Source organism: Novosphingobium sp., from assembly GCF_965228995.1.
Lineage (GTDB): Bacteria > Pseudomonadota > Alphaproteobacteria > Sphingomonadales > Sphingomonadaceae > Novosphingobium.
Genome location: NZ_OZ245852.1, coordinates 2,515,184 through 2,972,695, shown reverse-complemented (window position 1 = coordinate 2,972,695; position 457,512 = coordinate 2,515,184). Strand labels below are relative to the sequence as shown.

Below are 457,512 nucleotides of genomic sequence, written 5' to 3'. Positions count from 1 at the left end.
AACCTGGACTTCATGCGGCTGGTAGTACTGCGGATCATAGGCCGCGTTGGCCGGATCGAGGCGGACCATGCCGCGCTCGCGCCGGAGGTACTTGAGCGTCGCTTCCTCGCCGCGCACCAGTGCGACGACGATCTCACCGTCGCGCGCAGTATCGGTGCGGCGCACGAGCGCATAGTCGCCATCGAGAATGCCGGCCTCGACCATCGAATCGCCGGAGACTTCAAGCGCGTAGTGCTCACCCGAGCCAAGCAGGGCGGCCGGGACGGGAAGGGTGGCCGTCCCCTCGAGCGCTTCGATCGGGACGCCCGCGGCGATGCGGCCATGGAGGGGAATTTCGATCACGTCGTTCGCCGGTTCGCGCGCAGGCGCCTGACTGCGGAGCGGTGCAAGCGCACTCGGCGCGCTGGCGGTGGCGCGCTGCGCCGGCTTGGCGCCGCCCGCATCGCTTTCACGGATCACTTCGAGCGCGCGCGCCCGATTGGGCAGGCGGCGGATGAAGCCGCGTTCTTCCAGCGCCGAGATCAACCGGTGCACACCGGACTTGGACTTGAGGTCCAGCGCTTCCTTCATTTCCTCGAACGAGGGGGAGATACCGCTTGCTTCAAGGCGTGTCTGAATGAAGGTCAGCAGTTCATGCTGCTTGCGCGTGAGCATCCTTGCGCACTCCCATCTAGTGAACGAATGCGGAACGAATAAGCAACGAAATAATACCCGTCAAGCAATTCCGTGCATTTACAGCAGGTATACAGGAACAAACTGACCCGCGGGCGTTTCCGGCGCATGGGCCGGGCGCACCACCAGAGCATTGGCGCGGGCGAGCGAGGACAGCGCGCCGGAATCCTGCAGGCCATCGAGCGAGACTTCGCCGGCGTCCCACACCGCGCGCAGGAATTCCATGCGGCTGCCGCCCGCAGGCATGGCTTCCCTGAGCGCGGCGGGAATGGAGCGCGGCATCGCATCGGCCGCACCGAGTGCGGCGCGGATGAGGGGCAGGAGGAAGAGGAACCCGGTGACGAAGGCCGCGGCAGGATTGCCCGGCAGGCCAAGGATGACCTGCGTGCCCCGGCGGGCGACGAGCAATGGTTTCCCCGGCTTGATCGCGACGCGCCAGAACGTGAGTTCGGCGCCCAGTTCGTCAAGGGCGGGGCGGACGAGATCATGATCTCCGACCGAGGCGCCGCCGCTGGTGACGATGACATCTGCACCGCGCGCGGCCTCGAAGGCGGCTTTCAGTGCCTCGAGCCGATCGGGAACCGGGCCGATCCGGGTGATTCGCACGGCAGGCTGCGCGGCGAGTGCGGCGAGCATGGCGCTGTTGCTGGCGGGCAGCTGGTGTACCGCGAGGTCTGCACCGGGGGCGGCAAGCTCGTCACCGCCGTCGATCACCGCGAGTTCAAGTGGTCGCCGCACCGGGAGATGCGCATGGCCTGCGGTGAGCGCGAGCGCGATCTGCGCGGCGCCGATCCGGGCGCCTGGTGTCATCAGCATGTCGCCGCGCCGGAAATCCATGCCGGCTGGGCGGATATGGCGGGTCGGCGGCTCGGGCGGGGTGCCGGTTAGGGTGAGCGTATCGCCCTCACGCGCGGCATCTTCCTGGATCAGGACCATGTCCGCACCGGCTGGGACAAGCGCACCGGTGCTGATCCGGGCCGCCTCGCCCGGCCCCACGGTGCCGCCAAAGGGGCGACCTGCCGCACTCTCGCCGATCACTCGCCACGGGCCCGGCAGATCGGCAGCGCGCAGGGCATAGCCATCCATGGCGGAGACATCGGCGGCGGGCTGGGTGCGCAGCGCGGTGAGCGGCTCGGCAAGATGGAAGCCAAGGCAATCGGCGGCGGCGCGGTGTTCGATCGGCAGCAGGGGCGCAATGGCCATCAGGCGGCGCTGCGCTTCCTCAAGCGGCAAGGGCGGGTTGGGGCGAGGCGGGCTCTGGGGATTCACGGTGCGCGCCAGTCGCCCGATTTGCCGCCGCGCTTTTCGATGAGGCGGATATCGCCAATCTCCATGGCTTTGTCGATCGCCTTGGCCATGTCGTAGACGGTGAGGAGCGCGACCGAAACGGCGGTAAGCGCTTCCATTTCGACCCCGGTGCGCCCGGTGAGCGAGGCAGTCGCGCGCGCTTCGACGCCGTCTTCCACGAAGGCGAATTCGACGCTGACGGCATCCAGGGCGAGGGGGTGGCACAGCGGAATCAGCTCGGCCGTGCGCTTGGCGGCCATGATCCCGGCGATGCGGGCGACGGCGAGGACATCGCCCTTGGGCGTGGTGCCATCGCGCAAGGCGGCGAGCGTGGCAGCGTTCATCCTGATCCGGCCAAGCGCCACGGCGACCCGCTGCGTCTCCGCCTTGCCGCCGACATCGACCATGCGGGCGCGGCCCTGTGCATCGAGGTGGGTGAGTTCGCTCATGCCCTGAAATCCATCAAAGTTGACACAGTTGACACAGTCCTGAGGGAAAGGTCCGGGGCGGGGCCTGCGAGGCTGCCGGAAGCCTCAAGAGCCAAGGAAATGCGCGGTTTCATGCGGTCGTGATGCCACAAGCATGGGCTGTAGGACAGATGGCAATGCTGATAGCGGCAGCGCTCAGCCAAGCGCGAGTGCAACGGCAGCTTCAGCATGGAGACGGGTCGTATCATAGAGCGGTACGGCGCTGTCCTCCGGGCCGATCAGCAGCATGATTTCGGTGCAGCCAAGGATCACCGCAGTGGCCCCGCGCGCGACAAGGCGGGCGATCACGCCGCGATAGGCTTCGCGGGATGCGGGCTCGATGCGGCCGGCAACCAGTTCCTCGTAGATCACGCGGTGGACTTCGGCGCGGTCTTCCGCCTCGGGGATGAGCACTTCAAGGCCGTGCCGCTCTTCAAGGCGAGCGCGGTAGAAGGCCTGCTCCATGGTGAAGGCGGTGCCGAGAAGGGCCACTCTGCTGTGGCCAGCGGTCTTGAGCGCATGGGCCGTGGGATCGGCGATATGGAGGACGGGAAGCGCACTCGCTGCTTCGATTTCGGGCACCGATTTGTGCATGGTGTTGGTGCAGATCACGATGGCTTCCGCACCCGCGGCTTCGAGGCGGCGGGCGGCATCGACCATCAGCGCATCGAGCGCGCGCCACTGGCCAGCAGCCTGCAGGGCCGCAATCTCGGCGAAATCGAACGACCACAGGACAAGCCGCGCGGAAGCCTTGGGGCCGAGCCTTTCGCGCACGCCCTGGTTGATCAGGCGGTAGTATTCGGCAGAACTTTCCCAGCTCATCCCGCCGATCAGGCCCAGTGTCTTCATTTGCGTGTTCATCGGGGCCATGTCCTTGCAAGGGCTATTCCGGCGAGGTTCTGCGCGCGGGGGATGCGGCGGATGCGGACGCGCGCGAACGGGGCGGCGAGCGCGGCGTAGCGGGCGAGATAGGGCGCGAAAGCGGGGCGCGGCTTCAGCCTGCCGCTGGCCTGTGCGACGACGAACGCGGAATCGCCGAGCAGCACGATGTCAGCCGCGCCGAGCTCGCCCGCCACTTCGAGCGCAGCGAGCAGGGCCAGCCATTCCGCCTGATCGTTGGTGCCGTGGCCGATGGCAGGGCGGTGCCAGACTTGCCCCCGCGCCGCGACGGCGGTTTCCATGCATCCGGGATTGGGACGGCAGCCGCCATCGAAAAACAGCTTGAGCGGGCCATCAGGCACCGAGGAGCGCGCGGGTGGCGGCGGTGACGTCAGCGTTGCGCATCAGGCTTTCGCCGACGAGAAAGACCCTGGCGCCCGCCGCAGCTAGGGTGAGCACATCGGCGTGGCCCCCGATGCCGCTTTCGGCGACGAGCAGCGTGCCTTCAGGCGCAAGCGGGGCGAGGCGGGCGGTGGTGCCGAGATCGGTGACGAAGCGCTTGAGATCGCGGTTGTTCACCCCGATCAGGCGGGACTGGAGGCGCGCGGCGCGCTCCATCTCGGCCTCGTTGTGGACTTCGACGAGGACATCCATGCCGTGTTCGCGTGCGGCGGCCTCGATCTCGGCCATTTCGCTGTCTTCAAGCGCGGCGACGATGATGAGGATCGCGTCGGCTCCGATGGCGCGGGCTTCGGCGCACTGCCAGGGATCGACCATGAAGTCCTTGCGCAGAACGGGCAGATTGCAGGCGGCGCGGGCGGCGACGAGGTAGTCCTCGTGGCCTTGAAAATAGGGCGCGTCGGTAAGGACCGAGAGGCAGGTGGCACCGCCCGCCTCATAGGCGCGGGCATGGGCGGGGGGATCGAAATCGGCGCGGATCAGGCCCTTGGAGGGGCTGGCCTTCTTGATTTCGGCGATGAGGGCGAAACCGGTTTCGGCGCGCTGGCGCAAGGCGGCTTCGAAGCCGCGCGGGGCGGTTTGTTCGCTGGCGCGGGCGGCAAGGTCGGCGAGTGTGGCCTTCGCCTTGCGGGCGGCAACTTCCTCGCGCGTGGTGTCGCAGATCCTGGTGAGCGTGTCGGTCATTTGAGCGGGCTTTAGGGGGCGGGGCTGCGCAAGGGAAGATTGTTTCGCGCAGAGGCGCAGAGGCGCGGAGATGTCAGGTTGCGGCGAAGCCGCCGTTTTCATTCGTCATACGTGTGGAGCAATGAATGCCTGCGGCGCACAACCCCTTTGCGATCTCTGCGCGAACAATATTTTCTTCTTCTCTGCGCCTCTGCGCCTCTGCGCGAAACTCACTTATTTCAGCGCAGCAATCCAGCAGTTGAGCAGCGCATTCGCCAGCCCCTTGTCGATGGCTTCGGCGGCTTCCTCGACGCCCTCGTGCCAATCGGTAGCTTCGCCCGCAACGATCAGCGCGGCGGCGGCGCTGAAGAGGACGGCGTCGCGGTAGGGGCCGGGTTCGCCCTGGAGAAGCGCGCGCAAGGCGGCGGCGTTGTAGGCCGGGTCGCCGCCGCGCAGCGCCTCGACCGGAGCGGCGGAGAGGCCCGCATCGGAAGCGCTGACGCGGCGCATCAGGACGTGATCGTCCTTTACTTCGGCCAGTTCGTTGCCGCCCGCGAGGCTCAATTCATCGAGCCCCTCGTCGCCCGAGACGACCATGCTGTGTTCGGTGCCGAGGCGGCGGATCGCTTCGGCATAGATCGGCACGTAGGCGGGGCGCGCGATGCCGACGAGTTGGCGGCGCACCCCGGCGGGATTGGCGAGCGGGCCCATCAGGTTGAAGATCGTGCGGCGGCCGATGGCTTTGCGGATCGGCATGATCCGGCCCATCGACGGGTGATGCCGCGCGGCAAACAGGAAGCAGATGCCAAGATCGCCGAGCGTCATTTCGGCGGTTTCGACCGCGCGGTCGAGATTGAGGCCGAGGGCTTCCAGGGTGTCTGCCGCGCCTGCCTTGCTGCTGGCGGCGCGGTTGCCATGCTTGGCGACGGGGACGCCGCAGGCCGCGACGACGAGGCTGACCGCGGTCGAGACATTGAGCGTGTGGTGGCCATCGCCGCCGGTGCCGCAGACGTCGATGGCATTGGCAGGCGCGCTGACGGGGATCATGCGGGCGCGCATGGCGCGGGCGGCGCCAGCGATTTCGCTGGCAGTCTCGCCGCGTTCGGCAAGCGCGACGAGGAAGGGGGCGATGCTCTCTTCCGGCACGGCGCCATCGAGGATCGCGGCGAAGGCGGCTTCGGCTTCGGCTTCCTCCAGCGGCGCTTCGGTAACGTCGGGGAGCCGGATCATGCCGCGAGGTGGGTGGGCAGCTTCGCGGTAATCCCGCACATCTTCAGGAAATTGGCGAGAAGCGCGTGGCCGTGTTCGGTCGCGATCGATTCGGGGTGGAACTGCACGCCGTGGATCGGCAGCGAGGTGTGGCGGAAGCCCATGGCGTGGCCGTCGTCGGACGTGGCGTTGATTACGAGGCTTTCCGGCACGTTCTCGACCACGAGGCTGTGATAGCGCGTGGCGGTGAAGGGCGAGGGGAGGCCTTCGAAAAGGCCGGTACCATCATGCGTGACGGGGCTGGTCTTGCCATGCATCAGCCCGCCGCGCACGACCTGCCCGCCGAAATACTGGCCGATCGACTGGTGGCCGAGGCAGACGCCGAGCAGCGGCACGCCGGCATCGGCCGCGGCGCCGACGAGATCGAGGCTGATCCCTGCCTCGTTGGGCGTGCAGGGGCCGGGCGAAATGAGGAACCCTTGCGCGCCGCTGGAAATGGCCTGCCCGGCGGACATCGCATCATTGCGCACGACTTCGACCTTTGCACCCATTTCCATGAGGTAGTGGACGAGGTTCCAGGTGAAGCTGTCGTAGTTGTCGATGACTAGGATCATGGGTGAGGCCTAACGGGTTGGCACTTCGGCGGCAACGAGGAGTGCGCGCAATTTTTCGCACACGCCGGGTTCGAGCTCGGACTTGCGGATTATGAAGAAGCTGCCGCGGGTCACCATCAGGATGATCACCCGGCTGTTTTCGAGCCTTCGCTGAAATTGCGGCCAGACGAGCGTGGTCGTGCTCACGGCATTGCTGGTATGCAGGCCAAGGCCGCTCGCCTCGAACTGCGTTTCAGGCGCCAAGCGCGCGGAGTCCTCGACAACCTTGCGTACGCGGCGGGGCGTCAACAGCACGGTCACCAGAATGAGGGCTGCTGCGACAAGCCCGGCCCATCCGGAAGCGGCGATCAGCTTGGCCGCGAGATGATCCGGATGCCAGCCGTAGTCCATGACATCAATGCCAAGGACGAGAGCGAAGTAGAAAAGCCACAGCACGAGAAACGTGATGCAGAGCCGACGCCAGATCCAGCGGTCCCGGATGATCAGGAAATAGGCGGAAGTCCAATCCTTGTTGTCCGGAGAGGACGTGAAACGAATCCGATCAAGGTCGGCCTCGCTCACTGCCCGAACCTCGGTTCACTCGCGACTCTCAGCGCCTCGCGCGCCGCCGCGAAGAGCGCGCCGGACTTGGCTTCGCATTCGCGCTGTTCGTATTCGGGGATGCTGTCAGCCACGATGCCCGCGCCCGCCTGAACATGGAGCACGCCGTCCTTGAGCACGCCGGTTCTGAGGACGATGCAGCTGTCGACCGAGCCGTCGGGCGCGAAATAGCCGACGCCGCCAGCGTAGGCGCCGCGGGTTTCGGGTTCGAGTTCGGCGATCACTTCGCAGGCACGCACCTTGGGGGCGCCGCTGACGGTGCCGGCGGGGAAGCCCGCGAACAGCGCATCGACCGAATCGGCCCGCGCGGTGTCGAGCTTGCCGACCACGTTCGAGACGATGTGCATGACGTGGCTGTAGCGCTCGATCGTGTAGCTCTCTGTGACCTTGACCGTGCCCGCGGCGGCGACGCGGCCGACATCGTTGCGGCCGAGATCGAGCAGCATGAGGTGTTCGGCGCGCTCCTTGGGGTCGGCGAGGAGGCTCTGCGCGTTGTCGCGGTCCTCGGCCTCGGTCTTGCCGCGCGGGCGGGTGCCGGCGATGGGGCGGATGGTCACTTCGCCGTCGCGGATACGCACGAGGATCTCCGGGCTCGAGCCGATGAGGGCGAAGCCGGGGAGATCGAGGAAGTAGAGGAAAGGCGAGGGGTTGATGCGCCTTAGCGAGCGGTAGAGCGCGGCAGGCGGCAGCGGGAAAGGCACGGTGAAGCGCTGGGCGAGCACGACCTGGAAGATATCGCCCGCCTCGATGTACTCCTTGGCGCGCAGGACCATGCGGGCGTAGTCCTCGGGCGACATGATGGCGGTGCGCTCGGCAGGCTCGGCCGCTTCGAGGCGTGGGTCGGCGGGTACGGGATCGGCCAGACGCGCGAGGGCAGCGTCGATCCGGTCGGCCGCGGCGGTGACGAGGCGTTCTGGCGAATCGGCTGACGGCCAGACGGGGGCGACGGCGATGAGTTCGTCCGACAGGCGGTCGAACACCAGGACGACGCTCGGGCGCACGAACAGCATGTCCGGCAGTTCCAGCGGGCTGGCGGGAGCGCGGGGGAGCTTCTCGACGAGGCCAATGGTTTCGTAGCCGAAGTAGCCGACGAGGCAGGCGAGCGACTTGGGCAGGCCCTCCGGCACATCGATGCGGCATTCGCCGACGAGGCTGCGCAGAGCGGGAAGCGCGGGTTCGGCCAGAGGGGCGAATGCCGCGCGGTCGGTCTGCCATTGGCGGTTGATGACGGCCTCGCTGCCCTCGGCGCGGAACACGAGATCGGGATCGAGCCCGAGCAGGCTGTAGCGCCCGCGCACTTCGCCGCCTTCGACGGATTCCAGAAGGAAATCGCCGCGACCGGGGACCATGAGCTTGAGCGCGGCGCCGACCGGGGTCTCGGTATCGGCGATCAGCTTGTGCCAGACGAGCGCGGGACGGCCTGCCGCGAGCGCGGCGCGCGCCTGCACGCCGCCATCGGGAAGCAGGCCAGCGATACCCGGCGCGAGCGTATCTGCCGCCAGTGCGTCCGGCGCCGTCACGGGCTTACTGGCCGCCGCCCAGCTGCGTGCGCAGCGCTGAAATGGCCGCATCGTTGCGCTTCACGCCGACAGCTTCGCGCACCGCAGCGCGCAGCTGATCGACATATTCGCGGCCCGTGAGCTGGCCAAGCTCAACCCGCGCGCGGGCGAGGAACGGATCGTCCGCCTTGACTTCGCCGGGGGTGACTTTGTCGAGCACGACCACGAGGAAGCCGGCCTTGCCTGGCGCTTCGAGCTTCTTGGCAGTGCCCTGCGCCATCTCGAACATCAGCTGGAGCGCGGCGGGGATCTTGGGCTGCATCGCGTTGAGCTGCTCGCGCGGCAGCTTCACCGGCTGCGCGGCAGGCACTGCAACGCCTAGCGACTTGATCGCCTCTGCCAGAGGGACTTTCTTTGCAAGGGCGGCCATGAGCTTGTCGGTGGCGACCTTGGCCGCGCCGTAGCCGCGCGAGGTCTGCAGGTCGGCGACGACCTTGTCCTTCACTTCGGCCAGCGGCGGCGGGGCGGCGGCGGTGATCTGGCCGACATCGAAGATGACGTAGCGTTCGCCTGCCTTGAGTTCGGCGACCTGCGGCTGGCCTTCGCGCTCCATGCCGAACGCGGCTTGCAGCAGCGGCGTGACATCGGCGTTGGGCTTGATGTCAGGACGGCCGGGGACAGCGCCGTTTGCCTCGAGCGGATCGGTGGTGATCACGGTGAGGCCAGCGCTCTTGGCGACGTCGGCGAGGCCGGTCCCGCTGCCGAAGGCTTCATCGAACTTCGCCGACAGATCGGCGAGTGCGGCCTTGCGCTTTTCTGCGGTGATCGCGGTGACGATTTCGCCGCGGGCTTGATCGAGCGACTTGCCCGGGTTCTGGATCACGCTGTCGAGCCGGATCACGTACCAGCCGAGCGCGCCCTTGGCAGGCGCGGCAAGGGCACCCTTGGTGGCCGTGAAAACCGCATCGGCGACTGCAAGCGAGCCTTCACTCTGGAGAGTGGCGCGGGTGGTGGCGGGAATCTTGCGAGCTGAAAGCCCCTTCGCGGCAGCAGCGGCCTCAATCGACTTGCCGCCCGCGATTTCGGCGGCCAGCGCCTTGGCGGCGGGTTCGGTCGGGACGATCACTTGCGTGAACGCGCGGGTTTCGGTGGGTGCGTAAGTGGCGGCATTGAGCTTGTAGCGCGTGGCCACTTCGGCATCGCTCGGCGCGGGGAGGTTCTTGATCGCGCTCTCGTCAAAGATCGCATAGCGGATCGTGCGGCGTTCCGGACGCAAGTAGCGCGCGCCGTTCGCCTTGTAGAAGCCGGCGATATCGGCATCGGACGGCGGTGTCTTGGGCGCAAAGGCGGCGGAAGGGATCAGCTGGACGGCGCCTTCGCGCGTTTCCTTGAGCACGGCGGCATAGCGCATGGCGATGCTTTGCGGCATCGAGGCGCCGACGCCGGCGGGGATCAGCACTTCCCGTGCGATCAGCCCCTTGGCGATATCATCCCGCAGCACGGCATCGGAAATGCCCTTCTGGCCGAGCAGCGCCTTGTAGGCGGCCTGGCTGAACTTGCCGTCCGCGCCCTGGAAGGCGGACATCTTGGCAATCTCGCTGTCAACCAGCCGGTTGCTCACGCCCATGCCGACCGCGCTCTGGCGCGCCCATTCCATCAGTGCGGTGCGATCGATCAGGCTGTCGACCACTTGCTCAAGCGCGCCTTGTGCGACGAAATCCTTCATCGTCACCGTCGGGCTTTCGGCGCGGGCGTTTTCGAGCGCGTTGCTCATCGCCTTCTGCACCTCAACGGTGCCGATATGCGCCGAGCCCACCGTCACGGCGCGATCGGCATTGGCCGCCCCGCCGAACTTGGAGCCGGAGATATCCGCACCCGCAAACGAGAGCGCGATGAGCCCGATGAACACCAGCGCGACGAGGGCGCCGATACGGGACTTGGTCAGGGAGCGGATTAAGCCGAGCATCGGGGCCTGTCGTTAGCAATGAGGTTTAGCAGCATCGGGAATGGATAGTATCCTTGGGGCGCATTAGGGGGCAAAGCGAATTCCCGCAATGGTCTGCGCGGATTGCCGATCGCTTGCCGGTAGGCTGCTCGCGCGGCCCGTCCGGCGGAAAGATACAGTGGCTTAACCACCAATTTTGCATTGTCGGCGCTTTGCAAACCCGCCAGCGGTTTGATAGCGGCCCCGGCATGAGAAGGAATCACCTAGTGGTAGTGTGCAAGGTCCTATGAGCCAGCGTCCTTACATCGTTGGCAACTGGAAGATGAACGGCAGCCGGGTCATGCTGGCCGAGGCGCGAGCGATCGACCGCGCGGCGCAGCGGTATCCCGATGTGGAGATCGCCCTCGCGCCGCCGTTCCCGTTGCTGGGGCCGCTGCGCGAGGCGGTGAGCGCCATCGGCGTGGGCGGGCAGGATTGCCACACCGCTGCCAAGGGCGCGCATACCGGTGACGTTTCGGCTGCCATGCTGGCCGATATCGGTGCCGATTTCGTGATCCTGGGCCACAGCGAACGGCGCCGCGACCACGGCGAGGACGATGCGCTGGTGCGCGCCAAGGCCGAAGCTGCGCTGGCGGCGGGTGTCAGCGTGATCATCTGCGTGGGCGAAACGCTGGAAGACCGCGATGCCGGCAAGGCCGAGGCGGTCGTTTCCCGGCAGGTCACGGGTTCGGTCCCGGCGGGCGAAAGCGGTGCTGCCGCCGCCGGGCGCATCGCGCTGGCCTATGAGCCGGTCTGGGCGATCGGCACTGGCCGCGTGGCCGCGGTGGAAGACGTGATCGCCATGCATGCCGCCGTGCGCACGCAGCTGGCCGCGATCTTCGGCGAGGAAGCAGACAAGGTCCGCATTCTCTATGGCGGTTCGGTCAACGGCGAAAACGCGGCCGGACTGCTGGCGGCGCCGGGAGTGGGCGGCGCACTGGTGGGCGGCGCGAGCCTGACGGCTGACGCGTTCCTGCCGATCGTGGCGGCGGCCTCGCAGCCCGAGGCCTGAGAGGGCCCGCGAACAGCTACGCAGCCGGATGCTGCCCTGCGCCCTTGCGCGCGGGGCCCATGCGCCCTAGATGCGCCTCATTCTTTTCAGGCAGATCGCGATGTCTCTCTTCATCTTCCTTACAGTCGTACAAGCGCTGGTGGCTGCCGCGCTCGTCGGCGTGATCCTTATCCAGAAGTCGGAAGGCGGCGGCCTCGGCGTTGGCGGCAGCCCGGCGGGCTTCATGTCGGCGCGCGGTGCGGCCGATTTCCTGACCCGTGCGACCACCGTGCTGGCCACTGCCTTCGTCGGCCTCAGCATCCTGCTGGCGGCGCTTGCGGTGGGCGCGACCTCGAACCGCGAGATCGATACGTCGCTGCAGCGCAATGCTCCCGCCGTGCCCGATCCGCTGGCGCCAGCGCAGGGTGTTCCTGCAGCCGGTCCGGCGCAGGCCCAGCCTGAACCGGCGGCCCCGGCTCCGTCCGCGCCCGCCAAGAGCGCGCCGGCCAAGGGCGCTGCGGCCGATCCGCTGGCCGGGGGCGCCAAGCAGTAAGCCTGAACGCCGGATTTTTCCGGCACCATATTCTTCCGGTGTTCCTGCCCGCCTCCAGGCGGACGGGAACGCCTGTTCGTTTTTCGCCCGCTCGTTTGCGACTGTGGATTGCCAGCCGGAATCCGGCGGTGAGCGCTTGCGCATGCAGAGCATCTGACGGTAAGGCCCACCTCCCATGGCGCGGTTCATTTTCATCACCGGCGGCGTGGTTTCCTCGCTTGGCAAAGGCCTCATGGCAGCGAGCCTTGCGGCCCTGCTGCAGGCACGTGGCTTCCGCGTGAGGATCCGCAAGTTCGACCCCTATCTCAACGTCGATCCGGGCACGATGAGCCCCTACCAGCACGGCGAGGTCTTCGTGACCGACGACGGCGCGGAGACGGATCTCGACCTCGGGCACTACGAGCGCTTCACCGGGGTTTCGGCGCGGCAATCGGATAACATCACTTCGGGCCGCATCTACCGCGACATCATCGCCAAGGAGCGCCGCGGCGATTACCTCGGCGCGACGGTTCAGGTGATCCCGCACGTGACCGATGCGATCAAGACCTTCGCCCGGGACGAGACCGACGATCTCGACTTCGTGCTCTGCGAGATCGGCGGCACGGTGGGCGATATCGAAAGCTTGCCGTTCATCGAGGCGATCCGCCAGATGCGCAACGAACTGGGGCGCGAGGCGACCTGCTTCGTCCACGTGACGCTGGTGCCCTATATCGCTGCGGCGGGCGAACTGAAGACCAAGCCGACCCAGCATTCGGTGCGCGAACTGACCGGGCTTGGCATCCAGCCTGACATCCTGCTCTGCCGCTGCGAGAAACCGCTGCCGGAGAACGAGCGCGCCAAGATCGCGCTGTTCTGCAACGTGCGCAAGGAGGCGGTGATCCCCGCGCTCGATGCGCAAAGCATCTATTCTGTGCCGCTGCAGTACCACGGCGAGGGGCTCGATTCGGAAGTCCTGCGCCACTTCGGGCTTTCGACCCCGAGCCCCGATCTTTCGCGCTGGACCGATATCGTCGACCGCCATCAGAACCCGGAAGGCGAAGTCACGATCGGTGTCGTGGGCAAATATGTCGGCCTGCAGGATGCCTACAAATCGCTGAACGAGGCGCTGGTCCACGGCGGGATGGCCAACCGCGTGAAAGTCAATATCCGCTGGATCGACGCCGAGATCTTCGAGAAGGGCGATGACGAGATCGCGGCGCATCTCGAGCCGATGCACGGCATTCTGGTGCCCGGCGGGTTCGGTGAGCGCGGTACCGAAGGCAAGATCGCCAGCGTGCGCTTTGCGCGCGAGCGCGGCGTGCCGTTTTTCGGCATCTGCCTCGGCATGCAGATGGCCTGCATCGAGGGCGCGCGCAATCTGGCCGGGATTTCGGGCGCGAGCTCGACCGAGTTCGGTCCGTCCGAAGAGCCGGTGGTGGGCATCATCACCGAGTGGATGACGCCTGAGGGGCTGGAGACGCGCGCGGCGGGCGGCGATCTGGGCGGCACGATGCGGCTCGGCGCCTATGAGGCGCAGCTTTCGGGCAACAGCCATGTCGCGCAGATCTACGACTCCGGCGCGATCAGCGAGCGGCACCGCCACCGCTACGAAGTCAACGTTGCCTACCGCGAGCGGCTGGAGAATGGCGGACTGGTCTTTTCCGGCATGTCGCCCGATGGCCTGCTGCCGGAAATCGTCGAGCGGCCGGACCATCCGTGGTTCATCGGGGTGCAGTTCCACCCCGAGCTCAAGAGCCGGCCGTTCGAGCCGCATCCGCTGTTCAAGAGCTTTATCACCGCCGCGGTGAAACAGGCCAGATTGGTCTAGCTGCCTCGTCTGATCAGCCGGGCAGGGAAGGGGGATTTCGCATGGATGCCGCCACACTTGCCCAGACATTGACGGCGCCCAGCCTCCTCGCCGGGTGTGCGCCCGAGGAGCTTGCGGATATCGCCGCGCGCGGCGCAGTGCGCACATTCAAGCCGGGCAGCGCGATTATCCTCCAGGGCGACCCCGGCGATACGCTGTGGATCATGCTCAAGGGGCTTGCCCGCGTGAGCATGGTGGCGGCAAACGGGCGCGAGATCGTGCTCGATTATGCCGAGCCCGGTTCGGTGCTGGGCGAAATCGCTTTCCTCGATGGCGGGGAGCGGACGGCCAGCGTCGAGGCGATCGAGCCGGTCGAGGCGTTGGGGCTGACGCGGGCGGCGTTCACCGAGATCGTCGGCAAGCATCAGGGCCTTGCGCTTCGGCTGCTGCAGGCGATGGCGCGGCGGCTGCGGCAGAACAACACGGTGATCGAGGCGGACCGCGCCTATACTTCGGGCCCGCGCCTTGCGCGCTTCCTGCTGCGGCTGATGATGGGCGGCGAAGAGGAAACGCGGCTCAAGATCGCGCTCAGTCAGGGCGAACTGGGCAACTTTGCCGGCATGTCGCGCGAGCAGATCAACCGCCAGCTGTCGGCCTGGGCAGAAGGCGGGATTGTTGCGCTCAAGGGCGGGCGGGTGACGGTGCTCGACCGCGAGGCGCTCGTCGATATTGCCGAGGCCTGGTAGCGTATACGAATACCATCTGGCCTCGCGCAGGCGGCGCTGTAACCAAGGCGGCATGATCCGCCATCTCACGCTCGCCGCGCTGCTTGCGCTTCCTACGCTGGCCCATGCAGCGCAGCCCTTGCCGATCACCGAGGGGGTCAGCCAGGTTCGCCATCCTGCCTGGTCGAAGCGCGCGACGATCTACGAGGTCAATATCCGGCAATACACGCCCGAGGGCACATTCCGTGCCTTCGAGAAGCACCTGCCGCGCCTGCGCCGTATGGGGGTCGATGTATTGTGGATCATGCCGGTCAATCCCATCGCCAAGAAGGAACGCAAGGGTTCGCTCGGTAGCTACTATGCGGTGAGCGACTACCTCGCGGTGAACCCCGAGTACGGCGACATGGCCGATTTCAAGCATCTGGTGGCGCAGGCGCACCGGCAGGGCTTCAAGGTGATCCTCGACTGGGTGGCGAACCACACCGGGTGGGACCATGTCTGGACCCGTGAACATCCGGATTGGTACAAGCGTGGTGCCGCGGGCGAGCTTGAGGGCTATCACTACCGCGATCTCAGCGATGGCCATGAGGAAGTCTGGGCCGATGTGATCGGGCTCGACTACAGCAAGCAGGCGGTGCGGGACGGCATGATCGCGGCGATGAAGTTCTGGCTCAAGGAAACCGGGATCGATGGCTTCCGCTGCGATGTCGCATGGACGCTGCCGGTGGAATTCTGGGATCAGGCGCGGGCCGAGCTCGATGCGGTGAAGCCGGTGTTCATGCTGGCCGAGGCCGATACGCCGGAGATGCAGGCCCGCGCTTTCGACATGACGTATGACTGGAAGCTCTATCATCTCCTGATCGACGTGGCGAAAGGCAAGGCGGACGCGCGCGATCTGGCCAAGCTCTACACCGCGCCGCCGCGCCGCTATCCGGCGGGCGCGATGCGGATGACTTTCACCAGCGATCACGACGAGAACTCGTGGAACGGCACCGACAAGGAGCTTTATGGCGACGGCGCCGATGCGATGGCGGTGCTCGCCGCAACGCTGCCGGGGATGCCACTCGTCTACAGCGGGCAGGAAGACGGCCTCAACAAGCGGCTGAAGTTCTTCGACAAGGATACGATCGCGTGGGGCAAGTATCCCCGCGCCGGGCACTACCGCTCGCTGCTGGCGCTGAAACACGCGCATCCGGCGCTGGCGAACACGATGGAGCCGGGCAATCTCGAACTGATCGACACGGGCAATCCCAAGGTCTTCGCGTTCCGCCGGATCAAGGGCCGGGACCGGGTGCGGGTCGAGGTCAATGTCTCTCCCGAGGCGCAGGCTTATGCGCTGGGCGGCAAGCCGCGCACACTGGCACCGTGGCGCTGGGCGATTTCGGCGGCGCCCTGATGCGAAAAGGGATGCGAAAAGGGGCGGCCCTTTGCAGGACCGCCCCTCTCGCTGGAGAACCGGAAGATCAGGCTGCGGCGCTGGTATCGCCCTCGACCACGGTGAGCGGCTTGGCGTTGGTGCCGCCGATCAACACCTTCTTGGGCTTCATCGCCTCGGGCACTTCGCGCACGAGATCGATGGTGAGGAGCCCGTCGGCGAGATCAGCAGTCTCGACACGGACGAAATCGGCGAGCTCGAACCGGCGCTCGAACGCGCGGTTGGCGATGCCGACGTGGAGGAAGTGGCCGTCCTGCGCTTCGGTGCGCTGGCCCTTGATCACCAGCAGGTTCTGCTGCGCAGTGATATCGAGATCCTGCGACTTGAACCCGGCGACGGCGAGCGTGATGCGGTAGTTGTCTTCCCCGCGGCGTTCGATGTTGAACGGGGGGTAGTTGTCGCCGGCGTTGGCGCGGGCCTGGCGTTCGAGCAAGTCGAACAGGCGGTCAAAACCCACGGTCGAGCGGCGATAGGGGGTGAAATCGAAACGTTCCATGTGAGCAATCCTCGTGTTTGAGCAATTTGCACGGTGACAGGGCCCGAAATGGCACCCTGCCGGTTGATCCGGTCACGCCCGACTTGCGGCGCATGACACGAACAACCATGTGTGTTAGCGATTTTGCGTTTTCAAGAGGTACCCATGAGCGATCCTGCCAACCCATCCGCCACGGTCGAAATCTATACCAAGTGGGGCTGCCCCTATTGCAGCCGCGCGCTGGCGCTGCTTGGCCGCAAGGGTGCGAATGTCACCGAATATGACATCACCTTTGGCGGCGAGAAGCGCACCGAAATGCTGGCGCGCGCGCCGGGCGCGATGACGGTGCCGCAGATCTTCATCAACGGCCAGCTTGTCGGCGGTTCGGACGATCTTGCCGCGCTCGAAGCGGCGGGCAAGCTTGATCCCATGCTCGCGGCATGAGCGCTGATCTGCGGCGCATTGCGCTGCTGCAGATGACGACGGGGATCGACCCGGCCGCAAATGCCGCCGCTATGGCCCGCGCCGCGCTGGGTGCCGCGGAGGAAGGCGCAGTCATGCTGTTCACGCCCGAGATGTCGGGCCTGCTTGACCGGGACCGGGCGCGCGGAGGCCGTCATGTCGTGCCCGAAGGGGAAAGCCCGGTGCTTGCCGAGGTCCGCAATGCAGCTGCCAAGGCGGGCATCTGGGTGCATATCGGCAGCCTTGCGGTGAAGGCGGAAGGCACGCGCTGGGCCAACCGGGCCTTCGTGATCACACCGACTGGTGAAATCGCCGCGCGCTACGACAAGATCCACATGTTCGACGTTGATCTTGCGACGGGTGAGACCTGGCGCGAATCCGCTGCCTATCAGCCCGGCGAGGCGGCGGTGACGGTGGAAAATACGCCGCTGGGCCGGCTTGGCCTTGCGATCTGCTACGATATCCGCTTCCCCGCGCTGTTCGAGGAGCTGGGGCGGCGAGGCTGCGACGCCATTGCCATTCCGGCGGCGTTCACGGTGCCGACGGGGCGCGCGCACTGGCACCTGATGCAGCGGGCGCGAGCGGTTGAAGCCAGCGCATTCGTCATTTCCGCCGCCCAGGTCGGCCGGCACGAGGACGGGCGCGAGACGTATGGGCACAGCCTGGTGGTCGACCCCTGGGGCGATGTAGTGCTCGACATGGGCGAGCAGGCCGCGCGCGAGGGCGTGCTGGGCTTTGCCGGGATCGATCTTGCCCGAATTGCCGAGGTGCGCGCGCAGGTGCCCAGTCTTGCCAACCGGCGGCCGATCCCTACATCGGCAAGACCATGATTGTATTCGATCTTGAATGCCGCGCGGGCGGCCACCGGTTTGAAGGGTGGTTCGCCAGTTCGGAAGATTTTGCCGACCAGCAGGCCCGGGGGCTCGTAACGTGCCCGTCCTGCGGCGCGCCCGAAGTGGACAAGGCTCTTTCTGCCCCGCGCCTGACGCGCAAGGGCAATCAGCTTCCGGTCGCCGTGCCGGCGCCGCGCCAGGATGCCCCGCAACCAGTGGCGAACGGGCCGCTGCCGCCCGAAGCGGTCGCCATGCTCAAGGCGGTCGCGGCGGTGCAGAGCGAGATGCTCAAGTCTTCCACCTGGGTCGGCGAAAACTTCGCCGAGGACGCGCGCGCGATGCACTACGGCGAGAAGGATCCCGCGATGATCCACGGCCGCGCGAGCCCCACCGAAGTGCAGAGCCTGATCGAGGAAGGCGTACCCGTCGCGCCGGTGATCGTGCCGGTTGTCCCGCCCGGCGAGGTCAACTGAAGCTCTGCCGCCGGGGGCGATTGCCAGACGCTGAGCCGCCGCTTAAAGGGCAAGGCGAGGCGCCCGTAGCTCAGCAGGATAGAGCACCAGATTCCTAATCTGGGGGCCACAGGTTCGAATCCTGTCGGGCGCACCAGTTCCGCAAATCATGATCTGGCGGTCCGCGCCTACTGCAGCAGCAGGCTGGCGAAGTGCCTCGAGAGGATCCGCGCGCCTGCGGGGCTGAGGTGATCGTCGTCGTGGTAGAGCGGCATCGGCCCGTCCGCCGTCAGGCAGCGTCCGGTGGAGGCGCTGCAGAAGAGCTTGTCGGGATAGATCACCGGCGCGCCGCTTTTTGCGCTCACATCGCCGAGCATTTTCAGCGCGCGGGCCTGCCGTGCGCGGAACCGGGCGTAGCTGGTGGTGGGGGAGGCGGGGTGCCCGAGCAGCTCGGTCTTCCACATATATTCCGGCACGCTCCAGCCCACTTCCGGGACAGGGCCTACGATCACGACCTGTTTGCCCGCCTTTCGGAGGCGTTCGACCATCGCGACAAGGCCCTCGCCGAACTCAGCCGCCTGACGGTCATCAAGCGCGGGCAGACCGTAGTTGAAGGAGGGCTCCACGCCGCCCTCCCCATTATCGAAGGCGTGGAGTTCGAGATGGCGGGCCCAGCGCGCCATGAGGATGACCTTGTGGACCGAGGCGAGCCCCGCAATCCGGCGTGAAGCGACGTCCATGAAGTGCGTGCATTCGGCTTCGCGCTTGCCGAAGGTGCGCCCGAGGATCGGGGGACAACCCGCGCGCCACAAGGTGAGGACGCCGGTGCCGCCCTGGGCAGCCAGCGGCGTCAGCCCTTCGGATAGCGCATAGCCGTGGGAATCGCCGAGGATCACGATCTTTGGCGGCCAATGCGCGGTATCGGTGCAGCGCGGATTGGCCTCCTCGTCGCTCTGGCAGCGTTCCCGCCGCAGCCGGGTTTCGACTGACATCGTCATTAGCGCGCGTGTGCGGGCCGAGAAGCGATCGGGCCAGCCATCGGTGCGCCAGATGATGAGCCCGGCGGCGATGAGCGCGGCGGCGACTATGGCAATTCCGGCGCCGGCCTGCCGGTCGGTCAGCTGGTCGCGCCGCCGTAGCGGTTGCTCGATGAAGCGCCAGCTGGCCCAGGAAACAGCGACGACGGCTGCGGTGATCGCAAGATAGTGCGCCGGGGAAAGCGCATTCACGCTGATCGCTCGGGCGAAGGCGAAGGCGGGCTGGTGCCATAGGTAGAGGCTGTAGGAAATCAGGCCGACGAAGACCATCGGCGGCGACGAGAGCAGGCGGGCCGCCCCATCGGCTGGCCGGAGCAGGGCGATCAGGGCTGCGGCACTGAAGCAGGGCAGCAGGGCTCCGGGCCAGGGAAACCAGTCACTTTCGCCCGGGATCAGGAAGGCCGCCAAGAGCCCGGCCAGGCTGAGCCAGATGGCCGGGCGGGCGAGCGGGCCGGTGGGTACAGGACTGCCGCCGCGCCGTTCGCGCATGGTTACGGCGCCGCCGAGCATGAGTTCCCATGCCCGCGGCGGCAGGTAGTAGAAGGCGACCTCGGGCTTGTAGTGCATCAGCACGGCGGCAAGGGTGAGCGAGAGGACCAGCCCGAGCGCGAAAACGAAGGGAAACGCACGGGGGCGGAACCGGAGGATTGCCAGCAGCGCAGCGGGATAGAGCAAGTAGAACTGCTCCTCCACCGCGAGCGACCACATGTGGATCAAGGGATTTTCCCGCGAATCGAGCGCGAAATAGCCGCCCGGTTGATAGCGCAGGTAGAAATTGGACACCGGCAGCACTGCGGCGATCAGGGCCTTGCCGAATTGCGCAAACTGGTCCGGCGGGAGGACCAGCACGGCGGCGATGCTGCTTGCGGTGAGGACCGCGAGAAGCGCCGGCACGATGCGGCGAAGGCGGCGCAGCCAGAACCGGGCGAACGAGAAGTTGCCCCGGTCCACGTCTGCCATGATCCTGCCGGTGATAAGATATCCGCTGATCACGAAGAATACATCGACCCCCGCGAGGCCGCCCGGAAGCAGCGCGGCATCGATATGATAGAGGATGACCGCGGCGACCGCGAGCGCGCGCAGGCCGTCAATTTCCGGGCGGTAGGAGGTGGCGCTTCGTTCGCCCGCGCCGTCTGCTTTCAGCCGCTGTGCCGCCTGCATGCGCTGGAAAACCGCTAATGCAGGCTGGAGGCGGTGGACAAGCGCATAGCTGCGTTGGTCACCCGTTCCGCCGTTACCGTCAAGTCGGCAACGCGGAATGGCGAGGTTTTGGCGCGCCCTGCAGGATTCGAACCTGCGGCCACCGGCTTAGAAGGCTGGTGCTCTATCCAGCTGAGCTAAGGGCGCGTCGCGGTGCCTCATAAGGCCGCTTTGCGCGCCGTGCAAACCGCGATAGCTAGGGCGACATGAACACGCATCATATCCCCCGCATCGAGGGCAGCGCCGGGGCGCGCCGTCACTTCCGCTATTTCGATTTTCTGATGGCGGCCTTCGTCGCGATCCTGCTGCTGTCGAACCTGATCGGCGCGGCCAAGCTGACCACGGTGTGGGGCTATACCTTCGGCGCGGGCATCCTGTTTTTCCCGGTTTCCTACGTGCTGGGCGACGTGCTGACCGAAGTCTACGGTTATGCCAACGCACGGCGCTGCGTGTGGGTGGGCTTTTTCGCGCTGCTGTTCATGGCCTTCATGAGCTTCGTGGTGGTCGCCATGCCGCCTTCGGCCGGCTGGGGCTGCGCATCGAGCGGGGATCCGCGCTTTGCCGAGATCGTGGCCAAGACTTCTGCCGGGGCGGTGTGCCAGACAACGTACGATTCGGTGTTCGGCAGCACGTGGCGCATCGTGATCGCATCGGTCACTGCGTTCTGGGCGGGCGAGTTCGTCAATTCCTTCGTGCTTGCGCGGATGAAAGTGTGGACTGGGGGCAAGTATCTGTTCACCCGCACCTGGGGTTCGACGATCTTCGGGCAGGCGGTGGACAGCGTGCTGTTCTACCCGATCGCCTTCCTTGGTACCTGGACTACGACGGACGTGATCCACGTGATGTGGACCAACTGGGCGCTCAAGGTGCTGTGGGAAATCGTGCTGACGCCGGTGACTTATGCGGTCGTCGGCTTCCTCAAGCGGCAGGAAGGCGTCGACGTGTTCGATACCGACATCGATTTCTCGCCCTTTGCGAGCGCTGAAGAGGCCTGATGATCTACATCGTCCTCAATGGCGGCGCGATCCTGGCGGCGACGCTGGCCGGGCTGGTGCTGGGGACGCTGTATCAGGCGCTGGCGGACCGCCGGCAGATCGCGAGCCGGGGCTGGGCAGGGAGCCTTGCCTTCGCATTTGTGGCCGAGGCCTGGCTCTGCGCGATTCTGGCGGGCGCCCTGATCCTCGCGCCACCAAAGGGCGGGGTGTGGACGATGACCATCGGCAGCGCGGTGGTTATATGGCTGGGCTTTGTCGTGCCGAGCCTTGCCGCATCCTATCGCATGCGGGCGATTGCGGGGCGGACGGCGCTGATCGATTGCGGGTACTGGCTGGTGGTGATGCTGGCGCAGGCCGTGGTGCTGCGCCTGATCGGGCTGGTGCCGCCGCCGGTCTGACTTTGGTGCTCCCCATCCTGGCGAAGCCCAAATGGGGAGGTGCCGGAGCGAAGTGAAGGCGGAGGGGCTCCTTCGCTTGTACCCCTCCGACCCGCCTTTGGCGGGCCACCTCCCCATTTGTCCTGCGGAAGAATGGGGAGGATCTGGTGGCGCGGCTCAATCGGCGATCAGGCCGATGGCGAGGTAGATCAGGATCAGCGAGCCGAAACCGACCAGCGTGCCGATCACCCAGGCGACGCGCACCAGCGTGACATCGAGGCCGAAGTAGTCGGCGATCCCGGCGCTGACGCCCATGATCTTGCCGCGCTGCTTGTTGAGACGGAAGCCCCGGGCGGGGGCGGGCGAGTGGACCCCGTGGTCCTCGAAGCGCAGGTCGCTCATGCGCTGTACACCGAGCTGACAATGGCGGGAGCGGTGTGGAGCGGGCTCTGCGCAGGGGCGTTCACGGTGCCGCCGACGAGGGCGAGGGTGAGCGCGAAGGCGGCAGCGGCGCTGAAGATCGGGGCGGTGAAAGTGCGGATCGTGGTCATGTCTTGGTCCTTTCGTGGGTTCTAACTTGGCGCCGTCCAGTCCGTCCGGCGTATGCCAAGAGCGTTGCATGGGGCGTGCCAATTTCGCAGAATGGCGCAATTCTGCCGTTTTCTGATTTGAGGCTGACTGACCTCGCTGGCCGAGATACCAAAGTGTGGGAAATTTCACCGATTTTCAGGAGTGCTCTGCCGAGCAATCTTGTGCTTGCCTTTTTAAAGGCGCGCGCCTAGGGGCAAGGCATCCCGACATTGTGAAGGCAAAGTCTGGGCTGGCGCCAAACGGGGCCGGCACCAAACCCGCTGCCTTTGCTGCGTTGGACCCGTTGGAGTACGCATGAACGATATCGCACGGATTACCGAGATTGCCGGAGAAGAGGCTGCCAGCCTCGGCTTCGATCTCGTGCGCGTGCGGTATTTCAAGGGCGGCGAAATCGGGGACGAGGAGCACACGCTCCAGATCATGGCCGAGCGGCCCGAGACCGGCCAGCTGGTGATCGACGATTGTGCCGCGCTGTCGCGCCGCATGTCCGATCGCATCGATGCGCTGGAAGAAGCGGGCGATGTGCTGATCGAGGAGGCCTACCGCCTCGAGGTCAGCTCACCCGGGATCGACCGTCCGCTGACCCGCGCGAAGGATTTTGCGGCGTGGACCGGCCATGAGGCGCGGATCGAACTGGCGGAACTGCTGGACGGCCGCAAGCGCTACCGGGGTGACCTTGTCAGCTTCGATGCCGATGCACAGATGATTTCGATCGAGGACGATGGCGTGGTATACCACGTGCCATTCGGTCTCGTCGCCAATGCCAAGCTTATCCTCACGGATAAGCTGATCGCCGCTTCCCGCCCGCTGGATACCAGCGGCGTGGATGACATCGTTGAGGAACAGGAAGACTAAGCCATGGCCAGTGCGATTTCCGCCAACCGCGCCGAGCTGCTCGCGATCGCGAACTCTGTCGCGACCGAGAAGATGATCGACAAGTCCATCGTCATCGAGGCGATGGAAGAAGCGATCCAGAAGTCCGCGCGCAACCGCTATGGTGCCGAGAACGACATCCGCGCCAAACTCGATCCGCGCACCGGCGATCTGCGCCTGTGGCGCGTGGTCGAGGTGGTCGAGGAAGTGGAGGACTACTTCAAGCAGGTTGATCTCAAGGCGGCTGAAAAGCTCCAGCCGGGCTCGAAGGTCGGCGACTTCCTTGTCGATCCGCTGCCGGCAGTCGAACTGGGCCGTATCGACGCGCAGTCGGCCAAGCAGGTGATCTTCCAGAAGGTCCGCGATGCCGAGCGTGACCGGCAGTACGAAGAATTCAAGGACCGCGCCGGCGAAGTCATCACCGGCGTGATCAAGTCGGTCGAATTCGGCCACGTGATCGTCAATCTCGGCCGCGCCGAGGGTGTGATCCGCCGCGACCAGCAGATCCCGCGCGAAGTGCCGCGCGTGGGCGAGCGCGTGCGCGCCTGGATCATGAAGGTCGAGCGCCAGAACCGCGGGCCGCAGATTTTCCTGAGCCGCGCGCATCCCGAGTTCATGAAGAAGCTCTTCGCGCAGGAAGTGCCCGAGATTTACGACGGCATCATCGAGATCAAGGCCGCCGCCCGCGATCCGGGTTCGCGCGCCAAGATCGGCGTGATCAGCCGCGATTCGAGCATCGACCCGGTCGGCGCCTGCGTCGGCATGAAGGGCAGCCGCGTGCAGGCCGTCGTGCAGGAACTGCAGGGCGAGAAGATCGACATCATCCCCTGGAGCGAGGACACCGCGACGTTCGTGGTCAACGCGCTGCAGCCCGCCACCGTCAGCCGCGTGGTGATCGACGAGGAAGAGAGCCGCATCGAGGTCGTCGTGCCCGATGACCAGCTTTCGCTCGCCATCGGTCGCCGCGGCCAGAACGTGCGGCTGGCCTCCTCGCTGACGGGTTCGGCCATCGACATCATGACCGAGGCGGAAGCTTCGGAGAAGCGCCAGAAGGAATTCGCCGAGCGCTCGAAGATGTTCGAGGAAGAGCTCGACGTCGACGAGACGCTTTCGCAGCTGCTGGTGGCCGAAGGCTTCAGCGAGCTCGAGGAAGTCGCCTATATCGACATCAGCGAACTCGCCGCGATCGAAGGCTTCGACGAGGAACTGGGCCAGGAACTGCAGAGCCGCGCGCTCGAGGCGCTGGAGCGCCGCGAGGAAGCGCAGCGCGAGGAGCGCCGCGGGCTTGGCGTCGAGGACGATCTCGCCGAATTGCCGCACCTGACCGAAGCGATGCTCGTCACGCTCGGCAAGGCGGGCATCAAGACGCTCGACGATCTGGCCGATCTCGCCACCGACGAACTCATTGCCAAGAAGCGCGGGGGCGAACAGCGCCGGCGCGGCAACAACAATGAGACTCGCCGCGAGCGCGATCGCAGCGAACGGACCGAGGACAAGGGCGGCGTCCTGGGCGAATATGGCCTCTCGGAAGAGCAGGGCAACGAGATCATCATGGCCGCGCGTGCACACTGGTTCGAGGACGAGCCAGCAGCTGAGGAGGCCGCCCATGCGGAATCCTCACAATGAGACGCTGAGCTCCGACAGAATCGGCGGCAAGCCGGCCGGGACTTCCGCAAAGGAAGCCCAGCCGGAGCGCAAATGCGTGCTGACCGGGCGCCTCGATGCGCGCGGTGAGCTGGTGCGGCTGGCCCTTTCGCCTGATGGCGACGTTCTGCCCGATGCGCTGGCGCGTGCGCCGGGGCGCGGAGCATGGATCGGCGTCAATGCGGTGGACCTTGCGGCGGCCGTAGCAAACGGCAAGCTGCGCGGTGCGCTGGCGCGGGCGTTCAAGGGCGCATCGCTTTCCATCCCGGCCGACCTTGCCGAGCGGACCCGCGCGGCACTCACCCGCGCGCTGACCGACCGGCTCGGCATCGAACTGCGCGCGGGCAACATGCTGCTCGGGACAGAGAAGATTGCGCAAGGTGCGCGCTCCGGTGCGGTGGTATGGCTCGCCCATGCCAGCGATGCCGGAAGCGACGGTCCGAACAAGCTGGCCCAGGCCTGGCGGGTGGGCGAGGACGCGGAAGGAACCGGCCTCAGAGGCATCATCTTGCCGCTGGACCGGGCGGCGCTGTCTGTGGCATTGGGCCGCGATAACGTGGTTCACCTGGCGCTGACCGATGCCGCCGCGGCCGAACGGGTCGCGGTGCCGCTGCGGCGCCTGCTGCATCTTCTAGGGTCTGAACCAGATACGGCGGACGCTGCCTCGGCAGCGTGCGAAGCTATTGATACGAAGGGTAAGTAAGTTTCATGAGCGATGACAAGAAGCCGACGCTCGGCCGCAGGCCGCTTGGCCTGAAGACTTCGGTCGAGGCGGGCGAGGTCAAGCAGACCTTCAGCCACGGGCGGACCAACAAGGTCGTCGTCGAGGTCAAGCGGCGCAAGCTGATGCCGCGTGGGCCGGGTGAAGCCGCGCCTGCCAGCGCGCCGGCCGAGGCACCGGTTGCCGCGCCTGCGACGCCCGCGCCGCAGCCCGTCCGCGCTCCGGCACCGCCGCCGCCGCCGCCCGCCGCCTCGCGCGAGACGCGTCAGGAAATGCAGACCCGCCTGCTTCGCGAGGCCGAGGAAGCGCGTCAGCAAGCGCTTGAAGCCGCAAACCGCCGCGAGCAGGAAGAGCGCCTGCGCGCTCTCGAAGAAGCGCGCCGCGCCGCCGAAGCGCGCAAGGCCGGTGAGGCCGAAGCGGCTGCTCCCGCCGAAGCGCCCGTTGCGGCACAGGTCGCGGCTCCGGTCGAGGCTCCTGTTGTCGAGGCGCCGGCCCCGGTCGAAGCGCCGGTTGCTGCGCCTGCCGCACCCGCCGAAGCCGAAGCTCCCGCTGCGGCCGAGCCTGCCGCGCAGCCTGCGCCGCGCCGCTTCACGCCTGTCGCTCCGCCCAAGCGGCCCGAGGCTCCGGCGAAGAAGCCCGCGCACGCCCCGCGCGACAAGGGGGCGGGCGACCGCCGCCAGGCCGGCACGCTCACTGTCACGCGCGCGCTCAACGAGGACGAAGGCGCCCGCGCCCGCAGCCTCGCCGCCCTGAAGCGTGCCCGCGAGAAGGAGCGCCGTGCGCACTTCGCCGGGCAGTCTCAGCCGCGTGAAAAGCAGGTCCGCGATGTCGTGGTGCCCGAGGCGATCACGGTGCAGGAGCTTGGCAACCGCATGGCCGAAAAGGCCGCGGATCTGGTGAAGGCGCTGTTCAAGATGGGCATGATGGTCACCATCAACCAGACCATCGACCAGGATACCGCCGAACTGCTCGTCACTGAATTCGGCCACAATATCAAGCGCGTATCGGATTCGGATATCGACATCGATACGGCCGCCGACGTCGATACCGACGAGACGCTGCAGCCGCGTCCGCCGGTGGTCACCATCATGGGCCATGTCGATCACGGCAAGACCAGCCTGCTTGACGCGCTGCGCGGCACCGACGTGGTGCGCGGCGAGGCCGGCGGCATCACGCAGCATATCGGCGCCTACCAGATCAAGACCAAGGGCGGTGACCACATCACCTTCCTTGATACCCCGGGCCACGAAGCCTTCACCGAAATGCGCATGCGCGGTGCCAATGTCACCGACATCGTCATTCTGGTGGTCGCGGCGGATGACGGGCTGATGCCGCAGACGATCGAGGCGATCAACCACACCAAGGCGGCCGGCGTGCCGATGATCGTGGCGATCACCAAGGCCGACAAGCACGAGGCCAACCCGCAGAAGATCCGCGAACGCCTGCTCGAGCACGAGATCGTGGTCGAGGAAATGTCGGGCGATGTGCAGGATGTCGAGGTTTCGGCCAAGACCGGGCAGGGCATGGACGAGCTGATCGAGAAGATCCTGCTCCAGGCCGAACTGCTTGAACTGCGCGCCAATCCGGACCGCGCCGCCGAGGCGACCGTGATCGAGGCCAAGCTCGACAAGGGCAAGGGTCCGCTCGCGACCGTGCTGGTCAATCGCGGCACGCTCAAGGTTGGCGACATTCTGGTTGTCGGTACCCAATCGGGCCGCGTGCGCGCGATGCTCGATGACAAGGGCCGCCAGATCAAGGAAGCGCCGCCGTCGCTGCCGGTCGAAGTGCTCGGCCTTGGCGGCGTGCCGATGGCGGGCGATACGCTGACCGTGGTGGAAAACGAGGCACGTGCCCGCGAGGTTGCCGCCTACCGCCATGAACGCGCAACCGCCAAGCGCACGGCGCAGGCGCCGACGAGCCTTGAGAACATGTTCTCCGCGCTCGCGGCCAAGCAGGCCGTCATCGAGTATCCGGTGGTCATCAAGGCTGACGTGCAGGGCTCGACCGAAGCGATCGTCAATGCGCTCAACCGCATTTCGACCGATGAGATCAAGGTGCGCATCCTCGCCTCGGGCGTGGGCGCGATCACCGAAAGCGACGTCAACCTCGCGCAGGCGAGCGGCGCGCCGATCATCGGCTTCAACGTCCGTCCGAACGCCAAGGCGCGCGAGCTGGTTGAACGCTTCAAGGTGCGGATGAAGTACTTTGACGTGATCTACCAGCTCACCGACGACATCCGCCTCGAAATGGCCGGCCAGCTCGGGCCGGAGCGGATCGAGACCGTGGTTGGCCGCGCCGAGGTCAAGGAAGTGTTCCCCGCGGGCAAGCGCGACAAGGCAGCCGGTCTGCTCGTGGTCGAGGGCTTCATCCGCAAGGGCATCAATGCGCGTCTTACCCGCAACGATGTCATCATTTCGCAGACGCTCATCCACTCGCTGCGCCGTTTCAAGGACGACGTGGCCGAAGTGCGCGCAGGCCTCGAATGCGGTGTGGTGCTGGCCGATACGAATGATGTGAAGGCGGGCGACCAGCTTGAAGTGTTCGAGGTCGAGGAGCGCGTGCGTACGCTGTGAACGAGCGATCGGACCTCAAAGGTATGACCGTGAACGAACGCCTGGTCGTTTGCGGCTTGATCGTTGAGTTCGATCGTGCCCGTTCGCGATGGGATGTCGAAGCCCTGAGGTCGATCTTCGCGGAGATCGACCTTTCGGGATATGACCTAGAACAGCTGCGCTGAAGCCATGCCTCGCTACGTAGCCCTCCTCGGCTCGATCAACGTCGGCGGCAATCGGTTGTCGATGGCGGAGCTGCGCGAGGCGTTCGAGCGCGAGGGTCTGGAGCAGGTCGAGACTGTGATCGCCAGCGGCAATGTGCTGTTCGAGCATGAGGAGCGCCCGACCGAGGGCCTGGTGGACATGCTCGCCTGGATCATGCGCGAGCGGTTCGACATGGACAGCATGGTCGCGGTGCTGGGCGCGGCCGAGCTGCGCAGCGCGATCGAGGACAATCCGTTCACCGGCGACGGCGCGGACGCGAATGTCCACACCATGTTCCTTGATGGCGAGGCCGATCCCGCGCAGTTCCGCGTGCTGGTGGAAGATCAGGCGGCGCGCGGCCCCGAAAGGCTCGCACTCGGCCCGCGCGCGCTCTATATCGATTTTGTCGAAGGCGTTTCGGCCAGCCGGATGACGGGCGCGTTTCTCGAACGGCGGCTCGGCCGGCGCGGCACGGCACGCAATGTACGCTCGCTCGCGCGCATTCTCGCGAAGATGGGCTGAAGGATAGACGTACCATGGCAAAGCAGCCCGCATCCCCGGAAACCCGCTCGGTCCGCCTGCTCAAGGTGGGCGAGCAGGTGCGCCATATCCTATCTGAGCTGCTGATGCGGCAGGAAGTGCACGACGAAGTGCTCACCGCGCATTCCGTCTCGGTGACGGAAGTGCGCATGTCGCCCGATCTTCGGCATGCGACGGCCTATATCAAGCCGCTGCTCGGTGCGAACGAGGAAGCGGTGCTGAAGGCGCTGCGGACCAACACCGCGTTTTTCCAGAAGGAAGTGGCGCAGCGCCTGCGGCTCAAGTACGCGGCCAAAGTCAAGTTTCTGGCTGACGAAAGCTTTGACGCGGCGAGCCATATTGACAAGCTGCTGGCTGATCCCAAGGTTCAGCGCGATCTCGGCGACGTCGTGGACGAGGCTTAACTCGGCACCATCCGTGCGCGGATCGTCACGTTGACCATCGCGCCGATGATCCACGGAAAGGCGGTCATGCCGAACTCGCGGCGATCGATCACGCCGGTGCCAACGATGGAGATCGGCTGGGTGCCGCCGGTCGAGAAGGGCGGGACCGAAAACGTAACGTTGAGCTTGATCGGTCGGGTAACCCCGCGCGCGGTGATGTTGCCCTCGACTTCGGCGGTCTTCTCGCCGGTCATCTTCAGATGCCGCCCGACGAAGCGCACGGTGGGATGGTTGGCGACGTCGAAAAAGCTTTTGCCCCTCAGCGTCTTGGCCTGCGAATCTCCGGTCGTGAGCGTGCGCGCGTCGATATCGACGACCATGTCGAGCGCTTCGAGATCGGCGAACGAGAGGTTGAAGGTGCCCGACATGTCCGGGAAATGCGCGGTCTTGGTGGCGATGCCGAGGAAGGGGACTTTCGCATCCACCCTGCTGGCGCTGCGGTCGATCACATAGCGCAAGTCCCCCGCCATCGCGGCTGCGGGCTGCAGCAGGGTCAACGCGGCGGCGAACCCGATGAGGAGGCGGGAAAACGGAGAGGTCATAAGGATCCTTGTTGTCCGGCAGGGGTTAACCTGCCCTGACGAAAGCCCCGACGGTGTGAAGGGGCGCTGCATACTCGATGATTTCGCGGCCATACCTGCTTGCAGGCGCTTGGCTTTCGCCGCGCAATGCCTATGTGAGCGGGGGTATGGCAATCCTCCCTTTCCGCCACCCGGCATCCGGGACGCGCACGCGATGAGCGCCCCGCAGCTCTATGTCCCGCTGGAGGAAGGCGATCTCCGGATCGAGCCGCTGCGCGAGGATCACCGCGAGGCGCTGCGCGCGGCGTGTGCCGAAGATAGCGAGATCTGGGAAATCTATCCCTTCTGCTATGCGGGCGAGCATTTCGATCCGCAGTTTGACAGCCTGCTGGCGGGCCCGCCGGGGCGCTGCGTCTATGCCGTGCTCAGGGACGGCGTGGTGGTCGGCATGACCGCGTGGATCGCGTTTGGCGATCCGGGCTGGTCGATCGAGATTGGCAACAGCTACATCCTCCCCTCGCTGCGCGGTTCCGGCTTCAACGGGCGGTTGAAGCGGCTCATGATCGATCATGCCTTTGCCTGCGGGCACGAGCGCGTGGTGTTCAAGGTCGACGTTATCAACACCCGCAGCCGCGCAGCGGTGCGCAAGCTTGGCGCGGTGGAGGAAGGCGTGATGCGGCGCGAACGCAAGACCTGGACGGGGCGTGTGCGCGACACTGTGATCTGCGGCTTGCTGCGGGAAGACTGGCTGGCGGCGCGCCCATGAACAATCCGTTCTATGTTGCCGCCACGGTGATCGTGCCGATGGTGTTCGCCATCGTGCTGCACGAGATCGCGCATGGCTGGGCCGCGCGCCTGCTGGGTGATCCGACTGCGTACGAGCGCGGGCGGCTGAGCCTCAATCCGCTGAAGCATGTCGATCCGATGGGGACGCTGATCCTGCCGGGCATGCTCAAGCTGCTGGGCCTGCCGGTGTTCGGCTGGGCCAAGCCGGTCCCCGTGAGCTATGCGCGGCTGCGCCACCCAAAGCGCGACATGGCATTCGTCGCGGCGGCAGGGCCGCTGACGAACTTTGTGCTGGCGGCGCTGGCCGCGGTGGCCTTCGGGCTGCTGCTACGCCGGCTCGATCCGCAGGGAACGCCGGGGCCGACGACGATGTTCTTGGTGGACAATCTCAAGAACTTCATCGCGATCAACGTGTTCCTCGGCACGTTCAACCTGCTGCCGCTACCGCCGTTCGATGGTTCGCGCATCGTGCGCGGGCTTGCCCCGGCGGCGGGGGTGCGCCTGCTCGACCGGATCGAGCCCATCGGCATTCCGCTGTTCATGGCGGTGTTCATCGTGCTGCCGTGGCTGTTTCCGGGCCTCCACATCGTCGACCGGCTGATCGGCCCGCCGATGGAGTGGATGCTGAGCCAGTTCGATCATATCGTGGCGCTGGTGGCCGGGCCCGAGCTCGATTGAGCGCGCAGGGCATGGTCAATGGCTGGATCATTCTCGACAAGCCGCACGGGCTGGGTTCGACGCAGGCCGTGGGGGCGGTCAAGCGCAACTTGCGCGAGGCAGGCTACGGCAAGGTCAAGGTCGGCCACGGCGGCACGCTCGATCCGCTGGCGACAGGTGTGCTGCCGATTGCGCTGGGCGAGGCGACCAAGCTGTGCGGGCGGATGCTCGATGCGAGCAAAGTCTACGCCTTCACCACCTGCTATGGCATCGAGACGGATACTCTCGACCTTGAAGGCAGGATTGTACGCGAGGTTGAAAGCGTCGTCGGCATTGTGGATGATGCCGACATTGAAGACGTGCTGATCCAGTTCACCGGTCCGATCGAGCAGACTCCGCCCGCCTATTCAGCGATCAAGGTGGACGGAAAACGTGCTTATGATCTGGCACGGGCCGGCGAGGAGGTTGCGCTCAAAAGCCGTCATGTGACAATCCACCGTCTCGAATATCGTGGTTCATGGTGGGATGAGGGCAAGCTCTACGCCACGTTGGAAGCCAATGTCTCCAAGGGCACTTATATCCGCAGCCTCGCGCGAGATATTGCTCATGCGCTTGGCACGGTCGGCCATGTCACGATGCTGCGCCGCCTGCGCGCGGGGCCGTTCGGCTTGCCCCAAGCGATTTCGCTGGACAAATTGAACGAGGTGGGTAAGGGCGCACCCCTTGAACACGTACTCTTGCCGCTGGAGGCAGGGCTGGCCGACATCCCGGCTCTTGACCTTTCGCCCGAGCAGGCAAGAGCGGTCCGCCAGGGCCGCGTTCTTGACGGGCTGCCCCATACCGACGGGCTTTACTGGGTGCGCAGCGGCAAAACGCCGGTCGCGCTGGTAGAGCTTTCAGGCTCCGTCCTGACCGTCGCACGGGGGTTCAACCTTCCCGATGTCGCGGAGTGATGAATAATGTCGATTAGCGCAGAAAAGAAGCAGGAAGTCATTGCGGGCAACGCGCGCGGCACCAACGACACGGGTTCGCCCGAAGTCCAGGTCGCGATCCTGACCAGCCGTATCCTGACCCTGACGGAGCACTTCAAGGCTCACCACAAGGACAACCATTCGCGCCGCGGGCTGCTGATGATGGTCAACAAGCGGCGCTCGCTGCTGGACTATCTGAAGAAGAAGGATGTGGCGCGCTACAATGCCCTCATCCAGAAGCTCGGTCTGCGCAAGTAACCAAGCGGAAAGCGGCCCCCACGTGGGCCGCTTTTTGCATCTGGCACCCGCTTTGCAATTCGGCAGGCGGGCAATCCGGGGGCCGCAAACAGGCCCCGCACCGGACCGGGACGGCACACCCGGCAGCAAACCCCGTGCGCAATTTGGTGCGCGGGCTCGAAGGAAAACGCATGTTCGACGTCAAGACAGTATCGCTGGAGTGGGGCGGCAAGACCCTCACTCTGGAAACCGGCCGCATTGCCCGTCAGGCTGACGGCGCGGTCCTCGCCACGTATGGCGAAACGGTTGTGCTCTGCGCGGTGACTGCCGCCAAGAAGGTCAAGGAAGGCCAGGACTTCTTCCCACTGACCGTGCACTACCAGGAAAAGTTCTCGGCCGCCGGGCGCATCCCGGGTGGCTTCTTCAAGCGCGAGCGCGGCGCGACGGAAAAGGAAACGCTGGTTTCCCGCCTGATCGATCGCCCGGTGCGTCCGCTGTTCCCCGAAGGTTTCTACAACGAGATCAACGTCATCGCCCAGGTGCTGAGCTATGATGGCGAGACCGAGCCTGATGTGGTTGCGATGATCGCTGCCTCGGCTGCGCTGACCATCTCGGGCGTGCCGTTCATGGGCCCGATCGCGGCTGCCCGCGTTGGCTTCAAGGACGGCGAATACCAGCTCAACCCGTCGCTTTCGCAGGTTGCCGAAGGCCGCCTCGATCTCGTCGTCGCAGCCACCGATGCGGCCGTGATGATGGTCGAATCCGAAGCCAAGGAACTGACCGAGGACGAAATGCTCGGCGCGGTCATGTTTGCGCATGACGAGATCCGCAAGGTTGTCGGCGCGATCATCTCGCTCGCCGAGAAGGCCGCCAAGGACCCCTGGGAAATCGACCTCACCGACAACACGGCGGACATCAAGGCCAAGCTCAAGACGCTGGTCGGCGCCGATGTGGCTGCGGCCTACAAGCTCACCGACAAGTCGGCGCGTTCGAACGCGCTCAACGAAGCGCGGGCCAAGGCCAAGGAAGCATTTGCCGCGGAAGGTCCGCAGACCCAGATGGTCGCGATGAAGACCATGAAGAAGGTCGAAGCCGATATCGTGCGCGGCGCCATCCTCAAGGACGGCACGCGTATCGACGGGCGCACCACCACGCAGGTCCGCCCGATCGAATCGATCGTCGGCTTCCTGCCGCGCACGCACGGTTCCTCGCTCTTCACGCGCGGTGAAACGCAGGCGATCTGCACCACCACGCTGGGCACCAAGGACGCCGAGCAGATGATCGACGGTCTCGACGGCCTGTCGTATCAGCGCTTCATGCTGCACTACAACTTCCCGCCGTACTCGGTTGGCGAAGTTGGCCGTTTCGGTGCTCCGGGCCGCCGCGAAGTCGGCCACGGCAAGCTGGCGTGGCGCGCGCTGCACCCGGTGCTGCCGAGCAAGGAAGACTTCCCCTACACGATCCGCGTGCTCTCGGACATTACCGAGTCGAACGGTTCGTCCTCGATGGCGACCGTCTGCGGCGGCTGCCTTTCGATGATGGATGCGGGCGTTCCGATCGAACGTCCGGTTTCGGGCATCGCGATGGGCCTGATCCTTGAAGGCGACGAGTTCGCCGTTCTTTCGGACATCCTGGGCGACGAGGATCACCTCGGCGACATGGACTTCAAGGTCGCCGGCACCAGCGCGGGCATCACCACGATGCAGATGGACATCAAGATCGCGGGCATCACGCGCGAGATCATGGCCAAGGCGCTGCATCAGGCGAGCGAAGGCCGTGCGCACATCCTGAACGAGATGACCAAGGCGCTGGGTTCGGCTCGCACCGAGCTTTCGGCCCATGCTCCGCGCATCGAGACGATCCAGATCGACAAGTCGAAGATCCGCGAAGTCATCGGCACCGGCGGCAAGGTGATCCGTGAGATCGTTGCGGAAACCGGCGCGAAGGTCGACATTGACGACGAAGGCCTGATCAAGATCAGCTCTTCCGACATCAACCAGATCGAAGCCGCGAAGAAGTGGATCCTCGGCATCGTGGAAGAGGCCGAAGTCGGCAAGGTCTATGATGGCAAGGTCGTGAACATCGTCGATTTCGGCGCGTTCGTGAACTTCATGGGCGGCAAGGACGGTCTCGTCCACGTGTCGGAAATGCGCAACGAGCGGGTCGAGAAGCCCACCGATGTGGTGAAGGAAGGCCAGGCCGTGAAGGTCAAGGTCCTCGAGATCGATCCGCGCGGGAAGGTTCGCCTTTCGATGCGCGTTGTCGATCAGGAAACCGGCGCCGAGCTCGAAGACACCCGTCCGCCCCGCGAACCGCGCGAGCCGCGTGGTGATCGCCCGGATCGTGGTGATCGCGGCGGCGACCGTCGCGGCCCGGGTGGCCCGCGCGGTGATCGTGGTCCGCGTCGTGACGGTGGTGGCGGTCGTGACCGCGGCCCGCGTGGCGGCGGTGAGGGCGGCGGGGATCATATCCCGGCGTTCCTCAAGTCGGACGACTGATCGCTCCGGCCTGAAGCCAGATGAAATGAGGGCTCGCGGCAACGCGGGCCCTTTTTTCTTGCCTTGGCGCATGCGCCGGGGGAACGATGCCTCCCGCAGCTAAGCGAGAGGGACGACGATGCGGCTGAAGCGCACCAAGGGCGTGGTCATGGCGGGGCTGCTTGCCTCATCGGGTGCAGCGCTGGCCTGCGCGGATGTGGGCTGCGATCCGGCATGGTCGCTGTTTGGCGGGGCGCAGGCCTGCCACAACCGGGTGGTGATCGGGCCGGGGAACGACAGCCGGGTCAACCTGCTTGCCTTGCTGCGCGATTCGGCTGGGCTGGGGCTGACAGGAGCCGTCACGGGCGGCGGGGACTATCCCAAGCCCGAATACGACGAGGAAGGCTTCGGCCACACGTTCCTCGATTGGGGCATGGTGACGCGGCAATGGGTGCCCGCGTTCGATCCGCAGGCCGAGCCGCCTGCCAATGTCATCGATGGACCTTGCGCGGCATTTCGCGCCGCGACCCCGCAATTTACCGATGCACTTGCGGCCAACCGCGCGGTGCCGCAGGCCGAGCGATCCGTGCTTGCAAACGCACGGATGCAGCTGGTTGCGCGCTGTGCCGATCCCAAGCTGCCCGCCGTGTTGCCCGGGGTTGCAGCGAGCAGCGCGCCGGGGAAGGCTTTCCTTGGCTATCTGACTGCGTCCGACGCGTTCTATGCCACGCGCTATAGCGAAGCGGCGAACGGCTATGCCGCGCTCGCCAGCGCGCCCGATCCCTGGGTTGCCGAAACCGCGCGCTACATGGTTGCCCGCGCCTGGCTTGGTGAGGCGCTGCTGCACAGCACGGACGAATACGGCTATTTCGGCGGCCTCAAGGCAGTCGACAAGGCAGCAGCCCTGCGCGGCAAGGCAGCGCTGGCCGACTATATCAAGGCCTATCCCAAGGGACGCTACACCGAGTCCGCGAAGGGCCTGGAGCGGCGTGCGCTTTGGCTTTCCGGCGATTTTGCCGCGCTCGGCCAGCGTTACGAGAGCGTGCTGACCGGGGCGCCCAAGGAGGGCGAAGCGCTGGTCGACCTGCTCAACGAAGCGGACGGCAAGTATCTCTCCAACGCGGACAATCCCAATCCGCGCGGCGGCGGACTGCTGCTGCTCGCGGCGGCGGACCTCATGGCGATGCGCGTTGTCGATCCGGATGAGCGCTATGATCTGGGCGGCGCTGACAAGCAGATCGATGCGGCCACGCTGGCAAGCCAGCAAGCAAGCTTCCTGCGTGCGCCCGAGCTCTTCGCCTTCCTTCAGGCCAACCATGCCTTCTATGTCACGAAGGACTATGCGCGCGTTCTCCAGCTGATCCCGGATGATGCGAAGCGCGCATCCTACACTCCGCTGGCGTTCAGCCGGCAGGTGCTGCGCGGGCAGGCGCTGGCAGCCAAGGGCGATCCGAACGAGGCGGGCTTCTGGCTCGAACTGCTCGGCGGCGCGAAGGCGCTGTGGCAGCGCCCGACAGTCGAGCTGGGCCTGGCGATGAACTGGGAGCGGCACGGCAAGCTGGCGCAGGTCTTCGCGCCCGGATCGCCGATCACCGACCGCATGGTGCGCGAAATCCTGCTGACGCATTCCGCCGGCTCGGCGCTGCTGCACCGCGTGGCGCTTGATGGCCAGGGCCTGCAGTCCGAGCGCGATGCGGCGCTGTTCACGCTGCTCTACAAACAATTGAGCCGGGGCGATTATGCCGGCTTCCGCTCCAATCTGACGCTCGTGCGCGGCGATGCGCCGACCGAGGGGCTGTGGGGCTTTGCGCCCGGCACAGCTGCGCCGCTGGGGCTGTTCGCCAAGGGCCGCACGGCGCAAGCGGGGTTTGCGTGCCCTGTGCTGCAGGGGACCGTCGCCGCGCTGGCCGCCAATCCGCAGGACAGTCACGCGCGGCTGTGCCTTGGCGAGTTCTGGCGCCTCAATGGCTTTGACGGGTTCACCACGCTCGATACCGCGCCGCCCAAAGGGCGGCTGGGCGGCGCGGCCAACGACTTTCCCGGCAAGCCGCTGGCGCGCGGGGCAATCTACGCCGCGGCAATTGTCGATCCGCGCACCGCACCGGACGACCGCGCCTATGCGCTGTACCGCGCGGTCAATTGCTATGGTCCCTCCGGGTACAATGGCTGCGGCGGGGAGGATGTGCCCATCGCCCAGCGCAAAGGCTGGTACGACCGGCTGAAGCGCGAGTTTCCCAAGAGCCTCTGGGCGCAGAAGCAGAAGTACTATTGGTGAGGCGGGCCGCGGCGGCCGTGCTGGCCGCGCTGGCGCTGGCGAGCTGCGGCAAGTCCGAGGCGCCGCGCGTCAATCCCGCCCAGTACGAACGGTTCTTCCTCTGGGCCGGGGTGCCGCCGCCGCCTGCGGTGAAGCACGCGCGCGAGCTCTATATCCTCGGCGGCGAGATCCGGCGCGGCGGTCCGGTGCGGCTGATCAACATGCGCGCGGGCGTGCCGCACCTCAGCGGGCCGGACGTGTGGCTCACCGTGCGCACGGAGCGGCTCGATTGGGATGCCGCGACCTGGGACGCCGTGCGCGCGATGCTCGCGCGTTGGCGCGCGGCCGGAAACCGGCTGGAGGGGCTGCAGATCGATTTCGATGCCGCAACGCCGGGCCTGGCCCATTACCGGGCATTCCTTGAGCAAGTGCGCCGCGAACTGCCGCCGGGCACGCGGCTTTCGATCACCGGCCTGCTCGATTGGAGCGCGAACGGCGATCCGGTGGAGCTTGCCCGGCTTGCGGGGCTGGTCGATGAAGTGGTGATCCAGACCTATCAGGGCCGCCACACGATCCCCGGCTATGCGGCGTGGTTCGGCCACATCGATAGCCTGCCGATACCGCACAAGATCGCACTGGTGGAAGGCGGGGAGTGGACGCCGCCCTCAGCCTTGGCGCGGGACCGACAATTTGGGGGCTATGTCGTGTTTCTGCTCAAGCCGCCTTCGCCTGCGGATCGGGGTTCTCGCCGGCCCTGAGGATGCGGTTGCGGCCCGATTGCTTGGCGGCATAGAGCGCTTCGTCGGCTGCCTTCATGGCTGCGCTCTTGTCTGGAAAGGCAAAGGCGTCCGCGATCCCGCCGGAGAAGGTGATCTTGCCGAATGGCGTGTCATTGGCACGGTTCACGAGCCGGCGTTCGGCGATTTCCTGCCGCGCGGAGTCGAGCTTCTTCCACGCCATATCAACGGTATGATTGCGCCAGATGACGGCGAATTCCTCGCCGCCGTGCCGCGCCACGAAGCAGCGGGCATCGGCGATTCGATTGAGCGTCTCGCCCACGAACTTGAGCACGCGGTCGCCAGCGGGGTGGCCGTGTGCGTCATTTACGCGCTTGAAATGGTCGATGTCGACGAAGGCGATGCAGAGCTCCTCGCCCGCCTTGCTGGCCTCGCGCATCTCGCGCTCCAGCATCTGATCGAAGGCGCGCCGGTTGGGGAGGCCGGTCAGGTGGTCTACTTCGGCGAGACGCCGGGTCTCGTCGAGCGAGGTCTGCAAGCCCTGCGCGCGGCGTTCGCTGCAGGCGAGCTCGCTCTCGATCACGATGCTGCGCTCCATCATCGCGCGGGTCAGCGCCGCCAGTTCGGTGATCACGACGCCAGCGCGGCCGACACCTTCCAGCTCGTCGATATGCTCCTTGAGGGCGCTGTTGTATTCGCTGGTGGCCGTGCGCGCGCCGGTCGTGGTCCTGGTGAACTCGTCCAGACTGTCCTCGAGCCGGCCCATCAGCACCGCAAGCGCATCGCTGCTCTTCTCGTGCGTGCTTTCGCCGCGCTGTTCCTCGATCCACTTCAGCGTGATCGGGAGGCCCTTTTCGGTGCGTTCGAGGATCGACTGGGCAATGCGGGGCGCACCGCCGGTGACGCATTCGTAGGCTACCGTCAGCGTGGTCGGCAGGATTTCGAGATCATGGTCGATCAGGAAATCTGCGATCTTGCTGATCATGCGCCGCTTGGCCGGAAGCCAGACTTCGCGCGCGGTGAGTTCGTTCGTGCCGGCGGACTGCGCGGCAGGCCCAGCCGGCTCCATCGCATCATCGGCGGCACTGATGCTGAACCAATGCCACCAGCGCGGTTTGCGCGCGTTCTCGTCTGACGTCTGTTCGCTCATGCAAACAAGAACGGCGCGGCCGAAGCGGTATTAACCAGAGCGCGGCGCCAAAAGCGCTGCAAATCAGCGGCTTTTGGACCGGATCGGACTTAACGTAGCAAAGCCTTCAGCGCACTCTTGGGCCGCCGAAGGGCATCGGCGGCGGCGGGCGGCGATGGCCACGCGGCAGCTGCGCCTGATAGGCACGCCCGCAATGCTCGACGCAATAGGGGAAGCCGGGGTTCACCTTGTCGCCGCAGAAGTGGAAATCGGGTTCGCCCGGGTGGCCCATCGGCCAGCGGCAAATGCGGTCGTTAAGGTCGAGCAGCCCGGTCTTGTCGGCCACTTCGTGACTCGGCCGTGCGGGCACGAGACGGCGGGGCGGGGCAGGGGGGATCGGCGCCTGCTGGTCGCCGGGACCCTGACGCAGGAAACCGCCGGGGCCAACCGAGACGATGCGCGGCTGCGGTGTGCTGACGGGCGCGTCAGGAATGGTGCTTGCCGACTGGGCAGCCGGCTTCGGCGCAGCGGCAACCGGAGCGGCCGGCGCGCGCGGGGCAGGGGCGGGCTGGGCAGGTGCCGACGGTGCGGGAGCGGGCGCCGGACGCGGCGTTGCAGCGCGCGGTTCGGGTGCGGACGCTTCTGGCGCTGGGCGCGCTGCCTTGGCGGGCGCCGCTTCGCTCTTTTCGTTGGGCTTGACCGGTGAAGGCCGCGCCTTGAGGCCAAGGCGATGCGCCTTGCCGATCACGGCATTGCGGCTGACCCCGCCGAGTTCTTCGGCGATCTGGCTGGCGGTGGCACCACCTTCCCACATCTTGGTCAGCTTCTCGATCCGCTCGTCCGTCCAGCTCATGCCGTCTTAAATCCTTCAGAACTTGCCCTGCGCACACGTTTCGCCGCAGGACTTCAGCTTACCCGGTGGGGTAGGCGGTGCAATGCCTTGCCATGATCCGGCATGCGCGATACCGCACCGGACATGGCCGATCAACCAACTCCAGATCTCTCTGGTCCCAACGCCGGGGCTGCTTCCTATCGTGAACAACCCAGCCGAGCGGGGGATTTTCCACCGCCGGGCGAAGTGCGCTTCCGCAGCATCAATCGCTTGGGGCTGTGGACCCTCTATATGAAGGAGGTGCGCCGTTTCTTCAAGGTGCAGACCCAGACGATCTGGGCTCCGGCGGTGACAACGCTGCTCTATCTGATGATCTTTACGCTGGCGCTGGGCGGCGGCGGGCGCATTGTGCTGGGCGTGCCCTTCGCCACCTTCGTCGCGCCGGGCCTCATCGCGATGGGGATGATCAACAATTCCTTCGCCAATTCGAGCTTCGGGCTGCTTGTCGGCAAGATCCAGGGCACGATCATCGATTACCTGATGCCGCCGATCTCGAATGCCGAACTGATCCTTGCGCTGGTGGCCGCCGCGGTCACGCGCGCGATCCTCGTCGGCCTTGCGGTGGCGGCGGCGATGGCGTTCTGGCCCGGAGTGAACCTGACAGTGCACCATCCCTGGGCGGTGATCTGGTTCGGGCTGATGGGTTCGATCCTGCTCGCGCTGATCGGCGTGCTGACCTCGCTCTGGGCGGAAAAGTTCGATCACAACGCGGCGATCACCAACTTCGTGATCACCCCGATGTCGATGCTTTCGGGCACGTTCTACGTGATCAGCAACCTGTCGCCGACATTCCAGACAATCAGCCGGTTCAACCCGATTTTCTACGTGATCTCTGGCTTCCGCTTCGGCTTCCTCGGCCAGAGCGACATCGGCACGACCAACGAAGCCGTGCTGCACGGCGCGATCGGGCTCGGCGTGCTGAACCTGGTGCTGTGGGTGGCGATCTACTACATCTTCCAGTCGGGCTGGAAGCTGAAGGCCTGAACCCGCGTGTGACGGCGGCAAGCGCCGCCGTCAGCGCGTCACATCAGTGCGAGAGGCCGCGGCGCAGGCGATAACGGCCCTCGCGGAAAGCCTCGAACATCTCGTGCACCGAAGGGTGGTCCACCGGGCCACCCTCGGCATCCGACATCAGGTTCTGCTGGCTGACGTAGGCGACGTAGCTGTTCTCGTCATTCTCGGCGAGGAGGTGATAGAACGGCTGTTCGCGCGGGGGGCGAATTTCGGCCGGGATCGATTCGTACCATTCCTCGCTGTTGGCGAAGACCGGGTCGATATCGAAGATGACGCCGCGAAAATCGAAGAGCTTGTGCCTGACGACATCGCCAATGGCGAAGCGCGCTCGTGAAACGTGGGGAGCCGTGATCTCACGGCCAGCCTGGGGCGAAAAGAAACTCGCTCGGTCCATATGCTCGAATATAGGCGCCTCCCGCCGGGAAACAAGCGAGCCTTGGTGCATTCGCCGTGGATTGTCGGGGAAGTGTCACATGTTTCCCCTTGGCAAGCGCGGGGCCATGCGCTAACGGCGCGCTTCCTCGACCGGGACGGCTTCTCGCCGGCTCAACGACACTTCGCGGAGAGGTGGCAGAGTGGTCGAATGCACCGCACTCGAAATGCGGCATACGGGCAACCGTATCCAGGGTTCGAATCCCTGCCTCTCCGCCAAGTGCCTCTGCCGACTCCCGAAACCTCAAGGCTCCCCGCAGCTTTCGATGTAGCGCCGGATATCGAGGCTCAAGTCTTCGATCGGGGCGTAGTAGCCGTGGGTGTGGACGCGTGCGGCGATGCCGGATTGGACGCGTTCGCACACGGCCCAGTCCTGGCGGTTGACGATATCCCAGAAATCGACGGCGTCGGATGGGTCGAAGTCTGATCTGGCCACTTCATCCGGGTGGAACAGGAAGCGGCATTCGATCAGCGTGCGGTCTGCCGCGAGGGGCCAGAGCACGAAGGCGGCGGCGTGTTCGCAGCTCACGCTGAGCATGAGGTTGGGATAGATCAGCTCGCCCTTGTGGCGCACCTTTTCCTCCTCCGAGAGGCCGGGGAAGGGCGCGCGGGTGGTCGTGCCGTCCATGGTGTAAGTCCAGGCGCCCTCGCGGTGGGGGATGCCGGCTTCCCAATCGAGGTCGATCCCGCCGCGCACCTTGAAGGCAGGCACGATGGCGGTGAGCTCCGGATGGACGCCGGGGCAGTGGTAGCACTCGTTGTAGTTTTCGAGGATCAGCTTCCAGTTGGCCTTGACCTCGTAGCGGATGGTCTCGGCAGTCACGAGATCGGCGAGCGGGTAGTTTGCCAATCGGCGCGCGGGCTCGGCAAGGCCGGCGGCGAAATCGGGCGCGGTTTCGCCCGAGAGGTTGAGGAAGACGAAGCCGCCCCAGGTCTGGACCAAAACCGGATGCAGGCTGAACTGGCTCTTGTCGAAGCCCGGCGCATCCTGCAGCTGGGGCGCGGCGAGCAGGCGGCCATCGAGCCCATAAGACCAGCCGTGATAGGGGCAGCGGATCATCGTTTTGCCGACAACCCCGGCATCGAGGTCGACGCCCCAGCGCGCATCGCTCGCCGCATCGCACATGCGCGCGCCGCGGTGGCGGCAGACGTTGTAGTGCGCATGGAGTGCGCCGTCCTTGCCGCGCACGACGATGACGCTTTCGCCCGCGATATCGAGCACCTTGTGATCGCCGGGGGCGGGGAAGTCCTCCTCACGCCCGGCGCAGAACCACTGGCGGTGGAAGATGGCGGCCTTGTCACGCGTGTAGGCTTCGGCCGTCAGGTAGGCGGTGCTTTCGAGCGAGCGCTCCATTCCGCCATTGGCCGTATCCCCCATCACGCCGCTCCTATCCGCTTATTAGACGCTTGCCTTATAAGCGCCATTGCGGCACTCATCCAGCCTGAAAGCGAGGGGGATGAGCGGCGCGGCCATGAGTGTGACGGACAAGGTCTGGGATGCGATCATCGTCGGCGCAGGCCACAATGGCCTGACCGCGGCGGCCTATCTGGCCAAGGCCGGGCGTTCGGTGCTGGTGCTGGAAGCGCGGCCGATCGTTGGCGGGGCCTGCGTGACCGAGGAGGTGATCCCGGGGCACCGCGTTTCCTTCACCTCCTACATCGCCTCGATGCTGATGCCGACGGTGATCCGCGATCTCGATCTCGGCCGCCACGGCCTGCGCATGCTGGCCTGCGATCCGATCCTCACGGTTCCGCTGGGCGAGGGTGAGATCATCCGCTGGTGGGCCGATACCGAACGCACTGCGCAGGAAATCGCCCGCTTTTCCGCGCGCGATGCCGAGGCCTTTCTCGAAGTCGACCGCAAGCTGAAGGCGCTTGCAGCTTATCTCCAGCCGTTCTTCCTCGAATCCCCGCCCGACCTCGCTGCGCGCGGGCTTGACCGGCTGCGCGAGGGGCTGCGGATGCTCCGCCGCTTCCGCCGCATCAAGGGCACCGAGATCGGCGAGATGGTGCAGTTCCTCACCGGCAGCCTTGGCGAGTTTCTTGACCGGCACTTCGAATCCGATGCGGCCAAGCGCATGATCCTGGCCAACAACGTCTATGGCAAGCATGGCGGGCCCTATGAGCCGGGTTCGGCGGTCGGGCTGTTGTTCCACTTGCTTGCGGGCGGGGACAACGCGGTGCAGGGCTTCAACGGTCATGTGATGGGCGGCATGGGCGCGGTTTCCGGCGCGATTGCTGCTGCCGCGCGCGGCTTTGGCGCGGTGATCGAAACGAGCGCGCCGGTCGCCAGCATCGATGTGTTCGGCGGGCGGGCGACCGGCGTGACCCTGGCCGATGGGCGGCAGGTGCGCGGGAAAGTCGTGCTTTCCAATGCCGATCCCAAGCGCACGTTCCTGTCGCTGCTGGCCAAGGCCGATCTGCCCGAGGATTTTCGCCGCGATATTGCCGCGATCAAGATGGGCGGCCCGGCAGCCAAACTGAACATCGCGCTTTCGGGAGAGCCGATGGTCATCGGCCGCAAGCCCGACGCCACGCCACTGGAGCGCGCGCTGCTGACCATTGCGCCCACGCTCGAAGGCGCGCAGCGCTGCGCCGATATCGCGCGCTTCGGCGATATCCCGGAGGAACTGTGGATCGACTGCGTGATCCCCAGCCTCGTCGACGACAGCCTCTGCCCGCCGGGGCATCACATGCTGACCTGCTTCATCCAGTATGTGCCCTACAAGCTGCGCGAAGGGACCTGGGACGAGAAGCGCGAGGCGCTGGCGGAATCGATCATCGATCAGATCAGCCGCCACATGCCGAACCTGCGCGAGCTGATTCTCGGCCGCGTGATGCTCACCCCGCTTGATCTGGAGCGGATCTACGGCCTCACCGAAGGCAATATCTTCCACGGTGATCTGCACCCCGGCGCGCTGTTCTCGATGCGCCCGGTGCCGCGCTGGTCGCAATATCGGACGCCGGTCGAGGGGCTGTACCTCTGCGGCGCGGGGGCGCATCCCGGCGGCGGGGTCACCGGGGCGCCCGGGCATAACGCGGCGATGCAGGTGCTGCGCGATACGAAGAAGCAGGCAAATCGCTGATGGCCGGCGGGGCGCCCCATCCTCCAAAGGTGATGGGCGTTGCCGATCTTGCGATGTTCTATGTCGTGACCGGGGTCAGCCTGCGCTGGATCGCGACGGCGGCGGCGTTCGGGCCGAGTTCGATCGTGATCTGGGTCGGCGCGCTGCTGTGCTTCTACTTGCCCTTCGTGCTCGCCATCGTCGAACTGTCCTCGCGCTACCCGCAGGAAGGCGGGCTCTATATCTGGACGCGCGAAGCCTTCGGGCCATACGTGGGGTTCATGGCGGGGTGGAGCTACTTTACCTCGAACCTCCCTTATTTCCCCAGCGTGCTTTATTTCGATGCGGGCAACGCGATCTACATCGGCGGGACAAACTGGCTGCATCTGCGCAGCAATCCGGTGTTCTTCATGAGCTTTGCGCTCGGGGCACTAGCGTTCATCACCGCGATCAACATTTTCGGGCTGCGCTTCGGGCGCTGGCTGCACAATCTCGGCGCGGTCGGCATGTGGGGGCCGGCGCTGATCGTGATCGTGCTGGGCGCGATGGCGTGGTGGCAGTTCGGCTCGGCGACCACGTTCACTCCGCATTCCTTCGTGCCGGTCTTCGATATCCAGCACATGATCATGTGGGCCGCGATTGCCTTTGCGCTCTCGGGCGCGGAGACCGCCTCGTTCATGAGCGGCGAGATCAAGGACCCGCGCCGCACGATCCCGCGCGCGCTGCCGATTGCAGGTGTGGTGATCGTCTCGTGCTACATCATCGGCACGTTCGCGGTGCTGCTGGCGATGCCGGCGGGTGAGGTCAACACACTGCAGGGCCTGATCCAGGCAGGCGCGGTGGCGGCGCAGAAGGTGGGAGCGGGCTGGATCATCGTGCCGCTCGCGCTGCTCATCACGCTGGGCAATCTCGGCGCGGCGAGCGGTTTCCTCTCCTGCGCGGCGCGTATCCCCTTCGCGGTGGGGATCGACCGGCTGCTGCCGCCGGTTTTCGCGCGTGTCCATCCCAAGTGGGGCACGCCTTATGTCGCGATCCTCGTGCAGGGCGGGCTCGGCGCGGTGCTGTGCATCCTCGGGCAGGCTGGAACGGGGGTGAAGGGCGCCTATGACGTGCTGGTGAGCATGGGGATCATCGCCGCCTTCCTGCCGTTTGCGCTGGTGTTTCTTGCCGTGATCCGCCTGCAGGGGCGGCCTGCGGAAGAGGGCTTGACCCGGCTGCCCGGCGGGCGCGTGACATCGACAGTCTCCGCCTGCATTGGCCTCGCCACGACGCTTACCGCGCTGGTGCTGGCGGGGTTTCCGGCGACGGATGAGCCGAACAAGCTCCTTGCGGTGATCAAGATCCTGGGCCTCACCTCCGTGCTGCTGGGCAGCGGCAGCCTGGTCTATGTGCTTGGCCAGCGCGCGGCGCGGCGGGCGGCGTGAACATGGCAAGCCCTGCTGCAGACGCACTGGCGCGCCCGCGCCGCCGCCGCGCTTCTCCGCTGGTGAGGCGCGCGGACCTTGTCGCCGCAACGGTGAGCTGCCTTGCCCGGCTTGGCGCCAAAGGCACGACGGGGCGCGAGATCTGCCGGCAGGCCGGGGTCAGCCACGGCCTCTTGCGGCACTACTTCCGCAATCCGGACAACTTGCTCCTCGAAACCTACGAACAGCTCTGCGAGGATATGCTCGCGCAGCTTGAGGCCGCGGCCATGCCGTTTGCAGCTGATCCCTCCGAGGCGCTCCACCGCTACTTTGTCGCGGTCTTCTCCGACGACTGGGCCGGGCCCGATATCATCGGCGCCTGGATGGTGTTCTGGCAACAGGCCCGCAGCCGCGCCGATTTCGCAGGCGTTTCAGGCAGCTTCAACTTGCGCCAGCGCCAGCTGCTCGAGCGCCTTGTGGCGGCGCTTCCGGCGCGGACGGATGCGCTCCCCATGGCCGATGCGATTGCACTGCTTTCGGCCGTGCTCGATGGGCTCTGGATCGAATACTACCTCTCCGACCAGCGCACCCCGCGCGAGCGTTGCATTGCCTTGTGCGATGCGGCCGTACGCCGGCTGTTCGGCGCCTGAGCCGCTTCAGGGCAGCGGCGTGATCGCTCCGCCGCCGGCGCTGTAGTCCTTCTCGGCGACCGGATTTTTGACCGTTCCCGCAGGCAGGTGCACCACCGAGCGCGGCCCGACCACGGTCACCCGCACCCGCGCAGCCGCCAACGGGCCGGGCGTGACGACGCGCCCGATCCCGCTGCCGGAAACCAACGAAACGCCGGTGCCGGGTACTGAGGGATAGACTCGCCCCGTCCCGTCCGGTTCCACAGCAAGCGCCACGCCTTCGTCGATGCCCAGCCCGATCAGGGGCGGCGCATCGGCCGGTCTGCTCGCCTGCGCCTTGGCGAGGAAGGCGAACAGCCGCCCGAGCCTGTCGCGCTGGGTAAAGTGGCTGTCGGTGATCACGCCCTTGAGGAGGCCGAGGTGGAGGAACCCGGTCTCGATCGTGGTGCCTTTGCCATAGGGCTCGGCGAGTGCCTGTGAGGATGTCAGGCTCTGGCTATCCATCGCGCCGTAGAGGTATTCGCCCAGGATCGCGAGCCCGGCGCTGGTGCCTGCCAGCGGCTTGCCCGCGCGGACATGGGCATCGAGCGCGGCGGCAATCGGCGTGCCGCGCCAGCGCCGCACATAGCGCGCCTGATCGCCGCCGGCGATGAACACGCCGTCAGCCTTGCTCAGTGCTTCGAGCAAATGCCCGTCGCGGCTGGCGGAACGGGCATGCGTGACGAAGGTTTCGGCGGAAAGCACGCCGCCGATCTCGCGGACAAACTCGGTGCTGGCCTCGCCGTGCTGCGAGGCCCGGAGGATGACGATATGGCCGTGGCCTGCCTTGGCGATGAACCAGCGCATCGCCTCGATGCTGTGGTCACCGCCGCCGATGAGCAGCAATCCGCCCGAAACCGGCGCTGGGGCAGGGCCGGAAGGGTCGCCTTCAAGATAGACGTCGAGCGCCCTCGCGGCTGCTGGCGATGCGGCGGGCACGGCCTGCAGCGTTGCCAGCACGGCCAGAACTGCTCTCGCGGAAATATGCAAACCCGGCTCCCCTGCTTCGCTGCGGCGGGACAGGTTCTCGCACAAGCTACCGCCGCACGCAAAAGGCCCATGGCATGGGGCTTTTGCTCCACTGTTTTGGGTCTAACGACCGCTTGACCGCAATTGCTGCAGCGATAGAGGAGCGGCATGTTCACCGCTTCCGAAGTCCGTCCTGCCCTGCTCCACGCGTTCCTTGCCGAAGCGGCTGCGCGCTATCCGGATGGCACGGCGATCGAGGTGCCGCCTGCGCGCACCCGGCCCGAGCGGCAGGTGATGACCTATGCCGAGCTTGCCGCGCTGACGGATCGGCTCGCGCAGCATCTTGCACCGCGGCTGGAAGCGGAGCGGATCGTCGCGCTGCTGCTGCCGCGCACGTCGCCGATGCTTTATGTCGCGCAGATCGCAGTGCTCAAGGCAGGCGGCGCATATACCGCCATCGATCCCTCGTTCCCGGACGACCGGATCGCCGAAGTGCTTGAGGATGCCGATGCCGTAGCGGTCCTGACCGATGCTGCGGGCGCCGAGCGACTGGAGCCTTTCGCAGGCGCGGTGCCACTGCTGCTGGCGGCGGAGCTTGCGCGGCAGGAGCCGCCCACCGGCGCCGTGCTGCCGGAAGAGGTGCGGCCCGATCAGCTTGCCTATGTGATCTACACCAGCGGCACGACCGGCAAGCCCAAGGGCGTGATGGTCGAGCACTGCAATGTGGCCAATCTGGTTGCCTCCGATCTTGGCGAATTTGGTCTGACACCGGCGGACCGGGTCATCCAGGGCTCGTCGGCCGCCTATGATTCCTCGATCGAGGAAATCTGGCTGGCACTCGCTTCGGGTGCGACGCTGGTGGTGATGGATGATGAGACCGCTCGGCTTGGTCCCGATATCGTCGAATGGCTGAGGCGTGAGCGCGCGAGCGTGTTCTGTCCGCCGCCAACTTTGCTGCGCAGCAGCGGTTGCCGCGATCCGGAAGCCGCGCTGCCTGATCTGAAGCTGCTCTATGTTGGCGGTGAGGCGCTGCCCCGCGATATCGCCGACCGCTGGGCCAGGGGTCGCCGCATGGTCAACGGCTACGGCCCGACCGAATGCGCCGTCACTTGCCTGCGCGGCGATATCCTGCCCGGCGGTCCGATCACCATCGGCCGCCCTGTGCCGGGCATGCAGGCGTTCGTGCTCGACGATGCGCTGCAGCCGGTCCGCGAGGGCGAGCAGGGCGAACTGTGCATGGGCGGCGCGGGCGTGGCGCGCGGCTATCGCCACCGCGAGGACCTGACCGCCGAGAAATTCGTCGATCACCCCATTTGCGGGCGCATCTACCGCACCGGGGACCTCGTTCACCGCGAGCCGGACGGGAACCTGTTCTACCACGGCCGGATCGATGCGCAGGTCAAGATCCGGGGCTACCGTGTCGAACTGGGCGAGATCGAGGCGCGGCTTGCTGCGCTGCCCGGCGTGCGGGCGGCTGCGGCAAGGTTGCAGGATGCTGGCGGCGTGCCCGAACTCGTCGCCTATGTCGTGCCGGGAGAGGGCGTGGAGGCGCTCGATCTGGAAGACTTGCGCAGCCAGCTTTCCAGCACGGTGCCCGGCTACATGGTGCCGCGCCGGATCGGCATGTTGGCGGAACTGCCAACGACCGTTGGCGGCAAGCTCAACCGCGCGGCGCTGCCGCCGATGACATTCACCGCCGATGCTGCGCCCACGCGCGCGGTGGTGCCGCCTGCCACCCCGCTCGAAACCGCGCTTGCGGCGGCCGTGGCCGATATTCTCAACCAGCCGCACGGCGTTTCGGTCGAGGATGATTTCTTCGAGGACCTTGGCGGCGATTCCCTGAGCGCCGCGCTGCTGGTCACGCTGCTGCGGGAAGAGGGCGCTGCGGACTGGGTCACTGTCAGCGACATCTACGCCGCGCGCTCTGTCCGCGCGCTTGCCGCGCTGGGTGAGGAAGCCAATGCTGCCGCGGCCAATGCTGCGCAGCATCCTGCGCTGGAATTGACACGCAAGGGCAAGGCGCGGCCGGTTCTTGCGGGGATCGTCCAGACCGCTTGGCTGGCGGGCGAGCTGGCGTTCGGCGGCTGGGTCAGCTGGGCAGTGGCCTGGGAGCTTTTCCCGCTGCTGTTCGACAAGCTTGATCTCGTCGCCTTCGTGCTGCTGACGCCGCTGATCACGGTGGCCGGTGTTGCGCTCTATCTGCCGGTTTCGGTGGGTTTCACGCTGCTCGTCAAACGGATCGCGATAGGGCGCTATCGTCCGGTGCGCGCGCCGGTGTGGAGCACGTATTACCTGCGCCATTGGGTGACAGTGCAATCCGCGCGGCTGATCCCCTGGCCGATGCTTTCGGGCACGGTGTTCCAGAACGGGGTCCTGCGCTTGCTGGGCGCGAAGATCGGGCGCGGTGTCCATATCCACCGCGGCGTGCATCTCCATCGCGGCGGCTGGGACCTCCTCGAGATCGGCGATAACGCGACACTCGGGCAGGATGCGCACCTTGGCCTTGTCGAGCTTGACCGGGGCGATATCGTGGTCGGGCCGATCGTGATCGGGGCGGATGCCACGCTGCAGACCCGCGCGTCGGTCGAACACGATTGCCGCGTCGGTGCGAGTAGTGTGATCGCGCCGCTTTCGGTGCTCAATGCCGGGGGTACGATTCCGCCGGGCGAGCTGTGGGACGGCGTGCCCGCCCGCCGCGTCGGCCCCGCGCCTGCTGCACCCGCGCTGACGGAGAGTGGTTTGCGGCTCAGCCCCGTTGTCCACGGTCTGGTGACGCTGGCCGCCGAAGGGACCGCGACAATCGTCGGCGCGCTGCCCACCGGCCTTCTCGCGCTGCTGCTGTGCTACCTCCTGGGTGTCGGCTCGAACGAGATCTGGACGTGGATCTACGATCCGAAGCTCGATCCGCAGGTGCTCGCCGTGGTGTTCGGGGTCACTGTCGTCAGCGTTCCAGTGAGCCTCATCTGGAGCGCGTTGATGGTTCGCGCGATGGGCCGCGTGCAGGCCGGCGTGATCGACCGCTGGAGCCTTGCCTACATCCGCGTCTGGCTGAAATCGGCGGCGACTTTCAACGCCGGGCAGTGGCTTTCGGGCACGTTGTTCTGGAAGGAGTGGCTGCGCCTTGCCGGTGCAAACATCGGCGAAAAGTGCGAGATCAGCACGATCTTCGACGTGACGCCCGAACTGGTCACCATAGGCGCCGAGACTTTCTTTGCTGACGGCATCTACCTCGGCGGGCCGGAGATCACGCGCGGCACGGTGCGGCTGGAACCCATCGTGCTCGGGCGCAATACCTTCCTCGGCAATCACGCGGTGATCCCGGCGGGCGAAGTCCTGCCCGACGATATCCTGATCGGCATCAGCACGGTTGCCAATGCCGCCGAGATTTCCGCGGGCCAGTCACGCTTCGGCCGCCCCAGCTTCGATCTGCCGCGCCGGCAGGTAGTGGAAATGGACCGCAGCCTTACGCACGATCCTTCGCTGATCCGCTACATCAACCGTGTGTTCTGGGAATTGCTGCGCTTCGTGTTGCCGGTCGGCACGCTGCTCGCAACCGTGCTGTGGTACAAGCTGCTGGTCGAAGGCGCGCCGGAATCGACCGACCTCGAATTCGCGCTGATCGTGATCCCGCTGGCGACGCTGATGCCGCTCGTGGCGTTGCTGCTTGCCGTCACCGTGCTGAAGTGGACGCTGATGGGTCGCGTCAAGCCCGGCCAGCATGCGCTGTGGTCCTGCTGGGCGAGCCGCTGGGACTTCGTGTTCGTCGCCTGGGCGCGCTATGCCAATGCGATCCTCCAGCAACTTGAAGGGACGTTCCTGCTCACGGCCTACTTGCGCCTGATGGGGCTCAAGATCGGCAAGGGTGCGGTGCTCGGGCCGCAGTTCTCGCAAGTCGTCGATCCCGACATGATCGAGATCGGCGACGGCGCGACCGTTACCGCGTTCTTCCAGGCGCACACCTTCGAAGACCGCGTGCTCAAGGTCGACAAAGTGCGGATCATGGCGGGCGCGACGGTTTCGGCCGGCACCGTCCCGCTCTACGGCTGCCTGGTGGGTGAGGGCGCGCATGTCGGCCCCGGCAGCGTGATCATGAAGCAGGAAAGCCTGCTGCCGGGCCTTTCGTATCAGGGCGTGCCGCTCAAGGTTGTGCGCAATTAGAGGACGAAATCGAGCGCAGAGAGCGGCGGGGCTTTTTCGATCCGGATCGCGAAGTCTGCGGTGCCGTTGCCGTCGATATCGCCGCTGACGAGGCCGACGCCATTGGTCACCTCGTAGCGCAGCTGTCCGGGGACCTTGGTGAAGGCTGACTTGCCGATCCAGATGAAGGGATCGTTCACCGCGGCGGTCAGCTTGTTGGCATCGATGCCGGACAAGTCGATCCGATCGCCTTGCGCACTGCTGAAATCGAGGATCACGTCGGCGGTCGTCGCGCTGGTCCCGGCAAGATCGGTGATCGCCGCAAAACGGAACACATCGCCGCCGTCGCCGCCTTCCAGCATATCGCGTCCGCCGCCGCCGATGAGGATATCGGCGCCGCCGCCGCCGAGGAGCTGATCCGCCCCGTTGCCGCCATCGAGCACATTGGCGCCGGCATCGCCGACCAGCAGATCCGCGCCGGTGCCGCCGATCAGGTTCTCGATTCCCGTCAGGGTGTCGTTTCCGGCGGCGCCTGTCGCTTGCGGCGCGGTGATGGCGAGGCTCACCCGCACGCCCGCGCTGCTCGAGGCATAGCTGGCGGTATCGTTGCCCGCGCCGCCGTCGAGTTTGTCGTCCCCGGCGCCGCCAATCAGCACATCGTCATTCTCGCCGCCCGAAAGCGTGTCGTTGCCGGCGCCGCCATCGAGCAGATCATTCCCGGCCCCGCCCAGCAGCGTATCGTTGCCGCCATTGCCGCGCAGGGTATCCGCCCCCGGACCGCCGTCCAGCGTATTGGCAAGCTCATTGCCCAGCAGCGTATCCGCGCCCGCGCCGCCCAGCGCGTTTTCGATATTGCAGCCAAACGCGATGCCGATGTTGTTGGTCAGCGCAACGGAGTTGTACGCAAGTGAGGAATAGGCTCCCGGCGTCAGGTCCACCGTGCAACCGCCCGTGAATGCCGCGATGCTGAAGGTGTCCGTTCCGCCTGCGTCCCAGATCGCCTCGAACGAAGGCGCGGCGGGGTCGAAAGCGTAAGTGTCGCTACCCGTATGGTATGTCATGTTTGCGCCGTAGAGCGTCTGGATCGCCTGGATGTCGTAGACCATCGGCGTCTTGACTAGGAACTCGGCGCGTCCCGTGGCCGGGTTCGTCCACCAGACCTTTTCGGGCGAGGTATAGGACATGATCGTGTAGCGCTGGTTGTCGAAGCCTGCCGGGATCTTCGGCGCCTCGAACGAGTGCTTGAGACCGAGACTGTGGCCGATCTCGTGCAGCATCGCCAGGTAGTTGTAGGTGCCCGGCGCGAAGGACTGGCCGATGATCGCATCATCGATCCAGATATCGCCATGCGCGTTGCTGCGGCCGTCCGAAACGCCCAGCGAATAGCCCCAATAGCCAGCCGACACCGCCGAGGAGAACGCGACGCGGATATCGCCAACTGTGCCGTCAGCCGTTTCCGCCACGTTCTTGAAGGCAATCTTGGCAACCGCCGACCACGCGCCGAAGGCCTTTGTGATCATGGCGGCCTGATCGCTGGTCACTGCGCCAGTGACCGCGGCGGTGTTCTCGGCCTTGCCATAGGGCGCGGTGAACTGGCTGGCGACGCCTCCTGCCCAGGGGAAGCTGTAGCTGATCTGCGTGATGCCCCCGGCATCCTTGGTCGACCAGACCAGCCGGAACGCGGCTTGCGAGGGGAGCAGCGCATTGATGAAGGGATTGGTGCTCGCGGCGGTGCGCGCAACGGGTGACAAGTCGGTGAAGCGGGGCATCGTTGGGGCTCGCGCTGTAAGGGCTGACCCTTGCAGCAATGCCAGCATTGGCTGAAGGCAATCTAAATGCCCACACAGACTCTCCCGGAGCACAAAAGCCCGATTTTGCGGGCGTTACAGCCGATCAACCATCGCAAGGTACGCAGCGGCGCGGCTCCTGGTGGTTAAGCTCTTTGCGCGTTCGCTTAGGGTTTCCGGCTAGCCAGATAGGCATCGACCGCTGCCGCCGTTTCCGGCGGCACATGGAGCCCCAGCTTGCTGCGGCGGTAGAGCACATCTTCTGCGCTGCGGGCCCATTCCTGGGCTGCGAGGTAATCGACTTCGGCCTGTGTCAGGCCTCCACCGAAATCGGTGCCGAGCGCATCCATGGTCTGCGCGGTGCCGAGGATGGCAAAAGCGCGCGTGCCATAGGCGCGGGCAAGCCGGGTCAGCAGCGGGCACGGCAGGCCGGGATGCGCCGCTGCAATCTGCGCGACGAAGGCAGCGAAATCATCGCCCGGGATATCGCCGCCTGGCAGGTCCGCGCCTGCGGTCCAATCCCCCTTGGCGCCGGGGTAGAACGGCACGAGCTTCTCGAGCGCGTGTTCGGCGAGCTTGCGGTAGGTCGTGATCTTGCCGCCGAACACGCTGAGCAAGGGCGCGCGGCCGTCGCCGCCATCGAGATCGAGCACATAGTCGCGCGTGACAGCCGAAGCGCTCGCGGCATGGTCGTCATAGAGCGGGCGAATGCCGGCATAGCTCCATACCACGTCTTCGGGATGGATCTGCCTGGCGAAGTAGCTGCGCACCGTTTCGCACAGGTAATCGGTTTCCTCGGGCGAGATATGCGCCTTGCCGGGCTGGCCCTGCCAAGGTTCGTCAGTCGTGCCGATAAGCGTGAAATCGTGCTCGTAGGGGATGGCGAAGACGATGCGGCGATCCGGGTTCTGCAGCATGAAGGCGTGATCGCCCTCGTAGAGCTTGGGCACGACGATGTGGCTGCCCTTGATCAGGCGCACGCCGCGATCCTGGCTGGCGCTGGCCGCGCGCTGGAGCACATCCTCCACCCATGGGCCGGCGGCATTGACCAGACCGCGCGCCATCACGGTGCGGGTGCTGCCTTCGCCTGCGATCTCGGCCTTCCACAGCGCGCCGTCGCGCGTTGCCGAAACCAGCTTTGTCCGCGTCTCGATCGTAGCGCCCCGCTCGGCCGCATCGCGCGCGTTGAGCACCACGAGGCGGCTGTCCTCGACCCAGCAATCCGAATAGACGAACGCCGTTTTCGCGCCCGGTTTCAGGCCATTGCCGAGCGGCGAACGGGAGAGGTTGACCGTCCGCGTTGCCGGGAGCTTCTTGCGGCCGCCGAGGTTGTCATAGAGAAACAGCCCCAGCCGGACGAGCCACGCGGGGCGGGGCGAATTCATCTGCGGCAGCACGAAGGCGAGCGGCCAGATGATGTGCGGCGCCATGCCCAACAGCCGTTCGCGCTCGATCAGCGCTTCGCGGACGAGACGGAACTCGTAGTATTCGAGATAGCGCAGCCCGCCGTGGATCAGCTTGGTGCTGGCCGAAGAGGTGTGGCTGGCAAGGTCTTCCTGCTCGACCAGCAGCACGGAAAGCCCGCGTCCGGCGGCATCGCGGGCAATGCCGGCGCCGTTGATGCCCCCGCCGACGATCAGCAGGTCATAGGTTTCCGGATCCGGCACGTGGTAGCTCCTGCCTGCCATTGGGGCACTGATGTGGTGGCGTCCGCTCCTTAGCCACGATCACGTGGTCGGACAAATGCAGCTAGCGCAACCTTGGATGCGAATACAAGATAGCGTCGCGGCTGGTAAATGCGGTAACAGGGGCCATGCGAGAGGCAAGGCAAAACCCGGCGAATGACCGGGATATCCCATCGAACCCCAAGGAATGCAGGCCATTCCGCATCCGGGCGACCGGTTTCCGGATGATTCGCGCTTGAGGCCGCTTTCGGTTTTCGCGGCGATGCTCTCGGCCTCGTCTGTCGCCGCCGCCGCCCCGGCGCAAGCCGCGCCGCCGCCAAGCGTGCCCGAAGTCGGCGCGCCTTCGCTGGCGGCACTCGGGCCCAACGGCGTGGGTGTGATCGAAAAGACGGTTGTTGATCGCGGCGCGGTCGATCCACTTGGCAGCCTTGCCAAGGGCACGCTGGTCCGCGCCGACCGGACGATGCCGCTGGTGATCTGGTACCCCGCTGAGGTCGGCCCCAAGGACCGCCGCGCGACCTATCGGGCAAGCCTCGTTTCAGAGCCGCCAAAGCCACCTGCCTATTTCACGGTCCCCGCGCTTGCCGTTGCGGATGCGAAGCCGGCGGGCCACGGCTATCCGATCGTCCTCCTCTCGCACGGCTACAACAACGATCCGGTCATGCTTTCGTGGCTGGGCGAAAACCTTGCGACCAAGGGTTATGTCGTCGTGGCGATCCGCCATCATGATCCGGCAATTACCGATACGGCGAAGGCACCAGCCACGTTGATCCGCCGCCCGCTCGATATCACCTTCGTGCTGCGCCGCATTCGCGGTGGCCTGCTGGGGCCGCTGGGCGATACCACGCGCATCGCGCTCGCGGGCTATTCCTTCGGCGGCTACGGCGCGCTGACCGTGGCGGGCGCACAGCTTGATGCGGGAAGCCCGGCCGTCAAGCGCCTGCCGGCCGCGCTTGTCGAACGCTACACCGGCAGCGGCCCCGATGTTGCCGCGCTGCACGATCCGGCGATCAAGGCGGTTGTCGCCATTTCCCCTGCCGGGGGTGCGCCGTGGGCGGCCTGGGGCGCAAGCGGCCTCTCCGGCATCAAGGCGCCGCTGCTTGTCATCGTCGGCACATCGGACCGCACTGTCGGCTATGATCCCGGTCCTGCCGCGATCTTCCGCGATGCCAAGGGTTCGGACCGCTGGCTGCTGGCACTTAAAGGCGCAGGACACGCCATCGGCACCAATCCGGCTCCGGCGGAAATGCGCGGCACCGTCTGGGATTTCGACTGGTTCGAGGACCGCATGTGGCGCAAGCCGCGGGTCAACAGCATTGCGCTCCACTTCATCACCGCGTTCCTCGATCTGCAGCTCAAGGGGGAGGCCGCCAAGGCCGAATATCTCGCCGTGCCATCAGAGGAATCCGATGGCGCTGCGTGGAAGAGCGACGACAAGCGCTACGATGCAGTCAGCCAAGGCGGTGCGAACCCGACCTGGAAGGGCTTCGTCAAGGACCATCAGGACGGGCTGATACTGAAGCACTTGCCGCCGTCGCCATAAGGTCCAATTCGGTCGCGACTGAGATTGGCTTCGCGCCTTCATCTGCGTATCGAGTGATGAGGCGCGCGGGATCAGATGGCTGATCTCCCAAGGTGTGCGCTGCGCAGGATTGCGCGCGGATGGAAGGGTGGGAAACTTGGCTTTGGATGCTGCTGTGGTGAGCCGTCAACAAGGCAGAGCCCCCCGCGGCGCCTTTGCGCTCGCCATGTCGGTCGTGATCACGGCGCTGGTCGGGTTCGGCTTCAGTTTCACTTTCATGGCCGACGTGGTCGGTCGGCTGCGGCCCCTCATCCTCTACATCCATGTCGCCAGTGCGGCGCTCTGGCTGCTGCTGCTCGTGCTGCAGGCTTTCCTCGTGCGGCGCGGCCAGGTGGGGTTGCACCGCCGCCTTGGTGGCTGGGGTATCTGGCTCGGGGCCATCGCGGCAGTCTCGGCTTTCGCAACCACTGTCGTACTCCGTCAGCAGAAAATCGCCCTCCATCCGGGCAACCTGGAAACAATCGCCTTTCTTGCCGTGCCGCTGCCGGGGGCCATTCTCTTCTCGCTGTTCTTCGTGTTGGGGGTTCGGGCGCGCCGCATCCCGGCGCATCACCGCCGTTACATGCTGCTTGCGGCGGCGATCCTGCCGGGTCCGGCTTTGGCAAGGATCCCCGGTGCGGACGAGATCATGCTTTCAGACATCACGACAACTGCGCTGGTCATGATCCTGTGCGCGCATGACGTGATCACGCAGCGGCGGGTCCACCCGATCAATATGGCGGGGCTGGCATTGTTCATCCTGCTGCCCCAGATCGCGCAGCGCTATCTTTTCGAACAGCAGCCGGACTGGTGGATTGCATTCGCCCGGGCTGTTACCGGCGCTTGAAACCCGGCTTCCGTTGCCAGGCGGCGCGTTTCATCCGCGCATTTCCGGCACCATCTCGGTCGGCGCAGGGGCATCGCGGCCCATGCTGTTCGAGAAGTGCCGGATGATCCATTCGCGCAGCAGGAAAATCGCCGGATCGCCGAGGTCCTCGGCATGGGTCTTGAGGTAATAGCCGAAGCCATCCGCCGAGACGCGGTCGTAAGGCATGACCAGCTGCCCGCTGGCGATTTCCTGCGCGAACATATCGATATCCGCCAGCACGACGCCCGAAGCGCCGATGGCATAGCGCACTGCCGAGAACGCGGTATCGAAGGCCAGCCCGTCGCTCGTCTCGATGGCGAGCCGCTGCTGCGCGGCATAGCTTGACCAGAGCAGCCCGCGCGGCTCGCCTTCCAGCTTCACGTGCAGCAGTTCGTTATCGTGCAGGAACTGCTCGAGCGTCTTGCCCTGATGGGTCGCCGCCGTCTCGGGCGAGCAAAGCGGGGCTACGCGCACCATCCACAGAAGGTCTGCCACCGCATCATCGACATTGGGCCGATCAAACACCACCGCCATATCGACGTTATCCCGCGGGGCGCCGGTGACATTGGACGTCACCACGTCGATGCGGATCTCGGGGTGCTCCTTGTGGAACTTGGCGAGCAGCGGCAGCGCATTCTGGTAGAGCAGCGAGGGCGGGATGTGCAGCCGGATTGGCCTGCTTTCCAGATCCTTGTTGCGGATCGTGTTGATCGTCTGCTCCATCCGGTCGAGGCATTTGCTCACGACCGGCAGGAGGATCGAGCCCGCAGGTGTCAGTTTGAGGCCCGTCGACCCCCGCTCGAACAGCGGGCGGCCGATCAGATCCTCAAGGCTGCTGACATGGCGGCTCATCGCGCTTTGCGACACCGTGAGCGCCTGCGCGCCGGCAGTGAAGCTCATGTGCCGTCCCACCGCCTCGAACGCACGCAGCGCGTTTAGCGGCAGCCAGCGGCGGTTGATGAGGCGATCAGGCGCGATCTCGGCTTCTCCGTTGCGTTGCGGCCATTTTGCTCCTCGCATTGATCCCCGTCAATCCGGGTTGCCCCCGTGAAATGACAGCGTGAGAGTTCTTGCCCCACGATAACAGTTTATAATATGAGGGTTCACGCATTTTTATCGTGAGGTCCGATGCTGCTCCCCGCCGAGTTCGATTTCCACGCGTTGGAAGTCTTCGTCCTCACAGTCGAACTGGGCGGGATGACAGCGAGCGCACAACAGCTGCGCATCACCCAGTCCGCCGTCTCGCAGACCATCGCGCGGCTGGAGCAGGGCATCGGCGCGACGCTGTTCGACCGTACGCTGCGCCCGCTCGGGCTGACACCGGCGGGCCGCGCGCTGTATGAACGCGCCACGCACCTCCTCGCCACCGCGCGCACGATGGTCGATGAAGTGCGCGAAGGCGCCAATCAGCCGATCGACAAGGTCACCGTCGCTATGGCGGAATCGCTGGCGATCCTTCTCACCGGGCCGCTGTTGAACCGGCTGGGGCCGCGCGTGGCGCGCTGGCGCGTGCGTTCGGGCATCTCGCTCAACCAGCAGCAGGATTTCCTCGCGCGGCGCGTCGATCTGCTGATCACTGGCAGCAGCGTGCTCGAAAAGCAGGAAGGCGTCGTCCATCATGACGTGCTTGACGATCCTTTCGTGCTGGTGTTCCCGCCCAGCTTTCGCGGCGTGGCCGATCCGATTGCCGCCGCGGAAGGCCTGCCGTTCGTGCGCTATTCGCTCGATACCGGCATGGGCCAGCGCATCGAAAGCCAGCTCACGCGCATGCGGCTGCGTCTGCCCAACGTGATCGAGGTCGATATCGTGCCGCAGCAGTTGAACGCGGTCGCGCTCGGTATCGGCTGGAGCATTACCTCGCTGCTCTGCCTTGCGGCGATGCCCGCGCTGATCCCGGACTTGCGGATCGAGCCTTTGCCCCGCGCGCGGTTTGCCCGCCGCATCCAGGTTGTCAGCCGCGCGGGCGAACTGGGCGATCTAGCCATGGAAACCGCCACGCTGACGGGCGAGACGATCCGCAATGAAAGCCTGCCGCCGATCCTCGCCCAGCTGCCCTGGGCAGAAGACCTCCTCGGCAGCGGCTGATCCATCGATGCGAGTGCATTACGGTCATTGATACGATATATGATTCTTGATGATGCACTGCTGAGCCTGTCCATTCCGGGCTAGAGTCGCGCGGCGAGAGAGCGGCAGTCAGGCCGCCGCCCATCCCAGCGGGGGAAACCATGAACGTCACCACCTCGTCCGCAGCACCGGTCACGCTGACCGAAACCGGGCTCGAAGTCGTGCTCCCCGGCGGCATATCGGCCTATTTCAACAACTACTGGCTGCGCGATAACTGCCCGACTTCGTTTGATAGCCAGACGCGCGAGCGCGTGTTCGATATCTTCCACCTCGATGCTGCGCCGCGCCCGCGCCGCGCCGAAGTGGTGGGTGATGCGCTGGAAGTGGCGTGGGACGGCGAGAACCACACCAGCCACTATCCGCTGAGCTGGCTGGCAAGCTATGCCGCGGGCAAGCGCCGCCACGATCCGTCCGATCTGCCGCGCCGTGCATGGTATGCCGATCATTACCCCAACGTCGCCCGCTTCCCGCAGGCGGAACTGATGGCCGACAAGGCCAAGGTTGCTGAATGGCTCAAGGCGCTGATCGTCGAAGGCGTCGCGCTGGTGACGGACATGCCGGATAGTGACGAGGGTCTGACCGATCTCGTCAAGCTGATGGGCCACGTGCGCCCGACCTTCTTCGGCGAATACTTCGATGTGATGACGCATATCGAGCCGACGAACCTGGCCTACACCGCCAAGGCGCTCGAGCTTCACACCGATACCCCGGCGGAGGACATGGCCCCCGGCGTGCAGTTCCTCCACTGCCGCGCCAACAGCGTGCAGGGCGGGGCCAACCTGTTCCTCGATGGGGTCGCGGTCGCCAACGATTTTCGCGAACTCTACCCCGAGGATTTCAAGCTCCTCGCCGAGACCGAAGTGCCGTTCTACTGCGAGCACGATACTTATGACGTCCGCTCGCGCCAGCGGGTGATCGAGCTTGATGCGCATGGCGAGGTTTCCGGCGTCACCATCAGCCAGCATATGGCCGATGTATTCGATCTGCCGCAGGACGTGCTCGACCGGTATTACCCTGCGTTTTGCCGGTTCGGCCGCATGCTGCAATCGGACAAGTACCTCATGCGCTTCCGCATCAACGCGGGCGAATGCATCGTGTTCGACAACCACCGCATCGTTCACGGGCGCGAGGCCTATTCGGCCACCAGCGGTGCGCGCTATCTGCGCGGCACTTATGCCGATCGCGGCGAGATGCGCAGCACCTTCCGCGCGCTGACGAGCGAAGGCCGCTTCAAGTGACGGAGGCCGAAGTCGCGGCGCTGCGCGAGGACCTTGCCGCCGCATTCCGCATCACCGCGCAGATGGGCTGGTCGGAATCGGTCGGCAACCATTTCAGCGCGGCGGTTTCGGCGGACGGCAAGAAGTTCCTCCTCAACCGCAAGTGGCAACATTTCGCGAGCATCAGGCCCGATGATCTGATGCTGCTCGATGCCGATGACGCAGACGTGATGAACAGCCCCGATGCGCCCGATGCCTCGGCCTGGACGATCCATGGCACCGTGCACCGCCAGTGCCCCGCCGCGCGCGTGATCATCCATTGCCACCCGCCGCACGCGACTGCGCTCGCCACGCTGGCGGACCCGCGCATGCTGCCGCTCGATAACAATACCGCGCGGTTCTTCAATCGGCTCGCGATCGATCAGGGCTTTGGCGGGATTGCCGATGAGGTGGAGGAGGGCCTGCGCCTCGCCGCTGTGCTGGGCAATCACAAGACGCTGCTGATGGGCAACCACGGGATCACTTGCACCGGGCCGACGGTCGCCGAGGCCTTCGAGGACCTCTATTTCTTCGAGAAGGCGGCGCAGACCTTGCTGCTCGCCTATGCCAGTGGCCGGCCGCTCAGTGTCCTGTCGGACGAGGTGGCCGAGAAGACCGCGCGCGGCTGGGATGACTATCGCGGCATGTCCTACGCGCATTTTGATTGGCTGAAATCCCAGCTTCCGGCGCTGGATTGACAGTTATGGATGCCATCCCTGCCACCATGTCCGCCGTTCTGCTCACCGGCAATGGCGGCTTCGAATGCCTGTCCTATCGCACCGATGTGCCGGTGCCGCAGCCCCGCGCGGGTGAAGTGCTGGTCCGGGTCGGCGCCTCGGGGGTCAACAACACCGATATCAACACCCGCATCGCTTGGTATTCCAAAGCCGTCACGGTCGCTACGGAAGAGGGCGGCGGCGACGGGTTCGCCGAGGCGAAGACCGAGGATTCGGGCTGGACCGGCGCGTTGCCGCAGTTTCCGCGCATTCAGGGCGCCGATGCCGCCGGACGCATCGTGGCCGTGGGTGAAGGGGTCGACCCCGCCCGCGTGGGCGAGCGCGTGCTGGTCGAGCCGGTATTCAGGGGTGCCAGCCGGTTCGAGGCCACCTATTTCGGCTCCGAAGTCGATGGGGCCTTTGCGCAATTTGCCCGCGTGCCTTCAGCCCATGCGCACCGCATCGATACCGCGCTGACCGATATCGAACTCGCCTCGTTCCCCTGCGCCTATTCGGCGGCCGAAAACATGCTGACCCGGACTGCGCTCGCGGCCGGTGAGCGGGTGCTGATCACCGGCGCTTCGGGCGGGGTCGGCTCGGCTGCGGTGCAACTGGCGAAACGGCGCGGCGCCGAAGTCACTGCGCTTGCCAGCCCGGAAAAGGCCGCTGGCGTGCGCGCGCTCGGTGCCGGCTGCGTCGAAGCTCGTGACGCGCGTTTCGAGCCGGAAACTTTCGACGTCGTGATCGATGTCGCGGGCGGGGCAGGGTTCCCTGCGCTGCTCGATGCTCTCAAGCGCGGCGGGCGCTACGGCGTTGCGGGCGCGATTTCCGGGCCGATTGCCGAGCTCGACTTGCGCACGCTCTACCTCAAGGACCTGACGCTCTACGGCTGCACGATCCTTGAGCCGGAGGTCTTCCCCAATCTCGTCGGCTATATCGAGCGCTGCGAGATTCGCCCCGTTGTCGCGGCGACCTATCCGCTTTCCGAAATCGTCGCGGCGCAGCGCGCCTTCCTTACCAAGCAGCACGTCGGCAAGATCGTGCTCACTCCTGGAGCATAGATTGCAATGAAGATCGGTTTCATCGGCCTCGGCAACGTTGGCGGCAAGCTTGCGGGCAGCCTGATCCGCAATGGCCATGACGTCACCGTGCGCGATCTCAATCTTGAGCTCGTTGCCGAATATGTCGCGCGCGGCGCGAAGGAAGCCGCCAGCCCGGCGGCGCTCGGTGAAGCGGTCGATGTGATCATCACCTGCTTGCCGTCCCCCGCTGCCAGCGCGGCCGTCGCGGAAGGCGAAGACGGCTTCCTCGCCGTCATGCGCCCCGGGCAGGTGTGGATGGAAATGAGCACGACCGACTATGCCGAAGTTCTGCGCCTCGGCCCACTGGTCGAAGCGCGCGGCGGGCTGTTCATGGAATGCCCCGTTTCCGGCGGCTGCCACCGCGCCGATACCGGCAATATCTCGATCTTCGCCGCCGGTCCACGCGAAGGGTTCGAGCGCGTGCTGCCAGTGCTCACCACGCTCGGCCGCCGCGTGCTCCACACCGGCGATTGGGGTACGGCCTCGCAGCTCAAGGTGATGACCAACTTCCTCTGCACCGCGCACCTCGTCGCACTCGCCGAGGCGCTGACCGTGTGCAAGGCTGTCGGCCTCGACATGAACACGACCTATGAGGCGATCCGCATTTCCTCGGGCAACAGCTTCGTCCACGAGACGGAGAGCCAGGTCATCCTCAACGGCAGCCGCGATATCAACTTCACCATGGACCTCGTCTCCAAGGACGTCGGCCTGTTTGACAAGATCGCGCAGGAAACCGGCGTGCCGGTGGAAATGTCGCCGCTGATCGTCCGCCTGTTCAAGGAAGGCGAGGCTGCTTTCGGCCCGCGCGAGTTTTCGCCCAACATCATCCGCCGCTATGAGGAGCCTGTCGGCATCAAGGTGCTGGGCACTGGCTTCCCGGATCAGATGGTCGATGATGAGCCGGAAGAGCCGGGCTACGAAGTGGTGCCGCGCCGGTAAGCGGTGCGCGCCGCACACCAGATTCCCCCAAAACCGCTCATGCTGAGCTTGTCGAAGCATCATGCCCGGCGGTTGTGCTGGCACCCTTCGACAAGCTCAGGGTGAGCGGGGTTGGGATGGCGGAACTGCAGAGATCCAGGTTCGGTCATCCCGGGCTTGATCCAGGGTCGCGCTATGTTCGGCGCGCAGCCTCAAGGATCATCGCTGCACCCTTTTCCGCTACCATCACTGTCGGCGCATTGGTGTTGCCCGAGGTGATGTTGGGGAAGATCGAAGCGTCGATCACGCGCAGGCCTTCGGTGCCGTGGACGCGCAGCTGCGCATCGACCACCGAGGTCGCGGCATCCGGGCCCATCGCGCAGGTGCCGGTGGGGTGATAGACCGTGTCGGCGCGCGCGCGGAAATCGGCGAGTTGGTCTTCCTCGCTCACTACCGCCGGGCCGGGGATCAGTTCTTCGGTGATCATGTCGGCCAGCGGCCTGCTCGCCGCGATCTTGCGCAGCAGGCGGTTACCCGCGCGCACTTCGGCGATGTCGCTCTCGGTCGAGAGATAGTTTGGCTGGATCACCGGATAGGTCAGCGGATCGGCCGAGCGTAGTTCGAGATGGCCCCGGCTTGTCGGGCGGCACGGATTGAACGAGAGCAGGAAGGCCGAAAACGGATCGGGATTGAGCAGCTTGCGCGCCGCGAGCGGTGTCTTGGTGTAGCTCACCGGGCTGAAATAGAGCTGCAGATCGACGTTCGGCGCGTCCCGGTCGCTGCGCACGAACCCGCCGCTCTGGTTCACGCTCAGCGAGAGCGGCCCGCGCCGGTCGAACGCGAAGCGCAGCGCCGCTTGCGCCTTGCCGAGCAGCGGGTGGAGCTCGTCGTTCAAGGTTGCGGTGCGCACCTTGTAGAAATAGGAAACCGCCAGATGGTCCTGCAAGTTGCGGCCGACAGCGGGCAAGTGGCTCTGCACGGCGATGCCATGCTGCGCGAGGGCCGCGCCATCGCCGATGCCGGAGAGCATCAGCAGCTGCGGCGAATTGATCGCGCCGCCTGACAGGATGACTTCGCGGCGTGCCCGTACCTGCTGCAGCTTGCCGCCGCGTCTGTACTCAATGCCGACTGCCCGCGCGCCATCGAACAGTACGCGCGTCGCGTGGGATTTTGTCCGCAACGTCAAGTTCTTGCGCTTCAACGCCGGGTGCAGAAAGGCATTGGCGGTCGACGCGCGCCAGCCGCCGCGCGTGTTGATCTGGTAGAAGCCGACCCCTTCGGAATTGCTGCCGTTGAAATCGCTCGTCACCGGAAAACCGAGGGTTTCGGCGGTTTCGATGAAGCTGTGGCAGACCGGGTGGACGTGCGGGGTGATCTCCGTCACGTGTTGCAAGCCGCCGCGCCCATGGTGCGCGCTGAAGCGGTCGAAGTCTTCCGACTTGGTGAAATACGGCAGCACGTCGTCCCAGCCCCAGCCGGGGTTACCCGCTGCGCGCCAGTCGTCGAAATCGCGCGGCTGCCCGCGCACATAGACCATTGCGTTGATCGAGCCCGAGCCGCCGATTACCTTGCCGCGCGGCCAGTAGCTGCTGCGCCCGCCAAGCCCTTCGATGGCTTCCGTGTCGTACATCCAGTTGATGCGCTTGTCGAAAAAGGTGCGGCCATAGCCGATCGGCATCTGGATCCAGATCGAGAGATCGCTGCCGCCCGCTTCAAGCAGCAGCACGGTGGACTTCCCGTCCTCGGTCAGCCGATTGGCCAGCACGCAGCCGGCGGTTCCGGCACCGACCACGATATAGTCGAACGTTTCGGTCATTGGACGGGGTGCTGTGTCATTTCCAGATGCAGCATATCCCCGGTGTAGGGATGCGCGCGGGCTATGTCCTCATCAAGCTCGATGCCGAGCCCCGGTTCCGTCGGCGGGATCACATGGCCCTCTTCGAAGCGGATCGGCGTCTTGAGGATATCGGTATGGAAGCCGCCCCATTCTTCGATGCTTTCCAGAATCAGGAAGTTGGGTGTGGCGGTGGCCAACTGGATATTGGCCGCGCCCACCACCGGGCCGCAATAGAGATGCGGCGCGATCTGCACATGGCGCACTTCGGCCATCCCCGCGATCTTCTTGGCTTCCAGCAGCCCGCCAACGCGCCCCAGGTTCATCTGGAGGATGGCCGCGCCGCCGGCATCGAGCAGGCGGGCGAAGTCATACTTGGTCGAAAGCCGCTCGCCGGTCGCGATGGGAATGCTCGTCGCGCGCGCGACTTTGGCCATTTCCTCGGGCGCATCGGGGGGCACCGGTTCCTCGAGCCATAGCGGATCGGCTGCCTCGAGCCGCTTCGCCAGCCGGATCGCGCCCGCCGCCGTCATCTGGCCATGCGTTCCGAACAAGAGGTCGGCCTTGGTGCCGACAGCTTCGCGCAGGGTGTTCGCAAAGCGCTCCGAAAGGTCGAGAGCCTCTAGCGAAAGCTGCCGGCCGTCAAACGCCGAATAAGGCCCGGCTGGATCGAACTTGAGCGCAGTGAAGCCCATGGCGAGGTATTCCGCCGAACGCTCCGCCGCGAGATCGGGATCGTGATAAACGTCGGTCTGATCGCCCGGGCGCGGGTAGATATAGGTGTAGGCGCGGAGCCGCTCATGCACCTGCCCGCCAAGCAGCTTGTAGACCGGCTGCCCCGCCGCTTTGCCGATGATGTCCCAGCACGCCATTTCCAGCGCGCTCAACACGCCCATCAGCGAGAGATCGCTGTGCTGGGTGAACCCGCTCGAATAGACGCGCCGCCAGAGGTTCTCGATATCGTGCGGATCGCGCCCGGCCGCATAGCGCGCGAAGACGTCCTCGATCATCTTTGCCACGAGATGGGGCGAGAAGGGGACGCAATAGGCCTCCCCGATCCCGCTCACCCCGCAGGCCGTCGTCAGCTTCACGAACACGAAGTAGCGCCCGCCGAAATGCGGCGGCGGATTGCCGACGACAAACGTCTCGATATCGGCGAGCTTCATGCCGCCTCGAAGCCGTTGATCACCTTGATTTCGAGGTAATCGTGGAGGCCGAACTCGCCCCACTCACGCCCGTTGCCTGATTGCTTGTAGCCGCCGAAGGGCGAGCAATAGTCCTGCCCGGCGCCGTTCAGATAGACGCTGCCCGCGCGCAGCTGACGCGCCACCCGCCGCGCACGCTCCATGTCACCTGTCTGGACATAGGCGGCGAGGCCGTAGGGGGTATCGTTGGCGATCGCGACGGCATCCGCCTCGTCCGTGAACGGGATCATCGCGAGGACGGGACCGAAGATTTCCTCGCGCGCGATGGTCATCTGGTTGGTCACGTCAGCAAAGATCGTCGGCTTGACATAGTAGCCGCGGTTGAACCCGTCAGCCCGGCCCGGACCACCCGTCACGAGCCGCGCGCCTTCCGCGATTCCCGCTTCGATGAGCTTCTGAATGCGATCGAAGTGGACCTTGCTGACGACGGGTCCGAGATGCGGGCCTTTCTCCATCGGGTCGCCCAGCGTGACGCTCTCGGCCACAGTCTTCGCGATCTCGACCGCCTCGTCATAGACCGAGGCTTCCACCAGCATGCGCGTGGGCGCATTGCACGATTGGCCCGTGTTGTTGAAGCAATGGCGCACCCCGCGTGTGACGGCAGCTTCCAGCCCGGCATCGGCAAAGACCAGATTGGGAGACTTGCCGCCAAGTTCCTGCGAAACACGCTTCACGGTTTCGGCGGCAGACTTCGCCACCTGCACACCTGCGCGGGTGGAGCCTGTGAACGAGACCATGTCCGCTTCCGGGTGGCTCGTCAGCGCGTCGCCAATGCCGGGGCCGGTGCCGTGCACCATGTTGAACACGCCCGCCGGGAAGCCTGCTTCGTGGATGAATTCAGCGAAAAGCTGGGCCGAGAGCGGCGCGATCTCGCTGGGCTTCAAAACCATCGTGCAGCCTGCCACCAGCGCCGGGCCGATCTTGGCGGCGAGTTGGTTGATCGGCCAGTTCCACGGCGTGATCAGCGCGCAGACGCCCACCGCCTCGTGCACCAACCGCCCACGCCCACCGAGCGGCCGCTCCCAGACGAGTTCGCGCGCGGCCTTTACCGTTTCCCTGAGGTGCCCCGGACCGCATTCGGCCTGCGCATTATAGGAAAGGTCGTAGGGCGCGCCCATTTCGGTGCTGATCGCGGTGACCATCTCGTCATAGCGCGCTTCGAATATCGCGATGAGCTTCTCGACGAGGGCGAGGCGTGCCTCGAGGCTCAGCGAAGAATAGCCGTCAAACGCTGCACGCGCGGCTGCCATGGCGCGGTCGACGTCGTCCGGCCCGCACAGCGCCACGCGTGCGCAGACTTCCTCGGTCGCAGGATTGATCGCTTCGAACACCGCAGTCGAGGTGGCGGGCAGCGACCAGGCGCCATTGATGTAGGAGGGGAGGGGGGCCAAAGTGCTTGAATGTTCAGACATATCCGATAGCTCGCTTCTGGTCTTCGACGATCGTTCTCGCCGCCATGAAATAGTGGAACGCCGCCCAGAAGCCGGTGGGGGCCAGGATCAGCAGGGCGGAGCGCAGCGACGCGGCATCGGGGCCGGCGGGGCCCGCAAAGTAATCGCTCAGCAAGCCGACGCCCTGCGGCGCGACGATCAGGTTGAACACGTTGGCAATGAGGAGCGCGATCGCGCTGAACATCGCGCGCATCTTCGGCGGTGCAAGGTTCTGGCCCAGCGCGAAGGCGGGGCCGATGTAGAAATAGATGCCCGGGATGAACAGCCACAGCGAGACCGTCGCAAGGGTCAGGTTGTGGGTATAGATCGCGATGATGCCGGGCACCGTTGCCACAGCGGTCACCGCACCCAGCAGATACACGATCTTGCGCGGATCGGTGTACGAAGGACGCCCGAGAATCCACGCCGTCAGCAGCGAAGCACCGATTCCCATGACGAGGTGGATCGGGCCGACAATCGCGCCGGCCTGGCCCACGTCGATCTGATAGGTGCGCTGGAGGAACGTGGGGATGAACCACATGAGGCCCCAGCCCCAGAGCGCGCCGACGCCGCTTCCCATCATCACGTGCACCGCCGAGCGCTGGCTCAGGCAGAAGCGCATGGTTTCCATCAGCGTTGGATCATCGTCGCTCTTGATCACGTCGAGGCAGCCGCGCTTGGGCTCGCGGATCGTCGCCATGATCAGGAGCGCGAGCAGCACGCCCGGAATGCCGAGCACGAGGAACGCCGCGCGCCAGCCATAGGCATGGGCCACTGCGCCCGCCATGTCCGCGCCGATCCAGGCGCCGATGGGGGCGCCAAGGCAAAAGATCGTCAGCGCCATCGGGCGCCGCGCGGCGGGGAAATAGTCGCAGATGATCGAATTGCACGAAGGCGTGCCGCCTGCTTCGCCGATACCAACACCCATGCGCGCCAGCAAAAGCTGCATGTAGCCCCTGGAAAGACCGCACATCGTCGTCATCACCGACCACAGCGTGATCGAGATCGCGAGCAGGTTGCGCCGGTTGTAGCGATCCGCGATCCACGAGAGCGGAATGCCCATGCTGACATAGAACAGCGCCAGCGAAACACCGGTGAGGAAAGCCACGCCGCTATCGCTGAGGTGAAGATCGAGCCGGATCTGCTCGAGCACGGTCGACATCACGTAGCGGTCCGCGATGTTGATCGTATAGGCCAGCATCATCACGAACAGCACGTACCAGCGCAGTGCTACCGAAGCATTTTCCTCACCTGCGGGTGCTGCTGTCGCGCCTATTGCTGCCATTGACTGATCCTGTCCCGATTAGGCTTGTTGCTTGTTTTCATGTTGCGGCTCTGGGGGCCAGCTCCGGCCCGAGCGCCTCGCGCAGCGGTTCAAGCCAGGGCTCGAACTTCTTCCACTGATCGAGCCCGTCACGGAAGATGGGCTGGCGCACTTGCTCCGAACTCGGCGTGCGCACGGCGCGCTTGGTCTTGTGGAACTCGACGCAGGCGTCCTCGAAGGGGAGGCCGCAGTAATCGAGGATGCGGCGCACGCTGCCTTCGAGGTCTTCGACCACGTCCTCGTGCTGCACCCGCAGCACCCGGCCGGGGAGCACGGCGTCCCAGTGGTCCATCAGCTCGACATAGGTGCGATAGTACCGGGCGATGTCCTCGACGCCGTAGCTGAACTCCTGCCCACGGGTGAACAGCTGCTTGAGGTTGCTGAAGCAGCAGGCCATCGGCTCGCGCCGCGCATCGATGATCTTCGCATTGGGCAAGATCAGATGAATGAGCCCGATGTGCCGGAAATTGTTCGGCATTTTGTCGATGAACATGGGCCTGCCCATAACGCGGTTGGGCATGGTGTCGGCGATGTATCGTTCGCCGAAGCGGCGCACGGTTTCTTCGTCCATCTCACCCAGCACTGCGGGATATCGCGGATTCTCGAAATCGAGCTCGCGCCCTTGCAGCCCGTGCACGATGCGCTGGATATCGGGAAGCTCCTGCGTGCCTTCGACCATCGAGTGGGAGGCGAGGATCTGCTCGATCAGAGTCGAACCGGAGCGCGGCAGGCCCACCACAAAGATAGGGGAGGGATCGTCCAGCCCCCAGCCGACCCGCTTGGCAAAGAAGGCGGGAGTGCACACGCGCTTCTGCTCGCTCGTGTTTTTTTCGAATACCTCGGGCGCATAGCCGCTGCCGGCCCGGTGCAGGGCATTACCGCGTACATAAGCGGCCCACGCGGCTTCGTAGTCGCCTGCGTCTTCGAGTGCCTTGCCCAGGGCAAACGCAAGGTGGATCCGATCAATCTCGGCGGTTGCAGGATCATCGAGCTGCGTCCGCATGATCGCGATGGATTCGGGTGTGAAGCGGTAGGTCTTGAGGTTGGCAAGGCTCCACCAGGCATCACCGAACTCTGGGCGGATTGCCGTGGCCGCCATATAGGCATCGATTGCTTCGCTGGTCTGGCCGATCGTCTTGAGCGAGTGTCCCAGCCATAGGTTGAGATCCGCGCGGCGAAGCGGCGCAGCCGGCGCGTCATCCGTAATCTCGGATAACATTTCGCGATAGGCCGGGATCACACTTTCGGAATCGCCCAACCCGATCTGGATCGTCGCCGCGTGAGTGCGGTATACATGATTGGCAGGAAAGGCTTGCAGCAGGGGTTCCAGAGCGTCGCGTGCTTGCAGAAACTTGTGCAGGCCGATCAGCACCTGCACATATTCTTCCCGCGCCTCGTGATGGTCGGGCACCATGGCGAGAACGCCCGCGTAGAGGGCCTCGGCGTCATCGAGGACAAAGCGCAAGGCACCGATCTGGGCGAGCAAGCGCATACCCTCGGGGTGGTCGCCGCGGTCGAGCAGGAAGCGGCGGATCAACGTTTCTGCCGCGGCAACCTCGCCGTCGTGGAACAGCACTTTGGCCTGCACGATCGGGTCCGGAATGCTGGCAAGATGAGCGAAGTGGCGCGACGCAAAGTCGGCACTCCGCAAGTCGCCCGTCATGCGATAGAGTCCGTCGAGCATGTGCCAGCCCAACGCCAGCGCCGGATTGATGCTCACCGCGGTGCGCAAATCGAAGATCGCGGCGGGGGCGTCGCGCCGCGCGACGTGGCAAAGGCCACGTTCGAGGAACATCTGGCTGAAATTGGGATGGTGCTGCGCGAAACGCCCGAGCGCTTCCAGCGCGTCGTCCGTACGCTTCAACATGCGCAGGGAATGCGCCTCGATCAGCAGCAGATCGCGATTGGCGGGGTATGAAGCAAGTAGCCGCTGCGCGTCCGCTACCGCGCCTGCGTATTCGCCCTTGTCCCGAAGGACGTAAAGAGCCCTGAGTTCTTCCTCCCGCGGCTCGCCCGATTGCGGGGCAGCACGGGCCTTGTCTGATGGAGTGAGATCAACTTGCGTGGCCATCTAGTTTCCTGCCGGCAATGGCCCAGAACGTAGCAACGTGCTTATCAAAGTGCCGAACAAACTCGCTCAACAAATTCGCCCATCAAGATTGCTGGGCCTTGTGGAAGCAAGGGGCGGCGTGCTGGACGCCGCCCCTTCCATTCCGGATGCATCAGATCACAGCTTGGTGGCGATCTTGATGCCGTAGGTCATCGGACGCACGACCGTCGAAGTCTTGATGTACTGCGACGAGTTGGTGAAGGTCGAGGCGTGGCTGTTGAAGATGTTGTCCCCGAACAGCGTCACCGACCAGTTGTCGCGGGTGAAGCCGATCTGGGCATCCGCCAGAGCATAGCCCTTCATCTTGTAGCGCAGCACGGTCGTGCCCGGAATGATCACGCCATTCGCGGAGACACTGTTGCCGTTCGCCACTTCATCGCCCGACGGGTACGTGCCCGGCTGGTTGAAGTAGGAGCTGGTGTAGTTCACACCGGCCGCAACGAACCAGTTGATGTCAGCCTTGCCGGTCCATTCGTAGCGGGCGCGGATATTGCCCTGGAACTTGGGGCTGAACGGCGTGACGCTGCCGGGGGTGCCATAGGGGCTTTGCACCGACAGGGCCGGCTTCACCGAGCCATCGGCATTCAGACCACCAAAGCGCGTCGTCAGGCACTTGCCCACGTCCGTCGCGGTCGGGTTGTTGACGATGAAGCACGGCGAATTGGCCTGCTTGCTGTCATTGTAGGTGCCCGAGCCCTGGATGGTGAGGCCGGTGGCCGGACGAGCAATGATCTGCGCTTCGATACCCTTGATGTGGTAGGTCGGGCCGTTTGCCGCGAACGCGGTGTTGCCGAACCCGGCCGCCGGGTTGAAGAAGCCGATCTGGATGTTGTCCCAGCTCATGTAATAGGCCGACAGGTTGAACGTGACCTTGCGGTCAAACAGGTCAGTCTTCAGGCCCACTTCCCAGTTGGTAAGGTTGTCGGGCGAATAAGCCGCCGGAACCAGCAACTGGAAGTTCTTCGTGTCGGTCTTGGTCTTGGTCGGCTTGCCGGCGGCGTCGATGTACGGGAACGTCCCGTCCTGCACGCGCGCCGAGGGACCGCGGTTGAACGCACCCGGACGGAAACCCTGGCTGAAAGTCGCGTAGAGGAGCGTACCGGGCTGCGGCTTCCAGGAGATCGTCGCCTTGCTCTTGAAGCCGTGGTAGGTGGACTTGAGGCCGAGCGCATCAAGGTTGGAGCCTCTTACGCAGCTGGGCTGCTGGTAGCAGGCGTACATGGAAGTCGAGTAAACCGAACCGACTTCAAACTCCTTGTAGTTGTAGTAGCGCGTGCCGCCCGTGACCGTCAGGTTCGGCAGGATATCAAAATCGACCGAGCCGAAAGCCGCATACTGCTTGAAGCCGCGCTGGGTGTCTTCACCGAAGCCAACCGACGGACCACGCAGGCCCTGCACGTTGAGTGTAGCAGCCGGGTTCGGACCAACCGCGCCTACGCAATCGAACTTGCTATCGACAATCTGCTGATGGGTGAGCGAAGCATCGCAGGACGGAACCGTCTTGTAATCCCAGTCCTGATTGTCCTGGATCTTGAAGTTCTCGTAGTACCCGCCGACGATCGCGCGGATGCGCTTGTCGTCCGGCGTCGTCACACGAATTTCGTGGCTCTCGTGCGTGCTGCGAACCTTGTCGGTCCAGTAAGAGGTCGGTTCATAGCAGGTCGGCGGCGCACCGGCGCCGTAGTTGGCATAGGTTGAAGCACCCGTGCACTGATAATAGATGCCGTACTGTGCGCGGGCATAGTTGGTGTAATCGCCCTGCTGGCTGATGTGGCGGGTCAGGTAGGCACCGGTATAGATGACCTTGAAGTCACCGACCTTGCCGTTGATCGTCCACGAAGTGTTCGAGAAGTCGTCCTTGTTGTACTGCGGCGTGAACAGCGTCGACGACAGGCCCGTCAGCGGGGCATAGTCATAGGTATAGGTCTGGACTGCGAAAGTGCCGCGCGATTCCAGTTTCTGATAGGCATGCGTGACGAGCAGGTCCCAGTCCGGCGCGACCTTCCAGTCAAGCGACACACGACCGCCGGTGTAATCGACCGGGTTGAAATTGTCTTCAACCAGCGAGTTGTTATCGTACTTGCCGCCGTGCGACTGCTGCTGGGGCGTCAGCTTGTTGCCATTGTTGATGCCGGTTGCCGGATCGGTGTAGTTCAAATAGTACGAGCCAATGTCGGACGTTTGGCGCGTGAAGGTCGAGTACTTGTTGTCGATGTAGCCGCCGTGGTGATCGGCATAGACAACCGCGCGGATCGCGAGTTTGTCTTCGATGATCGGCACGTTGACCATCGCGTTGAAGGAGCCGTTGGCAGCGCCGCCAGCGGTACCGCCGAAGCTGCCCTCGATGCGGCCCTCGAACTTGTCGAGCTTGGGCTTGTTGGTGATGTAGCGCAGCACACCAGCCTGCGCGCCGCCGCCGAAGAGGGTGCCCTGCGGACCCTCGAGCACTTCGACGCGCTCGATGTCAGCGACATAGACGTCAACGTTACGGGCCGGGAACTGCATCGACTGGTCGTCGAGGTAGATCGCCACGTTGGGGAAGCCGCCGATGGTCGCTGAGGACTGCTGGCCGGCGAAGCCCGCCGAGAGGCCGCGCAGGAAGATCGCGCCCTGGCCCGGGCCGTTGTTCGAGAAGGTGACGTTCGGGGTGTACTTGAGCAGGCCGTCAATCGAGGTGACGTTGAGCTTGCTCAGCGTATCGGTGCTGAACGCCTGCAGCGTCAGTGGCACGTCCTGGATCGACTGGTCACGGCGCTGTGCCGTAACGATGATCACATCGGAGTTGGTGGAGGCGGCATCGGCCGACTGCGGCGCCGCTTGTGCCAGCGCCATTTCGCCCGAACCCAGCGCAACGGCAGCAGCCGCGCACGACAACATAAACCGTGATTTCATTGTAACCCCCATCCTTCTCATTTTCCACCCGGCACCTGGCCGGGGTTCATCAAAGCGCGGCAATAGCGTGAAAAAACGAGATGCAACCTCAGGGTAAACCCGCAGGAACATGCGCGAAGGGCGCTGCAAAAGCCGCTTCACACCGGATCGGCCACTCCGGCCGGACCATTCCCAAGCTGGCAATTCCCTGATTTTACTCCCTGTTTTCTGCACGCTCATCGTCGTGTTTGGGCAAGCCTAGGTCAAAGCAAGGTCTAAATCCACCCCCAGATTGCGCCGTCCCCATGTCGCGCCGGGCTGTGTCTTTTTGGCCATGCTCATCGCCAGTTCCCAATCTCTGCCCTCTAGCACCCTGATATTACAGAAATTTATCAGTTTCTCGACGAAGCTGAAACGCGCGGCAAGGGCGGTTGCGGACGTCCGGGCAGCCAATCGCCAGCCCTTTTTGTCTATTTTCCATGGCGGCATAAGGAAATCCGATTGGCTGCATTCGCGCGGTTGGTCCACCCGGTGGTGTATCTGTTCCTCGTGAAATCGGGATGACCCCCGAATGGACACGCACGCATGATCGACTTCAACCGGATCGGCTCGCTTCTCGCCCAGCGGCCCGAGGGCCACTGCCTCCCCCAGGCGCTTTACAACGAGCCCGAAGTCTTCGACTTCGACATGGCCGCCATCTATGGCACGAGCTGGCTGATGGCCGGCTTCGAGTGCGAGCTGCCCAAGGCCGGCAGCTACATCTCGCAGATGGTCGGCAAGTGGCCGGTGCTGATCGTGCGCGGCCGCGACGGGGAAATCCGCGCATTTCACAATTCGTGCCGCCATCGCGGCTCGCTGCTGTGCGCGGCGGGCAGCGGCTCGGCGCCCAAGATCGTCTGCCCCTATCACCGCTGGACGTACGAACTCGATGGCTCGCTGCTCTCGGCGATGCGCATGGAGCCGGATTTCGACAAGGCTTCGCACAGCCTCCGCCCGATCCAGCTCGAGCGCGTCGCCGGCTGCCTGTTCATCTGCTTTGATGACAACCCGCCGCCGTTCAACGAATTCGCGATCAAGCTCGAAGAGTACCTCGGACCGCATGACCTCAAGAACGCCAAGCTAGCGTTCGAGAGCACGATCACCGAATACGCCAACTGGAAGCTGGTGATGGAAAACGGGCGCGAGTGCTATCACTGCGCTACCGGCCACCCGGAGCTTGCGCGCACGTTCCCGGTCGGCATGAAGAAGCACTTCGATGTCGATGGCGATCTGCGCATCCAGACCTTCCACGAGCAGATGGCCGCAGTCGGCCTTGCGACCGAAGCGATCGAAGGCGATTGGTGGCAGCTGGCGCGCTTCCTGCTCAATCCCGAGGTTGTCTCGCTCTCGATGGATGGCAAGCACCTCGTCAAGAAGCTGATGTGTGATCGCAACGGCGGCGATATCGGCTCCATGCGTCTGGCAATCGATCCGCACTGCTTCCTGCATGCAACCGCCGATCACACCTTCATGTTCAGCGCGATGCCGGTGGGGCCGTACGAGACCGCAGTCACGGGCAAGTGGCTGGTTCACAAGGATGCGGTCGAAGGCGTCGACTATTCGGTCGACGAACTCGCCGACCTGTGGACCCGCACCAACCTGCAGGACAAGGAACTGGCCGAGAATAACCAGCTTGGCGTGAACAGCCCCGGTTATGTCCCCGGTCCCTATTCGATGGAAGCAGAGATGCTCGCGCTGCGTTTTACCGACTGGTACTGCGACACCGCAGCCAAGTATGTCGAGACGCATGGCCGCTGATTCTCCGAAGGGACTCCGTCCCGAAACGCTCGCTGTCTCCTTCGGCTATGACCCGGCGGACGCGCTTGGCGCAGTCAAGCCGCCGGTCTATCTCACCTCGACCTTCATCTACCCCAGCGCCCAGCATGCGAAGGATGTCCACGAGGCGTTCTTCGATGGCACCGGGCCGCTGGCGGGGAAGAAGGGTGAGGGGCATATCTATTCGCGTCTCGGGCACCCGGGGCTCGATATCCTCGAAGCGCGGCTTGCCGCGATCGACGGGGCCGAGGCCGCTGCCGCTTTCTCCAGCGGCATGGCCGCGCATTCCTCGATCGCGCTGACATTCGTGAAGCCCGGAGACAGCGTGCTCCATGGCCGCCCGATCTATGGCGGGGTGGACATGCTGTATGGCTCGGTGATGCCGGGCTTTGGCACCCATGTCGAAACGTATACCGATGGCTGCGACCCCGCTGCCGTGCGCGCTGCCGCGCGTGCCGCGCTTGCCAAGGGGCCGCTCGCACTGATCGTGGCTGAAACCCCGGCGAACCCTACCGCCGCCATGGTCGATCTCGATCTCATGGTCGCCGTGGCGGACGAAATCGGCCGCGAGACGGGGCGCCGTCCGCTGGTCGTTGTCGACAACACGCTGCTTGGCCCCTTCGCCCAGCGCCCGATCGAGCAGGGCGTTGATCTCAACATGACCTCGCTCACCAAGTACTGCGCCGGGCACAGCGATCTGCTGGCGGGCGGCGTTACCGGCAAGCTCGAGCTGATCCACCAGCTGCGCAGCTTGCGCACGACATGGGGCAACCACCTCGATCCGTTCACCGCATGGCTTGTCGTGCGCAGCCTTGAATCCGCCTCGGTGCGGATCGAGCGCGCGATGTCCAATGCAAGGCTGGTGGCGGAATTCCTGCGCGATCATCCGAAAGTCGCCGGAGTCACCTACCTCGGCTTCCTTGCCGAAGGTACGCCCGCAAAGGCGGTCTATGATCGCCAGTGCAAGGGCGCGGGCTCGACCTTCTCGTTCCATCTCCATGGCGGCGAGGCAGAATCGTTCCGCATGCTCGATGCGCTGAAGCTGCTCAAGCTCGCGGTCAGCCTTGGCGGCTCGGAGACGCTGATCTGCCATTCGGCGACCACCACGCACTACGCCGTACCCCGCGAGGGGCGGCTTGCGGGCGGCATTACCGATGGTACCATGCGCCTTTCCGTCGGGCTCGAACATGCCGACGATATCATCGCGGATCTCTCACAGGCGCTCGAGGCAGTCTGAACCATGCATTCCAATAACGGAACCGATCCCCACGCGATCGGCACCAAGCTTCCTGCCCCCGAGGTGCGCTACGACATGGTCGTGGTCGGCGCCGGTCCTGCTGGCCTTGCCGCCGCGCTTGCCGGGGCAGGGGAGGGCAAGTCGGTCCTGCTGGTGGACGAGAACCCCATTCCCGGCGCTGCCATGGGCAACGATGTGCCGCTGCTGTTCGGCGGCCGCATGACCACCGCCACGCAGAACGCCGAGCGCATGCTCGAGACCGTGTTCATGAGCGAGCCGCTGCTCGAGGCCGCGATGGAAGCGGGCGTCGAGGTTCTGCTCGGGACCAGCGCCTGGGGCGTTTACCGCAATGGTCCGGGGATCACGGGCCTGCCTGAAAATGTTGTCGCGCTGGCGGACAAGGATCGCGGCTGGATTGTCGGCTACGGCGAGCTCGTGCTCGCCACTGGCGCGCGCGATCTTGCCATCGGTTTCCCTGGCTGGAACCAGCCCGGCGTGATGGGCGCTGCCGCGCTTGAACGGCTGCTCACCCGCTACGAAGCCTTTGCGGGCAAGCGCGTCCTCATCGTCGGCAGCCACGATCTTGCCCTTTCGACTGCGCTCCTCGCGCGCGAAAAGGGCGTCGATGTCGCCGGCCTCGTTGAAGTGCGAAGCGCTCCGCAAGGCGATGCCGCGCTGGCAGAAGCCGTCCGCGCCGCGCAGATCCCCTTCTATCTCGACGATGCCCCAGCCGAAGCCATCGGCGGGATCGACGGCGTTGAGCGCGTCCGCCTGCGTTCAGGTGCCGAGATCGCGGTCGATACCGTGGTGCTTGCCATCGGCCTGGTCCCTTCCATCGAACTGGTCGATGCGATGGGCGGCAAGCGTGTGCTCGATGGCGTGCGCGGCGGCTATATCCCGGGCGAGAATGCGGGTGTGCGCTGTGTTGGCGATTGCGCGGGTCTTGCCGATACCGGCTTCGACCATGTTGAATACCGGATGGATTGGGCGCGCGAACTCGGCAAGCTCTCTGCGTCTGACACCATCGTGTGCCAGTGCGAGGAAGTGACTCGCGGCGATCTGCTCGGCGTACAGCCCCCGCGCTACCTTGAGCGCCCCCCGCCCATGGCCGCGCGCTCGCTCGATACGCTGATCAAGGATGGCCCGCCCAACCCGGACCAGATCAAGCGCCTTACCCGCGCCGGCATGGGCGTTTGCCAGGGCCGCCGCTGCAGGGATCAGGTGGCGATGATGCTGGCGATGGCCGCCGGTGGCCCCTACGGCTCGGTCCCGCTTGCCACGCACCGCGCCCCCGTCCGCCCGCTGCCCTTGCGCGTTCTCGCCGATTGGGAAGAGAGCGAGGACATGCGCGCCGGGTGGGACGTCTGGTTCGGCATTCCGACGCAATGGGTGCCCTACCGGGATATCGACACCCCGCGCGAGCGTGAGCATCAAACCGCTATCGCCGAAGGCTGGAGCCTCTGATGACCTACGTTGGTATGCCCACTCCGCGCGAAACGCCGCAGGAAACCATGGCGAAAATCGCCGGCACCGCGGCGAAAATGAAAGTCGTCATCGTCGGCGGCGGCGTTTCCGGCCTCAGCGCGGGCTGGTGGCTGGCACGCTCGGGCGCCGAAGTCACCGTGCTCGACAAGGGCATTGTCGGCTGGGAAGCCTCGGGCCGCAATGGCGGCGGCGCCTCGCACTACCAGAGCCCGCTGTTCGAGGAAGAGCAGCGCATGTGGCCGCAAATGGACGCACTGCTTGGATATCCGACCGAGCACCAGCAGGAACGCCTCGTCATCGCGGTCAGCCCCAAGCAGCTCAACCAGTACCAGTACCTCGCCAAGATGAACAACGACATGGGCTACCGGGTCGATCTGCTCAGCGGCGATCGGGTCCGCGCCATGGTCCCGCTCGCGGGCGACAACTGCCTCGGCGGCATGCACTACCGCTTCGGCGGACATGCCAATCCGCAGCGCTCGGTGCAGGCCTATGCCTGGGCTCTGCAGGACCTGGGCGGGCGGATCTATCAGCACAGCCCGGTCACTGGTTTCGAGACGCAGGGCGGCCAAGTCGTGGCGGTTCACGCTACCAGTGGACGCCATGAATGCGACGCGGTTGTCGTCGCCGCAGGCCCGCAAATTCAGGCCCTGATGGCCAAGCTCGGCGTTGAGGTCCCGCTTGCTGCCGCGCGCGCAGAGATGATCGTCACCGAGCCCGCGCCGATGATGCCCATTGGCGGGGTCGACGGGAACGGGCTCTATGGCCGCCAGACCCTGCGCGGCAACCTTGCCTATGGCGGCGGCCCGCACGAATGGATCGAGACGTTCGAAGCCGGCCCTCCGGCGCGGCCGTCCTCGCCGCTCACGCGCAACCTTGCGCGCCGCGTGGCGGAATTGTTCCCCAAGGCCGCGCACCTCAACGTGATCCGCTCGTGGGCGGGGATCGTCGAGAACACGCCCGATGGTCGCCCGATCATCGACCGCATGAACGCGCCCGAAAACGTCACCGTCGTCACGATGTCCGGCGTCGGCTTCGGCCTTTCGCCCGCCTCGGGCCACGCGGTGCGCGATCTGGTGGTCGACGGGCAGTGCAGCTTCACCGATATCGCCAAGCTCAGCCTCTCGCGCTTTGACGGCATCGGACCCGACTGGCGCGAGCAGCGCGGCTGGCAGCCAGCGAAAGCCGATCTCGCGGCATGAAGGCGCCCTATTCCGCCTTCAGCTTGCTGCGCGGCGCGCTCAACGGGCAAAAGCATTGGGAACCGGCGTGGCGCGATCCGGAGCCGCGCGCGAGCTATGATGTGATCATCATCGGCGGCGGCGGGCATGGGCTCGCCACGGCTTACTACCTCGCCAAAGTCCACGGCATCCGCAATGTCGCGGTGCTGGAGAAGAGCTGGATCGGTGGCGGCAACGTCGGGCGCAACACCACGCTGGTGCGCTCGAACTACCGCCTGCCGCAGCTGCACAACTTCTTCGAGTTCGGCCTCAAGCTCTGGCACAACCTGAGCGACGACCTCAATTACAACGTCATGTTCAGCCCGCGCGGGGCGATGTTCCTCGGCCACAACGATGGCGACATGATCAAGCTGGCGGAACGCGGCGATGCCATGCGCTGCGACGGGATCGACGGGGAGCTGCTCAGCCCCAGGCAGATCGCCAAGATCGAACCGCTGCTCGATCTATCCCGCAGCGCCCGCTTCCCGATTGACGGCGCGCTCATCCAGTGGCGCGCCGGGACTGCGCGGCACGACGCTGTGGCCTGGGGCTATGCCCGCGCCGCCGATGCGCTCGGCGTCGATATCATCCAGAAGTGCGAAGTCACCGGCTTCGTGCGCGATGGCAACAAGATCACCGGCGTAGAGACCACGCGCGGCCGCATCCTCGCCGGCCGCACCGGCATTTGCGTCGCGGGGCACAGCGGGCAAGTTGCGGGCCTTGCTGGTCTGCGTCTGCCAATCGAATCGCAGACGTTGCAGGCGCTCGTTACCGAAGGCGTCAAGCCGATGGTGCAGTCGGTGGTCATGTCGCAGTCGCTGCATTGCTACATCAGCCAGTCCGACAAGGGCGGCATCGTCATGGGCGGCGATCCGGACAACTGGCCCAGCTACGCCCGCCGCGGCCAGCCGACGGTGGTCGAAGGCGCCATCGCGCAGGCCGTCTCGATGATGCCCGCGCTCTCGCGCCTGCGCATGTTGCGCACCTGGTCGGGCGTGACCGACATGAGCTTTGACGGCGCGCCGATCATCGGCCTGAGCCCCATAGACGGGCTCTATCTCAACGCGGGCTGGTGCTACGGCGGCTTCAAGGCGACGCCCGCTTCGGGCTGGACTTATGCCCACACGCTCGCGACCGGCAAGCCGCACGAGCTTAACGCACCCTTCAGCCTCGAGCGCTTCATGACCGGGGCGACCATCGACGAAACTGCGGTCGGCCCCATGCCGAACCACCGCTGAGAACGGGCAAGACATGTACCAGATCGCCTGTCCCCACTGCGGCCCGCGCGCCCAGCTTGAGTTTACTTACGAACGCACGGTCGATTCCGTCGTCGATCCCGCCAGCGACCCGCAGACCGCGATGCAGGCGCTCTACACCCGCGCCAATCCGATGGGGCTGGACGATGAAATCTGGCGCCACACTTATGGCTGCCGCGCGTGGATGGTGCTCACCCGCCACCGGGTGACGCATGTCATCGAAGCGGTGAAAGCGATTGGTCCGGAGGCGCTGCCATGAGCGGCCCGACGCGCGCGCCTTCTGGCGACGAGACGATCCCGTTCACTTTTGACGGCACCACCTATCAGGCCCGCCCGGGTGACACGCTGGCCGCTGCGCTGCTGGCCAACGGCGTCGGCCTCGTTGGCCGCAGCTTCAAGTACCATCGCCCGCGCGGGATCATGACCGCCGGGATCGAGGAGCCCAACGCGCTGGTGACGGTGGGGACCGGCGGCCGTGCCGAGCCCAACACCCGCGCGACCGACGTTTTCGTCTATCCCGGCATGGTCGCGCAGAGCCAGAACCGCTGGCCGAGCCTGTCGTTCGACGTCGCGTCGATCTTCGGCCTCGCCGCACCCGCCTTGGGCGCCGGGTTCTACTACAAGACCTTCTTCGGCCCGGCGAAGCACTGGATGCGCTACGAAGGCTTCATCCGCCGCGCTGCCGGCCTCGGCAACGCGCCGACCGAGCCTGATCCCGACAACTTCTCCCAGCGCGCGGGCTTCTGCGATGTACTGGTGGTGGGAGCTGGCCCCGCCGGCCTCCAGGCAGCGCTCGAAGCCGCCGAAGCGGGCAGCCGGGTGATGCTGGTCGAGCAGGATGCCGTCCCCGGCGGCTCGCTGCTGCGCGATCCCGATGCCGCGCTCGATCCCGCCGCGATGGTGGAGCGGATCAAGGCGCTCGGCGGCGAAGTGCTGCTGCGCACGACCGCTTCGGGATATTGGGATCACAATTTCCTCACGCTCACCCAGCGCCTTGCCGAACCCGGCGAAGTGCCCCCGCACGGTTTTGCCCAGCGGCTGTGGCACGTGCGGGCAGGGCGGGTGGTGCTCGCCACGGGCCTGATCGAACGCCCGGTGCCGTTCGCGAACAACGATCATCCCGGCGTCATGCTGTCGCAGGCCGTGCGCAGCTATGTGCGCCGCTGGGGTGTGCTGCCCGGCAAGCGCGTTGTCATCGCAACCAACAATGATGACGCCTACCTGACGGCGCAGGCGCTCGTGGAGGCAGGCGCGGAAGTCGTCGCCCTGCTCGACGCCCGCGCCTCCGGCCCCGCCGCGCCCGCTGGCGTCACCGTCTACCTCGATGCGAAGCCCTCCACCGTGATCGGCCGCAAGCACGCCTTGCGCAAGATCACTGCGGTGATCGGCGGCAGCGAGCGGAGCTTCGACGCGGACCTTATCGCCGTCTCGGGCGGCTTCGTTCCCGTTGCGCATCTTCATATGCAGGCCGGCGGCAAGCTCGTCTGGAACGAGGAAGCGCAGGCCTTCATCCCGGGCGCAACGCCGCAGGTCTGCGAGACGGTGGGCAGCGCGCTCACGCCGCCGCTTGCGCCCGCCACCGCGCCTGCGGGCAAGGCGAAGAAGAGCTTCGTCGATTTCCAGAACGATGTCAGCCTCGCCGATATCGATCTCGCCTGGCAGGAAGGTTACCGCTCGGTCGAGCACCTGAAGCGTTACACCACGCTCGGCATGGCGACCGATCAGGGCAAGACCAGCAATATGGTCGCGCTCTCGCGCCTTGCCGAAAAGCAGGGCGTGACTGTGCCGCAGGCCGGCCTCACTACGTTTCGTCCGCCGTTTACGCCCGTGACCATGGGCCTGCTGGCGGGCGCCGGCGCACGCAATGCGGGGGCACACGTGCGCCGGATCCCCTTGCATGCGCTGCACGATGCGCACGATCCGATCTGGCAGCCCCTGGGCTACTGGTTCCGCCCGCGCGCCTATCCGGTGGATAGCGAGGGCCTGGCCGAAGCGTCTTTGCGCGAGGCGCGCACGGTGCGCACCGTGGCTGGCCTCAGCGACGTTTCCACGCTCGGCAAGTTCGAGGTCTGCGGTCCCGATGCCGCGAAGCTCCTCGAACTCGTCTGCGCCACCACCGTGGGCAAGTTGGCGGTGGGCCGTGGGCGCTATACTTTCATGCTGCGCGAGGACGGCTTTGTCTTCGATGACGGCACCGTCTGGCGCCTCGCCGAAGACCGCTACCTGCTGACGAGCTCGACCGGCGGCGCGGACCGCATGGCCGGGCACCTTTCCTATGTGCGCCAGGTGCTTCGCCCCGATCTCGCCTGCTCTGTGGTCAATGTTCAGGAACACTATGCCGGCATCGCACTGGCCGGGCCGCGCGCCCGCGCCATTCTCGCCGCGCTGACGGGCGCCGAGCCGCCGCGCCATATGGGCTATGCGCGCGCTGTGCTGGCAGGCGTTCCGGTCCATGTTCTCGCCGCCAGCTACAGCGGCGAGCGGGCATTTGAAATCCACGTCGAGGCGAGCCATGCCGCTGCCGTCTGGCAGGCCATCGCCGCCGCGACCCGCGCCGAGGGCGGAGCGCCTTATGGCCTGGAAGCGATGGAACTGCTGCGGATCGAGAAGGGTCACGTGGTCGTCGGCGGCGAAGTCGATGGCCGCTCGACGCCCCATGATCTCGGTCTTGGCGGGATGCTCAACAAGGCGGGCGGCTTTATCGGCGCGGCAGGCCTGACGCGCCCGGCGCTGTCCGATCCCGGCCGCCAGAATCTGGTCGGCCTCGTCAGCCTCGATGGCGCGATCCCTGAAGGCGGCATGGTGATCGGCCGCGCTGGCACATCGCCTCAGGGCTACGTCACCGCTGCCGCGCGCCGCATTCTCGAAGGCGGCGCCATCGCGCTCGCGCTGCTGCAAGGCGGCCACCACCGCCACGGTGAGGAGCTCACCGTCACCTCGCCGACACGCGGTGAAAAGGCACGCGTGCGCGTGACCTCGCCGCACTTCTATGATCCCGCCGGGGAACGCTATCGTGACTGATCCCACCTCGATCACTGCTCTCCCCGCCGCGCCGCTCCATGTGCTGGAGATCTGGCGGAATGGGCCGGCGGTCGCCGCCCGCGTCCAGAAGGCGCTCGGCTTCGCGCTCCCGGCGATGAACCGCAGCGCCGCCAATGCCGCAATCACGCTGATGCGCTTCGAGCCGACCGTCTGGCTCGCTGAGGGCGATGTTTCGGTGCTTGCCGATACGCTCGGCGATGATGGCGCGCTGACAGCCATCGGCGGCGGGATCGTGCGCTTCCGCCTTGCCGGGCCGGGATGGCGCGAACTGCTGATGGAAGGCGGCGTGTTCGATACGAGCGCTACGGCTCTACCTGTCGGCGCGACCGCCGCCACAGTGATCGATCACGTCGGCGTGCGGCTGCTTGTGGAGAGCGATGAGGCCTGCGTGGCTTATGTGCCCGCAAGCTTTGCGCAGAGCCTGCACCACTTCTGGGACGAAGCGCTTCCGCTGATCGGCGCCTGAGGCAGCGAGCCAACGGAACAGCTGCGGTTGACCGCTCTGGCTCCCCGCCTTCGCGGGGATGACGAAGACACCAAACACTCGTCATCCCCGCGAAGGCGGGGAGCCAGAGCGGCAAGGAGCGCCGCCTCAGTGAATCCGCGCGCCCTGCCGCTTCAACTCCGCCTGCACCGCCGCGATATCGACGCTGGCAAAATCGCGCCCGGTCTTCACTGCAATCGCCGCCGCCACACCCGCGCCCTGACCGGACACCGCGCAGCACATCATGTTGCGCACGGCCGCGTGGCTAACCTTGTCACCGCCGATCACGCGGCCCGCCACCAGCAGGCCCTTGATCCCGCGGGGCACCAGCGAGCGGTAGGGCACGTGGAAATAGCGCCCTGTCGTCGGCAGGATCAGCTGGCCGTACCCATCGATGAATTCGGGGAAGATGCCGATCGAGTCCTCGAAGCGCCCTTCGCCGCGCACGTCATCGCCGGTCATGTTGTAGAGTGCGTCGATCTTGCGCGTGTCGCGGATGCCGAGCGTCATCCCGAAGTTGCGCAGCTTTGCCTGTTCGCATCCCGGCATGAAGGCACGCAGCGCGGCAATTGCATGCATGGCGTCGGCGCGGCCGTCCATCTCGCCGCGTGTCAGGCTGTCGGGATCGGTGCCGTCGAGGTAATGGTGAACCAGGTTGAGGTAGGTGAGATCGCCCTGATCCGAAACCGTGCCCCAGGTCCCCGCGATCGTGGCGAGGTTGGGGGGCAGCAGCCCGGCAGCCAGCGCCTGCCGGAAAGGCTTCCTCAGGAACGGCGAAAACATCGCGTCTTCCTTGCCGCTCGTGGTGATGTCCCATTCGCCGCCGCCGGACCAGTCGCCATAGGTCTGTGGATCGGCCTTCACGGCATCGATGAAGCGCGCCTTGTTGACCCCGCTCATCGAGAACATGACCGAGACCGACATCATCTCGTCGACCGGATGCTTGATCGTCGGCGCGCCGCCGCGATAGGCAAGGTCGGCATCGCCCGTCGCGTCGATCACGTGGCTTGCGAGGATCGCTTCGCGCCCGGCCTTGCTTTCGACGATCACCCCCCGGATCGTGTCGCCTTCCATGATCGGCGCCACGACGAGCCGGTGCAGCATCGGGATGACACCGGCCTCGCTGACGAGCACGTCGGCCACATGCTTGAACGCTTCGGCATCGAGCGCGTGGCTGATCGATTGCGGCTCGGGCAGCGCTGCATCCATCGCGATCGCGCGGTCCTCGAATTCGCGCCCGATGCCTTCGCTGTCGATGGTTTCGGGATGGCGATACCAGGCGAAGCCTTCAACGCCCACTTGCGTGATATTGCCGCCAAAGCAGCCATAGCGCTCGACCAGCGTGGTCTTCACGCCGGCACGCGCCGAAGCGAGGGCAGCGGCGAGCCCGCCCGGCCCCGAGCCCACCACGAGCACGTCGGTTTCGTGGATCACGTCGATCCGGCGGGCGGGTTCTTCGATCTGTCTGGTCATGGCGGCGCAGCATGGCGCACGCACGGGGCCGGTCAAGCGGCGCGAAGGTCGCCGGTTGTCATTAAGCAAGTCTGATGTGGAGGTTGAGGCTGGGTGATGGCAATCAGACGCGGCGAATGCGCGAGGGATCGGACATCGGTGTGACGACACGGTGGCGGGTCTCGACCTTCCACTCGCCCGAAACCTGCGCAACATGCGCCTGCCGCTGCAGCGCGCGGCCCAGTGCTTCGAGATCGAGCGGACTGTCGAGCTGCATGCCGAACGTATGGCCGCCGAACCAGCGGACGATCCCGGTGACTTCCTGATCGCCCGGCAGCACGATCATGATACGCTCGCCGCGCACCGGAGCGGGCCCGCGCGCACTGGCGCCAAGGCCGGTGGGCGAGACGTTGCGGATCACGATATCCTGCACTTCGCCATCCCGATGGACCAGACGTGCACGGATGATGCGCGGCTGGCGCTGTTCGCGCACAACCTGGTCCGTCGGTGGAATGGGAGCCATGAATGACATCTACCGCACCATCACCTTGCAAATAGCCACGCAGCGCCGGTCTTTGCGCCTCCTGCCTTAGTGGACCAATATGGGTTAACGATCCGTTATGGATTCACCTTCAGCCAGCGGAATCAGGCAATTTTTCACCCGGAGAAGGTCAAGGGGAGCCCGGATCAGCTCCGAAACTCCCCTTTTACCGGCGAGGTGCGTTCAGGCCGCGTCGACCATCACGATCTCGCTGTCCTCCAGCGCGGTCACGGTCAGCACATCGAGATCGCGAATCGCTGCACCATCGCGTGCATTAACCTTCACATCTTCGATCCTGACCGCACCAGTCGCCGGTACGAGATAGGCCTTGCGGTCCTTTCCAAGCGGATAGCTCGCAGTCTCCCCGGCGCGCAGCGTGATGCCGAGCACGCGGGCATCGGTGCGGATGGGAAGGGCATCGCCGTCTCCCTCATAGCCAGAGGCCAGTGCCACGAACTGGCCAGTGCGCTCGCCTTTGGGGAAAGGGCGCGCGCCCCAGCCGGGTGCCTCGCCGCTGCGGGTGGGCATGATCCAGATCTGGAAAATCCGGGTGGTCACGTCCTCCAGGTTGTATTCCGAATGGCGGATGCCGGTGCCGGCGCTCATCACCTGCACGTCACCCGCTTCAGTCCGGCCCTTGTTGCCGAGATTGTCCTGGTGGGTAATCGCACCTTCGCGGACGTAGGTGATGATCTCCATGTCGCGGTGGGGATGCGGCGGGAAGCCGGTCTGCGGCGCGATGGTATCGTCGTTCCACACGCGCAGGTTGCCCCAGTTCATCCGCGCCGGATCGTGGTATCCGGCAAACGAGAAGTGGTGCTTGGCATCAAGCCAGCCGTGGTTCTCACCACCGAGGCTGGCGAAGGGGCGCAGTTCGATCATGGTCTAGTCTCCTGTCCGGCGCGTGCCACTATGGAGGGCAGGGCGCTTTCGTTGGAGCCGATATAGGCCTTGCCCGCTTTCCTGTTCAGTGGGATAAATTGAACCGGTTTGTTCTATGGAGCCGAACGATGGCCAATCCCGGCACCCCCACGCTCGATCAGTTGCGCATCTTCCTGACGATCGTCGATACGGGCAGCTTCGCCGGAGCCGCGCGCACCTTGGGCCGGGCGGTTTCGGTCATCAGCTACGGCATCGCCAATCTTGAAGCGCAGCTCGGCGTCAGCTTGTTCGACCGCGAAGGCACGCGCAAGCCGCAGCTGACCACCGCGGGCCGCGCGCTCCTCGCCGAAGCCCGCGCCATCGCGCAAGGCGTCGATGGCCTGCGCGCGAAGGTCAAAGGACTGCTTGACGGTCTCGAGGCCGAAGTGGATCTCGCGGTCGACGTCATGGTCCCGCCGGAGCGGCTGGCAGCCGTACTGCGCGGCTTTGCGGCGGAATTCCCCACCGTGCAATTGCGGCTCCATGTCGAGGCATTGGGCGCGGTCAGCGCCATGGTCCTCGCGCGCACGGCCACCATCGGCGTTTCGGGTCCGCTCGCTGCCGAAGTCGCCGAGATCGACGGCAAGGTCGCCGGCGCCACTCTGCTTGTTCCCGTCGCCGCGCCCGATCACCCGCTTGGCCGCATGACCGAGATTCTGCCCGGTGCGGGACGCGACTATATCCAGCTGGTGCTGTCGGACCGCTCGGGCACCACGGCGGGGCGCGATTTCGGTGTCGTCAGCCCGAAGACCTGGCGGCTGGCCGATCTCGGCGCCAAGCACGCGCTGCTTCGCGAGGGCATCGGCTGGGGCAACATGCCGCTGCCGATGATCGAGGGCGATCTGACGGCGGGGACGCTGGTCCGCCTGGCCTTGCCCGATCACCCCGGCGGCGCCTATCGCTTTACCGCAATCTGGCGGCGCGACACGCCCCCCGGGCCCGCCGCGCGCTGGCTGCTCGATCAGTTCGTCGCGCTCGGCGCGGCGGATGCCGCGATCAGCAATGCACCGGACGTGTGAGGATCAGCCAACGCCCGCCGCAAAGTCTTTTAGCATCTGCTTGGCGATCACCAGCTGCATGATCTGCGTGGTGCCTTCATAGATACGGTAGATGCGCGCATCGCGGAAGAACCGCTCGGCCTCGTATTCCGCCAGATAGCCGGCGCCGCCGTGAATCTGTACGCAGCGATCTGCCACGCGCCCGCACATTTCGGAGGCGAACATCTTGAAGGCGGCGGCTTCCATCAGGATCTTCTGCCCGGAATCGGCTTTGGCGATGGCATCGCGCATCATGCACTGGGCGGCATAGATTTCGGCCTGGCTGTCCGCCAGCATGGCCTGGATCAGCTGGAACTGCGCGATCGGCTCGCCGAAGGCCTTGCGTTCATTGGCATAGCGGATCGCGGTATCGAGGAACCGCCGCGCCTGCGCCGTCGCTGCTGCACCAACGGAGAGCCGCCCGTTGTCGAGGCTCTGCATCGCGGTGGCAAAGCCCTTGCCTTCCTCGCCGCCCAGCAACGCATCGCCCGGCACGAACACGTCCTCGAGGATGATATCGCCGATATGGCTGCCCTGCTGGCCCATCTTCTTGTCGGACTTGCCGCGCGTGACGCCTGGCGTATCGAGCGGCACGAGGAAAGCCGAGACATGTGCGTTTCTCGGCAGGTTCTCCTTGCTCGTGCGCGCCATGATCAGGCCCACTCTGGCGTAAGGCGCATTGGTGATGTAGCGCTTGGTGCCATTGAGCACATACCCATTGCCAGAGCGGACCGCCATGGTCGCAAGGCCCGCCGAATCCGAACCCGAGCCCGGCTCGGTCAGCCCGAACGCCGCGATCTCGCCCGCAGCAAGGCGTGGCAGCCATTCGGCCTTCTGCTCCGCCGTTCCGGCATTCTTGATCGCCGAGCAGACCATGCCGATGTTGATCGAGATGATCGAACGGAAGGCAGGCATCGCATAGCTGATCGCGTGGATCGTCTCGATATACTGGCTGACGTTCATCCCCGCGCCGCCGAACTCCTCGGGCATGGTGAGACCGAACAGCCCCATCTCGCGCATTTCGGCGAGCAGGTCCTCGGGGATCGCGTCGCCCGCGATCACTTGCGCTTCGGCAGGGATCAGCCGCTCGCGGACATAACGATGCAACTGGTCGAGGAACTGGGCGAAGACCTCCGGATCCATCCCGGGATTTTGGGTCGCGCCATGCGCAATGTTCATCAGGGCATCCTCATCATCATTCTGCGTGTCAGTGCCTCGCTAGCCAAGAATTTGCGGTAGGGGAATTGTCGTTTGCAACCACGCATCAGGGCTAATGCGTAGCTGCGCAGTCAGTCGGTTTCAGCCACACCAGTGCCATGCAAGCCGGACCATGCTGAAACGCGTCGAAACCTCCGAGCTCCGGCTCGGCATGTTCATCCAGAAGCTGGAGGGGAGCTGGTTCAAGCATCCCTTCTGGAAGAGCAAATTCCTGCTCGAAGAGATGTGGATGCTCGAAGCGCTGCAGGGAAGCGCGGTCGATGCGGTCATCATCGATACCGAGCGCGGGCTCAACAACGTGCCCGAACGCGAGGTTGCCATGGTCGGCGCCGGAACACCGCCGCCGCAGCAGCGCGGCATGCCATTGGTGCCCGCACGCCCGACCGCCAACAAGTTCGCTGCCGCCCGTGTCGCCACAGCGAAGGAATTCGGCACCGCGCGCAAGATTGCCGAGCGCCATTCCAAGCTCGTCAGCCGCGTGTTCCTTGAAGCGCGCCTCGGCCGCGGCATCAGCGCGCGTACTGTCGATCCGCTGATCGACGATATCTACGCCTCGGTGCAGCGCAATCTCTATGCCTTCAACGGCCTGCTGCGCTGCCGTGAGGACAGCGAGGAGACCTATCGCCACGCGCTTGCCACCAGCGCGCTGATGATCGCGCTGGCCCGCCAGATGAACCTCTCCGCCACCGAAACGCGCGAGGCGGGGATGGCTGGTCTGCTGATGGACGTGGGCGCAAGCCAGGAGGCCGGCGGCCCGCCGCACCCGGAGGATGTCTGGGCCGGGACCAGCGGCGATCTCGAAACCGATGTGCATTGCCAGCATGTGCTGGCCGGCCATGCCCTGCTCAAGGCGGCGGGCGACATTCCTGATGCCGTGCTCAAGGTCTGCCTGCGCCATCACGAGCGGCTCGATGGCTCGGGCTATCCGCACCGCCTTGCCGGCAGCGATATCGATCAGCTCTCACGCATGGCGGCAATCTGCGACACATACGATCTGCTTGTCGCGGGCCGGGAAAGCCGCCCCGGGCTCGATCCGGCCGAGGCGATCCGCCATATGGGCGAACATTGCGACGGGCTCGATCCGGCGATCATGGTCGATTTTCTGGAGATGGTCGGCATTTATCCGATCGGCGCCTTCGTCGAGCTTCGTTCGGGCCGCCTTGCCATGGTGGTCGACGAGGATCCCACCGAACGCGCGCTGCCCACGGTCTATACGTTCTGGTCAAGGCCGCTCGACAAGAAGGTGAAAGGCGAAATCATCGTCCTTTCGCAGTGCTACGGCGCGGATGAGATCGTCGGCATCGCCCAGCTGGCGAGGCTGGATCTGCCCCCGCTTGGCGCGCTGCGAGACGCGCTGCTCAGCGCCTACACGCGCGCGGCGGGCGCCTGACCGAGCAGGTCCTGCGCCAGCGCTTCGGCGACGCGGATGCCGTCGACTGCTGCTGAAAGAATGCCCCCCGCATAGCCTGCGCCTTCTCCCGCCGGGTAAAGACCATGGGTATTGAGGCTCTGGAAGTCCGCCCCGCGCGTGATCCGCACCGGCGATGACGTGCGCGTCTCGACTCCGGTCAGCACGACGTCGGGATGGTCGTAGCCCGGCATCTGGCGGCCGAACACCGGCAGCGCCTCGCGCATCGCGGCGACCGCGTAGTCGGGCAGGCACTGCGCAAGATCGGTCGGCGTCACGCCCGGCTGATACGAAGGGGTGATCGAGCCGAAACTGGTCGAGGGCCGTCCGGCCAGAAAATCGCCCAGCTTCTGCCCCGGCGCGCTGTAGTTGCTGCCGCCTGCGAGATAGGCGAGCTCCTCCCACTTGCGCTGGAAGGCCACGCCCGCGAGCGGCCCGCCGGGATAATCTCGCTCCGGGTTGATATCGACGACGAGGCCCGAATTGGCGTTGAACTCGGCGCGCGAATACTGGCTCATGCCGTTGGTCACCACGCGCCCCGGCTCGGACGCCGCCGCCACCACGCGCCCGCCCGGGCACATGCAGAAGCTATAGACCGAGCGCCCATTGCTCGCCTGATGCGCCAGTGAATAGGCGGCGGGGCCGAGGATCGGATGGCCCGCGCCCGGGCCATAGCGCGCCACATCGACCAGCCGCTGCGGATGCTCGATACGCACCCCCACGGCAAAGGGCTTGGCCTCGATATGGACGCCCGCGCTGTGGAGCACCGCAAAGGTATCGCGCGCGGAATGGCCCACAGCCATGATCACCCGCCGCGCGGGCAGCATTTCGCCGGTGGAGAGCACGAGCCCTTCCAGCTGCTGCTCGCCTTTGTCATTCTTGCCGATGACGAAATCCTCGACCCGCGTCTCGAAGCGGTATTCGCCGCCCAGCGCCTCGATCGTCTCGCGGATCGACATGACCATCGTCACCAGCCGGAACGTGCCGACATGCGGGTGCGCCTCGGTCAGGATCTCCGGCGGGGCGCCGGCCTTGACGAACTCGGTCAGCACCTTGCGGCCGAGATGGCGGGGATCCTTGATCCGGCTGTAGAGCTTGCCATCCGAAAACGTGCCCGCGCCGCCTTCGCCGAATTGCACGTTCGATTCCGGAGAAAGCTCGCTGCGCCGCCACAGGCCCCAGGTGTCCTTGGTCCGCGCGCGCACGGCCTTGCCGCGCTCGATGATGATGGGTTTAAGGCCCATCTGCGCAAGGATCAGCGCGGCCAGCAGGCCGCATGGCCCGGCACCGATCACCACCGGGCGCGGACCGTCCCAGCCAGCGGGGGCCATGATGGGGAAGCGGTAGGCGGTATCGGGGGAAGGGCGGACTTGCGTGTCGCCGGCATGGCGCGCGAGCACCGCGGGTTCATCGGCCACGCTCGCGTCGATCGCATAGACCAGCTTGATCGCCGACTTGCGCCGCGCGTCGTTGCCGCGCTTCGCCACGCTGTAGCGCAGCAGCGCAGCCGGCTCGATCTCCAGCCGCTCGGCAATCGCGGCTTCGAGTTCGGCGGTCGTGTGATCGAGGGGCAGCTTGAGTTCGGTGAGGCGAAGCATTCCCGTCCCCTACTCACTGCAGGGGCAGGGTGGAAGCCTCAGTGCATATGGCCCGAGACAATCGCATCGAATACCGCCTCGTGCAGCGGCTCGATGAAGGCGCAGCCCGCCTCGAAGCGGTCCACCTAGACGACCTTGGCCTGTCGCGGTGGCAAGCCGGGGAGGGTGATCCACACCATCTCGCCCACGCGCAGCCGTTCCATGCCGGCAAGGCGCAGGCCGTGGCACGAGAGATCGAGTATCTGCGCCGCGAGCCGCACGATCGTGCGCCGATACTGCACACGCACCATCAGCGGGCGCCGTTCGGACTGGCGCTCCTGCTGGGGACGAGGCTCTTGCATTTCGGCTGACATGCGTGCTCCGGTTTGTCACCGCGGGGGAGACACGCCGGTGTATAGGTCCGAAATGACTACCATTCCTTTAACCCGATAGAAATTATTGGGACTGGCGGATTTCGGCGCTATTCGGCGTCCGGCGCGGCTTTGCGGAGACCTTGTGATGAACCTTGTCCTGCACACTTACTGGCGCTCCACAGCAGCCTGGCGCGTGCGTACCCTGCTTGGCCTCAAGGGTCTGGCATGGGATGCAGTGCCGCATGATCTGCGCACCAATGCGCAGCAGGCGCCAGGCTATCTCGCGCGCAATCCACAAGGCCTCGTTCCTGCGCTCGAAGTCGATGGCGCGGTGCTCACGCAGAGCCTGGCGATCATCGAATATCTCGAGGAGCGCTTCCCGGATCCGGCGGTGCTTCCTGCCGATCCGCTCGAGCGCGCGCATGTCCGCGCTTTCGCGCTGGCCATCGCCTGCGATACCCACCCCGTTCAGAACCTGCGGGTCCTCAACATGCTGCGCGCACGCGGGCTTGATCAGGCGGCAGTCGATGGCTGGGCACGCGAAGTGATCGAAGGCGGCCTTGCGGCCTGTGCACGGCTGATCGATGGCCGCACCGGCCGCTTTTGCTTCGGCGATGCGATCACGCTGGCTGACATCGTGCTGATTCCGCAGCTTGCCAACGCCCGCCGCTTTGGTGCGCGGACGGACTTTCCCCGGCTGGAAGCGATCGAAACCAATGCCCTCGCGCACCCGGCCTTTGCCGCGGCGCTTCCTGCTGCTCAGGTTGACGCTGACCCGGCCTGATTGACATTCGCGTCGGCAGCGCGAAGGTTGCCCGCATGCAAACCAGAACGATCCTCCTCGCCGCGTCCGCCGCGCTCGCCCTCATTACCGCTGGTCCCGCGCAAAGCGCGCCGCGCAAGGCTGCCGCCGATCCGGCCACCGCGCTCCAGCAGCGCCTGCTGACGCTCGACACGCACCTCGATACGCCCGCGTCGCTTGCGCTGCCCGGCTGGTCGATCATGGATGCGCACACGGTCGCGCAGGATTACACGCAGGTCGATCTGCCGCGCATGAAGCGAGGCGGGCTCGATGGCGGGTTCTGGGCAATCTACACCCCGCAAGGGCCGCTCGATGCCGAATCCACCCGCAAGGCGCGCGATTTCGCGGTGATGCGCGGGGTAGCCATCCGCGAGATGGTCGCCGCGCATCCGGAAAGTTTCGCACTTGCCAGCAAGGCCGCCGATGCCGCCGCGATCAAGGCCAGCGGCAAGCGGGTGGTCTACCTTTCCATCGAAAACGCCTGGCCGCTTGGCGACGATCCCACGCTCCTGCGCAGCTTTTATGCGATGGGCGTGCGCATTGCGGGCTTCGCGCATTTCCGCACCAATCAGTTCGCCGACAGTTCGACCGACAAGCCCAAGTGGGACGGCCTCAGCCCTCTCGGCGTCCAGTTGCTTGCCGAAATGAATCGCCTCGGCGTCGTCCCCGATCTTTCGCACAGCTCGGACCGCACGCTCGATGATGCGCTGCGCTTGTCCAAAGCGCCGATCATCCTCACCCATTCGGGCTGCAAGGCCGTGTTCGATCACCCGCGCAACATCGATGACGCGCACCTCAAGGCGCTCGCCGCCGCCGGAGGGGTCATCCAGATCAATTCGGTCTACGTGAAGGGCCTCAAGCAAAGCGCGGAGCGCGAGGCCGCGATGAAGGCGCTTGAGGCGAAGTATGCCGAAGACCGCCAGCTGACCGCTGCCGAGCGGCAGGCGATGCTGGACGAACGCCATGCCATCGATGCGAAGTACCCCGAAGTTCGCCCGACGTTTGATGACGTGATGGCGAACCTGCTCCACGCTCTGCAAGTGGTGGGTGTCGAACATGTCGGCATCGGGCTCGATTGGGATGGCGGCGGCGGTGCGGCGGGGCTCGAGGATGTTGCCGACTTGCCGAAGATCACCAAGGCGCTGCTGGCTGCGGGTTACAGCGAGGCGGATGTGGCCAAGATCTGGTCAGGCAACGTGCTGCGCGTTCTGGCAGCGGCCGAGGCGGAAGCGGCGAAGGAACAAGCCGGGAGCTGAGACGGCTGCCGGCATCTCCGCCATGACCAAGCGGAGAGCGGCAACTTCCGGCGCGTTAGCGCACTTCGCCCTTAAGCCCGAGGTGCGCAGCCAGCACCTTGAGATCGCGCTCGACGCCTTCGTTGACGAGCACCGCGATTTGCGGCTGCACGGCGAGCACCAGCGCGGTGCCTTCCACGCGTAAAGCGCTACCGCTGATGCCTTGCGCGGTATTGCCGCTGAAGCGCCGGCACAGCCGCGTGGCAAAGCCCCAGGCCTGCGCCTCGCGCAACTGTTCGGGCGCCGCCAGCAGGCAGAGATCGGCCGGCAAGTCCGTGCGCCCGGTATTGGCCATCATGGCCGCCGCCAGCATCGCGCGATCAGCCGGAGTTGCGCCGATCCAGCGTTTGCGCAGCGCCCATTCGCGCGCGAGGTCGTTGCGCAGGTTCGGCTCGACCATCGCGGTCGCGAGGCACAGCATGGTTGCGGTCAGCCGCAAATGTTCGGTGCCGGCCGCCGCTTCGGGCAGGCGCGCCGCTGCGGTCCAGCCGGTGACCATCGCGGCTGTCCCGGCGGCGATGCCGTATTCAGCGGTAAAGGCCGCAGCGCCCGCCACCAACGGGTCCTGCATACGCACTCCCGGCGCCATGCGGTCCCATAGCAGCCCCTCACGCAGTCCCCACGAGGAGAACACCAGCCGCCCCGGCTGAAGCGACCGAATCAGCACGAAGAGCAGCGCGGCGGTATCGGGCAGCGCGGCAAGGCGTGAGCTTGAAAGCCCCGGCACCGGCAGCAAGCTCTCGGGTTTGCGGCGCGCGAGCGCCTTGGCCATGGCCTGCGCGGGCGCGGCGGCAATTTCGAAGCCATGCGGATCGTCGATCGGCCAGCCGGACACGGTCATCGCATGCCGTGCAAATGCGCGCAGCGATCCGCCGACGAGATAGAGCGTGGAGCCGGGCGCCGCCTGCCAGTCCGCGCGCTTGAGCATCCTGGCGATGGTTTGCCCGAATGCCCGCTCGCCGCTCGCGCGCAAGCCCGCGAGGCGCAGCGTGCCGAGCGGCAGGGACGTGCCATGCCGGCAGCCATCCGCGTCAACATCGACGAGTTCGAGGCTGCCCCCGCCAAGATCGCCGACCACGCCTTGTGCCTTCGGAAAGGCCCCCATCACGCCGTGCGCACTGGTGATCGCTTCCTCTTCGCCGCTGAGCAGCCGCGGCGAGAGGCCGAGCGCGCGGATCTGATCGAGGAACGGCGCGCCGTTCACGGCATCGCGCACTGCGGCCGTCGCCACCACGTCGATGTCGCTGATGCCTTTGAGGTCGAGCAGCGTGCGATAACGCGCAAGGCTCGCCAGCGCGGCGGCAGACGCGCGCTGGCCGAGCTTGCCGTTCTCCGCCACGCCCTTGCCGAGCCGCGCCGTCACTTTCTCGTTGTGCAGCACATCGGGCGCGCGCGCCGGACCGCCATAAATGACGAGGCGCACGGTATTCGATCCGATGTCGATGATCGCACGGCTGGGGACATAGGAAGAGGTACGGGTGAAGCGGGTCATGCCAGACGCCGGATTGCGCGAGGGGCTGCGTGCAGGATCATTGGGGCGGTGTTCCGCCGCGCCGCAGGGCCAGCTTGGGCACCTTGCGTCCCTTGCTCAGCGCCGCACCGCGCCCGGAAAGCGAAGGGTTGGTCATGAAATAGCGGTGCACGTTGAACGGCTTTGGCCCCGGATCGGCGCGGTGATAGGTGCCATCCGCATCAAGAATCCAGCTCTGCTCGGTATCCAGCAGATTGGCGAGCATGACCTGATCGAGCACCTGGTCGTGAACCGTAGGGTTCTTGATCGGAACCAGCACTTCGACCCGCCGGTCAAGGTTACGGGTCATCCCGTCGGCCGAGGAAATGAACACCCGCGCCCGCCGGTTGGGCAGCGCTGCGCCGTTGCCGAAGACCCAGATACGGCTGTGTTCGAGGAAGCGGCCGATCACCGATTTGACCCGGATCCGTTCGGACAGCCCCGGCACGCCCGGCCGCAGGCAGCAGATGCCGCGCACCACGAGGTTGATCTCGACCCCGGCGGCGCTCGCGGCATAGAGCCGGTTGATCAGCTGGCTGTCGGTCAGGGCATTGAGCTTGGCCCAGATCGACGCCGGCTTGCCGGCCCCGGCAAACTGGATCTCGCGCTCGATGCATTCATAGAGCTTGCGGCGCACGCCGATGGGCGCAATCGCCAGCATCTCGGTCGCCTTGGGCTCGATATAGCCGGTGATGAAGTTGAACAGCAGCCCCGCATCGCGCCCGAACTTGGGGTCTGCGGTGAAGAAGCTGAGGTCGGTGTAGATGCGCGCCGTCACCGGGTGATAGTTGCCGGTGCCGAAGTGGCAGTAGGTACGGTAGCCATCGCCCTCGCGCCGCACGACCATCGAGACCTTGGCGTGGGTCTTCCAATCGACAAACCCGTAGATCACCTGGACCCCGGCGCGTTCGAGCTGGCTCGCCCAGTGGAGGTTCTGCTCCTCGTCGAAGCGGGCCTTCAGTTCGACGACCGCCGTGACGGATTTGCCCGCCTCGGCCGCGGCGATCAGTGCGGCAATCACGGCTGATTGCTTGCCTGCGCGGTACAGCGTCTGCTTGATCGCGACCACGTCCGGATCGGACGCTGCCTGCCGCAGGAAATCGACCACCACGTCGAAGCTTTCAAACGGGTGGTGGATCACCAGGTCCTTGGTGCGGATCGCGGCAAAGCAATCGCCGTCATGCTCGCGCACGCGCTCGGGATAGCGGGGGATATAGGGCTCGAACTTCAATTCAGGCCGGTCGGTATCGACGATCACCGAAAGCCCGTTCATGGCGAGCAGGCCGCCCGCCTTGATCACCATCGCATGGTCGAGCCGCAGCTTGTCGCGCAGCAGCGCTTCGGCTTCGGGATCGAAGTTTTCCTGCACCTGCAGCAGGATCACCCTGCCGCGCCGCCGCCGCTGGATCGCGGTGCGGAAATAGCGCACGAGATCCTCGGCATCTTCCTCGACCTCGATATCGCTGTCGCGCAGCACGCGGAACGTGCCGTGGCCGTGGATGCGGAAACCCGGGAACAGCTTGCCGGCTCCGCGCAGGATCAGTTCCTCGATGCTGATCCAGCAGGCCGGCTCGCCCGGCATGCGCACGAAGCGCGGCAGCGCCGGGGGCACGAGGATCATCTCGGTCACCGCCTCACCATCCGCAAGCCGCGAAAGGGTGAACAGAATGCCGGTGCCCTGGTTGTTGATGAACGGGAACGGGTGCGCCGGATCGATTGCCTGCGGGGTCAATGCCGGGAAGACATGCTCCTCGAAGTAGTGCGCGAGCCAGTCGGTCTGCGTCTTGTCCAGCTTGCGGTTACCGACGATGCGGATGCCTGCCGTATCGAGCTGGGCGGTAAGGTCGGCGAGGATCGTCTGCTGGGCGCGGACCAGTTCCTCGACCCCGCGATAGGCGGCCTGCAATTGCTGGGTTGGCGTCAGCCCGTCGATCGAAAGCTCGTCGATCCCCTGACGCACCTGCGCGGCAAGGCCGGCGACGCGGACCATCATGAATTCGTCGAGGTTGGTGCCCGAAATCGAGAGGAAGCGCAGCCTCTCCAGCACCGGGTAGCCCAGGTTCTGCGCTTCGGCGAGCACGCGGCGATTGAACGCGAGCCAGCTGAGTTCGCGGTTGAAGTAGCGGTAGGGCAGCTGCGCCGCGGGAGCGTTGCCTGCACCCTCGCTGGGCGGGCGCGATGAGGCGGCAATCCTGCTTACGGCTGTCTGCGGATCATCCACGGTCCATGTTCCCCCCGATGTCCGCCGGAATACGGCGGATCGCGGCGCGGCATGATGGCCGATTGCGACAGAGCGATGACATGGGCGTGGCATAGCACGAGGCAGGGCAGGACAGGCAAGGGGGGCGCGGAGGTTTTACCGGACCAGTTTGGGGGGGATCAGGGGAACCATGAGGGGCGCTGCGGCATTGTTGGAGATAATGTCTACTCATTTCATCGACAATCTGCCTCGCTTCGCCGCGAGGCTATTCTCTACTGGTTGAGTTGAGATAACCTGATGCCCGACACGGGGGCGAATCGAGCGAGAAAAGGCGGCGCTGGCGGGTTTGCCGGAGCAACCAAAAGCTTCTCTTTGCTGCCCCCAAGCAGAACTCTAATGTCTATCTGATTAATTGAGTTTAGTGACGACCCGACGCCGCAGAGCCGATGCTCTGAGGCCGCCGCCAACGGGAGTACGATGCATGACCACTCGCGATACAAGCCCCGCCAATCGCCGCCGCGTGGTACTTGCCGGCGCACTGGGCCTTGGCCTGCTGCTGGCCGGCTGCTCGGGCGGCGGCAGCAAATCGGGCGCAGTCGAACTGACCAACGTCTCCTACGACCCCACGCGCGAACTCTATCAGGCAATCAACCCCGCCTTTGCCGCCTACTGGAAACAGAAGACCGGCAAGGACGTCACCTTCCGCATGAGCCACGGCGGATCGGGCAAGCAGAGCCGTGCGATCATCGACGGACTTGATGCCGACGTCGCGACGCTTGCGCTCGCTTACGACATTGATGCCATCTCGGCGAAGGGCAAGCTGCTCCCGGCCGACTGGCAGAAGGCCCTGCCGGACAACAGTGCGCCCTATACCTCGACGATCGTGTTCCTCGTGCGCAAGGGCAATCCCAAGCATATCAAGGACTGGGGCGATCTCGTGAAGCCCGGTGTCGAAGTGATCACCGCCAATCCCAAGACGGGTGGCGGCGCGCGCTGGAACTTCCTCGCCGCCTGGGCCTATGGGCGCAAGGCTGGCGGGTCCGATGCGGCGGCCGAGGCTTATGTGAAGCAGCTCTTCGCGCACGTGCCCGTGCTGGATAGCGGCGCGCGCGGCTCAACCACCACGTTCGTCGAGCGCGGCATCGGCGATGTGCTGATCTCGTGGGAAAACGAGGCCTTCCTCGCGGAAAAGAAGCTGGGTGCGGGCAAGTTCGAGATCGTCACGCCCTCGCTTTCGATCCTTGCCGAACCGCCCGTCGCAGTGATCAGCGCGAATGCCAGGAAGCACGGCACCACCGAAGTGGCCGATGCCTACTTGCGCTATCTCTATACGCCCGAGGCACAGACCGCGATCGCGCACAATTTCTACCGCCCGCGCGATCCCGCCATCGCGCAGCAGTTCAAGGCGCAATTCCCCGAGATCCCGATGGTCACCATCGACAAGGACTTCGGTGGCTGGGCCAAGGCGCAAAAGACCTTCTTCGACGATGGCGGCGTGTTCGACCGCATCTACACGAAGAAGTAGGCGGGGCAGGGGGCTACACCATGTCCGGTCCACTTCAGGCCAGCGCGCGCTGGAGGCAGCCGTCCGTGCTGCCCGGCTTCGGCCTCAGCTTCGGCTTCACGCTGGCGTGGCTGACGCTGATCGTGCTGATCCCGCTCGCCACGATCTTCCTTAAAGCCGCCGGGCTGGGCTGGAGCGAGTTCCTCGCGGTCGGCTTCAGCCCCCGGGCGATGGCTGCCTATCGGCTGAGCTTCGGCACGGCTGCGGCGGCGGGGCTGGTCAATGCCGTGTTCGGCCTCATCGTTGCCTGGGTGCTCGTGCGCTACAGCTTCCCCGGCAAGCAGGTGGTGAGCGCGCTGGTCGATCTGCCGTTTGCTCTGCCGACTGCGGTCGCCGGTATCGCGCTCACCGCGATTTATGCGCCTGCAGGCTGGATTGGCCAGTATCTCGAGCCGCTCGGCATCAAGGTCGCCTTCACGTCGATCGGTATCACCATCGCGCTGGTCTTCATCGGGCTGCCATTTGTTGTCCGCTCGGTCGAGCCCGTCCTCGCCGATCTCGGCCGCGAAGTGGAGGAAGCCGCCGCGACGCTGGGTGCAACCCGCTGGCAGACTTTCACCCGTGTGATCTTCCCCGCAATCGGCCCGGCGCTGCTTACCGGTTTCGCGCTCGCCTTTGCGCGCGGGGTCGGTGAGTACGGCTCGGTGATCTTCATCTCGGGCAACATGCCCGGCCGCACCGAGATCGCGCCGCTGCTGATCGTGACCCAGCTTGAGCAATACGCCTACGCCGGCGCCACAGCGATCGCGGTGGTGATGATGCTCGCCTCGTTCGCGGTGCTGCTGCTGATCAACCTGATCCAGGCCGCCAGCCGCCGGAGGATGGGCGCATGAGCGTTGCACCAACCACCGAAAGCCCGCTGATGCGCGCCGCGTTGATCGCCGCCGCGCTGGTCTTCCTCGGCTTCTTCCTGCTGCTCCCGCTGCTCGCGGTGTTCAGCGAGGCGCTGAAGCAGGGCTTGGGGCCGTTTCTCGATGCGCTTCACACACCTGACGCGCTCGCTGCGATCCGTCTGACGCTGATCATCGCGGCCATTGCCGTCCCGCTCAACATGGTCTTCGGGATTGCCGCCAGCTGGGCGATCACGAAGTTCCAGTTCCCCGGCAAGGCGCTGCTGATCACGCTGATCGATCTGCCATTCTCGGTCTCCCCGGTCGTCTCTGGCCTGATCTTCGTGCTGCTGTTCGGCGCCAATGGCCTGTTCGGCGCATGGTTGGCGGAGCACGATCTCAAGATCATCTTCGCAGTCCCAGGCATCGTGCTGGCGACGGTGTTCATCACGTTCCCGTTCGTGGCGCGCGAACTCATTCCGCTCATGCTCGAACAGGGCAAGGACGACGAGGAAGCCGCGATCTCGCTTGGCGCGTCTGGCTGGCAGACGTTCTGGCACGTCACGCTGCCCAACATCCGCTGGGGCCTGCTCTACGGCGTGCTGCTGTGCAACGCGCGCGCCATGGGCGAATTCGGCGCGGTCTCGGTCGTTTCTGGCCACATCCGGGGCGAGACCAACACGATGCCGCTCCATGTCGAGATTCTCTACAACGAGTACGATTTCGTCGGCGCCTTCGCGGTCGCCTCTCTCCTCGCGCTGCTCGCTCTGGTGACGCTGATCGCCAAGACGGTCCTCGAATGGCGCTTCGGCCTCCATGCAGGAGCACGGCATTGATCCACCTTCGCGGCATAACCAAGCGCTTCGGCGACTATCCGGCGCTGCACAGCATCGATCTCGATGTCGCGCCGGGCGAATTCATCGCGCTGCTCGGCCCGTCGGGCTCGGGCAAGACGACGCTCCTGCGCATCATCGCCGGTCTGGAGTTTCAGGACAGCGGCAGCGTGCTGCTCGGCGGCGAGGATGTCTCACGCACGCCCGTGGCCGACCGCCATGTCGGCTTCGTGTTCCAGCACTATGCGCTGTTCCGCCACATGACCGTGGCCGACAACGTCGCCTTCGGGCTCAGCGTACGGCGCGGCAAGCACCGCATGGCCAAGGCTGCCCGGCAGGCGCGAGCAGAGGAACTGCTGCGCCTCGTCCAGCTGGAAGGTCTTGGCAGCCGCTATCCGGGCCAGCTTTCCGGCGGCCAGCGCCAGCGTGTCGCGCTTGCCCGCGCGCTGGCGATCGAACCGCGGCTGCTGCTGCTCGACGAACCGTTCGGCGCACTCGACGCCAAGGTGCGCAAGGACCTGCGCCGCTGGCTGCGCGATCTGCACAAGCAGGTGGGCCTCACCTCGATCTTCGTGACCCACGATCAGGAGGAAGCGCTCGAACTCGCCGACCGCGTCGTGGTGATGAACCAGGGCCGCATCGAGCAGATCGGCGCGCCGGACGCGGTCTACATGAACCCCGAGACTCCGTTCGTGTCGCACTTCGTGGGCGAGACCAACCGCATCCCCGCGCAGGGCGGCGAAATCCACTTTCGCCCGCACGAAATCACCGTCGCAGCCGACGGCGCCGAGGCCGTGCTTGTCGACAACGTGTTCCGCAAGGGCGCGGTGTGGCGGGCCGAGGGGCTGCTCGAAGGGCGGGGTCTCTTTGTCGAGCTCGATCTTCCCAGCACCCAGGCCGCGCCCCGGCTTGGCGATACGATCCGCTTCAATCCCCACCGTGCCCGCATGTTCAACGCAGATGGAGACCAGACTCAAGGAGAAGCCCGATGACCACACCGAACTTGCAGCCCAACTCCAGCAATGGCGATGCCCAGCGCCACCTCGAGGAAAGCCTCGCCAGCGTGCGTGAGGCGCTCACCGGCCTGCGTTTCGGCACGGTCTCCCTGACCGTGCATGAGGGCCGCGTCGTCCAGATCGACGTGACCGAGAAGAAGCGCCTCAAGCCCAGCTGACCTGTCCCTGACTTACCCGAAATCCAATATCACACCGCCCACCGGACCACCGGAGGCATCGTGAGACCCAGACAAAGGATCGACGATGACTTTGCGTGTTCTCCTCCTCGCGGGGGCGGCCATCCTGCCGCTTGCCGCCACTCCGGCGCTTGCCGCCGAAACCACCACCGATTCCGCCGCACCTGCTGACCAGGCCACCTCCGTCGGCACCGGCCAGTCCGATAACGACACCATCGTGGTCACCGCGCGCCGCCGCGCCGAAACCGCGCAGGATGTGCCGCTCGCGATCTCGGTCGTCGGCGGTGATCACATCGACGCGACGGGCGCTTTCAATGTCGGCCGCCTCCAGCAGCTCACCCCGACCCTGCAGTTCACCTCCTCCAACCCGCGCAACACTTCGGTGAATATCCGCGGGCTCGGTGCGCCGCTCGGCCTCACCAACGATGGCATCGAGCAGGGCGTGGGCATCTATGTCGATGACGTCTACATGGCGCGCGTCGCTTCCTCGACCTTCGACTTCCTCGACGTGAAGCAGATCGAAGTCCTGCGCGGCCCGCAGGGCACGCTCTATGGCAAGAACACCACGGCGGGTGCGATCAACATCACCAGCCGCGCGCCGACGTTTGAACCCGAAGGCCGGGTCGAGATCAGCGGCGGCAACTACGGCTTCTTCCAGGGCAAGGCGGCGGTGTCCGGTCCGCTCTCTGACAAGGTCGCCGTGCGCCTCGCCGGCTCGATCACCCGCCGCGACGGCACGATCTACAACGTCACGTCGAAGCTCAAGGTCAACTCGCAGGACAACCTCGGCCTGCGCGGCCAGATCCTGTGGAAGCCCGCGAACGGCGTCGAAATCACGCTGGCCGGTGACTATAGCCACCAGAACCCGGACTGCTGCACCCAGGTCTATGTGCGCACCGGCGCCACCCAGCGTCCGCTGAACCGCCAGTACGCCGCGCTTGCCGCTGCGCAGAATTACGCCGTGCCCAGCACCAATCCGTTCGACCGGATGACCGATGTCGATACGCCGCTGCGCGCGAAGAACGACATCGGCGGAGTCTCGCTGCGGGCCAGGATCGATACCGGGATCGGCACGCTGACCTCGGTCACCGCGTGGCGCTACTGGGATTGGGATCCCAGCAACGACCGCGACTTCCTCGGCCTGCCGATCACCTCGAAGTCGCAGAATCCCTCACATCAGGACCAGTATTCGCAGGAGCTGCGCCTTTCGGGCGAGACCGGCAAGCTGGGCTACACGCTGGGTGCTTTCGGCTTTTACCAGAAGATCAGGACCCTCGGCCTGCAGCAGCAGGGCGCGGCGGCCAGCAAGTGGCTGATAAATCCCACCAATGCGCTGTCGAACGATCCGAGCGTGTTGAACGGACTGACCGCCAACAACGACATCAGCTTCAAAAACACCAGCGCCGCGATTTTCGGCAAGTTCACCTACAAGGTGACTGACACGTTCTCGATCCAGCCGGGCTTCCGCGTCAATTATGACAAGAAGGACGGCAGCTACAGTTCGGTCGTGACTGATGGCGCGGGCAATCTGGTCGTGTTCAAGACCGATGCGGCCGGCAAGAGCCTCAACACCAAGCGCGAGGCAGCGCAGCTCGCCGTGCTCGCCCCGCAATCGTTCGTGGCCAGGTTCAGCGACTGGAACTTCTCGGGCGACGTGACCGCGGCGTGGGATGTCACGCGCGATGTCCACCTCTATGCAACTTATGCGAAGAGCTTCAAGACGGGGGGCATCAACCTCAATGGCGTGCCGGCCGATGCGGTGACCGGCGTACCGTTGCTCGATCTTGCGACGATCAAGCCGGAATCGGTGAACCACTACGAAGTGGGTATCAAGACCCAGTTCCTGAACCGCAAGGCCACGCTCAACATCGCCGCCTTCCGCACCGATGTCGGGAATTACCAGACGCAAGTCTCGAACTTCGCGGTCGGCAACATCCGCGGTTACCTCGCCAATGCGGACAAGGCCCGGTCGCAAGGTGTGGAGGTCGACACGTCCTATCGCCCCAGCGAGCGCTTCAACATCTACGGCAACGGCGCCTACACCGATGCGAAGTTCGTCTCGTTCAAGAACGCGCCGTGCCCGCCTGAGCTTTCGGGCGGCAAGGCGCAGCCGCTCGACGCGAACGGCGTGCCCACGGCGCCCGCCGATCTGCCCGGCACGCCGAACGGCGTCAGCCCCGCGCAGTGCGACATCTCGGGCGCGCGTTTGCCGGGCGTTTCGAAGTGGTCGTTTTCCTACGGCGCCGAGGCCAATGTTCCGGTCAAGCTGCTGGGCAAGGACGGCCAGGTCTACTTCGGCTTCGATGGCAACACCCGCTCGTCCTGGTCGTCGAACGCCAGCCCCTCGGCCTATACCAATGTCGATGGTTATGCCCTGACCAACTTCCGCCTCGGCTTCCGCACCGAGCCGAGCAGTTCCGTTGGCATCGACATCTACGGCTGGGTCCGCAACGCGTTCGATGTGAACTACTATGATCAGCTCGCTGTCGCATCGGGCAACACCGGCCTGATCGTCGGCAACATCGGCGATCCACGCACATTCGGCGGCACCGTCAAGCTGACGTTCTGACGATTTGAGGTGAGGGGAGGGGCCTGCGCGAGGCTTCTCCTCTCACCAGGCATTGCACCTCGTTTCTGACCGGGAATGCCGCTCAGCGGTTTCCGTCGATGAAGTCCCCGAGGATCCCCAGCGCCGAACCTTCGCCGCGGTTGTGCCCGCCTGCCGGCATGGCCGCCGCCACGACGCGTCCGGCCAGGCGCGCGAAGGGCAGGGACTGGATCCAGACCTTGCCGGGGCCGGTCAGCCGCGCGAAGAACATGCCTTCGCCGCCGAACAGCACGTTCTTCACGCCGCCCGCCGCGATCAGGTCGAACGTGACCGAGGGGGTGTAGGCAGCAAGGCACCCGGTATCGACATGCAGCTCCTCGCCGGGGGCAAGTTCGCGTTCGACGAGCGTGCCGCCCATCTGGACGAAGACCCAGCCATCGCCTTCCAGGCGCTGCATGATGAAGCCTTCGCCGCCAAACAGCCCGGTCATGATCCGGCGCTGGAAGGCGATCCCGATGCTTACCCCGCGCGCGGCGGCGAGGAAGCTTTCCTTCTGGCAGATCAGCGATCCGCCGAGGTCGGAAAGCTTCAACGGAAGGATCGTGCCGGGCACCGGCGCGGCAAAGGCCACGCGCGCCTTTCCGGTGCCGCGATGGGTAAACACCGTGGTGAACAGGCTCGCGCCCGTCACCAGTCTTTTGCCGGCGCCCAGCAGCTTGCCCATGAAGCCTTCATCGCCGGTTTCGCTGCCATCGCCGAACACCGTCGTCATTTCGATGGTGCCGTCCTTCCACACGAAGGCGCCGGCCTCGGCCACTGCGCTTTCGCCCGGATCGAGCTCGATCTCGACAAACTGGAGTTCGTGGCCCTTGATCTCGAAGTCGATATCGTCGGCGATGCCGGCGGTACGCATGTGCCGCCAGGGGTTGTTCGATGCCATCGGGTGCTCCTTGCTGACGCGGGGATAAGTCTGGCTCGCATCATAGCCGCTCGCCGCGGCAGCGCAGCAGACTTTATTCGCCCTGCGCGGCGCGTGAAGCCCGCTATCGGGGCGCGTGCCTATTGATGGAGATGGCCCGGATAACCATGTTTCGGCAGGGCGCGGCGGATGGCTTATTGATCGATCCAGTCAATCAATATGCGCAGGATTGATCATTAGCGCCGCGCACCGACTCGCGCTAGATGCGCCCTGCCATTCATGCGGGTCATCCCGGCCCGCCAGCAAAAGGAAAGTCGATGTCGCTCATCAACACCCCGATCAAGCCCTTCGCGAACACGGCCTACAAGGAAGGCAAGTTCGTCGACGTGACCGAGGCCGATATCGCCGGCAAGTGGGCGGTGTTCTTCTTCTACCCGGCCGATTTCACCTTCGTATGCCCGACCGAGCTCGAAGACCTGCAGGACAACTATGCCGAGCTGCAGAGCCTCGGTGTCGAAGTGTTCGGTGTCTCGACCGACACGCACTTCAGCCACAAGGCCTGGGCGGATAGCTCGCCGGCGATCGGCAAGATCACCTACTACCTCGTGGGTGACCAGAACCACACGCTGACCAACAACTTCGACAACCTGCGCCCCGGCGTTGGCCTGGCTGATCGCGGCACTTTCGTGGTTGATCCGGACGGCGTGATCCAGCTGATCGAGATCACGCCCGAGGGCGTGGGCCGCAACGCCACCGAGCTCGTCCGCAAGATCAAGGCTGCCAAGTACTGGCGCGAGCACCCCGGCCAGGTCTGCCCGGCCAAGTGGGAAGAAGGCGGCGAGACCCTCGCTCCGTCGATCGACCTGGTTGGCAAGATCTGATCTGATTACCCTTCGCGAGAGCGCCGGCATTCCCCCCGCACGGCCTCTCGCTACCCGCCGGGCGGCGGCCTTTCCCTCCCCCTCCGCCGCCGCCCGGCCTCGTTTTTCATGCTGCCCCCAATCCCCCGCGCCGGTGCCTTTACCTGCGCGAACGAACCTGACTGCCCGCTGATTTCAAGGAACCCGGCCCATGCCGCTGCTCGACGCCGCCACCACCGCCCAGCTCAAGACCTATCTCGGCAACCTGCGCCGCCCGATCGAGCTCGTCGCCAGCTTGGGCGAGGGGCCGAAGAGTGCCGAATTGCGCGGCCTCGTCGAGGAGATCGCGGTTCTTTCGGACAAGGTCACCGCGCGCTTTGACGGCACCGATGCGCGCCGCCCAAGCTTCGCCATCGGCGCAGTGGGTGAGGCGGCGCGCGTGACGTTTGCGGGCCTGCCGCTTGGCCACGAGTTCACCTCGCTGATCCTCGCGCTGCTCCATGTTGGCGGCCACCCGCCCAAGGAAGAGGCCGAACTGCTCGAAACCGTGCGCGGCCTCGAAGGTCCGCTGCACTTCGAGACGTTCTTCTCGCTGACCTGCCAGAACTGCCCCGATGTGGTGCAGGCGCTCAATATCATGGCCGCGCTCAATCCGCAGGTGACGCATGTCGCCATCGACGGCGCGCTGTTCCAGGATGAAGTCGAGCGGCGCAAGATCATGGCCGTGCCGCAAGTGTTCCTGAACGGCGAACTGTTTGGCCAGGGCCGCATGGATCTCGCCCAGATCGTAGCCAAGCTCGACACCGGCGCGGTAGCGCGCGCGGCGGAGAAGATCGCCGCCAAGGAGCCCTTCGACGTGCTCGTCGTCGGCGGCGGCCCGGCGGGCGCGGCGGCGGCGATCTATGCCGCGCGCAAGGGCATCCGCACCGGCGTTGTCACCGAGCGCTTCGGCGGGCAGGTGCTCGATACGATGGGGATCGAGAACTTCATCTCGGTCCAGCACACCGAAGGTCCGCGCCTCGTTGCCCAGCTTGAGAGCCACGTGAAGGACTACGATGTCGATGTGATGAACCTGCAGAAGGCGGTCGGCCTGAAGCCTGCGAACGGCGATGGCCTCGCGACCGTGGAGCTTGAAAGCGGCGCCGCGTTGCGCGCGAAGACGGTCATCCTCTCCACCGGCGCGCGCTGGCGGCAGATCGGCGTGCCGGGCGAGGAGGAATACCGCAACAAGGGCGTCGCCTATTGCCCGCACTGCGATGGCCCGCTTTACAAGGGCAAGCGCACTGCGGTGATCGGCGGCGGCAATTCCGGCGTCGAGGCGGCGATCGATCTCGCGGGCATTGTCGCGCATGTCACGCTGATCGAGTTCGACAGCGAACTGCGCGCCGATGCAGTGCTTCAGACCAAGCTGCGCAGCTTGCCCAATGTCACCGTGATTACTTCCGCGCTCACGACCGAGGTGATCGGCGACGGCGAGAAGGTGACGGGCCTTGTTTACCGGGATCGCAACACGGAGGAAGTCCGCACGCTCGAGCTCGAAGGGATCTTCGTTCAGATCGGGCTCGTGCCCAATACCGAATGGCTGCACGGCGCGCTGGCGATGACGAATCGGGGCGAGATCGAGATCGACGCGCACCTCGCCACGAGCCTCCCCGGCGTGTTCGCGGCGGGTGACGTCACGACGGTGCCTTACAAGCAGATCGTGATCGCGATGGGTGAGGGCTCGAAGGCCGCTCTTTCGGCGTTCGACTACCTGATCCGGCACTGAGCAGTTATTGCCGTTTCACGTCGCTCCGGGTCCCCGCCTTGGCGGGGATGACGATGGAATTTCAATCCCAAGTCTCGTCATCCCAGCGAAGGCGGGGACCCGGAGCGGACATCCGCAGCGCCTCTAACGACAATCGCCACCATTTCACGCTGCACTGCGACAAAAGTTTGCGTCCTGCCCCGGTGCGCCTTATGCAATCGGTTGCGATCTACTTCAGCGAGCAGGAAAGGCCCGCCCACACCCATGGAGACGTCGACTGCGACCCTGACCCGGCAGGCCGTGACCCCGGAGCTTGACCTTGACGGTCTGGACCAGGTTCTCGGCATCCACGTCGGCACGCTCAATTCGCTGCTGCTCTCGCGTCTCGAGCGCCAGCTTGAATCGTTCAAGGTCACACCCAAGCAGGTCGCGATCCTCTGGCTGGTCAATGCCAATCCCGGGGTCAAGCAGTCGGACCTCTCGCGGTTCTTCAAGATCGAGCGGCCGACCGTGCACCAGTTCGTGCGCCAGCTCACCATGAATGGCCACCTAGTCTCCGAACCCTCGAAGCTCGATCGCCGGGCCGGGGGGCTGTGGATCACCGAAACGGGCACCGCCACGCTGACCGCCGCGCGCGAGATCATCTTTACTGATGAGGCCGGCCTGCTCAGCCCGCTGACGCCCGCCGAGCGCGATGAGCTCTACCGGCTCATCATCAAGGTCTATCTTTCCACACCGAGCCGGGGCTGAACCCCCCGCCCGAAGCTTTCAAACGCGCGAACAGCGCATTAAGCTCGGATACACACCGGGCGCTTCATAAGCATAGTGATCCGACAGGGGAGTTTCTCATGAAGTTTTCTAAGACGCGTCTTGGTTTGGTTACGCTCTGTGCAGCGACGCTTGCGGCCCTCACGGCTGCTGGTGCGGCGCAAGCGGCTGGTGCTCCGGCTGGCGATGCCGCCCGCGGCAAGACAGTCTTCGCCCGCTGCGCTGCCTGCCACGATCTCAACACCGGCGCGATCCGCATGGGCCCCAGCCTCAAGGGTGTGGTTGGCCGCAAGGCCGGCACTTTTGCCAACTTCAGTTACTCCGCCGGCATGAAGGGCAAGGGCGTGACCTGGGGTCCCGATACGCTCGACCAGTTCCTCACCGCGCCGATGAAATACGTCCCCGGCACACGCATGGCATTCCCCGGCCTCAGCAACCCGCAGGACCGTGCTGACGTGATCGCCTACCTCAAGGTTGCCGCGAAGTAAGCCGCCGAAGCAGGACACGGCTGATAACGTTCACTTTTTGGCCCCGCTTCGACCGTGTCGGAGCGGGGCTCATCGTTTGAAGTGGCGGAAATCAAGCGATCTTCTCCGAATCTTGTCCACCACGGCGATACGTATGCGCCGCCTATGCGGGTGGACATTCCCGCGCGCCTTGGCACAACACTGCGCGAAGAAGCCGGGGGGTGACCGGCTCATGGGAGAGACCGCGTCATGGCCATGGCTCCGACAGCCGCCGCCGATTCAGCCACGGACAATGGCAATATCGATGCCCCCGAACTGCGCGTATTCGTCATGGCGCTGTTCTTTCTCTTCGGCGGTATCACATCGCTCAACGATGTGATCATCCCCAAGCTGAAGGAGCTTTTCACGCTCAACTACACCCAGGCCATGCTGGTGCAGTTCTGCTTCTTCACGGCCTATTTCGTGGTTGGCGTCCCCGGCGCGGCGCTCGTCAAGCGCATCGGTTACATGCGCGGCGCAGCGGTGGGCCTGCTGACCATGATGGCCGGCTGCCTGCTGTTCGTCCCGGCCTCGCAAAGCGCGCTATATGCGCTGTTTCTCTTCGCGCTGTTCATCCTCGCGAGCGGCGTGGTGCTTGTGCAGGTTGTCTCGAACCCGCTGATCTCGCTGCTCGGCCCGGCAAAGACCGCCAGCAGCCGCCTCACGTTTGCGCAGGCGTTCAATTCGCTCGGGACCGTGCTGTTCCCGCTCATTGGTGCCAGTGTGATCCTCGGCAAGATCAAGGATGTGAAGGTTGACCAGCTCGTCGGCCCGGCGCTCGATGCCTACCGCGTCACCGAGAGCCGCCTGGTGGTCAACACCTATATCGGCCTCGCTATCAGCCTCGCGCTGGTCGCCGCGGTCGTCTGGGCAAACCGCAACCGGCTGAAGGGCGAACACCATGAGGAAAGCTCGCTCGCCGCGAGCTTCGCCCTGCTGTCGCGTCCGCGCTTCGGCTTCGGCGCCTTGTGCATTTTCCTTTATGTCGGCGCGGAAGTCTCGATCGGCTCGATCATCGTGAACTACCTCGGCCAGGCCAGCGTCATGGGTCTCGATCACGAAGCGGCGGGCGGGCAGATCTGGAAATACTGGTTCGGCGCGATGGTTGGCCGCTTCATCGGCTCGCTCGTGCTGCGCTTCCTCAGCCCCGGCAAGGTGCTGGCGGGCTGCGCGGCGGGAGCAATCACGCTGCTCGCCATCTCGACCCACACCTCGGGCCTTGTTGCCGCCTACAGCCTGCTTTCCATCGGGCTGATGAACTCGATAATGTTCCCGACGATCTTCACCCTGGCCTGCGAGGGCCTTGGCAAGCGTGCGGCGGACGGTTCGGGCATTATCAACGTCGCCATTTTCGGCGGCGCGGTTGTGCCCCTCGCAACCGGCGCGCTGGCGGATCTGACCGGAAGTCTGACCACCGCGCTGCTGCTGCCGGCGCTGTGCTATGCGGTGATTGTTTCCTTCGGCATCTTCGCGCTGCGTCCGGTAGCGCCGATCGAGGCGGACGCTTCGGCGGCGTTCGGGTGAACCGCAAAGCGCCGGGGGTAATTCTACTCCCGGCGTTGACATTCGCTCGCCTCGGCCCAAATCTGAGGCATGCTCTCGCAAAAGACGCGTTATACGATCCGCGCCCTCCAGCACTTGTCCGATACCTTCGGGCAGGGACCCGTGCGTCTTGACGCGATTGCCGAGGCGCAGAACATCCCGCGCAAATTTCTCACCGTCATTCTTTCTGGAATGGCGCGCGAGGGCATCGTGGTCTCGCATCGCGGCCGGGAGGGGGGCTATGAGCTCGCGCTCCCGCCTGTCGATATTCGCTACGGCGATATCATCCGCCTGACCCGCGGCAGCCTCGCGCTGACACCCTGCGCCAGCCGCAACGCGCACGAGACCTGCAACAACTGCCTGCCCGAGGCCGATTGCCGGCTGCGCGGGCTGATGCTGCAACTGCGCGACGAGATGGCCACGATGCTCGACCGGATCACGCTGGCAGACCCGATCACGCTCGAACCGCCGTTCGAGGAACAGGCCGCGTAAGAGGCCCGGTAAAAGCTTGCAACTTCACTTGGCGTTCATTCGCCTGCTGGCTATAGCACCGGCATGATCGCCTCAGCTTCCGGACGCAGCCCGCTGCGCCTTCTCGCATTCGCCGCCGCCACCGCCGTTCTTGGGCTCACCGCCGGCTGTGCGGGTACCAAGGCCAAGAAGGACGTCGCCTACGTCGCGCGTGACGTCGATACGCTCTATGCCGCCGCCAAGGATCGGCTCGACAAGGGCGATGCCAAGCAGGCCGCCGCCCTGTTCGATGAGGTCGAGCGGCAGCATCCTTATTCGCCCTGGGCCCGCCGTGCCCAGCTGATGAGCGCGTTCAGCTACTATGCCGCGCGCGATTATGCGAAGTCGGTGCAGTCCGCCCAGCGCTTCCTGTCGATCCACCCCGGCAACAAGGACGCGCCTTACGCCTACTACCTCGTCGCGCTGTGCTATTACGAGCAGATCAGCGACGTGACGCGCGACCAGAAGATCACCCAGCAGGCGCTGACTGCACTCACCGAAGTGATCCGCCGCTATCCCAATACGTCGTACGCCACCGATGCGCGGCTGAAGCTCGATCTCGTCAACGATCACCTTGCCGGCAAGGAGATGGAGATCGGCCGCTTCTACCAGCGCAGCGGCAAGTGGCTGGCGGGCACGCTGCGCTTCCGCAGCGTGGTCGACAAGTACCAGCAGACAAGCCACACGCCCGAGGCGCTCTACCGTCTGGTCGAAAGCTACCTCGTGCTCGGCCTGCCTGAACAGGCGGAGAAGGCTGCGGCCGTGCTGGGGGCCAACTACCCCGGCAACGAATGGTACGAGCGGGCCTACAAGCTCATGAACGCCAAGGCACCGGGCACGACTGCCAGCTGATCAGGCCGCCCGGCTTAGGCTGCGCGTGCGCGCGGCGCTGCCAAGTGCATCGAGAAACTGATCGGTGGCGCGGTCCCAGCTGAAGCTGCCGCCGTGCGCCGCCGCGGCGGTCCGGTCGCATGCGAGCGCCTGGCGGATCGCCGCAGCGAGATCCTCATCAAGCGCGCCGACCGGTTGCGGAAGTGTTCCGTCCGGTCCCAATCCGCCCGGTCCGACAACGTCGATCGGACCCGGTACCGGATAGGCTGCCACCGGCAGGCCGCAGGCCATCGCCTCGATCATCACGAGGCCGAATGTATCGGTCCGGCTCGGGAAGACGAACACGTCCGCCGAGCAATAGGCCTGCGCCAGCGGGGTGCCGGACAGCGCGCCAAGGAAATGCACATTCGGATAGCGTGCGCGCAGCTGGGCAAGGTCCGGCCCGTTGCCGACCACGACCTTGCTGCCCGGCACATCGGCCGAGAGAAACGCATCGAGGTTCTTCTCCACCGCGACCCGGCCCACGTTGAGCATGATCGGCCGCGGCAGATTGGCCAGTGCCTCGAGTGGTGCGTGGCCCGGGTGGAACTGGCCGGCGTCGATCCCGCGAGACCATGGGGTCGCCTGTGTCAGCCCATGGCCGACAAGCTCGGCGGCGAGTGTCGGCGTCGAGACGAGCACCGCGTGGCTCGCGGCGTGGAAGCGCCGCATGATCGGCCAGAACCGGTCCGGGCTAAGCCCGGTGCGCACGGCAGCATAATCGGGAAAACGCGTGTGGAATGCGCTGGTGAAGGGCACCCCGCTCGCCTTGCACCAGCCCCGCGCGGCCCAGCCGATCGGGCCTTCGGTGGCAATGTGGACGATCTCGGGATCGAAATCGCGCAAGCTGCGGCGCGTACCGAAGCGTGGCAGCATGGCGAGGCGGATTTCACGGTAGCCGGGCAAGCCGAAGGTGAAGAACTGATTGGGCGTGACCAGCATGACTTCGTGCCCGCGCGCCGTCACGCGTTCGACCGTGGTCGCCAGCGTGCGGACAACACCGTTCACCTGCGGGTGCCAGGCGTCGGTGCAAAGCGCGATTCTCATGCGTCTTCCTTGATGCGAGCAGCTTCTGCACCGTCTGTGGGTGTCTTTGCCAGGGCTTCCTCGAAGCAGATCGCCGCCCAGTCCATGATCGAGATCGCACCCATGTAGTCTTCGACCAGCGCGGTGCAGCTTTCGACCCAGTCGCCATCGTTGTAGTAGGTTACATCGCCGATCTGGCGGATTTCGGCGCAATGGATGTGCCCGCAGACGACGCCATCGACTTCCATGTCGCGCGCGGCGTGGGCGACAGCTTCCTCGAACGCGCAGACGAACTGCACCGCGTTCTTCACGCGCTTCTTGAGGTAGGCGGACAGCGACCAGTACGGCAGTTTGAACTGGCGGCGCACCGCGTTGAACCAGCGGTTGGCGCGTAGCAGGATCGAGTAGGCCTGATCGCCGAGGAAGGCGAGCCAGCGCGCGTAGAGCACCACGCCGTCGAACTTGTCGCCATGCGTCACCAGCAGGCGGCGGCCATCGGCGGTGAGGTGGATGGCTTCGAGCGCGATTTCCACCCCGCCGAAGCTCATGCCGGCATAAGGCCGCAGCATCTCGTCATGATTACCGGCGATCAACACCACGCGGGTGCCGCGATGCGCCATCTTGAGCACGCGGCGGACAACTTCGTTGTGCGCGTCGGGCCAGTACCAGCCGCGCGAGAGACGCCAGCCATCGACGATATCGCCGACCAGATAGAGCGTCTCGCACTCGATCGAGGCGAGAAAATCGAGCAGCATATCGGCATTGCAGCCGCGCGTGCCGAGGTGGATGTCGGACACCCACACCGTGCGCACCTTGCGCTTGGGACGGAAACCGCGCGGCTCGGGCAGATCGAGCCAGGCGGGAATGGATTTGACCAATTCGGTGGCTGTGGTGGAAAGACCCCAAGCCTGTGCGCGGCGCGTCATCGCGGAACCCTTGTTCAGTTTGTTAACTGAGCCGAATCCCTGTCACAATCGCATGTCGTTCCCGTGGCACCGTGTCATGCCGTTGTCATACCAGGCCGAAATCCGCGGGTTTATCCACAGGTTTGCCAACATGGCGGGTTCTCCGCGCGAGCATGGTGACGCGGCGCGGCGGACTGGGTAAGGATCGCGGGCAATGCTTACGGGTCTTTCCATTCGCAATGTTGTCCTGATCGAGGCGCTGGACCTTGTGTTCGGGCGCGGGCTGGGCGTGCTCACCGGTGAGACGGGTGCCGGCAAGTCGATCCTGCTGGATTCGCTGGGGCTCGTGCTGGGGGACCGCGCCGATGCCGGGCTGATCCGCGCGGGCACCGATGAGGCGAGCGTGACCGCGACGTTCGAGTTCGCGCGGCTGCCCGATCCGCTGGCCTCGGCACTGGCGGAGGCCGAAATTGCGGTCGAGCCGGGCGAACCGCTGATCATCCGCCGCCGTCTGCGCGGAGATGGCAGCTCTGGTGGGAGTGGGGCCGTCGGCAGCCGCGCATTCGTCAACGATCAGCCGGTCAGCGTCGCGCTGCTGCGCGAACTGGCGCGGGGGCTGGTCGAACTTCACGGCCAGCACGATGATCGCGGCCTCGTCAACGCGCGGGGCCACCGTGCACTGCTCGATCGCTATGCGCGGGCCGACGTAGGCGATGTCGGCGCGGCGTGGGAGAAGTGGCGCGCGGCCGAAACCGCGCTTGCCGAGGCGCAGGCGCGCCTTGCTGCGGCGTCTGCCGAGCAGGATCTGCTTGTTGCCCATCTCGCCGAACTGGCCTTGCTGGCGCCCGAAGTGGGTGAAGAGGCCGAACTCGCCGAACAACGCGCGGCCATGCAAAAAGGGGAGCGACTCTCGGGCGATCTTGCCGAACTGCAGCATTTGTGGACCGGTTCGGATTCGGCCCTCGCGAGCCTGCGCAGCGCCTCGCGCCGGCTTGACCGCATCGCGCACGAGCATCCCCTGCTGACCGAAGCGCTGGAAGCGCTCGACCGCGCGGTGATCGAGGCGAGCGAGGCGGAGGACAAGCTCGACAAGGCGGCCGAAGCGCTCTCGCACGATCCGTTGCTGCTGGACCGAATCGAAACGCGCCTGTTCGATCTGCGCGCGGCGGGGCGCAAACATGGCTGCAGCGTCGACGATCTGCCCGCGCGCATGACCGAGATGCGCGCCGCGCTCGACCGGATCGAGGGCGGCGAGGCGGCGATTGCGGGTCTCGCCCGCGCGGCGCAGGACGCGGGCCTCGATTACCGCGCCAAGGCGGAAAGCCTCTCTGTCGCAAGGGCCGAGGCGGCGCGGCGGCTCGATTCAGCGGTGGCGGCCGAACTCGCCCCGCTCAAGCTCGATGCGGCGCGCTTCCGCACTGCCGTGGTGCGCTTGCCGGAGGAGCGCTGGGGCCCGCACGGCGTCGATGCCGCCGAGTTCCTGATTTCGACCAATCCCGGCGCGGATTTCGCGCCGCTCGCCAAGATCGCTTCTGGCGGCGAGCTTTCGCGCTTCATCCTCGCGCTCAAGGTCGCGCTCGCCGAAGAAGGCGGTGCGGCGACGGTGATCTTCGACGAGATCGACCGCGGCGTCGGCGGTGCGGTTGCCAGTGCCATTGGCGAGCGCCTGGCGCGGCTCGCGGCGGGCGGGCAATTGCTTGCAGTCACGCACAGCCCGCAAGTGGCGGCGCGCGGGACGGCGCATTACCTGATCGCCAAGTCCTCCGAGGGCACTGTCACGCGCACGTCGGTGGTGCAGCTTGATGCGGGCGGGCGGCAGGAGGAAATCGCCCGGATGCTGTCCGGCGCGGAGATCACGCCCGAAGCGCGCGCGCAGGCCGAGCGCCTGCTAGAACAGGCCTGAGTACGCAGCCATGACCGCGCATCCGCTCGATCGCCCGATCTGGTCGCTGCTCAATGGGCCGCAGGCAGCGCTGGCCGTGGCGCGCGGCACGGTCTGCCGGATCGACCCGACTTATGGCCCCTTCGCCGCAGCTGCGCCGGGGCATGAGGCAGAGCTCACCAGCCTCCTGACCAGCGCTGAGGACGAAATCTGGCTCGTCGAAAGCACGGTGCAGGCCCCGCCGCCAGGAACCCGGTTGCTGCGCACCGCACCGCTGCTGCAGATGATCGCCGATGGCCCGCTGGAGACCTTTGCAGTCGATCCCGAGCTGATCCTCATGCGGGAAGCCGACGCGCCCGAAATGACCGCTCTCGCGCTTGAGACGCAGCCCGGCCCCTGGCGTTCGCATACTCATCGCTATGGCCCTTATTTCGGCCTGCGCGAGGAAGGCCGCCTGATCGCCATGGCGGGCGAACGCATGCGCCCTGCGCCGGGGCTCGCCGAACTGAGCGGCGTCTGCACCGCGCCTGACCGGCAGGGGCGCGGCCTTGCCGGCCGGATGATCCGCCGCGTGTTGGCCGGGTTCACGCAGCGCGGTGATACGGCGTTCCTGCACAGTTACGCCACCAACACCCACGCCATTCGCCTTTACGAATCGCTGGGCTTCCGGGCACGGCATGAACTGGTGGTGACAGTGTTGGGGAGGGCAGAGTGACCGCCGTTCCGCCAAAAGCCCCCTCCTCTTCAGAGGAGGGGGTTGGGGGTGGTGGCCCTATGCGCGGAACTTTGCTCGAACACGCTGCCCGGATGCGCCGCGAGCCTACCGAGCCGGAAAAGCGGCTTTGGTTCGAACTGCGTGACAGGCGTCTCGGTGGATTCAAGTTTCGCAGGCAGGCAACCATCGAACGGCGCATCGTCGATTTCTTCTGCCCCGAGAAAGGCCTTGTCATCGAAGTCGACGGGCATACCCATGACCGCGAAGCCGACTTGATTCGCGACGCAACGTTCGAACGGACGACCGGCTTTCGCACGATCAGGTTTACCAATCGGGAGGTGATGGACAACATGCACGGGGTGAGGACTGCTTTGCTTGCTGCCCTGCATGCTAGCGAGGACCGCTGGAGCAGGCTTCGCGGCACCACCCCCAACCCCCTCCTCTGAAGAGGAGGGGGCTAAAGTGAACATGTCCGAAGCCGATGCCGCGAATGAGTTGATGCGCCTTGCGCGGCAGATTGCGCACCATGACCGGCTCTATCACGCGCAGGATGCGCCCGAGATCAGCGATGCTGAGTACGATGCGCTGGTGCGCCGCAATGCCGAGCTTGAGGCTGCCTTTCCGCACCTGATCCGGCCCGATAGCCCGAGCCGCAAGGTGGGGCACGAGGTAGTGGCCTCGCCGCTCGCCAAGGTCACGCACGAGGTTCGCTTGATGAGCCTCGACAACGCGTTTTCGGACGAGGAGGTCGAGGAATTCGTGGCGCGGGTGCGGCGCTTCCTGGCGCTGACACCTGATTCCGAGGTGGTCATGACCGCCGAGGACAAGATCGACGGCCTGTCTTGCTCGCTGCGTTACGAGAATGGCAAGCTGGTGCGCGCCGCCACCCGCGGTGACGGGCAGGTGGGCGAGGACGTGACACCCAATGTCGCCCACATTCCCGATATCCCGCAGGCGCTCACCGGTGATGCCCCTGCCGTGTTCGAGATCCGCGGCGAGGTCTATATGGCCAAGGCCGATTTCGCCGCCTTGAATGCCGCGCAGGAGGAAAAGGGCGACAAGCTCTTCGCCAATCCGCGCAATGCCGCCGCCGGATCACTGCGCCAGAAGGACGCGAGCGTCACTGCGAGCCGCCCCTTGCGCTTCCTCGCCCATGGCTGGGGTGCGGCAAGCGCGGTTCCGGGCGAGACGCAGTTCGAGGTGATGCAGCGAATCGCAGCATGGGGCGTGCCGGTTTCGCCGCTGCTGGTGCGCTGCGGATCGGTTGCGGCGATGGTCGAGCACTTCCGCGCGATCGGCGCGCAGCGGCCGGGCCTGCCCTATGATATCGACGGCGTGGTCTTTAAAGTTGACCGGCTGGATTGGCAGGAGCGGCTGGGCTTTGTCGCCAAGGCGCCGCGCTGGGGCCTTGCGCGCAAGTTCCCTGCGGAGCGCGCCGAGACGGTGATCGAGGCCATCGACATTCAGGTGGGCCGCACCGGCAAGCTGACACCGGTCGGCCGGCTGCGTCCGGTGCTGGTGGGCGGTGTTACCGTCACCAATGTCACGCTCCACAACCGCGACGAGATCGGGCGGCTGGGCCTGCGCGTGGGCGACCGCATCGTCCTCCAGCGCGCGGGCGATGTGATCCCGCAAGTCGTCGACAACCTGACGCGCGAGGAACCGCGCGAGGCCTACCATTTCCCCGATCACTGCCCCGAATGCCAGTCCGAAGCCGTGGCCGAAGAAGGCGAAGTCGATGTGCGCTGCACCGGCGGGCTGATCTGTCCGGCGCAGCGCGTGGAGCGACTTCGGCACTTCGTCAGCCGGGGTGCGCTCGATATCGAGGGGCTGGGCGAGAAGACGATTATCGAGTTCTTCGGGCTCGGCTGGCTGGAAAGCCCGGCCGACATTTTCCGCCTCCACCAGCGCCGCAGCGACATCGTCGGGCGCGAGGGGTGGAAGGACAAGTCTGTGGATAACCTGCTTGCCGCAATCGAAGCCAAGCGCGCGCCGGATGCTGCGCGGCTGCTGTTCGGGCTCGGCATCCGCCATGTCGGCGCGGTGACGGCGCGTGATCTGATGAAGCGGTTCACCAAGTTGCCCGCGCTGCGCGCGGTGGCGGAAGCCGCGCATTCCTCCCCGGAACGGGGAGGGGGACCAGCGCAGCTGGTGGAGGGGCAGGTTCCGCCTGGCCTGAGCGTGCCCCTCCACCATCCTTCGGATGGTCCCCCTCCCCCGGTGGGGGAGGAACTGGCCCGCGCCGAACTTCTCTCCATCGAAGGCGTTGGCCCGGTGGTGGTCGAAGCACTCGGCGATTTCTTCCATGAGCCGCACAACGTGGCGGTTTGGGACGATCTGCTTTCCGAGGTCTCGCCGCCCGACTATATCGTCGAAACCAAGGCGAGCGCGGTCGCGGGCAAGACAGTGGTCTTTACCGGAAAGCTCGAGACGATGAGCCGGGACGAGGCCAAGGCGCAGGCCGAGGCGCTCGGCGCACGGGCGGCAGGTTCGGTTTCGGCCAAGACCGATCTGGTAGTGGCGGGGCCGGGCGCGGGCTCGAAGCTCAAGCAGGCAGCGGCGCTGGGAATAGACGTGATCGACGAGGCGGCGTGGGCCGAAATCGTCAAGGCAGCGGGATAACCGGACAATGACCTTTGAAGACCTGACGCCGCTCGGCAGCGAGGCTGGCAAGATGCTCAAGGCGAAAGGCCAGTCCATTGCCGTGGTCGATGGCGCGACCGGCGGGCTCATTTCCGCTGCGCTGCTCGCGATGCCGGGAGCCTCGGCGTTCTATCGCGGCGGCGGGGTGATCTACACGCTGAAGGGCCGGCGCATCGTGCTGGGACACGAGCCCGGCTCGCTGCGCGGGCTGACCTCGGCGACCGAAGCTTATGCCCTCGCGCAGGCGCGGCTGATCCGGGCGCGCTATGACAGCGATTGGGGTGTGGCGGAAACCGGCGCGGCAGGGCCGGGCGTCCATCCGCTGGGCGTTGCATCGGGCACCAGCGCAGCCGCCGTGGTCGGGCCGGACTATGAGGCAGCGCTGATCGTCGAGACGGGGCACGACGACCGTCTCGCCAATATGATCGCTTTTACCAACAACGCTCTGTCGCTGCTGCTCAGCGCGCTGTCCGCCGCCTGAGCCACAGGATCGACCAGTTGCCGCGCTGCATCCGCGCGCGCAGGGAAAACCCGGCGCGGGTATAGGCGGAGCGCACCGTGGGTTCCTGCGCGGTGAGCAGACCCGCCAGCAGCACGCTGCCGCCGGGCGCAACGACCTTGCGGAAATCCGGCGCCAGTTCGGCCAGCGGCCCTGCGAGGATATTGGCGATCAGCAGATCGTAGGGCGCGGCGGCGCGCAGCAGGGGATGCTCCATGCCCGGCGCGATCACCATGGCGAGCTTGCCCGGGCCGTCGCCCAGCGTGATGCCATTGAGAGCTGCGTTTTCGGCCACGACCGGTCCGCACACCGCATCGATATCGCTCGCCGTGGCCCTTGCGCGCGGCCACAGATGCAGCGCGGCAAAGGCCAGCAGGCCAGTGCCCGTGCCGATATCGGCAAGATTGCGCACGACGGCGCCTTGCGCCTTGATATGCGCGAGCATGGCAAGGCAGCCCGAAGTCGTTTCGTGGTGGCCGGTGCCGAAAGCCTGACTGGCCGGAATGATGAAGTCTCGCAGGCCAGCTACCGGCGCATGGTCCGGCGTGCGGACGTAGAACGGGCCCTCGCGGATCGGCTCGACATTTTGCTGGCTGAGTGTCACCCAGTCGGCATCGGCGAGTTCCTCGACGAGCAGAACGGGTGCGCCATCGGCAAACAGCGCGGTGATTGCGGCCTTGTCCGCCGGCGTCGGCTTGCGTTCGAGCCAGGCCTCGAGCTGCCATGCATCGGGCTCGGCCGGATCGATCTGGCCGCCGCCGAGAACGATCGAGAAGTCCCAGTCTGCGGCGTCCTCATGCGCGACGAGTGCGGCGCGCACGACTTCGGCCGAAGCGCGGACGGTGATTTTCCAGCTCACTTGGCTGTTTCCTTGGCAAGCTGGGCATCAAGCCCCTTGCTGCCCATGGCCGCGTAGCTGCGGCAAGCGTCCGGTGCGGCAAGCGGTTCCTTGCCCAGCATCCGGTCGAACAGGTCGCTCACCGAAGGGTGAGGGGTGACGAGGATCCCGCAGCGCCGCGCCGCAATGGCCGCGAAGGTGTGGCGGAACCGGGCGACGACGTCCGGATGATCGGTAAAGCGATAACCCGGGGCGGCGAGCGCGGAAATGCTGTCGATATAGCTCACCGTGCGGCACTGGCTGCCCGCACAGCTCTGCCAGGTCCAGCTGGTCGATCCACGGGTATGGCCGGGCGTGGCCGACATGGTGAGCCGCAAGGGTCCGACCCGGATGACCGAACCGGGGGCGACGATGCGGTCCGTCCTGACCGGCGCAAAGGGGTGGTCCTTGAGCACGCCGTATTGCGAATCCGCCGGATCGGGCTTGCCCGTTTGCGCGATAGCCGCAGCCGGAGCGCTGAGCGCCACTTTCGCGCCAGTCGCCTTCTGCAGCGCCGCCAGCCCGCCGACATGGTCGAAGTGTTCGTGGCTGCTCACGATCCAGCGCACGTCTTCCGGACGGAAACCCAGCGCGCGGATATTGGCGAGGATCGAGGGCACGGCCGGCTCGGTCGCGCTATCGACGAGTATGTGGCCCTGCGGCGAGGTCACCAGCAGCACGCTGACCGTGCAGGTGCCGACATAATACGTGTTGCCGTAAAGCCGGGCGGGCGGGGCAGGGGCGGAAAAGTCCTCCTTGCCCTCGCACTGCTTGACGAGCGCCTGCGTGGCGGCGCGGTCCTGACCTGCGGGGACGGGCTTGGCCTGAGCGAGCGCCGGGGCCAGCACCGTGGCAAGCAGGGCTGGCGCCGACAGGGCGAGCACCCTAGCGGACAAAGCTGGCTCCATTCGCATCGATCACCGCGCCGGTCATGCTCGGCGGGGCATCTAGCGCGCAGAACACGCCGATGGCGGCGATTTCCTCCGGCGTTGCCACGCGGCCGAGCGGGATGTCCGCCAGCAAATCCGCGCCGCCCCGGCTGGCGAGGTAATCGCCCGCCATCGCCGTATCGGTAAAGCCCGGGGTGACTGCAAAGCTCAGGATGCCTTGGGCGGCGTAGCCCCGCGCGATGGTCTTGTGCATGGCGATCATCCCGCCTTTGGCCGCGGCATAGTGCCAGTGCGCGGGCGAATCTCCGCGATAGGCGGCGCGGCTGGCGATATGGACGATGCGCCCCGGCACCCCGCGCGCCTGCCAGTGGCGGACGGCGAGGCGCGAGAGCTGCGCAGCGGACGTCAGATTGATCCGCAGCGTTTCTTCCCAGCCATCGAGCCAGGCGATGTCAGACACATCGAGGGGGTTGGCGGCGAACAGCCCGGCATTGTTGACAAGCACGTCGATTGCGCCGCCGGCCATGGCAAGCGCATCTTCCCACAGCATTTCAGCCGCCGCCGGCGCGCCGAGATCGGCGCCGACCACGCCGGGAGCACCGCTGCGGCCATGACGGATGACGGCAGCGCCGCGGTCGGAAAGCGCATCGGCAAGGGCGGCGCCGATGCCCCGGGTCGAGCCGGTGACGAGGATGGCAGGTGTTTCCATACCTGCCGCTCTACCAGCGAATGAGCCCCCTGCAACAGGGCCTGGAACACACGTAGCGCGATTGCCCTACCGCGATGGTTGCACCTGACTGCTTTTGGGCTAATACGAATCGCGTTCGGATCGTGCTCCCAAGGGCACGAGCGGTTTTGGTAATCTATTTAGGGGGTTCTATGGCGCAGGCGCCCGGCAATCGGCCACTATCGCCGCATCTCGAAATCTGGCGCTGGGGTCCGGCCATGTTGGTCTCGATCCTGCACCGCATCACGGGCAACGGGCTCGCCTTCGCGGGCCTTGCCTTGCTGCTGTGGTGGGTCGGCGCGCTGGCGGGCGGCGCTGAGAGCTATCAGACCTTCCTCGACTGGGTGTGGCTTGCGCCCGCCGGCGGCCTGCAGACCGCAACGTCCCTGCTCGGCAAGGTCGTGCTGGTCGGCCTGACCTGGGCCTTCTTCCAGCACATGGCGTCGGGCATCCGACACTTCGTGCTCGATATCGGCGCGGGCTACGAGCTTGAGGCAAACGCGCGCTGGTCTTCGCTGACGATCCTGTTCTCGGTGGCGGCAACCAGCCTGTTCTGGGCCTTCATCCTGCTGCACTGATCCTTTCTCCCGATCCTGCGATCCATACCCTTCTCAAGGACATTTCATGGGTAACGGTACTTCCATCGGCCGCGTGCGCGGTCTCGGCTCCAGCCACCACGGCACGCACCATTTCCTGACGTCGCGCCTGACGGCGGTCGGCAATCTTGTGCTGATCCCGTTCCTGATGATCAGCCTCGCGCTCATGCCCTCGCACGATTACGCGACGATCCATTCGTGGGCGGCCAAGCCCGTTCCCGCGACCGCGCTGATCCTCATCATGATCAACACGTTCCAGCACGCGCGCCTTGGCGTGCAGGTCATGCTGGAAGACTACATCCACGAAGAGGGCGGCAAGATCGCGGCCTGGCTTCTCGTCAACATCCTGCCGTTCGCGGGCGCTGCCTACGGTATCGTCTCGGTCGTGCGCATCGCTCTCGGGGGCGCCTGAGCCATGGCTTCTACTCCTGCCTACAAGATCATCGACCATACGTACGATACAGTCGTCGTCGGTGCCGGCGGTTCGGGCCTGCGCGCCACGATGGGTTCGGCCCAGGCCGGCCTGCGCACCGCCTGCATCACCAAGGTCTTCCCGACGCGTTCGCACACGGTTGCGGCGCAGGGCGGCATCGCCGCCAGCCTCGGCAATAACAGCCCGGACCACTGGACCTGGCACATGTACGACACCGTCAAGGGTTCCGACTGGCTCGGCGATCAGGACGCGATCGAATACATGGTGCGTGAGGCGCCGGCGGCGGTCTACGAGCTCGAGCATGCGGGCGTGCCCTTCAGCCGCAACGCCGAAGGCACGATCTACCAGCGCCCGTTCGGCGGCCACATGCAGAACATGGGCGAAGGCCCGCCGGTGCAGCGCACTTGCGCCGCGGCAGACCGCACCGGCCACGCGATGCTCCATGCGCTCTACCAGCAGAGCCTGAAGTACGACGCGGACTTCTTCATCGAATACTTCGCGATCGACCTCATCATGGAGGCCGGTGCGAACGGCGTGCCGGAATGCCGCGGCGTGATCGCCATGTGCATGGACGATGGTTCGATCCACCGTTTCCGCAGCCATGCCGTGGTACTGGCCACCGGCGGCTATGGCCGCAGCTATTTCACCGCGACCTCTGCGCACACCTGCACGGGTGATGGCGGCGGCATGGTGCTGCGCGCGGGGCTTCCGCTGCAGGACATGGAATTCGTCCAGTTCCACCCCACCGGCATCTACGGCGCGGGCGTCCTCATCACCGAGGGCGCGCGCGGCGAAGGCGGCTACCTCACCAACTCCGAAGGCGAGCGCTTCATGGAGCGCTATGCGCCTTCCGCGAAGGACCTTGCCAGCCGCGACGTCGTTTCGCGTTCGATGGCGCTGGAAATCCGCGAAGGCCGCGGCGTTGGTCCGCACAAGGACCACATCTACCTGCACCTCGATCACATCGACGCGGGTGTGCTGGCCGAGCGGCTTCCCGGCATCACTGAAAGCGGCAAGATCTTCGCAGGTGTCGACCTGACCCGTCAGCCGCTCCCGGTCGTTCCGACTGTCCACTACAACATGGGCGGCATCCCCTGTAACTACCACGGCGAAGTCGTGACCATCGGCGCGGACGGCAATCCGGAAACGGTGATCCCCGGCCTCTTCGCAGTGGGCGAAGCGGCGTGCGTTTCGGTCCACGGTGCGAACCGCCTTGGCTCCAACTCCTTGATCGACCTTGTCGTGTTCGGCCGCGCAACGGGTCTGCGGCTCAAGGAAATCATCAAGCCGGGCTCGTCGCACAAGGCCCTGCCCAAGGATAGCGCCGACCTCGCGCTCACCCGGCTCGATACGTTCCGCCACGCCAACGGCAGTTCGCCCACGGCGGCGGTGCGCATCGAAATGCAGCGCACGATGTCGGCCCATGCGGCGGTGTTCCGCACCGACGAACTGATGGACGAGGGCAAGGTCAAACTTGCCGCGACCTATGAGCGGATGCAGGACATCAAGGTTTCTGACCGTTCGCTGATCTGGAACTCGGACCTCATCGAGACGCTTGAGCTCGACAACCTGATCGCGCAGGCGGCGGTGACGATGCATTCGGCTTCGAACCGCAAGGAAAGCCGCGGCGCGCATGCGCACGAGGACTATCCCGAGCGCAACGATGCCGAGTGGATGAAGCATACCGCCAGCTGGTTCGATGGCTGGGGCGGCAAGGGCGGCGGCGTGAAGCTCGATTATCGCCCTGTCCATGAATACACGCTCACCGACGACGTCGAGTACATCAAGCCCAAGAAGCGCGTGTACTGATCGTGCCCGCCCTGCGTGTGATGGGGCGCGGAAAATGGCTTCTGATGGCCGGGCTAGTCCTAGGGGCAAGTCCGGCCATCGCCGTTACGGAACCCGCTGCCTCTTCTTATCCCGATCCGCTTGAGGCGGGCTGGAAGGGCCAGCACGTTTGCGAGCTGCTCAAGGACAACGCGCGGATGCGCGTGCTCCGCTGCACCTTTCCGCCGGGCTGGGGGCACGAACGGCACCACCATGCACCGCATTGGGGCTATATCCTCAAGGGTTCGACCATGCGGATCACCACGGCCAGCGGCACGGTGGTGCGCGAGCTCAAGGCGGGCGACAGCTGGTGGAGCGACGGGATCGACTGGCACGAAGGCCTCAACATCGGCAAGACCACCGGGGTCTATCTGATCGTCGAACCCAAGCCCTGATCGGTAGGCGGCGGCCCGCTGTTCGTCGGGTTCCTGTCTGCCGTTTGACGAAGCATGGCGGACTTAAACAGGCGGGTAGGGCAGGTCGGGGTCAGAGAACAACGACCCCTGAAAGGATCTGCCCGATGCTTCTTCGCAAATGGACCGCGCTGGCGGCGGGCGCCGCGCTGCTCGCGCTTGGCGGGGTGGCTGCTGCCCAATCCTCGGCAGACAGCCGCATGAGCCCGCCGGCGCCTCCCGCGCCGCCGTCGCCGCCTTCACCTCCCGCACCGCCGAGCCCGCCCGAAGCTCCGGCGATCGACCGCGCCGAAATCGACCACGAGGTCGCCGAAGGCATGGCGGAGGGGCGCGCTGCCATTGCGGAAGCCCGCAAGGAAATCGCCGAAGCGCGCAACGAAATCATGCGCGAGAAGGATATACCAGCCGGCGCGCGGGCGCAGGCGCTTGCCGCGCTCGACAAGGCCGAGCGCGATGTGGACAACGCCCTCCCGCGCGAACGGGACTGATCGTCAGCGCTTGCGGCGGGCGTTCGCGCGCTTGGCAGGCTTGGGCTTTGCCTTGAGCGCGGGCGCGGGCACGGCCTCAGCGCCCTGAAGCGCGGAGAGCTGCGCTGCGGTTGCCGCGCGGGCCGGGTAGCGGCAGCCGCGCGCCTGACCATAGCCCTTGAGGAAGGCCCGGCGGCTCGCCCCGGCATAGAGCGAGACTTGCCACTGCCGCTCGCGCGAGGCGGCGCCGGTGACTTCGCGAAGCACGCCGCCAAACGGGATGAAGCTGTTGATCACCGATTTGGCCACCTGGCCCACGGCATTGCCGCGCTTTTCGTCGCGCGTCTTGTCGGTCGCCACATCGATATCGGGCCCGAGCACGGCATCGAGCCGTCCGACTTCCGCGCCGATCGCACGGCAGGTGCGCATCCCGGAAACACCGTAGGTGTCTTCGCGCGCCGCAATCAGGATCGGCGGGATCTCATCCTTCTTGATATTGAGATTTTCCAGCGGCGACGTCGCAACGTCGCCGGCTGTCACATTGGATGGTGCGACCACTGTCTGTGCGGCTGCGGACGTAGTCGCCGCGCCGATCAGGAGGGCAAAGGCTAGATGGTAGTGTTTCATGATTGTTCCCCGCTTCACCATCATAACGGCTTCGTCGCTAATGTGTTCCATCCGCTGATCCGGCGCTGAACGTATCGCAGGCATCCTCGTTGCCGCTTTCCAGCCCCTTGCGCAGCCAGGCCATGCGCTGGGCGCTGCTGCCATGGGTGAAGGCCGCTTCCACCGGGGTCCGCCCGGCCGAGGCCATCAGCGTATCGTCGCCGATCTGGTGCGCAGCCCGCAGGCCTTCCTCGATATCGCCAGGATCGATCCGGTCCTTGTTGCGCGCGGCCCAGACGCCGGCAAAGCAATCGGCCTGCAGTTCGAGCTTTACAGAGAGTCGGTTGGCCATCGGCGGATTGCGCCGCTGCGCCTCGCTCACCTGATCCGAAGTGCCGACGAGGTTCTGCACATGGTGGCCATATTCGTGCGCGATGACATAGGCCCGCGCGAAATCGCCGCCCGCGCCGAGCTGCTTGTCCATCTCGGTGTAGAAATCGGTGTCGATGTAGATGCCCTGATCGGCCGGGCAGTAGAACGGACCCATCGCGCTCTGCGCCTCGCCGCAGCCCGATTGCCCCTCGCGCGAATAGAACACCAGCTTGGGCGGGGTGAAGGCGATCCCGGCTTTCCCGAACAGCGGGCTCCATGTCTTGTTGAGCGAGGCGAGCGCGTTGCAGCTTTCGTGGCTGAAGGCGTTGACGTTGCAGCTTTCGGCAAGGTTGGCAGGCTTGGCCGGCAGCGCTTCCGGGGGAGCGGCGCCTTGCATGTTCTGCAGCGCGCCCAGCGTCTGCAGCGGATTGATCCCGAACACCACTGCGCCGATCAGCGCGATGACAAGACTGCCGCAGCCGATCTTGCCGCCCGGTCCGCCAAACCGGCCGCCGCCGCCGCCGCGCTGGTCCTCGACCTCAATCGAATTGTCGAAATCATCGAGCCGCATCGTCTGGTCTCCTGTCCCGCGTACGGATTGCCCATAACCCGGCGCGGCCTGCAAGAGGGAACGCGCGGGTGCGGCAGTGCGACAGAGGAAACTTGCGCAGGTCCGCAGCTTTTGCCAGCAAGGGCATAACGTTAGGCCGTTCGAGGGTAGCGATGAGTCGTTGTGGGTGAAGCGCTTTCCATGATCACCTTGACCCCGACCCGTAACCGGTTCCGGCAGCGCAGTCGGTTGGCAGCAGGGATCTGTCTCGCGGCCCTTGCCCTATGCCCCCTTGCAGCGAGCGCCGCAGCGCCCACCAAGCGCACGCTGCAGCAGATCGAGGCGCAGCTGCGCCAGCATATCACCACGCTGGCAAGCGACGAATACGGCGGCCGCGAACCCGGTACGCCGGGCGAAACGCTGACCCTGCGCTATCTTGCGCGGAACTGGTTCGATATCGGGCTGGAATCGGGCACCAACGATCCCGGCAATGCCTGGTTCGCGCCTGTCGAGCTGGTCGAGCGCGTGCCGCAAGGCTCGCGCGCCCAGTTCTTTCACGGCAAGCGCCGGGTTCCGGTGGCCGAGAGCGGCTTCTTTGTGGTCACTTCCGGCCTGCGCAGCCTGATCGAGAATGCGCCTCTCGTCTATGTCGGCAAGAACCTTGGCGGGGACGGCGCCCGGACCGAGCTGGCAGGCCGCGTCGCCGTGATCCTCGATAGCGAGGCGCCGTCACCCGAACCGGCGAAGCCCGGCGTGATCGGGGCCGCACCGCGCCCGGTCGACCGCGCGGGCAAGCTGCTCGAAAGCGGCGCTGCGGCAGTGCTCACCGTGCTCGATGGCGATCGCAGCCTCGAAGATGTCATGGCCCGCCGCCGCCGCGCGGGTTACGCGCTGGCGGGCGAGCGGCTCGGCGGTGATATCGAGGTGTTTCTTTCAGCCGATACCGCGCGCCAGATGCTCGCCGCCTCGGGCGCGCCGGATCTGGCCGGGCTTCATGTCGCAGGTGCAGTCCCCGGTTTCAGTTCGAAGCCGCTGGGCATCTCCGGATCGTTCGAGGCGACCAACCGTGAGACGCGGATCAAGACGCACAACCTGATCGGCAAGATCGAGGGGCGCCGCCCCGGGTCAGGCGCGGTTGTGTTGATGGCGCACTGGGACCACTTCGGCAAATGCGCTACGCCGCCGGCAGAGAAGCTGATCTGTCCGGGCGCGGTCGACAATGCCTCGGGCCTCGCCGTCATCACCGAAGTTGCGCGGCAACTTTCCGGTGGAAAGCCGCTCGACCGCGACGTCTACCTTGTTGCCACCACCGGCGAGGAGCTTGGCCTGCTCGGCGCGCAGGCCTTTGCCGAGAACCCGCCGCTCCCGCTAGGCAACGTGGTCGCCGCCTTCAATGTGGATAGCACCGGGCTGGTTCCTGCGGGCCTTCCAGTCAGCGTGGTGGGGCAGGGCATGACACCGCTCGATCCGGGCATTGCCAAGGTGCTCAAGACCATGAAGCGCAAGCTGGCGGGCGGAGATGCGGCCAATGCCTTTGCAAGGCGGCAAGACAGCTGGGCGCTGATGCAGCACGATGTGCCCTCGGTCATGGTCAGCACGAGCTATTCGGATCCCGTGCGGCTCGAAGCCTTCATGGACAATGTCTACCACCGCCCCGCCGACGAAGCCTCGCGCGTGGTCTATGGCGGGATGGTCGATGATGTGCTGATCCAGGCCGAACTGGTGCGGTTTTTCGCCGATACCAAGGCGTGGCCGGGTGCTGGGCCGGGCACTGGGGCTGGCAGCACGCTGGCCACCGGTGCAAAGTAGGGGGCAGGGCTAGCCTAAACCACCCTGTTTGATTACATGGGCCGCCACGAATCGTCCCCCTCCGGCAAGTGGCGCACTCCATGGATATCCCTCTCGGCCTTACCTTCGATGACGTCCTCCTGCGCCCCGGCGCATCGGACATGGTGCCGACCCAGGCCGATACCCGCACGCACCTGACCAGCTCGATCACGCTCAACATCCCGGTGATTTCCGCCGCGATGGATACGGTGACCGAAGCCGACATGGCGATCGTCATGGCGCAGCTTGGCGGTATCGGCGTGCTCCACCGCAACCTCACTGTCGAGCAGCAGGCCGCCGCCGTCCGCGCGGTCAAGCGCTTCGAAAGCGGCATGGTGGTCAACCCGATCACCGTCACGCCCGATGCCACGCTGGGCGATGCGCAGGCGATCATGCGCGCCAACAAGATCAGCGGCATTCCGGTGGTCGAAGCGAGCGGCAAGCTCGTCGGCATCCTCACCAACCGCGACGTGCGTTTCGCCGACAATCCGCTTCAGCCGGTGCACGAGTTGATGACCCACGATAACCTCGCCACGGTCAAGCTCGGCACTTCGGGTGATGAAGCGCGCCGCCTGCTCCACCAGCGCCGGATCGAGAAGCTGCTGGTGGTCGATGACGCGTTCCGCTGCATCGGCCTCATCACGGTCAAGGATATCGAGAAGGCCGTCACTTATCCCGACGCTACCAAGGACACCAGCGGGCGCCTGCGCGTGGCGGCGGCGACCACGGTGGGCGAAAAGGGGCTCGAACGCACCCGCGCGCTGGTCGAGGCCGAGTGCGACGTCATCATCATCGACACCGCGCACGGCCATAACCGCGATGTTGCCCGCGCGGTCGAGGCGGTGAAGGCCATGTCGAATACCGTGCAGGTGATCGCGGGTAATGTCGCCACGGCAGAGGCGACGCGCGCGCTGATTGATGCAGGCGCTGACGGCGTGAAGATCGGCATCGGGCCGGGCTCGATCTGCACCACACGCATCGTCGCGGGCGTGGGCGTGCCGCAGCTGACGGCAGTGCTCGAATGCGCCGCCGAAGCCGCCAAGTCGGGCGTGCCGGTGATCGCCGATGGCGGCCTGCGTACCTCGGGCGATGCCGCCAAGGCACTGGCTGCAGGCGCAAGCACGATCATGGTCGGCTCGATGCTTGCAGGTACCGCGGAAGCGCCGGGCGAGACGTTCCTCTATCAGGGACGTTCCTACAAATCCTACCGCGGCATGGGATCGGTCGGCGCAATGGCGCGCGGTTCGGCGGACCGGTATTTCCAGCAGGACATCAAGGATTCGATGAAGCTGGTGCCCGAAGGCATCGAAGGCCAGGTGCCCTACAAGGGGCCTGCCAAGGACGTCGTCCACCAGCTCGTCGGCGGCATCAAGGCCGCGATGGGATACACCGGCAGCCGCACGCTCGAGGATCTGCGCACCAATGCGCAGTTCGTGCGGATCACCAACGCGGGCCTGAGCGAGAGCCATGTCCATGATGTGGCGATCACCCGTGAGGCGCCAAACTATCCTTCGCGCTGAGCTCGTCTCATGACTCCCGCAGCGCGGGTGCAATCGGCGATCGAGGTGCTCGACGCGGTGATCGCGTCCGTGCGGCGCGAAGGCGCTTCGGCCGAGCGGGTCGCTGCCGAATGGCTCAAGGCGCGCCGCTTCATCGGCTCCAAGGACCGCCGCGCGATCCGCGATCTGGCGTGGAATGCGATCCGTCTGTGCGGTGAAGTCCCCCAAACCGGCCGCGCCGCCATGCTTGCGCTGGCCGGGGGCGATCCGGTGCTGACCGCGCTGTTCGACGGGTCGCGCTATGGCCCCGCGCCGATCCTTGCGGATGAGCCGGTGGCAGCGACGGGCCTTGCTCCTGCGTGGCTGGAAAAGCGGCTCATCGCTTCGGGTGTCCCGCGCGAACGCGGCGCTGCCTTGCTGGACCGCGCGCCGCTCGATCTGCGCGCCAACCGGCTCAAGATCACGCGCGACCGGCTGATGGCAGCGCTCCCGGTGGCGGCTACCGCGACACAGGCGCCCGATGCGCTCCGTCTGCCCGGCGGCACTCCGGTCGAGACATGGCCAGCCTTCGCGGAAGGGCTGTTCGAAGTGCAGGACACCGGCAGCCAGCTGACCTGCAGTGCGCTTGAGGTCGTCCCGGGCGAGACGGTGATCGATCTCTGCGCCGGTGCGGGAGGCAAGACGCTTGCGCTTGCGGCTGCGCTGCAGGGCGAGGGCCACTTGCTCGCCTGCGATATCGACCGCACTCGCCTCTCGCGCCTCGCACCGCGCGCTCACAGGGCGGGTGCGCAGGTGGAGACGCGGCTGCTCGATCCTGGCCGCGAGATGGAGGCGCTTGCCGACTGGCAGGGCAGGGCCGATGCGGTCATGGTCGACGCGCCCTGTTCGGGCACCGGCACCTGGCGGCGCGGGCCCGAAGCGCGCTGGCGGCTCACCCCGCAGAGCCTTCTGCGCTACGCCCGGATGCAGACCGAAGTGCTGCGAATTGGCGCTGAGCTCGTGCGCCCCGGCGGGCGGCTGACCTATGTGGTCTGTTCGCTGCTCGATGCCGAAGGGCCGGATGTGGTGGCCGCGTTTTTGGCCAGTAATCCGGGATGGCGCGCGGCCGAACAGCAGGTTGGTGCAGGGACCCCGCGCGGTGCGGGCATGAGGCTTACCCCTTGGGACGATTCGACGGACGGGTTTTTCTTCGCAACACTCCACCGGCTATGATAGGCACCGAAAACATGGACGCCGGGGGACCACGCGCGCCGCATGGCCGGCTCTGGGAGTTGTTGATGCGCTACATGCCTTTGGGGATTGCCTTGTCGCTTCTCGTGGCGGTCACGGGAAGTGCCGGAACAGCCGGTGTTTCACTGCCGATCGATCCCCGCGCGAAAGCTCTCGTCGAAACCGGACGTGAGCAGCTTGGCCACGGCGATATCGAAACTGCGACGGATAGCTTCGAAGCGGCTCTTGCGGTTGATCCCGGCAATCCGACGGTTTTCCTCGCGCTTGGCGATGCCGCGCGTGCGGCCGGTATGCAGGGCAAGGCGATCCACTACTACCGCGAAGCGCTGGAACGCGATCCCAACAACCTCGCCGCGCTTTCGGGCGAAGGCGGGGCGATGGCCGAAAAGGGCGCGCTCGAAAAGGCCAAGGGCAACCTTGCGCGCCTCGAAGGCCTGTGCGGGCGCAATTGCCCGGAGGCGCAGAACCTCGCCGGTGTCATCGCCAAGGGACCGATCGCGCGGGTCGTCTCCGCCGATGCGGTGAAGCCTGATCCCACAGTCGAAGACAACTGAGCCTAAACCAGCAAGCCTCGTCATTCCCGCGAAGGCAGGATCCAGAGCCTTCAATCACGGCGCCTGCTGCTCTGCACCTCTGCCTGCGCGGGGGTGACGAAAGAGCTTTAAATCAGCGCGCGGAATTCCTCGACGACTTGCCGGTAGACGCGCTTCTTGAACGGGACGATCAGGTCCGGCAATTGCTCGGGCTCGATCCAGCGCCAGGCGAGGAATTCAGGGTGCTCGTGCGCATCGAGGCGGATCTGCTCGTCCGCTCCGTTGAAGCGGACCAGCAGCCAGCGCTGCCTCTGGCCGCGGTAGCGCCCGCCCCATAGCTTGCCGATCAGGTTGTCCGGCAGATCATAGAGATATTCCTCGCGGCTTTCGGCGAGGATCGTGACGAGATCCGCGGTGACGCCGGTCTCTTCCTCCAGCTCGCGCAAGCCGGCGGGGTGAAGCTCCTCTCCGTCGTCGATGCCGCCCTGGGGCATCTGCCAGGCGTCCCCTTCCTTGCTGTCGATGCGCTGGCCGACGAAGACCCGGCCTTCGGCATTGACGAGCATGACGCCCACGCAGGGGCGGTAGGGAAGCCCGGCAGGATCCTTGCTCATCAGGCGCGGTCCAGCAGCAGACGGACGGCGGCGAAGATGCGCTGCATATCGCCATGGGCGCTCGGGAAGGCCTTGCGCAGCTGGGCGAAGGCGTGGGTGGTGCCCTTCATTTCAAGAAACACGACTTCGGCACCGGCGCGGATCAGTTCTGCGCCATAGACCCGCCCACTGTCGCGGATCGGATCGAGGCTGGCGGTGACGAGCACGGTCGGCGGAGTGTCCGCGTGGTTGCCGTAAATCGGATAGGCCCGCGGATTGCCAAGCTCGGCCTGATAGGCATCGGAGAACCAGGCCATCGTATCAGCGGTAAGCACGAAGCCATCGGCGAACTGGTGGAACGAGGCGTGATCGGGCTTGTCGTCGCTCAGCGGATAGATCGGCACCTGCAGCACGACCGGCACGGCGGCGGGCTGTTCGGCAAGCGCCTGCGTGATCACGATCGTGAGATTGCCGCCGGCCGAGTCGCCCATCGGGATGAGGCCGGTAATCGTGCGGCCGAGCGTTTCGGGGCTCGTCGCCACCCAGCGCGAAGCCGCCTCGCAATCGTCCGGCGCGGCGGGGAAAGGGTTTTCCGGTGCAAGGCGGTAGTGCACCGCGATCACCGGCAGATCGAGCTCTGCGGCGATTTCGGTGCAGAGCGAGTGGTGGCTGTCGAGATCGCCGATCACGAAGCCGCCGCCGTGGAAGAACATGACCGCAGGGCCGGGCTCACGGATTTCGCGCGCGTCGTAGAAGCGCAGCGGAATGTCGCCCGCAGGTCCAGGGCAGGAGAGGTCCTTGATCACCGCCAATTCGCGCGGTTCGGCTTCGGCCAGCAGGCCCATCTGCACATAGCTCGCCCGTGCGGCTTCGGGGCCCATTTCCGCCATCGAGGGGCCGGGGACCGAGGCCATGAAATCGAGAAAAGCCTTCACATCTGGCCGGACGTAGGGGGTGCTGGCGGTATCTGACATGGATTTCCTCTTCCTCGTGCAGCGCGTCGGCACCGGACTCGGGACCCCGCGTTGTTGACAGCACTGTTATTTGCGGGGCTTGACCTGCATGGGCAATCGGAATCAAGAGCGAGTGCAAGATTTGCGGTGCATCAGTTTTTCTTCTTTGCGTACCGCTAGATGAGGGCATAGGCGCCAAGGTGCGCAAGAGGACGCAAGGGTCGGAAAGCCGTCCGCGCGTATAGCAGAGGAACATATGGCGACAGTTCTTGAGAGCGAACCCGAAGGCCACACCGGCGGGAGCGATCGTTCCCCCACACCCGAGGCGGTCGTGGTGCGTTTCGCGGGCGACTCAGGCGATGGCATGCAGCTTACCGGCGGCCAGTTCACGCTTTCGACCGCGCTGGCCGGCAACGATCTTGCGACGTTCCCCGATTTCCCTGCCGAGATCCGCGCGCCGCAGGGCACGCTGTTCGGCGTTTCGGCGTTTCAGATCAACTTCGGCTCGACCGAGATCGACACCGCAGGCGATGCGCCCGACGTTCTGGTGGCGATGAACCCGGCGGCGCTCAAGACCAATGTCGGCGCGCTCAAGGCGGGCGGCCTGATCATCGCCGACACCGGCGAGTTCAACAAGCGCAACCTCGAGAAGGCGAAGTATGACGTCAGCCCGCTCGAGGATGGCAGCCTCGAAAAGTGGCAGGTGCTCGCGTTCGATATCTCGGCGCTGACGCTGGAAGCGGTGAAGCCCTTCGGCCTCGGCAACAAGGAGGCCCTCCGCTGCAAGAACATGTGGACGCTCGGCCTTGCGCTGTGGATGTTCGACCGTGACCGGCAGCCGCTGATCGATTGGCTCAAGGGCAAGTTCGCCAAGGCGCCGGTGCTGGCCGATGCCAATATCGCCGCACTCAACGCCGGCCACGCTTATGGCGAGACGGCCGAACTGGCGGGTCCGCTCAAGCAATATCACCTCGCGCCGGCCGAGAGCGAGCCGGGCCTCTACCGTACGGTGACAGGCGCTGAGGCGATCAGCTACGGCCTCGTCGCGGGTGCGCAGCTGGCCGGGCTCGACCTCTTCTTCGGCGGCTACCCGATTACCCCCGCCTCGGCGATTCTGCATAATCTTGCGCGGCTCAAGGAATTTGGCGTCACCACTTTCCAGGCCGAGGACGAGATCGCTGCGATCGCGGCCGCCATCGGTGCCTCCTATGGCGGGCACCTTGGCGTAACGTCATCCTCCGGCCCCGGCATCGCGCTGAAGGGGGAGGCGATGGGCCTTGCGATCATGACCGAGCTGCCACTCGTCATCGTCAATTCGCAGCGCGGCGGCCCTTCGACGGGCCTGCCGACCAAGACCGAGCAATCGGACCTCTATCAGGCCGTCTATGGCCGCAACGGCGATGCACCGATGCCGGTAATTGCCGCGCGCAGCCCCTCCGATGCGTTCGAGTGCGCGATCGAGGCCTGCCGCCTCGCGGTACAGTATATGACCCCGGTCATGCTGCTCACCGATGGCTATATCGCCAATGCCGCCGAGCCGTGGAAAGTTCCTGATCCCAAGGGCTTCGAGCCGTTTCCGGTCAAGTTCCTCGAGGAACCGAACGGCCCCGACGGCGCGGTTCTGCCCTATGCGCGCGACGAGAAGGGCGCGCGGCCGTGGATCAAGCCCGGCACCCCCGGCCTCATGCACCGCATCGGTGGTATCGAGAAGAACCCGGGCACCGGCAACATCGATTATTCGCCCGCCAGCCACCAGACCATGACCAACGCGCGCAAGGACAAGATCGACGGCGTTGCCGCCGGAATCCCGGCGCAGGAAGTCACGCTCGGCGAGGCAGGCGGCAAGCTTGCGCTGGTCGGCTGGGGCTCGACGTACGGCCCGATCCATCAGGCCGTGCGCCGCGCGCGCCGCAAAGGGCTCGATGTCAGCCAGATCCATGTCCGCCACGTCTGGCCGCTGCCGGAAAACCTCGGTGAGCTTCTCAAGAGCTACGAGCAGGTGATTGTTCCAGAAATGAATACGGGCCAATTCAAGACGGTGCTGCGCGATCAGTATCTCGTCGATGCGAAGCCGCTCAACAAGACGAGCGGGCAGCCGTTCACCATTGCCGAAATCGAAGCGGCGATTGCCGCGGCGCTGGCCTGAGGGAAGCGAAGCCATGAACGACATGACCCCCATCAAGACCACGCTCAAGGATTGGGAGACCGATCAGGAAGTCCGCTGGTGCCCGGGCTGCGGCGATTACGCGATCCTGAAGGCCGTGCAGCGCGTCCTGCCGGAAATCGGCGCTGATCCGGCCAAGACCGTGTTCGTCTCGGGCATCGGCTGTTCAAGCCGTTTCCCGTATTATGTCGAAAGCTACGGTTTTCACACGATTCATGGCCGCGCACCGGCCTTCGCGACCGGCCTCAAGCTCGCCAATCCCGAACTCGATGTCTGGCTGGTGACGGGTGACGGCGACGGTATGTCGATCGGCGGCAACCACACGATGCACGTGCTGCGCCGCAATCTGAACACGCAGATCCTGCTGTTCAACAACGAGATCTATGGCCTGACCAAGGGCCAGTATTCGCCCACCAGCCGCCTCGGCACCGTCTCGCCGACCACACCGCTCGGGTCGGTCGATCGTCCGGCGAGCCCTTGCGCGTTCGCGCTCGGTGCAGGCGGGCGCTTCATCGCGCGCGCCTATGACGTTTCGAAGGAGCTGACCTCGGTGCTCAAGGCCGCGCATGCCCACCAGGGCGCAGCCTTCGTCGAGATCTTCCAGAACTGTATCGTCTACAACAAGGACGTCTTCGCCGATTTCACCGAGAAGGCGACTGCGGCGACTGGCCAACTCTGGTTGAGCCACGGCGAACCTATGCTGTTCAACAAGGGCACCAAGGGCATCGCGCTCGATACCGAGACGCTCAGCCTCAAGGTTGTCGATGTGATGGACGGGGATTGGCAGGCGGCAGGCGTGCGCGTCCACGATGTGAAGAACCGCGCCATGGCGCATCTCCTTGTCGAGATGCCGTTCGGCCCGTTCCCGATGGCGCTGGGCGTGATCTACGACGATCCGCGCCCGACTTTCGAGGCAGCTGTCATCGAGGAGCGCGCCCGCGCTTCGGCCGGCAAGACCGCGAACCTTGCCGCGCTGCTGAGCAAGGGCCAGACTTGGACAGTTTCCGCCGATCAGGACTGAAAGTAGCAGCCGCTGGACAACTTCACGCACAGCCTTGTCGGGTGGGCGCTGGCCGAAACGGGCCTCAAGCGCCGCACCCGGTTTGGCACGGCGGCGCTGGTGCTGGCGGCGAACCTGCCGGATATCGACGTCGTGTTCGGCTGGGTGCCTTGGCCGCCGCTGGCAATGCACCGTGGCTTCACGCATGGCCTGCTTGGCGGGGTGCTGCTTCTGCCACCGCTGCTTGCCTTGGCGCTCTGGCTTTGGGGAAAGCGCCGACCCGCGCCCGCGGATGCACCGCAGCTGCATTTGGGCTGGCTGTTCGCGCTGACGTGGATCGCCGCGCTCACGCACCCGCTGCTTGATCTGCAGAACATCTATGCGGTGCAGCTGCTTTCGCCGTTCAGCGAGCGCTGGTTTCATACCGACGGGCTATTTATCATCTCGCCCTGGCTGCTCGCCATTCTGGGCCTCGGTATATGGACAGCGCGGCGGCAAGGTTCCGGAACACCCGCCATGGCGGCGCTGGCATCGGGCGCGGTGTTTATCGCGCTCAATGTCTGCATTTCCGCGCTGGCGTGGCAGGCACCCGAGGTCGATGCGCCCTATGCAAATCCTGATCGCGTGTTTGCCTCGCCCCAGCCGCTGGCGTTCTGGCGCCGTGATGTGGTCTGGCGGCAAAGCGGTATGATCACTTTCGGCGTCTACGATCCTCTGAAGAGGCTCACCGGCCTCACCGAATACGGCAAGCCCATCGCAGACAACATGGCCGATCCGCGCGCCTTCGCGGCGGCGCAATCAGCTCCACAGCCGCGCAAGTTCCTTGCCTGGTCGCAAATGCCGATGGCCCGGATCGATGGCGATGGTCGCTGCACGATGGTGACTTTCGGAGACGCCCGCTTCACCGGTTCTGTGCTGAGCCGCAACTTCAGTGTCGGCGTTTCGCACTGCAAGAGTCAGTTTTGATCGCGTGCCCCAAGGTGCAGGTGCCGTGCAGGCCCTCGCGCGGTGCAGAGCGTGTGGATGACTGAACCCACCATTGTCTGGCTGCGCCGTGATCTGCGTCTTGCCGATCAGGCTGCCTTTGCCGCTGCCGCCGCTGCCGGGCCGGTGATCCCGGTCTATGTGCTCGATGACGAGACGCCGAAGCACCGCCGCATGGGCGCTGCCTCGCGGTGGTGGCTGCATCACAGCCTTGCCAGCCTCGATGCCGACCTCCGGGCATGCGGCTCGCGGCTGATCCTGCGGCGCGGGCGCTGTGAGCAGGTGCTGGCGGAGCTTGCGCGTGAGACGGGCGCAAAGACTGTCCATTGCCTGCGCCACTACGAGCCGTGGTGGCGCAATGCCGAGCGGGCGGTTGGCGAAGTGCTCTCGCTCCAGCGCCATGAAGGCAATTACCTCGCCCCGCCGGGTTCGGTGACGACTGGGAGCGGCCAGCCCTACAAGATCTACACGCCGTTCTGGCGCGCGCTCGAAGCCCGCATGCCGCCCGCAGCGCCAAGCCCTACGCCCGCGCGCCTGCCAGCGCCGGACGTCTGGCCCGCTTCCGACACTCTAGCCGACTGGAAACTCCTGCCCACCAAGCCCTACTGGGCCGGCGGCATGCGCGCCGAGTGGACTCCGGGCGAGGCTGGGGCGGCAGCGCGGCTCGAGGCCTTTCTCCCGCGTGCCCGGGCCTACAGCGAACGGCGCAATCTGCCGAGCGTGCCCGGCACCTCGCGTCTTTCGCCGCACCTGCATTTCGGCGAGATTTCGCCCGCGACGATCTGGCACGCGACGATGGCAAGCGGCGGCTCGGTCGGAACGTTCCTCGGCGAGCTGGGCTGGCGCGATTATGCGCAGAACGTCATCTTCCAGCTGCCCGACTATGCCGGAATGCCTGCGCGCGGTGCCTTCGAGAGCTTCCCCTGGCGCGAGGATCCGGCAGGTCTCAGGGCGTGGCAGCGGGGCCGGACCGGCTACCCCATCGTCGATGCCGGGATGCGCGAGCTCTGGGCGACGGGCTGGATGCACAACCGCGTGCGGATGATCGCGGCCAGCTTCCTCATCAAGCACCTGCTGATCGATTGGCGTGAGGGCGAGCGCTGGTTCTGGGATACTCTCGTCGATGCCGATTACGGCTCGAATGCGGTCAACTGGCAGTGGAGCGCGGGCACGGGCGTCGATTCCAACATGTTCGTGCGGATCATGGCCCCGCTCACGCAGAGCCCCAAGTTCGATGCGGCTGCCTATATCCGCCAGTGGGTGCCCGAACTGGCGCATCTGGACGATACGCGCATCCACGATCCCGAAGTCCGCCCGCGCGCCTATCCGCCGCGCGTGGTCGGCCATGCCGAGGCCCGCGCGCGTGCGTTGGCGGCCTATGCCGAGTGGAACGACCGCAGCTGACATTGGGACAAGTGACGTCATCCCGTTGCCCTTGCGCGCGGTTGGCTTCATACCCTCGCACATGAATGCACACATGCCCGGACGGGGCGGGCATCTCATTGCGGGCGGCAAGCCCCTTGCGGGGAGCGGAGGCACGCTCACGCGCCTCTTTGCGGGGCCGATCGAGCGCATCCTCGCGCGGATCGACGCGGGGCTCACCGAAGGTTCGCTGCTTGCGCATTTTCCAGGCGGTTTGACCCGGCTACTCGGCGGACGGGGTGAGGGGCCTGCCGCCGAAGTCATCGTGCACGATTGGCGCGCTGTGCTGCGGCTGGTTACCGGCGGTTCGGTCGGTTGCTATCAGGGTTATGAAGCGCAGGAGTGGGATAGCCCCGATCCGGTGCTGCTCTTCACGCTGTTCGTGCGCAACGCGGCCGCGCTGGGCGATACCGCGCGCGCCAAGGGCCTGTGGCGGCTCGCTGCTCGCATCCTCCACGCCCTGCGCCGCAACAGCCGCGACCGCGCAGCGCGCAACATCGCGGCGCACTACGATCTCGGCAACGACTTCTATGCGCTGTGGCTCGATCCGACGATGAGCTATTCCTCGGCGCTGTGGGAGGGCATTGACCCCGGTGCCGGCCTCGAGGAAGCGCAGCGCAACAAGATCGATCGCATGGCCGATCGTCTGGCGCTCGATCCCGGGAGCCACGTGCTCGAGATCGGCTGCGGCTGGGGATACACCGCACGCCGCATTGCCGAGCGCCACCGCGCATCCGTGACGGCGATCAGCCTTTCCGAGCCGCAGCTCGATTGGGCCCGTACGCAGGCTGCCTCTGCGCAGCTTCCCGGCCTAGAATACCGCCGGCAAGACTACCGCGACGTCACCGGCCAGTTCGATGCGGTGATCAGCACCGAGATGGTCGAGGCGGTCGGGCGGGAATGGTGGCCGGCCTATCTCGATCGCATCGCGAAAGTGCTGAAACCGGGCGGCCGCGCGGCGCTGCAATATATCGCGATTCGGGACGACTTGTTCCCCGCCTATGCCCGCAGCGCCGATTTCATCCAGACCTATATCTTCCCCGGCGGCATGCTCCTCAGCGTCAGCGAGTTTCGCCGTCTCGCCGAGGCGCGCGGCCTTGCGTGGAAAGATCAAGTGGACTTCGGATTGGACTATGCGCGCACCTTGAGGCTGTGGCGCGAGGCGTTCGATGCGGCGGTCGAAAGCGGAAATTTGCCATCGGGCTTCGATGTGCGCTTCGTGCGGCTCTGGCGCTTCTACCTCATGTATTGCGAAGCCGGGTTCGCCGGGGGCGGGATTACGGTCAGCCAGGTGACTCTGCTCAAGCGAACTTGAGGTTTGTTTAAAAGTATTAAGAAAATTTTTACCAAACAATGTCAGGCGACCGGGCGATGAACCCCGTCTCCGCGGTAGCGCAGGATGATGTTGTCGTAGACGATCGGGCTCAGCAGATGGGCAAAAGCGCAACCGACCTCCCCGCGCAGCCACCAGACAACTTCAGCCTGCTGCGATTCCAGCCCAGGCAACGTGAGCCAGCAGACCGAGCCGACATGCATGCGGTTAAGCGCCGTGGCCGAGAAGCCACCGAGCGACAGATTGTGCACGACGGTGTGAAAGCCCTTCGAGCCCGAGCATCGCAGGGTCGCCGGAATATTGACCTTGTCGCGCGGGGCGCAGCGGTCTTCCTGGGTTGCCTGGAAATAGGCTTCGTTCGCGTAAGGATCCCAGTCCTTGTGCATGGCGATTGTCCTGAGCCGAGTCGCACTTCCCGCGAGGGAAGTCGTGAGCAGACTATCGCCAGACGCGCTTAACCGTTTGTTAGGACCTGTGGTTCCCGGGGCTGGTTAACCGAAATGCGGCTGGGGCTGGCAAACGATTCACCAACAAGTGCGGTGATGAAATCGCCGACCACTTCGGGCGATTTCACGCTGGCGGGGTCTTCGCCCGGATAGGCCTTGGCGCGCATCGCGGTGCGGGTCGCGCCCGGATCGAGGATTGCCACGCGGATCGCCGAGATCGCGCGAACTTCCTGCGCATAGGCATCGAGGAGGTTCTCGAAGGCGGCCTTCGTTGCACCATAGGCGCCCCAATAGGCGCGGGGGGCGGAGCCGACGCTCGACGTCACGCCGATCACGCGCGCATCCTTGCTCTTTTTGAGCATTGGATCGAAGCCCGCGATCAGCGATTGGGTCGCCAGCACATTGAGCGTCATCGCGCGGCTGAGGTCCTTGGGCTCGATCTGCCACACCGGGGTCAGCGTCGGCAGCACTGCCGCGTTGATCACCAGAATGTCGAGCGCTGCCCACCGCCGGCCAATCGCGGCGGCGAGGCGGGCGATACCGTCGGGTTCGGCCAGATCAACAGGTGCAATCGTCGCGTTGCCGCCGGTCTCGTAGATCGCCTGCTCAACGCCTTCGAGGTCCTTGCCAGCGCGGGCGGTGAGGATCACGTGCGCGCCCGCTGCGGCCAGTGCCTTGGCGGTGGCGGCGCCGATGCCCCGGCTGGCACCCGTGACGAGCGCGAGCTGTCCGGAAAGCGGTCCCGCGGTGCTCATGCGACTTTGCCCACCGGGAGCGGCAGCTGATCGGCGCCGTCACGGCCGACAAGATCGGTCAGCCGGGTCGGATACTCGCCGGAGAAGCAGGCATCGCAGTATTGCGGACAGGCCTTGTTGCGCGAAGCCTCTCCCACGGCGCGGTAAAGGCCGTCAATCGAAACGAAGGCCAGACTGTCCGCGTGGATGAACTTCGCCATCGCCTCCACGTCCATCGTCGCCGCGAGGAGCTTGGAGCGCTCGGGCGTGTCGACGCCGTAGAAGCACGAATGCTCGGTCGGCGGGCTGGCCACGCGGAAATGCACTTCGCGGGCGCCGGCATCGCGCATCATCTGCACGATCTTCATCGAGGTGGTGCCGCGCACGATCGAATCGTCGATCAGCACGATGCGCTTGCCCGCGACCAGCGCGCGGTTGGCATTGTGCTTGCGCTTCACATCGGCGTGGCGCGCGCCGTCGGAAGGCTGGATGAACGTGCGGCCGACATAATGCGAGCGGATGATGCCAAGCTCGAAGGGAATGCCCGACTGGTTGGCAAAGCCGAGCGCGGCGGGAACGCCGCTGTCCGGCACCGGGATCACGAGATCGGCATCGACTTCCGATTCCCGCGCGAGCTCGGCGCCGATTGCCTTGCGCACTTCATAGACCGAGCGGCCACCCATCAGCGAATCCGGGCGGCTGAAATAGACATGCTCGAAGATGCAGGGGCGGGGGCTGGGATGACCGAACGGGCGGTGGCAGCGGATCTCGCCGTCATGGTTTACCTGGATCATCTCGCCCGGCTCGACCTCGCGCACGAAGTCGGCACCGATCACGTCGAGCGCTACGGTCTCGCTTGCGAAGACGACCGCATCGCCCAGTTTGCCCATGACGAGCGGGCGGATGCCGAGTGGATCGCGGCAGGCGATCATGCCTTCGTTGGTGAGGCAGATCAGCGAATAGGCGCCTTCGACCAGCCGCAGTGCATCGATGAAGCGATCAAGCAGCGTGGGATAGCGGCTCGTGGCGACGAGGTGGATGATGACTTCGGTATCTGAAGTCGACTGGAAGATCGCGCCCTTGGCAACCAGATCGCGCTTCAGGGTCATCGCGTTGGAGATGTTGCCGTTGTGCGCGATGGCAAAGCCGCCCGTCGCAAGATCGGCGAACAGTGGCTGCACGTTGCGCAGGCCCGATCCGCCCGTCGTCGAATAGCGCACGTGGCCTGCGGCCATATTGCCCGGCAGTTCGGCAATCGCCTGCCCGCTCGAAAAATTCTGCGCGACATGGCCCAGGCCCCGGCGGGAATAGAACTCCTGCCCGTCGAAGCTGGTGATGCCTACAGCTTCCTGGCCGCGGTGCTGCAGGGCATGGAGCCCCAGCGCGGCGATGGCGGCAGCATCACGCGCCCCAAGAACGCCGAAAATGCCGCACTCCTCGCGGAGTTTGTCGCCATTTTCGTCGAAAAAGGGATGGGCCGCGCCGCAAAGGGGATCGGTGCCGAGAAAATCGGTGAGAGTCATGGGCGTTCCGGATTCTGCGCTGCGGCGCCCGTACCGACGCCTTCACCGCGCCATGTGGCGAGCTTTGGGGCGTAACGCAAGTGTCTCCAAACCAGTGCCCACGCCTCGTGGACACGGTTGCCACGCCGCACGCATGCGCCTAGATGGCCGCACACATGCTGAAGCGAGCCTGCACTTGATCCTCTCGCCCTTCGAATGGACGATCGCCAAGCGCTACATGCTGCCGGGCCGGGGCGAAGCATTCATCGCCATGGTGGCCGGCATCAGCCTGGTTGCGGTCATGCTCGGCGTGGCCGCGCTGGTTATCGTGATGAGCGTGATGAACGGCTTTCGCGCCGAACTGCTCGACAAGATCGTCGGGCTCAACGGCCATGCGATCATCCAGGCCTATGGCGGCCGGCTCGATGATTGGCAGGACATCCTGAAGCGCGTCGAGGCGACGCCCGGCGTTACCCGCGCCAGCCCGCTGATCGAGCAGCCGCTGCTCGCCACTTTCAACGGGCGGGTTGAGGCGATCCTCGTGCGCGGCAACACCGCCGCCGATTTGAAGCGGCTCGAGGCCAAGCGCCTTGTTGGCAATTTCGCCGAACTGCGTGCGGGTTCCACCAATGTCGCTATCGGCTCGCGGCTTGCCGAAAGCCTTGGCGCGCAAGTGGGCGATACGATCACGATCATCAATCCGCAGGGCCGTTCGACCCCCTTCGGCACCGTGCCGCGCCAGATCGGGTACCGCGTCGCCGCGATCTTCGAGATCGGCGTCTATGACTACGACAACGCCTATGTCGTGATGCCGATTGCCGATGCGCAGACCCTGCTGCTGACGGGCGATACCATCGGCATGATCGAGGTGACGACGACCAACGCCGATACCGCAGCGCAGACCCTTGCGCCGATCAAGCAGGCGCTTATCGGCCGCGCGCAGGTGACTGACTGGAAAACGATCAACGCCAGCCTGTTCGAGGCGCTGGCTGTCGAGCGGGTCGCCATGTTCGTCGTGCTTTCGATCATCGTGCTGGTTGCGGTGTTCAACATCCTCTCCTCGCTGATCATGCTGGTGCGCGCCAAGACGCGCGATATCGCGATCCTGCGCACGATGGGGGCGACGCGCAAAAGCCTGCTCAAGGTCTTCGTGACTATCGGCTTCGTGATCGGTGCGCTCGGCACGGCAGTGGGCCTCGGCCTTGGCCTCGTGTTCCTTTATTTCCGGCAGCAGGTGGTGAACGGGGTCGAGTATCTGACCGGCCAGTCGCTGTGGGATCCCTCGATCCGCTTCCTCACCGAACTGCCCAGCCGCAGCGATCCGGTCGAGATCACGGTGATCTGCGTGATGGCGCTGGTGCTGAGCTTCCTCGCGACGCTTTATCCGGCGCTGACGGCGGCGAGCACCGATCCGGTGCAGGTGCTGCGTTATGAGTGAGCCGTTCGTCCGTCTGGTCGATCTGAAGCGCAGTTTCTCGCAAGGGGACGAGACGATCGAAGTCCTGCGCGGCATCGATCTGGCCATCCGCCCCGGCGAGATCGTCGCGCTGCTCGGCCCTTCTGGCTCGGGCAAATCGACGATGCTGCAGGCGGTCGGCCTCCTCGAAGGCGGCTTTACCGGCAAGATCGAGATCGCCGGAATCGAAGCCAGCGCGCTTTCGGCCGATGCGCGCACTGCACTGCGCCGCGATCACCTCGGCTTCGTCTACCAGTTCCACCATCTGTTGCCCGATTTCAACGCGACCGAGAACGTCGTCCTGCCGCAGCTGATCGCGGGCAAGAGCGCTGGCGATGCGAAGGCACGGGCTGAGGAGCTGCTTTCCGCGCTCGGCCTTGGTCACCGCCTGACGCACAGGCCCAGCCAGCTTTCGGGCGGCGAGCAGCAGCGCGTCGCCGTCGCCCGCGCGCTCGCCAATCGGCCCGGCCTCGTGCTGGCGGACGAGCCTACCGGCAATCTCGATGAGGCAACGGCCGACAAGGTGCTTGAGCAATTCCTCAGGCTGGTGCGCGAGGAAGGCAGCTCTGCGCTTGTCGCCACGCACAACGAGCGCCTCGCCCTGCGCATGGACCGCGTGGTGCGGCTGCACGAGGGGCTGCTGGCTTCAAGCCCCGCTTGATCCTGCCGCCCCGCCGTGCCAGCCTGCATGCAAAGCACACGAGGGGAGCCCAAGTCATGACCAGTCCGCACACCATTGCCGATTTCACTGTCAAAGTGCCCGGCGGCAAGGACCTGAGCCTTGCCGACAAGGCTGGCAAGGTCCTCCTCGTCGTCAACACCGCGTCCAAGTGCGGCTTCACGCCGCAATACGACGGGCTGGAAGCGCTCTGGCGCAAGTACGGGGATCGCGGCTTCGAAGTCCTGGCTTTCCCCTGCAACCAGTTCGGCGGGCAGGAGCCGGGCACGGCGGACGAAATCGAGAGCTTCTGCAAGGTCAACTTCGGCGTGAGTTTTCCGCTGATGGCCAAGATCGAAGTCAACGGAGACGGCGCCGATCCGCTCTACAACTGGCTGAAGGCCGAGGCGCCGGGCGTGCTCGGCACCAAGGGCATCAAGTGGAACTTCACCAAGTTCCTGATCGGGCGGGATGGCAAGGTCGTCCGCCGTTATGCGCCGACCGACAAGCCGGAGAAGTTGGCGGCGGATATCGAGGCTTTGCTTTAAACGAATTAAAGTACTCCGCTGATGCTGTCTCAGCAGGATTTGACAGCCTAGGGGTAGACGCAATGGCCACGCTAACGCAGGAAGACTTAGCGGAGGCAGAACGACTTGCCACTTTGGCGCCGAGAGAATTGACTCGGGAATATCTACTACATCGACGTATCTTTCGCGATGCAATTAAACGTGCCGCGCGAGTATCGCGCGGGAGTGGTGGCGTCTGGGTTGAAACAAACCGGTTGGCATATGCGTCCCTTCTTTTTACTCGCATCACCGTTCTTGCAAAGAGCATTTCGGTTCTTTTACCAGACTGTAAACCAAAAGAGCACTGGGATTTTAGTTCAGTAGCGTCACTTACGAGAAATATGGCTGAAGCCTATCTTTGGTATTATTGGCTTTGTGAGGATGACGTTGATGAAGATTTGCGTCAGTCTCGCTTCGTGCTCATGTATTGTCATGATCACGGTTCAAGAGGCAAAATGCTAGGTGAAATTATCCCGCCAGCAGACGATAAAATTGTTATGGATGACCTCGTAGCAAGATTTGACGCGAACCCTTACTTGCGACGATTTTCAGATAAGGCACGTCGGGAAGCGCTAAAGGGTCACAAAACCCCATTTGTGCAAGACGATGTTATCGAAAGAATGGGAGTTGATAAGGTTGGATGGCGGTTTATTTACAGATTATTTTCTCAGCATACCCATACTAGTCCAGTCTCTTTTATGAGAATGATTGAACATGATCGAGGAACTGGAGTCGAAACTGCACACGAGAAGCAATATATCATCATCGCAATGCAGTTCGCGTTAGGGGTCCTAAATGGCGCAATTGAAGGCCACTGTAAACTTTTTCCGGACGCGGAAACGCGTACTCCATTCTTAAGTGATGTTGATGTTATTAAGGCTGTCGAGCGAAACCAAGGGCGTATAAGGTTGCGCGGCTAACTGTTCACGCGTCCACGGCCTCGCATGAGACACCATACGATCCCAAGTGGATAATGCCCCTCCGCGCCCTCGCAGAATCAACCCCCGCGCCCTAGCTTGCTCTGCATGTCCCACGCCCCCTTTGTCCCGCTGCGCATCTTCTCGTCCTACACGATGCTCGACGGCGCGATCGATCCCAAAGCGATTGCCAAGACGGCGGCGGAGCGGGGCTTTCCGGCCGCTGCGATTACCGACCGCAACGGCCTCTATGGCAGTGTCGCTTTCGCCAAGGCCTGCTTCGATATGGGCGTCCAGCCCGTCATCGGGACCATGCTCGCGGTGGCCCGTCCGGCGCGGGAAGGGGCGGCCAATACCGGCTTTGGCGCCAGCGCGCCCACTATCGACTGGCTCGCGCTCTATGCGCAGGATGCCACCGGGTATGACAACCTCTGCCACCTCGTCAGCCAGGCGCACCTTGCGCGCCCGCTTGAATTTGCGCCGCATGTCCCGCTGGCCGAACTCGCGGGCCATACCGATGGCCTGCTCTGCCTGACGGCGGCGGGGGAGGGGGCGCTTACCCGCCTGCTCGCCGATGGCCAGAAGACCGCAGCCGAGACCTATCTCGCCGAAATCGAAGCCCTGTTTCCGCAGCGGCTCTATATCGAACTCGCTCGCCGGAACGATCCGGCCGAAATGGCCGCCGAAGACGCGCTGATCGATCTCGCCTATGCGCGCGATCTCCCGCTGGTTGCCACCAACCCGGCCTGCTTTGCCGAGCGCGCGTTCTACGACGCGCACGATGCCATGCTGTGTATCGCGAGCTCCACCCACGTCGATTCCGCCGATCGTCCGCGTTCGTCCAGGGAGTGGTGGATCAAGCCCGCGCCGATGATGGAGGAGATCTTCGCCGATCTCCCCGAAGCGCTTGCCAACACGCTCGTCGTCGCGCAGCGCACCGCGTACAAGCCGCCCTACCGCAAGCCGATCCTCCCCAGCCTCGCGGGTGACAAGGAAGGCGAGGCGCGGATGATGGCGGCGGATTCGCGCATCGGCCTCGTCGCGCGGATGAAGCCCTATTACCCCGAAGCGGTGTGGGACGAGCTGGTGGAGGCGCTGACTCTGCCGGTCGAGGAGATCGACGGCCTGCCCTTCGAAAAGTTGAAGGCGGAAGGCCACTGGGACGAGGTCAAACAATACCGCGACCGGCTCGAGTTCGAGATCAACATCATCAATCGCATGGGCTTTGGCGGCTACTTCCTGATCGTGGCCGACTTCATCAAGTGGGCCAAGGAACAGGGCATTCCGGTGGGGCCGGGGCGCGGTTCGGGCGCGGGCAGCCTTGTGGCATGGGCGCTCACCATCACCGATCTCGATCCGATCAAGCTCGGCCTGCTGTTCGAACGCTTCCTCAATCCGGAACGCGTCTCGATGCCGGACTTCGATATCGATTTCTGCGAAACCCGCCGCGGCGAGGTGATCCGCTACGTCCAGCGCAAATATGGCGATGATCACGTTGCGCAGATCATTACCTTCGGCAAGCTCAAGGCCCGCGCGGTGCTGCGCGATACGGGGCGCATCCTCCAGATGAGCTACGGGCAGGTCGACCGCCTGTGCAAGATGGTGCCCAACCATCCGACCGACCCATGGCCGCTCCCCCGCGCGCTCAACGGCATTGCCGACCTCAAGCGCGAATACGACCGCGATCCCGAAGTGCGCCGCCTGATCGACCTTGCGATGCAGCTGGAAGGCCTGCCGCGCAACAGTTCGACCCACGCGGCTGGCGTGGTGATCGGCGACAGACCGCTGGCGCAGCTTGTCCCGCTCTACCGCGATCCGCGTTCGGACATGCCGGTCACGCAGTTTGACATGAAGTTCGTCGAGGAAGCGGGCCTCGTGAAGTTCGACTTTCTTGGCCTCAAGACGCTGTCGGTCCTCAGAAAAGCCGTGGATCTCATGGCCCGGCGCGGCATCCAGATCGATCTCGACCGGCTCGCCTGGGATGATGCGCAAGTCTACAAGTTGCTGCAATCGGGCGATACGGTCGGCGTGTTCCAGCTGGAATCGGAAGGCATGCGCCGCACTCTCGCAGCGGTGAAGCCCACCAATTTCGGCGACATTATCGCGCTCGTCTCGCTCTACCGGCCGGGCCCGATGGACAACATCCCGTTGTTCGGCCGCCGCAAGAACGGGCTGGAGGCCATCGAATACCCGCACGAGAAGCTCTCGGTGATCCTCGCCGAGACCTACGGGATCTTCGTTTATCAGGAACAGGTCATGCAGGCCGCGCAGATCCTGGCGGGCTACTCGCTGGGCGATGCAGACTTGCTGCGCCGCGCGATGGGCAAGAAGGTGCAGGCCGAGATGGATGCGCAGCGCCAGCGCTTCGTCGATGGCTGCCTGACCGTTTCGGGGATCGACGCGAAAAAGGCCAACGAGCTGTTCGACTTGATCGACAAGTTCGCGGGCTACGGCTTCAACAAGTCCCACGCCGCCGCCTACGCATTGCTCGCCTACCAGACCGCCTGGCTCAAGACGCATTATCCGCATGAATTCTATGCCGCCTCGATGTGCTTCGATATGCACCAGTCGGAAAAGCTGGCGGTCTTTGTCGACGACATGCGCCGCGCGGGGATTGCGCTCCATGGGCCGGATATCAACCGCTCGGAAGCCGAGTTCACCGTCGAGCGCACCGAGGATGGCTACGCCGTGCGCTATGCGCTCGCCGGGCTGCGCAATGTGGGCGAAAAGGCGATGGACGCCATTGTTGCCGAACGCGAGGCAAGTGGGCCCTACACGAGCCTCGATGATTTGTTCCGCCGCCTGCCCGCCGGTGCGATGAACCGGCGCGGGCTCGAAGCGCTCGCCGCGGGCGGCGCCTTCGATACGCTTGAACCCAACCGCGCGCAGATCGTCGCCAATGCCGAATTGCTGATGGCCGTGGCGGACGAGGCCGTACGGTCACGTACGTCGGGACAGGCCGGGTTGTTCGGCGCCGAGGACCACGCCGTCCCCGCCACCCGCCTTGCCGAAACCGCCCCGTGGTCGCGCGCGGACCAGATGGCCGCCGAGCGCGATACCTTCGGGTTCTACTTCGCCGCGCACCCCGTCACCGAATACCGCGCGGTCGCCTCGGCCAATGGCGCGCGGACTTATGGCAGCCTGATGAGCGGGGACGGCGATGCCGGAGCTTCTCGCACCGGCGCGGTCATGGCCGCGCTCGTCGAGGGTGTGAACCGGCGCAAGACCAAGAAGGGCAACGATTTCATCGCCGCCGATTTCTCCGACAGCAGCGGCCAGTTCTCCGCCTCATGCTTCGAGGAGAGCCTCGTCGAGCCGTTCCAGCAATGGGCGCGCGAGGGGACTTGCGTGCTCCTCAATGTCGAGCTTGACCGCCCGAACCCGGATGAGCCGCCGCGCATTACGGTGCGCGGCGCACGTCCGCTCGCCTCCGTCAGCAGCGCCGCGCGGATGCTGCTCAAGCTCGATGTGACGAAGCCTGAGGCCATGTCCGAACTCGCGCTGCTCCTGCCGCGCGCGCAAGGGGCGCGGGGCGAAGTGATCGCCCGGCTGCGCACCGGTAGCACACGTGAACCCGTCATGCGGCTCGGCGCGGACTTCGCGCTCGATAGTGAAGTCATCGAGCGATTGATTCCGGTGGAAGGGCTTGCCAATGTGGCGCTCACCGCAAGGCCGGACCGGCACTTGCGGCTCGTCGAATAGAATATCGCAATCAAAAGGGAGTTGGGGATGCAGCTGGGCGCCATGCAGGATTGGTCCCTGCGCGTGACGCGTTTCATCGATCATGCCGCGCGTGAACATGGCGGCCGCGAGATTGTCTCGCGCTGGGCCGATGGCAGCGAAAGCCGCACCACCTGGGCGGGCATCCGCCACGATGCCATGCGGATGGCGCAGAAGCTGGCGAAGCTCGGGATCAAGGCGGGTGACCGCGTCGCCACGCTGGCGATGAATCACCACCGCCACCTCGTCACCTGGTACGGCGCGGTCGGCGTCGGCGGCGTGCTCCACACGATCAACCCGCGCCTGTTCGACGATCAGCTCGATTACATCGCCAACCACGCCGAAGACCGCGTACTGCTGTTCGATGCCGCCTTCGCGCCGATTGTCGAGCGGATGAAACCGCGCTGGAAGACGATCGAGCACTACATCTGCTTCGACAGCAGCGGCCCTGCCGAACATTTCGAGGATTGGATCGCCAGCGAAGACGGCGAGGGCGAATGGGCCGATGGCGACGAGCGCGATCCTTGCATGCTCTGCTATACCAGCGGCACCACCGGCAATCCCAAGGGCGTGCTCTATGAGCACCGCTCTACCGTGCTCCACGCGATGACCGCGATGACCCCGCAAGTCTTCGGCATGGATTGCCGCACGGTTGCGCTGCCCATCGTGCCGATGTTCCACGCCGCAAGCTGGGGGCTGCCGTGGGCCGGAGCGGCGGCGGGCGCCAAGTTCGTCTACAGCGCGGTCAACGAAGCCCCGGTGCTGTGCGAGCTGATGGAGCGCGAGAAAGTCACAACTTCGGCAGGTGTGCCCACTGTCTGGCTCAGCCTGCTCCAGCACATCGATGCGGTGGGCAAGGATATCCCGGCTTCGCTCACTACCGTGGTCTGCGGCGGCTCGGCCATGCCGCGCGCGATGATCGAGCGCTTCATGAAGAAGGGCCTGCGTGTCGCCCACGCCTGGGGGATGACCGAAACCTCGCCCATCGGCACCACCGGCACCGAAACGTCCAACTGGGACGAGCTTTCGTTCGACGAACAAGTCACCGTCAAGGCGATGCAGGGCCGCGCGCCGTTCGGTGTCGAGCTGCGCTGCGTCGATCTTGATGATCCGGCCAAGGTCCTCCCGCGCGATGGCAAGGTCTCGGGCGCGCTGCAGGTCCGGGGGCCGTGGGTGGTCGGGCGCTATTTCAAGGCCGAAAAACCCGCGACCGATGCCGATAACTGGTTCGACACCGGCGATGTCGCGGTCATCCACCCCGATGGCACCCTGCAGCTGACCGACCGCACCAAGGACGTGATCAAGTCCGGCGGCGAATGGATCAGTTCGGTCGAGCTGGAAAATGCAGCAATCGGCTTCCCCGGTGTGGCCGAAGCAGCGGCCATCGGCGTTCACCATCCGCGTTGGGACGAGCGACCGCTGCTGGTTGTGGTCAAGAAGCCGGGCGCGGACGTCTGCCCGGACGCGCTGCGCGAATTCCTCGGCACGCATGTCGCCAAGTGGTGGCTGCCCGATGCCGTCGCCTTCGTTGACGCGATCCCCCACACCGGCACCGGCAAGATCAGCAAGAAGGACCTGCGCGATCAGTTCCGCGATTGGCAATGGAGTTCGTGAAATGACCGAAGCCTACATCGATCCGAGCCGCGAGAACTTCGAGAAGTTCAAGGCCCTGCCGCGCGATACGCCGATCCACATGCTCAATCTCGTGCGCTTCCGCGAGAAGGCGGCTTATCCCGAAGGCCATCCCCTTGCGGACAAGGGCATGTCCGGCGCGGAGGCTTACAAGGAATACATGCGCACGATCCAGCCGGTGCTGGAGCGGGCCGGCGGGCACATCGTGTGGGCCGGCGCGTTCGAGGCGATGGTGACCGGCCCGGCCGAGTGGGAATGGGACGAAACCTTCGTCATGGCCTATCCCGATGCGGCAAGTTTCATGGGCATGGTCAAGGATCCGGACTATGCTCCGGTCGTTGTCCACCGGCAGGCGGCAGTCGCGACATCGCGGCTTGTCCGGTTTGCCCCCAGGGAAAGCCTCGCCTGATGATTGTCACCACAACCGAAAATGTCGCCGGCCGCGAAGTGACCGACTGCCTTGGGCAGGTCTTCGGCGTGGTGGTCCGCAGTCGCGGGCTTGGCGGCAACATCATAGCGGGGCTTCGCTCGATCATCGGCGGCGAGATCAAGGAATACTCGGCGCTGGTGGAAGATGCCCGCCGCCACGCGATCGACCGCCTCGTGATGAACGCGGCGCTGATGGGCGCGGATGCCGTCGTGATGATGCGGTTCGATTCGGGTTCGATCGGCCAGACGATGAACGAAGTCGTGGCCTATGGCACCGCGGTCAAGCTGAAGCCCCAAGGATGACAGCGTGACGCAGACTGGCCGCATCGCCGCACTGGTGATTGCCGGGCTCGCCGCGGTTGGCGGCATGCTGGTGCAGACAAGCAGCCCGGCCGGCGGCGGCTTCCCGCTGCTGCTATTTGCCGCGCTGATTGTTTTGGGCACGGTGTTCGATGCGGGCTATCTCGCAAGGCGCCGCACCTCGCGCGGGGCGTGGCAGCTGACGGCCGAGCGCGAGGTCGATCACCAGTCGGGCCAGATCCTCGAGGTCTGGTACGATCCGGTCACGGGCGAGCGGCGCTATCTCCCCTCGGGCGAGCGGCCCGATTAGAGCAGTTCCAGCTGCCCGTCGCGGCTCGGCGCGCGGAACTGGCTGCAATCGAGCACCGGCTTCGCTTGCGGGATTCCGGCGCGCTTTAGCCCCAGCCTGAAACGGTTTCGCACCAGATCGGCCCAGACCCCGCTCGGCTTCATCCGGCTGAAGAAGCGCGCATCGTTGTCCTTGCCGCCGCGCACCGATTGGACGATTCTCATGACTTTGGCGGCGCGGTCCGGGAAATGCACCTCCAGCCACTCGCGGAAGAGCGGCGCCACCTCGTGCGGAAGGCGGAGCATGATCCAGCTGGCCGATTGGGCTCCCCGCGCGCCAGCTTCGGCAAGGATTGCCTCGATAAAACTGTCCGTTATCGCCGGAATGATCGGCGAGACCGAGACATTGGCGTGGACGCCAGCGCTTGCCAGTGCTTCGATGGCCGCAAGGCGCTTCGCCGGGGCAGAAGCACGCGGCTCAAGCCGGCCGGACAAGCGGGGATCCAGGCTCGTCACCGAAATCGAGACCGCCGTCAGCCCCCGCTGCGCGAGTTCAGTCAGCAGATCGAGATCATCCAGCACCCGCGCAGACTTGGTGGTGATCGTCACCGGATGCCCCGTCTCGAGGCACAGTGCCAGCACAGCGCGGGTGATCCGGTAGCGGCCCTCGATCGGTTGGTAGGGGTCGGTATTGGTGCCAAGCGCCAGCGGCTTTGGCGCATAGCCCCGGGCGGCAAAGGTCTTGCGCAGGATCTCGGCTGCGCCCGGCTTGGCGAAAAGCTTCGTCTCGAAATCGAGCCCCGGCGAAAGGTCATGCCAGGCATGCGTCGGCCGCGCATAGCAATAGACGCAGCCATGCTCGCAGCCGCGATAGGGATTGAGCGAGCGATCAAAGGGAATGTCGGGCGAGGTGTTGAACGAGAGTACCGATTTCGGAAACTCCTCGGTCACTGTGGTGCGCAGCTTGGGGCCGGGCCCGTCGATCGTGCCGGCGGCATCAAGCCAGTCGCCATCGGCCTCGCGCGTGTTGAGGCCAAAGCGTGTTGGCACCCTCGCCGATTGCGCGCCGCGTCCGTGAACGATGGAATCGGATGTTCCCATAATGAGAACATATATGGAACAAGCGCGGAGTTCCAGCCCGTTTGCGGGCTTATTTCTCGAGCAGGCGCGGCATCAGTTCGACGAAATTGCAGGGCCGGTTGCGGCTGTCGAGCTGCTCGGCGAGGATCCCGTCCCAGCCGTCCTTCACCGCGCCGTTGGAGCCGGGGAGGGCAAAGATATACGTCCCCCGCGCTACTACTGCACAAGCGCGCGACTGGATCGTACTGGTGCCGATGGTCTTGAAGCTGATCCAGCGAAACAGCTCGCCAAAGCCGGGAATATCACGCGTCTTCACGCGGTCGAGCGCTTCGGGCGTAACGTCACGGCCGGTTAGGCCGGTGCCGCCAGTGATCACCACCGCATCCACGCTGCGGTCGTCGATCCAGTTGTTGAGGCGGCTGGCGATGCGCGCAGCATCATCCTTCTCGATCGCGCGCGCGGAGAGGTGGTGGCCTGCCGCCTTGATCCGTTCGGCAAGGATATCGCCCGAGGTATCATCCTCCGGGCCGCGCGTGTCCGATACGGTCAGCAGCGCGATATTGATGGGCTTGAAGGTGCGCGAAGTGTCAATCGCCACGGGATGCCATCCTCACGCTTTCCGCGCCGGTGAGGCCCGGGAACTTGGGCCACATGCCTTGGGCAAGGCCGATGCGGCTTTCCGAAGGGCCGCCGGCCTGACGTTCGTACATCCAGTAATTGCGCATCACGATCGAGACGTAGCCGCGCGTTTCCCAATAGGGGATCGATTCCATCCACAGCAGCGGATCGCCATTGTCGCGGATCTGGTTGGCCCAGCGCGCGATCGGCATCGGCCCGGCGTTATAGGCGGCGATCACCTTGGGCAGCAGGCCGCCCGTCGCGCCAGAATCCTTGAGCTGCAAGAGATAGCTCTGGCCGAACGCCATGTTGACGTCAGGCAGGTCGAGCTGCTTCTCGCGGCCCACCATGGCGGGTTCATTGCGCGTCAGGCCGCGGGCGGTGCCGGGGAGCACCTGCATCAGCCCATGCGCACCGGCGGGGCTGACCACTGCGGTACGGAAGTTCGATTCCTGAAGCGAATGGGCAAACAGCAGCGCCGGATCTACTTTCCAGCCCGTCGCCGGCACCCAGCGCGGCGCGGGGAAGCGCGCGGCGGCATCGGGCCTGGCACCGGAAGGCGCATTGTAGGCCATCCACAGCTGCGTCGCAGGGAGGCCAAGATCGCGCGCGAGACGCGACAGCGGCGCATAAAGCGAGGGATCGCCGATCCGGGCCTGATGGCGCAGCATTTCGTCGGCCAAGCCGTCTTCACCGATTTCGGCAAGCTCCACGGCAAGGCGCACGTTGCTTACCTGACGTAGCTGCTGCCAGTCGTCAGAAGTGAAGTCAGGCGCCGAAGCAACGCTGGTTTCCTTGATCCCGAGCGCTTCGCTCGCGATCATGCCGTAAAGCGTATCGCGCAGGCGGGCCGCGCTGCGCAGCGCAGTCGCGACCTTTTCCGGCGCCCGGCAGCGCATCCACGCGCGCCCGGCCCAGTAGTTCGCGGCGGCGTTCAACTCGTCGTTCTGGGCGGCGCTAGCGGCCTGTTCGAAGCTCGCGGCGGCGTTCTGGCAATCGCCCAGACGCCAGGCGGCCAGACCGGCTGTCCACAGCGCCTCGGCTACCCACGGTCCGCTCGCGCCTTGCAGCGCGCCAAGCGAGACGAGGCGGGCATTGGCGTCATCGTTCTCGATATAGAAGGCCCAGCCGACGCGCTGGTGCCATTCGGCGCGCGCCTCGACCGAGAGGCCCGATTCGATTCCGTCGAGCAGCACGCGCGCGCCCAATGGGTCATCGTTCTTGATGCGGTCCTGGATCGCCAGCGCCACGGTATCGGGCATTGTGCCGTCTGCCACCGGGCGCGGCTTGATGCGCTTGGGCAGGCCCGGCAGCGAAACCATCGGCTGCGCGCTGGGGAGGGCAGGAAGTTCGGTTGCGCCGCGCCTGAGCGCAAGACGGCCAAGCTGCTCGGCCCAAGGCAGATCGGGTGCGGTGGAGAGAACCTGCGTCAGCGGCGCAAGCTCCGCGCGCGGGGAATTGGCGGCGAGATAATACTGCGCGCGCGCCACGGCATGAAGCGGACCGTCGGCGCGCTGTGCCAGCAGCGACTGCACCGTGGTCCAGTCCTCGCGCTCGATCGCGCCGAACATCTGCTTGTAGTAAGTGCGGTCTTCCTGGCTGAGCAGGGAGGGCACCGCAGTGCGGTCGGCCCGCGAACGGAAATACTCGGCAGCGGCGCTGTTGGCAGCGGCCGGAGCGGCGGTGCCGACGGCAAGCACTGCAGCCACGGCAAGCAGGGCGGTACGGCTCACTTTCACGAACGATTGGCCCCGCACGAACATCCCACTTCGGTTCACTTCCCGTTTCAGCCTGTCAGCGATCATGGTCATTGCGAAACAGCCGCCTCGGCCGCCCCATCCAACCAGCGCTGCCAAACCCCCGCTTTCCAGCCCGGTTTTGCCAGCAGCGTTTCAAGGTCATACTCGAAACCTGCCGGAACACTGCCATTCTCATGGTTAAGTGCGCGTAAATGGTGAGCATTATGCGCCAAGTCGTGCCCCAATAGCGCCGAGATGTCGGCGCGGCCGAAGATCAGCATGCGCTTGGGCGCCGCGAGCGCGACGTGCCGTTGCAGCACTGCGCCGAGCCCCGCCGCGCCCAATCCTGCCCAATCGGGCAGGGCGATTCGTGCCGGAAGCGCGGAGGCGCGGTAGACCGAAGCAGGATTGATCCCCATGGCGCCCAGCATGGCATCGAGCAGCTTGCCGGTCCGGCCCGAAAGCAACGTCTCGCCATCGTCGTCCGCTGGCATCGGCACCAGCACCATCAGCGGCGCGCCTTTCGGACCATGCGGAGCGAACCGCCGAGCCCCGCGCGGCGCGAGCGACGGTTCGCTTAGCCACCAAGCTGCAAAATCTTCGAATTTCTGAGGCCATGCACTGCGATCTTCAGCCAGCGGTTGAGCTTGGACCGGCTGTGTGGAAACCCGCGGCGGCCGCTTCTCGACCGGCGGCAGGGCAGGGGTCTGCCTGGTTGCTGGCGCAGGTGCCTCGGCCGCCAGCCAATCCTGCGGCGCATCGACAAAGGCCATGTCGACCCCGGCCTCGGCCCACCAGCCAAGCGCAGCTTCGAGCGCCTGGCCCAAGGGCATGTCATTTGTGTCTAGCGATCCCATCACCAAGTGGTCTTGACCTTGCTGGCCGCAGCTTTCAAGGCAAGGACGTGGAATATGGGGCATGACGTGCCCGAACCGGGGTCGGAGCGAAAGAATGAGCGAACGGGAATCGATGCCGTATGATGTCGTGATTGTCGGCGGCGGGCCAGCGGGCCTTGCTGCGGCGATCCGCCTCAAGCAGGTCAATTCCGAGCTATCGGTCTGTATCCTCGAAAAAGGCTCGGAAATCGGCGCACATATCCTCTCGGGTGCGGTGGTCGATCCCAAGGCGCTTGATGAATTGCTTCCAGAATGGCGCGATCAGGGCTGCCCGATGGCCGAAGTGCCGGTTACCGACAACTGGCACTGGGTGCTGACCCGCAGCGGCAAGGTCGCGCTGCCGCACTGGCCAATGCCCCCGTTCATGTCGAACCACGGCAACTACACCGGCAGCCTCGGCAACCTCTGCCGCTGGCTGGCAGAACAGGCCGGCGAGCTTGGCGTAGAGATTTTCCCCGGCTTCCCGGCCGCTGAAATCCTCTACGACGATGCCGGCGCCGTGCGCGGCGTTGCCACGGGCGACATGGGCGTTGCCAAGGATGGCAGCCACAAGCCCGATTACCAGCCGGGCATGGAGCTGCTCGCAAAATACACCCTGTTTGCAGAGGGTGCGCGCGGACACCTCGCAAAGCAGCTCAAGGCAAAGTACGACCTGGAGCGCGATTGCCAGCCGCAGGTCTACGGCATCGGCATCAAGGAACTGTGGGACATCGATCCCGAGAAGCACGTTCCCGGCCGCGTCATCCACACGCAGGGCTGGCCGCTTTCGGAAAGCAATGCGTGGGGCGGCGGCTTCCTCTATCATCAGGCCAACAATCAGGTGGCCCTGGGCTTCGTGACCGCGCTCGATTACGCGAACCCTTATGTTTACCCCTATGAGGAGTTCCAGCGCTGGAAGCAGCACCCGGCGATCCGCGAGATTCTTGAAGGCGGCCGCCGCGTTTCCTACGGTGCGCGCGCGATCAACGAAGGCGGCTGGCAGTCTGTGCCCAAGCTTGCCTTCCCGGGCGGCGCGCTGATCGGCTGCTCGGCCGGCTTCGTCAACGTGCCGCGCATCAAGGGCAGCCATACCGCCATGAAGAGCGGCATGCTCGCCGCCGAGGCCATTGCTGCGGCCATGGCGAATGGCCGCGAACAGGATGAGCTGGGCGAATACGATGCCGCTGTCCGCGAAAGCTGGATCGCCAAGGAACTGAAACTCGTCCAGAACGCGCAGCCGCTGGTTGCCAAGTTCGGCGGCTCGCTCGGCACCGCGCTGGCGGGGGCCGACATGTGGGCGCGCGTGCTCAGGATCAATCCGCTGAAGGGCATGAAGCACCACAAGGACAGCGAGCACACGATGCGCGCCGATCTGTTCAAGCCGATCGAATATCCCAAGCCCGACGGCGTGATCAGCTTTGATCGCCTGACCTCGGTCTCGTTCTCCTACACCAACCACGAGGAGGACCAGCCGTGCCACCTCGTGCTCAAGGACCCGACCGTCCCGACCGCGATCAACCTGCCGCTCTATGCCGGGCCCGAGGCGCGCTTCTGCCCTGCAGGCGTCTATGAATTCCTCACCGATGAGGCGGGGGCACCGCGCCTCCAGATCAACGCCCAGAACTGCGTCCACTGCAAGACCTGCGACATCAAGGACACGACGCAGAATATCGAATGGGTGACGCCCGAAGGTGGCGGCGGCCCGAACTATCCGAACATGTAGACTATGACAAATCAATACCTTGCTCTCTCCCCTTTAGGGGAGAGATACACAGGCTTGGCCGCGTGCGGCCTAGCCGGAGTTGAGAGGGGCTGGGACGTGGCGTTTTGCCCCTCTCCCAACCCTCTCCCCTGAAGGGGAGAGGGCTCGTGATGCGCGAAACCGCCTATGCCAAGATCAACCTCGCGCTCCATGTCCGCCGGCGGCGTGAGGATGGCTATCACGAGCTTGAGACGTTGTTTGCCTTCGTCGATGCGGGCGATGAGCTGGCAGCGGAACCTGCGCGCGCGGATAGCCTTCATGTGGTGGGTGAGTTTGCCACCGGACTTTCCGATCCCTTCGGAAATATCGTCGCCAAGGCATTGAATAGCCTGCCTCATGGCCCAGCCTGGGCCGTCACCCTCGAAAAGCGCCTTCCCGTCGCCGCTGGTCTCGGTGGCGGTTCGGCCGATGCCGGCGCGGTGTTCCGCATGGTCGAGCGAGAGCACGGACTGCCGGACGATTGGCAGACCCTCGCAGCGAAGCTTGGGGCCGACGTTCCCGCCTGCGTGCTAAGCCGGGCCTGCATCGGGCGCGGCACCGGGACCGAACTCGAACCCGTCACCAATGATCTGGCGGGAATGCCCGTCCTCCTCGTCAACCCGCGCATTCCGCTCGCCACCGGGCCCGTATTCAAGCGCTGGGACGGGATCGACCGCGGTCCCATGCCGTCAGGCGACCTTCGCACCATCGCGCTGGAAGGTCGCAACGATCTTGAACCTAGCGCCGCCGCGCTCGTTCCGCAAATTGCTGACGTCATTGCCGCGCTCGCCGACAATGGCGCATGGCTTGCGCGCATGTCCGGCTCCGGAGCCACCTGCTTCGCGCTTTACGAAAGCTTCGAAGCCCGCGACGCTGCTGCAGGCGCCATGCCGCCGGAGTGGTGGCGTCTCGCCGGAGCCCTCAGATGAGCGAAGCCTACCAGATCCTCGGCACGCCGCGCTTCGGCGGCATTCTCGTGGTGTCCGATCACGCCTCGAACCGGGTTCCCGCCGATATCGATCTTGGCATCGATCCAGCGCTGCTGGGTCAACACATCGCGGTCGATATCGGCGTGGCGGGCGTCGCGGCCCAGATGGCCCAGCGCCCCGGAATCGCCGCGTTCCTTGGCGGCGTCAGCCGCCTCGTCTGCGATTTCAACCGCGACGAGCATGGCCCCACTGTCTGCCCGATTGCCAGCGACGGCCATGCCATTCCTGGCAATGCACTGGACCACGATGGCTACGAGGCGCGGCTCGCACGCTTCTACCGCCCCTATCACGAAGCCCTCGCCGCGCTGCTCGATGCCGCGCCGCCCGCGCTGATCCTTTCGCTCCACAGCTTCACGCCGCAGCTTGCCAGCAACCCCGCACAGCAGCGCCCCTGGCAGGTCGGCGTGCTCTACAACGAGGACGACCGCGCCGCGCGCCTCGCCATTCCTCTGCTTGCAGCCGAAGGCCTTGTTGTCGGCGATCAGGAGCCCTATTCAGGCCGCCTGCTCAACGCGACGATGAACCGCCATGCCGAGGCTGAAGGGCGGCCCTATTTCGGCGTCGAGGTGCGGCAGGACCAGATTGCCGATCCCGCCAGCCACGCCCTGTGGGCTGAACGCCTCGCTCGCATCGCCAATCAGGTGGCGATCTCGCTGGGCGCCTGAGCACCATCCGCCGGATGGTTGCGGAGATTACTTTCGACCCGAAAGCGCACTTGCGCTAGGTGCACGGAATTATCGCCGCACGGGCGAACTCCAGAACTTCGAGAGAGAATGCCAATGCCGGTCTATCGTTCCAGAACCACCACCCACGGTCGCAACATGGCGGGCGCGCGCGGCCTTTGGCGCGCGACAGGCATGAAGGACAGCGATTTCGGCAAGCCGATCATCGCGGTGGTCAACAGCTTCACCCAGTTCGTGCCGGGCCACGTCCACCTGAAGGACCTCGGCCAGCTTGTCGCGCGTGAGATCGAGGCGGCAGGCGGTGTTGCCAAGGAATTCAACACCATCGCGGTCGATGATGGCATTGCCATGGGCCATGACGGGATGCTCTACTCGCTCCCCAGCCGCGATCTGATCGCCGACAGCGTCGAGTACATGGTCAACGCGCACTGCGCCGATGCCATGGTCTGCATCTCGAACTGCGACAAGATCACCCCGGGCATGCTCATGGCCGCCATGCGCATCAACATCCCGGCCGTGTTCGTCTCGGGCGGGCCGATGGAGGCGGGCAAGGTGCTGCTGAAGGGCAAGGAAGTCGCGCTCGATCTGGTTGACGCGATGGTCGCCGCGGCTGACGAGAAGTACACCGACGAGGAAGTCGCAACCATCGAGCGTTCCGCGTGCCCGACTTGCGGTTCGTGCTCGGGCATGTTCACCGCCAATTCGATGAACTGCCTCACCGAGGCGCTCGGCCTCTCGCTTCCCGGCAACGGCTCGGTGCTCGCCACCCATTCCGACCGCGAGCGCCTGTTCAAAGAGGCCGGCCGGCTCGCCGTGACGCTTTGCCGCCAGTACTACGATGAAGGCGATGACCGCGTCCTTCCGCGCCAGATCGCAAACTTCCGGGCCTTCGAAAACGCGATGAGCCTCGATATCGCGATGGGCGGCTCGACCAACACCGTGCTCCACCTGCTCGCAGCTGCGCATGAAGCCGGGGTCGATTTCACGATGGCCGATATCGACCGCCTGTCGCGCCGCGTGCCATGCCTGTCCAAGGTCGCGCCGGCCAAGTCCGACGTCCACATGGAAGACGTCCACCGCGCGGGCGGCATCATGGCGATCCTTGGCGAGCTTGCTAATGCGGGGCTGCTGCACACCGATTTGCCCACCGTCCACAGCCCGACCATGGCGGATGCGATCAACAAGTGGGACATTTCTCGTAGCAATGACCCGCAAGTGCATGAATTCTATAAGGCAGCCCCGGGCGGTGTGCCTACGCAGGTCGCGTTCAGCCAGTCGCGCCGGTGGAAGGAACTCGATCTCGACCGCGAGAGCGGGGTGATCCGTTCGGCCAAGGCTGCCTTCAGCAAGGATGGGGGCCTCGCTGTCCTGTTCGGCAATCTCGCCAAGGATGGCTGCATCGTAAAGACGGCGGGCGTCGACGAGAAGATCCTCAAGTTCAGCGGCCCGGCCAAGGTCTACGAGAGCCAGGATGCCGCCGTGACCGCGATCCTCACCGGACAAGTCGAGGCGGGGGACGTCGTCCTGATCCGCTACGAAGGCCCGCGCGGCGGCCCGGGCATGCAGGAAATGCTCTATCCGACGAGCTACCTCAAATCGAAGGGCCTCGGCGCCGCCTGTGCGCTGATCACCGACGGGCGCTTTTCGGGCGGCACGTCGGGTCTCTCGATCGGCCATGTCTCACCCGAAGCGGCAGAAGGCGGCGTCATCGGCCTCGTTGAGACCGGTGACCGCATCGAGATCGACATTCCCGCCCGCTCGATCCATCTCGCCGTGGATGACGCCACGCTCGCCGAGCGCCGGAAAGTCGCTGAAGCGCGCGGGTGGCAGCCAGTGAAGCCGCGTCCGCGCAAGGTCAGCCTTGCGCTGCAAGCCTATGCCCTGATGACGACCAGCGCGGCGCGCGGCGCAGTACGCGATCTTTCGGGTATCGTTCGCCGCGATGGCACGCAGGATGAAGGCTGATCTAAGCCAGGTCCTCGATGTCGCCGCGATGCGCGCTGCCGAAGCGGCGCTGATCGCGGGGGGCACCCCTGCGCAGGCGCTGATGGAAGTGGCGGGCCGCGCGCTCGGCGAATGGGCGCGGCGGCTCGGGAGCGGGCGTCCCGTTACCGTGCTATGTGGTCCCGGCAATAACGGCGGCGATGGTTACGTTGCGGCGCGGCACCTGATGGAGCACGGCGTGGCCGTAACGGTGATCGCCGCGCGCGAGCCGACCACACCCGAGGCTATGACAGCACGTTCGCTCTTCAAGGGCGACGTGCAGGGCCCGGGCGCATTTCCGACTGGCGCTGTCTTGCTAGACTGCCTCTTCGGCAGCGGCCTGTCGCGTCCCCTGCCGGACGACCTGTTCTTCCTCCTCACCGGCCTTGCAGAGTGCCACAGCCTGCGCATCGCCGCCGATCTGCCCAGCGGGATCGAGGCGGATAGCGGCGCGGTGCTCAATCCCGGCCTTCCGGCGTTTGACGTCACGGTCGCGCTCGGCGCCTGGAAGCACGCACATTATGCGATGCCTGCCGCTCCGCTGATGGGCGCGTTGCGGCTGGTCGATATCGGCGTAGAAGCTATACGCGGTGCGGCGCGAGTGCTTGAACGGCCCCGTATCGCGCCGCCCGCACCCGATGCGCACAAGTACAGCCGCGGGTTGCTTGCAGTCGTCGCCGGCGCGATGCCCGGCGCGGCGCTGCTGTCGGCCGAGGCCGCCCAACGCTCCGGCGCGGGCTATGTAAAGCTGCTGGCGCCCGTGCGGCCGGAAGGCGTGCCGCCTGCGCTGGTCTGTGACGTCACCGACCTTGCCGCGCTCGCCGATCCGCGCATTGCCGCCATTCTTGTTGGCCCGGGGCTGGGGCGAAGCCCTGAGGCCGCAGCCCGCCTCGCTGCTGCTTTGTCCGCCGATCGCCCCGTCGTGATCGATGCCGATGCGCTAATGCTCCTTCGCCGGGAAAGCCCCGGCTCCGCACCTCGCGTCCTCACCCCGCATGAAGGTGAAATGGCAGCGCTCGAAGCCGCATTCGGCCTTTCCGCCATGGGCACCCGCCGGATGCGCGCCTTGGCGCTGGCCGAAGCGTCTGCGGCGGTCGTCCTGCTCAAGGGCCCGGACAGCCTGATCGCCGCGCCCGGCGGTGACGTAACAGTCAGCCCCCGTGCCTCTGCATGGCTTTCGGTCGCGGGCAGCGGCGATGTGCTCGCCGGGATCATCGCCAGCCGCCTTGCCGTCCATGGCGATGCGCTCCTTGCCGCGCAGGAAGGCCTCTGGCTCCACGGCGAGGCGGCGCGGCGCTGCGGCCAGGCCTTTACTGCGGGAGACCTTGCGGCCGCTACGGGTTATGCCCTAAGCGCCGCGCTCCCATGAACAACCCCGGCCTCATCATTCGCGTCGCCGCCAAAGGCGAAGGACAGACGCTCGACGGCCGTTACGTTGCGCTCGGAGCGCCTGGTGACGTGCTCGAAGCGGACGGCACGCTGACCCCTGGCCCGGACCATGCCGCGCCATCATGCCGCCACTTTCCGGCCTGTGGTGGCTGCCAGCTCCAGCACCTCTCGGAAGCTGCGCTTGTGGCTTATGTCGGCGGCAGGGTCGAGGGCGCAGCGCGGGGGCAGGGGCTAGATCCGGGCGACGTTTCGCCGCCGCACCTCTCGCCCCCCGCCACGCGGCGCCGCGCCACGCTCCATGCACAGGCCATCGGCAAGCGCGTCGTGCTGGGCTTTCGCGAGCAGGGTTCGCACAAGATCGTGGACCTGAGGGAGTGTCCTGTCCTCGTGCCCGAACTTGCCGCGCTGGTCGTGCCGCTGCGCCGCCTGCTCGAAACGCGCGCCAGTCGCAGCCTTGCCGTAGACCTCGCGCTGACGCTGGCCGATCAAGGGCCGACCGTCGATCTCGCCGGCCTCAAGATGGAAGGCCTCGCGCAGACTGAAGGCCTGCTCGATTTCGCACGGGACAACGGCGTCGCCCGGCTGACGCTCGATCAGGGCGATGGGCCCGAGACGGTGTGGGAGCCCGATCCCGTTACCGTAACGCTCGGCGGCGTACCTGTCGGCCTGCCACCCGGCGCCTTTTTGCAGGCGACGCGTGACGGGGAAGCGGCGCTTGTTGCCGCTGCGCAGGCATGGCTGGCGGATGCGGCCACCGTGGCTGATCTGTTCTCGGGTCTCGGCACCTTCGCCTTCGCGCTGGCGGGCGCAAAAACCAAGGTCCTCGCGGTCGAGGCCGCGCGCGATGCGCATCTGGCCTGCCAGGCCGCCGCGCGCATGCATGGGCGGCCCGTCCATGCGCTCCACCGCGACTTGTTCCGCAATCCGCTGCAGAAGGCCGAGCTTGATCGCTTCGGCGCTGTCCTGCTCGATCCGCCGCGCGCCGGCGCGCGCGAGCAGGTGGCGCAGCTTGCCACTTCCGCGGTGCCGCGCATTGTCTACGTGAGCTGCAACCCTGCCAGCTGGGCCAAGGATGCGGCGACGCTGATCGAGGGCGGCTACCGGCTCGCCGGGCTCGTGCCGGTGGGCCAGTTCCGCTGGTCCACCCACGTCGAGCTGGCGAGCCTGTTCGTCAGAGGCTGAACACCGCCATCGCTGCGTGCAGGGTCAGCGCCATGAGCGCCACGCTCGAAAGCGCAAACAGCACGAAGCGCAGCGCGACCTTGTTCACGGTCGAATGGAAGATCGAGTGCACCACGCGCAAGGCCACATAGGCCCAGGCGATCATCAGGTTCACACCGCTGCCCTGTCCCACCAGTGCCAGCACGATCGAAACCGCATAAAACACCGTAGGTGCTTCGTGCAGATGGTTGTAATTATGCGCTTTCCACTGGATCTGCGGTGCGATCAACCCTTCGAGCTTCGCGCCTGTCCAGCCCACATCGGCGTTTGGATCATCGGACTTGGGCAGTGCGTTGATCGCCGGAATGCGAGTGGCATACATCCATACCCACATCACCATCGTCCACGCCGCCAAAGCCACCACCGGCTTCAGGATTTCCATTCCCGTCATTGCAACATCCCCCGCTTGTTATTGACAGCTTTGTGAACAGTGCAATTTCCGGTGTCAATCGCTGCCGGTCAGGCGTCCGCTATGACCCTGGCGAAGGCTGCGGGGTCAACATTGCCGCCAGAGAGGATGAGGGCGGTTCGTCCGTCCACCGGGACCTTGCCCGCGAGCACCGCAGCAAGCGCTGCCGCGCCGCCTGGCTCGACGACCAGCCGCAGCCTGGCAAAAGCATAAACCTGCGCACACCGCACTTCGGCCTCGCTTACCGCCACGCCCCGCATCCCGCGTGCGCTCATGACGGCAAAGTTGATCGGAAAAGTCGCCATGGTCTGCAAGGCATCGCAAGCCGTGGGCGGCGGATTTGCGCCGATCCCGACGATCGCGCCGCCCGCCAGGCTGCGTGTGACGTCATCCCAGCCTTCAGGTTCGACCGGCACGATCTCCGCTTCGGGACAGGCCAGCGCCAGCCCTGAAGCCAGTCCGCCGCCGCCGCAGGGCGTCACGATCCGCGTCGGACTGCCGCTGGCAAAGCAATCCATCTGGCCGGCAAGTTCGATCCCGGCGCTGCCTTGCCCCTCGATAACCCACGGATCACCATAGGCATGGACCAGCACGCGACCCTCAGCCACGCAGATCTCCGCGGCGATGGCGTCGCGTGACTGGGTCAGGCGCTCATAGAGCACGACCTCGGCTCCCAACCGGCGCGTCTCCGCAAGTTTCACTGCGGGCGCATCCGCAGGCATCACGATCGTCGCGGCAATGCCGAGCCGGTGTGCTGCCCATGCGACGCCTTGCGCATGGTTTCCGCTCGAAACAGCAACGACGCCCCGCGCGCGTTCTGCCTCTGACATATCGGTCAACCGGTGCCACGCCCCGCGGATCTTGAACGCGCCGACGGGCTGCAGGCATTCCGTCTTGCACCAGACGGTGCCGCCGTCCGGCAGTTCGAGCGGCAGCAGCGGAGTTGTCGGCAGCAAGGCAGCCATCTTGGCCGCCGCGCGGAGCACGCCTTCGCGGGTGGGTTCACGGACTGAAGGTGCAGGGCTGATTTCGGGACTTGGGTTTGTCATGCCCATACCCTAAAGGCGCTGCTTTCAATGCGCCAGTACGGCTGCGCGCCAATGCGAATGGAGTTCCCTCATGGCCAAGGTCCTAGTCATCGGCGCAGGCGGCGTCGGCTCGGTTGCCGTTCACAAGATGGCGATGAACCCTGATATCTTCAGCGAAGTCGCGCTCGCCAGCCGCACGCTTGCCAAGTGCGATGCCATCGCCGCCTCGGTGAAGCAGCGCACCGGCCGCGATGTCGCGACCTATCAGCTCGATGCCGATGACGTCACCGCCACCACTGCGCTGCTGAACGAGCTGCGCCCCGCGCTCGTCGTCAATCTCGCGCTGCCCTATCAAGACCTCAATATCATGGAGGCGTGCCTCGCCGCCGGGGTCAACTACATGGACACCGCGAATTACGAGCCGATCGACGAGGCCAAGTTCGAATACAAGTGGCAGTGGGCCTATCAGGAGCGCTTCAAGGCCGCCGGCCTTACCGCGCTGCTCGGCTCGGGCTTCGATCCGGGCGTGACTTCGGTCTTCGCGACCTGGCTCAAGAAGCACAAGCTGGATACGATCCGCACGCTCGATATCCTCGATTGCAATGGCGGCGATCATGGCCAGCCGTTCGCGACCAACTTCAACCCGGAAATCAACATCCGCGAGATCACTGCCCCGGCGCGCCGCTGGGAGAAGGGCGAATGGGTTGAGACGCCCGCGCTCACGATCCGCCAGACCTTCGATTTCGAAGCCGTCGGCCCGAAGAACATGTACCTCATGTACCACGAGGAGCTCGAGAGCCTCGCGCATCACCTGCCCGAGATCGAGCGCATCCGTTTCTGGATGACCTTTGGCGATGCCTATATCACGCACCTGACTGTGCTGCAGAACGTGGGCATGACGCGGATCGATCCTGTCATGTACGAGGGCAAGGAGATCGTGCCGCTGCAGTTCCTCAAGGCCGTGCTTCCCGAACCCGCCAGCCTCGGCGCGCTCACCAAGGGCAAGACGAACATCGGCGATATCGCGACGGGCCTGAAGGACGGTGTCGAGAAGACCTTCTACATCTATAACATCTGCGATCACGAAGAGGCCTATGCCGAAACCGGCAACCAGGCGATCAGCTACACCACCGGCGTGCCGGCGATGATCGGCGCGGCGATGCTGGTCACCGGAACCTGGGGCGGGGCGGGCGTGTTCAACATCGAACAGTTCGATCCCGATCCCTATATGGACATGCTGAACAAGCACGGCCTGCCGTGGCAGGTGAAGGAGCTTGAGGGGCCGCTGGCGTTCTGACAATCACCCACAGCTCGGTGCGGGCGAGCGCTACAAGCCGCTGACGAAGACCATCGCAAGGCAAAATACCAAGGCCGCGCATTGCAGTGCCAGCATTCGCGCGGTCGCTGCCTTTTCGCCAGAGGTGGAGGTAAGCGCAAACACAGCGATCAGCGGAATTTGCAAAGCCACGCAGATTTGGAACAAATGGGCTGCGGTGCCCTCGTCGTTCAGGTTGCGTTCCCAGCCTGTGCCAAGGACGATGGTCAGAAGTGCAAGCGCGACGCCGGAAAGAACCAGCGGTCCGATTCCGCTAACGCTGTGGATTTGAGTTCTCGTCACTTTGTCCTCCCGCGAGGCGACTGTTTCGATTTATCATCGCTTGGCCCGGCCAGCCAAGTGGATTGTGCCATGGGTCATGCGAAATTCGAGGTGCGAAAATGGAAACCAGAGCCGGCGATCCGGGCGCTTTCGCCCACTTCGACCTCAGCCGCGTCGACAGCCCGGCCTTCGTGGTCGATGCCGCGAGGCTCAGACAGAATCTGAGCATTCTGGCCGATGTGCGTGATCGTGCTGGGATCAAGGTGCTCGCCGCGCTCAAGGCGTTCTCGATGTGGCGGGTCGCGCCGCTGATCGGCGAATACCTCGACGGCGTCTGCACTTCAGGCCTGTGGGAAGCGCGGCTTGCCGCTGATCATTACGCTGGCGAGATCGCGACGTATTGCGCTGCCTACAAGGCGGAAGACGTGCCCGAGATCCTCCAGCACTCTGATCATGTGATCTTCAATTCGCCCGGTCAGCACACCCGCTTTGCCGCCCAGATCGCGGCTGCGCGGGCAGCAGGTGAACCGTTCGACATCGGCCTTCGAATCAATCCCTTGCACGCAGAAGGTGAAGTGCCGCGCTATGATCCTTGCGCGCCGCATTCGCGCCTTGGCTTCCCTGTCGATCAGCTTCGCCCCGAACATCTCGAAGGTGTCTCGGGCCTGCATTTCCACACGCTTTGCGAGCAGGATTTCGAGCCCCTTGAGCGCACCTGGGCGGCGCTGAAACCCGTGATCGCGCCGTACTTCGGCCAGCTCAAGTGGCTCAACTTCGGCGGCGGCCACCATATCACCCGTGCTGATTACCAGCGCGATGAACTTGTCGCCTTCCTTGAGGCAGTTAAGGTCGAAACTGGCTGCGAGATCTACCTTGAACCCGGCGAAGCGGTTGCACTCGATGCCGGCATTCTCGTCGGCACCGTGCTGGACTCGCACTGGAACGGCATGAACCTTGGCATCACCGACATTTCCGCGACCTGCCACATGCCCGACGTGATCGAAGCGCCCTATCGTCCGGCCATGCTTGGCGAACTGCCGCTCGACGAATACGAGGACGGGGAAGGGGACGCTCCCGTCCGCCTCGGCGGCCCTTCGTGCCTCGCGGGTGACGTCATCGGCGACTACCGCAAGCACGGCCTCGCCGTGCCAGGCACCCGCTTCGCCTTCCTCGATCAGGCGCACTATTCGATGGTCAAGACCACGACCTTCAACGGCGTGCCGCTCCCCTCGATCTGGCTGTGGGATAGCGAGACCGACACGCTCGAATGCGTGAAGCGTTTTTCGTGGGAGGACTTTCGCGCCCGGCTTTCCTGACGCGCTTTCCTGAGGCAAGCTCTCCGCACAGAACACAAGGCGGAGAGATGGAATGGCGGAAGTGCAGCTCGATGGCGTGACCAGCGATCCGGTGCGAATGGGCTGGATGGTCGGCGCCCCGCCGCCGCCAGAAAAGCGCATCCTCGCCGCGCGCGCCGATCATATGCGCTTCCCGATGATCCGCTGGTCCTATTCGAACATGCGCAGCTATTGCCCTACTGCGCGTGTCGCCGCGAGCGGGGCGGGGGCGCCATTCCCCCGTGCCTTGAAGGAAGATCTCGGCGCGGTGCGCTTCACGCCGCTCGGCGCCGAAGCCGAGATCACATTTGAAGAAGCGCTCCTCGCCGCCTTCACCGACGGCATCCTCGTGCTCCACAAGGGCGAAGTGGTCTTCGAGCGCTGGTTCGGCGTGACTGGTCCGGAAACGCGCCACATCGCGTTCTCGGTCACCAAGAGCTTCGTCGGAACGCTGGTGCAGTTGCTGGTCGGGGAAGGGCAGATAGACCTTACCGCTCGGGTGGACAGTGTGATCCCTGAACTCGCCAGCAGCGGCTTCGGCAGCGCGACCATCGGCCAGGTCCTGCACATGACGACCGCGCTCGATTTCTCGGAGGAATACGGCAACCCCAACTCCGGGATCGGCGCGTACAGCGCCGCGCTCGGCCTCACCCCGCGCCCGGCGAGCTACACCGGCCCGCACAACTTGTGGGATTATCTGACCACGGTGCCGGGGGAGGGAGTGCACGGCGAAAAGTTCGTCTACCGCACGCCCAATACCGACGTGCTGGCGTGGATCATCACCCGCGTGACGGGCAAGCCCTTCACACAGGTCCTGTCCGAGCGCCTGTGGCAACCGCTTGGCATGCTGGGCGATGCGGATCTGATCGTCGACGAGGCCGGCGCGCCTTTCGCCGGCGGGGGGCTCAACTTGCGGCTCGAGGATCTGGCCCGGTTTGGCGAGGCGCTGCGCCTCGGCGGGCTTGGCGTGATTCCCGCGGAAGACGTCGAACGCATCCGGCAAGGCGGCGATCCGGAGCGATTCCACAAGTCAGCGTATCCGCTGCTGGGCGGGTGGAGCTATGGCAGCCAGTGGTGGCATGCGCACGATAACCACGGGTGCTTCAGCGCGCGGGGCATTCATGGACAGACACTGTGGATCGACCCTGTGGCGGAGATGGTCGTCGCACGATTCGCCTCGCATCCCACTGCGGCCAATGGCGCGAACGACCCGCACTCGCTCCCGGCATGGCGCGCGCTCGCGCAAGCGCTGATGGCTTAAGGATTTCTGCGCTTCGCCCCGAAAATGTTTCACCTTTGTGACATCAACGTGAGGTGCCCATTTTTTCACTTGATGTTCAGGGCGGGGGGGCTATTTACCCCCTCGCTGCCCCATGGGGACTTCCAAACCGCAAGGCAGCTTTGTCTCAATTTTCCGTTTGGGGGTCCCTTGAGTTGCACATCCATCCTGACGCATTGGCTGTAGCGGGCGCCTTCGCGCCTGATCAACCCGCCATTCTGAACCGTCCGCACGCTGCGGCGCGTGCTGCCCGATTCTTCGTCGAGAAGTTTCCGGGGCGCTCGCTCTATGCGGTCAAGGCCAACCCGTCGCCGGAATTGCTCCGCGTGCTGTGGGATGCCGGGATCACGCATTATGACGTGGCCTCGGTTGCCGAGGTGCGCATGGCGCGGGCCACGCTGCCCGAAGCCACGCTGTGCTTCATGCATCCGGTCAAGACGCCCAGCGCGATCACCGAAGCGTATCGTGACCATGGCGTGCGCGTGTTCAGCCTCGATTCGATCGAGGAACTGGAAAAGATCCGCGAAGCGACCACGACTGCCAATGGCGGCGTGCTGCCCGAGGATCTGACCCTGTGCGTGCGCCTGCGCGTCTCGTCGGAAGGTTCGGAGCTCAGCCTCGCCTCGAAGTTCGGGTGCGATCTCACGGGCGCAGGCGAACTTCTTCAGGCCACGCGTCAGGTCGCCGATTCGCTCGGCGTCTGCTTCCATGTCGGCAGCCAGTCGATGAGCCCGCACGCCTATGTCCAGGCGCTCGAGCGCGTTCGTGCGGCGATTGTCGATGCGGCCGTCACGGTTGACATCATCGATGTCGGCGGCGGCTTCCCATCGATCTACCCGGGCATGGAACCGCCGCCGCTCGAAGATTACTTCGGCGTGATCGATCGCACCTATGAATCGCTGCCGGTCTCGTACTCGGCCGAACTGTGGTGCGAACCGGGCCGCGCGCTGTGCGCCGAGTATAACTCGATGATCGTGCGCGTCGAACGGCGCCGCGGCACCGAGCTCTACATCAACGACGGCGCCTATGGTGCGCTGTTCGATGCCGCGCATGTGGGCTGGCGCTTCCCGGTCCGTGTGCTGCGTGAGGGCGCCGCGAACGAGGACAGCGAGATCGAGCTCGAGCCCTTCAGCTTCTGGGGCCCGACCTGCGATGATATGGACCACATGGAAGGGCCCTTCGCGCTTCCGGCGGACATCAAGGTGGGCGATTTCATCGAAATCGGCATGCTCGGCGCCTATGGCGCGGCGATGAAGACGGCGTTCAACGGCTTTGGCGCAACCGACGTCTTTGAAGTGGCGGATGAGCCGATGGCCAGCCAGTACCGCGGTGACCGCCGCGATCCGCGCGTTTCGGACAACGTGGTCTCGCTGCGCTGAGAGATAACAAGCACCGGGCCAAATCCGGGTCGCAAAAGAAAGGCCCCGCGAGCAATCGCGGGGCCTTTCATTTTTTCTCTTCATCCACCTTGAACCGCTAATATCCTGCATTAACGTGTTGCCTAAAAACGACATAATACAACCAAATTGGATACATGCCCACATTGGCAGGAACACAATGAGGTAGATTCGCATAACTTCTGACGAGATGCGTTCTGTCTGGAGTTATCGCTATGGTTGCTAAACGCTTGCTCGGTTCTTCCTGCATGGCAGCTATCCTTTGTGGTACCGCCTTTGCGGCGCCAATTGCCCATGCGCAGGATGCGCAGCCGTCTACCGCGCCTGCGGCTGAGGCACCCGGCAAGGATTCCGAAGATATCGTTGTTACCGGCTCGCGCATCCGGCGTCCTTCGACCGACAATGCCCAGCCCACGGCGGTGATTGACGCCCGCCTGATAGAAAATCGTGGCTACACCAGCGTGAGCGACGCTATCAATCAGCTGCCCGGCTTCGGGATCGCCGATGCGTCGGCAATCGGTGATCAGGGCAATGGCTTCGGGGTCGGTCAGGCTTTCGTCAATCTCTATGATCTTGGCTCGCAGCGCACGCTGACGCTCGTCAACGGCCGCCGGTTCGTTGGTGCGAACCCGGCCTCGATCTTCTCACAGGCGGGCGGCGGTTCGCAGGTCGATCTCAACACGATTCCGACCAAGCTGATCGAGCGCGTTGATGTGGTCTCGATCGGCGGCGCGCCGATCTATGGCGCAGATGCGATCGCCGGCACGGTCAACATCGTGCTCAAGCGCAATTATGAAGGCATCGATCTCGATGCCCAGGCCGGAATCAGCCAGCAGGGTGATCTGGCCAATCAGCGCGTGCGGGGCCTCTTTGGCAAGAATTTTGCCGATGGGCGCGGCAACATCACTCTGAACGCTGAATATGCCCACGATGATGGCCTGCTCGGCAATCAGCGTGACGTGATCCGGCAGCAGTACGGTTTTATTGCGCCGCTCGATCCGAACTCGCCCTTCCAGCAGGTCCTTATCCGCAATCAGCGTACCTTCCTCGGCGTGCCCGGCGGCAACCCTTACTTCATCGACCGCGGTACGATCGGCCCGTCGCGCAGTGTTGTCGATGCTGCGGGCAATTTCGTGCGCTTCGGCCCCGACGGCAATCTCGTGCCGTTCAACACCGGCACGCCGACCAACGATCCGACGACTTTCATCGGTGGCGATTCCCTGAACTTCGCCAACATCACAAACTTGCGCGTGCGCAGTGACCGGTTCAACCTCACCGGCCTTTTGAACTATGAGGTGACCGATGGTATCCGTGCCTTCGCCGAAGGTTGGTACTCGCGCAACACCGCGACCAACCTCGCTGGTCAGCCGGTCTATAACACCGCCTTCTTCAGGCAGGCCGACCCGGGGAACTTCGATGTAAACGGCAACTTCATCATCAAGCTCAACAATCCGTTCCTTACGTCGCAGGCACGAGAGCTCATTCGCCAGAACCTCATCGCCAATGGACGTCCGGCAACGGACAACGACGTGTTCTACCTTGGCCGCGCGAACACCGATCTGGTGACCGGCGTTGCAAGCCTGAAGCAGGACCTTTTCCGCGTTGTCGGTGGGCTCACGGGGGATTTCCACGCGTTCGGCAACAACTTCACATGGGAAGTCTCGGGCAACTACGGGCGCACGGTCAGTACCTCTTCGACTCCGACACTGGTTGAACCCAACTTGCGCCGCGCGCTTAATGTCGGCCGCGATGCCAGCGGGAATATCGTCTGCTTGCCGTTCAACCCCGATCCGGCGGATCCGACCTCGCCGCCCAATACGCCGGCCTACTCCGGCACGATTTCACAGACTTGCGCCCCGCTCAACCTCTTCGGCGTGGGCGCCCCGAGCCAGGCTGCGCGTGATTACGTGACGACCATCGCCAAGACCCGCGCGATTACTTCCCAGCGCGATTTCCTCGCGACTGTGACCGGCTCGCTGTTCGATCTGCCCGGGGGCAAACTGGGTGTATCGCTTGGCTATGAAAACCGCCGCGAGTACTCGGAGTTCGATCCGGATGCGTTCTATCGGCAGGCGCTCGGTCGCTCGATTCCGATCCTCGGGCTTTCGGGCAGCTACACCACTAATGAGGTATTCGGCGAAATCCGTGCGCCGCTGATCGGGCCGAACCAGGATATCCCGCTGGTCAATGAGCTCGAAGTCAACGCAGCTGGCCGCTATGTTCATAACTCGATCAATGGCGGTGCCGTCACGTGGACGGCAGGCGGGCGCTGGTCGGTGGTGCCGGGCTTCGCAATCCGCGGCAACTATACCCGCGCGATCCGTGCCCCTGCCGTTACCGAGCTGTTCGTAGCCAATCAGCCAGCTTTCGATGGTGGCTACGATCCGTGCGACCAGCAAAACCTGAACAGCGGTCCCAACCCGGCCGTTCGCCAGAAGAACTGCGCCGCTGCAGGGTTGCCGACCGATTTCAGTTCGCTGATCAACTCGGTCACTGTTCCGATCAACGTCATCGGCAATCGCAACCTGCGCAACGAAGCCGCTCGCTCGTGGACTGTCGGTGCCGTTGTGGAGCCGCGCTTCCTGCGCGGGTTCTCACTTGCTGCGGATTATGTCAGCGTCGATCTGGCAGATACGATTGTGTCATCCTCGGCCAAGGATGTGTTGCAGGGCTGCTATGACTCAACCTCCTATCCGAACAACTACTACTGCGGTCTGATCAAGCGTGACACCAGCGCCGACAACTTCGGTCAGGTGCTCACGCTCGATGAGCCGTACATCAACCAGGGTGGCCGGACCTACCGGGCGGTCGAGGCGACGCTTGGATATCGCACGCAGCTCGGGAAAATCGGCCACCTGACGGTCGATGCCACCTACCAGCACATCATCAAGTCCTACACGGTGATCAGCGCCGACTCCGGCGCCACACAACAGCGTGGTGGTATCGGCAATAACGTTGATCGTGCCAACGTCAGCGCCACGCTTGAGAGCGGTCCGTTCACCTGGTTCAATCAGGTGCTCTATATCGGCCCTGCTCAGTTCGATCCGGCCGAGGCGCCGGGCACGCGCGATGTCATGGGTATTGGCAGCTATGTATCGTGGAACACGGGCGTAGTAATTCGTATGAAGAACGCTTTCGAGTTCCGCATCAACGTTAATAATGTGACCAACCGTGGCATTCCCTATCCCGCGGCGGGCAATGCATCGCAGAACCTCTACAACGATGGCCTGGTCGGGCGATCGTTCCTGGTGGGCGCCGGCGTCCACTTCTGAGAGCATGAAAAAAGGGCGGCGCTCCCTCGGAGGGAGCGCCGCCCTTTGCACTTTCGGCTAAAAGCTCAGGCGGCCTTGCGCATGTCCAGTTCGAGCCGGTTCCAGATCTCGACCAGCGCGTCCGTCAGTTCGATCATCATCGGCTCGGTATGTGCCGGGCCAGGCGTGAAGCGCAGCCGCTCGGTGCCGCGCGGCACGGTCGGATAGTTGATCGGCTGCACATAGACGCCATATTCGGCCAGCAGAATGTCGCTGACCTTCTTGGCGCGGACCGGATCGCCCACCATCAGCGGCACGATGTGCGTGGTCGAGGGCATCACGGGCAGGCCAGCGTCGGCGAAGGCCTTCTTGAGGAACGCGGCGGCGGCCTGCTGGCCTTCGCGCTCGACGCTCGAGGCCTTGAGGTGGCGCACTGCTGCGAGGACACCGGCGGCCAGCACGGGCGAGAGCGAGGTGGTGAAGATGAAGCCCGGCGCATAGCTGCGAATCACGTCAATGATCCGCGAGTCTGCCGCGATATAGCCGCCCATCACGCCGAACGCCTTGCCCAGCGTGCCCTCGATGATATCGATGCGGTGCGCGGCCTCGTCACGCTCCGAAATGCCGCCGCCGCGCGCACCGTACATGCCCACGGCATGGACTTCGTCGATGTAGGTGAGGGCGTTGTACTTTTCGGCTAGATCGCAGATCGCGTGGATCGGGGCTACGTCACCGTCCATCGAATAGACGCTTTCAAAGGCGATCAGCCGGGGCAGCGCGGGGTCGCACTCGGCCAGCAGTTCCTCGAGATGCGCCACATCATTGTGGCGGAACACACGCTTTTCCGCGCCCGAATTGCGGATGCCCGCGATCATGCTGGCGTGGTTGAGTTCGTCCGAAAAGATCACGCAGCCCGGCAGGATCTTGGCGAGCGTGGAAAGCGTGGCATCGTTCGAGACATAGCCGCTGGTAAACAGCAGCGCGCCCTGCTTGCCGTGCAAGTCGGCGAGTTCGGCTTCAAGATCGACGTGGTAGTGGGTGTTGCCGCCAATGTTTCGCGTGCCGCCCGAACCCGCGCCCACATCGTGCAGCGCTTCTTCCATCGCGCCGATGACCTTGGGGTGCTGCCCCATTGCGAGATAGTCGTTCGAGCACCAGACGGTGATCGGCTTGGGGCCATTGTGCCCGGCAAAGCAGCGCGCGTTGGGATAGGCGCCCTTGTTGCGAAGAATGTCGATGAAGACGCGGTAACGACCTTCGGTATGCAGACGCTCGATCGCGGAATCGAAAACCTGATCGTAATTCACCCGCGGCTCCCTATGAACCAGTTGTCACGCACATGTGCGCATCGCGCGCAATCAAACCTGTCTTGATGAGCCGATCAGCCCGGTTTCGGGCAGTCCGCCTCACAAAGCGAGCGGCGCTTTACGCCCCTTGTTGCGCCAATGCCAGCGGCATTTCGGTCATATTCCGCGCCTGAAGCAGTCCTATCGGGCCAAATTGCGCGCATGCTGAGGCGGCTGGCTGGCTGGGGCCGGAGCAAAGCGCGGACCCTGCGCCTGATCCTTCAGCCAGCCATAATCGTGGGCGTAGACCAGTATCAGTCCCGGCTCACGCTCCTTGAGCCGCGCCAGGCCCTTGATCCACGCCATGGTGGCGGCGCGGTCCTCGTGGCCAAGCCATTCCGCTGCATAGCGCGAACGCGGCCGCAGCCAATCGACGTTGCGCCGCATCGGGGCTGAATCGCCGGCAAAGAGATATTCGCGGCCATCCTGCAGCCGCACGTAGATCATCTGCGTTCCGTCGAGATGCCCCTGGGTCCGGGCCACCGCAACGCCGGGGGCAATCGCAGCATAGCCGGCGGGATTGGCAAGCGCGGCGGGTTCCACGCCAAGCGACTTCATCAGGGCCGGGGCAAGCGCCCTGATCGACTCGAGCTGCCGGGTATTGCCGATCACCTTTCCGGCAATCTCCGGATCGGCGGGCAGCAGGGCGATGAGTCCGCCGACATGATCGATTTCCTCGCTGGTGAAAATGATCCGCCGCGCCGCACGCAGCCAGTTGTCGACCGTCGCCTGAATTTCAGGATGATAGTTCTTGTAGCCGGTTGCCATGGCCTGGTCTTCGGTGAGGCCCGAATTGATGATGGTATCTCCGCCCGGCGTGATGAGGCGCCAGACGAACACACCGGTCTTCTCGCTTCTGAGCCCGCCGCCCGCGACCAGCAATGTCCCGGGCTCGCTATCGGTTGCGATCGCGGCATATTCGATGGCAACCGGGCGGGAGCCGGCTTCGCTTTCCGCCAGTGAGCGCAGGCGGGCAATATCGATATCCCGGGGCGCGACCGACGTTGGGCCCGGATCCATCAGAAGCCAGTAATATGGCACCGCTAGGATCACGATCAACAGCAAGGCAATCCGGGTGAACATGGCTGCGCTCGATATCCTCGTTCCGGTCAGAACACCAGTCGCCGGGTGATGCCATAGCGCGCGAGCGCGGGCATCAATTTCTCGTCGACCGGATCATCCTTGGTGAACAGCGCAAGATCGCCCCCGGCGTTGCGCGCCCAGGGTTGCCCTTCGGTGAGAAACGCGATGCGCCGGGCGATTCCGTCTGAACCGTCGACAAAGCGCACGCCGGGCCCGAACGCTCCGGCCAGTTCGCCTTCAAGCAGCGGGAAGTGCGTGCAGGCAAGCACTACGGTGTCGATGCGCTCGCCATCCGGCATTGCGCGCAGCGCTGCCGCGGCCCGGGCAAAGACCGCCGGATCGACCGGCTCACCGCGCAGTTTGGCCTCGGCTGCTGCGACGAGTTCGGGCGCGCCATGGCGCAGCAGGCGCTTGTCTGCCGCAAACTCGGCCTCTAGCCGGTCGACATAGCCCTGCCGGATCGTCGCCTCGGTGCCGAGCAGGCCGATCACGCCGGTCTGCGTGATCGCCGCCGCCGGCTTGATCGCGGGCACTGTGCCGACAATCGGCACTTCCAGCACTTCGCGCACCGAAGCGAGCGCGATCGTGCTGGCGGTATTGCAGGCAATGCAGACGAGGCGCGGGCGATAGCGCTCGGTCAGCCGGCCGAGCAGGCCCGAAACGCGCGCCGCGATCTGCGCCTCGGTCTTGCTGCCGTAGGGCAGGCCGGCGTTGTCGGAGACATACATGACCGGGGCCTCGGGCAGGACCTGCCTCACCTTGCCGAGCACCGAAAGCCCGCCAACACCGGAATCGAACAGCAGGATCGGGGCGGCAGGATCGCCGGAAGCGGGCTCAGCGGTCATCGGATGCCCTTCTATCGGGAACGGCGGCAAAAAGGAAAGCATGCCTCTCCCCTTTGTGCCCGGTGGCGGTTAAGACTGGGGGATGAGCTTTGCCTTCGCCCCCACTTCCGCCGTGATCGCTGCGGCCTATCTGCTCGGTTCGGTCCCCTTCGGCCTGCTGCTCACTCGCCTGTTCGGCGCCGGCGATCTGCGCTCGATCGGTTCGGGCAATATCGGCGCGACCAATGTTCTGCGCACCGGTCGCAAGGGGCTTGCGGCGGCCACGCTGCTGCTCGATCTGGCCAAAGGTGCGGCAGCTGTGCTGCTGGCGCGCGCCCTGTTTCCGGGAACAGAGGCGCTGGCAGCCCTCGCGGCCGTGATCGGGCATTGCTTCCCGGTCTGGCTGCGCTTCAACGGCGGCAAGGGTGTCGCAACCACGATGGGCGTTTCGCTCGCGCTCGCCTGGCCGATCGGGCTGGCCTATGCGGTGGTCTGGATCGGCGTGCTTGCCGTGACGCGGATTTCATCGCTCGGCGGCCTCTGTGCGGTGATCGCCGCGCCGATCGCCGCGCTGCTCACCGGCCATGGCAGCTACGCTCCGGTCCTTGTGCTGCTGGCCCTGCTCGTCCTCTGGCTCCACCGCGCCAATATCGCCCGCCTGCGCGCCGGGACCGAGCCGCGCATCGGCCAGAAGGGATGAACCTCGCCGCGCCAGTGCTGTCTGCCGCCGACGTATTTGCGCGGGTGCGGCTGCTGCGTTCGCCCGGCATTGGCCCGGTCAGCTATTTCCAGCTCTTGCGCCGCTTTGGCTCGGCTGCCGCCGCACTCGATGCGCTGCCCGATCTCGCCGCGCGGGGCGGAGCGCGGTACCGCCCTGTGCCCGCCGAGCGCATCGAGGCCGAAATTGCCCGGCTGCATGCGGCAGGCGGGCAATACCTGTTCCACGATTCCCCCGCCTATCCGCGCCTTCTCGCCGCACTCGAAACGCCGCCCCCGGTGCTGACCTGGCGCGGCGATCTTGCGCTGCTGGGGCAGGGGGCGGTCGCGCTTGTCGGTGCGCGCAATGCCTCCGCCGGGGCCTGCCGCCTTGCTCGCGATTATGGTGCCGCCCTTGCCGCACGCGGCTATGCCGTCGTCTCCGGCCTTGCCCGTGGGATCGATGCCGCCGCGCATCGCGGCGCGCTGGCGGCGATGGGCCACGGCGGCGGCACCATCGGCGTGATCGCCAGCGGGATCGACGTGACCTACCCGCCCGACCATCTCGCCTTGCAGGAAGAAGTCGCCACGCGCGGCCTGCTGCTGGCCGAAATGCCCCCCGGTACCGAACCGCTCGCGCGGCACTTCCCGTTCCGCAACCGGATCATCGCAGGGCTCGCCGCGGGCACCGTGGTGGTTGAGGCCGCCCCCCGTTCGGGCTCGCTGATTACCGCGCGGCTTGCGGCTGAAGCGGGGCGTGAGGTCATGGCCGTCCCCGGCTCGCCGCTCGATAGCCGCTCGCGCGGGTGCAACGAACTGATCCGCGATGGTGCGGTCCTCGTGCAGTCGGCGGACGACATCACTGAACTGCTCGAACGGTTCGAAGGTCCCCGGGGCAGAAGCGGCCAACTTGTGCTGCGTGAGGCGCCGTGGAGCGCCGCGGACGGGGAGGAAACCGGCTTCGATTTCGCGCCCGGGGCCGAAGATGCCTCACCTGATATCGCCCAGCTCCTCGGCACCGCTCCTGTCGCGACCGACGAACTGATCCGCCAAAGCGGCGCGAGCGCGGGCGCCGTCCACATGGCCCTGATCGAGCTCGAACTCGCCGGCCGTCTCATCCGCCATGCGGGCGGCCGGGTGTCGCTCGCGCAGGGCTGAGGCTGGTCCGCCCAATTACCACCATTATGGTAATAATTGACGCCCTCCAGATTTACCATTTATGATCCGTTCCGGACCTCGCCAAGAGCGAGGCAAAGGGGGACAGGATAATGAAAAGCCATAAATCCATGGCCTTGGCGCTCGCCTTGGCCACGTTCGCATTGCCCGGTCTGGCTCACGCAGGTGACAGCGCGCAGGTTAAGATTTCAGGCAAAGAGGCCGTGAAAGGCGCCACGGGCGTCGCCGTTGCGGCTTTCAACGTCGGTTTCATTTTCGAATCGACCGATCAGACCAAGGCAACCGGCGGCCTCGTCGGCGCCTTTGGCGGCACGACCAAGGCCAAGTCCTCGCTCGTCGGCGTCACGCCGGAAATGATGCAGAAGATCGCCAATGCCGCCTATGCCGATTTCACCGCCAAGCTGGCGGCTTCGGGCCTCACGATCAAGGATAGCGCGAGCATGTTCGCCGCGCCCGAGATGGCCAAGCCCCACGGCCAGACCTCGCCGCTGGATATCGGGATCGCGCTTGAGAAGGGCAGCAAGGGCAAGGCGACATATGTGAAGCCCGCCGTGCTGCCGACGCTGATCATGGTCGCGGGCGATTTCCAGGGCAGCGGCTTTTCCAGCATGGGCCTCGCCATGGACGCGGGGCAGGCAGGCTATGCCCTCTCGCAATACGCCAAGGCCGCCGGCGTGCCGGTTGTCGATGTCACCTATCTCATCGACTTTTCCGATCAGAAGCGCCCCGGGGCATTCAGTTTCGGCGGGCTTGAGGTGAACGCCAATCTCTCGGTCGTGCCCGGCTACAGCCGCATGACCGTGTTCGGCCCCAACGGCAAGACGACGACCGTCACGCTCAGCCAGTCGGTTTCGGTCGATGGTGATTTCATCGACAAGCACGATGCTTCCAGCGGTACCTCCAAGACTACGCAGGCCGCCGCCAACGTCGCGGGCGGGATCATGGCTGCGATGGGCCACGGCGGCATGATGTTCGGCAAGACCCGCAAGTTCGAGTTCGACGCAAAGCCCGGGAATTACGAGGACGGCGCGGCCAAGGCGGCCGGTCTCGCCAACGATGTGCTGATCGGGCAGATCAACGCCTTGAAGTGACGGTATTCGTTCGGGACTGGACTTTCCTGAAATCCTGCGCAGAACGCGGGGCCTTGACGCGGGCCGTGAAGGGTCGCCACCCTCGCGCGTACGTGTAAGGCCAGGAAAGTCCGTCCCACCCCATGCAGCTTGTCATCGTCGAATCCCCGGCCAAGGCCAAGACCATCGAGAAGTATCTCGGTCCCGGCTTCAAGGTCCTCGCCTCATATGGCCACGTCCGCGATCTTCCCGTGAAGGACGGTTCGGTGCGCCCGGACGAGGACTTCGCGATGGACTGGGAGCTCTATGGCGACAAGGCGGCGCGGGTAAAGGCGATCGTCGATTCGGCCAAGACCGCTGATCGATTGATCCTCGCGACCGACCCTGACCGTGAGGGCGAGGCGATCTCGTGGCACGTGCGCGAGCTGCTGGCCAAACGCAAGGCGCTGCCCAGGGAAGTCGAACGCGTTACGTTCAACGCGATCACCAAGGCCACCGTCACCGAGGCGATGAAGCACCCGCGCGAGCTCGATCAGGATCTGATCGATGCCTATCTCGCCCGCCGCGCGCTCGATTACCTGTTCGGATTCACGCTTTCGCCCGTGCTCTGGCGCAAGCTGCCCGGTGCCAAGTCCGCCGGGCGCGTTCAGTCGGTCGCGCTGCGCCTGATTGTCGAGCGTGAGCGCGAAATCGAGGTTTTCAAGGCTCAGGAATACTGGTCGGTCGTCGCTTTGCTCGAACAGGGCGGCACGCCGTTCAAGGCCCGACTTGTCCGTTTCGAGGGCGAGAAGCTGGAGCGCCTCTCGTTAGGTAACGAAGGCATTGCCCTGCGCGCCAAGGCGCTGGTCGAGGCTGCCACCTTCCGCGTCGAGGAGGTCGAGACCCGGCCTAACCGCCGCAATCCCTATCCCCCGTTCACCACCTCCACGCTCCAGCAGGAAGCCGCGCGCAAGCTCGGCTTTTCTGCCAGCCACACCATGCGCGTGGCGCAGACGCTCTACGAAGCGGGTGCGATCACCTATATGCGTACCGACGGCGTGCAGATGGATTCCAGCGCAATCCAGGCCGCGCGCGCGGCGATCAGCACCCGTTATTCGGGGCACTACCTGCCTGAAAAGCCGCGTATTTACGAGACCAAGGCCAAGAACGCGCAGGAAGCCCACGAGGCGATCCGCCCCACCGACTTCAGCCATGACCGTTACGGTACGGGCGATGAAGCGCGGCTCTACGACCTCATCTACAAACGCGCGATGGCGAGCCAGATGGCCTCGGCACTGATCGAGCGCACGACCGTCACCTTGCGCGAAGGCACCGGCAAGCACGAGCTGCGGGCCACCGGGCAGGTCGTCAAGTTCCCCGGCTTCCTTGCGGTCTATGAAGAAGGGCGCGATCAGAAGGCTGACGGCGCCGAGGACGGCGAGGACGAGAGCAGCCTGCTTCCGATCATGAACACCGGCGATCTGCCCGCCAAGCGCGGGGTTGATGCCACGCAGCACTTCACCCAGCCGCCGCCGCGCTATTCCGAGGCGAGCCTGGTCAAGCGGCTGGAGGAGCTCGGCATCGGCCGTCCTTCGACCTACGCCGCCACGCTGCAGGTGCTGAAGGACCGCAACTACGTCCGCACCGAGAAGAACCGCTTCTTCGCCGAGGAAAGCGGACGTCTCCTCACGGCCTTCCTCGAACGCTTTTTCGAGCGTTACGTTGCGTATCAGTTCACCGCCGGCATGGAAGACGAGCTCGACGACGTCTCGGGCGGCCGCGCCGCGTGGAAGGCCGTGCTCGAAGCCTTCTGGCGCGATTTCAAGCCCAAGTCCGACGAGGTGATGGAGAAGAAACCGAGCGAGGTGACCGCCGAGCTCGACACTTTCCTCGAGGATTACCTCTTCCCCAAGCGTGAGGACGGTTCGGACCCGCGTCTGTGCCCCAAGTGCCAGGCTGGCCGCCTCTCGCTGCGCGGCGGGCGCTACGGCGCCTTCGTGGCCTGCTCGAACTATCCCGAGTGCAAGTTCACCCGCAAGTTCGCGCAAGGCGGCGGCGAGGGTGAGGGCGGTGAAGGCGAGGATGCGGGGCTGGGCAAGGATCCGGTCACCGGCCTTGAAGTCACCCGCCGCACCGGCCGCTTCGGGCCCTACATCCAGCTCGGCGATGGCAAGGAAGCCAAGCGCGCCTCGATCCCGAAGGACATTCCCGAGCTTGATCTGGAATGGGCGCTGAAGCTGCTGTCGCTTCCGCGCGAGATCGGTCCGCACCCTGAGACGGGCAAGATAATCACCGCAAGTATAGGTCGTTATGGCCCATACCTCGCGCATGATGGAAAGTACGGAAGACTTAAGTCGACGTCTGAAGTGTTCGAGACAGGCATGAACGCGGCCGTCGTCAAACTTGCCGAGGCCGCAGCCGGGGCAGGGGCGCGGGGCAGCCGTGCGGCTGCCGAACCGCTCAACACCTTCGGTGCGCATCCGACCTCTGGCGGCGAGATGAAGCTGCTTGCCGGCCGCTACGGTGCCTATGTCACCGATGGCACGACCAACGCCACGTTGCCCAAGGACGTCAAGCCCGAGGACCTGACGCTCGAACAGGCCATCGCGCTGATCGAAGCCCGCGCCGCCGCTGCGCCTGCCAAGGGCAAGAAGAAAGCGGCGCCGAAGAAGGCTGCCGCAAAGGCGCCTGCCAAGAAACCTGCCGCGAAAAAGGCACCGGCCAAGAAAGCCGTAGCGAAGAAATCCGCAACGTAACGCCCACAAGAACGCCCTCTCCCCTTCAGGGGAGAGGGTTGGGAGAGGGGGCGTTACAACGCCAACCCCTCAGCGCGGCGTCGCAAACCAGATCGTGTGCTTCGGCCCCTTGCCGTTGGTTCGTGCCGCCACGCGGATTTCCTCGACGGCGAACCCGTTCTTCTCCAGCCGCCGGCTAAACGCCGGGTCCGGCCCGGCCGACCACACTGCCAGCACGCCGCCCGGTGCCAGCGCCCGCCGCGCCGCGCGCAAGCCCGATGCGCCGTACAACGCGCCATTGCCTTCGCGCACCACGCCATCCGGGCCATTGTCGACATCGAGCAGAATCGCATCGTAATCGCCGTGCGCTCCGTCGATCACACTGCCGACATCGCCCATGATCAGCCGCACGCGCCGATCATCGAGGCACCCGGCGGCAATCTGGGCCATCGGCCCGCGCGCCCAGTCGATGACTTCGGGCACGAGTTCGGCGACCACCAGCTCGGCCTTCGGCCCCAACACCTCCAGCGCCGCGCGCAGGGTAAAGCCCATGCCGTAGCCGCCGATCAGCAGGGTTGGCGCAGGGCGGTCCTTGAGCCGTTTGATCGTCTCGGTTGCAAGTGCCACTTCAGAGCCGCTCATCCGGCTGCTCATCAGCTCGTTCTGGCCCATCACGATCATGAAATCGCGGTCGTGGCGATAGAGCTTGAGTTCGGTGCCGCCCGGCACATACGCCGTGCCGAGCAGTTCGCGCTGTATCATGCGATTGTCCTTCCAGGGCGCCCTAGCGCAGGCTTTGCGCCACGTTGTCCAGCTCTTCCTGCGGCACGATGATCGCACCGCTGCGGGGGCTGTCGAGATCGAGAATCGTTACGTACGCAGCTGCCAGCAGCGTGAAGAACAGCACCGAGGAAACCCCGCTGCGCCAGTCGGCGCGGCCAGTGGTGAAGCCCAGCAGTGCCGTACAAGCGCAGCAATAAAGCGCAAGCAGTCCCAGCACTTCGGTGGGCAGGCGCGCCGAGCGTGCGGCATGGCGCGAGGTCGTGATGTCGCACATCGCGTTGTAGGCCTGCACCAGCACCGGCCCGCGGGTATCGGGGGGCATCGAGCGCAGCGTGGCAAACAGCGCATCTCCGAAGCTTGCGCAGTCCCGCGCGCTCGCCGCGTGTGCCGCCTGCCACGCATCGTCGGCGGCGTTGCGCCCGACCGCCGCCCGCGCCCTGGCATAGCGCGCCAGATCCGCTGCGAGGGGCGCGCGCTGGCGATCCTCGAGCAGAGCGAGCCGCGTCGACATCGTGCCGATGGCATTGGCTTCGTCGATCACCAGCAGGCGCCGCGTCTCGTAACGGCCAATGGCGAGGCTGAAGGCAAAGGCCATGAGCAGCGCAAGCAGACCGAACGCGCCGGAGAGCACGTAGCTTTCGCCGGCTGTCTCGGTGCCTGCGCCCGCCCGCCGGTGCAGCGCCACGCCGATTCGCCACAGCGCAGTCATGGCCAGCAGCAGGCCTACGCCCGGAAGTACCAACGAAAACGCCGCCCCCATCGCCGCTTCTCCTACTTCACCCAGTCGAGCCCGATTTCCTCGTAGATTTCCTTGGCCTCGGCCCAGCCTTCTTCCACCTTCACATGGAGGAACAGGTGGACTTTCACACCGAGCAGCTCGGCGAGTTCCTTGCGCGAGGCTTCTCCGATGGCCTTCAGCTTCGAACCACCCTTGCCGAGCACGATTGCCTTCTGGCTGTCGCGCGCGATCACGATCTGCTGGTGGATCTCGATCGAGCCATCGCGGCGCGTGGCGTAGCTCTCGGGCCGGACCGCGCTGTCATAGGGCAGTTCGTCATGCAGCTGGCGGTAGAGCTGTTCGCGGGTGATCTCAGCAGCCAGAAGCCGCTCGCTGGCGTCCGAAACCTGATCCTCGGGATAGTGCCACGCGCCTTCGGGCATGCGCTCGGCAAGCTTCAGCTTGAGATCGGGCACCCCGTCGCCGGTCAGTGCGGAGACGAAGAACACTTCGTCGAATCCGCCCTGAGGTGCCAGCTCTGCTGCCATTTCCAGCAGCGGCTCCTTGGCTATTGCATCGACCTTGTTGAGCACGAGGATCTTGCGCTCGGCGCGGTCCTTCAGGCTCTCGAGGATGGGCTCCAGATAATCGCGCTTCTTCTTGCGCCCGTCGACCACCAGCAGGATTGCATCGGCGCCTTCCGCGCCTTCCCAGGCGGCATGGACCATGGCCCGGTCGAGCCGGCGGCGTGGCTCGAACAGACCGGGCGTATCAGCAAGGATAAGCTGCACCCGCTCGCCGCCCGGCAGGTCCTGCAGTGCGACGCCCATCAGCCGTGCGCGCGTCGTCTGCGCCTTGGCCGATACGATCGCCACCTTCTGCCCGACGAGCGCGTTGACCAGTGTCGATTTGCCCGCATTGGGCGCGCCGATCACCGCCACTAAACCGCAATGTTCCGTCATCTGTTCATCACCCATAGCGCGCCATGAAGGCCGCAGCCGCGCCGCGTTCGGCTTCCTGCTTGCTTGAACCGGTCGCTTGCTCGGCGCCGATGCCTGATACTTCCACTTGCACGGTAAACACCGCCGCGTGGTCCGGCCCGCTGCGCTCCAGCAGCGTGTAGACCGGCGGCTTGCGGCGATTGCCCGCGGCCCATTCCTGCAGCGCGGCCTTGGGGTGCTTGCGCTGCCCCGCGCCGCCCGCCATCGCGGGCTCCCACGCCTTGCGCACGAAGCCGCGCGCCGCATCGAAGCCGCGTTCAAGGAACAAGGCCCCGATCAGCGCCTCCATGACATCGCCGAGGACATTGTCGCTTTGCCCCGCGCCATCGCTGCGCGCCTGCTTGCCCAGCCGGATATGCGGCACCACGCCAAGCGTGCGCGCCACTTCTGCGCAAGTCTCGCGGCTGACGAGCACGTTGAGACGCTGCGAAAGCTTGCCTTCTGCCGCCTCGCTCTGCTCATGCAGCCATTCGGCAATGGCGAGACCCAGCACGCGGTCTCCGAGAAACTCGAGCCGCTGGTAATCGCGCGCTTCGCCCATCGATCCGTGGGTGAGCGCTTCGTGCCACAGTTCGGGCAGGCCAGGGGCCTTCCCGGTCAGCGCGGCGATGAAGCCCGCGGTCTCTTCGCTAAGGGGCCCGATCAGAACGTGCCCCCGATGCGGTTCGCGCGGAGCGCTGTGAACCAGGTCCAGGGCAGGAACCAGTTGGCGCTGCCGTCTGTCGACCACATCACGATCGTGGCGCGGCCGATCAGGTTGTCCTGCGGCACGAGGCCAATCCCGCCACCCTCGACCGCCGGGAAGCGGCTGTCCATCGAGTTGTCGCGGTTATCGCCCATCAGGAAGACATGGCCCGCGGGCACCACTACCGGCGGTGTATCGTCCTGCGGCCGGTAGCCGAGGTCGAGCACATTGTACTGCTTGCCGCCCGGCAAAGTCTCGCGGAATTGCGGGTAGTGGCAGCTCGGGCTGCCGTCCTTTTCGACTGCCTCGAATTCGGGCGCGATGCAGCTGGTGTTGGCCGAAACCTTGATGACGAAGTCCGGCTGCTTGACCTTGGGCACCGGCACGCCGTTGAGGTGGAGCTGCCCGCCGATCATCTGTACCGTGTCACCCGGCAAGCCGATCACGCGCTTGATGTAATCGACATCATTGCCCGGCGGTGCCTTGAAGATCACCACATCGCCGCGCTGGGGCTGGTTCGCCAGGATCCGCTTCGGCAGCAGGGGCAAGCTAAAGGGCAGCGAATAGGACGAGAAGCCAAAGGGCCACTTCGCCGCGAGCAGGTAATCGCCGTTCTCCAGCCGCGGCAGCATCGATTCCGATGGGATGTTGAACGGCGAGAACACGAAGCTGCGGAAGAACGCCACGATCAGCACCAGCTTGATCACGAAAACCGGGAAGCTGTCTTCCTTGCGTTCTTTTTTCTTCGCGGGCGGCGGGGGCGCATCCTGCGCCGCCGGCGTCACGGTTGCCGTGCTCTGAGGAGCGTTTTCGGAGGGTTCTGTCATCGCAGCGGTCATGTGGAGGGGCCTCGCATCCGTCAAGCGCAGACTGCATGATTAGCGGCGCGCAGACGAATTTAGCAGCTTCACTGGTCGAGGATCCCTTGCGCTTGGTCGAATGGGCAGGGTAGGCCCGCGACATCCCGAGGAGACGACACGATGGCCGCCACCGACACTGCCCCGCTCTGGTCCGCGCTGGAAAGCTTGCCGCGCCCGACGTTGACGGAGCTCTTCGCCGATCCTGCACGGCTCGATCGGTATGCGTCGGTGCTCGATCTGCCCGGCGGCCCGGTCCGCTTCGACTGGTCGAAAACACACCTCTCGGGCGAAGTCGAAGAGGCCCTCGGCCAGATCGCCGATGCGGTCGATCTTGCCGGCAGCCGCGAAGCACTGTTTGCCGGCGCGCTGATCAACAATACTGAAGGCCGCGCCGCGACTCACATGGCCGAACGCGGTGTCGGCAATCCTGCCGCAGCCGAAGAGGCCGAGCGTTTTCACGAGCGCATGCAGGTCCTCGTCGAGGCGATCCACGAAGGCCTGCTGGGCGAGGTGAAGAGCCTCATTCACATCGGCATCGGCGGCTCCGCGCTGGGCCCGGCGCTCGCCATCGATGCGCTGGCGCGCGAGGACGCCAAGGTTGCCGTCCATGTCGTCTCCAACGTCGATGCCGCTGCGCTCGCTGCTGCGACTGCCCAGTGCGATCCTGCCACCACCCTGATTGCCGTCGCTTCCAAGACCTTCACCACCACCGAAACGCTGCTGAACGCAGTCAGCGCGCTGGACTGGCTACGCGAGGGCGGAGTGGAGGATCCCTATGGCCGCGTTGTCGCGCTCACTGCCGCGCCGGACAAGGCGGTTGCCTGGGGCGTCGATGAAACGCGCGTCCTGCCTTTCGCCGAGACGGTCGGCGGGCGCTATTCGCTGTGGTCCTCGATCGGCTTTCCCATCGCGCTCGCGCTCGGCTGGGACGGGTTCGCCGCGTTCCTCGCGGGCGCTGCCGCGATCGATCGCCACTTCCTCGAAGCGCCAGTGTCGGAGAACGTGGTGATCCGCGCCGCGTTTGCCGATCTCTATTACACGCAGGCGCGCCACTGCAGCAGCCGCGCAGTCTTCGCTTATGACGAGCGCCTGCGCCTGCTGCCGAGCTACCTCCAGCAGCTCGAGATGGAATCGAACGGCAAGCGCGTTCTGGCGGATGGCACCCCGCTCGCCCGCCCCAGCGCTCCCGTTACCTGGGGCGGTGTCGGCACCGATGCGCAGCACGCGGTGTTTCAGCTCCTCCACCAGGGCACCCACCTGATCCCGGTCGATTTCCTCGCGGTCAGCGTGCCCGGCCACGATTTCGACCCGGCGCACCACCGCACGCTGCTGGCCAACTGCTTTGCGCAAGGCGCCGCGCTGATGGCAGGCAAAGTCGGCGGTGAGGACATGGCGCGCGACTATCCGGGCGACCGCCCCTCGGCCACGATCCTGTGTGACGAACTGGGAGCTGCCACGCTCGGCAGCCTGATCGCTTTCCACGAACACCGCACGTTTGTTTCGGCAATGATGCTCGGGATCAATCCGTTCGATCAGTTCGGGGTCGAACTCGGCAAGGCCATCGCCAAGTCGATCGAGGCAGGCGATGCCAGTTTCGATGCGTCGACGACGGCGCTACTGGCAGCGGCAGGCATCGACCAGTGATCCGCGCCGCGCTGGCTCTCGTGCTGGCGCTGTTCCCCTTCGCGGCGGCGGCCGATCCGCTTGTGGTGCGCGGCGACCGGCTGTTTGTTGCGGCGGACGTCGCGGGGCACCCGGTCGAAGCCCTGCTCGATTCCGCCGCCGAGCTTTCGTTCATCGACCGCGCCCGCGCCGCCGAATGGAAGCTTGGTGCGGCCGAGGCCGTGACGGCGCGGGGCTCTGGCGGCGAACAGGATGCCGGCCTGATCCGGAACGTCACGATCACGGCGCTGGGCGTGACCCTGTCCCAGGCCACGGTCGGGGTCACCGACCTGTCGGACGTCGGTGCCCGCCTGCTGGGCCGCCGCCTCGACGTAATCCTTGGCCACGACCTGTTTGCCGAGGCGCGGCTGGCCATCGACATCGAAGGCGGCACGATCGCGCGGCAGGAGCGCACTGCGCCGGTTTCGGGCATCGAATTGCCGGTTTCGGGGCACGATGGAATCGATTCCATCCCGGTGCGGATCGCGGGCAAGACCGTTCAGGCCGATTTTGACCTCGGCAATGGCGGCGGCCCGCTGATCAGCAAGGCGCTCGTCGCCGCGCTCGGGCTGCAGCCGGTGGGGCTGGAACCCGGCGGCGGCATTGGCGGGGCGATCTCGACCGAAATCTACTACCTGCCCGAGCTGGAACTGGGCGGCGTGCGCTTTCCCCGCCTGCGCGCCCGGCTCGATCCGCACGGCAATGCCGGTCCGCTCAATATCGGCGTGAGCCTGCTCCGCCGTTTCCTCATCGTGACCGATCTTGGCCAACGCAAGATCTGGCTCGCACCGCGCCCCCGGGGCTGACGCCGCAATCAGGGGTTCGACGTTGCGTCCGCAGTGGGCGTGGTCGATTTGTCGAACCGGACCGCGCCGCTGATCCAGACCGCCGAGAGCAGCCCGATCGCCAGCAGCGTGCCGATCACCACCATCTTGACGAGGCTCTTGTCCTCATCGCCGCCGCTCACTTCTTCGGTGTCGATATGCACCTCTTCGCCTTCTTGTTTCATGCCTGGTTATCCCGCCACGGCCGGGATGGCCGCGTAATGCATCAACGCGCCGGATGCCTCTAAAGTTCCCTGCCAATGCGGGATGTGCAGCGAAACGATGGCAGATGGGCATTGTCGCGGCGCCCCCCGATACCCCATATGGGCGTGACCAGCAGGAGCCTCCGCATGACCGACACCCAGTACGACTATGATCTCTTTGTCATCGGTGCCGGTTCAGGGGGCGTACGCGCCAGCCGCGTTGCCGCCAGCCACGGCGCGCGCGTCGCGGTTGCGGAAGAGTACCGCGTCGGCGGCACATGCGTGATCCGCGGCTGCGTGCCCAAGAAACTCCTCGTCTACGGTTCGCACTTTGCCGAGGAACTGCAGGACGCGGCCAATTACGGCTGGACCGTGGAGAAGATGGGCTTCGATTGGGCGACCCTGCGCGATGCCGTGCTGCGCGACGTCGACCGGCTCAACGCGGCCTACACCTCGACGCTCGAAACCCACAAGGTCGAGCGCTTTCTCGAACGCGCCGTGATCACCGGGCCGCATTCCGTGCGCCTGGCCTCGGGGCGCGAGATCACCGCGAAGCACATCCTTGTCGCGACCGGGGCCTGGCCGGTCATGCCCGAATTCGAAGGCGCCGAACACTGCATTACCTCGAACGAGGTGTTCCACCTGGACCAGTTTCCCCGCCGCGTGGTGATCGCGGGCGCAGGCTATATCGCGCTTGAATTTGCAGGCATTTTCAACGCACTCGGCAGTCACGTAACGGTGGTCAACCGCTCCGAAACGCTGCTGCGCGGCTACGATCAGGCGCTGCGCGATCGCCTGCTGCAGATCACCATGGCGCGCGGCATCCAGTACCGCTTCAACTGCCCGTTCGAAAAGGTGGTCAAGCGCGACGATGGTCTGCTTGAAGTCTGGCTCAAGGGTCAGCCCGATCCGGTGCTGGCAGATCAGGTCCTCGTCGCCACCGGACGCAAGCCCAATACGGCGGGGCTCGGCCTCGAAAACGCGGGGATCACGCTGGGCGAGCGGGGCGAGATCGTGGTCTCCGATAGCGCACAGACGAGCTGCCCCAGCATCTATGCGGTGGGAGACGTGACGGACCGCGTGCAGCTCACCCCCGTGGCCATCCGCGAAGGTCAGGCCTTTGCCGACCGCGTGTTCGGCGGCAAGCACATCAAGATCGATTACAGCTGCATCCCCAGCGCCGTGTTCTCGCAGCCCCCGCTTGCCGGCGTGGGGCCGACAGAGGGCGAGGCGCGCAACAAGTACGGCTCGATCAAGGTCTACTCCTCCGATTTCCGCCCGATGAAGAACATCTTCGGCCACCGGCCGGAGCGCGGACTCTACAAGATGATCGTCGATGCCGCGACCGACCGGGTGCTGGCGATCCACATGATCGGCCCCGAAGCGCCGGAGATCCTGCAGGCTGCGGCCATTGCGGTGAAGGCCGGGCTGACCAAGGCCGATTTCGATGCCACCGTCGCCTTGCACCCTTCGATGGCCGAGGAACTGGTGCTGATGAAGTAAAAGGTTGCACTTTGCAACCTTATGACTAGTCTCCCGGCCAAACAAGCGGGAGCATGGCGTGAGACTGCAAGGCAAGACGATACTGCTGACCGGCGGGACTGATGGCATCGGTCTGCGCCTGGCCCGCCAATTGCGCGACAAGGGTGCGAGCCTCATCGTGACGGGCCGGACCCCGGAGCGGATCGCCGCGGCCCAGACAGAGGGCTTCGAGGTCATCGCTGCCGATCTCGCCGGGCCAGGCGGGGTGGAGGCCGTTGTTGCCGGCCTTGCCGGGCGGTCCATCGACATTCTGATCAACAACGCCGGCATGGGCGCGGAGCACGATTTCCGCGTAGCACCCCCTGTTGCAGAGGATGACGAGCGCACTTTCTGGCTCAACCTGCATGCGCCGATCCGCCTGATCGCGCGGCTCATGCCCACACTGCGTGCGCGCGGCGAGGCGATGATCGTCAACGTCACTTCGGGGCTCGCCATCGCGCCAAATGCAGGATCGCCGGTCTATTGTGCCTCCAAGGCGGCACTGAGGAGCTACACACTGGCGCTACGCGCGCAATTGAAGGGCACTGGCATTCATGTGCTCGAAGCCCTTCCGCCGGTGGTCGAAACGCAGATGACCGCATCGCGCGCAGGCTCCAAGCTCGCGCCCGAGGAATGTGCGCGCCAGATCATTGCCGCGATGGAAAGCGGCAAGGATGAAGCCAATGTCGGCATGGTGAGGGTGCTGCGCGCGGTGTATTCGCTCTCGCCGGCGCTGGCCCGGTCCATCATGCTCCGGTTCTGATCGAAAGGAAGCCTGCAGTGTCCAAGCAAGTCCTCGTCTCCGGCGGCAGCGGCTATATCGCCGGCTTCATCATCCAGCAGCTTCTGGCCGAGGGCTGGACGGTCCACGCCACCGTGCGCAGCCTCAAGCGTGAGTCCGAATTGCGCCCGCTGGTTGGCGGCACGCCCGAAACGCTGAAGTTCTTTGCGGCCGATCTGATGCAGGATGCCGGCTGGGCCGAGGCCATGGCCGGCTGCTCGCATGTCGCCCACGTGGCCTCACCGCTGTCCAATATCCCGCCGCGTAACGAGGACGAACTCATCGTACCTGCGCGCGAGGGCGTGCTGCGCGCGCTGCGCTTCGCCAGGGAGGCCGGGGTCACGCGCTTCGTCCAGACTTCCTCGGTCGCTGCGATCGCCTATGGCCACGGCAAGGGCCAGCACCACTTCACCGAGGCTGACTGGACCAATGTCGGCAGCCCGGACGCCTATGCCTACGTCAAGTCCAAGGCCATCGCCGAGCGCGCCGCGCGCGACTGGATGGCGGCTGAGGGAAGCGGAATGGAGTTCCTCTCCATCAATCCCGCCGCCGTGCTTGGCCCGGTCATGAGCAACGATTTCTCCGCCTCGATCGAGATCATCAACCAGCTGCTCTCGGGCGCTTTGCCCGGCTGCCCCGATCTCGGCTTCGGGATTGTCGATGTGCGCGATCTTGCTGATCTGCATGTCCGCGCACTCACCGAACCGGGCCTCGACGGGGAGCGTTTCATCGCCTCCGGCCCGTTCCTCAAGATGGCCGACGTCGCCGCGATCCTGCGCGCCCGCATGCCGCTTCAGGCGCGCAAGGTGCCCACCCGCAGCCTGCCGAACTGGCTCGTCCGCCTTGGCGCGCGGTTCAATCCGGTGATCAAGCAGGTGGTCGGCGAACTAGGCAACGTGCGCGATGCCAGCGCTGCCCACGCGCTCGAACGCCTCGGCTGGAAGACCCGCGCGCCCGAAGATTCGATCATCGACTGCGCAAAGAGCTTGATCGAACGCGGGATCGTGAAGGTCTGACGGGGTGAGGGGGCGATCCCCTCAGATCCCCGCAAACCACTGATAGCCGCGGTGATCTTCCCAGTATCCTCCGCCGCCGCCGTGGATCCCGTCGAGCGAGGCAACAGCTTCCACGCGCATGACGTACTTCGCCTGTTTGTAGCCCAGCTGCCGCTCGACCCTCAGCCGCAGCGGCGCGCCGTGGCCGACGGTGAGCAGTGAACCGTTCATATGCGTCGCAAGGATCGTCTGCGGGTGGAAAGCATCGATCATGTCGATGCTCTCGTAATAGGGGAGCCCGCCGGTGCTGTCAGCGCAGTGGAACACCACATACCTGGCATTGCCGGACATCCCGGCGCGCTTGAGGATCAGGCCCAGCGGCACGCCAGACCATTCGCCGATCGCGCTCCAGCCTTCCACGCAGTCATGCCGCGTTATCTGCGTACGCCGGGGCGCCGCCATCAGCTGCGCGAGGCTGATGCGCAGCGGATGCGCGACCATGCCATCCACGCTCAGCGTCCAGTCGGCGAAGTTGTTCGCCGCGAGCGCGTTGTATTCCGTGGTTCCGGGGTTCTGATTGCCGTTCTGGCGAAACACCGGCGACATTTCGGCCCGGCTGAACTCCTGCGCCAGCGCATTGCGGTCCGTTACGAGACGCTGCGCGCCGTGTGTCGCCTTCTCGCCAAGGCTCAGGAAGGATTTGACCGTGGGTGAGGCATTGATCTGGTCGCAGCCCGCCAGCAGCAGGCCTGCACCGCCCATCAACGCGTTACGCCGCGAGATCAGCGAGGAGGGGCGTTCGGCCGGCATGATCAGGCCGGAGGTGTTGTCCTTGCTCATTACGAACGCTCCTTCGCCAGTCGTTCTCGGGGCAGGCGGTACCAGCCCGTAATGATCGAGCGCAGTTCGTTGAACGGCCCGGCAAGCACCACCGCCAGCAGGTGCACCACGATGAACAGCGCGAACCCGCTTGCGCACAGGAAGTGGATCGAGCGCGCAGAGGGCCGCCCGCCAAACAGATGCGCCAGCCAGGGGAAGGCCGCGTCCAGAGTGGGCGACATCGTGCAGCCGGTCAGGATCACCACCGGGATCAGCACGAAAAGCACGCCCAGATAGGCGATCTTCTGCAGCGGGTTATAAGCCCGCGCTGCCTCGCCGGTAGGGAAGCGCAGCCGCGCGTGTTCCTTGATGTCGTGCCACAAGTGAGAGATGCTGCGTTCTTCAGGTTTCAACGCAAGATCACGCCGCAAGTGTCCGGAAACAATGTTGTAGGCCATGAACAACGTTGCGCTGATGAGCAGCACCCAGGCAAACGCGAAGTGCCACTGCCGGGCATCCGCAAGGCTGTAGGTCGAAGGGATCGTGACCAGCGGCGGGAAGGCATAGGGCACGTTTTGCGCATAACCGAGGAAGCCCGTCGTCGCGATCTCGAACCCGCCGATCTGCACGAAGCCGCTCGTGCCCCGGTGGCTGATGACCAGCCAGGGGTGATCGAGGTTCGCGCCATAAACACCCCAATAGAGCCGAGGGTGGGCGTTGAATATCATCATGCCGCTCATCAGCATCACGAAGATGCTCAGGGCATTGATCCAGTGCCAGATACGCACCGGCAGTTTCGTGCGGTAGATCAGCGGTGAAGCTTCTGCTTCAGCCATCTTTCCCGCGCCGCCAGCATCGCTGCCAGCATATTGTGTCGCCATGTTCCTGCTCTCGCCAAGCCGCACGCAGTCGTCACGCGAGCCTTCCCGCCGTGGAAGAGCAAGCGCCGCATTGACCGGTTCGCGCCGAACCGGAAAAACGTTACATCACGCGGAAAAAAACGCGTCAGCCATCGTACCACCCGACGTCCTGCGTGGCCACCTCGCCAAAGCGCGCGCCCTTGGTGATCGATTGCCAGATGATCGGCCACGATGTCAGGATCATGCTCGCAAAGGGCCATGGGTCGCGCCAGTCCCAGCTTACGTCGCGTGTGGTAACGAGGCTTTTGAGGCTCGCCAGGAACCCCTTGCCGCGCAGCATCGCTGCCTGGGTCTCGGTCAGGCAGGCGTAGAACTGCTGTAACGTCCTGTAGCGGCGCACCCGCACCGGTCCGCCCCAGCCGGGCTCGAGCACGGCGCGGGCGATGTCGTCCGGCTCCCAGAAATGCACCCCGCTCGTTGCGCGCGGATTGCACTCGATGGCGTAGGGGACGCCGGCCGCATCGACGATGAAGTCAAACGAGATGAACCCGCTCCACCCGATCTCGGCCACGAAGCGCTCGACCCAGGCATTGATCGCGGGCACGTCAACCCGCTCGAACGCCACCGCGACCGAGCCCGACATCACCGCCCCGCGATAGACCATGGTCGCCGCCACACGGCCGGACTGCGCGACCGTGCAGGTGCTGTGTTCGCGCCCCTCGACGAACCGCTGCACCACCATCGGGCGCGCCGGATCGGCCGGGGGAAGGGGCTCGCCTGCGCGCAGGATGCTGAGACCATTGCCCGAGCACGAATAGACAGGTTTCACCACCACCGGCCCGCCGCGCGCCAGCGCTTCGGCGTCCGCGCTTCCCAGTGGCGCGCTCTCGGGCACTGCCAGCCCCAGCGCAGCCGCCTTGCGTACAAAGCTGGCCTTGTCGTGAAGCGCCAGCACTTCGGCGGGAGGCCCGGTGAACAACCGCACGCCTTCAGGCAGCATCCCCGCCAGATGCGCGACATGCATTGTCTCTTCCGAAACCGGCACGACAAGGTCCACGCCATCGCGCACCACGATCTCGCGCAGCGCCTCGAGATAGGCGGCCTTGCCAGCACTCGGTGGCGGCACCTTGAACTCGCGCGCCGTGTGGCGGGAGGCGCCTGCCAGCGTCCAGCCATAAGGCTCGGCGACCAGCACGCGGCACCCCGCCTTGCTGAACCCGCGCGCCAGATCGAGCGCCTTGGGCAGCCGGCCAAGTGTCAACAGCACTGTCGTCATGCCATCACGCTTTCGACACCCGCACCATGATTTGCCTGGCCGGCCGCGTCGTCAGCCGCGCCGCCGGGCGCACTGCGGCTGCCTGGTCGATGTGGAAGTCGAACCGGCGGAACAGCCGGGCGATCAGCAGCACCGCCTCGGTCAGCGCAAAGGCGGCCCCGGCGCAGACCCTTGGGCCCTGTCCGAAGGGAATGTAGGCTCCCGGCGTCAGCTCGCTTTCGCGTGCGGGCAGGAACCGGTCGGGATCGAACACATCGGGATCCTTCCAGTAGCGCCGGTGCCGATGCAGCACCCACGGCGCCACCATCACCAGAGCCCCGCGCTTCACGCGGCGGCCGCCGATCATGGTCGCCTCGGTCGCCACGCGCGGCAGGAACGTGATCGGGGGGTAGAGCCGCAGTGTCTCGCGAAACACATTGCGGATCGTGGGGAGGTGCTTGGTCTCCTCAAAGCCGATCGGCCCGGCTTCCCCCGCCACCTCGCGGATTTCCTGCCGCACCCGCGCGACCAGTTCGGGCTGCATCGCCAACAGATAGAACGCCCAGGTCAGCGCGCTGGCGCTGGTCTCGTGTCCGGCGAGGAACAGCACGCCCAGCTGGTCGATCAGCTCCTCGCGCGTGAACGCCGTCCGCGTGAAATCATCGCGCGCCGCGATCACGGCCGCCGCGATATCGTCGAAGCGCTCGCCATCGGGCCCGGCATGCGTATCGAGCAGATCGCCGAGGTGACCCCGGATGCGCTTGCAGGCCTCGAGCACGAAGTCCTTCTGCGGCACCGGCGTCCACGCGGGCGCCATGATCAGCCGCCGGATCTCGACTTGGGCGACGCTGTGCTCAAACACGGTGAAGGCATCGAACACATCATGCGCCGCGCCGGTTTCCAGCCCGGTGCTGAACACTGTGCGGCAGATGATGTCCGCTGTCAGATGGCTCATCGTGAGGTCGAGCGAAAACGCCGCCCCATCCGCCGCGCGCGCCGCCAGCGTATCCTCGCATGCCTCAGCGCCTTCCTGCATGGCCGGAAAGGCCCGGTTCACGCGCATCATCGTGAAGGCCGGATCGATCATCCGCCGCTGGCGCTGCCAGATATAGCCGGAGGAGACGAAAATCGAATCGCCGATGAGCGGCGCGAGCGCATCGACCATCAGGTCGCTCTTGGGAAAGATGCCTTCGGGATCGGAAAGCACCCGCCGCACTTCGTCGGGCCGGTTCACGATCAGAATCGACCGCCGCGAATAGCCCAAGGGCCCCACTTCGCAGCGATAGGCGCTCGCGGGCAACAGACTGAGCAAGTCGCCATCCCCGCGCAGCGCCACGCGCAGCAGCGCCGTCACCGCGCCCAATGAAGTCGGGCGCGGGGGGCGGTAGCGAACAGGACTGGCAGTCTGGCTCACAGGACTCCCCGGGTGATCTGCCGGTGTCATCTTATGTTTACACCGGCCCTGTCCAGTGGAATAGTCGCACGCGGAGAAACCGGGGGATGCGATGGAACTTCTGCTGTTCCGCTGCCTGATTGCAGCCCACATCGCTGCCGGTGCGACCGGGGCGATTGCGTTCTGGATTCCGGTCGTCGGGCGCAAGGGCGGTGTAAACCACCGCAAATGGGGCCGCATTTTCACCAAGGCGATCCTCCTTACCGGCTGCCTCGCGCTGACGATGAGCCTGTTCACGCTCTACGATCCGATGACGGTCCATCCCCATCTCGTCGGCAAGTTCGATGCCGATTTCGTGCGCGGCATCTTCGGCGTGATGATGCTTCACAACGCGATCCTGACGCTCAATCTCGCGTGGTACGGCTGGCTCTGCGTGCAGAACCGCCGCAATGTCGCGGCCAATCGCACCCCGCTCAACGTGGCGCTGCAGTTTCTGGTGATGATCGCGGCGGTCTTCTGCGCCTGGGATGGAGTGCGCATTCACCAGCCGCTGATGATGCTCATTTCGGTCGTCGGCATGGCGACAGGGATCACCAATCTCGTGTTCCTCTATTCGCGTAATCCTTCGCCGGTCATGTGGCTCAAGGAGCATGTGAAGGCGCTCGTGGGGGCGGGGATCTCGGTCTACACCGCCTTCCTCGCGTTCGGTTCGGTGCGGCTGTTCCCGGCGCTCGCGCTTCATCCGGCGATGTGGTCGGTACCGCTCGTCACCGGCCTCATCATCCTCATCTACCACCGCATCCGCATCGACCAGAAAGCCGGGATCAGCGTGATCCCGCAGTTCTTCTCGCGCCGCGCCGCGGCTTCGGACTGACGTGGCACGCAAGAAGGTCGTTGTTGTCGGCGCCGGCATGGGCGGCCTTGCCGCCGCTGCCGACCTTGCGCGGCAGGGGCTTGACGTCACTGTCGTCGAGCGCGGCGCGAGCGTGGGCGGCAAGATGCGCCGGGTGCACAGCGGCGGCCTTGCCGTCGATGCAGGGCCAACAGTCTTCACCATGCGCTGGATCTTCGATGGGCTGTTCGGCGATGCCGGGCAGCGGCTGGAGGACCACCTCGGCCTGATCCCGGCCGAAACGCTCGCCCGCCATGCCTGGCAAAAGGGCGGCAATCTCGATCTCTTCGCCGATGTAGACCGCTTTACCGATGCCATCGGAGATTTCGCCGGCGCGTCCGAGGCCAGGGCCTACCGCGATTTCTGTGCGCGCAGCGCCGATATCTACAAGACGCTGGCCGCCTCGTTCATTGCCGCCGAACGCCCCTCGATTCCCGGACTCGTCGCCCGGCTCGGCCCTTTCGGCATACCCGCGCTCATGCGCACCGTGCCGATGCGCACGCTGTGGGGCGCGCTTGGCGATCACTTCAAGGACCCGCGCCTGCGCCAGCTGTTCGGGCGCTATTCGACTTATGTCGGCGCCTCGCCCTGGGCCGCGCCTGCCACGCTGATGCTCATCGCCCATGTCGAGCAGCAGGGTGTCTGGCTGGTGCGCGGCGGCATCCACGAAGTTGCGCGCGCGATCGCGGGGCTGGCCGAGCAGCACGGCGCGCAGTTCCGCTTCGGCGCGCACATGGAGCGGATCGTAATCGAGCAGGGCCGAGTCGCCGGGGTGGAGCTCGCAGGCGGCGAACGGCTCCATGCGGATGCCGTCGTCTTCAACGGCGATATCTCCGCGCTCACTGACGAGGTGCGCCCGGTCCCCGCCACCGCGCGGCTCAAGCGCTCGCTCTCCGCCGTCACCTGGTGCATGGCTGCGCGGACTTCCGGTTTTGACCTGGCCCACCATAATGTCTTTTTTGCAGAGGATTACGGCGCAGAGTTCGAAGCTATTTTCAAGAACCGCGCCATCACCGCGACGCCGACTGTCTACCTCTGCGCGCAGGATCGGGGGGAGGGGAGCGACCACCCCGCAGGCACGCCCGAACGCCTCCTCGCGCTGATCAACGCGCCTGCCGATGGTGACAAAGGGCCGCTGCCTGAGGCCCGGATCGCCGATCTGGCCCGCCGTAGCCTTGGCCTGATGATGGATTGCGGATTGGAGATTACCGCTGCCGACGAACCGGTGGTTACCGATCCCTCAGGCTTCCACGCGCTGTTTCCGGCAAGCGGCGGCGCGCTCTATGGCCGCGCCAACCATGGCATGATGGGCAGCTTCGCGCGTGCCGGAGCGCGGGGGAAAGTTCCGGGGCTCTATCTCGCCGGCGGCAGCGTCCATCCCGGGCCGGGCATTCCCATGGCCACGATGTCCGGCCGCATCGCCGCCGCGCGCCTTGTGGCCGATCTTGCCGGTGATCGCCGCACCGTCATGCTGCCTGCCGACCAGCCATGGCCTTGAGGTTCGTCCGCGACCACTTGGGACGCGGCGCGGCGCCTGGCCGCCACAAGGCCTGAAGCCCGGCACGCAGCACCCAGCCGATCTTCTCGCCGCGCGATGTGAATACCCGGCCATCCCACACGCGCGGGCCGCCCGCCGCCACTTTGCGCGCGATCGCGCCGTAGATGCCAGCTGCGGAAAGGATTGCCCAGCGCTGCCGATAGCCCAGCCGCGCCGCACCCACGCGTGCCGAAGCCTCATAGACCGCCGCCAACGCCGCCAGCCGCTGCGCTACAGCAACCAGCGCCGCGCGGTAGCAGGGGCGCAGCTGTTCGCCGGGCGGAATATCCGCCTCCGCGAGCCATTCGGCCGGCAGATAGCATCGCGCCCCGCGATCATCTTCCGCCACATCGCGCGCAATATTCCCGAGCTGGAAGGCAAGGCCGAGGTCGCAGGCCCGGTCGAGCGTATCGTCATCGTCGGGTGCGACCCCCATGACGACCGCCATCATCACCCCCACCGCGCCCGCCACATGATAGCAATAGCGCAGCAGGTCCGCTTCGCCGCGCGGGGTCCAGTCCTCGGCATCCAGCGCGAAGCCGTCGATCACGTCCTCGGCCATGCCGCGTGTCAGACCGCATTCGCGCGCGACCACGCCCAGCGCGTCGAAGCTGGGATTGCCAGTGGGAAGCCCCGCGATGGCAAGGTCCGTCAGCCGCCGGATCTGCGCCAGCCGTTCTGCCGCATCGCCCCCCGGCGTCGTTCCGAGTTCCCCGCCCAGATCCTGCTCGTCGGCAATGTCATCGCAGGCGCGGCACCAGGCATAGAGCAGCCAGACCCGCTCGCGCGTCGTCCGGTCAAACAGCCGCGAGGCCGCCGCGAAACTCTTCGATCCTCGCGCAATCGTCTGGCGAGCATGGGCAACAAGGGCAGCGCGGTCCGGTTCCGGCAGCGCTGCGAGAGGGTCAGTCACGCCGCCTCACAAGTCCTTCGCGGACATCTGGATGATCGGCGTATGCGGCACATGCGCCGCCATCCGCTCCAGCAGCACATCGAGCGCGTGTTCGGCAAGGATGATCCGGCCGTGGACCGGGCGGATGAACCCCACCTCGATCATGTGGCGCTGGAAGGCGAGCAGCTGGTCATAGAAGCCGAAGGCATTGAGCAGCCCCACGGGCTTTGCGTGATAGCCCAGCTGCGCCCAGCTCACCGCTTCCCACAGCTCGTCCATCGTGCCCACCCCGCCCGGCAGGGTGAGGAAGCCGTCCGCAAGGTCGGTGAAGGCCTGCTTGCGCTGGTGCATCGTTTCCACGATCGTCAGGCTCGTGCAATCGGGATTGGCGACTTCCGCCTCCGCCAGCGCGCGCGGGATTACGCCGATCACTTCGCCGCCCGCTTCCAGCGCACCAGCCGCAACCGCGCCCATCAGGCCCAGCCGCCCGCCGCCATAGACAACGCCGATCCCGCGCCCGGCAAGTTCGCCGCCCACCTCGCGTGCCAGCGCGACATAGCGCGAATCTGCCGGCGATGCCGAACCGCAATAGACTGCCAGCCGTTTCACTGCGCGCTCACGCCTCCGCCAGATCCTCGATCATCAGGCCCGCCGTCGCTTTCGCGCTGCCGACCACGCCGGGGATGCCTGCACCCGGATGAGTGCCAGCGCCAACCAGATAGAAGTTCTTGATCGCATCGTCACGGTTGTGGGCGCGGAAATATGCGGATTGTGTCAGCAGCGGCTCGAGGCTGAACGCGCTGCCCTGATGCGCCGAAAGGTCGATCGAGAAGTCCTTGGGCGTATAGTGGAACTTCGTCACGATCCGGCTGTGGATGTCCGGAATCAGACGGCGACCCACTTCGTCGAGCACGCGCTTTTCGAACTGCGGGCCGATTTCATCCCAGTTGATCGGCAGCTTGCCCATGTTGGCGACCGGCACCAGCGCGTAGAACGTGCTCATCCCCGGCGGTGCCATGCTCGGATCGGTGACAGAAGGGTGGTGCAGATAGATCGAGAAGTCCTCGGGCAGCACACCGTGCTTGTAGATGTCATCCAGAAGGCCCTTGTAGCGCGGACCGAACAGGATCATGTGATGCGCAATGCCCGGCCAGGTGCCTTCCACGCCGAAGTGGACGACGAACAGGCTCGGCGAAAACTTCTTCTTCTTCAGAGACTTCGCGCGCCGCTGCGCATGGCCGTTATCGGGCATGAGATCGGCATAGGAGTGGACGATATCGCCGTTGGAGGCGACCGCATCCACGCTCTCGCGCCAGCCGCTCTTCGTCTCGACCGCCGTGACCCGGTCGCCCAGCGAGTGGATATGCACCACCGGATCGCCGAGCCGCATCGTGCCGCCCAGCCGCTCGAAGTGCTTTACCATGCCCGCGATCAGCCGGTTGGTGCCGCCCTTGGCCCACCACACGCCGCCGTCCTTCTCCAGCTTGTGGATGAGGGCGTACATTGCGCTTGCGGTCATCGGATTGCCGCCCACCAGCAGCGAGTGAAAGCTGAACGCCTCGCGCAGCTTTTCGTTCTCGATATAGCTCGAGACAATCGAATAGACCGAGCGCCAGGCCTGATAGCGGATCAGCGGGGGCGCGGATTTGATCATCGAGGCAAAATCGAGGAACGGCACCGAGCCGAGCTTGACGTAGCCTTCCTCGAACACCCCGGCCGAGAACTTCAGGAAGTCGGCGTAGCCGGCCACGTCACGCGGATTGAGCTTGGCGATCTCGGCATTGAGGACCGCTTCGTCGTTGGTGTAATCGAAGTTCGTGCCATCGGCCCAGTTGAGCCGGTAGAACGGTTTCACCGGCATGAGTTCGACGTCCTCGGAAATGTCGTGGCCCGAAAGCGCCCACAGTTCCTTGAGGCACGGCGGATCGGTCACCACCGTTGGTCCCGCGTCGAAGGTGAACCCGTCGCGCTCCCAATAGTAGGCGCGGCCGCCCGGCTTGTCGCGTGCCTCGATCACGGTGGTCTGGATCCCCGCCGATTGCAGGCGGATCGCCAGCGCCAGTCCGCCAAAACCGGCTCCGATGACTGCGACTTTCTTCATGATGAAACTCTAAACTCCTGAAAACTGCAGCGGGGCGGGCTGTCTGCCCAGCCCGGTAAGTGTACCGAGCGCCCGGCTGATCGGTATGGGCGGCACGCCCGCCAGAATGCGGAACTTGTCGAACGAGGTCGACCGGCCCGAATAGAACCGCTCGATCAGTTGCGGGTTCAGCGTGTAGAACCGCTCCAGCACACGGAGACGCTCCTGCGGATAGGCCCCGCCAAACAGCAACGCCGAAAGCATGCGATAATAGCTCTGGTTTTCCCAGTGCCCTTTGGCCCACTTCGCGGAGAACGCCTTGAGGCCCGGCCCATCAAGCGCATCGTGGTGCGCCAGCGCCAGTGCAAAGCGCACGGCATCGGGGACCGAATAGCTGGTCAGCGAATGAAACAACCCGGCCCGCGATCCTGCCCGCGCGACATTCTCGCCGCCCTCGCGCCAGAACCCGGCGAAATCGCCGCCGGCCACCACCGGCAGCACGCCGTGCTCCTCGCTCACCAGCGCTTCGACCTCCCAGCCGCGCGCCGCCAGATAGGCGTCGATCCGGCTTTCAACCAGCGGCCGGTCGAGCACACTGCTGTCCGAATAGTAGGTGTCCTCCAGGAACACGATATCCGGCGCGAAGGGCAGGGCATACATGAATCGGTAGCCATCGAGCTGTTCGACTGTCGCATCCATCACGATCGGCCGTTCGAGGCCATGCGGCGCTTTCAGCTTGAACTTGCGGCCGACGAACTTCTGCCAGCCGCCGGTAAAGTGCGAAACATCGCGCAGGCCCCGCGTATCGATCACGCCGCCCGCGCTGACCAGCGTGCCGTCGGCCAGCATGACCTCGGTCTCGCTGCATCCCTTGACGGCCTGTTCGGTCAGGATCGCGTCCGCGGGAAGCGCCGCGCGCAGGGCCGCATCGAACTTCTCGGACGTCATGGCGCTGTAGCGTGTGCACAGATGGCGGCTATGGCGGGGAAAATGGACGTTGTAGTCCGCCCAGGTTGCCTCGATCATCGGGGCAAGCAGCTCGGTCGCCGCATGATCGGTATCGGTGGCGAAGAACGACCACACGTGGTTGCCGCCAAGAGTCGCGCCCTGCTCCACCACAAGTAGCGAAAGATCGGGGCGATAGCGGGCCAGCGCAAGCGCGATAAGTCCGCCTGCCAGCCCGCCGCCAAGGATCGCGATATCGCAGCGCCGTGCATTCATCGTCTCTGGCGATAGGCGCTGGCCCGCACCGGCGCAACCTGCGCGGCCCTGCCCGTTCGTGAAGCTGGGGAAAGCCGGGGCGACCGGGCGGAAAATTCGGGATGGGGGCCCTCGGGGGTGACAGTGAAGACTGTCACCCCCGGGGGTGTTCGTGAAGGGCTACTGGGGGGAGGAGCCCTTCTCCCAGGGATTGTCACGGTGGTCGGCCCGTACCCGGCTAGGATCGGGGCTGGCCGAGGCGACACTCACCTGATGCCGGAGGGCAAATGTCACTGCGCGATCCGCGCCATGAACATTTGGCAATGTTTCGTTTTCGCAGAACGAAGTGCCGCGAGATTCCTGTTGCGTTTTGACGCGGATCAAGGCCTCCTTGGCGCCACAAGGCGAGAACCGCCACAATCGGCTCAACCGTCTCCCCACATGGCCCGCGTCCCGCACGCGGTGGCGGAGAAGGGCAAGGGCCGGCAGCAAGGAGAGAGAGATGGCAGACCAGGTTGCGCAGCATGTCGATGTCCTGATCGTCGGAGCCGGCATTTCCGGCATCGGTTCGGCCAAGCATCTTCAGGATCAATGTCCGGGCAGGACTTACGCCATCCTCGAATCCAAGGAAACGTTCGGCGGAACCTGGGAAACCCACAAGTATCCCGGCATCCGCTCAGATTCCGATCTCTACACGTTCGGTTATCGCTTCAAGCCGTGGACCGGTGCCCCGATCGCTTCGGCTGAAGCCATCCTCACCTACATGGGCGAAGTGATCGAGGAAAACGGCATCGCCCCGCATATTCGCTACGGCCACACGATCACCTCGTGCAGCTGGTCGAGCGCGGACAACCTGTGGACGGTCCATGCCCGCCGCAAGGACGGCGCAGACGTCGTGTTCACGGCCGGTTTCCTGTGGATGTGCCAGGGCTACTACGATCACAAGAAGCCCTACATCCCCGATTGGCCGAACATGGCTTCCTACAAGGGCCAGTTCGTGCACGCCCAGCTGTGGGACCCGCAAACCGATGTCGCGGGCAAGCATGTGATCGTCATCGGATCTGGCGCCACAGCGGCAACCATCGTTCCCGCGCTGTGCGAAGCAGGGGCCAAGGTCACCATGGTCCAGCGCTCGCCCACCTGGTTCTATTGCGCTCCCAATGTCAGCGAACTGGCCGACCGGCTGCGCACGATCGGCGTCGACGAGCCGACGATCCACCGGGTCGTCCGGCAGGACTACATCTACAACTTCTACGAAATGGATCGCCGCAGCCGCGAGGAGCCCGAGGCGATGGCCGAGGACCTGCGCGCGCTGATCCGCGGCTACGTGGGTGAGGACTTCAATTTCGAGCCGCACTTCACCCCGCGCTATCGCCCCTGGCAGCAGCGCCTTGCCCAGCTGCCCGATGGCGACATGTTCAAGCAGGTCGTTGCGGGCAATGCGTCGGTCGTTACCGACACCATCGAGACCTTCACCGAAAAGGGCCTGCGCGTAAGCTCCGGACAGGAAATCGAGGGCGACATCATCGTTGCCTGCACGGGCTTCCGCCTTTCGGTGCTGGGCGAGATTCCGTTCGAGGTCGATGGGCAGGCGGTCGATTGGGCCGATACCGTCAACTACCGTGGCATGATGTTCACCGGCGTGCCCAATCTCGTCTGGGTCTTCGGATACTTCCGCGCCTCGTGGACGCTGCGGGTCGATATTGTCGGAGATTTCGTCTGCAAGCTGCTGAATCACATGGACAAGGCGCATGCAAAGAAGGTCGAGGTAGCGCTGCGGGAGGAAGATAAGGACATGGCGATTCTGCCATGGATCGATGCCGACAACTTCAACCCCACCTACCTCATGCGCGATCTCGATCGCATGCCCAAGCGGGGCGACAAGCCCGAATGGCAGCACAATCAGGACTACTGGAGCGAGAAGGGGGAGATCCCCTTCATCGACCCCGCCGCCAGCGAGTTCGTCTATGACGGCCAGCGCGCCGAGGCTGCCGCCCTCGAAGCTGCAGAGTAAGTTCAGGTCCTCCCCATTTTCGCGGAATGCGCAAATGGGGAGGTGGCCCGCCGCAGGCGGGTCGGAGGGGTAATCGCGCCTAAGCTGCCTTCCTACGCCCCATCCCCCGCGCGATTTCCTTCTTCAGATCGCGCACATAGGCATCGAAATCGAGCTGGATCGTGTGCCGCCGGGCCGCGTAATAATGCCCGGTGTGGTACGCTTCGTCGGCCTTGATGATCCGGTGCATCTCGTCCGCCGGGGGAGGGGTGTAAGCGCCCGCCAGATAGGCCGCGATCAGCTTTGATTGCTGTTCGGCAAAGTTCACCAGCGTCGGCAGCGGCTGGCCAAGGCCGGCGTAGAACAAGTCCGGCACCTCGGGCTTCATGATCCGCTTGAACAGCGGCGGCGGCCGGTTTTCGGCATCGGCGCAGAACGCGGGATCGTCGAAGAAGGGGAAGCGGATGTCATAGCCCGTCGCCCAGACGATGACGTCGATCTGCTCCCGGCTGCCATCCTTGAACACCACGCCATCACCATCGAGCCGCTCGATCGCGCCCTTCATCGCCACATCGCCCGAGCCCGCGCGCAACAGAAATTCGCCAGAAACGGTCGCATGGGAGTCGAACGGGCCGATCTCGGGTTCTGGCAGGCCGTAATCGCTCATCTTGCCGACAAGTCCCTTGATCAGCCGGGTGCCGATCAGCGTGCGCAGCTTGCGCGGCATCCATGCCGGGGCCGGGTTCTTGTCGATCGGCTGGCCCTTGTAATACTTCGGTAGCACCCACACCCCGCGCCGGGTCGAGACGAAGAGCCGCTCGGCAATCGGGCGCTGCGAAAGTTCGGAGGCGATATCCATCGCCGAATTGCCCATGCCGACGACAAGCACGCGCTTGCCTACGCAGTTCACCGGCTCGAACGCGCTGCGGAAGGCGTGGCTATGGAGCTGCTCGCCGTCAAAATGCCCCGGATATTCGGGAATCCGCGCCGCCCAGTGGTGCCCGTTCGCCACCACCAGCGCTTCGTACTCGCGCGTCTCGCCGGTCGAAAGGCGCACTTCCCAGCCGCCGCTCCCCCGCCGCGCCGCTTTCTCCACCCGCGTGTTGAACGTGATCGCCTTGAGCAGGCCGAAGTGATCGGCATAGTCGCGGAAATACCGGAGCAGCTGCGAGTGGTGCGGAAAGTCCGGCCACTCCGTCGGAACCGGATAGTCCTCGAAGGCCAGCCGCCACTTCGAGGTATCGATATGCAGGCTCTGATAGCAGGCGGAGAGGCCATTGGGATTGTTGTAGTACCAGTTGCCGCCGATATCGTCCGAAGCGTCGAACTCGTCGTAGTTGATCCCGTAATCCTTGAGCCGCTTGGCGACAGTGATCCCCGAGCAGCCCGCCCCGATAATGCAAACTCGTGCTTTGGCGCGCTCCATTCACTCGCGCTCCAGCCGCACAGGCATCGCGCTGAAGCCGTGGAGGAACGGGCTCGCCAGCCGCGTCGGCTTGCCGACCAGCACGGGCCGCAGCCGCCGCTCGACGATTTCGTCGATCACCGCGGCGATCTGCACTTCCGCCAGCCGGGCACCGACGCAGCGGTGGATGCCGTGCCCGAAGGCGATATGGCGCCGCGCATTGTCACGCGTGACGTCAAATCGCTCGGCATCGGGAAACACGCTCTCGTCGCGATTGCCCGAGATGTACCACATGACGATCTTCTCGCCCTCGCGGATCAGCTGCCCCCCGACCTCGATATCGCGGGTCGCGGTGCGGCGCATGTGCGTCACCGGCGTCTGCCAGCGGATGATTTCCTGCGCGGCATTGGCGGAAAGCGTGGGGTCCGCGCGCAGTTTTTCGAGCTCCTGCGGATAGAGATTGAACGCCTCGACCAGCCCGCTGATCGAATTGCGCGTCGTGTCGTTGCCCGCCACGATCAGCAGCGCGATGTTGGCCAGCCGCTCGAGCGCCGGGAGCTGCCCCATTGCTTCGGAATGAACCATGCGGCTGAGGAGATCGTCGCTGGGCGGCAGCACCCGCCGCGCATCCAGTTCCCGGTCGAAGCGCGCGAGCATCTCGCCCATCTGCTTCATCCATTCGGCGCGATATTCGTCGTTCAGATTGTCAGCCGAAACGCCGCTGCCATAGTCAGACCAGCGCTTCAGATCGCGCCATTCGTCGAACGGCATGTCGAACAGGCTGCACAACATGCCGATGGTCTGCGGGATTGCCAGTTGCTCCACCCAGTCGAACGTTTCGCCCAGCGGCAGCGCGTCGATCAGCATTTTTGCACGCTCGCGCACCTGGGCTTCGAGCTTGATCATCTGTCCGGGGCTGAAGGCGGGCGCGATCACCTTGCGCTGTGCAGTGTGGATCGGCGGATCCTGCGCGATGAAGTTGGGGAACTCGCTCTCGTTGACCGATTCGGCAATCGTGATGTTCCCGCGTTTCCACGAGGAGGAGAACACGTCCGGCATCAGTTCGATGTCCTGGATCGTCTCGTGCGTCACTGCCGACCAATAGCCGCCGAACGGGCTTTCCGGCCGCCAGCTCACCGGCATCTCGCGGCGCAGGAACGCGAAAGGCTCGCGCCAGGTATCCTCGGTGTAAAGCGCATCTGCGCTTACGTCATAGGGATTGATTGCCCGCTCGCGGGTGAGGGTCTGGCTCGCCATGTCCTGCTCCGATGGGCCCGCTCGCGTGCCGGCGGTGCCTTGTGCAGGACTATGTTTAAGCGCTCGCTTAAAGTCCAGCCCCCAAACGCTGTGGACGCCGCGGCGCAAGCGTTCTAGAACGCGTCCATCCCCGGGGAGCCGCGGGGCCGGAGCGATGTTTCGCGAAGGCCTTTTACAAATGGCTGAGAGGTGGGTTTCGCACCCCACGACCCGTCGAACCTGAACCCGTTAGCACGGGCGGAGGGAGCGGTCGGCCTCAGAAGCCCAGCGCCCGTCATCCGCCCGCCCAAGGAGCGTGTAAGATGGCCGATATCAACTCCCGCCTCGAAAATGGCCCGCAGGCCACGCCCATCGGCGTCACCACCGGCCCGATCCGGGGCAGCCGCAAGATCCATGTCGAAAGCCCGCGCTTTCCGGGGATGACGGTCGCCATGCGGGAAATCTCGCTCGAGCCTTCCTCGGGTGAGCCGCCGCTTCGCGTCTACGACACCTCCGGCCCCTACACCGACGCCAATGCCGTGATCGACATCGCGAAGGGCCTGCCCAAGCTGCGCCGCGAATGGATCATGGGCCGCGGCGATGTCGAGGAATACAGCGCCCGCGAGGTAAAGCCCGAAGACAACGGTCAACTCGGCCCCGATCGCTCGGGCGGCGTCCCCGGCTTCCCCAATGTCGTCCAGAAGCCTCTGCGCGCCAAGGCCGGCGCCAATGTCAGCCAGATGCATTACGCCCGCCAGGGCATCATCACGCGCGAGATGGAATATGTCGCCGTCCGCGAAAACATCGGCCGCCGCCAATTGAAGGAAGCCCTCACGCGCGATGGGCAGGACTGGGGCGCTGCGATCCCCGACTACGTGACTGCCGAATTTGTGCGCGATGAAGTCGCCCGTGGCCGCGCGATCATTCCCAACAACATCAACCACCCTGAATCCGAGCCGATGGCGATCGGCCGCAACTTCCTCGTCAAGATCAACGCCAATATCGGCAACTCTGCCGTGGCTTCGGATGTTGCCAACGAAGTCGAGAAGATGGTCTGGTCGGTCCGCTGGGGCGCCGACACCGTCATGGACCTCTCGACCGGCCGCAATATTCACGACACGCGGGAATGGATCCTGCGCAACAGCCCGGTTCCGATCGGCACCGTGCCGATCTACCAGGCGCTCGAAAAGGTCGGCGGCATTGCCGAGGACCTCACCTGGGAGATCTTCCGCGACACACTGATCGAACAGGCCGAGCAGGGGGTCGATTACTTCACCATCCACGCCGGCGTGCGCCTCCCCTACATCCCGCTCACCGCCAAGCGCGTGACCGGCATCGTCAGCCGCGGCGGTTCGATCATGGCCAAGTGGTGCCTCGCGCATCACAAGGAATCGTTCCTTTACGAGCACTTCGACGACATCACCGAGATCATGAAGGCCTACGACATCGCCTATTCGCTGGGTGATGGCCTGCGCCCCGGCTCGGTGGCGGACGCCAACGACGAGGCCCAGTTCGCCGAACTCTACACGCTGGGCGAACTCACCAAGCGCGCCTGGGAGCAGGACGTTCAGGTCATGATCGAAGGTCCCGGCCACGTGCCGATGCACAAGATCAAGGAGAACATGGACAAGCAGCTCGCCGCCTGCGGTGAAGCCCCGTTCTACACATTGGGGCCGCTCGTGACCGACATCGCGCCTGGCTATGACCACATCACCAGCGGCATCGGCGCTGCGATGATCGGCTGGTTCGGCACCGCGATGCTCTGCTACGTCACCCCCAAGGAGCACCTCGGCCTGCCCGACCGCGATGACGTCAAGGTCGGCGTTGTCACCTACAAGCTTGCCGCCCACGCCGCCGATCTGGCCAAGGGCCACCCCGCGGCCAAGCTGCGTGACGATGCCCTCAGCCGCGCCCGCTTCGAATTCCGCTGGCGCGACCAGTTCAACCTGTCGCTCGATCCGGATACCGCCGAGCAGTACCACGACCAGACGCTTCCCGCCGAGGGCGCCAAGACCGCGCACTTCTGCTCGATGTGCGGCCCCAAGTTCTGCTCGATGAAGATCACGCAGGAAGTCCGCGAATTTGCCGCCAAGCAGAATGCAGAGATCGCAACTTTCGTCGCGAACGAAGCTGAAGCCGAAGCCGGCATGGCCGAAATGAGCGAAAAGTACCGCGAGGCGGGTAGCGAGCTTTACCTGCCAGCTGCCGAGTAAGGCCTTGGCCCTCCCCATTTTTGCGCAGCAAAAATGGGGAGGTGGCCTGCCGCAGGCAGGTCGGAGGGGTAACGGCTTCCGGGAAACGTAAGGGACCGCCCGCGGCACTACGCAATGACCTCAGGTTGCAAATCGCCATCAGGTGTGTTATAACTCCTGTATGAACACCACTCTCAAGATCACCAAGATCGGCAACTCCGCCGGCATCGTCCTGCCCAAAGACCTGCTCACCCGTCTGCGCGTTGGTATGGGCGATACGCTCTATGTCACCGAAGCGCCCGATGGCATTCGCATCACTGCGGCCGATCCCGATTTTGCCGAGAAGATGGCTGCTGCCGAACGCGTGATGCGCGAAGACCGCGATATTCTGCGCATCCTCGCGCAGTAACGCCCGCCGCAAATCATGACCCTCCGTCTTGAACCCGTCTGGCTTGACGCCCGCCTTGCGCTCGCAATCCATGATCGGCAGCTCGCCGAACATGGCGGGCCGACTGGCGTGCGCGATCCCGGCGCGATGGAATCGGCGCTCGCGCGCCCGCGAAATCGCTGGGAATATGGCGAGGACGATCTTTGCGCGCTTGCTGCCGCTTATGCCTTCGGCGTCGCCCGCAACCATCCCTTCACAGATGGCAACAAACGCACCGCCTGGGTGCTCGCCCGCGCGTTCCTGCTGCTCAACAGCGTCGAACTCGCGTTCCGACCGGAAGATGCAGTGACCACGGTGCAGACCCTCGCCGCCGGTGAACTCACCGAAGAAGACCTCGCCGACTGGTTCCGCCAGCACGTGCGTACGGGCTGATCAGACCCGCTTCAGCCGCACCAGCGCCTCGTCCAACGCGCCAAGAAACCGCGAGCGGTCGGCCTTGGAAAACGGCGCCGGCCCGCCGATCACGTCTCCGCCCGCGCGCAAGTCTGCCATGATCGCGCGGGTGGCGATCTGACCGCCGATCGAACTCGTGGTAAAGGGCTTGCCGGTGGACGAAAGCACGTGTGCGCCCGCCTTGAGGCAGCGGTCTGCCAGCAGGATATCGGCGGTCACGACCACGCAGCGCGGGCCGGCTTCCCCGGCGATCCAGTCGTCCGCCGCATCGAAACCATCGCTCACCACCACGCGGCGCACCAACGGATGCACCGGCACGCGGAAGGGTGCATTGCTCACCACCACGACCGCGATTTCATGCCGCCACGCGACTTTGTAGATCTCGTCCTTGACCGGGCAGGCATCGCCATCAACGAGAATGCGAATGGGGGCGGGAGGCTCGTTCATCGCCGGCCCATGCCACAGCTCCGAGGCACGCGACAGGCGTGATCGGTCAGGTGCTCTTCTTCATGTTGTCGAGCCCTGCCACAACGCCCACCTTCTGGCTGGGATTGGAAGCGTTGAGCTTCTTGGGGCCTTCCGCCTTGGGCTTGCGCGCTTCGCGGTTCGATTTCTTCTGGCCTTTGGCCATATTCGCTCTCCGTCCGGACGGTATGGCCGGAGATCAGCCCTAGGCCTTTGGCCCGAGCTTGGCCAGCAATCCCGGACCGGGTGCGGGAGCCGTCCACGAAAAAGCCCCCTCGAAGCGCCGGGCCGGCGTTGCGAGGGGGCTCTGCCGTTCAGGGTAGCCAGGCTACCCCGCAGGGTTTAGTTCGTGGCGACCTGGATACCCAGCGCCTTGGCTTCGGCCTGCGTGAATTCCACCGACTGGCTGTTGAACGTGCCGGTCACATAACGGCCGCGCACGTGCAGCTCGAAGGGTGCCTTGCCGTCGAAAGCAGTGCCGCGGATCACGCGCTCGCCATTCGCGACTTGCGTGGTGTAGGTATAGGTAACACCCTGATGGGTGAACTTGGCGGCCGTCTCGTCAGCGTGGGCGAGGGCAGGGGCAGCGATCAGAGCAGCGGCGGCAGCGATCTGGAAGGATTTGAGAAACATGGCAATATCTCCTTTGAAACCGGAAGAAATTGCCTTCGAGCACCCCTATGTTTTGGTTGAGCCGTACATGGTGCACTGCACAATGGCCTGCAAATGTAATGAATGCCGATCCAGTTGCAAAACGCGCAACTGGCTTTCCCTCGCGGCCTTTGCGGCGCTGGCGGCCTGCGCTCCTAAGGCCGCTGCCCCTGTGCCGGTGCCGCAGATTGTCGGAGGCTGGCAGTCCGCCGATCCCGGGAACGAGCAAATCAACGCTGCAGCGCACTTTGCCGCCGGACAGATGCCACCGGGACACGGCGGACTTGCCGATATCGTCTCCGCCGAAACGCAGGTCGTGGCCGGCACCAATATACATCTGGTGCTGCGCCTTGCTGACGGTTCGCGCTGGAAGGCGACTGTGTGGCACCGGCTCGATGGCACATTCGTGCTCACCCAGGCCGCCCCATTGCCTTGATAATCAGCGCTTCTTGACGAACTCGGCACGCAGGACGAGTCCCTTGATCCCGTCGAAGCGGCAGTCGATCTCCTGTGCGTCGCCGGTCAGGCGGATCGATTTGATCAGCGTCCCGCGCTTCAGCGTCTGGCCCGCGCCCTTGACCTCGAGATCCTTGATCAGCGTAACCTGATCGCCATCGGCCAGGAGGTTCCCCACTGCGTCGCGCACTTCGACAGTGCCTTCCGCCGCGCGCTTTGCGGCAAGTTCCGAGGCGGGCAGCCATTCACCGCTCTCCTCGTCGTATACGTAGTCATCATCGGTCATTGCGCGCTCCTTGCCCTGAAGGGCAGGACGCCCGAAACCCAAAGCGCCAGCCACACGAGGACTGGCTGAAGAAACATCCGCGGCACGTGGTAGCCAAGGCCAAGCCCGTGATCGGGCCGGGCCATGTCGCGAATGAAATGGACGATGTTCGCCGGGAACACGCAGACGGCATAGGCCGCAAGGCCCCATCCGGCCGCCCGCCGCAGCGCCGGAGACCATGGCTGCAACAAGCCGGCCGCGCCCGCGATCTCGGCGAGGCCCGTAAGCAGCACGACCAGTTCGGGCGCGGGCACCCAGGTGGGCATGATGCCCAGGAACGGGCGCGGTGCCATCACGTGCAGGATCCCGGCCAGCGCATAAAGCAGCGCCAGGATCCACCGAATGACGGTTCGCGCCACCCGCTCAGTCGCGCAGGAGTTCGTTGATTCCGGTCTTGCTCCGGGTCTGCGCATCAACGGTCTTCACGATCACGGCGCAATAGAGCGAGGGGCCGGGCGTGCCATCGGGCAGAGGCTTGCCCGGCATCGCGCCGGGGACGACCACCGCATAGGGCGGCACGCGGCCCATGTGGACCTCGCCCGTCGCGCGGTCGACGATCTTGGTTGAAGCGCCAAGGTAGACGCCCATCGAAAGCACCGCGCCTTCGCCGACGATCACGCCTTCCGCTACTTCGGAGCGCGCACCGATGAAGGCGCCGTCCTCGATGATCACTGGCCCCGCCTGCAGCGGCTCGAGCACGCCGCCGATCCCGGCGCCGCCGGAGATATGCACGTTCTTGCCGATCTGCGCGCAGGAGCCGACAGTCGCCCAGGTATCGACCATCGTGCCTTCATCGACATGGGCGCCGATGTTCACGAAGCTTGGCATCAGGACCACGCCCCGGGCGATATGCGCGCCCCGCCGCGCCACTGCGCCTGGCACCACGCGGAAGCCTGCTTCACGGAAGCGGTTCTCGCCCCATCCGGCAAACTTGGAGGGCACCTTGTCGTAAGCCGGTGCGCCGCCCGAACCCTGTTCGATCACGACGTTGTCGTTGAGGCGGAACGAGAGCAGCACGGCCTTCTTGAGCCACTGGTTGACGGTCCATTCCCCGTCCACTTTCTCGGCCACGCGGACCTTGCCAGCATCGAGCAGTTCGAGCGCGGCATCGACCACCTCGCGCACGGCGGCGCTAGCGGGGGTCACGTTGGCGCGGTCTTCCCACGCGGCTTCGATGGCGGACTGCAGGTCTGCGGTCATGATTGGGGCTCCCCGGCAAATCAGAGCGCGCGGACTAACCGAGCGCACGCTCGCGGGCAAGCGAATCGAGCCATTGCGGCAGATCGTCGATCACGAGATCGATCGCGGCATCGTCCTTCGCGCGGTCACCCCATTCGCTGGCGCAGTCGAGCCAGACGGTCTGTATGCCCAGTGCCTTGGCGGGGGGCAGGTTGCGCGCTGAATCCTCGACGAACACAGCCCGCGCCGGATCGAAGCCGAACGCTTCGATCAGTCCATGATAGGCAGAGGGCTCGGGCTTGGGCTTGTAGTTCATCGCGATGACGTCCCACATGCCTTCGAAGCAGTCTGCAAGGCCCAGCGCGGCCAGCACCTTGTCGGCATAAGGCTGGTCACCATTGGTGAAGATCAGCCGCCGCCCCGGCAGCGCCATGATCCGCTCGGCAAGGCGCGGCGCCTGCGCCAGGACGGACATATCCACATCGTGCACGAAATCGAGGAACTCGCGCGGGTCGATCGCATGATAGTGCATCAACCCCGCGAGCGTCGTGCCGTGATCGTGGAAATACATCTTCTGCACCCGCCGCGCTTCGGCGGCATCGCAGCCGAGCAAATTGGCGATGAACTGGCCCATGCGCTGGTCGATCTGGCCGAAGAGGCCGCAGGCCGGAGGATAGAGCGTGTAATCGAGGTCGAAGATCCAGCAATCCACGCGCGAGGGGTCAAACACCAAGGTCGTGGCTCCCGGCATCTGAGTGGGCGAACTTGAGCTTGCCCCTGTTTTCGGAGAAGAGGGCGGCCGAGGCCAGGCTGGAAGGAAATGATCGTTTCATGTTCGACACCATGCCAGTGAACGGGGCGGCTGTCAGCGGCGGAAGCGGATTGGCGCTCTCATCCGGGCTGGTCGTGGGCGTGGACGAAGCGGGGCGCGGGCCGCTCGCCGGGCCGGTGGTGGCGGCCGCTGTCGTGCTGGGAGTGCAGCCGCCTGCAGGGCTGGCCGATTCAAAGGCTCTGAGCGCCAAGCGCCGCGCCGTGCTCGAACCCGCGATCCAGGTGAATTGCCACTGGGCGCTCGGCATCGCCGAAGTGGAGGAGATCGACCGGCTCAACATCTTTGCAGCTACCATGCTGGCAATGACCCGCGCCGTTGCCACGCTTGCGGCTCAGCTCGGGCAGGGCGGCATCGGCGTGGTGCTGGTCGATGGCAACATGACCCCGGCGAAACGATGCGACGAATGGGTCTGGCCCGCCCGCGCCATCGTCCGGGGTGATGCAAGCGAGCCATGTATCTCGGCCGCCTCGATCCTTGCCAAGGAGCACCGCGACCGACTGATGCGCGCGGCGGCAGCCGAGTTTCCGCACTACGGTTGGGAGCGCAACGCCGGCTACGGCACGGCCGAACATCTCGCGGCGCTGCGCCTCCACGGGGCGAGCCCGCACCACCGGCGCAGCTTCGCCCCGGTTGCTGCCGTGATCGGCTGAGCGGCGCGAAAACTTTTTTGCAGTGAATCCGTGCGGTCACACCCACCATATATGGCATGCGCCGGTATCTGCGGCCTCCAGATATAGATACGGACTCGTTCCGTTCTCATTGCTTCAGACCCTGCGACTCGCCGAAATCCGGCGAGTCGCGGCTTGACGGCGAGTCCGGGATGATTCACCTGTCACTGCGTATCAGCAGGGGACAAGACGGTAATGGTGGCTCTGGCAAAGGAACGTCTGGCCAAGGGAACGGCGCGCGCGCTGCGCAGCAGTGCGGCGGCTGCGGTGAGCAAGCTGGCGCTCCCGCTCGGGCAGATCCTGCGCGGCGATTGCATCGAGCGTATGCGTGAACTGCCCACAGCCTCGATCGATCTCGTCTTCGCCGATCCGCCCTACAACCTCCAGCTGGGCGGCGATCTCGCGCGGCCCGATGGCAGCCATGTCGATGCCGTTACCGACGATTGGGACAAGTTCGACAGCTTCGAGCGCTATGACACGTTCACCCGCGAATGGCTCACCGAAGCGCGCCGCGTGCTGAAGCCCGATGGCGCGATCTGGGTGATCGGGTCCTATCACAACATCTTCCGCGTCGGTGCGCTGCTGCAGGATCTGGGCTTCTGGATCCTCAACGACATCGTGTGGCGCAAGGCCAATCCGATGCCCAACTTCAAGGGCACCCGCTTCACCAATGCGCATGAGACGCTGATCTGGGCCTCGCGCAGCGAGAAGGCGAAGTACACCTTCAACTACCGCGCGATGAAGACCTTGAACGACGAGCTTCAGATGCGGTCTGACTGGGTACTGCCCATCTGCGGAGGCCCGGAGCGGATCCGCAAGGACGGCGTGAAGGCGCACCCGACGCAGAAGCCCGAAGCGCTGCTCTACCGCGTGATGCTGGCGACAACCAAGCCCGGCGATGTCGTGCTCGATCCCTTCTTCGGCACCGGCACGACCGGCGCAGTGGCCCGCCGTCTGGGCCGCGAATGGATCGGCTGCGAGCGTCAGGAAGACTACATCGCTGTGGCAGAGCAACGCATTGCCGCCGCGCTCCCGCTCGATGAAAGCGCGCTCACCACGATGATGAGCAAGCGTAGCGCACCGCGGGTCGCCTTCGGTCAGCTCATCGAAAGCGGCATGATCGCGCCGGGCGCGGAAATCTTCGATCGCAAGCGCCGCTGGACGGCGAGCGTGCGCGCCGATGGCTCGATCCTGTCGGGCGCGGCGTCCGGTTCGATCCACGGTGTCGGCTCGGCAGTGCAGGGTGCGCCGGCCTGCAATGGCTGGACGTTCTGGCACATCGAGCACGAGGGCGAAGTTAAGCCGCTCGACGCGCTTCGCCAGCTCTATCTGCTCGCGGTTGAAGACTGACATGCTGCCGCTGCTGGGCTTGATGCCCGATCCGCTGGTGCTGCGCTGCCATGCGCACTGGACCAGTGCCATGATCCTGCGCGCGATGCGTCTCGCCGCGCGCCGCAGGACGCGCTAGGACGCCGCCATGGCGCAGAAGCTCTATATCCGCCCGATTGCCGTGGCCGAAAGCCCGCAGAGCGAAGAGGGCGGGGTGATCCGGCTGGCCGGCGGGCTTGTCTATGCCTCGCGCTTTGCCCTGATCGTGCGCGAGGGTGAGAAGGTCATCTCGCGCCGCCGCTTTGCCGCAGACGAAGCCGGCGCTGTGCTGGGCGCACTGCCTGACGCGCTCGCCGTCGAAGCCGCGGCGCAATGGGCCAATCTCAAGGCGCAGCACGGACCGCTTTCCTGCGGCGCACGCACGCTGCGGCTCGATCAGCCGCAGGTCATGGGCATCCTCAATGTGACGCCAGACAGCTTTTCCGATGGCGGCAAGTTCCTCGACAAGCCGGAGGCCGCGCTCGAACATGCGGCGGCCATGCTCGAAGCGGGCGCGGCGATCATCGACGTTGGCGGCGAATCCACCCGTCCCGGCGCTCCCGCCGTGTGGGAGGGGGACGAGGTCAAGCGCGTCGTCCCGGTCATCGCCAGGCTCGCCGCGAGCGGGGCAGCAATCTCCATCGACAGCCGCCGCTCGACCGTGATTGCCGAAGCGCTCGCAGCGGGCGCGCACATCGTCAACGACGTGTCTGCGCTGCGCCATGATCCTCGCTCGCTGGAAGTCGTCGCGGCGAGCGGCGCGCCGGTGGTCTTGATGCACGCGCCCGGCGGCGAGAAGGACCTCCATGCCGACGGCCATTATGCCGATGTGGTGCTCGATGTGTTCGATGCCTTGCGCGAACGGCGCGACGCGGCGTTGGCGGGCGGGATCGCACGTGACAGGATCCTGCTCGATCCCGGCATCGGCTTCGGCAAGTCGCTTGCCGAAAACCTCGCGCTGATCAATGCGCTTCCGCTGTTCCATGCGCTCGGCCAGCCGCTGCTGCTGGGGGCAAGCCGCAAGCGCATGATCGGCGCGCTGTCAGCCGAAGCGCCCGCGCACCAGCGGCTTGGCGGCTCGCTCCTGCTTGCCGCAAAGGGCTTCGAGGCAGGCATGCAGATGGTGCGTGTCCACGATGTGGCCGAGACGGTGCAAGCGCTGCGCGTCTGGCGCGGCCTGCGCGATTCGGCGCTGACGGACTTCAGTCAGCTCGGCGCCTGACGGGTAGCGGCGGCGCGCCAAGCGCCTCGTTGTCCTCGCCGATCCGCGGGGCGGGCTTCACTTCGAAACTGCCTACCGAAAAGGTCACCGGGCTCCTCATCTTGAGGTATTCGCCCTCGGTCGGGTGCGTGCGCTGCTGGAAGAAATCGACCGCCATGAGGTGCGGGTCGCTGGTCACATCATCGTGATCGCGCACCGGCATGGCGGGGATCTGGTGCTCGGCCATTTTGGCGGCCCATTCGGCCATGGTCAGCTTGGGCGTGCGCTTGGCCATTTCCTCGTAGAATGCACTGATGTTGCGCATGCGCGAGGGGTAGTCGATGAAGCGCGGGTCTGCGGCAAGTTCCGGCGCTTCGAGCAGTTCGATCACCGTATCGATGGCATCGGGTGTGTAGGGCACGATCACCACATAGCCATCCTTGGCCGGGAAGGGCTGGCGGAACGGATCGAGCTGGCGCGGATAGCCGGCGGGTTCCTTGGGCGGCACCAGTGTCTGACCGTAGAGATGCTCCTGCATCATGAAATGCGTGAACGTCTCGAACATCGGGACTTCGACGAATTGCCCTTCGCCGAACCGCAGCTTGTGGATCACCGCAGCCATGACCGCCCACGCGCCGTGGAGGCCTGCAACCTTGTCTGCCACCAATGAAGGGAGAAAGCGCGGGACCGGGTTGCCATCGACCCGGCCGAGCAGATTGGTGGTCCCGGTCGCGGCCTGGATCACATCGTCATAGGCCTGCAGATCGCCGTATGGTCCGCCCGAGCCGAAGCCTGTGCAATGGACGTAGATGATGTCGGGCTTCAGCGCCTTCACTGCCTCATAGCCGAAGCCCAGCCGTTCGATGGCCTTGCCGCGCACGTTGTGGATGAACACGTCTGCTTGCGTCAGCTGCGCAGCGAGCGCGGCCTTGCCTTCCTCGCTCTTGAGATCGAGCGCGAGGCTGCGCTTGCCCTTGTTGAGATTGAGCGTGCAGGGTCCCATGCCGGGCGTGGCAGCGGGCTTACCGGCATGGCGGAAGATATCGCCCCCCGGCACTTCGACCTTGATCACATCCGCGCCGAGGTCTGCCAGAGTCTCTGTGGCATAGGGACCGAACACCACGCTGGTCAGGTCAACAATGCGGATGCCTTCCAACAGCTTCTGCCCGGCCATCATGCGCTCTCTCCCCCGAGTTGTCCGGGCGTTAAATGGAATATCCACCATCGCTTACCAGCACCGAGCCGGTGATGGGCGCTGCCAAATTGGAGAGGAGGAAGCCGATTTGCGCGGCGATCTCCTCCGCGCTCGCCATGCGGCCCAGTGGAGAACCAGCGCGACCGATCTCGGCGATCGGAGCTTCGCGGCTGCCGAGTGACTTGATGGCCTGCTGCACCATCTCGACCGAATCCCAGATCGGCGTATCGACTCCGCCCGGTGCAATGGCGTTGACGCGAATGCCATGCGGCGCGCCTTCACGCGCAGCTATGCGCGCCATGTGCAGCACTGCGGCCTTGGATGCGCCGTAGTCGACCGGCGCCGTGCCCTTGATGCCCGCAACCGAACCCACCAGGACGACGCTGCCACCACGGTTCCCGTCAGGCGCCGGGCGCATCATGTTGCGCATCGCGCAGCGCAGGCTGAGGAACGCACCATCGAGATTGACCGCCATCGTCGCGCGCCAATCGGTGATATCGAGATCGGTGATGGCCTTGCCGGCGCCGGAAACACCCGCATTGATCACCGCATGGTCAAGCCTGCCAATCTCGCGCGAGAGCAGGTTCCACAGTGCCGGGTCGCTCACGCTGCCACCGAAGGGGCGCGTCCTGCAGGACAGATCGAGGCGGTCGAGCCCGGGCCGGTCGAGATCGACCAGCACGATCTCGGCGGCTCCACGCGCATCGAGCCACCGCGCGCAAGCCGCGCCGATGCCTGACGCTGCACCCGTAATGAGGACCGTCTTGCCGGAGAAATCGAGATCGCTTGCCATGGCGGCAGGCTAACCGGCAAGCGGTCGCCACATCAAGCGACGTTGTCGATCCCGAGTTCGGTCAGTTTGCGATACAGCGTCGAGCGTCCGATCCCGAGCCGCCGTGCAACTTCGGTCATGCGTCCCCGATAATGCCCGATGGCAAGGCGGATGACATCGGCCTCGATATCTTCGAGCGGGCGGAGGTTGCCGTCCGACGCATAGAGCATCACGCCCGCGCCTTCGGTGCTCGAGGGGGCTGCACGCGGAGCTTCGCCGACCATGTTCGAAAGGTTGGGGAAGTCCTGCGCGGTGAGGGCTTCGCCGTCGCAGAACACCGCGGCACGAAACAGCGTGGCCTGCAGCTGGCGCACATTGCCTGGCCAGTCATAGGCGGCGAGCAGGGACAGCGCGCCGTCGGTGATGCCAAGTGGGCGCAGGCCAGGTTGTTCGCCGATGCGGGTCAGGAAATGGCGGGCAAGGGCGGGAATATCGCCGGCACGCTCACGCAAGGCGGGCAGGTGCACGTGGACGCCGCTCAGCGCCTCGAGCAGGCTGAGATCGAACAGCTCGGCTTCGACCAGATCGCTCAGGGCTGCATTGCTGCAAACGATCACCCGCACATCGAGCCGGAAGCTATGGCGCGCGCCGATGGGCTGGATATCGCCGCGCTGCAGGAACTGGGCGAGACGGACCTGCGCCGAAAGGCACAGACGGTCGATCTCGTCGATCACCAGCGTGCCGCCGTCGGCATGCTGCAGCGCGCCTACGTGGCGTTCGAACGCGCCGGGGAAGGCGCCCTTCTCGTGGCCGAACAGCACTGATTCGATCTGGTTTGCCGGAATCCCGCCAGCGTTGACGATCCGCAGGGGCGCCTTGGCGCGCGGGCTCGCAGCATGCATCGCGCGCACCAGCATTTCCTTGCCGGTGCCGCTTTCGCCCTCGATCAGGACGGTGTTCTGCGTGCGCGCGGCCTTTGCGGCCACGGCAAGCGCGGCGCGGAAGCTGGGCGCGGCACCGATCATCGAATCGAAATCGAGCGTGCCGGTGAACTTCTCGGTGAGCGGTTGCAGTTCGTCAGGCGATTCCTCGCGCCGCGTTGCAGTGCGCAGCGCCTGAAGCAGCCGATCGGGCGCGACAGGCTTGATGAGGTAATCCGAAGCGCCTGCGCGCATAGCCTCGACCGCGAGCAGCGGCGAAGCGCTGGTCGTGATCATCAGGATGGGAAGCGCCGGTCGGCGCGCCTTGAGTTCGGCAATCAGCGTGCACGCACTGTCACCCGGAACCCATTGATCCAGAATGATTGCATCGAGCTGCATGCCCTGGCGCGTGCCGAGCGTGGCAATCGCCGTCTCGGAATCGCGCGCGATGATGGTGCGCCAACCTTCGCGCGCCGCGAGCGCCGAGATAAGGCGGCACTGCGCTGGTTCGTCGTCTATCAGCATGAGCAGCCGATCAGTGGGCTCTGCCATGGCTTTCCCGGTCCTTTTGCATAGTGCCCGGGTCTAGGCCATTTGGGTAAAGACCAGATTAAGTGCGATGGCGCCAGTTCCGCTTGAGCCGGGGGAACGCCGCCGCTAGAGCATGCGGTCAATCGGTCGTTTAATTCGCAATGAGGAAGGGTTTGTCATGGGCGCCAGCAACAATGCCGGGAACAACATGAAGGCAGCGACGGCCACGTACGAGGGCTTCGTCGGCATGATCAAGGTCGCCACGCCGGTGATCGCGGTGATCGTGCTCTTCGTCGTATATCTGATCGCCTGAGCCGCGAATGGGGGCGACAACAACGATCGCGGTTCTGCGCGAGCGGGCCAGCGGAGAGAACCGCGTAGCGGCAACGCCTGAGACGGTGAAGAAATTCATCGGGCTCGGTGCAGCCGTTCGCGTGGAGGCCGGGGCAGGCGTCACCGCTTCGATCAGCGATGATGCCTTCCGCGCGGCGGGGGCAGAAATCGTCGAGAGCGGCGCGGCAGCTGGCGCGGATATCGTGCTCGGCGTGCAGGGGCCTGAGGTCGATGTGCTCGGCGGGGCCAAGCCCGGTGCCTGGGTGGTCGCATCGCTCGATCCCTTCGGGCAGCGCGGCCGGGTCGATGCTTATGCCGCGGCGGGGCTTGAGGCGCTGGCGATGGAGTTCATGCCGCGCATCACGCGCGCTCAGTCGATGGACATCCTCTCCTCGCAGTCGAACCTTTCGGGGTACAAGGCGGTGATCGTGGCGGCGGACCTTTATGGCCGCGCCTTCCCGATGATGATGACTGCTGCTGGCACTGTTTCTGCCGCCAAGGTCTTCGTCATGGGTGTCGGCGTTGCCGGCCTTCAGGCGATCGCCACGGCGCGCCGTCTCGGCGGCCAGGTTTCCGCAACGGACGTGCGTTCGGCAACCAAGGAACAGATCCAGTCGCTCGGCGCCAAGCCGATCTTCGTCGAGAACGTCGCCGGGATCGAGGGCGAGGGCGCAGGCGGCTATGCCACCGAAATGAGCCCCGAATACCAGGCAGCGCAGGCCGAACTGGTTTCCAGCCACATCGCCAAGCAGGACATCGTGATCACCACCGCGCTGATCCCGGGCCGTCCGGCACCGCGCCTCATCACCGATGCGCAGATCGCCACGATGAAGCCCGGCTCGGTGATCTTCGATCTCGCCGTCTCGGCAGGCGGTAACGTCGAAGGATCGGTAGCGGATCAGGTAGTGGAAAAGCACGGCGTCAAGATCGTCGGCTATTCCAACACCGCGACACACCTCGCGGCGGACGCCTCGGCACTGTTCTCGCGCAATTTGTTCAATTTCCTGTCCGCCTTCTGGGACAAGGAGCAAGGCAAACCCGTGCTCGACGAGGAAATCGGCAATGCCATCCGCCTTACGCAGGGCGGCAAGGTCGTCAACGAACGACTGCTCGGGTGAGGGGGCTTTAGAACATGGACTTCATTTCAATCCTGAGCATCTTCGTGATGGCCTGCTTCGTGGGCTATTACGTGGTGTGGTCGGTCACTCCGGCGCTGCATACGCCGCTCATGGCGGTCACCAACGCGATTTCCTCGGTCATCGTCGTCGGCGCGCTTGTCGCCGGTGCGGCTGAAGGTTCGGTCATTTCCAAGTGGCTCGGCCTTGGCGCGGTGGTGCTGGCCTCGGTCAACATCTTCGGCGGCTTCGCCGTTACCGAACGCATGCTGGCCATGTACAAGAAGAAGGAGAAGAAGTGATGGAACACATCACCACTCCGCCTTGGGCGATGCTCGCCTATCTGGTCGCTGGCGTCCTGTTCATCATGGCGCTGCGCGGACTATCCAGCCCGGCGACTTCGCGCGCGGGGAACCGCTATGGCATGGTCGGCATGACCATCGCGATGGTCACGACGCTGCTCACGCACGGTGTTGCCAGCCTGCCCGAAATCGCAGGCGCCATCGCTATCGGAGGCGGCATTGGTTTCGTGACTGCGCGGCGGATCAAGATGACCGACATGCCGCAGCTGGTGGCGGCGTTCCACAGCCTCGTCGGTATGGCCGCGGTGCTTGTCGGCCTTGCCGCGTACCTCAATCCGATCGCGTTCGGCATCGCCGGGCTTGACGGGATCATCGAGCCGCAGAGCCGGGTCGAAATGGGGCTCGGCATCGCCATTGGTGCGATCACCTTCTCCGGCTCGGTCATCGCGTTCCTCAAGCTCAACGGCAACATGAGCGGCGCGCCGATCATGCTGCCCGGCCGCCATGCGATCAACCTCGGCACGCTGCTCGGCATTCTCGGGCTGGTCGCCTACTTCACGCAGGATCAGGCGCCCTGGATCATCGCAGTGGTCACCGCGCTGAGCTTTGCCATCGGCTTCCTGCTGATCATCCCGATCGGCGGCGCGGACATGCCGGTCGTCGTCTCGATGCTCAACTCGTACTCGGGCTGGGCCGCGGCGGCGATGGGCTTCACGCTCCACAACACCGCGATGATCATCACCGGCGCGCTGGTTGGCTCGTCCGGCGCGATCCTTTCGTACATCATGTGCAAGGCGATGAACCGCAGCTTCATCTCGGTGATCGCGGGCGGCTTCGGCGCCGCACCGGAAGCGGCGGCAGGCGGCGGTGCCAAGGTGCAGCGCCCGTGGAAGCGCGGCTCGGCGGAAGACGCGGCGTTCCTGATGAAGGAAGCCGAGAACGTCATCATCATCCCGGGCTATGGCATGGCGGTGGCGCAGGCCCAGCACGTGCTGCGCGAGATGGGCGATCTGCTCAAGAAGGAAGGCGTCAACGTCAAGTACGCGATCCACCCGGTCGCGGGCCGCATGCCCGGCCATATGAACGTGCTGCTCGCCGAAGCGAATGTGCCCTATGACGAAGTCTTCGAGCTCGAAGACATCAACGGCGAGTTCGCGCAGGCGGACGTCGCGTTCATCATCGGTGCCAACGACGTCGTGAACCCGGCCGCCAAGACGGACAAGTCCTCGCCGATCTACGGCATGCCCGTGTTCGACGTCGACAAGGCGAAGACGGTCATGTTCATCAAGCGCTCGATGGGCGGTGTCGGCTATGCCGGCGTCGACAACGACGTGTTCTACATGGACCAGACCATGATGCTCCTCGCCGATGCCAAGAAGATGGTCGAGGACATCAACAAGGCGCTCGCCCACTGATGCGTCAGCACTGAGTCATGACGCCCGGGGAAAACGAGGCGTCGCCGCAAAACCAGGGAAGCTTCGTCCGGGTGCTTTCACCCGGCGAAGTCTTCCTGCTGACGATCTCGGCGCTTTCGCCGGTGCTGTCAGTGTTCATCGGCGGCAACGCCATACTGCACATGGCAGGTACCGGGGCTGCTATCGGCTTTATCGGCGGCGGCGTGCTCGCCTCTGCGATGGCGCTCTTGTTCGCTGAACTTTCCGCCAGCTTTCCGGGCGCTGGCGGTGTCTATCCGGCCCTCAATGCGATCCTCGGGCCTCGCTGGACATACCCGTTTGTTATCCTGCGCACGGTGATCCTGTTTCCCTTGCTCGCCTTTTTCGCGACGGGGACAGGGCCCTATATCCGCCTGTTCCTGCCGTCGGTACCGCAGGACGTGGCTGCGCTCGCCACACTTGCACTGGCCGGTCTCATCGCAACCTCGCAGATCAAGCGCGGGGCGAAAGTTATCGCCGCATTCCTTCTCATCGAGGTCATTGCGCTTTCGGTGCTCTCCTATGCGGCGCTGACCCATTTCAAGGCCGCGAATCTCTCGCTCGTGCTCCACCCGGTCACTCTCGCTGCGGGGACTGCACTGGCGGCAACGCCGATCACCAGCACCGCGCTTGCGGTCATCGCCGGGGCCTCGATGACTGCAGGCGCTGATTGGGCGACCTTCTTTGCCGAGGATATGCTTGATGCGCGGCGGCGCATGGGACCCGTGGTCGCGTGGACCGGCCTGATTGCCGCAGTCGTCATTTCAGGCCCGGCAGTTCTCATGATCCTTGCGATGGACGATGTCGGCGCGACACTTTCGGCCGAGGCGCCAATGGCTCATTTCCTCGACCAGACGACCGGACCGCTTGTGAGTGCGGTGGTTTCTCTGGGCATCATAGCGGCGATCTTCAACGGCGCGATTGCGGTAATGATGGCCCTTTCGCGGCAACTGCACGCGATGGGGCGTGATGGGGTGTTTCCCGGACCGATCAACCGCGTGCTGCAGATCGTCAGCCCGCGGACGCGTGCGCCGACCGGCGCACTGCTGGTGTTGCTCCTAGTTGGTGCGGGCTGCACGTTCCTGGGCGAACGCCGCCTCGTCCTGCTCACCAGCGGCAATTTTTCCGAATATCTGCTGCTTGGCCTTGCCATGATTGCCGGACGCAAGGCCGGGGTTCTGAGCGAGCATTTCCGCATCCGTCTGCATCCTCTGGTGCCGATCCTCGCTCTTGCACTCAGCTTCTCGATCGTTGCGGCAAATTGGGCCGATGCTGATACCGCAAGGGTGTCCATGGCGCTGCTCCTTTCGGTTTTCGTTGCCGCCTTGCTCTGGCATGAGTGGGCGATCCGAACCGGCCGCGGTTCCGCCCGGCTTAGCGGGAGTGATCTTGAATGAATGTTCGCGCCGCCACTTCCGCGCTGGCAGTTTCGCTTTTTCTGGTGGCCGGCTGCACTCCGGCCAAGCTTGCTCAAGGGCGGGTTCGCTCCGCGCTGATGGATGCGGGCCTTTCTCAGCCCAACGCGGCCTGCATGGCAGAACGCATGACTGACCGGCTCACGCTCGGCCAGTTGCGCAAGTTGCAGGCGCTGCAGGGCCCCAAGCGCTCGATTGCCGATTATGTGATGACCGTGCGGCGGGTGGGAGACCGGCAACTGATCGAAGTTACGGTCAGTTCCGCGCTCCTGTGCGCCAGCGGTCTGGCGCCCGAGAGGAAGCCGGGCTAGGGCGCCTTCACCGCTTATCCTTGAGGATTTTTGCTGAAGATGCAGGTCAAGTCGTGACGGAGCGCGCACCCTGGGCCTGCGATCCCGAGCGCTCGCGCGGGCGGGAATTCACCCTCGCGGGAGAGACCGTGCGAGGCCCTCGCAGCGTGTTCCAGCGCGACCGCGACCGCATCATCCACTCGATCGCCTTCCGCCGCCTGCGCCACAAGACGCAAGTGTTCATCGCACCCGATGGTGATCACTACCGCGTGCGGCTCACCCACAGCCTTGAGGTCGCGCAGATCGGCCGCGTGATCGCCCGTGCGCTGGGGCTCGACGAGGATCTCACCGAGGCGCTCTGCCTGGCGCACGATATCGGACATCCGCCCTTTGGCCACGCGGGCGAGGACGCGCTCGAAGAAGCGATGGCGGGGCAGGGCGGCTTTGATCACAATGCCAACACGCTGCGCGTCCTGATGCGGCTCGAAAGCCCTTATCCCCGGCACGAAGGGCTCAATCTCACGTGGGAGCTGCTCGAAGGCCTCGCCAAGCACAATGGCCCGGTCTACCAGCCGACCTGGGCACTGGCTGAGCTGGACGGCGCATTCCCGCTCGATCTGGCCCAGCATGCCTCGCTCGAAGCGCAAGTAGCGGCGATTTCCGACGATATCGCGTACGACAACCACGATATCGACGATGGCTTGCGCGCAGGGTTCCTCACTCTCGATACGCTGCTCTCGCTGCCCTCACTCGAAGCGCAGTGGCACGATATCGAAGCGCGCTTCCCGGGCGCCCCGCGTGACCGACTGCTGCGCGAACTCGTGCGCGGACAGATCGGCCGCATGGTCAACGATGTGATCGGCGAAACGCGGCGGCGCCTGAAGGACAGCGGCGTACAGACCTGCGACGAAGTGCGCGCGGCGGGGCGCACGCTGGCGGGCTTCTCACCCGCGATGGCCACGGAGGAGCGCGCGCTGAAGGCCTTCATGTACAAGGCGCTTTATCTGCATCCCGAGCAGGTCGAGACGGCGGACCGCGCAAGGGCGGTGATCGCGCGCCTATTTGCGACCTACCGGGAAGCGCCGGACAACCTCCCCGAAAGCTGGCACGAATGCCTGCCGGAAAGCGAACCCGCGCGCAGCCGCCACATCGCCGACTTCATGGCCGGCATGACCGACAAGTATGCGATGGACGCCTATGCCAGGCTGTTCGGCGAGCGACCCGAAGGGCTCAGCAACGTCTAGAGCACTTCCCGACCAATCTGGTTCACCGTGACGGAGCCGATTTTGGCCCAGCGCGAGGATCGAGGAGGGAGCTATGCTTGCCCATAGTGACCGACGAGAGACGCTGCGATGGGCCAAAAGCGGCCCGCCCCTTCGGGGTTGCGACAGGAAGCCCCTCGGCCAAATGTCTCTATGGCAGCGTCGCGCCGCTGGCACGGGCTACCAGCCCGCACTGCGCGGCGCTCCTTGCCGAGAAGCTTCCTGACGCAATCATGGTGAACCAGATTGGTCGGAAAGTGCTCTAGTGGTGGATTGCGTCAGAACCGGCCTTGCCGACCGATTGGATATCTTTTCCCGCACCCTTCACGGTGTTGCAGGCAGCCGTACCCAGAAGCAAGCTGGCGAGTGCCACGGAAAAAATCACCTTGCGTACCATGATCGTTATCCCTTTAATCGTCTGATTAAGCCGCGCCCCCACACAGGGCTGCATATGTCCTGCATGATTCAGGATAACGTGTAGAACCTGCCAAGGTTCCGATGCGGCATGTGGGTGAGGACCGGTATATGCGCGAGACGGCAGGCTTCGAGACTTTCGATGCGTTCTTCCGATACTGGAGCGAGCAGAGGCCGGACGCGGTCTCGCACGAGCAGGATGGCCGCAAGACGACATTTGCCGAGCTTGAGGAGCTCTCCCGCCGCTTCGCCGCATTCCTCGCGGCGAACGGAGTGGCGAAGGGGGACCGGATCGCGTGGATCGGCAAGAACTGCGATCTCTACTTCCAGATGCTGCTGACCTGCGGGCGCATCGGCGTGGTCATGGTGCCGATCGGATGGCGGCTCGCGCCTGCGGAGATGGCCTATATCCTCGAGGATACCGGTGCGAAGCTGGTGTTTGCAGGTGCCGGGTTTGAAGCGGTAGCGCACGAACTTGCCGCCGCTGCGCCGCATCAGCCCGCAGTCATCGAGGAAAGCGCCGCCCGTCTGGCGATTCCGGCTTGCCCGGCGGACCCGATAGTCGCTGCCGAACCGGAGGCGGCTTTCCTCCAGCTTTACACATCCGGTACGACTGGAAAGCCCAAGGGCGCGGTGCTGTGCCAGCGCAATTTCATGGGCCTGCGCGGCCCTGCGCTGGAGGCCGGGCTACCGTGGGCCGAATGGGATGAGGACGAGGCGATCCTTGTCTGCATGCCTTGCGCGCACATCGGCGGCACCGGGCTCGGCACGATGGCCTTCTGCGGCGGCGTGCGCGCCATCGTGCAGGCCGAATTCACAGCCGATGGCGCGCTCGACGCGATCGGGCAGGGGATCACCCGGTTCTTCATCGTGCCCGCCGCGCTGCAGATGCTGATCCAGCATCCCAAGGCGACCGAGACCGATTTCACCCGCCTCAAGTATGTCATGTACGGCGCCGCGCCGATCCCGCTCGAGCTGTTGCGGCAGGCGGTGACGACGATCCCCAACGCCGCCTTCATGCAATGCTACGGCATGACCGAGACGACGGGAACGATTGCCGTGCTCCCGCCTTCGGACCATGAGCTTTCCGGCAATGCCCGCATGCGTTCGGCGGGCAAGGCCTCCCCCGGCGTCGAGATCCGCATCGTAGATGGCGCAGGCAATGAAGTCCCCCGCCATACGGTCGGTGAGATCCAGACCCGTTCAAGTGCCAACATGCTGCACTATTGGCAGCTGCCCGAAGCAACCGCGAAGACGCTCACCTCCGATGGCTGGGTCTGCACCGGCGATGCCGCCTATATGGACGAGGACGGCTATGTCTTCATCCAGGACCGTATCAAGGACATGATCATCTCGGGCGGTGAGAACGTCTATCCGGCCGAGGTCGAGAGCGCGATCTATGGCCACCCGCAGGTTGCCGAAGTCGCGGTGATCGGCGTGCCGGACGCGCGATGGGGCGAGGCGGTCAAGGCCTGCGTCGTCCCGCGCGAGGGCTGCGAAGTCGATGTGCCGAGCGTGATCGCGTGGGCGCGCGAGCGCATCGCCAGTTTCAAGGTACCCAAGTCAGTGGATGTGATCGCCGCGCTGCCGCGCAATCCTTCGGGCAAGATCCTGCGCCGCAATCTGCGCGAGCCCTACTGGGAAGGCATGGACCGGCAGGTCAACTAGGCGGCGGGAGCGCGTTCCCCGGCTGCGCTGCCGCGGACTTGTTCGCGCCAGGCGATGATCAGGCCTGCCGCGATGATGGCCGGAGCGCCGATCCATGTCTGTGCGCCGGGTACGTGGGCAAAGAAGAGCCAGCCCCACAGCGTTGCCCAGCCGAACTGCGAATAGTCCATGACGATCACGCTGGCGACGCTGCCATACCGAAGTGCGGCGGTCATCAGCAGCTGTGCGGCAAGTCCGGTCACGCCGATGCCGGCCAACATGGCCCAGACCACCGGTTCGTGGTGGGGCACCCCGATCTTCAGGAAGAACAGCGCCAGCACAGGCGTGCAGAATGCGGAGAACCAGAACACCACGCTCACCGGTTCTTCGGTGCGGCCAAGATCGCGCAGCTGGATCGAAATGATCGCGACCATGAAGGCCGCGCCGATCCCGGTGGCAAGGCCGAGCAGCGGAATGTGCGCCCGGTCCGGCCCGGCGATGATGAGCACCCCGGCAAGCCCCAACACGACGGCTGTCCAGCGCCACGGGCCGACTTTCTCGCCGAGCAACAGGACGGCAAGCAGCACGGCGAAAATGGGTGAAGTGAAGCCGAGTACGGTCGCTTCCGCCAGCGGCAGGATCTGCACGACACCCAGCGTAAGAAACATGCCGATTCCGCCGATCAGCGCGCGGCGGGCGTGAACCCAGGGGCGTTTGGTGGCGAGGCGGCCGATCTGTCCGCGCGCAGCGAGCCAGCCGAAGAGGGCGACACCCGGCAGGAACTGGCGCCAGAACAAGGTTTCCGGCAGCCAGACGCCGTGCTCGCCCGTCAACTTGACCAGCAGCAGCATGACCGAAATCGCCACCATGGCCATGAGGCGCAGGGCGAGCGCGTAGATCGGGCGTTGCGTTGGCGGCATGGCCCCCGCCCATAGGGCAGGGGCCGCGCGGATCAAGCGATTACGACCCTAAGTTAAAGGCAGGCTTCGAGGTAAGCCTGATCGAAGCCAAACTGGCGGGCCTTCTCAAGTGTATAGGGGCGCAGGCCCGATGGGCGGAATTCGCCGATGATCTTGCCGTCCTCGCTCTCGTCGAGATACTCGAACTTGAACAGCTCCTGCGTCACGATCACATCGCCTTCCATCCCGATCACTTCGGTGATGTTGGTGGTGCGGCGCGAACCATCGCGCAGGCGCTTGACCTGCACGATGAGGTCCACCGATTCGGCGATCTGGCGGCTGATGGCTTCCTTGGGGATCTTGATGTCCCCCATCAGGATCATGTTTTCCATACGGCCGAGGCATTCGCGCGGGCTGTTGGCGTGGAGCGTACACATCGAGCCATCGTGGCCGGTGTTCATGGCCGCCAGCAGATCGAAGCACTCGGCACCGCGAATTTCGCCCAGGATGATGCGGTCAGGACGCATACGCAGGGCGTTCTTCACAAGATCGCCGATGGTGATCGCGCCCTGGCCTTCAAGGTTCGGCGGACGCGTTTCGAGCGGCAGCCAGTGCGGCTGCTGCAGGCGAAGTTCGGCCGCGTCTTCGATTGTCAGCACGCGTTCGCCCGGATCGATCATTTTGGAAAGGGCATTGAGCATCGTCGTCTTGCCCGAACCCGTACCGCCCGAAATGACGACGTTCATCCGGCAAGCGCCTGCAATCTTGAGCGCGGTCGCCATCTTGTCCGACATCGAGCCGAAATCGCGCAACATGTCGATCGTGATCGGCTTTTCGGAGAACTTACGAATCGAGATAGCGGTGCCGCGCAAGCTGAGCGGCGGTACGATCACGTTGACGCGGCTGCCATCCTTGAGGCGGGCGTCGGCGAGCGGCGTGGTCTGGTCGACGCGGCGGCCGACCTGGTTCACGATGCGCTGGGCGATCTGGAACAAGTGGCTTTCATCGCGGAACCGGATCGGCGCGATGACCAGCTTGCCCTTCTTTTCGATGTAGGTCTGCTCCGGCCCGTTGACCATGATATCGGTGATCTCAGGGTCGTTGAGCAGTTCCTCGAGCGGACCGAAGCCGAGCAGCTCGTCGATCAGCACCTTTTCGAGCGCGAACTGTTCCCGCCGATTGAGCGTGACCTTGAGCTCGGCCAGCACTTCCATGATGATAGGGCGGAATTCCTCGGAGAGCTCTTCCTTGGTCAGCGTTGCCGCCGCTTCGGGATCGACTCGCTCAAGCAGGCGCGGGAGCACCTGTTCCTTGATCTTGTGGACCGAGGCTTCGAAGCCTTCCGCCTGATAGCCCGGTTCCGCCACGCCATTGGCGCGGTCGGCGAGCCGGGTCAGGGCATCGGACTTGTCCTTTGCACCGGAGTCGGCGGCATCCATGTTCGGAAGGGGCGGAAATTGTTCACCACCCATCGGCACCGGAACCGGTGCAGCCGAACCTTCGCCCGCCTTCATCGGGCGCGCCACGCCGAACGACGGACGCATGGCAGTGCTGCCTCCGCTGACTCCGGACTTGCGGCCAAATGCGCTCATGCAGATTTCCCTGTTCTCATAGCAGAAGGCTTGGACCGACAATGGTCAGCACGACCTTCCGATGCGTGGTGAATATCGCCGAAACCTTCAGGAAATCTAAATCGCGCCTCCAATGATGCGAATTGCCGGAAATGCGGCGGTTTTCGAGCCCTGGCCGCTGTGCAGGTTACAAATGATTAACTATAGATGCATAGGGTTGAGCGCGGAGAAGAAAAAGCGATGCACCTTTCCATCATCATTCCCGTGTTCAACGAACAGGACAGCATCGACAGCTTCGTCGAGGCAATCCGGCCGCATCTGGCGCGGGCGCTCGATTGCATGGGCGAAGATGCGAAAGCCGAACTGCTCTTTGTGGATGATGGCAGCACCGATCGCACACCAGAGATTCTGAAGGCGCTCACGCGGCGTGATCCGCAAGTCCGCTTCCTGCGGCTCTCGCGAAACTTCGGCAAGGAAGCAGCCCTTGCGGCCGGTATGCGCCGGGCGCGCGGCGCGGCGGTCGTGCCGATGGATGTCGATCTGCAGGATCCGCCCGAAGTGCTTCCACAACTGGTCGAGGAGTGGCTGGCGGGGGCCAAGGTTGTCAATGCCCGCCGCGTCGACCGCTCCACCGATGGCCATTTCAAGCGCCTGACCGCAAACAGCTTCTACCGCGCCATCAACATGGTCTCGGAAACGCCGATCCCGGAGAACGTCGGCGATTTCCGTCTGCTCGACCGGACCGTGGTCGATGCCGTCAACAGCCTGGGCGAGACGGCCCGCTTCAACAAGGGGCTGTTCGCGTGGGTCGGCTTCAAGGTCGCGACAGTGGATTATGTGCGCGCCTCGCGCCATGCCGGGGAAACCAAATGGCGGTTCCGGCGCCTCTGGGGCCTCGCGATTGATGGCATCACGGCATCGACGACGGCGCCGCTGCGCATCTGGACATATGTCGGCGGCGCAACCGCGCTGATCGCATTTGCCTATGCCGCGTTTCTGATCCTGCATACCTTGAGCACCGGCATCGATGTTCCGGGCTATGCCTCGATCATGGTCAGCGTGCTCATGCTGGGCGGGATACAGCTGCTCAGCATCGGCATTCTGGGTGAGTATGTCGGCCGCATCGCCAAGGAAGTGCGTCAGCGGCCGCTTTATATCGTCGAAGGGGACAGCGATGGCGAAGGCACCGGCCCGGGCCCCGACACTTCCCCCATTGCACATGAGGATTCCGCGTGGACCCCGCAGCGTATGAGAGCATGAGTGCGGTTGAGGACAGACATTGGTGGTTTGTCGCTCGCCGCCGCATCATTTCCAGCCTGATCGAACGCTTTGCTCGCCCGCCCGCGGGCGGCAAGGTGCTTGAGGCCGGGTGCGGAACAGGTGGCAACCTTGCCCTGCTGGCACGGTACGGCAAGCTCGATGCGTTCGAGTTCGATCCGACTGCGCGTGCCAAGGCCGCAGCCAAGCATGTGGCCGAAATCGACTTCGGGGCCTTGCCCGATCAGGTCGCGCGGCCGGAAGGCAGCTATGATCTCATCGCGTTGCTCGATGTGCTCGAACATATCGAGCAGGACGAGGCCTCGCTCCAGCGGCTCGGCGGCTTGCTGCGGGAAGATGGCCGGCTGCTGCTGACGGTCCCCGCGGTTCCCTCGCTATGGTCGGAACATGACGTCATCCACCACCATCACCGGCGCTATACGCGGCGCTCGCTCGAGCGCTGCATTGCGGCGGCCGGGCTCAAGGTCGAGCGCATCGGCTACTTCAACAGCTTGCTGTTTCCGCTCGCCTGGCTGCAGCGGCAGGTGCAGCGCATTACCGGGCGCCATGCCCCGCTCGATGCAGTGCCCGGCCGGTTCCTCAACGGTGCGCTGGAGCGCGTATTCGGGCTGGAGCGCCATATGCTCGGCACCGTGAACATGCCGATCGGGCTGTCATTGTTCGCGGTCGTCTCGCGCAAGTAAAGGTCAGGGGCAGGACCGATTAACCAAGGCGCGGCTAATCGGTACTGACCCTAGACGCCGGACGGCCTGATCCAGTGCTGGTCCCAGCAGTTTGCGGGCTCCTTGATCGGCACGAGGGTCAGGTTCTGCCCGACCAGCCAGCGGGGCATCTTGGCTTCCGGCGCCAGATAGCTGCCCTTGGGATAGATCGCGAATTCCTGGTCCCAGGCCTTGAAGAACGTGCAGGTTCCGCCGCCGACGGCGGGGAAGGTGATCGCCCGGCGGATCTCGTGCAGGCCGGTGACCGAGGCGATGCACAACATCGCGACGATGAACCAGTGCCAGCTGCGGGCCCGCCAATCCGTCGTGCGGGCGAGGATGTCCGCCATGATGAGGGCGAGCACGGTCTGCGAGGGAATGGCACCGCGCATCATGAAATCGATCGACCAGCCGATCTGTACGAAGGGAATGACGACCATCACGGCGGTGGCAAGGATCGGTGCGGCGGTGCCGAACGGTGAGCGGGACCGCAGCTTGATCGCCGCAAACGCCCAGGGCAGCACTTCGATCTCGAGACACAGGATATAGAGCCCGGGATCCATCGAATAGGGACGAATGCCAACATTGTCGCCCGCCGCTGCCAGAAAGGCGAGGCCGGGGATCACAAGGAGCGTGGCCAGCGCCGGCACCAGCACGTCGATCGTCCGCAGCTGCCGCTTCATCAGGCTCTGGATGCCGGCAAGCGCGGCCCATGGCAGCGCGCCGATCATCGCCAGGGGGGACCACAGCGCGGTCAGCGGTACGATGGCGAGGAACGTGCCCAGTTGCAGCCGGTCCCTGCGGTAGAGCATGTAGAGCAGGCCCGCGATCCAGCCGGCGAAAGCATGTTGCGGCACCCAGAACGCGAGCGTCATGGTCGAGCTGAACTGCAGGCCCGGGCTCCAGCCATCGAGGTGGTCGATCAGGGGCTGCGGGGTCACGATGTTGCCGACGATATCGAGACCGCCAAACGCAAGGATCGTCAGCAAGGCCAGCACGCGGCCGCGCGATGTCTCGAACAGTACCGAGCCGAGCGCGAGCAGGCTGCCCAGCAGGAAGGTGTTCTGCATGACGAGCGTGGCAGAACCAGCCGTTGCACCCCACGCCTTCCACGCGAGCGCAGGCAGGAAATACATGCCGATTGGCGCGCGTAGCAGGGTCGGCGCGCCGTTGAGCAGATAGGCGAAGGGCCAGGGGTTCACCGCCATGTCGCGCAGCACGGCATCGCGCACTTCCCAGTCGATATTGGCGTAGAACAGGCGTCCTTCACCGCCGAGCAGGAGAACGACAAGTGTGACCAAGAGGCAGGCAGCAAGCCGTGTCAGCGGGATCGCGCCAATCCCCGCGCCGCCGCGCCGGATCAGCATGGCCAGCCAGATTGTCCCGGCAAGGCCGACAAGCACACGCAGCGGGGTCGCGATACCGAGATAGAAGAGGAGCAGGATCTGATCACCCGCCAGCCAGGCCGCGATCATCGCCAGCAAAGTCCCGCCGCCGACCGCCAAGCCCTGCCGCTGCGACAGCTGCGCTTTAGTGCGCATTTTCGGCAAGGCAGTGGCGCCTGTCGTGGTCCCCGTCATCGTTCTGGCCTAAACGAACGCCTTTGGCCTTGCCAGACAGGTAAGCGAACTTTTAACGGAAAATTTGCCGTATTCGGTCAGGGTCAGTTTATGTTCGCAAGGCTTCCCCGCTGGCTTCGATTCATCCTGGTCGGCGTGCTCAACACGGCCTTCGGATACCTGCTGTTCGCGATCTTCGTGCTTGCCGGAGCGCCGAAGCTCTGGGCGGTGGTGGGCATGACTGCGCTTGGCGCGCTATTCAATTTCCGTTCGATCGGCCACCTCGTCTTCGCGCGCAGTGAACTCCATCTGCTGCCGAGGTTCCTCGGGGTCTATGCCGGCCAGTGCGTGGTCAATTCGGTTGCACTCGAACTGCTTGGCGAAGCCGGTTTCACGCCGTTGGTCGGGCAGGCTATCCTCGTCCCGTTCCTTGCCGCGGGGGTCTATTTCGCGATGCAGGCCTTCGTTTTTCGCGAGCTGCGCCCCGCAAACTGAAACGCTGCTTGGTGCTGCGTTGACAAGCCGGGCCGCTGTGCTCAACCCTCGGCGTCAAGAACGGGGGTAGGCTGACTTGGCAGACAAACGCAGCGAAGCGGCGGCATTGCTGTTTGCCCTCGGCGGCTTCGCGTTTCTTTCCACGGGTGACACGCTGGTCAAATCGATGGCCGGGCTCTGGCCGGGGCCTGCGATTGCGGCGCTGCGCTATGTCTTCGGCACCTTGGGCCTTGGCGCAATCCTGCTCTTGCGCGAAGGCTGGGCGGGCTTTCGCATGGACCGCATGGGCTGGCACGCCGCGCGCGGGTTCGGGGTCGCGTTCTCCGCCACGACGTTTTTCACCGCAGTACAGATCATGCCGATTGCCGAGGCGACGGCGATTTCCTTCACCAGCCCGATGGTAACCGCGCTGCTCGCTGCCGCGTTGATCGGCGAGCCGATGCGGCGCGAGACATGGATCGCCAGCATCGTTGCCTTTGCCGGCGTGCTGATCGTACTCAGGCCCAATTTCGCGGTGATCGGCCCGGCGGCGATGCTGCCGCTTCTGGCTGCAATGGGCATGTCGCTGCTGATCATCGGCAATCGGGCTGTTCTGGGGCGCGGTTCGGCGCTGGCCATGCAAGTCAACGTGGCAATCTTCGCAACGCTGTTCCTGCTGCTGTTCACGGCCATCGGCCATTTCAGCGGCATTGCCATCCTCCATGTCGGCCCGCCGGCATGGAGCGTCATTGGCAAGAGCGCGATGATCGCGGTGACGGGCAGTAGCGCCCACGCGCTCATCTACATGGCAACCTCGCGCGCGGGCGCGGCGACCGTCGCGCCGATGACCTATTTCCAGCTGATCATGGCCGGTTTCTATGGCTGGCTGCTGTTCCACGAGACGCCTGACGCGACTGCGCTGCTGGGCGCAGCGATCATCATCGGTGCGGGTCTCTACCTCTGGCACGCCGGCCGGATCACCGACGAGCCGCAGGGCACCGAATAGCGAAGTTCGGGGCCTGCTGGCTCTGCTCCGGTCATGTATGATGCTTCGACAAGCTCAGCATGAGCGACCCTGGGGGAGGGCGAGTTTACAGAATATCGAGCAGCGGCTTGAGGCTGTCGAGCAGCACAGCTGGCCGGTCACGTTCAGGCAGCTCTACGCCTTTCGCCATGATCCCCGTCGCCATGCCCACCGACAGCGCACCGACGGCATTGGCCATGCGCATTTCGAGCGCAGGATCATCGCCCACCACAACCATCTGCTTCGCTGCGCTGCGCGGCAGCCCCATCAGCACCCGCGCTGTATCGAAGGCGACCCGCGAGGGCTTGCCGAGGATGCGCGGACGCTTGCCGGTCATCGCGGTCAGCATCGCGTTGATCGGATAGCTAACACCGATCGCGCGGCCATTGGCGGTGGCGAAGAAGGGGACGTTGCTCGCGGTGAGCAGCTTTGCGCCCTTCCACAGCGAATCGCAGGCCGCTTCGAGCGCGGGAAAATCGAACTCGCGGAACCAGCCGGTGTAGACTGCCTCGACACCCTCTGCCGCCTCGTCCGGCCCCACCACATCAAGGCCAGCATCATCGAGCGGCGCGCGGCAGCCGGGATTGCCGAGCACGCGCACTTTGCCCATGCCAGTACGCTTGAGCCAGTCAGCCGTGGAGGACGAAGGTGTCAGCATCTGCGCATCTTCGACCGGAAAGCCGGCCTTGCGCAGCGAAGCCGCGTAGGCTGCTGGCGGCTTGGCCGTGCCATTGGTGAAAACGACGAAGGGCGTACCGCGCGCCTTCAGTGCTTCCAGCAGCGCGACGGCATGGGGCAGGGCATTGTGCCCGCCGCTCTGCGCGTCGCCGAGCGCGATCGTGCCGTCCATGTCGAACACATAGCCTGCCGCATCCTTTAGGCGCGCGGCGTTCTCTTGGGAAATGGTCACAGGCTGGCTCCGGCGTGAAGGGCTAGGCGGAAGGAACCACGCTCGATAACGAGGTCGCGCGCGGTCGGCTTGGCGGCCAGCTTGCGCAGCAACGCGATGACCGGCGCGGCCTCGGGCGTATAGGTCGCGCGCGAAGAACCCGCAGCGAGCATGGCATCGACCTGCTCGGGTGGCATCACCGCGCGCAGCAGGAATTCCTCGTCGGGCATGGCATGGCCGAACTGGCGGCGCAGATCGCCAAGCGCGGGGAAAGTCGGCTCGTTTTCCAGCTCGCGCGCGCGCGGCCGGTCCATGATCGCGGCCAGCACATCGCGGTCAATCGGCGAGGTCGGCTTGCCGAACTTGCCGAGGCAGTAGCGAATCACCTGATCGGAAACTTGCGCATAGCGCCGCTCGCCGATCACGTTGAACAGCGCCTGGCTCATGACCATCTGCGGGAAGGGCGTGACCATGATCGGATAGCCAAGCTCCGCGCGCACCTGCTCGGTCTCGGCAATCACGGCGGGAAGGCGGTCGGCAAGGCCGAGTTCCGCGAGCTGGCGCGCAGTCGTCGTCATTACGCCCCCGGCGATCTGGTGGCGCAGGAAGCTCGCATCGAAGTTCTGCGGCTGCCCGAATGGCAGGTTTTCCGCGAGCGCGAGGCGGTTCCAGTAGGAGGTTAGCTTCGCCAGCGCTGCGCGGTCGATGTCGACCGTGTGGCCCGCTTCGTCGAGATTGGCGAGCATGCGGTTTGCTTCGGGCAGCGAGGAGCCATCTCCCGCCGCGCCGATGCCGACATGGATGGCCGAGATGCCGAGCCTGGCCGCCTCGAGGCTGGAGAGCATGCCTTGACCGATCGTGGTATGGGCATGGATCTCGAGCGGCCGATTGCCGATCGCGGCCTTCACCGCCGGCACCAGTGTGCGCACCCGGTCGAGCGAGAGCAGGCCTGAAGGGTCCTTGATGTAAAACAGGTCGATATCCGGGCTCTGGCCTACAGCACGCGCGAAATCGGCGTAGAACTTGTCGGTGTGAAATTCTGAGAGCGTGAAGGTGAGGGCGCACATCACCTCGGCGCTGCCTTCTTCCTTCACCAGCCGCGCCGCCTCGATCACCGCGGGAACCTCGTGCATCGGATCAAGCAGCACGAAGCGGCCGACGCCGTTCACTTGCAGCGCGCGGTAGACGAGCCGCATGAACTCCGGGTCCGCCTGCTGCCAGGCAATGAAGCGCAGGCCGGTGGTGATGAACTGCAGCGGCGTTGTCGGCATTGCCGCCGCCATGCGCCGCAGCCGCTCCCATGGGTTGTTCTGGAAGTACCGCACCGCCACCGCCATGTGGCTTGACGAGACGAAGTCGATCGCGCGGAACCCGCAGGCTTCCGTCAGCGCGGCAGCTTGCAGCATATGCGCTGTGTTGAGCCCCGTGGCGCCCCACAGGCTCTGGTTGCCATCGCGCATGGTCACGTCGACCAACTTCAATGCGGTCATTGGGCAAGTCCTGTCAGAAATCCGGTGTCGACCCCGCCCGCTGCAAAGCGCGGATCGGCGGCAATGCGGGCCTGGAGCCCGGCGGTGGTGGGCACGCCTTCGATGCGAATGCTGGCTAGCGCTGCCTGCAGCCGCGCAACCGCTTCCTCGCGGTTCGGCGCATGGACGATCAGCTTGCCGAGCAGGGAATCGTAGAACGGCGGCACCTCACCGCCTGCCGCGATATGGGTATCGACCCGGATGCCCGGTCCCGCAGGCCAGGCCGCCCGCGCGATCCGGCCCGGCGCTGGGCGAAAATCGGCGTCCGGGTCTTCGGCGTTGATGCGCACTTCGATGGCATGGCCGACCGGGCGCACCATCGCCTGCGTCAGCGTGAGGCGCTTGCCCGAGGCGACCAGCAATTGCTGCTCGACCAGATCGACGCCGGTAATCGCCTCGGTCACCGGATGCTCGACCTGAATGCGCGCGTTGAGCTCAAGGAAATAGAACGAGAAATCGGTCGCATCGACGAGGAACTCGGCGGTTCCTGCGCCGCGATAGCCGATATGCCGCGCGAGGCGCACCGCGGCCTCTTCGATCCCCGCACGCGCTTCATCCGGCATGGCGGGGGCAGGGGCCTCCTCGACGAGCTTCTGGAACCGCCGCTGGATCGAGCAATCGCGCGTGCCGAGGTGGATGGCGCGGGTGCCATCGCCCAGCAACTGCACTTCCACATGCCGACCCTTGGCCACGAACCGCTCGACATAGACCGCGCTGTTGCCGAACGCCGCCTGCGCCTCGGCCTGCGCCATATCGAGCACGGTATCGAGGTCTTCGGCGCGGTCGACCCGCCGCATGCCCTTCCCGCCGCCGCCCGCCACGGCTTTCAGCAGCAGCGGATAGCCGATCTCGGCAGCGCGGGCATGGACCGCCTCGCGCGTTGCCGCATCGCCGCCGGGGAGCACCGGAAGGCCAGCCTCCAGCGCAAGAGCGCGCGCGGCAAGCTTGTCGCCCATGCCTTCCAGGGTGGTGATATCGGGCCCGACAAAGCGGATCCCCGCCTCCGCAACTGCGCGGGCAAAAGCGGCATTTTCAGACAGGAAACCGTAGCCCGGATGCACCGCATCGCACTTTGCTGCGACCATCGCCGCGACAACCTTGTCGATGGACAGGTAACTCTGCGCGGACGGCCCCGGGCCCAGTAGCATAGTTTCGTCCGCCATCAGCGCGGGGAGCGAGGCGGCATCGGCGCTGGAAACGCCGAGCACGGTGGTGATCCCCATCGCCTTGGCCGTGCGGATCACCCGCAGCGCGATTTCGCCGCGATTGGCTATGAACAGTCGGCGGATCATGATTCTGGCCTTTGCGCTCAGGCGAGCCGGAGGAGGGGCTGGCCCTTTGCGACCATCGTGGCATTGGGCACGAGCATTTCGGCGACCGTGCCCGTGCGTCCGGCGTGGACCGGGTTCATCAGCTTCATCGTCTCGACAATGCCGACCACCGTTTCTGGCCCCACTTCATCACCCACGGCCACGAACGGCGGCGCACCGGGCTGCGGCGCATGGTAGAACGTGCCGGGGAGCGGCGCGGGGACTGCGTCCGGATCGGCGGCGTGCTCCGCTACCGCAGCTGCTGCTTCAGGCGCGCTACCGGCCCATTGCCATTCCTGCGTCAGCCCGGCTTCCGCGCCGTCCCCGCGCGCGAGCCGCAGGCGGAACCGCCGGGTCGAAATATCCAGCTCGCGGTAGGGCGAGGCCTCGATGATCGCCGCAATCTCGGCGATATCTTCGGCAGTCAGCGGCAGGTCGTCGCTCATCATGGTATCCGTTCAGGCCTTGGCGAGGCTGAGCATCTCGCGCGAGGCGGCGATGATCGCATCGGAAAAGGCGGTGTCATTGAAGTGGGCGTCGATTGCGGTGACCGGCACTTCGGCAGGCATCACGGCGCGCAGATATTCGGCAAACGGCGGCGGCACGCTCGGGTCCATGAGGTGTCCGGCGGGGCTGTCGTGGTTGGAGAAACCATGCAGCGGGGTGAACACGCGCACCGGCCCCGTGGCATCACGCACGTTGGCGGCGAGGTGATCGGCGAGCTTCTTGAGATCCTCGAACGTCGTGCGCACGGCGGTCAGCTGCGGGTTGTGCTCATGATAGCGCCGCCCGGGGAACTGCTGGCGCGCGAGGTCGATGGGGCCGCCGATGATGAAGTCCGCGTTTCCCGGCGCAAGGATCGTCGGGATGCCCTTGAGCAGAGCCGCGCGGCCGCGATCCGGCCCGGTATCGGCGAGCCCGCCGAAGATATGATCGATGATCTCGGTCTGCGAAAGGTCGAGCACCAGGGCCACGTCCTTGCCCGCGGCCAGCCCGTCGAGCGTCGGCCCGCCCGCGCCGGAGGAGTGGAACACCATGACCTCGCAGCCATCGCTTTCCAGCGCCTCGCGGATGCGCTTTACGCTCGCTTCGGTGGTGCCGAGCGTGGTGATCAGCACCAGCGGCCTTTCCGCCGCCGCCTTGGGGTCATAGCCCCGGGCCATGCCCGCCACCGCGTTGGCGGCATTGCGGAACACGTCGCGGCTGATCGAATTGAGCCCGGAAATGTCGGTCACCGCGTTCATCATCGCGATGTCCTGCACGCCCATGTAGGGCTTGGTGAAACCTGAGGCCATCGTCGAGACGATCATGCGCGGCAGGCCATAGGGGAAGCTTTGCATCAGCGCGCCGGCGAGTGCCGAACCCATCGAGCCGCCGACCGCGAGAATGCCCGAAACCGGGTCCTTCGCGTTCCACGCGTGCGCCGCACCGATGGAGCCGCGGATCATCGCGTCCTGGCATTTGCCTTCGTGGCCGAGTGCGCGAACGTCCTCGATGGTCATGCCGGCCGCAGCCGCGACGTCTTCGGGCGAAATCTCTGCCCCGCCGACAGTCCGCCGCACGCTCGGATCCAGGTGAATGACCCGCACGCCCGCCGCTTCCAGCACCGCGCGAACGAAGCGCGATTCCTCTTCCTTGGTGTCCTGCGTCACGATGAGCATGACGCTCGGGCTTGTGGTCTCGGCCATGGCTATCCCTTGTCTCCCTCTCTCAAGAGTGCGTCATCGCGGTTGACTTTGCACCACGGTATGCAATGTGCGCGTTGCATAAGGTGAAACACGCTGATGGGCCGCAGGGTCCCACGCCGCGGAGCAAGCACCGGGAAGAGGCTATGCTGGAACGCAAGGTAAAGACGGTGCGCGCGCTTGAGCGCGGGCTTGACGTGTTGCTCGAAGTGCAGGCGCGCCGCGCGGTGAGCCTGCATGAACTGCATCAGGCGCTGAAGCTTCCCAAGGCCACTTTGCTGCGCATGCTGCTCACGCTCGGGCGCAAGGGGCTCGTCTGGCAGCGCCTTGCGGACGGCGCCTATCTCCCGCACCTCGGCGCGACAGCGCGCGGCACGGGAAGTGCGGTCGAGCAAATTGCCGAGATCGCCTCGCCCTACATGAAAGCACTTTCGACCAAGGTGGCATGGCCTTCGGTGCTGGGCGTTCCGCGCCTTGATCATATGGAAATTCTGGAGACCAACAGCCCACTGTTCCGGCTCGATTCCGCCATTCTCGGGCCAGTGGGTGTGAAGCTTTCCTATATCCACACCGCCACGGGCCGCGCCTATCTCGCCGCGTGCGACGAGAGCGAGCGCGAAGCGATCATCGCGCGGCTGCGCCCCAAGGATGCCGCGCCGGGGAGCGAGGACGATCTCCGCGCGATCCTCAAGGAAACCCGCGAGCGAGGCTATGCCTTGCGCGAACCGCTGCACCCCTGGCCAGACCGGTCGAAGCAGCTTGTGCTGCGCGATGGGCGGCGTTCGATGGCGGTCGCTATTGTCGCAAGCGGCGCGCCGATTGCCACGATCAACCTGACGTGGCCCGCCAAGCGCGGAACCGATGAAGGCGTGATGCACCGGCATCTCGACGCTCTGCACCAGACGGCGCAAGCGATCGGACATGCTGTCGCCGCGCAATCGGTGGGCGTTGGCATTTCAGGAAATCCCGCCTGATCCGGCACTTGCGCGGCGCGGTGCGTTTTGATTGCATCCTGTGAAATCTGTTTGTGTTGCTGATTAAATTGACAGCCTCCTGTGCGACTATCCCGGCCTGGGAGAAGAGGAGGCAAAAGGTATGCGGCAGTGGGTAATCCGGGCGGGCGCTTCGTCGCTGGACGATATGGCGCTGCTCGATGTGCCCGAGCCGCAGGCGGGCCACGGCGAAGTGCTGGTCCGTGTGCGCGCGTGCTCGCTCAACTACCGCGACCAGATCATTCCGCAGGGACTGTACATGGGCGGCACTGTGCCGGTGGATACCGTGCCGCTGTCCGATGGCGCGGGCGAAGTGGTTGCGGTGGGGGCAGGGGTTACCTCGGTCAAGCCGGGCGACCGCGTGGCTGGAACCTTCTTCCAGAACTGGCTTGATGGCCCACCGAACCCGGGCGCGGGTCCTGCGCTGGGTGCGCCGCCGGCAACCGGGATGTTGCAGGATCTCGTCGTCCTGCCCGAACACGGCGTCGTGCCGCTGGCGCAGAGCCTTTCGTTCGAAGAAGCGGCCTGCCTCCCCTGCGCAGGCGTAACGGCATGGAACGCGCTGATGGAAGGGCCGCACCCGGTGCGCCCCGGCGAAAGCGTGCTGGTGCTCGGCACCGGCGGCGTTTCGCTTCTCGCGCTGCAGATCGCCAAGGCAGCCGGGGCGCAAGTGATCGCGACGAGTTCGTCGGATGAAAAGCTCGCCCGCGTGGCAGCGCTCGGCGCCGACAGCACGATAAACTACCGCGCAGTGCCGGCCTGGGGCGTGGCTGCGGCCGATCTTTCGGGCGGCGGGGTGGACCATGTCGTCGAAGTGGGCGGCGCGGGCACCCTGAAGCAGAGCATCACGGCGGTCGGTTTCGGCGGCGAGATCGCGCTGATCGGCGTGCTGACCCGCGAGGGCGATACCAACCCGCACCCGCTGATGTTCAAGGGCGGCTCGATCCGCGGCATCTTCGTCGGCTCGCGCGGCATGGCGAGCCGGCTCAATGCTTTCATCGATGCGCATGGCATCAAGCCGGTGATCGACCGCACGTTCGCAATCGAGGAAGCGGTCGAGGCCTACCGCTACCAGTCCTCCAGCGCCTTGTTCGGCAAGGTCGTCATCACGCTCTGAACATCGGGGCCGCATGGCCCGAGGCATAACAGTCCAGCCGGGCAAACGGCGGATACGAAGGTAGGGGATAAGAAGGCATGGATCTGGCTCTGGGCTTTGGACAGCGCATCGGCGGCGTGGTGCAGACCGCGTTCGTTGTTGCGGATATCCATGCCGCAATCTCCCATTTCCAGCGCGATTGCGGGGCCGGGCCCTTCTTCCTGCTCGAACACTTTCTGGGTGAGGGGCAAGTCTATCGCGGCGCGCCGTCCATGGCGGATGTGGCCATCGCGATGGGCTTTGCCGGGCACATGCAGATCGAGCTGATCCAGCCGCTCGATAATCACCCCTCCGTTTACCGCGAAACCATCGAGGCGCGGGGCTACGGTTTTCACCACTTTGGCATCGCGTTCACCGATGTCGATGCAGCGCTTCCCGGGTACCTTGATCGCGGCCACACGCTCGCTTTTCGCGCCCCGGTGCCGACAGGCGGCTCGGTCGCCTATCTCGAGAGCGCCGATCCCGCCGCGCCGGGTTTCCTCGAGCTGATCCCGGCGACCGAAGGCATGAACATCCTGTTCACCGCACAGTGGCAAGCGGCGCAGAACTGGGACGGCCATACCGGTCCCGTGAGGCCCTTCCTGTGAGCGGCGCGCACCTCTCGTCCAGTGTGGATGCCTCGCAGCGTGGCAGCAGCGGCTATCAAACCTGGGTTGTCGGGCTACTGAGCCTCAACTTCGGCATCCTGTTCTTCGACCGCAACGCGCTCAATTTCCTGATGCCGTTCGTGCAGCCCGATCTCCACCTCAGCAACACACAAGTGGGCATGTTCAGTTCGGCGCTATCGCTGACCTGGGCGCTCTCGGGCCTCGCGGTGGGCCGCATTTCGGACAAGCTCGGCTCGCGAAAGCCCGTGGTCGTGGTGGCAACGCTCGCGTTCTGCCTCTGCTCCTTCGCCTCGGGCCTTGCCTCCTCGTTCTTCATGCTGCTCGGCGCCCGGCTGCTGATGGGCGCGGCGGAAGGCGGCGTCATGCCCGTCAGCCACTCGATGATCGTCAGCGAAGTTGCGCCCGAACGGCGCGGGCTGGCGATGGGCGTGGCGCAGAACCTTGGCTCCAATCTCCTTGGTTCGGGCCTTGCACCGCTGCTGCTCGTGCCGGTCGCAGCCGCCTATGGCTGGCGCGAGGGGTTCTACCTGGCCGCTGCGCCCGGTCTGATCACCGCCATTCTGATCTGGTTCACCCTGCGCGAGCCGCCTGCCGAGGCGCATGACGACGCGCGGCCCAAGGTCCCGCTCAGCGAGGCCTTTCGCCACCGCAATGTCGTGCTCTGCGCGATCATTTCGGTGCTGCTCGTCTCCTACCTTGTGGTGTGCTGGGCCTTCATGCCGCTATACCTCACTAAAGTGCGCGGCTTCGCGCCCGAGACGATGGGCTGGCTCATGGCGACGTTGGGTCTTTCGGCGGGCCTCGGCAGTTTCGTTGTCCCGGCGATCTCGGATGCGATCGGCCGCCGTCCGGTGATGATCGGCTTCGCGTTCCTAGGGGTGATACTGCCCTTGGGCGGTCTCTACTACACAGGCTCGCCCTGGGTGCTGGCGGTGATCTTCTTCTTCGGATGGGGGCTCAACGGCCTGTTCCCGATGTTCATGGCGACGATCCCTTCGGAATCGGTCGATCCGCGGCTGACTGCCACTCTCACCGGCGTGGTGATGGGGACCGGGGAAGTGCTTGGCGGCGTGCTCAGTCCGTTCTTCGCCGGCGCGCTTGCCGATGTCTACGGCCTCTCCGCCGCTCTCTGGCTGATGCTTGCGCTGTGCATCCTCGCCGGGATCTGCGCGCTCGGTCTTGTCGAATCCGCCCCGCGGGTGGTGGCCCGCCGCACACTCGCCCCCGCCTGATCCTCGCTGCAACAAGGACGCCCCCGCCATGACCGCAGTGCAGAAGTTTGCTACCGACGGTATCGCCCCGCCCGAGCGGCTTGCGTTCTGGAACGCCCTTGTGGACCGCGTCTACAGCGGCACTTACGTGAAAAGCGCGAGCGAGGATTTCACCGGCGAGATGTGGACCTGGCAGGTCGGCGATCTCTCGATGATCCGCCCCCGCTCCACCGCTTCGTTCGTCGGCCGCGATCCGAGCTATACCGCCGATGAGCGACTGATCCTGCACCTCCAGTGCCGGGGTTCGAGCATCCACCGCCAGAGCGGCACCGAGACCGCGCTGGGGGCAGGGGACTTCGTCATCGCGTCACCGCATGAAGCCTATGCAATCGACCTTGCCGCGCACGAGCTTCTGGTCGTCGAATTCCCGCGCGCGCCTCTTGCCGAGCGCTTCCCCGGGCTCGACGATGCGCTGCGCCAACGCATGAGCGGCGCCACCCCCGGCGCGCGCGTGTTCCACGATTTCCTGCTCTCGCTCTGGCGGCAGAGTCAGCAGGGCTTGTCCGATCCCGATTGGCAGGACGGGGTGAGCCAGGTCTTCTACGATCTCATCGCGCTCGCCATGCGCGGCGCAACAAGGCCGGATCAGGCCGCGCCTGATGGCGCGCTGCGCCGCCAGGTGCTCGGCGTGATCGAGGCACAACTCGCCGATCCCGGGCTCCGTACGCTAGGCATAGCCGCGACTTGCAATATCTCGGTCCGCACGATCCAGAACCTGTTCGCAAGCATGGGTACCACCCCGAGCGCCTATATCCTTGAGCGCCGCCTTGCCCGCGCAGCCGAACGGCTCAGTGCGGCGCCCGAGGCGAGCATTACCGAGGTAGCGTTCGAACTGGGCTTCAATGACAGCGCCTATTTCGCCCGCGCGTTTCGGCAGCGCTTTGGCGTTTCACCACGTGAATGGCGCAGGAAATAGGCAGGTTTGCGCTTCAGTCCTGATCGGCTTGCGCTCCAGTGCAAGCGGAAGGGTCCGGAACGGTCTATGAATTCGAATGCGCATGTCCGGCCGCCGAGGGGCGAAGCGGGCAGTGACATCTTTTGAGGGAGAGCAACATGAGACAAACAACGGTATCGCTTGCCGTGCTGGCGGCCGCGCTGGCCACCCCCGCCCTTGCGCAGTCCGCCCCGCAGGCCCGGGCCGAAGGTGCTCCGTCGGGCGGCATTGAAGAAATCGTCGTCACTGCGCAGAAGCGTGCAGAAAACGTTCAGGACGTGCCGATTGCCATTTCGGCCTTCACCTCGACCGCGCTGCAAGAGCGCGCCGTTTCGAGCGTGGCTGCGCTTTCGAACATCTCGCCCAACGTGACGCTCGACGCCGGTACGCCGTTCTCGGGTTCGAGCCAGGTGCTTTCGGCCTATATCCGCGGCATCGGCGCAAACGACTTCGCGTTCAACATCGATCCGGGCGTGGGCATCTATCTCGACGGCGTCTACCTCGCCCGCTCCGTCGGTGCGAACCAGGATCTGCCCGATGTGGAGCGCGTCGAAGTGCTCAAGGGGCCGCAGGGTACGCTGTTCGGCCGCAACACCATCGGCGGCGCGATCTCGATCGTCACGCACGATCCGGGCAAGGAATTCCGTTTCGTCGGCAGCGCGATGACCGGCAGCTACGGACTGTTCTCGGCCAAGGGCACGGTCGACATTCCTTTGACGGATAGCCTGGCCTCGTCGATCAGCTTCTCGACTATCCGCCGCGGCGGTTACCTGCACCGCATCGCATTTCCCGGCGCTTCGAACTACGCTTCGGATCCGATCACTTCGATGAAGGCTGCGGGCTACGCCAATATCGGTCTCGGCACCGAAGGCGGTGACAACACGTACAACCTGCGCGGCAAGCTGCGTTTCAACAACGGCGGCGCCTTCCGCGCAACGCTGAGCGGGGACTACAGCAACACCGACACGTCGCAGATCGCCAACAAGCTCATCACGACCTTCCCGGCGGTGTTTGCAGGCACGTACAACTGCGCGATCGCAGGCAATCCGCAGGTCACCGTGGGCGGCGTTACGGGTGCGTGCGACAGCTTCATCGGTGGCCCGCCCGCCGTGGCATTCCTTGGCCGTCGCGGTGGTCTGAACTCGGTTATCGATCTTCCGTCGATCTTCGGTGTCAACGCCGATGCCAACCCGGACAACAACCGGCTGCCCTATGACAACCGCTTCGTCACCAACAACATCGACACCTCGTATGCCAACGGCAACAACTTCTCGCGCCTGAAGCAGGGCGGCGGGGCGCTGACGATGGACTACGACATCTCGGACAGCATCTCGATCAAGTCGATCACCGCCTACCGCGAGCTGCACTGGGCTGTCGGCATGGATCTCGACAACTCGCCGCTGAACTTCCTCCACACCAGCTTCACCATGAACCAGAAGCAGTTCAGCGAGGAGCTTCAGCTCACCGGCCATGCCATAGACAAGAAGCTGAACTACGTGCTCGGCGCCTACTACTTCCGCGAGTCCGGCAATCTGCACGACTACGTGACCTTCGCCGAGGGCTTGCTGCAGGTCGATGGTCCGAACAACCTCGCGACGAAGAACTATGCGTTCTACGGCCAGGTCGATTACAAGTTCAACGACCAGTTCGGCATTACCTTCGGCGGCCGTTACACGCACGAAAACAAGACGTTCGAGGGCTTCCAGTCGGATGCCAACGGCCTGAACTACAAGCTTGCGCAGGCTTTCGGCGATCCCAACTGCGCCTCGCTCGATCCGATCAGCGACCAGTGCCGTATCGACAACAAGTTCCCCAATCCGGGGCAGCCGCTGCGGTACTACATCGCGGGCACGCAGCAGAAGGTGTTCAACAACTTCTCGCCCAAGGTCGGCCTGCAGTACCACCCCACGCAGGACGTCATGGTCTATGCGAGCTGGTCGAAGGGCTACAAGACCGGCGGTTGGACCACGCGTCTGTCGAACCCGCTGCCTTATGCGCCGGGCTTCGGGCCGGAAAAGGCAACCACCTATGAAGGCGGCGTAAAGTCCGAACTGCTCGACCGTCACCTGCAGATCAATGCTGCGGTGTTCCTGACCGAGTACAAGGGTATTCAGCTCAACTTCCAGCAGGGCATTTCGCCGACCATTCAGAACGCCGGCGATGCGCGCATCAAGGGCTTCGAAGTGGAAATGACGGCGGCTCCGATCAGCGGCCTGACACTCACGGGTTCGGTGGGCTTCACCGACGCCAAGTATACTGCGGTGCTGGCTCCGGCGCAGGTTGCGCCGTCCGGTCTGCAGGCGGGCGTGCAGGTGGGCTCGTTGCTTCCCAAGACACCGAAGTGGAAGATCAACTTCAGCCCGCGCTACGAGGCGAGCCTCGGCAGCCACGGCAAGCTGATCTTCCTGGGTGACATCACCCGCACCAGTTCGATGCGCAACGACACGGAAGGCACCTTCCTGCTCAACCGTCCTGCGACGACGGTTATCAACGGCAGCATTACCTATCGCGAACCCAACGATCACTGGGATCTCGCGGTTGGCGGCACCAACCTGACCAACGAGCGCTATCTGACCACCGGTCAGGCGCAGCTCGCTGGCGGCCAGATCTACGGCACCTACAGCCGTCCGGCCGAATGGTACGCCCGTGTCGGCGTGAAGTTCTGATCCACCTTGCGGGCGGGCGCTAACCACGCGCCCGCTCCTTTTTCCTGGAGAAGCAACGTGCCTGAAACCGCCCATTCCGAGTTCTGGAAAGGCATCAAGCCGGTCGAGAAAGTGTTCCGGGAAGGCGGACTTCCCGAAATCTACCTGTCGAAGATCGCCGAGGGCGACGAGCGCTACTGGGTGCCGATCAGCGAGACGGTAAGCTCCAAGCCGGTCTGGATCAGCCCCTCCAAGAACATGTGGGCCGATGTGCTCATGTCGAAGTCGGCGGGCCTCGTGAACCGCCACTATCACCCGCACCCGATCTGGGCCTACACCATCAGCGGCAAGTGGGCCTATCTCGAGCACGAATGGACCGCGACCGCCGGTGACTTTGTCTACGAGACCCCGGGCGAGAGCCACACGCTCGTCTGCTACGAACACGAGGATCCGATGAAGGTGTTCTTCGTCGTTTCCGGCCCGCTGATGTGGCTGGACGATGATGGCAACACCACCGGCCACTTCGATGTGTTTGACTACATGAAGAACGCGCGCGACCATTACGACCGGGTCGGCATCGGTGCCGACTACGTCGATACCCTGATCCGCTAAGCAGGAGCGCTCCCCATGAATGCCATGACTGCACCGCCTTCGTCCAAGAAGGAAATCGTCGATGTCGGCTTCGCGCACCGCGAACTCGTTGCCCGGCTGAGCCCCGGCGGGCGCTACATCGACGCGCAGACCGATGTCGACAGCCCCTGGGTGCCCTTCGGCGACAACGCCGCGATCAAGCACCTCGCCTTCGATGTGCGGCAAGGCATCTTCTCGAACATCCTCTGGGTGAAGAGCCCGGGCACGATCGGCACGCACCTCCACCGCGGCACGATCGTGATGGTCTGCCTCGAAGGCAGTGTGCGCTATCTCGAGTATGACTGGGTCGCCTCGCCCGGCGGGCTGATCCTTGAAGTGCCCGGCGAAAGCCACACGCTCGTCACCGAGCATCCTGAAGGCGTCAAGCTGTTCGGGTGGATGCAGGGCCCGATCGATTTCTTCGACGAGAACGGCAAGTACGCCGATACCTCGGACGTCTGGTGGTTCATCAACCACTACGAGACCTACTGCCGGGAAAACGACATTCCCATCAACCCCAAGCTCTACCTCTAAAGGGATCGCCAGCCATGGCCACCATGACAGCCCCGCCGTCCGGAGCCTACAAGATCGTCGACGTGCCTGAACTTTATGGTGCGCTGATCAAGTCCAAGGGCATCGAAGGCACGTATGTCGGCGCTTCGGAAGCCGAGAGCCCTTGGGTTCCCTTCGGCGACAACGCCGCGATCCGGCATCTGGCGTTCGACGTGCGCGACAACGTCTATGTCAACATCTTGTGGATCAAGGGCCCGGGCGTGATCGGCACGCACAAGCACCGCGGGCGCGTCTGGGCGGTGGGGCTCGAAGGCTCGTTCCGCTATCTGGAATACGACTGGGTTTGCCGCGCGGGCGAGTTCATCACCGAAACCCCGGGCACCGCGCATACGCTCGTGACCGATGATCCGAATGGCATGAAGGCCCTGTTCCACATGCAGGGCGCCAACGAGTTCTTCGACGAGCATGGCAACCATGTCGAAACGCTCGATGTATGGTGGTTCATGAACCACTACGAGACCTACTGCCGGGAGCATGACATCCCGATCAACAAGCAGCTCTATCTCTGAGGAGAAGCTGACATGAGCGCAGCCGGGGTCCCCAAGCTTGGTCCGGTGCCGGTTGGCACATACTTGCGCAATTGCTGGTACGTGGCTGGCTGGGCAAGCGATCTGGGGGATGCCCCGCAGCAGCGCGTTTTCCTCGAAGAACCCGTCGCGCTGTTTCGTGATGCGCAGGGCAAGGCCAACGCCGTCTCCGGCCGCTGCCCGCACCGCTTTGCGCCGCTGGGGCAGGGCAAGGTGGTGGAGGGCACGCTGATGTGCCCCTACCACGGACTGCGCTTTGACGGCAGCGGTGCCTGCGTTCACAACCCGCACCCCGGCGGCCAAATTCCCGAGAACCGGCTGCAGGTCTATCCGCTGGTCGAACGCCACGCCCTGCTGTGGATCTGGATGGGCGATGCCGAGCAAGCCGATCCCGCGCTGATCCCGGATTTCAGCTGGCTTTCCGATCCCCGCTGGGAAGCGGTGCGCGGCGCGACTGTGGCTGAGGGCCATTACGAGCTCTACAGCGACAATATCCTCGACCTGAGCCACGCCAACTTCGTCCACCCCGCGCTGGTGGCGGCCGCCTTCACCGAAGGGGAGCGCAAGTTCTGGCAGGATGGCGAGACGGTGCATGCCGAATACATCCGCCTCAACGATACCCTCTCCGAGGGCATCGGCGGGATGCTCGGGCGCATTGGCGTGAAGCAGGATTTCTATGGCTGGGTCGTGTGGCACGCGCCCGCCGTGCTCTACTTCGATTTCCGCGCCGGCCCGCCCGGCACTCCGCGCGAGCATTGCACGCTGCTCCCCTCGCTCCACGCCTTCACGCCCGAAACGCCCGATACCACGCACTACTTCTGGGCCACCGCGCGCGATTTTGCGCTGGGCGATGCAGAATTCACCGCCGGCATGCGCGCTGCGCTCGAATTTGCCTTCGAGCAGGAGGACATGCCGCTCATCCGCGACAGCCACCGCCTGATGCGCGGTGCGGACTTCTGGGAGCTGCGCCCGCTGATCCTGAACGGCGATGGCGGCGGCGTGCGCGCGCGCCGCATGCTGCAGCGCCTGATCGAACGCGAACGACAAACTTCCGCAGCCTGAACAGGGCTGCGGAGGGGAGAGGACAATAAACACAATGGCAATTCTGGACCGCTTTGACATCAAGGGCCGATCTGCGCTTGTCACCGGCGCGGCATCGGGCATCGGCCTCGCCTATGCGGAGGCGATGGCGGAAGCCGGGGCCATGGTCACGCTCACCGATATCGACGGCGAGGGCGCCGAGCGGGAAGCCGCCCGTCTGCGGGAGGCAGACCATGAAGCCCGCGCCGATCGTCTCGATGTCTCCGATTTCGATGCCGTCACCGCCGCGTTCGATGCCCATGCCAAGGCCTATGGCGGGCTCGACATCGCCTTTGCCAACGCCGGTATCGATACCGGCGCCGGCTTCTGGAACCCAGCCGGGCATCGCAACCCGGACGGCCAGGTCGATACCTACGACCACACCCGCTGGGACAAGTCGATTTCGGTGAACCTCTCGGGCGTGTTCTATACCGTGAGCAACGCCGTGCGGGTGATGAAGCAGTCCGGCCGCGCCAACGGCCGCAGCGGCGGCTCGATCATCTGTACCGCTTCCAACGCGGGCCTCGTTACCGAGCCCATCGTCGGCCTGCCCTATATGCCGGCCAAGGCGGGCGTACTGCATATGGTGCGCGCGCTGGGGCTGGAACTTGCCGAGTTCCGCATCCGCATCAATGCCATCGCGCCGGGGCCGTTCGTCACCAATATCGGCGGGGGCTGGCTCAAGAAAGACCCTGTCGCGCGCAAGGCCTGGGATGCCATTGTCCCGCTCGGCTCGGTGGCGGAAACCGACCAGCTGAAGCCGCTCGCGCTGCTGCTTGCCTCCGATGCTTCGGATTACATGACCGGCAGCCATGTCGTGATCGATGGCGGCATGATGCTGGGGAAATACCAGTGAAGCGCGCGGTCCTCCTCGCTGCTGGTCTTGCGCTGGCAGGCACCGCACAAGCCGCGCAGAAGCTGGGCGAAGTCCAGCCGCAGCGCAGCCCGGAGCAGGTCTATGGTGCGGTTTGCGGCTATTGCCATGGCCGCAATGTGGGCCCCGTTATCCGCGGCCGCGCCCTGCCGCATGAAGCGGTCGAATATATCGTCCGGCACGGTCAGAACGCCATGCCCGCTTTCCGGCCTACCGAAGTCACGCCGGCCGAACTCAAGGCCCTGGCCGTCTGGGTCGAGAAAAGCAGCGCCGACCTGAAGGAAAAGGGCCAATGACCGTCAATCTCGACCGCCGCAGCCTGCTCGGCGCGGGCGCTGCCTCTGCTGCCGCTGTTGGTCTTGGCACCGGTGCCAAGGCGAAGGCCGTTCTCGCGCCGGGCGTGAAGAAGCGCGATTTTGTGGGCGCGGTTGCCGCCATGCGCAAGGTCGTGGGCGATGAATGGGTCTTTGCCGATACCGAAGCCGTCGCGCCCTACCGCAAATCCTACGTGCCCGATCCCTATGGCAAGCACGTGCCCGTCGGCGCGGTATGCCCCGAGACGGCGGAGCAAGTGCAGGCCATCGTCAAGATCGCCAACCAGTTTCGCCAGCCGATCTGGCCGGTCTCCACCGGCAAGAACATGGGCTACGGCCAGACGACCACCGCCGCGCCCGGCCAGATGATCCTCGATCTGAAGCGCATGAACCGCATCATCTCGGTCGATCCCGAGCTGTGCACCGCGCTGGTCGAACCCGGGGTCACCTACCGCCAGCTCAAGGACTATCTGGTCGAGAACAACCTGCCGCTGTGGATCGATGTGCCCACCGTCGGCCCCATCGCCAGCCCCGTCGGCAACACGCTTGATCGCGGGGTGGGCTATACGCCCTATGGCGAGCACTTCATGGTCCAGTGCGGCATGGAAGTCGTTCTCGCGGACGGCGAGATCCTGCGCACCGGCATGGGCTCCACCAGGAACCCGTCCGCGTGGCAGGCGTTCAAATGGGGCTACGGGCCCTATCTCGATGGCCTGTTCACGCAGTCCAACTTCGGGGTCGTCACCAAGATGGGCATGTGGCTCATGCCTGCGCCCCCGGTCTACAAGCCCTTCGTCGTCCGCCACAAGAAGATGGAGGACGTCGCCCGCATCGTCGAGGCGATGCGCCCGCTGCGCATTGCCAATATCGTCCCCAATGTCGTGCTGATGATGGGCGCAGCGTACCAGCTCGCCATGTTCAAGCGCCGCGGCGAAGTGTGGGACGGCGCGGGGCCGATCACCGACGAGGCCGTCGCCAAGGCGGCTGAGGCCAACAATCTCGGCATGTGGAACACCTACATCGCGCTCTACGGGACCGAAGGCATGATCGCGGAAAGCGAGAAGATCATCCGCGCCGCTTTCGCAGCCATCGACGGTGAAGTGCTGACCGAGGCGGACGTGGGCGACAATCCGTGGTTCCACCACCACGCCACGCTGATGCAGGGCGGCCTCAACCTTGACGAAATAGGCCTTGCGCGCTGGCGCGGAAATGGCGGCGGGCTGGCCTGGTTCGCTCCCGTAGCCCCCGCCAAGGGCAGCGAGACGCAAGGGCAGGTCGCGCTCGCCAAGCAGATCCTGGGCAAGCACGGCTTCGACTACACCGCCGCCTTCGCCATCGGCAGCCGCGAACTCCACCACATCATCGCGCTGCTCTACGATAAGTCGGATTCGGCCGAGGAGAAGCGTGCCAACGATTGCTACCGCGACCTCGTAACCGGCTTCGGCGAACGGGGCTGGGCAAGCTACCGCACCGGCGTCCACGCCATGGACCTCGTCGCCGAGCAGTACGGCACCGTGAACCGCGCGTTCAACGCCAAGCTCAAGCACGCTCTCGATCCGAACCACATCCTCGCCCCCGGCAAATCAGGGATCGCATGATGATCAGGAAAACGCTGCTGGCGATTGCCGCCACCTTGCTTGCGACCACGGCGCACGCACAGGATAAGCCGCTGACCGTCGAAACCCTGCGCACGAGTGCCGGATCGCTTTTCGCCAACGTGGCGTTGATCGAGGGCGAGAAGGATGCGGTGCTGGTGGATGCCCCGTTCACCCGCGCCGATGCCTACCGGGTTGTCGCCATGGTGCTCGATAGCGGCAAGCACCTCACCACGATCTTCGTGACGCATGACCATCCCGATCACTTCTTCGCGATGGAAGTGCTTCAGGATGCCTTCCCCGATGCGAAGATTGTCGCGCATCCGGTGGTCGCCGCCGATATCTGGCGCTCGCTGCCCTTCAAGGTGAAGCGCTGGGGCCCGCTGCTCGGCGCCAATGGCCCGCGCCATCCCAGTGCCCCCGCCGCACTGGAAGGCGATACGATCATGCTTGAGGGCAAGGAGCTCAAGGTCATTGGCCCGGTGCAGGGCGACCATGTCCACGCGACGGCGCTGTGGGCACCTTCGATCAAGGCGCTGTTCCCGGGCGATCTCGTCTACAATCAGATGTACTTGTGGATGGGTGAGCACGATCCCGCCGCCATCGCCTCCTGGGGCAAGGCGCTCGATCAGCTTGCCGCGCTGGGTCCGCTCGTTGTCGTCCCCGGCCATAGCAAACCTGGCCTGCCCAACGATACCTCCGGCCTCGATTTCAGCCGCAAGTACATCGCCGAATGGCCAAAGCTCGTCGCCGCATCAAAGGACAGCGCGGACTTGCGCGCCCGCGTGCAGAAGGCCTTCCCCGATGCCGTCGACGTGCTGGGCGATTTCCTGCTCGGCAATTCATCCAGGGTCGCCAAAGGGGAGCAGCCGGCATGGCAGGAATGACGTTCGAGGACAAAGCCGTCCTCGTCACCGGCGGCGCCACCGGCATCGGCCGCGCGGCCTGTGTCGCCTTTGCGGGTGCTGGCGCCAGGGTCATCATTGGAGATATCGACCCGCGCGCAGAGGAAACCGTCGCAATCATCAAACAGGCCGGCGGTGAGGCTTCGTTCGAACACGCCAATGTCACCGATCCCGCCGCGATGGATGCGCTCGTCGCGGCCTGCCTTGCGCGTTATGGCCGCATGGATGCCGCGTTCAACAACGCCGGCATCCTTCCCCCGCAGCGCCCGATCCACGAAGTGACGCCGGAGGAAATGAACCTTGCGATCGACGTCGATTTCAAGGGTGTGTTCTTCGCGATGCAGTCCGAAATCCGGCACTTCCTGAAAGTAGGCGGCGGCGCCATCGTCAACACCGCCTCGGTCGGCGCTCTGATCGCGGATCCGAACATGAGCGTCTACTGCGCGATGAAGCATGCTGTCTCCGGTCTCACCAAGGCGGCGGCAGTCGAATACGCGCAGAAGAACATCCGCGTGAATGCCATCGCCCCCGGCTTCGTTGTCACGCCGATGACCCAGCACTGGGCCGATGACCCCGATTTCCGCGCCGCCTTCTTCGCCGGCAATGTCAGCGGGCGTGCCGCTCGGCCCGAGGAAATTGCCGGCACCGTGCTGCACCTCTGCTCCGATGCGGCCAGCTTCATTAATGGCGCGACCATCGCCATCGATGGCGGCCAGACGGCGCACTGAGGAACCTGACCGATGCGCGCCGCCGTCATGCAGGGCCTGCACCAACCGCTCGCTATCGAAACCGTGCCCGATCCGGAGCCGGGCGAAGGCGAGGTCGTGGTCAAGGTCGGCCGCTGCGGCATCTGCGGGTCTGATCTGCACATGACCGAAGACCCGGCCTACGGGCAGGGCGCAGGCTCTATCCTCGGCCATGAATTTGCGGGCGAAGTCGTCGAACTGGGCAAGAATGTTCAGGGGGGCGTCGAAGGCCTTGCCAAGGGTGATCTCGTCGCGGTGAGCCCGCTCAAGAGCTGCGGTGCTTGTCCTGCCTGCCTCGCCGGCAATGTCTCGTGGTGCGACAAGTTCGGCCTTCAGGGCGGCGGTTATGCCGAATACGCGCTCACTTTGCCGAACCAGTGCGTGAAGCTGCCGAAGTCCGCCAGCCTTGCTGATGGTGCGATCATCGAACCGCTGGCAGTCGCGCTACACGGTGTCGCTATGTCGGGATTGCGTATCGGCGACAAGGTGCTGATCCTCGGCGCTGGCCCGATTGGCCTTGCATGCGCGTTCTGGGCGCGGCGCATGGGGGCGGGGCGGGTCGTGGTGCAGGATGTGGCCACTTGGCAGCAGGACCGTGGACTGGCCATGGGGGCACATGACTTCATCGCAGATCGCGCCGATCCCATCGGAGCGTCCGAACGGGCGCTGGGCGGCAAGGCAGACGTTGTATTCGAATGCGTCGGCGTCCCCGGACTCATCGCGCAAGGTGTCGAGCAGGTCCGCGCGCGCGGGACCATCGTGCTGCTCGGCCTGTGCACCGTGCCCGATACCTTCAACAGTTTCGCCATGCTTTCGAAGGAAGTGCGGCTGATCACCTCGGCGTTCTTCACCGCTCACGAATACCACGCCGCGCTCGATGCGCTTGACCGGGGTGCTGCCGAGCCGCGCCTGCTCGTCACCGAAACCATCCCGCTTGAGCGCACCCCCACCGTATTCGAGGCGCTTCGCCGCCGCACCGAGCAGTGCAAGGTGCTGATCGCACCCGGAACCTGAGCCAAAACAACAAAGGAGAGGCCGATGAACATCGCAACGACCCTGCCGAACAACGCTATCGAGCGTGCGGTATTCGAATGCATGAACCCCACCGAGGCGCTGTTCAATGCAACGACCAACCCGCTGCACCGTGCTATCCTGCTCAACTTCTGGCGCCACGTGCATCTCGAAGGGGCGGGCCTCTACGATGACATCACTGCCAGCGACATGATGGTCGACCACCCCCTCTACCGCGTTACCTGGGGCGCCAACCCGGCGGTGATCGAAGGCAAGGAAGGCGTGAAGGGCTTCTACAACAGCGTCGGGCAGGCGGTGCTGTGGCATTCGGACGATCGCCTTGCCGTGAACGACTGGGGCATCTGCGACGAGATCACCTTTCATCAGCTCGCGCGGGGGGCGGACCTTGCCGCGATGGGCTACGATGCGCCCAAGGCCGATGCGCTCTACCATGTCTCGAGCCGGCAAGCCTTTGTCTGGCCCTATGACGACAAGGCCCGCCTCGCCGGCGAGCATCTCTACGAAGATCCGCTCAGCATCAGGCTCGAGGAAGTATCGGCCGAGGAGGCGACCACGCCCGCCGCGATCCAGGCGATCCACAGGGCCAAGCTGGCCGAGCTCGAAGCCCGCTTCGGTCCGCGCTACTGGGTCTATCAGGGCTGAGGGGAGGGGCCATGCGCAGCTTCCATGACAAGCGCGCCTTTGTCACCGGCGGTGCCAGCGGGATCGGGCTCGGGATCGTCAAGGCGCTGGCGAAACGCGGCGCGTTCGTCGTGATCGCCGATCTCAGGCCCGACCATATCGACCGCGCGCTCGTCGAGATTCGCGAAGCCGGGCTCGCCAGCAGCGTCGCTGCCCTGACCCTCGACGTGACCGATCGCGCTGCCTTCGCCGCCGTCGCGGAACGCATGGATATCGAGCTTGGCGGGATCGACATCCTCGTCAACAATGCCGGCGTCGGCGTCGAAGGCCCGGTGCTGGAGGCAGGTTATGCCGATTGGGACTATGGCCTCGGCGTCAATCTCGGCGGTGTCGTCAATGGCCTGCAGAGCTTCCTCCCGCGGATGATCGCGCATGGGCGCGGCGGGCATGTGGTGAACGTGTCTTCATTGGCCGCCGCCGTGCACATGCCCGCAAACTTCGCAATATACGCGGCCGGCAAGGCAGCAGTTCTCAATCTCTCGGAAAACCTGCGTGAGGAGCTGGCGGGGAAGGGCATCGGCATGTCGGTGCTGTGCCCCGCGTTTGTGCGCTCCAACATCCATGAGGCGGCGCTCAACCGCCCGGTTCATCTGCGCGAGGGCAGCGGTTTCCGTGAGAACGAGGCGACTTTGCTGCAGCGGCCGCCCGGCAACGACTGGATGGATCCGGAAATGGTGGGCGAAATCGTCGCCGAAGGAGTGCTCGCCAACAGGCTCTACATCGTGACCCACGGCGAATTCCGCAACAAGATGCGTGAGCGCAGCGAAGCGCTGCTGGACGCTGTGCCGGAAGCCGCCTTCCAGTTCTGATCAGGCCGCAGCATCGTCCTCGCGCACGCGCAGCATAGCGAGCGCGGCGGCCGCCATGACGACCGCGCCGACCAGCATCGTCCACTTCGGTTCGGTCGGGAAGAAGCTGCGGATCACCCCGCCCATGATTGTCGCAACCATCAACTGGGGCACGACGATGAAGATGTTGAAAACGCCGATGTAGATGCCGAACTTGTGCGGCGGCAGCACGCGGGTGAGGATCACGTAAGGCATCGCCAGGATCGAGGCCCAGGCCACGCCGACAAACACCATCGGCACCAGCAGCAGCCATTGATCGCGCAATACGAGCAGCAGCAGGAAGCCCACTCCGCCGCCAAGCAGGCATGCCGCATGGGTGCGTGCGTTGCCGATCCGTTTGGCCAGCACCGGCAGCAGGAACGCGGCGAGGGCAGCGACGCCGTTGTAGAACGCGAACATCACGCCCACCCAGTCCGCCCCCGCGTTATAAGCCGCGCCCGTCGTGTCGACCGCACCGAAGGCGTATTTGGTGACCACCGGCGTCGTGTAGATCCACATGACGAACAGACCGGTCCAGGTGAAGAATTGCGCCACTGCCAGCTGCCGCATCTGGGCAGGCATCTGCGCCAGATCGCTCATGATTTCCGCCAGTGCGCCTCTGGCTTTCATCGCGCGCAGAAGGATCTGCGCCAGGCCGAACGCGGCGAGCCCGCCGCCCAGTACATAAAGCTGCTTGTCGAGCCCCAGTTTGCTCACCACCGCGAGCAGGCCTGCGCCGATCAGCAGCCACATCGGCCCGCGCGGCGAATAGACCAGCGCCTGCCCGTGCTGCGCCATATGGGCATGATCGCCGTTGAACGCGGCCATCTCGTCCGGGCTGTACTCGCGCACGCTCCAGGCCGTCCACGCGACGGCCAGCACCATGGCCGCCGCGCCGATGTAAAAACTGAGGCGCACCGAATCCGGCACAACGCCTTCAGGCGCGGTATTGGCGATCCCGAGGTGCGCGAAGACCGCCGGCAGCAAGCTTCCGATCACTGCGCCCGCACCGATGAACCAGGTCTGCAGCGCAAACCCCTGCGCGCGCTGGTCGTTTGGCGTCATGTCGCCCACGAAAGCGCGGAATGGCTCCATCGCGATATTGAGCGAGGCATCGAGCAGCCAGAGGAAACCGGCGGCGATGAGCAGCACTCCCGCTTGCGGCAATCCCAGCAGCGCCAGCGCCGAAAGCAAGGCGCCCGCAACAAAGTAGGGCCGACGTCTGCCGAAGCGCCCCCAGGTGCGGTCCGAATAATGCCCGATCAGCGGCTGCACGATGAGCCCGGTCACCGGACCCGCGATCCACAGGAACGCAAGGTTGTCGACGCTGCTCCCAAGCGACTGGAATATGCGGCTGACATTGGCGTTCTGCAGCCCGAACGCGAGCTGGATGCCGAAAAAGCCGAAGCTCACGTTCCACAACCCCCAGAAGGACTGCTGCGGTTTCTGGCGAGTGGTCACGCGGTTCGGCTCCCCCATGCGCCCGGCACGCGGGAGCATCTGCTTTGTTATCTATGCCTGAACCCTAGGCCAGCGCATGCCCTTGGGCAGCAATGCATACGAATGTCATCCCTATGCTGCGCATAATCAAGCGGTGTGGCCTTATCCCCCGGTGCTGCCACGAACCACAAGGCGGGTCGGCAGGAACGGCGAGGGCTTCGGCTTGTCCTCGACTTGCGCCATGACCGTTTCGACCAGCGCGACGCCGGCGTGGCGCATGTCCTGCATAACTGTCGTCAAAGGCGGAGAGGTGAGGCTGGCTGCCGGGATATCGTCGAAGCCGACCACCGCAACATCGCCGGGGACGCTGAGCCCCGCTTCGGCCAGCGCACGCATTGCGCCGATCGCAATCAGGTCGCTGGCTGCGAAGATCGCATCGAACGGCTTGCCGTTCTTCAGCAGCTGCCGCGCGGCCTGATAGCCCAGTTCCTCCGAGGAAACGGCCGGGGCGACGAGATCGGGATCATGCGTCAGGCCCGCGGTTTCCACCGCGCGGACCAGTCCCTCGTAGCGGTACTTGAACTCGGGATAATGGCTGTCTGCCTGTCCCAGAAACGCGATCTTGCGCCGTCCGCGCGCCAGCAGATGTTCGCCTGCAAGGCGCCCGGCACCGAAATTGTCCGAGCCGACTGTCGCGCCGATCGCCTCGGGCTCCACCGCGCCCCAGCGCACGAAATGGGCGCCGCTGCGCACGAGTTGGCGCAGGCGGCTTTCGTAGAGCGTATAATCGCCGTAGCCGAGCAGGATCAGCCCGTCGGCCCGGTGGCTGTCCTGATAGCGTTTGTGCCAATCATCATCGAGCCGCTGGAACGAGATCAGCAAGTCCAGCCCGCGTGCTGCACAATGCCTGGTAATCGAGCCCAGCATGGCGAGAAAGAACGGATTTATCCCGGATTCGTCGGGCGTCGGGTCCTCGAAGAAGAGCAGCGCCAGCGTGTTGGAGCGCTGCGAGCGCAGCGATGATGCGTTCTTGTCGACGGTATAGCCAAGCTGGCGTGCGATTGCCTCGATCTTCTGGCGCGTGGCGAGACTGACCGATTTGCTGCCCCGCAAAGCGCGGCTCACCGTGGGCTGCGAAACACCTGCAAGATAGGCAATATCGAAACTTGTCGGCTTGTTGGACGGCCTGCGGCCCATCGCGTGCAACCTCCTCCGGAGCCGCCACGGGTTTGCCCCGCCTGGTCAGCACCTAGCAGTCTACGCATGGAAATGCATGTAAGCAATTGCCCCCTGGGACTCGCCCGCTGGTGGGCGTCCACCGCGGCCAAAGCGTGACAATTCCGCCTCACCGAACGGCGCCAAACCCCCGGAATCCCGATGGTATACGTATGCCATATTCGTTCTGGTGCGGCCCGGTTCTACCCAGCGCCTCGTACTGAACCGGGAAACACCGCGTTCCGACAACGTCGAGGCCACGATTTGGCCGCATGGGGGAGATCTGATTTGCATGGCTAAGCACACCCTATTTGCAATCCGCGCTGGCAGTTCGGCGATCGCGCTGACCGCCGCCGCGCTTGCTGCACCCGCTTTTGCACAAACAGCCGCACCGCAGGCTGCCGAGGCCACTTCGGGCACGGCTGCTGACGACGGCGCCATCGTCGTCACCGGCTACCGCGCTTCGCTCAACGCCTCGGCTTCGATCAAGCGCAGCGCACCGACCATCGTTGAGGCGATCTCGGCGCAGGACATCGGCAAGCTGCCTGACGTGTCGATCGCGGACTCGCTCGCCCGTCTGCCCGGCGTCACCGCACAGCGCCTCGAAGGCCGCGACCAGCGCCTCTCGATCCGCGGCCTTGGCCCGGACTTCGGCACGACCCTGCTGAACGGCCGCGAGCAGGTCACCGTCGGTGATAACCGCGGCGTCGAATACGACCAGTATCCGGCCGAGTTCTTCAAGAACGTGGTCGTCTACAAGGCCCCGACCCCGTCGCTTGTCGCCGCCGGCATCTCCGGCACCGTCGATCTTCGCATGCTGCGCCCGCTGGCGCAGAAGGACCGCATCATTTCCGTGCAGCTGCGCGGCCAGATGAACGGCCTCGGCAAGCTCAACCCCGATGCCAGCCGCTATGGCTACCGCGCCTCGGCGGCCTACGTCGACAAGTTCGCCAATGACACCTTCGGCATCGCCATCGGCGTTTCGGCAACTGACGCGCCCTCGCAGAACGAGCGCTACAACGCCTGGGGCTTCCCCAACGAGGATACCGCGGGCAAGAACCTGTTCCTTGGCGGCGCCAAGCCCTACGTACAGTCGAACAAGCTGCAGCGCTACGGTGCGGTTGCGACGCTGGAATACCAGCCGAGCGAGAACTTCCACTCGACCCTCGATGTGCTCTATTCGCACTTCAGGGAAACCCAGCACCTGCGCGGCATCGAATTCCCGATCGCTCCGCAGTGGGGTTCGGGCGCGACCGTCCAGCCCGGCTACAAGGTTGATAACGGCCTTGTCACCGACGCTGTCGTCTCCGGCGTTCATGCCGTTCAGCGTAACGATCTCAATCGCCGTACGGCTGACAACTTCTCGGTGGGCTGGAACAACCAGATCGGCCTCACCGACAAGATGCACCTGACGCTGGACGCTTCGTACAGCTCGGCCAAGCGCACCGACTTCCTGCTCGAAACCTATACCGGGACGGGCTACCAGACGGCCGGACCGGCGGACACGCTGCACATCTCCGCCAATCCCAACGGCACCTTCAGCATCGTCCCGACCATCGACTACACCGACCGGTCGATCTTCGGCATCACCGATCCGCGCGGTTGGGGCTACAACGGCACCACCGCAGTGGTTCAGGCGGGCTTCCTCAACAAGCCGCAGTTCAAGGACGACCTGCTTTCGCTGCGCGGCGATCTTGATGGCGAGATCGGTAGCGGCCTGCTCAGCAAGTGGCAGGTTGGCGTGAACTACAGCCGCCGCAAGAAGACCTCGAACTTCCTGTCGTACTTCCTCTGCCCGAAGGGCACCGGCACGGACTGCACCGTTGCAAGCGGTACGACCAAGTTCGCGCCGATCCCGGATCAGGCTGTCGTCGGCAAGGTTCCGCTCGCCTACCTCGGCGTGCCCAACATGCTCGCGCTCGATCCGATCTACCTCTACAACAACTCGCTGCAGGCGGTTTACGACAACCGTCCGGTCTCGCTGGTGCGCGACAACGACGTGATCGAGAATGTCTGGTCGGGCTATGCCATGATCAATCTCGACGGTGACGTCGGCGGCAAGAAGGTGACCGGCAGCTTCGGCGTGCAGGCGGTGCACACGCGCCAGACGTCGCACGGTTCGATCTCGAACTTCAACAACGGCGTGGTCACGATCATTCCTGCGGCGGGTGGCGACAATTACTGGCGCATCCTGCCCAGCGCGAACCTTGCGATCGAAGTTGGTCAGTCGACTTACGTGAAGCTGGCCGGGTCGCAGGCGATGGTTCGCCCGCGCCTCGATCAGGAACGCATCAACCTGGAGTTCAATCCGGTCGACTTCACCAAGATCGGCTCGACCGATCCGGGCAACGGGCCGTTCAGCGCCCAGGGCGGTAACTCGCGTCTGCGTCCGTATCTCTCGACCAATGCCGATATCTCGGTCGAGCATTACTTCGCCAAGGGCGGCTACATCTCGGTCGCGGGCTACTACAAGCACCTGACCGACTACGTCGATCCGTCGCAGAACATCCTCTACGACTTCTCGTCGCTTGCCGCGCAGTTCCCCGGTGTCCAGTTCGGCACGACTTTGGGCAAGGTCGGCGCGCCGGCCAACGCTGGGTCGGGCAACCTGAAGGGCTTCGAGTTCACGCTTTCGATGCCGTTCGCCAACTTCAGCAAGACGCTGGATGGCTTCGGCTTCTACGGCAGCGGGTCCTACACCGACAGCAAGATCATCCTTGCCAGCAATGCCGGCAACCCGATCACGCTGCCGGGCCTGTCGGACTGGGTCGGCAACGCAGAACTCTACTTCGAAAAGCATGGCTTCCAGGTGCGCGCTTCGTATCGTTACCGTGCGAAGTTCCTTGCCGAAGTCGCCGGTCTGTCGGCCAACCCGACTTATCGCACGGCTAAGGCCGAGGGCATCCTCGATGCGCAGATCGGGTATGACTTCCAGCCCGACTCGCCGCTGCATGGCCTTTCGGTCCTGTTCCAGGCGAAGAACCTCACCGATCGTCCGTTCATTACCTACCAGAACGACGACGTGCGTCAGGTGATCGATTATCAGCGCTACGGCCGCGATTTCTACATTGGCCTGAGCTACAAGTTCTGATGTAGTTGCATGGGTTCGGGCGGATGGCTTGCTGCAAGACCATCCGCCCGGTACCTTCGGTGCATGCCTGACCGTACCAACAAACGTTGGCAGGCTGCCCGAACATCGGACAGCCGCGCCGGAGTTATCGCGTCTGCCATCCTCGTCGATGGCTTTATGGGAGCAGGTTCCACCAAGCGGACCGCCTGCTTTCCTCAGAGCACAGGGAGCCTGCGATGAGCAGCACTGAGAGCAGCGGCAGCGCAGGTGCCTCTGGCCCCGTGCGGATCGTCGTGGCGGGTGGTGGCACCGCAGGGTGGATGGTGGCGGCCGCGTTCGGTCACTTCCTCGATACCGGCTTTTCCGTCACGCTCGTCGAGTCCGAGGAGATCGGCACGGTCGGCGTCGGTGAAGCGACAATTCCCCAGATCCGCATGTTCAACCAGGCGCTCGGGATCGACGAGAACGCCTTCATTCGCGCCACGCAGGCAACCTTCAAGCTCGCGATCGAATTCGTCGGGTGGAGCACGCCCGATAGCCGCTACATGCACGCCTTCGGCGATGTCGGCCGCGATGTCGGGCTCTGCGCTTTCTATCACTACTGGTCGCGTGCGCGCCGCCTTGGTCTTGCGGGGCCGGCGGGTGATTATGCCATCAACGACGTGGCTGCACGCGCCGGTCGCATGCATGGCGGCGCTCCCCTTACCAGCCGCAATGTCCCCGAAATGCCCCACGCGTTCCATTTCGACGCGGGGCTCTATGCCGCGTTCCTGCGCCAGTTTGCGGAGGGCCGGGGCGTTACGCGCCGCGAGGGCCGGATTTCGGAAATCCGGAAGGATCCGCTGAGCGGCGATATCACGAAGCTCGTGCTGGCATCGGGCGAAGAGATTTCCGGCGACCTGTTCATCGACTGCACCGGCTTCAGCGGCCTGCTCATCGGCGGCGCCATGGGCAGCGGTTATGTCGACTGGACGAGCTGGCTACCCTGCGACCGCGCGCTGGCGGTGCCGAGCGGGCGGGTGGAAGACTTTACGCCCTACACCCGCGCCACGGCCCACACCGCAGGCTGGCAATGGCGCATTCCGCTCCAGCATCGCACCGGCAATGGCCGCGTTTATTGCAGCGCCTTCACCTCGGATGACGAGGCGGCGGCGAGCCTGCTCGCGCACCTCGATGCGCCCGCGCTGGCCGACCCTCGCCCCATCCGCTTCACCACCGGGCGCCGGGCCGAGGCGTGGCGCGGCAATGTGATTGCGGTCGGGCTATCGAGCGGTTTCCTCGAGCCGCTGGAATCGACGAGTATCCACCTGATCCAGTCGGCCATCTCGCGCATTCTCAAGTTTCTGCCGGGAAAGGACCAGACGCAGGCCGCGCGCAATGAATACAACCGCCAGTTCACCTTCGAGATGGAGCGCATCCGCGATTTCATCGTCCTGCACTACCACGTGAACCAGCGGCCGGAACCGTTCTGGCAGGCGGTGCGTGACATTGCGCTGCCCGACAGTCTGGCCGAGCGGATCGAGCTGTTCCGCGCCAACGGTCATATCTTCCGCCACGGCGACGAGCTGTTCGGCGAAGTGGGCTGGTTCCAGGTCATGACGGGGCAGGGGATTGTCCCCGAACGCAGCCACGCGCTGGCCGAGACGATCGACGAGGCCGATCTCAAGTCGTACCTCGAGACGCTCAACGCGCTCTACCGCCGCGAGGTTGAGCGCTATCCCAGCCACGCCGAGTTCATCGCGCGGCACTGTGCGGCGCCGCCGCTCAAAGTTGGCGCTGCGGCATGAAGCGCTGGGCCGCCATGGCAGCGCTGGCCGTGCTCGCTGCGGCAAGCACGCCTGCATCGGCGGAGACGCCGCTCGATGCCGTGCGGGCGCGGCCCGCTGCGGGCGAGCTGATCTACTTTCTCCTCCCCGACCGCTTCGAGAACGGCGATCCCGCCAATGATCGCGGCGGTCTCAAGGGTGACCGGCTCAAGACCGGGTTCGATCCGGCGTCCAAGAGCTTTTACCACGGCGGCGATCTCAAGGGGCTGATCCAGCGGCTCGACTACATCAAGGGCCTCGGTGCCACGGCGGTCTGGGTCGGGCCGGTGTTCAAGAACAAGCCGGTGCAAGGCGTGCCGGGCCACGAAAGCGCGGGCTATCACGGCTACTGGATTACCGATTTCACCCGCGTCGATCCGCACTTCGGTACCAACGCCGATTTCAGGACGCTGGTTGATGCTGCCCACGCGCGCGGGCTCAAGGTCTACATGGACATCATCGCCAACCACACGGCGGACGTGATCCAGTTCCGCGAGCGCGATGCTTCGGGCGGTTTCCCCTACCGCAGCCGCGCCGACTATCCCTATTCGCGGCGCGGCGGGATGAACGGGCCCGCGATCAACCCCGGTTTTGCGGGCGATCAGAATTCCTCGGCCGCCAACTTCGCGAAGCTCACCGACCCGACTTATGCTTACACGCCGTTCGTGCCCGCCGGTGAAGAGCACGTGAAGGTGCCCGATTGGCTCAACGATCCGGCCTTCTACCACAACCGCGGCGACACCACCTTCACCGGCGAGAGTGCCCGCTTCGGTGATTTCGTCGGTCTGGATGATCTCTTCACCGAACACCCGCGCGTGCGCGAGGGGATGATTGCTATCTACCGGCAATGGATCGAGGATTTCGGCATCGACGGCTATCGCATCGACACGGCACGCCATGTCGATCCGGGCTTCTGGCAAGCGTTCATTCCGGCCATGCTTGAAACGGCAAAGGCAAGGGGCATCCCCAACTTCACGATTTTCGGCGAAGTCGCGCGGGAGGAGCCAGGCAACGGCTATATCGCGCAGTATACCCGGCGCGACGGCTATCCCGCCGTGCTCGACTTCGCGTTTCAGGGCTCGGTCCGCGCGGTGCTCGGGCAGGGCAAGGGCACCAACGTGCTGGCCGAACTGTTCGATGGCGACGTGCTCTATGAAGGCGGTGAGCAGGCCGCGCTCGCCATGCCGACGTTCCTCGGCAATCACGACATGGGCCGCATTTCCTCGCTGATCCGCCATGACCGTCCCGGCATAAGCGAGGCGGAACTGGAGGCGCGCGTCCGGCTTGCCCATGTCATGCTGCTTACGCTGCGCGGTTCGCCGATCATCTATTATGGCGATGAGCAGGGTTTTGTCGGTGATGGCAACGACACGGACTCGCGCGAGGACATGTTCCCTTCGCTGACGGCGAGCTACCTCGACAATCCGGTGCTCGGTGCAACCCGTCCGGCCGGTGCCGACCACTTCGATCCCGCGCACCCCTTCTACCGTATGATCCACCAACTCGCCGCCCTACGCACCGCTCACCCGGCGCTTGCGCGCGGGCGGCAGGTGGTGCGCGGCTACGCGGAAAAACCCGGCTTGTTCAGCGTCTCCCGCTTCGATCCGGAGACCGGCGCCGAGTACCTCATCGCCTTCAACACCTCCGACGCGCCGATCCATGTGGCGAGCGTGGTCGGCACTTCGGCCGAGGCGCTCGAAACGCTGTTCGGCGCTTGCCCGGCGCACGTTGCTGCACCGGGAAGCGTGATGCTTGATCTTCCCGCGTTTGGCAGCGCGGTGTGCCGCCTCCTCCCTTCCTCCCCAGGGACACAGACTACCCGATGACTCCAGCAATGACCCCGGCCAAGCGCCTGACCCAACCCAGCCCCGAACCGGCAGAACTGCCGTGGTGGCGCGGTGCGGCCATCTACCAGATCTATCCGCGCAGCTTCTGCGACGCGAACGGCGACGGGATCGGCGATCTGCCGGGCATCACGGCGCGGCTCGATCATGTCGCTGCGCTTGGCGTCGATGCGATCTGGGTTTCGCCGTTCTTCACCTCGCCGATGCGCGATTTCGGTTATGACGTGGCCGATTACTGCGATGTCGATCCGATCTTCGGCACGCTTGCCGATTTCGACAGGATGGTTGCACGCGCGCACGAACTCGGGCTCAAGGTCACGATCGATCAGGTCTATGCCCATACCTCGGACCAGCATCCGTGGTTCGAGAAGAGCCGCCAGAGCCGCGACAACCCGCGTGCCGACTGGTACGTCTGGGCCGATCCGCAGGAAGATGGCTCGCCGCCGTCCAACTGGCAGTCGGTGTTCGGCGGCCCGGCGTGGACTTGGGACGCGCGCCGCTGCCAGTATTACCTGCACAATTTCCTCTCGAGCCAGCCCCAGATGAATGCGCACAACCCCGCGGTGCAGGACGCGCTGCTGGGGGTGATGCAGTTCTGGCTTGACCGCGGCGTGGATGGCTTCCGCATCGATGCGCTCAATTTCCTGATGCACGACCCTGGCCTGCGCAACAATCCGCCGGCGCCTTACGACGGTCGTCGGCGCACGCGCCCGTTCGACTACCAGCTCAAGATCTACAACCAGTCGCACCCTGATATCGTGCGCTTCATCGAGCGGCTCCGCGCCCTCTGCAATCGCTACGGCGCGGTGTTCACCCTCGCCGAAGTCGGCGGTGATCTGGCCGAGACGGAGATGAAGGAGTTCACCGCCGGACAGGACCGGCTCAACAGCGCCTACGGCTTCGATTTCCTCTATGCTGACCGCTTGACGCCGGAACTCGTTGCGGAAACGCAGGCCAAGTGGCCCGATGCACCGGGGACGGGCTGGCCCAGCTGGGCCTTCGAGAACCACGACGCGCCGCGTGCGCTGTCGCGCTGGTGCGCGCCGCAGGATGTGCCCGCCTTTGCGCGAATGAAAGCGATGCTGCTTGCTTCGCTGCGCGGCAACATCATCATCTATCAGGGCGAGGAACTTGGTCTTACCCAGGTCGACATCCCCTTCGAGCAGATTCAGGACCCCGAAGCGATCGCCAACTGGCCGCTGACCTTGTCGCGCGACGGCGCGCGCACGCCGCTGCCGTGGCAGGCACAGAGCGAGCAGGGCGGCTTCACCACCGGCCAGCCCTGGCTGCCGCTGGGTGATGACAACCACGCCCGCGCGGTCGATCTGCAGGAAGCCGATCCGGCCTCGTTGCTGCATCTCATGCGGGCGCTGCTTGCGCTGCGCAAGGACAACGCCGCGCTGCGCACAGGCGATTTCACCGTACTGCATGCCGCTGGCAACGTGCTTGCCTTCCGCCGTAACGCTGCAGGCTCGCGCGTGCTCGGCGTGTTCAACATGGGGCATCATGCTGCGGCGTGGCCTGCCGCCGCATCACCCGCAGGCCGGGTGCTGACTGCCGTCAACGGCGCCGCTCCGGGAACTCTGCCGCCCTTCGGCGCCCTGCTGATCGAGGAATGACCATGCTCCGTTTGACCCGCAAGGCCGGCCTGACCGCATTGGTGGCCGCCGCGCTGCTACCCGCCGCAGCGCTGGCGCAAAGCGCGCCGCAGAAGGCCGTCGTCACTGCCGCCTCGCCCGATGGCAGCCTTGTGCTCACTGTCACCACCGATGGCAGCGACCGCCCGGTCTATTCGCTCTCGCGCAAGGGCAAACTGCTGATCAGCGCGTCCAAGCTCGGCTTCACGCTGACCGACGGGCTCAACATGGTGCGCGGCTTCCGCATCACCGGATCGGAAACCGCAAGCGCCGATACGACCTGGGAACAGCCGTGGGGCGAACGCCGCTTCGTGCGCGATCACCACAATGAAGTGCTCGTCCACCTCGAACAGAACGCCGATTACGCCGGCCGCAAGATGGACGTGCGCTTCCGCCTGTTCAACGATGGATTCGGCTTCCGCTACGAACTGCCCGAGCAGCCCGGCCTCAAGACGATGAAGATCGGCGACGAGTGGACCGAGTTCGACGTGGCGCAGCCCGGGACGGCGTTCTGGGTCGCCGGGCTTGAATGGAACCGCGAGGAACAGATCTACCAGCGCACCCCGATCAATGCGGTCGCCACTGCGCAGACCCCGATCACCATGCGCCTCGACGATGGTACGCATCTCGCGTTCCACGAGGCCGCGCTGGTCGATTACTCGGCGATGTATTTCAAGCGCGCGGAACGCCAGCTGTTCCGCACGACCCTTGCGCCTTCCTCGCGCGGGTCCGCCGTGATCCGCGATCTGCCGTTCAACACCCCCTGGCGCACGATCCGCATCGCCGACAGCGCCGCGGGCCTTGTCGAGAACGATCTCGAGCTCAATCTCAACGAGCCCAACAAGATCGGCGATGTCTCATGGTTCAAGCCGATGAAGTACATCGGCATCTGGTGGGGCATGATCCGCGGCGATTGGACCTGGGCCGAAGGCCCGCGCCACGGCGCCACCACCGAGCGCGCCAAGCAGTATATCGATTTCGCTGCGAAGAACGGCTTCGGCGGCCTGCTCGTCGAAGGCTGGGACAAGGGCTGGAACGGGGACTGGTTCGGCCACGGGCAGGATTTCAGCTTCACCGAGGCTGTCCCTGATTTCGACATCAAGGCGGTCGCTGCCTATGCCGCGAAGAAGAACATCCAGCTGATCGGCCACAACGAGACCGGCGGCAATATCGCCAATTACGAAGCTCAGCTCGAACCGGCGATGAAGCTCTACCAGTCGCTTGGCATGCATTCGGTCAAGACCGGCTATGTCGCGGACGCGGGGGGGATCATTGCCCCCGGCGACAAGCCGGGCGAAGTCCGGATGGAGTGGCACGAAGGCCAGCGCAATGTGCAGCACCACATGAAGGTCGTCGAAACCGCCGCGAAGTATCAGGTGGCGATCGACGCGCACGAACCGGTCAAGGATACGGGCCTTCGCCGCACATATCCCAACTGGATCGACCGCGAAGGAGCGCGCGGCATGGAGTACAACGCCTGGGGCCAGTTCGCCAACGGGCCGAACCACGAACCGACGCTGGTCTATACCCGCATGCTTTCGGGTCCGATGGACTTCACCCCCGGCATGCTGAGCCTTGAAGGCGCGAACCATGTCCCGCTGGCCTCGACTCTGGCGAAGCAGCTTGGCCTCTACCTCGCGATCTATTCGCCGATCCAGATGGCCTCGGACTTCATCGAGAGCCTCGCCGCGCATCCCAAGGAGCTTGAGTTCATCCGTCAGGTGCCGGCAGACTGGTCGGAGAGCCACCTGATCGCCGGGGAAGTGGGTGATTATGCCATCTTCGCGCGCAAGGATCGCAACAGTGAGGACTGGTACGTCGGCGGCGTCAATGGCCATGCCGCCCGCGATGTCACGCTCGCGATGGACTTCCTCGACGCGGGCAAGACCTATACCGCAACGGTCTACAAGGACGGGGAAGGGGCGACTTACGAAACCGACGCCCGCCACAAGATCGCCTACGCCACGCTCACGGTGAAGAGGGGTGACAAGCTGCCGCTCTGGCTTGCCCCCGGCGGCGGCGCGGCGATCCGGCTGCATCCGGGCCAGCTCCGTTCGGGGAAGTGATCGTGCGGCGCCTGCTTTTGCTCCTCGCCGCGCTGCTCCTGCCGGGGCTCGCTGCGGCGCAGGAGGATGGCGGAAGGCGCATCGAATATACCGAGGTGCAGGCGGCAGGTCTGCCGCCGCAGCGCCTGACGATCTGGCTGCCGCCGGGTTACGACACCTCCGGCAGGCGCTATCCGGTGCTCTACATGCACGACGGGCACAACCTGTTCGACGCCAGGAATTCCAATTTCAACAAGATCTGGGCAGCCGACAAGGCCATGCTCAAGGTCATGGGGCAAGGGATCGAGCCGCGGATCATCGTCGGCATCTGGGCGCCGGGCAAGGACCGCTTCCGCCAGTATCTCCCGCGCCCGGCCTATGATGCCGCGCCGCCCGCCTTGAAGGCGAAGATGGGCGAGATGGCCGGCGGCCCGGTGATTTCTGACGCTTATCTGGCGTGGCTGGCCGGTCCGCTGAAGAGCTGGGTGGATGCCTCGTTCAGAACCCGCACCGGCCGCGATGATACTGCCATCGCCGGCTCCAGCATGGGCGGACTGATGTGCTGCTACGCCATCGCCGCTCGCCCTGATGTGTATGGGCAAGCCGCCTGCGTCAGCTCGCACTGGCCCGCCATCGGCCCCGATACGGTCAAGGGCTTCAATCCCGAGATGCTTGGTGTGTGGACCTCCTATTTCAACCGAACGCTGGGTGCTCCTGCCGGGCGTCGCATCTGGATGGACCACGGTACCGCCACGCTCGATGCCTTCTACGCGCCCTATCAGGAGCCCATCGATGCCGAGTTCGCCAAGCTTGGCTGGCAGCGCGGCACCGATTTCGAGAGCCGCATTTACCCCGGTGCCGAACATGAGGAAAACGCTTGGGCCGCGCGGCTGCCGGAAATCTTCGCCTGGCTGCTGCGCCGGTGAGGCTGAAGGCGGGCTTGTTCATTCCAATTCGCATACTTATGCGTGCTCAAGCCCAGTGCAAATAGGGCGCAATCGGGTCTAGGGGAACTTCCGGGCCTTCTCGTGAAGCGGCCCGGATGAGGAGTATGCCGCCCATGGCCGCCACCAGCTGTTCCGCCCTGCTCCTGTTCGGCGCGACCGGCGATCTTTCCCGGCGCATGTTGCTGCCCTCGCTCTACGCACTGCATGAAGACGGGCTCATCGATCCCACCTTGCGGATCGTCGGCACCGCGCGTTCGGTCCACGATGATGCCGAGTTCCGCGAGATGGCGCGGTCGGCGCTGGAAGAGTTCCTCCCTGCCGATCGCAAGGACGAGACCCAGCTCGCAAGCTTCCTTGAGCGCCTTGAATACCAGACGCTCGATGCCTCCAGGCCCGAGGGCTTCGCGGGTCTTGCCGAAAAGCTTGGCGATACGTCCTGCGGCCTCTCGATCTTCCTCTCGACCGCACCTGCACTGTTCGAGCCGACCATCGAAGGCCTGCGCCTTGCCGGGCTCGCCCATGAAGGGGTGCGCATCGGTCTTGAAAAGCCGCTCGGAAATGATCTGGCCTCCAGCCGCCGCATCAATGACGCGGTTGCGGCCGGGTTCTCCGAACGGCAGATCTTCCGTATCGATCACTACCTCGGCAAGGAGACGGTCCAGAACCTGCTGGCGCTGCGCTTTGCCAACATGATGTTCGAGCCGCTGTGGAACAGCGCAGGCATCGATCATGTGCAGATCACCGTCAGCGAAACCGTGGGTCTTGAGGGGCGCAAGGGCTTCTACGACGATACCGGCGGCCTGCGCGACATGGTGCAGAACCATATGCTCCAGCTTGTCGCGCTTACCGCGATGGAACCGCCGGTCGAGTTCGATGCAACCTCGATCCGCGATGAGAAGGTCAAGGTCCTGCGCGCGCTGCGCCCGGTGAAGGCCGAGGAAATGGTGCGCGGGCAATATGGTGCGGGCGCTGTCGGCGGCAGCGCCGTCACCGGCTATCTCGAAGATCTTGGCAAGCCTTCGGACACCGAGACTTATGTCGCGATCAAGGCCCACGTCGATAACTGGCGCTGGCAGGGCGTGCCGTTCTACTTGCGCCACGGCAAACGTCTGGCTGAACGGCGCAGCGAGATCGTTGTCCAGTTCAAGGGCGTGCCGCACAACATCTTCTCGGGCCGCGGCGGCAAGCTGGGCGCAAACCGCCTCGTCATCCGCCTGCAGCCCGAGGAATACGTCCGCCTGCAGGTCATGGCCAAGGAGCCGGGCCTCGATCGCGGCGGCATCGTGCTGCGCGAGGTCAACCTCGACCTTTCGCTAACCACTGCCTTCGCCAAGGCACGCCGCCGCATTGCCTATGAGCGCCTGTTGCTCGACCTCATCGAAGGCGAGCAGACGCTGTTCGTCCGCCGCGACGAGGTCGAGGCGCAGTGGACCTGGGTCGATGCGATCCGCCGCGTCTGGGCCGAAACAGGCATGGAAGTGAGGCCTTACGCTGCCGGAAGCTGGGGCCCCAACGCCGGGATCGCGCTGACCGAGCGTGACGGGCGCAGCTGGCATGACTGAGGTCAGCTGGGCAAACCCGGGCGATGCCGCCGCAGTCGCCGCGCACATTGCCCGCGTGCTCTCGCGCCCCGGTGCCAAGCGCCTTGCTTTCACGGGCGGATCCACTCCGCTCAAGGTCTTTGCCCTGCTGGCGCAGCAGGATCTCGACTGGTCGGGCACCACGATCGCGCTCACGGATGACCGGCGCGTGCCGGATGACCATCCCGCCAGCAATTTCGGCAAGCTCCATGCCGCGCTTGCCGGAACTGGCGCGGCGTTCGAACGTTTGGAAGAAGGCGCAGCGGTGGAGCCGTTTGACCTCGTCTGGCTCGGCATGGGCGAGGATGGCCACGTCGCCTCGCTGTTCCCGCACATGCACGCGCTGGTCCGCCCCGGCCCGAGCGTGATCGCGACCACGCCGATCCCCTTGCCGCCCGAGGCTCCGTTTGACCGCCTGACGCTCAACAAGCGGGCGCTGAAAGCCGCACGAGAGATCATCCTCGTCGTCACCGGTGCCTCCAAGAAGGCGCTGATCGAGCAGGTTCTTGGCGGCTCCGATGCCTATCCGGTCTCCGATTTCCTGCGCGGCTACGGACCGCCTGTCACGATCTACTGGAGCGAATGATGCCCCTTAATCCTATCGTAGCCAAGGTCACGGACCGGATCATCGCCCGTTCGGCGCAGAGCCGCGCGGCCTATCTCGATCTCATCGCCCGCGCCCGCGATGCTGGTGTGAACCGCGATGTGCTCTCCTGCGGCAATCTCGCCCACGGCTTTGCCGCAGCCGGGGAAGACAAGATCGCCCTGCGCACTGGCCACAGCACGAACATCGGCGTCATCACCGCCTACAACGACATGCTCTCGGCGCATCAGCCCTATGGCCGCTACCCTGAGCAGATCAAGATCTTCGCCCGCGAGGTCGGCGCGACGGCGCAAGTCGCGGGCGGCGTCCCCGCGATGTGCGACGGGGTGACCCAAGGCCAGGCCTCGATGGAGCTCTCGCTGTTCAGCCGCGACACCATCGCGATGGGCACCGCCGTCGGCCTCAGCCACGGCATGTACGAGGCAGCGCTGCTGCTGGGCATCTGCGACAAGATCGTGCCCGGCCTGCTCATCGGGTCGCTGCGCTTCGGCCACCTGCCGACGATCCTCGTGCCCGCAGGCCAGATGGCGACAGGCCTTGCCAACAAGGAAAAGCAGCGCATCCGTCAGCTCTATGCCGAGGGCAAGGTAGGCCGCGACGAACTGCTCGCGAGCGAGAGCGCGAGCTACCATTCCGCCGGCACCTGCACGTTCTATGGCACCGCCAATTCCAACCAGATGATGATGGAAATGATGGGCCTCCACATGCCCGGCGCCAGCTTCGTCCAGCCCGGCACCAAGCTGCGTCAGGAACTCACCCGCGCCGCCGTGCACCGCGTGGCGCAGATCACCTGGGATGGCGACGACTACCGCCCGCTGGGCCACTGCGTGGATGAGAAGGCCATCGTCAACGCGATCGTCGGTCTGCTCGCCACCGGCGGCTCGACCAACCACGTGATCCATCTGCCTGCCATCGCCCGCGCGGCCGGCGTGCAGATCGATTGGGACGACATGGACGAGCTCTCCCGCGCCGTCCCGCTGATCGCCAGCATCTACCCCAACGGCTCGGGCGATGTGAACGGTTTCGCGGATGCGGGCGGCATGCCCTATGTCATCCGCGAACTGGTCGAAAGCGGGCTCGCCCACGGCGACATTCGCACGGTCTACGGCGCCTCGCTGCTCGAAGGCGCGCAGCAGCCGGTGCTCGATGGCGATTTGCTGCGCTGGGATCCCGCCCCGCGCGGAACTCTCAACCCCGCCATGCTGCGCCCCGTCAGCGAACCGTTCCAGCCTGAAGGCGGCCTGCGCCTCGTTCGCGGCAATCTCGGTCGCGGTACCATCAAGGTCAGCGCGGTCGACCGCAGCCGCTGGACGATCGAGGCGCCGTGCCGCGTGTTTTCCGATCAGAACGATGTGCTGAAAGCCTTCAAGGCGGGCGAGCTTGAGCGTGATGTGATCGTCGTCGTGCGCTTCCAGGGACCGGCGGCCAATGGCATGCCCGAACTGCACAAGCTCACCCCTTCGCTCGGTGTGCTGCAGGACCGCGGCTTCCGCGTCGCGCTTGTTACCGATGGTCGCATGTCGGGTGCTTCGGGCAAGGTGCCGGCGGCTATCCACGTTTCGCCGGAAGCGAAGAAGGGCGGCGCGCTGGCTCTGCTCAAGGACGGCGACATTGTCCGCGTTTGCGCGGATAGCGGCGAACTCGTGGCATTGGTGGACGAAGCCGAATGGGCTGCCCGCGAGCCTGCCGTCGCACCGGAAGAAGCCATGGGCGTCGGCCGCGAACTGTTCGCGATGATGCGCCACTTCGCCGATCCCGCCGAACGCGGCGGTTCGGCCATGCTGGCGCTCGGGGGGCTTTGAGCGCAGGATAACCGGACCGGCAGCACAAACCGGACGCGTAGAGGGGGAAGAGGCACATGCAACTGGTCGCGGTCGATATCGGCGGAACCCACGCCCGCTTCGCGATGGCCGAAGTCGAGGCCGGGCGCGTCGTCTCGCTGGGCGAGGCGGTCACGCTCAAGACTGCCGACCACCCGAGCTTTCAGCTCGCCTGGGAGGAATTTGCCCGCCTTTCCGGCGGTGGGCTGCCCCAAGCCGTTGCTATCGCCGTCGCAGGGCCGGTTGGGGGCGAGCTGATCCGCTTCACCAATAACCCCTGGATCATTCGCCCAGCGCTGATCCCCGAAAAGCTCGGCGCGCCGGACTATGTCGTCGTCAACGATTTCGCCGCCGTGGCGCACGCCGTGGCTCAGGCAGATGATGCGCACTTCCTCCACCTTTGCGGACCCGAAGTGCCGCTGCCCGAGGAAGGCACGATCAGCGTTGTCGGCCCGGGCACCGGCCTTGGCGTGGCGCAGCTCTGGCGCCAGCGCGGCAGCTATCATGTCCAGCCCACCGAAGGCGGCCACATCGACTACGCCCCGCTCGACAAGATCGAGGATGCAATCCTGGCCCGGCTGCGCGGACGGCATCGCCGCGTCTCGGCCGAACGCGTGGTGGCTGGCCCCGGCATCGTCGATATCTATGAAACGCTGGCCAATATCGAGGGCAGGGCGATCACTTCGCTTACCGACAAGGAACTCTGGGCGCTCGGCACCAGCGGGGAAGATAGCCTCGCCGCTGCTGCGGTAGACCGGTTCTGCCTCTCGCTCGGCAGCGTTGCGGGCGATCTCGCGCTCGCGCATGGGGCCTGCGCGCTCGTGATGGCGGGCGGGCTTGGCCTGCGCATCAAGGATACGCTCGTGCGCTCCGGCTTTGCCGAGCGCTTCACGTCAAAGGGCCGGTTCGAAAGCTTGATGGCGGCGATGCCCGTGAAGCTCATCACCCACCCGCAGCCCGGCCTGTTTGGCGCGGCGGCGGCTTTTGCGCAGGCACATTCCTGAATCCTCGCGCAGGCCGATTGGCGGATTTGCAAGGCCGTACTGAACCTGCTTGCCAAGGCTGCGTGGCTGGCTTAGCGATGCCCTTAACCGAGCGATTAAGGGGAAATTGCGATGTCCTATGAAATGATCCGCGTCGAAAAGGTCGGCCTTGTCCGCCGCATCGTGCTCAACCGGCCGGAGCGGCTCAATGCCTGCCCGCCGGACATGGCGGTCGAAATCAACGACGCGCTCTATGATCTCGAAGGCGCGCGCGCTGTTGTCATCACGGGTGAGGGCCGGGCCTTCTGCTCGGGCGCCGATCTCGCCGTTTCAGGCAAGCGCAGCGTTGCAGGCGGTGCGGGCAGCTACAAGGCGCTGACCGAGCACTACAACCCGATGATCGCCAAGCTTTCGCGCCTCAGCGTGCCTCTGATCACCGCGGTAAATGGCCCCGCCGCCGGCGTCGGCTGCTCGATCGCGCTGATGGGCGATTTCGTGCTCGCCGCGAAGAGCGCCTATTTTCTGCAGGCCTTCGTCAATATCGGTCTTGTCCCCGATGGCGGTGCCAGCTGGGTGCTCCCGCGCCTGATCGGCAAATCGCGCGCGCTACAGATGATGATGCTGGGCGAACGTATCGGCGCTGAAAAGGCCGAGGACTGGGGCATGATCTACAAGGCGGTCGACGATGCCGCGCTGGCGGACGAAGCCATGGCGCTGGCCGAGCGGCTCGCCAACGGCCCAACCGTTGCGCTTGGCACGATGCGCCAGAATGTCGCCCGCGCACTTGAGACCGATCTCCCGGCCGCGCTGCTGATCGAGGCGGAAGGCCAGTGGAAGGCCGGCGATAGCGCCGACGCTGGCGAGGGCATCAAGGCATTCCTCGAAAAGCGCAAAGCCGAATTCAAGGGCAAATAATGCACCTCGAACATGATCCGAAAACCCCTGCGGCGGATACCATCGGCTTTGAGGATTTCCTCAAGGTCGATATCCGCGTGGGCACGATCGTGAGCGCCGAACCCTACCCCGAAGCGCGCAAGCCGAGCATCAAGCTGGCGATCGACTTCGGGGATGGCATCGGCGTGAAGCGCTCCAGCGCGCAGATCGCCGCGCTTTATACGCCTGAGGAACTGGTGGGTCGGCAGGTCGCCGCCGTGGTCAATTTCCCGCCGCGCCAGATCGGCAAGATGATGTCCGAAGTCCTCACCGTCGGCTTTCCGGACGAAGAAGGCCGCGTTGTGCTTTTCGCACCGGACGGCAATGTCCCCAACGGCGCGCGGCTGTTCTAGAAAATTTGACTCTACCATCCGTTCGTGTCGAGCGAAGTCGAGACACTTGGCACTGCGCGTGGTGTCTCGACTTCGCTCGACACGAACGGTGGTTGCGGGATGTCGGAAACTTAAGCCCGCGCCAGTTCCGCATCGAGAAACGCGGCGACATCGGCAAGGTCCACGTCCTTCGCCAGAAACGTCTCGCCGATCCCGCGCATCAGCAGGAAGGGCAGGGTGCCCGCATCCATCTTCTTGTCATGCAGCATATGCGCCCTGAGCCGCGCGCCGTCGCAGGTGAGGCCAAGCGCTGGCAGCGAAGCCGGCAGCCCCGCCGAACCGATATGCGCCGCCACCCGCTCCGCATCCTGGCCGGCCATCAGGCCCAGCCGCGCCGAATAGCGCGCTGCCAGCACCATGCCCAGCGCCACGCCCTCGCCGTGGAGCAGGCGGTCAGAGAAGCCCGTCTCGGCCTCCAGCGCATGCCCGAAGGTATGCCCCAGATTGAGCAGCGCGCGCACGCCCAAGGTTTCCTTCTCGTCCGCCGCCACGATCCGCGCCTTGGCCGCAACGCTTGTCGCAATCGCATGCTCGCGCGCCTTGGCATCGCCTGCCAACAGCGCCGGGCCATGCGCCTCGCACCAGTGGAAGAACGCGGCATCGTCGATCAAGCCGTACTTGACGACTTCGGCATAGCCCGCGCGCGTCTCGCGCGGCGGCAGCGTATCGAGCGCCAGCGGGTCCGCCAGGACCAGCACCGGCTGATGAAACGCGCCGACGAGGTTCTTGCCCGCCGCCGTATTGATCGCGGTCTTGCCGCCCACGCTTGAATCGACTTGCGCCAGAAGTGTCGTCGGCATCTGGATGAAGGCGCAGCCGCGCTTGACCATCGAGGCGGCAAAGCCCGTAAGGTCGCCGATTACCCCGCCGCCCAGCGCGATGACGCTGTCCTTGCGCTCGACACCCTGTTCCAGCAGCCATTCAGCCGTGCGGGCGAGGAATTCCCAGCTCTTGGTGCTTTCGCCCGCAGGCAGGACGAGCCATTCGCTGGCGATGCCTTCCGCTGCGAGCGAGGCGCTCACGGTCTCGCGCCAGGCTGCCGCAACGCGCTCGTCGGTCACTACCGCGACCTTGCCGCCGCGAATGAACGGCCGGCAGTGCTTGCCCGCTGCCGCCAGCAACCCGGTCAGGATCCGCACTTCGTAAGGCGCGCCGGCGATGTTGACGGGGATTACAGCCATGCGTCGATTGCCTTCAGGATGGTGAGCGCGGTTGCCTGGTGGGGCTGGTTGCCGCTTTTCACATGGATCGGCGCTTGCGCATATGCCGGCCCGCGTTCGGCCTTGAGCCGTGTCAGGATCTCGCGCGGGTTACCGTTCTTGAGCAGCGGACGGTTGCTCTTGCGCCCCACGCGCATGACCAGCGTATCGACATCGCTGTCAAGCCACACCGCAATTGCGCGCCGCAGGATCAGCTCGCGCGTTTCCTGGTCGACGAACGCGCCGCCACCGGTTGCGAGCACCCGGCGCACCGGCGTGCCGTCTTCGCCCACCAGCCGCGCGATCACGCGGCGCTCGCCGCTGCGGAAATAGGGTTCGCCAAACTGCGCAAAGATCTCGGGGATCGACATCTGCGCGGCTTTCTCGATTTCCTCGTCGGCATCGCAGAACGGCACGCCCAGCATTGCCGCAAGTTTGCGGCCCACCGTCGTCTTGCCCACACCCATCATGCCCACCAGCACGATCGGCCGGTCTATCCGGGCCGCAAGCCGCTGAAGTGCAGCGCTTGAAAGGGCGGGGTCATCGTGCTCCATTGCCGCGCCGCCTATAGTTGCGCTAGGGGCGAGTGCAAGGGTTGAGCATGGGTTGTGCAAGTGCCGTGGCCCCAGGGTGGCAGCGGCCGCAGGAGCGTTTTGGTGAAAGCTCGATTTCTGGCCCGTCATCGTATCTGGATTGTGGGCATCCTCTTGGTGGTGGTAGTGGTGGCGATATTGGCATCGGCATGGATCATGGGGGATACACAGCCAACCCGCTGGATCGAGACGCCCGTCGCGGCGCCGGGCGCAAAGGCTGGTTCATGAGGATCGGCCGCGCGCGGATCGCCGTGCTGACCTGCGCCGCGATCGGCGCGCTCTCCGCCATTGCCGTGACCGCGCAGGAATCGTTGCTCCCGCCGGGCTTTGACGAAAAGCCCGCGGCACCAGCGCGCAAACCGCAAACGGCGCCGCGCCCTGCCGCGAGCAGCGCCCCGGCTCCTGCGCGAACCGCTGCGCCTGCGATCGTCAATGTGCAGCGCCCGTCATCCTCGCCCACCGCGCAGGCGGTTGCCGTGCCGACGGCGCAGCCTGCACCGGGCACACCGACCCCGGCGCCCGCCGCACCCGTTGCTGCCGCCGCCGCCGATGGCCTGGCCGGCATCGACCCCGCGCTGGTCGATCAGCTGATCGCCAGCGCCAAGCCGCGTGCGGACATTCCCCCGCAGGCGCAGCGCAGCCTGTCACGCGTCGGCTTCTTCGATGCTGCCGATGGCGGTTTCCCCGCGGTTTCCAGCCATTACCTCAACGGTCCGTTCGTCGCGGGGCTGCTCACCAACATGCGCGGCGATCTCGTTTCGCGCTGGGGTCACATCCTGCTGCGGCGCGCGCTGGCGAGCCGGCTCGATACGCCAGTCGGCATGAACGGCGCAGACTGGGCGGCGCTGCGGGCGCAAGTCCTGCTGCGGATGGGCGAAGCCGATGCGGCGCGCGCGATGGTGCAGGAGGTTGACAGCGGCTTCTACACCCCGACGCTCGAGGATGCGGCGATGAGGAGCTTCCTCGCCACCGCGGATCCGGTGGGCCTCTGCCCGATTACCGCGCTGACCGCCGCCGGCCGTCCGGGCTGGGACTGGACGCTGACCCGCGCGATCTGCACGGCCTTCACCGGCGGCGAAGGCGCGCCTGCGCTTGCCGTGCTCGACAATGCGATGCGCAAGGGCGTTGCTTCCAAGATCGACATTCTCCTCGCCCAGAAGTTCGCCGGCGCCGCATCGCAGGGGCACCGCGCGGTCAAGATCGAGTGGACCGGGGTCTCCAGCCTCACGCCGTGGCGGACCGGCCTCGCGCTTGCCACCGGGCTCGAACCGCCCGAGACGCTGCGCAAGCAGGCCGGCGCCTCCTATGCCGTACTGGCGGTGCGCGCGCCCATGCTCCCGCTCACCGCCCGGGCCGAAGCCGCCGATATCGCCGCCGAGCGCGGCATTCTCTCCGCTTCGGCGATGGTCGATCTCTATAGCGAGATCCACGCGCTGGACGAGCCCGACCGCACCTGGGGCCCGCTCGCCGATACGCTGCGCAGCGCCTACCTCGCTGCCGATGTGGCGGACCGGCTCTCCGCCATCCGCAGCCTGTGGGGCGATGCAAGCGATCCGGACCGCGCCTATTCACGCCTTGTGCTCACCGCCTATGCTGCGGCGCGGATCACGCCTGATGCCAATCTCTCGGGCGATGCCAAGGGCCTGATCGCCTCGATGCTGACTGCCGGGCTTGATCGCAACGCGGCGCGCTGGGCGGGCGTGGTTCCTGCGGGCAGCGAGGCCTGGGGCCTGATCGCGCTTGCCGCGCCGACCAAGTTTGCCGCCATCAGCGCGGACACGCTCGGCACGTTCCAGTCTGGCGATACCAGCACGGGCGGCCTGCGCTCCCGGTTCCTCCTCGCCGGACTGATGGGGCTTGGCCGGGTCGATCCCGCCACAGCGCGCCGTTTTGCCGATGATCTCAAGCTCGACCTGGGACGCGAGACGCGCTGGACCCGGGCTATCGATGGTGCCGCCGCCTCGCAAAACCCGGTGCTTGTCGCCATGCTCGCCGGGTTCGGCATGCAGGGCAGCGGATGGGACAAGATGACCCCGCTGCATCTCTATCACATCATCGCCGCGCTGCGCCGTGCCGGGCTTGAGGGTGAGGCGCGGATGATCGCGGCGGAGGCCGTGGCGCGGGTCTGACGGGCATGGCGCCAGCGGCGGCCGCGCACGATCCGATCGACGAGTTCCTCGCGATGCTCGCCGCCGAGCGGGGGGCGGCTGCCAACACCCTCGCTGCTTATGGCCGTGACTTGCGTTCGGCGCGCGCGGAAATCGGCGATCTGGTCAGCGCCGATAGCGATGCGATTGCCAGCCTTGCTGAAGCCTGGCGCGATCTTGCGCCCTCCAGCCTTGCACGCAAGTCTTCGGCGCTCCGCCAGTTCTACGGATTTCTGGCCGACGAGGGCCTGCGCAGCGACGATCCCTCCGCCGCGCTCCCGCGTCCCCGCATCCGCCGCCCGCTGCCGCGCCTGCTCGGCCACGGCGAGATTGCCGCGCTGTTCACGCTGGCCGAGAACGAGGCCGCGACGGGGGAGGGCGCCCGCATGCTGGCGCTGCTCGAGCTGCTTTATGGCTCCGGCCTGCGCGCCACCGAACTCGTATCGCTGCCGCTGGCGGCCGTTCCGCGCGATGCGCCGTTCCTGATGATCACCGGCAAGGGCGGTCAGCAGCGCATGGTCCCGGTCAGCGCGCGGGCGGGTACGGCGCTCGTGCGCTGGCTCGCGCTGCGGCCCAAGGGCGGGCGCTGGGTCTTTCCAAGTCCGCGCGGCGGCCATCTGACGCGCGTGCGTCTGTTCCAGCTCCTGCGCGATCTGGCGCTGCGGGCCGGGCTCGATCCTGAAAAGGTCAGCCCGCACGTGCTGCGCCATGCCTTCGCCACCCACCTCCTTGAAGGCGGTGCGGACCTGCGCGTGCTGCAGACCTTGCTCGGCCACGCCGATATCGCGACGACCCAGATCTACACGCATGTCGATGCCGCGCGGCTCGTCGCGCTGGTCAACAGCCGCCATCCGCTGGGAAACAAACCGCAAAACCCGGCGCCGGAGGTTGACCTTCCGGCGAGCCAGTCCTAGCGCGGCGCGGATGATTTCCTATCTCGAATTCGAAAAGCCGATCGCCGCGCTGGAAGCGCGCATCGCCGAGCTGCGCGAAACCGCGCAAACTGGCGCGCTCGACATCACGGCCGAGATTCGCCGGCTTGAGGCCAAGTCCGCCGAGCTGCTCGCGAGCACCTACCGCTCGCTGACGCCGTGGCAGAAGACGCAAGTCGCCCGGCATCCCTCGCGCCCGCACTTCCGCGATTACGTGAGCAAGGCCTTCACGGATTTCATGCCGCTCGGCGGTGACCGCAAGTTCGGCGAGGATCACGCCATCGTCGGCGGTTTCGCGACGCTGGAAGGGCGGGCCGTCATGCTGATCGGGCACGAAAAGGGCCACGATACGCAGAGCCGCATCCGCCACAACTTCGGCATGGGCAAGCCCGAGGGCTACCGCAAGGCGGTCCGCCTGATGGAAATGGCGAGCCGCTATGGCCTTCCGGTCGTCACGCTGGTCGATACTTCGGGCGCTTTCCCGGGGGTCGAGGCGGAAGAGCGCGGCCAGGCTGAGGCGATTGCCCGCAGCACCGAGGCCTGCCTTGCGCTGGGCGTGCCGATGGTCGCCGCGATCGTGGGCGAAGGCGGTTCGGGCGGCGCGGTCGCGCTTGCCAGCGCCGAGCGGGTGCTCATGTTCGAGCACGCCGTCTATTCGGTGATTTCGCCCGAAGGCTGCGCCTCGATCCTGTGGCGCACGGCCGAGAAGGCTCCCGAAGCGGCCGAGGCCATGCGGATCACTGCGCAGGATCTGCTCGCGCTTGGCGTGATTGACAGGATCGTGCCCGAACCCGTTGGCGGCGCACACCGCGACGGCGCAGCGGCAGCGGCCGCACTCGGCAAGGCGATAACCGAGGAGCTGAGCGCGTTGGCCGGAATGCCTGCCGACACCCTGCGCGCCCTGCGTGCCGAACGGTTCCTGCGCATCGGCGCCTGACGAAGGTCGTTCCGACCCGGACGAAATGACTCTGGCCTTGCTGCCACCGGCAAGGCTAGACTGGCGTCATGGTACTGTTGGTGCCGGGCCTCCGCGCCCGCCGCAACCACAGGCACAGGGGAGAATCCATGACCAATCGCCCGTTTCGCGCTGCTCTGCTTGTCGCCGGGGCCGCCGGCCTCCTGCTCGCGGGGCCTACTGTTCCGAGTTCGCGCGCGGGAGCGCAGGGCACGGTTGCCACGATCAGCGCGAGCGACAAGGCCGAAGGCGCCAAGGCTCATCCGCAGCTCCTGGCCGAATTCGGCGGCGCGATCACCGGGCTGCAAGCCACCTATGTCGAGGGGGTGGGCAAGACCATCGCCTTCCAGTCCGGCCTCGGCAATGCGCGCAGCGATTTTACCGTCACGCTGCTCAATTCACCCGTTAACAACGCCTTCGCGATCCCCGGGGGCTATGTCTATGTCACGCGCCAACTGGTAGCGCTGATGAACAACGAGGCGGAGCTTGCCGGCGTGCTGGGCCACGAAGTCGGCCACGTGGCGGCGCGCCATTCGCAGAAGCGTGAAAGCGCCGCCACGCGCAACACCATCCTCGGCGTGCTCGGCTCGGTGCTGGCAGGCGCGGTGCTGGGCAATTCGGCGCTTGGCCAGCTCGGCCAGAAAATCTTCTCCACCGGCAGCCAGCTCCTCACGCTGAAATATTCGCGCGCTCAGGAGAGCGAGGCCGATGCGCTCGGCGTTACGTATCTGAAGCGCGCTGGCTATGATCCGCGCGCGATGGGCACCGTGCTGCGCAGCCTCGCCCAGCAGACCGCGCTCGATGCGCAGCTGACTGGCAGCACCGACAAAGTGCCGGAATGGGCGAGCACGCACCCCGATCCCGCCTCGCGGGTCTCTGCCGCGCTCGCACTCGCCGGGCAGAATGTGCGCGGCATGACCAATCGCGATCTCTTCCTGACCCGCGTCGACGGCCTCACGTATGGCGACGATCCGAAGCAGGGCGTGGTTGACGGGCGCAAGTTCATCCACCCCGGCTATCGCATGAGCTTCCAGGCGCCGCAGGGCTTCTACCTCGTCAATGGCACGCGCTCGGTGTCGATCAGCGGGCAATCGGGGAAGGGCGAGATGTCAACGGCGCCTTATACGAGCAATCTCGATACCTATGTCCGATCGGTCTTCGCCGGCCTGTCGGACCAGCAGCGCGTCGCGCCCGATGAAGTGCGTACGACCACGGTCAACGGTATCCCGGCCGCCTATGGCATGGCCCGTGTCAACACCAGCGATGGTGCGCGCGATGTCGTCGTGTTCGCTTATGCGTGGGGCCCGGGTCAGGCGTTCCACTTCACTACGATCAGTGCAGCCGGGCAGGCCAGCGCGTTCGATCCGATGTTTTCCTCGATGCGCCGGATCACCATCGGCGAGGCCGGCGCGGTGCGCGCGCGGCGGCTGATGGTGGTGACCTTGAAGAAGGGCGATACCCTCCAGTCGCTCGCCCGCCGCATGGCCTACGATGACCGGCCGCTGGACCGGTTCCTCGTGCTCAATAGTCTGGATGGAGCAAGCCAGCCTGTTCCCGGCTCGCGGGTCAAGCTGATCGTCTACTGAGCGCGCGAAAAAGAAGGGGGCGCCTGGAAGCGCGCCCCCTTCTCAACTTGCCGCGACGGGATAACCCGCGGTTAGAACGGACCCTTGCCGTCCTGCGCGTTGGCCATCTTGGTCGAAATCTGCGTGAAGGTGTTCGAAAGCGAATTGCCGAGCGCGCCCATCGCGAGGACGGCACCGGTGGCGACAAGCGCGATGATCAGGCCATATTCGATGGCGGTCGCGCCGCTCTGATCGGCGAGGAGTTTGCGGAAGAAAGGCATGGCGAGAAGTCCTCCAGGGAAACGGCAAGTAACACGTCGGCACCGAAAGGCTTCACCGACACCCTGGTCGACTGGCCAGTTGCTGTAAGAATAATCGGCAGTTCCTGAAAAATACTTAAAGCGCCGGCGAATCTGAACGCTGATGTGATGCGAGTGGAGGCCCGGGCGTAGCTCTCGTAGGCAGATTGCGCCGTAAACCCGGTGATTTTGAGGTGTCTGGCACGGTGGCGCTCGCGTGACCGTGTAAGAAAATCCGGCATGCCCGGGTGAGAAACTGGTAAAATCTGCCGATCGCGCATGCCAAAACGGGGATGTGGCCAGCCACACCCCCGTCCATATCAGCACAACTGGAAGAACTGGATCCTAGAACGGACCCTTGCCGTCCTGCGCGTTGGCCATCTTGGTCGAAATCTGCGTGAATGTGTTCGAAAGCGAATTGCCGAGCGCGCCCATGGCCGTGATTGCGGCCACCGCGATCAGCGCAGCGATGAGGCCATACTCGATAGCCGTGGCGCCTTCTTCATCGCGAAGAAGCGTCTTGAGAAGTGTCATGCGAATGGTCCTCCACCTGGCAACTTTCGCCGCCTTTGTGCTCTTTCGCGAATACGACCCCCCGGTCATACGAAATTGCAGGTGTCAAAATATCCGGCATTCCCTCACAAAAGGTAAAAGCGCTCCGCTTTCTTGCAATGCAGCTTCCGGACAGCTGTTTTTGCGGCCCAGAGCGCTGCAGGCTACCCGCCCCAAGCGCCGGCGCTTATTTCTTCGCTCTGGTGAGGTTCGTGTCGATCGTGTTGTACATGATGAAAAGGGAATTCACGAACGCGGTCATCCCGAAGAACATGGTCATTGCGATCACGCCGATCAGCAGGCCATATTCGATGGCGGTGGCGCCAGTTTTATCCACCAGTGGCTTGCGGACAAAGTCCCACATCAAACGGTTACCCCAGTCCGCGTTCATCTATTGTCTTGGACCTGCAAGGCTAAGAAAGAATAAATGGATCTCCCTGTGATGGAAACGCATCCGACAATGCTCAACGTCGTTGCGCTGGCACTGCTGGATGGCGCGGGCCGCGTGCTCATGCAGCGCCGCCCCGAAGCGCGCGCACATGGAGGCCTGTGGGAGTTTCCCGGCGGGAAGGTTGAAGCGGGGGAGGGCGCAGCAGCGGCCCTCGTGCGGGAGATCGCCGAGGAACTGTCGATCACGATCGAAGAAGCCGATCTCGCGCCGCTGACATTCGCCGCGAGCCCCGGCGACGAGAAGGCCCGCCCGCTTGTGCTCCTGCTCTACACTTGCCGCCGCTGGCAGGGTGAGCCGGTGCCTGAGCCTGGCGCAGAGCTGGAGTGGCTGCATCCCGAGGCGCTTGGGGCACTTGCGATGCCGCCGCTCGACGTACCGCTCGCTGCTGCGCTCGCCCTCCATGTAAAAAACTCGCAATAGGGCTTGCCAAGGCCGGTAGGCACTTATAAAGGCGCGCTTCCACGCACCCGTAGCTCAGCTGGATAGAGCATCAGACTACGAATCTGAGGGTCGGACGTTCGAATCGTTCCGGGTGCACCATTTCCCCACATCGCCGTTTTTTTGCAGCTTTTCGTCCGTTTGCGGCGGTATGCTTTGCTGCGCAGCGATCCCCCGTCGAATAGGTATACGAAAGCCGCCGAGCGAAGCCTTGGGCGTTGCGGATTTCAGGCACTTGGTCCTATAGCGGCCCTTGTGGCGCTCTGGTCAGCCGGGGTGCTGCCAAGACATGTGCCCTCCCCAGGCTGCCAGACAAGGAACCACCGCATTGGCCCAGTCCGCCAAGCCGCGCGCAACCAAAGCGACAAGGTCGCCGGTTGCCGCCAAAGCCGCACCCGCTGCTGCAAGCCCGGCCGCTCCGGCCCCGGCTCTCGAGGATGAAGCCACCTTCGCGCTGCGCAGCCTCCAGCAGGCCCACGCCAACAACAAGCGTTTTGACGCGAGCGACGAAGAGCTTCTCCACTTCTACGAACAGATGGTGCTGATTCGCCGTTTCGAGGAAAAGGCTGGCCAGCTCTACGGCCTCGGCCTCATCGGCGGTTTCTGCCATCTCTACATCGGCCAGGAAGCGGTTGCCGTCGGCCTGCAGTCGGCGCTGAAAGAGGGCCACGACAGCGTTATCACCGGCTACCGTGATCACGGCCACATGCTCGCCTATGGCATCGATCCCAAGGCGATCATGGCAGAACTCACCGGGCGCGGTGCGGGCATCAGCCGCGGCAAGGGCGGCTCGATGCACATGTTCTCGACCGACCACAAGTTCTACGGCGGCCACGGCATCGTCGGCGCGCAGGTGCCGCTCGGCGCGGGCCTTGCCTTTGCGCACAAGTACCGCGGCGATGGCGGCGTGTGCATGGCCTATTTCGGTGACGGCGCGGCCAACCAGGGCCAGGTCTACGAAACCTTCAACATGGCCGCGCTGTGGCAGCTCCCGATCATCTTCGTGGTCGAGAACAACGGCTATGCCATGGGCACCGCGGTCAAGCGCGGTTCTGCCGAAACGCACTTCCACCGCCGCGGCACGGGCTTCCGCATCCCCGGCATGGACGTCAACGGCATGGACGTGCTCGAAGTGCGCGCAGCCGCTGAAGTCGCGCTCGAATATGTCCGCGCCGGCAATGGTCCGGTGCTGATGGAGCTCAACACCTATCGCTACCGTGGCCACTCGATGTCGGACCCGGCCAAGTACCGCAGCCGCGAGGAAGTGCAGGAAATGCGCGACCATCACGATCCGATCGAAGGCGCCAAGCAGGACCTGCTCCGCCGCGGTGTGAGCGAGGAGCGGATCAAGGAGATCGACAAGCGCATCCGCCAGGTCGTCGCCGAAGCTGCCGACTTCGCCGAAAGCTCGCCTGAGCCGGCACCGGCTGAACTCTATACCGACGTGCTGGTGGGGACCTACTGACATGGCGATTGATCTCAAGATGCCCGCGCTTTCCCCCACAATGGAGGAAGGCACTCTCGCCAAATGGCTGGTCAAGCCCGGCGATACCGTGAAGTCCGGCGACATTCTCGCCGAGATCGAGACCGACAAGGCCACGATGGAATTCGAGGCTATCGACGAAGGCGTGATCGGCGCGCTGATGGTTCCTGAAGGCACCGAAGGCGTGAAAGTCGGCACCGTGATCGCCACTATCACCGGTGATGATGAACCTGCGGCGCCCACGCCTGCGCCCGCTCCGGTCGCTGCCCCGGCTCCCGCACCCGCTCCGGCACCCGCGCCCGTCGTTGCTGCACCTCCGCCGCCGCCCGCAGCTGCCGCGGCGCCGGTTCCCGCCGGTACCGCCATGGTCGCCACCACGGTGCGCGAAGCCTTGCGCGATGCCATGGCCGAGGAAATGCGCACCGACGACCGCGTCTTCGTGATGGGCGAGGAAGTTGCCGAGTATCAGGGCGCCTACAAGGTCACGCAGGGCCTGCTCGAGGAATTCGGCCCCCGCCGCGTGATCGATACGCCCATCACCGAATACGGCTTTGCCGGCATCGGCACCGGCGCAGCCATGGGCGGCCTGCGCCCGATCATCGAGTTCATGACGTTCAACTTCGCCATGCAGGCAATCGACCACATCATCAACTCGGCGGCCAAGACCAACTACATGTCGGGCGGCCAGATGCGGTGCCCGATCGTATTCCGCGGGCCCAACGGTGCTGCCGCCCGCGTCGGCGCCCAGCACAGCCAGAACTATGCGCCGTGGTACGCCTCGGTCCCCGGTCTGATCGTCATCGCGCCCTATGATGCCGCTGACGCCAAGGGCCTGCTCAAGTCCGCCATCCGCAGCCCCGATCCGGTTGTCTTCCTCGAAAACGAGCTGGTCTACGGGCGCGCTTTCGATGTGCCGCAGCTTGATGACTACACCGTCCCGATTGGCAAGGCGCGCACGATGCGGGCCGGGCGCGATGTCACGATCGTCACCTACTCGATCGGCGTGGCCCTCGCGCTCGACGCCGCCGAAGAGCTGGCGGCTGAGGGGATCGAGGCCGAAGTGCTCGATTTGCGCACGCTGCGCCCGCTCGACAAGGCGGCGGTGCTCGAAAGCCTCTCGCGCACCAACCGCATGGTGGTCGTCGAGGAAGGTTTCCCAGTCTGCTCGATTGCCTCCGAGATCATCACCATCGCGATGGAGGAGGGCTTCGATCATCTCGACGCCCCGGTCCTGCGCGTCTGCAACGAGGACGTGCCGCTGCCTTATGCCGCCAATCTCGAAAAGCTCGCGCTGGTCGATACGGCGCGCGTGATCGCGGCGGTCAAGAAGGTCTGCTACCGCTGATCTGATGGAGCCTTCCACCGGCGATATCGAACTCAGTCCACCTGAACGGCTCGCGGTGCTCTATGCGCCGCGCCGCCTTCAGGCGCTGTGGGAAGGTTTCCTGCTGCTCGACCGGCGCCTCGCCGATGCCGCGCGCGCGGGGCGCGATCCGCTGATGATCCAGCTGCGTCTCGCATGGTGGCGCGACCGGTTTAGCCAGCCCGCGAGCGAATGGCCGCTGGGCGAGCCTCTGCTGGCACTACTGCGCGCGTGGGATGCCGAACGTCCGGCGCTGCGGGGGCTGGTCGATGGCTGGGAATCCCTCATCGTCGGCGAAGACGGCGGCGTGGAAATCGGCAAGGCGCGGATCGAGGCCGTTTTCGCATTGGCGCGGCTGAGCGGGGCGCGACCTGACGAAACTGTCCGCCGCGCTGCTGCGGAATGGCTGGGGCTGGAACCGGCGGGCGCCCGGGCGCCCGTCCTGCCGCGACCGCTGCGCCCGCTGATGGTCTTGCGCGGCATGGCCCTGCGCGAGGCGGCAGGGCGACCGGGTGGTCCGGTCGGCGATTTTCTTGCCATTCTCCGCCTCGGCTTGTTCGGGCGCTGATATTCAAACCAAAATGGCAGGGCTTGCCTCTGCCGCTAGCATCTTATGCCGCCTATCCTGAGGGCCGTCCTTGGGGAGGCCCCGCATGAACCGAATCCTTGTGGGCGCGCTCGGCGCGCTGTTGCTCGTGGCTTCCGGCCTGTTCTGGTGGCAGGGCCACGCTGCCGTTACGCCGCCCGCTGCCCCCAGTCACCTCGCGCTCGCCTCGGCTCCGGCGGCCGACGAGGAACTCCCGGATTCCAACGCGGGCGATGCGGTCGGGCCCGGCCTCCCCGAAGCCAGCGAGCAGAGCCGCGAACAGAAGCGCTTCGACCGGCTCGACAAGAACCGCGATGGCAAGATTACCCGCACCGAAATGCTCAGCCCGCGCGTGAAGGATTTTCGCAAGCTTGATGTCGACGGCAACAATCTGCTGACCTTCGACGAATGGTCGGTCGCCACCGACAACCGCTTCAAGGGCGCCGACAAGAACGGCGACGGCGCGCTGAACCGCGATGAATTCGCGACGACCAAGCCGAAGAACGCGAAGAAGCCGGTCTGCAAGTGTTGAGCGGAATAGGTTTCACGCGGAGACGCGGAGGTGCGGAGAGAAGTGGGTTCGCGCCAGCTGCGCTGCGACTTTCTCTGCGATCTCTGCGCGAAACCCTCTTTTGCCTACTCCGCGCCTCCGCGTCTCCGCGTGAAACCCCAAAAGCTAACCTACCAGCGGCAGCCACCCCGCCAGATCAGCCTTGGCCCGCCCGGTATAGGCTTCCTTGCGCTGCTTTTTCTTCGTCGAAGGATCCGGCGGCGGAAACAGTCCGAAATTCACGTTCATCGGCTGATAGGTTTCAGCCTCCGCATCGCCGGTAATATGCGACAGCAGCGCGCCTAGCGCCGAGGTGCGGGGCGGCGCGTTCCATTCCCGGCCGGCGAGCTGTGCCGCCGTCATCAGCCCCGCGAGCATCCCCACCGCGCCGCTTTCGACATAGCCTTCGCAGCCGGTGATCTGCCCGGCAAAACGGATATGCGGCGCGGATTTCAGCCGCAGCTGCCTATCGAGCAAGGTCGGCGAATTGAGGAAGGTGTTGCGGTGCAGCCCGCCGAGCCGCGCGAACTCGGCCTGCTCCAGCCCGGGGATCGTGCGGAACACGCGCACTTGCTCGGCATGCTTGAGCTTGGTCTGGAAGCCGACCATGTTCCACAGCGTGCCCAGCTTGTTGTCCTGCCGCAGTTGCACCACCGCATAAGGCCAGCGCCCGTTAGGGTGCTCGGCCGTCGCCCAGTGCGGATTGTCGAGCCCGACCGGCTTCATCGGCCCGAAGCGCAGGGTCTCCACGCCGCGCGCGGCCATGACCTCGATCGGCATGCAGCCATCGAAATAGGGGGTATTGGCCTCCCATTCCTTGAACTCGGTCTTTTCGCCAGCGAGCAATTCCTCGCGGAAGGCTTCGTATTGCGGCCGTGTCATCGGGCAATTGATGTAGTCGCGTCCGTCGCCCCCCATGGCCAGGCTGGCCTCGGTGCCCTTGTCCCAGCGCGATGCCATCCACGCCACGTCCATGTCGATCGTGTCGTGATAGACGATCGGTGCAATCGCATCGAAGAACGCGAGGCTCTCTGCACCCGTCGCCGCGCCGATGCTGGAGGCGAGGGCAGGGGCGGTCAGCGGCCCGGTCGCCACGATGGTGAGGCCATCCGAAGGCAGCACATCGACCCGCTCGCGCACGATCTCCAGTGTCGGCTGCGCGCCCAGCATGGCTTCGACTTCAGCGGAAAACACGTCGCGGTCCACCGCCAGTGCAGATCCCGCCGGCACCCGCGCTTTGGCCGCCGCCGCCATCAGCAGGCTGTCGCACTGCCGCATTTCGTAATGGAGCAGGCCGACTGCGTTTTTCTCGTCATCGTCGGAGCGGAAGGAATTGGAGCAGACAAGCTCTGCCAGCCCATCGCCGTTATGCGCCGCCGTGCTGTCACCGCCTCCGCGCATTTCCGAAAGCCGTACGCGAATGCCCCGGCGCGCCAGCTGCCATGCCGCCTCGCTCCCGGCCATGCCGCCGCCGATGATGTGAACCTGATGCGTCATGGGACGCGCATTGGCATTGCGCCCTCCGCGCGGCAAGCCCTAGGGAGGAGCCCGGAAGGGAAAGGGAGACCATGCCGCATCGTGCCTTGATCGAACAAAGACCGTGGCTCCTCGCCAGCCTGATCGCGGGCATAAGCTACTGGTTCGTGGCTGGCAGCTGGATTCCGGGGCTTTACCTGATCCTGTGGAAGGGTGCGGGCGTTGGCCTGCTGGCGGTCTATGCCTGGGCGCATCACCCCGTGCGCGATGCCCACCGCATCGCAATCGTCATGGCCTTGGGCGCGCTGGGCGATATGGTGCTCGAGGTCAGTTTCACCGGCGGCGCGGCGGCCTTCTTTGCGGGCCACATTGCCGCGATTGCGCTGTATCTGCGGCATCGGCGCGGCAATCTACCCGGGGCCGACAAGGCTGTGGCCATCGCGCTCGTCCTCGGCATTCCCGCTCTTGCCTATGCTCTCACCGGCGATGCCGATGTTGCAGGCTATGCGCTTCTGCTTGGCGGGATGGCCACTGCCGCGTTTGCCAGCGACTTTCCGCGCAGCCGTGTTGCACTGGGTGCTGCGATGTTTGCCGTGTCCGATCTGCTGATCTTTGCGCGCATGGGGCCGCTCGCGGATAGCCCGATCCCGCATCTGCTTGTCTGGCCGCTTTACTACTTCGGCCAGTTCCTGATCACCATCGGTGTGATCGGCGCGCTGCGGCGCAAGGGTGCATTCACTGCCTACTAAGCCCACCTTTCGTCATCGCCGCGAAAGCGGGGACCTGGAGCGGCAGTCGCGGCGCTGGGTACCTCTGGATTTCCGCCTTCGCGGGAATGACGAGGATTGGGGTTAACCAGCCACCGGCAGCCGCACCGCCCCATCCGCGTCGCGCTCCAGCGGCCCATAGGCAAACACCGCATTGAGCGGCAGCGCTGCGTAAATGTGCGGAAACAGCTGTCCTCCACGCGAAGGCTCCCACTTCACCGCATCGCCCAGAACCGCCAGATCAACCGCCGCGATATGGAGGTTCGACTGCCCGGCAAAGTGCTTGTCCACCGTCTCGGTCACCTGATCGGCGGCCGAGAGATGGATATAGCCGTCCGCCAGATCGATCGGAGCCCCGGCAAACACGCCGCCATGCTCCAGTGCGCCCATCTGCTCCGCAGTCAGCACCTTGTAGGCAACCAGCGGCAGATCGCTCATGCCTCGGCCTCAGGCTCGGCATCGGCCTCGCCTTCTTCTTCGGCCAACCGCACCGCACTCACCACATGTTCGCCGGCCGAGACATTGAACAGCCGCACGCCCGCCGAGCCGCGCCCGATCACCCGTAGCGTATCGAGCGGCAAGCGGATCAGCTTGGCCTGATCGGTCACCAGCATGAGCTGATCGGCCTGACTCGCCGGGAAGCTCGCCACCACCGGACCGTTCCGCCCGATATTGTCGATATTGGTGATGCCTTGGCCGCCGCGGCCCGTCCGCCGGTATTCGTAGGCGGAGGAAAGCTTGCCATAGCCATTGGCGCAGACTGTGAGGATAAACTGCTCGCGCGCCTGCAATTCGGCCATGCGCTCGCTGGTCAGCGAAGGCTCGCCGTCCTTCTCGCCCTTCCACGGGGCGAAGCGGACGTATTCCTCGCGCTCCTCGGCGCTGGTGCCGACGCGGTGGAGGATTGAAAGCGAGATGACCTCGTCATCGCCCTTCAGCGTCATGCCGCGCACGCCGGTCGAAGTGCGGCTCGTGAACTCGCGCACTTCGTCACCAGCAAAGCGGATCGCCTTGCCCGCGCGCGTTGCGAGCAGCACGTCGTCGCTTGCTTCGAGCAGCGCGACGCCGATCAGCCGGTCCTCGTCGCCTTCCTCGAAGCGCATCGCGAATTTTCCGTTCGAGGGGATGTTGGCGAAGGCATCCATGGCGTTGCGGCGCACGTTGCCCTTGGCCGTGGCGAACACGACCGAAAGCTTGCCCCATTCGGCTTCGTCTTCGGGCAGCGGCAGCACGGTCGCGATCGTCTCGCCCGCGTCCAATGCCGGGAGCAGGTTGATCATCGGCCGCCCGCGTGTCGTCGGGCCGCCTTCCGGCAGACGCCATACCTTGAGGCGATAGACCTTGCCCGCGGTCGAGAAGAACAGCACCGGCGTATGGGTCGAAGTGACGAACATCGTCGCCACCGCATCCTCTTCCTTGGTCGCCATGCCGCTGCGGCCCTTGCCGCCCCGGTTCTGCGCGCGGAAGGTGGAGAGCGGAGTGCGCTTGATATAGCCGTCGAGGGTGATCGTGACGACCATGTCTTCGCGCTCGATCAGGTCCTCGTCTTCGATCCCGTCAGCCGGAGCCGTGATCTCCGACTTGCGCGGTGTGGCATAGGCATCGCGAACAGTAACGAGCTCCTCGCGCATCACCGCATAGAGCTTCACGCGGTCGGCAAGGATCGCGAGGTATTCGGCAATCGCCTTGGACAGCACTTCAAGCTCGCCGCCGATTTCGTCACGGCCCAGCGCGGTCAGGCGGTGGAGGCGCAGATCGAGGATCGCGCGCACTTGCGTCTCGCTCAGGCGGTAGCTGCCGCCCGCTCCCTCAAGTGCCTCATCCTCGATCGCCTCGACCAGACGGATATATTGCGCAATTTCGCCGATCGGCCATTCGCGCGCCATCAGCGTCTCGCGCGCCAGCGCCGGGTTGGCCGAACCGCGGATGATCCGCACCACTTCATCAAGGTTTGAAACCGCGACGACAAGGCCGAGCAGGATATGCGCCCGGTCGCGCGCCTTGTTCAGTTCGAACTTGGTGCGGCGCTGGATCACTTCCTCGCGGAACTGGACGAACGCCTCGATGATGTCCCTGAGGGTCAGGATCTCGGGCCGACCACCGCGGATCGCCAGCATGTTCGCCGGGAAGTTCGATTGCGCGGGCGTATTGCGCCAGAGCTGGTTGAGCACGACTTCCGGCGTCGCATCGCGCTTGAGGTCGATGACCACGCGCACGCCTTCGCGGTTGGATTCGTCGCGGATGTCGGAGATGCCCTCGATCCGCTTGTCCTTGGCGGCTTCGGCGATCTTCTCGACGAGGTTGTTCTTGCCCACCTGATAGGGGATCGAGGTGAGCACGATGGACTTGCGCCCCTCGCCGCGCCCGCCCTTGGTGTCCTCGATCTCGTGGCGCGCGCGCATGACGATCGAGCCGCGCCCTTCGGTGTAAGCCTTGCGCGCACCGCTCGAGCCCAGAATCAGCGGCGCCGTGGGGAAGTCCGGCGCCGGGATGATCTGGATCAGCTCCTCGTTGGTGATCGCCGAGTTCGCCATATAGGCGAGGCAGCCATCGATCACTTCGCCGAGGTTATGCGGCGGGATATTGGTCGCCATGCCGACCGCGATGCCGCCCGCGCCGTTGACCAGCAGGTTGGGGAAACGCGCCGGAAGAACCACGGGCTCATTTTCCGAACCATCATAGTTCGGTTGAAAGTTGACCGTGTCCTTGTCGATATCGGCCAGCAGTGCATCGGCCACTTTGGCCAGCCGCGCTTCGGTGTAGCGCATCGAGGCCGGCGGATCGGGGTCCATCGAGCCGAAATTGCCCTGGCCGTCGATCAGCGGCAGGCGCATCGACCAGTCCTGCGTCATGCGCGCCAGCGCGTCGTAGATCGCGCTGTCGCCGTGCGGGTGGTACTTGCCCATGCAATCGCCGACGATACGCGCGGACTTGCGGTAGGCCTTGGAGGAGGTGAACCCGTTCTCGTGGCTCGTCCACAGGATGCGGCGGTGGACGGGCTTCAGGCCGTCGCGCACATCGGGCAGCGCGCGGCTTACGATCACGCTCATCGCGTAATCGAGATAACTCGTCTTCATTTCATCGACGATGTCGATCCGCTGGAACTCGTGGTCCGGCAGCGGGGCGGGTGGGTCGATCAGGCCGGTGTCATCGCTCACGTCTGGGGCTTTTTCGCTTCTGTTCAGGGATGTGTCTGGCACTAGGCCAAAGCCCCGGCAAACACCAGAAAACGGCCGGGTCAGCCACGCCTTATCCACATATGCGAGCACCGCTCGTCGCGTTTTCTGAACAATGAGATGAATTGGTATTCAATCCGGGTTCACCCGGTGGGTTCCATTGCACCAAGACGTTGCCAAGGCCGAGATTCCGCGCCAGAGGTTCGGCGCGGACAGAGTGCGAAAGATGTCCATTCTGCCGATGTTTTGGGATACGGCTCGAGGCAGTGACGATCTGGGGACCGGTCGGGTCTGCCGGTCCGGGCCAGGAGGAGATGAAGTGATGCGGGGTAATGCAATGAAACTCGTCGTAGCGCGGGCCGCGTTGGCGGTGGCGCTCTCGACCGGTCTTGCCGCAGGCGGTGTCCTGCTTGGCGCGGCGCCTGCCGCCGCGAAGGAAAAGGAAAAGGAAGCCCCCAAGGGCGGCACTTATTCCAAGGAATTCATCGCTGTCGCCGGACCGGTGCAGAAGCTGGTGCAGGATGCGCAGGCCGCCAAGGCCAAGGGTACGCCCGATGCCCAGATCAAGGCTTCGCTCGGCGATGCTCCTGCTGTGCTCGCCAAGGCCGAAGCAGCCGTGAAGACGGGGCAGGACAAGCTCGCCGCCGGCCAGTTTGCGGTGCAGATCGGCGGTTTTCTCGATGATACGCCGATGCGCGCACGCGGCATCCGTAACATGATCGACAGCGGCCTGCTTGAGGCTGACAAGATCCCGACGTTCAATTTCTACCTCGGCAACTTCGCGTATGCCGCGAAGGACTTCCAGGGCGCGCTCGAACCGCTGACCAAGGCGATCCAGGGTAATGTCTCGGAAGACGCTGCAGCGGAAATGCTGGCCGATGCCTACAACGAGCTTAAGCGCCCGGCTGAAGGTCTCGCCGCGCTCAAGATTGCAGTCGATGCCCGCAAGGCCGCAGGCGGCGCCGTGCCCGAATCCTGGTACCGCCGCGCGAACGTGATTGCCTACAAGAACAAGCTCGGGCCGCAGGCGATCGAATGGTCGACGGCGCTGGTCGAAGCGCAGCCGAACGCGCTCAACTGGCTCGGCGCAGGCCAGCTCGCCCGCGAATTCGGCAATTTCGGCAAGGAAGAATCGCTCGATCTCGGGCGCCTGTTCCTGCGCAGCGGTGCGCTCGACAATGAGAAGCAGTACGTCACCCGCGAATACATCGAATACATTCAGGCCGCCGATCCCCGCCGTTTGCCCGGCGAAACGGCGAAGATCATCGAGCTTGGCCTGTCCAAGGGTGCGCTTGATGCCAGCGATGTGTTCGTCAGCGACTCGCTGACCCAGGCCAAGGGCCGCATCACGGCTGACAAGGCCTCGCTCGTCGGTCTCGAGAAGGATGCGCGCGCTGCCGCCGATGGCAAGCTCGCAATTGCCACGGCCGACGCATACCTGTCCTATGATAACCCCGCCAAGGCCGAGGAACTCTACCAGATGGCCCTCACCAAGGGCGGCGCGATCGACAAGGACCGCGCGCTGACTCGCCTCGGCATCGCGCAGTTCGATCAGGCCAAGTATGACGCAGCCAAGGCCAGCTTCGCACAGGTCGGCGGCGTGCGCGCCCCGCTCGCCAAGCTGTTCTCGGTGCTCGCTGCGGACAAGGCCAAGCCCTGATCGCTTCCGGCTTCAAGCCAAACGGAAAGGGCGGCCCGCAATGGCCGCCCTTTTTGTTTCCGGCGCTGTGTGTGGCGCCCTGGATCCCCGCCTGCGCGAGGATGACGAGGGCAAAGAGATTGTCGCCATCCCCGCGCAGGCGGGGATCCAGAGCGGCCAGTCACCGCGTCTGTAACAGTATCACCGCACCTCGCTGAACTCGCCCGAATCCTCGTCCAGCACGTGCAGCACCCCGTCCGAAATCGCGAAGAAGGCCCCCCGGAGGCGCAGTTCTCCAGCGGCTTCCTTGCGGCGGACGCAGGGGAAGGTGCGCAAGTTCGCAAGGCTGACCTTGACGCCGGCCTGCTCCATCGCCCGCTCGGCGGGACGGCCCGTGGTGCCGTGCTTGTGCGCCACTTCATCACGCACGCCGCTCAGCAGGCCGATCCAGTCGTTGATGAAGCCGCCTTCGCCCGGCTCGGTGCCTTCAAGCTCCTGCGTCAGCGCCGCGCGGCAGCCGCCGCACATGCCGTGGCCGAGCACCACGATCTTGCGGACTTTCAGCACCTGCACCGCAAATTCGAGCGCCGCCGAAACGCCGTGGTAGCCCGGTGACGTCTCGAACGGCGGCACCAGCGCCGCCACGTTACGCACCACGAACATCTCGCCCGGGTCAGTATCGAAGATCTGCGCCGGATCGACCCGACTGTCCGAACAGGCAATCACCATGACCGGCGGCTCCTGCCCCTCACGCAGCTGGTGCCAGCGTTCGAGCCGCGGCGTCCAGCCGTTGGTGCGGAAACGGCGATAGCCTTCGATGAGGTGATCGAGCTCGGGGGAGAAGGGTCTGACCATAACGGACCTGTTGCCGCGTACGAATGCATCTTTCAAGTCATGCTTCATGCGCCTATCTCGGCGGGCATGAACGATCAGTCCCCGATTGCCGCGCAGGCCCCTATTTCTGCACTGAATCGTCCCGCGCGGCCCCGCAAGCCCGATTGGATCCGGGTCAAGGCGCCGACGAGCAAGGGCTATGAGGAAACGCGCGGCCTCATGCGCAGCCTCGGGCTCAACACGGTCTGTGAAGAGGCCGCCTGCCCGAACATCGGTGAGTGCTGGACCAAGAAGCACGCGACCGTGATGATCCTCGGCGATGTCTGCACGCGCGCCTGCGCCTTCTGCAACGTCAAGACCGGCATGCCGCGCAAGGTCGATGCAAGTGAGCCCGGCCATGTCGCCGAAGCCGCTGCCAAGCTCGGCCTTGAACATATCGTCATAACTTCGGTGGACCGCGACGACCTGCCAGATGGCGGCGCAGGCCAGTTCGTGAAGGTGATCGAGGCCCTGCGCGCCGCGACTCCGAACACCACGATCGAGATCCTGACGCCAGATTTCCGCGGCAAGATGCGCGCTGCGGTTGAAGCGATCATGGCGGCCGGGCCTGACGTCTACAATCACAACCTCGAAACCGTGCCCCGGCTCTATCCCACCATCCGCCCGGGCGCGCGCTACTACGCCTCGCTGCGGCTGCTCGAGGAAGTGAAGCACCACGATCCGCGCGTGTTCACCAAGTCGGGTGTCATGCTTGGGCTCGGCGAAGAGCGTCTCGAGGTCCATCAGGTGATGGACGACATGCGCTCGGCGGGGATCGATTTCCTCACCATGGGCCAGTACCTCCAGCCCACACCCAAGCACGCGCCGGTTATCGATTTCGTGACCCCGCAGGCCTTCGCCGCCTATGGCGCGATTGCCCGGGCCAAGGGCTTCCTCCAGGTCGCCGCGAGCCCGTTGACCCGTTCCAGCTACCACGCCGGCGAGGATTTTGCCGAGATGCGTGCCGCCCGGGAAGCCCAACTCGCGAAAGCCGCCGCGAGGGGCTGATCCCATGCCGGTGATCAATCAGCAGCGGCGGCTTGCCTGGTCGGCCGAGGAGATGTTCGATCTCGTCGCCGATGTGAAGCGCTACCCGGAGTTCCTGCCCTGGGTCGTCGCCACGCGCATCAAGTCCGATAGCGAAACCGAGATGGTGGCCGACATGATGGTCGGCTTCAGCGCGCTGCGCGAGAAGTTCACCTCGCGCGTGATCAAGCAGCGCCCGCTCCGCATCGCGGTCGAATATCTCGACGGGCCCCTGAAGCGCCTGTCCAACACCTGGGAGTTCCGCGCGGAGGAGGGCGGCGGCTGCGTAATCGACTTCAACGTCGATTTCACCTTCCGCAGCGCGATCCTGGAAGCGCTCGCCGGCCAGTATCTCGACCGCGCGTTCCGCAAGATGGTCGCCGCGTTCGAAACGCGCGCGGAAAAGGTCTACGGCAGCAGAAGTTCCAGCGCGACCAGCGCCGCCTGAAGCCGCACTTCGGCCCGGGTTTTGGCGGTTTCGAATACTTTCTGTTCGGCCACCACCGCCTCCGGATCTTCGCCGCGTTCGGCCTTGGCGAAGACGACGGTGCCCACCGGCTTCTGCTCGCTGCCGCCATCGGGCCCGGCGATCCCGGTGATCGCCACTGCCACCTGCGCGCGCGAATGCTTCAGTGCGCCCTGCGCCATCGACCAGGCAACCGCGACCGAAACCGCGCCGAACGTGTCGATCAGGTCGGTCGAGACGCCCAGCATCTCGTGCTTGGCCTCGTTGGAATAGGTCACGAAGCCCCGGTCGACCACTGCCGAAGACCCGGCAATTTCCGTCAGCGCCGCCGCGACGAGTCCGCCGGTGCAGCTTTCCGCAACCGCGACCATCCGGCCCGCCGCCTTGTTTTCGGCAATCACGCGCGCGGCCAGAGCGGTGAGTTCGGGAGGAAGCAAGGTGTCCATGGTCAGGCCGCCGGGCAAATCGGCAGGTCGGATTTCTTCGCGCTGCCTGCCTTCGGCTTGTCCGCCACAACGAGAATGAATGTCACCAGCTCCGCCGTGTTTTCAGGGGGCAGGGGCGAAAGCAGCCGCGTCGCGCGCTCGATCGCCTTGCACTGGTCGGGCTTGATGCCCTTGGTCACGACCGCGGAAACCAGGCCCTCTGCGAAGGGTTGGAGCGCTTCGTCGGAGAGGTTTGAGACCACGTCCTTGAGCTTGGCATCATTGCCGCCGAGCTTGAGCATTGCGGCCCGCGCTTCAGGCCATGCCGCACCTTTGAGCGCCGCATAGCGCTGCACCAGCGACGAACCCTGCGTCGCGAAGTAGCCTTGCGGGGAGAGCTGCGGGCGGCAGGTCTTCATCGCCCCGTCCATCACCACGGGCAATGCATAAGTCACAAGGCTCGTCACCTCATGCTCGGTCAGGCATGCAGGTTCCTGTGCGACGGCCACTTCGGCCATGCCCAGCGAGGCCAGCGCTGCGCCCCAGATCACGTTCCGCATCAGCGACATAAACCCTAACTCCTTCAAGCCCTTGCGATCACGCTGGCCACCGCCTGCGCGGCAATGCCTTCGCCGCGACCGGTAAAGCCGAGCCGCTCGGTGGTCGTCGCCTTGACACTCACCGCAGCGATGTCAATCGCGAGAATCGAAGCGAGCCTCGCCCGCATCGCCGCCTTGTGCGGACCGATGCGCGGAGCCTCGCAGATGATCGTGACATCAACATTGCCAATGGCATAACCCGCGTCGGCCACGAGCGTTCCCGCGTGTGCCAGGAACTGGTCCGATGAGGCCCCGCGCCACTTTGCATCGGAGGGCGGGAAGTGGTCGCCAATATCCCCGGCGGCGACAGCGCCGAGCAGCGCATCGACCAGCGCATGGATCGCCACATCTGCATCGGAATGGCCGGCAAGTCCCTTGGAATGCTCAATTTTTACGCCGCAAAGCCACAGCTCTTCGCCCTCGGCCAGGCGGTGAACATCATAGCCCATGCCCGTGCGCACGGTGGGGATTGTCATGCCGTCATCCTTCAGATCTTCCGCGAAAGTCACTTTCCTGAGCCGTTCGTCGCCCGGAACCAGCGCAACGGCCAGACCTGCCGCTTCGGCAACCGCAGCATCATCCCCGGCATCCGCCGCGCCGCCCCACGCTCGGTGCGCGGCAAGGATCGCGTCAAAGTGGAACGCCTGCGGTGTCTGCACGCGGTAGAGTCCGTCGCGCTCGACAAACGCCCCGCGCAAGCCATCGGCCCCGCGCACCACGCTATCGACGACCGGCAGCACCGGAATGGCGCCGGGCTGCTGTTCAAGCGCCGCAACCAGCGCCATGATGACCGCTGCGGGGAGGTCGGGTCGCGCCGCATCGTGAATCAGCACGTGGGAGGGCGCATCACCGGCCAGCGCTTCCAGCCCGGCGCGCACCGATCCCTGCCGGCTCGCCGCGCCGTGCACAAAGCGCACACCCGGCAGTCCGGCGAGGGCCTGCGCCGCAGCATCTTCCCACGCGGCGGGAATGACCACCACGATCGGGGAGACTCCGGCCTGGGCCAGCGCTTCTACCGAATGGTGCACCAGCGGCTTTCCGCGCCACAGCGCGAACTGCTTCGGGACCGTTCCGCCCGCACGCAACCCTTGTCCGGCGGCGACGACGACTGCGGCAACGGAAGAAGGAAACGGCGCGTTCATGCACCGCCCCTTACAGTCCTTGCTGCAAACCGCGCAATCGACTAAGCGCATGCCTCTTTTTTAGGCAGCATCCGATGAGCGAACTTCCCGTCCCGCCCGAGCTCAAGCCGATCATGGTCGGCCCCGTGCGCATCGCGCAGCCCGTCGTGCTTGCGCCGATGACGGGCGTTTCGGACCTGCCGTTTCGCACCATGGTGCGCCGTTTCGGCTCGGGGCTCAATGTCACCGAGATGATCGCCAGTCCAGCCGCGATCCGCGAAACGCGCCAGTCGATCCAGAAGGCCGCCTGGCATCCCACCGAAGAACCCGTCTCGATGCAGCTCATGGGCAACGAGCCCTCGCAGATGGCTGAAGCGGCGCGGATTTCCGAGGACAAGGGCGCGGCGATCATCGACATCAACATGGGCTGCCCGGTGCGCAAGATCGTCAGCGGCGATTGCGGATCGGCCCTGATGCGCGACATTCCGCTCGCCACCGCGCTGATCGAAGCCACCGTCAAGGCGGTCAAGGTTCCAGTCACCGTCAAGATGCGGATGGGCTGGTGCCATGACAGCCTCAACGCCCCTGAACTTGCACGCATCGCGCAGGATCTCGGCGCGCAGATGATCACCGTTCATGGCCGCACCCGCAACCAGATGTACAAGGGCTCGGCCGACTGGGCCTTCGTGCGGCGCGTGAAGGAAGCAGTTTCGATTCCTGTCATCGTCAACGGCGACATCTGCGGGATCGAGGATGCCGCGCAGGCAATCGAGCAGAGCGGCGCGGACGGCCTGATGATCGGGCGCGGCGCTTATGGCCGCCCGTGGCTACTTGGCCAGGTCATGCACTGGCTCGATATCGGCGAGTACCGCCCGGACCCGGCGATAGCCGAACAATATGCCCTGATCATAGAGCATTACCACGCAATGCTCGAGCACTATGGCACGATGACCGGCGTCAACATGGCCCGCAAGCACCTGGGCTGGTACACCAAGGGCCTGCCCGGTTCGGCCGAATTCCGCAACCGTGTGAACTTCATCGACGATCCCAAGGTCGTCCTTGCCGCGCTCGCCGAATTCTACGGCCGCGCGATGGCCGCGCCGGCGAGCCGAGTAGCGGCATGAAGCCCGGCGCATGAGCGGCCCGGCCGATTGGCGCAAGGTCAGCGATACCGCGCGGCCCGATCCCAAGCGTGTGGTTGCCAGCCTGCCGCTGGCGGTGTTCACGCTTGCGCCCGATCTCACGATCTCGGCCGCCAATCCCGCGGCCGAGCAGCTGGCAGGACAGGGCGCGCGGCGGCTTGTCGGCAAGGCCATCGAGGATATCTTCGCGTTCGAGGAACCGCTCATCCTGCGCCGCCTTGCCGAAGGTGAGGCGCAGCTGATCGCGCGCGATTCGCCGGTGCGCATCCTCGGCGCGCCTGCCCGCCGGATCGACGTGATGACGTCGCCCATTGCCCATTGCCCGGGTTGGCAGATCCTCGCGCTCAGCGAAGGTGTCGGCGTCGAGGCGCTGTCGGGCGATGGCGGCGGCGGCGGGGCGGGGGAGGGCACTCCGCTACGCGCGCCCGAAGTCCTCGCGCACGAAATCAAGAACCCGCTCGCCGGCATTCGCGGCGCTGCGCAGCTGCTCGGCCGCAAGGTTGGCGAAGCGGACCGCGCGCTTACCGAGCTCATCACCGGCGAAGTCGACCGGATCGCCAAGCTCGTCGATCAGATGCAGTCTCTATCGCGGCGAGGGCGCGAACCGGGCACCGCCTGCAATCTCCACGAAGCGGTGCGCCGCGCGCAGGCGGTCGTCGCGGCAGGGCACGGCGGCTTTGTGGTGGAAGAGGAATTCGATCCCTCGCTCCCGCCGGTCATGGCCAATCCTGATGCACTGGTGCAGGTGCTGCTCAATCTCTTCACCAATGCCCGCGAGGCCTGCGAGAGCGCGCGCGAGCCGCGCATTGCCGTGCGTACGCGCTTTGCCAGCGGCATCCAGCTCCACGCCGGCCCGGGCGGCAAGCCACTGCGCCTGCCGATCGAACTGCGCGTCAGCGACAACGGTCCGGGTATCGATCCGGCGCTGCGCGATCACATCTTCGATCCCTTCGTGACGGGAAAGAAGAACGGGCAGGGCCTTGGCCTCGCGCTGGTCCAGAAGCTGGTGCGCGAAATGAGCGGGCGCGTGACGCATGACCGCGATGAAGTGCGCGGGTGGACGCATTTTCGCCTGCATCTCCCCGTCGCCGGAAGCTCCAGATCATGAAGCGCCGCATCCTTCTCGTCGAGGACGATGCCTCCATCGCGCTCGTCATCACTGCCGCGCTGGAAGCCGAGGGCTATGACGTCACGCGCTGTGCATCGATTGCCGATCGCGATGTATTGCTCGCCGGGCAGCAATACGGCCTGATGCTCACCGATGTCGTGCTGACCGATGGCGACGGCATGGAAACGCTGGGCCGCGTGCGCGAATCCGCGCCGCACATGCCGGTGATCATTCTCTCTGCGCAGAACACGCTCGATACTGCCGTGCGCGCGAGCGATACCGGCGCCTTCGAGTATTTCCCCAAGCCCTTCGATCTCGACGAGCTTGTGCGCACCGTGCGCCAGGCCATCGGTTCGAGTGCGAACACCGGCGCGGAAGAAATTGCCGAGGACGTTGCCCCCGGCCTGCCGCTCGTTGGCCGCAGTCTGGCGATGCAGACGGTCTACCGCATGATCACGCGCGTATTGCGCAACGATCTCACCGTACTCATCCTCGGCGAATCCGGCACTGGCAAGGAACTGGTGGCTGAGGCGATCCACCAGCTCGGCAAGCGCAGCGCTGGGCCGTTCGTTGCTGTCAACACCGCGGCCATCCCCGGCGATCTCATCGAAAGCGAGCTGTTCGGCCACGAGAAGGGCGCATTCACCGGCGCCGTCGCCAGGCGCATAGGCAAGTTCGAGCAAGCCCGGGGCGGCACGCTGTTTCTCGACGAGATTGGCGACATGCCGCTCGAGGCGCAGACGCGCCTGCTGCGCGCGCTGCAATCGGGCCGCATCCGCCGCGTCGGCGGGACCGAGGAAATCACTCTCGATTGCCGCATCGTCGCGGCCACCAATCGCGATCTTGAACCGATGATCGCCGCCGGAACGTTCCGTGAGGATCTCTACTACCGGCTCGCGGTCGTGCCGATTTCGCTGCCGCCCTTGCGGGAACGTGCCGACGATATCGAAGCGCTGGCCCGCCATTTTCTCGTCCGCGCGGCGGGGGAGGGCCTGCCGCGCCGCCAGCTGACTGCAGCCGGAGCAGCGCTCCTCGCCCGCCAGCCCTGGCGCGGCAACGTGCGCGAACTGCGCAATTTCGTGTACCGCCTTGCACTCCTCGCGCGCGACGAAGTCATCGATTCGGGGACCATCGAGCCCTTGCTCGCGCAGGACCGCGCCCAGCCTCCTGCCGGGCTCGCCCAACCGGCCTCTGGCGCGGACTTCAGCGAAGCACTGGCGAACTGGCTCGCCGAAGAAGACCCGCGCGAGGGCGAGCTCTACAGCGCGGCCCTCGCGGCCTTCGAGCGGCCCTTGTTCCTCCACGCGCTTGCCGTCACCGGCGGAAACCAGCTGCGCGCGGCACGCATGCTCGGTATCAATCGCAACACTCTGCGCAAGCGCCTCTCCGATCTCGCGATCGATCCCGAAGACGCCGTAGCGCGCGGCTGAGCCTTCCCGGCGGCCCCCCGTCACCCGAGGGCCACATGTCGTTCGGCGCGTATACAAGGGGTTTCGTCGATTCGACTTGCAATGCTGCAACAGCAGTGTTGTATATCGGCCACGATGGTTCAGAACGGCAAAGGCGGCATGCGGCGCTCACCAAGGTGGTATCGCCGCCTTCTTGTGGTGATGCGCCGCGCCAACGTCTTCCTGCTGCTCGAAATGACCGCGACTGTCGCGCTGGCGCTCATGGTCACCGTCACCTGGATGGCGCTTTCTTCCAGCGGCAATACCAACCAGCTTCTGCCTTCGCGCCTCACGGCCAGCTTGCTGATCGGCACGCTGGTCCCTGCTATGGCCCTGATCGTCCTGATCGGCCGACGGCTCGCCCTGCGCCGGGCCGCGCGCAGCGTGCTGGGCAGCAGCGGCCGCCTTCACGTGCGGCTCGTCTGGCTGTTCTCGCTGATCGCGGCGATCCCGACACTGCTGGTGGTAGTCTTCGCCTCGCTATTGTTCCAGTCGGGTGTCGAGTTCTGGTTCTCGGACAATTCGCGCGGCATGCTCGAAAACGCCAACAGCCTCGCGCGGGGCTACTATGCTGACAAGCTGCGCGATGTCGGCAACGAAAGCGTCGCCATGGCGGGGGACCTGCGCGATTATCTGGGGCAGGCGCCGATCACCAGCCAGGATTTTGCCGAAGGCTATTCGTGGCAAGTCATCAACCGCAGGCTCAACGAATCCGCGATCATCGAGCGTGGGCCGGACGGGGCCTTGCGGACCGCTGCCATCGTCGATCCCGCGCGCAGCGAACAGCGCGAGCGCGTCACGCCCGCGGAACTGGCGCGGATCGATGCGGGCGAGCCCGTCGTCGTCACCGCCTCGGCGGCCCGGATCGAGGCGGTTACCCCGGTCGACCGCGCGCGCGGCATCTATCTCTACGTGGCCCGCAATTCGGACGCGTTGGCGCTCAACCAGTGGCAGCGCGCGCAAAGCGTGCTCAAGGCCTATGATTTCCTCACCCGCCGCGCCCGCGCGCTGCAGCTTCGCTTCAATATTGCGCTGCTGGTGATTTCGCTGGCGCTGGTCGCGCTCGCGGTCTGGGTAGCGCTGCGCTTTGCAGACCGGCAGGTCGCCCCGCTGATCGAACTTGTCTCGGCCGCCCGCAATGTCGGCAGCGGCAATTTCGAGATGCGCGTCCAGCCCGGCAACGGCACGGACGAAGTTGGCCTGCTCGCCCGCGCGTTCAACCGCATGACTGCGCAGCTGGAAGCGCAGACGCAGGCGCTCGTCAGCGCGAATGCCCAGCTTGAGGTGCGCCGCGCCTTCATCGAGGCGGTGCTGGAATCGATCACGGCGGGGATCGTCTCGATCGACCGCGAAGGTTCGATCCGTCTGATGAACAGTTCGGCCCAGGCGCTGCTGCAACCCGCGCGTGAGGATGAGGCGGTCACCGATCCCGTCGGCGCGCCGCTGGCGGAAATCGCCCCTCAGCTCGCCCAGTTCGTCGCGGGCGGCGAACGCAGCGGCGTTGTCCACTATGCCAAGGGCGGCGATCTGCTGACGCTGGCGGTCAAGGTCACGGCGGACCGCAATGGCCACGTGATCACGTTCGAGGACATCACGCGCCAGTTGCTCGATCAGCGCCGCGCCGCCTGGTCGGACGTCGCCCGGCGCATCGCGCACGAGATCAAGAACCCGCTCACCCCGATCCAGCTCGCGACCGAGCGCCTCAAGCGCCGCTATCGCCGCCAGATCGAGACCGATCCCGAACTGTTCGAGGAATTGACCGCGACGATCATCCGTCAGGTTGGCGATCTGCGCCAGATGGTCGACGAGTTCTCCTCGTTCGCCCGCCTGCCCAAGCCAGTGTTCCGTCCGGAGGATGCGAGTGATCTCGTGCGTCAGTCGCTGTTCCTGCAGGAAGTGGCACACAACGACATCTCATTCACGTTCGAGGGTGAAACGCAGGTCCCGGTCGAGGCGGACCGCCACCAGTTTGGCCAGGCCATGACCAACGTGCTCAAGAACGCCATCGAGGCGATCGAGCAGCGCGCAAAGGGCGAGGATATCGCCTATCGCGGCCGCATCGCGGTGAGCCTTGCGGCAGACCGCCAGGCCGTGACGGTTACTGTTGCCGACAATGGTGTCGGCCTGCCCGCCGAGCGTGACCGCATTCTCGAACCCTACATGACCACGCGCGAAAAGGGCACCGGGCTCGGTCTCGCGATCGTCAACAAGATCGTCGAAGAGCACGGCGGCGCGATGGCCTTCACGCCCAATGCCGGGGGCGGCACTTCGGTCATCATGCGCTTTGCCCGCAATCCCCTCGATGCAGAGGCTGCCATCGATACGCCAGCTGCGCCCGCCACCGCCTTTCCCGCCAACCGCTAGACCAGACCCCCAGGACGAACCCAAAAATGGCACTCGATATCCTCATCGTCGATGACGAACGCGATATCCGCGAACTTGTCGCCGGCGTGCTCAGCGACGAAGGCTACGGCTGCCGCACGGCGGCTGACAGCACCGCCGCGCTCGCCGCGGTGGACGAGCGCCGGCCCAGCCTCGTCCTCCTCGACGTGTGGCTTCACGGCAGCCCGATGGACGGCCTCGAAGTGCTCGACGAGATCAAGAAGCGCGAGCCGGAACTGCCCGTGATCATCTTCTCGGGCCATGGCAACATCGATACCGCCGTCTCCGCGATCGGGCGCGGCGCGATGGATTTCCTCGAAAAGCCGTTCGAGGCCGAGCGCCTGCTGCTGCTTGTCGAGCGCGCGACAGCCACAGAGCGCCTGCGCCGGGAGAACGCGCGGCTGCGGCAGGGCCTGTCGATGGCCGATGGTTTCACCGGCAATTCCTCGGCGATCAACGCAGTCCGCGCGACACTCAAGCGCGTGGCCAACACCGGCAGCCGCCTTCTCATCACTGGCCCGGCCGGCTCGGGCAAGGAAGTCGCCGCGCGCCTGCTCCATTCGTGGAGCCCGCGCGCCGATCACGCTTTCGTCACGGTCAATTCTGCGCGCATCACCCCCGAACGTTTCGAGCAGGAACTGTTCGGCGAGGAGATCGACGGCAAGCTGGTCCGGGCAGGGCTGCTCGAAATGGCCGACGGCGGCACATTGTTCCTCGATGAAGTCGCGGAAATGCCCGCCTCGAGCCAGGCCCGCATCCTGCGCGTGCTGACCGAGCAGTCGTTCGTCCGCGTTGGCGGGCACCGCCAGATCCGCGTCGATGTGCGCGTGGTCTCCTCCACATCGCGGCCGCTCGAGAAGGAAATCGCCGAGCGCCGTTTCCGTGAAGACTTGTTCTACCGGCTCAATGTGGTCCCCGTCTCGATCCCCTCGCTGATCGAGCGGCGCGAGGATATTCCCGCACTCGCCGACCACTTCTTCTCGCGCTACGCCAACGAGCAAGGCGTGCAGCCCCCCGCCATCTCGCCCGAAGCCATCGCCGCGATGCAGAGCTACGATTGGCCCGGCAACGTGCGGCAACTGCGCAACGTGGTGGAGCGCACGATCATCCTCGCACCGCGCGAACGGCTGACCCGCATCGATGCCGACATGCTGCCCGCCGAAATCGTGACGACCCGCCTCGGCGGCGATTCGAGCACTTCGGCGCTCATGGGCGTACCCCTGCGCGAGGCGCGCGAGAACTTCGAGCGCGAGTATCTCAAGGTGCAGATCCGGCGGTTTTCCGGCAATATCTCGAAGACCGCGAGCTTCATCGGCATGGAACGCTCGGCACTCCACCGCAAGCTCAAGCTCCTCGGGATGGCTGAACGCCGCGAGGATGAAGAGCAGGATTGACCCGCTCCCGGACGGGGCAGACGCCGCTCAACCCATTTTGCCCCTGTACGAAGCCGTGATCCCGACATAAGATTGCGCCTGCTGACCGGCTGTGGCGCCGCGAACACCCTTGTAGAGATTCGGTCTTGGCCGAAGTTTGAAGGGGGTGTTTGCGGGCCCTGCCAGATTGTGTCTTCTCGCCGCAGAGCGTTTGGGCACCAAAAAAACGAAAGGAACTACCAAAATGACCGGCAGAACCCTCTCTGCGCGTCCGCGCACCAAGGTCGAATCCGCCCCCGCTCCCGAGGCCGCCGCGCCTCCGCCGCCCCAGCTTGTTGGCGGAAAGGGTCAAAATCTCCAGGATGTCTTCCTCAACTACTTGAGAAAGAACAAGGTGCCCGTCACGATGTTCCTCGTGAAGGGTGTCAAGCTGCAGGGGATTGTCACCTGGTTTGACAATTTCTCCATTCTCTTGCGCCGGGATGGTCAGTCGCAGCTGGTCTACAAGCATGCGATCTCGACGATCATGCCGGGCCAGCAGCTGGCTTCCGCGCATTTCGCCCCCAGCAATGACGATGCCTCGAAGAAGCGCCTGCTGCAGGACGTGTTCCTCTCCAGCGTGCGCGATGCGGGCGTGCAGGTGACGATGTTCCTCGTCAACGGCGTCATGCTTCAGGGCCGCGTCGCTGCCTACGATCTGTTCTGCATGCTGCTCGAACGCGAGGGCTACGTGCAGCTTGCCTACAAGCATGCCGTCTCGACAATCCAGCCTGCTGGCCACGTCGATCTGTCGGGCGAATGGGACGGCGAATCATCCTGATCCTCCAGCCAGGCCGAACCGCATGAGCGGATTTGAATTCGGCCGAGAAACCGAGCTTGTCGGGGAAGTGACACGCGGCGCCCGCGCCGTCGTCGTCCTTCCCGACTTGCGCCAGCGGGGCGGCCTTGATGCCGAATCCCGTCTGGAAGAAGGGCAGGGGCTTGCCCGCGCGATCGGTATCGATGTGGTCGATGCCTTTGCGCTGCCGATCCGCGCGGTCCGCCCCGCCACCCTTTTCGGTGAAGGGCAAGTCCAGAAGATCGCTGTGGCCATCGCCCAGTCGGATGCGGAACTCGTCATCGTCGATGGCGCGCTTTCGGCAATCCAGCAGCGTAATCTCGAAGACAAGCTCGAACGCAAGGTGATCGACCGCACCGGCTTGATCCTCGAAATCTTCGGCGAACGCGCTGCCACGGCGGAAGGCCGCCTTCAGGTCGAACTCGCCCATCTCGATTACCAGGCCGGCCGCCTCGTGCGCAGCTGGACTCACCTCGAACGCCAGCGTGGTGGCTTCGGCTTTCTTGGCGGCCCGGGTGAAACCCAGATCGAGGCTGACCGCCGCCTGATCCGTGGCCGCATGGCCCGCATTCGCCGCGAACTCGAACAAGTCCGCCGCACCCGCACCCTCCACCGCGAGCGCCGCCAGCGCGCGCCCTGGCCGGTAATCGCGCTTGTCGGCTATACCAATGCGGGCAAGTCCACTCTGTTCAACCGCATGACAGGCGCAGACGTGATGGCGCAGGATTTGCTGTTCGCCACGCTCGATCCGACCATGCGCGCGATCCGCCTACCGGGTCTCGACAAGGCGATTCTGTCGGACACCGTGGGTTTCATCTCCGAGCTGCCCACCCAGCTCGTCGCCGCCTTCCGCGCGACACTGGAGGAAGTGACCGCGGCTGACGTCATCGTCCACGTCCGCGATATCGCCAATCCCGCCACCTCGGCGCAGAAGCTTGAAGTTGAGGCAATCCTCGCTGATCTCGGCGTGATCGGGGAGGAGGGGGCCTCTGTCCCGATCATCGAGGCGTGGAACAAGTGGGATCTGCTGTCAGCGGATGACCGCGCGATGCGCCGCGACCTCATCGCCGCCGGCGTGCCAGACCGGCAAGTCGTGCCAATCTCTGCACAGACGGGTGAGGGCACCGGGCAACTGGTTGCGCTGCTCAGCGAATTGCTCACCGGCGGCGCGCAAGTGCTTGAACTCTCGGTGCCGATGGCCGACGGTCAGAAGCTCGCCTGGCTCCACGCACATGGCGAGATCATGTCCGAAGTGCAGACCGAGGACGAGCACGGCTCTCCGGTCCAGCGCCTGACGGTGCGATTGACCCCGCGCGAACTGGGACGGTTCGTTCAGCTATAGGGGTCAGCCCTCAGCAGCCTTGACCTGCCGCCAAAGGGCTTCCTGCGCATCCAGCGAAAGCTTCGGGAATTCGGACCCCGCCAAGGCTTCCATCCCGTGGAACCGGCGTTCGAACTTGGCATTGCCATGGCGCAGCGCGTCTTCGGGTGCGATGCCATACCTGCGCACCAGATTGACCGCCGCAAAAAGAAGGTCGCCCGCTTCGTCGAGCCGCTCGGCCTCGGTCGTGGCGGCGGCCAACTCATCCAGTTCCTCGATCACCTTGGCGCGCGGGCCTTCGGTATCGGGCCAATCAAAACCGACCCGTGCCGCACGTTTCTGCAGCTTTTCCGCGCGCATCAGCGCCGGCAGCGCCAGCGCCACGCCGTCGAGCGCGCTCGTTGCACCCTTGGCTTCGCGCTCGGCCGCCTTTTGCGCTTCCCAGCGGACTTCGCGCGATTGCCCCTGATCCGCCGCATCGCCGAAGATATGCGGATGCCGCTCGGTCATCTTGTCCGAAATGCCATGCGCCACAGCGTCGAAATCGAACGCGCCCAGTTCCTCGGCCATGCGCGCATGAAACACGACCTGAAGCAGCAGATCGCCGAGTTCTTCACGCAAGGCAGGAAGGTCGTCGCGCTCGATCGCATCGGCCACTTCGTAGGCTTCCTCGATCGTATAAGGCGCAATCGTCCGGAAGCTTTGCGCGACATCCCATTCGCAGCCCGTTTGCGGATCACGCAGCCGTGCCATGATCGCCAGCAGCCGCGCGATACCCGGTGGCGTCGGCGCTTCCGCAGCGGGGGAGACCTCAGGTGAGACGCTCATCTTGGTCGATCCTTGGGTTTGATAATATTTATTATGTTAAATGCAAGAGCGCCCGTCAGCGCCGATACCCCGCAAACACCAGCGCCGCCGCTAGGATGATCACCGCCCAGGCGCCCGCCATCATCATCCCCGAAGAGAGCTTGAGCCCGCAGAGCCTGCCGTTTGCCAGTACGAGCACCAGCGCCATGACAATCCCGATCAGCGCGACGAACTTGTCCGGCGTCACAGCGCGATCTCCATTCCGTCATAGCCCGGCTCGACATGCGCCGGTGTCTCGTCGCACAGTGTCCGGTAATCCATGCTCTTGTCGAGATGCGTCAGCACCGCACGACCCGCACGGCAGGCTTCGATGAGTTCGAGCGACATTGCCAGATGCGCATGCGTCGGGTGCGGCTTTCGCCGCAAAGCATCGACCACGAGCACGTCGACGCGGTCGAACAAGGCAACCATTTCGCCGGTGATCGCACTGAAGTCCGTCGCGTAACCGATTGACTTGCCGTCCTGATCGAAGCGAAATGCAGTCGTCTGCGCTGGCCCGTGCGGCATCTGGCAATGCGTCACACCGATCCCGGCAACCATGCGCACGCGATCGAGATTGTCGAGATTGCAGATGGTCGGATAGCCAAATTGTCCGGCAAAGACGTAGCCGAAGCGCTGCCGCAGCCGCCGTACGGTCTCGTCGGCTGCATAGCCCGGGATCGGCGCGCCGCGCCCCATGCGCAGTGGCCGCAGATCGTCGATCCCGTGCGTGTGGTCAGCATGGTCATGCGTCCAGACCACCCCGTCGATCCGTGCGATCTCGGTCGAGAGCAACTGGTGCCTGAGATCCGTTGGCGTATCGACAAGGATCCGCCCGCCATCCGCGCCCTCAACCACGATTGCCACGCGCGTCCGCCGGTTGCGCGGTTCCTCCGGATCGCAATCGCCCCAGTCATTGCCGATGCGCGGCACACCGGTTGATGTGCCCGAACCCAGAACGACCAGCTTCATGCCCGCGCCTTGCGGAACAGGCGGAAGAAGTTCGTGCTCGTCAGTTCGGCCAGTGCCTCCGCCGATGTCCCGCGCAGCGCCGCGACATAAGCGCAGGTATCCGCCACGAACCCGGGCTCGCAGACCTTGCCCCGATGCGGCACCGGCGCGAGGAACGGCGCATCGGTCTCCACGAGCAGTCGATCATCGGGCACTTCGGCAACAAAGGCCTGCAAGTCCTTGGCATTCTTGAAGGTGACGATGCCCGAGATCGAAATCGTCAGCCCCAGATGAACGACAGCGCGGCCAAACTCGGCCGATGCCGTGAAGCAATGAATCAGCGCCGGAAACGCACCCTTGGCCATTTCCTCGCTCAGGATGCGCAGCGTGTCGTCCTCGGCATCGCGGGAGTGGATCACGATCGGCAGCCCCGTCTCGCGCGCCACGCCGATGTGGACGCGAAACAGGTCCTGCTGCACCTGCCGGTCCGAATGATCATAGTAGTAGTCCAGCCCGGTCTCGCCAATGGCGATCACCTTGGGATCAGCCGCAGCTTCCCGTAGCGCCTCGGCGCCGAGATCCGCGTGAGCATCGGCCTCGTGCGGGTGGATGCCGATGCTTGCCCAGACGTCTGGCTCGCGATGTGCCGTCGCGACCACGGCATCCCACTCGCTGCGCCGCGTCGAGATGTTGAGGAAGCCCGAAACCCCGCGCGCCCGCGCCCGCGCCAGCACCTCGGCCTGCGTTTCGATCAGACCCTTGTAGTTGAGGTGACAATGCGAATCGATCAGCATCAGCCTGCGTCTTCCTCCGGGAGCTCCAGCCGCGGGAACGCCGGGCTCGGCGCGGCCAGCCGCTCGCCGGTGGCGACCCGCGCGAGGAACCAGTCTGCCTGGGTCAGCGCCGTGATCACGCGCTCGTCCGCCGGAATTCCCAGCTGATCCAGCACCTTGTCCGCCGCAGTTGGTACGACCGGGCGGATCGCGATGGTAAGATCGCGGATCGCCATGAACAGTGTCATCAGCACGGCGCACATCCGCTCGGGATCGCTTTTGCGCAGCGCCCACGGCGCCTGTTCGTCGACATACTGGTTGCAGGCAAACACGGCCCGCATCCAGCCCTCGATCCCGGCCGAGAAATTGAGCGCGGCAAACTCGCGCGGCAGTTCGTCGTGGCAGGCCTCGAACACCGTCGCTAGCAACTGGTCGTCCGCCTCCGCGCTCGCGAACTTGGCAATTTCACCGTCCATATTCTTGAAAATCATGGAAAGTGTGCGCTGAACCAGATTGCCGTAGCTGTTCGCCAGCTCGGCATTGCAGCGCGTCACGATCGCTTCGGGCGAATAGGAGCCGTCCTGCCCGAACACCACGTCGCGCATCAGGAAGTAGCGCAGTGTATCGACCCCGAACTGCTCCGCCAGCGCCAGTGGATCAGTCACGTTGCCGAGCGACTTCGATTCCTTCTGCCCGCGATTGAGGAGAAAGCCGTGGCCGAAGACCTGCTTGGGCACAGCCAGCCCGGCGCTCATCAGAAAGGCTGGCCAGTAGATCGTGTGAAAGCGCACGATATCCTTGCCGATCAAGTGCAGATCGGCCGGCCAATACTTCGCGTAATCGCCTGATTCATCCGGGAAACCAAGGCCGGTGATATAGTTGGTCAGCGCGTCGACCCACACGTACATCACATGGTTGTCGCTGCCCGACACCTTGACGCCCCAGTCAAAGCTGGTCCGCGAAACCGAGAGATCGCGCAGCCCCTGGCTGACGAACGCAATCATCTCGTTGCGCCGGCTTTCCGGGCGGATGAAGTCCGCATTGTCGCGGAACAGCGCGAGCAGCGGCTCCTGATACTTCGACAGGCGGAAGAACCAGCTTTCCTCAACCGTCCACTCGACAGGGGTGCCCTGGGGTGAAAGCTTCTCCCCCCCTTCCCCGTCGATCAGCTCGCTCGCATCGTAGTAGGCTTCGTCGCGCACCGAGTACCAGCCCTCGTACCGATCAAGGTAGAGGTCGCCGTTGGCTTCCATCCGCCGCCACAGCTCCTGCGTCGCGGCATGGTGGCGGGGTTCGGTGGTGCGGATGAAAACATCGTAGTCGACGTTCAAAGCATCCGCCATCGCGATGAAATGACTGGTCATTTCATCAGCAAGCTCAGCCGGAGTAATTCCCAGATCGCGTGCCTTCTGGGCCATCTTCAGGCCGTGCTCGTCCGTACCGGTCTGAAAGCGGACGTCGCGCCCCATCGCCTTCTGGAAGCGCGCGATCACATCGGCCGCGATCGCCTCATAGGCATGGCCGATATGCGGCTTCCCGTTGGGGTAGCTGATTGCGGTCGTGATGTAATAGGGCTCGCCCATGGGCTGCGACTGTCCTTGGCTTGGAATGGCCAAAGGTCAAAAACACCTCAGGCCGCGTTCTCCCTAGTGCGCGCTACCGAAGCCAGCAAGCCGCCGATTTCCAGTAGGAGCAGCGCGGGCTCGAAGTTGTAGGTTGGCACCTGTGCGGCGAGGCTGGTGAGGGCGGCATGGGCTTCGACGATTCTCAGCCGCTTGGCATCGTCACTGCGCGGCATGGCTTCGACCAGCGTTCGCCGCGCTGCCTCGACAAGCGCGAGCAATCGTTCCCGATCCGGTCGCTGGCCGAGCGTGGTCGAAAGCTCGGCCCGCAGCGCGAGATCGGGATCACCCTCCGCCACGAGCCGGGCCATGATCTGCCACGCCCCGCCAAGCTCCAGTTCGGCAAACGCAAGTGCAGCGCCCGGCGCCCCGCGTCCTGCCGCAATTGCAGCTTCCAGCGCAGCCCCGCCAAGCTGCGGCGCTTCGGCGGCCAGCGCCCGCGCCATGTCCTCAGGCCCGAGCGGTTGGAACCGCAGCACCATGCAGCGCGAGCGGACAGTGGGCAGCAGCCGGCCGATCTGGTGCGTCACCAGCAGGAAGAACGTGCCGACCGGCGGCTCCTCGAGGCTCTTGAGCAGGGCGTTGACGGCCCCCTTCTCCAGATCGTCCGCCGCATCGATGATGACGGCGCGCCGCGCGCCCATGGTTGGCCGCGTGACCAGGCGCCGCTGCACGCCGCGAATCTGGTCCACACTGATATTGCGCTTGCGGAGGTAGGGCTTGCCTTCGTCGCGCTTCTTCGCCTCGTCTTCGTTATTCGGCAGAGGTTCGAGCAGGTGGATGTCGGGGTGGGCTTCGGGCAGCGGCTGCGGCACGCCCGGCTCAGCGACCAGATCTGCCGCTGCCGCGCGCGCGAAGCTGGCCTTGCCCAGTCCTTCGCGCCCGGCAAGGATCCAGCCGTGGTGCATGCGGTGCCCGGCGCGGGCCGCGCGCCACACGGCCCAGGCCTCGTCATGACCGATCAAGCGTTGCACAGCGAGTCGACCGCCGCGAGAACGCGAGCGTGAACAGCTTCAGGCGCGCCGTTTGCCGCAACCAGCGCAAAACGCCCCGGCTCCGCTTCGGCATAGCGCAGGAAGGCTGCCGCCACACGCGCGTGAAAGTCCGCCCCGCGCCCGCCGATCCGGTCGAGCGCGCCGGCATCGCGCTTTTCCACGCGCCTTGCCGCCTCGGCAGGGTCGAGCGTGAGCAGTACCGTGCAATCGGGCAGCAGCCCCGCGCTGCCGATGCGGTGCAGGGTGAGGATATCTGCGTCCTCCAGCCCGCTGCCGCCGCCCTGATAGGCGCGGCTGCTATCGAGATAGCGATCGCACACGACCCATGCTCCGCGCGCCAGCGCCGGGCGGATCAGCGTTTCGACATGGTCTGCGCGCGCTGCGGCAAACAGCAGCGCTTCGGCCCGCGCGCCCCAGCCGAGGCCGTCCCTGGCCGGTCCACCCTTGTCCAGCAGTAGCGCGCGGATCGCTTCGGCCCCCGGCGTCCCGCCCGGTTCGCGCGTGGTGACGACGTCCAGCCCCCGCCCCCTTAGCGCTTCGGCCAGCAGCCGGCTCTGGGTCGATTTGCCGACCCCTTCCCCGCCTTCAAAGACGATGAATTTGCCGCTCATTGCCCCAGCATCGCGAGAAAGCCGTTGCGCAGCCGCGCCAGTGCGCCCGCTTCAGGAACATTCGCGGCCGCCACCAGCGGCAACCGCGTCTCGCCCTCGCCCGGCACTCGCACGATCAGGTTGGCGACTTCGTCTCCCTTGGCAATCGGCGCCCGCAGCGGCCCTTTGTAGCGCACGCTGAGCGAGTAGCGCGCATGGCCGCCGCGCGGCAACGTCAGCGCCAGCGGGTGCGGCGCTACGAGGTCCACGCTGCGTGCCTCGCCGCCCTGCACTTTTGCTGTCCCGATCCGTGCGCCCTCGGCAAACAGCGGATGCGCCTCGAACGCGGCAAAGCCCCATTCGATGAATGCGCGCGATTCCTTGGTGCGGTCGGCCGGGCGGTCATATCCGCCGACGACCATCATCAGCCGCCGCCCATTGCGGGTCGCGGAGCCGACAAGGCCATAGCCCGCCTCGTTGGTGAACCCCGTCTTCACCCCGTCCGCGCCCTCGACATGGCCATAGAGCGGGTTGTGGTTGGGCTGCTCGATCCCCCTGAACGAGAGCCGCTCATGCCCGTAGAACCGGGCATAGAGATCCGGGTGCCGGGTGATCAGCGCCGTGCTCAGAATGGCGAGATCGGCGGCGGAGACATAGGTTTCGCCCTCGTCCATCCAGCCATTGGCGGTGTTGTAATGCGTGTCTTTCATGCCGAGTTTCTTGGCCTCGGCATTCATCATCTCGGTGAACGCGCCGACGCTCCCCGCCACGCCTTCAGCCAGCACGACGCAGCCGTCATTGGCCGAAACCGTGACAATGCCCTCGAGCAGTTCGGCAACGGACGTATCGCTTCCGTCTGCCAGGAACATCGTGCTGCCCACCCGGTGCCACTTGCGGAAGGCTTCGTGGCTCATCGTGAAGCGCTGATCGAGCTTAAGCTTTCCCGCCTTGATCAATTCGAAAGCGACATAGCTCGTCATGATCTTGGTGAGCGAGGCCGGCACGAAGCGCCGATGCGATTGGCGCTCGAACAGCACGCGTCCGCCGTTCACGTCGATCAGCAGCGCGATGGGGGCCGAAACCTGCGGCATGGCAAGCGCTGCGCCCGCTGTGGTTTCAGGCGCGGGGGCCGCCGCACGCACCGGCACAGCGGCCAGCGCGGCGATCAGTACAGCGGTCACGATCCTCGATTGCAAGCGCAGGGTCCTCAGCCAGTTCGGGACCGCGCCGGGACGAGACTAGTCGCGCACGATCCGGGCACCCGCATAGCCCGCAGCGCGGGCCTTCGCCAGTCCGCGCTCGGCCTCATCCCCGGTGGAAAACGGCCCGCTGCGCACCCGCCAGAGCGAGCCTGCCTGCACCATCGATCCGCTCGCCTTGCGCGCAGCCGCCTCGGCATTGGCATGCTGCGAAAACGCGCCGATCTGCACGTAGAAGTGTCCGGCTGCCGCGACGGCAGGCTTTGCCGGTTCAGCCGGCGGCTTGGGCTTGGGCGCAATTGCGGCTTCAGGCTTGGGTGCAGGCTTTGAAGCCGGCTTCGGGGCCGGCTTGGGCAGCGTCTTTTCCGGGGCCAGCGCCGCCTTGGGAGCCGGCTGTGCAGCCAGTGCAGGCTTGGTCACTCCGGTCGTGGCCACTTGCGCCGGATGGATCGTCACCGGCAGGTCGGAAACCGGCGGCTCGATCCCGAGCTTGCGGCGCAGCGCGGCGAGCAGGCCTGCCGGCGTATCCATGCGGCGCGGCGCGGCCTGTCCGGTGCGCAGCAGCGCGCGTTCAGGCTCGGGCGGATTGACCCGGCGCACACGCACAGGTGCGGAAGCAGCGCCGGGCAAGCCCAGTTCGGCCCAGGCCATCGGTGAGAGCGCGACAAGGCCGTCGCCGCTCATCGGCCCGCGCCTGTCGATCCGCACGAGGATCGTCCGCCCGCTCGAAAGCGACGTGATCTCGACATAGCTCGGCACCGGCAGCGTGCGATGCGCGCCATCGATCCGCGCCGCAACGCCCTCTTCCGCGCCCATCGGCACGGCCTTGCCCACGGCATCGTAGTTGAGCGCATCGGACGGCGTATAAGTCACGCCGTCCACCACGAAGGGATCGCCCAGTGTTACCGGATAATCGCCTGCCGGTCCGGTCACCTCAGGCGGCAGCGCCTTTCGCTCGCGCGCAGCAAGTGGCGCGGCGAGGCCGCTGCCCAGCGCCAGCACCATGGCCAGCGCCAGAACGCTGCTGTTCCTGTTAACGGGCAATTTCATCAGCCAGAAGTCCAACCGAGAGAGCGTAGAGATTCGAGCAGTTGTAATCGAGGATGACCCTATAATTTCCGGTTAGCAGGTAGGCCGTCTGCCCTGGGCCATCCGGTTCGAGCAGGCTCGCAAGCGTATCGTCTGCCAAAGTGGGCGCACGCGGCACCACACCTAGCGCCTTCCATTCGCGCACCGTCTTCCACCGCGAATGCCGGGCAAAGACCTGCGGGCAGCGCGGGCTGGCCAGCGCCGTGCCCAGCGCAGCGCGGTCGAGCGGCAGGGTCACGTCCGCCGCAACGCCCCATGCCTCGCCCGGCCGCCATCCGGCATCGCGGAAGTAATTGGCGATCGAAGCGAGCGTATCGGGCTTGCTCGACCAGATATCCGCGAACCCGTCGCCATCGCCGTCCTGCGCCACACGCAAGTAGACGCTCGGCAGGAATTGCGGATTGCCGAAAGCGCCGGCCCAGCTTCCCACCAGTTTGCTGCGGGGCACGCCGCGATCGACCATCTTGAGCAGGGCAACGAATTCCTCGGCAAACAGTGCGCGCCGCCGCCCTTCATAGGCGAGCGTCGCCAGCGAGCGCGCAAGGTCGAAATCGCCGGTATAGGACCCGTAATTCGTCTCATGTCCCCAGATCGCAAGCACGATCTTGGGTGGCACGCCATAGCGCCGCTCCAGCGCAGCGAGAGTGTCGGCTGAGGCCAGATACTGCCGCTGCCCGCCGGAAATCCGCGCCGCGTCGACATGCGTGCGGCGATAGCCAGCAAACGCCGGGATCGAGGATGACGTCCCCGGCTGCGCGCGGTCCAGCGCGATGACGCGGGGGTTTTCAGTGAGCCCGGTCATTACCGCAGCGATGGTTTCCTCGCGCACGCCTTCTGCCCGCGCCTTTGCCGCAAGGTATTGCAGATAGCCCTGAAAACCCGCTGCCGCTTCGTCGTTTTGCGCGCCCGCAGGTCCGGCAAGGAGCGAGAGCACCAGCGCGGCAAGCCCCGCCCGGATAAGGGCAAGTTTGCGAGGCATACGAAATCGGAAGGGCAGTTGCATCGTGGGCGGACAGTCGCACAGCGCGGCGGCGCTGGGAATCCCTCAATCGATGAAACGCGTGGGAACCGCCGCAGGCCCCCCGCGCAAAACCTCTTTGCGAGCCATCGATCCCCCGCTATCGGCACTCGGGCGCTTAGCGCAGCGGACAGGTGGCCGAGTGGTTTAAGGCAGCGGTCTTGAAAACCGCCGTGGGTGGAAGCTCACCGTGGGTTCGAATCCCACCCTGTCCGCCAGTTTTCGGCTTACGAACTCAGCACCATCGCGGCGGCATGCGCGCTCGCCCAGGCCCACTGGAAGTTATAGCCGCCGAGCCAGCCCGTCACATCCACCGCTTCGCCGATGGCAAAGAGGCCCGGCACCGCATTGGCGCCCATCGTGCGCGATGAAAGGCCTGCGGTGCTGATCCCGCCCGCTGTCACTTCCGCCTTGGCAAAGCCTTCGCTGCCACTTGGCATGAAGGTCCACCGCCGCAGCTGCGCTTCGGCTGCGCGCAGGGCCTTGTCCTGCTTCTGGCCAAGTTCGCCCTCGATCCCGGTGCGTTCGGCCAGCCGCACCGCAAGCCGCTCAGGCAGCATGGCGCCCAGCGCCTTTGCCATGGCGATGCGCGGGCGCTCGCGCTTGGCGGCAAGCAGCCAGTCTTGCTGTTGATCAGGCAGAAAATCGATCTCCACCGCGCTTCCCGGGCGCCAGTAGGACGAGACTTGCAGGATCGCCGGGCCCGACAGGCCGCGGTGCGTGAACAGGGCCGCCTCGCGAAACGCCGCCTTGCCGCTGCGCGCCACAACTTCCGCCGATACCCCGGAAAGCTCGCGAAACAGGGCCTCCTCGCCCGAAAGCGTCAGCGGCACCAATGCCGGGCGCGGCTGAACGACCTTCAGCCCGAAGCGCCGCGCCAGATCATAAGCAAACCCGCTCGCCCCCAGCTTGGGGATCGAAGGCCCGCCCGTCGCAATCACCAGCGCAGAAGCAGCGAGGGTTTCCGCGCCGAAGCCTACCCGGAACAATCCGTCCGAATGCTCCACCGCGCCGACCGGCTCGCCGCAGCGCAGGTCCACTTTGCCCGCGCGGCATTCCTCCACCAGCATCGCCACGATCTGCTTGGCCGAGCCATCGCAGAACAGCTGCCCCAGCGTCTTTTCGTGCCAGGCAATGTCGTAGCGCTCGATCAGTGCGATGAAGTCCGCTGGCGTGTACCGGCTCAGCGCCGAGCGCGCGAAATGCGGGTTCTCTGAAAGGTAGCGGTCAGGCGCGGTGTGGAGATTGGTGAAATTGCACCGCCCTCCCCCCGAAATCAGGATCTTCTTGCCCGGCGCATCGGCATGATCGAGCAACGCGACGCGCCTCCCGCGCTGGCCTGCCAGCCCCGCACAGAATAGCCCCGCCGCCCCGGCGCCGAGGATGATCACATCATGCGTCGGCGTCACGCCCGGAACATCAGATGTGGATCGCGCGCCCGTAAGCTGCGAGCACGCTTTCGTGCATCATCTCAGACAGCGTGGGATGCGCGAAGACGGTGTGCATAAGCTCGGCCTCGGTCGTCTCGAGCGTCTTGCCCACGACATAACCCTGGATGAGCTCGGTCACTTCCGCGCCGATCATGTGCGCACCGAGCAGCTCGCCGGTTGCGGCATCGAACACCGTCTTGATGAAGCCTTCCGCCTCGCCCAGCGCAATCGCCTTGCCGTTGCCGATGAACGGGAACGTGCCTACCTTGAGCTCGTAGCCCGCTTCCTTGGCCTTCGCCTCGGTCAGCCCCACGCTGGCCACCTGCGGGTGGCAGTAGGTGCAGCCGGGAATGTTGAGCCGGTCCATCGGATGCGGGTGGACTTCGGTATTGCCCAGCGCCTGCGCGATGGCCTCGGAGGCAATCACGCCTTCGTGGCTCGCCTTGTGTGCCAGCCACGGCCCGGGTGTCACGTCGCCGATGGCCCAGACGCCGGGTACATTGGTGCGGCCATAGCCGTCGATGGCGATGATCCCGCGCTCCGCCTGCACGCCCAGCGCTTCAAGCCCGATGTTCTCGGTGTTGGGCACGATACCGACGGCCACGATCACATGGCTGAAATCGTGTTCGGCCGCGGAGCCGTCCTTGCCCTTGATCTTGGCCTTCACGCCGGCGGCGCTCGTCGCGATGCTCTCGACGCCCGCACCGGTGAGGATCTTGATGCCCTGCTTGGTCAGCGACTTCTCGAGGAATGCCGAAACTTCGGCATCTTCCACCGGCACGATCCGGTCCATCATTTCGACGACCGTAACATCCGCGCCCATATCGTTGTAGAAGCTGGCAAATTCGATGCCGATCGCGCCCGAACCGATAACCAGCAGCTTGCTCGGCATTGCGGGCGGCACCATCGCGTGGCGGTAGGTCCAGATGCGGTTCCCGTCCGCCTTGGCAAACGGCAGATCGCGGGCGCGCGCACCCGTAGCCACGATCACGTGCTTGGCCGAGATGGTCTCGGTGCCCTTCTCGCCCGTCACTTCGACCTGCCCTGCGCCTTTCAAAACGCCGGTGCCCATGTGCACGGTGATCTTGTTCTTGCGCATCAGGTGCGTCACGCCCTGGTTGAGCTGCTTGGCCACCCCGCGCGAACGTTTCACCACCGCATCGATATCCGCGCGGATGTTGTCGGCGGCGAGGCCATAGCTCGCGGCGTGCTTCATCTGGTTGAACACTTCGGCAGACCGCAGCAGCGCCTTGGTCGGAATGCAGCCCCAATTGAGGCAAATGCCGCCGAGCAGCTCGCGCTCGACAATGCCGACCTTGAGGCCCAGCTGCGCCGCGCGGATCGCCGCGACATAGCCGCCGGGGCCCGAGCCGAGAACGAGAAGGTCGTATTGGTCAGCCATAAGTTCCTCAAATCAAGATCAGCGCTATATATTGAAGGCTATGCCCAGCACCATCAATGCTACCTGGATCAGCAAGACCGCAAACACAATTTTGCTAGTCGTCGTCGCCTCGGTAAAGATCTTGGCAGCGCCCACGCAGGCCATGCCGTAGCCGAGGGAGTACTGCCAGGTATCATCCCCTCGGCCATTATATTCCATTGATTTCAAAATAAAAATTAGAGGGGTAACGCAAATGAACAGGTATCCCGTAACCTCCGCCGCACGGCGCAGCTTCAGGAACGTCGCCTCGTTCATGCCACCAGCGAAAGCGGCGCTTCCACTAGCGTCTTGAACGCCTGCATCAGCTGCGCGCCTTCCGCCCCGTCGATGGCGCGGTGGTCGAAGCTGCCGGTGGCGGACATGACGGTGGCAATGCCCAGCGCATCGTCGATCACATAGGGGCGCTTCTCGCCCGCGCCGATCGCCATGATCATGCCCTGCGGCGGATTGATCACCGCCTCGAACTGCTTGATCCCGAACATGCCGAGGTTGGAAAGGCTGGCCGTTCCGCCCTGATACTCGTGCGGCGCCAGCTTGCCCGCCTTCGCCCGCGCGGCAAGGTCCGCCATGTCCTTCTGGATGGCCGAGATCGACTTGACGTCGGCCCCCGTCACGATCGGCGTGATCAGCCCGCCCGGGATCGAAACCGCGACCGCAATGTCGGCGCGCAAATAGCGGATCAGCGTGTCGCCCGCGAAGCTGACATTGGCATCGGGCGCGAGAATCAGCGCCTTGCCCAGCGCCTTGATCAGCAGGTCGTTGACCGAGAGCTTCACGCCCTGGCCAGCGAGGGCGGAGTTCAATTCGGCGCGCAGCTTCAGCAGCTTGTCCAGGCTGATATCGACAGTGAGATAGTAGTGCGGCACCGTCGCCTTGGCCTCGGTCAGGCGGCGCGCGATGGTCTTGCGCATCGAGGAAAGCTTGACGGCCTCGTGCGGAATATCGGTGCTGAACGGCGCGGGCGCCGGAGCCGGAGCCGGAGCAGCTACCGCGGCAGGCGCCATGACCGGAGCGGCCACCGCGGGAGCCGCAGCCGGTGCTGCCGCCGGAGCCGCATCGAGATCGGCCTTGATGATCCGCCCATGCGGGCCGCTGCCGGTGACCGTGCTGAGATCGATGCCCTTCTCTCCGGCGATGCGCTTGGCGAGCGGGCTTGCCACGATGCGATCACCCGTCGGAGCGGCCGGTGCCGGGGCCGCCGCAACGGGTGCAGGCGCAGCCGGAGCCGCCGGAGCAGGCGCAGCCGCGACAGGTGCGGGGTCCGGCGCAGCAACAGGCGCCGGTGCAGCAGCCGCCGGAGCCGCAGCCGCCGCCGGTGTGGCATCGCCTTCATCCTCACCCGCAATCGTCGCGATCACGGTGCCGACTTTCACGCCCTCGGTGCCTTCGGAAACCTCGATGGCGACCACTGTGCCCTCATCGACGGCTTCAAATTCCATGGTCGCCTTGTCGGTCTCGATCTCGGCCATGATGTCGCCGGATTTGACGGTGTCGCCCACCTTCACCAGCCACTTGGCCAGCGTGCCTTCCTCCATCGTGGGTGACAGCGCGGGCATCTTGATCTGGATCGGCATGGGCAGCTCTTTTCCCTAATGGTTACCGGGGCCTGGTTAGCGGGGCCACGCGCGGGGACAGACCATCCGGCTACCCCTGCCTTGCGCGTGCCTCTTGGCACATGGGGCGCCATTTCGCCACCCGCGCAGGGCGGGTCAAGTCTCTTGGCGCTTGCCCCGCATACGAATTAGGCCAATACGCATGACCCTGTCGAATGACCGGCAGTGCGATTGGCGTGTAAAGTGACCTTATCGCAAGGGGGCAGCATGGTTGGCATGGCAAGCGAGGCTGAAGGCAGGCCGGGCGCCGAGGCGCGCGCGAAACAGCGCGTCTATCTCGTCATCATGGACGATACCGAGGAAGCCGACCGTGCGTTGCGCTTTGCCGCCCGCCGCGCGGTGCGCACCGGCGGCACCGTTCACATCCTCGCGCTGGTGCCCCGGCAGGAATTTGTGGTGTTCGGCAGCATTCAGGCGACAATCGAAGCGGAAGCCCGCGAGCGCGCCGAAGATCTCGCCCGCGCTGCCGCCGGCAGCCTGGCCAGCGAATCCGGCCTCGAACCCGCCGTCGCGGTGCGCACCGGCAGCGGGCCGCAAGTCGTGCGCGAATACCTCGGCGAACATCCCGAAGTTTCCGCTCTGGTGCTGGGCGCTGCTGCCGAGGGTAACCCCGGCCCGCTCGTCACGCACTTTACCTCGCACCTTGGCCAATTGCCCTGCGTGCTGATGATCGTGCCGGGCGGGATCGACGAGAGCGGCATCGATTCGTTCAGCTAGGTTCAGGACCTGCCGCGTCCTACCGCTTGCGCCCCTGATGCCGGATATTGCGCGGCCGCCCGCGCGGTCCCTGCATGAAGCCGCCGGCCGTTTTCGGCCCCCGGTCGTGAGGCCGCCCGCCGCGTGGCTCGATCCGTCCGGCGCCGTCCGGCAGATCGACCGGCTCGAACTTGAGCGCGCCCGTCAGCGGATTGGCTTCGGCCAGCCGCAGCTTCAGGATCATCCCCATCGCAAAAGTCTCGCCGGTTTCCTCGCCGACCAGCACCTGCCGCTTCTCGTCATGGGCAAAGCGCTCGGCCCCCAGGGTCGAGATCGGCACCAGCCCGTCACCGCCGAGGCCGATGATCGTGGCAAACAGGCCGAACTTCTGCACGCCGGTGATCCGGGTATCAAACACCTCGCCCACCCGGGCCGATAGCCATGCCGCCACATAGCGGTCGATCGTCTCGCGCTCGGCTTCCATCGCGCGGCGCTCGGCCTTGGAAATGGCATCGCTGATCCGCGCGAGATCGCTGCGATCCCGATCCGAAAGGCCGGAAGTTGCCGGAAGCTCGCGCGCTTCGGGCCGCGGCTGCTCTAGATGCCACGAATCGACCAGCGCGCGGTGGACCAGCAAGTCCGAATAGCGCCGGATCGGCGAAGTGAAGTGCGCATAGCTGCCCAGCGCCAGGCCGAAGTGCCCCGCATTGCGCGGCCCGTAATAGGCCTGAGTCTGGCTGCGCAGCACCGCTTCCATGACCAGCGCCTTCTCGGCCTCGTCGGTCACATCCTTGAGCATGCGGTTGAACAGCCCCGGGGTGATCACCTGCCCCAGTGCCAGCTTGCGGCCGAACGTCGCGAGATAGTCCTTCAGCGCCACCAGCTTCTCACGGCTCGGCGGTTCGTGGATGCGGTAGACCACTGGCGCGACCTTGGCCTCCAGCGCTTTCGCCGCCGCGACGTTTGCCGCGATCATGAAGTCCTCGACCACGCGGTGCGCATCGAGCCGTTCGCGGATGGCGATTTCGGCGATCTTGCCCTTCTCGTCGAGCACCACGCGCCGCTCCGGAAGCTCCAGCTCCAGCGGATCGCGTTTTCCACGGGCCTTCTCCAGCAGCCTCCACGCAGCCCAGAGGTTCTGGAGATGCGGCGCGGCTTCACGCGCATCGATCCGCCGCTGCGCTTCCTCGTAGGCAAGCACTTCGGCGATCCGCACCAGCGCCCGGGTAAAGCGCCAGCCGGTCACGTGCCCTTCGGCATCGATCGTAAGGTGGCAGGCCATCGCCGCCCGGTCCGCGCCGACTTTCAACGAACAGACGTCCGAACTCAGCACATGCGGCAGCATCGGCACCACGCGGTCGGGGAAGTAGACCGAATTGCCGCGCTTCCTCGCCTCGCGGTCCACTGCCCCGCCGGGCCGCACATAGAAGCTCACGTCCGCAATCGCGACAACTGCGCGGAAGCCGCCCTCGCCATCCGGCTCGGCCCAGATCGCATCGTCGTGGTCGCGCGCATCCGCCGGGTCGATGGCCACGATGGGAAGCGCACGCAAGTCCTCGCGGGCATCCTCGGAGAGCGCCATCCCGGCCGCAATCGCCGCTTCGTCGATTGCATCCTGCGCAAAGGCGAAGGGAATGCCATGCTTGTGGATCGCGATCAGGCTGAACGCGCGCGGCGCCAGCGGATCGCCCAGCACTTCGGTGATTTTGAGGCCCGCGCGTGGGCTCTTGCTCACCGGCTCGCCCAGCACGAGCTGGCCTGCCGCCGCCCCGCCAAGATCCGAGATAGCCACAGCGTTGCGCACACGTTTGTCCACAGGCGCGAGCCAGGGCTTGCCCGCCCCGTCGAACTCAACCACGCCCAGCACTTGCTCGGTCCGCGTCGGCAGCTTCTTCATCACATGCGCGATGAGGCCCCGGCCTGCTTCCTCGGTGCGCGCGAGCACGCGGTCGCCCACCTTGAGCGCGGCCTGCGCGCTCTTGCCCTTTCCGCGCGGCTCGATGATCCGCACGCGCGGCGGCGGCGCGCCGTCATCGGGCTGCCAGGTATCCGGAATCGCCAGCGGCTGCCCGTCCTCGATCTCCAGCACACGCAGCACCGTCACCTTCGGCACTCCGCCCATGCGATGAAACGCGCTGCGATTGCCGTCGATCAGGCCTTCCTCGGCCATGTCCCTCAGCAGCGCTTTCAGCGCGATCTTCTCGGTGCCCTTGAGCCCGAAGCCCTTGGCAATCTCGCGCTTGCCCGCCGGTTCTTCACTTGCAGCGATGAAGTCCAGCACCTGCTGGCGAGTGGGAAGTCCGTCGGGCCCGTTGGGCGTCTGCTTGCGAAGTGCCATCGAAGACCTCTGGCCCCTGACGGCCCCAATGGCAAGGTCAGCGCTTTGCTGCCGCCTCGGGCCGATAGTCGCCGCCGGGCACTGCCGAAGCAATCGGGCTCTCCGCGCCGTCCGCTGCCACCGAACTCACCCCGAAGAACCAATCGTCCCCGCGTACGCCGTCAAGCCGCAGATGCGTCGCATCGGTCTCGGCCAGCGGCTTTGCGTCCCAGCCCGGCGCATCCGTTCGCCGCTGCCACACGCGGTAGCGCGCCGCGCCTGGCACCGCCGTCCAGTCGACATCGGTGAAGGTCTGCACCGCCGCCGTGACTTTGGCCGCTGGCGGCATCGGCGCCGCTGCCAGCGCTGCCAGCGCGCGCACATTAAGCCGCGTCACCCGCGCGAGGTAGGCAAAGTCCATTGCCTCGACCGTGTCGCCAAACGGGCGTCCGGCCTCGGTCCGCACGTTCTGGTGCTGCCGCTCATAGTTCTCCACGGCCACGGTAAACCGCACGGCCGGATAGCCTGCTTCCTGAAACGGCAGGTGATCCCCGCCGCGACCCATGCGGTCTGCCCGCCAGACCTGGCGCACGGCAAGCCCGTTGTCTCCCAGCCCCGCCAGCCAGCGCGAGAGATTGCGCGAAGGACTGTCGTTCTCCCCGCCGATGGCGCGCTGCGCGTCAAGCCGCGCAGCACTGGCATCGGCGCGCGGCCCTTCGGAAAACACGCGCACATGGGCATCGTCCAGCAGCCCGTCGGACCCGCGCGAATTGCCGACGATATCGTTGTTGAGCACGGCTTTCACCGTCCAGCCCTGCGCCTTGGCATAGTCTGCCAGCACCTTGCCGCCATAAAGCCCCTGCTCCTCGCCCGAGAGCACAGCATAGACAATCGTCCCCGCAAACTTCGTTTTCGAAAGCGCCCGCGCCGCTTCGAGCACCAGCGCGGTGCCCGAACCATCATCGTTCGCACCCGGCGCGTCGCCCTTGGCATCCAGCGCATCGGAATTGCGGCTGTCGATATGCCCCTGCACGATCACGACTTCGTTGGGCCGCAAGGTCCCGCGCTGGATCGCCACGACATCAATCAGCCGCGTCGGGCTCGGAATGCGCTCGCCTTGCACCGTCGTCTCGGGCAGCACGATCTCGAGGCACCCGCCGCAGCCAGCGCTCGTCTTGCGAAATTCGCCTTCCGCCCACGTGCGCGCTGCGCCGATCCCGCGCTTGGGATCTTCCTGTGATGACAGCGTATGCCGCGTCCCGAACGCGACAAGCCGCGCAATATCGGCCTCGAGCCGGACTTGCGAGACGCTGTCATCAGGCGCAGCGTGAGCAGCAACAGGAACGACAAGGGCGAGCAGCGGGAGCGCGAAAAGGGCCTTCATGATCCGACCAATATCCTAACTTTCGTTCGTGTCGAGCGAAGCCGGGATTTTAGGCGCCCCGCCTGCCCCAAAAGGTCAATAAGCTCGCGCCACAAGAATGCGCTCCACCGCCGGCTCACCCGTAAACGGGCACAGCCCCACCACCGGCGCCGCATCCATCGGCGTGTTGCGGATCGTCAGCTTGAGCGCCTTGAGCTGCTCCACCACCGTGTCGAGCGCCGCCCCGGTCGGGCGCGACCAGCACAGCTCCACCCAGCCCGGAAAGGCCTTGTCCTCAGAGAAGTACGCCGCGAGGCCCGCCAGATCGCTGATCCCGCGCTCGATCTGCGCATCGCGCCGCGCGCGTGCTTCCTCGAACAGACCGGTCTGGATCGCTTCCAGTTCACCCGCGGCGGCGTCAACGAAAACGTCCTGCGCCATGCCAATGAAGTTGGCCTTGCCATCCTCGCGCCACAGCCGGTCGCGGCGCAGCACGGAAACCTGCCCGCCTTCCGCATCGCGTCCGCCGATCTCAAGGATGAGCGGCACGCCCTTCTTGACCCAGCCCCAGCGCTTGGCAGTCGCCTTGCCCGGCCGCTTGTCGAGCAGCACGCGCACCTTTTCGTCGAACACCGTCAGCGCCGCGAGCTTTGCCCGCAGCCCCGCGCAGTATTCGAGCAGCGCAGCATCGCCGTCGTTTTCGCGCAGCATCGGCAGGATCACGATCTGCTGCGGCGCGATGCGCGGCGGGGTGCGCAGGCCATCATCATCGCCGTGCGTCATGATCACGCCGCCGATCATGCGCGTGGAAACGCCCCAGCTCGTGGTGTGGCACAGCGTCTGCTGGCCTTCCTTGTCCTGATAGCGAATGCCCGCCGCTTCCGAGAACGTGGTGCCCAGATAGTGCGAAGTGCCCGCCTGCAGCGCCTTGCCGTCCTGCATCATCGCCTCGATCGAGAACGTCTCGACCGCGCCCGGGAAGCGCTCGTTCTCGGGCTTCGGGCCCGCGACCACCGGCATCGCCAGCACATCTTCCGCAAAGCTGCGATACATCTCCAGCGCGCGCAGCGTCTCGGCCATCGCATCGGCCTCGTCCGCGTGCGCGGTATGGCCTTCCTGCCAGAGGAACTCGCTCGTACGCAGGAACATGCGCGTGCGCATTTCCCACCGCACCACGTTGGCCCACTGGTTGGTCAGCATCGGCAGATCGCGCCACGACTGGATCCACCGCGCCATCGCCGCACCGATCACCGTCTCCGAAGTCGGCCGTACGATCAGCGGCTCTTCCAGCTTCGCCTCGGGATCGGGCACGAGGCCGCCCTTGCCATCGGCGATCAGCCGGTGATGCGTGACGACCGCCATTTCCTTGGCAAAGCCCTCAACGTGTTCGGCCTCGCGCGCGAAGTAGGACAGCGGGATGAACAGGGGGAAGTAGCAGTTCTCGACGCCCGCTTCCTTGATGCGTTCGTCCATCAGCTTCTGGATGCGTTCCCAGATGCCGTAGCCCCACGGCTTGATCACCATGCAACCGCGCACGCCGGATTCCTCGGCGAGTTCGGCTTCGGCAATCACTGCCTGATACCACTGGGCGAAATCGTCCTGCCTGAGGACAGGCAGGGCGTGCTTGATCGATGCGTTCTGATTCATGCTGGCCGGTTAGAGTGATTTCGAGGGAAATGGAACATTTCGCGGCTCGGAAATCGCGGCGAACCAAGAATCCGCCCCAAACGGGATCCGTTCAATCCCGCCTGGGCGCAGCTTCAGCCTGCAAGCTGGTCCAGCTTCTTCTGCATGTCGGCCATCTGCTTGCGCAAGACGGCCAGTTCGTCGTCCGCCGGCGCCGCAGCGCTCTTCTCGGTTTCGGCCGCCTGCACCGCACCGGGCACGAACGCAGCCGTTGCGGCCTTGAACAGTTCCATGTTGCGCTGCGCGATCTGGGCCAGCGGATTGGCGCCGATGCTGTCCTCGATCGCCTTCCTCAGCTTGGCTTGGTTCTCGCGGAAGTGCTCCATCGAGGCCTCAAGATAGCCCGGAAGAAGCGCCTGCATCGAGTTGCCGTACATGGATATCAGCTGGCGCAGGAAGTTCGTCGGCAGCATCTGCTCGCCGCTCGCTTCCTCTTCCATGATGATCTGGGTGAGGATCGTATGGGTCAGATCAGCGCCGGTCTTGGCATCCATGACCTTGAATTCAATGTTTTCTTTAACCATCTGCGCGAGGTGATCAAGCGTGATGTAGCTTGAGGTCCGGGTGTTGTAGAGCCGCCGGTTCGCGTACTTCTTGATGATGACGGTGTCGCCGTCCTTCGCTGCGTTTGCCATTTTTTTCGCGCCCTGCTGGGTTTATGCAAGAGGCATTAGCAGATGCGGTATGTGCAGCGCAATAAAGCTTGAGGGGATAACGACAATTCATTCTATTCTGGCAAATCGGCGCCCCATTGATGTCAGCAGCTCGTATTGCGATAGACCGCTGTTCGCAGCCGCCTCAGGCAGCGCGTATTCCACACCAAGCCAGTCCCCTTCGCCGCAGTTTTCCGCGCGGGACAGGTCAACGATTGTCATGTCCATCGAGACGCGCCCCAGCACCGGCAAGCGCGTCCCCTGCCAGAGCATATGCCCCCGGCCAGACCAGCAGCGCAGGTAACCATCGGCGTAACCAATCGCTATTACCCCTGCGCGCATCGGTCGGGGCGCGGTGAAAGTCGCGTTGTACCCCACCGAATCGCCTGCCGCGAGGTCGCGGACCTGGATCACCGCGGCCTCGGGAAAGGCCACTTGTGCGATCTGCCCGGCAAACTCGCTGCGCGGTACGCCGCCGTAAAGTGCCAGCCCCGGCCGGGTGAGATCGAAATGATAATCGGCGCCAAGCGCAATCCCGGCACTGTTGCACAAGCTGTAGCGCCGCGCTGTCACGGTACTCGCCGCTTCGCAGAACCGCGCCAGCTGCGCCGCATTTTGCGCACAATCCTCGTCCGCGCTGGCCAGATGGCTCATGCAGGTCTCGATCTCGAGCAACGCAACCGCCGGATCGCCGATTTCGGCCAGCGGCAGCCCGAGCCGGCTCATCCCCGTATCGACCATCAGGTCGCAAGCTCCGCCCCCTGCGGCCAGCCAGCGCCGCACTTGCGCCAGCGAATTGAGCACCGGCCGCACCCCTAGCGCGCGGGCATAGACCGCCTCGGCGTCCGTCATCGGTCCGTGCAGCATCGAAATCTGCGCCGGCGGGACAAGGCGCGCCGCCTCTGCCGCTTCCTGCCAATGCGCCACGAACCAGTCGCGGCACCCTGCCGCCGCCAGCACCGGCACCGCAGCCCGCGTACCCAGCCCATAGCAATCCGCCTTGATCGCCGCGCCTGCTCGCGCCGTTCCCGAAAGGCCGTCAAGCGCGGTCCAGTTCGCCGCCAGCGCCGCCCGGTCGAGCCGCAGCCGCAGCGCTGCCGGGGGCAGCGGCAGGTCTTCAGGCATCATCGTGCGCGAAGTCCTTTGGCGGCCCGCCCTTCAGCCCCCAGAGCCCGACCACGAAGGCCACCAGCACCACCACCCAGGTATACCACAGCCCGGCATAAGGATCGCCGGTCTTGGCCACGATCAGCGCCGAAATCAGCGGCAGGAACCCGCCGAGATAACCGGTGCCAATATGATAGGGGATCGACATCGAGCTGTAGCGGATGCGCGCAGGAAACATTTCGGCGAGCACCGAGGCCGCCGGACCATATGTCGCCCCCGTCAGTGCCATCAGCACGACGAGCCCCAGCACGATCACCGCGCTGCGGCCGAAATCGGGCTTCACCTTGGCAAAGTCATAACCCGCCTCGGCCAGCATCGCCTGCAGCACCTTGCCCCGCGCCGCGCTCTTCTCGGCCCAGGGATAGGCATCCAGCGCAGCCGGCTTGGCACCGATGTTCATCGCAAGCGCAGGCGCCGCCTCCAGCGAATAGCGTACGCCCGAGGCGGAAAGGTCTGCCAGCAGCTTGCCGCACGGCGTGGCCTGCTCCGCCGCGAAGGGGTTGTAGCCGCAATCGGGGCCGCTCACTGCCACCGGCTCGCGCCGGGCCATGTTGGCCAGGCCGGGATTGGCCGCGCTGCCGATCATCCAGAACACCGGGAACACCAGCACCAGCATGGCAAGGTAGCCGAGCACGATCGGCAGTTTGCGCCCGACCTTGTCCGAAATGTAGCCGAACAGCACGCTGAACGGCATGCCGATCACGCAGGCAAGGCCCACGATCAGTTCGGCGGTCATATCATCAACCCGCATCGGCCCTTTCAGGAACGACAGGCCGGTGAACATCGCGGTGTAGAAGATCACCGTCAGCCCGGCCGCCACCCCGAACAGCGCGACAAACAGCCGCTTCATGTTCCCGGGATACGTCATGCTCTCGATAAACGGATTGCCGGCAATCTCGCCGCTGTCCTTCATCGCCTTGAACACCGGGCTTTCCGAAAGCTTGAGCCGCATCCACAGCGAAACCGCCAGCAGCAGCAGGCTCAGCAGGAATGGCACGCGCCAGCCCCACGCTTCCCAGATCTCCTTGCTCATCACGCCCTTGCAGACCAGCACCACCGCAAGGCTGAGCACGAAACCGCCAACCACGCTCGACTGGATGAAACTGGTGAAGAACCCGCGCCGTTCGGGCCCGGCATGCTCCGCAACATAGACAGCAGCGCCGCCATATTCTCCGCCGAGCGCCAGCCCCTGCAGCACGCGGAGCAGGATCACCAGCACGGGCGCAGCATAGCCGATCGCGGACGCGGGCGGGATCAGCCCCACCCCCGCCGTGGCGATGCCCATCAGCGTGACGGTGACAAGAAAGGTATATTTGCGCCCGAGCCGGTCGCCCAGATAGCCGAACAGCACCGCGCCGAGCGGGCGAAAGCCGAAGCCGACCGCAAACACGAGCCAGAACAGCAGCATTTCCAGCGTGGCATTGCCGGTCGGGAAAAAGGCCTTGGAAAGGATCGCACCCAGCGTGCCGTAGATGAAGAAGTCGTACCACTCGAACACGGTTCCGACCGACGAGGCCGCGACCACGAGGCGGATTTCCGCCGCAGTCGGTTCCGGTGCGCCATTCACCTCATGCATGCCCAAGTTGTTCCCATCCCCTCGCCGGCAACCTTGAGACCGTCCGGCACTTCACCCTGAAACGCGGGCTGTAGCGAAGCGAGGGCCAGTGCGAAAGTGCGCCATTACAAAGAATTCCAGCGCTCCTCCTCGTCATCGCCAGGAGCGCCGCGATGAAGCAATCCAGAGCGGCCAAACAAGGCCTGACCAAACCTTGCCTGCCCTCACCCCAATGCCGCCAGTGCGGCATCCCACGCCAGCATGATCGCACCATGGCGCGCCGGATAGCCGAGCGCGGGCTCGACCAGTGCAATCCCGGGCCAATCGGGCATTTCGGCTGTGCCGGCCAGCCAGTCCGCCAGCGCTGTGCGCGCATCGGCAATCTGTTCCCGGCTCCGTCCCTTCGCTGCGCTGGCAAAGGCGTAGGCCGCCGCCTGCCCGATCGCGCAGGCATGCGGGCGCAGGCCGAGCGCGCTGATCCGCCCCTCGGCATCGACCGCGAGCCCCAGCGCCAGCGTGCTCCCGCACCGCCGCGAACGGGCCTCGCCGCGCAAAGGCAGGCTCTCATCCCAGCTGAAATCCGCCAAGGCCGTTGCCGCGCCAAGGATCTCGGGCGTGTAGAGCGTGCGGCCCGGTGCCTTCTGGGCAGTTGTCATTCGCCGTTCGCCGCCTTGCTGATCCGCCGCTGCAATTCGCGCCGCGCCGCCTTCTTCGCCGCGTTCCTCGTGGCGGTCTCAAGCTCGCTTTCCTTGTCCGCCTGCGCCTGCTTGGCTGCCTTCGCGGCCTCCTCGCGGCGATCGTCGATGATCGTCATCAGTTCTTCGCTCGCGGCATTGAGAAACGGATACGTCCGCGCGGCCGTGATCCATGTCGGCCGGCCGTCAACGCCCCATACGATGTCATAGCCGAACACCAGCAGCGAGAAGCCGAGGACCATGATGACAAAGCCCTTGATCGCCCCGAACCCGAAACCGAGCACCCGGTCAATCGGCCCTAGCACCGAATTGCGGCTCGCGTTGCCGACCGATGAGGCCAGCATTTTGGCTGCAAAGAAGGGCAGGATTGTGAGGATCGCGAAAGCGAGCACGCCCGCGCCCGTCTCGTTCTTGAGGTAGGGCGTCAGAAAGTGCGTCAGCGGCTCATGGCCATAGCGAATGGCAAAGAGCCCTACGCACCACGCGAGCAGGGACAGCACTTCCTCGACAAAGCCGCGAAAGAACCCGCCGATCGCGCAGACCGCAACGATCAGGAAAACAACATAATCGAAGCCGGTCATCGCCGCGAAATCTACGAGCCGCCCATCACCCGGTCAACCAGGTTCGGCAGCAGAGTTATCGGTGCGTAGGTAATCCCCGGCACTTTCTCCTGAGTACCCGCTGGACCATGCGCCTTGTCGAACCCAAGCTTCGCCGCCTCGCGCAGCCGGATCGAGGAATGCGCCACGGGCCGCACTTCGCCGGCCAGCGAGATTTCGCCGAACCATGCCGAAGCGCCGGAAAGCGGCCGGTCCGAAAGCGCCGAGATGAGCGCCGCCGCCACTGCTAGATCCGCTGCCGGATCGGTCAAACGATAACCTCCAGCGACGTTGAGGTATACTTCCGCGCTCGAAAAGTTGAGCCCGCAGCGCGCTTCCAGCACCGCCAGCAACATGGCAAGCCGCCCGCTGTCCCAACCAACCACCGCGCGGCGCGGCGTCGCCCCGCTTTGCAGCCGCACCGTTAGCGCCTGAATCTCGACCAGCACCGGACGGGTGCCTTCCAGCGCCGGAAACACCGCGCTGCCCGGCACCGGGCTCTCCCGGCCCGAAAGGAACAGCAGCGAAGGATTGCTGACTTCTTCCAGCCCCGCCCCCGCCATTGCGAACACGCCGATCTCGTCCACCGCGCCAAAGCGGTTCTTGAGCGCGCGCAGGATGCGGTACTGGTGGCTGCGCTCACCCTCGAAGCTCATCACCACGTCGACCATGTGTTCGAGCACGCGCGGCCCCGCAATGGTGCCGTCCTTGGTTACGTGCCCCACCAGCACCAGCGCCGCACCGCTCGCCTTGGCATAGCGGATGAGCTCGAACGCGCAGCCGCGCACCTGGCTCACTGTGCCGGGTGCGCCCTCGATCTGGTCGGAATACATCGTCTGGATCGAATCGATCACCACCAGCACCGGCGGGTCCATCGTGTTCAGCGTGGTCAGGATATCGCGCACGGATGTCGCCGCCGCGAGCCGGATCGGCGCTGTGCCAAGACCAAGCCGGTCAGCCCGCAGCCGCACCTGATCGGCCGCTTCCTCGCCGCTGATGTAGACCGCGTCGCCGCCTGCCGCAGCGACCCGCGCCGCCGCCTGCAGCAGCAACGTCGATTTGCCGATCCCGGGATCACCGCCCATGAGAATCGCCGAGCCCGGCACCAGCCCCCCGCCCAGCGCGCGGTCAAACTCGGCGAGCCCCGTCTTGCGCCGCTCGGGCAGTTTTACAGGTTGATCGAGCGCCACGAACGCCACCGGGCGCCCGCCGCTCGAAAGATCGTGCTTGGAGGAAAACACCGTCTCCGGCGCATCTTCCTGCAGAGTGCTCCATTCCGCGCAATCGGGGCATTGCCCTTGCCAGCGAGGCGAAACCCCGCCGCAGGCCTGGCAGACATATCGGCGTTTGGGTTTGGCCATGGCTGATGCCTAATGCGAACATAGCGGGAACGCAAGACCTGCTATGCGATCCCACCACAATGGCCGCAACTCCAAACCCGCTCATGCTGAGCTTGTCGAAGTATCATCCGCAACGCTTGTGCCAGCCACCCTTCGACAGGCTCAGGGTGAGCGGCGTTTTGAATCGTGAATGAGAGGAGAATGGTGCCCCTGGCCAGACTCGAACTGGCACATCTCTCGATAACCGATTTTGAGTCGGTCGCGTCTACCATTCCACCACAGGGGCACTGCGCGGGGGTTTAACCGCCCCCGCGGCGGGCATCAAGCAGTCTTGATCGCGCCGACGACCAGCTTGTGAAGCTTGGAATGGAGCGCATCGTTGCCAGCCAGCACGGTCTCGTCACAGATAGGCTGCGAGCGCCCGCGGTAGTCCGAAACAAACCCGCCCGCCTCGCGCACCAGCAGACACCCGGCTGCCGTATCCCACGGCTGCAGTGAGCTTTCCCAGAACCCGTCATAGCGGCCCGCCGCCACCCAGGCGAGATCGAGCGCCGCGGACCCGAAGCGCCGGATACCCGCCACGCGGGGCCCCAGCTCATGGTAGATACGCGTCCACTCGCCCATATCACCCCGGCCCGAAAACGGGATTCCGGTAGCGATCAGCGCTTCATCCAGATGGCGCCGCGCAGAAACCCGCAAGCGCCGGTCCTGCAGCCACGCGCCGCGGGTCTTTTCGGCCCAGAAGCTCTCGTCCGTGATCGGCTGATAAACGATGCCACCAGTCACCTCGCCCCAGCCCTTGCCGTCAAGCGTCGGTTCCTGCACGGCGATCGAGATCGCGAAGTGCGGGATGCCGTGGAGGAAGTTGCTGGTGCCGTCGAGCGGATCGATGATGAAGCGCGGCTTGCCCGGCTCCCCCTCGATCGTGCCGCCTTCCTCGAGCACAAATCCCCAACCGGGCCGCGCCGCGCGCAGCTCGTCCCACAGCGTACGCTCGGACGCCTGATCGGCCTTCGAGACGAAGTCCGCCGGCCCCTTGCGGCTCACCTGGAGGTGTTCGACTTCGCCGAAATCACGGCGCAGCCGCTGGCCGGCCTTGCGGGCCGCCTTCTCCATCACCCGCATCAAGCCGGATATTGCTGACATGTCGGATCAGCCCACCTTGCCGACGTAGGTACGCTCGTAGACGTCGACCACGATCCGCGTTCCGCTGGAGATGAACGGCGGCACCATCACACGCACGCCGTTGTCGAGGATCGCGGGCTTGAAGCTGGAAGAAGCGGTCTGCCCCTTCACCACGGCATCGGCCTCGACAATCGTGGCTTCGACCTGCTCGGGCAGCTGCACCGAAATCGGGCGCTCTTCCCACATTTCGAGCAGCACGGTCATGCCGTCTGCCAGGAAAGCCACAGCTTCGCCCAGGAGGTCGGCCGGCAGCGTGATCTGGTCGTAGGTTTCCACGTCCATGAAGATCAGGTCGTCGCCTTCCTTGTAGAGGAACTGGAAGTCCTTGGTATCGAGGCGCACGCGCTCGACCGTGTCCTGGCTGCGGAAGCGCACGTTGGTCTTGCGGCCATCGATCAGGTTCTTCATCTCGACCTGCATGAACGCGCCGCCCTTGCCGGGCTGGGTATGCTGGGTCTTGGCAACCTTCCAGATGCCCTTTTCGTATTCCAGGATGTTGCCCGGACGGATGTCCACGCCGCTGATCTTCATGATGGAAAGAGCCCTAACTGGGATGCACGCCGAAAGGGTGCGGGAGCGCGGCCCTTAGCGCCAAGCGGCGATTGCTTCAAGCCGCCGTCGCATGCTAGCCACGCGGGCATGATCCGCGCTGCCACAACCGCAATTGTCCTGCTCGCCGCTGCTCCCGCCATGGCCATGCCGGGCGGAGTGATGTCGACGGTCAGCCAGGGCCGCTGGACCTGCGAACTGCCGGGTGACGCCACCACCCCGCCCACTCCGCGCCCGGAGAACAATTTCAGCATCGTGCCTGATTCCAGCTACCTCGCCGGCGGGGTGCGCGGCACCTACCTCCTGCTCGGCAACAAGTTCACGATGACCTCGGGCCCCTTTGCCGGCAGGCGCTTCGTCAAGGTAGGGCTGACGCTGATCAAGCTTGGCCCCGATAGCAAGCGTGAGGCACTGCGCTGCGTGCGTGCTGGCGCGGTCCGCGATGATTACAGCGCCGATGAAGGCGCTTCGGCGCAGTAGTCCCGCTCAGCCCGCCGCTTGCGCGATTGCCTCATGCAAGGCGCGCACGCCCGCCGCCTCGTCGCCGCCCCATACGGCCTGGCTCACCGCAAGGAAATCTGCCCCCGCCTGCACCAGCGGCACGCAGTTGGTCGCCGTGATCCCGCCAATCGCCACGCAGGGCAGCTCGAACAACCGCGACCACCATTGCAGCAGCTCGGGCTCGGCGACATGCTTGGTATCCTTGGTGGCACTCGGGAAAAACGCCCCGAACGCGACATAGTCCGCCCCCGCCTCGCCTGCTTCCATCGCCAGGTGGCGGCTTGCATGGCAGGTCACGCCGATCTGCGCCGCCTTGCCCAGACGCGCCCGCGCATCGGCGACCGAGCCATCGTCCTGCCCCAGATGAACCCCATCCGCCTCCAGCCGCTTGGCCAGTGAAATCGAATCGTTGATGATGAACGCCACCTCGCGGTCTGCACAGATGCGCTGCAGCGGCTCGGCCAACCGCGCAGCTTCGTGCTCGGCCACGTCCTTCACGCGAAACTGGAACGCCGCGACAGGCCCCGCATCAAGTGCGCGGGCAAGCCGGTCGGGGAACAGGCCGCCCACATCGAGCGGCGAGATCAGGTAAAGCTGGCAGGCAAGGTCAGACATGCCGGGGCCTTAGCGAGGCGGGGGCGACAGCGCAAATCCCACCCAAGACATCGTCATTGCGAGGAGCGCAGCGACGAAGCAATCCAGAGCGTTCGTGCCAAGCCGCTCTGGATTGCTTCGCTTCGCTCGCAATGACGAACCTTGGAAAGGACTTGCAGAGCCAGCCTCAGGCCGTCTTGACGGTCGATCCGTGATGAATCTCGTCAATTGCCGTGCCCAGCACCGCATCGAACTCATCGTCGTTCATATGTGCCCGCAAGTCTTCGAGCAGCGCGCGGCTGAAGCTCGCGATGATGCCGTGGTTCTTGGCGAGCTCGACAACCGCATCGCCGCGGCTGTACCCGCCGGAAAGCGCCACCACACGCAGCACCGCCGGATGCGTGGTCAGCGATGCAAACAGGCCCGGCTGCAGCGGCAACGAGAGCTTGAGCATGACCTGCGTACCCTCGGGCAGCGCATTGAGCGCCTTGGTCAACTCGTCGAGCAGAATCGCGTCGCATTCCGCGCGCGTTTCGCTCTTGATGTTCACTTCGGGTTCGATGATCGGCATCAGACCGTGCGCCAGAACTTGCGCCGCCAGTTCGAACTGCTGCGCCACCACGGCGGCGATACCTGTGCGGCTCGCCGAATTGATCACCGAACGCTCCTTGGTGCCGAAGACGCCGAGCGACTTGGCATGGGTGAGCAGCGTATCAAGCCCCTTGATCGGCTTCATCAGCTGCACGCCATCAGACTCGGCCTCGAGCCCCTGATCGATCTTGAGGAAAGGCACCACGCCCTGCTCAATCAGCGCCGTGGGCACGGGCATGCCATCCACATTGCCATTCATCGTGCGCTCGAACAGGATCGCGCCGATTACTTTTTCGCCGCTGAACGCGCCCGAACGGATGATCCGGCAGCGCATGTCGTGGATCAGGCCGAACATTTCCTCGTCGCTGCTCCAGGCGCCTTCCTCGATGCCATAGCCCTTGAGCGCCTTGGGGGTCGAACCACCGCTCTGGTCCAAGGCCGCAATAAACCCTTGTCCGGCTGCGATCTTGGACTTCATCTCGGCAAAGTTCATGGCGTGTCCCTTTTGGCGCGGTGCATTCGTATGCGCGGCCCCATAAAGCGGTTCGTGCCGCACTGCAATATCGCAGCGCGGCCGACATGCGATAAAATCGGAGTCGTTACGCCTCGAGCGCCGCCACGCCAGGCAGTACGCGGCCTTCCATCCATTCCAGGAAGGCGCCGCCCGCGGTCGAAACATAGGTGAAATCGCCCGCAACCCCGGCATGGCTCAACGCCGCAACGGTATCGCCGCCGCCCGCCACCGAAACCAGCGAACCCTCGCGCGTCAGTGCCGCCGCCGTCCGCGCGAGCGCCACGGTCGCGGTATCGAACGGCGTCGTCTCGAACGCGCCCAGCGGCCCGTTCCACACCAGCGTCTTGCAGACCTTGAGCACGTCCGCCAGCGCCTCGGTTGCCGCCGGACCCACATCGAGGATCATCTCGTCCGCCGCCACTTCGTGCACGTTGCAGGTGCGCAAGCTCGGCGGATTGGCCGCAAATTCCTTCGAGACGACCACGTCATAGGGCAGATGCACGGTGCAGCCCGAGGCATCTGCCGCATCGAGAATCGCCTCGGCCGTCGGCGCCAGATCGTGCTCGCACAGCGACTTGCCGACATCGACCCCGCGCGCGGCCAGGAACGTGTTGGCCATGCCGCCGCCGATGATCAGGTGATCGACTTTGCCGACAAGGTGCTTCAGCACATCGAGCTTCGAGGAAACCTTGGCACCGCCCACCACAGCCGACACCGGGTGCTCGGGATGATCCAGCGCCTTGCCAAGCGCCTCAAGTTCCGCCTGCATCGAACGGCCTGCATAGGCAGGCAGCACATGCGCAAGGCCTTCGGTCGTCGCATGCGCGCGGTGCGCCGCCGAAAAGGCGTCGTTCACATAGATGTCCGCATTGGCGGCAATCGCCTTCACCAGTTCGGGATCGTTCTTTTCCTCACCCTTCCAGAACCGCGTGTTTTCAAGGCACGCGATCCCGCCCTCGGGCAAGATGCCGACAACCTGCTTCACCACCGGCCCGGCGATCTCGGACACGAACATGACCTCGCGGCCCAGCACCTGCTCAACCGCGCCAATCACCATGCTGAGCGACTGGGTCGAGACACGCTCGCCCTTGGGCCGGCCGAAGTGGGCCAGCAGCAGCACTTTGGCGCCCTTGTCGGCCAGTTCGAGGATCGTCGGCTTCGCGGCCTGCACGCGGGTGTCATCGGTCACCGCGCCGTCCTGCATGGGCAGGTTGAGGTCCACGCGCACCAGCACGACCTTGCCGCGCACGTCGCCGATATCGTCCAGGGTCTTGAAAGCGCTCATTCCTCGATCCTCACTTCATCGCCCAAGGCAATATCGCCTTCGCTGATCACCCGCCCGCAGATCCCGCCGCGCCAGTCCGGCGTCAGCGCCGCGCGAAGTCCCTCGCGCAGCGCGTCCATCCGGCTGCAAGGATCGCATTCGCAGCGCACCTCGATGCGCAGGCTCTTGCCGATAGCGATCACCTTGCCCGCCTCGCGCGGCAGGCGCACGCCGGATACCAAGAGGTTGGCGCGCCGATCAGACCAGACGAGGCCGCCCGCGCCGCCCAGGTCCTGAATCGCCGCAGCCCAGCTTTCGGCCTCGATCACGGTGATCTGCCGGTTGCCCTTCTTGCCGGCGGGCACTGGCCCCCGGCAATCGCCCTCCAGCCCCCGGTCCGGGGTCACCGACGCGCGGTCCAGCGTCTCCATGGGTCCGCGGGACACCTTGTGCCGGGCAATCCCGTCAAGACGTCCCGCAGTCGCCATGATCTTAAAGAAGCCCGCCCATCACGCCGGCCGTATCGACCATGCGGTTGGAGAAGCCCCACTCGTTGTCGTACCACGAAAGCACGCGCACCAGCTTGCCGTCGATCACCGAGGTCTCGAGGCTGTCGATGGTCGAGCTGTGCGAATCGTGGTTGTAGTCGATCGAGACCAGCGGTTCGTCGCTGAAGCCGAGCACGCCCTTGAGCGCGCCTTCCGAAGCTGCCTTGAGCAGCGCGTTGACTTCGTCCTTGGTCGTGTCGCGCGCCGGCTGGAAGGTCAGGTCCACCACCGAGACGTTGGGGGTCGGCACGCGGATCGCCGAACCGTCGAGCTTGCCCTTCAGTTCGGGCAGCACTTCGCCGACAGCGCGGGCAGCACCCGTGGTGGTCGGGATCATGCTCATCGCGGCGGCACGCGCGCGGCGCGGATCGTCGTGGATCTGGTCAAGGATCTTCTGGTCGTTGGTATAGGCGTGGACCGTGGTCATCAGCCCGCGCACGATGCCGATGCTGTCGTTCAGCACCTTGGCGAACGGTGCAAGGCAGTTGGTGGTGCACGAAGCGTTGGAGACGATGGTGTGCTCCGCCGTCAGCTTGTCGTGGTTCACGCCGTAGACGACGGTGAGGTCGACATTCTTGCCCGGTGCCGAGATCAGCACCTTCTTGGCGCCCGCCGCGAGGTGCTTCTCGCACGAAGCGCGGTCAGTGAAGAAGCCGGTGCATTCGAGGACAATGTCGATGCCCTGCGCGCCGTGCGGCAGGTTGGCGGGATCGCGCTCGGCGGTCACCGCAATGCGCTTGCCGTTGATGACGAGGTCGTTGCCCTCGACTTCAACCGTACCTGAAAATGCGCCATGCACGCTGTCGCGCTTGAACAGCAGGGCGTTAGCCTTGGCGCTCGCCAGATCGTTGATCGAAACCAACTCCAGCCCGCAGTCCGGCCGCTCCAGAATGGCGCGCGCCACATTGCGCCCGATGCGCCCGAAACCGTTGATCGCAACCTTCGTCGCCATAATAGAACTCCTTCCTAGCAATCTTCCACCCGCCTTCGTCATTGCGAGGAGCGAAGCTTCGCTGCGCCCGCAATAACGAAACGCGGTAACGAAACTCAGCCAAGCCGCGCCTTGATGCGCGGCAGGATCTTCTCGGGCACGAGGCCGAAGTGGTCATAGAGCACCGGCGCTGGCGCAGAAGCCCCAAAGCTGTCGATGCCGATGGTGAGGCCATCGCCGACATACTTCTGCCAGCCCAGCGTCACGCCCGCCTCGATCGAGACCTTGAGCGCATCAGTCGGCAGCAAGTCGGCGCGGTAGGCCGCGTCAGCCTCGTCGAACAGTTCCCAGCACGGGAACGAGACGACATCCGCGCCCACGCCCTCTGCCTCGAGCGCCTTCGCCACGTCCATGGCGATCGCCACTTCCGAACCCGTCGCCAGAAGGACGACCTTGCGCGGTGCAGTCGCGGCGACGAGGCGGTAGGCCCCCTTGGCGCTCTTCATCTCGGCATCGAAGCGGACCGGCGGGAGGTTCTGACGGGTCAGCGCCAGCACCGTCGGGCGGTGCGCATTGGCCAGCGCGAGGCTCCAGGCCTCCGCCGTCTCGATCGCGTCCGCCGGGCGGAACACGAGCAGATTGGGGATCATGCGCAGCGACATGACATGCTCGACCGGCTGATGGGTCGGTCCATCCTCGCCAAGCCCGATCGAATCGTGCGTGAACACATAAACCGCGCGCACATGCTGGAGCGCCGACATGCGCACCGCATTGCGGCAGTAGTCCGAAAACACGAGGAACGTACCGCCATAGGGAATCACGCCCCCGTGCAGCGCCATGCCGTTCATCGCCGCGGCCATGCCGAACTCGCGGATGCCGTAATAGACATAGCGGCCGCCGTAGCTGTCCCTGGTCAGCGGCCCGGTCGCCTTGGTCTTGGTGTTGTTGGAACCCGTGAGGTCCGCCGAGCCGCCGATCATCTCGGGGATCGCCGCGGTCAGCGCTTCCAGCGCCATCTCGCTCGACTTGCGCGTGGCGACCGTCGGCGGATTGGCGATCAGGCTCTGCATATAGGCGCCGATAGCGCTGCTCGTGTCGGCAGGCAGCTCGCCCGCCATGCGCCGCGCCAGTTCCGTCCCTTGCGGATGCGCCGCCGCGCGGGCTTCCCATGCCGCCCGCGTTGCAGAACCCTTGGCCCCGGCTGCGCGCCAGTTCGCCATGATGTCCGCCGGGATCTCGAACGGAGCCGAAGTCCAGCCCAGATACGCGCGCGCCGCCTCGATCTCGGACTTGCCCAGCGGCGAGCCGTGCACGTTGTGCCCACCCTGCTTGTTGGGCGCGCCCTTGCCGATCACAGTGCGGCAGGAAACCAGCGAGGGGCGCGGATCGGCAGCGGCTTCGGCGAGAGCGCGGGCGATATCGGCAAAGTCATGTCCGTCGCACGTCGCGGTGTGCCAACCGCTCGCGGCGTAGCGCGCCAGAATGTCCTCGCTCGTCGAAAGCGAGGTATCGCCGTCGATGGTGATCTTGTTGTCGTCCCACAGCACGTTGAGCCGGCCAAGACCCAGCGTTCCCGCGAGGCCGACCGCCTCGTGGTTCACGCCTTCCATCAGGCAGCCGTCACCCGCAACCACCCAGGTCTTGTGGTCAACCAGATCGTCGCCGAACGTCGCATTGAGGTGCCGCTCGGCAATCGCCATGCCCACCGCCATGGCAAGGCCCTGCCCCAACGGACCGGTGGTGCATTCGACGCCTTCCAGCATGTCGTTTTCAGGGTGGCCCGCGCAGGGACTGCCCAACTGGCGGAAATTGCGGATATCGGCCATCGTCGGCGCGGCATAGCCCGTCAGGTGGAGCAGCGCGTAGATCAGCATCGAGCCATGGCCCGCCGAAAGCACGAAGCGGTCGCGGTCCGCCCACTTGGGCGCGGCGGGATCGTATTTGAGGAATTCGGTGAACAGCACTGTCGCCACGTCGGCCATGCCCATCGGCATGCCCGGGTGCCCGGAATTGGCGGCCTCGACCGCGTCCATTGCCAGCGCCCGGATGGCATTCGCCATTGGTGCCAGCAGGGCCTGATCCCGTTCCCCAGCCAACGTCATCGTCTGTCCTAGCCTTCGATCCTGCGGCAGTGGCCGCTCACGCGCGCGGCCGATTCGGCAGCGGGCTCTCTTTGGGAGCGGCTCTCCGTAGCGTCAAGGCTGGGGCCCTGGCGTCAAGGTTGGGGAAAGGCGGGCGGTTCCCGGCTTGCGGGGCTAGGCAATTGTGCTAGCGATGGCCGCCATGACGACCGAGGCGCAGGATTCCCCGCTCGATGCGGCGCTGGACAGGATTGAGCAGGCGGTTGCCCGGCTCGAGGCTGCTGTCGCCGCTGCTCCCGCTCCCGCCGAAGTGGCCGAGCTGCGCAGCCGCCACCGCAAGCTCAAGGAACGCGTCACTCAGGAAATCCAGCAGCTCGATCTGCTTCTGGCCAATCTCCCGCAATGAGCAATGTCACACTCACCATCGGCGGCCGCCCCTACACCGTCTCCGCGCCTGATGGCGAGGAATCGCATATCGAGATGCTCGGCCGCATGGTGGCCGAACGCGTCGCCAGCGGCGGCGGCAGCGCCGGGCAGAGCGAGACGCGCATGCTGCTCTTTGCCGCGCTGATGCTGGCAGACGAACTGCACGAACTCCACCGCCAGATGCCGCCCCCCATCGCCGAGGCGCCTGAAAGCGCACCGGAAAGCCAGGCCGAACCGGCCCAGCCCACCGCCGAAGTCCTCGCCCGGATCGAGACGCTGGCCGCGCGGGTCGAAAAGCTCGCCGCGCATCTCGAAGAACCCGCCACTTGAGAAAGCGCGGCAGGTCCCCTAGATAGGGGGTGACGGGTACTGCCCGGCACGTGCCACATGAAATCCCTGAGGCTATAAGCAAAATCCTTGGGGGCTGTCCCTGCTCGGGCCCTGGCCCTGGTATATGGTCCCCACCTGACGTGAACGCGTCAGAGGATTCTCCTGGAAACGACCCATGGTGGTCCCGTCACCCCGGCACGGTGCCATTCCGCCAAGGCCACAAACTGTAGAGATGACCTTGGAACCTACCGATCTCGCCAGCGCCAAGGCTGCCCTGCGCAAGGTCTTGCGGGCCGCGCGGCGCGAACATGTCGCCGCGCTCGATCCGCGCATCAAGGCGCTGCTGTTCATGCGCCCGCCCGCTGCACTCGAAAGCCTGGTCCCGGCCGGCGCTACCATCGGCCTCTATGCCGCCATCGGCGATGAAGCGCCCACCGGCGCCTATGCCCGGCATTTCCACGAGGCCGGACACAAGATCGCCATGCCGTTCTTCGCCTCGCGCGGCGCGCCGATGGAGTTTCGCCATTGGGCCTCGCCCTACCTCGAAGAACTCATGGAGCCCGATCCCTACGGCGCCCTGCAGCCCCTCGCCGATGCCGAGCCGCTGACGCCCGATGTCCTGTTCGTCCCCCTCATCGGGTTTACCGCCCATGGCCAGCGGCTCGGGCAAGGCGGCGGCTATTATGATCGCTGGCTCGCCCGGTACCCTGATGCGCCGGCCATCGGCATGGCGTGGGATAGCCAGCTAGCCGAGGACCTGCCCACCGAGGCGCATGACAGGCCGCTCTCCGCGGTGGTAACGCCCACCCGGCTATACGGCCCCTTCTGATCGGACGCACGATGGACGAACCTGAAACCTACAAGCCGACCTGGCGCAAGCCCTTCGGCATCCTCGCGCTGATCCTGGGGCTGTTCGGCTATGCCCTGATCGTGGCGGGGCTCTCGGGCCCCATCGGGCGGCAACCGGTGATCGCGCAGACGCTGATCTATGTGATTCTCGGCACCGTCTGGCTCCTGCCGCTGCGCCGCTTCCTGATCTGGATGGAAACCGGTCGGTGGGGGTGATCGCCGCCTGAACCGAGTGGTCAAACACCGCTTCGCCGTCTGCCGGGGAACCAGAATTGCGCAAGTGTCCCTGTTACAAAACGATTTTTCCCCCACGCAAAAATTGCCGCTCAAGGGCGTTGACAGCCTGCAACGTCTGCCATAGATGCGGCGCTCCCAAGGGTGAGCGGGTGTAGCTCAGTTGGTTAGAGTATCGGCCTGTCACGCCGAGGGTCGCGGGTTCAAGTCCCGTCACTCGCGCCATTGGGAGAACGATCAAGGCACCTTCGGGTGCCTTTTTCTTTGCCCACAGCGCGCGCCCGCTCCGGCGGCACGCCATGGCTGCGCATCATCCGCAAGCTGCGATTAACCAAAATTTATCGGCCCTTGTGCCATGCATGGCCTTGTCGGCGCAGGGGCGCCCAAGGGGCTTTTCAGACGATGTACAAAGCGGTCCTTCCGGCGATGCTGGTCGCAGGCGCCACAAGCGCAGCGCTCATGCCGGCAGCGGCTCATGCTGCAGGCGGCTTGCACTTCGCCAGCGATGTCTTCATCGAACGCTTCCAGCCCGCCCCCGGCGGCCGCACCGCTCGCATTCTCGAACGCGCCGATCAGCTCCGTCCCGGTGACCGCGTCATTTTCGTGGTCAACTGGTCGGGCCGCAAGGAAGGCGGCTTCACCGTCACCAACCCGCTGCCCCGCGCCATCGCCTTTGCCGGGGCGACGGACGAGACACAGGAAGTTTCGGTCGATGGCGGCCGCACCTGGGGCGCGCTGGAAGACCTCACCGTGCTGGGCAGCAATGGCCGCCCCCGCCCGGCCCACGCCGAAGACGTCACGCACCTGCGCTGGCGCATCCCGACTCCGCAGGCACTCGCCGGCACCGGCCAGATGACCTGGCGCGGCGTGGTGCGCTAGAACGCACTGACCACAACCCTGAACCGCTCGTGCTGAGCTTGTCGAAGCACCGCCGCGCAGCCTCGCATCAATCCGCCAGCAGCAGCACCGGCGTCTCCATCAGCCGCTTCAAGGCCTGCACGAAGCTCGCTGCGTCCCAGCCATCGACCACGCGGTGATCGCAGCTGATCGACACGTTCATCAGCTTGCGCTTTGCCACCCGCTCGCCGCCCATCCCGTCGGGCACGAACATCGGCCGCTCGACAATCCGGTTCGGCCCGATGATCGCCACTTCCGGCCGGTTGATCACCGGCGTCGTCGCCACCCCGCCCAGCGCACCGAGCGAAGTGATCGTGATCGTCGAACCCGAAAGCTCTGCCGAACTGGCCGTCCCCTTGCGCGCCGCATCCGCGAGCCGCGCGATCTCGTTCGCCAGCTGCCACAAGTTGCGGTCCTGCGCATCGCGGATCACCGGCACCATTAGCCCGCCCGGCGTCTGCGTCGCCATGCCGAGATGCACCGCGCCGTGCCGCGTGACCACGCCCGCCTCATCATCATAGCGCGCATTGAGCATCGGGAAATCCGGCAGCGCCTTGCAGATCGCGGTGATCAGCAGCGGCAGCATGGTGAGCTTCGGCTTCGCGCCTCGCCCCTCGTTGAGCTGCGCACGCATCTCCTCCAGCGCGGTGACGTCGCATTCCTCGACATAGGTGAAATGCGGGATATGCCGCTTGGCCGCCGCCATGTTCTCGGCGATCCGCCGCCGCAGGCCGATGACCTTGACCGTCTCGTCCGCCCGCTTTGCGCCCGCCGCCCGGAACCCGCCGCCCGCGTTGTAGGCAAGGAACTGGTCAAGATCCGCATGCCGCACCCGGCCCTCTTCCGAGGGCTTCACCTCCGCCAGATCGATCCCCAGCGCCTCGGCCCGCGCGCGCACCGCAGGGCTGGCGAGCACTTTGGCAGCATGCACAACCTTCTCCCTCTCCCCTTCAGGGGAGAGGCTCGGGGAGAGGGGAGCTTCGGCAACCGGCGCTGCCGCAACCGGCTCATCCACCACAAAATCCGCTCGTCCTGAGCCTGTCGAAGGACCAGACGCAACCTCAGCGGCAGGCGCAGCCTCATCCCCCTCGGTCTCGATCACCACCAGCGGCGAGCCAATCGCGATCACATCGCCCACTTCGCCGGCAATCGCGATGATCCGCCCGCTCACCGGGCTTTCCATCTCGACCGTGGCCTTGTCGGTCATCAGATCGGCAACGCGGCCATCTTCGGACACCAAATCGCCGACGGCCACATGCCAGGCGACAATCTCGGCCTCGGCAATGCCTTCGCCGATATCGGGCAGGCGGAACGTGAAAGTACCCATGCGGTCAGGCCTTCAAAAGACGGTCAACAGCCTCGCCAATGCGGACCGGACCCGGAAAATACGCCCATTCAAGGCTGTGCGGATAAGGCGTGTCGAACCCCGTCACGCGTTCGATCGGCGCCTCGAGGTGGTAGAAGCAGCGCTCCTGCACCAACGCCGAAAGTTCCGCGCCAAAGCCGCCGGTGCGCGTCGCCTCATGGATGATCAGGCACTTGCCGGTCTTCTCGACCGAGGCCTTGATCGTCTCGATATCGAGCGGGACCAGTGTGCGCAGGTCGATGATTTCGGCATCGACGCCCTTCTCGGCCAGCACGGCCTGCGCCACGTGCACCATCGTGCCGTAGGCGAGCACCGTCAGTGCCTCGCCCTCCTGCACCACCCGCGCCTTGCCGAGCGGGATGCGATAATACCCTTCCGGCACCGCCCCATCGGGATGCCGCGCCCAGGGCTCGACCGGCTTGTCGTAATAGCCATTGAACGGCCCGTTGTAGATGCGCTTTGGCTCGAAGAAGATCACCGGATCGTTGTCCTCGATCGCCGCGATCAGCAGGCCCTTGGCATCATGCGGCGTGCTCGGGATCACGGTTTTGAGGCCAGCGACATGGGTGAACAGCGCCTCCGGGCTCTGGCTATGCGTCTGCCCGCCGAAAATGCCGCCACCAAAGGGCGAACGCACCGTGATCGGCGCGGTAAACTCGCCTGCTGAACGATACCGCAGCCGCGCCGCCTCGGAAACGAGTTGGTCCAGCCCGGGATAGATATAGTCGGCAAACTGGATTTCCGGCACAGGTCGCAGGCCATAAGCGCCCATACCAACCGCCACGCCGATGATCCCGCACTCGCTGATCGGCGTATCGAACACCCGCGTGCGGCCATACTTCTTCTGCAGCCCGGCCGTGGCGCGGAACACGCCGCCGAAATAGCCCACGTCCTCGCCCATCACGACGATGTCAGGATCACGCCCCATCATCACGTCGAGCGCGTCGTTGATCGCCTCGATCATGTTGAGCTTCTTCATGGAAGGCTGCTCGCTCACGAGTCCTCCTCCTTCCAATCGGGCCATTTGATCCGGCGCTCGCGGATCGCCTGTTCGCTCTGTTCCTTGAGGTGCCAGGGCAGTTCCTCGAACACATCCTCAAACAACGTACGAAAGGGATGGTGCAGGCCATGCCCCAGCACGCCATTGGCTTCCGCCGCCTTGGCCGCCGCCTTCACTTGCTCGGCCAGTTCCAGATCCATTGCCGCATGGGCGTCCGGCGTCCATTCGCCCAGCGCCTCGAGATGCCGCGCCAGACGCGTCACCGGATCGCCCAACGGCCATTCGGTCCGCTCGGCCTGCGAACGGTACTGCCCCGGATCGTCCGAGGTCGAATGCCCCTCCGCGCGGTAGGTGAAGTGCTCGATCAGGGTCGGCCCGCCGTTCGCCCGCGCCCGGTTCGCCGCCCAGCGCGTCGCTGCATAGACCGCCAGGGGATCGTTACCATCCACCCGCAGCCCGGCAATGCCATAGCCGATCGCCCGCGCCGCAAAGGTCGTCCGCTCCGCCCCGGCAAAGCCCGAAAAGCTCGAAATCGCCCACTGGTTGTTGACGACATTTAACACCACCGGCGCATTGTAGACCGCCGCAAAGGTCATCGCCGAATGGAAGTCCCCTTCCGCGGTCGAGCCCTCGCCCAGCCAAGCCGCAGCAATCCGGGTATCGCCCTTGATCGCGCTCGCCATCGCCCAGCCCACGGCCTGCGGATACTGGGTGGCAAGATTGCCCGAGATCGAGAAGAACGAAGCCTCGCGCGCCGAATACATGATCGGCAGCTGCCGCCCTTTCAGCTTGTCCGCCTTGTTCGAATAGATCTGGTTGATCATGTCGACCATCGGATAGCCGCGCGCGATCAGGATTCCCTGCTGACGATAGCTGGGGAACACCATGTCATCCGCCGCCAGCGCCATGGCCGGCGCGATCGAGGTCGCCTCCTCGCCGGTGCACTTCATGTAGAAGCTGGTCTTGCCCTGCCGCTGCCCGCGGTACATCCGGTCGTCGAACGCACGGGTCAGCGCCATCAGCCGCAACATGCGCCGCAAGGTCTCGGCATCCAGCCTCGGATCCCATGGCCCCACCGCGCGATGATCCTCGCCCAGCACGCGCACCAGATCGAGGCACAGCGGATGCGTTTCGCTCGCCTCGCAGCCTTCATCCGGACGCGCCTGCGCACCGGCTGCCGGGATCACCAGATGGCTGTAATCCACCGCATCGCCCGGGCGAAAACGCGGCTCGGGCACATGCAAATGCAGCGGCGGAAGATTGGAGGGCGGGGCCCCGGTCATGCGCACATCGCCAGCATCTGTCACTCCCGGTGCGCCTCCTGAGTAAGACGCATTATTAGCTCATCGCATAATAATATTACACGCCGCTTTCCGAGTCAATCAAACCGCCACAGGTGCAGCAATATGCGCCTGCGGGGCATAATCGGTCACTGCAAAGTCCTCGATCCGATAATCGAAGATGCTCTCCGGCCGCCGATGGATCGTCAGTTTCGGGCTGCCTTCCGGCGTCCTTGCCAGCTGTTCCTGCACGAGTTCCGCATGGTTCAGATAGAGGTGCGTATCGCCCCCCATCCACACCAGCTCACCCGGCTCAAGATCGCATTGCTGCGCGAGCATGCGGATAAACAGCGCCCCGCCCCACAAGTTGAACGGCAGCCCCAGCGCCACGTCGCAGCTGCGCTGGTAGAGCAGCCCCGAAAGCTTCCCGTCCGCCACATGGAACTGGTACGTCTTGTGGCACGGCGGCAGCGCCATCCGGCCAAGCTCCGCGACATTCCACCCTTCTACGATATGCCGCCTGCTGCCGGGGTTCTTCCTCAGGCTCTCGACCACTTCGGCCACCTGGTTCACGCCCTCGGCCCGCCGCGCAAACAGCCCTTCCCCCGCCGGCTCATAGACCGGCCAGTCCGTCCACTGCTTCCCGTAAACCGGCCCAAGATCGCCCCAGCACGCGGCAAAGCCCTCATCCGCCACGATCCGCGTCGAAAAGTCCTTCCGGCTGATGTCCTCGCCCGTTTCGCGCCGATAGCGATCCAGCGGCCAGTCGGTCCAGATCTCCACCCCTTGCGCGCAAAGCTCGCGGATATTGGTGCGGCCCGTCAGAAACCACAGGAACTCGCGCGTTGCCGTCTTCCAGTAGACGCGCTTGGTCGTCAGCAGCGGCATCGCCCCATCCGCCAGATCGAATCGCAACTGCGCGCCGAACACGCTGCGCGTGCCGACACCCGTGCGGTCCACCCGCTCGTCACCCTCCTCCCAGATGCGCCGCATCAGATCGAGGTATTGCTGTTCGGGATGCGCCGCGCCGGGCGCGTGCGAGACTCGGGTCGGGGAAGCGGCAGTGGCCATGCGCGAAACTCTATCCCTTGCCACCGGCCATGACCAGCAGCGCCGCCGCACCGTCCACGGCTCTCGGCCCCGCGCGCGATTTTCTTGCAAAAAGGGTGCTTGTCACCCTCAAATCACCCGCCTATAGCGCGCCCCTGCCTTGCTTCCGGGCACCCCCTTCGGGTCCTGGAAGTGAACGATCGGTCGGGGAATAGCTCAGCCTGGTAGAGCACTGTCTTCGGGAGGCAGGGGCCGGAGGTTCGAATCCTCTTTCCCCGACCATTTCATCTACGCGGTTTTTTGCCGATGCAGCGGTTATCGCGCATCGCCGCGCTCGGGTATCGCAAGCCCCAGCGCCTCCGCGACAGCGCGCAGCCTCCGATCCCGCGTCCAGATCTTCGTGCCCGGCGTCAGAAGCGTCGCAGCGAGCAGATGCGCATCGATGTAGCCGATGCCGCGGCCATGCAGCGCCTGCTGATCAATCAGCGCCATCACCTCGTTATCGCTGGCCTGCCCGGTCATCGGCAGGCACTGCAGATCAGCAACGATAACCGCGCGCTGCCGCAAGCTGCCAAGCGCCACTTCGCCAACAATGAAGGGGTGAGAGAGCACCTGCTGCGAGATCAGCAGATCGGCAAGAACAGGTTCCGCACTGCGAAGATGATCGACCCAGACCGAACTGTCGACCAGGATCACCCCATATCATCCGCAGCGCGGCGGCGGGGCGTCAACACAGCGTCCGGTTCACTCCCGCCAAGCCGCGCAAGGCGGCGCGCGCTCTCACGCTCGATCAGCGCGGTCAAGGCTTCCCGCATAAGCGATGACTTCTCCTTGAGGCCCGTGAAAGCCTGCGCCTTCGCCACAAGTTCGTCATCGAGAGCAATGGTCGTGCGCATCAGGCGTCTCCAGCGTGGGCACGAGAAATATCACCAATTGATGCTATTCTCAATGCCTCGCTCAAATCCCCGAAGCCCGCTCCGCCATCAGCCCGATCACCATGCTCAGCCCGCCCAGCCCGATCGAAAGATTGCGCCGCAGCGCCAGCCACCCCTCCGGTTTCAGCCCCACGGCAAGGTCGACGAGCGGCGAAAGCGCGATGCACGCGCCTAGCGCGATCAGTTCCGGCCCCGGCCAGGTCCAACCCAGCATCCAGGGAAACCACCCCGCCAACGCGATCAGGGAAGGCATCACGCCGGCAAGAAAGATCCAGCGCGGGCTCTCGGGCCGGGCAATGCCGATACCCCACCACACGCCGCCCAGAAAGCTGAAGATCAGCGCTGCATAAGCATAAGCCAGCGCTAGGCCTGTCCACGCCCAGGGTCCGCCCTTGAACACCGCCAGCAGTGCCGCCACTTGCGGCAACAGGCCCGCATACCCCAATGCCCGGGCCGCTTCCGAAACACGCTTCACACCATCAACCTTTTTTCCACAACGGGATGGGGGTTTGCGGGAAAGTTCCTCACCCACCGCGCAGCAGCTGCACACCCCAGTCCCGCTCGAACAGATAGAGTAGCGCGCGTGCCGCCTGCCCCCTCGGGGACGCCAGCCCGCCATCGCGCTCCATCAGCAGCCGCGCGTCGTCATGGGCCATGGGCAGCAGCCGGGCAATCTGTTCGAAGTCCGCTACCCGAAAGGGCGTATCACCCGATTGCCGCGTGCCGAGCAGCTCGCCCCCGCCGCGCAGCCGCAAGTCCTCCTCGGCCAGGCGAAACCCGTCCTGCGTCTCGCGCATCAGGGCCAGCCGTTCGCGCCCCACTTCCGATAGCGCCTCGCCTCGCAGCAGCAGGCAGGTCGATTTCGCGGAGCCGCGCCCCACCCGCCCGCGCAGCTGGTGCAATTGCGCAAGACCAAACCGCTCGGCCTGCTCGATCACCATCAGGCTGGCGGCCGGCACGTCGACGCCGACTTCGATGACCGTCGTCGCCACCAGCAGCCTGGCCTCGCTGCGCACGAAGCGCTCCATCGCCGCGTCCTTGACCTCGGGCCTGAGCTGCCCGTGGACCAGCACGACATCATTGCCAAACCGCAGCTGCATCTCGGCAAACCGCGCTTCCGCCGCGGCCAGATCGGCGCTCTCGTTCTCGCGGACCATCGGGCAGACCCAGTAGGCCTGCGCGCCCGAGGCGAGATGCCGCGCCAGTCCTTCAACCACTTCGGGCATGCGCTCCACCGCGACCACTCGCGTATCGATCGGCTGCCGCCCGGGCGGCATTTCGTCGAGCTTGGATACCTCCATCTCGCCATATTGCGCCAGTGTCAGCGTGCGCGGGATCGGCGTTGCGGTCATCGCGAGACAATGCGGCGTCGCCTTGCCCTTCTGCGTCAGCATGAGCCGCTGGCCCACGCCGAAGCGGTGCTGTTCGTCGATCACGACCAGCGCCAGATTGCGATAGCTCACGCTTTCCTGAAAGATCGCATGGGTCCCCACGCAAATGTCGATGCTGCCATCCAGCAGCCCCATCAGGATGGCCTCACGCGCCTTGCTGCCCCCGCGCTGCGAGGAGCGGCCCGTAAGCAGCGCGATCTGCACGCCCGTACCCGCCGCCATACGCTGCAGCGTCTCGGCATGCTGGCGCGCCAAAATTTCGGTCGGCGCCAATAGCGCCGCCTGCGCCCCGGCTTCCACCGCGATCAGCATGGCATGGAGCGCCACCGCGGTCTTGCCCGAGCCGACATCGCCCTGCAGCAGCCGCAGCATCGGCGCGTCCTGCGCCAGATCGCTCTCGATCTCGCCGACCGAGCGCGTCTGCGCGCCCGTGAGCGCGAAGGGCAGCCGCAGCTTGTCGCGCAGGCGCCCATCACCCCGCAGCGGCACCGTCCGCCGCAGGCGGTTGCTCGCCTTGACCAGCATCAGCGCAAGGCTGTTCGCCAGCAATTCGTCGTAGGCCAGCCGGTCGCGCGCCGCCGCATCGGCACCCTTGTGCGCCTGCACCAGCGCGTCTTTACATGAAGGCCAGCCAGATTGCGCCAGCAGCCCCGGCTCGATCCACTCCGGCAGCTCAGGCACCAGCCCCATCGCCTGCCCCACCAGCGCGCCGATCCGCGCCTGCGTCAGCCCTTCGGCCAGCGGATAGACCGGTTCGTTGAGCGTCCCTGCCAGCGCACCGCTTTCCTCGGCGACATGATCGGGATGCACGATCTGCCAGGACTGCCCATACTGGTCGAGCCTTCCGGCCACCCAGCGCTTCTCGCCCACCGGCAGCAGTTTCTTCGCGGAATAGCTGGCCCGCCCGAACCACACGAGCGCGACATAGTTACCCAGCGCATCCTCGGCCATGATCCGATAGGGACCGCGCCCCGAACTCGATCGGTGCTCGCGCGCGGTCAACGCAATCACGATCTGCTCGCCGATGGCGGCCTCGTCCAGATTGCCCACTGCACGCCGCGCCACGAACCGGTCCGGCAGGTGATAGACGAGATCGCGCACCCGCGTCAGGCCGAGCTTGCCCAACGGCCGCGCCAACCCAGGCCCCACGCCCTTGAGGCCCTCGGTTTCGGCAAACAGCGGATTGAGCAGATCGGGACGCATATCGAGTTACGCTTAGGCCAACCTCGCCCCGGGGTGCAACGCGCTTGCCCCGCCCGCCCCCATCAGCGTATCGGCAGCCCCATGACTCAAACCGACTCTCCCCTCAGCCCGCGCCTCGCCCGGATGAAGTTCCGCGCCTGGCATCGCGGCACGCGCGAGGCGGACTACATGATCGGCTGCTTCTTCGATGTCCGCCACAAGGGCTGGGACGAGCCCGCGCTCGATTGGTTCGAACGCCTGCTCGAGGAAGACGACGTCGATATCATGGCCTGGGCGCTTGGCACCCAGCCTGTCCCGGATGCGTTTGGCGGCGCGGAGATGGACGCCATGCGCCGCCTCGACTACGTCGATATTCCGCGCTGACGCCGCCAACGCCTTTTCGCATGCCCGATCCGTCCCGCATCCTGTCGGCCACGACGCCGCTCACTCTCGCTTCGATTGCCCGCGGGGCGCAGCCACTCGTCCTCGCCGATCTCGCCCGCGCCGCCGCGACCGGCAAGGCCCGCAAGCGCACGATCTTCATCGCCGCCGATGATACCGCGATGCGCGCCGTCACCCAGAGCGCTCAGTTCTTCGCGCCCGAGCTCGACGTCGCCGAATATCCCGCGTGGGACTGCCTGCCGTTTGACCGCGCCTCCCCCGCCATGTCGGTCAGCGCCCGCCGCCTCGCCGCGCTCCACGCGCTGCAGCAGCCGCTCGAAGGGCCGCAGCTTTTCGTCACCACGATAAACGCGCTGCTCCAGCGCACGCTCACCCCGTTCCGCGTGCGCGAATCAGTCCGGAGCTTGCGGGTCGGTCAGGAAATCGCCCGCGAATCCCTCATCGCCCTCGTCCAGCGCCAGGGCTACAGCCGTGTCGATACCGTGGTGGATTCGGGCGAATACGCCGTGCGCGGCTCCGTCTTCGATCTCTACCCCAGCGGCCTCAACCACGGCCTGCGCCTCGATTTCTTCGGCGACGAGATCGAGACGATGCGCCTCTTCGATCCCGCCACCCAGCGCTCGGTCCAGCCCGTCCAGTCGCACCTCCTGCTCCCTGCGAGCGAGGCCCTGCTGGATGAAGACTCGATCCGCCGCTTCCGCACCCGCTACCGCGAACTGTTCGGCGCTAATGCCACCAGCGATCCGCTTTATCAGGCCGTCAGCGATGGCCGCCGCCTTGCGGGCATGGAACACTGGCTCCCGCTCCTCGAAGACCGCCTCGTCACGCTCTTCGATCACCTTGCCGATGGGGACCTCGTCCTACTCGATGCCGCCGCTGCCAAGGCCGCCGAAACGCGCCTCGCCGATATTGCCGACTACCGGCAAGCCCGCGCCGAAAGCAGCGCGCGCGGTGGCAACAGCACCTACCGCCCGCTAACCGAAACCGCGCTCTACCTCTCGCGCGACGAGTTCGACCGCGCCGCTCTGGGCTGGCCCGTTCACCGCATGAGCCAGTTCGCGGAGCCGGAAAGCCCCCGCGTCCTCGATTTCGGTTTCGGCCCCCCGCGCGATTTCGCGCCCGAACGCGCATCTGGCGCCAATATCTACGAAGCCGCCGCCAAGCACCTCGCCGCGCTCGCCACGCGCGGGCGCAAGGCGATTGTCGCGGCCTATACCACCGGCTCCCGCGCCCGCCTCGCCTCGCTCCTCAGCGATGCCGGGAAGGCGCCTCCCATCCTCGCCGAGACCTGGCAGGAAGCCTTGGGCGCCGCCGCCACCGGCAAGCCCGCCGCCGTCGTCCTGCCCCTGGAGCAGGGCTTCTCCAGCGGCGATGTCGAAGTCCTCACCGAACAGGACATCCTTGGCGACCGCCTCGTGCGCCCCAAGCGCAAGCGCAAGGATGCCGACGCTTTCCTCGCCGAACTCGCCGCACTCGGCACCGGCGATCTCGTCGTCCACATGGAGCACGGCATCGGCCGCTACATCGGACTGACCCCGGTCGATGTGGGCGATAGCCCGCACGACTGTGTCCAGCTCGAATACGCCGGCGGCGACAAGCTCTACATCCCGGTCGAAAACCTCGACGTCCTCTCCCGCTACGGTCACGACAGCGAAGGCATCCAGCTCGATCGGCTCGGCGGCGAGGCATGGCAGCGCCGCAAGGCCAAGATGCGCGAGCGCATCCTCGAAATCGCCGGCCAGCTCATGCAGACCGCCGCGCTGCGCGCCCTGCGCGAAGCCGATGCGCTCGCCCCCGATCCCGCCAGCTACGGCCCCTTCGTCGACCGCTTCCCCTGGGCCGAGACCGACGATCAGGAACGCGCCATCGAAGACGTGCTCGGCGATCTCGCCTCGGGCAAGCCGATGGACCGCCTCGTCTGCGGCGATGTCGGCTTCGGCAAGACGGAAGTCGCCCTGCGCGCAGCCTTCGTCGCCGCCATGGCCGGCAAGCAGGTCGCCGTGATCGCGCCCACCACGCTGCTTGCGCGCCAGCACTACACCGCCTTTGCCGAGCGATTCTCCGGCTTCCCCCTCGAAGTCGGCCGCCTCAGCCGCCTGGTGCCCGCCAAGGAAGCCGCCGCCACCAAGGAAGGCCTCGCCGCCGGCACCGTCGATGTTGTCATCGGCACCCACGCGCTCCTCTCCAAGGGCCTCGAATTCAAGCGGCTCGGCCTCGTCATCGTCGACGAGGAGCAGCGCTTCGGCGTCGTCCACAAGGAGCGCCTCAAGGAACTCAAGGCCGACGTCCACGTCCTCACCCTCACCGCCACCCCCATCCCGCGCACCTTGCAGATGGCGATGTCGGGCCTGCGCGAACTTTCCACCATCCAGACCCCGCCGGTAGACCGCCTCGCCGTGCGCACGTATGTCATGCCGTGGGACGACGTCACCATGCGCGAGGCCCTGATGCGCGAACACCAGCGCGGCGGGCAGAGCTTTATCGTCGTCCCCCGCATCGCCGATATGCCCGAGCTGGAGGAATGGCTCCGCCTCAACGTGCCCGAGATCCGCGCCGTCTCCGCCCACGGCCAGATGAGCCCCACCGAAGTCGAAGACCGCATGGGCGCCTTCTATGAAAAGCGCTACGAAGTCCTCCTCAGCACCACCATCGTCGAGAGCGGCCTCGATATCCCCAGCGCCAACACAATCGTGCTCCACCGCGCAGACCGCTTCGGCCTCGCCCAGCTCTACCAGCTGCGCGGCCGCGTCGGGCGCGGCAAGCTGCGCGCCTATGCCTACCTCACTTATCCCGAGAACCAGGCCCTCACCGAAGTCGCCGAAAAGCGCCTCAAGGTGCTGAGCGACCTCGATAGCCTCGGCGCCGGGTTCCAGCTCGCCAGCCACGATCTCGATCTGCGCGGCGCGGGCAACCTGCTGGGCGACGAACAGTCCGGCCACGTGCGCGAAGTCGGCTTCGAGCTCTACCAGTCGATGCTCGAAGACGCGATCGTCGCCGCCAAGGCCGGCGAAATCGGCCTCGCGCGCGAACGCAGCGCGCTCAGCCCTCAGATCACCGTCGATGCGCCGATCATGATCCCGGAAAACTACGTCCCCGATCTCGCCGTCCGCATGGCGCTCTACCGCCGCATGAACGATGCCGAAGGCGCCGACGCGGTCGAAGCCCTCGCCGCCGAAATGATCGACCGCTTCGGCCCCCTCCCCGGCCCGACGCAGAACCTCCTCAAGCTCATCGAAATCAAACGGCAAGCCATCGCCGCCCACATCGCCAAAATCGACGTCGGCGCCAAGGGCACGCTGGTATCGTTCCACAACGACAGCTTCCCCGAACCCGCCGGCCTCTTCGCCTATATCGAGCGCCTGAAGGGCACTGCCAAACTGCGCCCCGACAACAAGCTGGTGATCAGCCGGGCGTGGGGGACGCCGGAAGCGCGGCTGAATGGGCTGGTGCAGCTGACGAAGGGGCTGAGCGCGATTGCGCGGCGGGGGGAGAAGCGGGCCTAATCCCCAAAAGCCATCTCTCCTTCAGGGAAGAGGTTGGGAGAGGGGGAAGCCCACGAACACACCGCCACAAGACAGGCAAGAGCCTCTGTCGGACAAAGCCACAGCCTTTGCATCCCCCGATCTGTCTGATAGGCGTTCAGCGCAAGAAACTTGGCAGAGGGATATAGAGACTTGGTGATTGTGGTTGTCACACCTGTCACCGCATCCCTGATACCACTCACCTAAATACGGTTCCGGCTTTCACATACCATTCCAACCACGCTGACACAAGATTTGCACCGCCGAAACCACATGGAGTTGAATAATGTGGATCGAAAAATTCGAGGTAACCGGCTTTCTCGGAAATGACAAAGTCATTTCCTTGGAATTTCATCCCGACCTTAACATCCTAACGGGGCGAAATGGGGCCGGTAAGACAAGTATTATGAAATTAATGTGGTATATTCAAAGTGGAAATATTCTCGAGGCACTGAGGGAGGTCGAATTTCAAAAGGCTGCCCTTACAACGAACGAATATACTTGCACAGTTTACCGGCTTTCAAGAGCAACGTGCAAGGTTGAATTTAAAAACTCAAATGAAACAATTGAGTTCGAAGATATCGAAGATGACGACGGAAATGTCTATCGTAACGCCGAAGATGCAGCTGCGGAAATTCTAATACCCACCGGTAAGTCAGTATTTTTCCCGACATTTAGGCGGATCGAGGGTGGTTTCACCATGAATTCACTTTCAAATAACCTTAGCGTTTTTGCCAGACGGACGGCAAAGGCAGGTCCAGTAGAAGAGGCGCTGAACGATCTTTCAGCAAAACTAAGCAACGGGTCACATCGATTCATCGCCGCAATTTCCACTGTAGACATAGTAAATCTGTTACAAAAAACGTACACCGACTTGTCTGAAGAGTCAGATCAGCTCAGAGCAGCTATGTCATCGGAAATTATCGAAACAATTACCAGTTTCCAACAAACTGGTGAAGGAGATGATGGCGACCGAAATGCTGATGACGTGCTAAAGTCAATTCGTCAAAGAATTGAAAACGTTGAGGAAAGTAGAACTCAGGTAATGCGCCCCATTGGGGAAGTTCAAAGAGTTGTTCGAAAAATATTTCGACACAAAGGAATAAAGTTCGGCAGACTTAGTTTTGGCGACGCCGCACAAGCCATTAATTCAGATTTACTTTCAGCCGGCGAAAAGCAGATGCTGAGCTTTTTATCATACAACGGGCTAAACAGCGAGTGCACCATCTTTATTGACGAACCCGAATTAAGCCTACACGTAGACTGGCAACGAAATTTGTTCCTAACGCTGCAAAGACAGCAATCTAGCAATCAATTTATAATTGCGACCCACTCCCCCTTCATTTACACTAAGTATCCTGATAAAGAGATACCGATCTCTCACGATCGAGGGGACTTGGAGTTAGAAGTGTGAGTGCCCCGCGGCCAACAGTTGACGAAGTCATTGGGACATTACAACATTCGTGTGATCCAACCCTACTCGCTGAGGGGATCGACGATATTGCAGTTCTACGCAGGTTTGAAGATGAGTTTTTTGATCAAGGCCTAAGCGTATTGCCGCTCGGAGGAAGAGCGCCGGTTTTGGAAATTTTTGATAGACGGCATGAATTACCAGATACTGTCGTCGTACTGTTTCTAGTTGATCAGGATTTATGGGTCTATACTGGCGTTCCAGAAACCTACTCACATTGCCGCCTTCTTTTCACAGACGGATATTCCATTGAAAACGACCTATATCGCGACGGAAACCTTGAGCGCCTTTTGACTGCTGGCGAAAGAAGAAAGTTTAGGTCTAATCTAGAGCAATTTCTCGAGTGGTACGCCTCAAATTTAACCAGAAAGCTTGACGGCGAAGAAGTAGCGCTTTCTGTTCACCCGCGCGCCATTCTTCCTGACAATGCAACCGACGAGGCAGATAAATTGTATCCGCCAAACGTTAATGCTTACGAACAAAATTTTTCTTTAATATCGGGTAATTACACTCGTTTATTACGCGGGAAGTCCTTGATGGCATTGCTAGTCATGCAACTGTCTGCTCCTAATCGCGTTCCAAAACATAGTGTTCGCTCGTTAATGGAGCATGGCGCTGTAGCTGGAGGAGTTTGGATGAATCGGATTAGAGAATGGTTAGCCAGCCATTTATGATTAAGTCACTTGGGTTACGGTGACAGTGGGTTACGGTGACAGGTGCAACAATCCCCAAAGCCAACTCCCTCGGTGCGCGCGAGCGCGCGCTGGAGGATTGTTGCACCAGCAAGCCGCCCCCGCCTACGATGCTTACCGCGCCGATCTCTCACGCGGTCTCTCCTTCCAAGCCGTGCGCGCCTCCATCGGCAAACGCTAAAGGATACGGTCCTTCAGCCATGGTTTCCCGAAATCAGTGCGCCGAATGGGAACAAAGCGCTCACTCCAAACCCGTTCATCCTGAGCTTGTCGAAGGACTGTCCTTTTCTTCTTTTGCGTGGCACTTGCCCGAAAAGACGAAGAACGGTGCTTCGACAAGCTCAGCATGGACGGGGTTTGGGTTCGGCGATCGATTACGGTGACACTTCAATAAATCCGCATATGCCCCACCCCGCGCAACAACCCGGCAGAAGCGCAGCCCCCCCCTCCAACCACGCCAACGCGATTGCATGCTCCGATCCTGCCCCGCTGTGCTAAGCGCCGCAGCTGAACGGAGAACCACTCTTGCCCGCACGCATCAGGATAGCACTCCTCGCAGCCACTCTCGCGCTTGCTGGCTGCGCCACGATCCACCGCGAACCCTTCAATGAAACCCAGCAGACCGAGGCGACAATTCCCGGCATGCCCGGCGCGCGCTTCTGGGCCGATGCGCCGGGGGCCGCGCGGCTCATGGCGCCGGCTTATGCCGGGGCGGGCGGCGATCGCTCGATGCTCGCGCTGTCGGGCGGATCGGACAACGGGGCTTATGGTGCGGGGCTGCTGGAGGGCTGGACGAAGTCCGGCACGCGGCCTGAATTCGCTGTCGTCACCGGCGTCAGCACCGGCGCGCTGATTGCGCCTTTCGCGTTTCTCGGCCCTGATCAGGATGCCACGCTGGAGAAGCTCTTCACCACGATCTCGGCGAAGAACATCTACAAGAACCGCTTCCCCCTCGCCATCCCGTTCTCGCCCAGCATCGCCAGCACCAAACCGCTCGCGCGGATGATCGGCGTGGTGATGACCGATGCCCTGATCGACCGCATCGCGGCGGAGCACGCGCGCGGGCGGCGGCTCTTCGTCGGCACCGCCAATCTCGATGCGCAGCGCATGGTCATCTGGAACATGGGCGCGATTGCCGCCAGCACTGCGCCGGGGCGCTATGCCCTGTTCCGGCAGGTGCTGCTCGCCTCTTCGGCCATTCCCGCCTTCTTCGCGCCGGTCATGATCAAGGCCCGGGCGCAGGGCCGCGAGATCAGCGAGATGCATGTCGATGGCGGCACCACCGCGCAGATCCTCACCCTGCCCGATCAGGCGATCGTCGCGGGCCAGTTGCCCACTGCGCTCAATCACCTGCACATCTACATGATCGTGAACAACAAGCTGAACGGCGAATTCCACCTCGTGAAGCCGCGCACCGTGCCCATTGCCAGCCAGGCGATCACGCTCAACATGCGCCGCTCGATGGCGAGCACGGTGAACCTCAGCTACCTCTACGCCAAGGAACACGGCGTCGATTTCAACCTCAGCTTCATCGACAAGGAGTATCCCCGCTCCGAAAAGAACCTGTTCGATACAGAGACGATGCGCACCCTCTTCGCCTATGGCCTCAAGCTGGGCGAGACGGGCACCTTCTGGGCCAAGCGCCCGCCCGCTGAAGACGAATAGCGCAGACGCACAGGCCGCCCCAGATAGATCCACGCCGAGAAGGGCCCGGCGGGCGTCTCTACGAGACACATGGCACAAACCCCTGTCCTACACGCGCCCACCCGGGTTAGCGTGCCCAGATGCTCCCATATCCCGCTCAACCCTTTGGCTACGCGAAAATTTTTCGCGCAATCCGGGCGCGTGGGAGGGGCCCGGGAGTTTCTCCCCAGGACTGTGTCAACTGTGTCAACTTGTCCTAAATCGGGATGCCGGGGCCGCGTGTTGCCAGTGCCTCGAAGTCTTCGGCGGAGATCGGGCCGGACCGCAGGAAGCCTTGGAACAAGTCGCAGCCTTCGTTCTGGAGGATCGCCAGCTGTTCCGCCGTCTCCACCCCTTCCGCGATCACCTTCAGCTCCAGCGCGCGGGCCATTGCCACCATTGCGGAAAGGATCGCCCGGTCGCGCGCGTCATGCTCGATATCGCAGACCAGCGAGCGGTCGAGCTTCAGCGCATCGAGCGGCAGGGCCTTCAGTGCGCGGAAATTGGAAAAGCCGGTGCCGAAATCATCCAGCGCAACGCTAACCCCAAGCGTGGCAAGCTCGCGCAGCGCCGCGGCGCAGGCCTCGAAATCGGTGATCAGCGTCTGCTCGGTGATCTCGATGGTCAGCTGCTCGGCCGGAAATGCGCTCGCTTCCAGCACCGCCTTGAGGCTTGCGGCAAAATCGCCCACCGCGAAGTCTTCCGCCGTCACGTTGAGCGAAAGCCGGAGCGGCATCCCGGCATTCTCTGGCCAGGCTGATGCCATGCCCAGTGCGCGTTTGCCGATATGGCGCGAAAGCTGCGCGACGTGATCACCCCGGTCCGCCACGGCAAACAGCGTTTCGGCGCAAATGCGGCCAAAGCTGGGGTGCTCCCACCGCGCCAGCGCCTCCGCCCCCGCGAGCGCGCCGGTGCCGACATGGAACTGCGGCTGGAACAGTACCGTGATCTCGTCCCGGTGGAGCGCGCCGAGGAGATCGCCCTCGAGGCTTGCTGCGCTGCGGCCGCGCGCCGGATGGCTGCCGTCAGCCCAGAGCACGCGCCGTCCGCTGCGCCGCTGCAGGTCGCCCGAAACCTGCTCGAGCCGGTCCAGCAGCGCCGCGCCGCTCTCCCCCTGCCGGCCGCGCAGAAGCGCCATGCGCGGTGCGAGGCTCAGCCGCTCGCCATCGACTACCAGCGGCCGCGCGATCGCCCGCCCGAGCGCTTCGGCAAGCCACTGCCAGCGCTCCCGGCTCAGCGCCGCGCGGGAAGCGACCATGAATGCGCCGCCCGCCGCACGCGCCACCAGCGCCTGCGGGCCGAGCTCGTCCACCACGAAGTCCCTGAGGCGCCGCGCGACTTCGACGAGCACGCGGTCCCCGCCCGCCATGCCATAGGCAAGGTTTACCGCAGGAAGCCGCTGAAGACTTACCATCATCGCCTGGACGAAGCCGGTATCGCCCGCCCCGTCGAGCCACAGAGCAGCACTTTCAAGCCCGGGAAGGCCGGTCAGGACATCGCGATCATCGCCGGAAAGGAGCACAGAGCTGGTCATCGCCGCCGTCTTAGGCGATTGGTTCGGCGAAATCACCCATCCTGTGCCATTTGGCATTGCACCGATTTGGGTCGCTCCATATCAGGTGCGCGGCAGACGCTGATCGCAGCGCGGTGCACGAGGAGAGCTTTAACCAATGCCCCAGAGCCCCCGGCTGGCACTGCTCGCCTCCCCCACCGACCGCGCGCAGGAGGCAGAGGCCGCGCTGATAGCCTCATATGATTGGGTTCCGCTGGAAGAGGCGGAGATCGTCGTCGTGCTCGGCGGCGATGGCTTCATGCTGCAGACCTTGCACCACATGCTCGATGCCGGCCGCGTGATCCCCGCCTACGGGCTCAATCTCGGAACGGTCGGCTTCCTGATGAACCGCCACAAAGCCACCCGCCCCATCGCCGAACGCGTCGCCAAGGCGCGCGGTGTCGCGGTGGCACCGCTGTGGATGGAAGCGGTGACGCAGACCGGCGAACAGTTTTCCTCCTGGGCGATCAACGAAGTCTCGCTGCTGCGCGAAACGCGCCAGACGGCGAAGCTCGAGGTCTCGGTCAATGGCAAGGTCCGCATGCCCGAGCTTTCGTGCGACGGGGTGTTGGTGGCAACGCCCGCAGGCTCGACGGCCTACAACCTTTCCGCCAATGGGCCGATCCTGCCGCTGGGCAGCGCAATGCTGGCGCTCACCCCGATCAGCCCCTTCCGCCCTCGCCGCTGGCGCGGCGCCATCCTGCCCGAAAGCTGCGAGATCCTGTTCCGCTCGCTCGATGCGAAGAAGCGTCCAGTCTCCGTCGTGGCGGATCAGAAGGAAGTTCGCGATATCAGCGAAGTGCGCGTAAGCGCCGCACGCGAACACCGGCTGACGCTGCTGTTCGATAAAGGCAAGAGCCTCGACGAGCGGATTTTCGCGGAGCAGTTCCTGGTGTGAGTTCGGTGTGGATTTTTGGGCAATCTGGCGCTTGCCAAACCCGAAACGCCTGCTATTAGCCCGCTCCTGTCCCGGGCAACCGGGCCTGGTCCCTGATAGCTCAGCGGTAGAGCTCTCGACTGTTAATCGAGTGGTCGTAGGTTCGAATCCTACTCAGGGAGCCATTTTCACCCAAAAAAGCGCTAACTTTCAGAGTCTCAAACGCCTTTGGGATGTTTGTGTCCGACAAATTGCCCCACTGCTGGTCCATAGCCTCAAGAGACAGGTTTTGGTGGCGCGTACGGTAGGCCGACCGTTCCAGGCGGAATGCACGGCCAAAAGACGGTCTCGAGTAACTCGTGGATGGTCGAGATACTGTGCCGTGCATTGCACGCTATCGGGCGAGCGCCTTGAATATCTCCGCGTACCGCTCGACTACCTTTTCGGCCGACATCTGTGCGAGACGTTCACGGGCATAGGTGTATGTCTGCGCATCAACATCGCTGGCAAGAGCATGGAGGATACGTTCAGCAGAGGCTGTCGGATTCCCGCGATCTTCAACGTAAAATGGATAATTGTCGCCTAGCACCTCTCGATGCTCCGTGACGTGCTCCCCTGAAATGTGACCGCTTTTTGGTAGAGTCTGGCGCAAGGAGTCGGACGATATGAAGCGAAGCAGGTTCAACGAAGAGCAGATCATAGCGATCTTGAAGGAGCAGGAGGGCGGATTGCCGACGGCGGAGGTTTGCCGCCGCCACGGGATCAGCTCGGCGACGTTCTACAAGTGGAAGTCGAAGTTCGGCGGGCTGGAGGTGTCCGAGGCCCGGCGGTTGCGAACGCTCGAGGAGGAGAACTCCCGGCTGAAGAAGCTCTTGGCCGAGGCGATGCTCGACAATGCCGTGTTGAAGGATCTGGCATCAAAAAAATGGTAACGCCCGGCGCCAAGCGGGAAGCCGTCGCCCATGCCCGGGAGCATCACGGGGTGAGCGAGCGTCGGGCGTGTGCATTGGTTGGCGTGAGCCGCAGGGTGATCCGTTACGAGCCGACACGGCCGGATGACGGCACGCTGCGGCAACGGTTGCGCGAGCTGGCGGCGGAGCGTCGCCGGTTCGGCTATCGCCGCCTGGGCTATCTGCTGGCGCGGGAGGGCATCGCACCCAATCACAAGAAGCTGCTGCGCATCTACCGGGAGGAAGGGCTGCGCGTGCGCCGTCGTGGCGGGCGCAAGCGCGCTCTGGGCACACGCAGGCCAATGGTGTTGCCCGATGGCCCGAACCAGCGCTGGTCGCTCGACTTCGTCTCTGACAGCCTGATCTGCGGTCGGCGCTTCCGCATCCTGTGCGTGGTCGATGACTACACACGCGAGTGCCTGGCGCTGGTGGCCGATACATCACTGTCGGGTGCACGGGTGGCCCGGGAACTGACCGGCCTGATGGGCATCCGGGGGAAGCCGCATACGGTGGTCAGCGACAATGGCACCGAGCTGACCTCGTCGGCCATCCTGCGCTGGTCGCAGGAGCGCCGGGTCGAGTGGCACTACATCGCGCCGGGCAAGCCGATGCAGAACGGCTTCGTCGAGAGCTTCAACGGGCGCCTGCGCGACGAATGTCTCAACGAGACGCTGTTTACCTCGCTAGCTCATGCCCGGTTCGTGCTCGCTGCCTGGCGGCACGATTACAATACGGTCAGGCCACACTCCAAACTGGGCGGGAAGACCCCCGCCGAGATCGCCGGCCAACGTGTCTGGGGGCATGCCCCCAGACACGTTGCCATCCCCTCAAACACCCATCATGAAGGAGCGAGACTCTACCTCTGACTGGTAACAATCAGGGGAGCACGTCAGCGGCCCTCTGAGGTGCACGGACCTATGGAAGCCCCACCATTAAACTTGCACCGGCCATTGACGCAGGGCTGAGTCGAACGGCAGTGTTCTTCCTTGCCAACCGTTGTTTGAAAAGGATGCGCTTAAAGTCCTTTGGCTGCACCTCCGCCCAGTCCTCGAATTGGGCAAGCGCGGCGCGGCAAGGAGCAATTGCACAATCACTTCGGCGCAGACTTTGCTACGCCGCCCCATGATTGCGCCTTTTTTGCAGCGTTAGAGCGCGCAGCGGTGTCTGGAGAATTAGCCTCGCCCGGTATTTCCCCCCCAAGCGCAGCACCCGCCATCCCGTATCTTCGGCTGCTCTCGATCGCGCTCGGCAATGGGGTTGCTGCCTGCCGTCGCCAGTTTGCGTAGCGCTGCAGCCTTCTCCCTCGGCTCAGCAAGGGTCAGCAGCTTGCGCAGCATCAAGGGATTTCGGTCCAGCTGGCTATTGCCATTGGCAAAGGCATTGCGCTCAGCGACGTCAACCAGCACCTGCTTGCGGGGCTTCCCGTCCGGACCAATGCCGGGTTTGGCGCTACAAACCTGCGAGACTGTCAACCTGCCCATAAAAGCTCCACATTCTTCCCCACAAGATCTTGTGGCTATAGGTGGAGGTCGATGCACTCTTATGCACCAAGGGGAAGCTTTGGCTGCTGGCCTCCTCAAGGGGCCGTGGCTATTGATCCTCCTCAGGGAGCCACCCCCTCCAGCTACCTCAGAAGCTTAGTGGACCGAGCCGATCCGCCCGTCGAGGATTGCGTCGAGGACGGCCGGATGCAGCGGCGCTTCGAAGCGCAGAGCGGCGGTAAAGCCGCTGGTCCAGTCGACGATGGCAGGCCGCGCCTCGATCCCCGGCAGCGTGAGCCACACCAGCATGCCCGGCTTCAGCGTCTCCATCGAATCGATCCGTGCCGAACGGCAGGTGAGTTCGCTCAAGGTCGCTTTTGCGCGGAGCACCCCGCGGCGGTAAGTCGCGGAGATCAGCGGGCCGCGCGGCGCAGCGCCCCACGGGTTGGCCTCGTTTCCAGGAGCTTGCTTGACCAGCATGGCGTCTGTTCCCTGCGCAGGATCGGATGATCGCTGCCCGGAAAGAAGAACGGCCCGGTAACCCCGCCTTTTAGCCAAGCGGGGCAACCGGGCTGCCTATGCGCGTTAGTACCTATTTACGCCACGCGGAGCGGGGCCTCGGTCTCAAGCGACTGGTCGATCGAGGCTGCAACCATTTGCGCCGTGACCGCGCTCAGCGTCCAGCCGAGATGGCCATGGCCCGTATTGTAGAACACCCGCGAACGCCGTCCTGCGCCGACGCGGGGCATCATGTCGGGCAGCATGGGCCTGAGGCCCGCCCAGGGCAGAACTTCACCCACGCTGACACCCGGGAAGAGCTGGCGCACCCACTGGATCAGCGGCGCAATGCGGTCGGCACGGATGTCGCGGTTCTCACCGTTGAACTCTGCGGTACCGGCTACCCGGAAGCGATCCTTGCCGAGCCGCGAGGTGACGATCTTGGCATCCTCATCGAGCAGGCTGACCCACGGCGCAGCGGCCTGGCTCGCTTCGTCGCGCATCATCACCGTGATCGAGTAGCCCTTGACCGGATAGACATTGACCCTGTCTCCCACCATCGCGGCAAGGCGGCGGCTGCCCACCCCGGCGCAGATGACCAGGCCATCGAAGTGCCCCACGTCCTCGATCCGCGCGTCGCTAAGGCTGGCGGTGCGAATGGTGACACCCCGCTCGTGCACGGCAATCGCCTGAACGGCGCGGTCAAGCTGCAGCACGGCGCCCTTCCGCTCGCATGCGGCGGCAAGCCCGCGGGTGAACTTGCAGATGTCGCCCGTGGCATCTGACGGCGTGTAATACCCGCCGCAGTAATCGCCGGTCACCGTGGGATCGATCCGGCGCATTTCTTCGGTGCTGACCTGAAAGCGGTCGAGCCCGCCCGCGCGCACCAGATCGTTGGTCTTTGCTGCAGCTGCGAAACTCTCGGCATTGCGGTAGATGTGAAGGATGCCGCGCTTCTCGCAGTCGAAGTCGATACCCTCGCGTTCGGCGATGCCGAAGAGGTACTTGCGCGCCTCGATTGCAAGCCGGACGGTTTCCATGGTGTTGACATCGTGCTTCGGGATCGCGCCGAGAAACTCGGCAATCCACGAAAACTTGTGCCAGCCCGGCCGCGGATTGAAGAGCAAGGGGGCATCGCGGCGGGCCATCCAGCGCAGACCCTTGAACACGGTGCCAACGGAATTCCAGACTTCGGCATTGCTGGCCGAAAGCTGCCCGCCATTGGCGAACGAGGTTTCCATGGCCGGTAGCGGCTGACGATCGATGACTGTGACGGAATGCCCGCGCTCAAGCAGCGCGTAGGCCGTTGTAATGCCGGTGATACCGGCGCCGATAACCGCAAAATGCGACATGAGCTGTGCTCCTCGATGTGTGAAATGATGGTCAGCCAGCCCCTGCGGGCCAGCTCGGCGTTCATTTCCCCATCTCTGTCGCTTGTGCCTGAGAGCTTGACCGCTTCGGTATCACCTGCCTGCGCGGATGACCCTACCCTACGGCTTTCTCCGTCGGCGGATGGCCGCGGGGTGCCGCGCCATCACTCTCCAGAGTGTCAAGACCACACGGTTCCTGGTGCCTGAGAGTTTCCTGGGGGGTTGCTCCGTCGGCGCCGGATCGAAACCTTGGTTTCATCCGGACTCTCCCATGCGGTCATCAAGACAATGGTTGCGGCATTCTCCTTATCTGATGGCCAGTGGGGCCAGAACCGATCCCGTCTTGCGAGTGGTCATGACTCGCAGGCATGGGCCTATCTCACAACCTTATTGTGCACTAGCGAAAAGAACAGGTCCAGCCCCCGGACCCGTTATGCCCGGTTTACCGATCAGTGCTGCGCTGCTGCCATGACGGCCGGCTTTGCGGCGTCTCCGACGACGACGAACGCCGCCCAGTAGAACGGGTGCGAGGTCTGCGGATCATCCATCAGCTTGGCCTCTGCCCCCGCGAGCGCGTCGCCAACCGATTCGCCGGGCTTGCCGGTGATCAGGCCGCCGATCAAACGGCGTGTGGCATCGAATTCATCGGGAACCGGCCAGTGGCTGGCGATGACAGCACGTGCCCCCGCCCCGGTGAAAGCGCGTACAAGGCCGTCCAGCGCATAGTTGCCGCCCGTGGTCACCCCTGCCTCGCGGCTTGCCGCCACGGTCGCCATGCCTGCCGTATCACAGGCGGAGAGGATCACCAGATCGGCATCGAGCTTGAGATCGAAGATCTCCCGGAAACTGAGCAATCCGTCCGAACCCTTGGCGGCAAAGCTCGTCACCAGCGCGGGCCGAGCCGGGCAATCCTTGCGCGGCGCCGAAACGAGGCCGTGGGTGGCGAAATGGAGGACGCGATACTGGTCGAGCGACGGGTCGGCGAGGAGGCCAGTGTCGGTGAAACTTGCGCCCGTCTTCACCACGCTGGTGCTGCCGAGCGTCTTTGCCGCGAAAAGCAGTTCATCGGGTTTTACCGGATGCTGCCACACGGCAAGCGGCCAGTCACAGCTGTCAGCCACGGCGGCGATCGGTCGTTGCTGCGGGACGGCATTGTTGCCGAGCCCGAGATAGGGCCGCCGCGCCGACGATGGGGCCAGCGCCCTGAGATCGAGGAAAGCACGCGCACTTGTCGCGATCGAAATGGCCCGCGCGCGGCCGAGCCAGGCAATCCCGGTAAAATCGAAGGCATCGGCATCGATATCGACCGTGCGGGCCTTGTAGGCCGCAATCCCTGCATCGGCCGTCACCAGAACGGCGGGCGGCAATTGGAGCATCGCGGCGTCAGGCTCGAACACGAGGTGGTGAACGCCGGCCAGTTCGGCGTCTACCGGGCCGAACAGCGCCTTGTAGAGCGCGCGCGAACGATCAAGATCGAAGGGCCGGTTGACCGCCTTGCCGTTTTCGATGGTGACGATGCTGCTGCGGATCTTCTGGACCTCGCGCGCGAGTTCGCTGCGTGAAAGCGGGACGGCGAACAGGCGCGCCGAGGTCGACGTCGCATAAAGGCCGTAGATATCCTGCCCCACGGCGACGAGCTTGTAATAGGCCTCGCCCGATTTCAGCGCGGCCTGCATCTCGGCCAGCGCGACGCGCTTGGGGGTTAGCGCCGTGTAACGCGGATAGGCGGCCAGCTTTGCGAGGATCTCGGTCTGCTCGCGGCGCAGGCCGGTCAGGGCATCCTGCTGCGCGGCCAGTTCGGTGGTTTCGGTGGCACTCGGATCGGGAAGCGAGCCCAACCGGGCAACTTCGCCTTCCGCGCGCACGATATCGCGGCTGCGCGCCAACGAAAGTCGGAACAGCGCGGCGGCGGCGTCGTTGCCCTCTGCCAATTGCCGCGCGAGGATGGCCTGCGTCTGCGCGACACCCGGCCGTTCCAACACTTGCGCAGCGGCAAAGGCAGCGGCGGTGCGGGTGGCGGGATCGCTGCCCTCACCCGCCAGCAAGGTGAAATAAGGTGCGAGCAGATCCCTCAGCGTGGTGCCGCTATCCGGGATGGCCGCGCTATCATCGACCACGGCGGCAAAGAGTTTCTCGGCCCCATCGCGATCACCAGCCGCTAGCAGGAACGCGGCCTTGCGGGCCTTGGCGGAAAGCACGGCAGGCGATGCCGGATAGGCTGCTTCAAGAGCGGCAATCGCGCGGTTGAAGCCGGCTTCCGCCTCGCCCTTGCGCCCGGCCGCCGCGGCAATCCGGGCAAGCTCGATCTCGATTTCGGCAGATAGCCAGACAATCGAACCCACCTGCCCGCCGCGCACAGTTGCAAGCCGTTCGCGCGCCTTGGTAAAGCCCGCGACGGCATCATCGGTGCGGCCGACCATCCGCGCAGCAGTGGCGCCAATCGCGAGGGCCTGAGCATCGAGGATTTCCGCCTTCTCGCCGCGGGTCAGCGAAGGATCGGGGGTACCCATGCGCCGGGTCGCGGAATTCTCGCGGTTGATCGCTTCAGCCAGCGGCAGATTGATCACCCCGTCTGCGAGCCTGGCCTTGTCGAACACGGCATTCACCGGATCGACTGCCCTCGCCAGTTCGGCCACCGCTTCATCAGGGCGACGCTGGTTGAGCTGATCGAGCGCGCGATAGTTGCGCAGCAGACGCTGGGCGAGGCCGTCACCAGCCAACTGCGCCGCTGTGCTTTCCGCGAAGAGACGCGCTGCAGTATCGAAATTGCCGAGGTTCGATTGCTGGAGTCCCTCGTTGGCAAGGGCTTCGGCCATATCGGCCTGCTCGCCGGACTGGCTCCGCGCCTTTTCGGCAAGCACTTCGAAGAATGCGGCGGATTCGGCAAAACTGCTGCCGTTGTTGCGCAAGTAGCCTTCCCCGCGAACTCCGAGCGGATCGAGCAGCCCTGCCTGGAGGCGCGCGAAGGCGGCTGCGTCGGTCACTTCGGTGGTGGCGACCTTGATCTCGCCTTGAATCGGCTGGTTCAGCACCACGCTGGCCAGAGCAAGGCGCAGCGCGGCATCGTAGGCGGCGAGGCCTTCGACGAAGTAGCGGGTATCGCCCCTCGTCAACGCATAGCGCCGATAATCGAGCCCGCTCGCGGGATCGCGGCAAATCATCGCGTCAGCTTCGCCAAGTGCTTCGATCGCTATACGGCCTGGGCCGCCGCAGGCCCGCTGCATACCGGCGGAGGCTGGAACCCCGGCTACCGGCTCTGCATCGATGGGAAGCGCGTGACGGACTGCAACCAGGGTGCCCACCGCTCCCGCAGCGTCGCGGCAGGAAATGGTGTAGCCACGGTCGAACATGCCGCCAAGGCGCGGATCGCGGGGCGCAACCTGCGCGGTGCAGACCACACCTGCCGAGCCAAGCCGAAAGTTGCTTCGTACCGATATCGGCACCGGCCGCGCCGCGAGATCGGTGGGCGCAATGGCGCTTGCCAGCGCCGCCAGAGCTGCGAGGAGACCGACAGCGCGCATCATGGCCGGGCACCTTCCAGCAAGGCCCCGCCGCTCAATGCGGGATTGCCGCTACCGGCGATCGGCTCGTCGATCTGGCCGGGCAGCCCATCGGGCTGAACCGGAAGCAGGAGCGGCGGCGGCTGGATCGCGTTCTGGCTCGGCAGCTTGCGCTTGTCCGGATCGCGGGGCGTTTCGCCGATCACCGGCTTGTCCACCCCATCGATAACCGTGCGGATGCCGGGATCGGGTTCGCCTTTGATCAGGGTGATCCCGCAAAGATCCGCGGTCAGCAGGCAGCCGTTGAGCCGGCTGTTCGCGGTGAAACCGGAGCGATCGATACCGCTCTGCTTGAATTGCAGCCACGCCTTTGATCCGCCGATCAATCCGCCTGCGGTGCGGAACGTGCCGTTGATGATCACGGCAATCGGGGTCGCCCCAGCGGGCCGCACCTTGAACCCGGCAAACGGCTCCTCGAAGCCAAGCGGATCAACACCGTTCCCGCTGCGCTGGATATAGAAGCTGCGCCCCACCGTGAAATCGAGTGCGCCCGCCTGTAGGACCGGCCCATTGCTGCCAGCACTCACACGGTCGAGCGCCGGTTCGACCCCGGCGAAGAAGGGATCGATTGCCAGTTTTGCCAGAAGCGGTGCCGCCGCGACATGGATATCGCGCGCGTCGATCTGCAGCGTGCCGGTCGGTGCGCCGCCCTTGCCAAGCACCGCAAGGCTGCCGGTATCAGAGGCGATCTGGAACTGGCCGGTGTTGAACACGAGCGCGTTGCTGGCCCGGAAGCCGACTGCGCTGAGCGCTCCCGCCACCCGGATCGTTCCGCTGGATCCACCGCCAAGGACCGTACCGGTGCTGAAGCGGACCGTGCCCAGCGGATCATCGATCGTGCTGCCAGCATCGGGCCCGGTCACATCGAGCTTGCCGATGATGATATCGACGGCTCCGGCCACATCCTGTCCGAACACGCTGAGCGAGCCGCTGTTGATCCGGCTCCATTCGCCGTTGTCGAGCGAGAAGCCGCTGGTCGGGACAACGCTTCCATCAAGCCCGTCGCCGATCCGCAGCCCCGCCGCATTGCGCGAGACGAGCGTGATGGTGCCGGTCAGCCCCGCATTGAGCCCGGCGCCCACTGGCATGACAAGGTCGTTGGCGCGCAGCTCGATCGTGGGAGAACGCCACACGCCGCCAAGCGAAGCGGTGCCGCCGGCATCGACGAAGATGCTGCGCACGGCGGTGATGCCCTGCGTAGTGGCATCGCCGGTAACGGCGGCCGTGAACGTACCGGCACTAACCGGACCGCTGACGGTGATCCCGCCTCCGGCGGCCACCAGCGGCTGGGCAAAGACTGCGTCGAAGTTGTAAGCGCCGATCGCTCCGCCCGCGGTGCCGAGCGTGTTGCTGGCCGCGAGGATGCGGCCCGCCTGCGTGGCGAGGCTCGCCGTGCGGACCGAACCACCGGCAAGCAGCAGAATGTCACGCGCGTTCACCGCGCCTGTCGTGAGATCACCCGTTGCGATCAGCGCGGTATCGGTGGCGGCGGTGATTGCGCCCACCGTGAGCGATCCCGCGTTGGCGCGCAGTTCGACCGTCGTCCGGGCCGCGCTGACATTCCCGGTCGTGAGATCGCTTGCGGCGCTGATCACAACGTTGCTCGCCGCATCGAGATTGCCGAGCACGACCGCGCCCGCGGTATTGCGCAGGTCGATCCTGTCACCCGCCGTGATCGCGCCGCCCGTCACCGCGCCGGCGCTCCCGATCAAGACAGACCCGGTCGAGGCTGTGACATTGCCGAAGCCCAGTGTGCCGCCTGCCGCAAACGTAACCGCCGTGCCGCTGACGTTGCCAAGCGCGAGCTTACCGCCCGCGTTCGCGGAGACAGTGCTTGCGGCAAGGACCTTGCCGGCCGTTGCGGCAGTCTTGGCAGAAAGGCTGACCGTGCCGCCCGTTGCCGTGACATCCCCGGCGGACAGTGCACCGCCGCTGCTCGACAAAGTGACCGTGCCGTCTGCCGTCACGGCACCCGACACGAGGTCACCCACCCCGCTCATCACGACATTGCCGCCGGCCGAGCTCGCAAGTCCTGTCGTGACCGCACCGAGCCCGGTTACCGCTACGCCGCCAATTCCGGAAAGATCACCCGCCGTCAGCAGGCCGCCGCTGCTGAGGTTTAGCGTGCCTTCCGAACTGGCGGAGACAATGTTCATGGCACCCGCGGATGTGGCCGTGATATCCGCAGCGGCCGATGTCAGCGCACCGGCCCTGAGACCGCCAGACGTGCTCGTTAGCGTGACAAAGCCTGGCGCGGTGACCGATCCAGCAGCAAGGTCTCCGCCCGCGCTGAGCGCTGCATTGCCGCCCGCCGTTTGCACGTTGCCGACGGTGACAGCGGCGAGGCCAGTCACGATCACACCTTCATTGGCGCTGAGATTGCCCGCAGTCAGGGCGCCAGTGCTCGATACATCGAGTGTGCCTGCCGACACGCTCGCATTACCCAGCGCAAGCGTCGTGCCTGCCGTAACCTTGAGCCCGCTCGCACCGGGTACTCCCGCCGCCGACAGATTGCCCAGGCTCGCCGCACCGTTGGCGGCCGCGATGATCCGCCCGGTTGTGGCCGACACTGCGCCAGAGGTCAGATCGGACCCGGCCCCGAGCGAAATGTCGCCCGCTGCACTCGTCGCACTCGCAAGCTTGAGGCTGGTGCCTGCAGCCAGCGCGATCCCGTTTGCGGCGGTCACCACGCCCGCCAAGCCGGACGTCTTTGCGGTGAGGCTCACCGTGCCTGCGGTCGCCGTCAGATCGCCAGTGCCGATGCCCCCGCCCGTGCTGGTCAGCAGCACCTTGCCGCCCGCCGTGACGGCGCCAAGTGAAAGGTTTCCAGCAGCGCCAAACACCGCATCGCCCGCAGTCGCGGTTACCGCATTCGCGCTGAGCGTGGTGTCCGCATTTGCCGTCACCGAGCTGCCACCGAGAGCGGCAAGCGTTATCGATGCGCCCTTGAGGGAAAGGGAGCCGTCTGCCTTCAGCGAGCCGCCACTGATCGCGCCGGTCGCGGTGAGCGAGATCTGCCCGGTGGCGTTGATATCGCCCACCGCGAGCGTACCGGTAGCGCTGAACACCGCATCGCCGCCGCCCGCAGTCGCAACCCCGGTCAGCGCCGCATTTCCACCGGAGGTGACCGACAGGGCGCCGGTCTGCGCCGTGAGGCTTGCAGCTTTCAAGGTGCCGCCGCTCTTCAGGCGCATATCACCGGTATCGACTGTCGCGCTGCCAAGGCTGAGGGCACCGCCGCTGGACAGGTCAAGCCCGATGCCGCCGGCCACACCAAGCGCTGCGATCGCGCCAAGTGTCGCTGCGCCGCCCGCCTTCACCGTCAGAATGCCGCCACTCGTACCCAGGTTGGCCGTTACGATATCGCCGCCAGCGTTGAGCAGGAGATCACCTCCGGACGTGCTGGCAGAGGCAAGCGTGAGACCGGTCCCCGCCGAGACAGCGATACCGTTCGCGGCCGAGACGTTCCCGCCCAGAACCGATCCACTCGCCGTGATTGCCACTGAGCCGTTACCGGAAGTGAGGTTACCGGTGCTGACTTTACCGGCTGTTGCTGTGAGCGCGATCCCGTCAAAAGTTGAGACATCGCCGGTGGTCAGGTCGGTCGCCGCCTTGACGCTCACGTCACCAGTGCCCGTAGAAACCTTGCCGACCGCAACATTGCCCGACCCAATGACAGATACACCGATCTGGGCAAACAGGCCGCCAGCGGACAGCGCACCGCCGGCATTCAATGCGATATCGGTGCCCGAAAAGAGCGTTCCAATGTTCATCGCGCCTGCCGAGTTCAGGCTGATCCGTCCGTTAAGGTCCGTTTCGAGATTGCCGGTCGTGATCGAGCCAGCCCCGACAAGGATGAGATCACCGCCGAACGCGGTGCCCTTGCCCAGGCTAAGCGCGCCGCCGGCCGTAACGCGAAGAAGCGGGCCGGAAACGGGCGCTTGCGCAAACACATCGCCCAGCGAAGCGGCGCCGCCTGCGGTCACCAGGACGCTGCCATTGTTCGCGGTCAGATTGCCGGAGGTGATTGCGCCAGTTGCGCCAAGCGAGATGCCGTTGGCCCCGTTTGCCGACGTCAGATCGAGAGTCGTACCGGCTTGCAGATCAATCAGATTGTCCGCGCCGATCACACCGGCAGCAAGCGCTCCGCCCGCGTTCAGGTTGACTGAGCCACTTGCTGTCAGCGCCGTGACAGCGATGACGTTCTTGACCGTGACATCACCCGTAGAGACCGCCGTAAGCGCGCCAACATTTGCAGGGCCCGAAACGCTGATCGGTCCTCCGGCGGCAAGCGGCGCCGCAGTCAGCACAGCATCGAGATTGTAGGCACCGAGCGGATCGCCGCCGAACCCGAACATTTCGAAGTCGGCCAGCAGGATCCGGCCTTGCGCGGTGATCGCGCCGAGCGATTGCGTCGGCGAAAGAACCGCCATCTCGCGCCCGGCAAGCGAGCCACTCGCAATCGAGATCGGTGACAGCAGCACGAGATCGCCCGCAGCGGCGAGATTGCCGAGCGTCACTGCGCCGCGGCCGAACACGGTGATCCCGTAAGTTGCGCCCGGAAGCGCCGAAGGGCTCACCAGCCCCGCGGAGATGGCTCCCGCGCCGATGGTCCCGTCCGACACAAGCTGCACGCTGTCACCGGCCTGAACCGCGCCGCCAACCGCCAGCGACGTCGTGCCGTCAAGCGTAACCTTCTGGCCTGCGCTTGCCGCTCCTGTCGTCAATGCCGCGGCAGAATTGACCGAGACGGAGCCAACCGCAGTCAGATCGCCGACGGTGATCGTGCCCGGCGCGCCCACTGTCAGATCGCCGCCAGCCTGAACATTGCCCAACGAAACGGTCGTGCCCGCGGTTACCCCGACGCCCACCGCCGAGATAAGATTGTCGAGCCGCACCAGGCCCGGAGCCGTAAGGGTAAGCGCGGCGCCGCTATTCACCGACATATGTGCGAAGAGGTCGCCACCGGTCGTCAGTGATACCGAAGTCGTGCCGAACAGCGTGCCAGCTGTTCCGGCCGGTACCGCGCCGGGCAGCCAGTTCCCCGCCGAGATCGTCGCGGAAACTGCCGAAACATTGGCGCCGTCGAGCGTGGCCGTCAGGTCTGCGGGCGTAGTGAAGCCGAAATCGCCCGTCAGAACCGTATTGCCACCAGCGAGCGCGATGACCGAGGCTGGCGAATCCCCGGCCGCAACACCGGATGTGGCGAACGAGAGACTTCCCCCATTGATCGAGCCGCCATTCAGCAGCCAGGTCAGCGGGTGGCCGAGAATGGTCGCGGTGCCGGCAGTAGCACCCTTGCCCCCGGCGGCATTGGCATTGAGCGTGATCGACGGACCGGTGACTTGTCCGGTGCCGACCACAAAACGGACCCCGCGCAAATCGGCAGCTCCGCCGGCACCGCCGACTTCGGCACTGCCTCCGGTGCCGGTTCCGCTGCTGCCGCCGGTCCCTGCGGCCTGCACGAGCGTGGTTTTGGTGAGATTGAGAACCCCGGCTTCGGCCGTGAGCGTTGCAGTTCCGCCGGCCCCCTTGCCGCCATTGCCATCCAGGGCTGCCGGAATGCCGGTACCGCCGGCACCACCAACTCCGCCGACCCCGTTGGCCAGCACGTCTGTGGTGCCAAGGTTTGCAGCGCCGAGCGGAAGACCTGCCGCTCCGCCCGCAACCACGCCCAGCGTGGCAGAGCCGCCAACACCGTCGCCGCCCGCTCCGCCGATACCGCCCGTACCGCTGCTGAACGCGCCTCCGCCTGTACCACCAAGGCCGCCGTTGCCGCTCGCGTTCACTTTGGCGCTCGCGAGGGTAAGATTTGCATTGCCCGCTTCGGCCAGAATCCGGGCCCGCCCACCCGTACCGTTGCCGCCTGCGCCGCCTGCATCGGGGAACAGATCGGGCGCTGCGCCCGCCCCGCCGGTACCCTGCGCATCGACAACCGTGTCGCCGAAGGTCACCGTGGCATTGCCCTCGAGCGCACTATAGGAAATCACATCGGCATTGCCGCCCGTCCCGGCGCCGCCTTTGCCGCCGTTGGAGCCCGCCCCGCCATCGCCGTAAGCCCTGATGGTCAGGCCGGTCCCGGTGGTGCTGCCATTGCGCGCCGTCAATGCTGCGGAGCCGCCAGCGCCCGCGCCGCCGGTGCCGCCGTCTCCACCAACGCCAATGGCAGACACCGTGGCCGCCCCGGTGATCTGGGCGCTGCCACCGCCGCCGAGCGTCGCAGCGTCGCCAGCGGAGAGGCTTGCCGTGCCGCCGGTGCCGCTACCGCCCGTGCCGCCCGAACCGGTGGAACCCGAACTGGCCGCATCGAGAAACGCGCCGGCGCCGCCGCGGCCATCGGCCAGAACGTCGAGGGTTTGCGCGAAAGTAGCCGTCCCACCCGCCGAACCGACGACGGCGCTGCCGCCCTGCCCTGCGCCGCCGTCCTTGCCGGAGTCAGTCGTTGCCGCGCCGCCCTGCCCTGAGCCGTCGACGGTAACGGCATTGCCGAAACTGAATGTGACGCCCTTGCCGGTGATAATCTGCGCGCTGCCGCCCTTGCCGGTGCCGCCCTCGACCGTGCAGGAAATGCAGCGCTGGCCCTGGCCGCCATTCCCGCTGGCATCGAGCGTGGTCGCACCCGTCACGCTGAGCGTGCCGCCATTGGCCTTGCCTACGATGAGCGCCTGCCCGCCAGACCCGTTAGAGCCGACAAAGCCGTCCTGGGCAGCGGAACCACCGGTGCCCGAGGCATCGAGCACGAGGGCACGGCCCACGGTCACACTCGAGGCGCTTTCGAGCGAGAGCTGAGCCGTGCCGCCGGTCGCCGCATTGGGCCCAGACACCGAGGCTGCGTCGAGGCTTTTGCCGAGGCCGCTCGCGGTGAGGTTCAGATCGGCTCCGACATCGACAACGGCACCATTCCGGGTGGTCAGCGTGGCCGCCCCGGCTTGGGCATCGACCCCTACTCTGGGGGCACGGGCGCTGCTGATCGTGGCGGAGCCGCCGACCGTGAGCTTGCCCTGATCGACCGTGACGCTCGCATTGCCGCTGTCGCTCGACAAGGCCCCGGCGACCAGACCAGCATCAAGCGCGGTGACCTTCAGATCACCCGTCACATCCAGCGACGAGCCAATCCCGCCGACCGAGATGAAGGCGCCGTCATCGGGTACTGCAGCAGGATCGCGCACGCCAGAAAGGTAGAGATTGGAATTGAATGTTGCCGTCTCGCCGGTCCCGACCGTGAGCGACGCCTGACCAGTCGCCTGGCCGGTAACTTGTGAGGTCGCAGCGATCGCGCCGATCGTAAGCGCGGAGGGAACGGCTCCGCCTACTTTCGCGCGCACCGTGTCGATCACCCCGCCGGTGATGCCGTATCCGGCAGAAAGCACAATCGCGTTGCCATCGACATTGGCGGCCCCGGCCACGTCGAAGCCAAGCGCGCTGCCCGATTTGATCGCCATGGTGATCGCATCGTTCTTGGGCACGGCGACCACGTAGACCCGGTGTGCCGCGCTGATCCCGGCGGCAGGGCCGGTAATCGTGCCGTCATTGGTGACGACCTCGCCTGCAGCGCTCGTGCCCTGATCGATCTTGATATCGTAGAGCCCGTCAGGCTGGAACGTGATGGTCGAGGCATCGGCCGCAACGATTACCGCCGAACCATCGACGTTGATCGTGCCCGAGTTGATTACTTTGGGCGCGATCAGGGCGACATAGGCGTTGGTCGGCCCTGCCGTGATCCGCGCGCCCTTCTGGACTTCAACACTGCTGCCAGCATTGGCCGGCAAGAAGCTGTATTGGTTCGCTGTTCCGAAGCTGCCGGTGGATGCATCAAAGCTCAGATCAGAGGCTGTCAGCGCGAGATTGCCGACATTGAACACCCCGGTCGGCGATACGAGGATGCCGCCTGGACTGTAGAAGAACAAAGTGCCGCCGCGGCTGGCCACGCCCGTGGCGAGATTGATCAGCTGCGAAGTGACCGTGCCGTTGAACACGATGGGGCGCGCCACATCGGTCGGGATGATCCGGTTCAGCACATTCAGCACGGTCGAATCGCCGTTGGTAAACAAGGCGCTCGTGCCGGCAGTCTGGAAGTCGATGGCGCCGCCGCCAATGGCGGTGTCTGTGGGTGACCAGTTGATCACCAGATTTGGTGCATTTGCCGTGACCGTCGTCGTGCCTGCGCCAGTCGAGATCACGCCGACACCGGCAACGATCGTGCCCGTCGCGTTGAATGACTGCGCGCGCGTGGTGATCGCCGGGGCAATCAGCATCGCCGCCATGGCAAACAGCGAAGGGGCGCTGGCAAAGCTTCTACGCATCAGCGGCCTGCCCACGGAAAGAGGCGTGTAGTGAGCGAGACAAGCACGCGCGGAGCGGGTCTGCGACCGGCGAACCCGGCCCGATCAAGCGGGACGGCGAGGCTGGCATCGAGCCGGAAGCGGGTGCCAAGATCGGCTCTGAGCCCGCCGCCGAGTGAGCTCAGGCGCTGGGCCTTGCCTGCACCGCGGTCCCACGCCCAGGCTGCATCTGCGAAGACGAAGGGCTGCACAACCGGCCCATTACCGTGCCCGATCGGCACATGCGGCCCGCGCAGTTCCGTCGATACGCCGAAGCCGCTGTCGCCGGTGATTGCCCCCGGATCGTAGCCGCGCCCGACGGTGTAGTTCCCCGGCACGAACGCCTCGAAGCCCAGCACCTTGCGGAAGGCGTATTGCCCGCGCGGATGTACCGCGAGCGAGAACCGTCCGAGCGCCCGTTCATATTCAAACTCGCCGCGCAGCACCGTCGCGGCAGGGCTCGCGTCATAACGGCTGGTCGGGACCCTCGTGCCGCACGCTGCGCCAAGGCAGGAAGCCGTTGCCCCCAACCCCGCAAGCCCTTGCCGCACTTCGAGCGAACCATCGAGCCGCCACGCCGGTTCGGCCCGGGTCAGGTCCACGCGGTCGAATTCGAGCCGTGCCCAGAGCACTCGCAACCGATCCCGGCTGAGCGGAAGGATCAGTGTGGTGTCCTGATTGAGCAGATCAAACCCGCCGCCTAGCCAGATATTCCCCGCCTGCGAACGCACCAGCGGATAGCGGGCATAGAGACTGGCGAGCAGTGTCCGCGCATCAAGCGGGGCACCGCCGGTCGCCTGCCCGAGATCAGGCCGCGTCCAGGCATAAGTGAAGGACGCACCGACGAGGAGCCCCTGATTGCCGGGGCGGAACTCGTGACTGGCCTGCAGAATGCGCTGCTCACGAAAATCGGAAGTTGAATAGTACGACAGCGTGGTGGCATCGCCTGCGCCGGTTATGCCGAAGGCCTGCACGCGCAGCTGGCCGCCCCATCGCCCTGTCGCGGCAGATGAGAGGTTCTGGACTGAAAAGTCAGCCGTAAGGGCCTGCCGGAGAACGGTTACTTCGCCAATCAGATCGCCGGGTGCCGTGCCCGCCGGGCGCAAGGTGAGCTGCACATTGTACCCGGGCAGATCGCGCGCGAGCAGCAAATAGCGTTCGGCCTTGTTCCGGTCGAAGATCTCGTCCTGGGTCAACCGGCCGAGATAGGCCAGCAACTTGCGCTCGGCACCGCGCGTCTCGCCCCGCGCGCGGATCGTGGTGATCCGGGCATAGAGCACTTCCATGCGCACCTGGCCGTTTTCGATCCGCTGGACCGGGACCTGCACCGCGGCAAGATAGCCCTTGCCCCGCAGGATCGTCGCTGCCGCATCGCGGATTTCGCAAAGCACGGAAATTGGCTGCGGCGTTCCCGCCAGCGGTTTCCATGCCGCTTCGAGTTCGGCCGCGGTTGCGCCTTTGAGGCCCTTGAAGGTAACCGAGGTGATGGTGGTCGTGATGGCGGCGAACTGGGGATCGGCAAGCGGACAGCCCGACCGTTCGATGCCACCGGAAACCGAAAGGCGCGGCGGCTGGACTGCCGGCGCGCGCGTTATACCGCCCAGCTCGTCACGGCTCGGCCCTGCAATCGAGGGCGTGCTGACTTGTCCGAATGCCGCCGGGACCGGCGCGAAAACCAGCGGGGAGGACGCCAGAAAAAGGGCAAACGCAAGCCAGCGGTTAAGGGCAGGAAATGCCCTCCATCTGCTGGTGCTGTAACCCTCCCACATTGCCGAGGCCCTTATCTGCACTTCTGCGCTCGTTGCGGACCCGTTTCTATAATTAAGTCGGGGGTAGCAAGCGCCAAGACCCCGTGTCAAACGCGATTAAGGCAAGAAATTCTGCTTGTTTTTCAACGCAATTACCCAATCCTGCGCCAATTCGGCACGTTGATGGAATCGACTCGGCACGCCGTTCATCAACCTCCGCTTAACGCAAGCGGAACTCATTCGAGCAACAAAACGTAACATTTTCCTGAGGTGTAGCCCTCAGGAAAATTACATAAATACAGAGCATTGCATTCTAAACGTGATGGAAAATACGAGCTTCCGAAGGAGCTCGTCGCGAACCGTCAGGCAAGCGTCCCGTGGCAGTGCTTGTATTTCTGGCCCGAGCCGCAAGGACACGCCGCGTTGCGGCTGATGCCCATCCCCGCATAGGGATCGGTCATCGCCGGTGCGAGTTCGCCCGATCCGGCCATCGGCGGCGTGAACGTGCCGAACAGCTGGCCTGACGGAACTGTCCGCGCATCGTCCTCGCCGGTCAGCGGGTCGATATGGCTGGTCAGAAAGTCGGGCAGCTCCGGCAGCTGGAAATCTTCGGGCGAACCCATGCGGATTTCGCTGGTCATGAGGATGCGCGTCACATCCTCGCGGATCACTTCGAGCATCTTCTCGAACAGCCCGAAAGCTTCCTGCTTGTATTCGTTGATCGGCGTTTTCTGGGCATAGGCGCGCAGGAACACCACCTGACGCAGCGCGTCGAGCGTCGCGAGGTGCTCCTTCCAGTGATGGTCGAGCCGCTCGAGCAGGACCGACTTTTCGAGATTGCGCCACGAGGCCGGATCGACAGTCTCCAGCTTCGCGGCCATCTTTTCCTCAGCCAGCGCCGTGACGCGCTCTTCGATGACGTCCGGTTCAAGGCCGTCCTCGGTCAGCCAGGCATCGAATGGCGGCGCGAGCCCGAGCACTTCGTCCACTCGGGCGGCGAGTGCCGGAACGTTCCACTGCTCGGGGTAGGACCCCGGCGGGCAGGCATCCGCGACAATGGCGTTGATGGTGTCCTGACGCATGTCGAGCACGACATCATTCACCGCCTCGGCATCCATGATGTCGGCGCGCTGCTCGTAGATGACCTTGCGCTGGTCGTTCATCACGTTGTCGTATTCGACGACCTGCTTGCGCACGTCGTAGTTGCGCGCCTCGACCTTCTTCTGCGCAGTCTCGATTGCCTTCGACAGCCAGCGCGAACCAATCGCCTCGCCGTCAGCAAGGTTCGAGTTCATCATGCGGGCAAACAGCGTGTCCGGCCCGAAGATGCGCAGGAGATCGTCCTCGAGGCAGAGGTAGAACTTCGAGAGGCCCGGGTCGCCCTGACGGCCCGAACGGCCGCGCAGCTGGTTGTCGATGCGGCGGCTTTCGTGCCGCTCGGTCCCGATCACGCAGAGCCCGCCGGCGGCGAGCACCTTGGCCTTCTCTTCGGCCACTTCGGCCTTGATGCGGGCGATCCCGGCCTCGCGCTCCGGCCCCTCAGGCAGATCGCGCAGCTCGTCCTCGATGCGGAACTCGGCATTGCCGCCAAGCTGGATGTCGGTGCCGCGCCCGGCCATGTTGGTCGCAATGGTGACCGCGCCAAGCCGGCCCGCCTGCGCCACGATATGGGCTTCCATCTCGTGGAAGCGGGCATTGAGCACGTTGTGCGTCACGCCTTCCTGGTTGAGGAACTCGGAGAGCATTTCCGACTTCTCGATCGACACGGTGCCGACGAGCACCGGCTGACCGGTCTCGTAACGCTCGCGGATCAGCTTCGCGATTGCCTGGAACTTGTCCTGCGTGTTCTTGTAGAACTCGTCTTCCTCGTCGCGGCGCTGCACCGGCACGTTGGTCGGGATGGTGACGACATTCATCTTGTAGATGTCGAAGAATTCCGGCGCCTCGGTCGCGGCGGTGCCGGTCATGCCCGAAAGCTTGGGATACATGCGGAAGTAGTTCTGGAAGGTGATCGAGGCCATGGTCTGGTTCTCAGGCTCGATCTGCACGCCTTCCTTGGCCTCGACCGCCTGGTGCAGGCCGTTCGACCAGCGCCGTCCGTCCATCATGCGCCCGGTGAACTCGTCGATGATGACGACCTTGTCGTCCTTCACGATATAGTCGATGTCACGCTTGAACATGACGTTGGCCTTGAGCGCCTGATCGAGGTGGTGGACCACCATCGTGTTCTCGACGTCATAGAGGTTCGAACCGACCAGCAGCCCGTTTTCCTCCAGCTTGCGCTCGACCCATTCGACACCGTCTTCAGTGAGCGAGATGTTCTTGGTCTTCTCGTCCGCCTCGTAGAGCGAGGGATCGATCTGCTTCACCACCGCGTCGACCGACACGTAGAGCTCGCTCTTGTCATCTGTCGGGCCGGAAATGATCAGCGGCGTGCGCGCTTCGTCGATGAGGATCGAGTCCACTTCATCGACGATGGCGAAGTTGAACGGGCGGTGCACCATCTGGCTGCGCTCGTGCTTCATGTTGTCGCGCAGATAGTCGAAGCCGAGTTCGTTGTTGGTGGCGTAGGTGATGTCGGCCTCATAGGCCAGCCGCCGCTCGTACTCGTTCATGTTGGGCACGATCACGCCGACGGTGAGGCCGAGGAACTTGTGAATCTGGCCCATCCATTCGGCGTCGCGCCGGGCGAGGTAGTCGTTGACGGTCACGACGTGGACGCCCTTGCCCTCGATCGCGTTGAGGTAGGACGCGAGGGTCGCCACCAGCGTCTTGCCCTCGCCGGTGCGCATCTCCGCGATTTCGCCGCGGTGGAGCACGATACCGCCAATCATCTGCACATCGAAGTGGCGCATGCCGAGCACGCGGCGCGAAGCCTCGCGGCAAGTGGCGAAGGCTTCCGGCAGGATGTCGTCGAGCGTCTTGCCCGCCTCCAGCTGCGCGCGCAGCTTGGCCGTCTGGCCCTGCAGTTCCTCGTCGCTGAGCGCCTGCATTTCGGGCTCATAGGCGGCGATGGCCCGCACGATCTTGTCGAGCGACTTGACGTAACGATCGTTGGAAGACCCGAAAATGGCCTTGGCAATGCTGCCGAGCATGGTTGGAATCCTGTTTTGAAATGGAGTGCGCGGAGATGGCCGCGCCGGTCAGGCGTCCGCGCGTTGGCGGAGCGGGAAAAGTATCGGACGCGGAGCGCTATTCGCGCGGGCGATCCCAGATGCAGATGCTGATTGCGCGGACAAACGCGACAACGGGAAGCACCACGGTGCGGATCGTGTGCATCTTGCATGCAGGCCGCTGGGCCTTGGCAAGACCGACATCGGCCTTGCGCTCCTGACTGGCCACGAACATCGTGCCAGCAGCTGCACCGATGACTTCCGCACGCGCAGAAGTTGCTCCCACTTCGGAAAGCGAGAGGCCCGAAAGCAGGGCAAGAAGGACGAGCAGTAGCCGCATCACTGGCGCAGATAGGGGGATTTCCACCGAAGGTCCACTACTACGGCGAAGAATTATTGCGCGCCCGGCAAGTCCTCAACTTCGATGACCACGTGCAGCCGGACCCGGCGCGCGATCGGTTTGCCATCCTTGCCGGTGGCGACGACAAACCGCTCCTTGGGGCTGCAAAGCGCGAATGAGCCAGACAATGCGGGCGGACCGGTGAGCTTGTCGACCGTGCAATCGCGCTGCTTGCCGTCCGTACCGATCACAAAGCTGCCGACCACTTCTGCCGGTGCCATTTCGGTCGGTTCACCTTCCGGGATGACCCAGCGAATGCTGTTGCGATAGGTGCCCTCGACCGCCCTGCCCTTTGCATCATGCGCCGCGACGAAACGCGCCCGCAGCATCAGGAGGTTGCAAGTCTGGGTATCAAGCGCCTCGAAGTTGCTTGTCTGCGTGACGTTGCATGCTGAAGGTACGCCAGTTGGATCGACAGTCAGCACAAATCCGACAACACCCTCCTGTTCATCGCGCAAGGAGGGCGCAGGATAGTCGTCCGGGGTAACCCATGAGCCCGGATCGCCCGAGGGCCGGGGGCCTAGTGGTGTCCCGGCCCACGCCGGGAGGGAGGAGGCTGCCAGCAGCAGCGCGCAGGTCGAACCAAGTGCCAGTTTGAGCATGAAGCGATCTTCCGCAAGAATTGCACTGCGGTAAACTGAAAAAGGGGCAGCAAGAACGAAAGCTGCCGATGATTGAAGCGCGCGCGCCGCCGCGCTAGGGCCGCGCGCATGGCTCACGAACGTTCCCCTCTCGCCCAGCCCTTCCCCGCGCTTCCCGCCATTGCCGGGGCCACCCCGCGCATTGCCCGCGCCGGCTACAAGGATTGGGGCCGCTGCGACCTCACTTTCGTGGAACTCGCCGAAGGCACCGCCGTGGCCGGCGTGTTCACGCGCAATGTCTGCTGTTCCTCCGAAGTCGAGCTCGGCCGGCAAAACGTGGCGCAAGGCCGTGCCCGCGCGCTGGTGGTCAATGCGGGCAATTCCAATGCCTTCACCGGCTATCGCGGGCGCGAGGCGGTCAAGGCGATCATGGAGCAGGTTTCCGCGCATCTCGGCTGCGCGCGCGAGGAGGTCTTCGTCTCCTCCACCGGCGTGATCGGCGTACCGCTGCCCAAGGACAAGGCCCGCGCCGGGATCGAGGCTGCGCTGCTGGCTCAGCCTTGCTCATGGGAAGAAGCGGCCAACACCATCGGAACCACCGACACGTTTGCCAAGGGCGCGACGGCTGCGGCCATGGTCGGCGACGTGAAAGTCACGCTCAGCGCCATCATCAAGGGCTCGGGCATGATCGCACCCGATATGGCGACCATGCTGGGCTACGTGTTCACCGACGCGGCGGTCGATCCGGCATTCCTGCAAGCCTGCCTGTCAGATGCCAACCGGCGCACGTTTTCCTGCATCACGGTCGATAGCGACACCTCGACCAGCGACACGGTGCTCGCCTTCGCGACGGGTGCCGCGGGGAATGCCCCGCTGGTCTCGGTGGAGAGCCCCGGCGCCGATGCCTTTGCCGCCGCACTCCATGAAGTTTGCCGCAGCCTCGCCCACCTTGTCGTGCGCGATGGCGAAGGGGCGCAGAAATTCATCGCCGTGGCAGTCAGCGGCGCGGTAAGTGATGATAGCGCGCGCCGTGTCGGGCTCGCCATTGCCAACTCACCGCTGGTCAAGACCGCGATTGCCGGAGAAGACGCCAACTGGGGCCGCGTGGTCATGGCTGTCGGCAAGGCGGGCGAACCGGCGGACCGCGACCGCCTCTCGATCGGCTTCGGCGGCATCTGGGCGGCACGCGAGGGGCAGCCGCTTCCCGACTATGACGAAGCCCCGGTCGCCGCGCATCTCAAGGGGCAGGAGATCACCATCGAGGTCGATCTCGGCCTCGGCGAAGGCCGCGCGACGGTGTGGACGTGCGATCTCACGCACGGCTACATCGCCATCAACGCTGATTACCGCAGCTGAGCCGGGCGATGATCACGATCTGGGGGCGCCTCAATTCGCACAACGTCAAGAAGATCGCCTGGGCTGCCATCGCGATGGACCTGCCGCATCGCCGGATCGATATGGGCGGCGCGTTTGGCTTCACGCCGGAATACATTGCACTCAATCCCAATCGCATGATCCCGGCTATCGAGGATGGCGGCCTCGTCCTCTGGGAATCGAACGCGATCCTGCGTTATCTCGCCGATGCCTATGCCCCGCAGCTGCGCAGCGATGACGCGGCAGAGCGCGCGCAGGGTGACAAGTGGATGGACTGGCAGTTCCACTTTGCCGATGCGCAGCGCGATGCCTTCCTCGGCTGCGTGCGGCAGGGCAAGGACGCCAGCGATCCCGCTGTGGCGCGCTCGGCCGAAGTTTCCGGCGCGATGATGGCCATTCTCGATGCCGAGCTCGGGGTGCGCCCATGGCTTTCGGGACAGCACTTCGGGATCGCGGACATTCCGATGGGCGTTTATGTCCACACTTTCTATACGTTGCCCCTCACCCGGCCGGACCTGCCGCACCTTGCCGCATGGTACGCCCGCCTTCAGCGCCAGCCAGGATATGCCGAAACCGTGATGATCCCCCTCACATGACCGCGCTCGACACCCAGATCGCCGCCCTGCTGCGCCGCGTCGCCGCCGAGGCGATCCTGCCGCGCTACCAGTCGCTCGCCGCGCATGAGGTGATCGCCAAGGCAGTCAATGACATGGTCACGATTGCTGATACCGAGGCGGAAGTCCTGCTCGCCGACGGTCTCCATGCGATCATGCCGGAAGCCGCGATTGTCGGCGAGGAAGCGGTCCATGCCGATCCCTCGCTCTCCGCACGGCTCGACAGCGGGCTGTGCTGGATCATCGACCCGGTCGACGGCACCAACAACTTCGCCGCTGGAAAACCGCCGTTCGGCATCATCCTCGCGCTCAGCGACGGGGGTGCGACGCAGAGCGGGTGGATCTACGATCCGCTCACGGACCGGCTCTGCATCGCGCACAAGGGCAAGGGCGCCTTCGTCAACGGCAAACGCGTGACAGCCCGGCCCACGGGCGAGACCCCACCGATTGCCGCGATCAGCACCGTGTTCCTCGATCCCGCAGCCCGCGCCGCCGTGCAGCAGCGGATCGCGCCGTATTACACGCTGGTCGATATCCCGCGCTGCGCCGCCGAACAGTATCCCCGCCTCGTTCTGGGCGTGAACGACATTTCGGTGTTTGAGCGGACGCTGCCCTGGGACCATGCTGCGGGCGTACTCTTCGTCAACGAGGCAGGCGGCAAGGCCGCGCGGCCGGATGGCTCCCCCTACCGCACCGATCAGCACGGGCAGAAAGGCCTGTTTGCAGCCTCTTCACCCGCACTGTTCGATGAGTTTGTGACGCGCAGCAGCGCTGACTGACGACCCTACCTCCGCTCACCCTGAGCTTGTCGAAGGGTGCTGACGAAGGTGTCGCGTCTGATGCTTCGACAAGCTCGGCATGAGCGGGATGGGGGCAGAAACTTCACTGCGAGGGATCGCGCACCTTGAACGGATCGGTCGGCACCGGCTGCGTTGGCAGAACGCTGCGCGGCAGTTCCTTGTCGCTGTTCGCCGCTTCCCACAGCATGCCCGCCATGATCACCGCCGCCTGGCGCATGTCATCGGCGCGCATGTGGTCCACTGTATCGAGATTGGAGTGGTGGACGCGGCTTTCATAGTCCAGCGGATCCTGGATGAACTGATAGCCGGGTAGCCCGATCGCCTGCATGAATACGTGGTCGGTGCCGCCGGTCTTGCTCACCACCAGCTTGTCCGCGCCCAGCATGTCAAACGGTGAGAGCCATTCCTTGAGCAGCTTCTCCGCGCCAAGGTTGCCCTCGCTGTAGATGCCCCGGAACCGCCCCGAACCATTGTCCATGTTGAAGTAAGCCTTGAGCTGGCTGTATTCCGGCTTCGGCGTGATCGGGAAAGCATTGCGCCAGGCGACATAGGAATCGATGCCCTTGAGCGAAGGATCAACCGGCCGGGTCGCGAAATGCTGTTCGATATAGGCGCGGCTGCCGAGCAGACCCTGCTCTTCCCCGCCCCACAGCACAAAGCGGATGGTGCGCTTTGGCTTGACGCCGAGCTTGGCGAGGAGCCGTGCCGCCTCGAGCACGGTCACGCTGCCCGCGCCATTATCGTTGGCACCGTCGCCCGCAATCCAGCTGTCGAAATGCGCGCCGGCCATGACGAAGCCGGCCTTGGGATCGCTCCCCGGGATTTCGGCCACCACGTTCTCGGCGCGCAGGTTGCTATCATCATACCGGGCGGCAACGGTGATCGCCATTTCCGGAGCGGGGCCCGTCTTCGCGAGGCGCACGAGGCGGCGATAGTCTTCCTGCGCCAGTTCGATCGCCGGGACGGCCAAGGTCTCGCCGGGTTGGAAATCATAGCCCTCACCGTGGACCAGCTTGCCATCGCGGTAGCTCATCTTGACGAGCGCGAGGGCCCCTTCGGCCTTGAGGAATGCGGCAAGCTTGCCCTGAAAACGGCGGTTGCGGACCTGCACCGCGGGCGAATCAGGATCGTAATCGGGCTTGGTATAGGTATCGAGCGCAGCGATATCGGCATCGCTGTAGCGCTTGAACACGCCGTCCTTGCTCTCGCTCGTCTGGCCCGGCAGCGAGACCAGCACGATCTTGCCGGCGAGCTTGCCCTTCCATTCCGCGAAATGTTCCTCGCGCGACATCGGCGCGATCACGATCGGGGCGCGCAGGGTTCCCGCCGTCGCAGGTGACCACGCCACGGGAATGGCCGTGAGCGGCAGCACGCGCGGGGTGACCATTGCCACCGAATAGCTGTCGAGGTTCCACCCGAGCCCGAAGTCGAACGGCTCGACGTGGATGTTGGCAAGGCCCTGCTTGCGCATCTGCTCCATCGCCCAGCTTTCCGCCTTGCGATGGTTTTCCGAATTGGTGAGGCGCGGACCGATGCGGTCCATCAGTGCAGAGGCGGTAATCATCGCCTCGCTGCGGTTCATGCCTTCATCGATGATCCGGGCAATCGCGGCGCTATCGCCGTCGGGCGCGGCCTTTGAAGCGGTAAGCGGCGCGGCAGAGGCAAGCAGACCTGCCGCGAGCAGAAGGACAGACCGGCGGTGAGGTACGGTTGGCATCAGGAACAGGCTCCGAAGCTGGGGTGCAGGACCGCAGTCTTGCACCCCGCTTCGGCCTTGCCAACCGGCAAAGCGGGCGTCTTTTAGAGAACGCTTTCCAGCCAGCCCTTGAGCTGGCTTTTCGGTGCGGCGCCGAGCTTCTGCGCCACCGGCTTGCCATCCTTGAACAGCACCATTAGCGGGATCGACTGCACGCCGATTTCGCCGGGAACGCCGGTGTTTTCCATGATGTCCATCTTCACGATGGAAACCTTGTCGGCCAACTCTTCCGAAATCTCTTCCAGCGCGGGCGCGATCATCTTGCAGGGTCCGCACCAGTCCGCCCAGAAATCGACGAGAACGGGCTTGTCGGAGCCGAGCACATCGGCGGCGAAGCTGGCATCGGTAACGGCTTTGGTGGCCATGTCGGGTAACTCCTTGAGGTTGGTTCGGTATGTAAGCGGTCTGGCGAGCGGCGCAAGAAAGAGCGCTAAAAGCTTTCCTGCGCGGCCTGAAGGAGGGGCTTGTGCGCCGCGATCACCTCGGGCGGGATTACGATGAGCTGCGGCGAGTGCGTATAGAGCAGCGCCGCCTCGATCCGGCGCCCGGGATAGATCGTCTCCAGTGCCGCGACATAGGCCGCCATCTGCCGCAAGCTGGCAAGCGGCACTTCGTCGATCTGCGTCGGCGGGCGGCGATCAGTCTTGAAATCGACGACCCGGACACGGTCCTGCTGCAGGAGCAGCCGGTCGAGCGTACCGCTGACCACCCGCTCTCCGACAACGGCGGCGATCGGCACTTCAGCGAGTGATCCAGGTCCGAACACTTCGGCCCAGGCAGGTTCGGCCAGTACGCGCAGGGCGGCAGCTGTCATCGCTTCCCGCACCTCATCATCGAAATCGGTAGCCATGCGCGCCAGCCATTTGCCGGCTGCCTCCGCGCGCGCATCGGGCGCCAATTCGGGCAAGCGCTCGATCAGCTTGTGCAGCAGCGTGCCGCGCCGCGCGGCCAGGCGGGCGGCAGGCCCGGGGGGTGACGGCGGATCCGACGCCTCGCCCGCTTCCCCCAGTCCCGAAGGTGCGAGCGGGCGCGGCGGGCGCGGCTCGGCCGGGAGCGGCGCAGCGAGCCAGTCTGGCGCAGCGGTGTCAGGTTCGGGCGGGGGCGGCACGGTCGCCACCGCGGCGGGGAGCGGCCCAAGCCCGCCAAGCTGGCGCGAGGCTCCCCAGATCGTATCTTCGCGCCAAGGGCCGTCTTCCTCGCCGAACAGCGGGGCAAGCTGCGCATACCAGCTCTCTTCGGGCGGCGCCTTGGCCCTGCTGCCCAGCGCGCCGCCGATGAATAGCGCTTCCTCGGCCCGGGTCATGGCCACATAAAGAAGCCGCCAGTGTTCCGCGCGTTCCGCTTCGGCAGCCCGCTCCGCCGCCACCCGGACAGGCCCGGCCATTTCGGTCTTGTTGAGGGGCGGCAGGGGAACCCGGCGGCGCTCGTCCCGCACCGCCTCCTCGAGCGAGAGATCGCGCAGCCGTGAAGCATCGGGATCGGCAGCGGCGTCAGCGAGAATGACAATCGGCGCCTCCAGCCCCTTCGAGCCGTGCACCGTCATCACGCGCACGAGATCGGCCTTCTGGCCCGCCTCGCGCTTCAACTCGCCATCCCCTGCATCGAACCACTGGAGGAAGCCGACCAGGCTCGGCGTCTGGCTGGCCGCATAGGCGCAGGCCGCGTTAATAAGCTCGTCGATGGGATCGTTGGCTTCGCCTCCCAACCGCGCGACCAGCTTGCGCCGGCCCTGCCATGGGCCGACCAGCAGCCAGTGCAGTAACTGTGCCGGAGTGCCGAAATCCGCGCGGCCAAGCGCCCCGCGCAAGTGCTCCATCTCCGGGTACGTTGCGGGCCCCTCATGTTCACGCAGATGGTCCCACAGGCGGACGCCTTTGGCGCGGTAGCCGTGTTCGAGCAACATGTCCTGCGACCAGCCAATGAGCGGCGAAACCAGAAGTGAAGCGAGGTTGAGGTCATCAAGCGGCTGCGCGCAGAAGCGCAGCGCGGCGACGAGGTCCTTCACCGCGAGCGGCGCGCCGAGCCGGAGCCGGTCAACCCCCGCCACCGGCACGCCGCGCGCATGGAGCCGCGCGACAATCAGCCCCGCCAGCGCCTTGCGCGATCGCACCAGCACCATGATGTCGCCGGGTGTCGCCCGGCGCGGGCTGCCTTTGTGGAGCGGGAAGCCATCGTCCAGCCACCGGCGGACCTGCTGCGCGATCTGATCGGCCATCACCCGGTCCGGGCGGGAAAGCCAGCTCTCCGCGCCTTCGTCGCCCTCGCCCGCAGGCGTGTCATCGTCCTCCTCGCTCGCGCCGCCGACGGTGCGCCACAGCGTGACCATGCCGGGGCGGCCCTCGTCGCCGCGGTGCGGTTCCGGGGCTTCGGGAAGTCCGAAACGATCCGGCCCGATCGCGTTGATCGCCCGGTCTACGAACGCAAGCACCGAAGCGGCGGTGCGATAGGAGCGCCCCAGCCCCAGCGGCAACAGGGCCTTGGCAGGATCGGCGGTGGCGTCTGCCAGCGCATCAAGCTCCCGCCGGACCCGTTCGCGAGCGGCGGCGAAGTTTTCCGGGCTCGTGCCCTGAAAGCCGAAGATCGCCTGCTTGTAATCGCCCACCACAAACAACGTGCGCAGCGCATCAGCCCGCTGCCCTTCCCCGCTGAAGAAATCGCCGACCAGCCCATCGAGCACGATCCGCCACTGCGCGGCATTCGTATCCTGCGCCTCGTCCACCAGAATGTGATCGAAGCGGCGATCGAGTTTGTAGCGGATCCATTCCGCAGGGGCCTGTTTGGTCAGCAGATCGGCCGCAGCGCGAATCTGGTCATCGAAATCGATGAAGCCTTCGCGCGCCTTCGCCTCGGCCCAGGCCAGCGCAAACCGGCGGCCAAGCGTGAGCGCGGGCTCGAGCCGCGCAGCCAGGTCAATCAGCGCGCGCATTTCCTGCACGCGCTTCAGGTCCTCGATCACGCAGAGCTGATAATCGGCATAGCGCGGCTCGTGCTTTTCAAGGTTCTTGGCAGAGCGCGGAAGGCCAGCCTTGGTCAGGAACACGTCGGCAAAGCCATCGAGACCGGCGATCCGCGCCGTCGGCGAAGCCTCAAGCCAGTCCTGTATCACCGCCGCTGCATCGAGGCCGGTCCGCGCGCCCCAGCGCCGATTGGCTTCCATGCAGACTTCGACCGCCGCCACATCGAACACGCTGTCGCGCACCAGATCGGCAAGCCCGGCCCCATCCTCTTCGGAATTCAGCCCCAGCAGCCGGTTGATACGCGGACGCAGCGGCGGCTGCCATGAGCCTGGCCCTTCCCACAGGGCCTGGGCTGAAGCACAGCGCAGCAGGAACGCGGGCACGGCATCCTCGCCCATACGCAGGCTGAGGTCTTCGAGCGCGGTGAACAGCGCTTCATCGCCCTGCTCCTGTGCCTCGATCAGCAAGTCAGCCAGCACCTCGCGCAGCAGCAAGTCGCGGTCGCGGTCCTCCATCGCGCGGGTGCCGGGTACGAGCCCTGCTTCGGCGGGAAAAGCACCCAGTAGCCACTGCGAGAAGGCATGGATCGTCTCGATCCGAAGGCCGCCACCCGGGCAATCGAGCACGGCGGCAAACAGGCTTCGCGCGCGGGCAACCACTTCGGGACCATAAGCAGCCCCGATTGCCCGGAGTTCAGCGGCCAGTTCAATCTCCGGCAGCCGCACCCACCGCGCCAGAACATCGTTCACCCGCGTCGCCATTTCCGCCGCGCCCGCCTTGGTGAAAGTGAGGCAGAGGATCTGATCGGGCGAAACGCCGTCCTGCAGCAGCAGCCGCAGCACCCGCGCAGAGAGCACCTGCGTCTTGCCGGTCCCGGCCGAAGCGGACAACCACACGGTCCGCTCGGGCTGAACGGCCAGGCGCTGGTTGTCCTTGAGCGGATAGACCCTGCTCATGCCGATCTGGCTCCCCGCCCCTGCCATTCCTCGAGCCGCATCAGTTGATCATAGTCGGTATAGCCCGGCAGATCGGGATTGGGCCGCGCGGTAAACGGCTCGCTGCCGAGGATCCACTTGTCGATGGCGTCGGTGAGATAGCGCAGCGTTTCCGGCACGAAGTCCTCGCGCGGGAGGCCGGTCTTCTTTCTGCCCTCCAGGACCGGCTCTTCGAGATAGCCGAAGACCTCGGCCTTCTTTTTCAATGACCAGTATTCGAATCCATGGACATTTCCGCCCACGCCTTCAAACCCGCCGCGTTCGGCAATCAGCGCCACCAGCCCCAGCTGCAGCGCATAGCCTTCCTGCACCATCTTGCCCGATGGCGGGGCGCCCGTCTTGTAATCGACCACAGCCAACGTCCCATCGGCAAGGCGGTCAATCCGGTCGGCGCGGCCGTGGAGCTTCACGCCCTTGATCTCGACGGCGCCCGTCTTCTCCCACAGCACCGGCACGCGGCCCTGCAGCGCCAGTTCGGCGTTGTAGTCCTCGACCCATTGCAGCGCGGCCAGCAACCGTGGGCGCCAAAGCCCGCGCATGAAGGGGTGCGCGCTCATTTCGGCCAATGTGCGCTCGGCAAGCGGAAGCAGTTCGCCGCGTTTACTGCCGCCCTCGTGCCATTGGCGCAGCACTTCGTGCACCGCGGTGCCTCGCCACGCTGCAGTTGGTGCGGCATCGAGCGGATCGAGCGTGCGCAGGCCCATGATCGCCAAGGCATAGAACTGGTAAGGATCGCCCCGCAGCCGGTCGAGCGCGGTCGAGGCGATGCTGACGCGGCGCTGCTCGGCGCTCGGCATCGGCGCGGGCTGCTGATAAGGCGGCGCTGGCGCTGCCTTGTCGAGCGCACGGGCGATGCGCACCGCTTCGCTCTCACGCTCAAGCTCGCGGCCCAGCATCGCGCGGATACGCAGAAGAAAGCGCGAAGGGATCACCGGTCCAGAAGCATCGCGCATGGCATGGCTCAGCACGACTTCCGGCGCACCGAGCGCCGCCGCAAGATCGTGTGCGGCGAGGCCGATGCGGAAATCGGCGCCGGGAATCCCTAGCGCACGCAGAACCGGAGGCGCCAACAGCGGATCGGGCGCGGGTGAGGCGGGCCACTTGCCCTCGCTCATCCCGGCGCAAATCACGAGTTCCGCGCGGCTCATTCGCGCTTCGAGCAGGCCGTAGATCGCAAGTCGCGGATGGCCGCCATAAGGCGGGCGCACTGCGATTTCGGCCAGCGCATCGCTCAGCAAGGCATGGAGATCGGCGGGCTCCACCGGAAGCGCGCTGGTCAGCGCCGCCTCGCGCCACCCCTCGACAAAGGCCGCCAGCGCGCGCCCGTCCGCTTCGGCCCAGATCGCCGGGCCGCAGAGCGCTTCCGCCACGCCGGCAAGGGTATCAAACGCCAGGGCAAGCGAAGGAGGAGCCGCCTCATCAACCAGCGGCCCGAGCAAAGCCGCCGCGTCGTCCCACCAGGCGGTGAGCCCCGGATGGTCCTTTTCCCTCGCCGCAACTGCGCCGCGCACAGCCTCAAGGCCTGGTCCGGGACGCGGCCCGCGCAGCACGAGATCAAGCTGGCGCACGCGTTCTAGCCAGGCCGCGCGCCCTTCGCCGCGCCGCACTAGCGGATGCCCGAGCAGCGCGAGCAGCGGCACCGGCGCAGCGGCGGTTGCGGCAATCTCGGCGAGCTGCAGCAGCATCCGCCCGGCTGGTGTCTGCGACAGCGGGCGCCCCGCCGTATCGTCAGCGGCAATGCCCCAGCGCTCGAGATGGGCGACAAGGCGCTGCGCAAGATCGCGGTCCGGCGTGATCACTGCGACCCGCTTCTCCGGCGCGGCCAGCGCCTGCCGGACCAGCACCGCGACGGCCTGCGCTTCCTCCTCCGGGTGGGCGGTTTCCATCATTCGCACGCCGGAAAGGCGGCGGGCCTCCGCGGGCAGGTCGGCCCAAACCGTGCTCGCCTCGGGCGGCAGGAACAAGTTCGATATCGCGCGGCTGCGCTCGGGCGAAGCGGCGGCGAGGCCGGAGCGGTGCCAGGCCTGCACTTCCCCGCGCGCAATCCCCATGCGCGCGAGCAGAAGCTTGAGGTGATACTGCGGATGCGTCGCCACATCGCCGCGCGCGAAGACGGGCGCATCGCTCCGCTCGGAATTGCCCGCCGCGCCCAGCGCGTCCCAGACGGAATCGGGCAGTGCCAGATCGAGATCGGGCAGGATCACAGCGCCTTGCGGCAACTCCGAAACGACCCGCAGCAACCGCGCCACCGCAGGTGCCGCCGAGGTCACGCCGGCAGCCACCACTGGATGGGGCGGCGGTTCAACGCGCCAACGCCGGGCGACGTGCGCAAGGAGGCGGTTGCGGCGCTCGGGTGCATCGATCTCGCCGCGCTCGTCGCAGCGGGCACGCCAGCGCGCCAGAATGCGGGCAAACTGTGCGGTCCCGCGCTGCCAATGCTCCGCCAGTTCGCCGACCAGTCCGACCACTTCGGGATCGAGCAGCGCTTCCAGCGCCACATCCTCGACAGCGAGCCGGTCCATCGCCTGCGCCAGCGAACGTGCCTGGCGCAGCAGTCCCGGGGCGGAGATCGCACGGGTCTCAGGATCGCTGCGGAGCATATCCGCCAGCGCCAAAAGCCGCGCCGTGGGGTCGGCGGCCGGCGGCAGATCGGCGCCCTCCCCCAGCGGATCGAGCAGCGGACCCAGCGTTTCGTCGAGATCGAGATCGCCAACCACGGCCATGCGGGGAAGCAGCAGCCCGCCTTCACTTGCAGAGCTACCCTCCCCAGCACTGGCGCGGATAAATGCCTCGGTGACGATGCGCACCGCGCGGCGGCTCGGCAACAGCAGCGTCAGCCGCGCAAGGCCGAAGCCTTCCTCATGATAACGCGGGACAAGCCCCGCCACGAGCGCGTCGGCAAAGCCGCGGTGGGCGGCAATCGAATAGACGTTGGGCTTGCGGTCAGCCACGCTGCAATGCGGCTTCGGTCGGCGCGATCATTTCCGGCGCGCCGACTTCAAACCACAGCCCGCAATGCGAGATCCCGTACAGCCGACCTTCCGCGATAGCCCGGTCCCACAGCACTCCGGTGGAGAAAGCCCCCTGCGGTGCCTCGCGCAGCAGCCGCTGCGAGACGATCTGGATGCCGGTATAGATGAACGGCGCCACCCGCCCCGCCTTGCGCCGGCTGATGCGGCCCAGCGGATCGAGGTGAAAGTCGCCGCGCCCCGTATAGTTGAACGCCCGTGCATGGCTGACGAGCAGCAGTAGCGCGTCCATCTGCGCCGGATCCCACGCGTCACTCAGCGCCGCAAACACGTTCTGCGGCCCATCGAGCCAGACGTTGTCGCTGTTGAGGCAGAAGAACGGATCGGCATCGATCAGCGGCAGCGCTTTGACCAGGCCGCCCCCGGTCTCGAGCAGGGCTTCGCGCTCATCCGAAACGGCCGTCAAAGGCGCTCTGCGCTGCGCCAGATGCGCCTCGATCTGCCCGGGCAGATAATGCACGTTGACCACCGCGCGCGAAACCCCGGCTTCGACAAGCTTGTCGAGGCTGTGGTCGATCAGCGCGCGGCCATTGACCCGCACCAGCGGCTTCGGGCGCGTGGCCGTCAGCGGGCGCATGCGCTTGCCGATCCCGGCGGCGAGCACCATCGCCACGTCGCTTGCAAGTTTCGTCATACCGGGAAAGTTCCGCCAAGACGCGCCGCCGGATCGCGCAGGGACGTGGGCACATTTTCATCAAACCACCTGGCCACCGGGGCCAACGCCGGGTGCGCCAGATCGCGCTCCAGCAGCCCCCAGACGCGCGGAATGTAATCGAGGTAGCGCGGCTTGCCGTCACGCTTCCACAGGCGCACGAAAATTCCGACGATCTTGGCATTCCGCTGCGCGCCAAGGCGGGCGTAATCCTCGGCAAAGTTGGCGTCCGCGCCGCTCTGCGCGATATAATGGTCGAGCATTACCCGCTCCAGCGCCGGATCGACATCGCGCCGCGCGTCCTGCAGCAGCGAAACGAGATCGTAGGCGGCATGGCCGACCAGCGCATCCTGGAAATCGAGCAGTCCCTGCCGGCCGAGCCCGCCATCGAGCATGATGTTCTCGGCATGATAATCGCGCAGCACGGTCACGCCGGGGCGCTGGCGCGACAGCAACTGGCCAAGCACCACTTCCCACGCCCGCGTCCATCCCACCACATCGACGGTCAGCCCTTGGACAGGGCAATACCATTCCACGAACAGCCGCGCCTCGCGCTGGTATTCGGCGAGCGAATAGAGCGTGAAGGGCCCCGGCGGCAGACGGTGCAGCTGGATCAGGGCATTGACCGCATGGGTATAGACTTCGCGCTCGTCCTGCGGCCAAGCATCGACATATTCGCGCATGCGAACCTCGCCGAAATCCTGCAGCAGCACGAAGCCCTTTGCGGCATCTTCGGCAAAAATCTCCGGCGCGCGCATGCCGTTGGCGTCCAGCCAACGCGCCGCGCGCAGGAACGGTTCAGGATCCTCACCCGGTGGCGGCGCATGCATCAGCATGGCAGTGGAACCAGGACGCCGCAGCCGGAAATAGCGCCGCGCCGAGGCATCGCCCGGGATTGCTTCGGCGACAGCAGCGCCCCAGCCAGCGGCAGCGAGAAACGGTTCGGCGCCTTCAGGCAGCGCGCTTTCTGTCAGGGTCACGTCCATCCCCTGCGCTCTAGCCAATCGGGCCCCGCCTCGACAATGGCGACGCGCTCGTTTTCAAGGATTTCGAGTCTGATCGAAAGGCAGGCAGGTTCTTGTGCGAAGCCGCCGGCATGTTCGGGCCACTCCGCGATCAGCACGGCATCGGCGCGGTAGTCGTCGAGCCCGAGTTCTGCCACTTCCTCCGGATCTTCGAGCCGGTAGAAATCAGCATGAACCACACGTAGGCGCAGCGCCGGCGGATCATAGACCTCGATGATCGCGAAGCTGGGGCTTGGCACTTCCCCGGCGTAGCCCAGCGCCGCGATGATTGCCCGCGCAAGGGTGGTCTTGCCCGCGCCGAGCCCGCCGCTGAGAGCAACAACGTCGCCGGGATGCAGCAGGGTAGCAATGCGCCGGGCAAGCGCATCGGTCGCGGCAAGATCCGGCAGCGGAATGATCATCGCGCAAATCCCTTCATGGCCCAAATCGCTTCATGGCCCAAATCGCTTCACGGAAGGGTCACCATCGCGCTGGTCCCCTCACCTTTCTCCGACAAGAGTTCGAACGTACCCCCATGCGCCGCAACGAGCCTGCGCACCAGCGGCAGGCCAACCCCGCCGCGCCGCTCCACCGAGCGTCCGTCCGCACTGATCTTGAGCCCTTCGAGCGCGCGGGCCAGCTGCGCGGGATCCATGCCCTGCCCATTGTCGGAGACGACGACCTGTAGCGGGCCCTTGCCGTTCTTGCCGCCCTTGCGGCGCGACGCTTCGACGAGGATCCGCCCACCTTTGGGTGTCGCGGCAATGGCATTGTCGATCAGCTGGCCAAACAGGCGCCGCAGCCGCTTGCGGTCCCCGGTCGCGCTGCCGATCGCCTGGCTGCCGCGGAGGTCCAGAGTGATCCCGGCTTCGTTCAACCGCTCCGCCCGCTCGCGCACCACATCACCCAGCAAGGGGAACAAATCGACCGGTTCGGCCGCCAGCGGCAGTGTGCCCGCCTCGCTCTGTGAAAGATCCAGCACATTCTCGATCTGCTCGCCAAGCCGCTCGACCGAGGTCAGGATCGCGCTCACGTATTCCTGCGCCTGCGGCGTCAATTCCCCTGCCATGCCGCTTTGCAGGAGCTCGGCAAAGCCGCCGATCGAAGTGAGCGGGGTGCGAAATTCATAGCTCATGTTGGCAATGAAGCGCGTCTTCACAGCGTCAGCCTCGACAAGCGCGGCATTGCGCTCGCGCAGCGCCGCTTCGGCCTTTTCGGAATCGGTGATGTCGAGGACTGTCAGCAGGCCATTGCCATCCGGCAGCGGCACGCCGGCAATCGCAAAGGACCGTCCGTCGGCAAGCAGTATCCGCCCGCTCTGCTGCTTGCGCTCCAGCGAGGCCGCCTGGATCACCTGCCCGATGGTGCTCACTTGCGCGGGGCGCTTGAGCAGCTTGGCGATCCGGTTGAGCAGCGCATCGGCCCGCGGATGTGTGGCGAGGAATTCCTCCTCCAGCGCAAGTTCGCTCGCAAACCGGCGGTTCCACAGCTGCAGGCGGCCATCGGGCCCGAAGACCGCCAGCGATTCGAACAGGTTGTCGAACGTTGCCGTTCGCGTGCGCAGCAGCGTATCGCGGGTTGCCGAAAGCTGGAGCTGCTCGGTGCGATCCTCGAAAATCATCAGCAGCCCGCCATCGGGCATGGGCTGCCCGATCACGCGCAGATGCGTACCATCGCCGAGGTGCCATGATTCTTCGCGCGGCTCGCGGGAAAGGAACCAGCCCTGCCGCTCGCGCCGCCATTCCGGGAAATCGCGCACTTCCGGCAGGCGCGCGCTGTCACGCATCCGGTCGAGCACGCGGTCAAACGGCGGCGTATCGACCACCCAGGCCTGCGGCACGCTGAAGATGCGCAGGAAGGGCTGGTTGGCGAAGACCAGATTGCGCTTCTCATCGAACTGCGCGATCCCCGCCGAAAGCGTATCGAGCATTTCGCGCTGCGCTTCGCGGAAACGGCGGAACTGGCGCTGCAGCTCCTCCATTTCCTCGGTATCGACCGCGTAGCCCGCCACGCCGTCGTCGCCCAGCGGGAGGTCGGACACGCGGATCGAGCGGCGCTGCCCGCCGATCGTCGCGGAAACGACCCGCTCGATCGGCAAGCGGCGGCTGAAAACCTGCTGCGCGATCTTGGCCGCGCCGACACCCTCGATCGGCTCGATCAACTCGGTTCCGGCCGCTACCACATCCGCCGCACTCGTCCCCCCCACCGCCTTGACGTAAGCGCTGTTGACGAGCCGCAGCGCCATGTCCGGCCCGCGAAACCACATCGGCAAGGGCGCGGCTTCGATCAGGCCGGCCAGCGCCGCAAAATCCGCCCGCGCAGACGCCGCCTCTGCGCGAAGGCGGCGCAGCTCACCCACGCTATCGGTGAAGTCGAAGAACCACACCAGCGCAGCGCCGCCCGGCGAGACTTGCGGGTCTGCAAGATGGCCGCGCGCGCCAAGACTGCGCTTGCCGCCACGCGGGGTGAGCGCGAGTTCAAACGGAGCGCCGGTCTTCTGCGCTTTGCGCACGGCATCACTGAGCTGCGAGAGCTGAACTTCATCGAGCCCCGCTTCCCCGGCATCGAGTTCGCTGAGATAGCCCGGCATCGCTTCGAGCCCGAGCCAGCCTGCAAGCCGGGCAGGCCCCTCGATCCGTCCATCAGCCCTGACAAGCAGCGGAAGTGCCGGTGCTTCCTCGATCATGCGCGAAAGGCGCCGGGCAAGGCGCTGTGTTGCTTCGGCCCGGGCAAGCCGTCCGCGCGCAGACAGCACCGCCCACGCCGCTCCCAGCGTCCAGGCAGCAACGACCAGCGCAATGAGAACAAGGGCAAACGGCGGCAGGACCATCGCCGCTTGGCTAGGGCGCGGCGCGCCAAATTACAATGTCAGGCACGGCACAAGCTGTGGGATTGCAGCGGCTATTGGCAGCCCCGATACAAAGAAGGCCCGCGCTTGCACGCGGGCCTTCCTGATTGCGATGGCGCCTGAGCGCCTGAGCCGGGGCTCAGTAGCGGTAGTGATCCGGCTTGAACGGACCCGCTTCGGGCACACCGATGTAGGCCGCCTGCTTCGGCGAAAGCGTCGAAAGCTGCACGCCGAGCTTGGCGAGGTGCAGCGCCGCGACCTTCTCGTCGAGGTGCTTGGGCAGCACGTAAACGTCGTTCTTGTACTGCGCAGGGTTTGTGAACAGCTCGATCTGAGCCAGCGTCTGGTTGGTGAAGCTCGCGCTCATCACGAAGCTGGGGTGGCCGGTGGCGCAGCCCAGGTTGACGAGGCGGCCCTTGGCCAGAATGATGATCTGCTTGCCGTCGGGGAACTCGACGAGGTCGGTGCCCGGCTTCACTTCGGTCCACTTGTAGTTGTCGAGCGCCGAGATCTGGATCTCGCTGTCGAAGTGGCCGATGTTGCACACGATCGACATGGGCTTCATCGCCTTCATGTGATCTGCGGTGATGACGTCCTCGTTGCCGGTTGCGGTCACGAAGATGTCGCAGCGCTTGACCGCCTCGTCCATCGTGACGACTTCATAGCCTTCCATCGCCGCCTGCAGCGCGCAGATCGGATCGATTTCGGTGACCATGACGCGCGCGCCGCCATTGCGCAGCGACGCGGCCGAGCCCTTGCCGACATCGCCGAAACCGGCGACGCAGGCGACCTTGCCGGCCAGCATCGCATCGGTGGCGCGGCGGATCGCATCGACGAGCGATTCCTTGCAGCCATAGAGGTTGTCGAACTTCGACTTGGTCACGCTGTCGTTCACGTTGATCGCGGGGAACGGCAGCTTGCCCTCCTTGGCGATCTGGTAAAGCCGGTGCACGCCTGTGGTGGTCTCTTCCGAGACGCCCTTGATGTTCTTGACCGTCTCGGTGAGGTAGCCGGGCTTCTTCTTGAGGAAGGTGGTCAGCGCGCGGACGAATTCGATTTCCTCGGCGTTGCTCGGCTCGAACAGCGTCTCGCCCGCCTCGACGCGCGCGCCCCAGAGTGCGAACATCGTGGCGTCGCCGCCGTCATCGAGGATCATGTTGGCGGTCTGGCCGGGAACTTCGGCGTCCCAGGTGAAGATCGAGCCGACATAGTCCCAGTATTCGGCCAGGCTCTCGCCCTTGATCGCGAATACCGGCACGCCCGATGCGGCAATCGCGGCAGCGGCGTGGTCCTGCGTCGAGAAGATGTTGCAGGTCGCCCAGCGCACGTCGGCACCGAGCGCGGTCAGCGTCTCGATCAGCACTGCGGTCTGGATGGTCATGTGGAGCGAACCGGTGATGCGCGCGCCCTTGAGCGGCTGCGACGCGCCGAATTCCTCGCGCAGTGCCATGAGGCCCGGCATTTCGGTCTCGGCAATCCTGATTTCGGCGCGCCCGAAGTCGGCAAGGCCGATATCGGCGATCACATAGTCTTTCCGGGCGTCAAGCACGCTGGCCACGAGGCAGTCTCCAAGATTGCAGATCAAACGAAAAAGCCCGCCAGGAGGAGGGCTCGATTGCCATCCCTTTAGCGGGCCTCTCGCCGTTGTGCAATGGTGATATAAAGAAACCTTTATATCACCTTCGGGCCATGCCGCACCGAGTTGCGGTGCGCCAGGCTTTCGGCAGTGGCAACCTGCACCGGGCAGGCCTCAAGCGCGTCATCTTCCCCTGCGGCGGTTGCGCTGTCACATACCGGGCCTATATCGGCCGATGCGCATCAACGCACAGATCAACACAACAAGAGGATCCTCGCCCATGACAATCGCGGTTGGAGACAAGCTGCCCGACGTAAAGCTGGTGAAAGCCACGGCTGACGGCATCGATGCGGTGCAGTCCGCCGAATACTTTGCCGGCAAGCGCGTTGCGCTGTTTTCGGTCCCGGGTGCTTTCACCCCCACCTGCTCGGCCAAGCACCTTCCCGGCTTCGTGGAAAAGGCCGACGAGATTCGCGCCAAGGGCGTTGACGAGATCGCCTGCACCGCAGTCAACGATCCCTTCGTGATGAAGGCATGGGGCGCTGCGGCCGGTTCGGCTGATGTCACCATGCTGGCAGACGGCAACGGCGATTTCGCCAAGGCGCTCGGCCTCACGATGGATGGCACCGGCTTTGGCCTCGGCATCCGCGGCCAGCGGTTTGCCATGGTCGTCAACGACGGCACCGTCGAACAACTCCATGTTGAAGCGCCGGGTGACTTCAAGGTTTCGTCAGCCGAATATGTGCTCGAAAACCTCTGACGCGTAATAAATCGTAATACTTATGCCGCAGTGCAGCGCATACGGCGCAGCGCTGCGGCATGTTTTGCCCCCCAAGGTCCGATGCTGCGGGCTTGACGACTGTCAAATATTTGCCATCCTCCGCTTCGCTGCACCGCACCATGGGGACGCGTGATGGACGGTATTCGAGTCGGAAAGCGGATTGTTGGAACCCAGTCGCCGGTAACGATCGGGTGGGAAAACATTCCCCAGGTTGAAGGCGGCCCCTTCAAGCGCCTGTTCTTCACCTGGTTCCAGCCCGCGGTCTTCTTCGGAATGGTCGCCTTCTGGTACTACGCGCCCAATTCGATCGCGAAGGCATCGACGGCGATCGCGATCAGCATCGGCTTCCGCCTCCTGCTGCAGATCCTCGAATTCGTGAACCCGCGCTACCGGTCCTGGCAGATCACGTGGAAAGAACTGGCGACCGACCTGTTCTATGTCGGCGTCGCCATGACGATGGTCCGACTGGTGGACAATTACCTCGGCAGCGACGCCATGATCGAGGCTGTGCAAGGCAGCCTGCACCTTGATAAATTCGTCTGGTTCACCAGCCTGCCACTGCTGCTGCAGGCCTTTCTGATCGTGTTCATCTTCGACTTCGGCCAGTATTGGATGCACCGCGGGATGCACAACTGGTATCCGCTCTGGCTGCCGCACTCGGTGCACCACTATATCACCCAGCTGAACGTCCATAAGGGTGCGGTCGGCAATCCGCTCGAGCTGTTCCTGATCGGCCTTGGTATCGGCGGCCTGTTCGATTTCCTGCCGCGCGCGTTCCTGCTGGCGGGCGCGATCGGCATGTCGGTGGGCGCGTATCAGCACATCAACGTGCGCTTCAACAGCCCGCGCTGGTGGCGCTGGACGTTCAACACGACCGAACATCACAGCCTGCATCACTCGCAGGACTTCGAATCGACCCGCTCGAACTACAGCAACACCTTCATTTTCATCGACCGCATGTTCGGAACTTGCATCGATGGGGAGGCGGAGCTTCTGGGCATGGAGGGAGGACGGCGCATGTCGATCCGCGAGCAGATGCTCTATCCCTTCACCGAAGGTTTGAAGGCGTGGCGGGAGCGCAAATCTCGCGAGCCATTCTTCAGCGATCACTCTGCGGTTCCGGCGGAATAAGGCGTGGCATCGCTCAGCGCATCTGGCGGCGAGACGGTTTCCACCTCGGCCAAAAAGGGATCACTACTGCGCTGGATCACGTGGATCTGGCACATTCGCGGCGAGGTTCCCCTTCCCGCCGGGCAAACTCCGGACGAAGCACTCGCGAAACTCGATCCGCTTTTCGCACATGCCAGGACCACGCATGCCCGGATGGGCGATGTCGTCATGGTGACCAAGCGCGACCAGCTTGCGCAGGACCCGCTCTCTATTGTCGACTCCGGCACCCTGCGCGTCGATCCTGCCGAGCAGGGCGCGGTGCTGCGCTACCATCTCGTGAGCCGCGCGCTGCTTTATTGCTTCCTTGCGCCGCTGCTGTTCCTCGCTGTCGGCCAGTTGACGGTGTTTCTCGGTACGCTCGAGAAGCCCAAGGCTGAGGAAAAGGCCAAGAAGGACGACGCGAAGAAGAAGGATGAGGTCACACTCAACCCGGTCGACAAGTTCCTCGGCGCGCCTGCTCCCGAAAAACCCAAGGACGACAAGAAGGACGCCAAGGACAAGAAGAAGGACGGCAAGGATGGCTTCTCGCCTACCCCTGCCTATGTCTTCGCCGGGATCTTCGCCGCACTCTGGCTGATCGGACGTCTGCTCGAGCCATGGCTGATCAGGCGGCTGTTCACGCGTAGCCTTGCGGGCTGATCCGCCGGGCGCAAGGCACCCGGCGGTTTTCAGCAATCATGCAAGATCGAAGCGGTCCGCATTCATCACCTTGGTCCAGGCCTTGATGAAATCACGCACGAACTTCGCATCACCGCCCGCCTCGGCATAGACTTCCGCCACCGCGCGCAGCTGACTGTTGGAGCCGAACACGAGGTCCGCCCGGCTTGCCCGCCACTTCACTGCGCCCGTGGCCCGGTCGCGCCCGACGAACTCTTCCTCGCCGCTACCTTCAACCGCGGTCCACACGCTGCCCATGTCGAGCAGGTTGACGAAGAAGTCGTTGGAAAGCACGCCCACCCGGTCGGTGAACACGCCCCGGTCGCTGCCGCCCTGGTTCGCACCCAGCACGCGCAGGCCCGCAACGAGGACAGCCATTTCCGGCGCCGAAAGCCCCAGTAGTGATGCCCGGTCAATCAGCAGTTCCTCGGTCTTCACCGAATGCTTGGCCGCGAGGTAGTTGCGGAAACCATCGGCGCGCGGCTCGAGCACCGCGAAGCTTGTGGCATCAGTCCACTCCGCGCTCGCATCGCCGCGTCCGCCGGTGAAGGGCACCGCTGCATCGAACCCGGCCGCCTTGGCCGCCGCCTCGACTGCCGCCGTGCCCGCCAGCACGATGGCATCGGCCATCGAAAGGCTGCCGCGCAGCGCGTCGATCCGGGCCAGCACCTGGGCTAGCTCGGCCGGATCGTTGACCGCCCAGTCCTTCTGCGGAGAAAGACGAAGGCGCGCCCCGTTGGCCCCGCCGCGATGGTCGGTGCGGCGATAGGTCGAAGCCGAAGCCCATGCCGCCTTGACGAGTTGGCCGGTGCTGAGCCCCGAGGCGAGGATCGCGGCCTTGAACACCGCTTCGACGTCCGGAGATGGCACCAGCCCGGTTGGCACCGGATCCTGCCAGATCAGGTCTTCCGCGGGAACGTCAGGCCCGAGGTAACGGACCTTGGGCCCCATGTCGCGGTGGGTCAGCTTGAACCACGCGCGTGCAAACGCATCCTTGAAAGCTTCATGGTCATGGCGGAACCGCTCCGAAATCGCGCGGAACTCCGGATCGAGCTTGAGCGCCATGTCGGCAGTGGTCATCATCGTCGGCACGCGCTTTGAGGGATCGTGCGCCGCCGGGGCCATATCCTCCTCGCGCTGGCCAATCGGCTGCCACTGGTGGGCACCCGCTGGCGAGCGGACCAGTTCGTACTCATAGTCGAGCAGCAGACGGAAGTAATTGCCGGACCATTCGGTCGGTGTGTTCACCCAGGCGCCTTCGATGCCGCTGGTGATCGCATCGCCGCCAACGCCGCTGCCATGCGTGCTGAGCCAGCCAAACCCTTGCGCGGTAATATCTCCCGCTTCCGGTGCCGGGCCGACTTTCGCCGCATCGCCCGCGCCGTGCGCCTTGCCGAAAGTGTGGCCGCCCGCGGTGAGCGCGACCGTCTCTTCAAGGTTCATCGCCATGCGCTCGAACGTGATCTTGATATCGCGCGCCGAGGCCAGCGGATCGGGCACGCCGCCCGGCCCTTCGGGGTTCACGTAGATCAGCCCCATCTGAATCGCGGCGAGCGGCTCTTCGAGGTCCATGCCTTTGCCGGGCTGGATGCGCGTCTCGTCTCCTTCGACCCAGTGCGGCTCCTGGCCCCAGTAGATGTCGCGCTCAGGCTCATAAACATCGGCGCGGCCGCCGCCGAAGCCGAACACCGGCCCACCCATCGATTCGATCGCGACATTGCCCGCGAGCACGAACAGATCGGCCCAAGAGATATGCTGTCCGTACTTGGCCTTGATCGGCCAGAGCAGGCGCCGGGCCTTGTCGAGATTGCCGTTGTCGGGCCAGGAATTGAGCGGGGCGAAGCGCTGCTGCCCGCTGTTGGCGCCGCCGCGCCCGTCGGCCGTGCGATAGGTGCCCGCCGCGTGCCAGGCCATGCGGATGAAGAAGGGGCCATAGTGCCCATAATCGGCCGGCCACCAGGGCTGGCTATCGGTCATCAGCGCGGTGAGATCGGCCTTGAGCGCGGCGAAGTCGAGCGCCTTGAATGCTGCCGGATAGCTGAAGCCCGCGTCCACCGGATCGGGCGAGACGCCGCCCTGATGGAGAATGTCGACAGGCAGCGCCTCGGGCCACCAGTCCTTGTTCGTACGGCCCAGAAGGCCCCGCGCTGCGCCCTTGTGGACAGGGCAACCGCCTGCTGCATCGCCGGTTTGCATGTTCATGGTGAAAGACTCCATCGCGTGTTCGATGGAGCAAAACTACGCCCTGCCACTTGGGGCGGGAAGCGAGTAAAGTTCATCGCAGTGATCGAGTTTACCCATAAAAAATGCGGCAATAATCGGTTCTACGAAACAAACGGCAAAGCCGGGGAAGTCACGCCCGTGCGCGGTCTAGACCGGCGCCAGTGGCTGGAAATCTCCGAGGGGAGCGACCGCCACGATTGGATCGCCTGCCCGAACAGCACCGCCGCTTAGCACCACAGCCATGACACCGCATTTGCGGATCAACGATCCATCCGCCGCCCGATCAAGCACGGCGGCTAGCAACCCCGCCTGAAAGCGCTCGATCTGGGCGCACGGATTGCGCAAGCCCGTGATTTCAATTTCACTATTTCCAATCCGGAGCCGCGTCCCGGTTGAGAGCCCCAGCAAGTCGATCCCGCGCGTTAGGATGTTCTCTCCAAGCTCGCCGGCCGCTACCGTGAAGCCCCTGACCGCCAGCTCGTCCAGCAATTCGGCATGGATCAAGTGGACCTGTCTCAGATTGGGCTGGCTCGGATCGACTGCCACGCGTGAGCGATGCCGGACGGTCTTACCGCAATGCGCATCGCCATCAACACCATCCCCGGCGACCAGCACGATGCCCTCGCCGCAGGTTTGCTTGGAAAAGCGGTGGCCTGCATCGCGGCTTACGGCAACGACCCGCGCCAAACCGGCGTTCACGCTCAATAGCCCATCAGGCTGAGCACTTCCTTGCGGCTGCGATTGTCTTCGAGGAACGTGCCCATCATCCGACTGGTTACCATGCCGACGCCCGGCGTGCGGACCCCGCGTCCGGTCATGCAGCCATGCTGCGCCTCGATTACCACCGCAACGCCGTGCGGCTTGAGGTTGTCCCAGATGCAGGTTGCCACTTCGGCGGTGAGCCGTTCCTGGATCTGCAGCCGCCGCGCATAGGCATTGAGGACGCGCGCCAGCTTCGAGATGCCGACCACTTTGTCGCGCGGCAGATAGGCTATGGCCGCCTTGCCGATGATGGGCGCCATGTGGTGTTCACAGTGCGACTGGAAGGGGATGTCCTTCAGCAGCACAAGTTCGTTATAGCCGCCGACTTCCTCGAACTGGCGCGCAAGATGCGCGGCCGGATCCTCGCCATAGCCTTGGCAATATTCCTTCCACGCCCGCGCGACGCGGCGGGGGGTATCGAGCAGGCCCTCACGATCCGGATCATCGCCAGACCATCGGATCAGCGTGCGGATGGCATCCTGTACGTAATCGGGAACCGGGATCTTGCCGGTTTCGCTCACGTCATCGTCATCGTGCCCGTGGTGGACGGTCATGCTTGAGGCTACTCCGCAAGGATCGCGCTATTGATGCCGCAGGGCATCACTTGCGCTGGATGACGATCTCGTCCGGATGCGCCACGTTGAGATCGGACCGCAGCAGTTCGCCGACCAGATCGGGATCAGCATGGCGGGGATCGAGCAGGTTGACCCGATTGCGCAAGCGATCGCGCTCGGCCTGCAGTTGCTTCACTTCGGTCTGCCGCTGTTCGAGCAGCCGGGCATTCTCGGTCCAGGCAAGCACGCCGCTCGGCCCGGCAAGCGCAACAGCACCGAGCAACAGCAGCGCGACAAGCGCAAAGCTCTGCGTCAGGCTCTCACGGGGCAGCTTGAGGGAAGTCTGGCGGCGTTTCATCAAAACGACAGAATCATACTTGTCCCTTCGATTCAACCGGAAAAGCACGATTCTGGTTAAAGGGGACTGCGTATGCGCTGGTACGAACCCTGCGCGCGGCAGGCAATCAGGCCGATTGCAGGCTTGCTCTGGCCCTGCAGGACTTGCTGCTCTAGGTCCGGCGCGCAGGATCAACGGACAGAGCGAGCGCATGACAACGGAAGCCCCTCCATTTGCCGGCAAGCTGGAACCTGCCACCGATCCGGCGTGGGCCGGATGGTATCACTGGGCGGGCAACGACCCGTTCGAGGATGATGTCGGCCCGTTCTATGTCCGGCGCGACGCACAGGGCGTGGTCACCGGCTTCCGCCCGGCCGCGAAGAACTGCAACGCACACGGCAGCATCCACGGCGGCTGCATGATGACCTTCGGGGATTTTTCGCTGTTCATGATAGCCAGTGCGGCCGGCGAGGAAATGAGCGGGGTGACCGTGACTTTCAATGCCGAGTTCGTCGGCCCGGCCCATGCCGGCCAGATGCTCGAAGCGCGGGGCGAAGTCATCCGTGCGGGCCGCAGCCTCGTTTTTGCGCGCGGGCTTATCACCGCGGACGGCGAACCGGCCCTCGCATTTTCAGGCACCTTCAAGCGCATTCGCGCGCGCTGAGCGAAAGGGGGAGGACAGCGCCCTCCCCCCGCAGCGCCATCAGCCGATGCGCTTGCCCGTCATCGGGAAACTGCCGAACATGCCGGCGGTAACGGTGCCCGTCAGCGCGTCGCCGTCGATCGTCGCGGTGCAATCGAGCTTCATCGGCATCGGCACGGTGATGTTGCTCGACCAGCTGATGGTGTTGCCATCAACATTGCCACCGGTGATTTCCATGTTGCCCATCGGCCCGGAATTGCTGCCGCTGAAGCTGCTGCCATCGACGTCGACGGTGAGGATCGAGGTTTGATCGCCCATCGGCGAACGGGTCACGCATTCATACTTGCCGGCAACTGACATGGATCTCTCCCTTGTGGTTCGGCACCCAAGGAACCATGCTGCCTACATCAATGTCAATAGGATAGGTCGAGTTCGACCGAAGCCCAAGCACGGTTGACCTTGCGAGCACAAGGCCTGACAACCCCGTGGTGAGCTCTTCCCATCCCGCCTCGATCATGCACGACGGTTTCCTCCTGCTGGGCTTTGCGCTCGCCTTCGTGCTCCTGTTCCGCCGCCTCGGCCTTGGCGCTACGCTGGGTTATCTGGTCGCAGGCGCGACGCTGGGGCCGTTCGTGCTCAATATGGTCGGCGATGCGGAACAGAAGCTGGGCTTTGCCGAGCTTGGCATCACGCTGCTGCTGTTCCTTGTCGGGCTCGAGCTCGATCCTTCCAAGCTCTGGAAGATGAAGCGCGATATCCTCGGCTTCGGGCTGCTGCAGGTCTCGATCTGCGGGCTTGCGCTGGCCGGGGCGATCATGCTGACGACGACCTTTTCGCCCGCCGCCGCGCTCGCGCTGGGCCTGCCGCTGGCGCTCTCGTCGACCGCGCAGGTCTTGCCGATGCTGCAATCCTCGGGGCGCCTCAAGACCCGCTTCGGTGAGCGCGCCTTTTCGATCCTGCTGTTCCAGGATCTCTCGATCATCCCGCTCATCACGATCATCACCGCGTTGAGCCGCAATCCCACCGACGTCGGCGGACCGCCGGGCTGGCTTCTTGCGCTCGAGACAGTGGGGGCCATCGCGGGACTCGTCGCGGCGGGGCGCTTCCTGATCCGCCCGCTGTTCCGCCTGATCGGCAATCTGGGCGAGCGCGAGATGTTCGTGGTCGCCGCGCTGTTCACCGTACTGGCGGCGGGCGCGGTGATGGAACTGCTCGGCCTGTCCACCGCGCTCGGCGCCTTCATCGCCGGGGTCATGCTGGCCGACAGCCCCTATCGCCATGAGCTTGAGGCCGACGTCGAGCCGTTCCGCTCGATCCTCCTCGGCCTGTTTTTCCTCGCGGTCGGCATGATGCTCGATCTCGGGGCCATTGCGCGCGATCCCTTTTTCGTCCTCTCGATGGCGCTGATGCTGATCACGGTGAAAGCCGCGGTCATGTTCGGCCTGGCGCGCCTGTTCGGTGTGCCGTGGCGCGGCGCGCTGGCGCTGGGGCTGCTGCTCAGCCAGGGCGGCGAGTTTGGCTTCGTGCTCTTCGCACAGGCGAGCCATGCCCTACTCATCGCCCCCGAAGCGGCGAGCCTGTTCGGCGCGGTCGTCACCCTGTCGATGGCGACCACACCGTTCCTGATGATGGCCACGCGCCGCTTCCGCGCCGAGCCGGTGCCCAAGACTGCCACCCGCGAAGGCCCCAGCAACGACGGCGCCAATGCGCTGATCGTTGGCTATGGGCGGTTCGGGCAGGCAGTCGGGCAGGTCCTGCAGGCGGGCGGCATCACCGTTACCCTGATCGATACCGACGTCGAAATGATCGACGTTGCCGGTACTTTCGGCGCCAAGGTCTATTTCGGCGACGGCACGCGGATCGACATGCTCCGGCAGGCGGGCGCCGCCGAGGCCGAGATGATCCTGTTCTGCATCGATGGTGACCAGCTCGAAGCCGCAATGCTGGCGGCAGTGCACGAAGCTTTCCCGCGCGCGGCCGTCTTTGTGCGCGCATTCGACCGCCGGGCGGTGATCAAGCTGCGCGATGCCCCGGTCACGCTGATCATGCGCGAGACCTTCGAATCCGCCATCGCCATGGCCCGCGCCGCGCTCGACAATGCGGGCCTCAGCAACGAGGCTATCACCCGCGCCGAGACGCTGTTCAGGGCGCGCGACGGCGAGCGGCTTTCGTTGCAAATGGAAGCAGGCGATCCACGTGCCGCGCGCGACCGCATTCTCACCGCACCCGAGCCACAGGAGATGGAAGGCGAGCCCGGCTAAGTAGTTGCACTTGCATGGACATTCCCATGCAGCCGCATCATTTTCTCGATGCAATCGCATGGGCTTTTCCACGCATCAGCATCGAAAGGCTTGCTCGCGATGGCCATGCCCGGCGCTACGACCCTGCTGGCCTGGACCCGCCTGCTCCGTGCCGCAGACCTCGCCGGACAGCACTGCGCCGAAAGCCTGCGCAAGGTCGGTCTGCCGCCGCCCGCCTGGTACGATGTCCTGCTGGCGATAGAACGCCGCGGTGCGCAGCGCCCGCGCGATTTGCAAGTCGCCCTGGGGACCGAACAGTACGCCCTGTCGCGCCTCGTCGATCGCATGGTCAAGGCCCGGTTGCTGACAAGGGAGCCCTGCGCCGATGATGCGCGCGGCCACTTGCTGCACCTGACCATCGAAGGCCGCGCGATGCGCGCTGCGATGTGGCCGGTTTACGCCGAGGCCATTGAGACCGTGCTCGGAGCGCGTGTGGCGGAAGAGGATCGTGCCGCGCTGGCCCGCTTGCTTGCGCCTCTGGCGGAGCCGATCAGCGCGTAGCAGTCGCTGCCATCAGGCCAAGAGCACGCGCCTCGCTGACCACTTCGGCATACTTGGCCTGCAAATCGAACAGGTTCGCCTCATGCGGGGCGGCGTGACGATCCCCGCAAGCATCGCGCACCACGAAGGGCAGGAAACCATTCTGGCACGCATCGAGCGCCGTCGCGCGCACGCAGCCTGACGTTGAGACACCCGCAATCACTAGTGTATCGACCCCAAGCGAGGTCAAGGTCGCCGCCAGATGCGTCGCGAAGAAGGCCGAGGCGTAACGCTTGGAGATGACGAGATCGCCAGCTTTAGGGCTCAACACTTCCGGGAAAGCACCCAGTGGCGAACCCTTCTCGAACACTTTGAGCGCGGGCACCTTGCGGAAGAATACCCCGCCATCCGCGCCGCCGGGCTGATATTCCACATTGGTGAAAATCACCGGGGTGCCGCACTCCCGCGCCGCCGCCACAAGCCGCACCGCGCTCGCCACTGCATCCTCGACCCCGGCATAGAGCGGCGAGCCGGGCTGGAGATAGGCCTCGACCATATCGATCACGATCAATGCGGGGCGCGCGCCGAACGGCAGGGCGCCATCGAACGCACCCGCATAGTTGCCGGAAAGGTCGGCCTCACCCCGCGCCATCAGATCACGCCGCCAGCGGCAAGCTCGGCCAGTTCAGCCTCGCTCATGCCAAGCAGGTCGCCATAGATCTCGGCATTGTGCTGACCGACCGTTGCCGGGGCCGGACGGCGCACGCCGCTGGGTGTGCCCGAAAGCTTGGGGAACGAGCCCTGCATCTTGAGCGGCCCGAAGCGTTCGGTCTCCACCTCGATGATTGCGCCGCGCGCTTCGAAGTGCGGATCGGCGAGCATGTCGGGCGCGCGGTAGACGCGGCCTGCCGGGATCGAAGCCTCGATCATCAGCGCATCTACTTCCTCGATGGTCTTGGTCCTGGTCCAGTCGTTGATCAGGTTGTCGATCTCGGTCTGGTTGCTCCCTCGCGCCAGATGTGTCGCAAAACGCGGATCATCGCCAAGCTCGGGCTGGCCCATGACCGTGGCGAGCCGCTTCCACAGCGAATCCTTGTTGGCCCCGATCATGAACTCGCCGTCCTTGCACGAATAGACGTTGGACGGCGCGATGCCCTTGAGGATCGAGCCCGAGCGCTCGCGGATCAAGCCCATGCGGTCGTATTCCGGCACGAGGCCTTCCATGACCTGCAGGACGCTTTCGTAAAGCGCCGCATCGATGACCTGCCCCTTGCCGGTCTTTTCACGCACATGCAGCGCGGCGAGCACGCCCATGCAGCCGTAAGTCGCGGTCAGGGTATCGCCGATGGAAACACCCATGCGGCTCGGCGGCCGGTCCGGCTCGCCCACGATGTAGCGCCAACCGCCCATCGCTTCACCGATCCCGCCAAAGCCGGCGCGGTCCGAATAGGGCCCGTCCTGCCCATAGCCCGACATGCGCGCGATGATGAGGCCGGGCTGCTCGGCGAGCAGGACGTCAGGCCCAAGGCCCCACTTTTCCAGCGTGCCGGGCTTGAAGTTCTCGATCAGCACGTCGGCCTCGCGGATCAGCCGCCGCACCAGGGCCTGGCCTGCGGGAACGCGCAAGTTGGCTGAAACCGAGCGCTTGTTACGCGCGATAACTTCCCATTGCACTTTCTCGTCGCCCTGCCCCCAATCGCGCATCGGGTCGCCGCCGCCTTTGCCATTCACGTGCGGCGGCTCAACCTTGATCACGTCGGCGCCCATATCGCCCAGCAGCTGGCCGCAAAAGGGGCCGGCCAAGAGCTGGCCCAGTTCGACAACACGGATGTCGTTCAATGCACCTGCATTCATGCCATTGGCCATCGGGGCTTACTCCGCCGCTTCCAGATGCGGCCAAACGGGCTGGATCGGCGCGGCAAGGCCGGTTTCGCTCTCGCACGCTTCGCGCAGTGCATCGATCCCGGGCCCATAGTTGAAGAGCGGCAGTTCGTCGCGCCCGGCCAGTATTTCCGCCCGCAGTGCGTCCGTCGCAGCCACGTCGACCACGCCTGCGCTATCCGCGACCACGCCATAGGCCTTCGCGCCTTCGGGCGTGACGAGCCCCTGGACGATCTCCTTGCCCACCACCGCCGGATCGCGCGCCAGCGGGTCGCCCCAACCGCCGCCACCCCAGGTGATGAAGTGTAGCTGATCGCCCGCCTCGACTTCGACGTCCTCGACCTTGTTGCCGACGATCACGCTGGTGCCATCGACGCGCTCGAGCACCTTGCGCGCACGCTGGCCCGGCTCGCCGCCATTGACGCCCCACGGCGGCACGAACCAGCGATCGTCATGGATCGAGATCGTGCCCGCGCTGAGAAAGCGGTAAGTCATGTGAATGCCGTTGCCGCCGCGGTGAAGCCCTGCCCCGCCGCTGTCCGGCGCGCATTCATAGCGCTCGATACGCATCGGGAAATAGCGCTCGAGGAACTCGTTGGGCACGTTGGTGAAGCCCGGCCAGAGCGAGTGGCCGTCCGGCCCGTCGCCCATCGGACGGCCCGGAATGCCGCCAAAGCCGATCTGGAACAGCTGAAACCACTCATTCTTCTTGCCAGGCCGCGCATCGTTGCCCGAATAGAAAAGGTGCGGGCTGGATGAGAAGCCAGCTGCATTGAGGAACTCGGGCGTCTTCTGGCCCAGCAAGCCGCCAAGAATATCGAAAATCCGCCCCAGTGCATGGGTCCGGCCCGAAAGCGCGGCGGGGAACTTCGGCTTGAGCAGCGAGCCTTCGGGAATGCGCACGTCGATCAGATCGTAGAACCCGTCATTGAACAGGATCTGCGGATCGAAGACCATGATCATGTAGATGCCGAAGAACATCTTGAACATGTTTTCGTTGAGGAAAAAGTTGATCGAGGCCTGGCTCTGCGGATCGGTGCCTGCGAAATCGAGTACGACTTTGCCGTCTTCGCGCCACATCGTGCATTTGATCTTGTAGGGTCCGTAGCCCATGCCGTCGTCGCAGATGTAGTCCTCGAAGCTCACCGGCTCCTCGGCAATCGCCATCCCGATCAGCGCCTGCATCGCGCGGTGGTTGCGCGCCAGCAGATCCTGCGTAGCGGAGACATAGACATCATCGCCAAAGCGCTCGGCCATCTCGACCACACGCCGCGAGGCGACACGGCAGGCCGCGATCAGCGCGTTGAGGTCCGCCTGGCACCAGTCGGGCTTGCGCGTCTGGTGCATGACGAGCTTCATCAGATCATCGTTGTATTCGCCCTTCTTCCAGATTTTGACCGGAGGGATGCGGACGCCTTCCTCGAAGATCGAGCGCGCGTTGATCGGCATCGAGCCGACGACTTTGCCGCCGATGTCGCTCTGATGGCCGAACATCGAGGTATAGGCGATCAGACGCCCGTCCTTGAACACCGGCAGCAGCACGAGCCAATCGTTCGAGTGGCTGATCGCGCCGCCGACCGAATAGGGATCGGAGAGGAAAATCATGTCGCCGTCTTCCAGCGTGCCCTCGAAGTTATCGAGGAAGCCGCCGATGAAGCTGCCGAACTGGCCAACAATCATCTTGCCAGTGTGGTCGGCGATCAGCGGGAACGCATCCCCCTGCTCACGGATGCCGGGCGACATCGCGGTGCGCACGAGCGTCGCGTCCATCTCGATCCGCGCGTTACGCAGCGCGTTCTCGATGATATCGAGCGTCACCGGATCGATGGCGACGCGGTTGAAGGGGACAGGGTTCGTCTGGACGATGGTTGCAGGCATGGTTCGCGCGTCCTCAGGCCAGATTGATCAGGATGTTGCCGACAGCATCGACCGTGCCGACGCAGCCGCTTTCGATAAGCGTCGTTGAGTCCATCTCGCAGACGATGGCCGGGCCGGGGATCACATCCCCGGCACGCAGCAGGGCGCGGTCGTAAATCACCGCCGCCTGTTCGCGTCCGTCCATCCACAAGGTGTGGTCGCGCATCTTGGCAGCCGCCTGATTGCCATCGCCTTGCGGCAGCGGCGCGGCAGGCAGATCGAGCGCGCGGCCGAGCGCCACGGCGCGCAGGTTCACGATCTCGTGCGGGGTATCCATGTTGAACGTGAAGAGGCGCTTATGCTCGGCATCGAAACGGGCGAGAATGCCGGCGATACCGTCCGCCTCCAGCACGTCTGCCGAAATCGTCAGCGGCACTTCGAAGGCCTGTCCGGCATAACGCACGTCGACTTCGAACTCGGTGGTGATCTCGTCCTCCGGCACGCCGTCAGAGAGCAGCTCGCCGCGTGTCTGCGCTGCCATCTCGGCAAGGATCGCGATCAGTTCACTTGCCTCGGTCTGGGTGGCAAGCCGTGAGAAACTGCGCGCCGTCTCGGTGCGCATCCGCGTTGTCGCGTCCCCGAGCGCGCAAAGTACGCCCGGCGAGACCGGCGAGACCGCAGGCCATGCGCCGAGCAAACGGGCAATCGCATTGACATGGAGCGGACCCGCCCCGCCAAAGCCCATCAGCGCGAAGTGGCGCGGATCGTAGCCCTGCTGGACCGAGATCATGCGCAGCGCGCCGAACATGTTCTCGTTGACGATATCGATGATCCCGCGTGCTGCGGCCATCAGATCGATGCCGAGCGCATCGGCAATGGTCTGCACCGCCCTGGTCGATGCCTCGCGGTCAAGCCGGAAGGTGCCGCCGAGCAGGTTCTCCGGGAGATAGCCGAGCACGACATTGGCGTCGGTAACGGTCGGCAGTTCGCCGCCCTTGCCATAAGCCGCCGGGCCCGGCACCGCGCCGGCCGATTGCGGGCCGACACGCAGCGCCTTGGTCAGCTCGGGCACATAGGCAATCGAGCCGCCGCCCGCGCCCACGGTCTTCACATCGAGCGCCGATGCGCGCACCGAAAGGTGCCCCACTTCGGTCGTACGCTGGCGGCGCGGCTCAAGGTTTTCGATAAGCGCCACGTCGGTCGAGGTGCCGCCGACGTCGAGCGTGAGGATATTGCGGATCCCCGCATTGCGGCCGACCCAGATCGCGCCTGTCACGCCGCCTGCGGGGCCAGACATCAGAATATTTACCGGATGCTCTTCGGCCTTCTGCGCCGACATCAGGCCGCCGTCCGAGCGCAGCAACGAGAGCTTGCCGGTCATCCCCTCAGCCGCGAGGCGGTCGCGCAAGTTGGAAACATAGCGCCCCACCACCGGGCGCACCGCCGCGTTGGCGACAGTGGTCAGGGTACGCTCGTATTCCTGCATTTCTGGGAGCACCTGATGGCTCAGCGAGACCGGAACGCCGGGGAGGATCTCCGCCGCCAGTTCGCCGACACGCGCTTCATGTGCGCCGTTCACATAGGCGTTGATCAGGCTGACGGTCACCGCCTCGACACCCTGCGCCTTGAGCAGACCCAGCTGCGCGCGGATATCCGCTTCATCGAGCGGGCGCACTTCGTGGCCCTCGGCATCGATGCGGCCCTTGACCGTCACGGTGTCTTCCAGCGCGGCCAGCGGCGTCGGCTTGGGCCAGATGATCCAGCCCGCGAGGCCGCCCGGCACGAAGCTGCGCGCGATCTGCAGGATGTGGCGATAGCCCTCGGTCGTGACGAGCCCGACGCGCGAGCCCTTGCCTTCAAGCACGGCATTGGTCGCCACGGTCGTGCCGTGGAGGAAGTAGTCGATATCGCCGGTCTTGATCCCTGCCTTGCCGCAGATCGCCGTGACGCCGTTGAGGATGCCTTCGGAGCTGTCATGCGGCGTCGACGGCGTCTTGTGCCGCCAGAACGCACCGCTTGAAGTATCGAAAAGCAACAGATCGGTAAACGTGCCGCCAACGTCGACACCCAGACGGTAACCCATGCCCTATCCCTCTTGAAGCTGTTTCGGAAATGCCGGCGCTCTGGCGACCATGCCCGGCAATGTGCGCCCCATCACCTCGGCCAGCCAGTAGTTGGCCGCGATGATCGCGCTAAGATCGAGCCCGGTGCACACCCCGGCGCGCTCGAGCATATAGACGACGTCTTCGGTCGAGACGTTCCCTGCCGCACCGGGCGCGAAGGGGCAGCCGCCAAGCCCGCCGATCGAGGCATCGACCGTGCGCGCCCCGGCCTCGACCGCCGCCCAGACGTTGGCGAGACCGGTGCCGCGCGTGTTGTGGAAGTGGACCCGGACCGGGATCGGCGCAACCAGCTCGCGCACCGCCGTCACGAGCCGTGAGACATGCGCCGGATTGGCAACCCCGATGGTGTCCGCCAGCGCAATCTCGACGGGAGCGGCAGCGGCCAGCGCTTCCGCGATCGCGAGCACCCGCGCTTCGGGCACTTCGCCTTCGAATGGACAGCCGAATGCGGCGGCAATCGTTACTTGTCCGAACTTGCCCGCCGCGCGCGCCGCATTGATGATCCCGGTTGCCGCTTCGATCGAGCCGTCCGATGTCTGGCCCTGGTTTGCCATGGCGAACGTATCGGTGCTGACCGAAACAGCGCCAAGCTGGTCGATCCGGCCCGTCGCAAGCGCACGGTCCGCGCCGCGCGCGTTCATCACGAGGCCGATGTAGGTTACGTCGCCGCGCACAGGCAGGCCTGCACAGACGGCTTCGGCATCAGCCATTTGCGGCACTGCGCGCGGGTTCACGAAGCTAGCCACTTCGATGCGCCGCACGCCGGCCTCCAGCGCCCGGCCGATGAGCGCGAGCTTGTCCTCGGTGCTCACCATGGCCTTTTCGTTCTGGAGCCCGTCGCGGGGGCTCACTTCGACCATTTCGATTGAATTTGTATACATTTACTCGGCCGCCTCCTGTGTCAGTCCGGCGTCAATCTGCGCGCGGTGGGCATCGGCATAGGCGTGGTAGGCGCGCAGGATATGGCTGGTCATGATCGCCTCGGCCCATGCGCCATCGCGGCGGGCGAAAGCTGCCGTCAACTCCTCATGCTCCGCGTGCGAGCGGCGCAGCTCCTCACGCGTGTAGTGCCGCGCCGTCCGCAGCACGACAGGCTGCTCGATCAGCGTGCCCAAAAGCGCAGCAAGCCGCCGCGAACCCGCCACTTCGAGGATAATCGCATGAAACTCGCGGTTCCCCTCAAGGAACCCCGCGACGTCCGGCGAAGGCTGCTGGATTGCCGCCGAAAGAGCCCGATTCGCCGCCCTGATTCGGGTCAGCGCCGCGTCGGTCATGCGCTCTGCTGCCCGCCTCGCAGCGCGAGCTTCCAGCATGGCCCTGAGCTCGAACGCATCGGCCACATCGTCTATCGACCAATCGGCCACGAATGTACGCTGGGTATCGGTGCGGCCGACCAGCATGTCTGCCTCGAGCCGGCGCAGCGCCTCACGCACGGGAGTCCGCGAAACACCGCACATTTCCGCGAGCGCTTCCTCGCCCAGCTGTGCGCCGGCGGGGAGCTCTCCAGAAAGAATCATGTTCCGGATCGCGCTGTAGGCACGATCAGAGGCGCGCGACATCGAGGCTCCCTGAATTTTAAGCAACCAATCGGCTTGACCGATGGCATTTGTATACAATATCCATATCTCCTATCAAGCCGTGAATGCCATGGGGGCACGATCAACAACACGGCAGCCGAAAACGGCCAAGATACTGACAGGGAGTACCACCGATGCGCATCTCGCAATGGCTGAACACCGCCAGCCTCCTTTCGGCATCCGTTGCAGGCATGGCCTTCGCCGCCGCACCAGCCCTCGCACAGAGCGAGCCGCAAGCTCAGGCAGCCCCCGCAGAGGAAGGCGCCATCATCGTCACCGCCCGCCGCCAGAACGAGCGGCTGCAGGACGTCCCGGCCTCGGTATCGGTGATCACCGCCACCACGCTTACGAACACCGGCTCGACCCGCGCGCAAGACTTCGCCAACCTCACTCCCGGCGTTACCATCGTGACCGGCACCGCCGAGGCGGGCGACACTCAGATCAACATCCGCGGCATCAACGGCGCGCGGGACGCCGAAAGCTCGGTCGCGCTTGTCGTCGACGGCATCCTGAAGACCAACACCGCGCAGCTCAACCAGCGCCAGGGCACGCTCAGCCAGGTCGAATTGCTCAAGGGTCCGCAGGGCGCGCTTTATGGCCGCAACGCGGCGGCGGGTGCCATCGTACTCCAGACGATCAAGCCGACCGACACGCTGACGGGCGCCGTGCGCGCCTCATATGCCGAGCAGAACACGTTCGACGGCGCCGCACACATCGCCGGCCCGCTTGGCGAGAACGCCGGCTTCGTGCTCGCGGGCACCTATTACAAGACCGACGGCTACTGGAAGAACGAGCGCGATGGCAGCAAGACGATCGCCGACAAGAAAGACTGGTCGATCGACGGCCGGGTGATGATCGGCAAGGGCACTGACACCCAGATCGACCTCAAGGCGCGCTACGCCCAGTTCCGCGGTGCGTCGCTGCCCTTCAATGCCTCGTTCCACCTGCCCAACTTCGCGGCGGTGAACCCGGCGTTCTATGAAGACGTCAACAAGCACGAATTCCGCTTCTACCCGAACATCCGCGCTACCAATGACCAGAACAGCTTCGATTTCTCTGCCAAGCTCGACCAGAAGCTGTCGGACGGCCTCAAGCTGGTTGGCTGGGTGCTCTATTCGGACGTCGATCAGGACCTCGTCGCCGATGGAACGTCGGCTGACTTCGCGCGCTACATCAATGCGGTAAACCCGGCGGCCCAGCCCGCGGTCAACGCCTGCTTCGCCAGCACGGCCGCCAACACCGGTTTCCCGGTGAACCAGCCCGGCGCCATTGGCCAGATCCCGGTCCCCTTCATCTTCGCGCCCGCCAACGGTTCGACCTTCGGCCCCTACAGCCCGACGACCTGCGACGGCACGCAGTATCAGGTCCGCAAGCAGAAGGACGTTTCCACCGAATGGCGCCTGATCGGCGAACCTGGCGGCGCGCTGACCTGGCAGATCGGTGCCTATTACCTGCATATCGACCGCTCGACCGGCGTGAGCCTCGGCGCGGACGAGGGCAAAGGCGTGATCAAGCAGCTCTACAATGCGCCTGACAGCGCCAACCCCACCTCGCTGCTGCTGGCCGACAAGTTCAAGACCAACGTCTACGCCGCGTTCGGCTCGGTGGAATACAAGCCTTCCTCGCAGTTCGAGGCCGGCCTTGCCCTGCGCTACGATATCGAAAAGCGTAACGCGCAGAGCGTGGTGCCGACGGCGACCGATCCGTTCACCGGCGGCCCGATCAACCCCGGCCAGGCCTTCGGTGCCTTCACGCCCAAGAGCGCCACGTTCAAGCAGTTCGAACCCAAGGTGACACTGAGCTACAAGCCCACCGCCGACTTCAACCTCTATGCCAACTGGGGCATCGGGTTCAAATCGGGCGGCTTCAACAACCAGGGTTCGGCAGCCGTGGTCAACGCCAGCTTCAACAACGGCGTGACCCCGGGCACGATCAATGCGGGCGTGACGATCAAGGACCAGTACGACAAGGAATGGTCGAGCGCCTATGAAGCCGGCTTCAAGGGCAGCTTGCTCGATGGCAAACTGACCTTCGATCTCGCGGGCTACTACACCCAGATCCACAACATGCAGTTCTTCGAGTTCTTCGTCGGCAGCTTCGGCCTGCTGCGCGTCGTCTCGAACATCGACAAGGTGGACGTGAAGGGCGTGGAGCTCAACGTTGCGGTCAAGCCGGTGCGGGGCATCAAGCTGTTCGGCTCGGTCAACTACACCGACAGCGAGATCAAAAAGAACTCCTCGCGCCCCAACACGGTCGGCAACAAGTCGCCCTACACCGCCGATTACACCATCAACGTAGGCGGCGAGATCGAGCAGCCAGTGAGCGGCGACATCAAGATGCTGCTGCGCGCCGACTACCGCGTGACCGGCCCGACCTGGTTCAGCACCGTGCAGAACCAGACCGCACCGACGATCTTCTCGGGCCTGCTGCCGATCTCGGCGCTGGGGCTCCCGGCCGTCGTCGGCGATGCCAAGTACGATGTGGCCCGCCGCAACACCTTCGGCGTGCTCAACTTGCGCGCCGCGATCCAGACCGATCGCTACAGCCTTGCGGTGTTCGCCAACAACGCGACCGACAAGAAGTACCTCGCCGAAGTGATCCCTGCGATCGAGTTCGGCGGCTCGTTCATCTCGCCCGGCGCGCGCCGCATGATCGGCGTGGAGCTTGGCGCGAAGTTCTGATCCCGGGCGCTCCGGCGTTCGAACGCAAGGGCCTCATGTCGCTAGCGCGGCATGGGGCCCTTGCCGTTATGCATCCGCGGATATCGGCCAGAGGAACCGCTGGTAGGCCCGCCCGGCCATCTCGACATCATCGACGTACCGGACCCCGAACTTGAGCGCGACCGAGCGCGAAGCGATGTTGTCAGCGTGGATCACCGACATGATTGCGGGATGAGCGAGATGCGCCTGCGCATAAGCCCACACCGCGCGGGCGGCCTCGGAGGCATAGCCCTGCCCCCAGTTCTCGCGGGCGAAGGTATAGCCAAGTTCCGGCTGCTCCTCGATCGCCACTCCCTCAGGCACTTGCGTTCTGAAGAACCACATCCGCCGCAAAGAGCCCGGCCGCGGGTCCATTTCGAGGACACCGTCGCTCAGGCCTGAGCGGCCGAGGCGCTTGCTGTCAGCCTTGCGCGTCACCAGCAACGGACCAAGGTTGGCACTGGCATAGCTATGGAGCACATCGGCCAGCCACTGTTCGGTCTCGGCCGGTGTGCGCGGATTGCCCGAGCCGATATAGCGCGCGACGTCCGGATCGGCATGGACCGCGATCAGGAAATCGAGGTCCCCCTCATCCATCCGGCGCAACAGCAACCGCTCGGTTTCGATGTGGTCAGTTCCGGGAAGCAAAGTCATTGGATCAGCACACCTGTCGCTTGAGCTTAGCCCAGCGCGGCGGAAATCCGCGCCCGGATCGCATCGCCGATGGCAAACGGCCGAACTTCTGTCGTCATGTTCGGCAAGACCTGCGGCCTGCGACACCTCCGCCCACCATGGCCCTATCCCGCCAACAGACCCGGCCGCGGTCCGCCCATCCCGCGCGCCAATCGCGCACCAAGCTGGATCCCCGGACGTTCGATCAGGTCATGGCACACCCGTGCGCCGAGGTAGGTGCACACAATCGTCACCACCGACACAACGGCCGCCCGCACCGCGCCGTCCAGGCCGAACTGTGTCGCGGTATAAACAGATACGAAGAACACAATGAAATGAATAAGATAGATCGAATAGGATATCTCACCCATGTGATAGGCGAGGCGGCTGCCGAGCAGCCGCGTTGGCGCTTGCACGGCGCTCCCCGGCCGCGCGAGTGAGGCTGCCATCACCGCTCCCCAGATGCCAAGCGGGACAAGCTGCATCACGCCGTCGCGCAGCACGGTCACCGCAGCACACAGGCCCGCGATCAGCAGCCCTTGCCGCCGCAGCTGCGGTGACATGGCCATGCATGTCGCAATCCCGGCGACAAACAGCAGGATCTTCGCACCGAGGAATGCGGTCATGAAATAGCGCGCGGCGAGCTCCAGCACGATGACAATGACCCACGCGCGCAGCCATGCCTGCCGGTAGAGCGCCGCGATGAGGAACGGCGCCACGAGGTAGAACTGCCACTCGAGCGAAACGCTCCAGGCTTGCGCCATGACCGAAACGGCGATGCCTTCGGAATATTGCGTCGGCACCAGCCCATGCAGCAACGCGGCATGGATGCCGAGGTGGAACGGCATATGCGCCATTGCCGCGTGCGCGAGGGCGATGCGATCCCGCGTGCCTTCAGTGGGCGGCAGGATTTCCCACACCGCCAGTTGCACCGGTAACAGCGCCGCAGAAACCAGCAGGAGCGGCAGATAAAGCGGAAACAGGCGAAAGGCACGGCGCAGGATGTAGGCGGGATAAGCCTCAGCCTTGCGCTCCACCAGCATCGCGATCACGAAGCCCGAAAGGAGAATGAATACGTCAACCGCCAGCTCTGGCGAGCCGAGGAGCCCGGCATGCCAGCCAAACGCCTGCACGAGGTGGCCGGTGACGACCCACCAGGCCATCAACCCGCGCAGGCCGTGCAGCGATCGGATCTTGCTGGCGTCTGGTCCCGAATTCATCGGCCGGTTGGGTTGCACAACCCGCGACCTGCCGCAATCTCCAAAATCCGCAGGCGCGGTTAATAGGTCCTGGCCCTAGCCACCTTCGCTGCCCGCGCTCAGCACCGCGCCGCCGCGGCCATCTTGCAAGAACACGGCGCTGCGCAGGCCCCCTGTGGCCGGAGCATAGGCGAAGTGCGCCGCAGCGCCGGTCCATGCGCCAAGCCGGGTGAGCTCGCGCACGAGGTTCTTGTGCGGGAGCGTACGGCCGCCGTTCTCGCCTGCCTTGATCGGGACTTCGATGGTGCGCGGATCATAGCGCACCAGCCAGACATCAGCCGGGCGCACGGGCGCTGCGCCTTTGCCGATCGACACGCCATTCGCGCCGACTGCCGGCACCGGCGCGGTCACGCGGACGCTGGCAATCGCAGCTTCCACCGCGCGCGGATTGGCGCCCGTCACGGTCTGCTGGCCATTGATCCAGAACTGCGGCGTCGCAACCTCATGATCCGCCGAACGCGCCGCGAAATCGCGCTGACGCTGGGTGTAGGCGGGGCTGGCGAACTTGTCCTTCCAGCCAAGGTAGTCCCAATAGGTCACTTCGAAGGCAAGGGGGATCACGTTGGCGCGTCCGGCAATGCCGTTGAGGTAGGCCTCCGCAGGCGGGCAGCTTGAGCAGCCCTCGCTCTGGTACAACTCGACCAGCACCGGCGCGGCGGGCTGAGTGGCGCGGGCAGCCGGAGGAGCGCTGGCCATTGCGTTGTTGGTCAGGGCCTGGCCTGCCAGCAGCACTGAACCCGCAACGCCCAGCGGCAGGGCAAACACGGCAAGACGGCGGAGAACGGCAGAGGATCGGGGCATGGCAAAAGCCTTCGCAAGGTCTGGGGATGAGTACCAGTTCGGCGCTCACCTTTCACCGGTTACAACACCTGCCTGACCGCGCACTTGACAGTCGAACCTCCCAAGGCGACGGCCCCTGTGCGCCCTTCTGATCGAAAGCCACCGCTTCATGCCGTCCTCCCTCCGCCGCGCTGCCCTGATCGCGCTCCTCGCTGGCATCTCTGCGCCGTCGCTTGCTCTGGCTGAGGAGGCAGCGCCGGATCAGATCGTGGTGACCGGACGCGGGCTGGAAACGGCACCAGCGGCCGCAGCCTACGATGTGCAGCAGATCGACGCCGACCGCCTCGCCGTCGCCGCATCGGGCCGCCTTGAAGACGCGCTTGCCGCTGCGGCGGGCTTCCAGCAGTTCCGCCGTTCGGACAGCCGCTCATCCAACCCTTCGGCACAGGGGATCACCTTGCGCGCGCTTGGCGGCAATGCGACAAGCCGTACGCTCTTGCTGCTCGATGGCGTGCCGATGGCCGATCCCTTCTTCGGCTATGTTCCGCTTTCCGCGCTGGCGCCCGAGCGGCTCGCCATGGCGCGCGTGACGCGCGGCGGCGGTTCGGGCGCATTCGGTGCTGGCGCGGTCGCCGGGACCATCGATCTCACCAGCGCGGGGCCCGACCAGCTTGGCCTTTTCGGCGGCCGTGCACTGGTCGACGATCGCGGCGAGACCGAGGTTTCCGCCACGCTCGCGCCTAAACTCGGCGCGGGTTATCTCGTCGCCTCGGGCCGATGGGACCGCGGGCGCGGATTCTGGACCACGCCGGTGGACCAGCGCGTCCCTGCCAGCGTCCGGGCCCGGTATGAAAGCTGGTCCACCAGCCTGCGCGCTGTGGCTCCGCTCAGCAGCGATATCGAACTTCAGGCCCGCGTCGCCGCCTTCAATGACGCGCGCACGCTGCGCTTCGCCGGAGCCGATACTGCCGCCAGCGGCCAGGACGCAAGTCTGCGTCTTGTCGGGCGCGGGGCATGGCAGTTCGATGTCCTTGCCTACGTGCAGAGCCGTGATTTCAACAACGTGGTGATCAGCGCGCGCAACTTCCTCCCCACCTTGAACCAGCGCGCCACACCGTCCACCGGCATCGGCGGCAAGTTCGAACTGCGCCCGCCCGTAGGCAAGGCCCATGTCCTGCGGCTCGGTGCAGACTGGCGCTATGCCGAAGGTCATACCGAGGAAGACGTCTACACCGCTGGCAGGATCAGCGCCCAGCGCCGCGCGGGCGGCACCAACCGCGATCTCGGCCTGTTCATCGAGGATGACTGGACGGTAGGCCCGGTGATCCTGACCGCAGGCGCGCGGGCGGACCGTTGGTCGGTTCGCGATGGCATATTCGAACAAGTGCCGCTCGCAGGCGCGCCTTCAACCACACTCTATCCAGGCCGCGCGGGCTGGGACGGCAGCTTTCGCGGCGGTGCGGTGGTCAAGCTCGGGGGAGGCCTGGCCTTGCGCGGCTCGGCCTATACCGGCTTGCGCCAGCCCACGCTCAACGAACTCTACCGCACGTTCACCGTGTTCCCCATCGTCACCCGCGCCAATGCTGCGCTCGAAAACGAGAAGCTGCGCGGCTTCGAAGGCGGGGTGGACTGGCGCCCGGCAGCAGGCCTGTCCTTCTCTGCCACGGCGTTCGACAACAAGGTGCGTCACGCCATCGCCAACGTGACCATCGCGCCCAACGTGCGTGAGCGGCAGAATGTCGATGCGGTACACGCCAAGGGTATCGAACTGGGCGCGGAGGCGAAGCGCGGCGCGTTTTCGCTCAGCGGATCGTTCGCCTATACAGACGCCAGGGTTGAAGCCCCCGGCACCGCGCTCGACGGCAAGCGCCCGGCGCAGACCCCGCGCTATGCCGCCAGCGCCACCGCCGCCTGGCGCCCCTCGCCCCGCACCACCCTCGCGCTGACCTTGCGCCACACCGGCGCGCAGTTCGAGGACGATCTGGAAACGGACATCCTCCCCGCTGCGACGACGCTGGACGCCTATGCCGAAACACACATCGCCGGCCCGTTCAGCCTCGTGCTGCGCGGCGAGAACCTGTTCGACGAGGCGGTGGTGACGCGCAATTCCGGCGGCTCGATCGACCTTGGAACCCCGCGCACGGTGTGGGCCGGGGTGCGAGTCGGGTTCCGCTAAGAAAGTAGCGCGCTCGGCACATCGGGATAGCTGGTCGTCGCATCGCCCAGCGCTGCTTCCAGCGGACCGAGCCACGAAGCAAACGCCTTCCAGTGCTCGACCGCATCGGTATAGATCGGTCGGCGCACTTGCTCCGAACTTGCGGTGCGCACCGCGCGCGTGTTGCGGTGAAATTCGAGGCAGCTCTCCTCGAACGGCAGCCCGAGATAATCGAGCAGCCGCCGCGTTTCGCCTTCCTGGTCTGCCACCATGCGCTCGTAGATCACCCGGTGCACCGCGCCCGGTGCAGCAGCGTCGTAATGCGCCATCAGCCGCATATAATCGCGGTAGTAACGGCCGATTTCGCCAAGATCGTACGTAAAGGTCTGCCCGCGTGCGAAATGCTGCTTCCATCCCGAGAAGCAGCACGACATCGGATGCCGCCGCGCATCGACGATCTTCGCGTTCGGGAGGATCAGCCGGATCAGCCCGACATGCTGCCAGTTGTTGGGCATCTTGTCCGTAAAGCGCGGCCGGTCCGTTTTCCGGTGAACGCGCGTGCGCTCGATATATTCCTCGCCGAGACGCAACCGCTCGGCCGGCCCGAGCGAGCGCACCATCGCCGCGAAATCGGCAAACTCGCCTTCGTCGACGCGTGATTGCAGGCGCGCTGCGATCATCATCATTTCCGAAAGTTCCATCGTGCCTTCGATCGCGCTGTGGCTGGAGAGGATCTGCTCGACCAGCGTGGAGCCGGAGCGCGGCAGACCGACGATGAAGATCGGATCTTCCGCCGGGCAGCTGCCCTCCCCCATCGCCGCAATAAACGGCGCGGTGAAAGTGGAGGCAGCGGCATCGACTTCGGCAGCAAACTCTTCGGCATCATAGCGCACCAGCGTCCGGCGCAGGCGATTGCCCTTGTCGTAGTGCACGAACGCGCGCGCGGCATCGCCCACATCCTCGTAGGCCTTGCCCAGCGAAAAATGGAGGTGGAACACATCCTCCTCGCGGCCCTCAACCCCGGCCAGCTCCGCCAACGCCGCTTCCATACGGGCGATATCGTCACCGCCCAGCTTGACGGTCTTGAGATTGGCAAGGCTCCACCATGCCTCGCCCATACTGGGCTGGTGCGTCACCGCGGCGCGATATGCGGCGACGGCCCCGTCCTGCTCACCCAGCGTTTTCAGCACATGGCCCAGGTTCTGCCACAGCAGCGGCTGCTCGGGCTGCGCTTTCAGCATCCGCTCGTAGATACCCCGCGCGCGCTCCTGCTCGCCAAGGCGCACCAGCACCGAGGCGAGGATCAAATCGGCGCCCGAATTCGCAACGGGGCTCTGCGCCAGCACTTCGGCATGAGCCAGCGCATCGGGCAGCCGGTTGACCTGCATGAGAAGGCGCACGAGGAAATCACGCGCAAGATCGAAACCGGGCGCAAGCGCAACCGCCCGTTCAACGAACGCGAGCGCGTCCGCCATGTCGCCGCGCCGCCAGTACACCTCGCCCAGCATGCGTGTACCGACCGGATCGTCGGGCAGCCGCTCAGCGCGCGCCTGCAGCATGGCTTCGGCATCATCGAGCTGCCCCGCATGGATCGCGCCCGCCGCTTGCAGAAGATCCGGATCGCGCGAAGCCGCATGCACGGCGGAGAGATCCGCACGCCACGCGTCCATTTCATGCCCACTCTTGCGCAATTCGGCAGCGAGCAGGAACCAGCCCGACGCGACACCCGGTTGCAGCCGGGTCAGTGCTTCGAGTGCAGCAATCGCCGCATCGGCGCGGCCTGCCTCGCTAGCGGCTTGCGCCAGCTCCCACAGCACCATCGGCGGCTGCTTCGCACCCCCTCCGATCGCTGCAAGCCGCGCGAGGGCGGCATCGGGCTTGCCGAGCCGACGCAGCGCTTGTCCTGCCACGAATAGCGCCGGCGGCAGGCCGGGGGCAGTCGCAAGGACCGCCTCGGCAACAGCGAGCGCGCCTTGCGGATCGGCGTCGATCCCGGCCGCTGCCTCGTCGAGCGCCGCACGCGCGTCACTTCCGGGCGCGATGCCCGGCTTTGAAGCGGCTTGGCTGGCAATGTCCATGTGGTGTCCCGGTGTTTTACTGCACCGCATCATGTGCACCTTTTGTCACAGGCGCAACGGTCGATGACCCTGCTCTGCTGCACATGCGAAAATGGTGTTGACTCCGCTGGCTGTTGTAGCAAGCATGCAACATTGAGCTTCGTCAGGATTGACGGACAATCGGGGGACGATTGCAACCACTCTATTCGCCATGTTCAAGCATGGCTCGGTCACAGGCCGCGAAGCGGTCGTGGCCCAAGGACCATGGCGCAAACTGCAAAACTGCAGGTGTGATGGTTCGGGTCGGGCGCGCTGCCCTCTCAGCGCAAAGTGCGGCCAAAGGTCGCTTCGCAGGAACGGACACGAAGGAGCAGATTACCGACTAGCGTTTCGCCAACGCGCTTCGATTCAGGGAGCTGAACGTGATGAACAAGAAAACCGGTCGCCGGTCGCACATGCTGAGGGCACTGTGCCTGACCACTATTCTGGGCGGCATTGCTGCGCCCCAGCTCGCAACCGCGCAAGAAGCGCTCATCCCGCAGGCAGCACCTGCCGATGATGCAACGGCCCCGCCGGCATCGGGCGGCTTTAGCGAAATCATCGTCACGGCAACCCGCAAGTCGGAAAATGTGCAGAAGGTGCCGATCGCCATTCAGGCGCTGAGCGCCGACTTCCTCGCGCAGCGCCAGGTCAAAGGCCTGCAGGATTACGCCGCGCTCCTACCCTCGGTTTCCTTCGCCGGTATCGGCCCCGGTCGCAACGAAGTCTATTTCCGCGGAATCGTTCCGGCAGGCGGCGCCTACGCCTCGGTCGGGTACTATCTCGATGAAATTCCGATCACCGGACAGGAAGTGCCGGATATCCAAGTCTATGACATGGAACGCCTGGAAGCCATCTCGGGCCCGCAGGGCACACTGTTCGGCGCGGGCTCGCTCGCGGGCGTGCTGCGCTTCATCACCAACAAGCCCAAGATCGGCAAGTTCGAGTTCGGCGCCGACAGCGAAGTCAACAAGTTCGGCAAAGGCGGCTTCGGCGGCACGATCAAGTCCTACATCAACATTCCGGTCAGCGATCGCTTCGCCATCCGCGCGATGGCATACTATCGCAAGGAAGGTGGCTACATCGACAACGTCGATAACAAGGGCCAGTTCATCAGCGGTACCAGCGACAACCCCTTGCAGCCGAACCCGCGCCCTTCGGTGCTCAACCTTGGCGATAACAACCCGGCCACGTCCTACACACTGAGCAACTCGGCAATCGCCAAGAAGGACTACAACCCCGTCTACGAATATGGCGGTCGTCTCTCGATGCTGTGGGATGTCGCCGATGGGTGGGAAGTGACCCCCTCGGTCACGGCACAGCGCCAGATTTCCTATGGCTATTTCGGCTATGACACACGCGTGGGCGATCTGCAGGTCCATGATTACGATCTTACCCGCAACGACGACCGGTGGGTCCAGGCCTCGCTCACGGTGCATGGCCATATCGGCGATTTCGATCTCGTTTCGGCCACGGGCTACTACTACCGTGATCGCAAGATCAACAATGACTACACCTACTATACCGTAACCTATGACAGCTTCGGCGCAGGTTACGAAAACTACTTGCAGTTCTTCGACAAGTCCGGCTGCTCGGGTTCGGGCGCGTCGCTGAAGTGCACCAAGCTGCTCAACCCGAACCAGTACTATCACACCGATATCAGCAACCGGAAGTTCACGCAGGAAGTCAGGCTTACCACACCCAAGTCCTGGCCTTTCGATGTGACCTTGGGCGGATTCTATCATCGCCAGAAGAACGAGTTCAACGACAACTACGCCATCCGCGGCCTCGACCAGATCGTCGGCTACACCGCATCGGGCGGCGGCGATTCCAACCCGGATGGTTTCGGCATTCCCGAAGCGCAAGGCGGAACCATGATCCTTGGTTCCCCGGCTGTGCGCGGCGATGCCTACTACCTGCAGGAATTCGACACACTTTATCACGACACGGCCGTGTTTGCCGAAGCGCACTACAACATCACGCCAGCGATCAAGGTCACGGGCGGGATACGCTACTTCTGGACCGATTTCCAGACGGTCGGCTTCCAGGGCGTGGGCGCTTCAGCCGTCCAAGCGCCTTCGATTTTCCTCCCTACCGGCGCAATCGGCTGCCCGCTTCCGCTGACCGGCCCACGCCTCCAGTGCCGCAACACCAATGCGCTCGATCCGCAGAGCATCGGTCGCTACAGCGAAAAGGGTGAAACGCACAAGGTCGTGGTCGATTGGCAGTTTGCCGATCAGAAGCTGCTCTACTTCAACTATTCGACCGGCTTCCGGCCCGGCGGCTACAACCGTCCGCTTCGTCTGCGCAAGACCGATACGCAGCCGCAAGTCGTCGTTGCGGCACCGCCTTTCGAGTCCGAGACGCTCACCAACTTCGAGTTGGGTTTCAAGGGCACGTTCAACAACGTGTTCCGGTTTAACGCTGCTATCTATCTGGAGAAATGGAACAATATCCAGTACGGGCTCGTTGTGGCCGGTGCACAGGGCGCTGGCTACACCGGCAATGCCGGCAAGGCTCAGGTCAAGGGGGTCGAGTACGACGCTGAACTCAAGCTCGGCAAATTCACGGTCTCGAGCAGCGGCGCGTATAATGATGGCAAGCTGAAGGGCAACTTCTGCAACTTCGTGGCCAACCGCGATACCAAAGTCATCTCGCAGCTTGCGACTTGCGCGCCCGGAGAGTTCATCCCCGGCAATCTCGACACACCGTCGGTTGCTGCGGCGGATGGCACCCGCCTGCCGCGCCAGCCCAAGTTCAAGGGCACAACTACGATCCGGTACGATACCGATTTTGGCTCGCTCAAGGGCTACTTCCAGGGTGCAGCACTCTATCAGACCGGGGCAACGCAGGATCTCAACGAGTTCAACAACAAGCTGCTCGGCAACACCCCCGGGTTCATCAGCTTCGATTTCGGGGCCGGTGTGCGCAAGGACAACTGGACTGCCGACATCTTCATCCAGAACGCGTTCGATCGGCGCGGCGAGTTGACGCGTAACACCTTCTGCTCGATTTCGGTCTGCGCAGGTTCGTCACGCACGTTCCCGATCCGCCCGCAGTTCTTCGGGCTCAAGCTGGGCTATCGCTACTAAGCTCAGGGCCTCAACACTGCACAGCAAAGCCCCTCCTGGTCCCGGCCAGGAGGGGTTTTCGTTGTCCTGCCCGCTTGCGCCATTCCTCGCCATCCCTGCCAAGCCCCCCAATCCACGTCATTCCCGCGAAGGCGGGAATGACGAAACGGGAGAGAGCACATCGGCGGTCGAAAACACCCGCGGACCTTGCAAAAAACCCCTCCCGCCACGAGGCGAGAGGGGCTTTCAGGCTAACCCCGTTAGCGGGGGTGGTTCAGATCAGGCCAGCGACATCGGCAGGCTGCGCAGCCGCTTGCCCGTAGCGTCGCGGATGGCGTTCGCAATCGCGGGGATCACCGGCGGCAGCGTCGGTTCGCCAAGCCCGGTCGGCGGATTGTCGGTCACCACCCAGGTGATGGCCACATCGCCGGGCGTCTGGTTGATGCGGATCAGCGGGAAATCACCGAAGTTTTCCTGCGTGACCGCGCCTGCCTTCTGCTCGATCGGCTGCCACACCAGCCCTTGCGCTATGCCATCGATCACAGCGCCCTGCATCTGGTGCTGGGCATTCAGGGGATTGATGACCTGGCTGCCGATGTCGCCTGCAACCCAGACCTTGTCGATCGTGATCGTGCTGCCATCCGTAACGGTGAGGTCGACGACCTCGGCGAAATAGCCGCGGTGGCTGAAGTAAAAGCCGAAACCGCGACCCTTGCCGGGGGTGGCAGACCGCTTGCCCGTCCAACTGGCAAACTTGCACACCGCATCGATCACGCCGCGCGCGCGGCCGGTATCGAACGGCGGATCATCAGGCTCGGGCGGCAGTTGCCGCGCCGCGCCCAGTGTGCGCCGCATGAGCTCGGGCAGGTCGGTCCCGGCGGCTTCGGCCACTTCATCGAGGAAGCCCTGGAACACGAAGGCAACCGCATTGGATGTCGGCGCGCGCAGCCAGCCCGTAGTGAGGTTGGTCTTGAGGAACGACATGCCCAGATGAACATCCGGCAGCACCGGCGCGGGAAACTCGGTCATCCGCATTTCGGCTGCGCGCATCGGCTTGCCGTTGGCGCCGAAGGTGATGAAGTGATCCTTCAGCGCCACCAGCGCACCGCTTGCGTCGAGCCCAGCCGTCATGCGGTGCCAGCCTGCGGGGCGGTAGTAGTCATTGCGCATGTCATCGGTGCGGTCATAGAGCAGCTTCACCGGCCGCCCAGGCATCGCCTTCGCAATGCAGGCTGTCAGCACCATGAAGTCGCTCATCAACCGGCGCCCGAAACCACCGCCGATGCGAGTCATGTGGATTGTCATCGAAGCAGGATCGATGCCAAGCGTCTTGGCGATATCACCGCGCGCGGTGCCCGGATCCTGCGTCGGCGCCCAGAACTCGAGCTTGCCATCTTCATGCCACAGCGCGGTGCAGTTCTGCGGCTCGAGCGTCGCGTGCGCGAGGAACGGGTAGGCGTAGTCCGCCGTCACCACCTTTGCAGCCTTGGCGAGACCTGCATCGACATTGCCGGCCTTGAACACGTCCGCCGTCGGCGCAGCACCCAGCAGAGCCTTGGCCTCGGCGGTATAGCCCTCAGTCGAAAAGCCATCGAAGCCTGCGGTATCCCACTGCACCACAAGCTTCTCGCGCGCCTTGTGGACGCGCCACCAGCTGTCGCCGATCACGGCCACCGCATTGTGCTTGCCTGCAGGCACTTCACCATCGGTGATCGGCACCACCGCCAGCATGCCCTTTTCCTTGCGCACGGCGGCATCGTCGAAGCTCTTCAAGGTCCCACTGATCACCGGGCACTTGACCATCGCGGCATAAAACATGCCCGGCGGATGGGCATCGATCCCGAACAGCGGCTCTCCGCGCACGATCGCGGGCGTATCGACACCGGCGCGCGGCTTGCCGACGATCTTGAAGTCCTTGGGCGACTTCAGCGGCACCTTCTCAAGATCAGGCGCGGCCATCTTCGCCGCCACCGGTGCGAGCGCGGCATACGTGATCGTGCGGCCACTCGCGGCATGCTTCACCATGCCTTCGCCCGTCGTCAGGCTAGCGGCGGGAACGCCCCACTGCTGCGCAGCGGCGGCGACCAGCATCGCGCGGGCACCGGCACCAGCCTGACGGGCGGGCAGCCAGTTGAGCGGCGTGGTCATGCTGCCGCCGGCGAATTGCGGACCATACTTGTCCTGGTTCTCATCGGCCTGCTTGATCCGGACCTGGCTCCACGCCACGTCTAGTTCCTCGGCGATCAGCATGGGCAGCATGGTCTTCACGCCCTGCCCGATCTCGGGATTCTTGGCGAGGATCGTCACCGAATTATCGGGTGCGATCGTGATGAACGCGCCAAGCATCGCGGGCTCTGCCGCGCCCGGCGCGGCAAAGGCCAGTTTCGCTTCGAAGGTGAGCACTGCCCCGCCAGCCAGCGAGGCGGCGAGGAACGAGCGGCGGGAAACGGAGACGGCGTTCATGCGGCTGCTCCCGCGATGGCCTTGCTGGCTTCGGCAATGGCTTTCTGGATCCGGAGATATGTGGCGCAGCGGCAGATGTTACCCGCCATGCCTGCGGTCACTTCGTCCGCCGAGGGCTTGGGCGTCGCGGTGAGGAGCGCCGTGGCCGACATGATCTGCCCCGCCTGGCAATAACCGCATTGCGGCACGTCGAGCGCGGTCCACGCCTCGACCACTTTGGCGCCGACCGGCGAGGCGGTAACGCCTTCGATCGTCACGATATCCTTGCCCGCGGCATCGGCGAGCGGCGTCTGGCACGAACGCACCGCCTCGCCGTTCAGGATCACCGTACAGGCACCGCATAGTCCGGCTCCGCAGCCGAACTTGGTGCCCGGCATGCCCAAATCCTCACGCAGCACCCAAAGCAGTGGCTTGTCGGGCTCGACATCCACGGTGCGGGGTTTGCGGTTTACGGTCAGCGAGATCGCCATTGCGGTCCTTTCGAGAAGCTGGGGCGGCACGGGCACGCCAGGCCGGCAAAGTCACGAGAATTGCTACCCTGTTTTGCGACGTATACAGCTTGGTATCAGCCGAGCACCGGTTGGGTAATAACCGTTTATTTTCATATACTTGAATTAGACCGTCAAAGTCTGGACAAACTTCAGGATTCCGTCAAGAGCGATTTGCCGGAACGCACTCTGGTGAGGGTCCGGCGCGCGTGCTACGCGTGAGCCATGGATCGTAATACCGTCTCGCTTGCCGACGCACACCACGAGGCCGGTATTGCAACCGATGAGGCCATGGCCACAGGACCCCGCCCCGGCACTTACGCGCGCGGGACCGAGACCGTCGACGCCATTCTCAAGGCCGCGCATGACGTTCTGATCGAAGAGGGCGCCAGCGCCTTCACGATCCGCCGCATCGCCAATGCCAGCGGCATGAAGGTCGGCAATGTCAGCTACCATTTCCCGCGCAAGGAAATGCTGATCAAGATCATGCTGGACGAACTTCTCGACAGCTATGACAAGCTGCTCGAGAGCGAGGTCCGCCAGCCCGCGATCTCACCGGAAGACCGGCTCAGGCTGATCGTCAAACTGTGCCTGGATGATATCGCGGGCAAGCGCACGACGCGGCTCTTCACCGAGCTTTGGGCGCTCGCCAATCACAACACCTTCGTTGCCGAACGGGTGCGCGCCTTTTACCAGCGCGTGCACGATTTCATCGGGGAGGTCGTCACCGCGCTCAATCCCGCGCTTTCGCCGGACGAGGTGCAGACCGTCGCGCTCTACATCAGCGCTTCGATGGAAGGGACGACACCTTTTCTTGGCTTCGAGAAGCCCTGGGCAGCCAAGATGCCGCAGATCACCGCGATCGCAGCCGAAGCCATGGTTTCGCTCGTCAAGGCGATCAGGCCGGAGCAGTTGGAACCCGTTCGCTGAGGCGCGCAGTGGAGCGAGCCACAAGCCATTCAGGTCCGGTAAAAAAATCCCTGACAAAGCGCTTGACTAAAACTGGACGCTCGTCAAAACTTCGCACCTGCACAACGCACAGCGGCTTGCGGGGCGCAGGCTTGTACCGCATGGTACGGGTCGGGGCTTGCATCATGGCTGATTGGCGCTGATGCAGCTCAGGGGTTCAGGCGTTTCAGGCAGAAGGGGCCAGGCCAGATGAAGATGATGAAGTTTCAGGGCAAGTCATCGCTCTCCGTCATGGGCAGGACCACCGCCGCGGCCGTCTGCGCGCTCGCACTGGCTGGCGGCGTGCCCGCCGCCCACGCGGCCGATCCGCTGCAACCCGATCCTGAGCTTGAGGCTGTCTCGCTCCCGGCGGCCAAGCCCAGCTGGGTCTTCGTCGAGCGCGGCTTCGTCGTTCCGGGCAATGCGATCTACGATACCGACACCGGCAAGATGCTCGGCCTGGTCGAGGCGTCCACCCTTTCGGACCTCGCGATCGATCCGGCGGGCAAGGCCTTTTACGTCTCGGAAACGATCTGGACCAAGGGCTGGCGCGGTACACGTCAGGACATGATCACAGTCTATGATCCCGCAACGCTCAAGCTCAAGACCGAGATTGCGATGCCTGGCCGCATCCTCATCGGTGGGCGCAAGTTCAACTTCGTGCTCGCGGATGAAGGCAAGACTGCTTACGTCTACAACCTCGATCCGGCCTCGTCGGTCAACATGGTCGACCTCGCCAAGGGCAAGTTCGTCAAAAAAATCGAGCTGCCCGGCTGCGCCAGCCTGATGCCGGTCACCGGGATCGGATTCTCGGCGCTCTGCTCGGACGGTTCGCTGGCAACGGTGAAAACGGCCGGCGCCAAGCCCGAAATCACCCGCTCGGCGCCGTTCTTCTCGGCAACGAACGATCCGATCTTCGACAACTTCGGCTATGACCGGGCCAAGCAGACGGCCGTCTTCCTGACCTACACCGGACAGGTCTACACCGCCAAGCTGGGCGCCACGCCGACGATCTCCGAGCCCTTCTCGATCCAGACTGCCGCGGGCGTTGCGCCTGCCGATACCAAGCCGCTCGATGTGCACTGGTATCCCGGCGCGCGTCAGGGCCTTGCCTATCACCTCGGCACAGGTCACGCCTTCGTGCTGATGCACACCGGGGAATACTGGACCCACAAGGCTGCCGGCACCGAAGTGTGGGAACTCGATGTCGCTGCCAAGAAGGTGGTCAAGCGCATCCCGCTTGAAAATCCTGCCAGTGCGATTGCCATCACGCAGGAAACCAATCCGAAGCTGATCCTCTCGACCGAACGCGGCGAGGATGGGCCAAGCGCGCTTGTCATCCTCGACCTCAAGACCGGCGAGCAGAAGTTCCGGCTTGAGAACTCGGGCGGCGGCGTGCTGCGGACGCTGGAGCCCTGATGACGGACGGCGGCGCCTTGACTCTGGCTGCGCTCGGCGGGACCGGTCTCGGTGTGCTGGGATATGCCGGCGCGCTGGGCGTCGCGCTCGTGTTCTTTCAGGCTGCCATCCCGAAATTCCAGCACCGCGATCTGCTTGCCGGCGTGGTGGCCAACTATCGCCTGCTGCCCGCTGGGCTGGTTGGTCCCGTGGCCCGCATGCTGCCGCTTGCCGAAATGGGTGCCGCCGTCAGCTTGCTCTTGATCCACCACGGGCTTGGCGCTGCCCCGGCCTTCGCGCTGCTGCTTGTCTTTGCTGCGGCGATGGCGATCAACCTTATGCGCGGGCGCAGCCAGATCGATTGTGGCTGCGGTCGCTCCCAGCTGCGCCAACCGCTCAGCTGGCTGCTGGTGGCGCGCAATCTCGTTCTCGCCGCGCTGCTTTTGCCCCGGCTCGTTCAACCGCAGTTTCGCCTGAACTCGATTACCGATCTTGCAATCGCCATGGCCGGTGGCCTCGCAGTTTTCGTGATCGTTCAACTTTTCAACGCCATCGGGGCGCTCGCGGCAACGCCGCTGGCCGCTTCGCGGAGGTAACCGCATGCTGCAAGCCCTGCTCGTCTCGACGGTCCTGTCGTGGACCGTCATCCTCCTGCTCGGTGTTGCGTTGCTGGCGCTCGCCCGCCAGGTGGGCGTGCTCCATATGCGCGTTGCCCCTGCCGGAGCGCTTACGACGTCGGCCGGTCCGGCCGTCGGCAGTGCCGCTGCCGCGATCCCCGCAACGACGCTTGACGGTACCAGCACCACCGTTGGCGGGCATCTTCACGGCGTGCCGCTGCGCCTCCTCATGTTCGTCTCGCCTTCCTGCCCGCTGTGCAAGAACCTCATTCCGATGGCGAAGTCCTTTGCACGGGACGAGCGGGTCCAGCTCGTCTTCATCGGCGATGATGATGCAGCGGCGCAGCGTCAGATGATCGCGGAGCACAGCCTTGGCGGATACCAGTTCATCAACGGGCCGGAAGTCGGCCAGGCCTACGAAGTGGCAAAGTTGCCTTATGCGGTCCTGATGGACGAGCACGGCACGATCCTCTCCAAGGGCCTTGTCAACAGCCGCGAGCATCTCGAAAGTCTGGTGATCGCCCACGAAATGGGCATCCGTTCGGTCCAGGACTATATCGGCAAGCTCAAGGCCGTGGCCAATTGATCACCCTCATCGAAACACACAAACACGGTTCAAGCGCACTACAGGGGACAAGCTCATGAAGACCTTCAATCCCGACGCCATGGGCGAAAAGCTGCTCCGCCGCTTTGCCGGCGGCACCTCGCGCCGCGGCATCCTCGCCCGGCTTGGCCTCGCGCTTGTTGCCGCGCCGGTGTTCCCCGTGCTGCCGGTCAGCCGCGCCAGCGCTGCCAAGCCCGATCGCTCGCCCGAGGCGAAGACCACCTTCGCCCGCAACGCGCAGAGCAAGGACGATACCAAGTGCACCTACTGGCGCTATTGCGCGATCGACGGTTCGCTCTGCTCGTGCTGCGGCGGCGCGGTCAATCGCTGCCCGCCGGGCGCGGAGCACTCGCCGGTTTCGTGGGTCGGCACCTGTATCAATCCCGATGACGGTCGCGCCTACCTGATCGCCTACCGCGACTGCTGCGGCAAGGCGTACTGCAACAAGTGCGATTGCGACGGCACCGACCGTGAGACGCAGCTTTATGTGCCGCAGCTCAACAACGACGTGATCTGGTGCTTCGGCACGACCAGCATGGAATACCACTGCTCGACCGCGGTCCTCGTCGGCACGGCCTGACGCCGCACGACGAGCGGGGGTTCCGGCGGGCAGCGAACAGGTCTAAGGATAGGCGTATGAAGAAACGCATGGGCCTGATCGCTGCGGCCACGCTGCTCGGCGCGCTTTCGTTTGGCGCACTGCGCGCGGCCGAGCCGGACAACCATTCGCCCGATATCCCGGCTGCCGTCCGCTCGATGATGGCCGATCCTGCGCTTGCGCAGAGCGATTTCATCGAGAATTGTGCCGGTTGCCACGGCCTGCGCGGCAGCACGGTCCCGGCCCACCTGCCCGAAATCAAGGACCGCGTCGGCTGGTTCATGTGCACACCGGAATCGCGCGCCTACCTGCTGCGCCTGCCGAATGTCGCGCACAGCCGCATCACGGATAATGCGCAGCTTGCGGACCTGATGAACTACGTGGTCTTCGTGCTCGGTGGAAAAAGCGTACCGGCGGGTTCCAAACCGTTTACCGGCGAAGAAGTCGCGCATGAGCGCCAGTTCGCGCTGACCAGCGTTTCACTGAAGGCAGAACGGCTGCGCCTTGCCAATGTCGCGATCGCCAAGTGCCGCGCGCCCGCGTCGCTGCGGCTGCAATATCCGGGCTCCACGCAATGAGTGTGCAGGGCGGGATCGCGCATGATGATCGCAGCATTCTCGGTCTGCTGGTCGAAGGAGCTGCCGCCGGCATCGCTGGCGTGCTCGTCACGTTGACCGGCATCGAAGGCGGCACCTCGCGCGGGATCGGTGCGCAGATGGCAGTCCTGGCCGATGGGCGCAGCGCCGGATCGTTCTCTGGCGGCTGCGTCGAGGCGGCGGTGATTGCCGAAGCGCAGGATGTGCTTGCGCAGGGGTATGGCCGCACGGTGCGCTACGGGATCGGCTCGCCTTATCTCGATATCCGCCTGCCCTGCGGCGGCGGGATTGACCTGCTGTTCACGCCGCGACCCGACCCCGCCGCGCTCACGGCGGTGATGGCATGGCTCGGTGAACGCAAGCCCGCTGTGCTGCGCCTCGATGAAGCCGGCGCCGCACTGTCCGATGTGCCCGGCTCGCACGGTTTCCAGCGCGCCTATGCCCCGCCGCTCCGCCTTGTCGCACTCGGCCACGGCGAAGACCTCACCGCGCTCGTACGGCTTGCCCGCGCTTTTGGCCTGGCCGTCGAAGCCTATGCCCCGGCGAGCGACCGCCTCGCCGCTGCCGAACAGGGCGTCATTCCGCTTTCGAGCCGCACGGCATTGCCCGATCTCGTCGGCGATCCGTGGACGGCGTTCGTCTTCCTGTTCCACGATCACGACTGGGAAGAGCAGCTTCTGCCCCACGCGCTGGCGCAGGACGGGTTCTACCACGGCGCTGTCGGCAGTGCGCGCACGCACCATGCGCGCCTTGCCGGTTTGCGCATGATCGGCGTACCGCAGGCAAGCCTCGGCAAGTTGCGCGGCGGGATCGGCCTGATCCCTGCAACCCGCGATCCCGCGACACTGGCGATCTCGATCCTGGGCGAACTGGTGCAGGACTATCAGGCCTGCGCAGGCATGCCCGGCTGGAGCGGACGTGCGCCAGGCCGGATCGGGCACGATCCCGCCTCGCATGTCCCCACCCGCAACTGACACTGGCTTCGCCGGCCTTGCGCTGGTGCTGCTGGCGGGCGGGCAATCGGCGCGCTTCGGGGGCCCCAAGCTGGTCGCCCCACTTGGCGGCAAAGCGCTCGCACTCCATGCCGCCGAAATGCTGGCCGCCCTGCCCTTCGCTGCGCGCTACGCGGTGATCGGACCGAATGCCCCCGACCTCGCCGCACTGGGCTACAGCTGTGTTGCGCTAACACCGCCCGGCGCCGCGCAGGCCCGGTCGCTCGCGCTAGGCGTCGCTGCCGCGCATGCTGGTGGCGCGCAAGCCGTACTGGTCGCGCTGGCAGACATGCCGCTCGTGCCCGAAGCGCATGTCCGCTCGCTCGTCGAGGCCTTTGACGGTGACCGCATCGCGACCACAGCGGGCGGCGTGACAATGCCCCCCGCCCTGTTCGGCGCCGCGCATTTCGCCGCTCTCACCGCGCTCGATGGCGATCACGGCGGCGCGGTCAGGCTCAAGGGGGCGCCCACCGTGCCGCTCGATCCTTTGCTGGCGCTCGACGTGGACCGCCCCGAGGATCTTGCCCGCGCAGAGGCGCTGCTGCGGTGACCCAACTTTCGTCACCCCCGCGAAGGCGGGGGGCCAGAGCAACAGGCGCAGCGTGAGCCGCTCTGGATTCCCGCCTGCGCGGGAATGACGAAGGGAACTGGTTCAACCCGTGTTCGACATTTGATCTAGAGCAGCGCGCGCTCCACCGCCTTGTGCCACCCGGCGACGAGATCGCCGCGCAAGGCCGCGCTCATCTTCGGCTCGAAGCGCCGGTCGCTCGTCCATGTTGCTTCGAGGGCGGCAAGATCGCTCCACACGCCCGTCGCCAGCCCAGCGAGAAAGGCTGCGCCCAGCGCCGTCGTCTCGACGCTGACCGGCCGCTCGACCGGCGCGACGAGAATGTCGGAAAGGAACTGGCCCAGCCAGTCATTCGCCGCCATGCCGCCATCGATCCTGAGCGCGGCGGCACCCGGGTTGGCATCCTCGCGCATGGCGTTGATGAGGTCGAACGTTTGATAGGCTACGGATTCCAGCGCGGCGCGGGCGACATGAGCGGCACCTGCATCCAGCGTCAGCCCGCAGATCAACCCGCGCGCGTCGGGGTTCCAGTGCGGCGCGCCGAGCCCGACAAAGGCCGGCACCATGTAGACGCCGTGATTATCCGGCACGCGCACCGCCATATCGTGCGTATCGGAGGCGTGCGTGATGATCTTGAGGCCATCACGCAACCATTTGACCGCTGCGCCCGCGACGAAGATTGCGCCTTCGAGCGCATACGTCGTCTCACCGTTCAGGCGGTAGGCCACCGTCGTAAGCATGCGCTTCTTAGACGGAATTGGCTTGTTGCCGATGTTCATCAGCGCAAACGCGCCGGTGCCATAAGTCGATTTGGTCATGCCCGGGCGGAAGCAGGCCTGCCCGAACAGCGCCGCCTGCTGGTCACCCGCCATGCCGGCAATCGGGATCGCGCGGCCGAGGATCGCCGGGTCGCACTCGCCGAAGATGTACGAATTGTCCTGCACTTCGGGCAGCACTGATGCTGGCACGCGCAGCAGGCGAAGCAGTTCCTCGTCCCACTGCTGCTTGCCAATATCGAACATCAGCGTGCGTGAAGCATTGGTCGGATCAGTCGCGTGGACCTTGCCGCGAGTCAGGCGCGAAAGGAGGAAACAGTCGATCGTACCGAAGGCAAGCTCACCGCGATCCGCTGCGGCGCGCGCACCGGCGACCTCGTCGAGAATCCATGCCAGCTTGGTGCCCGAAAAATAGGGATCGAGCAGCAGACCGGTTTTGGCGGCAAACAGCGGCTCGGCGCCATCGGCCTTGAGCCGCGCGCAGGTATCGGCGGTGCGCCGGTCCTGCCATACGATGGCGCGGTGGATCGGCTTGCCGGTCGAGCGATCCCACACGGCAACCGTCTCGCGCTGGTTGGTGATGCCGATGGCGGCAATGTCGGCCACGTCAATCCCGGCCTTGCCAACCGCCTCGCGAAGGACGGTGACCACGTCCGTCCAGATATCTTCGAGATCATGCTCGACCCAACCCGAAGCCGGATAATGCTGGGCAAACTCGCGCTGCGCCACCGCGACGGGCTTGGCCGCGGCATCGAACACGATGCAGCGGCTGGAAGTGGTGCCCTGATCGATGGCAAGAATATAGGGGGGCTGCATGGGTCTCCTCTCGTGGCGCTTCGCCGTTAGCCCTGCCTATCCAACCGGCATGGCCACCGGAAGCGCCGTTTGCGCGAAGCCCATAGTTTTTTGATATTGCATGCGGGGAATGCGGGAAGCGAGGTCAGGCGTCGAGGCGGAAATGGAATACCCGGCTCGGGCCGTCCTCAGGCAGGACATAAAGTTCCCGGCCCTCGATCGCCATGCCCTCACCGGTGATCGGGCCGCCACGACCGAACGGGCGCACCGCGCCGATGGAGCCGGCCTTGAGCGAGCGGGTCACGCGCATTGTGGCAGGATCGATCCAGTCGAGCGTGCCCGCGAGCCAGCTCGTGTTGCCCCCCGCCACCAGTTGGCCGTCGGCAAACTTCATGTCCTGAAAGTGGGTCGCCGAGGGGTTCTTCACCACTCGCACCGGCCGGTCACTGCGCGCAAGATCGAACTCGTAGAGCATCCGGCTGTCCCAGTTGCCCGCGACAAGCCGCTGCCCTTCGGCCGCGATGCAGCCGATATGATCGGACACTGCGATCCGGCGGTGCACCGTCAGCGTCGCGGCATCGATCTCCAGGAGCACCGCAGAGCTGTCTGGCCGCATTTCTGCCACCGGAACCCACAAGGAACCGCCTGAAAGCGAGAGCCCGCCGGGATGGTAGCGCGCTCCGTCGGTCAGTTCGATCCGGCGCAGGTAGCGTCCGCTCGCGCGGTCGAACACATGGAGGAACGCCCTTCGTCCGGCGTGATCCACCGAAGTAATCCAGACATGGTCCGGATCGAGTGCAAGGCCCTGAACGTGGAAGATCTCACCCTGAAGCGCGAGGGCGCCAACCAGTCTCGCATGCTCCAGCTGAGCATCAGACGAACCGGGCGCCGCTGCCACCGAAAGGCTAGAGGCCAGATGAAGCATTGCCATCAAACCGCTGCGCACAAGCTTGCCGATCATCGCCGTAATGCTTTCCGAAGCCGATGGGTTTCGGACGCGCATTGGCGCGACATGGAGTCAGATCGGTGGCAATCGGCGTGATCTGCCCCATTACTGCAATATTGGCCGAAATTTCGGCTTTATCCACAGGCCATTACTTGGCGAGTGCATCCTTTTTGCCACTCACCGGGCGCTGGAAAACCAGCTTCCCGCCGAGGAACGTCATGTCGACCTTGCCCGACAGGAAAGTCTCCTCCGGCGCGGTGAGCGGATCGAAGGGCAGCACGATCATGTCCGCCAGCTTGCCCGGCTCCAGCGTGCCTTTCTCGTTTTCCTCCCAGGAGAGGTAAGCGCCGTTTGCGGTGTACATGCGGATTGCAGAAGCCCGCGAAACCGCTTCCTGCGCGCCGTGGACAGCGCCGCTCGGTCCCTTGCGCGTGATCGCGGCGTAAAGGCCGGTCAGCGGCCCGATGGGGAGGTTGTCGCTGCTGAAGGCCATGAACAGGCCGAACTTGCTCACCGGCGTGGCAATCGCATTGTTGTGCTCAAGCCGCTGGTCATCGAGCAACTGCATGTAGCGGTCCTCGAGGTTGTAGAGGAAATTGGGCTGCTGCGCGATCATCACATGGTCCTGCGCCATGGTCGCCATGGTGTCCTCGGGCGGCATAATCGTGAAGTGATCCGTGAACCAGCGCCGATCATTCGGCTCGTGCGCAGGATCGGCGATCGTGGTCAACGCGTTGTGATAGGCTTTGACCGTCTGCACGATGGCCGCATCACCGATGCAATGAAGGCCCATCTGCCAACCCAGCTTCGCCGCACTGTCGACCAGTTCCTGCAGCTGCGCATCGGTGAAGCGGCCCTTGCCGCGGAAACCGGGCTGGCCCTTGTAGTCGGCCAGCAGCCACGCCGTCGGCCCGGTGAACCCGCCGTCAACCGCGTTCTCGCCAATCGCACCGAGCCGCAGGTGATTGTCGCCGTAGCCGGTGTGATACGGGAATGCCTTAAGCCGTTCGGCGCCGGGGTGGATGATGTACATTGTGATGCGCGGCAGTTCGCCGCCCATCGCCGCGTAGATTTCCCGCGCGCGCTTCCATGTCATGTTGGACTGGCCCCACAGCGGATCGAGATCCT

405 protein-coding genes, 9 tRNA genes and 1 riboswitch (2 of these 415 only partly in view) are annotated in these 457,512 nt (G+C 65.2%); of the genes, 223 read left to right on the top strand and 191 right to left on the bottom strand.

The genetic code is table 11. The annotated features are described in order from the left end of the window. From lexA to ACO056_RS13505, 11 genes are all read right to left on the bottom strand, one after another. Positions 1-654 carry the 5' portion of a transcriptional repressor LexA gene (gene lexA, locus ACO056_RS13555; protein ID WP_421847580.1) on the bottom strand. Its footprint begins 39 nt before the window's first position, so the window shows 654 of its 693 coding nt (coding positions 1-654); the start codon lies at positions 652-654; the stop codon falls past the left edge of the window. A gap of 78 nt (positions 655-732) precedes the next feature. Next, positions 733-1,941, bottom strand: a complete 1,209-nt coding sequence (locus tag ACO056_RS13550; protein WP_421847578.1) for a molybdopterin molybdotransferase MoeA — start codon at positions 1,939-1,941, stop codon at positions 733-735. Continuing rightward, positions 1,938-2,408 (bottom strand): cyclic pyranopterin monophosphate synthase MoaC, encoded by a 471-nt coding sequence (moaC, locus tag ACO056_RS13545; protein WP_421847576.1) that lies wholly within the window; start codon positions 2,406-2,408, stop codon positions 1,938-1,940. The genes ACO056_RS13550 and moaC overlap by 4 nt, the downstream gene beginning before the upstream one ends. 174 nt (positions 2,409-2,582) lie before the next feature. Beyond that, positions 2,583-3,275, bottom strand: a complete 693-nt coding sequence (locus ACO056_RS13540; RefSeq protein WP_421855507.1) for an aspartate/glutamate racemase family protein — start codon at positions 3,273-3,275, stop codon at positions 2,583-2,585. A gap of 8 nt (positions 3,276-3,283) precedes the next feature. Next, positions 3,284-3,667: a reverse transcriptase-like protein gene (locus tag ACO056_RS13535; protein ID WP_421847574.1), complete on the bottom strand. Its 384-nt coding sequence runs from the start codon at positions 3,665-3,667 to the stop codon at positions 3,284-3,286. Then, a complete protein-coding gene (gene trpC, locus ACO056_RS13530) occupies positions 3,660-4,448 on the bottom strand; it encodes an indole-3-glycerol phosphate synthase TrpC (protein WP_421847572.1) in 789 nt (262 codons plus the stop codon). Before trpC ends, ACO056_RS13535 begins: the two co-directional genes overlap by 8 nt. Before the next feature lie 213 nt (positions 4,449-4,661). Next, entirely contained in the window at positions 4,662-5,657 is a 996-nt protein-coding gene (trpD, locus tag ACO056_RS13525) for an anthranilate phosphoribosyltransferase (RefSeq protein WP_421847570.1), read from the bottom strand. Next, positions 5,654-6,250: an anthranilate synthase component II gene (locus ACO056_RS13520; protein ID WP_421847568.1), complete on the bottom strand. Its 597-nt coding sequence runs from the start codon at positions 6,248-6,250 to the stop codon at positions 5,654-5,656. Before ACO056_RS13520 ends, trpD begins: the two co-directional genes overlap by 4 nt. Before the next feature lie 9 nt (positions 6,251-6,259). Continuing rightward, on the bottom strand, positions 6,260-6,811 hold the full coding sequence (locus tag ACO056_RS13515; RefSeq protein ID WP_421847566.1) for a YcxB family protein: 552 nt from the start codon (positions 6,809-6,811) through the stop codon (positions 6,260-6,262). Then, positions 6,808-8,421, bottom strand: coding sequence for an anthranilate synthase component I family protein (locus ACO056_RS13510; RefSeq protein ID WP_421847564.1), 1,614 nt, complete (start codon positions 8,419-8,421; stop codon positions 6,808-6,810). The genes ACO056_RS13515 and ACO056_RS13510 overlap by 4 nt, the downstream gene beginning before the upstream one ends. Continuing rightward, positions 8,375-10,315 carry a SurA N-terminal domain-containing protein gene (locus ACO056_RS13505; protein ID WP_421847562.1) on the bottom strand — a complete coding sequence of 647 codons (1,941 nt, stop codon included), beginning with the start codon at positions 10,313-10,315 and terminating at the stop codon, positions 8,375-8,377. The genes ACO056_RS13510 and ACO056_RS13505 overlap by 47 nt, the downstream gene beginning before the upstream one ends. 265 nt (positions 10,316-10,580) lie before the next feature. Here ACO056_RS13505 and tpiA point away from each other — a divergent pair, with 265 nt between their 5' ends. From tpiA to ACO056_RS13480, 5 genes are all read left to right on the top strand, one after another. After that, the gene (gene tpiA, locus ACO056_RS13500; RefSeq protein ID WP_421847560.1) at positions 10,581-11,345 is read left to right on the top strand and encodes a triose-phosphate isomerase; all 765 of its coding nucleotides are present in this window, start codon (positions 10,581-10,583) and stop codon (positions 11,343-11,345) included. A 100-nt stretch (positions 11,346-11,445) separates the two neighbouring features. Further along, positions 11,446-11,877: a preprotein translocase subunit SecG gene (gene secG, locus ACO056_RS13495; protein ID WP_421847558.1), complete on the top strand. Its 432-nt coding sequence runs from the start codon at positions 11,446-11,448 to the stop codon at positions 11,875-11,877. A 175-nt stretch (positions 11,878-12,052) separates the two neighbouring features. Next, a complete protein-coding gene (locus ACO056_RS13490; RefSeq protein ID WP_421847556.1) occupies positions 12,053-13,684 on the top strand; it encodes a CTP synthase in 1,632 nt (543 codons plus the stop codon). Positions 13,685-13,725: 41 nt separating this feature from the next. Next, on the top strand, positions 13,726-14,409 hold the full coding sequence (locus ACO056_RS13485) for a Crp/Fnr family transcriptional regulator (protein ID WP_421847554.1): 684 nt from the start codon (positions 13,726-13,728) through the stop codon (positions 14,407-14,409). A 52-nt stretch (positions 14,410-14,461) separates the two neighbouring features. Continuing rightward, complete coding sequence (locus ACO056_RS13480) at positions 14,462-15,784, top strand: alpha-amylase family glycosyl hydrolase (protein ID WP_421847552.1); 1,323 nt, start codon at positions 14,462-14,464, stop codon at positions 15,782-15,784. Between the two features lie 67 nt (positions 15,785-15,851). Here ACO056_RS13480 and ACO056_RS13475 read toward each other — a convergent pair whose 3' ends face one another. Continuing rightward, the gene (locus ACO056_RS13475) at positions 15,852-16,319 is read right to left on the bottom strand and encodes an Hsp20 family protein (RefSeq protein ID WP_421847550.1); all 468 of its coding nucleotides are present in this window, start codon (positions 16,317-16,319) and stop codon (positions 15,852-15,854) included. Between the two features lie 144 nt (positions 16,320-16,463). Here ACO056_RS13475 and grxC point away from each other — a divergent pair, with 144 nt between their 5' ends. From grxC to ACO056_RS13455, 4 genes are all read left to right on the top strand, one after another. After that, positions 16,464-16,742 carry a glutaredoxin 3 gene (gene grxC, locus ACO056_RS13470; protein WP_421847548.1) on the top strand — a complete coding sequence of 93 codons (279 nt, stop codon included), beginning with the start codon at positions 16,464-16,466 and terminating at the stop codon, positions 16,740-16,742. Next, positions 16,739-17,590: a carbon-nitrogen hydrolase family protein gene (locus ACO056_RS13465; RefSeq protein ID WP_421847546.1), complete on the top strand. Its 852-nt coding sequence runs from the start codon at positions 16,739-16,741 to the stop codon at positions 17,588-17,590. The genes grxC and ACO056_RS13465 overlap by 4 nt, the downstream gene beginning before the upstream one ends. After that, the gene (locus ACO056_RS13460) at positions 17,587-18,066 is read left to right on the top strand and encodes a DUF1178 family protein (protein WP_421847544.1); all 480 of its coding nucleotides are present in this window, start codon (positions 17,587-17,589) and stop codon (positions 18,064-18,066) included. The genes ACO056_RS13465 and ACO056_RS13460 overlap by 4 nt, the downstream gene beginning before the upstream one ends. A 59-nt stretch (positions 18,067-18,125) precedes the next feature. Beyond that, positions 18,126-18,202, top strand: a tRNA-Arg gene (locus tag ACO056_RS13455). Between the two features lie 31 nt (positions 18,203-18,233). Here the strand turns inward: ACO056_RS13455 and ACO056_RS13450 are convergent. Both ACO056_RS13450 and ACO056_RS13445 read right to left on the bottom strand, forming a co-directional pair. After that, positions 18,234-20,243, bottom strand: coding sequence for an acyltransferase family protein (locus tag ACO056_RS13450; protein ID WP_421847542.1), 2,010 nt, complete (start codon positions 20,241-20,243; stop codon positions 18,234-18,236). 109 nt (positions 20,244-20,352) lie between these two features. Further along, positions 20,353-20,429: transfer RNA gene (locus ACO056_RS13445), tRNA-Arg, on the bottom strand. A 59-nt stretch (positions 20,430-20,488) separates the two neighbouring features. On the opposite strand from ACO056_RS13445, the gene ACO056_RS13440 reads away from it, so the two are divergent. Then, entirely contained in the window at positions 20,489-21,277 is a 789-nt protein-coding gene (locus tag ACO056_RS13440) for a queuosine precursor transporter (protein WP_421847540.1), read from the top strand. Then, complete coding sequence (locus tag ACO056_RS13435; RefSeq protein WP_421847538.1) at positions 21,277-21,675, top strand: DUF1761 domain-containing protein; 399 nt, start codon at positions 21,277-21,279, stop codon at positions 21,673-21,675. The genes ACO056_RS13440 and ACO056_RS13435 overlap by 1 nt, the downstream gene beginning before the upstream one ends. Before the next feature lie 156 nt (positions 21,676-21,831). Here the strand turns inward: ACO056_RS13435 and ACO056_RS13430 are convergent, their stop codons facing one another. Further along, complete coding sequence (locus tag ACO056_RS13430; RefSeq protein WP_421847536.1) at positions 21,832-22,056, bottom strand: PspC domain-containing protein; 225 nt, start codon at positions 22,054-22,056, stop codon at positions 21,832-21,834. Continuing rightward, positions 22,053-22,205, bottom strand: coding sequence for a hypothetical protein (locus ACO056_RS13425; RefSeq protein WP_421847534.1), 153 nt, complete (start codon positions 22,203-22,205; stop codon positions 22,053-22,055). Before ACO056_RS13425 ends, ACO056_RS13430 begins: the two co-directional genes overlap by 4 nt. 334 nt (positions 22,206-22,539) lie before the next feature. Between ACO056_RS13425 and rimP the strand changes: the two genes are divergently transcribed. Genes rimP through rbfA form a run of 7 tightly spaced genes read left to right on the top strand, consistent with a single transcriptional unit; the run spans position 22,540 to position 29,183 of the window. Further along, positions 22,540-23,100 (top strand): ribosome maturation protein RimP, encoded by a 561-nt coding sequence (gene rimP, locus ACO056_RS13420; protein WP_421847532.1) that lies wholly within the window; start codon positions 22,540-22,542, stop codon positions 23,098-23,100. A gap of 3 nt (positions 23,101-23,103) precedes the next feature. Beyond that, the gene (gene nusA / locus ACO056_RS13415; RefSeq protein ID WP_421847530.1) at positions 23,104-24,744 is read left to right on the top strand and encodes a transcription termination factor NusA; all 1,641 of its coding nucleotides are present in this window, start codon (positions 23,104-23,106) and stop codon (positions 24,742-24,744) included. Continuing rightward, a complete protein-coding gene (locus ACO056_RS13410) occupies positions 24,725-25,465 on the top strand; it encodes a DUF448 domain-containing protein (RefSeq protein WP_421847528.1) in 741 nt (246 codons plus the stop codon). The genes nusA and ACO056_RS13410 overlap by 20 nt, the downstream gene beginning before the upstream one ends. A gap of 5 nt (positions 25,466-25,470) precedes the next feature. Next, on the top strand, positions 25,471-28,056 hold the full coding sequence (infB, locus tag ACO056_RS13405) for a translation initiation factor IF-2 (RefSeq protein WP_421847526.1): 2,586 nt from the start codon (positions 25,471-25,473) through the stop codon (positions 28,054-28,056). 29 nt (positions 28,057-28,085) lie between these two features. Next, entirely contained in the window at positions 28,086-28,220 is a 135-nt protein-coding gene (locus tag ACO056_RS13400; protein WP_421847524.1) for a hypothetical protein, read from the top strand. 4 nt (positions 28,221-28,224) lie between these two features. After that, positions 28,225-28,761: a DUF1697 domain-containing protein gene (locus ACO056_RS13395; RefSeq protein WP_421847522.1), complete on the top strand. Its 537-nt coding sequence runs from the start codon at positions 28,225-28,227 to the stop codon at positions 28,759-28,761. A 14-nt stretch (positions 28,762-28,775) separates the two neighbouring features. After that, complete coding sequence (rbfA, locus tag ACO056_RS13390; protein WP_421847520.1) at positions 28,776-29,183, top strand: 30S ribosome-binding factor RbfA; 408 nt, start codon at positions 28,776-28,778, stop codon at positions 29,181-29,183. Here rbfA and ACO056_RS13385 read toward each other — a convergent pair. Continuing rightward, on the bottom strand, positions 29,180-29,764 hold the full coding sequence (locus tag ACO056_RS13385; RefSeq protein WP_421847518.1) for a YceI family protein: 585 nt from the start codon (positions 29,762-29,764) through the stop codon (positions 29,180-29,182). The genes rbfA and ACO056_RS13385 overlap by 4 nt on opposite strands. Before the next feature lie 193 nt (positions 29,765-29,957). Here ACO056_RS13385 and ACO056_RS13380 point away from each other — a divergent pair, with 193 nt between their 5' ends. From ACO056_RS13380 to ACO056_RS13350, 7 genes are all read left to right on the top strand, one after another. Continuing rightward, complete coding sequence (locus ACO056_RS13380) at positions 29,958-30,509, top strand: GNAT family N-acetyltransferase (RefSeq protein WP_421847516.1); 552 nt, start codon at positions 29,958-29,960, stop codon at positions 30,507-30,509. Beyond that, positions 30,506-31,207 carry a site-2 protease family protein gene (locus ACO056_RS13375; RefSeq protein WP_421847514.1) on the top strand — a complete coding sequence of 234 codons (702 nt, stop codon included), beginning with the start codon at positions 30,506-30,508 and terminating at the stop codon, positions 31,205-31,207. The genes ACO056_RS13380 and ACO056_RS13375 overlap by 4 nt, the downstream gene beginning before the upstream one ends. Positions 31,208-31,218: 11 nt before the next feature. Beyond that, on the top strand, positions 31,219-32,139 hold the full coding sequence (gene truB, locus ACO056_RS13370) for a tRNA pseudouridine(55) synthase TruB (RefSeq protein ID WP_421855504.1): 921 nt from the start codon (positions 31,219-31,221) through the stop codon (positions 32,137-32,139). Between the two features lie 6 nt (positions 32,140-32,145). Continuing rightward, positions 32,146-32,415: a 30S ribosomal protein S15 gene (rpsO, locus tag ACO056_RS13365; RefSeq protein WP_421847512.1), complete on the top strand. Its 270-nt coding sequence runs from the start codon at positions 32,146-32,148 to the stop codon at positions 32,413-32,415. A 170-nt stretch (positions 32,416-32,585) separates the two neighbouring features. Continuing rightward, positions 32,586-34,892, top strand: coding sequence for a polyribonucleotide nucleotidyltransferase (gene pnp / locus ACO056_RS13360; RefSeq protein ID WP_421847510.1), 2,307 nt, complete (start codon positions 32,586-32,588; stop codon positions 34,890-34,892). Between the two features lie 118 nt (positions 34,893-35,010). Beyond that, positions 35,011-37,146, top strand: coding sequence for a hypothetical protein (locus ACO056_RS13355; protein WP_421847508.1), 2,136 nt, complete (start codon positions 35,011-35,013; stop codon positions 37,144-37,146). Continuing rightward, positions 37,143-37,883, top strand: coding sequence for a DUF3142 domain-containing protein (locus ACO056_RS13350; RefSeq protein ID WP_421847506.1), 741 nt, complete (start codon positions 37,143-37,145; stop codon positions 37,881-37,883). The genes ACO056_RS13355 and ACO056_RS13350 overlap by 4 nt, the downstream gene beginning before the upstream one ends. Here the strand turns inward: ACO056_RS13350 and ACO056_RS13345 are convergent. Together ACO056_RS13345 and ACO056_RS13340 are read right to left on the bottom strand one after the other, a co-directional pair. Further along, on the bottom strand, positions 37,840-39,012 hold the full coding sequence (locus ACO056_RS13345; protein ID WP_421847504.1) for a GGDEF domain-containing protein: 1,173 nt from the start codon (positions 39,010-39,012) through the stop codon (positions 37,840-37,842). The two genes, ACO056_RS13350 and ACO056_RS13345, sit on opposite strands and share 44 nt — an antisense overlap. Before the next feature lie 106 nt (positions 39,013-39,118). Next, on the bottom strand, positions 39,119-39,844 hold the full coding sequence (locus tag ACO056_RS13340) for a GcrA family cell cycle regulator (RefSeq protein ID WP_421847502.1): 726 nt from the start codon (positions 39,842-39,844) through the stop codon (positions 39,119-39,121). Between the two features lie 123 nt (positions 39,845-39,967). Here ACO056_RS13340 and ACO056_RS13335 point away from each other — a divergent pair, with 123 nt between their 5' ends. Then, positions 39,968-40,867, top strand: coding sequence for an ABC transporter permease (locus ACO056_RS13335; RefSeq protein WP_421855501.1), 900 nt, complete (start codon positions 39,968-39,970; stop codon positions 40,865-40,867). A 43-nt stretch (positions 40,868-40,910) separates the two neighbouring features. On the opposite strand, the gene hspQ is transcribed toward ACO056_RS13335, so the two are convergent. Further along, on the bottom strand, positions 40,911-41,291 hold the full coding sequence (gene hspQ, locus ACO056_RS13330; protein ID WP_421847500.1) for a heat shock protein HspQ: 381 nt from the start codon (positions 41,289-41,291) through the stop codon (positions 40,911-40,913). A gap of 167 nt (positions 41,292-41,458) precedes the next feature. On the opposite strand from hspQ, the gene ACO056_RS13325 reads away from it, so the two are divergent. Continuing rightward, positions 41,459-41,548, top strand: a tRNA-Ser gene (locus tag ACO056_RS13325). 25 nt (positions 41,549-41,573) lie between these two features. Here ACO056_RS13325 and ACO056_RS13320 read toward each other — a convergent pair. Further along, positions 41,574-42,707, bottom strand: a complete 1,134-nt coding sequence (locus ACO056_RS13320) for an aromatic ring-hydroxylating oxygenase subunit alpha (RefSeq protein ID WP_421847498.1) — start codon at positions 42,705-42,707, stop codon at positions 41,574-41,576. A 79-nt stretch (positions 42,708-42,786) separates the two neighbouring features. Here ACO056_RS13320 and ACO056_RS13315 point away from each other — a divergent pair, with 79 nt between their 5' ends. The 3 genes from ACO056_RS13315 to ACO056_RS13305 are packed head-to-tail and all read left to right on the top strand — an operon-like array spanning position 42,787 to position 46,447. Then, the gene (locus tag ACO056_RS13315) at positions 42,787-44,415 is read left to right on the top strand and encodes a phytoene desaturase family protein (protein WP_421847496.1); all 1,629 of its coding nucleotides are present in this window, start codon (positions 42,787-42,789) and stop codon (positions 44,413-44,415) included. Then, entirely contained in the window at positions 44,415-45,818 is a 1,404-nt protein-coding gene (locus tag ACO056_RS13310; protein ID WP_421847494.1) for an APC family permease, read from the top strand. Before ACO056_RS13315 ends, ACO056_RS13310 begins: the two co-directional genes overlap by 1 nt. A gap of 2 nt (positions 45,819-45,820) precedes the next feature. After that, entirely contained in the window at positions 45,821-46,447 is a 627-nt protein-coding gene (locus ACO056_RS13305) for a TetR/AcrR family transcriptional regulator (RefSeq protein WP_421847492.1), read from the top strand. 6 nt (positions 46,448-46,453) lie between these two features. Here ACO056_RS13305 and ACO056_RS13300 read toward each other — a convergent pair whose 3' ends face one another. Further along, on the bottom strand, positions 46,454-47,425 hold the full coding sequence (locus ACO056_RS13300) for a cyanophycinase (protein ID WP_421847490.1): 972 nt from the start codon (positions 47,423-47,425) through the stop codon (positions 46,454-46,456). A gap of 177 nt (positions 47,426-47,602) precedes the next feature. On the opposite strand from ACO056_RS13300, the gene ACO056_RS13295 reads away from it, so the two are divergent. Continuing rightward, positions 47,603-51,592, top strand: coding sequence for an amino acid adenylation domain-containing protein (locus ACO056_RS13295; protein ID WP_421847488.1), 3,990 nt, complete (start codon positions 47,603-47,605; stop codon positions 51,590-51,592). On the opposite strand, the gene ACO056_RS13290 is transcribed toward ACO056_RS13295, so the two are convergent. Both ACO056_RS13290 and ACO056_RS13285 read right to left on the bottom strand, forming a co-directional pair. After that, positions 51,589-53,340: a M10 family metallopeptidase gene (locus tag ACO056_RS13290; protein ID WP_421847486.1), complete on the bottom strand. Its 1,752-nt coding sequence runs from the start codon at positions 53,338-53,340 to the stop codon at positions 51,589-51,591. The genes ACO056_RS13295 and ACO056_RS13290 overlap by 4 nt on opposite strands. 185 nt (positions 53,341-53,525) lie before the next feature. Then, complete coding sequence (locus tag ACO056_RS13285) at positions 53,526-55,046, bottom strand: glycerol-3-phosphate dehydrogenase (protein WP_421847484.1); 1,521 nt, start codon at positions 55,044-55,046, stop codon at positions 53,526-53,528. Positions 55,047-55,278: 232 nt separating this feature from the next. Between ACO056_RS13285 and ACO056_RS13280 the strand changes: the two genes are divergently transcribed. Together ACO056_RS13280 and ACO056_RS13275 are read left to right on the top strand one after the other, a co-directional pair. Continuing rightward, complete coding sequence (locus ACO056_RS13280; protein WP_421847482.1) at positions 55,279-56,586, top strand: alpha/beta hydrolase family protein; 1,308 nt, start codon at positions 55,279-55,281, stop codon at positions 56,584-56,586. 157 nt (positions 56,587-56,743) lie between these two features. Next, entirely contained in the window at positions 56,744-57,451 is a 708-nt protein-coding gene (locus tag ACO056_RS13275; protein WP_421847480.1) for a hypothetical protein, read from the top strand. Positions 57,452-57,481: 30 nt separating this feature from the next. Here the strand turns inward: ACO056_RS13275 and ACO056_RS13270 are convergent, their stop codons facing one another. Then, the gene (locus ACO056_RS13270; protein ID WP_421855498.1) at positions 57,482-58,402 is read right to left on the bottom strand and encodes a LysR family transcriptional regulator; all 921 of its coding nucleotides are present in this window, start codon (positions 58,400-58,402) and stop codon (positions 57,482-57,484) included. A gap of 198 nt (positions 58,403-58,600) precedes the next feature. Between ACO056_RS13270 and ACO056_RS13265 the strand changes: the two genes are divergently transcribed. The 5 genes from ACO056_RS13265 to ACO056_RS13245 all read left to right on the top strand — a co-directional run bounded on the left by ACO056_RS13265 (position 58,601) and on the right by ACO056_RS13245 (position 63,589). Next, entirely contained in the window at positions 58,601-59,557 is a 957-nt protein-coding gene (locus tag ACO056_RS13265; RefSeq protein ID WP_421847478.1) for a LysR family transcriptional regulator, read from the top strand. A gap of 140 nt (positions 59,558-59,697) precedes the next feature. Continuing rightward, positions 59,698-60,834 (top strand): TauD/TfdA family dioxygenase, encoded by a 1,137-nt coding sequence (locus ACO056_RS13260; protein WP_421847476.1) that lies wholly within the window; start codon positions 59,698-59,700, stop codon positions 60,832-60,834. Beyond that, positions 60,831-61,550: a class II aldolase/adducin family protein gene (locus ACO056_RS13255; RefSeq protein ID WP_421847474.1), complete on the top strand. Its 720-nt coding sequence runs from the start codon at positions 60,831-60,833 to the stop codon at positions 61,548-61,550. The genes ACO056_RS13260 and ACO056_RS13255 overlap by 4 nt, the downstream gene beginning before the upstream one ends. A 5-nt stretch (positions 61,551-61,555) precedes the next feature. Further along, a complete protein-coding gene (locus ACO056_RS13250) occupies positions 61,556-62,629 on the top strand; it encodes an alcohol dehydrogenase family protein (RefSeq protein WP_421847472.1) in 1,074 nt (357 codons plus the stop codon). Between the two features lie 6 nt (positions 62,630-62,635). Beyond that, positions 62,636-63,589, top strand: coding sequence for an NAD(P)-dependent oxidoreductase (locus tag ACO056_RS13245; RefSeq protein WP_421847470.1), 954 nt, complete (start codon positions 62,636-62,638; stop codon positions 63,587-63,589). A 172-nt stretch (positions 63,590-63,761) separates the two neighbouring features. On the opposite strand, the gene ACO056_RS13240 is transcribed toward ACO056_RS13245, so the two are convergent. The 6 genes from ACO056_RS13240 to ACO056_RS13215 all read right to left on the bottom strand — a co-directional run bounded on the left by ACO056_RS13240 (position 63,762) and on the right by ACO056_RS13215 (position 74,363). Then, positions 63,762-65,384 carry a GMC family oxidoreductase gene (locus tag ACO056_RS13240; RefSeq protein WP_421847468.1) on the bottom strand — a complete coding sequence of 541 codons (1,623 nt, stop codon included), beginning with the start codon at positions 65,382-65,384 and terminating at the stop codon, positions 63,762-63,764. Continuing rightward, positions 65,381-66,568, bottom strand: coding sequence for a mandelate racemase/muconate lactonizing enzyme family protein (locus tag ACO056_RS13235; protein ID WP_421847466.1), 1,188 nt, complete (start codon positions 66,566-66,568; stop codon positions 65,381-65,383). The genes ACO056_RS13240 and ACO056_RS13235 overlap by 4 nt, the downstream gene beginning before the upstream one ends. After that, positions 66,565-68,019 (bottom strand): aldehyde dehydrogenase family protein, encoded by a 1,455-nt coding sequence (locus ACO056_RS13230; RefSeq protein ID WP_421847464.1) that lies wholly within the window; start codon positions 68,017-68,019, stop codon positions 66,565-66,567. Before ACO056_RS13230 ends, ACO056_RS13235 begins: the two co-directional genes overlap by 4 nt. Further along, on the bottom strand, positions 68,012-69,322 hold the full coding sequence (locus ACO056_RS13225) for a spinster family MFS transporter (RefSeq protein WP_421847462.1): 1,311 nt from the start codon (positions 69,320-69,322) through the stop codon (positions 68,012-68,014). The genes ACO056_RS13230 and ACO056_RS13225 overlap by 8 nt, the downstream gene beginning before the upstream one ends. A 37-nt stretch (positions 69,323-69,359) precedes the next feature. Beyond that, positions 69,360-71,432: a sulfotransferase gene (locus ACO056_RS13220; protein WP_421847460.1), complete on the bottom strand. Its 2,073-nt coding sequence runs from the start codon at positions 71,430-71,432 to the stop codon at positions 69,360-69,362. Positions 71,433-71,588: 156 nt separating this feature from the next. Further along, positions 71,589-74,363 (bottom strand): TonB-dependent receptor, encoded by a 2,775-nt coding sequence (locus tag ACO056_RS13215; protein ID WP_421847458.1) that lies wholly within the window; start codon positions 74,361-74,363, stop codon positions 71,589-71,591. Between the two features lie 564 nt (positions 74,364-74,927). Between ACO056_RS13215 and ACO056_RS13210 the strand changes: the two genes are divergently transcribed. The 8 genes from ACO056_RS13210 to ACO056_RS13175 are packed head-to-tail and all read left to right on the top strand — an operon-like array spanning position 74,928 to position 84,860. Next, positions 74,928-76,139 carry an aromatic ring-hydroxylating oxygenase subunit alpha gene (locus ACO056_RS13210; RefSeq protein ID WP_421847456.1) on the top strand — a complete coding sequence of 404 codons (1,212 nt, stop codon included), beginning with the start codon at positions 74,928-74,930 and terminating at the stop codon, positions 76,137-76,139. Then, entirely contained in the window at positions 76,129-77,394 is a 1,266-nt protein-coding gene (locus ACO056_RS13205) for a cystathionine gamma-synthase family protein (RefSeq protein ID WP_421847454.1), read from the top strand. Before ACO056_RS13210 ends, ACO056_RS13205 begins: the two co-directional genes overlap by 11 nt. Before the next feature lie 3 nt (positions 77,395-77,397). Continuing rightward, positions 77,398-78,858 carry an NAD(P)/FAD-dependent oxidoreductase gene (locus tag ACO056_RS13200; RefSeq protein ID WP_421847452.1) on the top strand — a complete coding sequence of 487 codons (1,461 nt, stop codon included), beginning with the start codon at positions 77,398-77,400 and terminating at the stop codon, positions 78,856-78,858. Continuing rightward, positions 78,858-80,078, top strand: a complete 1,221-nt coding sequence (locus ACO056_RS13195; protein ID WP_421847450.1) for an NAD(P)/FAD-dependent oxidoreductase — start codon at positions 78,858-78,860, stop codon at positions 80,076-80,078. Before ACO056_RS13200 ends, ACO056_RS13195 begins: the two co-directional genes overlap by 1 nt. Continuing rightward, the gene (locus ACO056_RS13190) at positions 80,075-81,334 is read left to right on the top strand and encodes a sarcosine oxidase subunit beta family protein (RefSeq protein WP_421847448.1); all 1,260 of its coding nucleotides are present in this window, start codon (positions 80,075-80,077) and stop codon (positions 81,332-81,334) included. Before ACO056_RS13195 ends, ACO056_RS13190 begins: the two co-directional genes overlap by 4 nt. Positions 81,335-81,347: 13 nt before the next feature. Beyond that, the gene (locus tag ACO056_RS13185) at positions 81,348-81,611 is read left to right on the top strand and encodes a sarcosine oxidase subunit delta (protein ID WP_421847446.1); all 264 of its coding nucleotides are present in this window, start codon (positions 81,348-81,350) and stop codon (positions 81,609-81,611) included. Next, positions 81,608-84,373, top strand: a complete 2,766-nt coding sequence (locus ACO056_RS13180) for a 2Fe-2S iron-sulfur cluster-binding protein (protein ID WP_421847444.1) — start codon at positions 81,608-81,610, stop codon at positions 84,371-84,373. Before ACO056_RS13185 ends, ACO056_RS13180 begins: the two co-directional genes overlap by 4 nt. Next, entirely contained in the window at positions 84,366-84,860 is a 495-nt protein-coding gene (locus tag ACO056_RS13175; protein WP_421847442.1) for a sarcosine oxidase subunit gamma, read from the top strand. Before ACO056_RS13180 ends, ACO056_RS13175 begins: the two co-directional genes overlap by 8 nt. 126 nt (positions 84,861-84,986) lie before the next feature. Here ACO056_RS13175 and ACO056_RS13170 read toward each other — a convergent pair whose 3' ends face one another. The 3 genes from ACO056_RS13170 to ACO056_RS13160 form a co-directional block, all read right to left on the bottom strand. Next, the gene (locus ACO056_RS13170) at positions 84,987-86,351 is read right to left on the bottom strand and encodes an FAD-dependent oxidoreductase (RefSeq protein ID WP_421847440.1); all 1,365 of its coding nucleotides are present in this window, start codon (positions 86,349-86,351) and stop codon (positions 84,987-84,989) included. Between the two features lie 103 nt (positions 86,352-86,454). After that, positions 86,455-86,853, bottom strand: coding sequence for a PilZ domain-containing protein (locus tag ACO056_RS13165; RefSeq protein ID WP_421847438.1), 399 nt, complete (start codon positions 86,851-86,853; stop codon positions 86,455-86,457). Positions 86,854-87,054: 201 nt separating this feature from the next. After that, the gene (locus tag ACO056_RS13160) at positions 87,055-87,753 is read right to left on the bottom strand and encodes a pirin family protein (protein ID WP_421847436.1); all 699 of its coding nucleotides are present in this window, start codon (positions 87,751-87,753) and stop codon (positions 87,055-87,057) included. 128 nt (positions 87,754-87,881) lie between these two features. Here ACO056_RS13160 and ACO056_RS13155 point away from each other — a divergent pair, with 128 nt between their 5' ends. Then, positions 87,882-88,811 (top strand): LysR family transcriptional regulator, encoded by a 930-nt coding sequence (locus tag ACO056_RS13155; protein ID WP_421847434.1) that lies wholly within the window; start codon positions 87,882-87,884, stop codon positions 88,809-88,811. A 3-nt stretch (positions 88,812-88,814) separates the two neighbouring features. Here the strand turns inward: ACO056_RS13155 and ACO056_RS13150 are convergent, their stop codons facing one another. Further along, positions 88,815-90,008 (bottom strand): acyl-CoA dehydrogenase family protein, encoded by a 1,194-nt coding sequence (locus tag ACO056_RS13150; protein WP_421847432.1) that lies wholly within the window; start codon positions 90,006-90,008, stop codon positions 88,815-88,817. A 151-nt stretch (positions 90,009-90,159) separates the two neighbouring features. On the opposite strand from ACO056_RS13150, the gene ACO056_RS13145 reads away from it, so the two are divergent. Further along, on the top strand, positions 90,160-91,437 hold the full coding sequence (locus tag ACO056_RS13145) for an HD-GYP domain-containing protein (RefSeq protein WP_421847430.1): 1,278 nt from the start codon (positions 90,160-90,162) through the stop codon (positions 91,435-91,437). Here ACO056_RS13145 and ACO056_RS13140 read toward each other — a convergent pair. After that, complete coding sequence (locus ACO056_RS13140; RefSeq protein ID WP_421847428.1) at positions 91,413-93,053, bottom strand: NAD(P)/FAD-dependent oxidoreductase; 1,641 nt, start codon at positions 93,051-93,053, stop codon at positions 91,413-91,415. The genes ACO056_RS13145 and ACO056_RS13140 overlap by 25 nt on opposite strands. Positions 93,054-93,178: 125 nt before the next feature. Beyond that, positions 93,179-93,394 (bottom strand): PilZ domain-containing protein, encoded by a 216-nt coding sequence (locus ACO056_RS13135; protein WP_421847426.1) that lies wholly within the window; start codon positions 93,392-93,394, stop codon positions 93,179-93,181. A 157-nt stretch (positions 93,395-93,551) separates the two neighbouring features. On the opposite strand from ACO056_RS13135, the gene maiA reads away from it, so the two are divergent. Continuing rightward, on the top strand, positions 93,552-94,190 hold the full coding sequence (maiA, locus tag ACO056_RS13130; protein ID WP_421847424.1) for a maleylacetoacetate isomerase: 639 nt from the start codon (positions 93,552-93,554) through the stop codon (positions 94,188-94,190). A gap of 35 nt (positions 94,191-94,225) precedes the next feature. Then, positions 94,226-95,464 (top strand): dipeptidase, encoded by a 1,239-nt coding sequence (locus ACO056_RS13125; RefSeq protein WP_421847422.1) that lies wholly within the window; start codon positions 94,226-94,228, stop codon positions 95,462-95,464. A gap of 55 nt (positions 95,465-95,519) precedes the next feature. Here the strand turns inward: ACO056_RS13125 and ACO056_RS13120 are convergent, their stop codons facing one another. Next, positions 95,520-96,995: an exopolyphosphatase gene (locus ACO056_RS13120; protein ID WP_421847420.1), complete on the bottom strand. Its 1,476-nt coding sequence runs from the start codon at positions 96,993-96,995 to the stop codon at positions 95,520-95,522. A 37-nt stretch (positions 96,996-97,032) separates the two neighbouring features. Further along, positions 97,033-99,327: an RNA degradosome polyphosphate kinase gene (locus tag ACO056_RS13115; protein WP_421847419.1), complete on the bottom strand. Its 2,295-nt coding sequence runs from the start codon at positions 99,325-99,327 to the stop codon at positions 97,033-97,035. Positions 99,328-99,694: 367 nt separating this feature from the next. Here ACO056_RS13115 and ACO056_RS13110 point away from each other — a divergent pair, with 367 nt between their 5' ends. The 6 genes from ACO056_RS13110 to ACO056_RS13085 all read left to right on the top strand — a co-directional run bounded on the left by ACO056_RS13110 (position 99,695) and on the right by ACO056_RS13085 (position 106,201). Then, positions 99,695-100,738 (top strand): sulfate ABC transporter substrate-binding protein, encoded by a 1,044-nt coding sequence (locus ACO056_RS13110; protein WP_421847417.1) that lies wholly within the window; start codon positions 99,695-99,697, stop codon positions 100,736-100,738. Positions 100,739-100,758: 20 nt separating this feature from the next. Further along, entirely contained in the window at positions 100,759-101,610 is an 852-nt protein-coding gene (cysT, locus tag ACO056_RS13105; RefSeq protein WP_421847415.1) for a sulfate ABC transporter permease subunit CysT, read from the top strand. Further along, positions 101,607-102,443 carry a sulfate ABC transporter permease subunit CysW gene (gene cysW / locus ACO056_RS13100; protein WP_421847413.1) on the top strand — a complete coding sequence of 279 codons (837 nt, stop codon included), beginning with the start codon at positions 101,607-101,609 and terminating at the stop codon, positions 102,441-102,443. Before cysT ends, cysW begins: the two co-directional genes overlap by 4 nt. Beyond that, the gene (locus ACO056_RS13095; protein ID WP_421847412.1) at positions 102,440-103,432 is read left to right on the top strand and encodes a sulfate/molybdate ABC transporter ATP-binding protein; all 993 of its coding nucleotides are present in this window, start codon (positions 102,440-102,442) and stop codon (positions 103,430-103,432) included. The genes cysW and ACO056_RS13095 overlap by 4 nt, the downstream gene beginning before the upstream one ends. Further along, positions 103,429-103,614 carry a YezD family protein gene (locus ACO056_RS13090; protein WP_421847410.1) on the top strand — a complete coding sequence of 62 codons (186 nt, stop codon included), beginning with the start codon at positions 103,429-103,431 and terminating at the stop codon, positions 103,612-103,614. Before ACO056_RS13095 ends, ACO056_RS13090 begins: the two co-directional genes overlap by 4 nt. An 85-nt stretch (positions 103,615-103,699) precedes the next feature. Next, a complete protein-coding gene (locus tag ACO056_RS13085) occupies positions 103,700-106,201 on the top strand; it encodes a TonB-dependent receptor (RefSeq protein ID WP_421847408.1) in 2,502 nt (833 codons plus the stop codon). A gap of 82 nt (positions 106,202-106,283) precedes the next feature. Here ACO056_RS13085 and ACO056_RS13080 read toward each other — a convergent pair whose 3' ends face one another. Continuing rightward, positions 106,284-107,120 carry an AIM24 family protein gene (locus tag ACO056_RS13080; RefSeq protein WP_421847406.1) on the bottom strand — a complete coding sequence of 279 codons (837 nt, stop codon included), beginning with the start codon at positions 107,118-107,120 and terminating at the stop codon, positions 106,284-106,286. A gap of 296 nt (positions 107,121-107,416) precedes the next feature. Between ACO056_RS13080 and ahpC the strand changes: the two genes are divergently transcribed. The 7 genes from ahpC (at position 107,417) to ACO056_RS13045 (ending at position 113,884) form a co-directional block, all read left to right on the top strand. Further along, on the top strand, positions 107,417-107,980 hold the full coding sequence (ahpC, locus tag ACO056_RS13075; protein ID WP_421847404.1) for an alkyl hydroperoxide reductase subunit C: 564 nt from the start codon (positions 107,417-107,419) through the stop codon (positions 107,978-107,980). Between the two features lie 196 nt (positions 107,981-108,176). Then, a complete protein-coding gene (ahpF, locus tag ACO056_RS13070; protein WP_421855495.1) occupies positions 108,177-109,727 on the top strand; it encodes an alkyl hydroperoxide reductase subunit F in 1,551 nt (516 codons plus the stop codon). 243 nt (positions 109,728-109,970) lie between these two features. Beyond that, positions 109,971-110,456: a MarR family winged helix-turn-helix transcriptional regulator gene (locus ACO056_RS13065; RefSeq protein WP_421847402.1), complete on the top strand. Its 486-nt coding sequence runs from the start codon at positions 109,971-109,973 to the stop codon at positions 110,454-110,456. Positions 110,457-110,554: 98 nt separating this feature from the next. Then, positions 110,555-110,962, top strand: a complete 408-nt coding sequence (locus tag ACO056_RS13060; RefSeq protein ID WP_421847400.1) for a c-type cytochrome — start codon at positions 110,555-110,557, stop codon at positions 110,960-110,962. A 228-nt stretch (positions 110,963-111,190) separates the two neighbouring features. Continuing rightward, on the top strand, positions 111,191-112,504 hold the full coding sequence (locus ACO056_RS13055; RefSeq protein WP_421847398.1) for a sugar MFS transporter: 1,314 nt from the start codon (positions 111,191-111,193) through the stop codon (positions 112,502-112,504). 69 nt (positions 112,505-112,573) lie between these two features. Next, positions 112,574-113,014, top strand: coding sequence for an RrF2 family transcriptional regulator (locus ACO056_RS13050; protein ID WP_421847396.1), 441 nt, complete (start codon positions 112,574-112,576; stop codon positions 113,012-113,014). A 63-nt stretch (positions 113,015-113,077) separates the two neighbouring features. Further along, complete coding sequence (locus tag ACO056_RS13045) at positions 113,078-113,884, top strand: outer membrane protein assembly factor BamD (protein ID WP_421847393.1); 807 nt, start codon at positions 113,078-113,080, stop codon at positions 113,882-113,884. Here the strand turns inward: ACO056_RS13045 and ACO056_RS13040 are convergent, their stop codons facing one another. Together ACO056_RS13040 and ACO056_RS13035 are read right to left on the bottom strand one after the other, a co-directional pair. After that, positions 113,885-114,949 carry a glycosyltransferase family 4 protein gene (locus tag ACO056_RS13040; RefSeq protein WP_421847391.1) on the bottom strand — a complete coding sequence of 355 codons (1,065 nt, stop codon included), beginning with the start codon at positions 114,947-114,949 and terminating at the stop codon, positions 113,885-113,887. Next, positions 114,946-115,854: a UDP-2,3-diacylglucosamine diphosphatase gene (locus ACO056_RS13035; RefSeq protein ID WP_421847389.1), complete on the bottom strand. Its 909-nt coding sequence runs from the start codon at positions 115,852-115,854 to the stop codon at positions 114,946-114,948. Before ACO056_RS13035 ends, ACO056_RS13040 begins: the two co-directional genes overlap by 4 nt. A 193-nt stretch (positions 115,855-116,047) precedes the next feature. On the opposite strand from ACO056_RS13035, the gene recN reads away from it, so the two are divergent. The 5 genes from recN to ACO056_RS13010 all read left to right on the top strand — a co-directional run bounded on the left by recN (position 116,048) and on the right by ACO056_RS13010 (position 121,554). Beyond that, positions 116,048-117,736: a DNA repair protein RecN gene (gene recN, locus ACO056_RS13030; RefSeq protein ID WP_421847387.1), complete on the top strand. Its 1,689-nt coding sequence runs from the start codon at positions 116,048-116,050 to the stop codon at positions 117,734-117,736. 10 nt (positions 117,737-117,746) lie between these two features. Next, entirely contained in the window at positions 117,747-118,430 is a 684-nt protein-coding gene (locus ACO056_RS13025; protein ID WP_421847385.1) for a GNAT family N-acetyltransferase, read from the top strand. Between the two features lie 71 nt (positions 118,431-118,501). Beyond that, entirely contained in the window at positions 118,502-118,876 is a 375-nt protein-coding gene (locus ACO056_RS13020) for an endonuclease domain-containing protein (RefSeq protein WP_421847383.1), read from the top strand. 22 nt (positions 118,877-118,898) lie between these two features. Next, entirely contained in the window at positions 118,899-121,052 is a 2,154-nt protein-coding gene (ligA, locus tag ACO056_RS13015; RefSeq protein WP_421847381.1) for an NAD-dependent DNA ligase LigA, read from the top strand. Between the two features lie 7 nt (positions 121,053-121,059). Next, positions 121,060-121,554: a CinA family protein gene (locus tag ACO056_RS13010; protein ID WP_421847379.1), complete on the top strand. Its 495-nt coding sequence runs from the start codon at positions 121,060-121,062 to the stop codon at positions 121,552-121,554. Here the strand turns inward: ACO056_RS13010 and ACO056_RS13005 are convergent. From ACO056_RS13005 to ACO056_RS12995, 3 genes are read right to left on the bottom strand one after another with little or no spacing between them, the layout of a single operon-like run. After that, the gene (locus tag ACO056_RS13005; protein WP_421847377.1) at positions 121,532-122,431 is read right to left on the bottom strand and encodes a 50S ribosomal protein L11 methyltransferase; all 900 of its coding nucleotides are present in this window, start codon (positions 122,429-122,431) and stop codon (positions 121,532-121,534) included. The genes ACO056_RS13010 and ACO056_RS13005 overlap by 23 nt on opposite strands. After that, complete coding sequence (bla, locus tag ACO056_RS13000; RefSeq protein WP_421847375.1) at positions 122,428-123,345, bottom strand: subclass B3 metallo-beta-lactamase; 918 nt, start codon at positions 123,343-123,345, stop codon at positions 122,428-122,430. The genes ACO056_RS13005 and bla overlap by 4 nt, the downstream gene beginning before the upstream one ends. Beyond that, complete coding sequence (locus ACO056_RS12995; protein ID WP_421847373.1) at positions 123,335-124,048, bottom strand: SDR family NAD(P)-dependent oxidoreductase; 714 nt, start codon at positions 124,046-124,048, stop codon at positions 123,335-123,337. The genes bla and ACO056_RS12995 overlap by 11 nt, the downstream gene beginning before the upstream one ends. Before the next feature lie 170 nt (positions 124,049-124,218). Between ACO056_RS12995 and sdhC the strand changes: the two genes are divergently transcribed. The 5 genes from sdhC to ACO056_RS12970 all read left to right on the top strand — a co-directional run bounded on the left by sdhC (position 124,219) and on the right by ACO056_RS12970 (position 127,823). Next, on the top strand, positions 124,219-124,644 hold the full coding sequence (sdhC, locus tag ACO056_RS12990) for a succinate dehydrogenase, cytochrome b556 subunit (RefSeq protein WP_421847371.1): 426 nt from the start codon (positions 124,219-124,221) through the stop codon (positions 124,642-124,644). 46 nt (positions 124,645-124,690) lie between these two features. After that, positions 124,691-125,074: a succinate dehydrogenase, hydrophobic membrane anchor protein gene (sdhD, locus tag ACO056_RS12985; protein WP_421847369.1), complete on the top strand. Its 384-nt coding sequence runs from the start codon at positions 124,691-124,693 to the stop codon at positions 125,072-125,074. Between the two features lie 3 nt (positions 125,075-125,077). Further along, the gene (gene sdhA, locus ACO056_RS12980; RefSeq protein ID WP_421847367.1) at positions 125,078-126,904 is read left to right on the top strand and encodes a succinate dehydrogenase flavoprotein subunit; all 1,827 of its coding nucleotides are present in this window, start codon (positions 125,078-125,080) and stop codon (positions 126,902-126,904) included. Between the two features lie 44 nt (positions 126,905-126,948). Beyond that, positions 126,949-127,317 (top strand): cupin domain-containing protein, encoded by a 369-nt coding sequence (locus ACO056_RS12975; RefSeq protein WP_421847365.1) that lies wholly within the window; start codon positions 126,949-126,951, stop codon positions 127,315-127,317. Positions 127,318-127,442: 125 nt separating this feature from the next. Continuing rightward, positions 127,443-127,823, top strand: a complete 381-nt coding sequence (locus tag ACO056_RS12970; RefSeq protein ID WP_421847363.1) for a hypothetical protein — start codon at positions 127,443-127,445, stop codon at positions 127,821-127,823. A gap of 3 nt (positions 127,824-127,826) precedes the next feature. On the opposite strand, the gene ACO056_RS12965 is transcribed toward ACO056_RS12970, so the two are convergent. Then, a complete protein-coding gene (locus ACO056_RS12965; RefSeq protein ID WP_421847361.1) occupies positions 127,827-128,429 on the bottom strand; it encodes a hypothetical protein in 603 nt (200 codons plus the stop codon). A gap of 37 nt (positions 128,430-128,466) precedes the next feature. After that, on the bottom strand, positions 128,467-129,351 hold the full coding sequence (locus tag ACO056_RS12960; protein WP_421847359.1) for a neutral zinc metallopeptidase: 885 nt from the start codon (positions 129,349-129,351) through the stop codon (positions 128,467-128,469). 180 nt (positions 129,352-129,531) lie between these two features. Here ACO056_RS12960 and ACO056_RS12955 point away from each other — a divergent pair, with 180 nt between their 5' ends. From ACO056_RS12955 to ACO056_RS12940, 4 genes are all read left to right on the top strand, one after another. After that, positions 129,532-131,139 carry a M28 family metallopeptidase gene (locus ACO056_RS12955; RefSeq protein WP_421847357.1) on the top strand — a complete coding sequence of 536 codons (1,608 nt, stop codon included), beginning with the start codon at positions 129,532-129,534 and terminating at the stop codon, positions 131,137-131,139. An 80-nt stretch (positions 131,140-131,219) separates the two neighbouring features. Continuing rightward, positions 131,220-132,677, top strand: a complete 1,458-nt coding sequence (guaB, locus tag ACO056_RS12950) for an IMP dehydrogenase (protein ID WP_421847355.1) — start codon at positions 131,220-131,222, stop codon at positions 132,675-132,677. 9 nt (positions 132,678-132,686) lie between these two features. Beyond that, positions 132,687-133,868 carry an RsmB/NOP family class I SAM-dependent RNA methyltransferase gene (locus ACO056_RS12945; RefSeq protein WP_421847353.1) on the top strand — a complete coding sequence of 394 codons (1,182 nt, stop codon included), beginning with the start codon at positions 132,687-132,689 and terminating at the stop codon, positions 133,866-133,868. Between the two features lie 65 nt (positions 133,869-133,933). After that, complete coding sequence (locus ACO056_RS12940) at positions 133,934-134,440, top strand: tetratricopeptide repeat protein (protein ID WP_421847351.1); 507 nt, start codon at positions 133,934-133,936, stop codon at positions 134,438-134,440. 107 nt (positions 134,441-134,547) lie between these two features. On the opposite strand, the gene ACO056_RS12935 is transcribed toward ACO056_RS12940, so the two are convergent. Then, on the bottom strand, positions 134,548-135,033 hold the full coding sequence (locus ACO056_RS12935; RefSeq protein WP_421847349.1) for an RNA pyrophosphohydrolase: 486 nt from the start codon (positions 135,031-135,033) through the stop codon (positions 134,548-134,550). Beyond that, positions 135,033-135,986 carry an alpha/beta hydrolase gene (locus ACO056_RS12930; RefSeq protein ID WP_421847347.1) on the bottom strand — a complete coding sequence of 318 codons (954 nt, stop codon included), beginning with the start codon at positions 135,984-135,986 and terminating at the stop codon, positions 135,033-135,035. The genes ACO056_RS12935 and ACO056_RS12930 overlap by 1 nt, the downstream gene beginning before the upstream one ends. Positions 135,987-136,221: 235 nt before the next feature. Here ACO056_RS12930 and ACO056_RS12925 point away from each other — a divergent pair, with 235 nt between their 5' ends. From ACO056_RS12925 to ACO056_RS12905, 5 genes are all read left to right on the top strand, one after another. After that, positions 136,222-138,111 (top strand): 2-oxoacid:acceptor oxidoreductase subunit alpha, encoded by a 1,890-nt coding sequence (locus ACO056_RS12925; protein ID WP_421847345.1) that lies wholly within the window; start codon positions 136,222-136,224, stop codon positions 138,109-138,111. A 13-nt stretch (positions 138,112-138,124) separates the two neighbouring features. After that, positions 138,125-139,150 carry a 2-oxoacid:ferredoxin oxidoreductase subunit beta gene (locus ACO056_RS12920; protein ID WP_421847343.1) on the top strand — a complete coding sequence of 342 codons (1,026 nt, stop codon included), beginning with the start codon at positions 138,125-138,127 and terminating at the stop codon, positions 139,148-139,150. Positions 139,151-139,162: 12 nt separating this feature from the next. Then, a complete protein-coding gene (locus ACO056_RS12915; RefSeq protein ID WP_421855492.1) occupies positions 139,163-140,095 on the top strand; it encodes a metal-dependent hydrolase in 933 nt (310 codons plus the stop codon). 57 nt (positions 140,096-140,152) lie between these two features. Next, positions 140,153-141,517 carry a cryptochrome/photolyase family protein gene (locus tag ACO056_RS12910; protein WP_421847341.1) on the top strand — a complete coding sequence of 455 codons (1,365 nt, stop codon included), beginning with the start codon at positions 140,153-140,155 and terminating at the stop codon, positions 141,515-141,517. A gap of 73 nt (positions 141,518-141,590) precedes the next feature. Next, the gene (locus tag ACO056_RS12905) at positions 141,591-142,850 is read left to right on the top strand and encodes a class I SAM-dependent methyltransferase (RefSeq protein ID WP_421847339.1); all 1,260 of its coding nucleotides are present in this window, start codon (positions 141,591-141,593) and stop codon (positions 142,848-142,850) included. A 41-nt stretch (positions 142,851-142,891) separates the two neighbouring features. Here the strand turns inward: ACO056_RS12905 and ACO056_RS12900 are convergent, their stop codons facing one another. The 3 genes from ACO056_RS12900 to purF all read right to left on the bottom strand — a co-directional run bounded on the left by ACO056_RS12900 (position 142,892) and on the right by purF (position 145,571). Beyond that, the gene (locus ACO056_RS12900) at positions 142,892-143,254 is read right to left on the bottom strand and encodes a PilZ domain-containing protein (RefSeq protein WP_421847337.1); all 363 of its coding nucleotides are present in this window, start codon (positions 143,252-143,254) and stop codon (positions 142,892-142,894) included. A 68-nt stretch (positions 143,255-143,322) separates the two neighbouring features. Then, positions 143,323-144,069, bottom strand: a complete 747-nt coding sequence (locus ACO056_RS12895; RefSeq protein WP_421847335.1) for an SDR family NAD(P)-dependent oxidoreductase — start codon at positions 144,067-144,069, stop codon at positions 143,323-143,325. Next, the gene (gene purF / locus ACO056_RS12890; RefSeq protein ID WP_421847333.1) at positions 144,066-145,571 is read right to left on the bottom strand and encodes an amidophosphoribosyltransferase; all 1,506 of its coding nucleotides are present in this window, start codon (positions 145,569-145,571) and stop codon (positions 144,066-144,068) included. Before purF ends, ACO056_RS12895 begins: the two co-directional genes overlap by 4 nt. Before the next feature lie 175 nt (positions 145,572-145,746). Here purF and ACO056_RS12885 point away from each other — a divergent pair, with 175 nt between their 5' ends. From ACO056_RS12885 to ACO056_RS12845, 9 genes are all read left to right on the top strand, one after another. Next, positions 145,747-146,988 (top strand): lipoprotein-releasing ABC transporter permease subunit, encoded by a 1,242-nt coding sequence (locus tag ACO056_RS12885; RefSeq protein ID WP_421847331.1) that lies wholly within the window; start codon positions 145,747-145,749, stop codon positions 146,986-146,988. Continuing rightward, positions 146,981-147,667 carry an ABC transporter ATP-binding protein gene (locus ACO056_RS12880; protein ID WP_421847329.1) on the top strand — a complete coding sequence of 229 codons (687 nt, stop codon included), beginning with the start codon at positions 146,981-146,983 and terminating at the stop codon, positions 147,665-147,667. The genes ACO056_RS12885 and ACO056_RS12880 overlap by 8 nt, the downstream gene beginning before the upstream one ends. A gap of 56 nt (positions 147,668-147,723) precedes the next feature. Beyond that, complete coding sequence (locus ACO056_RS12875) at positions 147,724-148,212, top strand: glutathione peroxidase (protein ID WP_421847327.1); 489 nt, start codon at positions 147,724-147,726, stop codon at positions 148,210-148,212. 62 nt (positions 148,213-148,274) lie between these two features. Further along, the gene (locus tag ACO056_RS12870) at positions 148,275-149,150 is read left to right on the top strand and encodes a DUF5677 domain-containing protein (protein ID WP_421847325.1); all 876 of its coding nucleotides are present in this window, start codon (positions 148,275-148,277) and stop codon (positions 149,148-149,150) included. A 105-nt stretch (positions 149,151-149,255) separates the two neighbouring features. Continuing rightward, on the top strand, positions 149,256-152,849 hold the full coding sequence (gene dnaE / locus ACO056_RS12865; protein ID WP_421847323.1) for a DNA polymerase III subunit alpha: 3,594 nt from the start codon (positions 149,256-149,258) through the stop codon (positions 152,847-152,849). A 27-nt stretch (positions 152,850-152,876) separates the two neighbouring features. After that, complete coding sequence (locus tag ACO056_RS12860; RefSeq protein ID WP_421847321.1) at positions 152,877-154,481, top strand: long-chain fatty acid--CoA ligase; 1,605 nt, start codon at positions 152,877-152,879, stop codon at positions 154,479-154,481. 1 nt (position 154,482) lies between these two features. After that, a complete protein-coding gene (locus ACO056_RS12855; protein ID WP_421847319.1) occupies positions 154,483-154,908 on the top strand; it encodes a DUF1330 domain-containing protein in 426 nt (141 codons plus the stop codon). Then, positions 154,908-155,231 carry a YbjQ family protein gene (locus ACO056_RS12850; protein ID WP_421847317.1) on the top strand — a complete coding sequence of 108 codons (324 nt, stop codon included), beginning with the start codon at positions 154,908-154,910 and terminating at the stop codon, positions 155,229-155,231. The genes ACO056_RS12855 and ACO056_RS12850 overlap by 1 nt, the downstream gene beginning before the upstream one ends. A gap of 4 nt (positions 155,232-155,235) precedes the next feature. Continuing rightward, on the top strand, positions 155,236-155,538 hold the full coding sequence (locus ACO056_RS12845) for a hypothetical protein (RefSeq protein WP_421847315.1): 303 nt from the start codon (positions 155,236-155,238) through the stop codon (positions 155,536-155,538). Here ACO056_RS12845 and ACO056_RS12840 read toward each other — a convergent pair. Genes ACO056_RS12840 through ACO056_RS12825 form a run of 4 tightly spaced genes read right to left on the bottom strand, consistent with a single transcriptional unit; the run spans position 155,535 to position 159,786 of the window. Beyond that, positions 155,535-156,617, bottom strand: coding sequence for a PA0069 family radical SAM protein (locus ACO056_RS12840; RefSeq protein WP_421847313.1), 1,083 nt, complete (start codon positions 156,615-156,617; stop codon positions 155,535-155,537). The genes ACO056_RS12845 and ACO056_RS12840 overlap by 4 nt on opposite strands. Before the next feature lie 49 nt (positions 156,618-156,666). Then, a complete protein-coding gene (moaB, locus tag ACO056_RS12835) occupies positions 156,667-157,194 on the bottom strand; it encodes a molybdenum cofactor biosynthesis protein B (protein ID WP_421847311.1) in 528 nt (175 codons plus the stop codon). Then, positions 157,184-158,977, bottom strand: a complete 1,794-nt coding sequence (locus ACO056_RS12830; protein ID WP_421855489.1) for a transglycosylase SLT domain-containing protein — start codon at positions 158,975-158,977, stop codon at positions 157,184-157,186. The genes moaB and ACO056_RS12830 overlap by 11 nt, the downstream gene beginning before the upstream one ends. Positions 158,978-159,021: 44 nt before the next feature. Then, entirely contained in the window at positions 159,022-159,786 is a 765-nt protein-coding gene (locus tag ACO056_RS12825; protein ID WP_421847309.1) for a hypothetical protein, read from the bottom strand. 118 nt (positions 159,787-159,904) lie between these two features. Between ACO056_RS12825 and ACO056_RS12820 the strand changes: the two genes are divergently transcribed. The 6 genes from ACO056_RS12820 to ACO056_RS12795 all read left to right on the top strand — a co-directional run bounded on the left by ACO056_RS12820 (position 159,905) and on the right by ACO056_RS12795 (position 167,795). After that, positions 159,905-161,551 (top strand): electron transfer flavoprotein-ubiquinone oxidoreductase, encoded by a 1,647-nt coding sequence (locus ACO056_RS12820; protein WP_421847307.1) that lies wholly within the window; start codon positions 159,905-159,907, stop codon positions 161,549-161,551. 149 nt (positions 161,552-161,700) lie between these two features. Further along, positions 161,701-162,498 carry a 4-(cytidine 5'-diphospho)-2-C-methyl-D-erythritol kinase gene (locus ACO056_RS12815; RefSeq protein ID WP_421855486.1) on the top strand — a complete coding sequence of 266 codons (798 nt, stop codon included), beginning with the start codon at positions 161,701-161,703 and terminating at the stop codon, positions 162,496-162,498. After that, a complete protein-coding gene (locus ACO056_RS12810; protein ID WP_421847305.1) occupies positions 162,495-163,223 on the top strand; it encodes an N-formylglutamate amidohydrolase in 729 nt (242 codons plus the stop codon). The genes ACO056_RS12815 and ACO056_RS12810 overlap by 4 nt, the downstream gene beginning before the upstream one ends. A gap of 114 nt (positions 163,224-163,337) precedes the next feature. Then, the gene (ilvD, locus tag ACO056_RS12805) at positions 163,338-165,206 is read left to right on the top strand and encodes a dihydroxy-acid dehydratase (protein WP_421847303.1); all 1,869 of its coding nucleotides are present in this window, start codon (positions 163,338-163,340) and stop codon (positions 165,204-165,206) included. Beyond that, complete coding sequence (locus ACO056_RS12800; RefSeq protein WP_421847301.1) at positions 165,196-166,593, top strand: NAD(P)H-hydrate dehydratase; 1,398 nt, start codon at positions 165,196-165,198, stop codon at positions 166,591-166,593. The genes ilvD and ACO056_RS12800 overlap by 11 nt, the downstream gene beginning before the upstream one ends. Then, the gene (locus ACO056_RS12795) at positions 166,590-167,795 is read left to right on the top strand and encodes a class I SAM-dependent RNA methyltransferase (protein ID WP_421847299.1); all 1,206 of its coding nucleotides are present in this window, start codon (positions 166,590-166,592) and stop codon (positions 167,793-167,795) included. The genes ACO056_RS12800 and ACO056_RS12795 overlap by 4 nt, the downstream gene beginning before the upstream one ends. On the opposite strand, the gene ACO056_RS12790 is transcribed toward ACO056_RS12795, so the two are convergent. Then, a complete protein-coding gene (locus tag ACO056_RS12790; RefSeq protein WP_421847297.1) occupies positions 167,785-168,225 on the bottom strand; it encodes an MAPEG family protein in 441 nt (146 codons plus the stop codon). The two genes, ACO056_RS12795 and ACO056_RS12790, sit on opposite strands and share 11 nt — an antisense overlap. A gap of 68 nt (positions 168,226-168,293) precedes the next feature. Beyond that, complete coding sequence (locus tag ACO056_RS12785; protein ID WP_421847295.1) at positions 168,294-169,292, bottom strand: threonine ammonia-lyase; 999 nt, start codon at positions 169,290-169,292, stop codon at positions 168,294-168,296. A gap of 70 nt (positions 169,293-169,362) precedes the next feature. On the opposite strand from ACO056_RS12785, the gene ACO056_RS12780 reads away from it, so the two are divergent. Next, positions 169,363-170,568 carry a saccharopine dehydrogenase family protein gene (locus ACO056_RS12780; protein ID WP_421847293.1) on the top strand — a complete coding sequence of 402 codons (1,206 nt, stop codon included), beginning with the start codon at positions 169,363-169,365 and terminating at the stop codon, positions 170,566-170,568. Between the two features lie 30 nt (positions 170,569-170,598). On the opposite strand, the gene ACO056_RS12775 is transcribed toward ACO056_RS12780, so the two are convergent. Further along, a complete protein-coding gene (locus tag ACO056_RS12775; RefSeq protein WP_421847291.1) occupies positions 170,599-170,889 on the bottom strand; it encodes a hypothetical protein in 291 nt (96 codons plus the stop codon). Between the two features lie 98 nt (positions 170,890-170,987). Between ACO056_RS12775 and ACO056_RS12770 the strand changes: the two genes are divergently transcribed. The 4 genes from ACO056_RS12770 (at position 170,988) to ACO056_RS12755 (ending at position 178,150) form a co-directional block, all read left to right on the top strand. Then, positions 170,988-172,184 (top strand): carboxynorspermidine decarboxylase, encoded by a 1,197-nt coding sequence (locus ACO056_RS12770; protein ID WP_421847289.1) that lies wholly within the window; start codon positions 170,988-170,990, stop codon positions 172,182-172,184. A 52-nt stretch (positions 172,185-172,236) separates the two neighbouring features. Next, complete coding sequence (locus ACO056_RS12765; protein WP_421847287.1) at positions 172,237-173,463, top strand: serine hydrolase domain-containing protein; 1,227 nt, start codon at positions 172,237-172,239, stop codon at positions 173,461-173,463. Positions 173,464-173,636: 173 nt separating this feature from the next. Beyond that, complete coding sequence (locus ACO056_RS12760) at positions 173,637-174,860, top strand: type III PLP-dependent enzyme (RefSeq protein WP_421847285.1); 1,224 nt, start codon at positions 173,637-173,639, stop codon at positions 174,858-174,860. 266 nt (positions 174,861-175,126) lie between these two features. Then, the gene (locus tag ACO056_RS12755) at positions 175,127-178,150 is read left to right on the top strand and encodes a TonB-dependent receptor domain-containing protein (RefSeq protein ID WP_421847283.1); all 3,024 of its coding nucleotides are present in this window, start codon (positions 175,127-175,129) and stop codon (positions 178,148-178,150) included. 65 nt (positions 178,151-178,215) lie between these two features. On the opposite strand, the gene hemA is transcribed toward ACO056_RS12755, so the two are convergent. The 3 genes from hemA to murI form a co-directional block, all read right to left on the bottom strand. Continuing rightward, positions 178,216-179,436: a 5-aminolevulinate synthase gene (hemA, locus tag ACO056_RS12750; protein WP_421847281.1), complete on the bottom strand. Its 1,221-nt coding sequence runs from the start codon at positions 179,434-179,436 to the stop codon at positions 178,216-178,218. A gap of 180 nt (positions 179,437-179,616) precedes the next feature. Further along, a complete protein-coding gene (locus tag ACO056_RS12745; RefSeq protein WP_421847279.1) occupies positions 179,617-180,558 on the bottom strand; it encodes a hypothetical protein in 942 nt (313 codons plus the stop codon). A 26-nt stretch (positions 180,559-180,584) separates the two neighbouring features. Continuing rightward, positions 180,585-181,403 (bottom strand): glutamate racemase, encoded by an 819-nt coding sequence (gene murI, locus ACO056_RS12740; protein ID WP_421847277.1) that lies wholly within the window; start codon positions 181,401-181,403, stop codon positions 180,585-180,587. An 82-nt stretch (positions 181,404-181,485) separates the two neighbouring features. On the opposite strand from murI, the gene plsY reads away from it, so the two are divergent. The 4 genes from plsY (at position 181,486) to topA (ending at position 187,059) form a co-directional block, all read left to right on the top strand. Continuing rightward, a complete protein-coding gene (gene plsY / locus ACO056_RS12735) occupies positions 181,486-182,082 on the top strand; it encodes a glycerol-3-phosphate 1-O-acyltransferase PlsY (protein WP_421847275.1) in 597 nt (198 codons plus the stop codon). Then, positions 182,079-183,236 (top strand): DNA-processing protein DprA, encoded by a 1,158-nt coding sequence (dprA, locus tag ACO056_RS12730; protein ID WP_421847273.1) that lies wholly within the window; start codon positions 182,079-182,081, stop codon positions 183,234-183,236. The genes plsY and dprA overlap by 4 nt, the downstream gene beginning before the upstream one ends. A 221-nt stretch (positions 183,237-183,457) precedes the next feature. Further along, positions 183,458-184,345, top strand: a complete 888-nt coding sequence (locus ACO056_RS12725) for a hypothetical protein (RefSeq protein ID WP_421847271.1) — start codon at positions 183,458-183,460, stop codon at positions 184,343-184,345. A 122-nt stretch (positions 184,346-184,467) separates the two neighbouring features. Next, positions 184,468-187,059: a type I DNA topoisomerase gene (gene topA, locus ACO056_RS12720; RefSeq protein WP_421847269.1), complete on the top strand. Its 2,592-nt coding sequence runs from the start codon at positions 184,468-184,470 to the stop codon at positions 187,057-187,059. A 69-nt stretch (positions 187,060-187,128) separates the two neighbouring features. On the opposite strand, the gene ACO056_RS12715 is transcribed toward topA, so the two are convergent. From ACO056_RS12715 to lepB, 5 genes are read right to left on the bottom strand one after another with little or no spacing between them, the layout of a single operon-like run. After that, a complete protein-coding gene (locus ACO056_RS12715; protein WP_421847267.1) occupies positions 187,129-187,800 on the bottom strand; it encodes a spermidine synthase in 672 nt (223 codons plus the stop codon). Between the two features lie 22 nt (positions 187,801-187,822). Further along, entirely contained in the window at positions 187,823-188,581 is a 759-nt protein-coding gene (locus tag ACO056_RS12710) for a hypothetical protein (RefSeq protein ID WP_421847265.1), read from the bottom strand. An 11-nt stretch (positions 188,582-188,592) separates the two neighbouring features. Next, a complete protein-coding gene (gene era / locus ACO056_RS12705; protein WP_421847263.1) occupies positions 188,593-189,501 on the bottom strand; it encodes a GTPase Era in 909 nt (302 codons plus the stop codon). A 7-nt stretch (positions 189,502-189,508) separates the two neighbouring features. Further along, a complete protein-coding gene (rnc, locus tag ACO056_RS12700; protein ID WP_421855483.1) occupies positions 189,509-190,234 on the bottom strand; it encodes a ribonuclease III in 726 nt (241 codons plus the stop codon). Further along, on the bottom strand, positions 190,183-191,052 hold the full coding sequence (lepB, locus tag ACO056_RS12695; protein ID WP_421847261.1) for a signal peptidase I: 870 nt from the start codon (positions 191,050-191,052) through the stop codon (positions 190,183-190,185). The genes rnc and lepB overlap by 52 nt, the downstream gene beginning before the upstream one ends. A 153-nt stretch (positions 191,053-191,205) precedes the next feature. On the opposite strand from lepB, the gene pgi reads away from it, so the two are divergent. Together pgi and ACO056_RS12685 are read left to right on the top strand one after the other, a co-directional pair. Beyond that, positions 191,206-192,729: a glucose-6-phosphate isomerase gene (gene pgi / locus ACO056_RS12690; protein ID WP_421847259.1), complete on the top strand. Its 1,524-nt coding sequence runs from the start codon at positions 191,206-191,208 to the stop codon at positions 192,727-192,729. Then, positions 192,726-193,553 (top strand): pepsin/retropepsin-like aspartic protease family protein, encoded by an 828-nt coding sequence (locus ACO056_RS12685; RefSeq protein WP_421847257.1) that lies wholly within the window; start codon positions 192,726-192,728, stop codon positions 193,551-193,553. The genes pgi and ACO056_RS12685 overlap by 4 nt, the downstream gene beginning before the upstream one ends. A gap of 8 nt (positions 193,554-193,561) precedes the next feature. Here the strand turns inward: ACO056_RS12685 and ACO056_RS12680 are convergent, their stop codons facing one another. Further along, on the bottom strand, positions 193,562-193,756 hold the full coding sequence (locus ACO056_RS12680; RefSeq protein WP_421847255.1) for a hypothetical protein: 195 nt from the start codon (positions 193,754-193,756) through the stop codon (positions 193,562-193,564). 165 nt (positions 193,757-193,921) lie between these two features. On the opposite strand from ACO056_RS12680, the gene gorA reads away from it, so the two are divergent. The 3 genes from gorA to ACO056_RS12665 are packed head-to-tail and all read left to right on the top strand — an operon-like array spanning position 193,922 to position 197,092. Then, positions 193,922-195,277 carry a glutathione-disulfide reductase gene (gorA, locus tag ACO056_RS12675; RefSeq protein ID WP_421847253.1) on the top strand — a complete coding sequence of 452 codons (1,356 nt, stop codon included), beginning with the start codon at positions 193,922-193,924 and terminating at the stop codon, positions 195,275-195,277. Positions 195,278-195,335: 58 nt separating this feature from the next. Continuing rightward, on the top strand, positions 195,336-196,058 hold the full coding sequence (locus ACO056_RS12670) for an SDR family oxidoreductase (RefSeq protein ID WP_421847251.1): 723 nt from the start codon (positions 195,336-195,338) through the stop codon (positions 196,056-196,058). A 17-nt stretch (positions 196,059-196,075) separates the two neighbouring features. Then, the gene (locus ACO056_RS12665) at positions 196,076-197,092 is read left to right on the top strand and encodes an SDR family oxidoreductase (RefSeq protein WP_421847249.1); all 1,017 of its coding nucleotides are present in this window, start codon (positions 196,076-196,078) and stop codon (positions 197,090-197,092) included. 21 nt (positions 197,093-197,113) lie between these two features. On the opposite strand, the gene ACO056_RS12660 is transcribed toward ACO056_RS12665, so the two are convergent. From ACO056_RS12660 to ACO056_RS12645, 4 genes are all read right to left on the bottom strand, one after another. Beyond that, positions 197,114-197,911: a molybdopterin-binding protein gene (locus ACO056_RS12660; protein WP_421847247.1), complete on the bottom strand. Its 798-nt coding sequence runs from the start codon at positions 197,909-197,911 to the stop codon at positions 197,114-197,116. Next, positions 197,911-198,771, bottom strand: coding sequence for a cytochrome b/b6 domain-containing protein (locus ACO056_RS12655; protein WP_421847245.1), 861 nt, complete (start codon positions 198,769-198,771; stop codon positions 197,911-197,913). Before ACO056_RS12655 ends, ACO056_RS12660 begins: the two co-directional genes overlap by 1 nt. 124 nt (positions 198,772-198,895) lie before the next feature. Continuing rightward, entirely contained in the window at positions 198,896-200,026 is a 1,131-nt protein-coding gene (locus ACO056_RS12650) for an ATP-grasp domain-containing protein (protein ID WP_421847244.1), read from the bottom strand. 4 nt (positions 200,027-200,030) lie between these two features. After that, positions 200,031-201,419 (bottom strand): cytochrome P450, encoded by a 1,389-nt coding sequence (locus tag ACO056_RS12645; protein ID WP_421847242.1) that lies wholly within the window; start codon positions 201,417-201,419, stop codon positions 200,031-200,033. Between the two features lie 91 nt (positions 201,420-201,510). Here ACO056_RS12645 and ACO056_RS12640 point away from each other — a divergent pair, with 91 nt between their 5' ends. After that, positions 201,511-202,272 (top strand): hypothetical protein, encoded by a 762-nt coding sequence (locus ACO056_RS12640; RefSeq protein ID WP_421847240.1) that lies wholly within the window; start codon positions 201,511-201,513, stop codon positions 202,270-202,272. Between the two features lies 1 nt (position 202,273). After that, entirely contained in the window at positions 202,274-203,788 is a 1,515-nt protein-coding gene (gene crtD / locus ACO056_RS12635; protein WP_421847238.1) for a 1-hydroxycarotenoid 3,4-desaturase CrtD, read from the top strand. On the opposite strand, the gene ACO056_RS12630 is transcribed toward crtD, so the two are convergent. Genes ACO056_RS12630 through crtY form a run of 4 tightly spaced genes read right to left on the bottom strand, consistent with a single transcriptional unit; the run spans position 203,757 to position 208,020 of the window. Beyond that, positions 203,757-204,740, bottom strand: coding sequence for a phytoene/squalene synthase family protein (locus ACO056_RS12630; protein WP_421847236.1), 984 nt, complete (start codon positions 204,738-204,740; stop codon positions 203,757-203,759). The genes crtD and ACO056_RS12630 overlap by 32 nt on opposite strands. A 6-nt stretch (positions 204,741-204,746) precedes the next feature. After that, entirely contained in the window at positions 204,747-205,328 is a 582-nt protein-coding gene (locus tag ACO056_RS12625) for a TIGR00730 family Rossman fold protein (protein ID WP_421847234.1), read from the bottom strand. 7 nt (positions 205,329-205,335) lie between these two features. Next, the gene (locus tag ACO056_RS12620; protein WP_421847232.1) at positions 205,336-206,820 is read right to left on the bottom strand and encodes a phytoene desaturase; all 1,485 of its coding nucleotides are present in this window, start codon (positions 206,818-206,820) and stop codon (positions 205,336-205,338) included. A gap of 9 nt (positions 206,821-206,829) precedes the next feature. After that, positions 206,830-208,020, bottom strand: coding sequence for a lycopene beta-cyclase CrtY (crtY, locus tag ACO056_RS12615; protein ID WP_421847230.1), 1,191 nt, complete (start codon positions 208,018-208,020; stop codon positions 206,830-206,832). A 481-nt stretch (positions 208,021-208,501) separates the two neighbouring features. Here crtY and ACO056_RS12610 point away from each other — a divergent pair, with 481 nt between their 5' ends. Beyond that, positions 208,502-210,013, top strand: a complete 1,512-nt coding sequence (locus ACO056_RS12610) for a flavin-containing monooxygenase (RefSeq protein ID WP_421847228.1) — start codon at positions 208,502-208,504, stop codon at positions 210,011-210,013. A gap of 79 nt (positions 210,014-210,092) precedes the next feature. Here ACO056_RS12610 and ACO056_RS12605 read toward each other — a convergent pair whose 3' ends face one another. After that, positions 210,093-211,418, bottom strand: a complete 1,326-nt coding sequence (locus ACO056_RS12605) for a flavin-containing monooxygenase (protein ID WP_421847226.1) — start codon at positions 211,416-211,418, stop codon at positions 210,093-210,095. Continuing rightward, on the bottom strand, positions 211,419-212,654 hold the full coding sequence (locus ACO056_RS12600; RefSeq protein ID WP_421847224.1) for a cytochrome P450: 1,236 nt from the start codon (positions 212,652-212,654) through the stop codon (positions 211,419-211,421). Between the two features lie 302 nt (positions 212,655-212,956). Between ACO056_RS12600 and thiC the strand changes: the two genes are divergently transcribed. The 3 genes from thiC (at position 212,957) to ACO056_RS12585 (ending at position 215,645) form a co-directional block, all read left to right on the top strand. Continuing rightward, positions 212,957-214,846 carry a phosphomethylpyrimidine synthase ThiC gene (gene thiC, locus ACO056_RS12595; RefSeq protein ID WP_421847222.1) on the top strand — a complete coding sequence of 630 codons (1,890 nt, stop codon included), beginning with the start codon at positions 212,957-212,959 and terminating at the stop codon, positions 214,844-214,846. 160 nt (positions 214,847-215,006) lie between these two features. Next, the gene (locus tag ACO056_RS12590) at positions 215,007-215,234 is read left to right on the top strand and encodes an AbrB/MazE/SpoVT family DNA-binding domain-containing protein (protein WP_421847220.1); all 228 of its coding nucleotides are present in this window, start codon (positions 215,007-215,009) and stop codon (positions 215,232-215,234) included. Positions 215,235-215,249: 15 nt separating this feature from the next. After that, positions 215,250-215,645: a type II toxin-antitoxin system death-on-curing family toxin gene (locus ACO056_RS12585; protein WP_421847218.1), complete on the top strand. Its 396-nt coding sequence runs from the start codon at positions 215,250-215,252 to the stop codon at positions 215,643-215,645. Here ACO056_RS12585 and ACO056_RS12580 read toward each other — a convergent pair whose 3' ends face one another. The 3 genes from ACO056_RS12580 to ACO056_RS12570 all read right to left on the bottom strand — a co-directional run bounded on the left by ACO056_RS12580 (position 215,646) and on the right by ACO056_RS12570 (position 216,764). Next, positions 215,646-216,113, bottom strand: coding sequence for a YaiI/YqxD family protein (locus ACO056_RS12580; RefSeq protein WP_421847216.1), 468 nt, complete (start codon positions 216,111-216,113; stop codon positions 215,646-215,648). A gap of 46 nt (positions 216,114-216,159) precedes the next feature. Beyond that, on the bottom strand, positions 216,160-216,297 hold the full coding sequence (locus tag ACO056_RS12575; protein ID WP_421847214.1) for a hypothetical protein: 138 nt from the start codon (positions 216,295-216,297) through the stop codon (positions 216,160-216,162). A 176-nt stretch (positions 216,298-216,473) separates the two neighbouring features. After that, positions 216,474-216,764: a hypothetical protein gene (locus ACO056_RS12570; RefSeq protein WP_421847212.1), complete on the bottom strand. Its 291-nt coding sequence runs from the start codon at positions 216,762-216,764 to the stop codon at positions 216,474-216,476. 13 nt (positions 216,765-216,777) lie between these two features. Here ACO056_RS12570 and ACO056_RS12565 point away from each other — a divergent pair, with 13 nt between their 5' ends. Next, positions 216,778-217,218 carry a hypothetical protein gene (locus ACO056_RS12565; RefSeq protein WP_421847210.1) on the top strand — a complete coding sequence of 147 codons (441 nt, stop codon included), beginning with the start codon at positions 216,778-216,780 and terminating at the stop codon, positions 217,216-217,218. Between the two features lie 3 nt (positions 217,219-217,221). On the opposite strand, the gene ACO056_RS12560 is transcribed toward ACO056_RS12565, so the two are convergent. Genes ACO056_RS12560 through ACO056_RS12545 form a run of 4 tightly spaced genes read right to left on the bottom strand, consistent with a single transcriptional unit; the run spans position 217,222 to position 219,475 of the window. Beyond that, positions 217,222-217,524: an alkylphosphonate utilization protein gene (locus tag ACO056_RS12560; RefSeq protein WP_421847208.1), complete on the bottom strand. Its 303-nt coding sequence runs from the start codon at positions 217,522-217,524 to the stop codon at positions 217,222-217,224. After that, the gene (locus ACO056_RS12555) at positions 217,521-217,976 is read right to left on the bottom strand and encodes a DoxX family protein (protein ID WP_421847206.1); all 456 of its coding nucleotides are present in this window, start codon (positions 217,974-217,976) and stop codon (positions 217,521-217,523) included. The genes ACO056_RS12560 and ACO056_RS12555 overlap by 4 nt, the downstream gene beginning before the upstream one ends. Further along, positions 217,927-218,763 carry a 2,3,4,5-tetrahydropyridine-2,6-dicarboxylate N-succinyltransferase gene (gene dapD / locus ACO056_RS12550; RefSeq protein WP_421847204.1) on the bottom strand — a complete coding sequence of 279 codons (837 nt, stop codon included), beginning with the start codon at positions 218,761-218,763 and terminating at the stop codon, positions 217,927-217,929. The genes ACO056_RS12555 and dapD overlap by 50 nt, the downstream gene beginning before the upstream one ends. A gap of 34 nt (positions 218,764-218,797) precedes the next feature. Beyond that, complete coding sequence (locus ACO056_RS12545) at positions 218,798-219,475, bottom strand: pyrimidine 5'-nucleotidase (RefSeq protein WP_421847202.1); 678 nt, start codon at positions 219,473-219,475, stop codon at positions 218,798-218,800. 110 nt (positions 219,476-219,585) lie between these two features. On the opposite strand from ACO056_RS12545, the gene ACO056_RS12540 reads away from it, so the two are divergent. From ACO056_RS12540 to folP, 3 genes are all read left to right on the top strand, one after another. After that, positions 219,586-220,224 carry a ribonuclease HII gene (locus ACO056_RS12540; protein ID WP_421855480.1) on the top strand — a complete coding sequence of 213 codons (639 nt, stop codon included), beginning with the start codon at positions 219,586-219,588 and terminating at the stop codon, positions 220,222-220,224. A gap of 213 nt (positions 220,225-220,437) precedes the next feature. Next, positions 220,438-221,592, top strand: a complete 1,155-nt coding sequence (locus ACO056_RS12535; protein ID WP_421847200.1) for a site-specific DNA-methyltransferase — start codon at positions 220,438-220,440, stop codon at positions 221,590-221,592. Positions 221,593-221,719: 127 nt separating this feature from the next. Then, positions 221,720-222,832: a dihydropteroate synthase gene (gene folP, locus ACO056_RS12530; protein ID WP_421847198.1), complete on the top strand. Its 1,113-nt coding sequence runs from the start codon at positions 221,720-221,722 to the stop codon at positions 222,830-222,832. Here the strand turns inward: folP and ACO056_RS12525 are convergent. The 3 genes from ACO056_RS12525 to ACO056_RS12515 are packed head-to-tail and all read right to left on the bottom strand — an operon-like array spanning position 222,813 to position 226,250. Continuing rightward, positions 222,813-223,988, bottom strand: coding sequence for a CaiB/BaiF CoA transferase family protein (locus ACO056_RS12525; protein ID WP_421847196.1), 1,176 nt, complete (start codon positions 223,986-223,988; stop codon positions 222,813-222,815). The genes folP and ACO056_RS12525 overlap by 20 nt on opposite strands. A 28-nt stretch (positions 223,989-224,016) precedes the next feature. Then, a complete protein-coding gene (locus ACO056_RS12520; protein WP_421847194.1) occupies positions 224,017-224,799 on the bottom strand; it encodes an SDR family NAD(P)-dependent oxidoreductase in 783 nt (260 codons plus the stop codon). A gap of 32 nt (positions 224,800-224,831) precedes the next feature. Beyond that, positions 224,832-226,250, bottom strand: coding sequence for a sigma-54-dependent transcriptional regulator (locus ACO056_RS12515; protein ID WP_421847191.1), 1,419 nt, complete (start codon positions 226,248-226,250; stop codon positions 224,832-224,834). A 157-nt stretch (positions 226,251-226,407) separates the two neighbouring features. Between ACO056_RS12515 and ACO056_RS12510 the strand changes: the two genes are divergently transcribed. From ACO056_RS12510 to ACO056_RS12475, 8 genes are all read left to right on the top strand, one after another. Further along, positions 226,408-226,542: an aa3-type cytochrome c oxidase subunit IV gene (locus tag ACO056_RS12510; protein WP_421847189.1), complete on the top strand. Its 135-nt coding sequence runs from the start codon at positions 226,408-226,410 to the stop codon at positions 226,540-226,542. 7 nt (positions 226,543-226,549) lie between these two features. After that, on the top strand, positions 226,550-227,680 hold the full coding sequence (locus tag ACO056_RS12505; RefSeq protein WP_421847187.1) for an NAD(P) transhydrogenase subunit alpha: 1,131 nt from the start codon (positions 226,550-226,552) through the stop codon (positions 227,678-227,680). A 14-nt stretch (positions 227,681-227,694) separates the two neighbouring features. Continuing rightward, positions 227,695-227,979, top strand: coding sequence for an NAD(P) transhydrogenase subunit alpha (locus ACO056_RS12500; RefSeq protein ID WP_292941976.1), 285 nt, complete (start codon positions 227,695-227,697; stop codon positions 227,977-227,979). Next, the gene (locus ACO056_RS12495) at positions 227,979-229,394 is read left to right on the top strand and encodes an NAD(P)(+) transhydrogenase (Re/Si-specific) subunit beta (protein ID WP_421847185.1); all 1,416 of its coding nucleotides are present in this window, start codon (positions 227,979-227,981) and stop codon (positions 229,392-229,394) included. Before ACO056_RS12500 ends, ACO056_RS12495 begins: the two co-directional genes overlap by 1 nt. Before the next feature lie 71 nt (positions 229,395-229,465). After that, a complete protein-coding gene (locus ACO056_RS12490) occupies positions 229,466-230,809 on the top strand; it encodes an APC family permease (RefSeq protein ID WP_421847183.1) in 1,344 nt (447 codons plus the stop codon). Next, on the top strand, positions 230,806-231,138 hold the full coding sequence (locus tag ACO056_RS12485) for a hypothetical protein (protein ID WP_421847181.1): 333 nt from the start codon (positions 230,806-230,808) through the stop codon (positions 231,136-231,138). Before ACO056_RS12490 ends, ACO056_RS12485 begins: the two co-directional genes overlap by 4 nt. A 53-nt stretch (positions 231,139-231,191) precedes the next feature. Continuing rightward, complete coding sequence (locus ACO056_RS12480) at positions 231,192-232,361, top strand: deoxyguanosinetriphosphate triphosphohydrolase (protein ID WP_421847179.1); 1,170 nt, start codon at positions 231,192-231,194, stop codon at positions 232,359-232,361. Positions 232,362-232,447: 86 nt separating this feature from the next. Next, positions 232,448-232,645: a hypothetical protein gene (locus tag ACO056_RS12475; RefSeq protein ID WP_421847177.1), complete on the top strand. Its 198-nt coding sequence runs from the start codon at positions 232,448-232,450 to the stop codon at positions 232,643-232,645. Here ACO056_RS12475 and ACO056_RS12470 read toward each other — a convergent pair. Further along, entirely contained in the window at positions 232,642-232,776 is a 135-nt protein-coding gene (locus ACO056_RS12470) for an entericidin A/B family lipoprotein (protein WP_421847175.1), read from the bottom strand. The genes ACO056_RS12475 and ACO056_RS12470 overlap by 4 nt on opposite strands. Positions 232,777-232,904: 128 nt before the next feature. Between ACO056_RS12470 and ACO056_RS12465 the strand changes: the two genes are divergently transcribed. Next, complete coding sequence (locus tag ACO056_RS12465; protein ID WP_421847173.1) at positions 232,905-234,461, top strand: long-chain-fatty-acid--CoA ligase; 1,557 nt, start codon at positions 232,905-232,907, stop codon at positions 234,459-234,461. Here ACO056_RS12465 and ACO056_RS12460 read toward each other — a convergent pair. Next, complete coding sequence (locus tag ACO056_RS12460) at positions 234,458-235,360, bottom strand: DMT family transporter (RefSeq protein ID WP_421847171.1); 903 nt, start codon at positions 235,358-235,360, stop codon at positions 234,458-234,460. The genes ACO056_RS12465 and ACO056_RS12460 overlap by 4 nt on opposite strands. Before the next feature lie 53 nt (positions 235,361-235,413). Beyond that, on the bottom strand, positions 235,414-236,931 hold the full coding sequence (locus ACO056_RS12455) for a CpaF family protein (RefSeq protein WP_421847169.1): 1,518 nt from the start codon (positions 236,929-236,931) through the stop codon (positions 235,414-235,416). 219 nt (positions 236,932-237,150) lie between these two features. Here ACO056_RS12455 and ACO056_RS12450 point away from each other — a divergent pair, with 219 nt between their 5' ends. Then, complete coding sequence (locus ACO056_RS12450; RefSeq protein ID WP_421847167.1) at positions 237,151-238,170, top strand: glycosyltransferase family 2 protein; 1,020 nt, start codon at positions 237,151-237,153, stop codon at positions 238,168-238,170. Next, entirely contained in the window at positions 238,167-238,871 is a 705-nt protein-coding gene (locus ACO056_RS12445; protein ID WP_421847165.1) for a class I SAM-dependent methyltransferase, read from the top strand. The genes ACO056_RS12450 and ACO056_RS12445 overlap by 4 nt, the downstream gene beginning before the upstream one ends. A 50-nt stretch (positions 238,872-238,921) precedes the next feature. Here ACO056_RS12445 and ACO056_RS12440 read toward each other — a convergent pair whose 3' ends face one another. Next, a complete protein-coding gene (locus tag ACO056_RS12440; RefSeq protein ID WP_421847163.1) occupies positions 238,922-240,469 on the bottom strand; it encodes a hypothetical protein in 1,548 nt (515 codons plus the stop codon). A gap of 90 nt (positions 240,470-240,559) precedes the next feature. On the opposite strand from ACO056_RS12440, the gene ACO056_RS12435 reads away from it, so the two are divergent. Beyond that, a complete protein-coding gene (locus tag ACO056_RS12435) occupies positions 240,560-240,943 on the top strand; it encodes a GtrA family protein (RefSeq protein ID WP_421847161.1) in 384 nt (127 codons plus the stop codon). Positions 240,944-241,019: 76 nt separating this feature from the next. Next, positions 241,020-241,928, top strand: a complete 909-nt coding sequence (locus tag ACO056_RS12430) for a DMT family transporter (RefSeq protein ID WP_421847159.1) — start codon at positions 241,020-241,022, stop codon at positions 241,926-241,928. A gap of 85 nt (positions 241,929-242,013) precedes the next feature. Here the strand turns inward: ACO056_RS12430 and ACO056_RS12425 are convergent, their stop codons facing one another. The 5 genes from ACO056_RS12425 to ACO056_RS12405 are packed head-to-tail and all read right to left on the bottom strand — an operon-like array spanning position 242,014 to position 247,362. After that, positions 242,014-242,856, bottom strand: a complete 843-nt coding sequence (locus tag ACO056_RS12425) for an HAD-IIA family hydrolase (protein WP_421847157.1) — start codon at positions 242,854-242,856, stop codon at positions 242,014-242,016. Continuing rightward, positions 242,853-244,325, bottom strand: coding sequence for a biotin carboxyl carrier protein (locus ACO056_RS12420; RefSeq protein WP_421847155.1), 1,473 nt, complete (start codon positions 244,323-244,325; stop codon positions 242,853-242,855). The genes ACO056_RS12425 and ACO056_RS12420 overlap by 4 nt, the downstream gene beginning before the upstream one ends. Next, positions 244,322-245,656: an acetyl-CoA carboxylase biotin carboxylase subunit gene (locus ACO056_RS12415; protein WP_421847153.1), complete on the bottom strand. Its 1,335-nt coding sequence runs from the start codon at positions 245,654-245,656 to the stop codon at positions 244,322-244,324. The genes ACO056_RS12420 and ACO056_RS12415 overlap by 4 nt, the downstream gene beginning before the upstream one ends. Positions 245,657-245,673: 17 nt before the next feature. Beyond that, positions 245,674-246,120 carry an acetyl-CoA carboxylase biotin carboxyl carrier protein gene (locus tag ACO056_RS12410; RefSeq protein WP_421847151.1) on the bottom strand — a complete coding sequence of 149 codons (447 nt, stop codon included), beginning with the start codon at positions 246,118-246,120 and terminating at the stop codon, positions 245,674-245,676. A 12-nt stretch (positions 246,121-246,132) separates the two neighbouring features. Next, positions 246,133-247,362 (bottom strand): Tm-1-like ATP-binding domain-containing protein, encoded by a 1,230-nt coding sequence (locus ACO056_RS12405; RefSeq protein ID WP_421847149.1) that lies wholly within the window; start codon positions 247,360-247,362, stop codon positions 246,133-246,135. A gap of 143 nt (positions 247,363-247,505) precedes the next feature. Between ACO056_RS12405 and ACO056_RS12400 the strand changes: the two genes are divergently transcribed. The 18 genes from ACO056_RS12400 to ACO056_RS12315 all read left to right on the top strand — a co-directional run bounded on the left by ACO056_RS12400 (position 247,506) and on the right by ACO056_RS12315 (position 264,731). Continuing rightward, the gene (locus tag ACO056_RS12400) at positions 247,506-248,333 is read left to right on the top strand and encodes an IclR family transcriptional regulator domain-containing protein (protein WP_421847147.1); all 828 of its coding nucleotides are present in this window, start codon (positions 247,506-247,508) and stop codon (positions 248,331-248,333) included. Between the two features lie 121 nt (positions 248,334-248,454). After that, the gene (locus tag ACO056_RS12395; protein WP_421847145.1) at positions 248,455-249,468 is read left to right on the top strand and encodes a zinc-dependent alcohol dehydrogenase family protein; all 1,014 of its coding nucleotides are present in this window, start codon (positions 248,455-248,457) and stop codon (positions 249,466-249,468) included. Positions 249,469-249,545: 77 nt separating this feature from the next. Continuing rightward, a complete protein-coding gene (locus tag ACO056_RS12390) occupies positions 249,546-250,094 on the top strand; it encodes a VOC family protein (protein WP_421847143.1) in 549 nt (182 codons plus the stop codon). Next, on the top strand, positions 250,091-251,347 hold the full coding sequence (locus ACO056_RS12385; RefSeq protein WP_421847141.1) for an MFS transporter: 1,257 nt from the start codon (positions 250,091-250,093) through the stop codon (positions 251,345-251,347). Before ACO056_RS12390 ends, ACO056_RS12385 begins: the two co-directional genes overlap by 4 nt. A gap of 28 nt (positions 251,348-251,375) precedes the next feature. Then, complete coding sequence (locus ACO056_RS12380; RefSeq protein WP_421847139.1) at positions 251,376-252,302, top strand: helix-turn-helix domain-containing protein; 927 nt, start codon at positions 251,376-251,378, stop codon at positions 252,300-252,302. 137 nt (positions 252,303-252,439) lie between these two features. Continuing rightward, the gene (locus ACO056_RS12375; protein WP_421847137.1) at positions 252,440-254,986 is read left to right on the top strand and encodes a TonB-dependent receptor; all 2,547 of its coding nucleotides are present in this window, start codon (positions 252,440-252,442) and stop codon (positions 254,984-254,986) included. 57 nt (positions 254,987-255,043) lie between these two features. Further along, positions 255,044-255,577 carry a 2,4'-dihydroxyacetophenone dioxygenase family protein gene (locus tag ACO056_RS12370; RefSeq protein WP_421847135.1) on the top strand — a complete coding sequence of 178 codons (534 nt, stop codon included), beginning with the start codon at positions 255,044-255,046 and terminating at the stop codon, positions 255,575-255,577. A gap of 15 nt (positions 255,578-255,592) precedes the next feature. Then, positions 255,593-256,129 carry a 2,4'-dihydroxyacetophenone dioxygenase family protein gene (locus ACO056_RS12365; protein ID WP_421847133.1) on the top strand — a complete coding sequence of 179 codons (537 nt, stop codon included), beginning with the start codon at positions 255,593-255,595 and terminating at the stop codon, positions 256,127-256,129. A gap of 14 nt (positions 256,130-256,143) precedes the next feature. Continuing rightward, positions 256,144-256,677 carry a 2,4'-dihydroxyacetophenone dioxygenase family protein gene (locus ACO056_RS12360; protein WP_421847131.1) on the top strand — a complete coding sequence of 178 codons (534 nt, stop codon included), beginning with the start codon at positions 256,144-256,146 and terminating at the stop codon, positions 256,675-256,677. Between the two features lie 12 nt (positions 256,678-256,689). Continuing rightward, positions 256,690-257,757 carry a Rieske 2Fe-2S domain-containing protein gene (locus tag ACO056_RS12355; RefSeq protein WP_421847129.1) on the top strand — a complete coding sequence of 356 codons (1,068 nt, stop codon included), beginning with the start codon at positions 256,690-256,692 and terminating at the stop codon, positions 257,755-257,757. A gap of 34 nt (positions 257,758-257,791) precedes the next feature. Further along, positions 257,792-258,631 carry an SDR family NAD(P)-dependent oxidoreductase gene (locus ACO056_RS12350; protein ID WP_421847127.1) on the top strand — a complete coding sequence of 280 codons (840 nt, stop codon included), beginning with the start codon at positions 257,792-257,794 and terminating at the stop codon, positions 258,629-258,631. Next, positions 258,628-258,945 (top strand): c-type cytochrome, encoded by a 318-nt coding sequence (locus ACO056_RS12345; RefSeq protein ID WP_421847125.1) that lies wholly within the window; start codon positions 258,628-258,630, stop codon positions 258,943-258,945. The genes ACO056_RS12350 and ACO056_RS12345 overlap by 4 nt, the downstream gene beginning before the upstream one ends. After that, positions 258,942-260,561, top strand: coding sequence for an FAD-binding oxidoreductase (locus ACO056_RS12340; RefSeq protein WP_421847123.1), 1,620 nt, complete (start codon positions 258,942-258,944; stop codon positions 260,559-260,561). The genes ACO056_RS12345 and ACO056_RS12340 overlap by 4 nt, the downstream gene beginning before the upstream one ends. Beyond that, positions 260,558-261,445, top strand: coding sequence for an MBL fold metallo-hydrolase (locus ACO056_RS12335; protein WP_421847121.1), 888 nt, complete (start codon positions 260,558-260,560; stop codon positions 261,443-261,445). Before ACO056_RS12340 ends, ACO056_RS12335 begins: the two co-directional genes overlap by 4 nt. Further along, the gene (locus ACO056_RS12330) at positions 261,433-262,191 is read left to right on the top strand and encodes an SDR family NAD(P)-dependent oxidoreductase (protein ID WP_421847119.1); all 759 of its coding nucleotides are present in this window, start codon (positions 261,433-261,435) and stop codon (positions 262,189-262,191) included. Before ACO056_RS12335 ends, ACO056_RS12330 begins: the two co-directional genes overlap by 13 nt. A gap of 12 nt (positions 262,192-262,203) precedes the next feature. Continuing rightward, positions 262,204-263,223: an alcohol dehydrogenase catalytic domain-containing protein gene (locus ACO056_RS12325; protein ID WP_421847117.1), complete on the top strand. Its 1,020-nt coding sequence runs from the start codon at positions 262,204-262,206 to the stop codon at positions 263,221-263,223. 24 nt (positions 263,224-263,247) lie between these two features. Next, positions 263,248-263,883 (top strand): hypothetical protein, encoded by a 636-nt coding sequence (locus tag ACO056_RS12320; RefSeq protein ID WP_421847115.1) that lies wholly within the window; start codon positions 263,248-263,250, stop codon positions 263,881-263,883. 11 nt (positions 263,884-263,894) lie between these two features. Beyond that, positions 263,895-264,731: an SDR family NAD(P)-dependent oxidoreductase gene (locus tag ACO056_RS12315; RefSeq protein WP_421847113.1), complete on the top strand. Its 837-nt coding sequence runs from the start codon at positions 263,895-263,897 to the stop codon at positions 264,729-264,731. Here the strand turns inward: ACO056_RS12315 and ACO056_RS12310 are convergent, their stop codons facing one another. After that, positions 264,732-266,228, bottom strand: a complete 1,497-nt coding sequence (locus tag ACO056_RS12310; RefSeq protein WP_421855477.1) for an MFS transporter — start codon at positions 266,226-266,228, stop codon at positions 264,732-264,734. A gap of 123 nt (positions 266,229-266,351) precedes the next feature. Further along, complete coding sequence (locus ACO056_RS12305) at positions 266,352-267,386, bottom strand: LacI family DNA-binding transcriptional regulator (RefSeq protein WP_421847111.1); 1,035 nt, start codon at positions 267,384-267,386, stop codon at positions 266,352-266,354. Positions 267,387-267,696: 310 nt separating this feature from the next. Between ACO056_RS12305 and ACO056_RS12300 the strand changes: the two genes are divergently transcribed. The 12 genes from ACO056_RS12300 to ACO056_RS12245 all read left to right on the top strand — a co-directional run bounded on the left by ACO056_RS12300 (position 267,697) and on the right by ACO056_RS12245 (position 285,025). Beyond that, positions 267,697-270,495, top strand: a complete 2,799-nt coding sequence (locus tag ACO056_RS12300; protein ID WP_421847109.1) for a TonB-dependent receptor — start codon at positions 267,697-267,699, stop codon at positions 270,493-270,495. A gap of 215 nt (positions 270,496-270,710) precedes the next feature. After that, positions 270,711-272,261, top strand: coding sequence for a tryptophan halogenase family protein (locus tag ACO056_RS12295; RefSeq protein WP_421847107.1), 1,551 nt, complete (start codon positions 270,711-270,713; stop codon positions 272,259-272,261). Beyond that, entirely contained in the window at positions 272,258-274,105 is a 1,848-nt protein-coding gene (locus ACO056_RS12290; protein ID WP_421847105.1) for an alpha-amylase family glycosyl hydrolase, read from the top strand. The genes ACO056_RS12295 and ACO056_RS12290 overlap by 4 nt, the downstream gene beginning before the upstream one ends. Positions 274,106-274,113: 8 nt before the next feature. After that, the gene (locus ACO056_RS12285; protein ID WP_421855474.1) at positions 274,114-275,742 is read left to right on the top strand and encodes an alpha-glucosidase; all 1,629 of its coding nucleotides are present in this window, start codon (positions 274,114-274,116) and stop codon (positions 275,740-275,742) included. Then, complete coding sequence (locus ACO056_RS12280) at positions 275,739-277,826, top strand: glycoside hydrolase family 97 protein (RefSeq protein ID WP_421847103.1); 2,088 nt, start codon at positions 275,739-275,741, stop codon at positions 277,824-277,826. Before ACO056_RS12285 ends, ACO056_RS12280 begins: the two co-directional genes overlap by 4 nt. A gap of 2 nt (positions 277,827-277,828) precedes the next feature. Next, positions 277,829-278,731, top strand: a complete 903-nt coding sequence (locus ACO056_RS12275) for an alpha/beta hydrolase (RefSeq protein ID WP_421847101.1) — start codon at positions 277,829-277,831, stop codon at positions 278,729-278,731. Positions 278,732-278,865: 134 nt separating this feature from the next. After that, a complete protein-coding gene (gene zwf, locus ACO056_RS12270) occupies positions 278,866-280,314 on the top strand; it encodes a glucose-6-phosphate dehydrogenase (RefSeq protein WP_421847099.1) in 1,449 nt (482 codons plus the stop codon). Then, positions 280,307-280,918, top strand: a complete 612-nt coding sequence (locus ACO056_RS12265) for a 6-phosphogluconolactonase (RefSeq protein ID WP_421847097.1) — start codon at positions 280,307-280,309, stop codon at positions 280,916-280,918. The genes zwf and ACO056_RS12265 overlap by 8 nt, the downstream gene beginning before the upstream one ends. Next, a complete protein-coding gene (edd, locus tag ACO056_RS12260) occupies positions 280,915-282,738 on the top strand; it encodes a phosphogluconate dehydratase (protein ID WP_421847095.1) in 1,824 nt (607 codons plus the stop codon). Before ACO056_RS12265 ends, edd begins: the two co-directional genes overlap by 4 nt. 56 nt (positions 282,739-282,794) lie before the next feature. Next, positions 282,795-283,760 (top strand): glucokinase, encoded by a 966-nt coding sequence (locus tag ACO056_RS12255; protein ID WP_421847094.1) that lies wholly within the window; start codon positions 282,795-282,797, stop codon positions 283,758-283,760. A gap of 111 nt (positions 283,761-283,871) precedes the next feature. Next, positions 283,872-284,654 (top strand): enoyl-CoA hydratase-related protein, encoded by a 783-nt coding sequence (locus ACO056_RS12250; RefSeq protein ID WP_421847093.1) that lies wholly within the window; start codon positions 283,872-283,874, stop codon positions 284,652-284,654. Beyond that, complete coding sequence (locus ACO056_RS12245; protein ID WP_421847091.1) at positions 284,654-285,025, top strand: tRNA-binding protein; 372 nt, start codon at positions 284,654-284,656, stop codon at positions 285,023-285,025. The genes ACO056_RS12250 and ACO056_RS12245 overlap by 1 nt, the downstream gene beginning before the upstream one ends. A gap of 110 nt (positions 285,026-285,135) precedes the next feature. On the opposite strand, the gene aroB is transcribed toward ACO056_RS12245, so the two are convergent. Together aroB and ACO056_RS12235 are read right to left on the bottom strand one after the other, a co-directional pair. Beyond that, the gene (gene aroB / locus ACO056_RS12240; RefSeq protein WP_421847089.1) at positions 285,136-286,245 is read right to left on the bottom strand and encodes a 3-dehydroquinate synthase; all 1,110 of its coding nucleotides are present in this window, start codon (positions 286,243-286,245) and stop codon (positions 285,136-285,138) included. Further along, positions 286,236-286,817, bottom strand: coding sequence for a shikimate kinase (locus ACO056_RS12235; protein WP_421847087.1), 582 nt, complete (start codon positions 286,815-286,817; stop codon positions 286,236-286,238). The genes aroB and ACO056_RS12235 overlap by 10 nt, the downstream gene beginning before the upstream one ends. A 263-nt stretch (positions 286,818-287,080) precedes the next feature. On the opposite strand from ACO056_RS12235, the gene ACO056_RS12230 reads away from it, so the two are divergent. The 4 genes from ACO056_RS12230 (at position 287,081) to ACO056_RS12215 (ending at position 292,476) form a co-directional block, all read left to right on the top strand. Further along, complete coding sequence (locus ACO056_RS12230; protein WP_421847085.1) at positions 287,081-288,985, top strand: hypothetical protein; 1,905 nt, start codon at positions 287,081-287,083, stop codon at positions 288,983-288,985. 5 nt (positions 288,986-288,990) lie between these two features. Then, positions 288,991-289,917: a tyrosine recombinase gene (locus ACO056_RS12225; RefSeq protein WP_421847083.1), complete on the top strand. Its 927-nt coding sequence runs from the start codon at positions 288,991-288,993 to the stop codon at positions 289,915-289,917. A gap of 10 nt (positions 289,918-289,927) precedes the next feature. Further along, positions 289,928-290,872: an acetyl-CoA carboxylase carboxyltransferase subunit alpha gene (locus ACO056_RS12220; protein ID WP_421847081.1), complete on the top strand. Its 945-nt coding sequence runs from the start codon at positions 289,928-289,930 to the stop codon at positions 290,870-290,872. A 128-nt stretch (positions 290,873-291,000) separates the two neighbouring features. After that, positions 291,001-292,476: a M48 family metalloprotease gene (locus ACO056_RS12215; RefSeq protein WP_421847079.1), complete on the top strand. Its 1,476-nt coding sequence runs from the start codon at positions 291,001-291,003 to the stop codon at positions 292,474-292,476. Between the two features lie 71 nt (positions 292,477-292,547). Here the strand turns inward: ACO056_RS12215 and ACO056_RS12210 are convergent, their stop codons facing one another. From ACO056_RS12210 to ACO056_RS12200, 3 genes are all read right to left on the bottom strand, one after another. After that, positions 292,548-292,736 carry a Flp family type IVb pilin gene (locus ACO056_RS12210; RefSeq protein ID WP_421847077.1) on the bottom strand — a complete coding sequence of 63 codons (189 nt, stop codon included), beginning with the start codon at positions 292,734-292,736 and terminating at the stop codon, positions 292,548-292,550. Positions 292,737-293,099: 363 nt separating this feature from the next. After that, positions 293,100-293,288 (bottom strand): Flp family type IVb pilin, encoded by a 189-nt coding sequence (locus ACO056_RS12205; protein WP_421847075.1) that lies wholly within the window; start codon positions 293,286-293,288, stop codon positions 293,100-293,102. A gap of 205 nt (positions 293,289-293,493) precedes the next feature. Then, the gene (locus tag ACO056_RS12200; protein WP_421847073.1) at positions 293,494-293,697 is read right to left on the bottom strand and encodes a Flp family type IVb pilin; all 204 of its coding nucleotides are present in this window, start codon (positions 293,695-293,697) and stop codon (positions 293,494-293,496) included. A 36-nt stretch (positions 293,698-293,733) separates the two neighbouring features. Between ACO056_RS12200 and ACO056_RS12195 the strand changes: the two genes are divergently transcribed. The 6 genes from ACO056_RS12195 to ACO056_RS12170 all read left to right on the top strand — a co-directional run bounded on the left by ACO056_RS12195 (position 293,734) and on the right by ACO056_RS12170 (position 298,159). Further along, on the top strand, positions 293,734-294,177 hold the full coding sequence (locus tag ACO056_RS12195) for an NUDIX domain-containing protein (protein ID WP_421847071.1): 444 nt from the start codon (positions 293,734-293,736) through the stop codon (positions 294,175-294,177). A 43-nt stretch (positions 294,178-294,220) separates the two neighbouring features. Continuing rightward, positions 294,221-294,297 (top strand) — tRNA-Arg (locus tag ACO056_RS12190). Between the two features lie 226 nt (positions 294,298-294,523). Further along, on the top strand, positions 294,524-295,660 hold the full coding sequence (gene pdhA, locus ACO056_RS12185) for a pyruvate dehydrogenase (acetyl-transferring) E1 component subunit alpha (RefSeq protein ID WP_421847069.1): 1,137 nt from the start codon (positions 294,524-294,526) through the stop codon (positions 295,658-295,660). A gap of 1 nt (position 295,661) precedes the next feature. Then, positions 295,662-297,023, top strand: coding sequence for a pyruvate dehydrogenase complex E1 component subunit beta (locus ACO056_RS12180; protein ID WP_421847067.1), 1,362 nt, complete (start codon positions 295,662-295,664; stop codon positions 297,021-297,023). A 4-nt stretch (positions 297,024-297,027) separates the two neighbouring features. Further along, positions 297,028-297,609: a hypothetical protein gene (locus ACO056_RS12175; RefSeq protein WP_421847065.1), complete on the top strand. Its 582-nt coding sequence runs from the start codon at positions 297,028-297,030 to the stop codon at positions 297,607-297,609. An 85-nt stretch (positions 297,610-297,694) separates the two neighbouring features. Beyond that, positions 297,695-298,159 (top strand): EF-hand domain-containing protein, encoded by a 465-nt coding sequence (locus tag ACO056_RS12170; RefSeq protein ID WP_421847063.1) that lies wholly within the window; start codon positions 297,695-297,697, stop codon positions 298,157-298,159. A 144-nt stretch (positions 298,160-298,303) separates the two neighbouring features. On the opposite strand, the gene trmFO is transcribed toward ACO056_RS12170, so the two are convergent. After that, complete coding sequence (trmFO, locus tag ACO056_RS12165) at positions 298,304-299,674, bottom strand: methylenetetrahydrofolate--tRNA-(uracil(54)-C(5))-methyltransferase (FADH(2)-oxidizing) TrmFO (protein ID WP_421847061.1); 1,371 nt, start codon at positions 299,672-299,674, stop codon at positions 298,304-298,306. 71 nt (positions 299,675-299,745) lie between these two features. Here trmFO and ACO056_RS12160 point away from each other — a divergent pair, with 71 nt between their 5' ends. Beyond that, entirely contained in the window at positions 299,746-300,402 is a 657-nt protein-coding gene (locus ACO056_RS12160) for a lysoplasmalogenase family protein (protein WP_421847059.1), read from the top strand. Between the two features lie 102 nt (positions 300,403-300,504). Here ACO056_RS12160 and ACO056_RS12155 read toward each other — a convergent pair whose 3' ends face one another. Then, entirely contained in the window at positions 300,505-300,858 is a 354-nt protein-coding gene (locus ACO056_RS12155) for a DUF952 domain-containing protein (protein ID WP_421847057.1), read from the bottom strand. Continuing rightward, complete coding sequence (gene gyrA / locus ACO056_RS12150) at positions 300,855-303,578, bottom strand: DNA gyrase subunit A (RefSeq protein ID WP_421847055.1); 2,724 nt, start codon at positions 303,576-303,578, stop codon at positions 300,855-300,857. Before gyrA ends, ACO056_RS12155 begins: the two co-directional genes overlap by 4 nt. A gap of 355 nt (positions 303,579-303,933) precedes the next feature. Here gyrA and ACO056_RS12145 point away from each other — a divergent pair, with 355 nt between their 5' ends. Continuing rightward, positions 303,934-305,256 carry a tetratricopeptide repeat protein gene (locus tag ACO056_RS12145; protein ID WP_421847054.1) on the top strand — a complete coding sequence of 441 codons (1,323 nt, stop codon included), beginning with the start codon at positions 303,934-303,936 and terminating at the stop codon, positions 305,254-305,256. A 180-nt stretch (positions 305,257-305,436) separates the two neighbouring features. Here the strand turns inward: ACO056_RS12145 and ACO056_RS12140 are convergent, their stop codons facing one another. Then, complete coding sequence (locus ACO056_RS12140) at positions 305,437-306,090, bottom strand: carbonic anhydrase (protein ID WP_421847052.1); 654 nt, start codon at positions 306,088-306,090, stop codon at positions 305,437-305,439. A 66-nt stretch (positions 306,091-306,156) separates the two neighbouring features. Here ACO056_RS12140 and lipA point away from each other — a divergent pair, with 66 nt between their 5' ends. Next, a complete protein-coding gene (lipA, locus tag ACO056_RS12135; RefSeq protein WP_421847050.1) occupies positions 306,157-307,116 on the top strand; it encodes a lipoyl synthase in 960 nt (319 codons plus the stop codon). Between the two features lie 4 nt (positions 307,117-307,120). Next, entirely contained in the window at positions 307,121-307,582 is a 462-nt protein-coding gene (locus ACO056_RS12130; RefSeq protein ID WP_421847048.1) for a type II toxin-antitoxin system RatA family toxin, read from the top strand. Here ACO056_RS12130 and ACO056_RS12125 read toward each other — a convergent pair. Genes ACO056_RS12125 through ACO056_RS12115 form a run of 3 tightly spaced genes read right to left on the bottom strand, consistent with a single transcriptional unit; the run spans position 307,543 to position 309,766 of the window. Beyond that, positions 307,543-308,046 carry a CinA family protein gene (locus tag ACO056_RS12125; RefSeq protein ID WP_421847046.1) on the bottom strand — a complete coding sequence of 168 codons (504 nt, stop codon included), beginning with the start codon at positions 308,044-308,046 and terminating at the stop codon, positions 307,543-307,545. The genes ACO056_RS12130 and ACO056_RS12125 overlap by 40 nt on opposite strands. A gap of 2 nt (positions 308,047-308,048) precedes the next feature. After that, on the bottom strand, positions 308,049-308,594 hold the full coding sequence (locus ACO056_RS12120) for a hypothetical protein (protein WP_421847044.1): 546 nt from the start codon (positions 308,592-308,594) through the stop codon (positions 308,049-308,051). A 14-nt stretch (positions 308,595-308,608) separates the two neighbouring features. Beyond that, positions 308,609-309,766 (bottom strand): bifunctional 2-C-methyl-D-erythritol 4-phosphate cytidylyltransferase/2-C-methyl-D-erythritol 2,4-cyclodiphosphate synthase, encoded by a 1,158-nt coding sequence (locus ACO056_RS12115; RefSeq protein ID WP_421847042.1) that lies wholly within the window; start codon positions 309,764-309,766, stop codon positions 308,609-308,611. Positions 309,767-309,840: 74 nt separating this feature from the next. On the opposite strand from ACO056_RS12115, the gene dusB reads away from it, so the two are divergent. The 7 genes from dusB to hflX all read left to right on the top strand — a co-directional run bounded on the left by dusB (position 309,841) and on the right by hflX (position 319,378). Beyond that, positions 309,841-310,869 (top strand): tRNA dihydrouridine synthase DusB, encoded by a 1,029-nt coding sequence (gene dusB / locus ACO056_RS12110; protein WP_421847040.1) that lies wholly within the window; start codon positions 309,841-309,843, stop codon positions 310,867-310,869. A 10-nt stretch (positions 310,870-310,879) separates the two neighbouring features. Then, on the top strand, positions 310,880-311,995 hold the full coding sequence (locus ACO056_RS12105) for a two-component system sensor histidine kinase NtrB (protein ID WP_421847038.1): 1,116 nt from the start codon (positions 310,880-310,882) through the stop codon (positions 311,993-311,995). Beyond that, the gene (locus ACO056_RS12100) at positions 311,992-313,425 is read left to right on the top strand and encodes a sigma-54-dependent transcriptional regulator (protein ID WP_421847036.1); all 1,434 of its coding nucleotides are present in this window, start codon (positions 311,992-311,994) and stop codon (positions 313,423-313,425) included. The genes ACO056_RS12105 and ACO056_RS12100 overlap by 4 nt, the downstream gene beginning before the upstream one ends. A gap of 138 nt (positions 313,426-313,563) precedes the next feature. Further along, positions 313,564-315,807 carry a sensor histidine kinase gene (locus ACO056_RS12095; RefSeq protein WP_421847034.1) on the top strand — a complete coding sequence of 748 codons (2,244 nt, stop codon included), beginning with the start codon at positions 313,564-313,566 and terminating at the stop codon, positions 315,805-315,807. A 26-nt stretch (positions 315,808-315,833) separates the two neighbouring features. Continuing rightward, complete coding sequence (locus ACO056_RS12090) at positions 315,834-317,219, top strand: sigma-54-dependent transcriptional regulator (RefSeq protein ID WP_421847032.1); 1,386 nt, start codon at positions 315,834-315,836, stop codon at positions 317,217-317,219. 223 nt (positions 317,220-317,442) lie between these two features. Beyond that, positions 317,443-318,018 carry an RNA chaperone Hfq gene (hfq, locus tag ACO056_RS12085; protein WP_421847030.1) on the top strand — a complete coding sequence of 192 codons (576 nt, stop codon included), beginning with the start codon at positions 317,443-317,445 and terminating at the stop codon, positions 318,016-318,018. Positions 318,019-318,040: 22 nt separating this feature from the next. Further along, positions 318,041-319,378, top strand: coding sequence for a GTPase HflX (gene hflX, locus ACO056_RS12080; protein ID WP_421847028.1), 1,338 nt, complete (start codon positions 318,041-318,043; stop codon positions 319,376-319,378). Positions 319,379-319,381: 3 nt separating this feature from the next. Here the strand turns inward: hflX and mazG are convergent, their stop codons facing one another. From mazG to ACO056_RS12030, 10 genes are read right to left on the bottom strand one after another with little or no spacing between them, the layout of a single operon-like run. After that, positions 319,382-320,185 (bottom strand): nucleoside triphosphate pyrophosphohydrolase, encoded by an 804-nt coding sequence (gene mazG, locus ACO056_RS12075; RefSeq protein ID WP_421847026.1) that lies wholly within the window; start codon positions 320,183-320,185, stop codon positions 319,382-319,384. A 55-nt stretch (positions 320,186-320,240) separates the two neighbouring features. Next, entirely contained in the window at positions 320,241-320,411 is a 171-nt protein-coding gene (locus ACO056_RS12070) for a hypothetical protein (protein WP_421847024.1), read from the bottom strand. After that, positions 320,408-321,175, bottom strand: coding sequence for an MBL fold metallo-hydrolase (locus ACO056_RS12065; protein WP_421847022.1), 768 nt, complete (start codon positions 321,173-321,175; stop codon positions 320,408-320,410). The genes ACO056_RS12070 and ACO056_RS12065 overlap by 4 nt, the downstream gene beginning before the upstream one ends. Continuing rightward, positions 321,172-321,948 carry a TatD family hydrolase gene (locus tag ACO056_RS12060; RefSeq protein ID WP_421847020.1) on the bottom strand — a complete coding sequence of 259 codons (777 nt, stop codon included), beginning with the start codon at positions 321,946-321,948 and terminating at the stop codon, positions 321,172-321,174. The genes ACO056_RS12065 and ACO056_RS12060 overlap by 4 nt, the downstream gene beginning before the upstream one ends. Then, a complete protein-coding gene (gene metG / locus ACO056_RS12055; RefSeq protein ID WP_421847018.1) occupies positions 321,948-323,510 on the bottom strand; it encodes a methionine--tRNA ligase in 1,563 nt (520 codons plus the stop codon). The genes ACO056_RS12060 and metG overlap by 1 nt, the downstream gene beginning before the upstream one ends. A gap of 47 nt (positions 323,511-323,557) precedes the next feature. After that, positions 323,558-324,514 (bottom strand): DNA polymerase III subunit delta', encoded by a 957-nt coding sequence (locus tag ACO056_RS12050; RefSeq protein ID WP_421855471.1) that lies wholly within the window; start codon positions 324,512-324,514, stop codon positions 323,558-323,560. Beyond that, positions 324,511-325,155 carry a dTMP kinase gene (tmk, locus tag ACO056_RS12045; protein WP_421847016.1) on the bottom strand — a complete coding sequence of 215 codons (645 nt, stop codon included), beginning with the start codon at positions 325,153-325,155 and terminating at the stop codon, positions 324,511-324,513. The genes ACO056_RS12050 and tmk overlap by 4 nt, the downstream gene beginning before the upstream one ends. Further along, a complete protein-coding gene (locus tag ACO056_RS12040; RefSeq protein WP_421847014.1) occupies positions 325,152-326,315 on the bottom strand; it encodes a D-alanyl-D-alanine carboxypeptidase family protein in 1,164 nt (387 codons plus the stop codon). The genes tmk and ACO056_RS12040 overlap by 4 nt, the downstream gene beginning before the upstream one ends. Positions 326,316-326,372: 57 nt before the next feature. Further along, positions 326,373-327,383 (bottom strand): SPOR domain-containing protein, encoded by a 1,011-nt coding sequence (locus ACO056_RS12035; RefSeq protein ID WP_421847012.1) that lies wholly within the window; start codon positions 327,381-327,383, stop codon positions 326,373-326,375. Next, entirely contained in the window at positions 327,367-328,401 is a 1,035-nt protein-coding gene (locus ACO056_RS12030; protein WP_421847010.1) for a lytic murein transglycosylase, read from the bottom strand. The genes ACO056_RS12035 and ACO056_RS12030 overlap by 17 nt, the downstream gene beginning before the upstream one ends. 167 nt (positions 328,402-328,568) lie before the next feature. Here ACO056_RS12030 and ACO056_RS12025 point away from each other — a divergent pair. Continuing rightward, positions 328,569-328,658: transfer RNA gene (locus ACO056_RS12025), tRNA-Ser, on the top strand. A gap of 9 nt (positions 328,659-328,667) precedes the next feature. On the opposite strand, the gene ACO056_RS12020 is transcribed toward ACO056_RS12025, so the two are convergent. Genes ACO056_RS12020 through ACO056_RS12005 form a run of 4 tightly spaced genes read right to left on the bottom strand, consistent with a single transcriptional unit; the run spans position 328,668 to position 332,885 of the window. Continuing rightward, the gene (locus ACO056_RS12020; RefSeq protein ID WP_421847008.1) at positions 328,668-329,849 is read right to left on the bottom strand and encodes an NAD(P)/FAD-dependent oxidoreductase; all 1,182 of its coding nucleotides are present in this window, start codon (positions 329,847-329,849) and stop codon (positions 328,668-328,670) included. 10 nt (positions 329,850-329,859) lie between these two features. Continuing rightward, positions 329,860-331,272, bottom strand: coding sequence for a dihydrolipoyl dehydrogenase (gene lpdA / locus ACO056_RS12015; RefSeq protein ID WP_421847005.1), 1,413 nt, complete (start codon positions 331,270-331,272; stop codon positions 329,860-329,862). Positions 331,273-331,296: 24 nt separating this feature from the next. Continuing rightward, positions 331,297-331,566 (bottom strand): hypothetical protein, encoded by a 270-nt coding sequence (locus tag ACO056_RS12010; RefSeq protein ID WP_421847003.1) that lies wholly within the window; start codon positions 331,564-331,566, stop codon positions 331,297-331,299. Beyond that, positions 331,563-332,885 carry a pyruvate dehydrogenase complex dihydrolipoamide acetyltransferase gene (locus ACO056_RS12005; RefSeq protein ID WP_421847001.1) on the bottom strand — a complete coding sequence of 441 codons (1,323 nt, stop codon included), beginning with the start codon at positions 332,883-332,885 and terminating at the stop codon, positions 331,563-331,565. The genes ACO056_RS12010 and ACO056_RS12005 overlap by 4 nt, the downstream gene beginning before the upstream one ends. A gap of 255 nt (positions 332,886-333,140) precedes the next feature. Here ACO056_RS12005 and ACO056_RS12000 point away from each other — a divergent pair, with 255 nt between their 5' ends. After that, a complete protein-coding gene (locus ACO056_RS12000; RefSeq protein WP_421846999.1) occupies positions 333,141-333,641 on the top strand; it encodes a universal stress protein in 501 nt (166 codons plus the stop codon). Between the two features lie 19 nt (positions 333,642-333,660). Here the strand turns inward: ACO056_RS12000 and ACO056_RS11995 are convergent, their stop codons facing one another. The 12 genes from ACO056_RS11995 to efp all read right to left on the bottom strand — a co-directional run bounded on the left by ACO056_RS11995 (position 333,661) and on the right by efp (position 346,711). Continuing rightward, positions 333,661-335,958 carry a ribonuclease R family protein gene (locus ACO056_RS11995; protein ID WP_421846997.1) on the bottom strand — a complete coding sequence of 766 codons (2,298 nt, stop codon included), beginning with the start codon at positions 335,956-335,958 and terminating at the stop codon, positions 333,661-333,663. Positions 335,959-335,995: 37 nt separating this feature from the next. Continuing rightward, positions 335,996-337,321: a M20/M25/M40 family metallo-hydrolase gene (locus ACO056_RS11990; protein WP_421846995.1), complete on the bottom strand. Its 1,326-nt coding sequence runs from the start codon at positions 337,319-337,321 to the stop codon at positions 335,996-335,998. A gap of 75 nt (positions 337,322-337,396) precedes the next feature. Further along, a complete protein-coding gene (locus tag ACO056_RS11985; RefSeq protein ID WP_421846993.1) occupies positions 337,397-338,947 on the bottom strand; it encodes an aminoacyl--tRNA ligase-related protein in 1,551 nt (516 codons plus the stop codon). Between the two features lie 113 nt (positions 338,948-339,060). Further along, positions 339,061-339,621, bottom strand: coding sequence for a polyhydroxyalkanoate synthesis repressor PhaR (gene phaR / locus ACO056_RS11980; RefSeq protein WP_421846991.1), 561 nt, complete (start codon positions 339,619-339,621; stop codon positions 339,061-339,063). 87 nt (positions 339,622-339,708) lie between these two features. After that, complete coding sequence (gene alr, locus ACO056_RS11975) at positions 339,709-340,767, bottom strand: alanine racemase (RefSeq protein ID WP_421846989.1); 1,059 nt, start codon at positions 340,765-340,767, stop codon at positions 339,709-339,711. After that, positions 340,757-342,382 carry an MFS transporter gene (locus ACO056_RS11970; RefSeq protein WP_421846987.1) on the bottom strand — a complete coding sequence of 542 codons (1,626 nt, stop codon included), beginning with the start codon at positions 342,380-342,382 and terminating at the stop codon, positions 340,757-340,759. The genes alr and ACO056_RS11970 overlap by 11 nt, the downstream gene beginning before the upstream one ends. A gap of 203 nt (positions 342,383-342,585) precedes the next feature. After that, a complete protein-coding gene (locus ACO056_RS11965; protein WP_421846985.1) occupies positions 342,586-343,017 on the bottom strand; it encodes an iron-sulfur cluster assembly scaffold protein in 432 nt (143 codons plus the stop codon). Further along, positions 343,014-343,637 (bottom strand): CvpA family protein, encoded by a 624-nt coding sequence (locus tag ACO056_RS11960; RefSeq protein WP_421846983.1) that lies wholly within the window; start codon positions 343,635-343,637, stop codon positions 343,014-343,016. The genes ACO056_RS11965 and ACO056_RS11960 overlap by 4 nt, the downstream gene beginning before the upstream one ends. 11 nt (positions 343,638-343,648) lie before the next feature. Continuing rightward, positions 343,649-345,016 carry a DNA repair protein RadA gene (gene radA / locus ACO056_RS11955; protein ID WP_421846981.1) on the bottom strand — a complete coding sequence of 456 codons (1,368 nt, stop codon included), beginning with the start codon at positions 345,014-345,016 and terminating at the stop codon, positions 343,649-343,651. 181 nt (positions 345,017-345,197) lie between these two features. Then, positions 345,198-345,281 (bottom strand) — tRNA-Leu (locus ACO056_RS11950). A 35-nt stretch (positions 345,282-345,316) separates the two neighbouring features. After that, entirely contained in the window at positions 345,317-346,141 is an 825-nt protein-coding gene (locus tag ACO056_RS11945; RefSeq protein ID WP_421846979.1) for an inositol monophosphatase family protein, read from the bottom strand. A gap of 6 nt (positions 346,142-346,147) precedes the next feature. After that, positions 346,148-346,711, bottom strand: a complete 564-nt coding sequence (gene efp, locus ACO056_RS11940; RefSeq protein ID WP_421846977.1) for an elongation factor P — start codon at positions 346,709-346,711, stop codon at positions 346,148-346,150. 108 nt (positions 346,712-346,819) lie between these two features. On the opposite strand from efp, the gene ACO056_RS11935 reads away from it, so the two are divergent. Next, a complete protein-coding gene (locus ACO056_RS11935) occupies positions 346,820-347,209 on the top strand; it encodes a hypothetical protein (protein ID WP_421846975.1) in 390 nt (129 codons plus the stop codon). A gap of 6 nt (positions 347,210-347,215) precedes the next feature. Here the strand turns inward: ACO056_RS11935 and thiE are convergent, their stop codons facing one another. The 6 genes from thiE to tkt all read right to left on the bottom strand — a co-directional run bounded on the left by thiE (position 347,216) and on the right by tkt (position 353,774). Next, positions 347,216-347,845 carry a thiamine phosphate synthase gene (gene thiE / locus ACO056_RS11930; protein ID WP_421846973.1) on the bottom strand — a complete coding sequence of 210 codons (630 nt, stop codon included), beginning with the start codon at positions 347,843-347,845 and terminating at the stop codon, positions 347,216-347,218. A gap of 166 nt (positions 347,846-348,011) precedes the next feature. Beyond that, positions 348,012-348,908, bottom strand: coding sequence for a fructose bisphosphate aldolase (locus ACO056_RS11925; RefSeq protein WP_421846971.1), 897 nt, complete (start codon positions 348,906-348,908; stop codon positions 348,012-348,014). 106 nt (positions 348,909-349,014) lie between these two features. Continuing rightward, positions 349,015-350,214, bottom strand: coding sequence for a phosphoglycerate kinase (locus ACO056_RS11920; RefSeq protein WP_421846969.1), 1,200 nt, complete (start codon positions 350,212-350,214; stop codon positions 349,015-349,017). After that, positions 350,211-350,639, bottom strand: coding sequence for an MOSC domain-containing protein (locus ACO056_RS11915; protein ID WP_421846967.1), 429 nt, complete (start codon positions 350,637-350,639; stop codon positions 350,211-350,213). The genes ACO056_RS11920 and ACO056_RS11915 overlap by 4 nt, the downstream gene beginning before the upstream one ends. 46 nt (positions 350,640-350,685) lie before the next feature. Further along, the gene (gap, locus tag ACO056_RS11910) at positions 350,686-351,693 is read right to left on the bottom strand and encodes a type I glyceraldehyde-3-phosphate dehydrogenase (protein ID WP_421846965.1); all 1,008 of its coding nucleotides are present in this window, start codon (positions 351,691-351,693) and stop codon (positions 350,686-350,688) included. Between the two features lie 95 nt (positions 351,694-351,788). Next, complete coding sequence (gene tkt, locus ACO056_RS11905; RefSeq protein WP_421846963.1) at positions 351,789-353,774, bottom strand: transketolase; 1,986 nt, start codon at positions 353,772-353,774, stop codon at positions 351,789-351,791. Positions 353,775-353,946: 172 nt separating this feature from the next. On the opposite strand from tkt, the gene ACO056_RS11900 reads away from it, so the two are divergent. The 6 genes from ACO056_RS11900 to ACO056_RS11875 all read left to right on the top strand — a co-directional run bounded on the left by ACO056_RS11900 (position 353,947) and on the right by ACO056_RS11875 (position 356,471). Next, positions 353,947-354,159 (top strand): hypothetical protein, encoded by a 213-nt coding sequence (locus tag ACO056_RS11900; protein ID WP_421846961.1) that lies wholly within the window; start codon positions 353,947-353,949, stop codon positions 354,157-354,159. After that, positions 354,156-354,509 (top strand): cell division protein ZapA, encoded by a 354-nt coding sequence (locus ACO056_RS11895; protein ID WP_421846959.1) that lies wholly within the window; start codon positions 354,156-354,158, stop codon positions 354,507-354,509. Before ACO056_RS11900 ends, ACO056_RS11895 begins: the two co-directional genes overlap by 4 nt. Before the next feature lie 232 nt (positions 354,510-354,741). Then, positions 354,742-355,338, top strand: coding sequence for a 5-formyltetrahydrofolate cyclo-ligase (locus tag ACO056_RS11890; RefSeq protein WP_421846957.1), 597 nt, complete (start codon positions 354,742-354,744; stop codon positions 355,336-355,338). Positions 355,339-355,349: 11 nt separating this feature from the next. After that, positions 355,350-355,574, top strand: coding sequence for a DUF2842 domain-containing protein (locus ACO056_RS11885; RefSeq protein WP_421846955.1), 225 nt, complete (start codon positions 355,350-355,352; stop codon positions 355,572-355,574). Positions 355,575-355,740: 166 nt separating this feature from the next. Next, positions 355,741-355,817: transfer RNA gene (locus ACO056_RS11880), tRNA-Asp, on the top strand. 177 nt (positions 355,818-355,994) lie between these two features. Beyond that, positions 355,995-356,471: a hypothetical protein gene (locus tag ACO056_RS11875; protein ID WP_421846953.1), complete on the top strand. Its 477-nt coding sequence runs from the start codon at positions 355,995-355,997 to the stop codon at positions 356,469-356,471. A 67-nt stretch (positions 356,472-356,538) separates the two neighbouring features. On the opposite strand, the gene ACO056_RS11870 is transcribed toward ACO056_RS11875, so the two are convergent. The 4 genes from ACO056_RS11870 to thyA form a co-directional block, all read right to left on the bottom strand. After that, on the bottom strand, positions 356,539-357,816 hold the full coding sequence (locus tag ACO056_RS11870) for a dihydrolipoamide acetyltransferase family protein (protein ID WP_421846951.1): 1,278 nt from the start codon (positions 357,814-357,816) through the stop codon (positions 356,539-356,541). A 4-nt stretch (positions 357,817-357,820) separates the two neighbouring features. Next, on the bottom strand, positions 357,821-358,834 hold the full coding sequence (locus ACO056_RS11865) for an alpha-ketoacid dehydrogenase subunit beta (RefSeq protein WP_421855468.1): 1,014 nt from the start codon (positions 358,832-358,834) through the stop codon (positions 357,821-357,823). Positions 358,835-358,848: 14 nt separating this feature from the next. Continuing rightward, positions 358,849-360,138, bottom strand: a complete 1,290-nt coding sequence (locus tag ACO056_RS11860; RefSeq protein ID WP_421855465.1) for a 3-methyl-2-oxobutanoate dehydrogenase (2-methylpropanoyl-transferring) subunit alpha — start codon at positions 360,136-360,138, stop codon at positions 358,849-358,851. 99 nt (positions 360,139-360,237) lie between these two features. Further along, a complete protein-coding gene (gene thyA / locus ACO056_RS11855) occupies positions 360,238-361,206 on the bottom strand; it encodes a thymidylate synthase (protein WP_421846949.1) in 969 nt (322 codons plus the stop codon). 184 nt (positions 361,207-361,390) lie between these two features. On the opposite strand from thyA, the gene ACO056_RS11850 reads away from it, so the two are divergent. Next, positions 361,391-361,467: transfer RNA gene (locus ACO056_RS11850), tRNA-Pro, on the top strand. 33 nt (positions 361,468-361,500) lie between these two features. Here the strand turns inward: ACO056_RS11850 and ACO056_RS11845 are convergent. From ACO056_RS11845 to recG, 4 genes are all read right to left on the bottom strand, one after another. After that, complete coding sequence (locus ACO056_RS11845) at positions 361,501-361,881, bottom strand: type II toxin-antitoxin system VapC family toxin (protein WP_421846947.1); 381 nt, start codon at positions 361,879-361,881, stop codon at positions 361,501-361,503. Further along, entirely contained in the window at positions 361,878-362,081 is a 204-nt protein-coding gene (locus ACO056_RS11840; RefSeq protein WP_421846945.1) for a type II toxin-antitoxin system VapB family antitoxin, read from the bottom strand. The genes ACO056_RS11845 and ACO056_RS11840 overlap by 4 nt, the downstream gene beginning before the upstream one ends. 61 nt (positions 362,082-362,142) lie before the next feature. Further along, the gene (locus tag ACO056_RS11835; protein ID WP_421846943.1) at positions 362,143-362,595 is read right to left on the bottom strand and encodes a DUF3429 domain-containing protein; all 453 of its coding nucleotides are present in this window, start codon (positions 362,593-362,595) and stop codon (positions 362,143-362,145) included. 49 nt (positions 362,596-362,644) lie between these two features. Beyond that, positions 362,645-364,714: an ATP-dependent DNA helicase RecG gene (gene recG, locus ACO056_RS11830; RefSeq protein ID WP_421846941.1), complete on the bottom strand. Its 2,070-nt coding sequence runs from the start codon at positions 364,712-364,714 to the stop codon at positions 362,645-362,647. An 81-nt stretch (positions 364,715-364,795) separates the two neighbouring features. Between recG and ACO056_RS11825 the strand changes: the two genes are divergently transcribed. From ACO056_RS11825 to ACO056_RS11805, 5 genes are all read left to right on the top strand, one after another. Continuing rightward, positions 364,796-365,077: a succinate dehydrogenase assembly factor 2 gene (locus tag ACO056_RS11825; RefSeq protein WP_421846939.1), complete on the top strand. Its 282-nt coding sequence runs from the start codon at positions 364,796-364,798 to the stop codon at positions 365,075-365,077. A 20-nt stretch (positions 365,078-365,097) separates the two neighbouring features. Next, positions 365,098-368,598 carry a transcription-repair coupling factor gene (gene mfd, locus ACO056_RS11820; protein ID WP_421846937.1) on the top strand — a complete coding sequence of 1,167 codons (3,501 nt, stop codon included), beginning with the start codon at positions 365,098-365,100 and terminating at the stop codon, positions 368,596-368,598. Positions 368,599-368,902: 304 nt separating this feature from the next. Beyond that, positions 368,903-370,030: an AAA family ATPase gene (locus tag ACO056_RS11815; RefSeq protein ID WP_421846935.1), complete on the top strand. Its 1,128-nt coding sequence runs from the start codon at positions 368,903-368,905 to the stop codon at positions 370,028-370,030. Further along, positions 370,027-370,761 (top strand): hypothetical protein, encoded by a 735-nt coding sequence (locus ACO056_RS11810; protein WP_421846933.1) that lies wholly within the window; start codon positions 370,027-370,029, stop codon positions 370,759-370,761. The genes ACO056_RS11815 and ACO056_RS11810 overlap by 4 nt, the downstream gene beginning before the upstream one ends. 543 nt (positions 370,762-371,304) lie before the next feature. After that, positions 371,305-372,444 carry a patatin-like phospholipase family protein gene (locus ACO056_RS11805; protein ID WP_421846931.1) on the top strand — a complete coding sequence of 380 codons (1,140 nt, stop codon included), beginning with the start codon at positions 371,305-371,307 and terminating at the stop codon, positions 372,442-372,444. A gap of 235 nt (positions 372,445-372,679) precedes the next feature. On the opposite strand, the gene ACO056_RS11800 is transcribed toward ACO056_RS11805, so the two are convergent. Continuing rightward, positions 372,680-373,996, bottom strand: a complete 1,317-nt coding sequence (locus tag ACO056_RS11800) for an EAL domain-containing protein (RefSeq protein ID WP_421846929.1) — start codon at positions 373,994-373,996, stop codon at positions 372,680-372,682. Between the two features lie 136 nt (positions 373,997-374,132). Between ACO056_RS11800 and ACO056_RS11795 the strand changes: the two genes are divergently transcribed. The 3 genes from ACO056_RS11795 (at position 374,133) to ACO056_RS11785 (ending at position 376,707) form a co-directional block, all read left to right on the top strand. After that, positions 374,133-374,912, top strand: coding sequence for an NAD kinase (locus tag ACO056_RS11795; protein WP_421846927.1), 780 nt, complete (start codon positions 374,133-374,135; stop codon positions 374,910-374,912). 89 nt (positions 374,913-375,001) lie between these two features. Next, a tRNA-Asn gene (locus ACO056_RS11790) sits at positions 375,002-375,076 on the top strand. Positions 375,077-375,556: 480 nt separating this feature from the next. Beyond that, positions 375,557-376,707 (top strand): IS3 family transposase gene (locus tag ACO056_RS11785; protein ID WP_421846432.1). Its coding sequence is split into 2 segments (ribosomal slippage): positions 375,557-375,809 and positions 375,809-376,707, totalling 1,152 coding nucleotides; the frame shifts between segments, so codons are not numbered across the junction. A 306-nt stretch (positions 376,708-377,013) separates the two neighbouring features. Here the strand turns inward: ACO056_RS11785 and ACO056_RS11780 are convergent. The 9 genes from ACO056_RS11780 to ACO056_RS11740 all read right to left on the bottom strand — a co-directional run bounded on the left by ACO056_RS11780 (position 377,014) and on the right by ACO056_RS11740 (position 396,934). Continuing rightward, positions 377,014-377,322: a hypothetical protein gene (locus ACO056_RS11780; protein ID WP_421846925.1), complete on the bottom strand. Its 309-nt coding sequence runs from the start codon at positions 377,320-377,322 to the stop codon at positions 377,014-377,016. A gap of 156 nt (positions 377,323-377,478) precedes the next feature. Continuing rightward, positions 377,479-377,802: a PilZ domain-containing protein gene (locus tag ACO056_RS11775; protein ID WP_421846923.1), complete on the bottom strand. Its 324-nt coding sequence runs from the start codon at positions 377,800-377,802 to the stop codon at positions 377,479-377,481. 116 nt (positions 377,803-377,918) lie between these two features. Further along, positions 377,919-379,172, bottom strand: coding sequence for a D-amino acid dehydrogenase (locus ACO056_RS11770; protein ID WP_421846921.1), 1,254 nt, complete (start codon positions 379,170-379,172; stop codon positions 377,919-377,921). Between the two features lie 198 nt (positions 379,173-379,370). Then, positions 379,371-379,472, bottom strand: a riboswitch (glycine riboswitch). A 167-nt stretch (positions 379,473-379,639) separates the two neighbouring features. Then, positions 379,640-382,714, bottom strand: coding sequence for a CHAT domain-containing protein (locus tag ACO056_RS11765; protein WP_421846919.1), 3,075 nt, complete (start codon positions 382,712-382,714; stop codon positions 379,640-379,642). Then, the gene (locus ACO056_RS11760; RefSeq protein ID WP_421846917.1) at positions 382,711-391,053 is read right to left on the bottom strand and encodes a beta strand repeat-containing protein; all 8,343 of its coding nucleotides are present in this window, start codon (positions 391,051-391,053) and stop codon (positions 382,711-382,713) included. Before ACO056_RS11760 ends, ACO056_RS11765 begins: the two co-directional genes overlap by 4 nt. After that, positions 391,053-392,840: a ShlB/FhaC/HecB family hemolysin secretion/activation protein gene (locus ACO056_RS11755; protein ID WP_421846915.1), complete on the bottom strand. Its 1,788-nt coding sequence runs from the start codon at positions 392,838-392,840 to the stop codon at positions 391,053-391,055. Before ACO056_RS11755 ends, ACO056_RS11760 begins: the two co-directional genes overlap by 1 nt. 341 nt (positions 392,841-393,181) lie before the next feature. Then, entirely contained in the window at positions 393,182-395,914 is a 2,733-nt protein-coding gene (gene secA, locus ACO056_RS11750) for a preprotein translocase subunit SecA (RefSeq protein WP_421846913.1), read from the bottom strand. Between the two features lie 97 nt (positions 395,915-396,011). After that, on the bottom strand, positions 396,012-396,272 hold the full coding sequence (locus ACO056_RS11745) for a hypothetical protein (protein ID WP_421846911.1): 261 nt from the start codon (positions 396,270-396,272) through the stop codon (positions 396,012-396,014). 53 nt (positions 396,273-396,325) lie between these two features. Then, the gene (locus ACO056_RS11740) at positions 396,326-396,934 is read right to left on the bottom strand and encodes an energy transducer TonB (protein WP_421846909.1); all 609 of its coding nucleotides are present in this window, start codon (positions 396,932-396,934) and stop codon (positions 396,326-396,328) included. A gap of 108 nt (positions 396,935-397,042) precedes the next feature. Here ACO056_RS11740 and argJ point away from each other — a divergent pair, with 108 nt between their 5' ends. Genes argJ through ACO056_RS11725 form a run of 3 tightly spaced genes read left to right on the top strand, consistent with a single transcriptional unit; the run spans position 397,043 to position 399,680 of the window. Then, complete coding sequence (gene argJ / locus ACO056_RS11735) at positions 397,043-398,269, top strand: bifunctional glutamate N-acetyltransferase/amino-acid acetyltransferase ArgJ (RefSeq protein ID WP_421846907.1); 1,227 nt, start codon at positions 397,043-397,045, stop codon at positions 398,267-398,269. Between the two features lie 8 nt (positions 398,270-398,277). Then, positions 398,278-398,883 carry a glutathione S-transferase family protein gene (locus ACO056_RS11730; protein WP_421846905.1) on the top strand — a complete coding sequence of 202 codons (606 nt, stop codon included), beginning with the start codon at positions 398,278-398,280 and terminating at the stop codon, positions 398,881-398,883. Continuing rightward, positions 398,880-399,680 carry an inositol monophosphatase family protein gene (locus ACO056_RS11725; RefSeq protein WP_421846903.1) on the top strand — a complete coding sequence of 267 codons (801 nt, stop codon included), beginning with the start codon at positions 398,880-398,882 and terminating at the stop codon, positions 399,678-399,680. The genes ACO056_RS11730 and ACO056_RS11725 overlap by 4 nt, the downstream gene beginning before the upstream one ends. Before the next feature lie 103 nt (positions 399,681-399,783). Here ACO056_RS11725 and ACO056_RS11720 read toward each other — a convergent pair whose 3' ends face one another. From ACO056_RS11720 to ahcY, 9 genes are all read right to left on the bottom strand, one after another. Continuing rightward, entirely contained in the window at positions 399,784-401,418 is a 1,635-nt protein-coding gene (locus tag ACO056_RS11720; RefSeq protein WP_421846901.1) for a M20/M25/M40 family metallo-hydrolase, read from the bottom strand. Positions 401,419-401,501: 83 nt separating this feature from the next. Further along, positions 401,502-401,822, bottom strand: coding sequence for a thioredoxin (trxA, locus tag ACO056_RS11715; RefSeq protein ID WP_298164423.1), 321 nt, complete (start codon positions 401,820-401,822; stop codon positions 401,502-401,504). Between the two features lie 65 nt (positions 401,823-401,887). Continuing rightward, complete coding sequence (addA, locus tag ACO056_RS11710; protein WP_421846899.1) at positions 401,888-405,370, bottom strand: double-strand break repair helicase AddA; 3,483 nt, start codon at positions 405,368-405,370, stop codon at positions 401,888-401,890. Continuing rightward, on the bottom strand, positions 405,367-408,360 hold the full coding sequence (gene addB, locus ACO056_RS11705; RefSeq protein WP_421846897.1) for a double-strand break repair protein AddB: 2,994 nt from the start codon (positions 408,358-408,360) through the stop codon (positions 405,367-405,369). Before addB ends, addA begins: the two co-directional genes overlap by 4 nt. Then, the gene (locus ACO056_RS11700) at positions 408,353-409,072 is read right to left on the bottom strand and encodes a nucleotidyltransferase family protein (RefSeq protein ID WP_421846895.1); all 720 of its coding nucleotides are present in this window, start codon (positions 409,070-409,072) and stop codon (positions 408,353-408,355) included. Before ACO056_RS11700 ends, addB begins: the two co-directional genes overlap by 8 nt. Next, positions 409,069-410,070 (bottom strand): aminoglycoside phosphotransferase family protein, encoded by a 1,002-nt coding sequence (locus ACO056_RS11695; RefSeq protein WP_421846894.1) that lies wholly within the window; start codon positions 410,068-410,070, stop codon positions 409,069-409,071. Before ACO056_RS11695 ends, ACO056_RS11700 begins: the two co-directional genes overlap by 4 nt. Next, positions 410,067-410,516, bottom strand: a complete 450-nt coding sequence (gene tsaE, locus ACO056_RS11690; RefSeq protein WP_421846892.1) for a tRNA (adenosine(37)-N6)-threonylcarbamoyltransferase complex ATPase subunit type 1 TsaE — start codon at positions 410,514-410,516, stop codon at positions 410,067-410,069. Before tsaE ends, ACO056_RS11695 begins: the two co-directional genes overlap by 4 nt. 47 nt (positions 410,517-410,563) lie before the next feature. Beyond that, complete coding sequence (locus ACO056_RS11685; protein WP_421846890.1) at positions 410,564-412,924, bottom strand: PAS-domain containing protein; 2,361 nt, start codon at positions 412,922-412,924, stop codon at positions 410,564-410,566. A 157-nt stretch (positions 412,925-413,081) separates the two neighbouring features. Continuing rightward, positions 413,082-414,500, bottom strand: a complete 1,419-nt coding sequence (gene ahcY, locus ACO056_RS11680; RefSeq protein WP_421846888.1) for an adenosylhomocysteinase — start codon at positions 414,498-414,500, stop codon at positions 413,082-413,084. 298 nt (positions 414,501-414,798) lie between these two features. On the opposite strand from ahcY, the gene ACO056_RS11675 reads away from it, so the two are divergent. The 3 genes from ACO056_RS11675 (at position 414,799) to ACO056_RS11665 (ending at position 417,108) form a co-directional block, all read left to right on the top strand. Further along, entirely contained in the window at positions 414,799-415,278 is a 480-nt protein-coding gene (locus tag ACO056_RS11675) for a peroxiredoxin (protein WP_421846886.1), read from the top strand. A gap of 153 nt (positions 415,279-415,431) precedes the next feature. After that, complete coding sequence (locus ACO056_RS11670; RefSeq protein ID WP_421846884.1) at positions 415,432-416,430, top strand: sterol desaturase family protein; 999 nt, start codon at positions 415,432-415,434, stop codon at positions 416,428-416,430. Between the two features lie 3 nt (positions 416,431-416,433). Further along, positions 416,434-417,108, top strand: coding sequence for a hypothetical protein (locus ACO056_RS11665; RefSeq protein ID WP_421846882.1), 675 nt, complete (start codon positions 416,434-416,436; stop codon positions 417,106-417,108). Between the two features lie 36 nt (positions 417,109-417,144). On the opposite strand, the gene katG is transcribed toward ACO056_RS11665, so the two are convergent. The 4 genes from katG to ACO056_RS11645 all read right to left on the bottom strand — a co-directional run bounded on the left by katG (position 417,145) and on the right by ACO056_RS11645 (position 421,023). Next, on the bottom strand, positions 417,145-419,328 hold the full coding sequence (gene katG / locus ACO056_RS11660; protein WP_421846880.1) for a catalase/peroxidase HPI: 2,184 nt from the start codon (positions 419,326-419,328) through the stop codon (positions 417,145-417,147). A 168-nt stretch (positions 419,329-419,496) separates the two neighbouring features. After that, entirely contained in the window at positions 419,497-420,048 is a 552-nt protein-coding gene (locus tag ACO056_RS11655; protein WP_421846878.1) for an MOSC domain-containing protein, read from the bottom strand. 2 nt (positions 420,049-420,050) lie between these two features. Further along, positions 420,051-420,665, bottom strand: coding sequence for a GTP cyclohydrolase I FolE (folE, locus tag ACO056_RS11650; RefSeq protein WP_421846876.1), 615 nt, complete (start codon positions 420,663-420,665; stop codon positions 420,051-420,053). A gap of 46 nt (positions 420,666-420,711) precedes the next feature. Next, on the bottom strand, positions 420,712-421,023 hold the full coding sequence (locus ACO056_RS11645) for an FtsB family cell division protein (RefSeq protein ID WP_421846874.1): 312 nt from the start codon (positions 421,021-421,023) through the stop codon (positions 420,712-420,714). 190 nt (positions 421,024-421,213) lie between these two features. Between ACO056_RS11645 and ACO056_RS11640 the strand changes: the two genes are divergently transcribed. Further along, on the top strand, positions 421,214-421,666 hold the full coding sequence (locus tag ACO056_RS11640) for a PaaI family thioesterase (protein ID WP_421846872.1): 453 nt from the start codon (positions 421,214-421,216) through the stop codon (positions 421,664-421,666). Positions 421,667-421,705: 39 nt separating this feature from the next. Here the strand turns inward: ACO056_RS11640 and ACO056_RS11635 are convergent, their stop codons facing one another. Continuing rightward, positions 421,706-422,005, bottom strand: a complete 300-nt coding sequence (locus tag ACO056_RS11635) for a hypothetical protein (RefSeq protein ID WP_421846870.1) — start codon at positions 422,003-422,005, stop codon at positions 421,706-421,708. A gap of 155 nt (positions 422,006-422,160) precedes the next feature. Here ACO056_RS11635 and ACO056_RS11630 point away from each other — a divergent pair, with 155 nt between their 5' ends. Further along, complete coding sequence (locus ACO056_RS11630; protein WP_421855461.1) at positions 422,161-423,906, top strand: cation:proton antiporter; 1,746 nt, start codon at positions 422,161-422,163, stop codon at positions 423,904-423,906. Between the two features lie 99 nt (positions 423,907-424,005). Continuing rightward, positions 424,006-424,446, top strand: a complete 441-nt coding sequence (locus ACO056_RS11625) for a MarR family winged helix-turn-helix transcriptional regulator (RefSeq protein WP_421846869.1) — start codon at positions 424,006-424,008, stop codon at positions 424,444-424,446. Here the strand turns inward: ACO056_RS11625 and ACO056_RS11620 are convergent. Genes ACO056_RS11620 through ACO056_RS11595 form a run of 6 tightly spaced genes read right to left on the bottom strand, consistent with a single transcriptional unit; the run spans position 424,436 to position 431,845 of the window. Beyond that, positions 424,436-425,077, bottom strand: coding sequence for an N-carbamoylsarcosine amidohydrolase (locus ACO056_RS11620; protein WP_421846867.1), 642 nt, complete (start codon positions 425,075-425,077; stop codon positions 424,436-424,438). The genes ACO056_RS11625 and ACO056_RS11620 overlap by 11 nt on opposite strands. Next, positions 425,077-426,291 carry a CaiB/BaiF CoA transferase family protein gene (locus ACO056_RS11615; RefSeq protein ID WP_421846865.1) on the bottom strand — a complete coding sequence of 405 codons (1,215 nt, stop codon included), beginning with the start codon at positions 426,289-426,291 and terminating at the stop codon, positions 425,077-425,079. The genes ACO056_RS11620 and ACO056_RS11615 overlap by 1 nt, the downstream gene beginning before the upstream one ends. Before the next feature lie 6 nt (positions 426,292-426,297). Further along, positions 426,298-428,184 carry a hydantoinase B/oxoprolinase family protein gene (locus tag ACO056_RS11610; protein WP_421846863.1) on the bottom strand — a complete coding sequence of 629 codons (1,887 nt, stop codon included), beginning with the start codon at positions 428,182-428,184 and terminating at the stop codon, positions 426,298-426,300. A 13-nt stretch (positions 428,185-428,197) separates the two neighbouring features. Next, positions 428,198-430,246, bottom strand: a complete 2,049-nt coding sequence (locus tag ACO056_RS11605) for a hydantoinase/oxoprolinase family protein (RefSeq protein ID WP_421846861.1) — start codon at positions 430,244-430,246, stop codon at positions 428,198-428,200. A 3-nt stretch (positions 430,247-430,249) separates the two neighbouring features. After that, on the bottom strand, positions 430,250-431,167 hold the full coding sequence (locus ACO056_RS11600; protein WP_421846860.1) for a hydroxymethylglutaryl-CoA lyase: 918 nt from the start codon (positions 431,165-431,167) through the stop codon (positions 430,250-430,252). Next, entirely contained in the window at positions 431,168-431,845 is a 678-nt protein-coding gene (locus ACO056_RS11595; RefSeq protein ID WP_421846858.1) for a GntR family transcriptional regulator, read from the bottom strand. Between the two features lie 152 nt (positions 431,846-431,997). Between ACO056_RS11595 and ACO056_RS11590 the strand changes: the two genes are divergently transcribed. Beyond that, on the top strand, positions 431,998-434,544 hold the full coding sequence (locus ACO056_RS11590; protein WP_421846856.1) for a TonB-dependent receptor: 2,547 nt from the start codon (positions 431,998-432,000) through the stop codon (positions 434,542-434,544). 66 nt (positions 434,545-434,610) lie between these two features. On the opposite strand, the gene ACO056_RS11585 is transcribed toward ACO056_RS11590, so the two are convergent. From ACO056_RS11585 to ACO056_RS11575, 3 genes are all read right to left on the bottom strand, one after another. Continuing rightward, complete coding sequence (locus tag ACO056_RS11585) at positions 434,611-435,216, bottom strand: GNAT family N-acetyltransferase (protein WP_421846854.1); 606 nt, start codon at positions 435,214-435,216, stop codon at positions 434,611-434,613. Positions 435,217-435,359: 143 nt separating this feature from the next. Then, positions 435,360-436,454 carry an acyltransferase family protein gene (locus tag ACO056_RS11580; protein ID WP_421846852.1) on the bottom strand — a complete coding sequence of 365 codons (1,095 nt, stop codon included), beginning with the start codon at positions 436,452-436,454 and terminating at the stop codon, positions 435,360-435,362. A gap of 75 nt (positions 436,455-436,529) precedes the next feature. Next, positions 436,530-437,294, bottom strand: a complete 765-nt coding sequence (locus tag ACO056_RS11575; protein WP_421846851.1) for a DUF1223 domain-containing protein — start codon at positions 437,292-437,294, stop codon at positions 436,530-436,532. A 148-nt stretch (positions 437,295-437,442) separates the two neighbouring features. Here ACO056_RS11575 and ACO056_RS11570 point away from each other — a divergent pair, with 148 nt between their 5' ends. After that, on the top strand, positions 437,443-439,449 hold the full coding sequence (locus ACO056_RS11570; protein WP_421846849.1) for a TonB-dependent receptor plug domain-containing protein: 2,007 nt from the start codon (positions 437,443-437,445) through the stop codon (positions 439,447-439,449). Here ACO056_RS11570 and ACO056_RS11565 read toward each other — a convergent pair. After that, positions 439,446-441,506 (bottom strand): sulfotransferase, encoded by a 2,061-nt coding sequence (locus ACO056_RS11565; RefSeq protein WP_421846847.1) that lies wholly within the window; start codon positions 441,504-441,506, stop codon positions 439,446-439,448. The two genes, ACO056_RS11570 and ACO056_RS11565, sit on opposite strands and share 4 nt — an antisense overlap. 404 nt (positions 441,507-441,910) lie before the next feature. Here ACO056_RS11565 and ACO056_RS11560 point away from each other — a divergent pair, with 404 nt between their 5' ends. Continuing rightward, the gene (locus ACO056_RS11560; RefSeq protein ID WP_421846846.1) at positions 441,911-444,616 is read left to right on the top strand and encodes a TonB-dependent receptor; all 2,706 of its coding nucleotides are present in this window, start codon (positions 441,911-441,913) and stop codon (positions 444,614-444,616) included. Positions 444,617-444,874: 258 nt separating this feature from the next. On the opposite strand, the gene ACO056_RS11555 is transcribed toward ACO056_RS11560, so the two are convergent. Together ACO056_RS11555 and ACO056_RS11550 are read right to left on the bottom strand one after the other, a co-directional pair. Further along, on the bottom strand, positions 444,875-447,058 hold the full coding sequence (locus ACO056_RS11555) for a molybdopterin cofactor-binding domain-containing protein (protein ID WP_421846844.1): 2,184 nt from the start codon (positions 447,056-447,058) through the stop codon (positions 444,875-444,877). Beyond that, positions 447,055-447,528, bottom strand: coding sequence for a (2Fe-2S)-binding protein (locus ACO056_RS11550; RefSeq protein WP_421846842.1), 474 nt, complete (start codon positions 447,526-447,528; stop codon positions 447,055-447,057). The genes ACO056_RS11555 and ACO056_RS11550 overlap by 4 nt, the downstream gene beginning before the upstream one ends. A gap of 243 nt (positions 447,529-447,771) precedes the next feature. Between ACO056_RS11550 and ACO056_RS11545 the strand changes: the two genes are divergently transcribed. The 8 genes from ACO056_RS11545 (at position 447,772) to ACO056_RS11510 (ending at position 453,849) form a co-directional block, all read left to right on the top strand. Continuing rightward, on the top strand, positions 447,772-448,476 hold the full coding sequence (locus ACO056_RS11545) for a TetR/AcrR family transcriptional regulator (RefSeq protein WP_421846840.1): 705 nt from the start codon (positions 447,772-447,774) through the stop codon (positions 448,474-448,476). Positions 448,477-448,704: 228 nt separating this feature from the next. Next, a complete protein-coding gene (locus ACO056_RS11540; protein WP_421846839.1) occupies positions 448,705-449,913 on the top strand; it encodes an amine dehydrogenase large subunit in 1,209 nt (402 codons plus the stop codon). Beyond that, a complete protein-coding gene (locus tag ACO056_RS11535) occupies positions 449,913-450,488 on the top strand; it encodes a MauE/DoxX family redox-associated membrane protein (protein ID WP_421846837.1) in 576 nt (191 codons plus the stop codon). Before ACO056_RS11540 ends, ACO056_RS11535 begins: the two co-directional genes overlap by 1 nt. A gap of 4 nt (positions 450,489-450,492) precedes the next feature. Continuing rightward, entirely contained in the window at positions 450,493-451,095 is a 603-nt protein-coding gene (locus tag ACO056_RS11530; RefSeq protein WP_421846835.1) for a methylamine utilization protein MauD, read from the top strand. Positions 451,096-451,150: 55 nt separating this feature from the next. Beyond that, complete coding sequence (locus ACO056_RS11525) at positions 451,151-451,693, top strand: methylamine dehydrogenase light chain (RefSeq protein ID WP_421846834.1); 543 nt, start codon at positions 451,151-451,153, stop codon at positions 451,691-451,693. Between the two features lie 56 nt (positions 451,694-451,749). Beyond that, positions 451,750-452,289, top strand: a complete 540-nt coding sequence (locus tag ACO056_RS11520; protein WP_421846832.1) for a cytochrome C — start codon at positions 451,750-451,752, stop codon at positions 452,287-452,289. Continuing rightward, on the top strand, positions 452,286-453,281 hold the full coding sequence (locus tag ACO056_RS11515; RefSeq protein WP_421846830.1) for an XdhC family protein: 996 nt from the start codon (positions 452,286-452,288) through the stop codon (positions 453,279-453,281). The genes ACO056_RS11520 and ACO056_RS11515 overlap by 4 nt, the downstream gene beginning before the upstream one ends. Continuing rightward, positions 453,262-453,849, top strand: coding sequence for an NTP transferase domain-containing protein (locus tag ACO056_RS11510; RefSeq protein WP_421846828.1), 588 nt, complete (start codon positions 453,262-453,264; stop codon positions 453,847-453,849). Before ACO056_RS11515 ends, ACO056_RS11510 begins: the two co-directional genes overlap by 20 nt. A gap of 125 nt (positions 453,850-453,974) precedes the next feature. Here ACO056_RS11510 and glpK read toward each other — a convergent pair whose 3' ends face one another. The 4 genes from glpK to ACO056_RS11490 all read right to left on the bottom strand — a co-directional run. Further along, on the bottom strand, positions 453,975-455,459 hold the full coding sequence (gene glpK / locus ACO056_RS11505; protein WP_421846826.1) for a glycerol kinase GlpK: 1,485 nt from the start codon (positions 455,457-455,459) through the stop codon (positions 453,975-453,977). Between the two features lie 124 nt (positions 455,460-455,583). Further along, positions 455,584-456,369: a DUF6454 family protein gene (locus tag ACO056_RS11500; RefSeq protein WP_421846824.1), complete on the bottom strand. Its 786-nt coding sequence runs from the start codon at positions 456,367-456,369 to the stop codon at positions 455,584-455,586. Further along, positions 456,344-456,526, bottom strand: a complete 183-nt coding sequence (locus ACO056_RS11495; protein WP_421846822.1) for a hypothetical protein — start codon at positions 456,524-456,526, stop codon at positions 456,344-456,346. The genes ACO056_RS11500 and ACO056_RS11495 overlap by 26 nt, the downstream gene beginning before the upstream one ends. Positions 456,527-456,532: 6 nt before the next feature. Next, positions 456,533-457,512, bottom strand: the 3' portion of a protein-coding gene (locus ACO056_RS11490; protein WP_421846820.1) for an amidohydrolase. The gene runs 799 nt beyond the window's last position; the window shows 980 of its 1,779 coding nt (coding positions 800-1,779); its start codon lies beyond the right edge, outside the window; its stop codon occupies positions 456,533-456,535.

What these genes read in the sequence shown, in the direction of transcription:
- ACO056_RS12610 (WP_421847228.1), top strand. Translation starts at nt 208,502, where the DNA reads ATGGCAGACCAGGTTGCGCAGCATGTCGATGTCCTGATCGTCGGAGCC.
- ACO056_RS12660 (WP_421847247.1), bottom strand. Translation starts at nt 197,911, where the DNA reads ATGAGCAAGGACAACACCTCCGGCCTGATCATGCCGGCCGAACGCCCC.
- ACO056_RS11685 (WP_421846890.1), bottom strand. Translation starts at nt 412,924, where the DNA reads ATGGTCCTGCCGCCGTTTGCCCTTGTTCTCATTGCGCTGGTCGTTGCT.
- ACO056_RS12365 (WP_421847133.1), top strand. Translation starts at nt 255,593, where the DNA reads ATGAATGCCATGACTGCACCGCCTTCGTCCAAGAAGGAAATCGTCGAT.
- ACO056_RS11575 (WP_421846851.1), bottom strand. Translation starts at nt 437,294, where the DNA reads ATGCCCCGATCCTCTGCCGTTCTCCGCCGTCTTGCCGTGTTTGCCCTG.
- ACO056_RS11585 (WP_421846854.1), bottom strand. Translation starts at nt 435,216, where the DNA reads ATGACTTTGCTTCCCGGAACTGACCACATCGAAACCGAGCGGTTGCTG.
- ACO056_RS12880 (WP_421847329.1), top strand. Translation starts at nt 146,981, where the DNA reads ATGAGTGAGCCGTTCGTCCGTCTGGTCGATCTGAAGCGCAGTTTCTCG.
- ACO056_RS13170 (WP_421847440.1), bottom strand. Translation starts at nt 86,351, where the DNA reads ATGACCAGACAGATCGAAGAACCCGCCCGCCGGATCGACGTGATCCAC.
- ACO056_RS11610 (WP_421846863.1), bottom strand. Translation starts at nt 428,184, where the DNA reads ATGCCTGCAACCATCGTCCAGACGAACCCTGTCCCCTTCAACCGCGTC.
- ACO056_RS13345 (WP_421847504.1), bottom strand. Translation starts at nt 39,012, where the DNA reads ATGAGCGAACAGACGTCAGACGAGAACGCGCGCAAACCGCGCTGGTGG.
- ACO056_RS12575 (WP_421847214.1), bottom strand. Translation starts at nt 216,297, where the DNA reads ATGGCCAAAGGCCAGAAGAAATCGAACCGCGAAGCGCGCAAGCCCAAG.
- ACO056_RS11595 (WP_421846858.1), bottom strand. Translation starts at nt 431,845, where the DNA reads ATGTCGCGCGCCTCTGATCGTGCCTACAGCGCGATCCGGAACATGATT.
- ACO056_RS12145 (WP_421847054.1), top strand. Translation starts at nt 303,934, where the DNA reads ATGAAACTCGTCGTAGCGCGGGCCGCGTTGGCGGTGGCGCTCTCGACC.
- cysT (WP_421847415.1), top strand. Translation starts at nt 100,759, where the DNA reads ATGTCCGGTCCACTTCAGGCCAGCGCGCGCTGGAGGCAGCCGTCCGTG.
- ACO056_RS13225 (WP_421847462.1), bottom strand. Translation starts at nt 69,322, where the DNA reads ATGGCAGCAATAGGCGCGACAGCAGCACCCGCAGGTGAGGAAAATGCT.
- ACO056_RS12920 (WP_421847343.1), top strand. Translation starts at nt 138,125, where the DNA reads ATGAACGACATGACCCCCATCAAGACCACGCTCAAGGATTGGGAGACC.
- ACO056_RS13215 (WP_421847458.1), bottom strand. Translation starts at nt 74,363, where the DNA reads ATGAAATCACGGTTTATGTTGTCGTGCGCGGCTGCTGCCGTTGCGCTG.
- guaB (WP_421847355.1), top strand. Translation starts at nt 131,220, where the DNA reads ATGGATATCCCTCTCGGCCTTACCTTCGATGACGTCCTCCTGCGCCCC.
- ACO056_RS11550 (WP_421846842.1), bottom strand. Translation starts at nt 447,528, where the DNA reads ATGGCGATCTCGCTGACCGTAAACCGCAAACCCCGCACCGTGGATGTC.
- lpdA (WP_421847005.1), bottom strand. Translation starts at nt 331,272, where the DNA reads ATGGCTGACCAATACGACCTTCTCGTTCTCGGCTCGGGCCCCGGCGGC.
- ACO056_RS12540 (WP_421855480.1), top strand. Translation starts at nt 219,586, where the DNA reads ATGCCAGTGAACGGGGCGGCTGTCAGCGGCGGAAGCGGATTGGCGCTC.
- ACO056_RS12160 (WP_421847059.1), top strand. Translation starts at nt 299,746, where the DNA reads ATGCCGCATCGTGCCTTGATCGAACAAAGACCGTGGCTCCTCGCCAGC.
- ACO056_RS11640 (WP_421846872.1), top strand. Translation starts at nt 421,214, where the DNA reads ATGACAACGGAAGCCCCTCCATTTGCCGGCAAGCTGGAACCTGCCACC.
- infB (WP_421847526.1), top strand. Translation starts at nt 25,471, where the DNA reads ATGAGCGATGACAAGAAGCCGACGCTCGGCCGCAGGCCGCTTGGCCTG.
- ACO056_RS12495 (WP_421847185.1), top strand. Translation starts at nt 227,979, where the DNA reads ATGGAACACATCACCACTCCGCCTTGGGCGATGCTCGCCTATCTGGTC.
- ACO056_RS11515 (WP_421846830.1), top strand. Translation starts at nt 452,286, where the DNA reads ATGAGTGTGCAGGGCGGGATCGCGCATGATGATCGCAGCATTCTCGGT.
- rpsO (WP_421847512.1), top strand. Translation starts at nt 32,146, where the DNA reads ATGTCGATTAGCGCAGAAAAGAAGCAGGAAGTCATTGCGGGCAACGCG.
- ACO056_RS13210 (WP_421847456.1), top strand. Translation starts at nt 74,928, where the DNA reads ATGATCGACTTCAACCGGATCGGCTCGCTTCTCGCCCAGCGGCCCGAG.
- ACO056_RS12195 (WP_421847071.1), top strand. Translation starts at nt 293,734, where the DNA reads ATGGATCTCCCTGTGATGGAAACGCATCCGACAATGCTCAACGTCGTT.
- ACO056_RS12965 (WP_421847361.1), bottom strand. Translation starts at nt 128,429, where the DNA reads ATGAAACACTACCATCTAGCCTTTGCCCTCCTGATCGGCGCGGCGACT.
- ACO056_RS12105 (WP_421847038.1), top strand. Translation starts at nt 310,880, where the DNA reads ATGAGCGGCCCGGCCGATTGGCGCAAGGTCAGCGATACCGCGCGGCCC.
- ACO056_RS13220 (WP_421847460.1), bottom strand. Translation starts at nt 71,432, where the DNA reads ATGGCCACGCAAGTTGATCTCACTCCATCAGACAAGGCCCGTGCTGCC.
- ACO056_RS12280 (WP_421847103.1), top strand. Translation starts at nt 275,739, where the DNA reads ATGACCATGCTCCGTTTGACCCGCAAGGCCGGCCTGACCGCATTGGTG.
- ACO056_RS11985 (WP_421846993.1), bottom strand. Translation starts at nt 338,947, where the DNA reads ATGAATCAGAACGCATCGATCAAGCACGCCCTGCCTGTCCTCAGGCAG.
- ACO056_RS11500 (WP_421846824.1), bottom strand. Translation starts at nt 456,369, where the DNA reads ATGGCAATGCTTCATCTGGCCTCTAGCCTTTCGGTGGCAGCGGCGCCC.
- ACO056_RS12340 (WP_421847123.1), top strand. Translation starts at nt 258,942, where the DNA reads ATGACCGTCAATCTCGACCGCCGCAGCCTGCTCGGCGCGGGCGCTGCC.
- gap (WP_421846965.1), bottom strand. Translation starts at nt 351,693, where the DNA reads ATGGCGACGAAGGTTGCGATCAACGGTTTCGGGCGCATCGGGCGCAAT.
- ACO056_RS12410 (WP_421847151.1), bottom strand. Translation starts at nt 246,120, where the DNA reads ATGAGCGACGACCTGCCGCTGACTGCCGAAGATATCGCCGAGATTGCG.
- ACO056_RS12745 (WP_421847279.1), bottom strand. Translation starts at nt 180,558, where the DNA reads ATGTTCACCCGGATTGCCTTGCTGTTGATCGTGATCCTAGCGGTGCCA.
- ACO056_RS12380 (WP_421847139.1), top strand. Translation starts at nt 251,376, where the DNA reads ATGACCGCAGTGCAGAAGTTTGCTACCGACGGTATCGCCCCGCCCGAG.
- ACO056_RS11770 (WP_421846921.1), bottom strand. Translation starts at nt 379,172, where the DNA reads ATGTCGCATTTTGCGGTTATCGGCGCCGGTATCACCGGCATTACAACG.
- ACO056_RS13115 (WP_421847419.1), bottom strand. Translation starts at nt 99,327, where the DNA reads ATGCCACGCCCATGTCATCGCTCTGTCGCAATCGGCCATCATGCCGCG.
- ACO056_RS12465 (WP_421847173.1), top strand. Translation starts at nt 232,905, where the DNA reads ATGCGCGAGACGGCAGGCTTCGAGACTTTCGATGCGTTCTTCCGATAC.
- ACO056_RS13060 (WP_421847400.1), top strand. Translation starts at nt 110,555, where the DNA reads ATGAAGTTTTCTAAGACGCGTCTTGGTTTGGTTACGCTCTGTGCAGCG.
- ACO056_RS11825 (WP_421846939.1), top strand. Translation starts at nt 364,796, where the DNA reads ATGACTCAAACCGACTCTCCCCTCAGCCCGCGCCTCGCCCGGATGAAG.
- ACO056_RS11525 (WP_421846834.1), top strand. Translation starts at nt 451,151, where the DNA reads ATGAAGACCTTCAATCCCGACGCCATGGGCGAAAAGCTGCTCCGCCGC.
- ACO056_RS12315 (WP_421847113.1), top strand. Translation starts at nt 263,895, where the DNA reads ATGCGCAGCTTCCATGACAAGCGCGCCTTTGTCACCGGCGGTGCCAGC.
- ACO056_RS13190 (WP_421847448.1), top strand. Translation starts at nt 80,075, where the DNA reads ATGAAGGCGCCCTATTCCGCCTTCAGCTTGCTGCGCGGCGCGCTCAAC.
- ACO056_RS12090 (WP_421847032.1), top strand. Translation starts at nt 315,834, where the DNA reads ATGGCACTCGATATCCTCATCGTCGATGACGAACGCGATATCCGCGAA.
- ACO056_RS13485 (WP_421847554.1), top strand. Translation starts at nt 13,726, where the DNA reads ATGGATGCCGCCACACTTGCCCAGACATTGACGGCGCCCAGCCTCCTC.
- grxC (WP_421847548.1), top strand. Translation starts at nt 16,464, where the DNA reads ATGAGCGATCCTGCCAACCCATCCGCCACGGTCGAAATCTATACCAAG.
- ACO056_RS12390 (WP_421847143.1), top strand. Translation starts at nt 249,546, where the DNA reads ATGGATCTGGCTCTGGGCTTTGGACAGCGCATCGGCGGCGTGGTGCAG.
- ACO056_RS12030 (WP_421847010.1), bottom strand. Translation starts at nt 328,401, where the DNA reads ATGCCTCGCAAACTTGCCCTTATCCGGGCGGGGCTTGCCGCGCTGGTG.
- ACO056_RS12350 (WP_421847127.1), top strand. Translation starts at nt 257,792, where the DNA reads ATGGCAATTCTGGACCGCTTTGACATCAAGGGCCGATCTGCGCTTGTC.
- ACO056_RS13380 (WP_421847516.1), top strand. Translation starts at nt 29,958, where the DNA reads ATGAGCGCCCCGCAGCTCTATGTCCCGCTGGAGGAAGGCGATCTCCGG.
- plsY (WP_421847275.1), top strand. Translation starts at nt 181,486, where the DNA reads ATGAGCTTTGCCTTCGCCCCCACTTCCGCCGTGATCGCTGCGGCCTAT.
- ACO056_RS12840 (WP_421847313.1), bottom strand. Translation starts at nt 156,617, where the DNA reads ATGGGAACATCCGATTCCATCGTTCACGGACGCGGCGCGCAATCGGCG.
- ACO056_RS12250 (WP_421847093.1), top strand. Translation starts at nt 283,872, where the DNA reads ATGTCCTATGAAATGATCCGCGTCGAAAAGGTCGGCCTTGTCCGCCGC.
- ACO056_RS12285 (WP_421855474.1), top strand. Translation starts at nt 274,114, where the DNA reads ATGACCCCGGCCAAGCGCCTGACCCAACCCAGCCCCGAACCGGCAGAA.
- recG (WP_421846941.1), bottom strand. Translation starts at nt 364,714, where the DNA reads ATGCGTCCCGATCTGCTCAATCCGCTGTTTGCCGAAACCGAGGGCCTC.
- ACO056_RS12325 (WP_421847117.1), top strand. Translation starts at nt 262,204, where the DNA reads ATGCGCGCCGCCGTCATGCAGGGCCTGCACCAACCGCTCGCTATCGAA.
- ACO056_RS12460 (WP_421847171.1), bottom strand. Translation starts at nt 235,360, where the DNA reads ATGCCGCCAACGCAACGCCCGATCTACGCGCTCGCCCTGCGCCTCATG.
- ACO056_RS11540 (WP_421846839.1), top strand. Translation starts at nt 448,705, where the DNA reads ATGAAGATGATGAAGTTTCAGGGCAAGTCATCGCTCTCCGTCATGGGC.
- ACO056_RS13480 (WP_421847552.1), top strand. Translation starts at nt 14,462, where the DNA reads ATGATCCGCCATCTCACGCTCGCCGCGCTGCTTGCGCTTCCTACGCTG.
- ACO056_RS11630 (WP_421855461.1), top strand. Translation starts at nt 422,161, where the DNA reads ATGCACGACGGTTTCCTCCTGCTGGGCTTTGCGCTCGCCTTCGTGCTC.
- ACO056_RS13045 (WP_421847393.1), top strand. Translation starts at nt 113,078, where the DNA reads ATGATCGCCTCAGCTTCCGGACGCAGCCCGCTGCGCCTTCTCGCATTC.
- ACO056_RS12115 (WP_421847042.1), bottom strand. Translation starts at nt 309,766, where the DNA reads ATGAACGCGCCGTTTCCTTCTTCCGTTGCCGCAGTCGTCGTCGCCGCC.
- ACO056_RS12505 (WP_421847187.1), top strand. Translation starts at nt 226,550, where the DNA reads ATGGGGGCGACAACAACGATCGCGGTTCTGCGCGAGCGGGCCAGCGGA.
- ACO056_RS13450 (WP_421847542.1), bottom strand. Translation starts at nt 20,243, where the DNA reads ATGCAGGCGGCACAGCGGCTGAAAGCAGACGGCGCGGGCGAACGAAGC.
- ACO056_RS13385 (WP_421847518.1), bottom strand. Translation starts at nt 29,764, where the DNA reads ATGACCTCTCCGTTTTCCCGCCTCCTCATCGGGTTCGCCGCCGCGTTG.
- ilvD (WP_421847303.1), top strand. Translation starts at nt 163,338, where the DNA reads ATGCCGGTCTATCGTTCCAGAACCACCACCCACGGTCGCAACATGGCG.
- ACO056_RS13430 (WP_421847536.1), bottom strand. Translation starts at nt 22,056, where the DNA reads ATGAGCGACCTGCGCTTCGAGGACCACGGGGTCCACTCGCCCGCCCCC.
- ACO056_RS12255 (WP_421847094.1), top strand. Translation starts at nt 282,795, where the DNA reads ATGCAACTGGTCGCGGTCGATATCGGCGGAACCCACGCCCGCTTCGCG.
- ACO056_RS12175 (WP_421847065.1), top strand. Translation starts at nt 297,028, where the DNA reads ATGGAGCCTTCCACCGGCGATATCGAACTCAGTCCACCTGAACGGCTC.
- ACO056_RS12860 (WP_421847321.1), top strand. Translation starts at nt 152,877, where the DNA reads ATGCAGCTGGGCGCCATGCAGGATTGGTCCCTGCGCGTGACGCGTTTC.
- ACO056_RS13475 (WP_421847550.1), bottom strand. Translation starts at nt 16,319, where the DNA reads ATGGAACGTTTCGATTTCACCCCCTATCGCCGCTCGACCGTGGGTTTT.
- ACO056_RS13375 (WP_421847514.1), top strand. Translation starts at nt 30,506, where the DNA reads ATGAACAATCCGTTCTATGTTGCCGCCACGGTGATCGTGCCGATGGTG.
- ACO056_RS13440 (WP_421847540.1), top strand. Translation starts at nt 20,489, where the DNA reads ATGAACACGCATCATATCCCCCGCATCGAGGGCAGCGCCGGGGCGCGC.
- ACO056_RS13540 (WP_421855507.1), bottom strand. Translation starts at nt 3,275, where the DNA reads ATGAAGACACTGGGCCTGATCGGCGGGATGAGCTGGGAAAGTTCTGCC.
- ACO056_RS12295 (WP_421847107.1), top strand. Translation starts at nt 270,711, where the DNA reads ATGAGCAGCACTGAGAGCAGCGGCAGCGCAGGTGCCTCTGGCCCCGTG.
- ACO056_RS12245 (WP_421847091.1), top strand. Translation starts at nt 284,654, where the DNA reads ATGCACCTCGAACATGATCCGAAAACCCCTGCGGCGGATACCATCGGC.
- ACO056_RS13150 (WP_421847432.1), bottom strand. Translation starts at nt 90,008, where the DNA reads ATGAACATTGCGCATGGCGCGACCCAAAATCCCGGGATGGATCCGGAG.
- ACO056_RS12755 (WP_421847283.1), top strand. Translation starts at nt 175,127, where the DNA reads ATGGCAGCTATCCTTTGTGGTACCGCCTTTGCGGCGCCAATTGCCCAT.
- edd (WP_421847095.1), top strand. Translation starts at nt 280,915, where the DNA reads ATGATGCCCCTTAATCCTATCGTAGCCAAGGTCACGGACCGGATCATC.
- ACO056_RS11965 (WP_421846985.1), bottom strand. Translation starts at nt 343,017, where the DNA reads ATGACAACTGCCCAGAAGGCACCGGGCCGCACGCTCTACACGCCCGAG.
- ACO056_RS12790 (WP_421847297.1), bottom strand. Translation starts at nt 168,225, where the DNA reads ATGACGGGAATGGAAATCCTGAAGCCGGTGGTGGCTTTGGCGGCGTGG.
- ACO056_RS11780 (WP_421846925.1), bottom strand. Translation starts at nt 377,322, where the DNA reads ATGGGCAGGTTGACAGTCTCGCAGGTTTGTAGCGCCAAACCCGGCATT.
- metG (WP_421847018.1), bottom strand. Translation starts at nt 323,510, where the DNA reads ATGGGCGAGCCCTATTACATCACGACCGCAATCAGCTACCCCAACGGG.
- ACO056_RS13185 (WP_421847446.1), top strand. Translation starts at nt 81,348, where the DNA reads ATGTACCAGATCGCCTGTCCCCACTGCGGCCCGCGCGCCCAGCTTGAG.
- ACO056_RS13200 (WP_421847452.1), top strand. Translation starts at nt 77,398, where the DNA reads ATGCATTCCAATAACGGAACCGATCCCCACGCGATCGGCACCAAGCTT.
- ACO056_RS13305 (WP_421847492.1), top strand. Translation starts at nt 45,821, where the DNA reads ATGGCAAGCCCTGCTGCAGACGCACTGGCGCGCCCGCGCCGCCGCCGC.
- ACO056_RS12310 (WP_421855477.1), bottom strand. Translation starts at nt 266,228, where the DNA reads ATGGGGGAGCCGAACCGCGTGACCACTCGCCAGAAACCGCAGCAGTCC.
- ACO056_RS12520 (WP_421847194.1), bottom strand. Translation starts at nt 224,799, where the DNA reads ATGGCAAGCGATCTCGATTTCTCCGGCAAGACGGTCCTCATTACGGGT.
- ACO056_RS11635 (WP_421846870.1), bottom strand. Translation starts at nt 422,005, where the DNA reads ATGTCAGTTGCCGGCAAGTATGAATGCGTGACCCGTTCGCCGATGGGC.
- ACO056_RS12290 (WP_421847105.1), top strand. Translation starts at nt 272,258, where the DNA reads ATGAAGCGCTGGGCCGCCATGGCAGCGCTGGCCGTGCTCGCTGCGGCA.
- ACO056_RS11675 (WP_421846886.1), top strand. Translation starts at nt 414,799, where the DNA reads ATGACAATCGCGGTTGGAGACAAGCTGCCCGACGTAAAGCTGGTGAAA.
- ACO056_RS12215 (WP_421847079.1), top strand. Translation starts at nt 291,001, where the DNA reads ATGACCAATCGCCCGTTTCGCGCTGCTCTGCTTGTCGCCGGGGCCGCC.
- ACO056_RS12535 (WP_421847200.1), top strand. Translation starts at nt 220,438, where the DNA reads ATGGTGGCTCTGGCAAAGGAACGTCTGGCCAAGGGAACGGCGCGCGCG.
- maiA (WP_421847424.1), top strand. Translation starts at nt 93,552, where the DNA reads ATGAACCTTGTCCTGCACACTTACTGGCGCTCCACAGCAGCCTGGCGC.
- radA (WP_421846981.1), bottom strand. Translation starts at nt 345,016, where the DNA reads ATGGCCAAACCCAAACGCCGATATGTCTGCCAGGCCTGCGGCGGGGTT.
- ACO056_RS12170 (WP_421847063.1), top strand. Translation starts at nt 297,695, where the DNA reads ATGAACCGAATCCTTGTGGGCGCGCTCGGCGCGCTGTTGCTCGTGGCT.
- ACO056_RS13310 (WP_421847494.1), top strand. Translation starts at nt 44,415, where the DNA reads ATGGCCGGCGGGGCGCCCCATCCTCCAAAGGTGATGGGCGTTGCCGAT.
- ACO056_RS13055 (WP_421847398.1), top strand. Translation starts at nt 111,191, where the DNA reads ATGGCCATGGCTCCGACAGCCGCCGCCGATTCAGCCACGGACAATGGC.
- pnp (WP_421847510.1), top strand. Translation starts at nt 32,586, where the DNA reads ATGTTCGACGTCAAGACAGTATCGCTGGAGTGGGGCGGCAAGACCCTC.
- ACO056_RS11645 (WP_421846874.1), bottom strand. Translation starts at nt 421,023, where the DNA reads ATGAAACGCCGCCAGACTTCCCTCAAGCTGCCCCGTGAGAGCCTGACG.
- ACO056_RS13120 (WP_421847420.1), bottom strand. Translation starts at nt 96,995, where the DNA reads ATGACCCGCTTCACCCGTACCTCTTCCTATGTCCCCAGCCGTGCGATC.
- ACO056_RS12955 (WP_421847357.1), top strand. Translation starts at nt 129,532, where the DNA reads ATGATCACCTTGACCCCGACCCGTAACCGGTTCCGGCAGCGCAGTCGG.
- ACO056_RS13125 (WP_421847422.1), top strand. Translation starts at nt 94,226, where the DNA reads ATGCAAACCAGAACGATCCTCCTCGCCGCGTCCGCCGCGCTCGCCCTC.
- ACO056_RS12710 (WP_421847265.1), bottom strand. Translation starts at nt 188,581, where the DNA reads ATGGGGGCGGCGTTTTCGTTGGTACTTCCGGGCGTAGGCCTGCTGCTG.
- ACO056_RS12925 (WP_421847345.1), top strand. Translation starts at nt 136,222, where the DNA reads ATGGCGACAGTTCTTGAGAGCGAACCCGAAGGCCACACCGGCGGGAGC.
- ACO056_RS12900 (WP_421847337.1), bottom strand. Translation starts at nt 143,254, where the DNA reads ATGCACAAGGACTGGGATCCTTACGCGAACGAAGCCTATTTCCAGGCA.
- ACO056_RS12970 (WP_421847363.1), top strand. Translation starts at nt 127,443, where the DNA reads ATGCTTCTTCGCAAATGGACCGCGCTGGCGGCGGGCGCCGCGCTGCTC.
- ACO056_RS13085 (WP_421847408.1), top strand. Translation starts at nt 103,700, where the DNA reads ATGACTTTGCGTGTTCTCCTCCTCGCGGGGGCGGCCATCCTGCCGCTT.
- thiE (WP_421846973.1), bottom strand. Translation starts at nt 347,845, where the DNA reads ATGTCTGACCTTGCCTGCCAGCTTTACCTGATCTCGCCGCTCGATGTG.
- ACO056_RS11800 (WP_421846929.1), bottom strand. Translation starts at nt 373,996, where the DNA reads ATGACCAGCTCTGTGCTCCTTTCCGGCGATGATCGCGATGTCCTGACC.
- gorA (WP_421847253.1), top strand. Translation starts at nt 193,922, where the DNA reads ATGACCGACACCCAGTACGACTATGATCTCTTTGTCATCGGTGCCGGT.
- lipA (WP_421847050.1), top strand. Translation starts at nt 306,157, where the DNA reads ATGAACGATCAGTCCCCGATTGCCGCGCAGGCCCCTATTTCTGCACTG.
- ACO056_RS12000 (WP_421846999.1), top strand. Translation starts at nt 333,141, where the DNA reads ATGGCAAGCGAGGCTGAAGGCAGGCCGGGCGCCGAGGCGCGCGCGAAA.
- dusB (WP_421847040.1), top strand. Translation starts at nt 309,841, where the DNA reads ATGAGCGAACTTCCCGTCCCGCCCGAGCTCAAGCCGATCATGGTCGGC.
- ACO056_RS11920 (WP_421846969.1), bottom strand. Translation starts at nt 350,214, where the DNA reads ATGAGCGCTTTCAAGACCCTGGACGATATCGGCGACGTGCGCGGCAAG.
- ACO056_RS11565 (WP_421846847.1), bottom strand. Translation starts at nt 441,506, where the DNA reads ATGGACATTGCCAGCCAAGCCGCTTCAAAGCCGGGCATCGCGCCCGGA.
- glpK (WP_421846826.1), bottom strand. Translation starts at nt 455,459, where the DNA reads ATGCAGCCCCCCTATATTCTTGCCATCGATCAGGGCACCACTTCCAGC.
- ACO056_RS13010 (WP_421847379.1), top strand. Translation starts at nt 121,060, where the DNA reads ATGACCTTTGAAGACCTGACGCCGCTCGGCAGCGAGGCTGGCAAGATG.
- ACO056_RS11620 (WP_421846867.1), bottom strand. Translation starts at nt 425,077, where the DNA reads ATGGCGCGGGGTGAGGCCGACCTTTCCGGCAACTATGCGGGTGCGTTC.
- ACO056_RS12895 (WP_421847335.1), bottom strand. Translation starts at nt 144,069, where the DNA reads ATGAGCACCGCGGGACCGCTTTCCGGACAGCTCGCGCTCGTCACGGGT.
- ACO056_RS12035 (WP_421847012.1), bottom strand. Translation starts at nt 327,383, where the DNA reads ATGAAATTGCCCGTTAACAGGAACAGCAGCGTTCTGGCGCTGGCCATG.
- ACO056_RS12770 (WP_421847289.1), top strand. Translation starts at nt 170,988, where the DNA reads ATGGAAACCAGAGCCGGCGATCCGGGCGCTTTCGCCCACTTCGACCTC.
- ACO056_RS11570 (WP_421846849.1), top strand. Translation starts at nt 437,443, where the DNA reads ATGCCGTCCTCCCTCCGCCGCGCTGCCCTGATCGCGCTCCTCGCTGGC.
- ACO056_RS12400 (WP_421847147.1), top strand. Translation starts at nt 247,506, where the DNA reads ATGCTGGAACGCAAGGTAAAGACGGTGCGCGCGCTTGAGCGCGGGCTT.
- ACO056_RS11970 (WP_421846987.1), bottom strand. Translation starts at nt 342,382, where the DNA reads ATGCATGAGGTGAATGGCGCACCGGAACCGACTGCGGCGGAAATCCGC.
- ACO056_RS12335 (WP_421847121.1), top strand. Translation starts at nt 260,558, where the DNA reads ATGATGATCAGGAAAACGCTGCTGGCGATTGCCGCCACCTTGCTTGCG.
- alr (WP_421846989.1), bottom strand. Translation starts at nt 340,767, where the DNA reads ATGATGCCTGAAGACCTGCCGCTGCCCCCGGCAGCGCTGCGGCTGCGG.
- ACO056_RS11580 (WP_421846852.1), bottom strand. Translation starts at nt 436,454, where the DNA reads ATGAATTCGGGACCAGACGCCAGCAAGATCCGATCGCTGCACGGCCTG.
- ACO056_RS13025 (WP_421847385.1), top strand. Translation starts at nt 117,747, where the DNA reads ATGACCGCGCATCCGCTCGATCGCCCGATCTGGTCGCTGCTCAATGGG.
- thiC (WP_421847222.1), top strand. Translation starts at nt 212,957, where the DNA reads ATGGCCGATATCAACTCCCGCCTCGAAAATGGCCCGCAGGCCACGCCC.
- ACO056_RS12995 (WP_421847373.1), bottom strand. Translation starts at nt 124,048, where the DNA reads ATGGAAACACCTGCCATCCTCGTCACCGGCTCGACCCGGGGCATCGGC.
- ACO056_RS11890 (WP_421846957.1), top strand. Translation starts at nt 354,742, where the DNA reads ATGACCTTGGAACCTACCGATCTCGCCAGCGCCAAGGCTGCCCTGCGC.
- ACO056_RS13245 (WP_421847470.1), top strand. Translation starts at nt 62,636, where the DNA reads ATGAAGATCGGTTTCATCGGCCTCGGCAACGTTGGCGGCAAGCTTGCG.
- ACO056_RS13505 (WP_421847562.1), bottom strand. Translation starts at nt 10,315, where the DNA reads ATGCTCGGCTTAATCCGCTCCCTGACCAAGTCCCGTATCGGCGCCCTC.
- pgi (WP_421847259.1), top strand. Translation starts at nt 191,206, where the DNA reads ATGGCCGCCACCGACACTGCCCCGCTCTGGTCCGCGCTGGAAAGCTTG.
- ligA (WP_421847381.1), top strand. Translation starts at nt 118,899, where the DNA reads ATGTCCGAAGCCGATGCCGCGAATGAGTTGATGCGCCTTGCGCGGCAG.
- ACO056_RS11510 (WP_421846828.1), top strand. Translation starts at nt 453,262, where the DNA reads ATGTCCCCACCCGCAACTGACACTGGCTTCGCCGGCCTTGCGCTGGTG.
- ACO056_RS12360 (WP_421847131.1), top strand. Translation starts at nt 256,144, where the DNA reads ATGGCCACCATGACAGCCCCGCCGTCCGGAGCCTACAAGATCGTCGAC.
- ACO056_RS13160 (WP_421847436.1), bottom strand. Translation starts at nt 87,753, where the DNA reads ATGATCGAACTGCGCCCCTTCGCCAGCCTCGGTGGTGAGAACCACGGC.
- ACO056_RS11555 (WP_421846844.1), bottom strand. Translation starts at nt 447,058, where the DNA reads ATGAACGCCGTCTCCGTTTCCCGCCGCTCGTTCCTCGCCGCCTCGCTG.
- ACO056_RS13140 (WP_421847428.1), bottom strand. Translation starts at nt 93,053, where the DNA reads ATGCTTCGCCTCACCGAACTCAAGCTGCCCCTCGATCACACGACCGCC.
- ACO056_RS13410 (WP_421847528.1), top strand. Translation starts at nt 24,725, where the DNA reads ATGCGGAATCCTCACAATGAGACGCTGAGCTCCGACAGAATCGGCGGC.
- tkt (WP_421846963.1), bottom strand. Translation starts at nt 353,774, where the DNA reads ATGACGTTGGCTGGGGAACGGGATCAGGCCCTGCTGGCACCAATGGCG.
- secG (WP_421847558.1), top strand. Translation starts at nt 11,446, where the DNA reads ATGTCTCTCTTCATCTTCCTTACAGTCGTACAAGCGCTGGTGGCTGCC.
- ACO056_RS13290 (WP_421847486.1), bottom strand. Translation starts at nt 53,340, where the DNA reads ATGCCCCGCTTCACCGACTTGTCACCCGTTGCGCGCACCGCCGCGAGC.
- ACO056_RS11900 (WP_421846961.1), top strand. Translation starts at nt 353,947, where the DNA reads ATGGCCGCCATGACGACCGAGGCGCAGGATTCCCCGCTCGATGCGGCG.
- ACO056_RS13355 (WP_421847508.1), top strand. Translation starts at nt 35,011, where the DNA reads ATGCGGCTGAAGCGCACCAAGGGCGTGGTCATGGCGGGGCTGCTTGCC.
- mazG (WP_421847026.1), bottom strand. Translation starts at nt 320,185, where the DNA reads ATGAGCGTCTCACCTGAGGTCTCCCCCGCTGCGGAAGCGCCGACGCCA.
- tmk (WP_421847016.1), bottom strand. Translation starts at nt 325,155, where the DNA reads ATGAGCGGCAAATTCATCGTCTTTGAAGGCGGGGAAGGGGTCGGCAAA.
- ACO056_RS13465 (WP_421847546.1), top strand. Translation starts at nt 16,739, where the DNA reads ATGAGCGCTGATCTGCGGCGCATTGCGCTGCTGCAGATGACGACGGGG.
- ACO056_RS13035 (WP_421847389.1), bottom strand. Translation starts at nt 115,854, where the DNA reads ATGACGCGCCGCGCACAGGCTTGGGGTCTTTCCACCACAGCCACCGAA.
- ACO056_RS11740 (WP_421846909.1), bottom strand. Translation starts at nt 396,934, where the DNA reads ATGCTCAAACTGGCACTTGGTTCGACCTGCGCGCTGCTGCTGGCAGCC.
- ACO056_RS12205 (WP_421847075.1), bottom strand. Translation starts at nt 293,288, where the DNA reads ATGACACTTCTCAAGACGCTTCTTCGCGATGAAGAAGGCGCCACGGCT.
- folE (WP_421846876.1), bottom strand. Translation starts at nt 420,665, where the DNA reads ATGACCGTCCACCACGGGCACGATGACGATGACGTGAGCGAAACCGGC.
- ACO056_RS11615 (WP_421846865.1), bottom strand. Translation starts at nt 426,291, where the DNA reads ATGGCCAATGGCATGAATGCAGGTGCATTGAACGACATCCGTGTTGTC.
- ACO056_RS12940 (WP_421847351.1), top strand. Translation starts at nt 133,934, where the DNA reads ATGCGCTACATGCCTTTGGGGATTGCCTTGTCGCTTCTCGTGGCGGTC.
- ACO056_RS12655 (WP_421847245.1), bottom strand. Translation starts at nt 198,771, where the DNA reads ATGGCGACACAATATGCTGGCAGCGATGCTGGCGGCGCGGGAAAGATG.
- recN (WP_421847387.1), top strand. Translation starts at nt 116,048, where the DNA reads ATGCTTACGGGTCTTTCCATTCGCAATGTTGTCCTGATCGAGGCGCTG.
- ACO056_RS11545 (WP_421846840.1), top strand. Translation starts at nt 447,772, where the DNA reads ATGGATCGTAATACCGTCTCGCTTGCCGACGCACACCACGAGGCCGGT.
- ACO056_RS12590 (WP_421847220.1), top strand. Translation starts at nt 215,007, where the DNA reads ATGAACACCACTCTCAAGATCACCAAGATCGGCAACTCCGCCGGCATC.
- ACO056_RS12450 (WP_421847167.1), top strand. Translation starts at nt 237,151, where the DNA reads ATGCACCTTTCCATCATCATTCCCGTGTTCAACGAACAGGACAGCATC.
- ACO056_RS11995 (WP_421846997.1), bottom strand. Translation starts at nt 335,958, where the DNA reads ATGGCACTTCGCAAGCAGACGCCCAACGGGCCCGACGGACTTCCCACT.
- ACO056_RS12525 (WP_421847196.1), bottom strand. Translation starts at nt 223,988, where the DNA reads ATGATGGCCGGGCAGAAGCTGTTGGAAGGCATCCGCATTGTTGACCTG.
- hflX (WP_421847028.1), top strand. Translation starts at nt 318,041, where the DNA reads ATGAGCGGATTTGAATTCGGCCGAGAAACCGAGCTTGTCGGGGAAGTG.
- ACO056_RS13340 (WP_421847502.1), bottom strand. Translation starts at nt 39,844, where the DNA reads ATGAGCTGGACGGACGAGCGGATCGAGAAGCTGACCAAGATGTGGGAA.
- ACO056_RS12415 (WP_421847153.1), bottom strand. Translation starts at nt 245,656, where the DNA reads ATGATCCGCCGACTGTTCATAGCCAATCGCGGCGAAATCGCGCTGCGG.
- ACO056_RS12870 (WP_421847325.1), top strand. Translation starts at nt 148,275, where the DNA reads ATGGCCACGCTAACGCAGGAAGACTTAGCGGAGGCAGAACGACTTGCC.
- ACO056_RS11815 (WP_421846935.1), top strand. Translation starts at nt 368,903, where the DNA reads ATGTGGATCGAAAAATTCGAGGTAACCGGCTTTCTCGGAAATGACAAA.
- ACO056_RS12440 (WP_421847163.1), bottom strand. Translation starts at nt 240,469, where the DNA reads ATGACGGGGACCACGACAGGCGCCACTGCCTTGCCGAAAATGCGCACT.
- ACO056_RS13050 (WP_421847396.1), top strand. Translation starts at nt 112,574, where the DNA reads ATGCTCTCGCAAAAGACGCGTTATACGATCCGCGCCCTCCAGCACTTG.
- ACO056_RS13090 (WP_421847410.1), top strand. Translation starts at nt 103,429, where the DNA reads ATGACCACACCGAACTTGCAGCCCAACTCCAGCAATGGCGATGCCCAG.
- ACO056_RS12500 (WP_292941976.1), top strand. Translation starts at nt 227,695, where the DNA reads ATGGACTTCATTTCAATCCTGAGCATCTTCGTGATGGCCTGCTTCGTG.
- mfd (WP_421846937.1), top strand. Translation starts at nt 365,098, where the DNA reads ATGCCCGATCCGTCCCGCATCCTGTCGGCCACGACGCCGCTCACTCTC.
- nusA (WP_421847530.1), top strand. Translation starts at nt 23,104, where the DNA reads ATGGCCAGTGCGATTTCCGCCAACCGCGCCGAGCTGCTCGCGATCGCG.
- ACO056_RS13425 (WP_421847534.1), bottom strand. Translation starts at nt 22,205, where the DNA reads ATGACCACGATCCGCACTTTCACCGCCCCGATCTTCAGCGCCGCTGCC.
- ACO056_RS11895 (WP_421846959.1), top strand. Translation starts at nt 354,156, where the DNA reads ATGAGCAATGTCACACTCACCATCGGCGGCCGCCCCTACACCGTCTCC.
- ACO056_RS11745 (WP_421846911.1), bottom strand. Translation starts at nt 396,272, where the DNA reads ATGCGGCTACTGCTCGTCCTTCTTGCCCTGCTTTCGGGCCTCTCGCTT.
- ACO056_RS12850 (WP_421847317.1), top strand. Translation starts at nt 154,908, where the DNA reads ATGATTGTCACCACAACCGAAAATGTCGCCGGCCGCGAAGTGACCGAC.
- ACO056_RS12485 (WP_421847181.1), top strand. Translation starts at nt 230,806, where the DNA reads ATGAATGTTCGCGCCGCCACTTCCGCGCTGGCAGTTTCGCTTTTTCTG.
- ACO056_RS12010 (WP_421847003.1), bottom strand. Translation starts at nt 331,566, where the DNA reads ATGAACGAGGCGACGTTCCTGAAGCTGCGCCGTGCGGCGGAGGTTACG.
- ACO056_RS12445 (WP_421847165.1), top strand. Translation starts at nt 238,167, where the DNA reads ATGAGTGCGGTTGAGGACAGACATTGGTGGTTTGTCGCTCGCCGCCGC.
- ACO056_RS12620 (WP_421847232.1), bottom strand. Translation starts at nt 206,820, where the DNA reads ATGAAGAAAGTCGCAGTCATCGGAGCCGGTTTTGGCGGACTGGCGCTG.
- tsaE (WP_421846892.1), bottom strand. Translation starts at nt 410,516, where the DNA reads ATGATCATTCCGCTGCCGGATCTTGCCGCGACCGATGCGCTTGCCCGG.
- ACO056_RS11840 (WP_421846945.1), bottom strand. Translation starts at nt 362,081, where the DNA reads ATGCGCACGACCATTGCTCTCGATGACGAACTTGTGGCGAAGGCGCAG.
- dnaE (WP_421847323.1), top strand. Translation starts at nt 149,256, where the DNA reads ATGTCCCACGCCCCCTTTGTCCCGCTGCGCATCTTCTCGTCCTACACG.
- trpD (WP_421847570.1), bottom strand. Translation starts at nt 5,657, where the DNA reads ATGATCCGGCTCCCCGACGTTACCGAAGCGCCGCTGGAGGAAGCCGAA.
- ACO056_RS12330 (WP_421847119.1), top strand. Translation starts at nt 261,433, where the DNA reads ATGGCAGGAATGACGTTCGAGGACAAAGCCGTCCTCGTCACCGGCGGC.
- rimP (WP_421847532.1), top strand. Translation starts at nt 22,540, where the DNA reads ATGAACGATATCGCACGGATTACCGAGATTGCCGGAGAAGAGGCTGCC.
- moaC (WP_421847576.1), bottom strand. Translation starts at nt 2,408, where the DNA reads ATGAGCGAACTCACCCACCTCGATGCACAGGGCCGCGCCCGCATGGTC.
- ACO056_RS12405 (WP_421847149.1), bottom strand. Translation starts at nt 247,362, where the DNA reads ATGGCCGAGACCACAAGCCCGAGCGTCATGCTCATCGTGACGCAGGAC.
- ACO056_RS12435 (WP_421847161.1), top strand. Translation starts at nt 240,560, where the DNA reads ATGTTCGCAAGGCTTCCCCGCTGGCTTCGATTCATCCTGGTCGGCGTG.
- phaR (WP_421846991.1), bottom strand. Translation starts at nt 339,621, where the DNA reads ATGGCAAACGCAGCGAAGGACGGCGACACCGTCATCATCAAGAAGTAC.
- ACO056_RS11520 (WP_421846832.1), top strand. Translation starts at nt 451,750, where the DNA reads ATGAAGAAACGCATGGGCCTGATCGCTGCGGCCACGCTGCTCGGCGCG.
- argJ (WP_421846907.1), top strand. Translation starts at nt 397,043, where the DNA reads ATGGCTCACGAACGTTCCCCTCTCGCCCAGCCCTTCCCCGCGCTTCCC.
- ACO056_RS13135 (WP_421847426.1), bottom strand. Translation starts at nt 93,394, where the DNA reads ATGCAAGAGCCTCGTCCCCAGCAGGAGCGCCAGTCCGAACGGCGCCCG.
- ACO056_RS13180 (WP_421847444.1), top strand. Translation starts at nt 81,608, where the DNA reads ATGAGCGGCCCGACGCGCGCGCCTTCTGGCGACGAGACGATCCCGTTC.
- ACO056_RS12005 (WP_421847001.1), bottom strand. Translation starts at nt 332,885, where the DNA reads ATGCCGATCCAGATCAAGATGCCCGCGCTGTCACCCACGATGGAGGAA.
- topA (WP_421847269.1), top strand. Translation starts at nt 184,468, where the DNA reads ATGCAGCTTGTCATCGTCGAATCCCCGGCCAAGGCCAAGACCATCGAG.
- ACO056_RS13165 (WP_421847438.1), bottom strand. Translation starts at nt 86,853, where the DNA reads ATGGCTCCCATTCCACCGACGGACCAGGTTGTGCGCGAACAGCGCCAG.
- ACO056_RS12820 (WP_421847307.1), top strand. Translation starts at nt 159,905, where the DNA reads ATGAGCGAACGGGAATCGATGCCGTATGATGTCGTGATTGTCGGCGGC.
- ACO056_RS12060 (WP_421847020.1), bottom strand. Translation starts at nt 321,948, where the DNA reads ATGCTGATCGATTCGCATTGTCACCTCAACTACAAGGGTCTGATCGAA.
- thyA (WP_421846949.1), bottom strand. Translation starts at nt 361,206, where the DNA reads ATGGCCACTGCCGCTTCCCCGACCCGAGTCTCGCACGCGCCCGGCGCG.
- murI (WP_421847277.1), bottom strand. Translation starts at nt 181,403, where the DNA reads ATGACCGCTGAGCCCGCTTCCGGCGATCCTGCCGCCCCGATCCTGCTG.
- ACO056_RS11795 (WP_421846927.1), top strand. Translation starts at nt 374,133, where the DNA reads ATGCCCCAGAGCCCCCGGCTGGCACTGCTCGCCTCCCCCACCGACCGC.
- ACO056_RS12180 (WP_421847067.1), top strand. Translation starts at nt 295,662, where the DNA reads ATGGCGATTGATCTCAAGATGCCCGCGCTTTCCCCCACAATGGAGGAA.
- ACO056_RS12780 (WP_421847293.1), top strand. Translation starts at nt 169,363, where the DNA reads ATGGCCAAGGTCCTAGTCATCGGCGCAGGCGGCGTCGGCTCGGTTGCC.
- ACO056_RS12395 (WP_421847145.1), top strand. Translation starts at nt 248,455, where the DNA reads ATGCGGCAGTGGGTAATCCGGGCGGGCGCTTCGTCGCTGGACGATATG.
- sdhD (WP_421847369.1), top strand. Translation starts at nt 124,691, where the DNA reads ATGGGTAACGGTACTTCCATCGGCCGCGTGCGCGGTCTCGGCTCCAGC.
- ACO056_RS12910 (WP_421847341.1), top strand. Translation starts at nt 140,153, where the DNA reads ATGACTGAACCCACCATTGTCTGGCTGCGCCGTGATCTGCGTCTTGCC.
- ACO056_RS13205 (WP_421847454.1), top strand. Translation starts at nt 76,129, where the DNA reads ATGGCCGCTGATTCTCCGAAGGGACTCCGTCCCGAAACGCTCGCTGTC.
- ACO056_RS12765 (WP_421847287.1), top strand. Translation starts at nt 172,237, where the DNA reads ATGGCGGAAGTGCAGCTCGATGGCGTGACCAGCGATCCGGTGCGAATG.
- ACO056_RS12305 (WP_421847111.1), bottom strand. Translation starts at nt 267,386, where the DNA reads ATGGGCCGCAGGCCGTCCAACAAGCCGACAAGTTTCGATATTGCCTAT.
- ACO056_RS13230 (WP_421847464.1), bottom strand. Translation starts at nt 68,019, where the DNA reads ATGTCTGAACATTCAAGCACTTTGGCCCCCCTCCCCTCCTACATCAAT.
- ACO056_RS13490 (WP_421847556.1), top strand. Translation starts at nt 12,053, where the DNA reads ATGGCGCGGTTCATTTTCATCACCGGCGGCGTGGTTTCCTCGCTTGGC.
- hspQ (WP_421847500.1), bottom strand. Translation starts at nt 41,291, where the DNA reads ATGGACCGAGCGAGTTTCTTTTCGCCCCAGGCTGGCCGTGAGATCACG.
- ACO056_RS11600 (WP_421846860.1), bottom strand. Translation starts at nt 431,167, where the DNA reads ATGTATACAAATTCAATCGAAATGGTCGAAGTGAGCCCCCGCGACGGG.
- ACO056_RS13040 (WP_421847391.1), bottom strand. Translation starts at nt 114,949, where the DNA reads ATGAGAATCGCGCTTTGCACCGACGCCTGGCACCCGCAGGTGAACGGT.
- ACO056_RS11875 (WP_421846953.1), top strand. Translation starts at nt 355,995, where the DNA reads ATGTACAAAGCGGTCCTTCCGGCGATGCTGGTCGCAGGCGCCACAAGC.
- ACO056_RS12220 (WP_421847081.1), top strand. Translation starts at nt 289,928, where the DNA reads ATGATTTCCTATCTCGAATTCGAAAAGCCGATCGCCGCGCTGGAAGCG.
- ACO056_RS12455 (WP_421847169.1), bottom strand. Translation starts at nt 236,931, where the DNA reads ATGAGCGCATTTGGCCGCAAGTCCGGAGTCAGCGGAGGCAGCACTGCC.
- ACO056_RS13295 (WP_421847488.1), top strand. Translation starts at nt 47,603, where the DNA reads ATGTTCACCGCTTCCGAAGTCCGTCCTGCCCTGCTCCACGCGTTCCTT.
- ACO056_RS12120 (WP_421847044.1), bottom strand. Translation starts at nt 308,594, where the DNA reads ATGTCGCTGATGCGGAACGTGATCTGGGGCGCAGCGCTGGCCTCGCTG.
- lepB (WP_421847261.1), bottom strand. Translation starts at nt 191,052, where the DNA reads ATGACAGAACCCTCCGAAAACGCTCCTCAGAGCACGGCAACCGTGACG.
- ACO056_RS13285 (WP_421847484.1), bottom strand. Translation starts at nt 55,046, where the DNA reads ATGGCAGGCAGGAGCTACCACGTGCCGGATCCGGAAACCTATGACCTG.
- purF (WP_421847333.1), bottom strand. Translation starts at nt 145,571, where the DNA reads ATGACTCTCACCGATTTTCTCGGCACCGATCCCCTTTGCGGCGCGGCC.
- ACO056_RS13395 (WP_421847522.1), top strand. Translation starts at nt 28,225, where the DNA reads ATGCCTCGCTACGTAGCCCTCCTCGGCTCGATCAACGTCGGCGGCAAT.
- secA (WP_421846913.1), bottom strand. Translation starts at nt 395,914, where the DNA reads ATGCTCGGCAGCATTGCCAAGGCCATTTTCGGGTCTTCCAACGATCGT.
- ACO056_RS11720 (WP_421846901.1), bottom strand. Translation starts at nt 401,418, where the DNA reads ATGCCAACCGTACCTCACCGCCGGTCTGTCCTTCTGCTCGCGGCAGGT.
- ACO056_RS13265 (WP_421847478.1), top strand. Translation starts at nt 58,601, where the DNA reads ATGCTGCTCCCCGCCGAGTTCGATTTCCACGCGTTGGAAGTCTTCGTC.
- ACO056_RS13460 (WP_421847544.1), top strand. Translation starts at nt 17,587, where the DNA reads ATGATTGTATTCGATCTTGAATGCCGCGCGGGCGGCCACCGGTTTGAA.
- aroB (WP_421847089.1), bottom strand. Translation starts at nt 286,245, where the DNA reads ATGGCTGTAATCCCCGTCAACATCGCCGGCGCGCCTTACGAAGTGCGG.
- hfq (WP_421847030.1), top strand. Translation starts at nt 317,443, where the DNA reads ATGACCGGCAGAACCCTCTCTGCGCGTCCGCGCACCAAGGTCGAATCC.
- ACO056_RS13155 (WP_421847434.1), top strand. Translation starts at nt 87,882, where the DNA reads ATGGCCAATCCCGGCACCCCCACGCTCGATCAGTTGCGCATCTTCCTG.
- sdhC (WP_421847371.1), top strand. Translation starts at nt 124,219, where the DNA reads ATGGCGCAGGCGCCCGGCAATCGGCCACTATCGCCGCATCTCGAAATC.
- ACO056_RS11560 (WP_421846846.1), top strand. Translation starts at nt 441,911, where the DNA reads ATGAACAAGAAAACCGGTCGCCGGTCGCACATGCTGAGGGCACTGTGC.
- efp (WP_421846977.1), bottom strand. Translation starts at nt 346,711, where the DNA reads ATGAAGATCAGCGGCGTGGACATCCGTCCGGGCAACATCCTGGAATAC.
- ACO056_RS12810 (WP_421847305.1), top strand. Translation starts at nt 162,495, where the DNA reads ATGAGCGAAGCCTACCAGATCCTCGGCACGCCGCGCTTCGGCGGCATT.
- trmFO (WP_421847061.1), bottom strand. Translation starts at nt 299,674, where the DNA reads ATGACGCATCAGGTTCACATCATCGGCGGCGGCATGGCCGGGAGCGAG.
- ACO056_RS12935 (WP_421847349.1), bottom strand. Translation starts at nt 135,033, where the DNA reads ATGAGCAAGGATCCTGCCGGGCTTCCCTACCGCCCCTGCGTGGGCGTC.
- ACO056_RS11535 (WP_421846837.1), top strand. Translation starts at nt 449,913, where the DNA reads ATGACGGACGGCGGCGCCTTGACTCTGGCTGCGCTCGGCGGGACCGGT.
- ACO056_RS13320 (WP_421847498.1), bottom strand. Translation starts at nt 42,707, where the DNA reads ATGGGGGATACGGCCAATGGCGGAATGGAGCGCTCGCTCGAAAGCACC.
- ACO056_RS13065 (WP_421847402.1), top strand. Translation starts at nt 109,971, where the DNA reads ATGGAGACGTCGACTGCGACCCTGACCCGGCAGGCCGTGACCCCGGAG.
- ACO056_RS12905 (WP_421847339.1), top strand. Translation starts at nt 141,591, where the DNA reads ATGCCCGGACGGGGCGGGCATCTCATTGCGGGCGGCAAGCCCCTTGCG.
- ACO056_RS12300 (WP_421847109.1), top strand. Translation starts at nt 267,697, where the DNA reads ATGGCTAAGCACACCCTATTTGCAATCCGCGCTGGCAGTTCGGCGATC.
- ACO056_RS11865 (WP_421855468.1), bottom strand. Translation starts at nt 358,834, where the DNA reads ATGAAGAAGCTCAACATGATCGAGGCGATCAACGACGCGCTCGACGTG.
- ACO056_RS13240 (WP_421847468.1), bottom strand. Translation starts at nt 65,384, where the DNA reads ATGACCGAAACGTTCGACTATATCGTGGTCGGTGCCGGAACCGCCGGC.
- ACO056_RS12375 (WP_421847137.1), top strand. Translation starts at nt 252,440, where the DNA reads ATGAGACAAACAACGGTATCGCTTGCCGTGCTGGCGGCCGCGCTGGCC.
- ACO056_RS12800 (WP_421847301.1), top strand. Translation starts at nt 165,196, where the DNA reads ATGAAGGCTGATCTAAGCCAGGTCCTCGATGTCGCCGCGATGCGCGCT.
- ACO056_RS12855 (WP_421847319.1), top strand. Translation starts at nt 154,483, where the DNA reads ATGACCGAAGCCTACATCGATCCGAGCCGCGAGAACTTCGAGAAGTTC.
- ACO056_RS12680 (WP_421847255.1), bottom strand. Translation starts at nt 193,756, where the DNA reads ATGAAACAAGAAGGCGAAGAGGTGCATATCGACACCGAAGAAGTGAGC.
- ACO056_RS12140 (WP_421847052.1), bottom strand. Translation starts at nt 306,090, where the DNA reads ATGGTCAGACCCTTCTCCCCCGAGCTCGATCACCTCATCGAAGGCTAT.
- ACO056_RS12875 (WP_421847327.1), top strand. Translation starts at nt 147,724, where the DNA reads ATGACCAGTCCGCACACCATTGCCGATTTCACTGTCAAAGTGCCCGGC.
- ACO056_RS11945 (WP_421846979.1), bottom strand. Translation starts at nt 346,141, where the DNA reads ATGTCAGCAATATCCGGCTTGATGCGGGTGATGGAGAAGGCGGCCCGC.
- ACO056_RS11590 (WP_421846856.1), top strand. Translation starts at nt 431,998, where the DNA reads ATGCGCATCTCGCAATGGCTGAACACCGCCAGCCTCCTTTCGGCATCC.
- ACO056_RS13435 (WP_421847538.1), top strand. Translation starts at nt 21,277, where the DNA reads ATGATCTACATCGTCCTCAATGGCGGCGCGATCCTGGCGGCGACGCTG.
- ACO056_RS12560 (WP_421847208.1), bottom strand. Translation starts at nt 217,524, where the DNA reads ATGACCGATGATGACTACGTATACGACGAGGAGAGCGGTGAATGGCTG.
- ACO056_RS12605 (WP_421847226.1), bottom strand. Translation starts at nt 211,418, where the DNA reads ATGGAGCGCGCCAAAGCACGAGTTTGCATTATCGGGGCGGGCTGCTCG.
- ACO056_RS13315 (WP_421847496.1), top strand. Translation starts at nt 42,787, where the DNA reads ATGAGCGGCGCGGCCATGAGTGTGACGGACAAGGTCTGGGATGCGATC.
- ACO056_RS11925 (WP_421846971.1), bottom strand. Translation starts at nt 348,908, where the DNA reads ATGAACTTTGCCGAGATGAAGTCCAAGATCGCAGCCGGACAAGGGTTT.
- ACO056_RS12155 (WP_421847057.1), bottom strand. Translation starts at nt 300,858, where the DNA reads ATGAGCGATCTGCCGCTGGTTGCCTACAAGGTGCTGACTGCGGAGCAG.
- ACO056_RS12815 (WP_421855486.1), top strand. Translation starts at nt 161,701, where the DNA reads ATGCGCGAAACCGCCTATGCCAAGATCAACCTCGCGCTCCATGTCCGC.
- ACO056_RS11870 (WP_421846951.1), bottom strand. Translation starts at nt 357,816, where the DNA reads ATGGGTACTTTCACGTTCCGCCTGCCCGATATCGGCGAAGGCATTGCC.
- ACO056_RS12585 (WP_421847218.1), top strand. Translation starts at nt 215,250, where the DNA reads ATGACCCTCCGTCTTGAACCCGTCTGGCTTGACGCCCGCCTTGCGCTC.
- ACO056_RS12715 (WP_421847267.1), bottom strand. Translation starts at nt 187,800, where the DNA reads ATGATACAGCGCGAACTGCTCGGCACGGCGTATGTGCCGGGCGGCACC.
- ACO056_RS11885 (WP_421846955.1), top strand. Translation starts at nt 355,350, where the DNA reads ATGGACGAACCTGAAACCTACAAGCCGACCTGGCGCAAGCCCTTCGGC.
- ACO056_RS12830 (WP_421855489.1), bottom strand. Translation starts at nt 158,977, where the DNA reads ATGTTCGTGCGGGGCCAATCGTTCGTGAAAGTGAGCCGTACCGCCCTG.
- zwf (WP_421847099.1), top strand. Translation starts at nt 278,866, where the DNA reads ATGGCCGCCACCAGCTGTTCCGCCCTGCTCCTGTTCGGCGCGACCGGC.
- ACO056_RS11775 (WP_421846923.1), bottom strand. Translation starts at nt 377,802, where the DNA reads ATGCTGGTCAAGCAAGCTCCTGGAAACGAGGCCAACCCGTGGGGCGCT.
- ACO056_RS12100 (WP_421847036.1), top strand. Translation starts at nt 311,992, where the DNA reads ATGAAGCGCCGCATCCTTCTCGTCGAGGACGATGCCTCCATCGCGCTC.
- folP (WP_421847198.1), top strand. Translation starts at nt 221,720, where the DNA reads ATGGCGCAGAAGCTCTATATCCGCCCGATTGCCGTGGCCGAAAGCCCG.
- ACO056_RS12825 (WP_421847309.1), bottom strand. Translation starts at nt 159,786, where the DNA reads ATGCCCTTGGGCCAGGCGCTCGAAGCTGCGCTTGGCTGGTGGGCCGAG.
- ACO056_RS11725 (WP_421846903.1), top strand. Translation starts at nt 398,880, where the DNA reads ATGACCGCGCTCGACACCCAGATCGCCGCCCTGCTGCGCCGCGTCGCC.
- ACO056_RS13080 (WP_421847406.1), bottom strand. Translation starts at nt 107,120, where the DNA reads ATGGCATCGAACAACCCCTGGCGGCACATGCGTACCGCCGGCATCGCC.
- ACO056_RS13260 (WP_421847476.1), top strand. Translation starts at nt 59,698, where the DNA reads ATGAACGTCACCACCTCGTCCGCAGCACCGGTCACGCTGACCGAAACC.
- ACO056_RS11605 (WP_421846861.1), bottom strand. Translation starts at nt 430,246, where the DNA reads ATGGGTTACCGTCTGGGTGTCGACGTTGGCGGCACGTTTACCGATCTG.
- ACO056_RS11670 (WP_421846884.1), top strand. Translation starts at nt 415,432, where the DNA reads ATGGACGGTATTCGAGTCGGAAAGCGGATTGTTGGAACCCAGTCGCCG.
- ACO056_RS11990 (WP_421846995.1), bottom strand. Translation starts at nt 337,321, where the DNA reads ATGAAGGCCCTTTTCGCGCTCCCGCTGCTCGCCCTTGTCGTTCCTGTT.
- cysW (WP_421847413.1), top strand. Translation starts at nt 101,607, where the DNA reads ATGAGCGTTGCACCAACCACCGAAAGCCCGCTGATGCGCGCCGCGTTG.
- ACO056_RS13335 (WP_421855501.1), top strand. Translation starts at nt 39,968, where the DNA reads ATGGCCGATCAACCAACTCCAGATCTCTCTGGTCCCAACGCCGGGGCT.
- ACO056_RS13145 (WP_421847430.1), top strand. Translation starts at nt 90,160, where the DNA reads ATGCTGAAACGCGTCGAAACCTCCGAGCTCCGGCTCGGCATGTTCATC.
- sdhA (WP_421847367.1), top strand. Translation starts at nt 125,078, where the DNA reads ATGGCTTCTACTCCTGCCTACAAGATCATCGACCATACGTACGATACA.
- trpC (WP_421847572.1), bottom strand. Translation starts at nt 4,448, where the DNA reads ATGACCGACACGCTCACCAGGATCTGCGACACCACGCGCGAGGAAGTT.
- ACO056_RS13520 (WP_421847568.1), bottom strand. Translation starts at nt 6,250, where the DNA reads ATGATCCTAGTCATCGACAACTACGACAGCTTCACCTGGAACCTCGTC.
- ACO056_RS11755 (WP_421846915.1), bottom strand. Translation starts at nt 392,840, where the DNA reads ATGTGGGAGGGTTACAGCACCAGCAGATGGAGGGCATTTCCTGCCCTT.
- truB (WP_421855504.1), top strand. Translation starts at nt 31,219, where the DNA reads ATGGTCAATGGCTGGATCATTCTCGACAAGCCGCACGGGCTGGGTTCG.
- ACO056_RS12065 (WP_421847022.1), bottom strand. Translation starts at nt 321,175, where the DNA reads ATGAAGCTGGTCGTTCTGGGTTCGGGCACATCAACCGGTGTGCCGCGC.
- dprA (WP_421847273.1), top strand. Translation starts at nt 182,079, where the DNA reads ATGAACCTCGCCGCGCCAGTGCTGTCTGCCGCCGACGTATTTGCGCGG.
- ACO056_RS12650 (WP_421847244.1), bottom strand. Translation starts at nt 200,026, where the DNA reads ATGACGACAGTGCTGTTGACACTTGGCCGGCTGCCCAAGGCGCTCGAT.
- ACO056_RS12355 (WP_421847129.1), top strand. Translation starts at nt 256,690, where the DNA reads ATGAGCGCAGCCGGGGTCCCCAAGCTTGGTCCGGTGCCGGTTGGCACA.
- ACO056_RS12785 (WP_421847295.1), bottom strand. Translation starts at nt 169,292, where the DNA reads ATGACAAACCCAAGTCCCGAAATCAGCCCTGCACCTTCAGTCCGTGAA.
- ACO056_RS11625 (WP_421846869.1), top strand. Translation starts at nt 424,006, where the DNA reads ATGGCCATGCCCGGCGCTACGACCCTGCTGGCCTGGACCCGCCTGCTC.
- ACO056_RS12235 (WP_421847087.1), bottom strand. Translation starts at nt 286,817, where the DNA reads ATGGAGCACGATGACCCCGCCCTTTCAAGCGCTGCACTTCAGCGGCTT.
- ACO056_RS12510 (WP_421847189.1), top strand. Translation starts at nt 226,408, where the DNA reads ATGGGCGCCAGCAACAATGCCGGGAACAACATGAAGGCAGCGACGGCC.
- ACO056_RS11860 (WP_421855465.1), bottom strand. Translation starts at nt 360,138, where the DNA reads ATGACCGGGGCCCCGCCCTCCAATCTTCCGCCGCTGCATTTGCATGTG.
- ACO056_RS13250 (WP_421847472.1), top strand. Translation starts at nt 61,556, where the DNA reads ATGGATGCCATCCCTGCCACCATGTCCGCCGTTCTGCTCACCGGCAAT.
- ACO056_RS11760 (WP_421846917.1), bottom strand. Translation starts at nt 391,053, where the DNA reads ATGCGTAGAAGCTTTGCCAGCGCCCCTTCGCTGTTTGCCATGGCGGCG.
- ACO056_RS12555 (WP_421847206.1), bottom strand. Translation starts at nt 217,976, where the DNA reads ATGCGCAGACCCGGAGCAAGACCGGAATCAACGAACTCCTGCGCGACT.
- ACO056_RS13235 (WP_421847466.1), bottom strand. Translation starts at nt 66,568, where the DNA reads ATGAAGCTCGCCGATATCGAGACGTTTGTCGTCGGCAATCCGCCGCCG.
- ahpC (WP_421847404.1), top strand. Translation starts at nt 107,417, where the DNA reads ATGTCGCTCATCAACACCCCGATCAAGCCCTTCGCGAACACGGCCTAC.
- ACO056_RS11935 (WP_421846975.1), top strand. Translation starts at nt 346,820, where the DNA reads ATGATCCGCGCTGCCACAACCGCAATTGTCCTGCTCGCCGCTGCTCCC.
- dapD (WP_421847204.1), bottom strand. Translation starts at nt 218,763, where the DNA reads ATGACCGCAGACCTGCAGTCCGCCATCGAAGCCGCGTGGGAAGACCGC.
- ACO056_RS12795 (WP_421847299.1), top strand. Translation starts at nt 166,590, where the DNA reads ATGAACAACCCCGGCCTCATCATTCGCGTCGCCGCCAAAGGCGAAGGA.
- tpiA (WP_421847560.1), top strand. Translation starts at nt 10,581, where the DNA reads ATGAGCCAGCGTCCTTACATCGTTGGCAACTGGAAGATGAACGGCAGC.
- ACO056_RS12230 (WP_421847085.1), top strand. Translation starts at nt 287,081, where the DNA reads ATGAGGATCGGCCGCGCGCGGATCGCCGTGCTGACCTGCGCCGCGATC.
- trxA (WP_298164423.1), bottom strand. Translation starts at nt 401,822, where the DNA reads ATGGCCACCAAAGCCGTTACCGATGCCAGCTTCGCCGCCGATGTGCTC.
- ACO056_RS12975 (WP_421847365.1), top strand. Translation starts at nt 126,949, where the DNA reads ATGGCCGGGCTAGTCCTAGGGGCAAGTCCGGCCATCGCCGTTACGGAA.
- ACO056_RS12930 (WP_421847347.1), bottom strand. Translation starts at nt 135,986, where the DNA reads ATGTCAGATACCGCCAGCACCCCCTACGTCCGGCCAGATGTGAAGGCT.
- ACO056_RS12640 (WP_421847240.1), top strand. Translation starts at nt 201,511, where the DNA reads ATGGAACTTCTGCTGTTCCGCTGCCTGATTGCAGCCCACATCGCTGCC.
- ACO056_RS12225 (WP_421847083.1), top strand. Translation starts at nt 288,991, where the DNA reads ATGGCGCCAGCGGCGGCCGCGCACGATCCGATCGACGAGTTCCTCGCG.
- ACO056_RS12210 (WP_421847077.1), bottom strand. Translation starts at nt 292,736, where the DNA reads ATGCCTTTCTTCCGCAAACTCCTCGCCGATCAGAGCGGCGCGACCGCC.
- ACO056_RS12945 (WP_421847353.1), top strand. Translation starts at nt 132,687, where the DNA reads ATGACTCCCGCAGCGCGGGTGCAATCGGCGATCGAGGTGCTCGACGCG.
- ACO056_RS12420 (WP_421847155.1), bottom strand. Translation starts at nt 244,325, where the DNA reads ATGACCGCATTGAAGTTGGTCGACGTGACCATGCGCGATGGCAACCAG.
- ACO056_RS12960 (WP_421847359.1), bottom strand. Translation starts at nt 129,351, where the DNA reads ATGCGGCTCGATGATTTCGACAATTCGATTGAGGTCGAGGACCAGCGC.
- katG (WP_421846880.1), bottom strand. Translation starts at nt 419,328, where the DNA reads ATGAACATGCAAACCGGCGATGCAGCAGGCGGTTGCCCTGTCCACAAG.
- ACO056_RS12470 (WP_421847175.1), bottom strand. Translation starts at nt 232,776, where the DNA reads ATGGTACGCAAGGTGATTTTTTCCGTGGCACTCGCCAGCTTGCTTCTG.
- ACO056_RS13110 (WP_421847417.1), top strand. Translation starts at nt 99,695, where the DNA reads ATGACCACTCGCGATACAAGCCCCGCCAATCGCCGCCGCGTGGTACTT.
- ACO056_RS12515 (WP_421847191.1), bottom strand. Translation starts at nt 226,250, where the DNA reads ATGGCAGAGCCCACTGATCGGCTGCTCATGCTGATAGACGACGAACCA.
- rbfA (WP_421847520.1), top strand. Translation starts at nt 28,776, where the DNA reads ATGGCAAAGCAGCCCGCATCCCCGGAAACCCGCTCGGTCCGCCTGCTC.
- ACO056_RS12130 (WP_421847048.1), top strand. Translation starts at nt 307,121, where the DNA reads ATGCCGGTGATCAATCAGCAGCGGCGGCTTGCCTGGTCGGCCGAGGAG.
- ACO056_RS12265 (WP_421847097.1), top strand. Translation starts at nt 280,307, where the DNA reads ATGACTGAGGTCAGCTGGGCAAACCCGGGCGATGCCGCCGCAGTCGCC.
- ACO056_RS11960 (WP_421846983.1), bottom strand. Translation starts at nt 343,637, where the DNA reads ATGACCGGCTTCGATTATGTTGTTTTCCTGATCGTTGCGGTCTGCGCG.
- ACO056_RS13510 (WP_421847564.1), bottom strand. Translation starts at nt 8,421, where the DNA reads ATGCGGCCATTTCAGCGCTGCGCACGCAGCTGGGCGGCGGCCAGTAAG.
- ACO056_RS11730 (WP_421846905.1), top strand. Translation starts at nt 398,278, where the DNA reads ATGATCACGATCTGGGGGCGCCTCAATTCGCACAACGTCAAGAAGATC.
- ACO056_RS12320 (WP_421847115.1), top strand. Translation starts at nt 263,248, where the DNA reads ATGAACATCGCAACGACCCTGCCGAACAACGCTATCGAGCGTGCGGTA.
- ACO056_RS12125 (WP_421847046.1), bottom strand. Translation starts at nt 308,046, where the DNA reads ATGGACACCTTGCTTCCTCCCGAACTCACCGCTCTGGCCGCGCGCGTG.
- ACO056_RS11765 (WP_421846919.1), bottom strand. Translation starts at nt 382,714, where the DNA reads ATGATGCGCGCTGTCGGTCTCCTCGCAGCTCTGGCGGCGCTGGCAAGC.
- ACO056_RS13195 (WP_421847450.1), top strand. Translation starts at nt 78,858, where the DNA reads ATGACCTACGTTGGTATGCCCACTCCGCGCGAAACGCCGCAGGAAACC.
- addA (WP_421846899.1), bottom strand. Translation starts at nt 405,370, where the DNA reads ATGAGCAGGGTCTATCCGCTCAAGGACAACCAGCGCCTGGCCGTTCAG.
- ACO056_RS12095 (WP_421847034.1), top strand. Translation starts at nt 313,564, where the DNA reads ATGCGGCGCTCACCAAGGTGGTATCGCCGCCTTCTTGTGGTGATGCGC.
- ACO056_RS12580 (WP_421847216.1), bottom strand. Translation starts at nt 216,113, where the DNA reads ATGAACGAGCCTCCCGCCCCCATTCGCATTCTCGTTGATGGCGATGCC.
- ACO056_RS12200 (WP_421847073.1), bottom strand. Translation starts at nt 293,697, where the DNA reads ATGAACGCGGACTGGGGTAACCGTTTGATGTGGGACTTTGTCCGCAAG.
- era (WP_421847263.1), bottom strand. Translation starts at nt 189,501, where the DNA reads ATGACGGAACATTGCGGTTTAGTGGCGGTGATCGGCGCGCCCAATGCG.
- ACO056_RS12570 (WP_421847212.1), bottom strand. Translation starts at nt 216,764, where the DNA reads ATGTTTCTCAAATCCTTCCAGATCGCTGCCGCCGCTGCTCTGATCGCT.
- ACO056_RS11700 (WP_421846895.1), bottom strand. Translation starts at nt 409,072, where the DNA reads ATGACGAAACTTGCAAGCGACGTGGCGATGGTGCTCGCCGCCGGGATC.
- ACO056_RS11530 (WP_421846835.1), top strand. Translation starts at nt 450,493, where the DNA reads ATGCTGCAAGCCCTGCTCGTCTCGACGGTCCTGTCGTGGACCGTCATC.
- ACO056_RS12600 (WP_421847224.1), bottom strand. Translation starts at nt 212,654, where the DNA reads ATGGCGAGCCAGACCCTCACCCGCGAGCGGGCAATCAATCCCTATGAC.
- crtY (WP_421847230.1), bottom strand. Translation starts at nt 208,020, where the DNA reads ATGAATGCACGGCGCTGCGATATCGCGATCCTTGGCGGCGGGCTGGCA.